A 450,709-nucleotide genomic window follows, 5' to 3' on the forward strand; every position below is an offset into this window, starting at 1 on the left:
GACGCGCTTTTTCGCCGCGTTCGCGGCCAGCCTCTCGACCGCCGTCGGGATCGCCTTCGCCGCGAACCTGGTGACGATCTTCGTCTTCTACGAACTCCTGTCGCTGGTCACCTACCCGCTGGTCGCCCACAACGAGGACGACGAGGCCCGCATCGCCGGCCGGAAGTACCTCACGTACACGTTCTTCGGCGGCGGCGTCTTCCTGCTCGCCGGAACGGTCATGATCTACTGGCTGACCGGGCTGGTCGCCGACGGGCCGACCCTCGCCTTCGAGGCAGGGGGGATGGAGGCGCTGGCGGCGGCCGCACAGGTCGAGCCAGTCTACGCACAGGCCGCCTTCTTCCTGCTGATCGCCGGCTTCGGCGTCAAGGCCGCGCTGATGCCGCTTCACTCCTGGCTCGCCGACGCGATGGTCGCGCCGACCCCCGTCTCCGGGCTGCTCCACGCCGTGGCGGTCGTCAAGTCCGGCGCGTTCGGCATCGCGCGCGTCATCCTCGAGGTCTACGGCCCCGGCCTGATCCACGACCTGCCGCTCGACGTCCCGGGAATCGGCGAGGTCGGACTGAACATCCCCGTCGCGATCGTCGCCGCGTTCACGCTGACCGCGGCGAGCATCATCGCGATGCGGAAAGACCACCTCAAGCGGCGGCTGGCGTACTCGACGACGGCACAGCTGTCCTACATCGTGCTCGGGCTCTCGATGCTGCATCCGTACGCGATGGTCGGGGCGCTGTTCCACATCCCCGCCCACGCGTTCGCGAAACTCACGCTGTTCTTCTGTGCGGGCGCGATCCACGTCGAGACCCACACCGACTACATCAGCGAGATGGCCGGGATCGGCAAGCGGATGCCGCTGACGATGACCGCCTTTACCGTCGGTGCGGCCGGTATGGCCGGTCTCCCGCCGATCGCCGGCTTCGTCAGCAAGTTCTACATGCTCATCGGAGCCGGTTCCATGGGCGGCGAGTACTGGCTGTTCGCCGGCGCACTGCTCCTGTCGGCCGTCCTCAACGTCGCCTACTTCTGGCCGATCGTCTACACCGCCTTCTTCGAGAGCGAGGATCGACACGACGCCAAACCGCTGCTCGAGTTCCCGCGGGGCGGCGTGCTCCAGTCGTACGGGGCCGACGAGGAGTCGGTCGCCGCCGACGGCGGGGAGCCGACCGACGCCGAGGACGCGGGAGCCACAGCTAACGCCGAGACCGCCGAGAACGCGGCGGACGAGGCGGACGAGTTCGAGTACGCCGTCGACCGCAATCCCAGCGATCACACGGCTTCGGACGATGCCGGGAACGAGGGGACGGGGACGACGGTCGACGCCGTCGACCACCACGGCGACCACGACGACCACCTCACCGGTGGGCCGCCGGCCGCCGGCTGGCAGCGCCGCTCGCCGTTGACCGAGAGTACGTGGCTCATGCTCGTGCCGATCGCCGTGATCGCCACCGGTGCGGTCGTCCTCGGCGTTGGCCCCGACTACGCCGTCTTCCTCGAGCTGGCGACCCGGATCGTCGAGGGCGTCTTCGGAGTGCCGTTCGAGGAATTCGGTGAGATTCCGTTCGAGGAACTCGTGACGGAGGTGAACGAATAATGGCAGTCGAATCCCTGTCGCTCGCGTACCCGCCGCTTTTGATCTTCGCGGCGGCGCTGCTCGTGCTCGTGCTCCCGCGGATCGCCGGCTTCACCGTCGGCGCGCTCAGCCTCGCGGCGGTGCTGGCGATCTCGCTCGTCGCACCGGGAGGACAACACCTGGCCGGGACCTTCCTCGGGTTCGAGGTCGTCCCGTTCTACGTCGACGACTTCTCCCGGATGGTCGGCATCGGACTCGGCTTCCTCGGCGTCTGCAGCGTGATCTACGCCTACTCGAGCGAGGCCAGCGAGACGCTGGTCGCGTTCGCGCTGGTGTACGTCGCCTCGTCGGTCGGGGCCGCCTTCGCGGGCGACTGGCTCGTGCTCCTGTTCATGTGGGAGCTGATGGCCGTGACCAGCACGCTGGTGGTCTGGCACTACGGCGGCGAGGCGGTCCGGGCCGGCTTCCGGTACGCGCTCTTCCACGGGACCGGCGGGGTGCTCGTGATGATGGCGGTCGCCGTCCACTACGTCGAGGTCGGGACGTTCGTCTACAGCGATGCGGGGATCGCCAACGGGATCCCGGCGATACTCGCGGTGCTGGGGATGGGCGTCAACGTCGCCTTCGTCGGCTTCCACACGTGGCTGCCCGACACCTACCCGCGACCGCACATCGCAGCCTCGGTGTTCCTCTCGGTGTACACGACGAAGACGAGCGCGTTCGTCCTCTACCGAGCCTTCCCGGTCGACGCCCAGAGCGAGATTGGGATCTACATCGCGTACATGGGCGGTCTGATGGCCGTCTACGGCGCGACCTTCGCCCTGCTGCAACACGACATGCGGGCGCTGCTGTCCTACCACATTCAGGCCCAGCTCGGCTACATCGTCGCCGGGATCGGGATGGGGACGGTGGTCCACTCCGATATCGCCGTCGCCGGCGCCATGAGCCACCTGTTCAACAACATCCTGTTCAAGAGCCTGCTGTTCATGGCCGTCGGCGTCGTCATCTACCGGACCGGCGAGGAGGACCTGTACAAGCTCGGCGGGCTCTGGCGCGAGATGCCCCTGACCGCGATCGGGTTCGGGCTCGGCGCGCTCTCGATCACCGCGATCCCGGGTTTCAACGGGTACGTGAGCAAGGGGATGCTCTTCGATGCAGCTGATCCCCACTACTACGGCGAGCCGGAGTTCCAGGCGCTGTACTGGCTGCTCTACCTCGGGGCCATCGGAACCTTGCTGTCGTTCATCAAGCTCGGTTACTACGTCTTCCTTCACGGCGAGAGCGACATCGAGGTCGCCGACGCTAAGCCCGGCCAGACTGTCGCGATGCTCGGACTGGGCGGTGCCTGTCTCCTCTTCGGCGTCTGGTGGCAGGGGCTGGCCGACCTCGCGCCGACGATTCACGGGGCCGATTTTGCGTTCGAGTATCCCGGCGGCGAGAGCCACCTCCATCCGTACAGTGCGAGCCACCGCCGGACGGCGGGGATACTGACGGCGATCGGTCTCGTCGGGTTCGTCGTCGTCCGCAAGCCGCTCTCGAAGCTCGATCTGGGCGATCCGGCGATGGTCGTCTACCCCGCAACCTACTACGTCAGCCGCTGGACGATGCTGGCCGTCACCGAGACCTACGCCGTCGTCGACGCCGCCGTCGTCGGGCTGGTCAAACGCTGTTACTGGCTCGGAAACAACCCCGTCCTCGCAGTCGACGCGGCCGCGGGTCGGCTTCCAAACTGGCTGGTCGACGTCGAGGAACGTCAGCCGACCGACGGCGGTCGCCCGTCGACGATCCACCTCCGAACGAGTATCGGGACGACCGTCTTGCTGTTGACGATCGCCCTGACGGTGGTCCTGTGGTTCCTCGTCGTCTGAAATAGTCGCTCGAGACTGCCAGCGTCCGCGAAAATTCCACACCCGGTTTCTCGATCCGTTCGCCGGTCGCCAGCGCGCAGTCAATCGGTTTCCGGCGACTCGCTCCGTGACCGGCCGTCGCGATCCGCGGCAGTCGGCTGTTCCTCCGAGACGACGATCGATTGCTCGAGGACCGACGCCCGAAGGGTCGGTTTCGAGGCCGTCGCCTCGCGGCGATACGCGTCGGTGTCGCGCTCGCGGCGAACGCCCCGTGGCGTCAGGTAGTCGCCGTCGATGTCGACGCCGGCCCCCTCACAGAGGCGCTTCAGGACCGACCGCGCACCCTCGGTCGTGATCGCCGGCGGCGCGATCGAGCGCTCGCGTGCGAGTTCGGTCGCCGTCGCGTCGTCGAGCAGGGCCTCGATTTCGGTCTCGTCGTGCCCGCGGTCGCGCAGGACCGATCGCACCCGTGCAGCGATCGACGGCGCGTGCCCCGTCGGAAACAGCGGCCAGTCGTTCGACGGCGGGTCCAGCACGACCCGGTAGCGACGCAGCGGCGTCCGCGCCCGCGCGGGCAGCGGGACGTCCTCGAGCCGCTGCGATTTTCCGAGGACGCGGATCGTTCCGGTATAGAAGTCGACGTCGTCCCAGGTCGCACCTGTGCGCCGGTCGTCTTCGGGCACGCGGAACAGCTCCGAGCCGCGGACGGTCGAGTGGGCCAGGACCGCCACCATCGCGTACTCGCGCAACCGGGTCCGTCGCTCGGCGGTCGACCGAGCGCCCGCCTCGAGCCCCCGGTCGCGGACGTAGCGCTCGAGTTCGCGACGCTGGTCGGCCGTCCAGGAGTCGCTCGTCGGTCGGGCGTCGGCGGTCGGCAGCGCGGTTTCGGCGCGGTCGGTCGCCGCGGGGTTCGTGTCGCGGATGCCGCCGCGGACGCACCACGAGAGGAACGCGCGGACGACCGCGTAGTAGGTGCCGGCGGTCGAGGCGGTGTACTCCCCGCGGTCGGTCCGCCGCTGCAGTTCTATTGCGTACGCGCGCATGTGCTCGACGTCGAGCGCGGCGATCGATCGGACGTCGTGATCGCGCTCGAGCCAGTCGGCCCACCGCCGGAGGATCGATTCGGCGTTGGACGCGTAGGCTCCCGCGCCGGCCCCGTCCGGATCGCCGACGGCCTTTCGCTGCAGGTAGGCGTCGACCGCGTCCGCGATCGCGACGTCGGTCACGCGTCGATCACCCGCTCGATTTCCCCATCGGCGACGGACGGCGGTCGCCGGTCGCTGCTCGGTCGCTCGAGACGGCCGTCACCACAGTCGAACCGGGTCGCGAGGGTGACGCCAGGGATCATCAGTTCGTCTGGTACTGTTTCACGGATCTAAATCCGTGTTTCGGTCTCAGGGGGGCGGAAAAAACGCGAACCGATTGCGGTCCGCGCGGCAACGGCGTCTCAGTCGAACGCGCTGAACCGGCACACGTCCGCGTAATCGCTGATGAGTCCGTCTACGCCGACCGCCGCGAGGCGGGCCGCCTGATACCAGGTTCCGACGGTGAACACGTTCACCTCGCGTCCCGCTTCGTGTGCGACCGCGAGGAGGTCGATGTCCGACCAGCCCGCGCCCGCTTCGTACCGTTGGTCGGCGTAAAACGGCGTTCCCCGGATCATCTGGTAGGGCGGGTGGACCGCCTCGGCGTCGTACCGTCGCGCGATTTCGACGCCGGCCCGCACGTCGTCCCAGAGGAGCGGTGCAACCGCGTAGTCGGACGCGTCACGCGTCGCCGCAAGCGCCGCCTCGTAGAACGACGAGAAGCGGTATTCGTGCTCGAAGTCGTCGACGACGTCGAGCACCCGCGCGACGAACGGCTGCCAGATCTCCGTCTGGGCCGCGCGCTCCTCGCTCGAGAGCGATTCGGCGAACCGCACGTCGAACGAGCCCGGATTCTTCAGTTCGACGTTCACGCCGACGTGTGCCGGAATCACCTCGAGGACGTCTCGGAGCAGCGGCACGGTTTCGCCGCTCTCGAGGACCTCCGCGTCCGTGACGGTGGCAGTGTCCGTCTCCCAGACGACGCCGTCGACGTCGGTGAGCCCGCGCTCGCCGCCGTCGCGTTCCGCGAGCCGATCGTCGTGGAAGACGACGACATCGTTCTCGGCCGTCGGAACGACGTCGATCTCGATCGCGTCGGCACCGCGCGACGGTGCGTACGGAGACTGAATCCCGCGGGCCGATGCTTCGACGGCTCCGACGGTATTTTCGGGATACAGGCCGGCGAATCCGCGGTGGGCGATCAGTTCCGGGCACCCGTCAGAGTCGGGGAAGCGACTTGCGTTCGACTCTCCGGGCCGGTACTCGTCGGATTCGCCGAATCGCTGTTCGCCGGGTCCGGGCTCTCCCTCGTGACCGCGGTTCGCGCCTGCAACCCCCGCGAGTCCGGTCGCCGACGCACCCGCCGCGACGAGAAAGGAACGACGGCGGAGCGCGGCGCTGGACGTGTTCGGGTGGTCGGTTCGTCTTTCGTCGGCGTTCGCCCGTGTCATGGACACGTCGGAGAACCGGACCGTCAGTCATAACCTGTTATAATTGTTGCCGGTAGCGCTACGAGCACTCGGTAGTGGGAACGATTCCCACTGGACGCCTCCAAACGGCTACCAGGACCGCCGCCGAACCGACGGAGGCGGCCCGGGCGAATCTCTGTATCGCAATACGTGGTATACCGTGGTGAAATGACTCCGCCCGCCGATCGGATGCGGGAGTCAGGACGGGTGTTGATGGCGAATCTTCTCGGCAGTCATTCCCGGAACCGGCGTCCCACAGTCCTTGCACTGCCAGTTCGGGGTCACCGTCCCCCGCTCTTTCTCGAGGTCCTGTTTGAACTCGATGTGTGCGCCACACGGACACTGGTAGGTCGTGCGGGTCATAGTTGAGAGGAACCGACGGGAAGCGATAAACGATTCGCCGTCAGCCGCGGCGACCGAGAATCGATCGGTCGAAGACGATTCGACTGACGACCGCCCCGGTATCCCAGTCAGGGCTGGGCGGTCGAGTCGGAGGTCTGCCCCCCGTTCACCGGCTGCGACGGCATCGGTCCGTTCGGATTTCCGGTAGTCGGACTCTCGTTGAAGACGGGGTCGGAGGTCTCGCCCGTGACCAGGAAGTCCGCGAGGTTGCCGACGAGGACGTCGTTGTCGACGCGGTAGGCGTTTTCGGGCTCCAGGAAGCTCGAGTCACCGATCACGGCCATATCGCCGCTGTGTGCGGCGACGGCGTAGGTTCCCGCTTCCCGCGTCGTCGAGAGGGTCGTTCCGTCGATCGTCTCGAGGTCGGTCTCACCGTCGTCGGTTCCGACGGGTGCCGCACCGCGCAACACCACGCGATCGACGCCGTCGGTCAGCGGCGAGTCGCCGGTCGGCTCGGCGTAGACGCCGAGGTGGTTGTTGTCGTTCTCCTCGAGGTTGTAGAGGTAGCCGGTCTCCGTGTACAGTCCGGCCGTCGCGGCGATCTGTGCCGTGTCACTCGTACTCCCCGGGCTGGCGGCGATGACGGTTCGCCCGCCGGCGTCGGCGAACTGTCCGATGGACTCGCGCTCGGTCGGCGTGAACGTGGCGGAGCCGACCGTCACGAAGGCATCGGCGTCGGCCAGCGTCTCGCGAAGCGTCTGTCTCGAGGACGGACCCCCGTCGTAGAAGACGACCTCGTGGCCGTTTTCGACGAGTGTCGAGACGAGTGGACCGACGCCTCTGTTCGTGCCACCGAGCGAACCGACCGATAGCGTGTGGCCGGAGCCGTCGTCACTGATCGGGAGTGGCTGTCCCATACCGGCACCGCCCGCGCTGCTCCCGCCGGTGTGAACGACGACGGTCTTCCCCGTGGTCGTGCTGTTCATCGTGATCTCGCCGCCGTCGGGTGCCTCCTCCGGAATCACCGTGTCCGGATCCCAGTGGTCCGTGTCGACGTCGGACGGTCGGGGCGTGTCGTCGTGGACGACGAGCCCGCCGACGGAGACGGTACCGACGATAACGACGAAGACGACGACGAAGGTCCCGATCACGGCCCGTGCGGAACTCACGTCTGCTCACCTCCGTTGTCGGCGGTCGACGGAGTTGGATCGGCGTTCGTCGCCGTTCGATCGTCCGCAGTCACCGCCCCGTCACGGTCGAACAGCGCGTTCCAGAGTTCGGTCGTGACGAGGAGCGGACGGTTCGGATTGAGCGTGGTGCCCGCCGTTTCGACGGCGTCGCCGTCGCGTGCCGTTCCCTCGAGCCCCAGCGGGAGGCGCTGTGGCTGTTCTGACTCGCGGATATCGACCTCGTACGATCCCATGCCGGCCTCGTCGGCGACGTCGCCGATCGCGTCGTCGACGGTGCCGATCTCGTCGGCGTAGCCGTTTTCGACCGCCTCGACGCCGGGGTACGTCTGCGCGTGCGCCACTTCCTCGCGGCTCAGTTCGAGCTCGTCACCGCGCTGTTCCATGACGCTCTCGAGGAACGCTCGTTTGATCGTCTCGGTCTGTGCCCGGTGGTCGTCGGGGTGGAACGTCCCCTTGTCGGGGGCGCTCGCGCCCTCGTTCGGCCCGGTCGGCTGCGGGGCCGGTCCGATCACGCCGACGCTGCCGACTTCGCCCGTTGGCGTCACGTAGATCTCGTCGGCCGGCAACATCGTGTAGTAGGCGCCGGAGGCACCCACCGTGTCGACGGCCGCGATTACGGGCATTTCCTCGGCGGTCCGCTCGACCGCCATGTACATCCGTTCGCTCGAGCCGGGTGCGCCGCCGCCGCTGTTGACGTCGAGGACGACCGCCTCGACGGATTCGTTGTGGCGTGCGTTCCTGAGCTCGGTCTCGACCTCCTGGGCCGTGTTTGCGTCGATCGTTCCGCTCACTTCGATTACCGCAACGATTCCGTCGTCGTCCGTCGTTTCCCCGTACACCTGTGGGGCGACGAGCGCCCCGGCGGCGACGGCGAACACGGCGGCGAGAGCAATTTGCTGTCGCCTCGAGAGTCGTTCGAGTGGCCAAAACACCATGACAGCGGCGGTTCGTAGCAACTGAACGTAGTTCCGTACGTGCATTTTCTGGGTCAGAAAAAGCGGTGGACAGCCGATCCGTCGCCGGGTAGCGGTCGAGTTTGTCCCGAGGGTGCGCGCTCGAAACCCCGATAGTGTGATAGTCGCCCGAGAGAACAGTGGGCGGAAACGGCGTGCTGAAGGATGGGGCGGTCGTCGGTGGGGACGATGGCGGAACCGCATACGATTCCGATCCGGGACGAAGCCGCGGCCGACGACGCACTCGAGATCGCTGCCGTCCACCACGAGGCCGATTCCGACGACTGGCTCGTTTGCTGTCACGGCCTTCGAAGTGACAAGTCCGGCAGTTACGAACGACGGTGTCGGCGGGCCCGCGAAGAAGGGTACAATGCCGTCCGGTTCGACGCCAGGGGCTGTGGCGAGTCCGACGGCGAGTTCGTCGAGTCGACGCTCGAGGCGCGGCTTGCCGGCCTTCGCCGCGTCGTGGGCTACTTCGAGTCGAGCAGCTACAGCCTGTTCGGCTTGAGTTTCGGTGGGAAAGTCGCGCTTCACGCCGCTGCCGAGGACGACCGGGTCGGTGCGGTCGCCACGCTGGCTCCCGTGACTATCTTCATTTTCAATCACCTTCAGAAGCTCAGTCCTTAGTGGCCTTCATCGCTTTCTACTACTTCATAACTGTAAATATCGATGAAGGTTTTAAATACAGTCCGAAGAATTAAAATGGGGTAGAAGCCGCCTACCGCCCGTCAAGCGTTATCTACGTTAGTAGGGTTTTTCATTCGTATCGATATCACAGAAATCTTTCATATCGGCTAGCCGGTAGCTGTCATCCGGATCGTGGTAGTTCAGAATCTGATGAGAACTACACTTCGTAAAGACCGGCTGCGGTGTCGGATTGAAGTACTGAGTCCAGTCGTCTCCGAAGCAGTCCGTAAAGTCTGGTGGCGAGGCGACTTCGTCAGTGTAGCCGGTAGCCATAACCGTGGGTTCAGCCGCGTCGAAGTAGGCTTCAGGCTTACCCATATAGTGACTACCTTTCATCGTATGAGTCAGTTCATGGATAATAGTATTATATCCATGATCATATCCGGTTGCCCAGTCAGCCGCATGGCCGTCATTAATGTAGCAGATAGCGCCTTCGTAGTCGTAGAGAAGTTCGCCGTAGGTCTGGCCGTCTTCGCCACGGTAGCCGGAGGCATGGCCTAGATGCCAGTTACCGTCGTCGATGAAGACGATATTCGCGGCACCAGCCGTCTGCATGTCGTATGAGATTTCGCCACGCAGCTTCGCCACCCAGTCGTCCCACCCATCGTGATTCTTATCATACGTTCCGTCGTTACCGTCAGCCGCCTGAACGTTCTGGTTATCGCCTTTATCATTAACGTAAACGTCGTCTACGTATGGTGCCCACGATTCCAGCCACGTAGCAAAATCATAAGCACCCTGACGCGCACCGTCGAAAAACGATTCCGACGCGTTTCCTGCACTCTGGTCATAGTGTAGATTAAACCAGAGTGTAGTCTGATTATCAGACGACACATCATTAGTTCCATCGTCAGCTGTAACGGTACCTGCACCGGCTGCACCGGCCGTAATTCCTGCTGCTGTTCCTTTTAGGACGTCCCGGCGTGAAAATACTTCGGACATTACGAATACTCATGTGTGGTGGAAGGTGATAAATCTTTATCAGTATAAAATAAATACTTATATATGGGATGTTGAGAATTTTCCACACACTGTGCGAATTCAGGCGACATAACATTAGTACACGGTACATCCTAAATATAGTCCGACGAATCGATCAGTGCTGTAGGGTAGTCAGCAGGCGCGTTAGTGGTGTGAAATCAATGTAGCACATGAGCGTATGCGACCATGTTCTATCTATATCTTTCTGTCACCCTAAATAATCGCTCGTAGCGTCTGTAATAAGGCACCCGGCTTCATGCACGGCTGAACGATCTAGCGCATAATCGCCCATAGTGAAGGCGTTATGAACTTCGTCGCTATAGATATCTGTGTCTTCAGTCCAGCACCTAGTTTGGTCGGTGAAATCTTTAGCGTAGCCGCCGTAGCCGGCCTTATCGTGGTGTTGCCCGGTGATTAGTACGTTTACGGCAGACTTAGTGTTATAGTTACCCATACGCCCATGTTTTGCTCGGATTTTTCGTTAATCCGGCTATTAATAGACTTATCGAGTGACCTGTCTATATCAATATTGTTTATTAATGGACAATCGGATATTCCGAACACATCAGGTCCGTGTCACTGATCAGATCGATTAGCATGTTATGCTGGTGTGAACTACTCCGCCCTACCGCGCTCGGGCCTACCCGGCCCTCGCTTGTTGAGGACGGAGCTTCCTGTTTCTGTGTCGGAACTTGCAGGAACAAGTCCCACATCGGTTCCAGACTCCGCAGGCGATTTCCCTTTATAGGCGGTTCGGAGTGTCCCACTCCTACCGAATCGACACTCGGCCACAACCGACGATGCACGCTTTTTGTCGCGTTTGAACAACGCCGGAAGCGTGGCGAGCATCTTACTGCCCTCTTCGACTGCCGGGTAGTAAGGATGCCGATTCACACGGAAACAAGACGTGCGGGCGCTGTATCTCCTCCCTGCTCGCTTCGCTCGCTGAGGAAGGGGGCTTAGCGCCCTCAATTACAGCTAAAATCTGTGGGTGGTCGTTAACGCTTCCGCTGTACGGCTGGCGGGTGTTAATGTCGATAAAGACGTTACAGATTCCGCTCGTTCCGTCGTGCGCGTAATAGCCGTTCGTACAGCGGAATAAAATCTTCTAGCGAAGCGTAGCCTTCGTAATAATTCTCGTCGTAGTGAGCCACGAAACGAGACGTTCGGCGAGTATCGGGCTATAGTTGACCACGACGGGGACTGGACCTTCGATACCGGGGAACGAATCGACCAACGGTTTTTCGACGACCTCGAGCAGTACCCGTTCGCGGATGTCGCGGAATCGCTCGAGATCCCGGTCGCGATCTTTCACGGCGGCGACGACGAGGTCGTCGATCCGGCCGATAGCTTCGCCGCCGCCGGGCGACTCGAGACCGACGTCTGCCTCGAGCGGTTCGCCGGGGAAGGTCACCGGTTCTCGCGGGCGGGCGAGGATCGATTGCTCGACCGGCTGTTCGGCTGGCTCGAGTGGGTAGAGCAGCGTCCCTAACGCGGCTCAGCGGGCGTTCCGAACCGGCGTCCGGGAGGCGATCGGGGACCTCACGGTCTCGTACCGCTGCCAGCGCCCCGGTGTCCCTCGAGCGGCGACATCGCGACGTAGAGCGCCAAGAAGATCAGGACGACGTTCACCGTCGCGACGAGCCCGCCCAGTCCGGATCGGGTCAGCCCGAAGACGATCGTCGGAACGGCGGCGAGCAATCCCACCGCGACTGCGGCTCTTGGCGTAAGCGTCTCGAACATCGTGTGGACCGTCCATCGAAGCCGCCTTTAATGGGCCACACTGTTCCAGCCGAGACGCTCACGGTGGGGGCGTCGGAATCGGCGTCTCGACGGGGTTCCCGGTATCGGCTGAACGGGCGCAGGATGTCAATCTGACTCCGAGGGATCGCCACCGAGCGGTCGAATCGCCCAGACGAGGAGCGCGACGATGGCGAGGAAGCCGATCAGCGCCGTCTCGAGCGGTGAAATACCGATCCCGAAGAACGCGAGGACCGTGCGTCCCTCGACGAGGATCACGAGGGTCAGTGCGACGAGGATCAGTAATTTAGCGGGGGAAGTATGCATCAGGTGACTAGCGCTCCGACGTACTCTAGTCCGAACTGGAGGTACATGACGGCTTCGCTGGAGACGGGAAACGCCCTGATGTCCTGGCCGAAGAGTCCACTCTGGCGCACGATGGCGACCAACGGAAGCGCGTAGGCGAGAACGAGCAGCACGAACGCGATCCCGAACCACAGCGCCAGGTTGTCCAGAACGCGGGGCGAGTCCTCCGGCCCGGACAGTGCCGGTGGGATCGTCCCGTCGACGATCGGCTCGCTGTCGTTGTTGAACACCGTCAGGAGCATGAGAGCGAGAAAGAGCATCGCGGAGAGAAACAGCAGGGTGCCGCCGAGCGCGAGCTGGGCGTTGAGTTCGCCCATCGAGCCGACGCCGACGTTGTAGTCGAAGCCCTGGTACTGCGGCTCCGCCGTCCGGCGCGGGACGCCGACGAGCCCCGCTCGATACATCGAGTTCGTCATGAACACGATGCCGACGAACCAGAGTACGACCTGAAAGAGGGCGACCTCCCGGCCGACGAGCCGGTTCCCGGTCAGTTGTGGGACGAGCCAGTACGCTCCGGCCATGAGCGTCAACGCGGTCGCGGTCCCCACCTGTGTGTGAATGTGTCCGGGAATCCACAGCGCGTTGTGGACGAGATAGTTGATGTTCATCCCCGCGTTGACGATGCCAGTAAAGCCGCCGAACGCGAAGACCGCTCCGGCCAGCGCCATCCCGGTAAACGCCGGGTTCCGCCACGGGAGCGCTCGGAGCCAGGCGAACGTCCCTTCGCCCCCGCGCTGGCGGGCCCCGTGTTCCATACTGGCGACGACGGTAAAGGCGGTCAACAGGCTCGGCAACAGCAGGAACATCGTGTTGGTCATCGCGATGAACTTGAACCCTTCTGCGATGCCCGGGTCCATGTACTGGTGGTGGATCCCGACCGGCGTCGAGAGCAACACGAACAGGATGAACACGACCCGCGCGAGCGGATCGCTGAACAGTCGCCCGCCCGAGAGCTTCGGTAACACGTTGTACCACAGCAGGTACGCCGGCAGCAACCAGAAGTACACGACCATGTGGCCGAAAAACCAGAACAGCGTTCGCGTCAACAGGGGATTGACGCTCTCGATCATCTCGAGCGACCACGGCAGGAGAAACACCAGAATGGCGGTCGCGATGCCGATCGTGCCGAGATACCACATGATCATCGTAGTCAACACCATGAACGTCGGGAGCGGGATCCGCTCGTCGGGGTGGTCGTCCTTCCAGGCCCACCACGTGCGGAACCAGTCGAATCCGGCGAGCCACGTCCCGACGACGAACACGGTCAGTCCCGCATAGAAAAGCGGGTGAGCCTGCAGCGGCGCGTAGAACGTAAAGAGCACGTCCGAACTCAGCTCCGAGCCGAGCACCACCGGGGGCTCCTCGAGGAATCCGGCGAGGATCGCGATCCCCGTGACCAGCGATCCGATCGACATCAGGCCGTACCAGAGCCAACTGAATCGTCGGTCGACTGGACCCCGCTCGAGGCTGTCCGTTACCGCCCACTGGTAGAGCCCGACGAGAAAGAAGATGGTGAACGCGATGACGAGGAAGACGCCGTGGCCGGTCAGGACGGTGTAGTACTCCGCCGACTCGAGAAAGCGGAAGATGTCCGTCCGGTGGAATGCCTGAATGAGCCCGAAGAGCGCGCCGATCCCGAACGCGATAAACGAGTTCAGGAAGGCGGCCCGAACGAGACGCGCCTCGGCGGGATACCGATCGACGAACAGGGTGGTCATGTATCCGCCCCTCCGTCCGTCCCGTTGGTCTCGTTGCTCACCACTTCCACCGATCCCGTCTCCTCCTCGTCGTCGACGGAGACCGACCAGTCGTGCTCGCCCTCGCCGAGTTGGGCGCTATCGACGGTGAACGTGACGTTCTGGGTTCCCTCGCCGTCGACTGTGACCTCCCGCTGGAACGTTTCGGTTCCGATCTCGGCGTCGACCGTGGTCTCGAGCGGCTCGAGTTGGCCGTTCTCGACCGTCGCGGTGAGTTCGATCGTGTCGTCCGGCGCGACGGTGTCCTGTGACTCGACGGAGAGGTCTGTCAGGTCGAACTCGTCCTCGGGCTGGACGACGATCAGCCCCTCCATCTCGTGGTGGCTGACGCCGCAGTACTCGTGGCAGATGAGGCCGTACTCGCCGGAATCGTCGAATTCGACGGTCATCTCGGAGATCTGCCCCGGAATGGCCATCGCGTTGAGGTTCGTACCGGGGACGTAGAAGCCGTGAACGACGTCCCGGCTCGTCACGTGGAACGTGATCTCGTTGTTCGCCGGGATTTCGATCGGATCGGGTTGGAAGATGAACGTCTGGGCGACGACGTACACCGCGTACTCGTCTTCACCGATCTGTTCGACTCGTGGCTCGCCGAACTGTTCGTCGTCGTTGAGTTCGTTCGGCGCGATCGTCTCCTCTTCGTTACCGATCATCGTGATCCCGAGCCCGACCGACCCGTACGTGATCGTCACGATGAAGCCGACGATCAGCACCATCGATCCCACGATCCAGAGCTTCTCGTACGTGTGAATCCTCATCCGGCCATCACTGACACAATCGTGCCAAAGACCGTCAGGTCGTTTCCGACGAACTCGACGAAGTACGTAAACAGCCACATGAGAGTGAGAGCCAGGAAGTACAGCGCGACCAGCGCGAGTGTCCCCCAGGGGTCGTACTCGTCGTGACTGATCTCTCGCGAGACCTGAGAATCCATATCGGAGTTGCCACTACAAGCAAAGAAATAATGGCTACAGAGTGTTTGCACGGGAAATACCGACTTGGCCACCGAAAGAATAGATTACCGTCCTGTGAACTCCGCCAGGTGGTCGAGCCCGGCACGCCGTCGTCGGCGCTTCCCTCGGCTGAGCGACGACCGCGTTTTCTCGTTCGGAAAAATCGGACTGCTTTTCATAGTTATACCGGAACGAACTGCTATACCAGTGAGTGAGGATACCGACCTGTCGACACTGCTCGAGGTTCTCGACGACGAGTACGCACGGGATATCCTCACCCACACGAGCGTCGAACCCATGTCTGCCAGTACACTGAGCGAACGGTGTGATGCGTCCCTCCCGACGATCTACCGGCGGCTCGACCGGCTCGAGGAGTGTCGTCTCGTCACCGAAGAGACGGAACTCGCACCGGACGGCAACCACTACAGCGTCTACAGCGCGAACCTCGACCGGCTCGAACTCTCGCTGGAGGACGGCTCGTTCTCGCTCGAGTTATCGTATCGCGAAGAAGACGTCGCCGACAAGTTCACCCGTATGTGGGAGGGACTGCGATGAGCCGAAACGTCGTCCGGATAGACGAGGCGACGTTGTTCGAACTGGTGACAGTCGCGAGCCTCTTTCTCGTCGCGCTCTTCGGGACACTCATCGCCTACCAGGCCTATCGGGGCTACCGTCGCAACGGTGCGACGTCGATGCTCTATCTCGCCATCGGTCTCCTCCTGTTGACGCTGTTTCCGTTCCTGATTAACGTCGTCATGGCGACGCTCGTCAGTTCGGACCGGATCGTCATCGCACTGCTGGAGAACGTGAGCCGACTGCTCGGGCTGGTCGCGATCACGTACTCGTTGTACGGTCGTCATTGATCGAGAATCGGATCTACCGACCGTGTCGGGCCGAAGCGATCCCAGGATCACCGTCGCGCTGGCAACGAGAGGGCCGGTCGACGCGGAACGTCCCCGCGGAGGGGCGGTTCGCGGGAACGCGTGGGGCAGGCGTCGCGACCCTGGGATGATCGGATGCGGGGAAGCACGGGGGATCGCTGAAGGCGGACGGGGATAGCCTCTCGTCCCCCGTTCGATTCGTATCGGTGCTTCGTATTAGTGGTACGAGCGCGTTTTCTGGACCGGAAAATACGGCAATACCTGCGGCTGCCGGCCGTCGGTCCGCAGGGTTCTTCGAACTCGCCGCCGTAGGGCCGCCATGCAGTATCTCGTGGGAACCGACTCCGTCCACACGACGGCGGCGATCTGTGATTATCTGGCCGATCGGGTAACGCCCGACGACACCGTGACCGCGATCGGCGTGTCACCGTCCGACGATCCGACGGCACGTCGCGATCGCGAGGAAGCGCTGAACGTCGCACCGGTCAGGCTCGCGACCGCGGGCGACGTGAAGACGGCGCGTCGATCGGGTGCCCCCGCCGAGACCCTGCTCGAGGCGGCGGACGAGGTCGACGCCGACGAGATCGTCGTCGGAACGCACGGCGGCGATCCCGAGGCGACGCGCGAACTCGGCTCGACAGCGCGACGCCTTCTCGGCGACGCGAGCCGGCCGGTCGTCGTCGTTCCGATCCCCGAACTCTAACGGTTCGAACAGCACGTCCCGGCCGAGCCGGCGGCGTCCCGTGATCGACGTCGGAACGGTGAACGGTTGTACTGACCCGTGCGTCGCCGGGAGCGATCTGCGGTCGGTCGGACGGCGACGGGTGCGGGAGAACAGGAGAGAGAAAGCGGCCGGTTGCCACCCCGCCACTGCGCGGGACGGCCGTTCTAGAACGGGAACAGCGAGTCGGCCTCGAGGTCGCGTTCGATGAGTTCGATCTCGTGACCGTCCTGATCTTTCGTAAAGGCGTACATGTCGTCGCAGCTCTCGGGATCACGATAGTCGGCGGCCTCCCGCTCCATGAGTCGGTCCCAGTCCGCTTCGAGGTCGTCGATACGGACACAGAGGTGCCCCCAGGCGTCGCCTAGCTCGTAGCTCCGGCCGTCGTAGTTGTAGGTGAGTTCGACGGACATCGCTTCGTCGGCGGCGTCCGTGGGTTCGACGAAGTAGTTCGCGAAGGTGTCGGCCTCCCAGCGGCCGACCTCGTCGTACTCGAACTTACGCGTCCAGAAGCCGAGCGCCTCGTCGGCGTCCTCGACGCGGATCATCGTGTGATCGAGCGACCAGCGTGCGCCGGTCTCGCGCTGGACGATCTCGATCTCGTGGCCGTCGGGATCTTTGACGAACGCGTAGCGGCCGCCACAGGATTCGGGGTCGCGGTAGTCGTCGACGCCCTCGTCCATGAGCTGCTGGTAGTAGTCCTCGAGTTCGCCCTCGGGGACGCGGACGGCGATGTGGCCCCAGGCGTCGCCCACGTCGGGCTCCTCGCCCTCGTTGTGGGTGATCTCGAGCATCGCCCCGTCCTCGTGCATCTCCTCGGGCCCGAGATAGACGATGGTGAACCCGTCGCCCTCGTAGCGATCTTTTTCTTCGTACTCGAGGTGGGTCCGATACCAGTCGAGCGATTCCTCGAGGTCGGCGACGCGGATCATCGTGTGGTCGAGCGTTCCGTCCATACGCAATCTCTGTCTTGCGGACGGCAAAAATATGGCGGAGACGGCGGTCTAGTCGAGGTCTTCCGGGGTGGATCCGGGTTCGGCCTCGGGCCCTCGACCGGTGCGGTCGACGTCGGCTGAGGAGGCTCTGGGAGCGATGCCTTTGCGCTGTGCGTCGATCTCCGAGAGCCCGTAGACGAGTCCGACCAGCAGGACGACGCCGAGGGGGAGGAAGACCATCCACGGAACACCGAAGAAACCGTAGAGCGCGTAACAGACGACCACGACGAACAGGACGGTTCCGGCGTAGTAGAGCTGCGTGCGGATGTGATCGATGAGGTCTGCACCGGTGAACGTCGCCGAGAGGACCGAGGTATCGGAGATCGGTGACGAGTGGTCCCCGAAGATCGCGCCCGAGAACACTGCGCCGACCATCACCGGCATGAGTTCGAACGTGCCGGTGAGTTCGTAGGCGACCCGGATCGAGATCGGCGTCACGATACCCATCGTCGCCCACGACGAGCCCATGGTGAACGCGACGAACGCGGACACGAGCAACACGACGATCGGGAGGACGGCCGGCGAGACGACCCCTTCCGCGATGCCGGCGACGTAGTTGCCAGTGCCGAGCTCCTCCGCGACCGCACTGATCGACCAGGCGAGGACCAGGATCGTCACCGCGGTCAGCATCAGGGAGAAGCCATCGAGAATCGTGTCGACACTGTCTCCGAGGTCGAAGAGATCGTAGGCCAGTCCGATGAGGATCAGGGTCGCGACCATCGCGAACGAGCCCCAGACGAGCGCGGCCGCGAAGTCGCCCGCGCCGACGACGTCGACCAGCACCTGGACGACGCCGTCGTTTCCGATGGCGGTCTCGAGCGACGTCGTCGCACCCGCCTCAGCCTGCTGGTCGAGCCACGACTGATAGCCGGTCCAGAACGCCCCGGAGAGCGTGACCGCGATCAGCACGACGATCGGTGCGAAGAACGTCCGGAGCATCGGTCGGTCCTCGATCGGCGCGCCCAGATCCTTCTCGACTTCCTGGAGGGGCTGTGCCTCGTCGCGGTTTACCTTCCCAGTCTGCCACGATCGGTGTTCAGCGTCGAGCATTTCCCCGTAGTCGCGCTGTGAGAGGACGATAACGCCCACCATGACGATCGCGAGTAGGGAGTACGTGTTGAACGGAATCGAACTAACGAACGTCTCGAACACACCCGGCGTGTCAGCCGCGGTGACAGCGTAGTCGTCGCTCTCGACGAGGGCAGTGTATCCGTCGTCGATCATCGAGAGCTGGAACGCGACCCAGCTCGAGAGCCCGATCGTCGCAACGGGCGCGGCCGTTGAGTCGACGATGTAGGACAGCTTTTCGCGAGAGATGTGCAGCTGATCCGAGATCTCGCGCATCGTACTGCCGACGATCGCCGTGTTGGCATAATCGTCGAAAAACAGGAGGATTCCCAGTATCCACGTCGCCGCGCCGGCATTTCGCTGGGTCTCGAGCCTGCTGGTCGCCCAGTTCCGGACGGCGCTCGCACCGCCGAGTCGCCAGATCAGTGCCACACCCGATCCGAGCAGCAGGGTGAAAACCAGGATATTCGCGTGGAACACGTCCGCGATGGCTCCAGTGATCCACTCGAACGTTTGTCCGATGCCGATGCTTCCGGTAGCGATGACTCCGCCCGACCAGATCCCGAGGAACAGCGACAGGATCGGTCGCCGCGTCCAGATCGCGAGGACGATCGCGAGCAGCGGCGGAGCCAGCGAGAGTGCGCCGAATTCAGCCATACCTACCTAGTCTTCGGGCTGTCGTATATTCTTCGCCATTCCGATACGAATACTGTCAAATCAAACATTTTAGACTGAGTGAATGTCGGAGAAAGAGCACCTCGGACGCCATCTACTCTACCATTCGACACAACTATGGGTATTTTATATTATTCATGGCCGAATAATTTCGCAGACCGAGCGCGGTGACGGATACGTGTGGGCAACGGGGCCGAACCGGCTATCGCCGCAGGATCAACTTCAGCACGTCCTCGTCCTCGAGGACGTGATCCTTCCCGACCTGCTGTTGATCGTGGGCCGCACTCGGACCGGTCACCCGGGCGAAGCGGAACCGCTCCTCCATCTCGCCGCCGAGTTTCTCGATCGCCTCGCCGACGGTGGTTCCCCGCTCGATCACGAGCGGTTCCTCCCAGTCGATGCCGCGGCCGGGTTTGTCCATGTAGACGCGGATGAGGCCGAGGTTGTCCCAGATGCGGTCCTTGAGCGCCTCGAGGCCCTTCTCCTCCTCGGCGCTGATGAAAGTGACGTCCGCGGGATCGAGGTCGCGCTGGCGCAACTGCTCGTCGACCGTCTCCTTGTAGTCGGGATCGATTAGGTCGACCTTGTTGACGCAGGTGATCGAGGGAATGTACTCCCGGTTCTCCATCAGCCCGTCGACCAGCCGGTCGATGGTGACGTTCTCCTGCAGGTTGACGACGGCGTTGACGTAGCCGTGCTCGCGGAGAACGTGCTTGATCGTCTCCTCGTCCAGGTCCTGGTCGGTGCTCGAGGTGATCTTGATGCCGTCTTTGATCTTCGGTCGGACCGTGACCCGCGGGGGCTCCTGATCGACGCGGATGTTGATGTCGTACAGCTCCTTCTGGAGGCGGTCGTACTGCTCGATCTCGAACACCGAGAGCATGAAGATGATCAGATCGGCGTTGCGGACGACCGCCAGCACCTGCTGGCCGTCGCCCTTGCCCGTCGCAGCGCCCTCGATCAGCCCGGGGACGTCGAGCAGCTGGATGTTCGCGCCGCGGTGGGTGAGCATGCCCGGGTTGACGTCGAGTGTCGTGAACTCGTAGGAGCCGGTTTCGCTCTCGGCGTTGGTCAGCGAGTTCAGCAGCGACGACTTGCCGACGCTCGGAAATCCGACCAGCGCGACGGTCGCGTCGCCGTGCTTCTCGACGGAGTAGCCGCCGCCACCGCCGGAGCCGGACTGCTGTTTCTCGAGTTTCTCCTTTTTCTCCGCGAGCTTCGACTTCAGCCGGCCGATGTGGGCCTCCGTCGACTTGTTGTAGGGCGTGTTGGCGATTTCATCCTCGATTGCCTCGATTTCATCCTCGAGCCCCATTTGTCCGTATACAACCGGTCGTGCCGAAAAACCCTTTCGAGACACACGTTGCGAATCCCGACCGACGGCCCGGCCCTCGGCCCGATCCCGACGGCGACTGCGACCGAGCGCGGGGCCGATCGAATCGGCTGTAACTGACGCGACGGTCCCGATTTCGACTCCGTCGCGATCCTCCGGCCGAACCGAACACTCGTTTTCTCGGTTGTCTTCGTCTCACCAATGTTGTACTAGCTATACCGGCCCGTACGCCGTACGATACCGTATGCGACGGCGGGAATACGTGGCAGTGGTGGGAAGTAGCGTGGGTGCCCTCGCGACGACGGGCGTCTCCGACGCCCAGTCGCGCTCCCTCGAGCGCGTGTGTCCCACGGAACGCACCACGGCCGTCCGGCCCGGTGACGAGATCGTTTTCGAGGCCGCGGCGACGCCGGCGGTCGAACCGCCGGCAGCGGACTGGCGAGTCGACGGCGCGGACGGGGATGGGGACGAGATCGCACCGGCGGCACCGTTCTACAGCTACACCGATATCACGGGTAACCCGGCCGCTTACGGCCGGTTCGACGAGACCGGGTCGTACGACGTGCGCGTGACCGTCGACGGGACGACGGTCTCGTGGACGGTCGACGTCACCGAGAGCGCGCCGGCGGTACCGAGCGTCGACGTGACGTGCGACCCTGGACCGGACGCCACAGTTACCGTGCGCGACGAGATCCGCGTGACGGCGACGGCCACCGACGAGAGCGGGACGCTCCGGCGACTCTTCTGGCAGGAAGGGCGCAACGCGACGTACGTCGACCGCACCGATCTGTCGGGGTCGACGGCGACGGTCACGTACACGACGGCCGGCGGGAACGCGATCTGGTTCATCGGCGAGTACCCGATGATGGCGTGGGTCGCCTGCCGCGACGGGCGGCTCTCGAGCGGTCGAACCGACGGGCCGTCCGTCGACGCGTTCCACCGTGTCTCGAGTATCGACACGAACGCGCCGGTCCGTGCGGGCGACGAGCTAATCGTCGAGGCCGAAATCGAGCCCGAAGGGAGTTCCACGTATCACGCGTTCGTCGACGTGGAGACCGAGCTGATCGTCGGTCACGATCCCACCCGCGTCGACGGCGAGACGGTCGAGGTGTTCACGGGGCAGACCGAGACCGTGCGACTCGAGTTTACGACGGCCACCGTCCGCAACACGCAGACGTTCCCCGCTCGCGTCGAGACGGCCCACGATGCCTCGGAGACCGATGTCACCGTCGTCGGAACCGAGGACGCCGACGCCCACGGCTCACTCGAAGTGACCACCCTCTCGACGAACGCGCCGGTGACCGGCGGGGAACGGCTCGAGGTAACCGCCGTGCTCTCGAACGCGGGCGACGGCCCGGCCGGTCGCGAGGTCGAACTCGTCGTGGGCCACGATCCGACGACGGTCGACACGCGGGCGGTGACCGTCGGCGCGGGCGAGACGGTGACGGTCTCGCTGGGGTACGAGACCTATCCGGTCGAGAACGACGACGAGTTTCCCGTTCGCGTCCGGACGGGCGACGACGCCGCCGCACAGACGGTACTCGTCCGCGGACGCGACGGGGGCGGCAGCGGAGGCCAGGGTGACGCCGCGTTCGCGGTTTCGATCACCGGGACGAACGCGCCGGTGACCGGCGGCGAGTGGCTCTCGGTGAGTGCCGTCGTCGAAAATACGGGTGACGCCGTGGGGAGCCACGAGATCGATCTCGTCGTCGGTCACACGCCCGAAGTGGTCGACGGGACGAGCGTGCGTCTCGCTCCCGGCGAGACGAGGACGGTGTCGCTCGGCTACGAGACCTATCCCGTGGCCTCCGACGACACGTTTCCGGTGCTGGTTCGGTCGCCGCACGCGAGCGACACGCGGACGGTAACCGTCCACGGGACGGGGTGAGACCGGTTCTCCGCCGCGGGGATACGTTCGGGCCGCGGACTCCCGACGCGCTCGACCGATGCATCTCCGCGGCAGCAACCGGTAGACGAGCGGGCGGCGTGGCTCATGCACCGGTGATCGTGCGATCGAAACGAAGAGCGACCTCGCAGTTGCCCGGCGGTGAACCCGGTCGCGTTCTGGAAGCAGCCGTCGTCGCCCGATGGGCCGCGGTGGAAAAGGTATTGTCGGTCAGCTCTCGCCCCCGCCGGTGTGATACTCACCGAACGAATCGGCCATCGTCGGTGCGCTCACGGGTCCGATTCAGTGGTGGGTCGTGATGACACTGATCCGACGCCGGGTCCGTCCCCGTTGAACTGGAATTTCGTCCGCTACGGGCGCTCCAGTCGCCGGTATCCGGAACGGACCATCTAGATGTATGTTATCCATGTGCATAGTTGGCCTGCATGGTATCGCCAGCGACCATCGGTCGCGATCGTCGCCGCGTTCGCCCCCCGACCACTCTCGACTCGATTACCGAAACCAACGGAAGTTCGACACACATAAACGATTGGCGACGGTTTTACTACGTATGCCAACCGCGTCGCAGCTGCGCGACAGCACCCAGATCGTCCTCCCGCGAGAGACGCTCGAGGGACTCGAATCGCAGCTCGACGACGAGTTCACCGTCACCGTCTTCCCGGCGGGCGAGGACTACTGTCGGATCATCGGTAGCCCCGTCGAGATCAAGGCGGCCAGCGAGTTCCTGGCTCGCCACGGCGTCACTATGCGCTGATCGACGCTTTCTCTTCTCGCCAGCAGCTCGATCGGTTTCCAGTGCGCAGTTTCGATCCGCGTTCGCGACCGATTCCGTCGGTCAGCGGGGAGCCGTAGCCGTCCCTACCGCTCGACGTGCGTCGGCGCGTCGAACCCGCCGCGGACGAGCGGCTTCGCGATGTGACGGCGCGCACACGGCGGCACCTCGTACCAGCCGACTTCGAGGTCGCGCTCGAGCGGTCGTTCCGCCTTCCCCGCCGTCCCGGTCTCGCAGTCCCGGCAGCGGTAGCCCTGCGCTCGACCGGCGCTCTCCATCGTTCGCCCGCAGTCGGGACAGGTCGGCGTCACTCGTTCGGTCCGCACGAGCTCGCGGACGGCGAACTTCTCGAGTTTGAGCGTTCCGTCGGACACCTCGCCGCAGGCGGTGATCCGATCGCCCACGCGAAGCGCTCGCACGCGGTCACGAAACCGCTTCGTCGGCTCGAAGGCCGCACAGGCGAGTCGTTCGGTCGACCGCTCGCCGTCGCCGTTGCCGTTCCCGTCCGCGGCAGTGACCGGCGGCTCGAGATCGACGAAAACGTGTCCGCCGCGTCTCGTTTCGGGCTCGCCGGCGACCCTTCCCTCGAGTCGGTAGGCCCGTCCGTCCTCGACGGCCGCGATCGAGCCGTCCCGGAGGTGGACGTCCGTGCCCTGATTGGTCACGAAGCACTGGCTCGCGGCGACGGGCTCGCTCTCGATTTCCTCGGCGACCGCTCGCACCGCGTCCGGATCGTCGCCGCGGATCCCGTGCAGGATCGGGCCGGGCGCGTGTGGGACGCAGACGGTCTCGCCCTCGCCGCGGTCGACGGTGTCCCACACCGCCGGATACCCCCGCTCCGCTGCGGCGAAGACGCTCTCGTGATCCACGTCGCGGGGCGTCCCCCACCGTTCGGGCGCGCGGTAGGAGATGTACTCGTAGGTCCACTCCTCGAGCGCCGCTCGGGCCCCGACGGCGGCCAGCGCGCCGATCCGGCCGCGGCCGTCGCCGGCGTGCCACGACCGATAGCCGCGGCGCTCGATCAGGGCTGCGGCGTCGGCGGGCTCGAGGTGGTCGCGGATCGCCGCCCGCGCGAACCGGCTCACGTCGTCCGGAATCGCGGCCGCTTCGGGTGCGTGGTCGGCCACGACCAGCCCCGGATTCGTCCGCTCGTCCCCGGTTTCGGCCAGCGACTCGAGTCGGTCGCGGCCGATCTCGACCGCGCGGCCGGGGTCGCAGTCGGTGTGAATCGCCAGCGCGGCGTTCCCTCGCGTCTTGTACTCGACGGCGGGGTTGAGCCGAACGAGCAGCGGCCGGGCGACGGACGCCCCGTCGTGGCGCAGTCGCTCAGCGATCGCCGTGGCGACGTAGGTCGTACACATGCCTCGCTCGCGCGAGTCGGTATCGTCGAGCCCGACGACTGTCATCGGCGGCTCTTGGTCGGGTGTCCGGTAACCGTTTTCGGGATTCCACCGCCGTCGCCGCGCGGAGAAAACCAGTATATAACTATGTTCCCGATACGGGTTCGAATCGCGATACGGCACCCGGACATCCCGGGGAAAATGTCTTATACGAGGAATCGCTTACAACCCCGTATGTCCCGCTCCGCACTGGTCGGCAACGTGACCGCGATGTTAGAGGACGCGGGATTCATGGTGAGCGATCGGTGTGCGATTCGACCGAAGAGCTTCGATATCGCCGCGCGGCGCGGCGAGGACCTCATCCTCGTCAAGATCCTCGCGAACATCGACGCGTTCAACGAGGCGACGGGCCACGAGATGCGCCGCCTGGGTACGTACCTCGGCGCGACGCCGCTCGTCATCGGCCTGCGCAGCCGCGACGAGGACCTCAAACCCGACGTCGTCTACTTCCGACACGGCGTCCCCGTCTTCAGCCCCGATACGGCGTACAACCTGTTCATCGAGAAGGTCCCGCCACTGATCTACGCCGCTCCCGGCGGCCTCTACGTCAACATCGACGGCGACCTGCTGGCCGACGAGCGCGAGGACCGCGACTGGAGTCTCGGGCAACTCGCCAACGAACTCGGCGTCTCGCGTCGGACCGTTTCGAAGTACGAGGACGGGATGAACGCCTCCGTCGAGGTCGCGATGGCGCTCGAGGAACTGTTCGAAGCACCCCTGACCAGCCCCGTCGACGTACTCGAGGGGGCAGACGACGTCCACGAGAGCGAGGCGACGCCGGACGATCCCGAGGCAGACCCGGACGACGAACAGGTCGTCGCCGTCTTCACGCGGGCCGGATACAGCGTTCACCCGACGGCCCGATCGCCGTTTACGGCGATCAGCGAGGACGAAGACGACAGCGACATCGTCCTGACCGGCCACTCGAAGTTCACGAAGGCCGCGGAGAAACGTGCCCGGATCATGAGTTCGATCGGCCAAGTCACGCGCACGCGATCCGTGTACGTCGTCGACCGGGCGAAACAGGAGTCCGTCGACGGCACCGCGCTGGTCGAGCGCGACGAACTCGCGAAACTCCGGAACGCCGACGACCTCCGGGACGTTATCCGGGAGCGCTCCGAGCACGAAGAAGCGGCCTGAGAGTGTCGACGGGTCGCTGACTCCAGCCTGACTGTCGGCCGTCAGTTTCTGGTACCGCTCGACCGCCGCACGAGAAACGCGACCTGTCGCTCACCGAGCGTCCCTACGCCGCACCGCCGCCGTACGTCTCCTCGAGGTACTCGACGATGTCGCCGCTCTCGTTCATTCCGTCGACGCCGTTCGCCTCGTCGACGATGACCGGCACGCCCGTCTGGCCGCTGACGTTCTCGACCTCGGTGCGTTCGCCGTGCGAACGGGGGACCTCGATGGTATCGTACTCGAGCTCGAGTTCGTCGAGCTTCGAGCGGACCTTCGCACAGTACGGACAGCCGGGAAGCTCGTACATGGTGATGTCTGCCATTGTGACGTAACGTAGGGGCCTCGAAGCGTAAGAACACACGGGTTGCGGCGGTCTCCGCGATCAGGAGACGGGATGATGAATCAACGACGATCGGATACGTGACCTGGATTAGCCGATCATGCCGCTCGTGTGGACGTAGAAGTAACCCACGAGGACGGCGGCCATGAGCCACTGTCCGAGGCGAATGTCGTCGAACTCGCCCATCGCAGCCTTGAGGATCGGGAACGCGATGATGCCGGCCGCGAGGCCGTTGGCGATCGAGTAGGTCAGCGGCATGATCGTGATCGTCAGCCCCGCGGAGACGGCCCACGCCGGATCGTCCCAGTCGATGTCGAGGACGCCCTGTAACATGATGATCCCGACGACGACGAGCGCGATGAACGACGCGTACGCGGGAATCATCGCGATCAGCGGAATGAGCACGAGCGTGGCGAGAAACAGGAGTCCGACGACGAGCGCCGTCAGGCCCGTCCGGCCGCCTTCCTCGACGCCGGTCGAGGATTCGACGTACGTCGTCACGGTCGACGTCCCGACCATCGCGCCGACGGTCGTCCCGATCGCGTCGGCCATCAGCGGCTTGTCGATGTCGGGGAGGTTGCCGTCGTCGTCGAGAAAGCCGCCGAACTGCGAGACGCCGATGAGCGTCCCGGCGGTGTCGAAGAAGTCCACGAAGAAGAACGTGAAGACGACCAGCGTGAACGTGAGCGGATCGATGTCCTGGAGCCCGTCGACGAAGGCGAACAGCAGCGGGGAGATGTCGTACTGCGGGGACGTGACGACCGCATACGATAGCTGTCCGTCCTCGCTCAGCAGCGCCGTCGGCAGAACCGACGTCGGGCTGGCCAGTCCCGTGAAGTACGCGAGCCAGCCGGCGACGGACGTCCCGAAGATACCGAGGATGATCGAGCCGGTGACGTCGCGCGCCCAGAGCACGAACGTCAGGAAGAGGCCGAACAGGCCGAGCAGGGCTGCCGGGTTCGTCGCGATGTCACCGAGCGCGACGGCGGTCGCTTCGTCCGGAACCACGACGCCCATCTCTTGCAGTCCGATGAACAGTAGGAAGATCCCGATCCCCGCGCCGACCGAGAACTTCACCGGCTCCGGGAACAGCCTGATGACGTACTCTCGAGCGCCGATCGCCGTGATGACGATGAAAACGATCCCCTCGACGAACACGGCTGCGAGAGCCGTCTCCCACGGGATTCCCATCCCGATGACGACCGTGTACGCGAAGAAGACGTTCAATCCCATACCGGGGGCGAGTCCGAACGGTCTGTTCGCGTAGAACGCCATCACGAAGATGGCGACTGCCGACGCGATGATCGTCCCGATTGCGATCATCTGGACGACCTGTAAGTAGGAGTAGCCGGGAATTTCGATCGCGTCCGCCAGAATGAACGGATTGACCAAGATGATGTACGACATCGCGAGGAACGTCGTCACTCCCGCGATGGTTTCGGTACCGACGTCGGAATCGTGTTCGGCGAGCCCGAAGTAATTCTCGAGTGCCCCCATATTGGATGTCCGAGCATAACCAGAGCGATTAGTTAAACGTTCCTGTCCGGATCTGCGAGCGTAGTATCCACATATGTGCACATTTGCCGCCGAGGCGGAACCCGGGTGAGACGGATCGACTGCTAGTTCGATCGCTCGCGTCGGCCGGGGATCGAACGCGCTCCCGTGGCGAGACGGACTAACGTATTTCACCTCGGAGCGCGTACCACGGTAGCATGAGGTTTGTCATCGTGGGATACGGTCGGGTCGGATCGCGGACCGCGAGGATCCTCGACGAGGAGGGCCACGACGTCGTGATCGTCGACAGCGACGCGGATCGCATCGATCGCGCCAGCAACGACGGACTCGAGACGGTTCGCGGTGACGGGGCCGACGAGGACGTGCTCGTCGACGCGGGCATCGAGAGCGCCGACGCGATCGGCGCGTTCACGCCCGATCTCAACGCCAACTTCGCGGCCTGTATGGTCGGCACGCACCACGGCTGTCGGACCGTTCTGCGAATCGACGAGGACTACCGCGAGGACATCTACGAGAAGTACGCCGCGGAGGTCGACGAGATCGTCTATCCGGAGCGTCTGGGGGCGGCGGGCGCGAAGACAGCCCTGCTCGGCGGCGACTTCAACGTCGTCGCCGACCTCGCCGCGAACCTCCAGTTGACCGTCCTCGAGATCCGGGAGGGGTCGCCGGCAGTCGGCAAGCGAATGAGCGAACTCGAACTCCCGGAATCCGCGCGAATCTACGCCCACGGCCGCGCGCGAGAACCCCTGACCATTCCGCTTCCAGGAACCGAACTCGAGGTCGGCGACGAGGTCGCGGTCATCGCCGAGACCGATCGGACGGAGGAGGTTCGGTCGACGCTGTTGCCCGCCACCGCCTGACCGGCGGTTCGATCGCGTATCGAAAGGGAGAGAAACGGGTACAGGCGCACCGGCGGATGGGGGATTGGGAGGGGTGGGGAGACCGCCGCGCGCCTGTTCGACACGTCACGACGGGGACCAATAAAACTGCGTCAGACGATCGACCGACGGGAGTCAGACGAGCCGTCGTCGGACGTCAGGTATCCGTTTCGTTCCCCTCCTCGAGGCGGAAGACGAGGACGTTCTGGTGGACCATCGAGGGGACGAACGAAAACGGGTAGCCGTAGACGTGGAGGTCTTTCGTGGGGTCGTACCAGATCAGGTTCGCCGCCAGCGTCAGCGGGGCCGTCGATTCGATCGCTCGCGCGAGATCCGCCGAGAGAAACTCGTAGGACTGCTCGCGGTACATGTCGCCGATGAAGACGACGACGTGGCCGTCCGGCGCGACGGCGTCCGCGAATCGGTCGAACTTGTCGGCCATGTCGGCGAGCCAGTCGTCCTTGGAGTCCCACTCCCCGCCGTCGTCGCCGGCCTCGATATCGGCGGCCGCGTCGGTCCCGTCCGGCCCGTCGAACGATCCAAGCTTGCTCTCTCGAGTCCGACGCTCGTTGCGCGTCTGCTCGAGTTCGTCCATGTGCCAGTAGGGAACGTCGGTCAGCAGAAGCTCCACGTCGTCGTCGGGCACGTCGTCGATCAGGTCGGCACAGTCGCCGTGGCGCATGTCCTGGGCGGCGAGCGGCGGGTCGCCGCGAGCCCCGCGCGCTTCGTTTTCCCGCTCGAGGACCGTCCGATAGATCTCGATCCAGCGCTCGGTGCGCTCGAAGCCGATCGCCTCGCGACGCCCGGTACCCTCGTGTTCGCAGAAGCTCGCGCCCAGCAAAGTGCCGCCGACGCCGGCGAACGGGTCGAGGACGGTGTCGCCGGCCTTGCTGAACCGGCCGATCAGCTCCGCGCAGAGCCGCGGCGGTTTCTGGCCGCCGTGATCGCTGCGCAGGTCGTGCTGGACGGCGGGCGGATAGCCCTCGGCGATCACGGACTTCGTGGCGTACTTCCACTCCCTGCCCGTGAGATCGTTCACCCGGTTGCGCTCGTCGTAGATTCCACGGCCCTCCAGGTAGCGCTGATGGTCGGCCAGGTCGTCGGTATCGATCACCTCGCCGTCCTCGACCGGGAGGGACTCCTCCCGCGCGCGGTCGGCGTCGAATCCGCCGTCGTCGTCCGTGAACAGGCGGCTCTGGCGGTGTCGATCCCCGTCGTCTGCCATGTATGGACTCGAGTGCTCACGCGAGGCGCTTAAACGCTTGTACGTCCCCTCGAATACGTTTCCCGAACTGGTGCGTCGACCGCTGACGGCCGTTCCCGGCGCTTTTTACGGCCCCGTCCGAAGAGACGCACGATGATGGTGCCCGTCGGAGACGCCGTCGCGTTTGTCGCCGGCATGTTCGCGCTGTGGATCGGTGCCCGCCTGCTCGTAACCGGTGCCTCGAGACTCGCGAGCGCGGCCGGCGTCTCCGCGCTCGTCGTCGGCCTCACGGTCGTCGCGTTCGGAACCTCCGCGCCGGAACTCGTCGTTTCGACCGGTGCCGCGCTCGAGGGGCAGGGTAACGTCGCGGTCGGGAACGTCGTCGGCTCGAACGTGTTCAATCTCGGCATCATCCTCGGGGCAGTTGCCACGCTCTCGCCGTTTCGAATCACCGGCCAACTGCTCCGTCGTGACGTGCTCACGATGGCGGCATCGACGGTCGTCGCGGCCGCCGTCCTCGCAAACGCCGTCGTCTCGCGGCTCGACGGTGCGATACTCCTCGTGCTCCTGGGCTGCTACCTCGGCGCGCTCGGCCTCGCGATTCGGACGGGCGACGACGCCGCGGCGAACGGGGCGTCCGCGTCGCTCGAGGCCGTGGACCGCTCGTCGTTGCCGGTCGGGTCCACCGCCGTCGGCGGAGCGACGCGCCTCGGCCTGGACATCGTCAGCGTCGTCGCCGGCCTCGCGCTGGTGATCGTCGGCGGCCGGCTGCTGGTCGACGGCGCGGTCGGGGTAGCGCTGACCGCCGGCGTCTCGGAGTGGGTCGTCGGCGCGACGATCGTCGCGGCTGGCACCTCGGTGCCGGAACTCGTGACCTCGGTCGTGGCCGCACGCGGGGAGAACGTCAGCATCGCCGCGGGGAACGTCGTCGGCTCGAGCGTCTTCAACGTCCTCGGCGTGCTGGGGGTCGCAGCGTCGATCCGTCCGCTCACGGTCGCTCCCGCCGTCTTCCCCGCGCTGGCGTGGCTCGCCGTACTGACCGCCTTCACGACCGCGGTACTCGCAACGGGCCGACGGCTCACCCGTCTCGAGGGGGTCGCCCTCATCGCGCTCGGTGCGAGCTACTGGGTCGGTAGCGTGGTCGCCTGATCCGGCGCGAGTCGGCGGCTCGCGGCCCGGTAACGCGAGTGTTAGCGAGGCCATATGAACCCACCGACCGTACGTCGGGGTATGAATATGCTCGTCGACGGGGAGTGGCGGACCGACGCGTACGACACGACCGACGACGACGGCTCGTTCGAACGGCAGTCGACGACGTTTCGAAACGAGATCCGAGACGATCCCGACGCCCGGTTCCAGCCCGAGGCGGGCCGATACCACCTGTACGTCTCCGCCGCCTGTCCGTGGGCCCACCGGGCGCTCGTGACGCGGGCGCTGACGGGACTCGAGGACGCGATCTCCGTCTCGGTGGTCGACCCGTATCGCGACGAAGACGGCTGGCAGTTCACGCCCGACAAGGCGGGTTGTACGCCCGATCACGTCCACGGCGCGGACTATCTCCGAGAGCTGTACGTGCGCGCGGACCCGGACGCGACCTGTCGCGTGACCGTGCCGGTCCTGTGGGACAAACGAGAGGACACCATCGTCAACAACGAGTCCGCAGAGATCATGCGGATGCTCGCCACCGAGTTCGGGAGCCTCGCCTCGCGGAACGTCGATCTCTACCCCGAGGGCTATCGGGCGGCGGTCGATCGAATCGTCGACGAGATCTACGAGCCGATCAACAACGGCGTCTATCGGGCCGGGTTCGCGACGAAGCAAGACCCCTACGACGAGGCGGTCGACGACCTCTTCGCGGCGCTCGATCACTGGGACGAGGTGCTGGCAGAGCAGCGCTACCTCGCCGGCGACCGACTGACCGAGGCCGACATCGCGATGTTCACGACGCTCGTTCGATTCGACAACGTCTATCACACGCACTTCATGTGTAACGTCCAGTACGTCCGGGAGTACGACAACCTCTGGCCGTACCTGCGGGACCTCTACCAGACACCGGGCGTCGCCCGGACGGTGAACATGGACCACATCAAGGAACACTACTACACGACCCACCCGGACGTGAATCCCCACCGGATCGTCGCCCGCGGCCCCGATCCGGAGTTCGACGCCCCCCACGACCGCGACGAGCTGCCGGGCGGACCGCCTTCGGCCCTCCTCGCGGGCGCGAGCGCCGACGAGTAACGGAGCGCGCTCGAGAGAGAAGGAACCGAGCCGGCGGGCTTACGACTCCGCGGCCGTCTGATCGGCCTCGCTTCGGTCGGCGTCCGCGTCTTCGGGTTCGGGATCGGTTTCCGCGGGCTCGGTTTCGTCGGCCGCGCCGGAGGCGGAGTCGGCCCGATCGGACGCGGTCCGACCGGACTCGCGCCGCCAGTTCTCGAAGCTGTGTTCGAACTCCTCCTCGGAGACGAATAGCTTCCAGAGAATCCACGCCGGGACGAGGACGGGGATCAGCGGCAGCAAAACGACGACGAGTACCGCGGCCATGATGTAGCCGAACAGGGACATCTGTGTGTTCGGCCCGTAGCCCGTCGACTCGGACACCTTGACTGACATGTGTGACGGTAGGAACGTGTCGGTATTCCGTCTTTCGATCTCACGGGTCGTCCGACGGGCTCTCGAGGCGACCGACGCTGCGTCGTCCGTGACATCAGGGCGAGTCGAGACCGTCGCGCCCGCTCGAGTCGTCGCTCAGCACCGCTTCGGCGTCGTCCTGCGGTCGATACGCGAGCGACTGCATGGTCTCGGACAGCGAGAGGAATCGCTCGGAGTTGTCGGAGATCCCGTGGGCGATCAGGGGCGAGCCGTCGAGTGCCGTCGTCGCGGCCGCGTTGAGGAGCCGTCGACAGTCGTCGGGGCTGAGCCACATCGCGCGGGCGTAGCGCTCGCCGGAGGCGTCCCGTTCTCGACACTCCTGGCGGAGTTCGTCGCGGGTGAGCAGCCAGCCGATCCGCAGGTTCACGACGTCGAACCCGTGGCGGTTCGCGTAGTACGACCCCATCGCCTCGCCGAAGACCTTCGTGACGCCGTAGTAGGTGTCTGGGTCCGTCGGATCGGCCGGCCGGACGATCTCGGGTGTGCCGACCGTCGACTCCGGTCGGATTCCCGAGACGGTGTTTTTCATGTTGACCGCGTGGTTCGAACTCGCGAAGACGACCCGCTCGAGTCCGTTTTCGGCCGCCGCCTCGAAGGTGTTGTAGACCCCGTCGACGTTCGGCCCGCTCACCTCGTCCCACTCGGCCCGCGGCGACGGGTTGGCCGCGAGGTGGATCAGCACGTCCTGCCCGTCGAGAGCGTCCAGAAACTCCTCGCGGTCGGTGATCTCGAGCGGCGTCGCGTCCAGGTCTTCGGTCTCGCTGTGGGAGAAGAGCGTGAGCTCGTGGTCGTCGTCCGGAAAGGCGTCGACGGCCTCTCTGCCGACGTTCCCTGCCGCGCCGGTGATCGCGATACTCGTCATACCGAACGGTCGATCACCGGACCAAAATAGGTCGGGCCAGCGCCTTCCGGCCGAACCGTCCGCATCGCGGACGGTGGTGTCTCCGGAGACATCGGGACGAGAGCGACCGACAGCGCCCCCAACGCTCCAGGCAGCGCCACTTCCGTTCCCGCCCGTCGCGGAACGCACGGGCGGCCGATACCGAGTCCTCGGTGGAGTCGCCCACCTACGGCTCGACGACGATCTTCCCGACGGTCTCGCGGTCTTGCATCGCCGCGAAGGCCGCGTCGGTGTCCTCGAGCGCGTAGGTCTCGTCGATCTCGGGTGCCAGGTCGCCGTCGGCCGCGAGGTCGACGAGTCGCCGGAGATCGTCCTGGGTGCCCATCGTGGAGCCGATAACGCGCTTGTGTCCGAGAAAGAGGTTCGCCACGCGAATCGTCGACTCGCCGCCGGCCGTGCGGCCGCAGATCGTCATCGTCCCGCCGCGACGCATGACCGACTGTCCCAGCTCGGTGAACTCCCCGCCGAGGTGATTGATCACCGCGTCCGGCGCGCCGATCCCCTCGACGGCCTCGCGAATGTCGTCGACGTCGGCGGATCGAATCCCGTGATCGAGCCCGAGTTCGCGGACCCGCTCGAGTTTCGCTTCCGAGGAGGACGTGCCGATCGTCTCGGCACCGAAGATATCGGCGAGTTGGACGGTCGCGACGCCGACGCCGCCGGTCGCACCGGGGACGAACACCAGATCGCCGGGACCGACCTCGGCCCGCCGGAGCATGTGGAAGGCGGTCATGGACGCCGTCGGAATCGCGGCGGCCGTCGTCGCGTCGACGCCCTCGGGCAGCGGGATGAGGCGATCGGCCTGCACGCGGGCGGTCTCCGCGAGGCCGCCGTGATACAGCGAGAACCGTTCGCACAGGTTCTCCGGCCCCTCGCGGCAGAACCGACAGGAACCGCAGGTCTGGTTCGGGCAGAGGACGACCTCGTCGCCGGGTTCGACGCCGCGGACGTCGTCGCCGACCTCGCTCACGACGCCGGCCACGTCCAGGCCCGTGACGAACGGCAGGTCGGTGGCGTCGACCATCGCCGACTCCCCCTCGAGGATCCAGAGGTCGTGGCGGTTGATCGCGCAGGCCTCGACGTCGACCAGCGCCGCTTCGGGGCCGCAGTCGGGGACCTCGCGCTCGATCGTGCTCACTCCGTCCGGGCCGATCAGATCGGTGAACGCTGCGGCTCGCATCGGTTCTCCGGTCGGTCTCGAGGGTAAAGATCCTATGGAAGGCGGAACGGGTGACGTTCGTACGCCGCGTTCCCAGTCGCGCTGGGCGGTGGCTTGCGACCGTCCGGCCGCAGGCCTTTTCGTCGGCCGACCGAACACGTACCCGTGACAGCCCCCACGACGTGGGAGGTCGAACTACGCGTCCCGGCGGACGCCGAGCTGGACGCCGCCGGGGAATCCCGGACGATCGAGGTCCGCGACGACGAAGCGATTCTCGCGGCGGCCCGATCGGCGGGGCTCTGGCTCTCCGCCGACTGCCAGCAGGGGTGGTGCATCACGTGCGGCGCGAAGCTTCTCGAGGGCGAGGTGGACCACAGCCGGGCCAAGCGCTACTACCCGGAAGACGAGGACGCGGGCTTCGTCCTCACCTGCGTCGCGCGCCCCCGCTCGGACTGCGTCATCGAGGTCGAACGGTACGACGAACTGCTTCGCCACCGCGCGGAACACGACCGGCCGCCGGGGCGATCGAAGTTCGGGTAGGTCGGCGAACGGGACGCGGGACGATACCGGCGACTGCCCCACCGAACGTTTTCCGCGCTCGCGACGTACGGGCGGCTATGACCGAGCCGCAGTTCACCGGCGTCCTGCTCTACGACGGCGACTGCCCCTTCTGCTCGGCGGCCTCGACCGCGATGCGCCGGCTCGAGGCGGTCGGCGTCGTCCCGTGGGACGACCCGGCTGCACAGGCGTTCCTCGAGGCCCAGTTCGGCGAGACGCCGTTCGCGCTGTTTCTCGCCGATATCGAAGCCGAGACGGTCTGGGCGGGCCGAGCCGCGGCGGCGGAGCTGTGCGAGCGGGCCGGAATGCCGGTGCTCGTGCAGGACATCGTCGACGAGCGCTACGAGCGCGTCGCGGACGCGGTGCAGTTCGTCTCCGGGACCGACCGCGACGTCGATCCCTTCCACGACGCGTACCCCCTGGCGGACGACGCCGCGGCGCTGTTCGACGCCCTCGCAGCCAGCGGGAGCCGGACGCACGTTCCGAACGCGTGAATTCGACCCCCGCGTATCGAGCGTCGATACCGGAGTCACGAGGGGGCGAGCGTCCGATTGCGCCGCTCGAGGCCGCCGATCACTGCACGTCGATCGAGCCGCGCATCGACTCGGGGTGGACCTGACAGTAGTACTCGGCCATCTCGGCCGACGCAGTGAACGTAACCGTCTGGGTCGCTCCGTCCTGATTCATGAACTCCGAGGCGAGCAGCTCCTCGCCGGTCTCGTCTTCGATCGCGAAGTTGTGCTGCAGGCCGTCGCCGTTCTCCCAGATGAGGGTGTACTCGGCCCCCTCCTCGAGCGGCAGCGTCGGGTTTTCGGTCCCCGTGATGGCGTCCGGGGCCTCGCCTTGCCAGCCGGGTGCTTCCCCGAGGAGCCGGATATCGGCCTGTGTGTCGGCAGCGTTACCGGTATCGGCCGCTCGTCCGTTCGCTGTGTCGGGATCGTTCCAGTCCGCGAACGGTCCCTCGACGATCTCGTCTTGCTCCCACATGGCGTGAACGAACGGCTGCGTCTCGCCGTTGGGGAGTTCGAAGGCGGTCGGGACCGGCGCGTACACCGGGCCGTCGGGCGTCGGTTTGATCGGCAGGACGACGCCGTGGGTGTGATGGGCCTGCCCCGCGATCGTCGTGTCCGGATCGAGGGGCATCTCCTCGTCGAGCGCCATCCGGTACTGCTCGTCCCGCACCGTCTGGGTCGTCATGAAATGGATAACGCGCATCCCGTCGTCGGTGGCCCGTTCGCCGTTGATGGTGACGTGGCCGACGCCCCAGGACGCGCCGTAGGTGTACACCTGCGGAAACAGCGGTGAGCCAGTTCCCGAAATGCCGTGTAGCTGCCCGCCCGTCAACACGCCGCCGCCGGTCTCGTAGCCCGGAATCGGCGGTTGGATGACGTGATCGTGCTCGAGTTCGTACTCGTTGCCCGCCGGATCGGTGAACTGCGCGTCGAGGTCGACCTGATCGGGCGTATCGCCCGGTTGCCCGGGGAGATCGTATGGCCGGTGATCCCGATAGCTGATCTCGAACGCTCCACTGGTTACTTCGGCATCGTTGCTGTACAGCGTCGGTTCGGCCAGCCGCTGCTGGGCGATCGAGTCCCCGTTCGAGCCGTTCGAGTTGCCGTCCGAATCGTCGATCGGTTCGCGCGCCTCGTCGGGCGCGGCCACGAGGAACGGGAGCTCCTCGAGCAGCTGTGGAACGGCCTCGCCGAGCGGCGACGGCAACCGACTCGCCTGTTCGATCCGCGCCTCGAGGAGATCGGTGCCGGTCCGCGGGTTCGCTTCGGTTCCGAACACCATCGGACTCAACGGCCGGGGACCGGGACGCACCCAGTAGACGGCGTTGCCCGGTTCTTGCCTGGCGGTAACCGTGACTTCAGGATCGCCGCTGGTTCCGCTCTCACTGCCGTTCTCGCCGTCGGACTGGGCTGCGCCGACGCCGGCCGTGCCCGCGATACCGCCGATCGATGCCACCGCCCCCAATTCGAGGAACCGCCGTCGTGATGACGACATACGTGACCGATCACTGAGGATGCGGATAAAGGCCGACCCGGTGGTGTGTACCAGCCGAATGGCCATCGGTCACGAAACAGTCCTCGTGCCGAAAGACAGGGCGAATGAGACGCCCAGTACTGCTACGTCGGGTTCGGCTCGGGCAAGGCGCGACGGCCGCGCGGCGGGACGAGGTAGTTCGCCCGGTTGCGGACGCTGATGTACTGGAGGATGCCGTTGTTCGTCCGCGACCCGACCGAGCCCTCGGTGAGGTCGCGTCCGGTCATCGCCCGCCGCGTTTTCACGAAGTCCGCGATCGACCGCTGCAGGGAGAGGAAGTGGACCGCCGCCCTGCCGTCGTCGGTCGAATCGAAGTCCCGCCGGAGGATGATCGGCTCGCCGTCCTCGCGGGCACGAGCGGCCTTCTGGGCGTGGCCGACGGTCCCGGGGTTTCGGGCGTCTTCGGCCGCGCTCCCCGGGATGTCGGCGATCCCGCTCGAGTCCCCGAGGTTGTGGCCGGCCCCGTCGACGAGCCCCTCCTCGGCGTGGGTCGGGGAGAACATCTTGGCGACGCGCTGGTCGCGACTGTCCTGTTCGTACCACTGGTGGAGGTGAAGCTGGATCTTCGAGAGGTGGATCGTCGTCCCGCCGGCGAACGGGCCGTCCGGAATCGTCACGCGGTCCTCGCTCGCCTGCGTCTTCCTGAACCCCGATTTGAACCCCATGAACAGCGGCGCGTCCTCCGGGACGGGCTCGCTGTCGGGGATGCCCCCGACGCCGGACTGGTTCTTCGCCGGGAGCCCGCGACCGATGAATCCCGTTCGGCGATCCGCGACGTCGAAGATCCCGTCGAACGAGTCCTCGACCGCGATCCCGTTGAGTTCCTCGAGTTCGCCCGTCAGCGCCTCCTCGGCGCTCAGCGTGACGTGGCCGTAGTCGCTGGCCAGGTGGACGAGTGCGTCGTACTCGTCGAGCCGTGGGTCCTCGATCGGCGCGAGCGCTTCCGGGTCGGGCAGGTCGACCGTCTCCGGGAGATCGGTCTCGAATCGGTCGACGTATCGGGGACCGTACCCGAGCGTGAACGCGAGCCCGTCGTTGCCGCGCTCGTAGGCCCGCTCGAGGGTCCGGAGCGCGGCCTCGATTCGCTCTCGCTCGCCCTCGGCGTCGGCCGGGCCGTCGCCGACGTACTCGAGGCCGAGCAGGAGGTGGTGCTCGGGCGGTTCGACGTTTCCGTGGTCGTCCGTCGCGAGGAAGTCGTTCCAGGCGTGCTGGCGCTCGGGGAGCTCGTCGGGGGAGAGACTCGCCTGGGGCACGTCCTCGGTTTCCTCGCGCTGGAGGCAGGCGGCGAGCGCGCTTGCACCGCCGATGGCGACTGCGCTGCGGACGAACGCGCGACGCGAGAGCCCGTGATCCGAACCGTGCATGCACGACCCTCAGGGGTTGGCGACTAAGGATATTGCGGTCGCGCTGGTCGGCCGAGAGCCGAGCAAAACGCTGGGGACCGGAATCGACGGGCCGACGGGACGGGGTCGGCGACTGGCTGCAATTGCAGGCAAAGGTTGATGCCTCGAGTTATGGGAGTGGATCGGTAATGTCCGACGAGAAACCACACGCGGCAGGCAACGTCGGTGCCGGGGATACGAGCGAACGCGTCGGGATGGCGGTGCTTCGCGAGCGCGGACTCGAGCCGGAGGAACTGCGCGAGAAACTGATAGACGCCATCGGGGCGGAGTTCACCACGTACTACTACTACACGAACCTGCGAATGCATCTGGCCGGCCACGAGGACTACAAGGAGATCACCGAGGACGCCCGCCTCGAGGATCGGGCCCACTTCGAACTGGTCGCGCCGCGAGTGTACGAACTCGGCGGCGCGCTGCCCAACGACATTCGGGAGTTTGCGGATCGAGCGTCCTGTCCGGACGCCGAGGTACCGACTCCCATGGACGACGACGGCGGCTTCGACACCCACGGCCTCGACGCCGAGCACATTCTCGAGGTGCTGCTCGAGGCCGAGCGCTGTGCCATTCGGACGTGGTCGGAGATCTGCGACATGACCCACGGCGTCGATCCCCGGACCTACGACATGGCCCAGCGCATCTTGCAGGAAGAGATCGAACACGAGGCGTGGTTCGTCGAACTCCTCTCGATGGAGCGCGACGGCGAGATCAACCCGGCGGGCCACTTCGTCCGGGGCGAACCCGGCGACGCGCCGCTCTCGACGAACCGCCGGTTCAACGACAGTGCGTAGCCGACAGCGGGTGCAGCGACCGGTACAGCCATCCGTTCTGGGGTGGTACCCGTTCGCATGAAGCAGGTCGAGGTGTTCGTCGACATCGACGCGCCGCCGGCGGTCGTCTGGGACGCCCTTCTCGCCTTCGATACCTATCCCGAATGGGATCCGGTCGAGCGGCGGATCGAAGGCGTCGCAGTCGATACGGCGACGGCGCGACGCCGCAGTGATGTGGACTTCCGCCTTCACGACGGCCCGATGGCCGTCGCGATCGACCCCCACAGGCGGCTCGCCTGGCTCGACCGGCTCGTCGTCCCCTTCGCGTTCGACCGCTATCACGAGTTCCACCTCGAGCCGATCGACGATCGTGAGTCGAGTGGACCGAAGCAATCGTCGAACGCACCCTCCGATGACAGTCAGCGGACGCGATTGCTCCAGCGGGAGACCGTTCGAGGCGCGTTTGTCCCGTTCGTGTTCGACGAACTCCGTGTCGAAAGAGCGTTCATCGAGATGAACGAGGCCATCGCGGCTCGGGCGGAACGACGGGCGAGCCCGATTTCCTGACCGGGTCTCGCTTCCGCTCGAGAAGCCTACACCGCGACGTCAGTTATCGAGGACGGAGAGAGCGTACAGCACCAACCGCAGGATGTGGATGAAGACGCCCATCACGGCGATGTAGATACCGATGGCGTTCCGGATCGGACTCGCGTACCTGTTCTCCTTGACGGCCCAGATCTCGTACGTGAGATCCGTGACGAACCCGAGGAAGAACAGGACGGACGCGAAGAGCATGAGCGAGGGATTGGTGAAGAACCCGACAGCACCCGCGGCGAATCCGGCGACGAACAGTCCCTTGGCGTAGGTCTGCCAGCCCGCGAACGATCGGTCGGTGCGGTAGACGACGACCACGATGCCAGCCGTGAGGAGTCCCGTAATGATCGTCGTGATAGCGAGCGCCGGAACTCGAAGCGCGGACGGTGCAATCACGAGGATCGCGGAGCCGAGGAGCGTATACCCGAACTGAATCAGCGTGACGCCCGCGCCCGCGATCGGAATGTTCCCCGTTTCGATCCCCCTGTTCGACACCCAGAAGCCGCCACCGATCGTGACGACGAAGGTACCGATTCCGACAAAGTAGTTCGAGAAGAGGATGAGTCCGAGGTCCGCAAGCGGCGTGTAACTCCCAACCAGCATCAACAGGATGTTTGCCGCGACGAGCGCGGTCGCGATCCCCGCAACTTTTGGGACGTTGACCGTTGACGCGTACTGGTCGGTCCGTGTACTGCTATGGACTGATGACATGTTCGTACGCACAACGATAGAACATGGTGATAAATATTACTGTCCGTACTGCGTAGAACAACGTCGTACGCGGCTGGCACGGGACCACAGCGGTCACGGGTCACGGTCCGTCGCGATCGGTGATCGGTGCCGAGACAGGACGGATGTGGTCGATGATAGTTCACTGAATGACCGCCTCGCCGTAACGGCGAGGGATTCTCTCCCCGACGCACGAGAGTGCGGTCGGCGGGCTTTCGGCGGTGCGTCCGCGCTCGCTCGAGTTCGCCGTCCGGATCGGTGACCGCTCGAGCACGGCACCGGCGTCCCGTCCCGATTTCTACGGCCGGAGTTCGGGAGACGGGTGAAAAGCCGTTGATCGTCGCCTCGATCCGGATCCTGCCGGCGATCGCTCCCGACGGGCGAGCCGTCCGCAGGTTGAAATACGGACGGGTGACCAGAGTCGCCGTGAGCTACGAGCTGATTCCGGAGACGTGTGTGGAGCGCACCGATTCCCGCCGTTTCGATCGGGTGGATCATGGGACATAGGGCGCTGGTCGCCTATCGGCGACCGGATCGGCTCTACGACGTGCGGTACAGTCACTGGGGTGGCGAGGACCTCACGCTCGCGGACGCGATCACGGCCGCGACGCCGCTGGCCAACGGCGCGATCGACGGTTCGCTGCTGGCGGATTCGATCTCCCGGGACCGGATCTTGACGGACTATCTCGATCCCTGCGTTCACGAGGCGCTGTACCTCGTCAGCCCGGCAGCGGGCTACGCGGTCGACCCCTATTTGGTCTGCTGGCTCGAGTGGGGTGACGGCCGGGACGGCGGTCGGGGCGCGATCGTCGCGTCGCAGCCCGGCGACGGCACGACGAGGACCTGGTTTCGCGCCACGAAGACCGTGCTGGCCGATATCGTCGAGATGGGAGTGCTCTCACGACGGGCCGCACAGGCGTATCTCGAGGCCCGCGTCTGCGAGGAGCGTGCGGGAATCCCCTACACGTACACGTCCGGCGATTCGGACGAGACGGCGGCCGACGACGCAACGTACACGCCGACGCCGGATTACTGGCCCGCCGACGAGCGACGGGACGGCGGTGATCGAACGGGATACGGCGACCGAACCGACGAGTGAGAATCGGGTGGCCGAGCGGGCGAGCGAAAGGCGGGTTCTGGCTCACTCGTCACTCGTCGGTCGTCCAGCGCGCGTCGGCGAGCGTCCGCTGGACGACCTCGTTGCCGACGGCTTCCCCCAGCGTCTCGAACCCGGCGCGCTCGCTCCGGTCGCTCGCGTTCGCGACCAGCCGCGAGACGATGAACTCCGGCGTCGACCGACCCACGGTGCCAAAGCGGGGCTGGTAGTCGACCAGCAACTCGAGGTCGGGGTTCAGCCCCTCCGCGAAGATGCCGTCGACCCGCGCCTCGGGCGGCAGCGGCTCGAGGTCGTCCGCGAGGTGGGTGACGAACACGCCGAGCGCTTCGCGGTCGACGGAGAGCGTGACGAGGCCGTGGAGCAGGTCCGCCGCGCTGCCCGGTTCCGTGATCGCCTCGAACTCGTCGACCAGCATCAGCGTGCGCCCGCCCGAGGATAGCGGCGGGACGATCGACCGGAGGGTGGACTCGAGGACGCCGGCGTTGAAACTCGCGTGTCGGCGGTGGAAGACCAGCGAGTCGACGGGGGTCACCTCGGCCCGGTCCGCGGGGACCGGCAGCCCCATCGTCGCCAGCAGGACGACCTGACACAGCGTCTCGAGCAGGGTCGTCTTCCCGCCGCTGTTCGCGCCCGTCAGGACGGCGACGCGTTCCTCGCCGGGGACCGAGTCGACGCCGTCCGGAACGCTCGCGACGCCGTGTTCACCGAGCGCGTACGTGACCGGTTGCACCGACTCGTCGTCGCGCGCGGCGAGCGTGAGGTTGCGCGCGTTGACGACGGAGACGGCGTCGTCGTCGCCCTCGAGGAAGGCCGGTCGCGTGCAGTCGTACTCGAGCGCGAACCGGGCCAGCGAGAGGTGCAAGGCGATGTCGTCGACCGCGTCGACGGCCCGATCGACGGCGTCGCGGTTCTCCGCGAGCGTTCCCTTGAGATCGCTGGCGACCAACACCTCGCGTTCGTCGATCGCGGCGGTGAGATCGCTCCGGAGGGTTCGCAACGTGGTGCCGACGAAGTCCGTCGCGTCGGTCGCGTCGGCCGGCATCGCACCCCGGACCTGATCGATCGTGACCTCGGTCTCGGTCAGCAGGCGGTCCTCGAAGGCGTCGCGGAACTGGTCGACGTCGCGGACGCCGTCCGAGCGCAGGTCCTCGATCAGCTCGAGGGCGTTGGCGTCCATATCCTCGATCGCCCCCAGCGTGTCCCGGAGCCGGTCGAGTTCCTCGTCGGCACCCTCGCGGACGCGGCCGCCGTCCAGCGCCGCCAGCGCCTCGGCGGCCTCCGCGAGTCGGTCGCGCTCGAGGCCGGCGATGGCGGCGAACGGGCCGGAGTCGACGCCGGCTTCGAGTAAGGCGAGCGCAGCCTCGACGGCCGCGTGTTCGCTCTCCTCGCGCTCGTCGTACCGCTCGTAGGCCTCGAGAACGGCCTCCCGATCGGCGTCCTCGAGCGCGGCCCAGGCGTCGCGGGCCGCGAGCACGTCGTCGAGCCGGTCCGTCATGGCCTCGCGGGACGTCAGCGGTGTGAGCACGCGGATCCGGTCGGCCGCACGCTGCGTGACTGCGTGCTCGACCGCCAGGTCGAGCAGGTCCTTGTACGCCGATCGCGCGTCGCCGGTCGCCAGCACGTCGATCCCGTCGCCGCCCGTCGCCCGGCGGAGGATGCGCGTCGCTCGCCCCCGCGCGAGGCCGGCGTCGGCGAGCGCGCGCACGTCACCGCTCTCGATGGCCTCGATCGCGCGCTCCCGCCCCAGCTCGTCGACCAGCGTCGCCCGCGTCTTCGGCCCGACGCCCCAGTACTCCTCGAGTCGCATACTGATCGGATTCGAGTCGACTCTCTTGAACACTGTGCCTCGAGCGCCGGATCGCCGCGCTGGTACCCATTCGTGCGTTCCCCACGATCTACGGCTTGGCCTCGAACACGGGGTTCAGGGGCGTCTCGGTCGCTCGGTAGACCACGTGAGGTTGCCGTCGGCGAGCGCGAGCGGACGTGCGCCGCTGCACCCACTGATCGTCCATGTCGCGGAAGGCGTCGAACGTGGCTACGAAGCCGTACGCAGCGCCGGCGACGCGGGTCGTCGATAGACACGTTCGTGGTTCGCGACCGCCGATCCGCGATTCGAACCGATCGGGATCGAACGCGTGCGCGACGAGCGCTGCCCCATGGATCGCTCGCTCGAGACCGCGGCTCGGCGGCGATCGCACTCCGGCACCGCCACTCCCTCGAGGTATGCACGAACGTGCACGAAATTCGCCGTCGGGGACTGCATTGAAAGCACAAACACGGGGATTTTTATCGGCTGGGTGCCCTACTGACTTCCATGACTGATGGGCGGGGCGAGACTCCCCGGCGAACAGGAATGACCGAGAAGTGCGGCGTCGTCGGCGTCTCACTCGACGGTCGAAACGCGGCGCGACCGTTGTACTACGCGCTCTACGCGCTCCAGCATCGCGGTCAGGAGTCCGCGGGGATCGTCACCCACGACGGGTTTCAACAGCACAGCCACGTCGAGATGGGACTGGTGGGGGACGCCTTCGGTGAAGACGATCTCGACACGCTCAACGGCGCTGCGGGGATTGGCCACGTCCGGTATCCGACGGCCGGTTCGGTCGACTCCTCCTGTGCACAGCCCTTCTCCGTCTCGTTCAAGAGCGGCTCACTCGGCCTGAGCCACAACGGCAACCTCGTCAACGCCGACGAGATCCGCGACGAACTCGCCGCCGCGGGTCACGCCTTCACCAGCGACGGCGACACCGAAGTCATCGCCCACGACCTCGCGCGCAACCTCCTGGAGGAAGACCTCGTTCGCGCCGTCAAACACACGATGGGGCGCATTCACGGCTCCTACTCGCTGACGATCAGCCACGACGACACCATCCTCGGCGTGCGCGATCCGCAGGGGAACCGGCCGCTCTGTATCGGCGAACTCGAGGACGGCTACATCCTCGCCTCGGAATCGGCCGCGATCGACACCCTGGACGGGGAACTCGTCCGCGACGTCCGCCCGGGCGAACTGGTCGTCCTGCAGGACGACGGCGAGGGGTTTGACTCCTACCAGCTCGTCGAGCAGGAGAACACCGCTCACTGCTTTTTCGAACACGTCTACTTCGCGCGACCCGACAGCGTCATCGACGACACGCTCGTCTACGAGGCCCGGCGCTCGCTCGGCCGCAAGCTCTGGGAGGAGAGCGGCGTCGAGACCGACGTCGTGATGCCCGTCCCGGACTCCGGACGCGCGTTCGCCGCCGGCTACGCCGACGCCGCGAGCGAGACGACCGCCGACGGCGAGTCACGGGCCGCCGACGACGACGGCGTCGAGTTCGCCGAGGGGCTGATGAAGAACCGGTACGTCGGCCGGACCTTCATCATGCCGACACAGGACGAGCGCGAACGCGCGGTGCGGCTCAAGCTCAACCCGATCAAGTCGACGATCGAGGGGAAGACCGTCACCGTCATCGACGACTCGATCGTCCGCGGGACGACCTCGACCCAGCTCGTCCAGCTGCTCAAAGACTGCGGGGCCGAGGAGGTCCACGTCCGCATCGGCGCGCCCGCGATCGTCGCCCCCTGTTACATGGGCATCGACATGGCCACCCGCGAGGAGCTGATCGCCGCGGGCAGATCGACCGACGAGATCCGCGACGCGATCGACGCCGACAGCCTCGCCTACCTCTCGACCGACGCCGTCGCCGACGTGCTCGAGGAAGACCGCATCGACCTCTGCCTGGGCTGCGTGACAGGCGAGTACCCGTACGACATCGAGGGCGAGGAGACCGACCGCGACGTGAGCCGGCCTGACGTGGGCGGGACGCGGCTTCCCGCGGACGACTAACTGTTGTTGGGAATACGGCTTCTTTGGTCAGTCTCGAAAGAGAACAGAACTCGGTTGATGGAAGGAGAGAAATATAGGCTTCTTCGACATCGTTGACGGATCGTAACGGATGCGTTCGATAGTAAGTACTTCCATCCGGGAGTGTACAGTCCAAAGATATTACTATCGGAAATGGCCCATGTACAATTGGAATAGGGGTTATTAATAACCATGTATGATAACAATTACTAACACAACGAACACTGAAAATCCGTCTGGGCGCGTCTCTGAGAGCCCACAACCGTAATACTGAGGAAAGAACATGGACTCAGAACGACCGAACGTGAGAGTCAGAGAGGATGAATCGCCAGGAGAAAATTATCTAGTAGAAATAGAATACAGCGACGAGCATGTCGAACAAATCGAAAAAGAAATCGAAAGACAACTAATCGACAGAGGCGTCGATACGAGGGGTGTGGACATCGCGGGAACACTCGGTGTAGGCGACACAGTGGAGTGCCATCACTTCAAAAACTGCCTAGTAGTGTGCACAAAATACTAACCGTCTCATTCAGTAGGTGATTTTTCGTTTTTGTATGGTATCCGGGTCCGCTCGCGGATACAAACGGCGTTCGCTGACCGCACAGGTCACCCGTGGAACGCCTCCGCGAACTCAGCCGGCAGCGTGCCGATGTCGATCCCCCACGCGATCGGCAGCCAGCCGACCGCCACGAGCGTGATCAACACGATGCCAATGACGTTGAGTCCGACGCCGATCTTGGCCATCTGCGGGAGCGTGATGTAACCGCTCCCGAAGACGATCGCGTTCGGCGGGGTTGCGACCGGCAGCATGAACGCGAACGAGGCGGCGGTCGCGCCCGCGATCATCAGCCCGAACGGGTGGACGCCGATCCCCACCGCCACGCCGGCGAGAATGGGCATGAGCATCGCCGTCGTCGCCGTGTTCGACGTGACCTCCGTCAGGAAGATCGTCATCACGACCACCGCGAACAGGATCGCGATCATCGGCACGCCCTCGAGGAGTCCGAGCCCTTCGCCGATCCAGGCCGCGAGGCCGGTGTCGCCGAAGCCGCTGGCGATCGCGAGGCCGCCGCCGAACAGGAGGATGACGCCCCACGGGATGTCGACGGCGTGGGTCCAGTCGAGCAGGAAGGTGCGGTCGCCGTCCGCGGTCGTCGTCGGCAGCGTGAACAGGACCATCGCGCCGCCGATCGCGACGATCGTGTCGGCGTCCTCCGGCGGGGCGACTCCGAGGAGCGGATCGATCAGGCTAGCTCCGATCCAGGCCGCGGCCATCCCGACGAAGACGACGGCGACCCACCGCTCTTGTCTGTTCATCGGCCCGAGTCGCTCGAGTTCGCGGTCGATGGTGTCCGCCCCGGCGGGAAGCTCGTCGAACTGCGGCGACACCGCGCGAGTGACGTACACGTAGACGGCGACGAGGCCGATCGCCGAGATCGGGACGCCGTAGAGCATCCACTCGGCGAACGAGACCGACTGGCCGAAGAGCGCGTCGGCCTGGCCCGCGAAGAGGACGTTCGGCGGCGTGCCGATGAGCGTCGAGACGCCGCCGACGGACGCGCCGTAGGCGATACAGAGCATCAGCGCGATCCCGAAGGAGAAGTTCCCTTCGGTCGTCTCGACCGCGAGGTCGGTCTCGTCGATCAGGTCCGCGGTCTGGTAGATGACCGCCAGCGCGATCGGCACCATCATCATCACGGTCGCGCTGTTGGAGACCCACATCGAGAGGAACGCGGTCGCGAGCATGAACCCGAGAATGAGTCTCGAGGGTTCGGTGCCGACCGCTTTGATCGTCCGGAGGGCGATCCGCCGGTGGAGCCCCCACCGCTGCATCGCCATCGCGAGGAAGAAGCCGCCCATGAACAGGAAGATCAGCGGGTGGCCGTACGACGGCGTCGTGTCCGCGACGGGAAGGGCGCCGGTCAGCGGGAATAGAACGATCGGCAGCAGCGACGTCGCCGGGATCGGGATCGCCTCGGACATCCACCAGACGGCGATCCACGCGGTGACGGCGGCGACCGCTTTCCCCGCGGCCGACAGTCCCTCCGGCGTCGGCGACAGGAAGATGAGCGCGAACAGGAGCGGCCCGAGGACGAAGCCCACCCGCTGTCGGAGGCCGTACGTCCCGCCGACGTCGAACGGGGAGCCGTCGTCGCCGCGACTTCCGTCGCCGCCACCGGCCCCGCCGCCGGGGCCGTCAGCGGTTTCGGTTCCGGACTCGCGTCCGCCGCGTTCGTCGCCGTCGCGTCCGCCGTCGGGAAACGCCCGTCGCGCGAGGCGGCGTTCTTCGGCAGTCAACTCGTCCATATCGGCGATCATGGCCGGCGCATCGAGCGTGAGATACGCCTTCGTCCGGGCGTTGACGATCCACAGGTACCGCCACAGGCGCCGCGAAGCCGCTCGAGCGGCCCGCTCGCGTTCTGCCACCATGCTCACGGTCCCTCCCACGAGCACCCGCATTACTACTGGTCGCTTACACGGACCGGTCGCGTCGGTCGGCGAAACGCCCACGCCGGTGGCCGGACGAGTCGCGGTATGCCGCCGTTGCAGTTCGACACGACGCTGTCGCTATCGGACGCGGAGAAGACGGCGCTCGCCGAGCGGGTAACGGAGCTGTACACGACCGAGATGGCGACGACGGCGGGCCACGTCGCCGTCACGATACGCGACCGCGGGGCGGCAGCCCTCCACTTCGGACGCGCCGTCGATGGGCCGTTGTTCTTTCTCGACGCCGAGATCCGTCGCGGCCGCTCGCTCGAGCGGAACCGAGCGTTCGCGCTCGCTACCGTGGAGTATTCCGGGAATACGTTCGATATTCCGGACGAGCACACGAAGGCCGTCTTCACCGACCATCCCGACGAGGCGATGATGGGCGTCGACCGCGTCGGGGGCGACTGGGACGGCGACCTCGACGAGTCGGCGTGACGCTCGCGGCGGCCGGCACCGACCGTCACCGCGCGACCCCGCCGGAACTGCGCGCGACCGCTGAAACCACTAACCGTCTCGCTCCCGTACGAGGCGTATGTACCGCGTGTTGCTTCCGGTCGACGAGAACGAATCGCGAGCGCGGGCACAAGCGAGCGCCGTCCGCGAACTCCCGAGCGCGGCGACGACCGTCTCGGTCGACGTGCTCCACGTCCGCGACGGCGGGACCGGAGCGGACGCCGAGTGGGCGGCGGGCGGATTCGCCGAGGAGTACGCCGACGAGATGGAGCGAGTAGCCGACGACGAGACCCTCCCCGCCTCGGTCGAAGCGGCGGCCGACGTGCTGGCTGCCGGCGACCTCGAGTGGACGGTCCGCGCCGCGGCGGGCGACCCCGCGGAGACGATCCTCGAGGCGGCCGACGAGGACGACAGCGACCTGATCGTTCTCGGCGTGCGACGCCGGTCTCCGGTCGGAAAAGTACTGTTCGGCAGCGTCGCTCAGGCCGTGATCCTCGGCAGCGACCGGCCGGTGACGGTGGTCAGTGCGGACCGGGACTAGCGACGAAGTCGAATCGGTGGTCCCCGTCCCCTCGAGAGCGGTCCGCGGCTACCGCAGACAGGCCGCGACGACCGCGAGCATCTCCTCCCCCCGGACCTCCTCGGCGAACAGCGGGACGCGCCGCACGTCGGTCCCCCGGAAGAGGTCCTGTGCCTCCGCGAGGGCGGTCTGCTGGACGTCCCAGCGCCGCTGACAGAACTCGCAGTCGTCGAGGTTCGGCTGCAGGAACTCGCCCTCCACGTCGTCGGTGACGTTCGAGAGCGGTTCCATCACGCGGTTGACGACAACGGTGCCGACGGGGATCTCGAACTCGCGGAGCTGCTGGCGCAGCCGCTTCGATTCGAAGACGCTCATCTCTTCGGGGACCATGACGATCCGGAAGTCGGTGCGTGCGGGATCGCGCAGCGCAGCCCGCAGGCGCTCGATGCGCTCGCGCAGCACTTCCAGATCCTCGAGGTCGTCTTCGTCCGCGGACGGCTCCTCCCCTCCGAACATTCCCTTGACCCCGTCGAGCATGCCGCCGATGCGCTGGCGGAATTTGACGAGCCGCCCCATCATCGTGTCCATGATCTCGGGCAGCTGCAGCAGGCGGAGCGTGTGGCCCGTCGGGGCCGTGTCGACGACCACGCGCTCGAACCGCTCGTCGTCCATGTACTCGAGCAGGAGCTGCATCGCGGCGGCCTCGTCGGCCCCGGGCATCGCGCCGCCGAAGAGGGCGTCCATCGGCGAGTCGCCGCTGAGCAGATCGCCGAGACCGCCGAGGGGGCCGCCCTCCGTCCCCTCGCCGCCGGGAAACGGAGAGCCGTCCGCATCGCCGGGGAACGGCGACTCGTCCGCTGCTCCCGCCTCCGTCCCCGCGCCGCCGAAGGGGGTGTCGCCCCGCTCGATCGCCGCCTCGGGGTCGATCTCGGCCGCGTAGAGGGGGATATCGTCGCGGATCCGACCGGGTTCGGACGGGATGTCGGTCTCGAAGGTGTCGGACAGTGAGTGGGCCGGATCGGTCGAGACGATCAGCGTCGGGGTTCCGCCCCGAGCGCTGTCGAGGGCGGTCGCGGCCGCCATCGTCGTCTTTCCGACGCCGCCTTTCCCGCCGTAGAGGACGTAATCGGGGCCGTCGATCGGCTCGTCGGACGGCTCGACGTCGATCGTTTCGCGCTCGTCCGCCGCGCCGTCGACGGACTCGGTCGGCGTCACCTCGATGGAGTGTGCGCCGTCGTCGCTGTCCCTCGTCGCTTCCTCGTCCTCGCCCTCGCTCTCGTCGACCGGTTCGACGTCGATGCCGCTCATACACGCCGTTCCCGGTCCAAACACGAGTATTCGTCGGTCCCTTCTCGGCTATCGCCCGCCGGCTCGGACCGTCAGTCGAAGTAGGTCGCCAGCCGCTCGGCCGCTTCCTCGACGCGCGGCGACACGAGCGCGAACCGGAGCCAGTCGGTCCGCGAGTCGCCGAAGGCCTCGCCGGGCATGCCGGCCACGCCGGCCTCGTCGATCAGTCGCTCGACGGTCTCGAGCGTCCCCGGGTAGCCGTCGAAGCGAGCCATCACGTAGAACGAGCCGCTTGGCGTGGTGTACTCCGCCCCCGCCGCGTCGAGCGCGTCGGTGAACGTGTCGACGCGGTCACGAAGGAGTTCGCGGTTGCGCTCGTAGTACTCCGGCCCCGTCTCGCGCAGCGCCTGCAGGACCGCGTACTGCCCCGGCCGAGTGGTGGCGACGGTGACCAGCATGTGTCGACTCCTGGCGTTCGCGACGAGTTCTGGCGGGAAGATCGCGTAGCCGACGCGCACGCCGGTGATCGCCATCGACTTCGAAAACGCGTTCGTGACGATCCGGTGGGTGGAGTCGGTCTCGAGCGCGCTGGCGAACCGCCCCGAGAGATCGTAGTGGTCGTAGACCTCGTCGCTGATCAGCACGGCGTCGTACTCCTCGGCGACGGCGACGAGTTCCCGCATCGTCTCCGCGGGGTAGACCGCGCCGGTCGGATTGTTGGGCGTCGTCACCACGATCGCAGCCGTCTCCGCGCTCGCGGCCGCGCGGACGTCCTCGGGACGAAGCCGCCCCTCGTCGTCAGTCGCGACGGACGAGTGCGTGCCGCCGAGCATCGTCGCCTTCCCGGGGTAGTAGGGGTAGACGGGATCGGTCAGCAGGAATTCGCGTCCGCGCTCGCGCTCGAGGGCTCGCGCCATCGCGAGGTAGTTCGCCTCGCCAGCGCCGTTCGTCACGACGACCTGATCGGCGTCGACGCCGCGGCGCGCGGCGATCTCCTCCCGTAGTTCGCGGAGCCCGTCGCTGGGCGGGTACTGGAAGCGGTCGGACTCGAGATCGGCGTACTCCCGCAACCCCGATCGGAGTGCCGCAGGTGGCTCCCAGTCGGGGGTTCCGCTGACCATGTCGATGACGTCGCGGTCGGCCGCGTCCGCGTACGCCATCACCTGAAAGAACAGCGGCGTCTCGTAGTTCATGCCGGGCTTTGGGGTTCGCAGTCGGATTGCTGTTCCGCTTCCGAGTCGACCGCGACGGACGGCGGCGTCTCGAGGTCGAGCGGTTCGCTCGAGTCGCGGGCGGGGCCGGGTCGGCAACCATCGCTTTCACAACGGAACCGCCCGTCGGTTCGGGTATGAACGACGACATCGACCGCGAGCGCCCGATGGCGGTCGCGGATGCGCTTCGAGAGACGGAGGCGTCGCTGGCCGTCGCCGAGTCCTGTACCGGCGGCCTGATCGGCGCGGCGATCACCGCCGTGCCGGGCGCGAGCGACTACTTCGATTCGGGGCTGACGACCTACGCCTACGACGCCAAGCGTCGTCACCTCGGGGTCAGTCGCGAAGCGCTCGACGAGCACGGGGCCGTCTCCGAACCCGTGGCCCGCGAGATGGCACAGGGGATCCGAGACGTCACGGACGTGACGTGGGGTATCTCGACGACCGGGATCGCCGGTCCGACCGGCGGGACCGAAGAGAATCCGGTCGGCACGGTCTACATCGGAATCTCGTACGGGGCACCGTGGGGGAGCGAGGAGTCGTACACGACCGTCTCCCGGTACGTCTTCGACGGCGACCGCGCGGACGTCCGCGCGAAGACCGTCGATCGGGCGCTCGCGGACCTGCTCGCCGAACTCGAGGCGCGCTGAAGGCGTCCCGTTCGGACGATGCCTCCCGGGATCGGTACGAACGGGTGACAGTCTCGAGAGAAAACTATTCCCCGCTCGACCCCCCAGACCCGGGTGGATGAACAAGAAGGGGCACGTCCTGAACGCCGTTCTGCTGAGTATCGGACTGGGGTATCTGCTCGAGCCGTCGGGGAGTCTGGAGACGTTCAGAACCATCGTGATGATCGGCGTTCCCGTGACGCTCGGGGCCCTCTTTCCGGACGTCGACACCGCCTTCGGCAAGCACCGGAAGACGCTGCACAACCTGCCGATTCTGGTCGCCTTTCTCGCCTTTCCGTACGTCTTCGGAAACCTCGAGTACGTCTGGATCGGGGTGTTGACCCACTACGTCCTCGACGTCGCGGGGAGCAAGCGGGGGATCGCGCTGTTCTATCCGGTCTGGAAGAAGGAGTTCGGGCTCCCGATCGGCGTCGCGGTCAGCAGCAAACGTGCGGATCTGATGATGCTGGTCGTCACCGTCGGCGAGTTACTCCTCGTCGCCCTGATCGTCTTCGAGGTGCCGCAGTGGGGGTTCGAACTGGGGCGGAAGACGCTCGGCATCTGAGTCTCCGGCCCAGTGCCGACCGCCGTCGCGTATTCGGTGTCGCACCCGGAACCCGAGTAGAAGCCGGCGGCGCTCGTCACCGATTCGGCGTCCACTCCTCGCAGGCGTCCATGTCGTCCATGGCCGTCTCGTGGCGGGCGCAGTAAGGGACCATCCCCTCCGACGACCGGACGTACTCGAAGTGTTTGCAGTTCCCACAGTAGCGATCCGTCGGCTCCGTCGGCGTCTCGGTCGACGACTCGACGATCTCCGCGTCGTGGCCGTCCCCGGTCTCGAGCGGCGACGAGATATCGGAGGCCACGGAGCCGCCGTCGCTGGTCGCAGCGCCGACGGGCCGACCGGACGTGCGCGAGCGCTGGGATCGGCGGCTCCCGGTCGCGCCCTCGTCGTACGAAAGGGGCGTGCTCCCGGAGCCGTTCCCGCCCGCGTCGGCGTCCGCGTTGGTCTGTGTCTCGACTTCCCCGTCCGGCGTGCCGCCGAAGAAGCCGATGCCGCCCAGCCCGTCCGAGTCGGCCGACTCCTCGACCTCGAGGACGGTCTTGTTGTGCCGGGTGACGTTCATCTCGAGGTTTCCGCCGGGATCGTTGCGCCGCTTGAACGTGGCGACGGCGGCGAACAGACACCAGACCGACGGGAGGAGCCCGAGCAGGTAGATCGCGGAGACCTCGAGCGTCAGCTCCTGTCCGTAGCCGCGCCAGTGTTCGGGGTAGGCGTGCCAGAAGAGGACGACCCCGAGCAGACAGAGGCTCGCGCTGATCGCGGCGGCGGCTCGAACTCGACGGCCGGCGGGGAGGACGACGAAGACGCCGACGAGGGCGGTCGGGACGCTAAGACCGGCGAGCACCCCGCCGACGCGGATCGGCGCGAGGTCGTCGGCGACGGCGGGCGCGAGTTCGACGGCGAACCTGCCGAAGAAGTCGGTCGTCGCCACGAGTACGGCCACGACGGCCAGGACCGCGCCGAGTCCCACGAGCGCCGTTCCCGCGACCAGTCGGCGACTCGTCACCCCCGATGCGGTCCCGTCGTAGGCCTCCGTCAGGCTTGTCATACCCGCCTGTTTGGCGTCCCATCACAAAACGATACGTCAGACACATCTCGGTTCGTAGAGGTGTCCAGTCGCGGACGCCCGGCTCGGCGTGACTCGCCGAAGCGAAAGCTTGAATCGCCGCCCTCGCAAACGGCCGTCCATGAGCGACGAGGACGAGGAAGCGGAGCCGGCAGTTTCGCTCGGAGACCACACCCCCGTCGAAGGTGCGCCGCTCGCCCGCGTGAGTTCGCGGCTGACCTGGCCCAAAGAGAAGAGCGAGGTCGACCGACTCGAGGGCGAGAGCGTCATCCGAACGCCCGAGGGTCCCCGGGAGCTGTCGGCCGTGCTCGAGGAAGTCGACGAGACGTACTTCCAGCGACACCAGGAGTTCGAGACCAACGTTCGGGACGTCATCGGAACCGGCCCGATCCCGACCGCGGACGAGTAGCGTGGCGTCCGAGTCGGGTCGAGGCGACGATCACTGGTTCAGCGATCGCATGCGACTCTCCTGGGTCCAGAAGTCGTTGCTGGTCGGCGCCGTGCTGACGGTGCTGTGGATGCGGTTCGTTCCCAGCGACCTGACCCAGCGGGTCCTCGTAGACGGCGTCCTCCTCGTCGCGGGACCGCTCGCCCTCGGGCTCTCACACGGGAACCGTCTCGGCTGGCGCGTCGATCGCATCGCGATTCGGAACACGGTCTTGCTCGCGCTGTTCGTCCTCCCGTTCTACGTCGTCGGGTCGACGCTGCCGTCGATCCGCGCGTTCTACCCGATCTGGGAGACGTCGGCCGCGCCGGGAGCGTTCGTCCCGCACGCGATCAAGCTCTTTGCGCTCGCGCTGGCCGCCGAGACCTACTACCGCGGCTTGCTCTGCGTGGGCGTCAAGGAGATCGGCTTCGGTGCGGTGTTCATCAGCCCCGTGGTCTACATGCTCCACCACACGTCGAAGCCGCCGATCGAGTTCCTGCTGTCGGGTCCGACCGACGTCCTGTTCGGCGCCGTCGATTACCAGTCCAACTCCCTTCTGCCCTCCGTCGTCGCACACGGCGGCGGACTGGTCCTGCTCGACTGGCTCGTCCTGCACGACCCGTTGTTCGATCCGACCCTGATGATACGGCTGCTCGAGTGGCTGCCGATCCCGCTCTAACCGGGTCCGGAACTACCGCGTCGCGCCGTTCGGCCGCGGGATCGGCCGTTCAGCGACCAATTGAGGGCGGGGACGACCAACGGTCGTGCATGTCGCTTCCGATCGACCCGACGGAGATCGACCCGGACGACTACGGCGAGCACCACGCGACCCTCGAGATGGACCACGAGGACGCGATCGAACACGCTCGCGAGGTCTTCACCGACGCGGGCTTCGGCGTGCCAGCCGAGTTCTCGCCGTCGGAACTCCTCAACGAGAAGGTCGACGCGGACCGCGATCCCTACTACGTACTCGGGGCCTGTAATCCCGCGATGGCCGACCGGGTGCTGGACGTGACCGAACAGATGGGGGCGCTGTTCCCGTGTAACGTCGTCGTCTGGGAGGAAGAACCGGGCCGTCAGGTCGTCTACCACGTTTCGATCATGAAGATCGCACGCTTGCTCGGCATCGCACCGGACGACGAGAACTGGCAGGAAATCGTCGACGAGACCAGCGAGATGGTCGACGAGGCGTACGCGAACCTCTGAGACCGTCGACGCGCCCGTCGCGGGATCGGTTTCCGACGCGCGCCCGACTGCGGTGGACGCCGCTCCTTTCGCTGCCGAACACAGTACAGAATACCAACACTTATAGTTTCCATCGGCAAGGGTGAAATATGAACGCCCGAACGGCGTTTCTCGCCCTCCTGGTGAGCGCTCTCTGCGCGCTCGCCGCAATGATGGTGTTGCCGCTCCTGGAGTACGTCCTCGCGGCGTGCCTGCTCGCGGTCGTCCTCCGTCCGGCCTACGAGCGACTCGAGCCCCGCGTCGGCCCGCGGGTCGCCGGGCTCACGTGCACCGGCCTCGCCGTCGTCGGCGGTATCGTTCCGCTACTTCTCATCTCGATCGTCGTGGCTCGCACCGCCGCGTCGGTCCTCGAGTCGTTCGACGCCGATCGGATCGTCGCGACCGGTCGCGACGTGGCGCGGAACGACCTGGGGATGGCCGACGAGACGGTCACGGCGCTCGAGACCGCCGTGCGTTCCGAACTCGTGGGATCGATCCCGGGCGCGGCGGAGTTGACGCTGACCCGTACTGTCGGCGTCGTGGCGACGGGGATGGAGGTGGCCGTCGGCGTGTTCGTCGTCGTCTTTCTGGTGTACTATCTGCTGATCGACGGCCCGGCCGCCCTGGGCTGGATCCGAGAGGTCGCTCCGCTCGACGCGACGGTGCTCGACGAACTGTTCGAGGAAGTCCACGCGGTCACCGTGGCGGTCCTCCGCAGTCACGTGTTCGTCGCGCTCGTTCAGGGTGTCCTCGGCGGACTGGGACTTGCATTGCTCGGCGTGCCGTACGCGACTACGCTGGCCATCGTTCTCGTCTTCGCCTCGTTCCTGCCGACGATCGGCGTCTGGCTCGTCTGGGGGCCGGTGACGATCGCCCACGCGACCTCGAGCAATCCCATACGCGCCGCAATCTTGCTCGGATACGGTATCGCGGTTCTCGCCGTCGCCGACAGCTACCTGCGGGCGATCCTCGTCGACCGGGGGTCCAGTCTCCATCCGGCGACCGCGCTGGTGGGCGTCGTCGGCGGGATCTCCCTGTTCGGAATCGTGGGGCTGTTCGTCGGGCCCGTCGTCATCGCGGCGTTCAAAGCCTGCGTCACGGTCGTCGATCGAATCGATCGGGCCGATCGGGACGAACCCGAACCCGGAATCGAGCGGGAGCGCCCGGTCGTGAAAACGGAGCGGTAGCCGTCGGGTGGTCGGCTCTCGGTTAGTCGGCGGTCTGTACTCGGTCCGTGCGCTCGGTCGTCGGCACGCCGCGCCCGCTCAGCGCCATCGCGAACAGTACGAGCGGCGACAGGAACCCGAACAGGTAGAACGGCGCGTACTCGAGGGTGGGAACGCCGGTCGCCGAGGCCATGAAGACGCCGCCGGCGTGCCACGGAATCAGCGCGCCGGTGGGCGTCCCGGCGGCTTCGACGGCGCGAGAGAGTTCGTCGCTGTCGAGGCCGAACTCCTCGTAGAGGTTTCGCAGCGTCAGTCCCGGCAGGACGATGCTCATGTACTGCTGGGCGGTGAGCGCGTTGATCAGGATCGCGGACGCACCGGTGCCGGCGATCAGGCTGCCCGAACGTCGGACGCCCTGGGAGAGGTGGTGAGCGAGCACCGCCAGCACGCCGGTTCGCTCGAGGAGGCCACCGAGCGAGAGCGCGGCGACGACGACGGTGATCGTCCAGGCGGAGCCCGTGAGCCCGCCGGTCGCGAGGAGTTCGTTCACCAGGTCGGCACCGGTCTCGGGGGCGGTCCCGCCCATAAAGGCCTCCCAGGCGGCGACGAACCCGGTTCCCTGAATCAGGATCGAGGTGAGCACGCCGGCGAAGACGCCGGCCACGAGCGTTGGGAGCGCGGGGTAGCCGTAGAGCGCGAGGCCGAAGGTGACGACCAGCGGCAGGAACACGAGCACGGAGAGATCGTACGTGCCCGCGAGCGCGGTCTGAATCTCGGCGACCCGGCCAACCGGAATCTCGCCGCCTGCGCGGAGCCCGAGGCCGGCGAACCCGGCCACCGCGAGGCCGAACGCGACGGCCGTTCCCGTCCGCATCCGGCGAATGTGATCGTACAGCGACGTGTTCGTGACGCCGGCCGCGAGGTTCGTCGTGTCCGACAGCGGCGACTGCTTGTCCCCCGCGTAGGCGCCCGAGATGACCGCACCGACGGTCATCGGCGCCGAGACGCCGAGCCCCGCACCGATCCCGACGAACGCGACGCCCAGCGTCCCGACCGTCGTCCACGAGGACCCGATCGAGAACGCGACGACGGCGGCCAGAATCGCCGTGATGGGGAGGAACACCGTCGGCGTCAGCAACTCGAGGCCGTAGTACATCATCGCCGGGATCGTGCCGGCGTCGACCCAGGTCGCGATCAGCGCGTAGATAGTAAAGATGATCAACAGCGCCTGCAGCCCCATCAGGAGGCCGTTGGCGATCCCGTCGGAGAGTTCGGGCCAGCCGTAGCCGAGGAAGCGGCCGAACGCGCCGACGAAGACGATACTCCAGAGCAGCGGCACGTGCGGATCGAGCCCGAGGACGGCCGAGCCGATGCCGAGGAACGTAACGACGGCGAGCACGGGAACGAGCGCGAGAGCGAACGACGGTCGCCGCTCGGGCTCGAGATCGTCGATCGTCGTCGGTGTGAAGTCGAACGTCATCACCTGCGTTATTCCTTTGGAGCATAAAAATTGAGCGATTTATTACTTCAGTGTATGTCTCACGGTAGCAGCGCACATATCCGACCTCGATGGACTGGTCGTCTCTCCGTCACTCCGTCGTTCCCGGTCGCCGGGCGAACCCTCGGCAGCCGGTCCCGACCGCCGGCGAACGTACTCGGCGGCCGCACGGCTCGTCACCGGTCACCGTTTCCCGGTCGAGGGCTCGAACGCGTTCGAGACTCAGTCCGAGTTCGAGAAGGCGCTCAGGTTCGACTGCAACCCGGCCGCGAGTTCGGATTTGCGGCGCAATCGCGCGTAGGACACCGGCAACCGGTTCGCGACCGCCGACACCGCGTCGTGGAACGTCTCCGCCTCGCCGTACTCCCCGTCGAAGGCGTTGCGGACGCTCTCGCGGACCTGCCAGACGCCGACCGGTGCCCAGTAGTCGTCCGACACTTCCCGCAGGACGAGACACTTCGCCTGCCGGCCGACCGACTCGAGGTACTCGAGTACGCCGAGCCGAGCGGCGTAGTAGGCGCCCGCGGTCTCCTCGACGTAGCTCGAGCGGCCCTCGTATCCCTCGTTGGCGCTGGCCAGCCAGATATCGTCGTGCGGATCGGGGTTCCAGATGCTGCCGGGCGCTTTCATCTCGACGAGTTCGAACTCCCAGTTGCCGGGCGCGAGCACGATCCAGTACCGGTTTCCGACGTACTCGTTGGCCCAGACCTGCACCTCGTCGATGCTCGGCGCGTTCCGGATGCGCCCGCGCAGGAACTTCCCGACGGTGTCGTCGACGGCCGTGATCGACCACCGCGTCGGGACCAGCCGGCGCTGTTTCGTCTGCCCGAGTGCGCCCGCCGAGAGGATGGAGTTGATCTCGTAGACGTCGAACCCGCGCCGGTAGAGGTACGTCATCGCCCCCTCGGCCTGCCAGTCGTCGTCCTCGAGGGTCTTCTTGACCGGCCGCGGGACGTGTGGATTCTCCCGGAGATCGGCGTTACGGGCGTTGGCGCGGGGACCGCGCGGCGTCGCCACGTCCGTTCCCGCGTCCAGTCCGAGGTCCGGCTTGTCGTCCAACCCGATCTCGAGGTCGACCGGCCGATCGGCGATGGCGACCTCGCGCTGGACGCCGACGAAGCCGTCCCACGTGTCGTGAACGGAGGGGGTCAGGCGGCTCGCGATGCTCGGCGAGTCGACGTTCGCGCGCTTGCTCGAGTTCAGGAGCCCGGTCCGGCGCTGGAGCACGTCGTCGATCGCGTACCCCTGCCGGTACCAGTCGCCGTCGGTGACGTACTCCTCGGCCGCGTTCTCGTCGCCGACCGGCGAGAGCAGCCCGACGGGAATGTCCGGGTAGTTCGACCGGCCGACGAAGATCGACGGGGCGGTCGAGCCGACGAGGGTATCGCCGCTCAGCGCGTCGTCGAACCGCCGTTCGAACTCCTCGAGGTGGTCCGTGATCGCGTAGGACTTCTCCTTGGCGAGTCGGCGGCGCTCGGCCTCCTCGTCGGGCTCTAGATCCTCGATGTAGTCGTCGAGGCGCATTCACCGACGCTACGGACGGGACGGCTTTGAATGTTGAGTTCCGGACGAGCGACTCGCTGTCGGTCCGGAACTCGCGAAGTGTCAGAGGCAGAGGTTCGGGCAGAGTCGGACCACCGAACCTCATCCAGTTATTCGGACGGGGGTGTAAAGTACCCGTCAGTGCGTTTTCAGGGTCGGAAAACGCGGCCCGGCGGGCCCGGCCGCTCGCGGAATTCTGCTATCGAGTAGTTTAAAAACGGCGGGCGGGAAGGAAGGGGTATGAGTACGACCGACGACCGAGAGACGCGCTCCTGCGTCTCCTGCGGGCTCAACATCGCGGGCACGAACGCCGCCGCGTTCAAGTGTCCCGACTGCGGCCAGCAGATCTACCGCTGTGCCAAGTGTCGCAAACAGAGCAACCTCTACGAGTGCCCCGACTGCGGGTTCACTGGACCATAACAATGGGAAAAGTCGCTGCCAAAATCAAGGTCATGCCGGACAGCCCCGATATCGACCTCGACGCGCTCCAGGAGCGCCTCGAGAGTGCCCTCCCCGAGGGCGCGAAGATCAACGGCGTCGAACGTGACGAAGTCGCGTTCGGGCTCGTCGCGCTCTATCCGACCGTGATCGTTCCGGACGGCGCAGGCGGCACGGAGACCGTCGAGGAGAACTTCGCTGCCGTCGAGGGCGTCGAGAGCGTCGGCGTCGAGAACGTCGGTCGTATCTAACGCGGCTTCCGGCGTTCACTTTTCACCCGTTTCGAATCCACACCGATCGTGAGCGGTAGCCGTCTGTCCGGATTCGAACCGTCGATCGTCGAGTCCGTCGCTCGAGTCGATCACCGAGCACTGGGCTCCGGGCCAGTCGCGCGGAGCGGTGGCCTTACTGGTCGCGATTCGCGCCGAGATCGGCCTGCGAGACGATCTTCGCACCGATCTCGGAGAGATCGACGGTCACGTCGTCGGTGACGGCCTTGCTGATCTCGTCGAGGTTCCCCGCGAGGACGGTCAGGACGTCGTCGGGGTTGGTGTAGACCAGCATGTTTCCGTCCTGGCCTTCCGCGACGAGTTGCGTGTCGTTCAGGACGACCTGGTTGTTCTGGATCGTCGCCGAGACGACCGGGAGCGCGGCCGGCTTCCCCGGTTCGTCGTCCTTGACCTTGCGGATGTGGACGGCGTCGAGGTCGATGACCTCCTTGTGCGCTTTGATCTGCTCGGCGCAGTCGACCATGTCGTTGAGGAGTGCCGTCCGACGCTCGTTGCCGTGATCGCCGTCGAGACAGTGCTGACAGACGCGGAGTTCGAGTCGCATTGCGCGTCGATTAGTGACGGACACCGATGAGAATTCCGCTTCGATCGGTTCCGTTCCGCTCGCGCTCGCGCAGCGACCCGTCGGAGCACCGCCCGCCGGAGCGAGCGCTATTCCCGTAGCTGATCGTACCGCTCTCGAATCAGGTCGGGTCCGTGGTTCACGTACCCGCCGTGATAGCAGACCGTGTGGTCGACCGCGAGCGCCGCCAGGGTTCCGACCGACTCGAGCGCGCGATCCATCTCCGGCGTGAACCGCGGTTTCGGGCCGTCGAGCGGGGCGTCACCGTCGGCGACGAGCGCGTCGCCGGCGATGAGCAACTTCCCGTCCGGGAGATACAGCGATACGTGCCCGGGCGCGTGGCCGGGCGTCGCGACGACCGTCATCGGCCCCGCGAGCGTCGGGAACCGGACCCCGTCCGCCAGTTCGATATCTACGTGGACGGGCGGATACCGATCGCCGTCGCCTTTGATCGGCTCGCGCTCACCCGATACGTACGGCGCTTCCTCGCGGTGTGTCGCGACGGCGGCATCGACCCGCTCGAGCAACTCGGCGAGACCGCCCGCGTGATCCCCGTCGTGGTGGGTGAGGATCACGAGCCAGAGGTCGGTGAGTTCGTACCCCAGCGATCGGAGGTGGGTGCGAAGCCCGTCGAGGGACCCTCTCGGACCAGTGTCGATCAGAATCGGGCCGCGATCGGTTTCGACGAGCGTGGGGGTGATCGTGAGCTCTCGTCCGCCGTACTCGACCGTGATCGGGAGCGCGTGGACGCCCGCCTCGCGTTCGTCGTCGTTCGTCGACATACCCGATCGTTCGCACGCATCACGAAAGGAGTATTCGACTGCAGTCGCCGCCCCTCCTGCCGAGCGTTGCCCACCGCACGTTGGAACGGCACAGAATATGTGGCTAACAAAGGACTTTTAGTTTCCAACTCTAATTATGAATAATGAATAGTAATACGAAGTTTCGTTCGCTGGACGCGGGAACGGATCCGTTTTCGGACGCACAGGAACGAACGCTCTCGGAAACCGTTCGGCCGATCGCCGACGCCTACGACGAACTGATCGGGGACAGGGATCGATCGACCTGGCGGTGGTTAGACGCGGTCGAGCCGGAATTCAGACTGTCCTGTGTCGACGACGAGTACGGACGGCGCGTTCGCGACGCGAAGATACTTGCCACGATGTTCATCACCGTCGTCGACGACGTCGCGGAACGACACGGCGACCGGGCGACGCTCGAGGAGTTGCTGTTGGTTCCGTTCGACTCTCAGCCTGCCGACCCGACTCGAGCGGGCGTGGACGCCACGTACGTTCGGTTCCAGCAGGAGCTGTGGGACGCACTGTTGACGTGTTACGCGGCGAGCCCGCGCGCGGACGAGTTCGCGAATCTGTTCCGATTCGACGTCAGGCAGGCGTTGCAGTCGGTCGACTACTCCGCACTGCTGGCCCAGTATCCCGGGCTCGCGAGCGAGCGCGAGCTCCGGACGTACGACGTCTACAACATGATGCTCTTTCCGTTCGCCGACATCGACCTCGCGAACGCTCCCGCGTTCGATCGACGCGCGCTCGCGACGGTTCGAGACGTGGTCGCTCACAGCCAGCGAATGGCACGTATCGGCAACTGGATCGCCACCTGGGAGCGGGAACTCGCCGAGGGCGATTACAGCTCCGGCGTCGTGATTCGTGCCCTCGAGACGGGCGTCGTCTCGCACGACGCGCTTCGGGCGATCCGGTCCGATCCGTCCGACGAGGCCGTCGATCCGGTAGTCGAACGGATCCGCGAGGCCGACATCGAAGCCGAGTTCGTCGACCAGTGGCGACGGGAGTACGACGCGGCGACCGCCTACTGCGACCGGATCGACGCCGTCGACGTTCGCGACTACCTCGAGGGGTTCGAGCCGATCTTCCGCTCGCAACTCGCGCGGCGACCGTCGCGGTAAGCGTTACGTACTGCCGCTCGGCGACGCCAGCGCCGAGTCGATCGCCTCGTCGAGGTCCGCGATCAGATCGTCGACGTGCTCGATGCCGACGCTGACGCGGATCAGACTGTCCGAGAGGCCCGCCTCGAGCCGCTCCTCGCGCGGGATCGCGGCGTGTGTCATCGGCGCGGGCTGTTCGATCAGACTCTCCACGCCCCCGAGGCTCTCCGCGAGGGTGAAGATCTCGGTGTTCGAGACGACGGCGCTGGCCTCCTCGAGACTCGCGTCGAGTTCGAAGCTCAGCATGCCGCCGAAGTCGTCCATCTGTTCGGCAGCGATCTCGTGGCCGGGATGGGACTCGAGGCCGGGGTAGTAGACCCGATCGACGTCGGGGTGATCCGCGAGCCACTCGGCGATGACGCGGGCGTTTTCGCAGTGGCGTTCCATCCGAACGGGCAGGGTCTTGGTGCCCCGAAGGACGAGAAAGGCGTCGAAGGGGCCGGGCGTCGCGCCGACGGCGTTCTGGTAGAAGCCGAGTCGCTCGTCGAGTTCGCCGTCGTTCGTCAGCAGCGCCCCACCGACGACGTCGGAGTGGCCGCCGAGGTACTTCGTCAGCGAGTGCGAGACGATGTCCGCGCCGAGGTCCAGCGGCCGTTGCAGGTACGGCGTCGCGAACGTGTTGTCGATCGCACAGAGCGCGTCGTTCTCGTGAGCGATCGCGGCCGCCCCCTCGACGTCCACGATCGACATGAGCGGGTTCGTCGGTGTCTCGAGCCACAGCAGCGCCGTCTCGTCGCGAAACGCCGCCTCGATCTCGTCGAGGTCGGTCATATCGACGAACGAGAACTCGAGGTCGTAGTCCTCGTACACCTGCGTGAAGATTCGGTGGGTGCCGCCGTAGACGTCGTTGCCGGTGACGACGTGATCGCCAGTCTCGAGCAGGTTCAACACGGTGTTGATCGAGGCCATCCCGCTGGCGAAGGCGCGACCGTAGTCGGCGTTCTCGAGGCTCGCGAGGTTCGCCTCGAGATCGGTTCGGGTCGGATTCCCGGTGCGGGAGTACTCGTAGCCGCGGTGATCGCCGGGAGCGTCCTGCTCGTAGGTGGAGTTGGCGTGGATCGGCGTCATCAGCGCGCCCGTCTCCGGGTTCGGGTCCTGTCCAGCGTGGATCGACCGCGTTTCGATCCGGAACTCGTCGTCGCTGCGGCTGTCGGAGTCGTCGTCCATACCGGCCCAACGGACTCGAGCGGGGTCACTCTTGCTGTCTCCGGGGCCGAACCGAGACCGGAGCCGCCACCCGGTCGGACCCCGGCAGCGGTCGTCTCGCGGTAGGGGCCGATTGTTCGGCCTCTCGGGGTCGCGCTCGACGGGCACGGATGCGATCGGGTCTCAGGCGTTCGTGGCCCGCTGCCGGACCGGCTCAGCACGCGCTCTGCGGCCGGGCCCCTCGAAATGACCACCTAGTCGACAGTCAACGGTGCATAACTTTCCTCCCCCGTCGCACGTCCGTGGGTATGGTTGGCTCGCTATCACAAAACGCACAGACGGAGCTCGCAAGCGCGCAGGACGAGCGGTCGATTCGGTTCACGTACGACACGTACGAGGACCTCCTCGTCCAGCTCCGGTCGCAGGGATACGAGTTCGCGTCGTACGGCGGCGGCGTCGAGGACGGCGACGTCCTGTTACGGCACGACGTGGACTGGTCGCCTCGCAGGGCGGCGCGGATGGCGCAGATCGAGGCCGACAACGACGTCTCCGCGACGTACTTCTTCTTGCTCTCGTCGCCGTTCTACAACGCGCTGTACGGGGAGACGCGCGAGGCCATCGAGCGGATCAGGTCGCTGGGCCACGACGTCGGACTGCACTTCAGTTCCCACCAGTACTGGTCGTCGGAACCCGCAGACGAGGACCTCGTGGCGGAAGTCGCTCGAGAGCGCGAGATACTCGCGTCGGTGGTCGGCGAACCGATCGACACGGTCTCGTTTCACATCCCACCCGACTGGGTGCTCAAACGGAGCTACGACGGGTTCGTGAGCACGTACGAGGAGCGATTCTTCACGTCGATCGCGTACCGTGGGGACTCGAACCAGCGGTGGCGACGGTCGCCGCCGTTCGACGACGGATTCCCCGAGCGACTGCAGATACTCGTCCACCCGGGCCTGTGGGCCGAAACCGATCAGACGTTCGCCGAGCGGTTGTACCGCGAGCGCGACGATCGGTTCGGCGCGATCAGCGAGTTCCTCAACTATCAGTTCATCGACGACAACGTGAGTCGAACGTGAGCCGGCGATCCGCCCGACGACCAATTCGCGATCTAGTCAGGACACCATGACATCGACGCCAATCGAAACCGACGACGAACCGATCCAGAACCCGACGGTGGCGTTCGCGAGCTGTACGGACGCCGGATTCGATCTCTTCCGGTACGTCCACGAGGAACTCGTGCCGATCGACGAACTCGTCTCGCTCACGCCCGCCCAGGGCGAGCGCCACGACGTCTGTAGCTACTACGACCACGCCGAGTACGCCGCCGAACACGACGTTCAGGTCTACTACCCCGAGACGTACGGGATGGACGACGGCGACGTCGACCACTTCGTCGACCTCGACGCCGACCTGTTGCTCGTCCACGGCTGGCAGCGACTCATCCCGGGAGACGTCCTCGAGACGTTCACGCGCGGGGCGCTCGGACTGCACGGCTCGGCGTTCGGACTGCCGAAGGGCAGGGGTCGATCGCCGATGAACTGGTCGCTCATCGAGGGGCTCGACAGGTTCCTCCTGTCGGTGATGCACCTGGACGAGGGTGCGGACTCCGGCGACGTCGTCGCCACGAAGAAGTTCGACATCAACCGCCACGATACCATCCAGTCGCTGTATCACAAGCTCGTGATGACTGGCGAGCAACTGTTCGACGAGATCCTCTTCGACGTGCTGGCCGGCACCGCCGAGTTCGATACCCAGCGGGCCGAACCGACCTACTACCCGAAGCGGAACCCGGAGGACGGCGCGATTCACTGGGACGACCCGACCGAAACCGTCTACAACCTCGTTCGAGCGGTCGCCCGTCCCTATCCCGGCGCGTTCACCGAGCACGACGGAACGCGAGTCACGATCTGGGAGGCCCAGCCGTTCTCGTCGGATCTGCTGCTCGACGAGCGGCCCGGCACGATCGTTCAGGTCTTCCGCGCGAGCGAGCAGTTCGTCGTCAAGACCTGCGACGGCACCCTGCTCGTCACCGACTGGGAGGCCGAGGGCTGGGAGCCCGAGCGGGGACTGGTCCTCGAGTCGCTACCGAACGAGTCCATCGACAGCCCGAACCGCGTCGACAGACCCGACCAGGAGGATTCGCTGACGGGATAAGAACGAGTCGAGGCGTGATAGGTGGTGTGAGAGTGGTCACCGAACCCGTCGCGACCGGTCGGTCCCAGCGCGAGCGCGCCAAGCATCGCCGCCCGAAGCGCCCGCGTACCACGGTGGGCGTAATACGTGTGTTTTATAACCGTCACCGGACAAAGCGGTCGTACGACTATGCCGAAATCTAATGGCCCTCGTCAGGGAACCCGGAAAAAGCTCGCGAACGATCCTCGAGACCGCGGCGCGTCGCCGCCACAGCGTGCGATTCAGGAGTACGACGTCGGTGAGAAAGTCCACCTGAAGATCGACCCGAGCGTCCCGAACGGTCGCTACCACCCGCGGTTCGACGGTCGCACCGGCGAGGTCGTCGGGAAACAGGGCAGCGCTTTCAAGGTCCAGATCAACGACGGCGGCAAGGACAAGACGCTGCTCGTCACCGCGGCTCACCTGCGCGCACAGAACCAGGAAAAGAGCCGGATCTAACCGCAGGATGACGATCTTCAAAGAGATCGTCGACGAGGAGTTCCTGACGGTCTCGGAGACGAAGGAGCTGCTCGCCGACATCGAAGCCGAACGCGCGATGGACGAGGATCGCGAGCTTCGCTACGAGCTCGCGCGAGCGATCGAACACGCGAACCGGTTCGCCGTCTTGGAGCCTCCGGAGGCCCAGTCGCTCGTCGACGACCTGCAGGAGCTCGAGAAAGTCGACGAACCGACGGCCTACAAGATCGCCAATCTTCTCCCGCGGGACCGGGACGAGCTCCGGTCGGTGTACGCACAGCAGCGGTACTCGCTGTCGGGGGACGAGCTCGACGAGATTCTCAACGTCGTCGCACAGTACGCCTGAGACGCCTGGTCGTCCGGAGACCGTGTCGCGACGGAACGGACGCCGCACCTTCGATGACGCCGTCCGGTCGCCTGAAAGTGAGCCGATTCTTTAAGTACGCCGTCGCCGTAGCGTAAACCAATGAGCGAAGCTGATGGCGACGAGACGGACGTTCGGCGCGCGGTCGTGTTGGATTACCTCGCCCACGGGCTGTCGGACGATGGCCGCCCGCAGTACGCGAAGTCACCGGCAGGGTACGCTGTCGGAATCGAGGACTTTCAGCTCTACCAGGTCGCGTTCGACGAGGAGGAGCGACTCACGATCGGGAGCGAGGTCGTCGTCGAGCCGCCGGCCGAGCGGGAGATCGTTACCGAGTGTCACCGCGTCGAGTATCAGGACCTCTCGTCGGGTGCGCAGTCGGAACTCGAGTACGTCGTCCAGGACCTCGTCGAGGAGAACGAAGAGCGGTTCGTCGACTTCTACAACGACGCCCAGCCGATCACGCTGCGGCTCCACCAGTTGAACCTGCTGCCGGGGATCGGGAAGAAACTCCGGAACAGCATCCTCGACGAACGAAAGCGCAAGCCCTTCGAGAGCTTCGAGGAGCTGTCCGAGCGGGTCTCCGGTCTGCACGACCCCGATCAGATCCTCGTCGACCGGATCCTCGAGGAACTGCGCGACGACGACCTCAAATACCAGACGTTCGTGGGTCGGCGCGAGCAGGAACAGAACCAGTAACGAGCGACGATCTCGTTGTCGCGCTGTAGACGTCAGATCGAAACCAGTATCGGTTCCGAATCCGCCGTCTGCCGTCTGGAGATCCGCGAGGTAGTCGAGCGGGACGCGCGACGCGAAGCGGTCCCGATTCTGCGACAGCTGTGGAGTGATGCCGATCCGGACGAGATACTCGCGTGGACCGGCGAGGACGACTACCACCTGTTCGGTGGGTTCGTCGACGGCGACCTCGTGGCCGTCGCGGGCGTGCTCGTTCGACGCGTTCTCCACCACGCCCGCCACGCCTGGCTCTACGATCTCGTCGTCGACGAGTCGCGGCGGAGCGAGGGTTACGGTACCGAACTCGTCGAATTCGTCGAGGCGTGGGCTCGAGAGCGCGACTGCGAATCCGTCGCGCTCGCATCGCCACTGGCGAAGACGGATGTCCACGAGTACTACGAGGGACTGGAGTTCGATCAGTGGGGATACGTCATCGAAAAGGGACTCTAAAGCGCGTTAGCAGCTGTCCCGGCGAACGGGACCGAGACCGCGAGACGGTGCGTTTACACGCACCCCAGCCGAAGCGTCGGCAATGAGAGATCCAGACGGACTGATCGCCCGGGCGGGGGTCCGCGGCGATCCGGACCGCGACCAGCACTTCCTCGTCGACGATCGGGTGCTGGACCGGCTGCCGACCTACCTCGAGGAGATCGACGCCGACACGAGCCACCTGCTCGAGATCGGCGGCGGAACGGGCGCGCTGACGGACCGACTGCTCGCGGTCGGCGACGCGGTCACCGTCGTCGAGCGGGATCGCGAACTCGCTGGCTTCCTTCGCGAGGAGTTCGCCGACGAGATCGACGCCGGCGATCTGACCGTCGTCGAGGGCGACGCCCTGCAGGTCGACCTGCCCGAGTTCACCGCGTCGGTCTCGAACCTTCCCTACGGCGTCTCGAGCGAGATTGCGTTTCGGCTCTTTCCCGAGAAGCGGCCCCTGGTCCTGATGTTCCAGCAGGAGTTCGCCGAGCGGATGGTCGCCGGACCCGGGACGGGCGAGTACAGTCGGCTCTCGGTTTCGAGCCAGCACTACGCGGACGTCGAACTCGTGGAGTCGATCCCGAAGGAGGCGTTTTCGCCGCCGCCCGCGGTCCAGAGTGCGGTGATCCGGGCGGTTCCACGCGATCCGGCGTACGAGGTCGACGACGAGGCGTTCTTCCTGCGATTCGTCAAGGCACTGTTCACCCAGCGGCGAAAGACGATCCGCAACGCGATCCGAAACACGGCGCACATTTCGGGGCTCGAGGAACCGGAAGCGGTCGTCGATGCGGCCGACGAGGACGTGCTCAAGAAGCGAGCCGGCGCGATGGCACCGGCGGAGTTCGCCGCGCTGGCCCAGCTCGCGATGTCGGTCGGCGAGCCCGCCGACTGATCCCGCTCGCGAGCCGGGTCGTTCGGCACGCTTGAGGCACGCGGAACCGGCTTAACCAACGGATACTCAAAGCTGCGCGGACGACAGGTGCTGCATACGAACGTATGTCCGGACTACTGACGGGGTTCGACTGGTTGTCGGAGCTGTTTCCGACGACGACCCTCAAACTCGCGGTGTCGGTCGCGGCGGTCGGACTCGTCGTCGCCGTGTTACTCACCTACCGGCGGCTCCACGCGTGGCTGAGCGATCGGGCGAGACCGCTGTACGCGGATATCGTCTCGATGACGGTGCTCATCGGCGCGTGTGCGGCGAGCGCCGCCATCGTGACGGGCGTCTGGGGGCGGACGGACGAGATCCAGGGGGTCTACGAGAGTCTCGATCCGGGCGGAAACACCGTCCCACAGGCGGTTTTCTCGTTCATTCTGGTCGTACTGACGGTCATCGTCACGCGGTTCGTTCGACGGGTGATCGACGAGGTGCTGGACTCGACGGCGGCCGTCACCGAACACCAGCAGCAGATCACCCACCGACTCTCGCAGGTGATCATCTGGACTGTCTCGCTCGTCGTCGTGCTGGGGATCTGGATCGACGATCTCGGGAGTCTGCTCGTCGGGGCCGGGTTCCTCGGGATCATCGTCGGGATGGCCGCGCGCCAGACGCTGGGGACGATGCTCGCCGGTTTCGTGCTGATGTTCGCCCGCCCCTTCGAGATCGGCGACTGGATCGAAGTCGAGGACGACGAGGGGATCGTCACCGACATCTCGATCGTCAACACCCGCCTTCGGTCGTTCGACGGCGAGTACGTCATGATCCCCAACGACGCCATCGCCTCGAGCACGGTAACGAACCGCTCGAAGCGGGGCCGCCTGCGACTCGAGGTCGAGGTCGGCGTCGATTACGAGACCGACGTCGACCGGGCCGCGGAGCTCGCGGAGAACGCGGTCGAGGAGGTCGACGAGGCGCTGTCCGCGCCGTCACCGCAGGTCGTCGGGAAGTCGTTCGGCGACTCCGCGGTCCTGCTGGGGGTGCGGTTCTGGATCGACAAGCCGAGCGCTAGACGTCACTGGAAGGCACGTACCGCGGCGATCAGCGCCATCAAAGGGGCGTTCGAGGCCGAGGGAATCAAGATCCCGTACCCGCAGCGCGAACTGTCGGGGCGGGCCGAGACCGGCGGCTTTCGAATCGCCGACGAGGGCCAGCGCACGCCGTCGGACGACGGGGACGCGACGGGGACGGAACACCGCATGACCACACCGGAGGATGGATAAATGGGACTCGAGGACCGACGCGACGAGGTACCGGACGTCTACCAACCCGCCGAGGACTCCCGGCTGCTGGCCGACGCGGCGTGCGAGCGGGTCGGGGCCGACGAACTCGTCCTCGAGGTGGGGACCGGCTCGGGCTACGTCGCCGGGCGGATCGCCGACGAGACGGCCGCTCGCGTGGTCGCCTCGGACCTGAACCCGCACGCCGTTCGCCAGGCCCGGACGGCGGGCGTCGAGACGGTGCGAGCGGATCTCGTCTCGCCGTTCCGGGACGGCGCGTTCGACGCGGTCGCGTTCAATCCGCCGTACCTGCCGACCGATCCCGAAAACGAGTGGGACGACTGGATGGAACGTGCGCTGTCGGGTGGCGAGGACGGTCGGGCCGTCATCGATCCCTTCCTCGAGCGCGTCGGCCGCGTGCTTTCCCCCGACGGCGTCGTCTACCTGCTCGTCAGCAGCCTCACCGGCGTCGACGAGGTCGTCGAGCGGGCCGGCGAGGAGGGGTTCAGCGCGGTGGCCGTCGCCGACGAGTCGTTCCCATTCGAGACACTGACGGTGCTCGAGTTACTCCGGTAGCGCCCGAGATGCGGTGATGGGAACGCGTCATCAGAAAAGCCTTTTCGGTCGAGTGAACAGTTCGGATAGTGCCTCCCGCCCGACGATCCCTGCTGACGACCGTCGCTGCGACCGGCTCGAGCGTCGCCCTCGCGGGTTGTTCCGCGCTCTCGAGCTTCAGAGATCCGGACCCGGACGAGCCGCCGCCGGCGGGCGGTGGTACGCTGTCGAATCCCGAGAACAGCGCCACCGGGGCGAACGGCGAGTGGTCGACGTTCGGTTGCAATGCGGCCAACACGCGGGCGGTCGGTGACGCCGCTGCACCGGTCGACGGCCTTTCCGAGCGGTGGCGCGTCGAGATCGCACAGTCCGCCTCTCGGGCACCGGTCGTCGCCAGTGGACGCGTCTACCAGCCCGATGTGGATACCCTTCGGGTCCTCACTGCTGACGACGGCTCGGAACTGTGGACGCTCGAGGACGTCAGAGAGGTGCCGTTGGTCTGGAACGACGTCGCCTACGTCTCGACCGGCGACGCGATTCGCGCGCTCGAGGCCGACACGGGCGACCAACTGTGGGAACGGAAGTTCGAGATGCCCGGCCGGGTGACGACGCCGGCGACTCACGGGGGAGAGCGACTGGTCTGTGGGGCGGGAGAACGCGTCGTCGCCCTCGATACCGACGACGGGACGGTACGGTGGGATCGCGAGGTGTTCGGACAGGTGCTCGATCACCCTGCCGTTTTCATGGGACACTGGTTCGTCGTTACCACTCGAGCTGGGATGGTGTATTTGCTGAACGGGGACGGAATGGGTGGGAAGCGGTGGCAACTACCCGTCAAGCCGACAGCTCCGCCCAGCGCGGATACCAGCTCGGTCTACGTCAACTGCCGAAATGGGACCACGTACGCGCTGATGGACGACGGTATTTCGGACCCGACACGCAACTGGACGGCTGATATCGGCTGGGCAGAACGCGGTATCGCCGTGGCCGACGGACTCGTTCTCGTCGCGAACAATCGGGGACTTCACGCCGTCGGTACCGAATCGGGTGATCACTACTGGGAACACGACGTCGGCGACGGGCGACACACTGCACCTGCGTACGGTCGTGACACTGTCTTCGTCGGCGGCGACCGTCTCCACGCGCTGGACCCGACGCCCGGGGACAGTCCGGAGGGCGGCCCTGCGGTCCGATTCGAGCGCGAGTTCGCGGGCCGGGTGGGACCGGGGCCGGTCCTCGACGACGGGACGATCTACGTCGTCGCACAGGTCGACGACGAGACCGACGCCCTGCTGGCACTGGACTGATTCCGTAGAGCGCTCTCGTCCAGTCTCGAGACGGCTCGAGTCGCTGATCGATAGCGAGTCGTCCCGGGTTCGCGCCGGCGGCTATCCGTCGCGTAGCCGCGCTGTGGGTGGCGTTCGCACGCACATCGGAACCGAATCCCGGAATCGGCGAAAACCCGCAAAAATTACTGTAGTGTATTAACACGGATGGAAAATATTAAGCGTCGGTATAGCCTAGCCGGGGACACGATGACTGAGTACGTTTCGACCACGCCGGGGCTGTATCCGCTCCCGGACTGGGCGAAAGACGACCTCTCGGACCTGAAAGGGCACCAGAAACACGACCTCATCAGCGGCGACGAGAGCGACGAGATCGCCGCGGCCTACGAGGCGGCGCGCGAAGAAGTGGTCGGCGTCCAGCAGGACGCCGGTCTCGACCGCGTCGTCGAGGGCCAGCTGCGCTGGGACGACATGCTCGCCCACCCGCTGGCGGTCGCCGACGCCGTCGAAACGCGCGGTATCGTCCGCTACTACGACAACAACAACTTCTACCGAGAGCCGGTCGTTCAGGACGATCTCGAGCCCTCCGGCGACGTCGCGTCGGAACTCGAGGCGGCCGCCGAACTGGCCGGCGGCGACGATCTGCAGGCCGTCCTCCCCGGTCCGTACTCCCTCGCCGATCTCGCGACCGACGAACACTACGGCGACGACGCCGACTTCCTCGCGGCGATCGCCGACTTCCTCGCGGGCGAGGCGGACGCCTTCCCGGACCACGAGACCCTGTTCCTGCTCGAGCCGTCGCTGGTCGAGAACGCGCCCGAGGACGGCGAGGACGAGCGCGCGAGCGAGGCGATCGATCGGGTCGCGAGCGCGACCGACGCCGACGTCGTCGTCCAGCCCTACTGGGGCGCGCTCGAGGAGAAGGTCTACGCGCACCTGCTCGACGCCGATATCGACGCGGTCGGCTTCGACTTCGTCGCGAATCAGGACGACAACCTCTACAACATTCAGGAGTACGGCGCGACCGACGACGTCGCGCTCGGCCTCGCCGACGGGCAGAACACCCTCGTCGAGGACCCCGAGGCGATTCGCGACCGGACCGAGTGGGTCGAGGGCCAGCTCGGCGTCACCGAGTTCGAGACGGTCTACCTGACGACGAACACCGAGACGTTCTACCTGCCGTACGGCAAGTACGTAGAGAAACTCGAGGTCCTTGCCGAAGCCGCGGACCTCGCGGAGGTGAAAGCAGCATGAGCACGAACACGAACGAGAACAAGGATCAGTTCCGACAGCCCGACCACGAGCACGACCACTTCCTGCTGACGACCGTCGTCGGCTCCTACCCCAAACCCAAGTGGCTCAACCGCGCGAAGGATCTCTACGAGGACGAGGAGAGCGACTTCGACGACGAGAACTGGCGGGAAGCGAAGGACGACGCCGCGCGCGTGATCACCGACGAGCACGAGCGGGCCGGCCTCGACGTCGTCGTCGACGGCGAGATGCGGCGCAACGAGATGGTCGAGTTCTTCGCCCACCGCATCGAGGGCTACGAGTTCAACGGCCCGGTCAAGGTCTGGGGTCACAACTACTTCGACAAGCCCAGCGTCGTCAGCGAGGTCGAGTACGACGACTCCTGGCTGGTCGACGAGTACGAGTTCACCGCGGCCGCCAGCGACCGGCCGGTCAAGGTCCCGATCACGGGCCCCTACACCCTCGCGAACTGGTCGTTCAACGAGGCCTACGAGGACGACGACGAGCTCACCCTGGAGCTCGCCGACCTCGTCAACGAGGAGATCGAGAAGCTCGTCGACGCCGGCGCACGGTACATCCAGATCGACGAGCCCGCGCTCGCGACCACGCCCGACGACCACGCCATCGTCGGCGAGGCGCTCGAGCACATCGTCGCGGACATTCCCGACGACGTCCGCATCGGGCTCCACGTCTGTTACGGCGACTACTCCCGGATCTACCCCGAGATCCTCGAGTTCCCGGTCGACGAGTTCGATCTCGAACTCGCGAACGGCGACTACGAGCAGCTCGACGTCTTCAAGGACCCCGAGTTCACCAAGGACCTCGCGCTCGGCGTCTGCGACGCCCACGTCGCCGACGTCGAGTCCGTCGAGCAGATCGAGGAGAACATCAAGAAGGGCCTGGAGGTCGTCCCGCCGGAACAGCTCGTCGTCTCGCCTGACTGCGGCGTGAAGCTGCTGCCCCGGGAGGTCGCGTACGGGAAGATGGCGAACATGGTACAGGCGGCCCGCAACGTCGAGGCCGACCTCGATGCGGGTGAGATCGATATCGAGCACGGTGCGCCGACGCCGGCCGACGACTGACCGCGGGCCCCGCAGTGGGACGATCGTCGCCGATTCGGCCGTCGCCGGCGATTCTGTCCGCCATTCTCCGCCGCGTTCCGTTTCGACGATCGGGTCCAACGACGATCCATGCGTGACTTTCGCACACAAATTTCGGCTCTCGGAGCGGTTGGATCAAGAGACACGAGTGTTACCTGGTGACCTTCGCGTCCAATAATATATACATAGTATGCACTCGAATAAACGAGCGATGAAAGACGCCCTCGAGACGGAACGCGAACTTCGCGACGACGCCGCCGAGTATCGCGAGCCCGCCTACGACATCGATCCCCTGTTCGTCAACCGCTGGTCGCCCCGCGCGATGACCGGCGAACCGCTCGACGAAGACGAGTACCTCCCGCTGTTCGAGGCCGCCCGCTGGGCGCCCTCGGCGTTCAACAACCAGCACTGGCGGTTCGTGATCGCCGACCGCGAGGACGAGGAGTGGGAGCGCTTCGTCGACTTGCTCGTGGAGACGAATCGGGCCTGGGCGACCGACGCCGCCGTCCTCGCCGTCATCGTCTCGAAGACGACGTTCGATCACAACGGCGAACCGGCGCCGACCCACTCCTTCGATACCGGTGCGGCGTGGCAGAACCTCGCCCTCGAGGGTGCCCGTCGCGAGCTGGTCGTCCACGCGATGGCCGGCTTCGACTACGAGCGCGCGGCTGACGAACTGGACGTTGCTGACGAATTCGACGTCCAGGCGATGGTCGCGATCGGCGAGCGCGCCCCGCCGGAGACGCTCCCCGAGGAGCTGCGAGAGCGCGAACAGCCCAGCGACCGGAAGCCAGTCGACGAAATCGTCCACCGCGGCGGCTTCGAGTAAGCGGTCGTCGCGCGATTTCGCGCAGTCGACGGCCCGCGATCCCGCCCGCCGACCGCGTTCTACTGCGGCTCTGGTGGCGGCTCAACCACGTTTCGTTCGGCACCCGAGTGCAGCGCACGATCGATCCGCTGTCGGGTGAGACGGTAGAAGGCGAACCGGTGAGAGCCGGCTCACACTGGCTCCTGCTCGCTGCAGATGGATGGCTGTTGGCGGGAGTGCCGTCCGCCGTGACCGTCGCGACGCTCGTCGGACTCGGAACCCCTTTCCTTCGCCGCTTTGCGGGCCATGAAACGTGTACTGCGTCCGTCGACACCCTGCTCGTTCTTCGTCGTCACTCGTCATACCGCGTACCGATTCTCATAGGAAATATTTATTTTAATCCGAGTTGTAATGTGTTGTCGCATGTCGAGAAATAACCAATCGGAACACGGATCGGAATCGATCGACGAATCGCGACGGACGTTCATGAAAGCGACCGGTGCGGTGACGGCCGCGTCCGCGGTCGGCGTCGGGACGAACACCGCCGCTGCCGGGGCGAACGAGGACGACATCACCGAGCTGATCGAGGAGCTATCCCTCGAGCAGAAGGTCGGACAGATGACGCAGGTAGCGATCGACGACCTCGGCGAGGGGTTCGGCCCCGAGACTGCGTTCGACGATCACGACGACGTAGACACGCTCGGGCAGCTGCTCGCGGAGCACCACGTCGGATCGGTCCTCAACGGCGGCGCCACGGGGCCGACGTTCGACGGCGAGGAGTTCGTCGCGGGGCTCAACGACCTTCAGCGATACACCGTCGAGAACACCGACCACGGGATCCCGTTTCTCTGGGGTGGCGACGCCCTCCACGGGAACACGCTGCTCGACGGCTGTACGAGCTTTCCCCAGCGGCTGAACATGGGCGCGACCCGCGACGTCGAACTGGTCGAGGCGGCGGCGACCCACACCGGGAACGAAATCGCGGCGATGGGCGGCCACTGGATCTTCGGACCGACGGTGGACGTCCTCCGCGATATGCGCTGGGGGCGGTACTTCGAGGGCCACAGCGAGGATTCGATGCTGCTCGGCGAACTGGGGAGGGCGCGAGCGCGGGGGTTCCAGCGGAACGGTCGCGTCGCCGCGACGGTCAAACACTTCGCCGGCTACGGGACGCCGAACACGGGCAAGGACCGGGCACACGCCCGAACGTCGATGCGCGATCTCCGCACCAGACAGCTGCCGGCCTACAGACGAGCGCTCGAGGAGGCCGAGACGGTGATGGTCAACAGCGGGGCGGTCAACGGCAAACCAGCCCACGTCTCGCAGTGGCTGCTGACGCAGGTGCTGCGGGAGCGATACGGGTTCGACGGCGTCGTCCTCACGGACTGGGACGACTTCGAACGACTGCAGTCCAACCATCAGTACCTGCCCGATACGCCGGACGGGTGGCGACGGGCCGTCAAGCAGGGTCTCGAAGCGGGTATCGACATGCACATGTGCGGCGGCGAGACGCCGCCGACGGCGTTCATCGAGACGACGATCGACCTCGTCGAGAGCGGCGACGTCTCGGAGGAGCGAATCGACGAGTCGGTCCGGCGAATCCTCGAGCTCAAGCGACGCCTCGGTCTGTTCGATCAGCCCTGCGTCGACGAGGACGAGATCGGCGACCTGGTCGGCGGTGCGCGGGACGTCTCCGAGCGACTCGCCAAGGAGTCGCTGGTCCTGCTGGCGAACGAGGACGACGTCCTCCCGCTCGAGGGCACCGAGGACGTGTTGCTGACCGGCCCCGGGATCGAGGGTGAAACGCCGAACCGATTCCTGATGCAACACGGCGGCTGGACGCTCGGTTGGCAGGGGATCGAGGACGGCGACCTGACCGAGGACGGGCCGCGGCCGCGTCAGAACACGATCGCTGGCGAGCTGGCCGACCGGCTCGGCGACCGGCTCACCCACGTTCCGACGGAGTTCGAGGCCGCGCCCTACGGGAGTATCTACGAGAACTTCGACAACGGCTTCTTCGACGTCACCGACGAGCAGGAAGCGGCGGTCGTCGACGCCGCCGAGACGGCCGACACCGTCGTCGTCGTGCTCGGCGAAGGCCCACACAACGAGGGTTTCGGCGACCGCGACAAGATGCGCTTCCCCGAGGCGCAGCGGGACCTCGTGGCGCTGCTCGACGCGGAGACCGACGACGACGTTCCGCTCGTCGGCGTGATCGTCGCTGGCAGCCCGCGCGGGACCGACGAGACGTTCGACCGCCTCGACGCGGTCCTGTTCGCCGGACAGCCCGGCAGCGATACCGGCGTCGCGGTCACCGACGCGCTGTTCGGCGACTACAACCCCTCGGGGCGGCTCCCGTTCACCTGGGAGGCGAACGTCGGCCACGTCCCCCTCTTCTACGACGACTATCCGCCGCGCCAGTCCGTCGGTGCGGCGGACGGGATGGTCCAGTTCGAGTTCGGACACGGACTCTCGTACACCGACTGGGAGTACGCGGGGCTCTCGCTGTCGACGCCCGCGGTCGAGGACCCTGCGTCGACATCGACGGTCACGGCGCGGGTGGGTGTCGAGAACACCGGCGACCGGGCCGGCGAGCACATCGTCGAGGTGTACAACACCGAATTCTACGGATCGGTACTGCAGCCCCAGCGCCGGTTGATGGGATTCGAGCGAGTGGCCCTGCAACCCGGTGAGTCCGCGACCGTCGACGTCGAACTCGACCTCGCGACGCTCGAGGTCGTCCCCGGCGACGTCCCTGGCGACCAGGCGGCGGTGGTCGAGGCCGGCGAGTACGAGCTCTCGGTCGGCGACGAGACGACGACGCTGACCGTCGAAAACGAGGCCTCGATCACGGATCCCGAGCCGGCACCCGGCCGATACGACATCGACGGCGACGGCAGCGAGGACTTCGAGGACGTGATGGCGCTCTACCGCCGACTCAAGCGGCGGAAACGAGGCGAAAGTGGCCGACACGAAAGCGGTCACGGACGTGGGAACGATCGCGGCGGCGAGCGCGGACACGAGTGGGATCGGTAACGGCCACCCCGAGCGGTCGCTGTCGCCCCCGAGAGCCACGACGGATCCGTGTCAGGAATCGATCCCCTCGTCTCGAGGGTCGATTCCGGCCGCCCTGCCGCCGGTACCGATGGTGATCGTCCCATCCCGACGAACGACGATTCCGTAGCCGAACAGCGCCAGTTCGAAGATGACCTCGGTTCCCGGCCCGCCGTCACTCCGAATCGACTCACCGACGGCGAACGTGACCGTCTCGAGCGTCGGTTCGTCGTCCCCGATGGCCGCGAGCGTCTCCGGCGGGACGTCTCGGATCGCGCCGTCGACGGTAAACGCGATCACGCTCGGCGGCGAATCGGTCGAACCGGCATCCTCGTCCGTCGACGGGGGGATCGACCGGAACTCGTCCGCGATATCCGCGCCGTCCGGTGTCGCGACGCCGACGTCGACGTTCTCGAGGCGGAGCGACGCCGGCCCCGTCAGATCGATCGCGACGGGATTCGCGTCCGCAGCGGATATCGTGACGCGAACGGGGTTCAGCGTCGCCCCCTCGAACTCGGCGAGCAGGGCGGAGACCACCGTCAGATTCCCATCGGTCGCGAACTCGAGCCGGTCTGGCGGCCGTTTCCGGACGTCGGTGTCGGTCAGTTCGACGCTCTCGTGTTCGTCGAGATCGATTCGTACTGTCATCGTCCCCCGATACGGCGTAGGATCCCGACGGGTGAAACGCTATCGCACGACACAGCCGGCATCGCTGCCAGCGGTCCGAACCGCGTCGCCGTGAACCGCTTTCGGGCCGATACCGACCCGTACCGCGACGCGAGACCGGTGTTCTCCCGGCGGCCCGATGGACGACCTAGTCGTACGTGAACAGTCGGACGTCGCAGTCGGGACAGCGCAACTTCTCCGCGGGCGTCGATCCGATCGGCGTCACCTCGCCGCAGCAGGTCGACTGCGAGACGGTCAGTTCGCGGTCACAGCGGGGACACCGCTCGAGGAGCGACCGGAGCGGTCGGCCGGCGGCGAGGCGGACGCGCTCGTCGTCGATCCGGGGCTCCAGAGCGCGGGCGGCGGCGAGTTCGGCGACCGCGACGACCGCGTCGAGCGAGACGCCGCGACTGCCGTCCCCGACCAGGCGGACCGTCGACGGCCGGCCGCGCCAGTCCCGGCCGACCCGCGCGTCGATCGACGAGTCGGTCAGCGCGTCCGCCTCGGCGGCGAGCTCCTCGAGCTCACGACCACGGAGGTGGTCCATCTCCCGACGCCACTCGGTCCGAAACGACTCCTCGAGCCGGAGTTCCTCACCCGCCGGAACGACGACGCCAGCCTCGAGCAGCGCGGTGACGACCGTCTCGCCGCTCGGTGGTGCCGCGTCGGCTTCCTCGTCGGCGATGTCGGCGTCGGACAACGATCCGGCGTCGCGCTCGCGAGCGTCGTCGTGAACGCCGACATCGACGGGGAGCGCGGCGACCAGTCGTGGCGCGAACCGTGGCGTGTACGGAACGAGGTAGCCGCGCAGCCAGATCGCGACGGCACCGACGACGGCGACCGCCGCGGCGACGGTCCGGCGTCCGGTAACCGTCAGGATGCCGACCCCGACCGTTAGCAGGATGCCGTTCGCGATCGTACACGGCCAACACCGGTCGTCACCGGTGTACGCCGGCCGCCGGATCAGTTCTTTCGTGTTTCCCATTGACAGTCGGTTTTCGTTCGAACCACCTTGAATATGGCCTCCACAGACACATTTTTTTCCAGCGAGTGTAATAATCAACTGGGATGATTACACGCAGTACAGCGAATCGACCGGGTACGATGCTCGACGATGGACGGTGACGAACTAACCGAGATCCTCGAGGACGCGGGGCTCTCGCCGTATCAGTCGGATGCGTACGTCACGCTGCTCGGTCTCGGGTCCGCGTCGGCGACCGACATCGCACAGGCCAGCGACGTCCCGGATCCGCGAATCTACGACGTGTTGCGCGGCCTCGAGGAGGCGGGATACATCGAGACCTACGAGCAGGACAGTCTCCACGCTCGCGCACACGACCCGGCGAACGTGCTGGCCGACCTCCGCTCGCGGGCGACTCGCTTCGAGACGGCGGCCAACGAGATCGAGGATCGGTGGAGTCGACCGGACCTCGAGGAGCACAAGGTGAGCATCGTCAAGCGCCTCGACACGGTCCTGGCGCGGGCCGACGAGTTGATTCGCTCGGCGACGAATCAGGTCCAGATCGGCCTCACCCCCGCGCAGTTCGACGAGCTGTCGGACGCGCTGACGGCTGCCCACGAATCGGGGGTCGACGTCAAGATCTGTCTGTTTCCGTTGACCACCACGGAGACGGACGTTCCGTCGAGGGAGTCGTTGGCCGATGCCTGTACCGAGGCGCGGTACCGGAACCTCCCCTCGCCGTTCGTGGCGCTCGTCGACCGATCGTGGACCTGTTTCTCCCCGCACGGCCAATCGACCAACGAGTACGGGGTCATCGTCAACGATCGAACGCACACGTACGTCTTCCACTGGTACTTCCTCACCTGTCTCTGGGAGATCCACGACACGATCTACTCGGCGCGAGGCGACGACCCGCCGATCACGTACGTCGACCTCCGGCAGTGTCTCCGCGACGTCGAACCGTTGCTCGAGGACGGGGCCACGATCGAGGCCACCGTCTACGGGTTCGAGACGGACACGGGCCGCGAAGTAACGCGACGGGGAACGATCACCGACCTCACGTACACGGGCCACTCGACGGTGGACGGGCAACAGACGGCGCTGTTCCATCTCGCGGGCAAGGCCTCGCTGACGCTCGCGACCGACGACGGGACGTACACCGTCGGGGGGTGGGGAGCGATGCTCGAGGATTACGAGGCGACGCGGATCACGATCGAGTCGATCGACTGAGGCGGCCGGACCACTCTCCGCCGTTCGTGTTATTTTTCTCCACTTGTAGTCCGATTGGGGTACAGATAGCGACTGAAACGGGAGAACAGTGAACGAATATGTTCCGCTAGCCGGACGATTCCGATGGTGCTGCCAATTAACAACGGCCGTTGTACTCAGTCCATTAACTATATACCGAATGAATATCATAGAGCAGTATATGAGTGATAAACACTCTCACGGAAAGGGGAAGAACGACTCGAGCGTCTCGCGGCGGACGTTCGTCAAAGCGGCGGGTGCGAGCGGGGCGACGGTCAGTCTGGCCGGCTGTATCTACGGCGGCGAGTCGTCGTCGGACGCCGTCACCGTGGGGATGGATCCGAACCTCATCGACGCGGTCGGCGAAGAGGTCGTCCAGCTGCTCGCGGACAGTGGCGCGGACGGGATCGACATCGAGTTGCAAGCCGGGGACGAAGACACGGGCGACCGACGGGACACGTACACGAATCTGCTTCAGGCCGGCGAATCGCAACCGGACCTGCTCCTGATGGACAACGGGTGGGTGAACGTCTTCATCCAGCGCGGTCACATCGCCAACCTCAGCGACGAACTCGACGACGACGACCTCTCTACGGTACAGGACGAGTACTTCGAGTCGTTCACCGCGACGGCTCGCCACCCCGACTCGGACGATCTGTACGGCGTCCCGATATTCCCGGACTACCCGACGATGCAGTACCGAAAGGACTACGCTCGGGAGGCCGGCTACGGCGAGTCCGACTTCGATGAGTGGGCCACGGAGCCGATGACCTGGCAGGAGTGGGCCGAGGTCACCGAGGAGATCGTCGCAGCCTCCGACGCGAGCTACGGGCTCGCAACCCAGTGGGACGCTTACGAGGGAACGTCCTGCTGTACGTGGAACGAGGTCATGTCCTCGTTCGGCGGCGCGTACTTCGGCGGACGCGACAACCTGTTCGGCACGGTCGGGGACCGTCCCGTGACAGTCGACGAACCCGAGTTCATCGAGGGACTCCGCATGATGCGGACGTTCGTCGCAGACGAACACGGCGAGGACACCCTCGACGAGTATCCGACCGGGATCGCCACGCCGGATATCACTTCCTGGCAGGAGGAAGACGCACGCGAAGCCATCCTCGGAGGCGAAGCGGTCATGCAGCGAAACTGGCCGTACGCGATCAATCAGAACACCGAGGTCGCCAAAGACCCGATTCCGGTCGAGGACTACGGCGCGATGCCGATCCCGTACGGCGTGACCAAGGACGAGGCGGCCCAGCCCGGAACCGGCGGCTCCACGGCCGCGCTGGGCGGCTGGCACATGACGCTGAATCCGAACTCGCAGCACACGGAGGACGCGATCGAGGTCATCCGCGCGATGATGACCGACGACTTCAATCTCGGCATGTTCGACCTCTACGGGTGGATCCCGCCGAAGCCGAACCTGTTCGACACCCAGGAGGCCGCGGAGATCGAACCGATGGGGAACTACCTCGATACGCTCCGGGTCGCCGGCGAAAACGCGATGCCCCGTCCCGTGACTCTCGTCTGGCCGAACGAGTCGACCCGCATCGCCGAGGAAGTGAACGCGGCGGTCGCCGGCGACAAGCGTCCCGAAGACGCGGCCGCGGATCTCCAGGGTGGACTCGAAGAGATCGAAGCGGACGGATAAGATGAGCACCGAAGATAGAACGCCCGGCCCCACGCGGCAATCGAACCGGTCGGGTCCGCTCGTCGCGATCACACGCTGGCTGGAGAACCTCGGCGAGACCGGGTTCGCCTACCTGCTGTTGACGCCGGTGTTCCTCCTGCTGGTGTCGATCGCGCTCTACCCGCTGTTGCGGACGTTCGAGCTGTCGATGTACCAGAACGTCCTGTCCGATCCGGAGTTCGTCGGCGTCGAGAACTACGTCGAACTGTTCACCGGGGGGGCAGATCCCAAACTCCCGGGATCGACGACGTTCCTCCCCGACATCAGCGTCGACGGGACCTTCCCGTTCGTCCACGTCGGCGGCGTCCTGCGGAGCGCACTGGCGGTGACGATCATCTTCACCGTCGTGACCGTCTTCTTCGAGACGCTCATCGGGTTCGGACAGGCGCTGGTCCTCGACCAGGATTTCCGCGGTCGCCGGTGGGTTCGCGCAGCCATCATCATCCCGTGGGCCATCCCGATCGTCATCCAGGGGATGATCTTCTACCTGATGTTCCACCCGAGCGCCGGGTTCCTGACGGAACCGCTGTCCAGACTGGGGCTCGTCCAACTGAACAACACGTTCAACGATACGGCAAGCTCGCTGCTGATACTCTCGGTCGCGGACATCTGGAAGACGTCGGCGTTCATGGCGTTGCTCATCCTCGCGGGCCTCCAGAGCATCGATCGGAGTCTCTACGACGTCGCGGAAGTCGCCGGCGCCAACAAGTGGCAGCAGTTCAAGATGATCACGCTCCCGCTCGTGTTACCGTCGCTCGGCATCGCGATCCTGTTCCGGACCATCGCCGCGATGCGGATCTACGGCCTCATCGACTCGGTGTCGGGTTGCTCGACCGTCCCATCGTTATCGTGCATGGTCGTCACGACGTTCGGTACGAACCGCGGTCTCGCGGCCGCGGTCGCGTTCGTCACCGCCGGCATCATCGCCGTCGCGGTGTTGGGCGTGATCTACCAGCAGTACAAGGAGGGGTTCTGAGATGGCAGCGCAAGCTGATACTGCGTCCAAATCGGCCGAGGACGAAAACAAGGGGCCGCTCGAGCGGTGGGCCCACGGCGTCGTCACCGAACCCGACAAACGCAAACGGCACTACAGAGCGTTGTTCTACGTCGTCACCGGGTTCTTCCTCGTGACGACGCTGTTCCCGTTCTACTGGCTTCTCGTGCTCGCACTGACGCCGAGTGGCCAGATCAGGCAAGGCGACTGGAACGTGTCCGTTCCCCTCCTGGGCGACGTGCCGTTCCCGACGCCGCAGGGATTCAACGTCACCGCCTTCGTGGAGGTGTTCCAGCAGGTACCGTTCCACCTCTACATGTTCAACAGCTTCGTGCTCGCGACGGCGACGACGCTCATCGTCATCGTCCTCGCGAGCCTTGCGGGGTACGTTTTCGGCCGCCTCGAGTTCCCCGGACGCAGCGTGATGATGCTCGCCATCCTGGCGGTCTCGTATTTCCCGCCGGCGGCGTTCCTGATCCCGCTGTACGATGCGTTCCTCGGCAATCCGGTGACGGTGCCGTTCCTGAGCATCGAATTGTTCTCGCCGCCGCGGCTCGTCAACACGCCGGGCTCGATGATCATGCCCTTCAGCGCGCTGTTCCTGCCGCTCGCAATCTTCATCCTCACGACGTTTTACGGGCAGATTCCGGACGGGCTCGAGGACGCGGCGCGCGTCGAGGGAACGACCCGGCTGGGCGCGCTGTTTCGCGTGATTATGCCGCTGTCGGCGCCCGGCGTCGTGACGGCGGCCGTGCTGACGTTCATCTCGGTCTACAACGAGTACTTCTTCAGCTCGATCATGGCGATACAGAACGAGCCCAACCAGTGGTCGCCGCTGGTCGGCGGCATCCTCAGCTACCAGACCCAGTACACGACGGACTTCAACCTCATGGCGGCCGCCAGCATCGTCGGCGTGTTGCCCATGCTGATCATCGTCGTCGTCGCACAGGAAAAGATCGTCAGCGGACTGACCGACGGAGCACTCAAAGAATAACAATGGCACGAGTACGACTCGACAACGTTACGAAACGCTACGAAGACATCGTCGCCGTCGACGAGATGGATCTGGAGATCGAGGACGGCGAGTTCGTCTGCCTCGTCGGCCCCTCGGGCTGCGGGAAGTCGACGACCATGGAGACCATCGCCGGCCTCACCAAACCGACCGAGGGGACGATCACGATCGGTGAGACCGACGTCACCAAGCTCCCCCCGAAGGACCGGGGCGTCGCGATGGTCTTCCAGAACATCGCGCTGTTCCCGCACATGGACGTCTACGACAACATCTCGTTCGGACTGCGCCTCCGGAAGTACGACCAGGAGGTGATCGACCGCCGCGTCGAGCGCGCCTCCGACGTCGTCCAGCTCGAGGGGATGCTCGATCGGATGCCCGACGAACTCTCGGGCGGCCAACAACAGCGGGTGGCGATCGCCCGCGCGATCGTCCGCGAGCCGGACGTCTTCCTGATGGACGAGCCGCTGGCAAACCTGGACGCGAAGCTGCGCGTCCACATGCGGACGGAGCTCCAGCGGCTGCACAAGCAACTCGATACGACGATCATCTACGTCACCCACGATCAGGCCGAGGCGATGACCATGTCCGACCGGATCGCGGTCATCAACGCCGGCGAACTCCAGCAGATCGATCCGCCGCTGGTCTGCTACAACGAGCCGGCGAACCGGTTCGTCGCCGGCTTCATCGGCTCACCGTCGATGAACTTCGTCGAGGGTGAACTGACCGAAACCGGCCTCGAGACGGACCACTTCGACGTCGAGTTCGACGTCGACGGCCTCGAGGTCGCCCCCGGCGACGCCGTCACGATGGGCATCCGTCCCGAGGACATCTACCCCGTGGATACCGCCGACTCGCCGGCCAGTTCGTCGGCGGTCATCGACGCGACCACCGACGTTTTGGAGCCGATGGGCGACGAGATCTTCGTCTACCTCACACTCGACGGCTCGGGTGGGGGGATGATGACGAGCGAGGAGGCCTCGAACGCGTCGAACCAGCTGCTGATGAGCGTCGATCCCGACTCGGCGATCACGGAGGACGACGAGGTCCGCGTCGAACTCGATCGGTCGAAGATTCACCTGTTCGAGGCAGCGTCGGGCGACGCGATCGCCCACGGGGTCGCAGCGCTGTCGGACTCGGCCGACTCGGCGGGTCCGGCGACAGAGGGCGCGCGAGCCGAGGCCGACTCGGGAGGAGCCCATGAGTGATCTCGTCCCGGTCGTCTACTACGGCGGCCTGCTCGCGCTCTACTTCTTCTGGATCTACGGGATCGTCTCGTTCGGTCTCGACCTGAAGAACAAGATCGTTCCGGGACTCAAGCAGTATCGCCGCGGCCGAACGCAACGCGACGAACGACGAACGCAAGATGACGAACGTGCTACCAACGAAGAGCAGCTGTACTGATCGCAGACGACTCCCGACCGCCCCGGGTAGCGCCGGACCGGAGGGCGAACGATGACCGGCGAGTACGCGGACGTTCGAACCGGTATCGTCGGTCTCGGGAACATCGGCCACCACCACGCCGACCGGCTCGTCGAGCTCGGCGTGCCGCTGGTCGGCGGGATGGACATCGCCCCCGACGCGCGCTCCCGGTTCGCCGACCGGTACGACGTCCCGGTCTACGACGACTGCCACGACCTCTACGACGAGGTCGACGCCGTCGTCATTACGACGCCGAACAAGTATCACGAGGAGTACACCGTCGCCGCCCTCGAGCGCGGCTGTCACGTGCTCCTCGAGAAGCCGCTGGCGAACACGCTCGAGAGCGCGGAGCGGATCGCCGACGCGGCGGCGACCGCCGAGGGAACGGTCAAGATCGGGTTCAACAACCGGTTCCTGAACGCCGTCCAGCTCGTCCGCAACCGGATCGATCGCGGCAAGTTCGGGGAGGTCACCCACGTCGAGGCCAACTACGTCCGACGGCGCGGTATCCCGGGTCGCGGTTCGTGGTTTACGCGCCGGGAGATCTCCGGCGGCGGCGCGCTCATCGACCTCGGCGTCCACGCGATCGACCTCTCGATGTACCTGCTCGGCTATCCGGCCGTCGAGGAGGTCTCCGGGGTCACCCGGTCCGAGTTCGGCGACCGAGACGACTACGCCTACCTCGAGATGTGGGGCGACGACAGCGGCCCCGAGGCGTTCGACGTCGACGACTCGGCCAGCGCCTTCGTCCGCTGTGCGGGGAACCGAACGGTCTCGCTCGAGGTGGCGTGGGCGACCAACCGGCCGGCGACCCACGAGTTCGTCGTCCGCGGCACCGAAGCCGCCGCTCGGTTCGATCTCCTCGAGGGCGATCTCACCATCCACTCGGCGAGCGCGGACGGTCCCGATCACCTGCTCGATACGACCGTCGAAACGTCGGAGAACGATACCCACGCGGACGAACAGCGGGCGTTTTTCGACGCCGTCACGACCAGTCGCGATATCGGCGGCGACATCGAGGACGCGCTGACCGTCCAGCGGATCATCGACGGCATCTACCGCTCGAGCGAGGGCGGCCACACCGTCGATCCGGCCGACGCGGAGCCCTGACTGCGGCTCCGGCGTGACCCGCCGGAATCGCGCCGTCGGCGTTCCTCGAGAACGCGGCCCGAATCGACCCGATTAGACCACTCTGTGTTTATTTTCTTCATCTAATTCCGTGAAATTTATATCCGCAGAACGGTTCCGACGAACCGTATGGATATCGGTGTACACACGCCACCGCTCGCGGACGAATCGCTCGAGGACGCGCTCGCGTATCTCGCCGATGTCGGCGTCGACGCGATCGAACCCGGCGTCGGCGGCTACCCCGGCGACGACCACCTCGATCGTCGGGCGTCTCTCGACGACGAGGACGCACAGACCGAGTTACGGGGACTGCTCGAGGAGCACGGGATGCGGATCAGCGCGCTCGCGACGCACAACAACCCGCTCCATCCGGACGACGAGCAGGCCGCGGCGGCGGACACCGAACTGCGCGAGGCGATCCGGCTGGCCGCCCAGCTCGAGGTCGGGACCGTCACCTGTTTCTCGGGACTGCCCGCCGGGAGTCCCTCCGACGAGACGCCCAACTGGATCACCGCGCCGTGGCCGTCCGAGCACGCCGAGGCTCACGAGTACCAGTGGGACGTCGCCGTCGACTACTGGGGTGACCTCGCCGCGTACGCGGACGACCACGGGGTCGACCTGGCCATCGAGATGCACCCGAACATGCTGGTGTACGAGCCCCACGGCATGGCGCGCCTGCGCGAGGAGACGAACGATCGCGTGGGAGCGAACTTCGACCCCTCCCACCTCTACTGGCAGGGGATCTCCGTCACCGACGCCGTCCGCTTCCTCGACGACGCGATCCACCACGTCCACGCCAAGGACACCAGGATCTACGAGGAACAGGCCCGCGAGAAGGGCGTCCTCGACACCACGGCCTACGACGAGGCGGCCGACCGGTCGTGGCTCTTCCGCTCCGTCGGCTACGGCCACGACGAGTCCCACTGGAAGGACCTCGTCTCGACGCTCCGGATGGTCGGCTACGACGGCGCGCTGAGCATCGAGCACGAGGACTCGCTGACCAGTTCCCGCGAGGGACTCGAGAAAGCGATCGACCTGCTCGAGCGGGCCGTCTTCCGGGACCAGCCGGGCGAGGCCTACTGGGCGGAGTGATCGCCGCTCGACGGTAATTCGGCGTCGAACCGCCGCGTGTCGGCCGGTGCGAACGCCGTGACGGAAAGTTCTAACAACACCTATTGTGAATGAATAGCCATGACACTGGAAGTCGGCGTTCTCGGCTATCGGTTCATGGGCAAAGCGCACGCGAACGCGATGGCGCGGCTCCCGATGTTCTTCCCGGACGCGCCCGAGATCGAACGCAGCGTGCTCGTCGGTCGCGACGAGGAGGCGCTCGCGGACGCCGCCGATCGACTCGGGTTCGCGTCGGTATCGACGGACTGGGGCGAGGTCGTCGACGACGTCGACGTCTTCTACAACCTCGGTCCGAACCACGTCCACGCCGAGCCGTCGATCGCCGCCCTCGAGGCCGGCACGCCGGTCTTCTGCGAGAAGCCGCTCGCGCCGACGCTCGAAGCGGCCGACGCGATGGCCGAGGCGGCGCGCGACGCCGGCGACGACGTTCCCGCGGGCTGTGCGTTCAACTACCGGTTCGTGCCGGCGATCCGGTACGCGAAGCGACTGCTCGAGGCCGGCGAACTCGGCGAGATCCACCACGTCCGCGGGCGCTACCTGCAGGACTGGCTGGTCGATCCCGACGCACCGTGGTCGTGGCGCAACGACGAAGAGCTGGCGGGGTCGGGCGCGCTGGGCGACCTCGGCGCACACACCGTCGACCTCGTCCGGTTCCTCGTCGGCGACGACGACCTCGCCGGCGAGATGGAACGCGTCAGCGGACATCTGCAGACGTTCGTCGACGAGCGGCCGGTCGACGGCGAGGACGAGACCCGGCCCGTCACCGTCGACGACGCCTACTCCGCACAACTCGCGTTCGAGAACGGCGCGATGGGGACCCTCGAGGCCTCCCGGTTCGCGACGGGCCACAAGAACGACCACACCGTCGAGATCCACGGCTCCGAGGGGAGCCTGCGGTTCTCCCTCGAGCGGCTGAACGAGCTCGAGGTGCTCCGAGCGGACGAGAATCGCGGCTACGAGACGATCCTCGTCACCGACGAGGACGACCCCTACGTCGACCACTGGTGGCCGCCGGGCCACGTGCTGGGCTGGGAGCACACGTTCGTCCACGAGAACTACGAGTTCCTGAGCGCGGTCGAGCGCGGCGGCGAGTTCGCACCGAACTTCGAGGACGGCCTGGCCGCACAGCGAGTGCTCGCCGCGATCGAGGAGAGCGACGACCGCGGCGAGTGGGTATCCATCTCGTAACCGACCGACAACAGACTCGTCGAACCGTCGATCGCCCGGATGCACGAGGTGGATGCCGCATCGACCACTACTCCGATTCGAGTTCGATCGACTCGAGCCCGTACCGGTTCTCCGTCGGGTGGGGCCGATACCCGCCGAGCTCGGATGCCGTCGCGACGACGTTCGTGTAGTTCGTGAGGAAAGCGACCGGGGCCTCCTCGAGAACGATCGACTGAATCTCGTCGTACCGCTCCCGTCGCTCTTCACGGTCGGTACGTTCTCGTGCCTCCTCGAGGAGTGAATCGACCCTCCCGTTCTCGTAGCCGTGATGAAGCGTCGTCTCCCTCGAGTGGACCAACTCGGCGAGCCGGTCGGGATCCGGATACCAGAGCATCCCCCAGGACGTGAGATAGCCGTCGAACGGCTCCTGAGTGACCTCGTCGAGCATCGCGTTGTACTCCATCGTCGTGACGTCGACGTCGAACCCGACCCGACCGAGCTGGGTCTGGACCGCCTCGGCGATCAGTGGCAGACTCCGGGCGTCGAACGTCGTGAACTCGATCGACAGGGACCCTCCGTCACGTGTTCGGACGTCGTCGTTCGACCCGACCGTCCAGCCGGCAGCCGACAGCAGGGAGCGGGCCCGGTCTGGATCGTGGGTGTACCCCTCGAGATCCGGGTTCGCCCACTCCGTGACGGACGCTGGGAAGGGCCCGACCGCGGGTTCGTCGACGCCCTCGAGGAGCGAATCGCAGATCACCGCCCGGTCGATGGCGTAGTTGACAGCCCGACGAACGCGTTCGTCGTCGAACGGTACCGACTTCGTATCGAACGTGAGGAACCTGATCCGGGGGATTTCGGGCGTATACACGTCGATATCGGCCGCCGATTCGAGCGAGCCGACCATCTCCGCCGGGAGGATCCTGGCCATCTCGAGCGCTCCACTCTCGAGTTTCATGCGACGGGTCTGGTCGTCTTCGACGATTTCGTAACGTACCGACTCAATCTCCGGGAGCCGTCCGTAGTACTCGTCGTTTCGGACGGCCCGAAGTTTGGACCCGGTGTGGAACGAATCGAAGACGAACGGACCGGTACTGATCGGCTCCGTGATGGTCCCGTCGCCGTCTGCGACGGCGTCCGGACTCAGGATGACCGCTTCGTTTCGCGAGAGATGTGCCGGGAGCGGCGCGAACGGGATGCCGGTTTCGACGGCGACTGTCATCTCGTCTGTCGCCTCGACGGTTTCGATCGGTACGTCCGCGAACGCCGTCGATTCGATCGTTCGGCGGAGCGACTCGACGACGGCTGCCCCATCGAGCGACGCACCGTCGTGGAACGTCACACCCTCGCGGAGCGAAAACCGCCAGTTGTGGTCGTCCAGGCGCTCCCACCCGGTCGCGAGACCGGGTGCCGGGTTGGCCTCGTAATCGACGCCGACGAGCGCCTCGGTGATACCGAGTCGCCGGAGGGTATGGCCACCGTCGAGGGGGTCCCTGTTCGCGTCCCACGGAGAACCGATGCGAACGTCGGCATCACCGTCGCCGCCCGAGAGACACCCCGCGAGCGCGAGTGTGCTGGCGCCGATCGTTTTGAGTGCGGTACGTCGATTCGTCGCGAGTCGGTCGTCGTCGTTCATAGTACAGTCGTTCGTCAGTCGGTGGTGGTGTTCTCGGACTCCGCCGCTCTCCGGCCGTCGATCCCGTCCTCGCCACCCCACTCGCCGGCGTATAGGCATCGCACTCGAGCCTCGCCGACGGTCTCGACAGTCGGTTCGACACGCGAACAATCCGCCTCGGAGACCGGGCAGCGGGGGTGGAACGAACAGCCCTCAGGCGGTGATGTGGGACTCGGCGGGTCCGCGGCGAGGGTATCGATACCGGTCCGATCGGTCCCGCGGTCACCCGGTATCGCGTCCAGCAACGACTGGGTGTACGGATGCGCCGGTCGCGAGAGCACCTGTCGGGCCGGGCCGATCTCGACGAGCTGACCGAGATACATCACTGCGACGCGATCGGCGACGTGGCGAACGACCTCGAGATCGTGGGAGACGAACAGGGCGGCGAACCCCAAGGCGTCTTGAAGGTCGGCGAGGAGGTTGAGTACCGTCGCCTGGGTCGACACGTCGAGCGCGGCCGTCGGTTCGTCGAGGATCAGTACGGACGGTTCCAGCGCGAGCGCGCGTGCGATCGCGACGCGCTGTTGCTGGCCACCGGACAGCTGGCGGGGGTACCGATCGACGTACTCGGACGGGAGGCCGACGAGCGAGAGCAGTTCGTCGATGCGGTCGCGCCGGCGGGATCGGGTCCAGCCGGCTTCGATCAGCGGTTCGGCGACCGACTGGCCGACCGTCCGCTTCGGATCGAGGCTCCGGCCCGGGTGCTGGAAAACGACGCCGAACTCGGCGAGCTGGACGTCCGTCCGGGTATCGACGCCGCCGACCTGATCCCCGCGGAGTCGGATGGTGCCGTTCGCCGGCTCCTCGAGCCCCGCGACCAACCGTGCGAGCGTCGACTTCCCACAGCCGCTCTCACCGACGAGTCCGACCGTCTCGTCGGCCCACAGTGCCAGGCTGAGGTTCCTGACCGCCGTCTCTCCCTCGTCGTCCCCGCGACCGAGGATTCGATCCAGCAGCGTATCGGTTCCCGCGTAGGATTTCGTGACGCTCTCGAGTTCGACGAGTGGTCGATCGGCCGTCGCCGCCGTCACCGCTTCGGCGTCGTCGCTCGCTCGCTCGTCGAACCGGGACCGAGCGGGCCCCGTGCCGTCCTGCGAGGGAGTCGTGGGTCCGCACTGTCCGTCGGCGGACGTCGCCTGCACCGGTTCCGATCCGGGCCTCGAGTCGACGCCGGTTCCGTGCATCGATTCCGGGGAGGCGTCCCGGGCCGCCCGAACGCCACATCGGGCGGTGTGGCCAGCCGTTACCTGAACGGCCGGTTGCGAGGTGTCGAGACAGTTCTCCGTCGCAAACGGACAGCGGTCGGCGAACCGACAGCCGGTCGAGGGTGGAGCATCGTCCGACGGCGTCCCTGCTACCGTCGGGAGCCGCGACTGGGGGTCGGATCGACGTGGGAGCGATCCGAGCAACGCTTTCGTGTACGGGTGGGCAGGATTCGAGCGAAGTTCGTCGGTCGGCCCTCGTTCGACGACGGCTCCGTCGTACATGACGACGATCCGGTCGCAAAGCGCCGAGACGACCCCGAGATCGTGGCTGATCAGTAGCATTCCCATCCCCGCTTCCGTATTGAGAGTGGCGAGCCGATCGAGAATCGCGGCCTGGGTCGTCGTGTCTAGCGCCGTCGTCGGTTCGTCGGCGATCAGCACCGACGGTCGGCGAGCGAGCGCGAGCGCGAGCGCGAGCATCGCTCGCTGGCGCATGCCGCCGCTGAACTCGTGCGGATAGGCGTCGATTCGCTCTGCTGGCTGGCGAATACCGACCGTCTCCATCAACTCGAGGACCCTCTGTCGCGTCGTTCGCGACCGGAGCCGCGAACTCGAGCCGGCCACAAGCTCCCGGAGAAACGGCTGGCGGTCCGGGTTCCGACGAATCCGTAGCGCCTCGGCGATCTGTTCCCCGACAGGATACGCCGGGTTGAGGGCCGTCGACGGGTCCTGGAAGGCCATCGCGAGCTCCCGACCGCGGAGTCGTCGCAGCGTCCGGTCGTCGGCCGTCGTCAGCTCCCGACCGTCGAACCGAATACTGCCGCCGACGATCTCGCCGGGCGCCTCGAGCCTGACGATCGATCTCGCGGTCACGGACTTTCCGCAGCCACTTTCGCCGACGAGACCGACGATTTCGCCGGGATCGACTTCGAACGACGCGCCGGTGACCGCGTGGACCGTTTCCGATCCGGTCTGGAACCGAACGCGAAGGTCGTCGACGGTGAGGGGTCCGCTCACGATCACGATCGCCTCCGCTGTCGGTCGTCGAGATGATCCGGATCGAGGGCGTCCCGCAGGCCGTCGCCGACGAGGGAGAACCCGAAGACGGTGAGCGCGATGGCGGTACCGGGTGCGGTGACGAGCCACGGTGCCGAGCGGAAGTAGTTCCGTCCGTCGGCGATCATCGTGCCCCACTCGGCCGTCGGCGGCTGTGCGCCGAGTCCGAGAAAGGAGAGGCCAGCCGCCGAGAGGACCACGGTTCCGAGGTCAAGCGTAGCGAGGACGAGCGCCGGGTTCACGACGTTGGGAACCAGGTGGCGTCTCGCGATCCGCCGCCATGGCGTTCCGTAGAGCCTGGCGGACTGGACGAACGGACGATCGTTCACGGCGAGAACGCTCGCGCGAACGACGCGGGCGTACGAGGCCCAGCCCACGATCGAGAGAGCGATGACGACGTTTCGCAGACTCGGGCCGAGGGCCCCGGCGACCACGAGTGCCAGCACGAGCCCGGGGAACGCGAGCTGGATATCGACGAGTCGCATCAGAACGCCGTCGACGAGGGGACCACGAGTGGCAGCGACCAGACCGATCGTCGTCCCGATCGTGAGACGAACGACCGTCGCGAGCACACCCAGCGCGAGCGACACGCGGGCACCGTAAACGAGTCGCGTTGCGACGTCGCGACCGAGCGCGTCCGTTCCGAGCGGATGTGAGAGCGACGGCCGCTGCAGACGCGCCTCGAGCGCTTGCGTCGTCGGATCGGTGGGAACGAGCACCGGTCCGACGACGGCGACGACGGCGAGGAAGCAGACGATCACGCCGCCCACACGGAGTCGATAGTTCGCGTGGAACGCCCGACCGACGCAGGAACGACGGAGTTCGCGCACAGCTTCGTAGATTCCATCGCGGAGGACGCGTGGACGCAATACCGAACGGAGGCGACGGGATCGACCATCACTCACGGGTGGTCACCCCGTCCCTGTCCGACGCGCGGATCGAGCACAACGTAGGCGAGGTCGACGAGCTGGTTCGTCACGACGAAGGCGACCGCGGTCACCAGGACGACCCCCTGAACGATCGGATAGTCGCGAGCGAAGACCGCATCGACGAGCAGCGTTCCGAGACCGGGCCGCTGGAAGACGATCTCGACGACGACCGCGCCGTTGAGGACGAACCCGAACTGCAGGCCGACGACCGTCACGACCGGAACGAGGGCGTTTCGGAGCGCGTGCTTGTACACCACGAGCCGTTCGCGGACGCCTTTCGAGCGTGCCACGTCGACGTACTCCGCGTCGAGGACGTCGAGCAGGGAGGTTCGGACGAGACGGGAGACGATCGCGGCCATGCTGGTTCCGAGCGTGATCGCCGGGAGCACGAGATGGTCGATGGTCCCGGCACCCGAGACGGGCGTTAACCCGAGCCAGAGCGAACTGATCAGGATCAACACGTACCCGAGCCAGAAGTTCGGAATCGAAACGCCGAGCAACGCGACGATCTGGCTCGTACGATCGATCCACGTGTCCCGATGAACGGCGCTGAGAACGCCAGTTGGAACGGCCAAAAGCAGTGAGACGACCATCGCCGCGAGTGCGAGTTCGAGCGTGTTCGGGAGATACTCGAGCAACAACGCCGTGACGGGCTCGGAACGATAGTACGAGGTGCCGAGATCGCCCTGTAGAGCGTCGGTGAGCCAGGAGAGGTACTGTACCACGAACGGTTCGTCCAGGCCGTGTTCGCCGCGAAACGCAGCGACTTGTGCGTCCGACGGCGGACGTCCCTGTTGCTCCCGGAGGATCGTATACGCCGGATCGCCGGGCGTGAGAAAGACGATGCCGTACGTGACGACGGAGACGCCGGCCAGGACGACTCCGAGCGATCCGAGCCGAGCGAGGAACGCGCGGAGCATGACTAGCCACGGGAGCGCCTCGAGTTCGTTCGGGCGCGATACGGCGTCGGTCGGCCGTCACGTTTCACGGTGGTCCACGTGACTGCTGTCGGTACAGCGTGGCTGCTGAGTGGCCATCGAACTCGAATCGGAACTGGCGTCACGATCCAGCGTCTGCGACCGTCGATCGCGTTCTCGGGACGAGCGCTGTCGGCCGCGTTCGGACCACCGTCGAACAGGGCAGTCATCCAAGTCAGGTTTACCTACTGAAAGTGCAGTTGTAAAACTTTGGTTTCCCGATGCTCCGGTCGGGTCGGACACGCGAGTCATCTGAACGCGATGGATTCGGAAATCGAACGTGCTCGCAGAGCTATCAGAGCTGGGAAAAGTCGTCCCAATAGAGGTCCACAAGATGGGTGAGGGCGGTGTTCACGCGCGGGATCGAGCCTGACCCGTGGACTGTCGCTCACCGGCTCTCGTCGCTCCGTCACTCGGACGTGATCCGGGCGATGGTGTGAATCTGGTCGTATCGGACACTTCCCTCCTCGAGCGATTGGCCGTCGATCTCGAGATAGCCCGGTTCGAAGCCCGTCAGCTCGCCGACGACGTCCGTCTGGTGGTCCTCCGTCCGGTCCTCGCTGCGAACTTCGACGGTGTCGCCGATCTCGAGGTGTTCCCGAACGAGCGCTTTGGTCCGATCCACGTCGGCGTCCGGTGGAATCGTCAGGTCGGTCATCGTACGCGAGCCTCCCACGGCCACGCGGGTAGTAGTTCAGCCGGTATTCGCAACTCGAGCTCCGCGGTCGGACCACCGTTTTTGTACGAACGGGCCGAACGACGGCCCAATGAAGGTTATCAAGGACAGCGTTCACGACCACATTCAGGTCGACGGCGTCGCCCGCGATCTGCTGGACACGCCGGCGCTCCAGCGACTCCGGAACATCAGACAACTCGGGACCGTCTCCCTGGTCTACCCGTCGGCCAACCACACCCGATTCGAACACAGCCTCGGGGTCTACCACCTCGCCTGCGAGGGCCTCGAGCATCTCAACGTCGAGGGTCGGCAGGCGGAGCGCGTTCACGCCGCGGCCCTGCTCCACGACGTCGGTCACGGACCGTTCAGCCACAACATCGAGTCGCTGACCCACCGCCGAACGGGGCGCTACCACGACGAGGTCCACGGCCTGCTCGCGGAGGGTTCGGTCGGGGACGTGCTCCGAGATCACGACCTGGAGCCGGCGGCGGTCGCGGATCTGGTCGCCGGCGAGGGCCGGTTCGGCCAGCTGGTCTCGGGCGAACTCGACGTCGACCGGATGGACTACCTCGTTCGCGACGCCCACCACACGGGCGTTCCCTACGGGACGATCGATCACGGCCGGCTCGTCCGGGAGCTGACGTTCGCCGACGGTGAACTCGTCCTCGACGAGGGCAACGTCCAGACCGCCGAGAGCCTGCTGGTCGCCCGGGCGCTGATGAACCCGACCGTCTACAGCCACAGCGTCGCCCGGATCAGCAAGGCGATGCTCCGCCGGGCGGCCGAACGGCTGCTCGAGTCCCCCGACGCCGACGTCGACGCGGAGACCCTCCAGTGGATGGACGACCACGACCTGATCGCGGCGCTGCGGTCGTGTGACGCGACGAGCGACTTCTCCCGTCGACTGGATCACCGGGACCTGTTCAAGCGGGCGGTGTGGGCCGAACTGGACGACGTACCGGGCGGGATCATCGAGGCCGACCACGGGGCGATTCGCGAGTTCGAGCGCGAAATCAGCGCTCGAGCGGATGTCGATCGATCCCGCGTCATTCTCGACGTGCCGAGTCGGCCGTCGATGACGGAGTCGACGACGCGCGTGATGGTCAACGGGGAGATCCGCCCGCTGGGCCAGCAGTCGCCGCTCGTCGAGGCGCTGCGTGCGGCCCAGTACTCGCAGTGGCGACTCGGCGTCTACTCGCCGCCCGACCTGCGCGACCGGGTGGGCAGGGCCGCCGTCGAGGTGCTCGGGCTGGATATCGACGGGGCGCTGGTTAGCGAGGTCCGGGACGGGCTGGACGCGACGCTGGATCAGTTCGTCGAATAGCGCCATCAGGAGTGCTCGCGGCCGATTTAGCCGGAGAGGGTCGCACGAGGTAGCCACTTCAGGCTCGCGCCTTATTCCTGCTGGGTGGGGAGAACTATGCGATGAGTGCATTTGTGAGTCGACTCTCGGTTCTGCTCGTCGCAGCGACTGCAGTCGCCGTGGCGCTGGTCGGCTGGGCGGGCGGATTCCTCACGGTCGAACCGCTCAGCTGGACCAATTCGGCCGTCGTCGCCGGCCTCTCGGTCCTCGTCCTCTCCAGTTTGATCGTCCTCCTGTACGAACCGCTCGAGATCGACGACGATTCGAATTGAACCCACGCCGGCGTCGATCCGGCCCCGAACCGTTGAAGGCACTGACCGCGAACTGCCCCGTATGGAACGAACGGGAACGATCCTCCGCGGCCGCGAGTTCGAACCCGTCGAGGGACGGGTCGTGATCGACGACGACGGTCGCATCGAGGCCATCGAAGAAACGGCGGTCGACGGCGACGACGTCATCCTGCCGGCGTTCGTCAACGCCCACACCCACATCGGCGATTCGATCGCCAAGGAGGCCGGCGGCGGCCTCTCGCTCGAGGAACTGGTCGCGCCGCCGGACGGCCTGAAACACCGACTGCTCCGGGCGGCCTCTCGCGACGAGCTGGTGAGCGGGATGAAACGATCGCTGCAGTACATGCGGGAAGCGGGGACGGCCGCCTGTCTCGACTTCCGCGAGGGCGGCGTCGAGGGCGTTCGGATGCTCGAGGACGCGGCGGACGGGCTCCCGATCGACGCGCTCTCGTTCGCTCGCGGCTCCGTCGACGCGATGCACGCGGGCGACGGGTTCGGCGCGAGCGGGGCGAACGACGCGTCCTTCGACCGGGAACGGCGGGCGACCAGCGAGGCGGACAAACCGTTCGGGATCCACGCGGGTGAGGTCGACGATAGCGACATCAACCCGGCGCTGGACCTCGACCCCGATTTCCTCGTGCACATGGTTCATCCCGAACGGGTTCACCTGGAGCGGATCGCGGACAGCGAGATCCCGATCGTCGTCTGCCCGCGCTCGAACCTCGTCACGGACGTGGGACTGTCGCCGTACGATGAACTCAGCGAACGGACGACGCTCGCGCTCGGGACGGACAACGTGATGCTCAACTCGCCGTCGATGTTCCGCGAGATGGAGTTCCTCGCGAAACTCTCCGACCTGCCGGCCGCCGAGATCCTCCGGATGGCGACGATCAACGGGGCCGAGATCGCCGACCTCGAGTACGGGCTGGTCGAACCCGGACGCGAGGCCCGCCTGCTGGTGCTCGACGGCGACTCGAACAACCTCGTCGGCGCGCGCGACCCGGTTCGGGCCGTGGTTCGACGCGCCGGCGTCGACGATATTCGCGAGGTCGTCACCGGGGCAGACGCCGAGGGCGAGCGAACGGAATAGGCCGGTCAGTCGAGCCGTTCGGACGTTTCCGCGTGCTCTTTGGCGAGTTCGACGTACCGATCGGCCGTCGCCTCGAGCGCCGGATCGTCGATCTCCGTTTTCGGTTCGGCCGGCGTGCCGGCGACGAGCGTCGACGCGGGAATCTCGGTGCCTTCGGTGACGACGCTGCCGGCGGCGACGACCGCACCCTCACCGACGTGTGCCCCGTCGAGGACGACCGCGTTCATCCCGACCAGCGCGCGCTCGGCGACGGTGGCGTTGTGGACGATAGCACTGTGGCCCACGGTCGAGTAGGGCTCGAGTTCCGCGTCCTCGTGGAGGACGGCGTTGTCCTGGACGTTCGCCCCTTCGCCGACGACGATGCGACCGTGATCGCCGCGGAGCGTGGTGTTCGGCCAGACGCTCGCCTCGGCTTCGATGACGACGTCGCCGATGACGACGGCGGCGTCGTCGACGTACGCGGAGTCGGCGACCTGCGGTTCCGTCCCGTCGAACGATCGTAACATGGCCGTTCCTGTCTCGAGAATCGTCTTGAAGCTGACTATCGGCATCGCGGTGATTGGGTCGGGACCGCTCACTCGCTCCCCGATACGTCTATCGACGCGAACGAGATACTGGCGTCCATCTATTTCCAAAACCAATACACTTTGGCACCACGGCTAATGCGCGCTCCGTAAAACACGGTATCGGCGGCACGCTGCAGTCCAGACGGACGGCACCCTGCCGCCGTGTCATCCCCCCCCGACCGAGCCTTCAGCGGTTCGGTCTCCCCCCCCACCCCTTTCGTTCCCACCTTTCGCGTCGTCCCGTTAGTCCTCGTCTCGCTCCTCGCTGGACAGGCGCTCGGAGAGTCGGTCGAACCGTTCCCGCGTCGATTCCCGCCGCTCCTGTTCGGCCGCCTCGCGATAGGTCGCCTCGAGCACCGCCTCCTCGTCGACGGTCAGCTCGAAGACGGCACCCTCGTGGCGGCCGTCCTCGGGCAGCGTCTCGACGTCGACGATCCGTTCGTCGATCACGTCGCCGTCGGCCTCGAGCAGGAGGACCGCCGTCCCGCCGTCGACGATGCGGTCGAGGACCGCAGTATAGGGCTCACTCATCGGTCATCGACTCGAGGTACGGGCGGGAGGGCCATCAATCGGTTGTCGATCGGCGACGGCCGATCGGGCCGGTCCGTCTATCGGGCGTCCCGCGAGCGACGACTGGGCCTCCCCTTTCAGTTCGAGCAGTTCCGTCGGGTCGGTCGTCGCGTCGCGCTCCGTCGTCACCGAGACGTCGGTTCCGTCGGTCTCGAGGACGACGTCGCCGTGGACGCCAGTCCAGTAGGTCTCGATTCCGCGGTCGTCCAGCGCCCGAAGAACCTCGTCGTGCGGGTGGCCGTACTGGGAGTCGCGAGCGCTCGAGACGATTGCAACGTCGGGATCGACCGCGTCGAGGAACGGGTCGCTCGAGGAGGTCGAGGAGCCGTGGTGGCCCGCCTGATAGGCGTCGGCGGTGAGGGAATTGCCGTCCCCGTCGACCAGTCGTCGCTCCGTCTCCGCGTCGATATCGCCGGTCGTCAGGTACGAGAACTCGCCGAACGAGAGCGCGAGCACGACGCCGTTGGCGTCGATATCGTCGCCTCGCTCGCCCTCGGGCGGATTCAGGACGGCGGCCTCCAGATCGTCGTCCTCGAGCGGCAGCCTATCGCCCGCGGCGACTTCGTAGAGCTGGACGTCGTACGCCTCGACCGCGTCGAGATAGTTCTCGTAGGTCGCCGTCGTGTGGGGCACGCCGGGGTCGTAGGCCGCGCCGACGCCGTTGCCCTCCTCCTCGAGGTACTCGATGACGGCGGGGTGACCGCCGATGTGGTCGGCGTGGCCGTGGGTCGTGACGAGGTGGTCGATGCGGTCGATATCGCGGGCCTCGAGGTAGTCGATGACCGCCTGCCCGTCGTCCCGGTAGTCGCCCGTATCGATCAGTATCGTCTCGTCGCTCGGGGTGACGACGAGCGTCGAATCGGCTTGCCCGACGTCGATGTGGTGGACCTCGAGTTCGCCGTCGGTGTCGGGAGTCGCAGCGCCGCCGTCGCCGTAGATATCGCTGAAGCCCCCGCTACAGCCGGCGAGGACGAGCAGCCCTGCAATCGCGACGACGAGAACGCCGCGTCGCATCGTATCCGTTCGACGTGCTCGCCGAATATGGACGTTCGGGTCGGTACGACCACCTGAACGCCTTCACGTATGACGTGTCGGTACTGTGGTCTCTCGGTCGCCGGTGACGAGAATCCGCTGTCCGACTCCGCGACGGAGCGACCCCGTGAAACCGAAGAGAGACGCGGTCGGTCGCCGTCGATCGTCCGGCGCAGCGGTCGCCCTCAGAACGCGCCGCCCTCGAAACTCGCGTCCGCGTGCAGGCTGTCCTTCAGCGCGTCGTGGACCTTGCAGAGTTCGAAGGCACGCTCGAGGATCTCGTCGCCGGTGTCGTCGTCCACGTCGGCCTCGACGCGGATGTCGAACCCGACCGACTCGAGTTTGTCGTCGTCGTTGAGTTCGCCCTCGATGTCGATCTCGATCCGCCCGAGGTCGTCGGCCCCGCGCTGCTGGCCGCCGACGCGCAGCGCCGGGACGTAACAGGAGCCGTAGGCCGCGAGCAGGGCCTCGAGCGTGTCGGGGGCCGCCTCGCCGTTGGCGTCGATCGTCGTCTCGAAGTCGCGAATCTCGTTCGTCGCGCTATACCCCTCGTCGGAGACGGTGGTGACCTGCTTCGCCATAGCAGTCGAGACGACTACGGGCGGTGCTGTAAACGTTTGGTGGCAGCCGCCGTCTGCGGGAGACCACGGGTTTCGGACCCTGCGTTTGCAGCGCGATCCGATTTATCGGTCCCGACGGAACCATCGTGGACGAACCATGGCGACTCTCAACAGACAGTCGGCGAACAAGATCAGCATGCTTTCGACGGTGATAGACAGCGCGATGGAGTTCCGACGCGGCCGCCGGAAGAGCGGGCTCTTGCTCCTCGGCGCGGCCGCGCTCTCGTCCCGAATTCCCGGCATCGGGACCGCCGTGTCGCTACTCCTTCGACTGATTCGGCGACTCCGATAGCGCGAGTGGCCAATGGTCGACGTCACTGGCCACCTCGGGATGGCACTGCTGTTCGCCGCGCCGGCGTGGCTGGTCTGGGGCCGACGCGGTGCGCTCGGGTTCACGGCGTTCGCGATAGCGACGGCGATGCTGCCCGATACTGACCTCGTCCTTCGACACGTACTCCCGGTAACCCATCACGGAATCACTCACACCGTGGTATTCGTCGTCCTGGCGAGCATCCTCGCGGGGACGGTCGCCGCCCGCTATCTCACCGACTGGTTCAACGCCAATCGGCGAATTCGGAGCACCGAAATCGCCAGCGAGACGGTCTTCGTCTTCGCGACGGCCGGCCTGACCGTCGGCGGCGTCAGCCATCTGTTCGCCGACCTCCTCTCCGCGCCCGATATCGCCGCCCCGCTCGCGCCGTTCTGGCCCCTCTATTCCGAACCGGTGATCATCGACGTCATCTACTACGACTCGCCGATCTGGAACTTTGGACTGCTCGTCGTCGCTATCGGACTGCATCTCGTGCTCGCCCGCGACGAGCGCTCCCCGCTCGAGACGCGCTATCGGATCGGAAGCCGCGACGTGAGCGACGATTCGTCTCCCGCGAGCGGTAACGACTGAGTGCTCGCGTCGACGGCAACAGCGAGAAAATCGTCCGACGATCGATGCGCTCGCGCCGTTCGACACGCCGTCCGCTCAGGCGTCGAGTTCGAACGGTTCGTCGGCCTCGAGGACGTGGACCTCGGCGTCGCTGCCGGTGCCGCGCACCTCGCTGGCGAACTCCTCGGGGTCCTGTTCGATCGGCGGGAAGGTGTCGTAGTGCTGCGGGAACGCGTGGTCCACGTCGAGCCAGTCGACGGCGATGGCCGCCTGCTGGGGGCCCATCGTGAAGTGGTCGCCGATGGGGACGATGGCCGCGTCGGGCTCGAGGTACGGGCCGATGACCTCCCGCATTTCGGTCATGAGGCTGGTGTCGCCGGCGTGGTAGACCGTCGTCGACTCCTCGTCGCCGACCTGCGTCGGTTTCGTATCGGAGACGACGAAGCCGGCGGGCATCCCGCCGCTCGCGTCGTTTTCGGTCATGATTCCGTTCGTGTGGTCGGCACGCGTCATGGTGACGTACGCGTCGCCGCACTCGACGGTGCCGCCGAGGTTCATCCCCATGCCACCGACGGCGTCCTCGAAGCCGAACTCGTCCTCGCAGTAGGAGACGATCTCGGGCGTCGCGACCAGCGTCGCGTCCGAAAACTCGCCCGCGTGGGCGATGTGGTCGGCGTGGCCGTGCGTCAGCAACACGTAGTCCGGCGTGTCGACGTCCGCTGGCTCGAGGTCGGTCTTCGGGTTGTCGAAGAACGGATCGATCAGCAGGTCCGTCTCGCCGACGGTGACGTACCACGTCGAGTGGCCGTGCCAGGTGAGTTCCATAGCACCTGATGCGTTCGTGCGAAGTCGACTTAAAACTGGGCGCGCGCCGCGCTGCCGTGTTCCCCCGCTCGCGCCGTCGTCCCGCCGTCAATATCTCCTTGACGCACAACGAACGGTGAATACGATCACCAATATTTATACGTTAGATCCAGAAACGATAGAAAGCCGCAGGCGAACTGACACACCACGCATGCGGTCTGGGATCGCATCACCTCGATCGCCGTTTCGACGCGGTCGGCGGTCCGCTGCGATTTCCAGGGCGACCCGCGACCACCAACTCGGCGACCACCCCGCGGGAACCCACCGCCACTACCGGCCTCACCGAACGGGGCCGCGATGCCGTGTCGTTTTTTACCCGGGACCCGTACGGCGACTATGCTCGCACTCACGCTCGAGGAGTTCATGGTAGAGCTAAACGATGGCGCGATCAAGAACGTCGGTCCGAACAACAAGGCGGCGACGGTCAAGCTATTCGACGTCGACTCCGCCGAGGCGAGGGAGTTCGGCGACAAGCGCATCAAACTCGTCTTCGAGGACGAAGACGACAACGAGATTCAGGTCTCGTTATTCCCGGAGGACGTCCGGACGCTCGTCGACGAAATCGACTCGCTCGAGGACGATTCGCCCGTTTTCGACTGACGGCGGCGCTGTGTCACCGTCATACCGCGCGATCGGTATCACGAACGCATTTCGACAACCGTTTTAGGCCGAAACCGCTTGGTCCGAGTAGATGGGTAACTGTATCATCTGCGGCACACCCGTTGACGGCGAGATCTGTGAGAGTCACGAGGAGGATGCTGTATTCGAATTTCGCGGCACGTCCGCCTCGCAGCTCACACCCGGTCGGTACTACCGGGGGACCGTCGACGGCTACGCCGACTTCGGTGTCTTCGTCGACATCGGAGATCACGTCACTGGCCTGTTGCACAGAAGCGAACTCGACCAACGACTCGAAAGTCTCGACTGGGAGCCGGGGGACGACGTCTTCGTCCAGGTGCTCGACGTTCGAGACAACGGCAACGTCGATCTCGGGTGGTCGATCCGCCAGCGCGAACGCGAGTTCCGCGGCAAGCTGATCGAGACCGCCGACGACGAGTACCGGCCCGAAGAGGGCGGAGACGACGACGCGGCCGACGAGTCGTCGACACGGACGACCGACGACGATGCGGACGACCTCACCGACGACCGCGCGGCGAAAGCCGGCGAACTGCAGGCGTCCGCCGACGAGACCGAACCCGAACCGGAGCCAGAACCGGAGCCGGAGTCCGTCGACGAGGGCCAACCCGCGGCCGCCGAACCGACCAGCGCCGTCGCGAGTAGCGGCTCCGTCGCGACCGAGTCCGCCGCCGCGTCGGCGCCGGCGACCGACGAGGCCGCCGACGCCGACCTGGACGCCGCGCTCAAGCGGACGACCATCGGCGCCATCGAGAACACGGTCGGCAGCGTCGTCCGCCTCGAGGGCGAGATCACCGGCGTTCGCCAGACCAGCGGTCCCACGGTCTTCGAACTGCGCGACGAGACCGGAACCGTCGAGTGTGCGGCGTTCGAGGAAGCCGGCGTTCGCGCCTACCCCGACGTCGAACTCGAGGACGTCGTGGCGCTGGAAGGCGAGGTCGAACACCACCACGGCGACCTGCAGGTCGAGACTGAGTCCCTCGAGATCCTCGACGGCGAGGAGCGCGAGACGGTCGTCGACCGCCTCGAGAGCGCGATCGAACGCGAGGCGCGACCCGCGGATATCGCGCCGCTGGCCGACCACGAGGCAGTGGCGGCCGTCGAAGACGAAATCGCCGACGCGGCGACCGCGATCCGGCGGGCCGTCATGGAGGCGCGCCCGATCGTCGTCCGCCACGGCGCGACCGCCGACGGCTACGTCGCCGGTGCCGCCATCGAGCGCGCCGTCCTCCCGCTGATCCGCGAGAAACACACGCGCGAGGACGCGGAGTACCACTACTTCGAGCGCCGCCCGCTCGACGGCCGCGTCTACGACATGGACGCCGCCACCAGCGACGTCACCTCGATGCTCGAGGCCCGCGACCGCCACGGCGAGCAGTTCCCGCTCGTCGTCCTGGTCGACGCCGGTTCGACCGTCGAATCCGTCGACGGCTACGAACTGCTCTCGCTGTACGACGCCGATTCGCTCGTCATCGACGACAGCCGCGCCGACGAGGCGGTCGCCGACGCCGTCGACGTCGCCGTCGCCCCGTCGATCGCGGGCGTCGACGTCTCCGACGTCACCTCGACCGCGCTGGCGACCAACGTCGCCGCGCACGTCAACGACGACGTGCGAGCGGACCTCGAGCACCTCCCCGCGGTCAGCTACTGGGAGAATACGCCCGAGGCGTACCTCGAACTCGCCACCGAGGCCGGCTACGACGAAACCGACGTCTCCGAGCGTCGCGAAGCCGTCGCGCTCGAGGCCTACTACCAGTCCTACAAGGACAAGCGCGAACTCGTGATCGATCTGCTGTTCGGCGACGGTGACGAGTCCGATCGACCTCGAAACGGCGATCTGGCCGCCCACGTCTCTGAACAGTTCCGTGACAAGCTCGAGACCGAACTCGAGACGGCCCGCGAGAACCTCTCGGTTCGCGACGCCGACGGCGTCACCGTCTCCGTGCTCGACACGGACGCGTTCACGCACCGGTACAATTTCCCGACGACGATCCTGCTGCTGGACGCGCTCCACCGGACCGAACGCGACCGGACGGAGCCGCCAGCCGTCACCCTCGGCGTCGGCGACGACGAACTGCACGTTCGCGCGACCGAACCGGTGAACGTCCGCGACCTCGGCGACGCGATCGCCGAGGCAGTGCCCAACGGCGGCGTCAGCGTCGTCGGCGGCCGCGACGGCCACGTCGAGTTCCTGCCGGGCGAACGCGATGCAGTCCGCGAGGCGGCACTCGAGGCGCTCGCCGAGACGCTCGCGTAAGACTCGTCTTCCTCCGTCGTCCGCATCGATTCCGGCAGCGGCGGCGCTCGCCGAGAGCGTTCGCGAACCGACGAGGGGACCGAAGACGGCGGCGTCACCTCGAGTTTCGAAATTCGCGAACTCATCTGGCGGCCGGGACGCGTGGTCGCGTCACTCCCGCCCGTGGCGGCCAGCCGCGGTGAGTTCCGACGGGCAGCGGCTACTCGTTCGGGACCCGATCGATCACGATCGATCGGCTCGGCCCGTCACACGCCGAACCGGTAACGTATATCTGACACCGTGGTGATGAGTTACGTATGGACGCTATCGAGGGGACCGACCGCAGGGGGGATGCGGACGACCCGTGGAGCCGTGTCCGCGAGAACGCCACCGGAATCGCGTCGCTGCTCGTGACGGCGATCTGGCTCGGGGCGATGTTCACCGGCCAATCGTGGTGGCTCGCCGCGTTGCTCGTCGGCTACATCGCGGTTGTTCCGCTGGTCGCGATCCTGTTCGGCGACGAGGCGGACAGGCGGGAGTGGGCCGACGACTATCTGCCCGCTGCCGAGGCGGAATCGGACGGCGAGACGACGTCCGGCGAACCCGAGGCCGACGCTCGAGACGCGCTCGAAACCCTTCGCGAGCGCTACGCCGCGGGCGAGTTGACCGACGACCAGTTCGAGCGAAAACTCGAGCGACTGCTCGACACGGAGACGCTCGAGGACGCCCAGGCGTGGGCGCGAGACCGAACCCGGAGCGGCGAGCGGAACGGCGATCGGGAGCCCGAGTTCGACCGCTGACTCAGTCGTCGCTCGTCTCGGCCTCGTCGGATCGCTCGGTGCGTGCCGGCCGCTCGACCGCCGACGGGTCGGGCCAGGTGACGCTCCCGAGGAAGGGAATCCCGATTCGTTCGGCTGCTCGAGCGATCATGTGTGCGCCGGTCGGAACGGTCAGGAAGAGGAAGCCGATCCCGATGAGCGCGGTCAACCCCTCCCCGCCCGGGCCGAAGTGGACGAAGCCGGCCAGGAAGATCGCGGCAGTGCCGAGCGTCGTCGGCTTGCTCGTGGCGTGCATCCGGTTGTAGACGTTCGGCAGGCGGAGCAGCCCGATCGTCCCGACGGTCAGGAAGAAGGCCCCGACGACGATCAGCGCAATGACGACGGCGGTGTGGATCATTCGATCACCTCTCCTTCGGTGACGAACTTGGCGCCCGCGACGGTCGCGATGAACCCGATGATCGCGAGCACGAGGCTCACGGTGATAAAGAGGCCGCGGTCGGTCAGGAGCGCGAACAGGACGGCGATCGCGACGACGTTCGTGGCGATGGCGTCCAGCGCGACGACGCGGTCGGGGTTCGTCGGCCCGCGGATCACGCGGTAGCCACACAGGACACAGAGGGCGCTGACGAGGATCAGCGCACCCCGAATCGCCGTCTCGAGGACGGCGGGATCGCTCTCAGTCATCGTCGTCACCTCCGTCTTGGCGGCCCGGTCTCCTGTCTCTTTCCCCGCCGGAGACGACGATCGCCGGTGGCGGATCCGACGGCGACGCCTCCTCGTCGAACAGCTCGAGCGCGTAGTCCTCCCAGGTGCGGATCGGCTCGGCGATCGCCTCCGGGTCGTGGCCGTTGACGCCGTGGACGTACAGCGCGTTGGTTTCGTCGTCGTAATCGAGCGTCACCGTTCCGGGAGTGATCGTGATGCTGTTGGCGATGACGGTGATCGCGACGTCGGATTCGACGCGCAGCGGCACCAGGATCACCTCGGGTTCGATCGGCATTCCGGGCGAGAGCACCCGGTAGGCGACGTCGAGGTTCGCCCGCAGCAGTTCCCAGGTGAACGCGCCCAGATAGAGCCCGGCGTAGGGAAGCGCCCGGACGCCCCGACCGAGATCGAGGTGCTTGCTGTACAGCCGCCGGAAGACGAACGCGACCGGTAATCCGACGATCAGTCCCGCGAGGCTCCCCCGCACGAGCGAGATCGGGGTGAGGGGCAGGCCGCGAACCAGCACCCACAGCACGGCGAAGACGACGCCGACGACCGGCCACGTTCGCACCCGCATCAGTGGTCACCTCCGCTCGAGTCGCCCAGTTCGCTCGCGTCCGTGGGATCGACGGCCTCGACGTACTCCTCGGTGTCGAGCGCGGCCTCGGCGGCCGCGTCCGCGAACTCGTAGACGGGTTCGAAGCCCACGCCGACCGCGATGATCGCCGCCGCGAGTACCACGAGGACGGCCACCTGAACGCCATCGACCGTCGCCGTCTCCACGGGATCGGTCTCCGCTCCCCAGAAGCTCTGGTTCCACATCCGGGTCGCGTAGGCGATCGTCAACAGCGACCCGACGAGCAAGAGCACGAGCACGGGGCCGGCCCGCGCTCGAGCCGCGGCGTCGAAGACGAGGAACTTGCCGAAAAAGCCCGACAGCGGCGGGATTCCGACGAGCGCGAGCGAGCCGACGAAGACGGTGATCGCCAGCGGCGGCGACCGGCGCGCCAGCCCGCCGAGGTCGGCGAAGCGGCTCGTCCCCGTCGCGGACCTGACCGTCCCGACCGCGAGGAAGAGCAGCCCCTTTGCCAGCGTGTGGTTGAGCGCGTAGACCAGCGCAGCGACGATGGCGAACTGGCGGAGCGTCGGATCGGCCGTCGTCGCCGCGATGGCGACCGGGATCGCGATGAACCCGACCTGCCCGATGCTCGAGTAGGCGAAGACCCCCTCCATCGAGTCGCGGCCGACGGCACCGACGCCGCCGAGGAGAATGCTGGCACCGGCCATGACGAACAGCACCGCGCCGACGAACGGGAGCGGCGAGTCGCCGGCGATCGAGACGCCCGGGAGCGACAGGTCGACGGCGACCTCCGCGCCCGCGAAGACCGTAAAGGAGAGGCGGATGATGGCGTAGATTCCCACCTTTTTCGTCGCGCCGGCCAGCAGGGCGGTGATCTGGGGCGGTGCGGCCCGGTAGGCCGTCGGAATCCAGAACTGGAAGGGGACCAGCCCGGCCTTGATCGCGAACACCGACAGGAGGAGGCCGAGGAGGCCGACGACCGGCACGGGCTCGAGCCCGTAGGCCGCCGGGTCGGCCAGCCGCTGGGCGAGGTCGGCCATGTTGAGCGTCCCCGTCGTCGCGTAGATGCCGCCGACGCCCAGCAGGAAGACGGCGCTGGCCAGCAGGTTGAGCGTGACGTACCAGAACGCGGCGCGGGTGTGCTGTGGGCCGCCGCTGTAGGCGACGAAGACGTAGCTCGCCATCAGCATCACCTCGAACCAGACGAAGAGGTTGAACAGGTCGCCGGTGAGGAAGGCGCCGGTGACGCCGAGTGCGAGGAAGTGAAAGAGCGGGAAGTAGTAACTGCGCCCCTCGCCGCCGGGGAGGTGTCTGGTCGAGAAGACCAGCGACGCGACGCCGAGGATCGCGACCATGGTCAGCATGAACGCCGAGAGGCCGTCGGCGACCAACGTGATGCCGAATGGGGCCGGCCAGTCGCCGACCTGGTACGTCGCGATCCCCGGTGCGTCCGGCGCGAGAACGACGTACCAGTCGATGGCCGCCACCGCGACCGCGTACGCCGCGCCGGCGGCGAGACTCACCGCCGCTCGAGCCCGCGGGTGGCTGCCGAGCAGCAGCGAGGCGACGGCCGCGACCAGGACGATCACCATCGGCGCGATCACGAGCTGCGATTCGGTACCGACGGGCATCGCCGTCGTCGTCATCGTCGTCGTCATCATTCGCGATCACCGAGTTCCGCCACGTCCAACGTGTCGTGTTCCTCGTAGACCCGATACGACAGCACGAGCGCGAAGGCGGTCATACCGAAGCCGATCACGATCGCGGTCAGCACGAGCGCCTGCACCAGCGGGTCGGCCGTCTCCGGGACGTGCTCGCCGTGGCCGGCCAGTATCGGGACCGAGTCGGCGGTCGCCGGCGCGATGCCGCCCATCGACAACAGGTAGACGTTCGCGGCCTGGCTGATGATCGCCAGCCCCCAGACGACCCGGATCAGGTCCCGGCGCAGGAGCAGGAAGGTTCCGAGGGCGAACAGCGCGCCGACCGCGGCCGCGAGGACGACCGCCGTCATTCCGCGCCCACCACCGAGAGGATCGTGAGCAGCCCGCCGACGACCACGCAGTAGACGCCGAAGTCGAACGCCAGCGCGCTCGCGACCTCGAGATGATCGTAGATCGGGACTCCCTCGAGCATGACGAACGTCTGCGTGAGGAACGGCCGGCCGAACAGCAGCGGCGCGAGCCCGCTGGCGACCGCGATCGCGAACCCGACCGTGAAGAGCCGGCGGTAGACCGCGACGACGCGGTCCCGCGAGGGTCCCTTGCCGGGATCGACGTCCCGGCCGAGGACGCCCCGCTCGAGGAAGTCCAGCCCGAAGGCCATGTAGACGATCGCGAAGGCCGTCGTCGTGAGCACGCCGCCGATGAACCCGCCGCCGGGGAGGTTGTGTCCCTCGAAGAACAGCGAGATCGAGACGACCAGGATGATCGGCACGATCGCTCGCGCGGTCGTCCGCATGATGACCGTCGTCACTCGTCGTCACCTCCGGGAAGACCGCCGTCGCCGCGGGCCGTGTCGGCGTCGTCGGCCGGTGACTCACCGGCCCCTCGAGCGGCGGGGGAGTCGCCGCGACCCCGCATGACGATCAGCGTCAGAATCGAAATCGCGGCGAGGGCGATGACGGCGAGCTCGCCGAGCGTGTCGAACCCGCGGAAGTCGACGAGCGTCACGTTGACGATGTTGGTCCCGCCGCCTTCCGGAACCGCCTGTTCGGCGTACCCGCGGGCGATGTCGGTCGGGCCGTCGGGGCGAGCGCCGGTCGTGACCAGGACGGTGACGAACGCGGTCGCACCGACCGCGATCGAGAGCACGGCGTCGCGGGCGACCCGTTCGATCTCGACCTCGTAGTACTCGGGGATCTCCTCGATTACGAGCAGGAAGATCACGAGCACGAGCGTCTCGACGACGAGCTGGGTCAACGCGAGGTCCGGCGCGCTCGCGAGGATGTAGAAGATGGCGACCATGAAGCCGAGAATAGAGAGCGTGAGCACGCCCGCGATGTGCGATTCGGACGTGACGACGGCGAGACCGCCGATCACCGCGACGAGCAGGACGAGCGCGATAGCGAGCGAGACGTCGAGACCGAACTCGATCGGCGCGATGGCACCCGCGGCGACGAACCCGGTGAGCGCGAGCGTACAGGTCGCCGCGAGCGTCCACGACGCGTACGTCCGCAGGTGGCCGTTGTGGACAGTCTCGGCGAACCGCCGTCCTTCGTCGGAGAGTCCGTCGACGATCGCGTCGTACCACCAGTTCGCGCCGACCGGCGGGACCGCCCGCGGGATCGCGCGGATCCCCTCGTGCAGCCGACCGTAGGCCGGATACGCGAGCAGGCCGACGCCGATCGTGACGGCGCTCATCCCGACCGCGGGCGAGTACGACGTGGGGATACCGACGTGCATCTCGTGGGGATCGACCGCCGTCGACTCGAGGGCCGACTGGACGATGAGGGTGACGGCTCGCTCGGGAGCGACGCTGACGCCTGCGGCGAGCAGCGCCAGCACGGTCGGCGGGATGAGCAGGGTGACGGGCGGCCGGTGGACGTGCCCGAGCTCGTCGGGTCGCTCGCCGAAGAACAGCGAGAGGAATCGAAGCGAGTAGAGGACGGTGAAGATGCTCCCGAAGACGGCGACGGCAGGGTAGAGCAAGCCCAGCACGCCGATGTCGTGGTGGTGGCTGGCCTCGACGGCGGCCTCGAAGAGCAGTTCCTTGGAGTAGAAGCCGTTGAACGGCGGGATACCGGCCATGCTGAGTGCGACGACCGTGGTGATCGCGGCCGTGACGGGCAGGTCGCGGCGGAGGCCGCCGAGCTTTGCGATCTCTCGCGTCCCGGCTTCGTGGGCGATGATCCCCGCGACGAGGAACAGCGCGGCCTTGAACAGGGCGTGATTGAGCAGGTGGAAGACCCCGGCCTCCGCGCCGTACACGGACGTGAAGCCGAAGCCGGCGACCATCAACCCGAGGTGGCTCGCGGTCGAGTAGGCGAGCAGTTCCTTGATGTCGGTCGCCGCGACGGCCATGATCGCACAGACGGTCATCGTCGTCAGGCCGAGCGTCGCGAACAGGAAGAGCCACTCGGCGCTGACGAGCATCGGCCGGACGCGTCCGATGAAGTACACGCCCACTTTGACCATCGTCGCCGAGTGGAGGAAGGCGGAGACCGGCGTCGGGGCCGCCATCGCGTTGGGAAGCCAGAAGTGCATCGGGACCTGCGCGGACTTGGTCCCTGCGCCGATCGCGAGCAGCCCCAGCACCGGGAGGAATAGCCCTCGGTCCCGGAGGGCCTGTTGCATCCTGTCGGGGTTCTCGAGCATCGCCGCGAGGTCGAACGCGGCCCCTGGGCCGAGGACGTCGCCGGCGACGATCGAGAGAAGCAGGAAGCCGACCAGCAGGAAGAGGCCGCCGCCGACGGTGATGAGCATGGCCATCCTGGCGGCGTACTGTGAGGAGTCGTCGGCGGTGAAGTAGCCGATCAGGACGAACGAACAGAGGCTGGTGAGTTCCCAGAAGAGGAAGATCGAGATCAGGTCCGCGGCCAGAGCGACGCCGACGATCGATCCCATGAAGGCGAGCAGGGCGGCGTAGTACCTGCTGAGTCCTCCCTGCCCGTGCATGTACGCGGGCGAGTAGGTGAAGATGAGCGCGCCGATCCCGCACGCGAGCAGCGCGAACAACAGCGCCCAGCCGTCCACGTAGAACCGAAGCGCGATATTGAGCGAGGGGATCCACTCGAGCTCGACGGCCCCTTCACTTCCGTACTGTGTCGCGAGGAGGCCGAACGACGCGAGCGCGACGACGGTTCCGGCGAATCCGGTTCCCTCGCCGAGGACGCGGAAGAAAAGCGGCGTGAGTGCTGCAGCGACGAACGGCAGTGCGACCGCGGCGACGACTATCGCCAGGTCGGGAGACATTCGGTACGCCGAGGGTAGGGGGACACCGCCCTTAAACGATTACCTTTCGGAAGGCGAACCAGTGGAGGGAATCGATTGCCGGGACGGGGATCGCTGTTCTCGGATCGCCAGACTTACGATCCCGAATCCCGACCTCGATCGGCGAGTCCGACACGCTTATTCGCGAACGGCGACGAATCACGCCTAGTGAGTACCGAGACGCCAGAACCGACCGAAACCGAAGCGTTCGAGCGGGTCTGTGAGACGCTCGTCGAGCGGATCCTCGCCGGCGAGATCGAGCGCGACGAGGTCGAGACGGCCAAACTCGAGGCCTGTTCGGAACACTCGGCCCCGAAGGTGCCGAAGAACTCCGAACTGCTCGATTACGCGCCAGAGGAGCACCGCGAGGATCTCGAGACCGTGCTCCAGCGCAAACCAGTTCGCACGGCCTCCGGCGTCTCGCCGGTCGCGATCATGACCTCGCCCGAGCGGTGTCCGCACGGCAAGTGTCTCTACTGCCCCGGTGGCCCCGACTCCGAGTTCTCGTCGTCCCAGAGCTACACCGGCGAGGAGCCGGCCGCGGCCCGCGGCGTCCAGAACGAGTACGACCCCTACGGGCAGGTGACGCTGCGACTCGAGCAACTGCGACAGATCGGCCACCCCGTCGACAAGGTGGAACTGATCCTGATGGGCGGGACGATGACCGCCCGCAGCCACGACTACCAGGAGTGGTTCGTCAAGCGAGCGCTCGAGGCGATGAACGACTACGACGTCGACAAGGAGCCCGAACCAGCACAGGGCGTCAGCTTCGCCGAGGATCGCGAGGAGTACGAGTGGCGGTATCTCGAGGACGTCATCGCGGAAAACGAGACCGCGGACATCCGCAACATCGGGACGACGTTCGAGACGAAGCCGGACTGGTGTGACCCCGAGCAGATCGATCGGATGCTCGACCTCGGCGGGACGAAAGTCGAGGTCGGCGTCCAGACGACCTACGAGCGCATCAATAGAGAGATGCACCGCGGCCACGGCGTCCAGGAGTCGATCGACGCCAATCAGCGACTGCGGGATTCGGCCTTCAAGGTCGGCTTCCACATGATGCCCGGCCAGCCCGGCATGTCGAAAGAGATGTGTCTCGAGGACTTCCGGCGACTCTTCGAAGCGGAACAGTGGAAGCCGGACTACCTGAAGATCTACCCGACGCTGGTCGTGCGCGGTACCGCGACCTACGACTGGTGGCACAGAGACGAGTACGAGCCGCTGTCGAACGAGGAGGCCGCGGAGCTGATCGCGGAGATCAAGGACATGATCCCCCGGTACACGCGGCTGCAGCGCGTCCAGCGGGACATCCCGGCGGACTTCATCGACGCCGGCGTCTGGAAGTCGAACCTCCGACAGCTCGCCCGCAAGCGGATGGACGAGCACGGGTGGGAGTGCGAGTGCATCCGCTGTCGCGAGGCCGGGATGCACGACGAGGAACCCGAAACCGTCGACCTCGACGTGATGACCTACGAGGCCTGCGGCGGTACCGAGCACTTCATCTCGTTCGAGGACTTCGAGAAGGACCTCCTCGTCGGCTTCTGTCGGCTCCGGTTCCCGAACGATCCCGTTCGACCGGAACTCGAGAACGCGGCGCTGGTCCGGGAGCTACACGTCTACGGTTCGGAGGTGGCGATGGGCGACGAGGGGGCGACCGACCAGCACCAGCACCAGGGCTACGGCCGCCGGCTGATGGAGCGGGCCGAAGCACTCGCCGCCGACGCCGGCTACGACACGGTGAGCGTGATCTCGGGGATCGGCGCTCGAGCGTACTACCGGAACAAACTCGGCTATCATCAGGACGGGCCGTACGTCAGCAAACGTCTGTGACGGATTTAAAAACGAGCGGCGCTGTATCCCCTCCCTGCTCGCGCCTTCGGCGCTCGCTGAGGAAGGGAGCTTAGCGCCTCAATTCAGCTAATCGGGGAGTGAGACGGACTCGTCCTCGACGACGGTCCGGTCATCTCGCCGTATCAACTCGCTGCCGGCAGTATCCGGCCCTATATTATTCACATTCTGTTACACAAAATTTATAGTGGTGTCCGGGATACTACTGTCTGCCGACAGTCGTCGGCACCGTTGTCAACTCCCCCACTCCGACAGCGGCACACCGCATTGCTACCCGTTCGGGCGCGCCGATCCCCACCCGTCGCTCGATCCCCTGTAGCGACTCTCGGCGCGCCCGATACCGGACCCATTCCGACCGTCCGTCGCCCCGTCGCGTTCTCCGATCGCTCGATCTCGAGTACTCACGGCGATCACGACGCGGCGGATACCGTCAGCGGTCGGCCGTTCGGTGCCGGTATCCGGACCGAAATTCGTACGCGAGGAGTCCGAGGAACAGAGCGAGGGCGAACCCCCAGATCATCCGTCGCTCGCCGCCGGTCACGCTCGCCCCCATGGGGCCGAGCAAAAACACGCTGAGCAGCACGCCCGTCCGGACCCGCGTTTCGGGTGGGAGTTCGTCGTCGCCGGTGGCCGCGAGGTAGAGTTGCGGTCCGAGGATCGGAACGCCGACGATGAGGGCGGCCGCGAACGCCGCCCCCTCGAGTCCGAGCGCTGCGCCGGTTCCGAGCGCGAGAAAATAGAGCACGAACGCGACGGCGAGGACGCGGTTCTCTCGAGAGATCATACGAAAATGTAACCGTCACAACACTATAAGTGTGCGGAAAACGGCGGCCGAGACGGCGGCGAAGCGGGACTGTCCGACTCAGACCGCGAGGACGGTGTCGACGACGAGCATGATCGCGAAGCCGCCGACGAACGCCGCGGTCGCCGTGTCGGCGTAGCCGTGGCCGTGACTCGAGGGGATGAGTTCGCGGAAGACGACGGCGATCATCGCGCCGGCGGCGAAGCCGGCGGCGACGGGGAAGAGACCGGAGACGACCGCGACCAGCGAGAAGCCGACGGCCGCGGCGATTGGCTCCGGAACGCCGCCCGAAACCGTCGTGTAGAGGAGCGTCCGGGGTGCGGTGACGCCCGCCCGGACCGCGGGAACCGCCATCGCGAACCCGTCGGGGACGTTCTGGACGGCGATCGCCGTCGCGATGGCGAGCCCGAGTGCGGTTTCACCGCTCGCGAACGCGATGCCGACCGCCAGCCCCTCGGGGACGTTGTGAATGGTGACGGTGCCGCCGACCAGCGCGGCCCGTCGGAGGTCGTCGCCGCCGTCGCCGATCGGTTCGCCCTCGGCCGAGGGCAACTCGCCCGCGGGATCGAACGTCCCCGTCGTGCCTTCGATACGCTCCCCGCGGAACAGGAGATGCAGGTGGGGGAAACCGGCGTTGACCGCGAGGAGGAACCCGCCGCCTGCGAGAATTCCGGCGACGACCTCGAGCGGCGAGCCGAGTTCGAGGCCGGGGAGGACGAGCGCGAACACGGCGGCCCCGACCATGATGCCCGCGGCGAGCCCGAGCGAGCCGTCGTAGACGCGGTGACTGATCCGGTCCGTGAGCAAGAGCGGTAGTGCACCGATCCCGGTCGTACAGCCCGCGATTGCGGCGACGAGGACGACTTCGCCGAGCGGGGACATGTCGGTTCGGTTCGCCGCCGTCTCGAAAACGCTTGCGATCGGTGGATACGCTGCCGGCCGCGTGCTGTCAGTCGATCGTGACTTCGAGCTCGAGCAGGCCGAGGTGGGCGGGTGCGTTCCCGCCGTTCGTGCGGAAGTCCTCGGGCGTGGAGTTGACGACGTTGTAGAAATCGGCCTGATCGGTGGGAACGAGCGTGCTGCCGTCGTCGCGCTGGAGGAACGCCGGCGCGTCCGTCCCCTCGATGAGTTCGCGCTGTTCCTGCCAGTCTTCGCCGGCGTAGATGAAAGTGCCGAAGGAGAACCGACCCGCGGCGAGCGCGTCGTGTTTCGACAGGAACATCCCGGCCTCCTCGGCGTTGTACTCCTCGTCGCTCACCCAAGCGATCGCCGCGATGCCCGCCGACTCGAGGAGGTAGAAGTCCCAGGAGAGCGTCGCGTCGAACACCGCCCAGACGCTGCGGGGGCCGACGGTGTGAAGTTCGACGCTGAACGCGGGACGCAGTCGCGCCCCCTCCTGTTCGGGGACGAACGTGGCGTCGTACCCCGGCGATCGGATGCCGCGATCGTGGTAGACGACACCGTCCATGTCGATGTCGGCCTCGATCCGGTCGATGATCCCGCTGACCGTAGCGCCGCCCTGGCTCTCGAGGTGCTCGAGGAAGTCCGGAAATTTGGAGACGTTCTGCCACGGTCGCTCGTCGTCCGCGCTCATGCGTCCCGCCCTCCGTGAACGGATCCGCCGACAGCGTCGTGCATGTCTCGTGCTGGGTCCCGACACGGATTAGGCCTTCCGACCTCGCGCGGCGGGCTCGAGGACAGGGCCGTTCGCCCGCGGCATCGCGTTTTCGCCGGCGGACGCCGCTCGCGTCGGAGCGACACGTCTTTTTGACCGGACCGGGCAGTGTGAGGTATGGATCCAAAGCGGGAGCTTACAAGTGTCGACCTCGCCGCCCTCGTCGGGGAACTCGGGGCCTACGAGGGAGCGAAGGTCGACAAAGCCTACCTCTACGGTGACGATCTCGTCCGGCTCAAGATGCGGGACTTCGACCGGGGCCGGATGGAACTGATTCTCGAGGTCGGCGAGGTCAAGCGAGCCCACACGGTCGCCCCCGAGCGCGTGCCCGACGCCCCCGGCCGGCCGCCGCAGTTCGCGATGATGCTGCGCAATCGGCTGTCGGGTGCCGACTTCGCCGGCGTCGAGCAGTACGAGTTCGACCGCATCCTCGAGTTCGTCTTCGAGCGCGACGACGGGACGACCCGGATCATCGTCGAACTGTTCGGGCAGGGGAACGTCGCGGTCACCGACGGCGAGTACGAGGTCATCGACTCGCTCGAGACCGTCCGGCTGAAGTCCCGGACCGTCGTCCCGGGCTCGCGCTACGAGTTCCCCGACACCCGGACGAACCCGCTGACGATCTCTCGCGAGGCGTTCGACCACGAGATGGACGACTCCGACACGGACGTCGTCCGAACGCTCGCGACGCAGCTCAACTTCGGGGGCCTCTACGCCGAGGAGCTGTGTACCCGCGCCGGCGTCGAGAAGGGACTGGACATCTCGGACGCCGACGAGACCGTCTACGACCGGCTCTACGAGGCGATCGAACGGCTCGCGATCGATCTCCGAAACGGGAACTTCGATCCGCGGCTCTACCTCGAGCGCGACGCCGAGGCGGACGATGGCGACCCCGACGCGAGCGACGGCCGCGTCGTCGACGTCACGCCGTTCCCGCTCGAGGAACGCGAGGACGAGGGTCTCGACGGGGAATCCTACGAGTCGTTCCTGTCCGCGCTGGACGACTACTTCTTCCGGCTCGAGCTCGCCGAGGAGGCGGAGCCGGACCCGACCGACCAGCGCCCGGACTTCGAGTCCGAGATCGCCAAACACGAGCGGATCATCGAGCAACAGCGGGGTGCGATCGAGGGGTTCGAGCAGGAGGCCGAGTCGCTGCGCGAGCAGGCCGAACTGCTCTACGCGAAGTACGGACTGGTCGACGACATCCTCTCGACGGTACGTGGGGCCCGCGACGAGGATCGCTCCTGGGACGAGATACGGGAGCGGTTCGAGGAGGGTGCCGACCGCGGCATCGACGCCGCCGAGGCGGTCGTCGACGTCGACGGCAGCGAGGGGACGGTCACCGTCGAGATCGACGGCGACCGGATCGACCTCGTCGCCCGGCAGGGCGTCGAACAGAACGCCGACCGGCTCTACACCGAAGCCAAGCGCGTCGAGGAGAAAAAAGAGGGCGCGCTGGCGGCGATCGAGAACACGCGAGCGGACTTAGCGGACGCCAAGCGCCGCCGCGACGAGTGGGAGGCCGACGACAGCGAGACCGCGGACGAAGCCGAGTCGGACGACGGCGAGGAGGCGGATCGCCGCGACTGGCTCTCGGAACCGTCCATCCCGATCCGGGAAAACGAACCCTGGTTCGATCGGTTTCGCTGGTTCCACACCAGCGACGACTTCCTCGTAATCGGCGGCCGCAACGCCGACCAGAACGAGGAACTCGTCAAGAAGTACCTAGAGCCCGGCGACAAAGTCCTCCACACGCAGGCCCACGGCGGCCCCGTCACCGTCCTGAAGGCGACCGATCCGAGCGAGGCCTCCTCGAGCGACATCGAACTACCGGACTCGAGCATCGAAGAGGCCGCCCAGTTCGCCGTCTCCTACTCGTCGGTCTGGAAGGACGGCCGCTACGCGGGCGACGTCTACGCCGTCGACTCGGACCAGGTCTCGAAGACGCCCGAGAGCGGCGAGTACCTCGAGAAGGGCGGGTTCGCGATCCGGGGCGACCGAACGTACTACCGGGATACGGCGGTCGGTGCGGCGGTCGGTATCCAGTGCGAACCGTACACGCGCGTCATCGGCGGCCCGCCGTCGGCCGTCGACGACCGGGCGGTGACCGCGATCGAACTCGAGCCCGGACAGTACGCCCAGGCGGACACGGCCAAGCGGCTCTATCGTCGCTTCCGGGAGCGGTTCGAGGACGAGACGTTCGTCCGCAAGATCGCCAGCCCCGACCGGATCCAGCACTTCATGCCGCCGGGCGGCAGCCGGATCACGGAGAAATAGGTCGCCGACCGGTCGCGGTCGGTCCGAACGAGTCGCGATCACACGCGCTCAGACGGCCCCGCTGACGGCGGCCGGGCTGCGACCCAGCGATGTACGGCTCAACGCTGATCGGGAGCCCCCGGCTAGCACGGCCGATGACATCATCACTCGAGGCGCTGTCGCCCGCCGTACTCGGCGGCGGGATCGACGGACCGACAGTCGTCGCCGCCGTCGTCGTCGTGGCGATGGTCGTCACGGTCGGGTTCTTCGTGTTTCTGGCGCTCGGTCCCGGGACGGAGCCGTACCAGGCGGAGCAGGCCGAACCGACGCCGACGGACGATAGCGGTCTCCGGAACACCGACGCGGACGAGCGATCGGGCCAGTCGACCGAATCCGGGTCCGACTGACGGGATCGCCCGCTCGCCGGGGGCTCTCAGCGAGGAATCCGCGTGTCGCCACGCGAGAGGGGCCGCGTCTGCCGGCAGCTGCCGGCTCCACACTGACACGGCGGATCGTGGACGCGACGACCATGGTGGACATCGACATCGACACCGACACCGAGCCGGAACTGGGCACCGCGACCATCGTCTACGAGACGCCCGGCGAGAACGACGAGCGGGTCACCGTCGACAACGACCGGATCGCCTACTTTCAAGACCACTGGCTGTTCGCGTACGGCACCGACGAGGACGGGAACGACATCGTTCGCCGGGTCCCCAAGGAGCGCGTCCACTACATCGAGCGCTCCGTCGAGGAGATCGAGGAGACGTTCGAATCCGGTCTCGAGAAAGCGAAGGGAAAACTCGAGGAGCTCAGGGACTGAATCGGTCCCGTATCGACTCCCGGACCCTGAGCCCCGTGCCCCGTCGCCGCGCTCGAGTCCGAGCGCCGCGTCCCGTCGAGCCGCTAGTCCTCGTCGCCGATCCGGGTGCGATCTCCGAGGCAGTCGTCGATCCGGTCTCGCACCGGTTCGTCCCGGCCAGCGTCGTCCGGCGTGACGAAGGGGTCCGTCGCCCCGTTCTCGAGCGCGGTGAGACACTCCGCGACGGTGTAGGTGCGGTCACCGTTCGAACAGGGTGCGACGCACTGGAGATCCTCGCCTTCGTACACGGCCACGCACACGGTCGGCACTCGAACCTGGACGGCGGGCCGTTGCCCGACCATCGAGGTGGTTTCGCACCGCTCGAACGAACGTAGCGCGTACCCCTCGCGGTCGGCCCAGCGCTGAAACTCCTCGACAGTGGGCGACACCGACGGTCCGGAATCGTCGAGTTTCTCGAGGACGGGCCGCACCGACGCCCACGTCTCGACGCGGACGGTTGCGTCTCCATCCCCGTCCTCGAGGCGACGCGCTCGCGTGACGGTTTCCCTGAGCGGGTCCACGACGGCCGCGGACGCATCGGCTCGGAGGTAGACGACGATACGGACCGGATCGGTGGAATCTGCGTTCGTGTCTGGCATTTTTGCCGTCCGCTCTCGGGTGCGGCCTCACTCGTCGAGCCACCGTTCACAACCATAAAACTAGCAACGTGTGGTCGGCATCGACTCTCAGTCCGCGGATCAGGTGCGGACGGAACTCGAGGGTACCGGACGCCGAAGTCGAAGGCGGTGACCGCCGCGCGGAACCGCGGTCGTCGTCGTTATCGGCGCTCCGAGGTCGGCTCGTCCATGTGGACCTCGTGAATCGAGATCCGGATGTCGGACTCGTCCTCGAATTCGGCCGTCGGTCGGCCGGCCGCCTCCGCCTCGCGGCGGTCGCGTTCGCGGTCGATGTTGCGGACCGCCCGTCGCTCGGCCGCGTCGAACGACGACCCCATCGCGATCAGGAAGCCGACCATGGCGGTCACGAGCGCGACGACGCCGATCGCGACGGCGCCGATCGAAGCCAGCGTGCCGGAGAGGACTTCTCCGGAGACCAACAGCGAGGCCGCAGTGACACCCGCGATCAACGTGACCAGCCGACCGAGTCGGCCGGTATCGAGCCCGTGGTAGTTCTTTTCGCCGGTGGTGTCGGACAGCACGGACAGGATTCCGTTGTACGAATCGTCGGTCCGTGCGTTCCCGAGCGAGTGAATCGACTGTGCGATCCAGACGCCGGCGGTGAAGTTGAGGAACGCGACGAACGAGACGAGTCCGACCTGCCCGTCGACGAACAGCCCCGCGACGATCGCGCTACCGAACGTCAGCGCCATGATCGCGTGCGTCACGAGCGAACGCGTTCCGAAGTCTTCGAGTCGAGCGGTGTATCCCAGGTTCATACCCTAGCGGAGGGTCGCAACGATCATAGCGTCGCTCCCTAACCACGTCAATCGATAACAATATACACGACTGTCGCTACCTGCGATACGTGTCTCCCGTCGACCCGGGAACCCCGGTTGCGTCGGCGATCGCCGCGTCGACCGAGGGACGTCCCGATCGCAGTCCACTTACCGCGGCCCCGCGAATCCACGCCCATGCAGATCAAAGACCGGGAGCAGGTCGAGGGCGGCCGCGAACGGGTCACCGTCGTCCCCGAGAGCGTCGACGACCTCTGGCACCTGCAGTACGTCCTCGAGCCCGGCGACCGCGTCGCGGGCGATACGACTCGGCGGATCCAGCGCAACGACGACCAGATGCGGGACACGGGCGGCGAGCGCGAACACATGTGGGTCGCCATCGCCGTCGACGACGTCGAGTTTCACAAATTCGCCAACCGGCTCCGGGTCGGCGGCGAGATCGTCGCCTGCTCGCGCGAGGATCAGCTCGGCTTTCACCACACCCTCAACGTCGAGGAACGCGAGGAGCTATCGATCGAGAAGCGGTTCAAGCCCGACCAGCGGGCCCGACTCGAGGAGGCCGAGGAGGCGACCGAAAACCCCGACGTCGCTATCGCGACCGTCGAGGAGGGGCAAGCCCACGTCCACACGGTCGCTCAGTACGGCACCGAAGAGCGAGCGACGATCACCGGGACGACCGGAAAAGGCGAGTACGCGCGGGGGCGTTCTGAGCTGTTCGCCGAACTCGCGACGGTCCTGAAGCGGCTCGAGGTCGACGCGATCATCCTCGCCGGACCCGGCTTCACCAAACAGGACGCGTACAAGTACCTCGAGGAGAACGAGCCGGACGTCGCCGAGATGATCACGATGGTCGACACGGCGGCTGTCGGCGACCGCGGCGTCCACGAGGTGCTCAAGCGCGGTGCCGTCGCGGACGTCCAGGAGGAGACCCGCATCGAGAGCGAGGCCGAGTATATCGACGAACTCACCCGGAGAATGGCCGAGGGTGCCAAGGCGGCCTACGGCCCCGAACAGGTCGCGCAGGCCGCCGAGTTCGGTGCGATCGAGCGTCTGCTCGTGCTCGACGATCGGTTACAGAAGGAACGCGGACCGGACGGCGAGTGGGCGATCAGCGTCGACGAGATCGTGCGGACGGCCGAACAGAAAGGCGGCGACGTGACGGTCTTCTCGAGCGAGTTCCCGCCCGGCCAGCAGCTCTCGAACCTCGGCGGGATCGCGGCGTTGCTGCGATATCGCCTCGAGTGATCGAGCCGACCGCTCTCGTTCGGGGTGCGAGTCGACGATTCTCGTCGTCGAGCGTCGGGGCGCTCGGTTCGTGCTCGAGCGGCGACGCCGAAAATCGACACCGCGCTGTGAGACGGCGGCGGCAGGCGGACCGCGCTTACTCCGGCGGCAACTCTTCGCCCGCTTCGATGAGCTGGATCAGGACGGACGCGAACACCGACCCCGAACTCCAGATCGCGGTCTCGGACCGCTCGCCACCGAGAACGCTCAGCAGGATGCTGTCGTTGTCGGCGACGACGATTCGGCCCGATCGCTGATCGTCGGCCCGGTGGTCCGGTGGGTGGCTGAGGACGATGCCCTCGTGGTCGGCGAACCGGTTTTCGATCGCTTCCGACCTGCTGAGGATGATCACCGTGACGCCGGCCGCGGCGCGCTCGGTGAGGGCCCGTTCGATCGAGTCGGTGACGAGTTCCGGGAGGCGGGCGCCGAAGACGATCCGTTCGTCGGCCTGCGAGATGATGTCGACCGCTCGATCCGCGACGCGATCACGGCCGCGAACCGTCCAGATGTCCTCCTGTGTCTCCTCCCCGACCGGCTCGTTCTTGACCGTTTCGACGTGTTCGAACGCGCGGTCCTGTTCGCGCTCGAACTGCTCCCGAAGGATCTCTCGCGCCTCGTCGACGCTGACCGGCCGGTACCGGATCGGATTCGACTGCTGGACCTCGAGTAGCCCGCGATCCTCGAGGCTCTCGGCGACGCTGTACACCTGCGAGCGCGGGACGTCCGTGACGTTGGCGACGTCTCTGGCCGTCCCGGCACCCAGACGGTGGAGCGCGATGAACACCTTGGCCTCGTAGCTGGTGAGCCCGAGCTGCTCGAAGGCGTCGACGGCCGCGGCCTTGCCGCCGCTCACTCGTCGCCACCTCGATCGAGTTCGGTCCCGCCGTCGCTCGCGGCGGTCGCTGCAAGCCGGTCGTCCGACGCGTCGAACGAGACGTCCGGCCCGAAGTACCGCGTCCACAGGACCAGCAGCGTCGGCAGGACGACGACGCTCGCCAGGAACGCGTACGTGATCGTCAGCCCGGTGATGATCCCGAACTGCCGGAGTGCGGGGAGGATGGCGAAGGCGAGCGTTCCGAACCCGCCGACGGTCGTCGCCGCACTGCCGAGCAGTGCGCCACCGGTGCCGGTGACGGTCGTTCGCAGCGCCGACCAGACGTTACCCTGTCGCTCTAGCTCGAGCGTGTACCGGGCGCTGACGTGGATGCTGTAGGCGACGCCGAGCCCGACGGTGAGGCTCGTGATCATCCCCGTCAACACGTTGAACGGCATGCCGATGAGGTACATCGTCCCCAGAATCCAGCTGACGGAGAACGCGACCGGCAGCAGGGTGACGGCACCCAGCGTCGCGCTGTTCCCCGTCAGCCGGTACGCCGCGGTGAGGAACAGGAACACCGCCACGAGCGTGATCACGAGACTCTCGAGGACGGTGTCCAGCAGGTCCTGTTCGACGATGTGGCTGACGATCGGATCGCCGGTGGCGATCGTGCTCCAGTCACCGTCGCCGTTCGCCTCGAGATCGCTGGCGATCGTCCGCAGCTCGCTGGTCGTCTCGCTGGCGGTCACACCGCCGTCCACGGAGATGACGAGCCGTGCCGACTCGTACTCCCCGCCGTCGGTCCGGTGGAGGACCTGGCTCGCGCTCTCATCGTCGATCTCGAAGAGCTGGTCGTACAGCGCCGAGACGTTCTCGTCGGGGACGCCGTCGCCGTCGGTGTCCGCCGCGGTGAACGACTCGTTGAACGACTCGTTCTGTGCGGCGACCTGTTCCATCGTCGAGAGCGGGTCCTGCACGTCGGTGTCGCCGGTCGCGAGCGTGTGGGCGACGCCGCTGTTCGCGGTATCGTTCCGCGCGGTGTCGACCGCCTCGAGGAACTCGTCGTCGTCGACGTTGCCCTCGGCGAGGATCTGTGCCTGCCGGTCCTGGCGCTGGAAGTTGTCGTTGACGAACTCGAGGTTGTCCTTGGCGTGGTACTCACCGGGTGCCATCCCGCCGGGGAGGCGGTCCGTCCACGCGGGGGGACTCTCCGCGAGGAAGTCCTCCTCCTGGAAGCTGGTGTCGACCTGGGTCGCGCCGTACGCGCCGCCCGCGGTAAGCAACGCGACGAGGAGGATGACGACGATCGGGATCCGGCGAGCGGCGGTCGAGCCGACCGTCAGGACGTCGCTGAAGCGGCCGTCGCCGGTCCCGAACGCGCGTTTGCGCCGATCGATGCCGCGAGACTCGAGGAACTCGTCGATCTCGATCTTGGCGGCCGGGATCAGCGCGCCGAAGACGATCAGCGCGGCGACGATCCCGACGGAACTGACGACGCCGAACTCCCGAATGGGACCGATCGGACTGACGAGATTCGAGAGGAAGCCGATGACGGTCGTGGCCGTCACCCAGACGAGGGCGGCGCCCACGCCCGCCAGCGCGATCGTCATCGAGCCGCGGACGGTGCCGCCGGTGCCGTCGGCTTCCCGCTGCTCGCGGTGACGCATGAAGACGTGAATCGCGTAATCGATCGACAGGCCGATCAGGAGGACGGGCACCGCGACGAACATCTGGTTGAAGGCGATGTCCGCCCACCCCATGAAGCCGAACGTCCAGACGAGGACGGCGATGATCCCGGCGACCCCGAGGACGATATCGAGCAGGTCGCGGTACGCGACCAGGAGCGCGATGACGACGAACAGCAGCGCCAGCGGGCCGACGATGGCGAGGCTGTCGCCCATCGAGCGGTCGATCTCGTCGGTGATGATGCCGGCGCCGAAGGTGACGTAGTCCTGCTCCTGATTCTGTGCCAGGTCGCTGATGTGGAGCTGACTGTCGGTGATTCGCTCGCTGACCGCACTGCCGCCCATCCCGCCGGTCCCGTCGCTGGCCGTCGACTGGACCACCAAGGTCATCCGCGTTTCGGCTTCGGTGCTACCCGGCTCGTAGGACGAGGGCATCAACGCGATCGCGGCGTTGTCGTCCGATCCGTCCGAGGAGAGCGTCTCCTCGAGAATCCGCTCGTACTCCGCGTCGCTCATGTTCTCGAGGGTCGCGAGCTGCTCGTCGAGCGGCGGCTGGGTCTCGCTCTGCAGCGCCGCGTACTCCGCCTCGAGCACGCCGGCCGTTCCGGCCCGATAGACGCCCTCGAGTTGCTCGCCGAGCTGCTGGTACTCGGGGTTTTCCTCCGGGTTCTCGCTTTGTGAGCGGATCGCGTAGCGCTGCGATTCGATCGCTCGGGCCTGCTGAACGGCCGACTCGTACTGCGCCGTCTGGTTCTCGTCGAGTCCCGCCGTCGCGTTCTCGACGGTGGCGTCGAACTGCGCCTCGAGTTCGCTCGAGCGCGCCTGATACTCGGTGTCGTCGATCGCGCCGTTCTCGTAGGACTCGTTCAACTGCTCGTACTGGCGCTGGAGGCCGATCGTCTCGTCGAGTCCGGTTTCGAGTCGTGCGCTCGTCTCGTTCAGTTCGGCGGCCTCCTCGTTTTTGATCGCCGTAATCGCGACGACGTTCTCGACGCCGGTGATCGACCGGTTCTCGACGAGCGTCGAATTGATCGACTCGTTCGCCCGGAGTTCCTGCTGGAACTCGAGCGACGAAACCAGGGAGTCTTTCGTCAGGACGTTATCGCCGCGCGCGATCAGCTGGATGCTGGTCGTGTTCTCCCGTTGCTGACTCGTGAAGTTCTCGTCGATTCGCTCGATCGCTTTCGCCTCGTCGGATTCGCTCTCGAACTGGTCGAGCGAGGAGTCGTCGTCGACCATCGGCATCCCGGCCCCGACGAGCGCCGTCGTGAGCAGGAGGACCACGAGTACGATCCGTGTGTGCGTGGTGACGATGTCCGCGAGCCGATCGGGTACGCTCATTCGTTCACCTCGCTGTCCAGTCGCGAAAGCTCGGGTGGAACCATTCTGTTGTTATGATCCTACAAACTCGGTCATATATACCTGTTCGGGATTCGTGTCAGCAGATCCCGAACCGAGAGACAGCTGCAGGAGCCGCGGAAACCCGCTGTTAGGAGGGGTTATGGTCGAAACCGGATCTCGAACCAGAACTGGAACCGAAACCGAAGTCAGAATCAGCATTGGAATTAGAACCGGACCGGCGGTGCGGTCGGCGGCTGCCCGACTACTCGATCGAAACGGTCTTGAGATCGTCGGCGAACCGGACGTCGCCGTCGTAGTGGGCGGCGATCGACTCGAGCATCTCGTCGTGCCGCCCCTCGGTGTGGGGATAGAGGTGGGTCAGGTAGACGCGACCGATCTCTCGATCGGCCAGCGCCCGGCCGAGGGTATCGGGCGTCGGATGGTTCGAGACATCGACGTCGTCCGGGAACGAGCAGTCGTGAGCGAGGATCGCCGACCCCTCGGCGAAGTTCGCCAGCCCCGCGAAGGCCTCGCTGTCGCCGCTGAAGGTAAAGCGGTCGTCGAACCGATAGGCCAGACACGGCACCGAGTGTCGGGTCTCGTAGGCCGAGACGTCGAACCCCGCGACGGAGAACTCGCCGGCGACCACCTCTCGAACCTGGAGATCGAGTTTTCCCTGCATGTACTCGTAGACGTCGAGGAGGTCGTCGACCAGCCGCTTGGTTCCCTGCGGGCCGACGACCTCGAGGTGGTCCTCGCCGGCGAGCCAGCGGGCCTTCATCAGCGGCAGCAGATCGGTGACGTGATCGAGGTGATGGTGCGTCAGGAGGACGGTCGAGACGGTCTCGTAGCCGACGCCGGACTGCTGGAGCCGCTGGAGCGCGCCGGCACCGCAGTCGAGCAACAGCGTCCGACCGTCGTCCTGAACCAGAATTCCCGCCTGAAAGCGTTCGCCGGTGGGCATTGCGCTGCCCGTGCCGAGAAAGGTGACACGCATACGCGGGTGTGGAACGGCCGTCCCGATAAGGGTACCTCTCGCCGTCGTCGACTCCTGCGGACTGCCGGCGTCGAGGTCGTGGCGGCGTCCCGAGCGCCTCGAGTAGCGCGGGGTCCGGATCGGCACAAAGATTCAAGCGGGTGGATTCTCCAACGTAGCGTATCGTTCCGATGGTGTCGCACGCAATCGACGGCGATCCGGGTCCGCGGGCAGGCCACAGGAGACGTTCGAGTTCGACTGCCGGTCTCGTGGGGCGGGCGGCGTCCGTCGCGGGCCGGGCGGTGAGCGAATGATCGGTCGCCTCGAGGACCCGGTCCCGCCGTCGGTCGCGAAAACGACGCTCTACCGCGTCGCCGGGTGGCTCCTGCGGGCGTACGTCGCCACCCTGCTCGTCGTCGGCGTCTACAGTCTCCTCTGGCTCCTCGAGATCGCGGGGATGCTTCCCGGCCGCTGGCTGTCGACGGTCTGGATCGGGATCGCTGCGATGGGGGCGGTCTTTCTCGTCCTCTCGCTGCCGCTCTATTACGCCGCTCGAACGACCGATCGGTGACGAGGTCAGTCGGTAGCCGTCGTCCCGTCGCCCAGCACTCGGTACGATTCGTTGCCGCAGGCACAGCGTCCGTCGATTCCGATCGGTTGCACCGTTTCGTCTCGGAGTATCCGGACCGCGAGCACGTTCTCACAGTGCGTACAGATCGCGGCCGCTCGGCGTATGTCCGGCGTCATTGATGCGTGTTCCACGGCATCACACTTCAGACTAGCTCAGGTGGGCTGGCCAGTCACTCCCGCTGACGCCCGGGACGAGCAGTTCGAGCGCGGGGTCCGAACGCGGCGAACGCGTCGCCCGAGCGGCGGCGTGTCGATCGGCGGTTTTATCATCGTCTCGAGCGGACCGATACGACGACCGAGCCATGACTGTCGTTCTCGCCGGCGTCGGCGCTGATACCACGAACCTCGGCGCGCTGGCTCCCCTGTACGACGACGGCCGCTTCGAGTACGTTCCGATCCCGGAGAAAACCCGCGAGACGTCCGAGTCCGAGACGCTCGGATCGTGGCAGTTGCGGGCCCGCGACGCGACCGCAGCGGATCTGACGACCCGCATCACGCCCCAACCGATCCACGACGGGGCCGAAACCGTCGCCGGCGACGCCCTCGAGTCGTGGCCGCTCCACCGCGACCCCAACTTCGCGGCGCTCACTTACGGCGAACACCGGACCAGCGGCTACGTCTCGCGGCTGCGCGCGCTCGAGTCGGGCGACGTCGTCGGCTTCTACGCCGGCCTGCGCCGGCCCGGCGGGGACCGCGCCCACCGCTATCTGATCGGCTACTTCACCGTCGACGACGTCGTCGTCGTCGGCCCCGACACGCCGCCCGCCGAGCGCGAGGCGATTCTCGACGCGCATCCGGCGAACGCGCACGCGAAACGCGCCCGCGACGGCGACCTCTACCTCGAGAAACGAGTCGTGATCGTCGACGGCCGCGAGCCCGGTGGTCTCTTCCGGCGAAACCCGATTCGGCTCAGCGACTATTACGTCGCGGCAGGCAACGATCGACCGCAGTACTACCTGCGCGACGAACTCGAATCGGCGTGGAACGTACGCGCCGGCGGCGCGAACATGATGTTCAAGCCGGCCTACCGGTGTGACCTGTCCGGGGCCGCGTTTCGGGAACTCGTCGGGACTCCCGGTTCGCGGTCGGCCGTCAGCGGAAGCGACGCGGACTGACGGAGCCCGTCACTCGGCCGCAGTCCCCTCGGACGGCTCGACGAACGCCTCGACCTCGTCGACGTTCGAGCCCAGCGTCACTTCCTCGGCGGGATCGTCGTACTCGACGATGTCGTGTTCGGCGAGTCGCGGGAGGTGGACGTGGACCAGTTCGACGAGCGCGGTGCGCCGGGAGTCGTGGCCGGCGTCATCGGCTCCGTGACCGTCCGACGATGCGAGCTGCCCCGCAAGTTCGCGTGCGGTCGCCGACTCGACCTCTCGGAGGTAGCACACGATGGATCGTCGCGTCGCGTCCGAGAGAATCGTGCAGACGGCGTCTACCTCGAGGGACTCCAAGCGAGACTGTGTCATAGCGGTCGTTGATCGGCGATCGACACACCAGTGATCCCTAACTAGGGAGGGATGTGGCGGTCGGGTACCGGCTGGACCGGGCGACGTCGCCATCGCGGCGTCTGGAGCGTTCCGAGGGGGCGGCTGCGGGAGCGTCTCGTCACGCGACCGGCCCGAAGCTTGAAACGTTCTGGATTCGATCGTCAGATCGGTGACCGAACGTGATTGAGAGATCGGTGGTCGCTCGATCACCGGCTGCCATCGCCGCGACCTACGCGGTAATCGGCACGCTCTGGATCCTCGGTTCGGATCTCCTCATCTACGCGCTCGTCGAAAACCTGGGGCTGGCGATCTCGGTACAGGTGGTCAAAGGCTGGGTGTTCGTCCTCGGTTCGTCGGTCCTCCTCTACGGACTGGTCTCTTTCAGGCAACGGGATCTCGAGCGAACGAACGAACGGCTCGATCGGGCGCTCCAGCAGACGAGCATCCTCCAGCGGATCATCCGGCACAACCTCCGAAACACCTGCAATATCATCCGGGGAAACGCCGACCTGCTGGCCGACGATCTCCCCGACGACGACGGGACCGCCCATCGCCTCGAGACGATTCGGACCGAGACCGACCGCCTCGTCGAACTGAGCGAGAAGACCCACTTGCTCCGGGACGTCGTCCTCGGCGAGTCGAGCGGGACCCAACGGGTCAACCTCTCGCAGCTTCTCGAGTTGCGGGCCGAGCAGGCTCGGAACCGGTACCCCGACGCGACGATTCGAACCGACGTTCCCGACGGCGTCGTCCGCGAAACCGATCCGCGCCTCGAGACGGCGATCGACGAACTCCTCGAGAACGCGGTGGAGCACAACGACGTCGCCGAACCGGCGGTCGACGTGGCGATGGACGCAGACGGAGCCGACGGCGTCACGATTTGTGTGAGCGACACCGGCCCGGGCCTGCCCGAGATCGAGCGAACCGTCTTTCAGGAGGGGATCGAAACGCCGATGGCGCACTCGGAGGGCGTCGGGCTCTGGGTGACACAGACGATTCTGCTGAAAGCCGGGGGGACGTTCACGATCGAGGACAACGAGCCGCGAGGGACGACGGTCCGGCTCGTGATTCCGTAGCCGGCTCGCCGCGGTGAGCGGCGAGGGCGCCGTTCGACCGGTGCGCGTGCCGCCCGCTTCCGAACCGATCGGTTTCATGTAGCGAGGCGAGAAACGATGCGCTCAGTGACGGGTTCCGACGACACGACGCCGCGACACGACCGCGTCGAGCGCCACCCGACCCCCGGACCGCGAAACTCGCTGGCCCACTGGACCACCGCTCGCCACCCGCTCCGGGTCGCGATCAACTACGTCGTCGTCTGGCTGGTCCGAATCTCGCCCAGCCTCCGACTCAAGCGCTGGCTCCTCCGGCGCATCGGCGTCACGGTCGGCGACGGCGTCTCCTGGGGGCTCGAGGCGACGCCGGACGTCTTCTGGCCCGACCTGATCACGGTGCGAGCGGACGCGATCGTCGGCTACGACGCGACGATTCTCTGTCACGAATTCCTGCAGGACGAGTACCGAACGGGCGAGGTCGTCGTCGGCGAGCGCGCGATGATCGGGGCCGGTGCGATTATTCTCCCCGGCGTCGAGATCGGCGAGGACGCGCGCATCGCGGCGAACTCGCTCGTTACCCGCGACGTCCCGCCGGACACGACCGTTGCGGGCGTGCCGGCGCGATCGATGAGCGACGACAGCGACGGGGACGGGAACGGGAACGAACCCGCCGCCGCGTAGCTTTCGAACGAAGGCGCTTCGACCGAGTCGGGATCAGCAGTGATCGACCACGCTACAGCGACGGCCAGGACTTGCGGGCCTCGTTCCAGGAGGTGATGTCGGCGATCCAGCGGGCGGCGATCATCTTCTTCAGGTTCTGGGCCGGGAAGCCGCCGAAGGTGTCGACCGGGAGCGAGATGCCGAACGCGGGTTTGACGTCGTGGGCGACGGCCTCCTCGCCGACGGAGACGACGGTCCCCTTGTCCTCGTGCTCCCAGGTCTGCAGCGGGCGGTTCTCGATCGCGCGAGCGATGTTCTCGCCGACCACGTCCGCGGCCTGCCAGGCGGCCTGTGCCGTCGGCGGTGCGGGCTGATCCCCCTGGTCGATGATCGCGGAGTCGCCGATCGCGAACACGCGCTCGTCGGAGGTCTGGAAGTTCGCACCCGTGTTGATGCGGTTGTGTTCCTTCTCGAGGTCGGCGTCGTCCATCGCGTCGCGGCCGGTGATCCCGCCGGTCCAGACGAGAACGTCGTGATCGAGGGGCTCGCCCTCGTCGAACTCGATCTGCTCCGCGGTGGCTTCGGTGATCGGGTCGTCCGTGTGGATCTGGACGCCGGCCTCCTCGAGCAGATCGCGCAGCGCCTGCTGAATTTCGGGGTCGTTGCCGGGGAAGATCTCCTCGAGCGCTTCGACGAGGTGGATCTCGATGGGCGCGCGGTGGCTGTCGCGGAACTCCGCGATCTCGCCGGCGGTCTGGATTCCGGAGAGGCCGGCACCGCCGATCACGACCTGTGCGGGGTCCCCGCGGGTCGCCTCCTGGCTGGCCGCGTTGACCGCCTCGTGGATCTCGAGCGCGTCGTCGAGGCTCTTCAGGGTCAGCGAGTGTTCCTCGAGACCGGGGATGCCGTAGTAGGCGGTCTGACTGCCGAGTCCGACGAGGACGTAGTCGTATTCGACGTCGTCCGTGTCGGCGAGTTCGACGACCTGCTCGTCGGTATCGAGGCCGGTGACCTCGCCCTGGATGAATCGGGTCGACGGGTCCGCGATCTGCTCGACCGGGAACGTGATGTCCGATCGAACGTTCGGATCTCGGATCACGCGGTGGGATTCGTGGAGGACGAGGTGATAGTCGACGTCAGCGATCCACGTTAGCCGCGCGTTGCCCCCGAGCTCCGACTGGAGCTTTTTGATCGCACCGGTTCCGGCATACCCGGCACCGAGCACGACGACGTTCTCAGTCATACGCGACACTGCGAAACACTATGATACAAAGGTGTTGAAACGGGAATCAGTGTGCTCACAGTTCGCACACGGTCTTCGTTCGACGCGCGCGGCATTCGCCGGCGACGTTAGAGTATCCGTTTGCCGAACGTGCTCGCGGTCAGTTCGGCCGCCAGCGTCGCCGTCTCGTTGGCCTCGTCCAGGATCGGGTTCACTTCGACGACGTCCATCGATCTGAGAACTCCCTCGTCCTCGTCGTACCGCGAGAGGGCCTCGAGCGCGGCGTGGGCTTCCCGGTAGGTGACGCCGCCGCGGACGGGCGTCCCGACGCCGGGTGCCTCCTTGGGGTCGAGCCAGTCGAGGTCGAGACTGACGTGGACGCCGTCGGTGCCGTCCGTCGCGACCGCGAGGGCGTCCTCGACGACCGCCGAGATGCCGCGCTGGTCGATGTCGGACATCGTGAACGCCGTCATGTCGCTCTCGCGAATCAGTTCGCGCTCGCGGTCGTCGATACTTCGGAGGCCGACGTAGGCGATCGACGACTCGCGCAAGCGGGGCGCGGGTGCCCACTCCGTCTCGCCGAACGCGCCGCGACCGAGGGCCGCGGCGAGGGGCATTCCGTGGACGTTCCCGCTGGGGGTGGTCTCGGGCGTGTTGAGGTCGGCGTGGGCGTCGAACCAGACGGCACCGAGGTCGGCCTCGCGCGCCGAACCGGTCAGCGAGCCGATCGCGACGGAGTGGTCCCCGCCCAGGACGAGCGGGAACTCGCCGTCCGCGAGGGTCGCTGCGACCCGTTCGCTTACCCGCGTACAGACGTCCTCGACCTCTCGGAGGAACTTCGCGTTCCCGCGAGTGGGCTGGTCGGCGTCCGGGTCGCGTTCTTCCGCCCGCGGCATCGTCAGGTCGCCGTCGTCGACCGGCTCGACGCCCGCCCGCTCGAGGCCGTCGGCGAGATCGGCGTATCGGATCGCGGACGGTCCCATGTCGACACCACGTCGGTTCGCCCCGTAGTCCATCGGTGCACCGATGATTCTGACGGTTCGCTCCATACGACCGCTACACGGCGGGCCGGTTTGGTCGTGGCGATCCCATCGCGGTCTCGGTGGCGACAGGTTTAGGGATAGACCCGTCTAAATTCGGCACAGCATGATGCTGAGCGACGTGATGGAAGACTATCTCAAAGCGATCTATCAGCTCCAACGCGAGACCGACGACCGGATCAAGACGTCCGAGATCGCCGAGGAGCTGGACGTCACGTCGCCGACGGTCACCAGCATGCTCGACAAGCTCGAGGAGCGCGAACTGGTCGACCGGGAGAAGTACCGCGGCGTGACCCTCACGGACGAGGGCGAGACCGTCGCCCTCGAGATCGTCCGCCACCACCGGCTGCTCGAGGCCTACCTCACCGAGCACCTCGATTACGACTGGTCGGAGGTCCACGCGGAGGCCGACCGGCTCGAACACCACATCAGCGAGGACTTCGAGGCCCGAGTCGCCGACGCGCTCGGCGAGCCGGAGGTCGATCCGCACGGGTCGCCGATCCCCAGCGCCGACCTCGAACCCCCGACACGACCCGACGGGGAGTCGATCGCCGAGTTCGACGCCGGGGCCGTCGTGACCGTCGCCGAGGTCGCCGACCGCGACCCGGACGTGCTCTCCTATCTCGCGGACCACGGCGTCGAGCCCGGCGTCGAACTCGAGATTCTCGAGGTCGCCCCGTTCGGAATGGTGACCGCTCGCTCGAGCGAGGCCGACGACCCCGTCTCGCTCCCGGAATCCGTCGCGACCCACGTCTGGGTCGCACCGCCCGCGGAACCCGAGCTGTAGTCGGGTTCGGAGCGATCCTCCGCGATCGCCGCAGGCGCTCGCACCCCTCGTCTTGTTCCGAGTTAGCAATATACGAATAAAACAGATGCGGATCTCTTCGCGGAGAACGAAGGAAAACCTCTTCCCCGGTCCGCGTCAAACGTCACAATACTGGCGAAACGAGCCGGCTGACCCGCCGGATTTAAGGAATCCAAATACGAATTAATACCTATGTCATCAATCGAACTCACACCGAGCCAGAAGAAAATCCTCCGGGCACTCACGAACCTCCACAAGGAGACCGAAGACGCCATCAAAGGGGAGGACATCGCCGAGCAGGTCGATCGCAACCCTGGAACGATCCGCAACCAGATGCAGAGTCTCAAAGCACTCCAGCTGGTCGAAGGCGTACCGGGACCGAAAGGCGGCTACAAACCCACGGCGTCGGCCTACGAGGCGCTCGAGATCCAGCAGATGGACGAGCCCGCGGCAGTCCCGATACAGCACGAGGGCGAACCCGTCGACGACACGATCATCGAGGAGATCGATCTCTCGAGCGTCCACCATCCGGAGCTCTGCCGCGCCGAGGTCCACATTCAGGGAACGCTCAGCGACATTCACGAGGACGATTCGGTCACCGTCGGCCCGACGCCGCTCTCGAAGCTCCTGATCGAGGGGACCGTCGACGGCAAAGACGACACGAACAACATCCTCATCTTGCGGATAGATGACATGGTCGCACCGGCCGAAGAACCGGCACACTGACACGGCAGTCTCCCCCGTTCTCCCACCGTTTCCGTCTAGCCTCTGCGCTCTCGCTCCTCGACCACTCTGCGAAAAACGCCCTCGAGCCGGTGCGTTCCGAGCGACGCGTGGTCAGCTCAGTTCGCGCCGTCGTCGTCACCGGTGGCGTCGTCGTCGCCGGCCGCTGCCGCCGGAATGTCGTCGACCGCAGCGACCGCGTCCCCAGCTTCGACGTCCATCACGATCACACCCATCGTATTCCGACCGACGGTCGAGATCTCGTCGACGCGGGTCCGGACGATCTGCCCGCGTTCGCTCATCATCACGAGCTGATCGTCGTCGGCGACCGCCTTGACGGCCGTCACGGGGCCGTTACGATCACCGGTCTTGATGTCGATCAGCCCCTTGCCGTACCGTGACTGGGTGCGATACTCGGAGAGAAGCGTCCGCTTGCCGTACCCGTTCTCCGTGACCGTCAGCAGCGCCTGCTCGTCGCCCTCGTCGGTCGCGACCAGCCCGGCTACGGCGTCGCCCTCCTGCAGTTTGATACCGTTGACCCCACGGGCGTTGCGCCCCATCGCGCGGACTTCGTCCTCGTCGAAACGAATCGTCATGCCGCCCTCGGTCGCGATGACGAGGTCCTGCGAGCCGTCGGTGACCTCGACGTCGACGAGCTCGTCGCCCTCCTCGAGGTCGGCGGCGATGATCCCCGTCGAGAGGATGTTGTCGAACTCCTCGCCGGCGGTGCGCTTGACGTAGCCGTTCCGCGTGGCCATCGTCACGAACTCGTCGTCGCCGAAGGCGTCGGTGTCGACGATGGCGGTGATGTCCTCGCCGGGATCGAGGTCGAGGATGTTCACCGCCGATTTGCCCCGGGCGGTCCGTCCCATCTCGGGGATTTCGTAGGTCTTGAGCCGGTATACCTCCCCCTGATTCGTAAAGCAGAGCAGGTAGTCGTGGGTGTTCGCCCGGAAGACCGTCGAGACGCGGTCGTCCTCCTTGACGTCCGCGCCGATGATCCCTTTGCCGCCGCGACCCTGGGGGTCGAACCCGTCGATCGGCATCCGCTTGACGTAGTCGTCCTCCGTCATGACGACGAACACCTCCTCTTCGGGGATGAGGTCCTCGTGGGTGACGGTCCCCTGATCCTCGACGATCGAGGTCCGGCGGTCGTCGGCGTACTCGTCTCTGATCTCGCGGAGTTCGTCTTTGATGACCGCGAACAGCTCCGACTCGCTCTCGAGGATGGCGGTCAGGCGTTCGATCTCGGCCTGGACGTCCTCGTACTCGTCTTCGATCTCGGCAGCCTCCATCGAGGTCAGGCTCCCGAGTTGCATCCGGACGATGTGGTCGGCCTGATCCTCGGAGAAGTCGTAGGCCTCCCGGAGCGCCGCTTTGGCCGCCGACCGGTCCTCGCTGTTCCGGATCAGATCGACGACGTCCTCGGCGTTCTCGACGGCCGTCAGCCGACCCTCGAGGATGTGGGCGCGGTCCTCGGCCTCGGCCAGGTCGTACTCGCTGCGCCGCCGGACGACCTCGCGGCGGTGGGCGATATACTCCTCGAGCGTCTCCTTGAGCGAGAGCACCCGCGGCTGGCCGTCGACCAGCGCGAGGTTGATGACGCCGAAGGTCCGCTCGAGGTGGTTCTCGAGCAGTTTGTTCTTGACGACGTCGGCGTTCGCGCCGCGTTTGAGTTCGATGACGATGCGGACGCCGTCGCGGTCGGACTCGTCGCGCAGGTCGGAGACACCCTCGATCTCGCCCTCGTTGACGTCCTCGGCGATGCGCTCGACGAGGCGAGCCTTGTTGGCCTGGAAGGGGAGTTCGGTGACGACGATGCGTTCGCGGTTGGACTGCCACTCCTCGAGCTCGAACTCGGCGCGGACGCGGATGCGACCGCGGCCGGTCTTGTACGCCGAGTAGATAGCGTCCCGGCCGACGATGTTCGCGCCCGTCGGGAAGTCCGGCCCCTTGACGTGCTCCATCAGGTCGTCGACGGTCGCGTCGGGGTTGTCGATCAGTTCGATCGTCGCGTCGATGACCTCGCCTAAATTGTGGGGCGGGATGTTCGTCGACATCCCGACCGCGATCCCCGAGGAGCCGTTCACGAGGAGGTTCGGGAACGCCGCCGGCAGCACGTCGGGTTCCTGCAGGCGGTCGTCGTAGTTCGGCGAGAAGTCGACCGTGTCCTTGTCGATGTCCTCGAGGAGTTCCTCGGCGACGGAGGCCATCCGCGCCTCGGTGTAGCGGGGCGCGGCGGCCGGGTCGCCGTCCATCGAGCCGAAGTTCCCCTGGCCGTCGACCAGCGGATAGCGCATCGAGAAGTCCTGGGACATCCGGACCATCGCGTCGTAGATCGGGCTGTCGCCGTGCGGGTGGTAGTCACCCATCGTTTCGCCGACGACCGACGAGGACTTCCGGTGGGAAGAGCCGCTCGTGACGCCCATCTCGTGCATCGCGTACAGGATGCGCCGGTGAACTGGTTTGAGGCCGTCCCGGACGTCGGGGAGGGCTCGTCCCGCGATGACGCTCATCGCGTAGTCGATGTAACTCTGCTCCATCTCGTCTTCGATACGGACGTTTTCGACCACTCTGGCCTCTACGTCCGTCGGATCGGGTACGTCTGAACTCATGTCTTCATTCGGTTTCGTGGTCTCGTTTAGTCGGTTCGTAAGCACTACATCCGTGAGAGCGTCCGCTCTGCGGACGCTCGAGCGGGCCGACGATCGACCCGGAGCGCGGCTTGCCGCGCGGAGGGGAGGGAGGAGTGCTTTTCATCGAAGTTTTGCCGAGGGCGCGCCGGAGGCGTGCCCGGAGCGCAAAAGTTCGTTAGATGTCGATCCACTCGGCCTCGGGGGCATGATCCTTGATGAACTGCTTGCGGGGCTCGACCGCGTCGCCCATCAGGACGGAGAACATCTTGTCCGCCGCGGCCGCGTCCTCGATCGTGATCTGTTTGAGGATGCGGTTGTCGGGGTTCATCGTCGTCTCCCAGAGCTGCTCGGGATTCATCTCGCCCAGCCCCTTGAACCGCTGGACCTGCGAGGGATTGCCGTTGCACTTCTCCTCGACGATCTCGTCGCGCTCGGCGTCGGTCATCGCGTCGTAGGTCTCGCCGCGATACCGGATGCGATACAGCGGCGGCTGGGTCGCGTAGACGTAGCCGCCCTCGAGTAGCGGCCGCATGTGCCGGTAGAAGAACGTGAGCAGCAGCGTCCGGATGTGCGCGCCGTCGACGTCGGCGTCCGTCGCCATGATGATCTTCTTGTAGCGGACGTCGTCGACGTCGAACTCGTCGCCGATCCCCGCGCCGATCGCGGTGATCATGTTTCGGATCTCGTCGTTCTCGAGGACCCGGTCGAGCCGGTGTTTCTCGACGTTGAGGATCTTCCCCTTGATGGGGAGCACGGCCTGGAACTCCGGATTCCGCGCCTGTTTCGCGCTGCCGCCCGCGGAGTCCCCCTCCGCGATGAAGAGTTCGGCCTGATCGGGGTCTTTGGTCTGGCAGTCGGCCAGTTTCCCCGGGAGCGAGGTGGACTCGAGGGCGGACTTCCGCCGGGTCAGCTCCTCGGCCTTCTGGGCGGCCATCCGCGCCTTGGCGGCCTCGACGGCTTTGTTGACGATCGCCTCCGCGGTGTCGGGGTGTTCCTCGAAGTAGGTGCCGAGCCCCTCGTGCATGGCGCTCTCGACGATGCCTCGGACCTCGCTGTTGCCGAGTTTCGTCTTCGTCTGCCCCTCGAACTGGGGATCGGGGTGTTTGATCGAGATGACCGCGGTCAGCCCCTCGCGGATGTCCTCGCCCGTGAGGTTGTTCTCGAGATCGGAGAGGAGGTCGTTCTCGTTGGCGTAGTCGTTGACCGTCCGGGTCAGCGCGGTCTTGAACCCGGTGAGGTGGGTGCCGCCCTCGCGAGTGTTGATGTTGTTCGCGAACGCGTGGATCGACCCCTGCAGCTCCTGGGTGGCCTGCAGCGCCACCTCGACCTGGATGTTCTGTTCCTCGTCCTCGAAGTAGATGACGTCGTCGTGCATCGCCGAGCGCGTCTCGTTGAGGTAGTCGACGAACTCGCGGATGCCGCCGTCGTACTCGTAGGTCTCGGTCACGAGGCCGTCCTCGTCAGCGGCGGACTCGCGCTCGTCGCGGAGCGTGATGCGAACGCCCGAGTTGAGGAACGCCAGTTCGCGGAGCCGGTTCGACAGCGTCGAGAACGAGAACTCGCCCGTCTCGAAGATGCCCGTATCGGGCCAGAACTGGATTCGGGTACCGGTTTCCTCGTCGGGCTCCATATCGCGAACGCGCTCCATGTCGCCGACGGGTTCGCCGCCCTCGAACGCGTGGCGGAAGACCGCACCGTCGCGCCTGACTTCGGCCTCGAGCCGCTCGGAGAGGGCGTTGACGACCGAGACGCCGACGCCGTGGAGGCCGCCGGAGACCTGGTAGGACTTGTTGTCGAACTTGCCCCCGGCGTGGAGGACGGTCAGAATGACCTCGAGTGCAGGGCGGTCGTACTCTTCGTGTGTGTCGACGGGGATCCCCCGGCCGTCGTCCGCGACGCTCACCGAGCCGTCCTCGTTGATGGAGACGGTGATGTCGTCGCAGTGGCCGGCCAGCGCCTCGTCGATCGAGTTGTCCACCACTTCGTAGACCAGATGGTGGAGTCCTCGAGAATCGGTAGAGCCGATGTACATCGCCGGTCGCTTTCGCACGGCCTCCAGGCCCTCGAGGACCTGGATTTGTCCGGCGCCGTACTCGCTTTCCTGGGACATGTAAAACCTGCTTTCGGATAGCGCCCCGGACCTAATAAAAGTCACGTGTACGCGCGCGAGCGCGAGCAGAAGACAACCAGAAATCGGGGGCGAATCGGCGGACCGATCGATGCGCGACCTAGACGACGTCGTCGAAGTCGTTGTGACCCTGGATGTCGACGCCCTCCTCCGTGACCTCGGCGAGGAACACGCCGTTCCCGGAGCCCGTGTCGCGCTCGACGGCGCTCTCGATCGCGCGGGCCGCCACCGATCGCGCGTCCTCGAGCGAGAGACCGTCCTCGTACTCGTTCTCGAGGAGGCCGTAGGCCAGTTGCATCCCGCTGCCGGTGACGGTGTAGTCGTCGGCCATGACGCCGCCGGCGGGATCGATGCTGTAGACGTGACTGCCCTCGGCGTCGACGCCGCCGAGGATGGGGTTGATCGCCCGGAACGGACCGCCGCGGGCGAAGTTTCCGGCGAGCGTCGCCAGCGCCTCGATGGGCATCGGCTCACCGCGCCGGGACTCGTAGAGGTTCACCTCCGCGCGCAGCGTTCGGATGAACGACTGTGCGCCGCCAACCGAGCCGACGAGGGTCAGCGCCCCCGTGGGATGGATCTGCTCGACCTTCTGGACGTTCTTGTTCGAGACGAACCGGCCGCCCAGGCTGGCCCGCATGTCCGTCGCGATAACGACGCCCTCGTCGGTCGTGATACCGATCGTGGTCGTCCCCGTGGAGTTGACGTTCTCCCCGTACTCGTCGCCGCGACTGCCGTCGGGGAGGGAACCCAGTTCGGGCTCGTACGGCGACGGCTCGCCGTCGTCCCCCGGCGTCGACGGTCGGTTCCAGTTACTCATCGGTCTCCTCCACGTCGATCTCCGCGAGGATCGACTCGAGGTGGTCGTCCGAGACGGACGCGAACGACTCGTCGTCGGTCGTGATCGTCGCGACGTCGACTTCCTCGGCCTCGACGACCTCGTCCTGGGGTTCGCTGAGGGCGCTCACGGCGAGTTCGATGCCGCCGTCGACGTCGAGGTCCTCGCGGTAGTGGTCCTCGAGGTAGCCCTGAATGGCGTCGCGGCTCCCGCCGATGGCGGCCGCCTTCCACTCGTAGTCCGTCCCGGACGGATCGGTCTCGAACAGCTTCGGCTCGCCGTCGTCGATCCCGCCGACGAGGAGGGCGACGCCGAACGGGCGCGCGCCGCCGGTCTGGGTGTACTCCTGGATGTGATCGGTGATCGATCGGGTCAGCGTCTCGACGCCGATATCTTGCCCGTACCGGAGCTGTTCGCCCTGCGCGCGGCGACGGGCGAGGTCGACGAGCTGGCGAGCGTCCGCGACGTGGCCGGCGCTCGCGACGCCGACGTGGTCGTCGGCCTTGTGGATCTTTTCGACGCTCGAGCGCTCCATGAGCGGCGAACTGACCTGTCGGTTGGCGGCGAGGACGACGCCGTCGGCCGTGCGGAGCCCGACGCTCGCCGTTCCGCGCTTGACGGCCTCGCGTGCGTACTCGACCTGATAGAGACGTCCGTCCGGGGAGAAAATCGTGATTCCCCGGTCGTAGGCCTGCTGTTGGGATTGTCCTTGCATTGGAATAGGTCTTCACCTCGGGTAAGGGATAGAAATATATAGGCCTTCTTCTGGGGGCAACTTCGTCTGCTCGGACACTCGTTCGTTCCGGACGGGCACAGCGACCGGGAACGTCGCCGACCGCACGCGCTCGAACGGTCGTCGGTGGTCAACCTCGGTATCGCCCCCTCGTCCGGGCGTCACTCCGGCCTCTCACCCGATTGCCGAATCGCAGTCGGGTACTCTCCGATTACTCGAGCCAGTTGTCTGAACTGTTGGCTGCTATCTCAAGCGTTCCACTGAAACAAATGCCGGTCCTTGCTTTGGTACAGAAGTACGTATCAGAGTACACAGGTGACGGCGGACCGGTACGATCACCGCGAAACCCGCAGCCGTCCGCGGGTTCGAACGGACCGGGACACCTGCGTTTTTCGGAACTCCACGACATATGGAAGAACACAGTACTGCGCTGGACGTCCCTGTCGAAAAGACGAAAGAAACGATTCATCAATACGGACTCGGCCTCCTCTTTGCGGCGAATATCTTTGGAGCCGGGTCCGTCTACATTCTGACCGAGGCGGGCGTCGGTTTCGGCTTCGGCCTGCTGTGGGTGTTGCCGCTGGCGCTCGGCGTCGGGCTGACGATGCACGAAATGTCGGCCCGACTGGCGGCGAGGAACGAACCGCTGATGGACTACATCAGGGGCGTGATCGGCCCGACGGCGGCGAAACCGTTCGCGCTCGGCATCGCGTTTATCATGCAGTTCTGGAGCGTCGCTAACTACGCGCTCGCCGGGGCTGCGCTGGTCTTTCTCACCCCGCTCTCGAACCTGTACGTCGGGATTGTCGTCATGGCTGCGCTCGGTATCTCGCTCGTCGAACTGCGGGTCTACAGCCGCATTGAGGGTGTCATCGCGACGCTCGTGCTGGCGATTTTCGCCTCGTATCTGGTCATCGTCGCGAACCTCCAGCCATCGCTCGGCGGGGTCGCCCTCGGGTTCGTCCCGACGATCTCCGCCGACCTCGACTACCTGACGATGATCATCGCTCTGCTGGGGACGACGGTCTACTACCCCAACTTCTTCATTCAGACGAGTATGCAACACGAGAAGGACTGGGACGCCGTCTCCCGGTACCGGAAAGACCACACCGTCGGGCTGGCCGCCGTGGTTGCCCTCAGCGCGACGGTCATCATCGCGGCGGCGATGGCCGTCCCCGACGGGACGCTCACGCTGACCGCACCCGCACAGCCGCTCATCGACATGATCGGCCCGTGGGTGCTCGGCGTGTTCGTCGTCGCCGTCGGCGCCGCGTCCTTCACGAGCGCGACCGGCACGCTGTTCGCGGCCGGCTTCATGGTCCCGCAGTCCTACGAGCTACAAACGCATTTCGGCGACATGCACTTCCGGCGGACCGTCCACTTCCTGATCGGACTATCGGTCCTCCTCGCGATCCCGATCCTCGCCTTCACCGAGTTTACCCCCGTCAGACTGGCGCTGCTGATGCCCGCGGTCAACGGCGTCGTCGGCCTCCCGATCACGGCGCTGGCGCTGTTCGGGGCGATCAAGCGGTACGCTGATCCGACCCGCGGCGAGCAAGCGGTCTTCCTCGCGGCCGTAGTCCTGATGTTCCTCACGTCGCTCGTGACGGCGGAATCGCTCGCTCGTTCCATCGTCGAACTGCTCTAGAACCGAACCGCCCGGGACCAGAAGAGTCAGGCATCTCGGGACGGAGACGTGGATAACGGCAGTCCGCTGGCCCGATGTTCGAACTCCCATTCCACCTCTCGTTGGTCCTGCTGCTCGTCTCGATCGCGTTCTTCTCGGGGATCGGCATCACGACCATCGGCCCCGGCGGGATCTTCGTGACGATCGCGCTCTACTCGCTGACACCGCTGGCCTCGAGTCAGGTCGCCGGCACCGCCCACGCGACGTTCGTGGTCACCGGGCTCGTCGGCAGCGCCGCGTACCTCTACTCCGGCGAGATGAACAGCGGCGAGAGCCGCGCGATCGCGATCGTCCTCAGCGGCGCGAGCGTTCTCGGCGCGCTCGTCGGCGCGTACGTGAACGCCTTCGTTCCGCGCACCGTCTTCGGGGTCCTGCTCGGCGGCGTCGCGATGGCCGTCGGCGGGATCATCCTCTACCGCGAACGCCGCGGGTTCAGCCCGCTCTACGAACTCGAGCCGCTGTCCCGGTCCGGACGACTCGTGTTGGCGGGGCTCGGGTTCGTCCTCGGCGTCTGCAGCGGCCTGCTGGGGATCGGCGGCCCCGTCCTGGCCGTCCCCGCGCTGGTACTCGTCGGCGTCCCCATGCTGCTCGCCGTCGCCGTCGCGCAGGTCCAGTCGATCTTCATCGCGACGTTCGCGGCGTCGGGCTACTTCCTGCAGGGGAACGTCGTGGTTCCGCTCGCGGTCGTCATCGGGACGCCGCTGTTGCTCGGCGTCGTCGTCGGCTGGCGGATCGCCCACGTCATCGATCCCGAGAAGCTGAAAGTCACGCTGGGGGTCGTGCTGCTGGGCGTCGGTCCGTATCTCGCCCTCTGAGAGTCGAGCGGCGACCGACCGGTCGCGGCGCATGGTCCGGCCGCCGGAACCAGACTGAAGGGACCGCGCGATGACGTCACGTGCAATGGCACCGCGGATCCTCGTCCCCTTCGACGACTCCGACCCTGCCGACGACGCCCTCGAGCACGCGTTCGAACTGTTTCCCGACGGCGAGTTCGTCGTCCTGACCGTCGTCGACACCGCCTCGCTGCCGTTCATCCCGAACACCGCGGACGAGGCCGACCGACCGGCGGAAACGGAGGAACTACTCGCCGACGCCGCCGAACGGTTGGGGCGAGCGGAGTCCATCGCCGACGACCGCGGCGTCGCGATCGAGACGCAGGCGAGAATCGGCACGCCGGCCCAGGAGGTCCTCGAGTACGCCGAACGCCGCCCCATCGACCACGTCGTCATCGGCAGTCACGGCCGATCGGGCGTCGCACGGATCCTGCTCGGCAGCGTCGCGGAGGTCGTCGTCAGACACTCGCCGGTGCCGGTCACGGTCGTTCGGTGACGGACCCGGTCGACGAAAACCGGTCTCTGCGCGTCGAGATCCTGCACACACGGGCAGCGGACTCTTCGGGACGTGGGTCGAAGCCCCGAAGGAGAGCGACGATGAGCGACTACGACGGCGCGGAAACGCGGTCGCTTCTCTCGACCGTCGTGAAAGTGGCATACTCCGGCCCAATCCACTTATCCCCCGTTCTGGTAAGGTGATTCGATGCTTCCGCTCGTCGCGATCGTGCTCGCTCTCGTCGTCGGCGTGATCGTTCTCGAGTCGGTATCGTATCGAGCGCTCGACCGGATTCCCTCCGTCGCCACCGAGGAGTTCCCCGAGATCGACCGGGAGCTACTGGGGAAGTTCAGCAGCTTCGATCCCGAACTGGGCTGGTGTCCGCAACCGAACCGCGAGAAACAGAAGGACACCGGCGACCACCTCCCCGGCGAGGAGGTCCGCAGCGTCGTGACGTACTCGACCGACGAGTACGCGAGCCGGGTCTGTCCCGCCAGAGACCGCGACGAGGACGCCGCCCTCACGGTCTCGACCTACGGCGACTCCTACTGCTTCTGCCGGGAGGTCGACAACGACGAGACGTTTCAGCACTACCTCGCGCAGGAACTCGATACCCACGTCGCCAACTACGGCGGCGGCAACTACGGCCTCGACCAGGCGCTCATGCGGCTCGAGCGCCAGTACCCCGACGACCCGACCGACCACGTCTTCATGGTCGTCACCGCCTCTTCGATCGCCCGCATCCTCAGCGTCTGGAAACACTACCAGGAGTTCGGCAACATCCTCGCGGTCAAACCCCGGTACGTCCTCGAGGACGGCGACCTCGAGCGTGTCGACAGTCCCGTCGACGAGAAGGAAGGCCTGCTCGACCTCGAGTCGAAGGCGGACTTCCTCCGGGAGCACGACTTCCACTACGACCACTGGTTCGAGCCGCACTTCGCGTCGCGACCGTACGCGACCGACTTCCTCGAGAAGAACGAACACGTCCGGTACGCGGCGTATACGGCCGGGAAGGAACTCGAACGCCGTCTCGGTCGGTCGGTCCCGGGAATCGACTTCGACCTGGCCCAGACGCAGTCGGCGCTGCGGCTGGAACGGCCCCGCGTGCGCTACCACGAGCGGCTGTTCGACACGCACGAGTTCCTCTTCGACGCGCTCATCGAGGAGTTCGTCGACTACGCGGACGAGCAGGGCTTCGAGCCGACGTTCGTGATGGTCCAGCAGCTCCGGTACGCGACGTACGAGTCCGAACACGGCCCGATCTACGGTGACCTGCTGGATCGGCTCGACGATCGGTACGACGACCTGACGACGATCGACATGGCGACCCACCTCTCGCCCGAGGACGGCGACGTCGAGTCGCTCTACGTCGAACGCGGGGAGGGCGGCCACTACAGCCCCGAGACCAACGCGGAGATCGCGGAGGTGCTGGCCGAGGTCGTCGCGGAGCGGGCAATCGCGGAATGAATCCGCTCTACCTCGCCGTCGGAGTCGTCGTTCTCGTCGCCGCGATCGTGGATATCATCTGGACGACCCTCTGGGTCGACGGTGGGTCCGGTCCCCTCTCGGGCCGCCTCACGACCGCCGTCTGGTGGGGGCTTCGTGCCCTGTCTCGAGATCACAACAGAGCGCTCAGTCTCGCCGGACCGTTCATTCTCTCCCTCACGCTCGCGATGTGGATCAGCCTCATCTGGGTCGGCTGGACGTTCGTCTTCGCCAGCCATCCACACGCCCTCGTCAGTACGCGAACCGGAGCCGTCGCCGACTGGTCGGGCCGATTCTACTACGTCGCGTACACCATGTTCACCGACGGCAACGGTGACTACACGCCGCTCGGCGACGTCTGGGAACTCGCCAGCGCGTTCACGACGGCCACCGGGATGGCCTTCGTCACCCTCGGCGTCTCCTACGTCCTCACCGTTCTCGGGGCCGTCTCCGATAAGCGCTCCTTTGCCAGTTCCGTCACGGGACTGGGCCACCGGAGCGAAGCGCTCGTCCGGACGGCCTGGACGGGAGACGACTTTCAGGGGCTCGAACTGACCCTCGAGACGCTCGCATCGGAGCTGAGTCTGCTGGCCGAACAGCACAAGTCCTACCCGATTCTGCACTACTACCACAGCGAACAGGACGACCGCGCCTCGGCCGTGGCCGTCCCCATCTTCGACGAATCGCTCATGCTCTTTCGACACGCCGTTCCGGACGAGCACAGCCTCGACCCCGCGACCATCGAGAACGGCCGCTCGAGCGCGGCGAGCTACCTCGAGACGCTCGACACGGCGTTCATCGACCCCGCGCCGGCGGTCCCGCGCCCGCCGGATCTCGAACGCCTCCGCGAGGACGACATTCCGACCGTCTCGGACGAGGAGTTCGCGGCCGCCCTCGAAGACCAGACCGAACGCCGGCAGCAACTGCTCGCGATAGTCGAAGCCGACGCGTGGGAGTGGCCGCCCGTCGACGAGTGAGCCGGCCGTTCGCCGCGCCCGGGCAGCTTTCGATCACGTCTCGAGCGTCTGCAGCTCGGTTCCCGAAGAAACGTGGAACGGTATTCATTGCGCTCCGGGCCGTCCACTCCCCATGGAGGAGTACGACGTTCTCGTCATCGGCAGCGGATCGGGCCTCGACGTGGCGAACGCGGCGGCGAATCAGGGATGGTCGGTCGCGGTCGTCGAGAAGGGACGACTCGGCGGCACCTGCCTCAACCGCGGGTGTATCCCCTCGAAGATGCTGCTGTACCACGCGACGGTCATGGAGACGATCGAGCGCGCGGACGAGTTCAAGATCGATGCGACGGTGAACGACGTCGATTTCGCCGATATCGTCCGGGAGGTCACCGAGGAGGTCCACGGCAGTTCGGACTCGATCCGGCGCGGTCTCGGCTCCTCCGACCGCCACGACCTGTACGAGGCGGAGGGCCGGTTCGTCGACGAGCGAACGCTCGAGCTCGCCGGCGGCGACCACGACGGCGAGCGCCTCGCCGCGGAGACCGTGCTGGTCGCGGCGGGCACGCGCCCCGCGATTCCACCGATCGACGGCATCGACACCGTCGACTACCTCACCAGCAGGGAGGCCCTCCAGTTGGAGCGCCCGCCGGACCATCTCGTGATCGTCGGCGGGGGCTACATCGCCGCCGAACTCGGGCAGTTCTTCGGGACGTTCGGCAGCGACGTGTCGATCGTCGGCCGCCGGCCGAACCTGCTCCCCGACGCCGACGAGGAGGCGGCCGCCGAGTTCACCGAGCGCTACGCCGATCGGTTCGACGTGTACACCGGCTACGAGGCCACGGCGGCCATGCAGTCCGCGGGGTCGATCACCGTCGAGGCCCGGCCCTTCCCCGACCCGGAAGGCGACGCGGCGAGCGAGGCCGACCCCGTCTCCGTCACCGGCGACGAACTGCTCGTCGCGGCCGGCCGGGTCCCCAACACCGATACGCTGAACGTCGAGGCAGCCGGCATCGAGACCGACACGGCCGGGTTCGTCGAGACCGACGAGTACCTGCGGACGACCGCCGAGGGCGTCTGGGCGCTCGGCGACATCGTCGGCGAGTACCTGCTGAAACACAACGCGAACCACGAGGCGCGGGCCGTTGTGCGGAACCTGTTCGGCGACGACCTCGAGCCGGTCGACTACTCCGCGATGCCCTTCGCGGTGTTCGCCTCGCCGGAAGTCGCCGGCGTCGGACTGACCGAACAGGAACTGCGCGCGGCCGACCGGGAGTACGCGAAACGCACCTACCGGTACGAGGAGACTGCCCGCGGGAGCGCGATGAAGGCCGAGGGGTTCGTCAAGCCGCTCATCGACCTCGAGGGCGAGATCCTCGGCTGTCACATCGTCGGACCGGAGGCCTCGGACCTGATTCAGGAGGTCGTCGTCGCGATGACCGCCGGCTCCGGGACGGTTCGGGACATTCGAGAGTCGGTTCACATCCACCCCGCGCTCTCCGAGGTCGTTCAGCGCGCGTTCTCCGGACAGTTCACGCGCGGTGGCGGTCACGCGCACGGACATGGCCACGATCACCACGATCACTGAGAGCGGGTCCGGAGGCCGATCCGACCGCAGCCCGTCCGTTCGAACCGTTCGAGTCATCGAAATCCCGTCGCCGGCGACGGGTTCGTGTACGCCGCACACGACCGCACTCCCCTTTTGTGACCCCGTGTCCGAGTTGCGCCCGTAATGACGAACGCAGCGATCATCATTCTGGCAGGGACCGAATCACACAGCGACCTCGGCCGTCTCGTCAACGGTCTCGAGGCAGCCAGGGAGTTCGCGGAGCACCCCGACGACGACCTCGAACTCATCTTCGACGGCGCCGGGACGCAGTGGATTCCCGAACTCGAGGACGAGGACCACGACTACCACGAACTCTATCGGTCCGTCAGCGACGAGGCGGCCGCCTGCGACTACTGCGCGGGCGCGTTCGGGGTCGACGACGCCATCGGCGACACCGACGTCGTCACCGTCGACGACAACGACGGCCACCCGAGCGTCCGCTCGCTGGTCGACGACGGCTACGACGTCATCACGTTCTGAGCCGGTCGTTCCGGCCCGAAATCGGGCCGTCTCGAGCGTCGCACCGGGACGAAACTCGTCGTCGATTCACTTTCACTCCGGTAGCACACACCTTTTAGCCTCCCCGTTAGTAAGGGAAGACGATGACGTCGTTCCAGTCGACACTCGGTGACGAGCCGGGGATCGCCGAGGAGCTGGCAGAGAGCCAGCAGTCGATCTCCATCGCCGAGTTCTTCGAGAAGAACAAGCACATGCTCGGCTTCGACAGCGGCGCTCGAGGCCTCGTCACGGCCGTCAAGGAGGCCGTCGACAACTCCCTCGACGCCGCCGAGGAGTCGGGGATTCTCCCGGATATTTACGTCGAGATTCAGGAAGCCGGCGACTACTACCGCCTGATCGTCGAGGACAACGGCCCGGGACTCACGAAAGAAACGCTCCCGAAGGTTTTCGGGAAACTCCTCTACGGCTCTCGTTTTCACGCACGCGAACAATCCCGCGGCCAGCAGGGGATCGGGATCTCCGCCGCCGTCCTCTACGCCCAGCTGACGAGCGGGAAACCGGCGAAGATCACCAGTCGAACCCAGGGTTCGAGCGAAGCGGAGTACTTCGAGCTGATCGTCGACACCGACGAGAACGAGCCCGAGATCAGCGTCGAGGAGACGACCACCTGGGATCGGCCCCACGGGACGCGCATCGTCCTCGAGATGGAAGCCAACATGCGCGCCCGCCAGCAGCTCCACGACTACATCAAGCACACGGCGGTCGTCAACCCCCACGCCCGCCTCGAGCTGCGCGAGCCACAGGAGCACTTCAAGTTCGAGCGCGCGACCGATCAGCTCCCCGAGGAGACCGAGGAGATCCGACCCCATCCCCACGGCGTCGAACTCGGCACCGTGATGAAGATGCTGACGGCGACGGACTCCCAGACCGTGTCGGGCTTTCTCCAGGAGGAGTTCACCCGCGTCGGGAAGAAGACCGCCGACTCCATCATCGACGCGTTCCGCGACCGCCACTACGGCCGCGAGATGCGCTGGCGGCCGCCGGCGAGCCACGAGGGGATCGACCTCCACGGCGCAGTCGCGGACGCGACGGCGAACAAGGGTGCCGAGGCGACGGCCGCGTTCGCCGAGGCGATCGCCGGGGCGGTCGCGGATGTCGACCGCATCGCCCACTACGAACTGCGCGAGGCGGTCGAATCCGCCGCCGAAGCGGTCGAGGACGACCACGGAACGACGTTCGGCGAGACGGTCCGCGAGAACGCCGTCGAGGCGGTCTGGCTCGAGCTGACCGACGCCGCCCAGCCCGATGCGGACGATGCCGACGCTGCGACGAGCGACGACGAGGCATCCGAGTTCGACGGCGGCTCGCGGCTGGTGGCGGACCTGTACGAGCTCGCGGACGACGCGACGAGCACCCGCAAGGACGACGAGACCATCACCGCGTTCGCGGACCGGCTCGCAGCCAAGTTCGAGGACGAGCGCGACCAGGAGAACCGCCGCCATCGGCTCACCTACAAGCGGCTTCGGGACCACGTCGACCGGGCCGCCGATCTCACCGAGGAGTACGACGACGTCTCCTTCGGTGAGACGGCCCGCGAGAACGTCACCGACGCCATCTGGGACGTGATGGCCACCGTTCCCGACGATCCACCGCTCGTTCGCGAACTGAACGGCGACCGCGACGCCACCAGCAATCTCGTCGACGCGATGCGCGCGACCGACATCATGGCCCCGCCGACGCGGTGTCTCGCGCCGATCTCCGAGGAGCTGATCACCGCCGGCCTCGAGAAGGAGTTCGACGCCGACTTCTTCGCGTCCGCGACGCGCGACGCCGGCGTCTCCGGCGGCGATCCGTTCATCGTCGAGGCCGGGATCGCCTACGGCGGCGAACTGCCGGCCGAGGGCACCGGTGAGGTCATGCGGTTCGCGAACCGCGTTCCGCTGGTCTACCAGCGCGGTGCCTGCGCGACGACCGACGTGGTCAAGTCGATCGGCTGGCGAAACTACGGCCTCGATCAGCCCGGCGGCTCCGGCCTCCCGAACGGGCCGGTCGTGATCATGGTCCACGTCGCCTCGACGAACGTTCCCTTCACCAGCGAGTCGAAAGACGCCATCGCGAACGTCCCCGAGATCGAAGACGAGATCGAACTCGCGATCCGGGAGGCGGCTCGAGAGCTCAAGAGCTACCTCAACAAGCGCCGGTCGATGCAACAACGCCGGAAGAAACAGAACGTCCTCGGGAAGATCCTCCCGGAGATGGCCACGAAGGTCGCCGAAGTGACCGGCCGCGACGAGCCCGACATCGACGACGCGATCGCCCGCATCATGAACAACGTGCTCGTCGAGCGCCGGGTCGAGGAGAACGGCGACGGCAAGGCCGTCTCCGTCGTCGTCGAGAACAACTCGAGTACCGCCGAGTCGCTGGAGGTGACCGACATCGTCTCGGCCGAGCCGACCGCCCTCTCGGACGGCGCGACCGTCGTCGAGATGGACGGCGAGTGGTTCGTCAAGTGGGAACCCGAGATCTCGAGCGACGACGAGGCGGCACTCGAGTACGAGGTACCGGACGACGCGACGTTCGATCTGGACGTCAAGGGCGTCGAGACGGAGAAACTCACGGTGTCATCATGAGCGTGCGACTGATGGCCCGGACCGAACGACGTGAACGCACGGTGAAACAATGAGCACGGACGACACCCAACAGGCACGAGAGCAGTTGATCGATCTCGCGGCGGAGTTCTACGACCAGTTCGAACTGGGCGAGATCCCGCACATGTCCGTGCCGACGCGGACGAAGAACAACATCGAGTACGACGAGGAGAAGGACGTCTGGGTCTACGGCGACCGCGAGTCGACCCGGTCGGCCAACTCCGTCCGCGGCGCGCGGAAGCTCCTGAAGGCGATCTACACGATCGAGTTCCTGTCGGACCAGCTCGAGGAGGACCGCTCCTCGACCCTGCGTGAACTCTACTACCTCTCGGAGAGCTGGGACAACGACGAGGCCCAGTTCAACGATCAGGACGAGTCGAACAGCATGGTCGAGGACCTCGAGATCGTCTCGGGGGTCACCCGCGAGGACTTTCACATGCGCCCGGAGGAATCGGGCGCGACGATCATGGGACCGCTCCACCTCCGCGAGCAGACCCGTCGCGGCGAGCGCGAGATCCACTGTCAGGAGGACGTCGGCGAGGGCGGCTACCAGATTCCGAACAATCCGGACACGATCGACTTCCTCGACTGCGACGCCGACTTCATCCTGGCGGTGGAGACCGGCGGGATGCGCGACCGGCTCGTCGAGAACGGATTCGACGAGGAGTACAACGCCCTGATCGTCCACCTCAAGGGCCAGCCCGCCCGGGCGACCCGCCGGATCACCAAGCGGCTCCACGACGAACTCGACCTGCCGGTCACGGTGTTTACGGACGGTGACCCGTGGTCGTACCGCATCTACGGCTCCGTCGCCTACGGCTCGATCAAGTCCGCACACCTCTCCGAGTACCTCGCGACCCCCGAGGCGGACTTTATCGGCATCCAGCCCGCCGACATCGTCGAGTACGAACTGCCGACCGACCCGCTCTCGGACTCGGACATCAACGCCCTCGAGAGCGAGCTGGACGACCCCCGCTTCCAGACCGACTACTGGGAGGAACAGATCGAGCTCCAGCTGGATCTCGGGAAGAAGTCCGAACAGCAGTCACTGGCGTCTCACGGCCTGGACTTCGTGACGGACACCTATCTGCCGGAGCGGCTCGACGAGATGGGCGTGCTTTGAACGCCCCACTACCGAGGAGGCGATAGCGAACGCGTAGTGAGCGTCATGAGTGCCGACGAATCCCCACTGACGACTTCTATCGTCCGAATCGGTATCACCGGCCGGATCGACGACGGCCCCTGTGACTGCAGGTACAATCGGTTCCCGTCTTCGGGGACTACCGTCGTCCAGACTGGTGATATGGCCGACGAAAACGACAGCGAACGGCCGTTGCACAGCGACCCCGACGAGGGGGCGATCGACGAGCCGACGACCTCGAGCGCCCAGGAGGCGGACGAAACCGCGTGGATGATGAAAGAGGGCATCACGATCGGTCTCATCGCGATCGGTGCCATGGTCCTGCTCGGACTCGGTCTCCTCCAGGGGACGGGTCTCGTCGACGTGTTCGCGCCGATCGCGGACAGCAACGTCGGGCAGTGGGCCGCGTTCGGCGTCCTGGTTCTCGTCGCCCTCGCGGCGTTCGCCTGGTCGCGACGGGGCGTCTGAGTCCGGTTCGTCCCGGTTTCCCGCCGGCCGCTGGCTCCCCGTCGGCTCACGACTCGAGGTCGGCGGTTCCGTCGCGCGGGCCTCGACCTCGAGTCCGAGGTCGTCGCGCGGGCGAGGACGGCTCAGAACGGTTCAGCAATACGGCGATCGGTGCGGTTTACCCGTCGAGGACGACCGGAACCCCGCGTCTCGCAACGTCGACGACGAACGCCGCCTCGTCGGTTTCGATCGCGTCGAACGTATCGTAGTGGACCGGCAACACGAGGTCGGGCCCGATCGCGTCGGCCAGCGACGCGGCCTCGCGGCGATCCATAGTGACCGTCCCGCCGATCGGTGGGAGGAAGAGATCGACGTCCAGCTCCCGGTGAAACGGATGCGCGTCGGTGTCGCCCGGCCAGAACGCCGTGATGCCGTCGATAGTGACGCCGAACCCACAGCCCGCTCCCTCGGGATGGAAGGGCGTTCCGCCCCCGTCCGTGTGGGGGCCGTCGGGGTCGTTGTACGCTGGCGTCGTGAACAGATCGAGCGGGCCGAGGACGAACGATTCGTCCGCGCGGACGCGCTCGACCTCGAACGGCAGGCTCTCCGGTCGCTCGTCGATGCCATCGGTTCCGTCGATCTCGCCCGCGTCGATCGACTCGTGGACGACGACCAGCGCGTCCTCGCGGGCGACCCGTCTGATCGAGTCCGGATCGTAGTGATGGCCGTGACTGACGAGAATCAGATCCCCGTCTCGAGGCTCGTCGCCGTCCAGCACGCCGTACCGCTCCGGGCCGGGGTCCGTGTAGACGACCGCACCGGTCTGCCCCTCGATTCGGACGGTCGCGAGGCCGACCCAGTCGACGGTCACCGCGTCGAATCGGACGGTCATGTCTGTCCCGTTCCACGAGCGGGGGCGAAAAACGTTCGACTCGTCGCGGTTCGAAGCCGCCGGCTCAGGGAATCCGGACCGAGTGTTCGAGCGTGCCGACGCCCTCGACTTCGATCTCGACCTCGTCGCCGTCGGAGAGGGGACCGACGCCCTCGGGCGTCCCGGTCGCGATCACGTCGCCGGGCTCGAGCGTGAGATAGGTGGTGATCTCGGCGATGAGTTCGGGGATCGAGAAGATCAGTTGCTCGCGGGAGCCGTCCTGTTTGCGTTCGCCGTTGACTCGAGATCGAACGGCCGCGTCGGCGGGGAGTTCGTCGGGGGTCGCGAGGACGGGCCCGATGGGAGCGGCCCCGTCGAAGGCTTTCCCGCGTATCCAGTTCTGTTCCTGGCGCTGGTCGTCGCGGTTCGAGATGTCGTTCACGCAGGTGAACCCCTCGACGACGTCCATCGCGTCAGCTTCGGGAACGTGACGGCACTGCTCGCCGATGACGACGCCGAGTTCCGCTTCGTAGTCGATGCGGTCCTTACCCGCGGGCGGGGTAACGGTGTCGCCGTGGCCCGCGACCGCGTTCGGCGGCTTCAGGAAGAGCAACGGGCGGTCGGGGAGATCCGACCCCATCTCGTCGGCGTGATCGGCGTAGTTGCGCCCGATACAGACGACCTTCGAGGGGTCGGACGGCGGCAGCACGTCGATCTCGTCGCTATCGAGCGCGTAGCTTTCGTTCGCGAAGCGAACGGTTCCGTTCTCGTATTCGCCACGGCGGACTGCACCGGCCGGATCGCGGAAGCGGACGTATTTCACGCTCGATGGGACGGTTGCGCGGGATAAAAAGGATTGAGAAGCCGGCCAGCCGCGGGGAGGGGTCCGCGGTCACTGTTACCGTCACTACACCGGGTTACACGGACGCCTCGCCGGGGACTCGGCGGTAGTGTTTCCCGCGGCGGCCGCCGACGATGTCCTCGAGCCGTTCCTCTCCGCGCTCTCCGAGACGTCGGACTCCTCGAGACGGACGCCGACGGCGACGTCGACCACCAGGTCGCACACGTCTACGTCGACGAGGGTTCGCGGTTGCTGTCGGCGCGATAACGGGTCAACGTGCGTGATATCGTGGCACTGTTGGTCCGTAACGGAACGTTTTTCATTAGGCCTCGGCAACAACCAGTTGCGAAGCGCGCCCCGTTGGTTCGCCGAACGCAGTGACGCGGGCCTCGGTGCGAGAACGACGTGATCGCTCCGTTGGTGTAGTCCGGCCAATCATTTCGGCCTTTCGAGCCGATGACCTGGGTTCAAATCCCAGACGGAGCATTTCTGCGTAACAAGTCCGCGAGCTGACCGTGTGTCCCTCGGTATGACGTAGCAGGACCGAGCGACGGCGAGCGTTTCACGTCGTTCGCGTTCCGGATGACGTCTTCTGCTCCCGGAAGTGACCGAAAGCGAACGCGCCTGCACGGGGTTCCGCGGGCGTTGAGACGTCGGAAACCGACCGGTCGGCGGTTCGGGAGCGGGTCCCACGTTTCACGCTAATTCACGCCTCGACAAGACTCGTCCACCCACATCTCCACACCGACTCACTGGAACCGGATAGAATTGTATATTCGTAAACCCCTAGTACGAGGAGTACTTCAGAACGAACAATGACCTACGAACACCTCGACTCGGATCTGGTGAACGAACTGCTCAACGACGGTCGCGCGAGCCTCCGCAGCCTAGCCGAGGAACTCGACGTCTCCGTCACGACCGTCTCCAACCACCTCTCCGACCTCGAGGAGGAGGGCGTGATCGAGGGATACACGCCGAAGATCGACTACGATTCGGTCGGCTACGACGTGACTGCAGTCATGCAGTTCAAAGCCGAGGGGAGCGCCCTGCCCGAGATTACCGAGACGCTGAAGGATCACCACCAGATGATCTCGGTGTACGAGGTAACTGGTGACTACGACGTGATCGCCATCGGGAAGTTCAAAGACACGGACGACATGAACGACCAGATCAAGACGCTGATCACCGATCCCGACATCAATCAGTCGAACACGAGCATCGTTCTCAACGCCGTCAGCGAGAACGAGCAGTTCGAACTCGAGACGGAGTGACTCGGGGTTCGGTCTCCGTCGCGCGCGAGGACGGCCACGCCCGAGACGACGATCCTAGCCGCCCGATTTCGAAGCGTCGACTGATCGCCGGTTCGAAAGAAATATCCGTTGGAAATCGCCGATATTTATTAAGAATTCGAAAATTATTAATGGATCGGTGTGGCGGTAGATGCCAATGGGACAATCCCTCGCGGTCGACACCGACGAGGTGCACGAACGGATCGTTACCGGTGTAGCGGCGCTCGAGGGGGTCGACCCGATGGCGTTACCACCGTTGTTCGACGCGGTCGATCCCGATGCACTCGCAGCGATCTTCGCGACGACGGAGTCGGGCGGACGCCGTGCCGGTCACGTCGGGTTCACCTACGCCGAGCATCAGGTGACCGTCGAGTTCGACGAGTCCGGAGAACCAGTCGTAACGATCGGGTGAGGACCCTCGGGTCTCTCGGAGCGACAGTCGGTAGCGGCGGCGCTCGAGTCGCCGGTGCCGTTGCGATCCGAGTCCGTTCGAACGAAGACTAATGACACGCCGCCTGATACGGAGCGGTAATGGCACGGCTCAACCGGCTCAGAGTGTACCCAGTCAAAGGACTCGACGGCATCGATCTCGAGGCGGCCAAGATACTCCGGGGCGGGACGGTGGCCCACGACAGGGAATTCGCGCTGTTCGACGCTGACGGCGACGTTGTAAACGGCAAACGGACCGACCGGGTCCACGTTCTCGAGACGGATTTCGACCCGGAAACGGGCGTTCTCGAGGTCGAGACGCCCGCCGGGGAGACGAACCGGTTCGACCTCGAGGGCGACCGTGGGGCCGCCGAAACCTGGTTCAGCGACTTCTTCGACGCGGACCTCTCGCTCGAGCGGGATACGTCGCTCGGATTCGTCGATCGACGCGGGATGGGACCGTCGATAGTCAGCACCGCGACGCTTCGAACCGTCGCGTCCTGGTTCGACGGGCTGACCGTCGACGGGGCGCGTCGACGGATCAGGGCGAACGTCGAGGTGGCCGGCGTCGAACCCTTCTGGGAGGACCGGTTCGTCGGGGACGGCGCGCCGGCGTTCGAGATCGGCGGGGTTCGGTTCGCGGGGGTCACGCCGTGCGGGCGCTGTGTCGTCCCACAGCGCGACCCCGATACCGGCGAGCCGATCGACGAGTTTCGGGAGCGGTTCGTACGAAAGCGAGAAGAATTGTTCCCCGACTGGGCCGACGCGGACGCGTTCGATCACTACTACACGCTGATGATCATCACGCGGGTTCTCGAGGCGCACCGCGGCGAAACGCTCCGTGTCGACGATCCGGTCGAAATCGTCGCGGACTGAGTCAGTGGTCGATACCGGGCCGTTGGAACGTCGTCTCGGCCCCCGCTCCGTCGTCCGATTCGCTCAGCGTGCTCTCGAGGTCGAGCGCGGCCACCAGTTCGTTTCGCTCGAGTTCGTTCGGACGCAGGAAGTAGTACGTCTCCGCACAGCCGGCGACCAGTTCCGAGAGCGGTCGGTCTTCGTCGTGGACGACCGAGACGAGATCGCCCGTCACCGCGACGAGCGCCGCGTCGTCGAGTTTGTAGAGCGCGTCTCGAAGCTCACAGACGGTACTGTCGGTCGGTAGTTCGAGGGTGACGCCGTCGACGGTCGCCCAGCGCGTCTCCATATCCGACCGTTCGACGGTAACGGTCTATACGGTTGTGCCCGCAGGCACAGGCCGATCACGACCGTCCGGGCAGGGCGACGGCTCACAGCTATCGTGTGCACTGGCATCACGGGACAGGTCGTGGCCGAGGGGCCAGTGGGGTAAAGTAGCCTCGCTCGGAGGAACTGTGTGATGAGTGATCGGACAGGGGATGCGATCGAGACGCTCGAGTACGTGCTGCGTTCACCGAGCCGAGTACGGGTGCTCGAGACGTTACGAGAGGAGGGGGCCGTCTCGAAGGAGGTGTTAAAGGCAGAGGTGGACGTCGTGCGAACGACGCTGCAACGGACCCTGACGGGACTGGCGGAACGGGGGCTGATCCGCGAGCGCGAGCGGCGATACGAACTCACGTCGGCCGGCACCCTCGCGACGGCGGGCGTCGAAACGGCGCTGGAACGGGTCGGCGCGGCGGTTCGTTTGCGACCGGTGCTCGAGCAACTGCCGGGGGAGGCGCTCGAGTTCGATCTGACGAGGCTGGACGACGCGACGGTCGTCGAGTCGACGACGGTGAACCCGTACGCGCCGGTCGAGCACCACGCGGCGAGCCTCGCCGACGCGGACCGCGCCCGACTGTTGCTCCCGACCATCAGCGCGAAACCGATCGAGACGGCCCGCGATGCCATCGAATCGGGGGCGGTCTTCGAGCTGATCGTCACGGAGTCAGTCGCGGAGACGTTGCGGACTGGGTCGCCGACCGCGGAGGCGTTCGCACCCGTCACGGCCACCGACGCGATCACCGTTTCCGTGACCGACGACGTCGTTCCGTTCTACCTGGGAATCGTCGACGCTGCCGTCCAGATCGGCGTGACCGACGACAGCGGACTGCCGACGGCACTCCTCGAGTCGACGGATGCGGCGCTCAGAACGTGGGCGATCGATCGGTTCGACGCGTTCGACCGGCGATCGACGGCCGTCGAATTCGGTCGGTAGTCCCGTCGGAGCGACGGTCGAACCCGTTCGCATGAGCGGATACGGGGGCGTGTGCGGGCTCTACACGCCGTGCACAGCGTGCACACGCTGTGCGGAATACACTGATACTGCTCCGAAACGGTGCTCTGCATGCGGTAGGTGGTGACCCGCGACTGCGCTGGGGCGTACCGACGACGGCCGGCGGATGGGGTGGGGGACCCAACGACCGACCACTGTCAGGTCGTCGATTCCCGGTTGCGACACGGAACCGGGATTCGTTTTCACCGGTCACGAGGCCGATCCGACTCGAAACGGGAGCTGACCGCTCGAGGGCCGGGCGAGCGGACGAGCGCGTCAGGAAACGCTTAGGGCCTCGCGTCCGGTATCTCGAGTGTGAGCGAGAATCGCGTCGTTCAGGGGCGAATGGTTACGGCCGAAAAACTCGCCGAGCTCGTCGAAGGCGACTCCGTGATGGAAGTCGATTCTATCGAGGAGGCCGACGAGGCGTGTCCGGAGTGTGGTGACAACGTGTTGCAGGTGACGTACATGCCGTCGGTCACCGAACTCGTCACCGGCTGGAAATGTCAGGAATGCGATTGGAGTGATACCGATCGGGACTGATCCGATCGGGTTCGTATCGACGACGAAACGATAGCGGTCGCCGTCCTCGCCGACGCGGTCCTTCGCCGGTGCGGCGTGTGAATAGCCGCAGTTCGGTCCCGTCGCACGCAGGGACAGTGGTCGCGAGGCGAAAACCCACGGCTGTAGTGTGAGAGGATGTCAGCCCACGATCAGCTCGAGTACGACGACGACGGCGGCGAGGAAGACGTGTTCGCCGTCGACGACGAACCCGTAGAACAGCGGGCCGCGATCGGGGGTCGCGAACGGGATGTAAGCGCAGACGTAGGCGTTCATCGCGAGCACGACGAGGTACTCCCGCGGGACGATACCGGCCCCGACGAGGGCGACGACGGTCGCGGCGACGGCGACGGTCGCCAGCAGCGATAGCACGCGGGTCCACCTCGGCCCGAACAGGTTGGGGACCGTCGGGATGCCCGCCGCGCGGTCGCCCTCGATGTCCTTTACGTCGAAGATCACCGCGGCGATGGTGATCATGGTCGTGATATAGGCGAAGAGAAACAGGATTCCCGGCGAGCGCAACTGGCCGTAGTAGTAGCCGACGCCGAGGGGAATCGCGCCCCAGGCGAACCCGACGACGAGGTTCTTCACGAAGAAGAGCTGCTTGACACCGCCGACGGAGTACAGGAGGACGACTACGAGCGGGAGGAGCATGTAAATCGCGCCGGGGAGTCCGAGGGAGACGGCGATCCCGACGGCAGCAAGGTAGAGGCCGATCACCGACACCAGCCAGAGTCTCCCGTACCGCTTCGTAAACGCTGCGCGCTGCGGGACGTTCTGTTCGTCCTCCTCGAGGTCGGTGAACCGGTTGACGGTGTAGACGAACATCGTGGCCGCAAAGAGGATGAAGAGGGGCAGGGGCTCGAGCGGGAGCCCGACGAGGAGAGCTGTCGTGACGGCGACGCTGACCGTGGCCAGCGAGATGAAGAGGTTGCTGTGGACCAGATATCGGAGGACGGTTTTGACGGACGCCGCCCACTTCGGCGTTCGACACGTTGCGGTGGGATTCCTCACGGCGGGTGTGCCTCGTGTGGGTGGTTAGGACAGGCGACGTTTGAATGCTGTGTCGGCTGGTGTCGACCGATCATCGAGCGCGGCAAGCGGTGGCCTCGGCGGCAGGTGGTCGACGACCGATCGATGGAAAAACGACTACTCGTGGCACGGTTTCGGGACAGAGTTCGGACGTGCGGGTACGTCTCACCCACCTTCAGTTGAAAACCCACACAAAGAAGAGAACAAGCAAAACGGTCCGGTAGCGACGAACCCGGTGTAGTCGATACACGTCGATGGATATCCCGTGGCGAGTGGAAACTGGCAGGATTTAAGCAAGGCCGGAACGCCCGTTCGAATGGCATGAAATTACACGAGTATCAGGCGAAGAGCGTCTTCGCCGATGCCGGGATTCCGACGCCGGACTCGCAACTCGCTTCCGATGTCGACGGCGTCGTCGCTGCGGCCGACGAGATCGGGTATCCGGTCGCGGTGAAAGCGCAGGTACAGGTCGGCGGCCGGGGAAAGGCCGGCGGAATCGAACTCGTCGAGGACGAGGACGAGGCCCGAGCGGCGGCCGAGTCGATCCTCGGCATGGATCTGAAGGGGTATCACGTCGATCGCGTCCTCGTCGAGGAAGCGGTCGACTTCACGAACGAGCTCTACGTCGGGATCACGATGGACCGCGGCGAGGGGAAACCCGTCGCGATGGTCTCGACCAGGGGCGGCGTCAACATCGAGGAGGTCGCCGAGGAGGACCCCGATGCGATCGCCCGCGAACACATCGACCCGTCCTTCGGGATGCACCCTTACCAGGCCCGCAAGGCCGTCTACGACGCTGGCGTCGACCAATCGGTCGCGCGCGACGTCTCGAGCGTCCTGACCACGCTCTATCAGCTCTGGGACGACAAGGACGGCGCTGACGCCGAGATCAACCCGCTGATGGTCACGAGCGACGACGAAGTCATCGCGGCCGACGCCGTGATGAACATCGACGAGGACGCGCTGTTCCGACAGCCAGAACTCGCCGAGATGGAAGAAGAAGCGGCCGGCGGCGACGAACTCGAGCAGAAGGCCGACGAGTACGACTTCGACTACGTCCGCCTGGACGGCAACGTCGGCATCATCGGCAACGGTGCGGGGCTCGTGATGACGACGCTGGATCTGGTCGACCACTACGGCGGCCAGCCCGCGAACTTCCTGGACGTCGGCGGCGGTGCGAAAGCCGAACGCATCGCGAACGCGCTCGATATGGTGTTCTCGGACGACAACGTCGATAGCGTCGTCTTCAACATCTTCGGCGGGATCACCCGCGGCGACGAGGTTGCCAAGGGGATCAACGAGGCGCTCGAGCAGTTCGACGAGATCCCCAAGCCGGTCGTCGTCCGACTGGCCGGGACCAACTGGGAGGAGGGTATGGAAATTCTCAACGAGGACCTCGTGACGGTCGAACAGACCCTCGAGGACGCGGTCCAGCGTGCCGTCGAGTACGCTGGGGAGGTGAACGACCAATGAGCGTACTAGTCGACGACGACACGCGCGTCGTGGTACAGGGCATCACCGGCGGGGAAGGGAAGTTCCACGCCGAGCAGATGATGGAGTACGGTACCAACGTCGTGGCCGGCGCGGTCCCCGGCAAGGGCGGACAGGAAGCCGCCGGCGTCCCGGTTTACGACACGGTCCACGAGGCGGTGGACGAGGAGAACGCCGATACGTCCGTGATCTTCGTCCCGCCGGCGTTCGCCGGGGACGCGATTTTCGAATCGCTGGATTCCGGACTCGACCTCGCGGTCGCGATCACGGAGGGCATTCCGACCCAGGACATGGCGCGTGTCAACAAGCGCCTCTCCGAGACCGATACCCGTCTCATCGGCCCGAACTGTCCCGGCCTCATCACCCCTGGCGAGGCCAAACTCGGCATCCTCCCCGGCAACATCTTCGCCGAGGGGAACGTCGGGCTGGTCTCCCGCTCGGGGACCCTGACCTACCAGGTCGTCGACAGCCTGACCAATCGCGGTATCGGCCAGACCACCGCTATCGGTATCGGCGGCGACCCGATCATCGGCACCGACTTCGTCGACGCCCTCGAACTGTTCGAGGACGACCCCGACACCGACGCGATCGTCATGTGCGGTGAGATCGGTGGCGAAGACGAGGAGGAGGCGGCAGCGTTCATCGACGACTACGTCGACACGCCGGTCGCCGGCTTCATCGCCGGCCGTACCGCACCGCCGGGCAAGCGGATGGGCCACGCCGGTGCGATCGTCTCCGGCTCGGGCACCGGGACCGCAGAGAGCAAGATCAGCGCGCTCAACGACGCCGGCGTCCCCGTCGGCGACACGCCCGAGGAAGTCGCCGACCACATCGAAGAATTCCTGGCGTAACCCCCTCGAACGATCCTGCAGGCCGCTCGTACGCGGTCTGTACGCTTTTCTCGGTTCGGACGTCCCCGGCCGTTGCTCGTTCGCACCACGTTCATGACCGTGCGTGTCGTACGTCGGGCCGACCGTGCCGGTCCACCTCGAGTGTGACGTCTGCGGGGACGCGCATACGATCCCGGAGCGACCGGACGATCCGGACGCGGGCGGAACGCACTGTCCGGAGTGCGGGGGGAAACCGTTCACGGTCCATCGGAACGGGCTCACGTGGCATCCGGAGCCGTAATCGCGCTCGAGAGGGGATCACGCGGCCGTCGAGAAAACGAGTACGTATCGGGGGCGGAGCGTGGTGATCGATCGCGCCGGCGCGGCGACACCGGTGATTCGGCGAGCGGAGACGGTGGCTATCGGAACAGCCGGCCGGGGAACGATCGAAGCCGGCCGAAGAGGCCCCGTGATTCGTCGGCGGCCGTGAGGCCGTCATCGCCGTCCGTACTGTCGGTATCGTCGTCGGCGTCTCCGGTCGCAGTGGTGTCGCTCGCCGCGTCAGCAGACTTCGTCTGACTCGCCGAGGCCGCGTCGTCCCCGGTCGTAACGGCGATACTCGAGTTCGACACGACCTCGCGGTCGGACCCGGAGCCGGCGTTGTCCCCGGTCTCACCGTTGGCCGTGGTCTCGGTCTCGGAAGCGATCTCCGCGTCCCCGCCGATCAGTTCGGACGCAGTGACGTCGTTCGTCTCGGTGGGCTCGTCACCGTCGGAGTCCTCGGTCTCCACCCAGAGGAACTCCTCGCCTTTCGTGCGGCCGGTCAACAGGAGGTCCGCGATCTCGTCGTCGTCGGCCAGCAGCTCGTCGGCAATCTCCGGCTCCGGTTCCGGCTCGTCCGCGCTCGCGATGATGTCAGCCGGACTCTCGTCGGCGAGAACGGCGTCGGCACCGCCGTCGTCGACCGCGTCGGCGCGGAGCTGTTCGAAGACGTCGGCGGCCGTCCTGTCCTCGACGCCCTCGGCCGTCTCCCCGTCGGTGGTCTCGTCCTCGTCCGGCGAAGTGGACCGACGTTCGTCCCCCGCGTCGTCGGTCTCGAACTCCCCGAACAGGTCGTCGACGCTCGAGCCGATGTCGAACGCGCCGTCCCCCCGATTGGTGTCTATTGTGCTATCTGTCATGTACTCGCTTCTGTGATACTGGATTATCACACGACTTTAATTTTTGGAATTTTCTCAGTCACGATAGATGAGAAAAGTGACGTATTAGTGTACTGGCCGTCGGCGGTGTTCGACGGTCACAGAATTTGACAACTGGACAGGAACGTAGCGCTTCGCCACACGATTTGGAGACTCAGGGTTCGAGACAGGAAGCGGCGTATTCGATCGGCCAACCCACCCACGAGCGACGGGATGACGGGACCCGCTCGAACGTTCGTGACCGAACGGACTGCGGACGTGTCATCGGCCCGCGTGCCTCGAGAACGACGCCGACGAGTTCGTCGAACCGGGGACGACGCTCGAGAATCAGTGTGGGGCCGCCGCGGGAGCCGTTCGGTCAGCGGGACTCGACTGGGGTCCGATCGACGAAGTCGACGATGCGCTCCGCGATCTCCTCGCCGGCGTCTTCCTGGAGGAAGTGTGCGGCCTCGTCGATCCAGACGTCCGGCTGGTCGCTCGCGGTCGGAACGAGTCCTCGCAACGGATCGCGGTTGTCGGCCGTGATCGGATCGTGCTTTGCGAACAGGACGAACGCCGGCTTCTCCCACTCGGCGAGTCGGTCCCGTGCGTTCGCGAACCGCTCGGCACCGGGGTCGTCGGGCGACTGCGGCACGAGCCCCGGGAAGGTTCGGGCACCCGCCACGTATCGCTCGTCGGGGAACGGCGCGCGGTAGGCATCGACCACCGGCTCGGGGAGGTCGCGGTAACAGCCGTTCGCGACTAGCGTCCCGATATCGAGATCCTCGGCGGTGGCGACCATCTCCGCGAACGCGTGCCAGGTCTCGCTCATCTCCTGGGTTCCGTCGGGCAGTCCGGTATTCATCGGGACGAGCCGATCGAACCGCTCCGGCTGGTCGGCCGCCAGCGAGAGCCCGAGCAGCCCGCCCCAGTCCTGACAGACGAGGGTGATATTCGACAGCTCGAGTTCCGCGACGAACGTCCGGAGGGCGTCGTAGTGCATCTCGACGGTGTACTCGTCTGGATCCTCGTATCTGTCGGAGCGGCCGAAGCCGATCAGGTCGGGGACGACCACGCGGCCCCGCTCGGCGAGGACGGGCATCATCTTCCGGTAGAGGAAGGACCACGTCGGTTCGCCGTGCAGGCAGAGGAACGTCTCCTCGCCGGATTCGGTGGCCGCGTCGCCGCCGGTCTCGACGTACGCCATGCGTAGCTCGCCGACGTCGACGTACTGCGGCTCGTAGTCGAAGTCCGGCACGTCCTCGAACCGCTCCTCGGAGAGACGGATGACCATATGGCATGATACCGCACACCACTATTCAAACGTTGGGAAACCGACGCGAATCGCCCGTTCGTCGAAACCGACGATCACCGACGAGCGCACGCTGCTGGGCTCGAGGGCGGCTTTCAGCAGCCGTCTCCTCGGCGACGGGCCCCGAGCACCGTTCGGACGACGTGACCATCCAAAAACGTTATAAATACGTCAACCGACGCTAGGATTGTGGTTTACGAGACTGGAAACGAGACGGTCGACGACGCACTCGAGCGGGTGCTGGCCGGCGAGCGCCTCGATCGGACGGACGGGCTGGCGCTGATGGCCCAGCCGGTCGAGGCGCTCGCGGAGGCTGGCGCGGCCGTCCGCGATCACTTCGGTGACGGGACGGTCGACGCCTGTTCGATCGTCAACGCGAAGGCGGGCAACTGCGCCGAGGACTGTGGCTTCTGTGCGCAGTCGGTCCACTTCGACACCGGCATCGACACCTACGGCTTCCTCGGGCCCGAGAAGATCCTCGAGGCCGCGAAGCGCGCCGAGCGCGACGGTGCCCAGCGCTTCGGCATCGTCGTCGCCGAGAAGGGCGTCTCGAAGGAACACCGCCCCGACGAGTGGGCGGAGGTCCTCGAGTCCATTCGCCTCGTCCGCGACGAGTGTGATCTCGAGGTCGACGCCTCGCTGGGCATTCTGACCGAGGAGGAGGCCGCGATCCTCGCCGCGGAGGGAATCAATCACTACAATCACAACATCGAGACCTCGCCGCGGTACTTCCCCGAGATCGTGGGCTCACACAGCTTCGAGGACCGGGTGGCGACGCTCGAGGTCGCCAAGGAGGCCGGGATGGACCTGTGTGCGGGCGTCATCCTCGGGATGGGCGAGACGCCGACCGACCGCGTCGAGGCCGCGATCGCCCTGCAGGATATCGGCGTCTCCTCCCTGCCGGTAAACGTCCTCAATCCGGTCGCGGGGACGCCGCTGGCCGACCAGGGCGTCGACATCACGACCGCGGAGATCGTCAAGACGGTCGCGGTGTACAAACTGCTCCATCCCGACGCGCGGGTCCGCCTGACCGGCGGTCGCGAGGTCAACCTGGCACCCGACGAGCAGCACCTGCCGCTCGAGGCCGGTGCGGACGGCATTCTCACCGGCGATTACCTGACGACCGAGGGCCAGTCGCCCGGCGACGACCTCGAGATCATCGAGCGCGCGGGCCTCGAGCCCAACCGAGACACCAACGAGTTCGACCCCGAGGAAGTCAAGGCCAGACACGACAGCGCTGCGGAATCGTCGACCGAGACGGCGAGTACGGGCGCGGAACCGAGCGACGACTGACGAAGACACGATAGCAACACATCGATAAATATGAACGAAATGACGTTTGCGGTACTCGGAACCGGCGGTATCGGCCGACGAGCACTCGAAGTGAGCCAGCACAAGGACGCACTGACACCCGTCGCGGCGTGTGACCGCCACGGCGTCGCCGTCGACTTCGACGGCCTCGACGTGGACGAACTGCTCGCAGCGACGGAGGGCAACATCGACAACGAGGTCGCGACCGATGGAGGGACGGGTGCGACTGCAGCCGAAAGCGGCGTCAAACAACACGGCGAACGGAAGGGCGTCGTCGCCTCGAGTCAGGCACGCCCCAGCGAGGACCCCATTCAGGAGATCATCGACCGCGGTGATGGGATCGACGCGGTCCTGCTCGCCCTGCCGAACTACGAACACGACTTCATTCCCCGGACCGCCGACCGGTTCGCCGAGGGCGGCTACGAAGGGGTCATGATCGACGTACTCAAGCGCTCGCGCGTGATCGACATGCTCGACGACCGCAGCGACCAATTCGAGGAGGCCGGGATCACCTTCATCTGCGGGGCGGGCGCGACGCCCGGACTGTTGACCGGCGCGGCCGCGCTCGCCGCTCAATCGTTCGTCGAGGTCACGGCCGTCGACATCTGGTGGGGCGTCGGCCTCAAATCCGGCTACGAGGACAACCGCGGGACCGTCCGCGAGGACATCGCGCACCTCCCCGAGTACGACATCGAGACCGCGCGCGACCTCTCCGAGGCGGAGATCGAAGCGATACTCGACGACCACGACGGCGTCATCGAGTTCGAGGACATGGAACACGCCGACGACGTCCTGCTCGAGCGCGCCGGCATCTGCGACGCCGAGGACGTCGAGGTCGGCGGGGTCCTCGACGTTCGCAACGACGAGAAGCCGACGACGACCACGGTGCGCGTGACCGGCCGAACCTTCGACGGAGAGACGGCCACGAACACGTTCCAGCTCGGCGACGAGACGAGCATGGAGGCCAACGTCAACGGCCCCGCACTGGGGTACCTGAAAGCCGGCGTGCGACGGAACCGCGCCGGCGAGTACGGCGTCTTCGGCCCCGCCGAACTGATGCCCGGATTCTGAGACGACACCGAGATGGCCGACTTTCGATACCGTATGACCCATAGCATCCACGACCCTCCCGCACATCATCCCGCCAGCGTCGGCGAATCGCGTCGACTCGCTCGAGCGATCCGAACCGTGAGAGTCAAACCGTGGCGTTGAGTTCTGCTAGCCGAATGGCCGACCGCGGGTTCGACCTCGAGGACCGACTCGAGGCTCTCGAAGAGGACGATCTGAAACGCGCGCTATCGCCCGTCGATCGAGTCGCCGAACGCGGCTACTTCGCCGAACCCTCGGGCGGCGAACTACCCGTACTCGACTCGGAAGAGGCGCTGGTCTTCGCCTCGAACAACTATCTCGGGCTGACCGACGACCAGCGGGTCCAGGACGCGGCCCGTCAGACCGCCGCGACCGTCGGCACGGGTGCCGGCGCGAGCCGGCTGGTCACCGGCGACACGATGGTTCACCGGGACCTGGAGCGGCTGCTCGCCGAGGTCAAGGGAACCGATCGCGCGCTGGCCTTTTCGTCCGGATACGCCGCGAACGTCGGGACGATTACGGCGCTCGAGCCGGACGTGGTTTTCTCCGACGAGCTGAATCACGCGAGCATCGTCGACGGCTGCCGACTCGCGGGCACCGAGACCGTCGTCTACGACCACTGTGACGCCGCCAACCTGCGATCGAAGCTCGAGGAGCGCGCGGAACGGGTCCGCGGAGACGACGGCGACCCGGACGCGGAGTCCTGGCTGATCGTCACCGACTCGGTGTTCAGCATGGACGGGACCGTCGCCCCGCTGGCGGAGATCTGCGACGCCGCCGACGCGTTCGGCGCGTGGGTGATGGTCGACGAGGCCCACGCCACGGGGCTGTACGCGAACGGCGGCGGCGTCGTGCAGGCCGAGGGGCTCGAGGACAGGGTCCAGATTCAGCTGGGAACGCTCTCGAAGGCGCTCGCCAGTCAGGGCGGCTACGTCGCCGGGAGCGCGGAGCTGATCGAGTGTCTGTGCAACGACGCGCGATCGTTCGTCTTTTCGACCGGCCTCGCGCCGCCGGCCGCCGCGGCCGCGAGCGAGGCGCTCCACGTCGCCCGTCACGGTGGTGCTCGAGAGCGACTGTGGGAGAACGTCGCCCACCTCCGCGACGGCCTCGAGTCGATGGGGTTCGACGTCTGGGGCGACTCCCAGATCCTCCCCGTGGTCGTCGGCGATCGGACGGACGCGATCGCCCTCGCCGACGGAATCCGCGAGCGCGGCGTCGTGGTGCCGGCGATCCGGCCACCTTCGGTCCCGGCGGGGACCAGTCGACTCCGCGTCGTGCCGATGGCGACGCACGATCGGGACGACATCATCGCCTGTCTCGAGGCGTTTCGCGCGGCGGGCGAGGAGGTCGGACTGCTGTGACCGCGAGCCGACCGATCGCCGTCGTCGGCTCCGGGACGGGCGTCGGGAAGACCGTCGTTACGGCCGGACTCACGCGCCTGCTCCGCGAGGCCGGACACGACGCGCGAGCGATCAAACCGGCCCAGACCGGCCACCCGCCGGACGACGACGCCGCGTTCGTCGCCACGGCGTGTGCGGAACCCGACGCCGCGACCTGTCCGCGATATCTCGAGCCGGCGCTCGCGCCGCGAGTCGCGGCGGCGGTCGCCGACGAGGAACTCGCGTACGAGACGATCCGCGCGGCCTGCGAGCGCGAGATCGAGGCGACCCCGGTCCCGATCGTCGAGGGAATCGGTGGTCTCCGCGTCCCCCTGGCCGGCGACCGCGAGGTGATCGACCTCGTCGCCGACATCGGGGCCGCAGCGGTCGTCGTCACGCGGTCGGGACTGGGCACGCTCAACCACACCGCGCTCTCGATCGACGCGCTCGAGGATCGCGGGATCGAGGTCTGCGCCGTCGTCGTCAACGAGTACGCTGGCGAGACGGTCGCCGAGCGGACCAACCCTGACGAACTCGAGCGGATGACCGGTCACGCGGTCGAGACGGTGCCACCGCTTGGCGACGGTGAGCGCGACGGCGATCCGCGCGAGCTCGCTGCCGGAGTCGGCGACGCGCTCTCCCCGACGTTGCTCGAGCGACTACCGATAGAACGTTCGTGATCGAGCTTCGCGGCCGCTCAGGCCGACGGGGCCTGTGGCCCGTCGTCGACCGTCGGCGGCTCGCGTTCGGACGAAATATCGGTTACCGCCGCGTCGAGTTCGACGAGAAACGAGACCACCTCGGACTTCCGGTGTTCCACCTCGAGGTGGACGCGGAGGTCGGTCCGGTCGTCGTACGTCTCGGTACAGAGCGGGCAGCAGTGGGGGTCTGTCATTCGGCCGGTCACCACGAGAAACTCACACCGTTTAGCGACGTAATAGTGTCGATCAATCTATGTATAGATATATTCGAGATGAATAAAACTCGGTTGTTCGGACGGGTCCAGCGACGGCCCGTTCGACGCGGTCGAAAGCGATCGATCGGCGGGACGGCGTCCGCGATCAGAGGAAATCGTTCAGGCCGGACTGATCGTCGTCCGGTTCCTCGGTCGTCGAGGCCTCGCTCGAGGCCGACTCCGAGCCGCGTTCGCCGTCGCTCGCCGCCGCGAGGGTCTGCTGGTCGTCGGCGTCGGCGTCGGCGTTGTCGTCGCCGTCGTCGCTCGAGCCGTCGGCCTGGAAGAAGGCGTTGCCCGAGTGTTCGACCGCTTGCTCGGCTTTCCGCTCTTCGGCGTCCGTGACGATCGACTGGACCTTGTTGGTGTCTTTTCCGCTGCCGGTGACGAACGAGACCTCGGATTCGTCGAGATCGTAGGCCGCGGCCATGCGGACGGTCAGGTCGCGGTTCTTGCAGTGGTGGGTCATCGCCGAGAGGAACGGAAGGATCTCCCGGCGGGCGGTGGCGACGCTCGATCCCTCGCGTTCGGCGACGCGTTCGGCGATCGAATCGCGGGTGTTCCGCGTTCCCTTGGTCCGCCCGAGTTTCGACCAGTAGCTCGGCGGGCCGTACCGCGTCCAGCCGCCCTTGTCGCCCTGCCGGGAAGCGGCGACGCCGGCGGTCATGTTGTCCGTCGCGTACCGCCAGTAGGAGTAGTCCTGCGTGGCTCGAACCCGCCCCAGCCAGCGGTCGGCGTTCGAGAGAAACTCGTAGGCGTCGGCCAGTTCCGCCCCCTCGTAATCCTTCGGGACGTTGTCCTCGATCCAGTTGAGCAGGTCGTCCGGCGTCTCGTCGACGTCGTAGGACGCTCGCAGCGCGCCCTCGGCGTCTCGCTCCTTGATGAGTTCGTCGAGGAAGTCGAAGATCCCCTCGGTGGTGTCGCGTTCGCTCGTCACCACGTCGTCGACGGTCAACCGCTCGGCTTCCTCGGCGACCGCCTGTAGATCGTTGACCGCCGAGCGCAGGTCGCCGCTCGTCGACTCGGCGATCGCCTCGAGCGCTTCCTCCTCGAACTCGACGTCCTCGCGGCGACAGATGTCCCGCAGCACGGGGACGATCGACCGCTTCGAGACGTCCCGGAACTCGATGGTCTCGCAGGCGTTGCGCAGCGACTGACTCATGTCGTAGAACTCGTTGGCCACGAGCACGATCGGCTGGTTCGCATCCTTGACGACGCGCGTGACCTCCCGCGAGCCGCCGTAGTCGGCGTTGCCGTGGAAGTTATCGGCTTCGTCGAGGATGACGAGCCGACGGCCCGCACCGCCAGCGGTGAGGGTGCCGCTCTTGGCCGCCTCGCCGGCGATCCGTTCGATGACGTCGGCTCCGCGGCTGTCGCTCGCGTTGAGCTCCATCACTGGCCAGCCCATGTCGGCGGCCAGCGCGTGGGCGGCGGAGGTCTTCCCGACGCCGGGGCTGCCGTGGACGATCACCGACTTCCGGTGGTCGTCCCAGGTTTCGGCCCACTCCTCGAGTTTGTCCCGGGCCTTGTTGTTGCCGCGTACCTCCGACAGCGTCGTCGGGCGGTACTTCTCCGTCCAGTCGGTCATTGGAGACAGGTTGGTGCGAGTCGCGTTTAGTGGTTGCGGACGCTACTCTTCGGTGCCCGTCTTCAAGTCGAGACGAGGCGTAACGTCCTCGTATGCATCATCACTCGAGACGATAGTATCCCCGTCCGATTCGACGAAGTGAAGCGCGTCGAACGGTGTGAACCCGTGGTCTTCCACGTACGTTGCCGCCGTAACGACAGTCTCCGCGTCACCGCGTACCTCGACGAGATTGGCGGCGTTCGAAACGACCCGTTCGGTATCGCGGTCCTCGCGGTAGGCAACTAAAAGGAGTTCGATGAGCGTGAATTGCGACGTCCACAACTCGTCCTGTCGGTCTCGGTATACCGGTTCGGCGGCGTCTCCGAGCCAGTCTTCATCCTTGATGAGCGCGAGCAGAAAGTCGGTTTCCGCGTACATTTACTGTCCGGCCTCGTCGAGCGCTGCTTCACGTGCTTCTTCACGAAGTTCGTCGGCCGACTTCTTGACATCCGCAAACTCGTCTCTGAGTGCCTCGAGCGGGTCGTCAGCGACCGGAACCAATTTGACTCCGTCTGGAAGCTGCACAACGTGATATCGGTCCCCGTATCGCTCTCGGACCTCCTTCGGGAGCGTGAGACGCCCGCGGTCGTCCAGCGCTACGTCTGACATATCTTGGCGTATGGTGGGCGAAAGTAAAAATGTTCCCCGATATACAGAGAGACCCATTCTATCTCCACTGGTCGGACTGTATCTCCGCATCGACGAGCGAACGACGAGACATATTCGACGTTCTCAGTACATCGAATCTACATCGTATTTTCCGTACTTCGCTGTCCAATCACTTGTTGGTAACGGGGTGGGCTGAACGGCGTTTAGCTGGAAGTAGGCGCTACGCCCCCTTCCTCAGCGAGCGCCAAAGGCGCGAGCAGGGAGGGGATACAGCGCCGCACAGTTCTCATACAATCTACGGTTGCAGACCTACAGGCCCACGCAGTCGCAACGTTTTTGCAGTAGGATAGTACGGTATTGACCGAACCCAATGGAGTACGATCTCGACTCGGGAGCGCACTCGACGTATTCGCTCCACTACCACCTGATACTCGCCACGAAGTATCGGCGCGGAGTGCTAACCGAGGAGCGAACCCAATTCATTCACGAGGTCATCAGCGGGTTCACGGACAACTACGGTGTCGAACTGACGAACCTCGACGGCAAGGACGACCACGTACACATCCTATTCCGAGCGAAACCAACCACAGACCTCGTGAAGTTCATCAACACGGTCAAGGGCGCGACCGCCCGCCGTATCCGCAACGAGTACGCGGACGAACTGAAGACCGAACTGTGGGGCGACTCGTTCTGGAACGACTCGTACTGCCTCATCTCGACGGGGCAGGTGTCGCTTGATGTGCTGAAACAGTACGTCGAGAACCAACGCGAGTAGAGAGTCATGTACTACGCCTACAAGTACCGTCTCAAGCCGTCCGACGCCCTCCGCGAGGAGTTGGACCGCCACCGAGATATTTGTAGGCAACTTTACAACCACACGCTCTACCGCCTCAACGAGTACCAAGACGAACACGGTGAACTGCCGTCCATGACCACGCTACGGTCGGAACTTCCCGACCTCAAGAAGTGGTGGGACGACCTCTCGGACGTGTACTCAAAAGTGCTCCAAACCGTCGTGGAACGACTGTTTGACACCCTCAAAGGACTCTCCAAACTCAAGAACAAGGGCTACGGCGTCGGTCAACTCGAGTGGAAGCCGCCACGGGAGTTCCGCAGTTTCACGTACAGTCAGTCTGGCTTCAAGCTCGACAAGAAGGGCGGTCAGACTGTGCTGTCACTCTCGAAACTCGCGGACATCCCGATTCGGCTCCACCGCGCTATCCCCGACGACGCGACACTCAAGCAGGTCACACTCAAGAAGGAGCCGACGGGCGAGTGGTTCGCCACGTTCGGTGTCGAACTGGGCCGTGAGCCACCCGAACCACCTGAGAACCCCGAGACGTGCGTTGGCATCGACGTAGGGATTCTCAAGTACGCTCACGACACGGACGGCATAGCGGTCGGGTCGCTTGAGCTCTCCGCCGAACGGGAACGACTGGAACGCGAACAGCGGTCCCTCTCGCGGAAGCAGCACGGGTCGAACAACTACGAGGAGCAACGGCGGCGAGTCGCGGAGTGCCACGCCGACCTCCGACGGAAGCGCCGCGACTTCCTCCACAAGCTCTCGAACTACTACGCTCGGGAGTACGACCTCGTAGCGGTCGAAGACCTGAACGTGAATGGGATGCTCGAATCGCCGTCGAACAGCCGCAACACCGCGTCTGCCGCGTGGCGAACGTTCCTCTCGTTGCTCGAATACAAATGCAAACGCGAGGGGACGCACTTCGTGGCGGTCAACCCGAGGGGGACGACCAAGGAGTGTGCGGCGTGCGGTGTCTCGACGGAGAAGCCGTTGTGGGTCCGTGACCACTCCTGTCCTGCCTGCGGGTTTGAGGCGGACAGGGACGTGAACGCGGCGTGGAATATTCTTTCTCGCGGTCTCGAAGCTGTAGGAGTGGGACACTCCGAACGAACGCCTGTGGAGACTGCGCTCCCTACGGACACCGATTCGGTGTCTGCAAAGCGCGTCGTGGAAGCAGGAAGCCCTACACCCTCAAGGAACGAGCCGCGTCAGCGGCGAGTGAGTAGGGTAGGGTAGTTCACTGGTTCCGGAGCGTCATTTTTCCTATATTCGGACGGATACCCACCACGCTCACTCGTCGGGATTTATCCCTTCATCCGTGATTCTCCCGACGGGAGGTAGTCGAAGTAACGACGGCGAACGATGGCTTCGAAAGCTGGCCCGCAGCGGACCACCGAAACCTCGATCCCACAGCTGTACATCCCCCGCTTCGGTTCGTCGGATGGACAGTCGGTCACCGGACCCGATTTGCGCCTTCCGCCCCGGTGGCCCCGCGCGATGGCTCCGCGTATACACCGGGCATCACGACGAGAACGATAGCGTCGTACCCTACTTCTATGCGACTGGAAGCGCTGTATTTCGGTGATGGCGGAGTTCATCGACCTCGTCACGCGGTCGCTCCGGGACGCGACGCAACGCGAGTTCGACCGTCGCGTCGACGAGCAAGCCGCCCGCCTCACCGACGCCGTTCGGGTGGGGAAACTCGGCAACCCGAGTTTCGGTCTCGGGATCGAAGTCGAGGCCTACGCCGTCGACGAGGAACGGCGACTCGCACGAGTCCCGAAGAGCGTCTTCCGGGGGCCCTGCGACACGGAACTCGGGCTGCAAAACGTCGAATTCAACACCGATCCGAACTCGTTCGATTGCGAAGGAATCGACGCACAGGCGGCGGCGCTCCGTCGCGACTATCGAACCGTCCAACGCATCGCAGCCGAAGAGGGGCTCGAAATCGTTCTGGATGCGATGTGGACGATTCCGCCGCCGGAAGGTAGCGACGAGTACCTCACCGCAGTTCGCGAGAGCGAGGGGACGACGATCGCCGAGAACATGACGCCATCGCCTCGATACTGCGCGATCGACAACCACATCCTGGAGCGAACCGGGGGATCGGTCGCCCTCTCTGTACCGGGTGTCGACCGCCGGTTTCCGACGATCCTGTTCGAATCGCTGGCGAGCTCGATCCAGCCACACCTCCAGGTCCCCGACGCCGCGGCGTTCCCGCGCTATTACAACACCGCCGTGCGGACGCTCGGCCCGGTACTTTCGTTAGCGACGAACTCACCGCTGTTGCCGCCGGATCTGTACGATATCGGCGATCCATACCGGCTGCTCGACGAAACGTATCACGAACTCCGCGTTCCGGTATTCGAGCAGTCTATCAACGACGCGTGGGAGAAGGTTCGCTTCCCGACGGAGTTACGGCGTGCATCCGATGCTATCGACGAACTCGTTGCCGATCCGACGTGTGCCCCGTTTTTGCGCGAATGGCTCGTCGACGGCGACCGCGAGACGTTCGGAGACCGGTTCTGGGAGCTCGACCACAAGCGGGGAACGTACTGGCGGTGGCTCCGCACCGTCGTCGGTGGCCAGCCGGTCGACGACGGCGACCGGTGGTCGATTCGGATCGAATATCGCCCCTTGCCCACACAGCCGACCGTTCTAGAAACCATCGGATTTCAGTGTCTGGTCGCCGGGCTCGTCCACGGGTTGTGTGTGGCCGACCATCCGCTCGAGACCCTCGATCGGGCCGCCGCCAAGCGGAGCTTCTACGACGCCGTCGAAAACGGGATCGACGCCGATCTCGAGTGGGTTTCCGTCGACGGTGACCGAACGACCGACCGAACCGAAATCTACGAGGAGGTCTTCGAATTCGCTCGTCGCGGCCTCCGCGAGCAGGGCGTTCCGTCGGAGACCGTCGAGGAGTATCTGGCTCCGATCGAGGCTCGCTGGAGCGAACGGACGACGCCCAGCCGGTGGAAACTGGAGCGCGTCGCCGATTCCCTCGACGCTGGTCTGCAGTTCGACGACGCCGTCCGCGAGATGCAAACCGAGTACGGTCGTCGATCGAAGGCTGGCACACCGATCGTGGAGTGGACGTAACGTCCGTCCCAACCCAGAAAGGAGACACCGCCGCCCCGAACACGGGCGACGGACACGTCGTAGAGAGCCGATCGAACGCGAGGGGGATCGACGCCAAGCAGTACGTTGTTCGACGCCGATCGGGACGATATGGAGGATCACTCGAGCCACGGCGATCACAGCGACGGGACCGTGGAGCGAACTCAAGGATATGCCCCCGAGGGTCACGCTGCGCGAGGTATCACTCGCCGTGAACGGACTCCGCCTCGAGCCCTCGGCGACGCGATTCGAACCCGGGGCGTCCGTGGACTGGACGACTGTGAACCCGTCCACGGCGCGTCCGCCCCGAAAACCGGCGGACGTGCTGCGAGCCCCCTCAGTCGGTCCCGCGAACGAGAACGGACTCCTCGACCGCGTCGTCGGCCGATTCGAGACGGATCGGGAACTCCTGATCGTTAGCGACCAGTGGTGTCTCGTACCCCGTCGTGAGCGCCGTCCGCTCACCGGCACCGAGTGTCACCGCTCGCCGCTCGACCCGTTCGGCGCTGTGGCCGACGATCAACTCGAGGTCCTGCGTGCCCTCGGTCCCGCCGGTGTTCTCGATCGTCGCGCTCACTTCGAGGGGGGCTCCGGCATCGATCGGCGTGTTCGTCTCGAGACGTACGATTTCGAACGTCGCGTCGCCCTCGCCGTCGGTTGCGCCACCGTCGCCGTCGTCAGGCGCTACGTTCCGCAGGCACGCGCTCGCGTTCGGATTTTCGTGCGTCGTCCCCGCCGTGAGATAGTCCTCCTGCTCGGTCGTCAGCGCCGAAATAACGGTGCCGTCGCTCCCGTACGCCGGAATCTCGACGACGATCTCGTCGGTACCGTCACGAACGGCCGACTCCGAGCCGATCTCGAACGCGACCGTTCCCGAGAACGGCGCGTCGACGTCCTCGCCGAAGACGATTCCGTCCTCGATCATGGTGTTGCCGTACAGGCCGTCGTCGTAGAAGCCCGTGCTCGCGAAGGCGACGTCGTCCGGTTCGAACGTCCCGGTGACCGTCGCCCGGGTACAGGAGTGGAACGTCACGTCCCGTTCGGAACCGTCGCCCCCGTCGCCGGTTTCCTCGCGCTCCTCGGTGTCGGCGTTGCGCTCGCTGTCGGGCCGGTCGTCCGTCCCGGTGGCATTCCCGGTACTCTGGTTCGGGGACGGATCATCGGCATCGGCGAACTGCTCCCCGTCGTCCGTACGATTACCGCCGCTAGCGCCGTCGGTGGTCGCGTCGAGACAGCCCGCGAGTCCCAGTCCAATTCCAGCGCCGACGACGAATTTCCGGCGATCCATATACTGACCGAAGGCCGTCTTGGGGCATAAAGATGTAGCAAATATGTTATATTCGGATACAGTCATCGACTCGAGAGGGACCGTCAGGTCTCCCGGACGGTCACAGCGCTAGGGATTCTCTGACGAACACCGCCCGAACGGCGGCGACGCGTCGGACTCGTTTCGCCCGCCGCTGTGACGGTCAGTCGGTCGATTCCTCGGCCGCCGGCGGATTCTCGCTCACGGTCACCCTCGAGACGCGGGTTCCCTCCACGTCCTCGACGGTCACCTCGTAGCCGTCGACCTCGATCGTGTCGCCGACGTCGGGGGCGCGGCCGAGGCGACTCAACACCAGGCCGCCGACGGTCTCGAACGCGTCGCCCTCGAGCTCCGTTCCCAGGGTCTCGTTTACCTCCGCGAGCGAGACGCCACCGTCCATCGCGTACTGACCGTCCTCGAGCTCTTCGACGGAGGGCTCCATTTCGGCGACGTCGAACTCGTCTCGAATGTCGCCGACGACTTCCTCGATGACGTCTTCGATCGTCAGGATTCCTTCGAAGGCACCCCACTCGTCGATGACGACGGCCAGCTGGACGTTCCGCCGGCGGAACTCCGCGAGTATCTCGTCGATCTGGCGGGTTTCGGGGACGATAATGACCTCTCGAGCGAGGTCGCGTGCGGTCGGTTCGCCGGCCGATTCGTCACCGTCTACCGCCTCGATTGCCTGGAGGACGTCCTTCGCGTGGACGAACCCGACGACGGGGTCGTCGGCGTCCTCGTCGACGATGGGGAGCCGAGTGTAGCTCCCGCTGGCGGCGACACTGCGGAGTTCGGAGAGGGGCATCTCCGCTCGAACGGTGACGACGTCGGGGCGCGGAACCATGACCTCGCGAGCGACCGTCTCGCCGAGGTCGAAGACCGACTCGACCATCTCGACTTCGTCCATCCCGACCGCGCCCTGTTCGCCCGACTGGGCGACGATCCGCAGGATCTCGTCCTCGCTGTGGCTCTCGTCGCGCTCGGATGCCGGTTCGACGCCGATGAGCCGCGTGAAGAAATTCGCCGTGCCGTTGAAGACGATGATGCCGGGAATGAAGATGTAGTAGAAGAACTTCATCGGTGCGGCGACGAGCAGTGCGATCCGCTCGGCATCCGCGATAGCCAGCGTCTTGGGCGCGAGCTCCCCGAAGACGACGTGGAGGAACGTGATGACGCTGAATCCGATCGCGATCGCCACCAGGTGAATCGATCCCGCGGGGAGCACCGATCCCAGCACGGGCTCGAGGAGCGAGGCGATGGCGGGTTCGCCGACCCAGCCCAGCCCCAGCGAGGCGATCGTGATGCCCAGTTGAGTCGTGGCGAGGTAGTCGTCCAGATTCTCTTCGGCCTCCTGGACGAGCTCCGCCGCCGGGCGACCCTCCTCGACGAGGGACTCGATCTGCGTCGAACGGATTCGGACGTACGCGAACTCCGCCGCGACGAAAAAGCCGTTCAGGAAGACCAGAAAGAACGCGAAGAGGAGTCGCCCGAACGAGAAGGCGAGGTCTACCATCGGTTCCACCCCGACGGCCGTGAGCCGCCGGTGCCTCGCGTTGTCCGACTTCCCGTTCGATAGACCCGCGCGTCCCGTTCGAGGCGGCGGACGCCGATCGGCAGCGGGGACCCCACTGCGGTCCCGTCGCCGGTGAATACGACCATACCTCCACTTGGCACACGGGTTACAAAACCGTGACGTTGGCGATCGGCGGGTGGACGCGGTCTACGGCGCGCTCGACGGTCGATTGGTCGAACCCCGGAGCGGATAACTGCACGGAACTCGAAGGCGGTCTATGAACGTCGCGATCGTCACCGTCGGCGACGAAATTCTCGCGGGATCGACGACCAACACCAACGCGTCGTGGCTGGCCGAGCGGATCACCGAGCGTGGCAGCACCGTCCAGCGCATCCTGACGATCCCCGACGACCGCGAACTCATCGCGGCGCACGTCGCCCGCTGGAGCGACGCGTTCGACGCCGTGATCGTCACCGGCGGCATCGGCGGCACGCCGGACGACGTGACCGTCGAAGCCGTCGCCGACGGCCTCGAGCGCGAGTTCGTCGTCCACGGCGAGATCCGGGAGCGGCTGGTCGAGAAGGCAGCCGCGTTCCGCGAGGCGAACCCCGAGATGGTCGCGGAGTACGACCTCCAGCTCGACATCGACGCCGCGGCCTCGATCCCCGAGGGTGCGACGCCGATCGTCGTCGACGAGGGGTGGGCCCCGGGCTGTCTCGTCGAGAACGTCTACGTCTTCGCCGGCATCCCCGACGAGATGAAGGCGATGTTCGAGGCGGTCGCCGACGAGTTCCAAGGGGACTCCACCGCGGAGACGCTGTACACGCCGGCACCGGAGGGATCGCTCCACGAGGCGCTCGAGGGCGTCACCGACCGGTTCGACGTTTCGGTGGGGAGCTATCCGCGGAGCGAGAACCGGCCCGGCCGAATCCGGGTCTCGAGCACCGACCCGGAGACGGTCGATGCGGCCATCGGATGGCTGCGGGAGCACGTCGAGACGACCGACCCGCCGACCGAAACGAACGCGTCCGAGTAACGCGAGTCGGCGGCGTTTCGCAGTTCGGCCGGGACTCGATCCGCGTACCGCTATCTCGAGCGTTCGAACCAAGACTGGCTCGGGAGGGTCGTGGGATATCGATTCGGCAACCCCGATATCGTGGTGGCGACTTCGACGACTGTCACCACGATTGTGTGCTGATCAGCGCCGGAGAGAACTCGAGAGGTTCGTGAAACCGGGTGTATACCAATGGTCGATGCGGGTTCAGTCGGCGCAATTGAGCAAGCAATACACGAGCAAGGAGGTGGTGAAAAGACGCGAATCCCCTTGCGTCAAACGCAGAGCCGGAGAGCAGTGTTACTTGAGCGAGCCGCCGAGACGGGGTATATCCACCGGGATATCGGGTGTCGTTTGACTACCCCACGGGGTATTACCTTCGACAGCACATGCGATCCAGTCGGCACAACCGATCATCGCACCAACGTCACTACAGAACTGATAGACGCAGACGCCACAGAGGACCGCTCCAGCGCCCGTCGCCCCGCTCGTAAAACCGGGCCGCACAGACGGCAATCGAGAGCCGAGGAGGCCGCGCCGACTTCGACCGTTTACCGAACCATCAATTTCAGCTATCGAGAATAAATATAATTGCGACAGATACAGATTTTTGATTTAATTTTAGAGACAGTATTATTACTGTGCAGGCATTATAGATAGTCCGATCGGGTAGAAAATATTTTTCAGACAGGTCGGAAAACGGCTCACTATGCGACTGACAACACCGGCTGGACTTGCAAGCCGTGCGGTCCTCGGGGCAGCTATCAGCGGGATGGTGCTCGCCGGCAGCCTCGCCATCGTGGTGGCGATCGCAACCGCTGGTGGGATGATTCTCTCCGCGTACGGATCTGATCTCCTTGGTTTCGTTCGAATCACTCCTCCTCGATTGTTCTGGCCGATCGTCTGGTCGCTCTGTGCGCTCGGCGCTACAGGATTATTCGTTCGAGCAATCGTGCGCACTGTTCGAACCGAGCGCGCCGCCTTCCTGGAGGGAGCGTCGCCGCTCTCGGAGACCGAGATAGTCGAGACGTCGTCTATCGACTCCGCAGTCGAGCGCCTCGCGAGGCAGGTCGGGATTCCGACGCCGACGGTCAGAATCGACTCGGCGGCCACCCCGCTTGCATATACGACGTATCGGCCGGATGCACCCCTCGTCGGCGCTGGTAGGGACGAGACGCCAGTGATCGTGCTCTCGACGGGGCTCGTCGAGACGCTGTCGCAGTCCGAGTTGTCGGCAGTACTCGCACACGAAATCGCTCATATCGCCAACGACGATCTCCGGCTGATCACCGTCCTACTGGTGCCGCTCGTCGCCGCCGAGACGCTCGCGGAAGACGAGGGGAGCACGTCGAACGTCTTCGAACTCTGTGGGCATCTCCTCTCGTTCGTCGCATCGATCGGTGTCGGCGTCTTCTCGCGGGGTCGAGAGCTGGCCGCCGACCGCGCCGCCGCTGTGATGACTGGAGAGCCCGCTACACTCGCCAGCGCACTCGAGAATCTCGACGAGTCGTCGACTTCGAAGCCGACCACGGATCTCCGAGACCACGCTCGATCGACGAACGCGATCAACGTGCTCCCGACCCTCGGACCTGCGAACAGCGGGACGGGACTCCGGTCGACACATCCGTCCCTCGAGACACGTCTCGACCAGCTTCGCTCGCTCGCACGCGACTGAACCGAGCGAGCACGGGAGCGGGGGGCGTCGCCGGTCACTTCTCGATTTGGCCGGACGATAGCGATGGCCGCGAACGGCATCGATCGCGCCACCGATCGCGCACCCGAGGCTCCGAAATTGTGAAATATCGACGATTCGATGACGGCGTCATCGTGGCGCTCTCTCGGTGGAGATCCGTCTCACGATGACCGTCGGTCCTCGACGATTCGTGCGATAACTGCGGTATATCCGGCGACGGCGAGCACGAACCGCTCGCCGGTCGCCGCGATGGGGAAGATCCGCTCGATCCCCGCCGCCGGTTCGCCGCGAGTCGGATCGAATCCCGTTCTGTAGTGGGTGTTCTCGGTCGTCCCGCGCGCCGTCGACTCGGCGACGCCGCCCGACTCGAGTTCGACGAACGTCTGGACGAGCCCGCGCTGATCCGTCACGAGGAGCGATCCGGACAGGTCGTAAAACCGGTTGTGGAGCGGCCAGAAGAGGTTGACGCCGTTGAAGAACGCGTCGAACAGGATGTGTCCGAAGAACAACCCGGCTGCCGTGACCCACGCGACGCGGTAGCCGTAGGTCCCCCAGCGGGTCCGGACGAACGATTCGTCGCGCAGCGTCCAGTCCCAGTACAGGAGGACCGCGGGGACGAGAACGATCCAGACGTTGTGCAGCGCCGCGCGGTGCGTTCCGGGGACGACGATCCCGATCACCGTGTCGAGATCGAGGAGGGCGGTACACCCCATCACGGTCAGAATCGCACGGGTCTCGAACTCGTCGCCGAGCAACGCAACCCCGAGTAGTCCCGCGAACGCGACGTGGACGATAGTCGACGGCATACGACGCGGACTCGAACCGTGGCGGCTTGAGTATTTGGACTCGAGCGGTCGTCTCGTCTCCGGTAGCTACTTGGATCGACCCAGTAACGGTCCGGTATGAGCGGACGCGGACCGAAACGGGAACTCGCGGAGAAGATCGCCGGAGAAATCACGCTGAGCGACGATCCCGGCGCGACGCTGCGAAAGTGGCGCACCGACTTCGACGTCTCGCAGACCGATCTCGCGGCCGAACTCGACGTCTCGTCGTCGGTCATCTCCGACTACGAGAGTGGTCGCCGGGAGAGTCCCGGCATCGGCGTCGTCGGGCGACTCGTCGACGGCCTGCTCGCGATCGACGAACGCCGCGGCGGGGAGCGCATTCGACAGTACGGCCGCGTCCTCTCGGCAGGTTTCGAAAGCGACGTCGTCTACGACCTCCGGGAGTACGCGACCTCGCTGCCCCTCTCCCGGCTGTACGGCGATCTCGAGGCGACGGAAGTGGCCTCGAGCGGGACCGAGCAGGTCAGCGGCCACACCGTCATCGACAGCATCGAGGCGATCACCCGCCTCTCGAGCGAGGAGTTCTTTCGCCTCTACGGGCAGAGCACGAACCGCGTCCTCGTGTTCACCAACGTGACCCAGGGAGAGGGCGTCGGGATCGCGCTGCGAGTGATCAATCCGACGCCGAACGCCGTGATCCTCCACGGCCTCGAGGAGGAGGACCTCTGGGACCACGCGAAGGAACTCGCACGAATCGACGGCTACTCGCTGGCCGTGACGGCAGCACCGCTCGACGAGATGCTCGAGCATCTCGTGAGCCTCGAGTGAGCCGTCGGCCGGTCCCAGAGCGGTCGCTGACGGCGAGACGACCGCTCGAGAACGGGCGAAACCGTGACTCAGGCGATTTGCTCTTCGTACTCGTCGGCGGTCAGCAACTCCTCGAGTTCGTCGGGATCGTCCGGTTCGATCTCGAGCATCCAGCCGTCGCCGAAGGGGTCCTCGTTGACGAGTTCCGGGGCGTCGAACAGGTCCTCGTTGATCGCGACGACCTCGCCGCCGACCGGCGCGTAGAGGTCGGAGACCGCCTTGATCGATTCGACGACGCCGAACTCGCCCTCGGCTGCGAGGTCGTCGCCCTCGTCGGGGAGTTCCACGAAGACCACGTCGCCGAGTTCGTCCTGCGCGAAGTCGGAGATGCCGACGCGGACGACGCCGTCGGTCTCGAGTGCCCACTCGTGCGATTCCAGATACCGTCTATCGTCGGGAACGTCGAAGCTCATTATACTGTGTCGATGAAGGGTGTGGTTTCGACTCGTGCTTTCTTCGATTGCCCGCGGACGACCACCTGCAGCGTCGTCCCCGGTTCGGCGTACGCGACCGGCACGTAGCCGAGGCCGATCGGCCGCTCGAGGGTCGGGCTCATCGTCCCGCTGGTGACGGTGCCGATGACCCGGCTCTCGGGGTTCGTGATGTCGTAGCCGTGACGGGGGACGCCCCGGTCGATCAACTGGAAGCCGACGAGCTTTTCGTCGACGCCCGCCGCCTCGATCTCCGCGAGCGCGTCCCGACCGACGAACTCGGTCTCGAGGGCCACGGTGAAGCCGATGCCGGCCTCGTAGGGCGTTCGCGGGTCGTCCTCCTGGTCGAAGTCTTGCCCGGCGAGCAGGAGTCCGGCTTCGATGCGGAGCGTGTCCCGTGCGCCGAGGCCGCAGGGCTGGCAGTCGAACGCCGTCCAGAGCTCCTCGGCCGCCGCCCAGGGGACGATCAGCTCGAAGCCGTCCTCGCCGGTGTAGCCGGTCCTGGCGGCCCAGCACTCGACGCCGTCGATCGTCGTATACCGCGCCTGAAACCGGTCGAGGTCGGTGATCGACTCCTCGGTTACGTCCGCGATCAGGTCGGCCGCGTTCGGTCCCTGGACGGCGAACATGGCGTACTCGTCGGTCCGGTTGTCGACGGTCGCCTCGAGGCCCCACTCGTTGCGGTAGTCGATCCACCGCTCGTGGGTCGCCTCGTCGGTGCCGGCGTTGGGGACGAACAGGTACGTCGCGTCGTCCCCCTCGTCCGGCAGCCGGTAGACGACGGTGTCGTCGATGATGATTCCGTCCTCGTCGGTGATCGCGGCGTACTGGGAATCGCCGACCGAGAGCCGGGAGATGTCGTTCGACGTCAGCCGTTGCATCAGTTCGGGCGCGTCGGGGCCGGTGACGTGTATCTGGCCCATGTGCGAGACGTCGAATATCCCGACGTCCTCCCGGACGGCCGCGTGCTCCGTCTGGATCGAATCGAATTCGACCGGCATGTCCCAGCCGCCAAACTCCGTGAACTTCGCCCCACGCTCGTCGTGGATCCCACGTAACGGCGGCGTCTGAAGCGGCATACTCGAGCTATCAGCGGCGGTGTAGTAATGTCTTTTCGTCGGCCAGCGCCCGCTGGCGACCGGACGGGCGTCGACGTTCCGCGGCCGATCCGCTCGCGGCCCCCGAGCATCGCCGTTCGAACGGCAGTGTTCAGTCGGCAAACGGGTTGCACGCCGCGACTGTCCCCACCAGCGAACGAGCCGATCCCTCCGCCCCGTCTCCGACGGCCCACTCGACTGACGTGCGGTGGCGCGCGCTGTCGGTCGGCCGAACGAGAGTGAGGCCGACGGACGGTCCTGCGCGAGGGATGAGCGACCGACCGGAGGGAGAGAGCGAATCAGGTGGGGAGGGCGTGGTGACGCCGTGCCGCCACGATAGTAACGCACTCCCGACGGCCGTTCCGGGTCGAGTCGGTCTCGGCACGGCGATAGCAGCCACACCCGTCGCCATCCACAGACACGGGAGCACACCGACGACCGCCTCGAGCAGTACGTCGACGCCGACGCGGCCGACCGGCGAGTCGAACCGCCGTCGACGCGGAGATGGTGTCCGTCAGTATCGGATGATCGATTCACCGTCCGCGATACTTGCGCCCGTTCAAACGGTTGCACTCCCTCTTAAACGGAAAATAAGATTAAAACCCTCCGTCGATGTCGCTCACGGAGCGACCGCTCGTTGCTCCACGAACCGTATGACAACTGCGACACCCACTACCAACGACGAATGAAACGAACCCGACGCGGAATACTCTATACTGCAGCTGGAGTTACCGGATACGCTGCTACCGCAGCTGTTGCATCGGCCGAAAAACGACCGCTCGACAGTTCGGAACGCTGTCCGCGAACAGGTCGCGACGAACCCACCCCGGTAGAGGGCGGTGAGACGGAACCGCGATCACGGGGTCCGGTCGCGGACGTCGTCGCGAGCGAAACGAACGTCGATGCCGGCACCGAGGTCACGTTCGATGCGAGCGCCACCACGGGCGACATCGAGGTGTATGCGTGGGAGTTCGGCGATGAGTCCGAGCCGAAGGCGACGACGGACGCCGCCATCGCTCACACGTACGAGAAGCCGGGTGAGTACACCGCCGTGCTCGCCGTTCGGGACGCGAACGGTGAGTACGACAAGGATACGATTTCTCTCAGCGTTTCCGACGCCACTCAGACGGACCCGGGCGACTCGAGCGACTCGACGTACAGTGCGCAGGTCGAAGCCGCGATCCACGACGAGGTAAACGCGGTCCGAGCTGACGAAGGTCTGAATCAGCTCGAATTCGACGAACAGGTCGCCAAGGTTGCTCGCGGGCATAGCAGAGATATGGCCGAGAACGACTTCTTCAGCCACGTGACGCCAGACGGCGAAACCGTCCGTGACCGATTCGAAGACGCGGGCCTCGTCTGCAGGTCGATGGCCGAAAACATTCTCTATCAGCCTGCCACCGATGACCCGGCGACCGCGGCGAAAGAGTGCGTCGAGAGCTGGATGGGAAGCAGCGGGCACCGTCGAAACATTCTCAACGAACGGTGGGACAGCGAAGGACTCGGTGTCGTCGTCGACGAGGGCGGTCGACTCTACGCGACGCAGAACTTCGACCTCGGGTGCTAACAGACCGCAGTTGGTGAGGTTGTGGGATGATCCGTCCTACCGGTTGGCAGTACGTGGGGGTTGCAGTCCGATATTTTGGAGTGGACGCCATCGCAGCGCGAGCAGCGTTGATTCGTACGTGTATCGGAAACGTGATGTCTCGTGGGCCCGGCTCGAGAATCGGCTGGGGAGGGCGTGGTGGCGCCGTGCCGCCACGATAGCAACGCGCTCTCCTGGCGGCCGTTCCGGGTCGAGTCGGTCTCGGCACGGCGATAGCGGGCGCACCCCTCGCCGTCCACAGACACGGAGGCACACCGTTCGAGTGCGACCGAACTCAAGGCCCGGTTCCGAGCCGACCGGCCGACCGAGCACGTCGGAAGCGAACGCGGTGCTGTCGACGGTGACAGCGTGGTGGTCGGTGGTGACGTGGTGGTCGGTGGCGCGTTCGATCCGCGACGCCGACCGATCGGCCGCTCGACGGGACTCGAGCGCCGCACCCCGATTACTCGTCTGCCCCGCGACCGGATTCGCCGTCGGCTCCGGCGTCCGGCTCGCGGTCGGGCTCCCGGTGGTGCAGTCCGGGCGCGACCGTACAGCCGCAGGGTCTGACGACGCCGGTGTGTGGACCGGCCGACGTCAGCCCGGAGATGGGTCGACCGCAGGCCGGACAGGAGAGCAGCGCCGACGCGTCCCCGTTTCCCTCTCCCTCTCCCTCTCCGCTTCCCGTCCTGCCGCTACACATCGCGATCACGGCTCGCGATCCGCAGGGGCCTCGAGACTGATCGCGTCGGGCGGTTCTGCCGTCGTGCGGGACGTTTATATCCCGGTAGAATGAACGGAATCATGGCAACCGAATCCCTCCGTGGGTTTGGAAGCCACGTCTCGGGTGCTGCTACCACCCGGGGCATTTCACTACAGCCCCCTGTCGATGGAGACCGGCTTCCGATTTCTCGTTTTATCCATTGAAACTTATATCTACTGCTAATTGTCAGGAATAGAATCGCGTCGGCCGCGCGCTCGGGATGGAACACGATGTCCAGGATGATGTCCGAGCGCGATATTCGAGTCAGCGAGCCGGTACCGGTCGCGCTACTCGAGCCGGGGTGGTGTGCGAGACGGACCGCGATCGGCGCGATTTCCCGCCGCCGAGCGGGTAAGCGATCCCGGTTACAAACTTGTAACCGCACGGTATCCGGTTGACGAAAACATATGGGCGAATCGCCCGTACTCGGCGTGCAGGATGACCGCCTCAGAACTCGAGCCGACGGCCGACTGGAATCGGATGTACATCGACGGCGAGTGGCGCGATGCGGCCGACGACGAGACGATCCCCGTAGAGAATCCCTCGAAACGAGACGCGTTTACGGACGTGCCGGCGGCGACGGTCGACGACGTCGACGCCGCCTACGAAGCGGCCGCGGCGGCCCAGCCCGCGTGGGCCGACACGCCTCGCGAGGAGCGCGACGAGATCCTCGAGGCCCTCCTGGACGAACTCAACGAGAACTTCGAGGCGATCGCGAATCTGCTCGCGACCGAAGCCGGCGCGCCCGGCTACCGCGCGATGGGCGAGTTCGCGACCGCGACCGGCGACGTGGAGATGGCCCTCGAACTCGAGCCGCCCGAGGAGGTGGTCCGACCCTCCCCGTCGATCGAGGGCAAGGACAACCACGTCGTCCACGAACCGGTCGGCGTCGTCGGCGTCATCTCCCCGTGGAACTTTCCGCTGCACCTCTCCCTGCGGGCCGTCGTGCCCGCGATCGCGCTGGGCAACACCGTCGTCCTGAAGCCGGCGACGGACACCCCGATCACCGGCGGGCTGCTCATCGCGAAACTCTGCGAGGCGGCCGGCGTCCCCGACGGCGTCGTCAACGTCGTCACCGGCCGCGGGTCGGACATCGGCGATCGGATGAGCAGCCACCCGATCCCGCGCGTCATTTCGTTTACCGGGTCGACGGCCATCGGCAAGGGCGTCGCCGCGAACGCCGCCGGGAGTCTCGCGCTCCCTGCCCTCGAACTCGGCGGCAACGCGCCCTTCGTCGTCACCGACGAGGCCGACCTCGAGCGGGCGGCCCGCGCCGGCGCGTTCGGTTCGTTCTTCCATCAGGGGCAGGTCTGTATCTCGATCAACCGACACCTCGTCCACGAGGACCTGTACGACGAGTACGTCGACCTGCTGGTCGACCACGCCGAGTCGCTCGTCGTCGGCGATCCCTCCGAGGACGAGGACGTCACCTTCGGGCCGGTCCAGAACGAGACCCAGCGCGACGATCTGATCGAGTTCATCGAAGGCTCGCTCGAGGCCGGCGCGACCCTCGAGACGGGCGGCGAGGCCGACGGCCTGTTCGTCGAGCCGACCGTCCTCTCGGACTGCACCAACGACATGCCGACGGCGTGCAACGAGCACTTCGGCCCGGTCGCACCCGTGATCCCGTTCGCGGACGACGAGGAAGCGATCGAGCTAGCTAACGACACCGAGTACGGCCTCTCGGCGTCGGTCTTCTGCGAGGACGAGGATCGGGCCCGCGCGCTCGCGGACCGGATCGAGGCCGGGATGGTCCACGTCAACGACCAGCCGATCAACGAGGATCACAACGCCCCCTTCGGCGGCGTCAAGGGGTCCGGCCTCGGCCGGTACCACGGCGAGTGGATCGTCCGGGAACTCACCGAACCCAAGTGGATCTCGGTCCAGGACGGGGAGCGGGACTACTTCGTCTTCGAATAGCGACTCGCCGCCCGCGCCCGCGGCGGGAGCGCCATCCGCCACCGCGGCGACGCGGCTCCCGTCGCGTTATCGCCCGCTTTCGTCGACTCGCAGCGTGTACTCGCCGCTCCCGCCGTTCGCGTGCACCTGGAGGCCGAACGTCTCGTCGCCCTCGAGAGTGCGCGAGATCGACGCCGTCGGCCCCGATCCCGCGGCCGACGCGTCGTGGCTCCACCTGGTGGGCTCGCTGCCGTCCGTCGTCACGTAGAGATCGAAGTCGCCGCCGTCGGGGCCCTCGAGCGAGATCGTGATCGAACAGGGGTCGGCGGTGTACAGCGAGTAGCTGTACCGATCGCTCTCACCCCACCAACCGCTCCCGTCGAGCCACCCGCTCGCGCTCGCGGAGACGGTCTCGTCGCCGCACTCGCCGGTCGACTCCTCCTCGTTCACGTCGCCGCCGCCGTCGCCGAACGGATCCGTCGTGACCGCCGCACCCGCGTCGACGCGTCCGTACCCCTGTTCGTCGTCGTCGAGGCCGACGTCGACGGCGGTCGCCCGCAGGTGGTCGCGGAGTTCCTCCCGCGAGAGATCGGGGTACGCCGAGAGCACGAGTCCGGCCACGCCCGAGACCACCGGCGCTGCCATCGAGGTCCCCGACATGCGGCCGTACCCGTCCCCGGTGACGCTCGAGACGAGCCGACTGCCCGGTGCGGCGAGTTCGATCGCCGGTCCGGTGTTCGAAAAGGACGCGAGGTCGTCGTCGGCCTCGAGTGCGGAGACGGCGACGACGGTGTCCTCGGACGCTGGCGAGAAGACGCTCCCGCTCCCGCTGTTGCCGGCCGCGCCGACGAGGAGGACGTCGCGATCCGCCGCGTACTCGCAAGCGGAAGACAGCGTGTCGTAGGAGCCGTCGACGCCCAGCGAGAGGTTGATGACGTCCGCGCCTTCGTCGGCAGACCACTGGATTGCGTCGGCGATGTCCGAGAGCGACCCGACGCCGTCGTCGTCGAGCGCGCGGGCCGACAGGAGCGAACAATCACTGATACCGGCGTGTCCCCGTCCGTCGTCCGTTCCGCTGGCGGCGATGCCACCGACGTGGGTGCCGTGATCCGACCCGCGTAGCGGATACGGGTCGCCGTCGCCGTCGACGAAGTCCCGCCCGATTCGGTCGTCGACGACGCCCTCGAGTGCGGGGTGGTCGTACTGGATCCCCTGGTCGACGACGGAGATGACGACGTCCTCGCTTCCGCGGGTGATCTCCCACGCGGTCTCGCAGTCGATCTGCTGGGGAGCGTGCTGGGAGTCGTAATAGGGATCGTTCGGCTCGAGCAGCGACTGGACGGTCGCGTTCGGTTCCGCGTACTCGACGGCGGACGAGCGCGTGATGGCGTCGATGACGGTTTCGCGAGCGCTATCGGGCGCTTCCGAGGGGAAGGAGACGACCGCGTAGTGGATCGACTCGTTCGCGTGAACGACCTCGGCGTCGCCGGGGACGGCGGCGCGAGCCGCGCCCGCCACGTCCGAAACCGACGGCGAGATGCCGACGATGAGCTCGTCGTCTTTCGGACCCGGATCGCGACCAGGTGTCGCGCTCGCGACGCCGCTCGAACCGATCAACCCGCCGACCGCGATCGCTCCGGCACCGGTCAGGACGGATCGTCGGTTGTACGTGGGATCGGTGTCGTCGGGGGGGCCGTTCTGTGTCATCGGATGACAGTCAGTATTCCCTGAAATTAGTAAACTTTTATCGAACTCAGAATAGTTTATTTGAGAATATATCTGCGAGTACGTGATTGTATAGAACTATGTTCGGAAATAGGGTGTGAATATGTGAAGTCGGTCGGTTATCCCGTCCGACCGGTGCTCGACAAACCTGTTCTCAGTTTCCCAAACGATGGATTCGGGTGCTCCCGCTGTGGAGCGCGAGCGACGGCTCGGTCGCCGGGGCGAGGGGCCGCTTCTATCGGCCGCTCTCCTCGATGGAGACCGTGTAGGAGCCGCTGCCGCTGTACCGCCTGACGAGGATACCGAACTCTTCGTCGCCCGAGAGGTCGACGTCGATCGCTTCGGTCGAACCCGAGTCGATCGATCGTTCGTCGTAGTCACGCGTCGTCGGCGTCCGTCCATCGAGGGTCAGGTAGAGGTCGAAGTCGGCGCTCGACGGGCCCTCGATGGAGACGGTGGCGCTGCAGGGATTCGCCGTCTGAAGCTGGTAGGTGTATATGTCGCTCGGGTTACCCCACCAGCCGCCACTGAGTTGCCCCTCTCCCGTGGCCGTGTTGACTTCGTTACCGCACTCGCCGGGATCCGGGTCCGGGTCCGGGTCCGGGTCCGGGTCTGGGTCCGGATCGGGTGACGTTCCCGGTTCCGTGGTGACGGCGTTCCCGGCGTCGACGCGGCCGTTGCCCTGCTCGGTCTCCGCCAGCCCGACGTCGACCGCCGTCTGGTTGAGATGATCGCGCAGTTCGTCGTTCGAGAGGTCCGGCCACGCCGACAGCGTGAGTCCAGCCACACCGGCGACGACCGGTGACGCCATCGAGGTGCCGCCGAAGGTATCGTAGTCGTCGAACGGGATCGACGAGAGGACGTTGCCGCCGGGTGCGGCCAGTTCGATCTCCGGGCCGACGTTCGAGAAGTCCGACAGCGTCTCGCCCTGATCGAGCGACGAGACGGCCAGGACGGAGTCGTAGGCGGCCGGATACGAGACGGGGCCGCCGTAATCGTTGCCGGCGGCCGCAACGACCAGCGAGCCCTGCGATTGCGCGTACTGGCAGGCCTGTCGCATCAGGTCGGTCGCGCCGCCGCCACCGAGCGACATGTTGATGACGTCGGCACCCTGATCGGCCGCCCACTGGACCGCGTCGGCGATGTCCGAGAGCGACCCGCCGCCGCCGTCTCCGAGCGCGCGGGCGGAGAGCAGCGAACAGTTCGAGATGCCGGCGTGTCCCGTCCCGTTGTCGGTGCCGCCGGCGGCGATGCCGCCGACGTGGGTACCGTGGTTCTCCGACGCGCTCACCGGGTACGGATCCTTGTCGTCATCGACGAAGTCGTAGCCGCCGTTCGAGACGCTGTCGTCCATGTTCTCCGCGAGGTCGGGATGGTCGTACTGAATGCCCTGATCGACGATCGCGATCGTCACGTCCGGATCGCCGAGCGTCGTCTCCCAGGCCTCCTCGCAGTTGACCTGCTGTGGCGCGTACTGGTTCCCGAACTCCGGGTCGTCCGGCGTGTACAGCGGCGCAGCGCCGCCGCTGTCTGCCGTCTCGAGCGGCTCCGCCTCGAGGGCCTGGTAGGTGACGTTGTCTTCCGTGTACTGCACCTCGTCGGCGTCGAGGAGAGTTCGTTCGACGGTCGCCTTGGACTGCGTGGAGGCTTGGTCGGCCATCTCTACCGACGCGTAGCCGAGGGTGTCGTTCGTGTGGACGATCGTCGCGTCGCTCGGGATTTTCCGTTCGACTGCCGCTTCGACGTCCGACACGTTGGAGTCGACGCCGACGATGAGCTCGTCTTTTTTCGCCCCCGGCTCGCGCCCCGGCGTTGCGGACGTGACGCCGCCGAAACCGATCAGCGCACTGACCCCGGCAACTGTTTGCAAAACCGATCTTCGGTCGATGTGTGAATGATTATCGTTCGACATGGCCCGGCAGAAAGAAAGATCCTTCCGTACTAAAATCTTTTTAAATCGAATATTGTTCAATAATATTTGAACGAACGAATAGATCCGATCCGAGGATATTAGTATTGACAACATCTACGGGAAATATCTATTGAATTGTTAACTATATAGTTCTCTAATGAACGCAATTATTGTTTATAGTGGGCCCGATATGTTCGGACGGTACAGGTGGTTTCGGGAGTCGCCGACCGCGGGTCCGCCGGGCGACACGTTCGATTCGAGGGCGTCGACCGGCCGACGCTACGGTTTCGTCACACCTATCTCCGGGCGCGGAAACATTCGGGCAACTGACTATGTTCGACCGCGTTCGCACCCGTCTCGCGCCCGATACCCCGACTCGGCCGACAGTGGGCCTGTTCGTCGACGGGCCGAACGTCTTCCGCGACAAGTTCGACGTCGACCTCGACGACCTCCGCGACGCGGCCCGCGAACTCGGCCGGGTCGGCGTCATCCGACTCTATCTCGACGAACACGCCACACCGGGACTCATCCAGGCCGCCGAAGCGCGGGGCTTCGAAGTGATCGTCACCAGCGGCGACGTCGACGTGAAACTCGCCGTCGACGCGACGGCGCTCGCGGGCGACGGCACCATCGATCGGCTCGCGATCGCCTCTCGTGATACGGATTTCAAGCCCGTCCTCGAGTACGCGGGTACCGTCGGCGTGGAGACGGTCGCGATCGCACCGGGGACCCACGGGCGCTCCGACGCGCTGCGGAACGCGGCCGACGACGCGGTCACGCTCGACGTCTAAACCCGCTCGAGGAGCGATATATCGCCGATCTGGCCGCTTTCACGTCGAAGGGTTCAAGCTGGTACCTCAGGTAAGGGGCTCGTGTGTTCCTTCGGCCACGACGAGCAAACCGCGGCAGGTGTGCAGACCGATGACCAGCGTGGCGTCCTCGGATTGAAGAGCGGACTCGATGCACTGCGCTCGAGTCCGGAGTTCCGCGGCCCCGTCGAGTCGCTGGGAGACCACGACCCCACCGAACACCTCGCGGTAATTCACGAGAGCCAAGCCGAACGGCTCGCGGCCGTCGTCCCGTTCATGCGGCAGGGGATCGAGCGCGGCGAGCGCTGTCTGTACATCGTGAACGACCGCTCCGAGTCGGACCTGATCGAGGCGATGGAACGCGGCGGGATCGACGTCGACGCGGTCCTCGAGTCGGGCGCGCTTACGTTTCGTACGGTCGAGGACACCTATCTCAGAACCGGCACGTTCGATCCGGACGATATGCTCGAGTACTACGCCGACGCTATCGAGGCGGCGACGGCGGAGTACGCGGGCCTCCGCATCAGTGCCGAAACGACGTGGATACTCGATGAGGGAACGAGCCTCGAGAAGTTCATGGAGTACGAGAGCCGGGTGAACGAGCTGTTCGACGGCGAGGACTGCATCGCGCTGTGCCAGTACGATCGCGACGTAATTCCGGCCGAAATCATCTGCGATGTCGTTCGAACCCACCCGCATCTCGTCTACGACGGTGCGGTCTGTCACAACTTCTACTACACTCCGCCGGCGGAGTTCTTCCGCCCCGACAGTCCGGACCGCGAGGTCGACCGAATGCTCGGAACGCTCCACGAGCGAACGACCGCGAAAGTCGAACGCAACGAAACGATCGACGCGCTCGAGGAGTCCAACGATCAGCTACAGCGATTCGCCTATATCGCATCCCACGACCTGCAGGAGCCGTTACGGATGGTCTCGAGCTACCTCCAGCTCCTCGAGCGCAACTATCGGAACGAGCTCGACGCCGACGCGCGAGACTACATCGACTTCGCCGTCGGCGGTGCCGATCGGATGCGAGAGATGATCGACGACCTCCTCGAGTTCTCCCGGATCGACACGGGCGAGACGACGCTCGAGCCGGTCGACTGCGAGGGTGTTATCGACACCGTCCTCACCGACCACCAGGTGCAGATCGAGGAGAGCGGGGCGACGATCGAGACCGGAACGTTACCGACCGTCGAGGGCGACCGGACGCAACTCGAGCAGCTCTTTGCGAATCTCGTCGGCAACGCGATCAAGTATCGGGGGAACGAGCCACCGGAAATCGAGATCGATGCGACCGAGCGGGACGGCTACTGGCAGCTCTCGGTGTCGGACGACGGGATCGGAATCGACCCCGAATTCACCGACCAGATCTTCGACGTGTTCAATCGGCTCCACACGGAAACGGAGTATTCGGGGACGGGTATCGGGCTCGCGCTCTGTCGGAAGATCGCGACGAACCACGGCGGAGAGATCTGGGTCGACACCGAGCCCGGCGAGGGGTCGACGTTCTCGGTGACGCTCCCGAGGGCGCGGCACGCCGACTGACGGCCGCCGAAACGGACTGCGGTTCCGAGTCTGTCCTCCGACGAGCGGCAGGTGAAAAGCGTCCCCGCGGGTTAGCGCGGGGAAGGTATCACGAGGCGATCACTCGGTGTAGGAGCTCTCGCCGATGACTTCGACGAACTCGCCGCGACCGCTCGCGGCCGTCTCGTCGAACTCGGTCACGCGGACCCGCGCTTGCTTTTCGACCACGTCCGGCCCGGCTCCGTCGACGAGCAGCTCCGTATCGCCGATATACGCACGGCCGGTGGTGCCGTTCGACTCGGCGACGAAGACGTCGATCTCGCTTCCGACCTCGAGAGACGGCCTGTCCGCCCGGAACGTCCAGCCTTTCAGGTACTTTCCGAGGAGGCTCATACGCGCGCCACCTCCTCGCTCTCGCGGTCGATAACGTACTCGCGACCGAAGCCGGTCAGCGCCGCGATGACGAACACCGCGACCAGTAGCCACCCCTGGAAGACGAACGGGACGACGTCGATCGGGGTGACGACCATCGACTGTTCGAACCAGTCGTACTCACCGGGCAGGTTCTGCATCGCGCTGTAGCCGGCGAGCACGCCGCCCGACCACGGGAAAATGTAGCCCAGTGCGGCGGTCTGGCCGTCGAGAATGTTGGCGCGTCGGTAGCCGTTCAGATTGAACCGCTCGCCGATCTTCGAGATGTAAGGACCGATCGCGACCTCGGCGGCCGTATTGATCGTGATGATCGCGTTGATCAGCGCCGCCGAGCCGACCATCGTCAACTCGGCGTTGCGGACGTTCGTCGCGAGGTTCTCGATCGACCACTCGAGCAGGACCTCGAACGCGCCCCCGCGGATCATGATCTGGGCCGCACCGATGATCAGCAGGACGAGGATCGAGAGCTCGAGGAAGCCGGCGACGCCGGTCATGAGGCTCCCGGTGACCCCGACCGCGTCAGGGTCGCTGACGACCGTGAGGATCGGAAGCCCCTGGAGCGGTTCGGCCAGCGGCGCGTCGCCGGGCGCGTTGAACATGACGATGTCGCCGAGGGTCGTCAGCCCGAAGACGAGGTTGAAGGCGATCGCGATGACGATCCCCCACGAGATCGCCTCGACGATGTGGCGGCCGGCGACCGCTGCCCCGATGACGGCGGCCATCGAGACGACGTGAACGAGGCCGATCGCCTCGCTCCCCTCGAGGAAGATCGCCTGGGCCTCGGCGGAGATGTCGAGGCCGGTCATCGCCTGGCCGGCGGCGACGTAGCCGAGGAAGGCGACGAGTGCGGCGATGATGACGTACTTGAACCGCGAGGCGACGACCCCGCCGATGTCGGCATCCTGCGTGACGGCGCTGACGATCGTCGTGTCGCTGACGGGCGCGAGGTTGTCGCCGAAGATCGCGCCGGAGAGGATCGCGCCGAACAGCAAGACCGGATTCGCGCCGAGCAACACGCCGGCCGGGAAGAACAGGCCGACGAAGGCCACGGTCGCGCCGTAGCCCGTCCCGATCCCCGTCGTGAAGACGGCGGCGAGGACGAACGTGATCGCGGGGAACAGCGCCGCGCCGACGCCCGCGGTGTCGGCAAGCCAGACGAGGCCGCCGACGAAGCCGCCGTCCTGTAACAACTGGGCGAACATGCCAGCCCAGATCCACGCGACGATCGCCGTCACCGCGACGGGCTGGGTCATCCCCTCGAAGATCGTGTTGGCGTAGGTCTGCCAGTTCCCCCGTACGAAGAACATCCCGAGGATGAGGCCGATCAGGATACCGACGATGAGCCCGCCGGTGTCGCCGATCCGCCAGAGAGCGGTCTGGACGATCGCCCAGACGATGAAGAACGCGATCGGGACCGCGCTCATCCCCCGGCCACCGTAGAACTCGACCGTCGGTCCGTCGCCGTCGGGTTGTTCGAACTGGTCCGTCGGGTCGTCCCCGGTCTCACTCATACTCGATCACTCATGTTGTGACACGAATGTGCTAACTGGATTCGACATAATAACTATTTATGACAGTGTTGGTCGTTTGGATATCGCGTACTGCTATCGATCCGTCGTCCAGTACGGCCGACGCCTCCCATTTACCCGTCGATTCTCCCGGACTGGACGACGGGCCGCGATCGGCCGCCGACGCTCGACCGGCCCCGACGGGCGGCCGAAGCCGGTGACTTTTCGGCCGCGGCTCACCCACTACCGGGTATGATCGACGAGACGCCGGTACTGGACGATCACCTCCACCTCGATCCGGACGCCCACCGCGGCATCGACGCCGTCCGAGACTTCGCCCGCGTCGGCGGGACCCACCTGCTCGTGGTGAACAAACCCTCCTGGCACCTCGGCGTCGAAGCGGAAACCGGCGAGGACTTTCGCGACGTCTTCGAGCGAACGGTCGACATCGTCGCGGACGCCTCGAGCGAACTCGAGGGTCGAGCGTGGCCGGTCCTCGGGGTCCACCCGGGCCTGATCTCGCGGCTGGTCGACGACCGCGGCTTCACGCCCGAGGCGGCTCGCGACCTCATGCGGGCCGGGATCGACGTCGCCGCGGAGTACGTCGAGTCGGGCGACGCGCTGGCGCTGAAGTCCGGCCGGCCGCACTACGAGGTCGGCGACGACGTCTGGGACGCCTCGAACGCGGTTATGCGACGGGCGTTCGAGCACGGCGCGGCCCTCGAGTGTGCCGTCCAACTCCACGCAGAGGCCAGCGAGGACATGACCGAGGTGGCCGACTGGGCGGAAGACGCCGGCATGCCGGCCCACCGCGTCGTCAAACACTACGCGGGCGGCCGCCTGAAGGGCCCGACGCCGAGCGTCATGAGCGAGAAGGATCGCCTCGAGACCGCCGCCGAGCGCGGCGAGCCGTTCCTGATGGAGACCGACTACATCGACGACCCCGACCGGCCGGGCGCGGTGCTCGGTCCCAAGACGGTTCCCCGTCGGGTCCGGTGGCTCCTCGAGAACGGCCGCGAGGAGGCGGTCCGGATCGCCCATATCGAGACGCCGAAGCGAGTCTACGGCATCGATACGGAAGCGACCCTGGCCTCGGCGGAGTAAGAACGGATTACGCTCGGACGAGACCGCGAGCGACGAGCCGCCGAACGTGACCGTGAGCGCGTCTGTGAGGGATTCCGAGGCGCTCACCCAGCCGAGATAAACATTCACTCGCGGTGGCTAGTGTAGAGAAAGGCATTTCAAGCGGCCGGTGTAGGTGTCTGTATGAGCAATCCCCCGACCGAGTTCTACTCGGAGGAACGCTGGCAGAACTGGATCGATCGCATCAAAGACGAAGACATCGATCCGGAGGACGAATCGTCGGCGCGGCTCCTGTTGAACCTGCAGGACGACACGGCGATCGCGATCGCGAAGATCGTCGCCGCCTACGACGACGGGGAGCTCGGCCAGGAGGAGACGCTCGCGGAGATCAACGACGTCCGCGAGATCGTGCTCAGCGAGGTCGACATCGAGGACGAGGAGAAGCTGATTCTGGTCGACGGGGTCCAGACGAGCCTGGTCTGTGTCTTCTTTGCGGCCGAGGAGTACGTCGCGAACGGGCCGGCGGAAGAGGGCACCGTCGGCGACTATCTCAGCGCCGCGGCCGACGCCGAGGCCGAGGAGGACCTCGACACCGCGCTCGGCTACGCGGCCCAGGCGGGGACGCTCATCATCGACGATCAGGAACTCGACATGACCGTCGCCGAAGACCTCGAGTACGGACTCGTGACGGAGTGGATCAACGGCCTCGACAGCCTCCAGAGCGCAATGAGCGATCCGGAAGTCGTCGAGGAAGACGAGTAACGAATACCGTCGCGACGACGTTCGGTTCCGTCGTCGCCGCTCGATAGCCATCAGACGTTTAACCGATGGTGACTATCCTCGCGTATGTTTCGCCGGGAAGACGAGCGCGCAGTGACCGTCCAGATCGGGGCGGTCCTCCTGCTGGCCATCGTCTTCACCGCGCTCGCCCTCTATCAGGTCAACGCCGTCCCCGCGGAGAACGGGGCGGTCGAGAGCGAGCACAACCAGCAGGTCCGCGACGAGATGCAGGACCTGCGGAACGCGATCCGAAACGTCGGGACGAGCGGCGGCACCGAGTCGGTGGCCGTCACCCTCGGCACCCAGTACCCGGCGCGAACGGTCTCGATGAACCCGCCCGATCCGAGGGGAACGCTCGAGACGACCGGTAACGGAACCGTGCGTATCGACAACGCCTCGTACGTCGGCTCCAGCGACGACTACCACGGGGACCCGGCGACGATGATCGAGGGAGACCACGCGACGACGACGCTGGTCTACGAGCCGGACTACAACGAGTATCCGAACGCACCGTCGACCAGAATCGAACACGGGTACGCGTTCAACGATTTCGAGGACGCGACCGTCCCGCTGACCGATCAGGGGCTGCTCAACGACGGGACGATCAGGCTCGTGCTGCTCGAGGGGGCGCTCTCCGAGTCGGGAAGCGGGGCGGTGTCGGTCGATCCGACGGTGCTCAGCGGTCCCAGCGACGCGGTACCGATAACTGCGGCCGAGGGGGCGGGCAACATCACGATCACGATGCCGACCCACTCGCCCGCGCGGTGGAACGAAACGATCGGGACGACGTTCGATGCCGGGGAATCCGACGCTCGAGTCGTCGCGTACGCCGACGGCGAGTTGCGGATCGAACTCGCCGACAGGGCCGAGGAGTACGCGCTCCGGATGGCTCGCGTCGGCATCGGCGACGGCGGCAACCGAAGCGACGACTACGACGTTCGGCGGGCGGACGACGATAGCGGCGATGGCGGCCGGAGCCCGGCGTATCACGTCGACTGGCAGGACCCGTCCGGACAGTCCGGCGTCGACGACGATCGGTGCGATGCGGACTCGTGTACCGTCGTCGGCGATTCGGTCGACCTCTCGATGACGACGGACGAAACCGCCGCCGACGCGTCCGTCGAGTACGCGGTGAACGATACCGCCGTCGGAGCCCTCTCGTCGACCGAGGGACGGACGGACTCCAGCGGGACGCACGGGATTACCTTCGACGTCAGTTCGGACGCGACGGATTCGGATTCCGTGCTCGTCTACACCTCGAGCGGGAGCGACGGCGATCGCATCCGCCTCGATATTTCACGCGAGTCGTCCTTCGACGTCACGATCACCGGAACGAACGAGCCGGTCGGCGAGAACGAGACGCTGTCAGTGACCGCGGAGATCGAAAACGTCGGGGGCGCGGCCGACACGCAAGCAGTGAATCTGACGATCGGTGACGGCGTCGGCGAGGTGGATACCGAACCCGTCGAACTGGCACCCGGCGAGTCCGACACGGTGACGCTTGACTGGGAGACGACGGTCGGCGATGCGGGAACGTACGACGCGACCGTGGCCAGCGAGGACGCCCGCGAAACGAACACGGTCGACGTCGGCGAGCACTCGCCGCCGACTGCATCGATCGACGCCGCGACGTACCGGACGAGCGGCCCGTGGTGGTGGCCGAGTTACGACGTGATAGTCGACTGGTCCGCCAGCGACGACGACGAACTGAGCGGCGGCTCGGTCAACGAAGTACGACTGTACGACTCGAGCGGGACCTACATCGGGAGCCGCGAGATATCGCCGAGCGGGACGACGGACAGCGGTCGCGTACAGGTTAGCGACGTCAGAAGCAACCCCGACGGCTGGACGGCGGAACTCGAGCTCTCGAACACGCACGACATCCAGGACACCGATTCCGAAACGGTTACTGCCAGCTGACGTGCCGCCGATCCGGTCCGATTCGTCGGACCGCTGTCGACCGCTCACGACCGCCAAGTTCGTCCAGGCTGGTCCGTACCGGTCAAAAATACGACGATCGTCGAAATGACGAACGACAATACCTTGTATGGTCACCTGTATTGATAGCGTATGACTGCAGTCGGTATCGACGCCGTCGAAATTTGGACCGGAAATCTCAAACTCGACCTTCCTGGCACGTTCGCCCCGGAGAAGGGCGAAGATCCGGAAAAGTATACGAAAGGACTCGGACTCAACGCCAGTTCGTTCCCCGACAGCTACGAGGACATCGTCACGATGGGGGCGAACGCCGCCCACCGATTGATGGAGCGGAAGGGCCTCGAGCCCGACGATATCGGTCGAATCGACGTCGCGACCGAGAGCGCGTTCGACAACTCGAAGCCGGTTTCGACGTACGTCGCTGGCTGCCTCGAGCAGGTCTACGAGGGTGACTTCCACCACGCGAACAAGGGCGAGCGGAAGTTCGCCTGTATCGCCGGGACGCAGAGTCTGGACGACGCGTACAACTGGATCCGCGCGGGCCGCAATCGCGGTCGCTCGGCACTGGTGATCGCGACCGACACGGCGCTGTACGCCCGCGGTGACGACGGCGAGGCGACCCAGGGTGCCGGTGCCGTCGCGATGCTCATCAGCGAGGATCCGAACCTCGTCGAACTCTCCGCCGAACAAGGGTACGGCTCGGCCGACGAGACCGACTTCCTCAAACCCAACCAGCAGTTCCCCTCGGTCGACGGCAAGCGCTCGGTGCAGGTCTACCTCGCACGGATGCGCGAGGCCCTCGAGGACTTCGAGAGCGTCGCGGGCGAGGTCCACGAGGAGGACTTCACGTACGCGCCCTTCCACACGCCGTTCCCCGGCATGGTCCGGAAGGCCGCGCTGCTCGCGTTCCGCCACATCACGCGGAACACGGACATCGAGGACGAACTGGCCGAAGAGATCGGTCGGCAGCCCCGTCCGGAGGCGTTCGACTCCGACGAGGCGTATCACGACGCCCTCCGGGAGTACATGGACGCCCTCAAGGACACCGACCGCTACGCCGAGTGGTACGACACGACCATCGATCCGACGCTGACGATCGCCCGCGAGGTCGGCAACTGGTACACCGGTTCCGTCCACGTCGCCCGCGCGAGCGCGCTCCAACACGCCCTCGAGAACGGGCGCGAGATGACCGGCGAGAAGTTGCTCGTCGGCTCCTACGGGAGCGGCGCGCAGGCGGAGATCCACGCCGAGACGATCCGGGAGGGATGGGAGGACGAGATCGAGGCCCTGAACGTCGACGAGCAGCTCGCCGAACGTTACGAAATGGACTGGGCGGACTACGAGGAGATCCACGACGCCCACAACCACGAGATGGACGTCGACGTCGAGGAGTTCACGACGCCGAGCGAGGAGTTCGTCTTCGACGGCTGGGGCCGTATGGGCGAGCGCAAGTATCGGTACGTGGAATAGGCGGCATTTTCACTCGCGAGCAAGTTGCGGTGTGTCTTGTCACGTTCGGCCGAGACAGTACCTTCTGAGTCGGAATCGTTAGAACAGATATTCGTGCCTACGAGTTCCGAGACGACAGTGATGCTATAAGTTCCGGATGGCTCTACAGACGGATACGATTTGAGTTCGTCCGTAACTGACCCGAAACACCAGCTGTGAGCTCTATCGCACAGTTGTCGTCGACGAGACGAGGGGCCACCTGATCGACGAGAACGCACGTATCAGTAGAATAATATATGTCGCGGTCACACGTCTGGGTATGCCAGATCGTCCCGAGCCGCCGGCCTGGATCGTCGAGCAGCCCGGGTTGACGGCGGTCGCACTACTGAGTGGGATTCTCGCACTGTTCGTTCTCTTGCCGTATCTCCAGTACGTCCTCTTCGGTATCGTCCTCGCCTACATTATGCTGCCCGTACAGCGACGCCTCGAGCGGTACGTGAGACCCACGTTCGCAGCGATCGCGGTGGTGGTTGCCACGTTAGTCGTCGTTTTGATCCCGCTCGTCTACATCCTCTCGGTCGCCATCGGACAGTCGCTTCGGGTCATCCGTTCCATTCGACGGGGCGAGGTCGACATCGAGACGATCGAGGACGTTCTCGAGACCAACGGCTACGCCGTCGATCTCGTCGATCTCTACGAATCGAATCAAGGCCGGATCGCGACCGCCATCCAGGAGGTCACGTCGGGCGCGATCGATATCCTCGGCAGCCTGCCGAATCTCTTCATCGGGTTGACCGTCACGCTGTTCGTCCTCTTTGCGCTGTTACGGGACGGGGAAGAGCTCGTCGAGTGGTTCCAGTGGGTGTTGCCGATCGACGACGAGGTCCTGATGGAACTGCGCACGGGGCTGGATCGGCTCATGTGGGCATCGGTCGTCGGCAACGTCGCCGTCGCAGGCATTCAGGCGGTACTGCTCGGCGTCGGGTTAGCAATCGCCGGCGTCCCCGCGGTCGTCTTCCTTACCGTCGCGACGTTCGTCCTGACGTTGCTCCCGCTCGTCGGTGCGTTCGGGATCTGGATCCCGGCAGCAGTCTACCTGGTCGCGATCGGACGGCCGACTGCCGGTGGGGCGATGGCCGTCTACGGACTCCTCGTCACGTTCTCGGATTCGTACCTTCGTCCCGCGCTGATCGGCCGGACCAGCGCGTTCAACTCCGCAACCGTCGTCGTCGGCATCTTCGGCGGACTGGTCGTCTTCGGAGCCGTCGGCCTGTTCATCGGTCCCGTCGTCCTCGGCGGCGCGAAACTCACGTTCGATTGCTTCGCTCGGGTACGGACCGGCGATTCCCCGCCCGGAGCCGCTCCCGAGGGCGAGGGGACGGAAGGCGGTACCGCGGACCCGATCGACGAAACCGGGTCGGCAGCCGATGCCGACGGAGACGTCGACACCGACTCGTGACCGCCTGTCGATCCCTCGTGCTGCCGATACGTCGCCCACTGTGACTGTCTCGAAGCGAGTGGAAGAGCCGGGGGACGTGTCGATCAACAATGCAGACGCTCACGGACGCGTGTCCGACAGTGTCAGTCGTTTTTCCACTCCCCCGGTTTCTGGCCGTGGATCTCGCCTTTCGCCTCCCGTTGGCTCGGCCACAGGCCGAGAGCGATCGTGGTCCCGAAGAAGACGGCGAGGAGGCCCGCCACTAACGCGCCGTGAACGCCGGGGAGTTCCGCGGCTTCCGTCCAGCGCTGTTCGGGTGTGAACAGCGTGACCTTGAATACCCAGCCGACCACGGCCACCGAAAACAACAGCCCATAGACTCGTCGTATCCGTCGAGAAAGCGCCTCTCGAGTCGACACCTTGAACGTCGGGTGCCGGAGGTCGTCGCTCAGTTCTTCGCGCCACGCGGGATGTTCGACGCCGACGGGCTCTAACGCGTTCGCGAACACGTTCTCCTGCACGAAGCGGACGCGGGCGCGCCAGTGGTCGTAGAATCGGTACCGACGGACCTCGTAAAACAGGAAGATCGATAGAACGAATATCCCGATCAGGAGCAGGAACGCCGGCATATTGCGGCTCGAGAAGACGAGGGACAACAGCGCAGCGAGCAGCGTGATCGCCCAGTCGGTCGTCCGGTCGATCCGATCCTGCGCGCTGTTGGCCTGGCTGACCTCGCCGCGGTAAAAGTGGGGCAGCACGCCGAGCAGGGCGTCGATATCGCCGGCGGCCGCCGCTCCGACCTCCTGATCGCCGCGGTCGAGCGGCCCATCTCGCTTCGCTCGCTCGTCCCGGTCGTCGCCGGTCGGTGAACCGTCTCGGCCTCCGCGGCCGGTCCGTCCGGCCCTGTCGTTGTCGTCGACCATGGGACTTCGATACCGCCGTCGTGCATAGTGGTCCGTGTAGCGACTGCAGGTCACGTCCCGAGCGATCGGCCGTCGAGAGACACCGCCGACAGACACCGGCCAGTCGCTCCGAAACGAGTGCGTTCATAACCCCTTGTCTGCTAGAGGCCAGTATCGTGTCTCGGATCGAGCGCTGCAATCGTCGCGGGTGGGGATGGAAGGAATCGATCCATCGAGACCACAGCTAGTCATGCACGGATCACACGCCACGGGGAGCCCCTACGCTCCCCACACGGAAGCAGACCGCACCGCCATGCTCGAGGCGATCGGGTCGGAGTCCGTCGAAGCTCTCTTCGACATTCCGGCCGACATCCGGTTCGACGGACGGTTCGACATCGACGCGCGAACGGAGCGGGAGACGCGGCGACTGGTTCGATCGATTCTCGGTCGCAACGACGACCTGACCGAACTACTCGGGCGCGGACACTACGGCTACTACGTGCCGTCGCTGGTCGATCACCTCGCGGATCGCTCGGAGTTTCTCACCTCGTACACGCAGTATCAACCCGAGATCTCCCAGGGGTTCCTGCAGGCCCTGTTCGAGTACCAGTCGCTGCTGGTCGAGCTAACGGGCCTCGAGGTCGCGAACTGTTCGATGTACGACGCCGCGACCGCGCTCGGCGAGGCGGCCACGCTGGCCGACCGCGTCCGCGATACCACGGGTCACCGCGTGCTCGTTCCCGACCTCCTGCGCGAGGAACGACGGAGTACCCTCGAGAACTACGTCGCCGGCACGGATCTCGACGTCGAGGCGTACCCCGTCGACGACGGAAACGTCGATCTCGCGGGACTCGAGGACGCCGTCGACGAGGACGTCGTGCTACTCTACGCGGAGAACCCGACCGTCCGCGGAACGATCGAGGAGCACCTCGACGCGGTCGGCGAGCTCGCCGACGCCAACGACGCGCTGTTCGTGCTCGGCTCCGACCCGATCGCGCTCTCCCTGCTCGAGCGGCCCGCCGACGTCGGCGCCGACGTCGTCGTCGGTGACGCGAGCGTCCTCGGGCTGCCGACGAGCTACGGGATGGGACTGGGCCTGTTCGCGACGCGGGAGGAGTACCTGCGGCAGGTCCCCGGCCGGCTGGTCGGGGTGAGCGAGGACGCGACCGACCGCCGGGCGTACACGCTCACCCTGCAGACCCGCGAACAGCACATCCGTCGGGAACGCGCGACGAGTAACATCTGTACGAATCAGGCGTGGGTCGCCCTCCGGACCGCGATCCACGCCGCCGCCCTCGGTCCGTCCGGGATGGTCGACCTCGCGACGCGCGACGTGACTCGAGCGCGCGAGCTCGCGGCTCGGCTCGACGAGATCGTCGGCGTCAAAGCGCCGGTCCACGACCGACACCACATCCGCGAGTTCGTCGCTCACGTCGACCAGCCCGCGCGGGCCGTCGCCGCGGACCTCGAGCGACTCGGCTTCGCGGTCCACGTCGTCGGCGATCACGAGATTCAGGTCTGCGTCGCCGGCGTCCCCGACGAGCGGCTCGATCGGTTCGTCGAAGCGGTCGCGGAGGTGGCGCGATGAGCGACGACCGACCCGCGGGCGACGCGAGCTCGCGCTACGACCAGGCGAGATACGTCGAGAACGGGGAGTACGAACCCCTCCTCTCGGAGAAGGACCTGACGCGAGTCGAGGTCGGCGGCGACGGAAACGCGAGCGGCGGCGAGGACGGCTCGCCGCTCCCGGACGACCTGACGCGGGACTCGCTCGAGCTCCCGGCGCTCTCCGAACCCGAACTGGCGCGCCACTACACGCGGCTCTCCCAGATGATCTACGGGATCGACAGCGGTCCCTACCCGCTGGGGTCCTGTACCATGAAGTACAACCCAAAGTTCACCGAAGACGTGGCCGCGCTCCCGGCGGCGGCCGTCCATCCCGACCGCTCCGAGGAGTCCGTCCAGGGCACCCTCGAGCTCCTCTATCGGCTGCAGGACTACCTCGGCAGAATCGGCGGTATGGATGCGGTGACGCTCCAGCCGCCGGCCGGCGCGGCCGGCGAGTTCGTCGGTATCCGCGTCGCCGCGGCCTACCACGAACACAACGGCGAGGGCCACCGTGACGAGGTCATCGTCCCCGAGAGCGCCCACGGGACGAACTTCGCCACCGCCGCGCTCGGCGGCTACGACGTCGTTTCCCTGCCCAGCGACGACGAGGGCCGGGTCGATCTGGACGCACTCGAGGCGGCGCTCTCCGAGAACACGGCCGCGCTGATGCTGACGAATCCGAACACGCTCGGGCTGTTCGAGCGCGACATCGCGGAGATCGCCGAGCTGGTCCACGAGGTCGGCGGACTGCTCTACTACGACGGGGCGAACCTGAACGCGCTGCTCGGCCGCGCACGACCCGGGGACATGGGATTCGACGTGATGCACTACAACGTCCACAAGACGTTCGCGACGCCCCACGGCGGCGGCGGGCCGGGTGCGGGGCCGGTCGGCGTCGTCGACGACCTCGCGCCGTTCCTGCCCGCGCCGCGGATCCGGAAGCGCGACGAGCGATCGAAGACGGGTGAGCCGATTTACGAACGCTTCGACCCCGAACGGACCATCGGCAAGGTTCACGGGTTCGAGGGCAACTGGCTGGTGCTCGTCAAGACCTTCGCCTACATCGCCCGCCTCGGCGACGAGGGACTCGCGGACGCGAGCGCATCGGCAGTCCTCAACGCGAACTACCTCGCCGAGCGGATCGACTACGAGGTGCCGTACGGACCGTTCCACCACGAGTTCGTCGCCAGCGCCGGCGAGCAGGACGCGGCCGACGTCGCGAAACGAATGCTCGACTACGGTGTCCACCCGCCGACGACCAAGTGGCCCGAGATCGTCCCCGAGGCCCTGATGACCGAGCCGACCGAGGTCGAGAGCAAGACCACGCTCGATCGGCTCGCCGCCGCGTTCAACGCCGTCGCCGGCGAGGACGACGCGGCGCTCGAGACCGCGCCGGAACGGACCACCGCACGCCGGATCGATCAGACGAGCGCCGCGCGCAATCCGCGGTTGTCGTGGCAGGCGCTCGAGGACGAGTCCTGATCGCCCGGCGCTATTTCTCGCACGCGGCCGCGAGGTCACTTCCCGCCGCCGCGCATCGTCGGTCGACGCGACGGTGCCGAACGCGGAAGCAGGCCCGAATCTCTGCCGGTATTTGGCTGCGAAGACGACCGCGAGTGTAATGCTTCCCGGTTACGAGGAATGACGAACCTGTCGAACGGTACCTTTCAAAACAAGAATGGATAAACCAGAATCGGTTATATTCGTGTTGCCGATTGGCAAACCTTTTCCACGCGACTGGGCATCAGTGGGACCCATGGCCAGTCACTCAGACTCAGCCGAGGATCGCCGAAATGACGTAATGGAACGCCACCGCGAGGCGGCCGACGCAGTCGTCCCGGAACGGACGTCGCTGTATATCGGCGGCGAGTTCACCGAGCCGGCGGGCGGCGAAACGTTCGCAACGATCGATCCGACGACGACCCAGGAACTCGCGTCCGTCGCCCGCGGTCGCGAAGCTGACGTAAATCGTGCGGTCGAGGCCGCGTGGGAAGCGTTCGAGACGGAGTGGTCGGAGCACTCCCCTGGCGATCGTCAGCGGATCCTGACCGAAATCGCCGACGTGATCGAGGCCAACGCCGACGAACTCGCCCGGCTGGAGACGCTCGACAACGGCAAGCCGATCACGGAGGCGAGGATCGACGTCGACTCCGCCGCGGAACAGTTCCGCTACTTCGCCGGGATCGTCCGCGAAAACGGCGGCGAGACGATGACCGAGGGTTCGAGGTACGGACAGGTGATCTCTGAGCCGTACGGCGTCGTCGCACAAGTGATTCCGTGGAACTTCCCCCTGCTGATGGCGTCGTGGAAACTCGCACCCGCGCTTGCCGCCGGCAACTGTACGGTGTTGAAACCCGCCGAACAGACGCCGCTGTCCGCGCTTCGGTTGGCCGGGCTGCTCGACGAGGTCGTCCCGGACGGCGTCGTCAACGTCGTCACCGGCTTCGGCGAGGAGGCTGGCGACCCGCTGACTCGCCATCCCGACGTTCGAAAGGTGGCGTTCACCGGGTCGACCGCCGTCGGAAAGCAAGTCATGACGAACGCGGCCGAGAACGTCACCGACGTGACGCTCGAGCTCGGTGGCAAGAGCCCCGTGGTCGTCTTCTCCGATGTCGACGTCCCGAAAGCGGTCCAGTTGATTACGGCTGCGATCTTCTACAACACCGGCGAGTGCTGCGAGGCCGGCTCGCGGCTGTTCGTCCACGAGGACGTCGCCGACGACGTTCTCGACGGACTCGTCAATGCGATCGATGAGATGGAAATCGGGGACCCGCTCCGCGAGGCGACTGATCTCGGCCCGAAGGTTTCCACGGAGCAGGTCGATCGCACGCTCGAGTATCTCGAGGCGGCACAGGACGCCGGCGGTCGGTTCCTCGCCGGCGGCGACCGTCCCGACGACGAGGTCCTCTCCGAGGGCTGTTACGTCGAACCGACACTCATCGAGGGGCTCGAGCACGACCACGCCGCCGTTCAGGAGGAAATCTTCGGCCCGGTGCTCGAAGTGTTCCGATGGACCGACTACGAGACGATGATGGAACTGGCGAACGACGTCGACTACGGACTCGCCGGCGGCGTCATCACCGACGACGTTACGCAAGCGAACCGGGCCGCGAGGGATATCGAAGCAGGGTACATCTGGATAAACAGCTACCACGACCTCGCACCGGGGCTTCCGTTCGGCGGCTACAAACAGTCCGGGATCGGTCGGGAACTGAGCGCCGACACGCTGGATCACTATCGGCAGACGAAAACGATCAATCTCTCGCTCGGGTGAACCGGTCCCTCGCGAGAGTGCGGTCGGTCACGGTACGCCCAACTCCCCTGCGAGCGAACCGAGCCGGGAACATCCGAGACGCTTACGCGGTACTCGAGTCGACGGCGGTGCCGTTGTCGCCGATGCGGACGAAGCCGTAGTCGCAGTCCGGGCAGTGCCACTTGACTTTCTCGCCGAGGTGGAGCGTCGTGCTCGCGGCGCGGTAGAACGTCTTCTCGCCCCCGCAGACGGGACACTCGTGGTCGAGTTCCAGAGCCATAGGCGGCGATAGCGGGCGAAGCGAGTTTAACGTACTGGTTCCGGCGTCGGCCCCGTCGGCGCGGCTGCCCGACCTCCCGCGGCGGGCGGTGACACGGAAGTTAAGTGCGATCCCGCCGTCGGTCGGCGTATGTCGATCTACACCGGGCGCGGCGACGACGGACAGACGGATCTCCGGGACATGACCCGCGTCTCCAAGTCGAGCGCCCGCATCGAGGCCTACGGGACAGTCGACGAACTCAACGCCCTGATCGGGACGGTTCGCCCGACCGACCACGACGACATCGACGACCGCCTCTCGGCGATCCAGAACCACCTCCACGTCGTGCAGGCCGACTTCGCGAATCCCGACCCCGACGAGGACGATCCCGCGATCCGACCCGACCACGTCGAGACCGTCGAAGACTGGATCGACGACTACGACGAGGAACTCGAGCCGCTGACCTCGTTTATTCTGCCGACCGGCAGCGAGCACGGGGCGGCGCTGCACCACGCCCGCACCGTCTGCCGGCGCGCCGAGCGCCGCGCGGTCGCGCTCGCCTCGGCCGAGCAGATCAACGAAGACGCAGTCCAGTACCTCAATCGGCTCTCGGATGGGCTGTTCACATTCGCCCGCGTCGTCAACGCTCGCGACGGAGAGCCGGAGGAAGCGCCCGAGTACTAGCGGGCTGTACGCAGAATCGGCTCGGCCTCACCGGTCGCTGCGATCGGTGAGACGGCTCCGACTTCGGTACCGAACCGGATCGGTCTCGTCGGTGGTCGGTGATCGGTCGTCGCTCCCTCGAGCACGGGACGCGACCTACGCGGTCTCGGTCGTCGGCGGTAACTCGATGGCGACCAGTTCGTGTCCGGTCTCCCGTCGGTGATCGGTTCCGATCCGGGTCGCTTCGTCGCGGCCGGTCGCCGCTCGCTCGTACGAACAGCCGTTGCAGTCCACGAGGTACCGCTTCCCCTCTCCGCCGCCGGGAGCCGTCTCTTTCGTTGTCATACGCGTCTAGTAGGTGACCACCCGCTTGAACCGTCCTCCAAAAGAAATTGGACGGAAGCGGCGTTCACGTCCGCGTGAACTATCAGTCGATGCGCCCGCGACGGCCGATACAGACCGACGTTCAGCCCGTCGGCCCACGGTTCGCCGGCGAGACCCAGCAGGAGCAGCGAGCGGCCGAGCAACTCGACGTTCGTGAGGGAGTGGCTCGTCTCGGTTTGCCGTTGCTCCACGGGGACCGTCCAGCAGTCGTGCACGAACGGCGCGGCGACGAGGAGTTCCGCACGCGGCCCGCCCAATTCTGTCGTCTGCGAAAGAACTATATCTACATCCGACCTCTCTATGGGGGAGCATCACATGAACAAGCACTTCGACGACAGCCGATACTACCTCGCCCGCGCCGCCGAACACGCCCGCCTCGGCGTGACCGAGTCCCTCGAGGGACCCGCCGCTCGCGTTCGAACGCTCCTCGGACGAGAGCCCGACCCCGAGCCGGATCGCGTCGACGGCGTCCTGGAAGACGTCACAGCCCTCGAGCGACGGCTCGAAACGCGCGCTCGCGGCGCGATGGGGTCGGTTCGCGCACGAGTCGCGACCGGGCGCTCGAGCGAGGGCGATGGCCGTCGGTGAAAGGAAGTCTTAAGTCGAACGCACGGGAATCCCCTCGTGCGGGTTGGTGATCTAGTCCGGTTATGATACCTCCTTCACACGGAGGAAGTCGGCAGTTCAAATCTGCCCCAACCCATCCGCTCGGTTCCCTCGCGTGAAGTAGTAAACCCCCAGAGGGCGGCGTATCCGTCTTGCACCCCTCCAGCAATTCACTGAGTCGCTTCCCAATTCTGTGTGAAATCGCAGTACGGCGTCCCGGTATCCAATAAGTAGTGCTGGGTACGCTAGAAGGCATGTTTATGAGCGAAAATATCCGCCTTCTTCTGGTACTTCTATGAATTAGCGATGTTCCTACGGTTGATGCTGTCTACCTCAAGAGATCAACTCGATATCTACAGCATTGAGGTGGATGAGAAACAGCCCGAACTTCTTGTGAATCCGTTCGTTATTAGAAGAGGGATTGGAGACTACCGATAACTTAGCTCGTCAACAGGCTTCTGAATTATATCAAACACTTCCCTCGCACGGAAGACACGGTTTCTACTCTGACCGGTAATCTCCTCTAAGACTCCATCTTCTTCCAGCTGTTTCACTGCATTATTTGCTGTCCTATATGTCATACCAAGTGCATCTTCTGCTTCGTTAACAGTGAGATATGGTTTTGTGAATATCTCCGTCGAGAGCTGTGAAACAGAATTTGCCCCATCTTGATATCTGTCTCGGTATTCATCTCGTAGGTCAAGCAACTCAGAAGCCCTACTAAATGCCTCTTTCGCCTGTTGAGAGATTCCTTTCAAGAAGAAAATCAACCATTCTTTCCACGCGCTATCTCGACTCACAGCCAGTAATCTGTCTGTGTATTCGTCCCGGTTGCGGTTAAAATAGGAACTTGGGTACAAGTATGGTTCTGGTAAGAGTTCGTCATTACACATCATTAGCATGATGAGAAGTCGCCCCATTCTACCGTTACCGTCTCGGAAAGGATGAATCGTCTCAAACTGATAGTGAACTAATCCAATGTCAATCAGGGGCTGGTAGCTGCCTCCGGTTCGAATATATGTTTCCAAATTTTGCATCGCATAAGGAACTACAGAAGGTGGTGACGGTACGAATCGTGCTTCTCCCCCGCGACCTCCGATATACACCTGCGTATCTCGGAACTCCCCAGGTTTTTTATCTCCGCCGCGGACGCCACTCATCAACGTATTATGCAGGTTTCGAACGAGTTCAAGATCGATACCGTTTTCCAGTTCTTCGATTCCCTGAAAAACGGCTCTGACATAGTTATGAACCTCTCTCAGTTCATTACGGCTAGCTCCAGAGGAACTATTTTCTCGTCCTGCTTCATATTCATACACGTCTGAAAGTGTGACTCGAGTCCCCTCTATTTCAGACGAAACAACCGCCTCTTTGTAGATGAACGGACTGATTAGCATACTTGGATTTTCGACACGCCTTCCAACTCCACTAAGTTGACCTACATTGGTTGCTGCCTCTGTGAAGACATCCAATAATTCGTCCTCCAGACGTATCTCTGGAGGAAGTGGGTCCGGCTTGAATGCGATATCACCTCCAGAATTCACTAATTCTCCGGATATTTCTCCGGATTGAAAACGGTCTACGTTCATGCATTCTATCAAAATGGGGGGCTCATATTAAACTGTTTTGCGTATAGGTACAATATGGCCCCGAATATCTCCGCTATATTGTACCGCTCCTTCGATCAGGTACAATTAGGAAGTGGTGCTGTGTGGTACCTAATAGAGAGAAGATATGTTGAAGCGTATTCCGAGTGAGTACAATAAGCGGTACAATGACGAAGTGTGTTGAAGCGTATTCCGAGTGAGTACAATAAGCGGTACAATGAAGAAGTGTGTTGAAGCGTATTCCAAGTGAGTACAATAAGCGGTATAATGACGAAGTGTGTTGAAGCGTATTCCGAGTGAGTACAATAAGCGGTATAATGACGAAGTGTGTTGAAGCGCATTCCGAGTGAGTGTGAACGTCTGATGGTTAGTCTGAAATCATAGAAAATTCTTCAGAAGGTTTTACTGAAGATCTTTCATTCAGAATCTACGAGGCATCGAACATCCCTTTCTCTCGGCAAACCTCGTAGACGGCCGACGTCGTCAGGGTCCGCTGGCGCTCGTCGTCGAGCCGACGGTACGTCTCGAAAATGATCGCCGGTGTGTCGAGGTCTGCACCGACCTTGTGCTTGAGCATGCGTTCGGTGCCGTCTTCACCAGCCGTCGCTCCCGTGAAATTGTATTCTGGGTTACTGATGAAGGTCTCGTTGAGATACGACTGAAGGTCGCGTCGGTACTGATCGGCCTCGCCTGCGTTCGTCGCGAAGATACCCTGTCCGACTCCGTCCCCCTCATCCCACTTGTACAGACCACTGGAACTGTGGAGGTCCAACAGGAAATCGATGTTCTCCTCGGTCACGACGTTCCAGATCCCTCGTGCGAGCGGTGACCACGGAGCTTGACCAGCGGGGAACTCCCGGTTCAAATCTTGTACGTTGCCTTTCCCGCTGCGGTCGAATCCCCGAGTACCGTTCCTGATAGCGGGTTTGCAGGCCTCCGGAAGCACGACCAGCCTGCCGCTCTCGATGCTCCACTGGGCGATTCTCGCCGCCGAATCGTATCCGGCTGGTTCGTCGCCGTGCATCCCGCCGACGACCATGACCGTCGGTCCGACCGATTGCCCGTCGATGACGTGAACTGTCGTCTCTTCGGGCAAGCCTTCCTGGATCTTGTAACTCCATCGCGAGGGCGAGGCAGCCGCGGCGGAACCACCGGCAGCCGTCAGTGTTCCCAGACCCGTCACCACGGTGGCACCGGCCGTGCCGAGGCCCTTCATGTACGTTCGCCGGTTTAGTTGGTGGTTTCCACGATCCGTATCGTTCGACGCGAATGGTTGCCGCACATCATTCATTCCAGAGGAGAGCATATATAAATCCTATGAACATTCTCTTAATTAAGAATTTACACGATCCGTATCGTTCTGCGCAAATGGTTGCCACACATCATTTATTCTAGAGGGAAGCAAATGTGAATGCGATGAATACTCCTCTAATTTGAGATTATCAAGAAGAGGTTGACGAGTGGAAGCGGAAGGGGCGGTCACTTTTGTCCCAGCTTTGGGACACGAACGGCAGAGACGGAAACGTCCCAGATAATGATAGAAACACCCTCTGAAATCGGTTTCTCCGTGGAATAGTGATTCCCCGGAACGGCCACAACAGCCGGATCATTGACTACATACCAGCAGCGGCCCGGACGATGCACACCGGTTTGCTTGGAAAAATCAACCAGCAGTTCGTCTCTACACGAGGTTTTAAAGCATATAGAATTATCCCCAAAAAGGGAGTGAGTGACTCACGACCAATCGATACACGATGGTAGAACCGAATACGTCACGGCTGACTCGAGGGAGCCCCAGATCGCGCACCACGTTGCTGCTACGATCCTGCCCCCTCTTCGATCGAGTCCTCTCGCCGACGACGTTTAAGCCGATCGGCGTGGTAGAGTGCCGTATGTACCGACTCCAGTGTGACAGCTGCGATCTCGAGCGCGAACGGACGAACTGGGCCGACGCGAACAGGGAGGCCAGCGATCACGAAGCCAAATACGCCGACCACTGGGTGAGCATCGTCGACGTGCGGGAGGTCTGAGCCGTCGGGGTCGACGAGGTCGACGGGACGAAAGTGCGCCTCGCCGAGCCCGTGCCATCGGGCGGTGCGTCTGCCTACTCCTCGAGCGGCCCCGAATCGGCGAGCGCGGCCGACAGGATCGCCGTGTGAACCGTTCGGCTGTCCGTCTCCTGGATCGTGGCGGCCGCCTGGAAGCGTTCGCGGGCGCGGGTTACCGTCTGCGGGTCGGCAGCGAGGTGTGCGAGGACGAACGCGTCGGCGTCGACCCGCCGAGCGGCCTCGAAGTCGGCCTCGTCGTACAGCGTGGCGAACGCGGCGACCACGGCCGAGACGAGCCGATCGGTCGCGTCGGCACCGGGGTCGCCCGCGGGGAGCGTGGATACCGACGGATCGAAATAGTTCCCGTAGTCGACGACGCCGGCCTCCTCGTACAGGAACGTCTCGAGCGCATCGAAGACGGCCTCGGAAACGTAGACGCCGAACAGCTTGTACCGATCGTCTGCGGTCATGATTGGAACTCCGTGCCGCTACGCCTCGACCGTACCGTCTCGAGTACTATAAATCGCGGTCCACTCACGGCCGTGCGTCGGCGGCCGATCCGGCCCCTGACCGGTCGCGCCACACCGCGTAGCCGTACCCGACCGCGACCGCGAGCCCGTAGCTGCCGGCGAGAAACGGGAGCCAGTAGACCCAGAGCTTGTAGGCCGGCGCGATCGCGTTGCCGATCGCGGTCCCGATCACGTAGAGCAGGTAGCCGGGAAGCGCCAGCGGCGTCATGAGCGACGTCTCGAACCAGCCGAGCGCGAACGGAACGACCAGGACACCGTACGCGGCGAGCGTCGCGCAACTCGTGAGCGCGCGCCGAACCGTCGGCATCATGGCGATCCCTCCGCGAGCAGACCGTGCAACGACAGTACCTTCGCCGTCGCCAGTCGCGCGAGTTCGTTTCTCGCCTCCTGGTCGAGCAGGAACTCGGTCGTTTCGAAGAGGTAGCCGGTCGCCTCGAGATCCCGGATCGCTTTCTGGAAGAGTAACGACCCCGACGAGTTGGTCGGTTGTGCCGTCACCCTGTGGAGCGGCATGTACCAGGGGATGGCGACGTCGTTGAGATAGTCCGCGATTTCGTTGCCGTGTGCGTCCGACGAGTGAAAGATCGCTTGACCGACGTACTCCGTGTGGACGCCGTCGATCCCGAGCGATCGGTGGAGATCGAGGACGGTATCGGGCGCGTGGCGCTCGACGGCGTTCCAGATGCCCCGCGCGAGTTCGCTCGTCGGCTCGCTACCGACCGGAAAGTGACGGTTCAGGTCGCCGGCGGGACCCTCGCGCGTGTCGTTCTCGACCGCGATGCGGTTGGTCTCGGGGACCACGACGAGCGTTCCCTGATCGGGAGCCCAGTCGGCGACCTCACGAGCGACCTCGATTCCGCTTCGTTCGTCGCCGTGGACGCCGCCGAAGACCATCGCCGTCGGTCCGTCCCGCGGCGCGTCCCGTTCGTACAGTGTGGTCTCGTGATGGGTGTCGGGGAGGATCGTCTCCGTCGACGTCGTCACCTCGCCGTCACCGTCGAACGTGCGAGCCGTCGATAGCAGTTCGTCGTCGCCTGATGGGCGACTCAGGATGCCAGCGAGGCCCGCTCCGACCGTGGCAGTACCACCGATCAACAGCTGCCGTCGTTTCATCATATCGACTACTGAGTAGCTCTGTAACGCAAGTTCTTATCGGTCCCGTATCGATTGTTGGAACGCCGACTGTTCGAGAATTCGAACGACGTTATGGGATTACAAAACGGTCACAGGTGCCGTCTGGTGGGTATTCGGTGGGACAGTTCTGGTCCATTTCCGATACTGTTCACGATACGCAACTGCCCAAAGTCTACTTAAGTCGTCTGAAGACAGCAAACAAAGGTTGCTGTTTATAGCTCCTGTGTCCGGAGGGGCGGACGAAATGCAGAACGAAATGCGCACACAGCGACGGAACGTCCTTGCAGCGACGGGGACGGTAGCACTGCTTGGCGTGGGTGGGGCTGCGGGGATCACAAGCGGGCAGACATCGTCAAATATCGCGAACGCGCCTGTCCCGGCGTCGCCGAACGACTACGCGTATCCGACGATGGGAGCCGACGATGCACCGACGGCGACGCTCTACGGAAATTTCAAGTGTCCGTACACGAAGGAGTTCGTCGGTCGGAACCTTCACGCAATTATCGACGAGTTCGTCGAGACGGGGCGTCTCAAGATTCAGTTCTACAATCTTGCATACGATCCGGGCAGTACCTCGTCGACGTTCATCTCGAGTAGCGACCCGCGTGCTGCGGCTATGGGAAACGGCGTCTGGGACGCGGACCCGGACAGCTATTGGCAGTTCTTCGCCGAAACGTTCGACGATCCGCTCGAGGGGGACGTCGACGGCGACGAACTCGCGTCACGAGCCCGGGCGGCTGGTGTCTCGAACGCGGACGAAATCGTCGAGCGGGTTCGAGCGGGCGAGTACGATGCCAACGTCGAGGCGATCAGTTCCGAGGCGGCGGCCGACGGCGTCACGTACACGCCCACGCTGGAACTCGCGGGAGAGACCACCTCGCCACGCCACGGAACGCAGGATACTCTCAACTGGATCGAAGCCCGTCTAGACGACGCACCGAACGAGACGGACGCTGCAAACGGTGAGGGATCGAGCGAGCAGTCGGAAGACGAATCCGACGACCAGGACTCGGCGGACGCGACCGAGTCCGACGAGCAGGCCGACGAACCGAACGGCGGACCGTCCGAGAGCGACGCTGGGTCGTCCGAGAGTAACGCGAGATCATCCTCATCCGGGAGCGACACCGGATCGTCCGAGACGGACGCCGACGTCATTCAAACCGAGACGAAGACCGAGGACGGCGGTGGAAACGCGACCTGGAACCAAAACGCGGAGTGCGAGGGTCCCTGGGACACGTCCGACCTCTGGGAACAGAAACAGGAGTGCTAACGTCATTCCCGATCACGTCGTCGACGGACGCGATATGGCTCGAGGACGGCGGACCGTGACCGGCGTCTCGAAGATCGGTGTGTCGGTGTGGATCAGGTGACCCCTCCTCGTCGGAAACGTCAGGGCTTCCCACGGCACCGCACCGCTGGTTTGGGATATTTGCTGGTTTGTAACCCGGTCGCCATGACACGGCTCGTATACGGTCCTACAAATGAGGGGTCGGTGTAGCGTTCGAGCGCCTCGTGAACAATTCGACAGAACTCGTCGGGATGTTGCTCGAGGGTGTTCAGTTCGGTCGCGCCCGCGCCGTGTTCCTGCTCCCGCTCGATGATTCGGCGATTGGACGCAACGCCGCCGGTCTCGGTCGCCGAACTCGTTTCGATCAACTTCCGGGGCGGCTCTAAGGCTTCGATCTGGGCGTTCGTGACCGCAAGCCGTTCGATCAGGACCCGTTGATTCAGGTCGCCGCGCTGATAGAACCACGCGAGTTTGCCCGCCACGTTCGCCGGCACTACCAGTCAGTGAAACGCAAGGAAGATAGCCGTCGGAATAATTCCTACGGGCGTTCTGCGGCCAATCTGCGGTCGCCGCGCACGACCTCAGCGGGGCTGGTCGGGACCGTCACGGTCGTCGATCTCGTCGGACGCGTCGGATTTGGTGCGAGTCATCGCGGTCGCGAGAGAGACGGTCCCGTACGCGACTGCGCGTCCGAGTTGCAGCTGCTGGCGCTGGAGCGCTACCTGTCCGGCGAGAGTGCTCCGAAACAGTTGTTGCTGGACGGCGAACGCCGTCGAAATGGGCGACGCCGTTCGCCGACCACCCTTCCTGCCATCGGTCGGTTCGCCATCCGAATCTCCGCGTCTGTCGCTGTCGACGCCGGGAACTGCCTCGGCGGGACGGCGATCGATACTCGAGTCGTCATCGGTGAGGATACGACGGTCGACGAGTTCGTCATCGTCCCCGGATCTGGGTTCCGCCCCGCCGATGGTCGCGGGATCGATGGCGGCAGCAGGTTCCCGATCGGGGTCGGTGACCGCCTCGAGATCGGTGCCGCGATCCAGTTCGCTGGCGAGATCTCGCTCCGCCGACGGGCTCGTGTCGGCGTTGCCGTCGGGTCCGTCGGAAGGGCCGCTCGCCGCGACCGATTCGATGCCGGTCCCCCGATCGAGTTCGTCGGCGAGGGTCCCCTCGTCGGACGGCGTCTCCGCGGCGTCGGCCGCTCCGTCGGAGTCGTCGGATCGAGCCGCCGACTCGATGTTGCGTCCGATGTCGAGTTCGGCCGTCAGACCCACGTCTTCGGTCGGATTCCGTTCGGCGCGATCGTCCATCCCGTCGCTGACGGCTTCGAGCGACTCGCTATCAGCGCGTCGAACGGATGCGTCGCTGCGGTCAGTCGCGGCCGATGGACTCTCACTGGTCGATTCGCCGTCGTCGCTCACCGGTAACCCGTCAGTGACGCCTCGCTCGTCCGTCAGATCCACGGTCGACGCGGCCTCGTCTGGTATCCCGGACCCGGTGGCCCCGTTCAGAGATTCGGTCTCCGTTTCACCGTCCGCTTCGGTCCGCGAAGGCTCCGTGGACCCGTCCCCGTCGCCGCGGTCGGACGACGCGTCGGTATCCGATCGCTCGTCGATCGAACTCGTCCCCGACTCGTCGTCGGCTCCGGCCGCATTCGACCGGTCGGTCGATTCGGTTTCGTCGGTTCCAGCGGTCCCTTCGACTCCGTCTCGCGCGTCGGTATCGACGACCTCGTCGGCCGTGATCGGATCGCCGAATCCGGATTCGGTGTCGGGTTCGTCGCTATCCGCTGCCGGATGCATCCGTTCCGTCCCATCCACGTCATCGGCGTCCGTCGTCCCCTCGGTCGGACGGGTTTCGTCGGTCGTATCTACCTCTCGGAGCGGATCTGCGGCTGGAGTTCGATCCGATTCGGCCGTCGACGTCGACGATTCGATTCCGCTCGCTTCCCCGGTGCGATCCGGATCTCGATCCACGATCGCGTCCGGTTCGGACGGGCCGGTATCGGACTCGAGCCGCCTCTCACGCGTCGACTCGCTCGAGTCCTCCCGCTCGCCGTCGTCGGTTCCCGCCCCCGCGGTCGGGTCCGCGGACTCCGATTCGAGCCGGATCACGTCGCCCGAGATCGACGCGACCGCGCTCTCGTGAATCCGCACGGTATCCTCGTGGGCTCGTTCCCAGCCGAGGGCCGCCCTGATCGAATCGATCACGCCGGATCGCGGCTCGACGGAGACCGTCTCGCCCTCGATCTCGGTGATGGTGCCGATCACGTCACCGTTCGCGTTCTCGACCGTTTTGTCGACGTCGGCCGGCGAAACCGTTGGACACATATTCGGTGATGGACGTGTTCGAGGCAAGCCAGTACTGCCTGCAACCGCGGGCCTCTCGCGGATCGGCCGCTGCCGGCCGCTGCGACGGGACCGACGCCGACCGGGCGACGCGAGACGCGGCGCTCGATCCGGGAGCGATCCCCCGTTCGGTTCGTGTCGTCCGGAAGCGACCGTCCTCGAGCGATCGTGCCGTGGTCGCCGGACCGCGTCGGTTCCGCCGTTCGATCCAGCCCCGCAGCTGCTCGAAGGCATGTTGAAACGGAAGACTGTGTGAGCGAGACGCTCGCATATCGTCCGTAAGCTGGCTATACCCCGTTATCGATCGTGACGTATCGCTGAGGTATAAAGCGTTTTACCGCTGAGAGTCGAAGCCTTGGCGTGGCTTCTCGAGTGCCGAATCCGCTCCGCTGGCTCCTGCTATCGATCGGGTCCCTGCTCTCGCGGGTCGGGGTCGTCGATCTCCGACGCGTCGAGCGGACCACCGATCTCGCCTGGCCGCGCATCGTCACCGGGCTCGCGCGGATGTCCAAGTCGGCGGCGGACGTGGCCATGGTCGGGGTCGCCCTCGGTCCGGCAGCGATCGCTGGCGTCGGATTCGCGACCCCGTTCTGGGCGATCGCGTTCGCGCTCGGCGGTGGGATCGCCGGCGCGACGATCAGTCTGGTCGCCCAGCGCTACGGTGCGCGGGCGACGGCGGAGCTCTCGCTCGCGGTGACGACGAGCGCGGTCGTCGTCGTCGCGGTCACCGTCCCCCTCGCGATCCTCTACTGGACGGTTCCGTCCCGGTTGATCGGGCTCGTCGCGGACGACGCCGCGTCGCTGGCCTACGGAACGGCGTACCTCCGGGTCGTCGCCGTGGGCGTCCCCTTCGCCGCGCTAAACCTGATCGCCAGCCGTACGCTCGTCGGGGCCGACGACGCGTGGACCCCGATGATCCTCCGAGCGGGCGGCGCGGTCGTCAACGTCGCCGTCAACGCCGTCCTGCTGTTCGTCCTCGAGCTCGGCGTCGTCGGCGCGGCGATCGGGACGGTACTGGCGAACGTCCTCGTGCTAGCGGCGTTCGTCACCGGGTTCACCGTCGGTCGGCTCCCCCTGATCGGCGAGTTCCCCGTGACGATCTCCCTCGGGCGACCGTTCACGACCCTGGAGAACGTTCGGGACGTGATCGACATCGGGACGCCGCTTGTGTTCACGAACGTCGCTCGACGGGCCGCGCAGTTCCCGATGCTCGCGATCGTCGCGCTGTTCGGACCGAACGTGGTGGCCGCGTACGTCGTGGCTCGCCGCGTCCGCGACCTGATGGACACCCCCGGCTGGGGCTTCTCGCTCGCGTCCAGCAGTCTGGTCGGGCAGGAGCTCGGCACCGGCGACGAAGGGGACGCCGACACCTACGGACGCGACGTGCTCTGGTTCGGGACCGCCGTCTATCTCTGTAGCGCGACCGTCGTCCTCGTCTTCGCCGAGCAGGTCGGCCGGCTCTTCGTCACCGACCCGTCGATCCTGCCGCTCGTGACCGCCTTCATCGTCGTCGCCTGCGTGAGCGTCGTGTTCCGCGGCGTCAGCGGCGGCGCGACCGGCCCCCTCCGCGCCAGCGGCGACACCCGCTGGCCGTTCTACGGCCAGGTGCTCGGACTGTACGTGTTCGCGCTCCCCGTCGCCGCCCTCGGTGCCGTCTCTGTTCCGATACCGGCCCTCGAGGCGGTCACGCCGCTGGGGATCGGTGCGCTCTACGCGGCCCTGATCCTCGAGACGCTCGTTCCCGCGGTCGTCACGTACTACCGGTTCGCCGCCGGTCACTGGAAGGTCATCAGTCGCGGCTATCGTCCCGAATCCGCACCGGGCGACTGAGCCGTCTCGGAACGGCGGGTTCGATCAGAGCAGATCGCCGCTGCCGCGCGCGGACGGGTTCCGCTCGATCGACGGAATCTCGCCCGTCTCGACGAGGCTCTTGAACCGCCGGAGCGACTGCTCGGCGGCCGTTTCGGGGAGGGTAGCCAGCCGCTGGAACACGGCGTCACCGAGTTCGCCGCCGGGCGGATCGAAGGCCAACTGAAGGGTCACCATCGTCCCACGGTCGCCCGGTGCCGGTCGGAAGCGCACGTCACCCGCGGCGGAAACCGTCGCCCCCTCGACGGACTCCCAGCGCAGGCGCTCGCCGGGTTCGTCGTCGACGATTTCCGTTTCCCAGGTCGGGTTCGGACCGCGAGGCAACTCGAGCGTCCAGCGGTGACGATCCTCGCCGGCTCCGGTCACCTCGGCGAACGGACCCATAATTCGCGTCAGCAGTTCGGGGTCGCGCCAGTACTGTGCGAGCTCGTCTGCGGGTGCCCCGACCGTGATCGATTGCTCTACCGTCACGGCGTCGGTCGGGACGCCGGCGTCGGCTCCACCGAAGCGTTCCGAGGCCATCGAGGCGAGCGCTCCGGCGGGACGGGAACGCCCGCTGACGCCGCGAGCGACCAGCCAGCCGCCGCCGATCGCCATCGCCGTGCCGACGAGGGAACGTCGCCTGAGACCCACAGTCACGAGGACGCTCCCGGTAACCGTCTCCACCAGCCGTCTCCCTCGACCGCCGGACCGATCCATCGCGGATCGGCTCCCTACGGTCGCTGCGCCGAGCAGTCCGTCGGGTATCGTCGCTGACACGGACTGGATCATGTTCGGTCAGGCCGGAAGAGCCGCTCGAGCGAGCGCACGTCGACGCCCCCCGTTCGTCCCGTTTTCGCGGTCTGTCTCGATCCCATCGTCGTCGATCGTATCGGTGTCATCGAGGAACAATTCACACGACAAGCAGGATGTGGGTGCCATTGTAACTTTCAACTGCAAATGCAACGCCGTTTGCCTGCCAGCCGGCTGAACGGGAGATAGCGCGGTACGAAGCGAGTATCCGCCGGCGGGTATCGGTAATACTCGAGCGGGCCGTTCGTCCTGCTCGCAACCCAACCGACACCCACTGACGACGGATGAGTTATAACTATCAGATACCATATTATGAAATAATTTAGCCATATGCGTCGAAGCCGACGATGTCGATCGCCTCGAGTCGCTAACACAGCTACTTCTCGGAACCGGATCATCACCGGTACAACTGGCCACGATGGCGAGTTTGGTGATTGACCCCCGATTCGATCGAGCGACGTTCCGTTTCCGAATCGAGGATCGATTCGCTCGCTACCGACCGGTTGTGAGCGGCCAATCGACGAAATGCGCCGGTAGAACCGTAAATCACTGCGATCGCCGACCGAGATCGATACGGAAGTCGTTCGTTCCTCTTAAAATGAAAGATAGTAGGTAGAATGGATGTATTATAATATAATGCATGTTTCGCCGAGCGCGTCTCGTCGGTCGTCCCACTGTCTCGATCGAACTCGAATCCCGCGGGCGTTCGCCGAGGCGGAACCCGGTCTCGGTGGACCCCGGGACCTAGATCTCCTGGACGTACGTGTACGACTCCTCGAGCGCTTCCGCGTCCTCCCGGAGCAGGGCGACGACGAGGCAGTCGACGTACTCCTCGAAGTACTCGACGAGGTCCGCGATTCGGTTCGAGTCGATGGCCTCGAGCGAATCCAGCAGCATGAACGGGACGACCTCGTGCACGTCGTGGACCAGATAGCCGGCGAGCGCGAAGACCAGTCCCGTCACTTCGCGTTCGCTCTCCGAGAGGTGATCGACAGTGTCCTCGTAGGTCCGTCCGTCCGCGGTCGTCCGGACGATGTGCAGATCGAACGCCGTTCGAGAGACTTTTCGCCGACCCTCTCGGACCGTCTTCTCGCGCCGTTCGATCCAGATTCGATCGATGTTCCGGTACTCGAGGATCGACAGGATCGAGTCCATGTGCTCGTTGAACGCGTCGACGGCGTTGGCTTCGATCCGATCGACGCGCGTCCTGAGGTCGGTTAGCTCGTCCTCGAGCGTCTCCCGACGGTCCTCGAGGTCGCTCCGTTCGTCGACCGTCGCCTCGATCTCCTCGATTCGGCCCTCGACCTCGTCACGTTCGTCCTCGAGGTCCTCGAGTTCGAGTTCGAGCCGGTTCAGTTCGCGGTGGGTCTCGATGACGTCGCCGTATTCGGCGTTCTCGAACGTCTCGGCGTCCGATTCGAGCTCGTCGACGCGGGCCTGCTGCGCCTCCAGATCGGCCTCGAGCTCCTCGATGCGTCGCGATCGCCGCTCGAGTTCGTCCTCGATCGCCTCGAGTCGCGTTTCGATCTCCCCGCGTTTCTGGCGCCGCTCGCGGAGCTCCTTCCGACGAGCGGAGAGCTCGTCGATCTGATCCTGCAGTTCGCTTCGCTCGTCGAGTTTCGACTGCCGGAGCGATCGCAACCGGTCGAGCGTCGACTCGATCCGGTCGCGGTCGACCTGCGAGCCACACGTCCAGCAGACGACGTCGTTCGAGTCCGCGAGGAGCTGCTCGGTAATGTCGCCGTCGTCTCCGTCCCCATCGCTGGCGTCGGACGTCTCCTCGAGATCGAACTCGAAGCCATCGTCCGCGAGCCGCTCCTCGTTGAACCGGATCACGCTCTGGAGTTCACTGACGGTCGTGTCGAGCGACCGCTTTCGGGCCCGAAGCTCCTGAACGCGCCCCTCGAGTCGGTCCGGGGACTCCTGGGTATCGTCGAACGCCTCGAGTTCGGCCTCGAGTTCGTCGCGTTCCCGCTCGAGTTCGTCGTAGCTCTCCCGCTCGGTCTCGAGGTCGTACTCGATCGACTCGAGGTCCGTCCGGGCCGTCTGGAGATCGGCGAACGCCGACTCGATCTCCGCTTTCCGGGCGCGGCTGGCTTCCACGTCGAGATCGAACGCCTCGAGCTCGGCCTCGAGGGTCTCGATCCGCTCGGTCGTCGCTTCGATCTCGTCTTCGAGCGCGACGCGGTCCGCCTCGAGGTCGGGGAGTTCCGTATCGAGCTGGGCGAGTTCCTCGAGCCGATCGTCGAGTTCGCGCTTTTCGGCCTCGAGCATGCTGATCTCCGCTTCGATCTCGTCCGTATCGATCGGCTGCATGATGAGTTCCCGGAGATCGTCGCCGCGCCTGACGGCCCGCCGGGCCTCGTTGGACTCGAGCAGAAAGGCGAACAGATCGGGGAGTTCCGGATCGTCGAGATACGGGTCGCCGTCGAAGACGACCTCGCCGTTGCGCCGCTCGAGGTATCGCGTGTACTGCTCGTCGTCGAACTCCAGTTCGACGTGACCGGCGTCTGCGTCGCCTTTCAGTGAGGAGCGTCGGCTGCCCAGCGCCGCCATGATCGTCTGCAGGAACGAGGTCCGATTCGTCGCGTTCCGGCCGGTCAACACGTTCACGCCGGGCTGGAGAGTTACCTCAGTACTGTCGATACCGCCGATATTCTCCGCGAGGACGGTTATCGACGATGAAACTGACTCTGGAGATGACATAACAACCTCTTATCGGCGCGGGATATAAATGTTATTTGGTTGTGGCCGCAGCGGACACGCGACCGTCACGCGGCGTCCGCGCCGTCACAATCACAGCCGCCCTGATCGAGCAATTCGGCGATCGGGTAGTCGGCCCCGCAGTTCCCACAGATGGCTCGGACGTCGACGAACACCTCGTACTCCCGGTCGGTAATCTCGTCGGCATTACGCAGCTCGTCGAGCGTGGATTCGGTGATGACCTGCGTTCGGCCGGCGAGTCGCTGGACCGTCTCTTTCTTTCGTTCGACGCGGTCCTCGGCGTCCTCCTCCGGGAGGGAGGCGTCGCGAACGTTCGTGAGGTACGTGTAAATCGTCTGGTGGGTGACGAAGTTCGACCGAACCTCGTCGATGTCGACTCCCGATCGCTCGAGTTCGCGGCGCTTCCGGACCGTGTCGGATCGCGACACGTCGTCGTCCGTCAGGGTTCGATAGAGGGATTCGACGTCGGTATCCAGCACGGTGCCCTCCGCCTCGCGGACGGCGGCCCCGAGCACGGCCTGATTGAACGCGGTCGCGAGGTCCCGGAGACTCGTTCGCTCCGTCCCCTCGCCGGTCCACTCCGCCTCCAGTCGTTCGCCCCACTCCTCGAGGTCGTACTCGTCCATCACGCGCTCGACTTTCGTTCGTCGCCCGCCACTCGAGTCATCTGTCATACCGAATATCTCCGATGCTACCGGTACAAATGTTCCGATTGAAGCCGGTCGAAACCGCTCGTCGACGACGGACCCGTCCACAGACGCATCGCCCCCTCGTAACCGATACGTCGTCACCGGCTGCTATCGGATTCTTGACTGATAATAAAATATGAACGTTCGCAAAGTGGGGGAGAGGGAATAACTGGGACAACGGGCTGTTATCTGATGTATAAGTAATAAAATATTTTCGGCGATATCGGCGATATGTATATTATTTTAGTGAATAAAACAAGAACAAAAATTGGTGATCGAGACGACGGCTTCAGGCTAGGGGAGAGGGTGGCGAGGACGCCGCGCCGTCCGCCGAAAGCGAGCGACCAGTTACAGATATATGACTGTAAACCTTCGTCCGGTCGCTCAGTAGTGCCCGAACCGATCGACCGGTGGCAGGTGACTTCGGTAGGCGGGACCGAGCGGTTCGGCCACGTACGGACCCGTACGTTGACCTGGAGGTCGTGCCCAGTCTGCCTTCCGCCGGGCGACCGCCGTTTCCGATCCCTGAACCGTCCGCCGACCCCGTTCGGGCACAGGGCGATCGATCGGACCGCTCGAGCGACTGATTCCGGGCACACCGCCGGTTCTCGAGCGAACTACTGCACCGGTGAGTAGCGGATGGTCTCCGCCGTTATGCAGTATGGAACGCGTTTCGCACCACACGCCCGCCAAGCGATGTCAGATAGCGTTCGATTCGGTCCCGAAGCGAATACCGACGGCTGAGCCGTCGATCGGCCAGCCGTATTGCCGTCCGAACTGCGAGGGAGCAGTCCGCTCCATGCGGCGGCTGATGGCTCCCGACCCATGACGCATGTTTCCGATTAACGGACTATCGAGGACGCCCGTACACTTTTATCGATCCAGTAAAGACGTACGAACACGACAATGGACGAAGACGCGCTCGAGTATCACAGAACCGCTCCCCCGGGAAAGATCGAGATATCGACGACGAAGCCGACGAACACCCAGCGGGACCTCTCGCTCGCGTACTCGCCCGGGGTCGCCGCGCCGTGTCGGGAGATCGCCGCTGACGCGGGCGACGCCTACCAGTACACGACGAAGGGGAACCTCGTGGGCGTCGTCTCGAACGGCTCGGCCGTGCTCGGACTCGGCGACATCGGCGCGCAGGCCTCCAAACCGGTCATGGAGGGGAAGGGCGTCCTGTTCAAGCGCTTCGCCGACATCGACGTCTTCGACATCGAACTCGATCACGACGAGCCCGACGCGTTCGTCGAGTCGGTCGCCGCGATGGAGCCGACATTCGGCGGGGTCAACCTGGAGGACATCGCGGCACCGGACTGTTTCGCGATCGAGGAACGACTCCGCGAGCGCCTGTCGATCCCGGTGTTCCACGACGACCAGCACGGGACCGCCATCATCAGCGGTGCCGCGCTGCTCAACGCCGTCGACATTTCGGACAAGGACCTCGAGTCGCTCGAAGTGACGTTCGCCGGTGCGGGCGCGGCCGCGGTCGCGACGGCCCGATTCTACGTTTCACTGGGCGTCAGACGGGAGAACATCACGATGTGCGACATCGACGGCATCTTGACGCGGGAGCGGGCCGAATCCGGCGATCTGAACGAGTTCAACCGGGAGTTCGCCCGCGATCTGCCTGCGGGCGGACTCGCGGACGCGATAGCGGGTGCCGACGTGTTCGTCGGTCTCTCGGCCGGCGGCATCGTCAGTCAGGAGATGGTGCGCTCCATGGCCTCGGACCCGATCATCTTCGCGATGGCCAACCCGGAACCGGAGATCGGTTACGAGGCGGCGAAAGCCGCTCGCGACGACACGGTCATCATGGCGACGGGGCGGTCGGACTACCCCAATCAGGTCAACAACGTCCTCGGCTTCCCCTTTATCTTCCGCGGCGCACTCGACGTCCGCGCGACCGAGATCAACGAGGAAATGAAGGTCGCGGCGGCGATGGCTCTCGCCGATCTGGCCAAACAGGACGTCCCCGATTCGGTCGTCAAAGCGTACGGCGATCAGCCGCTCCAGTTCGGGCCCGACTACATCATTCCCAAACCCCTCGACGCCCGCGTCCTCTTCGAGGTCGCCCCAGCGGTCGCGCGGGCGGCGATCGAGTCCGGCGCGGCCCGCCGCGAACTCGACGTCGACGAGTACGTCGAACGCCTCGAGGCGCGGCTGGGCAAATCCCGCGAGATGATGCGGGTCGTGATCAACAAGGCGAAGTCCGATCCGAAGCGGATCGCGCTGGCCGAGGGGACCGACGAGACGATCGTCCGGGCGGCGGCACAGATCGTCGAACGGGGCATCGCGGAGCCGGTCCTGATCGGCGACGAGGACGAGATCCGCACCACGGTCGCCAACCTGGGCCTCGAGTTCGAACCGGAAGTCGTCGACCCCGAGAACGGGGCGTCAGTGGGGTACGCCGACCACCTCTACGAGCGCCGGAACCGCAACGGAATCACCCGCCGGGAAGCCGAATCGATGGTCCGCGACGATACCAACTACTTCGGTAGCGTCATGGTCGACCGCGGCGACGCCGACGCCATGCTCACCGGCCTGACGAACCACTATCCGTCGGCGCTGCGGCCGCCGCTGCAGGTGATCGGCACGGCCGCCGACGCCGACTACGCGGCCGGCGTCTACATGCTCACGTTCAAGAACCGCGTCATCTTCGTCGCCGACGCGACGGTCAATCAGGCCCCCGACGAGGACGTCCTCGAGGAAGTGACTCGCCACACCGCCGAACTCGCGCGCCGGTTCGACGTCGAGCCCCGCGCCGCCTTGCTCTCGTACTCGGACTTCGGCAGCGTCGACAACGAGGGAACGCGCAAGCCACGCGAGGCGGCCCGCCGCCTCCGTGCGGACCCCGATGTCGACTTCCCCGTCGACGGCGAGATGCAGGCCGACACCGCCGTCGTCGAGGAGATGCTGACCGGCACCTACGAGTTCAGCGACCTCGAGAAGCCCGCGAACGTGCTGGTCTTCCCCAATCTCGAAGCCGGCAACATCGGCTACAAGCTGCTCCAGCGGCTCGGCGGAGCCGACGCCATCGGACCGATGCTGGTCGGGATGGACGAGCCGGTCCACGTCCTCCAGCGCGGCGACGAGGTCAAGGACATCGTGAACCTCGCGGCCGTCGCGACCGTCGATGCGCAGGACGGCGGGTCCTGATCGGGAACTCGGCTGCCGTCGACGCACGTCGTTCGTGGCGAGTTCGTCCGATCACAGCAACTCGAAGGACCAGTGCTGGCTCGCGGCACCGTCCGGCGTCGACTGGATGACGTCCGCACCGTCGCCCGGGGATGCGACGTCGAGGACGAGACCACTGTTGACGTTCTCGATCGCGTAGGTTCCGTCGCCGTTGCCGTTCAAGAGCCACTTCTGCATGGGTTCGGCCCACCAGCCCCACTGGTGAACGCTCGTCCCCGGTATGGTCGAGCCGTCGAGAACGTCGGCCGCTCGGTTGCTGTTCTCGTTGACGAGCCGGTACTGGTCGCTGCCGAGGTACTCCACCCACCACCGCTGATTCGGACCGCCGTGCCAGACCACTGGACGACATTCGCGCCGTCGGTCGTCGCGGACTCGTACACCTCGAGGACGTTCCCCGTCGCCGCGTTCTCGATGCGATAGACCCCGTCCGAAACGGGACCCGTATCGCCGCTGTGGGGCATGCGACTCTGGTAACTGGGCGTCCCGTCGCCGGCCACGACCGGCCACCCGTCTTCCCACTCGATGCGGTCGGTCATGAGGATGCGGTTCCACGTGCCGTCGACGAACGCTGGTTCCCGGTCGTCGTAGGCGTGGTAGAACATCCACCAGTCGCCGGCCTCGTCCCGAATCGCGGTGTTATGGCCGGGCGCAGTGAACCGGTCGTTGCCCGAGAGGAGTGCGACGCCACTGTTGTGTTCGTTTCGGTCGCGCAGGTCCGTTCCGTTCTGGTTGACGTACGGGCCAGTGAACGACGTCGATCGACCGACTTCGACCGAATACGTGCTGTCGTACCCCTCACAGCAGTACCCCGTGGAGTAGAACAGGTAGTAGTAGCCGTCGCGCTCGAGAACGGTCCGATTCCAGGGACGACTCGACTCGTGATCTGGCGTCCAATCGCGCGCAATATTTCAAATCAAATAAATGGTACTTATAGATAAGTATCTACTAATAGATATTTAGGTGCTGTGATTTGAATGCCAGTTCTGCCTCGGCTGGGCTCCGATGGATTCATCCGTCTCGATCGAGGTGCGTACTTCTACCGTCTCTGTCCCATATGGCGCTTATCTCTCCTTTTTCACTGCTTCCCGAATGGACGCTACCAATTGAACGGGTGGTCCAACGCCCTATCGAACGTACGCGGCATCATAGCCGTTTTATCCGGCACAGAGGCCGATATTCCGGGCGAGAGTCTCGTTCCGTGCCGAGTCCGAGATCGGGTGCGAAACTGGATCGAATCGCTTCGAAGGCGGCCGCTCGAACCTGCTATATCAAAAATAGAAGTAGTAGTTCAGACAGATGTATCCACATAGTGGTGGCTTCAGATACGGATACCACGACCGTTCGAGCGACGGCACACGAAAATCGGATGTGTCAGCGAGGCACCATTTCGAGCGCGACGGCTCGATCGGTGTCGGCCGGCCGACTCGCCGCGAATTAGAGGACGAACCCGCCGACCATCGCGAGGACGAAGAGGGCCGCGACGATCGCGAGCGCCTCGAATCGGTATCCGAACCGACTCCAGGTCCGGCGTTCCGAAGACGACACCGAGGAGGCCGCCGACGGCCACGACTCGGATCGCGACGGCGTAGAGAACGCGTACAGCGGCTCCGTTATGGGGTTACAGACGTCACGAACGCGCGTAAATCCCGGGCGAAGCGGTCGACGTTCCGACGGGTCGGACGGCTGCGGCTCAAATCGCGAGCGAGGAACCGGGCGGACCGCTATTGGAGGTCGCCTCGAGCAGGGCGCGATCGGAGCGGGGAACCCGTGGCTGCTGTGCGAGGACGGCCTCCCCGCCACGGAGCGGGTGATCGACGAAGCCCGTCGTCGGCGTCGGTCTCGAGGTCGTCCAGATCGATTCTGTCAGTCATCGTCGGTCACCGCCGCAGTACCGTCGGGCCGGTCCGGATCGCGATCGTCGTCGGGCTCGGAGACCGGCGTCGCATCGTCGAGCGCGCTCTCGAGGTCGAGCCGCCGGATCGTCTCCCGCGTCGGCCGGCCCGCCTCGTCCCAGCCTCGATAGCGGTAGTAGCGCTCGAGCAGCGCCCGAAACCGCTCGGGCTCGAGCGCGTTTCCGGGTTCGGCGCTCGGTGCCGCACCGTCCGGAGCCGTCTCGCACGTCCCGTCCTCGGGCGACTCGAGCAACGCGTCCGGCAGCGCGTCGTCGGTGCGATCGAACCCCTCGCGGACGTTGAAGAGGCGGACGAGCGTCCAGATCCGCTCGCCGGCGGTCGCGAGCGCTTCGCGGTCGTACTCGCGGCCCACCGCCGCGAGCCACTCCGCGCCGAGATCCTCGGTCAGCGCCTCCTCGAGGAAGTCGTCGGCGATCAGGCTCCAGAGGACGGCCCGCCGGTTCTGTTCGCCGACGATGGCCGCGACCCTGGCGGCGTCGTCGGGCCACGGCCGACCGATGGCCTCGGACTCGACCGGCCGCGCGCGGCGGTGACAGGCACCCCGATCGCTCGTCGCGTAGGCCAGCGCCATCGTCTCGGCACCGCGCGGGTCGTACGACGAGCAGTCCATCCCCTTGACGGTCGGGATCAGGTTCTCGCCCCCGAACTCGTCGGCGGCCGCCTCGATTCCGTCGGCGAGCGCGTCGCCGAGGGGCGTCGCTCGCGTCGCGATGTCGCGGATCAGCGCTCGGGCCGCGTCCTCGTCGCCGAAGGAGAGGTCCCGCTCGAGCAGGCCCGCCTGGCTCGCTCGAACCGCCCAGGCGACGGCGTTGCCCGCGGTGATGACGTCCATCGCGAGGCGATCGCAGAGCGCGCCGAGCGCGGCCACGGCGTCGAAGTCGTCGATGCCGAGCCCGGCCCCGAGCACGATCGGCGTCGCACCGCGCGGGACGGTGTCGCCCTCGTCGCTCTCGACGCGGAAGCCGCCGGGGACCGCCTCGCCCTCCCGCTCGCGTCCGTGCGAACACTCGCGGGCCGCCTCGATACCGATCTCGCTCGCGCCGTCGAACCGGCTCGCCTGCCACCCCCGCGTCGGTAACGCGCCCACCGCGTTCGCGAAGTCGATCGTCTCGAGGGTGGCGCTCGCGGACTGCCAGCGCCCCGTCTCGCTCTCGGCGAACGCGTCCTCGGTGCGCTCGCGAAGGGCCTCGTGGCCGGTCGGTGGTTCACCGCGGGCGACGACCGCTTTGAGCCCCTTCGACCCCATGACCGTTCCCGCACCGCCCCGACCCGCGTGGTGGTCGCCCCCGTCGGAGGCGATCGTCGCGTACCGCACGCCGCGTTCGCCCGCAGGACCGATGCAGGCGACGGCGGCGTCCGGAAACGCCGCGCAGGTCTCGGCCGCGTCCGCACCCCAGTGATCGCCCGCGGGCTCGAGTCGGGCGCCCCCCTCCGCGACCTCGAGAACGGCGGGTTCGTCCGCGCTGCCGGTCACGAGAATCCCCAGGTGTGTTTTCAGCGACCCGGCGAGTCGACGGGGAAACGAGCCGCCGCCGTAGGAATCGAGAAACGCCCCCGTGAGCGGCGACTTCGTGATCGCCGCGTACCGCGCCTCGCCCGGTATCAGTCCGGACACCGGGCCGAGCGCGAACAGGAGCGCGTTGTCGGCCGAGAGCGGGTCCGTTCCCGGCTCGAGTTCCGCGTACAGGTACCTCGCACCGAGGCCCTTCCCGCCGACGTACCGCTCGAGCCACGCCGCCGGTACCCGTTCGCTGGTCACGGATCGCGCCGTGAGGTCGACCCGGAGGAGGCGTGGCGGATCGTCGGGTGACATCGACCGACACGTACGGGACGTGCGGGCTTTAACCGTTCCCCGAGTCCGTGAACGAGAGTGGAATTTCCGGATCGGAACGAAGCGACGAACTGAATGGGGTCGTGACCGAGGCGACTCGATCGGCGATTCTAGTCCTGTCGCCCGACTATACGATACTCGGACAATACGACGATTTCCTGCAAAAGTTGCGTGCGCATCCGCGTGGGACGGTCGAGTATGCGGATGGAACTCGGGGCCTGTAAACGGGACCAGACGCGCCAGGACGTGACGGTCGAACTCTCCGCCGAAAGCGCGGACGTGCTCACGTAGCTGGCAGCCGGAAAACCGCCGGCAGACGGGCGAAATTTTGGGCGCACCGCACATACTTTTGTACTATCCCTTTGAAACACTGACCAATGCGAGCAGCCGTACTCGAAGAACATGGCGAACCGCTCGCGGTCAGAGACGTCGACTACCCGGACCCGGGTCCGGATCAGGTCGTCGTCGAAACCGAGGCGTGCGGGATCTGTCGCAGCGACTGGCACGCCTGGCAGGGCGACTGGAGCTGGATCGGTGCCGGCGTTCCGGAAGGGCAGATCCTCGGCCACGAACCCGCCGGCGTCGTGTCGGCGGTCGGTGAAGACGTCGAAACCCTCGAGGAGGGCGACCGCGTGGCGGTGCCGTTCCACCTCGGCGACGGGACCTGCACACACTGCCGCGACGGCCGGGCGAACAACTGCGAGACGGTGCTTCCGCTCGGCCTGTCGGAGTACGCCCCCGGCGCGTTCGCCGAGGCGTTCCCCGTTCGGGAAGCGGACTTCAACTGCGTCAAACTCCCCGACGAAGTCGACTTCGCCGAGATGGCCGGACTGGGCTGTCGGTTCATGACGGCCTACCACGCGCTGGCCGACCGCGCCGACCTCCGCCCCGGCGACTGGGTCGCCGTCCACGGCTGTGGCGGCGTCGGCCTCTCGGCGATCCACATCGCGCAGGCGCTCGGCGCACACCCGATCGCGATCGACGTCCTCGACAGCAAACTCGAGCGCGCGACGGAACTCGGTGCGGTCGAGACGATCAACGGCGCCGAGGTCGACAGCGCGCCACAGGCGGTCAAAGCGATCACCGACGGCGGTGCGGACGTCTCGATCGACGCGCTGGGCATCGCGGAGACCTGCCAGAACTCGGTCAACAGCCTCGGAACGCGGGGCAGTCACGTCCAGGTCGGACTGACGACCGGGGAAGAACAGGGCCAGATCGACCTCCCCGTCGACATCATGACGATGCAGGAGATCGACTTCCACGGCTCCTTCGGCATGCCGCTGGTCCGCTACGAGGAACTGTTCCGCCTGATCGCACAGGGTACCCTCGAACCGAGCAAGATCATCGGGCAGACGCTGTCGCTCGAGGAGGCACCCGAGACGCTGGCCTCGATGGACGACTACGAGACGGTCGGCATTCCGGTCATCACGGAGTTCTGAGCGTCGAACCGGGTCGAAAACGACCGAGCCGTTTTCGTCCGAGGCGGGTCGCTGGCCGTCGGCTTCGGACCGTGCGAGAGTCAGCGAGCCGTCGCTAGCGGATCAGGTTCCGTGAAACCCGGGCGGGGCGGGAGCCGCCCTGGGCGTGAGAGACATGAGCGTACTCGAAGCGGGGGCGAGTCCACATCCGAGCGATCCGGGCACGAACGCACGCAATCGGCCGGTTCGCGCGCCGGTACGGCCAAGCGCGTACCCGGCGGGGTGTTCTCCCCGCAGGGCGGTCAATGGCCGACTCGGATATTGTTATGCGGCCGCTTGGCGGCCGGTAGCGACTCCGAACTTCCCGCAGGCAGCGTCTACGCCGCCCGTAGCCCCGTGCTACGGCCCGACGAATCACGCGACTCTCGCTCGATCCCGCTCGTCAGGCGAGCGTCCGGTCGACGTACTCGAGGATGTTTTCCGACTCCGGCATCGTCACGCCACGGTCGTCGTCGACGAGAACGGGAACCGCTCGCTGGCCGGAGACTCGTTTGACGTCGTTCCGACCCGAGTGCAGCGCCGGCACCTCCTCGCGATCGTACTCGATGTCCAGTTCGTCGAGCCGGTCGGTGACGGCCTCGCAGTACGGACACCCCTCGAGGACGTACATCGTGATATCTGTTGCCATACCGTCCGCTTCGGCGCGAGGACGGAAAGGCGTAGCGGCGATTCGAGACGACGGGACGGTGGCGGAACCGAAGCCCGCTGCTTGCCCACGACGACTCTAGAGGGATACCCCTGGAGTCCGTTCCGAACCGTATGAGCGACGGCGCTGTGCCACGCCAGATTCGTCTCGGTATCGTCGGCCTCGGATACATCGGAACCACCGTCGGTGGGCAGTTCCACCGCCACCCCGACGCGACCGTTCGCGCCATCTGCGACCTCGACGCGGATCGCCTCGAGGGGATCGGCCGAGAGTTCGACGTGTCCGGCGACCGTCGGTACACCGAGTACGCGGCCATGCTCGAGGACGCGTCGCTCGACGCGGTCCTCGTCGGGACGCCCCACACCCTCCACTACGACCAGGTCCTCGCTGCCCTCGCACACGGCTGTCACGTCTACTGCGACAAGCCGCTGACGACCGATCTCGAGCGCGGCCGCGACCTCGCGGCGCGAGCCGAGGACAGCGACCGGGTCGTGATGGTCGGCTACCAGCGACACCTGCAGCAGGCGTTCCGAACGGCCCGCGAGCGGTTCGCCGACCGCGAGCCGACGTGGCTGACCGCCTCGATCACGCAGGACTGGATCGACGACTCGTGGGGGACCTGGCGGCTCGACCCGGAGCTATCGGGCGGCGGGTTCCTGTACGATACGGGGAGTCACGTCCTCGACGGCGTCCTCTGGACGACCGGCCTCGAGCCGGTCTCCGTCGCGGCGAGTATGGACTTCCACGACGACGCGGCGCGGGTCGACCGACGCGCACACCTCGACGTGGCGTTCGAAAACGGTGCGACGGGAACGTTCTCCTTTCACGGCGATGCCCCGTCAGTCCGCGAGCACGTCCACCTGTGGGACGACGAGGGAGCGGTCTATCTCGAGGGCACGCAGTGGGGGTCCCGAGAGGTCACCGAGATCGATTCCGACGCCGGGGAGCACGTCCCGTACATCGACCCTCGCGACGAACGGTCCCGCGCCGAGGCATTCGTCGAGAGCGTCCGGGAGGGGATCGAGCCGCCGGCGACGGCTCGAGACGCGCTTCGAGTGACGGCGCTGACGGAAGCGGCGTACGAAGCGGCGAGAACGGGCGACCGCGTCGCCGTCGACCGCTGATACCGATCGGAACTCGACTCTCGACTGTCGCCGAGACTGCGACTCGCGAGACGGCGTTCGCTCCCGGTCGGGACGGGCGAGCGGTGACCCCGGAACCGACCGGAATAAGCGACGGTATAACCCGCTTGTTGCAGCCGGAAAGGTACGTTTTCGGTAGCCGAATCGATCCGCGAGCCGAAACCGCGGGACCCGACTCTTTCGGGCGATTATAGAGTACTTACTCACGTTTCATCCGGTTCGAGGGGGCGCGGGTCCCCGCCGGAACTGCCCAAAATGCGGGCGCCGACGAATAACGGGGTAAGAGCCCGATAGTCGCGTGTGCCTTTCGGTTACAAGCCGGATAACTACATCCGGTGCTGGCTATCGAACGGGTATGATCACCTGCACTAACTGCGAGACCGCCCAGTTCCTGCAGATCACGCAGAGCCGCGTCTACTTCGAGGACGGCGAGATGATCAACGAGATCTCCGAGACGTACGAGTGCACCCTGTGCGGTGCGACCGGTCAGTACGTCTACGACGACGACAGCGACGAGGAAACCGTCACCGGCGACGTCGAGCACACGACCGAACGGCCGAAGTACGCCTGACCGGCAGCCCCCGTTCGGGGGCGATGCCGCGCTCGACCATCGCAGCGACCCGACGATCGCTCGGTCCCCGCTTCGTCCTCCTATCTCGTCGTCTCTCCATCTCGTCTCCTCTCGCCTCGACGTCTCCAGCCGCGCCCTCGGTCTCAGTCCTCCGTTTCGCCTCGCTCACGCCGCTCGTCGTCCGTTTCCTCCCGATCGGATCGCTCGTCGGGCGAACTGCCGACGCCGAGTTCGGTCAGCTCCTCGAGTTCCGGCTCTGACTCCGGGTCGGCCTCGCCGGCTTCGTGGTACCGTCGGCGATCCGCGGCCGCTTTCCGTCGGCTGGCGTCCCACTCCTCGAAGAGGCCGTACTCGGTCATCGTCTCCATGCCCGCGATCGCCGCCGTGAGCTTGATCCCGACCAGCGGAATCTCCGCGACCGAGACGATCACGTCCGCGCGGAGGATCGCGCCGTCTCTGAGCAGGACGTCGAGCACGTCGACGAACGTCTCCTCGTCCTTTCGCGGTCTCATGGGTGCGGGTTCGTCTGATCGCTGGCAGGGGTCGTTCCGTCACCGTCGCCGCCCAGCTCCGGCGCGAACGTGTACGGCGGCCACGGCCCCGTGAACCTGACCTCGAGCCCCTCGTTCGCGGCGACGTCGTCGAGTATCGATCCGATCGCTTCCTCGTCGTCCTCGTGAGCCAGCAGCGTGAGCCGGGAAAGTGTCTCGCCGTCGGACTCGCCGGCCCCCGAACCGCTGCCGGCGACGTCGTCCGAGAGCGCCGCGCTCGGAGAGCGCTCGAGCGCGTGTACTTCCCGCGCCTCGGCGGCCAGTCGTTCTTCGAGGTCGGCGGTCAGCGATTCGCGGCGGGCCGACCGGAGCTCCGTCAGCCGCTGGTCGAACTGCTTCTCGAGCAGGAAGGCCGTTCCCTCCTCGGCGTCGTCGATCTGCTCGTCCAGTTCGCGAAGGCGGTCGTCGTGTTCGATCAGCGCGTCGTCGCCGATCGGGTCGACTTCGACGACCTCGACGCGGTACTCCCAGTGGCCGGCCAGTCCGGACAGGGCGCGCTCGAGGATCGCTTCCTCCTCGCGAAGCCACTGCCGGACGCGGTCGTCGTCCCCGCGGAGGATCGTATCGAACTGGAACGGGATCGGCGTCCCGAAGGCCTGACCCGCCTCGTCGACGACCGTCTGGTGGCGGACGAGCCAGCGTCTGATCTGTGCGAGGTCGCCCGAGTCGTAGATCCCGTCACAGGCGTGGACGACCGCACCGATGCCGTCCTCGACGACGACCGAAACCGGTTCGCCGTCGACGCCGGTCGTCTCGAAGGCGGCGTCCTCGTCGGCCGGAACGATACAGTAGAGGTACCGGCCTTCGTCGATCGCCGGCGCGTCGGCCGGCTCCGCGGTCGCCCGCTCCTCGATCGCCTCGAGGCGTTCGGTAGGGTCGTCGGACTCGCGGTCGCTCACTCGTCTTCACCCCCGAACACGGAGTAGCCGGGTTTCCGGGCGGCCGTCGGCTCGCCGTGAAGCTCCTGAATGGCGTCGTTGACCAGCCCGTCCAGGTCGCCCCGGAGGTCGTCGACGCCGTTTTCGATCCCCTCGTCCGCTTTGAGGCGTTCGATCTCGGCCTCGATCGTGGCGAGCTGGGTGCCGAGCCGTTCGATCTCCTCGTCCGAGAGACTCCCCGACTCCATGCGACGGACCGCCTCCCGCTCGAGCGTTTCGATCAGGATCTCGACGACGGTGACGACCAGCGTCATCAGTCCGTCCCGCGCGTCCTCGCCGTCGCCGACGTCGATCGCCGTCACGACTCGTCACCCTCCGGCTCCGGAGCGGCTCCGTCCGCCTCGGCGTCCGCGTCCTCGTCGGCCGATTCCGTCTCGTCCTCGCTCGCGTCCGACTCCGAGTCGCCGCTGAGCAGATCGAACCCGCCGCTGGTGGGTCGCTCCGGGTTCGGTCTGGAACCGAGGCGGTCGCTCACCTGTTCCCCGTCGCCGACGTCGCGGTCGCTCTCGCTCGATTCGCCGTCGTCGCTCTCGTCGGCGGCGTCCGACTCGTCCGCGGTGACGTTGACGCCGCGAGTGGGATCGATCACCGGGTTCGGACGATCCATCTCCGCTATTTCGGGGTCGCCGGCCGCTTCTGCGACCCGGCGCATGTCCGTCCCCTCGGGGAACTCGAGACCGTACTTCGCCGCGGTCTCGAAGGAGGCGATCGCGGCCCGGACCTGGACGCCGAGCAGTTGCGTGTCGCCGATCGAGACGGCGATGTCGGCGTTGATGACGATCCCCTTGTCCAGCAGCATCTCGACGACCTCGGCGAGGTCGGTCTTCTGTCGACTGGGCTGGAAATCATTGACCATCGGGATCACCTCCGAAGCGGGTCGGCCGCTGGTCGGTCGCGCGTCTCTCACAGCCGTTCGGTCGTGGTAGTAGTTGGTCAGTCATCGGTCTCTCTCCGTTGGTCGCTCTCGCCGTCGTTCCGTCGCCGCCGTCGCTCTCGCTCGAGTTCGAACCGGCGGCCGTAGATCCGCTTCCGGGTGGGTGCCGTCGAGAGTTTGACGTCCTGTGGCACCGTCGAGTAGCGGGCGCCGCCGCCGAGGTCGCGTCTGTCGATCGGCATGGTCGACGACGCCGTCGGGTTCCGCGAGTTCGTGCTTCTGTCCTGTCGGCGCATCTTCTCGCGGTTGAACTCGTAGAGGCGCTCGAACGTTTCGTGGGTCTCGAGCAGCGCCGTCCGGAAGGCGTCGATCCCCCGCATCGCCTGCTGCTGGATGGCGACCTGATAGGCCTCGGGGTCCTTCGCGACGTCGATGTCGCCGAGCGCCTCCTTCGTCGCGGAGCCGGCGTCCATCCCCGTGCCGAGGACGCCGTCCTCGTCGTCCTCGAGCAGCCCGTCGTCGGTGGCGTCCGACACCGCGTCCTCGAGCATCCCGGCGTCGTCGCCGTCCTCGAGTTCGTCGATGGCGTCGTCGAGTTCGCGTTTCTCCTGCCAGATGTCGGTCAGATCCGTGGCATTCCAGGCGTTCAACAGGTCGATCGCGTCGAACAGGTCCGTGAAATCGACCAGCTCGGTCACGCCGGTCTCCTCGTCACCCAGCACGTCGGGAATCTCGCCGAGTTCGATCGCGTCGAGGAGTTCGTCCTCGTCGACCGCGTCCGGCAGATCGCCGATGTCCATGGCCTCGAGCAACTCGCCGACCTCCTCGGCGACACGCAGGAGGGCCTCGAGATCGCCGACGACCGTCTCGACGGTGTCGTCGTCGAGTTCGTCGATCGCCCCGCCGTCGCCGAGGGTCCCCTCGAGCCGATCGAGGCTCTCGGTCGCCTCCTCGAGCAGCGCGTCGACCGTCTCTTCGGACCCGGCGTCGGCGTGGGCATCGCTCATTCGTCGTCACCCGCCGTCTCTTCGGTGGCCTCGTCCGCCGCCGGGTTCGGCCTGATCTGGACGGTGAGCACGCCGTTCCTGATCGTCGCCTGCGAGTCCGTCTCGCGCCAGGGGACCTCGACGCGATCGAGCTCCGTCCCGTCGACGGCGATGACGAGCATCGAATCGTCGAAGCCGACCGTGACGTCGTCCGGGTCGATACCGGCGACGTCCGCGGTGACGACCAGTTCGTCGTCGTACGATCGGGTCGCCACGTTGTGGTCGCTCGAGGGTCCGGAGGAGCGGATGCGGCGTTTGCGCGACCGATCCGTGTCCCGATCCGGATGCCGATCGCGATCGCCGGGGCGGTCGGCGAACGGCGTCCCCTCGGGCGACTCGTCGGCGAGGTCGTCGCCCGAGCGGATCGAGATGTCGTAATCGAAGATCGTTCGATCGCTCCGCCGCCGGCCCGAGGTGGACGTCGAGCCGCTCTCGAGCGATTCCAGCGCGGACAGCAGGCTCGAGAGCCAGTGGTCGTCCTCGTAGCTGCGATCGTCGGCCGATTCGTCGCGGTCGTCGTCGGGAGTGGGTCCGCTCATGCTATCGTTTCACCTCCACGCGGCCGCTCGAGAGCCGCTCGTGAACGTCGCGAGCAGTCTCGAGCTCCGCTTCGAGTTCCTCTTTGCGGCGTCGGTACTCCGCTTCGGGGCGCTCGCCGAGCTCGTACAGCAGTTGGTTCTCCTTGAGCTCGTCCTCGAGGGCCTCCACGTCGTACAGCTCGTCGAGTGCGATCGAGTGGAGCGCGTTGACGATGCCGAGGAACGGCCGGAACAGGAGGTCGTCGAGGACGAACATGGTTATTGCTGGGCTCCGATTTTCACGTCGACGAAGCTGTAGGGCGCGAACGGTCCCGTGTACTGGACCAGCAGGTCGTCGTGCTCGTCCTCGAAGCTGGCGACCGCCTCGTCGAAGGCCTCGCGGTCGTCCTCGTCGACGAGGTACGAGCGGTTGAGCACGAGCCGGTCGCTGAACAGGTCGTTCTCGACGGACTGTGCGGCGATCGGCTCGAACCGATCCGCGACCTCGGCCGCGAGCGCCTCGCGGTCGACGTCGGCGTCTTCCTCGCGGACGAGTTTGAGGCCGAGTTCGATCCGCCCCTCGATGTCCGTCATCGCGCGTCGGAAGGCCGGTCGCGCCCCGCGGAGGACGTTCTTCAACTCGCGATCGCTCTCGAAGGCCATGCCGAACTGCATGGGAACGACGGTCGTGCCGCCGTCGTACGCCATGATCTCCCGGAGGACCTCGTCGTGGATCTGGGCGTCCTCGTCGGTCTCCTCGGGATCGGTCGTGTCGATGTCGGAGACGACGGCGCCGAGTCGCCGGTGGGAGATGGTGTAGACGCGCTCGGCACCGGCGACGGCCTCCGTCTCGAACTCGACCGTATCCGACTCGACGACGCCGTAGACGTATCGGTGACTCATCGATAGATCACTCTCATTCGCTGACTCATCGGCGAATCACTCGCTGACGCTGCATGGTGTTCTCTCGTACCCGAGCCGGACGCAGTAGTCGACGCTCGTTACGACGCCGCCGACAGCCGCGGGTCGATAAACGCGTGCGTAACACCTCGCGGTCGGTGATGGGACAGCTGGATGACATGGGGCTGCGATAGTCGTGCACCTCGCGGCCGACACCGGCCACGGGTGTCGTGACGAGCACTCGAGTACCGTCGCCGACGATACGCCGCCGGCGCGGGTTATCGTGGTGCTTGCAGTCGCAGCCACGTCTCCGTCCGCCGACCGCGTGCGTTCGCGGGGCTGCTATCGGCGGCTATCGACGATCGACGCGCTACCGACGGCGCAGACGCTGGCAGCCCGAGCGGCTTGCAGTCGCAGTCCAAGCCGTGTTACGAGGGGGCAGTCTACCTCGGGTGTATGGCACAACCACAACGAAGACCCGACTCCTCGAGCCTCGCGGAAGTACTGGACCGCGTCCTCGACAAGGGCGTCGTCATCGACGTCTGGGCCCGAATTTCGGTCGTCGGGATCGAGCTGCTGACGATCGAGGCCCGCGTCGTCGTCGCCTCGGTCGACACCTTCCTGCACTACGCGGAGGAGATCGCAAAAATTGAGCAGGCCACGGCGGAGGGCGATCTCGAGGAACTCGAGGAGCTCGAAGTCGAGCCTCGGCCGGAATCGTCGCCGAAATCCGCGGAGTAGCTCCCGATGGCCGACGACACTTCGCGCAAGCGTACGGTCCGCGGTACCAAGATCAGGGCCAGTCGCGAGCAGAAGGAAGGCCGCAGAGCGAAGAAAGAGCTCGCGCGAAAGGCATCGAGCGCCGGCGAACGAAACGGCGACAGTCCCCTCTCCGATCCGGCGGACGTCGTCCCCGAGCCGTTCGTCGAGACCGACGCCGTCAGATCGCTCCGCGATCGGATCAACGGCTGGCTCGAGGCGGACCAGCCGGTCCACCTGATCGGCCCGACGGGCTGTGGCAAGACGGCGCTCGCGCTGTCGGCGGCGGCCGAGCGCGGTCGTCCGGTCGTCTGGCTCAACGGTGACGAGGCGGTCGACACCGCCGCGCTCGTCGGCTCCCACGCCGGCGGCGAACGCTACGAAGAGCACGACCGGTACGTCAGCGGCGTCGACAAGAAGACCCAGATCGTCCGTGAACGCTGGGTGGACAACCCGCTGTCCGTCGCGGTGCAGGAGGGTGCGACGCTCGTCTACAACGAGTTCTCGCGCAGCGACCCCGCCGCTCACAACGTCCTGCTGTCGGTCTTCGAGGAGGGCGTCCTGGAGCGACCGGGCAAGCGCGGCGACGATCGGACGATCGACGTCCACCCCGAGTTCCGGGCGATCTTCACGTCGAACGACGTGGAGTACGCCGGCGTCCACGAACAGCAGGACGCGCTGCTCGACCGGTTCATCGGCGTCCACGTCAACTACTACGACGCGGAGACCGAACGCGAGATCGTCGGTGCGCACGTCGACCTCGCCGCGGACGACATCGCGACCATCGTCGAGAAGACGCGAGCGCTCCGCGACGAACTCGATATCGTCGTCGGCACCCGCGCCGCGATCACGGCCGCGAAGGGACTGACCGTCTTCGACGGGCACGACGAGACCGGCGAGTTCGACGACGAGACGCTGACCCACGTCTTCACGGACGTGCTCGCGCCGAAGATCACTGGCGAAGACGGCGACGACATCGACGGACTGCGATCGCAGATCACCGAGACCATCTGACCGACGCGGAGGCGAACGAACGACACGCGAGCCACACAGCGAACTACAGCAAGACCAATGGCCGAAGCCGACACGCAATCACGAGAGCAGTGCAAGGCACTCACCGAGGACGGCCAGCGCTGCTCGCGGCCGGCCCGAGACGACGGCTTTTGCTACCAACACGACGAGAGTGATCCAACAGTGAGCGACAGTCAGGCGGCCCAAGAGGAGGAACAGACGGACGAACAGGCCGAACACGGCGATGTCGAGGAGTCCCGATCCCGCGGGACGGTCAACATGACCGCCGAGGAGATGACCGATCCCGACGAGGTCGACGCGGACGTCGAGACCGATCGGGAGGAGATCGCGGGGATCCTCGCGGTTCGACAGACCGTCCAGTCGACCGCGGGCGAACTCATCGGTCACGAGTTCGACGGCGTCAGCGAGATCACCCCGACCGACGACGGCTGGCGCGCCGTCGTCGAAGTCGTCGAACGCCGGGCCGTCCCCGACACCCAGGACATCATCGGCCGCTACGAGATCGAACTCGACACCGACGCCACCGTCCACGGCTACCGGCGGGTCGACCGCTATCGGCGCGGCGACACCGCCCAGTTCGAGTGAGCCTCGAGCGGGGATTCGATCGCGGTCCCTCGCCGACTCGAGTGGGAACGCCGTCCGTCGCTCACCGCCGCCGTCTCTTTTCGTCTCGAGGGCGTTCCGTTCGATCGCTCGGCGCGTAATTCGGAGGGTCACCGTCGACGGTGAGTACGGGTCCATCGTCGGAGCGAGGCGAATCGCGAGGCTGGGAGTCACAGCGCCGTCCCGGGTAGTAACGCCGGGCGAGGACCTTCGCGGCGTTGAAATCGGCGGCGACGGTGTCGACGTGGCAGTCCCGATTGCTACACCGGAGGGCCGCGTTCCGTACCCGGTCGCCGAGCGCGCCGCAGGCGTGGCATTCCTGCGAAGAGTATGCGTCGGGCACTGTCGTCACCGGGATACCGTACTCAGCGGCGATAACTCGCAACCGCAGATGGGCCACAGAAAGGAGCCACGACGAGCCGCGGTGGGCGTTGGGCGCTATCAGCCACGTCCATAGGTCCGGCCTGTAGTGGCTGTCTTCGGTGACCAACACTGAATTGTCGTAGGCGCTCGCGTACCCGCAGATCTCGTGGGCTGCGGCGTCGATCTCCGCAACGAGGGCATCGCGGCGCTGCTGGACGTGGGCAGCGATCGTCTCGCGGTCGACGGTACTCGAGAGAGTGCGGCGGTCTCGAGTCGGAAGCCATCGAGTTACTGACAGATATTGTCGCCACAGACCGCGTACGCGCCCCGCCAATCCGGAAGGGAGACCGGGCAGGCTGTATAGAGGTTGTATTCGCCGAGGTCGACGCCGATCGGAGTTTCGTCACGGCCATTCTGATCGGCGTACGTGAATCGTAGCGATGCGTCTCTCGTGTCGGGGCTTAAGGCCCCGTGAATTGTCGTCGGACATGGCTCGTCCCACAGCTACGCGAGCCGCGCGGGCCGGTGCCATCACACCGGTCTGCATGTTCATCCGACTATCTGCCGGTCTGGTTTGCTTGCGACTTGCGCTATCCGAGTAGTCCTCGCTCGACATAACTGTGTTGACGATACCGTAAATTTGAGTAGCCAATATCGACAATACATTACATGCTACCGACAAGTGTAAGGAGAATTCTGACAGTGTGGGGGTAATGAGGAAGCGGGCGGACTGGATGGTCAAAGCCGATGAAGTGATCCTTGAGGTCCTCGAGGGCGGTCTCATGCTCGGCCCTACGGCAATCGCGAAGAACGGCGATCTGTCTCGGCAGCACGTGACAAACAGAGTATCTATTCTGATGGCGTACGGATTCGTAGAGCGAGTCGAAGAGGGTTACTACCAGATCACCGATCGTGGACGGGCGTGGCTCGAGGGTGAGATCGACGCAAGTGAACTCGATCCTACCGGGGATCGATACGAGTAACGAATAGCTGTCGAATGTGATGGGAAAGGCACACCCAACAAAATCACCGAAAAGGGCACCAGTATCCCGATGGTGATCTCGGGGCAGATGACCGTAGAGTACGTGGCAGCTAATTTGATCGTGTTCTTCTGCTTCCTCGGTGACCGACGAGAGGCGGCAGTCGGCGGTGCCCGCGATGCCCCGCGTGCCGAGAGCGGGTGAGCGCCGCAATCCGTCGAGAAGTCGGCGCTCACGACCGGAGAGAATGAGCACGTCACTTCGGGAGAACCCGGTTATTTCGGGCCTTCCACATCCCTTATGTTTCTCGGCCACTGTAACGATGGACGAGGATGACACCTGAAGTCGCGTTCCGGGAGGTCCAACGGTTTCGACAGTGGTGGCTCTGGGCTCTCCTGGGCCTCGTCGGTCTCGTTTCGGTCGTTGCCGGCGGACCTGTCGGGGTCCTCACCATAGCAGCTATCGTGGTATTCTTCTGGTCGCTGCGACTGGTCACGGAGGTCCGAACCGATGGACTCTACGTCCGGTTCGTTCCCCTCCATCGGTCGTTCCGGAGAGTGCCCTGGGACGCTATCGACTCAGTCGAGTCGGTGACGTATCGGCCGCTCCGTGAGTACGGCGGGTGGGGCATCCGCTGGCGACCGTCGACGATCGCGTTCAACGTCAGCGGATCGCGCGGTGTCTACGTGACGAGGCCCGACGACCGCGACCTACTGGTCGGCAGTCACCGTCCGGACGAACTGGCGACAGCGATACGAGACAGGATGTCCGAAGCGGCCGGGTGAGGATCGGTTTCCGGCGAGACTCGAAGCGTCCACAACGACCGCCCTGCTGGGACGGTCCATTCGTCGCGGGACGTACCCCTCAGTGGCGCTGGTCAACTCCTTCGCGGCTGATCGAATGTACCTGCCGGATACGCCGGCCGTTCAGCACGGCGGCATCGTTATTTCACCCGAAACCAACGAATCAGACCTTCTGTAGAGATGTGGATTTCGCGCTGACACATCATCCACTCTAGATACTGGTGGAGTCGTGCTGAATAGGCAGCACGTACCCGCAGATCTCACGGTCTAGTTCTGTATCTCCTCGACTGGCACGTTTCCGTCGAGAGAACTTGCCGCGGTCTCTGGTTGTCGTACTGCACGAACTGTTTGATAGTAATACGCTGGGTGACGTCGAGACCCGTGTCGAGCCAGCGAATCACCGCCCCAACCTAAGTACCGGTCGTGTGCTCTTCGTCGACGAGGACGGCCTGCTCATGAGCGTCCTCCCGGGGAAGCGTGCTGTCAATCCCTCCGAGAACCGCCTTCTTGAGCACGGAGACTGGTTTCGGGACTCTTCTCGTTGGCGTCCTCACCGGGTGGTTCGGGGATATCACAGTTGGGTCGCGAGTTCGGAGTCCGACGAGATCCTCATCCCGCGAATGTGAACTACTCCGCCCTACTCACTCGCCGCTAACGCGACTCGTTCCTTGAGGACGGAGCTTCCTGTTTCTACGACGCGACTTGCAGACACAGAACGAGTGTCCGCAGAGGTAGCAGTCTCCACAGGCGTGCCTTTGGACTAACAATCGTGGACACATTCATATCTATCCTCTGAGTGTCTGCAAGTATGGCATTATCGAACCGAGTGTCGACGCAGGAACTGCTCGGCGCGGTCGTCGTGATCGTCGGAACCATACTGTTGCTCGACACGACCGGGGTCGCTGAAGCGGGATCGCTCCTCAACTACGTGCCATCGCTTTTCGTCCTCCTTGGTCTGTACGCGCTGATCACGAGCGGATTCCGCAACCTGTTCGGCCCGCTCTTGGTGATCGTGCTGGCCGGTGCCTGGCAGATAGCGGCGCTCGACCTCGTTCCGGAGGCCGACCTGGCTTCCTTCTGGCCCGCTCTCATCATTCTCTTTGGCGTCTCACTGCTTCTGGGGCGAATGCGGACGAAAGCGGAAGAGGTCGGCGAGCAGCGCGTGGACGGCATCGCCGTCTTCGGCGGCCGGAACCAGCGCGTGACTTCTTCGCGGTTCACGGGAGCGGATCTGACCGCGCTCTTTGGCGGATACGAACTCGATTTACGCGATGCTGAGGTGGCCGACCGTCCGGCGCGGATCAACGCCGTCGCCATGTTCGGCGGTGTCGATATCATCGTTCCCCGGGACTGGAACGTCCGCCTCGACGTGTTACCGATCTTCGGTGGTGCGGAGGACGAGCGCCCGCGCCGCGAAGCGGAACACGAGGAGGTCGACCTGATCTTGACTGGCTTCGTCGCATTCGGTGGGATCAGCGTGAACGACTGAGGTAGCCCATAAAACGTTATTTCTGTAACCTCTGTCTCAATCGAATCCTGATCCCCTCGTCTATTTCAGCCCACTCGTCACTGTGACATTGCTCGTGCGTTGAACGATCGCGTTCGTAACGATTACCGATAATACAACGCGCGTATGCAGCACGCTTCGGAGTCGATGAGGGAGGGCGGATTATCGGTCAGTACCGCTGAACAAGGGAACACGAGACCTTCCAATAACCCAGCCGTTCAGTAGATATGGGCACTGATCACCTGTCCGACGAACCGGCTGGCTCCGTTCCAAGAACTATAAGACAGAAAGTACTTATGGGGTGTCAGTATCGATGTGGTATGCCCATTTCTCTCTCGTCTCGCTCGTCAGTCGCTGACCTGGACAGGCTGTCGTTTGCGAGCCTGCTTGGGGGCATCGTCGTGCTCGGGCTCGCTTTGCAGGTGTTCTTGCTGATGCAATCGACGACCTGGACGCTCGAGCTGGAACGCGTCATCGCGCTGGTGCCCGTCGTGGTTGCAGCTCTCGTGTACGTCCGCAACCGTCCGACAGCGGCGGCCTGGGAAATCAGCGCCGTCGCAGTTTGGGGGCTCCTCGCCCAGTGGATTGCGGGGATTACCTGGTTCGTCGTCGGGCCTGCGTTGGTGGGGAAACCCTCGGTCTCAGCCGCCCTGCTGTCCGGTGCCGCCGAGCTCCGCCTGGCGGAACTGTTGCGATTTCTCGTAACGGTCGCCGTCTTCGCCGGGTTCTACGCCGCCGCGGCGTCTCGACGCGATCGAACGGTTGTTAGCGCAATCACACTGCTTGCCGTTCCGGTCGTGATGGTCGTCGTCTATGCGATCGTCTAGCACCGCTCGACATCTCGGGACGCAGCACAGCCCACTGCCTTCGTTTCTCGCGATCTCTCCGTCTCGAATCGGCTGTCGACTGAAACCGTGACGAGTCGTCACGACTGTCCCGCGTTCGAACGCGACCCTCGACTCCATCCTTCGAGGAAGCGCTCGGCGCTCCGTTCGCCCCGACGAATGAGGGTATCGATGAACTCCGGATCTCGGTCGAGTTTCGAGGGTGCTGATAGCGATCCACCGAGGTCGATTTTTCTGACCTCGACTTGCTTGTACTCGGCGGGGAGGCTTCCCCGATCGATCAACTTGTTCACCTGTTCGATAAAGTACACCTCCTGATACAGCGAGAGGTTTCCGGCGAGTTCGTTGCGCCGGTCGCTGATATCCTCGACCGACTTCGGGACCGTCTCGCGGCGTTTGGGATTGATTTGGACGATCCAGATCTCGTCCGGTTTTTCTCCCGGGTCGTCAGGAACCGTCAAGAAGTCGCGGATCGGTGGATTTTGCGAGAACAACCCGTCCCAGTACCAGTGGCCGTCGATTTCGACCGCCTCGAACAACGTTGGGATCGCCGCTGAAGCGAGGACCGCCTCGGCCGTCACTGCCTCGTTGCGGAAGGTGTCGAACTTGCCCTCCGACACGTCGGCTGCCCCGACGATCAGCTCAACGTCGGCGGCGGCAGCGAGTTCGGGAACCCGATCGAACTCGATGTGCGCTTCGAGCGTGCTGAGAAATCGGTCGCGCCCGCTCGAGGTGAACGGCAGCTCATACGGGCTGAGCATCATCAGCGGCCCTCCGTGTGCGGCGAACTGCGCAAGTTTGACGGTCCACTCGTTGGCGATCCTGTCGAACGGAGACCGAGCCGAGAAGTCCCGCCAGATTCCCTCGAGCGTTTCGATAGCCCGGTCCGCTCCGCCGTCGAGAAACCCGTACCAGGCGGCGGTCGCGCAGACCGCCCCGCCGGAGGTCCCGCTCAATCCGATGAGTTCGTACGACCGGTCGTCGTGTTCGCCGAGGAGCCGTTTGAGTACCCCTGCGGTGTAAGCGGTGTGGCTGCCACCACCCTGACAGGCGATCGCGACCCGAGTGACGTCGTCGGTGTCGATACCAGCACTCATAGCCATCGATACGGCGCACCACTACGTAGGTTTCGGGGCGGCGAGCGTCCCTGTCTTTACACCGGGTACCGCTCGCGGACCGGTCGCGATTCGGCCGAACTGACCGCGAGGCGGTGGACTCCAATCACGAGCGACGAACCCTCCCTCGAGACGCCCCAGCTTCGAAGACACTCGGTCCGGAGCACGGCCCAGCGGCTGCTCTCCCAGTTGCCGGCCGCCGATCGGCTCGCGGCCGAGCACCGATCCCGTCTCATCGCAACACCGAAGCACCCGCCGGCCGTCGAGCCGATCGTGCAATCGATCGGCGGCCACACCGTCCACGGCGTCGACGTCGGTCCGGAAACCCGGTGTGCCCACTACGACACCGACCGCGACGTCGTCGCGTTCACGTTCGCCTGCTGCGAGCGCTATTACCCCTGCTTTCGCTGCCACGAGGAGTCGACGGATCACGAGGCGGTTCCGTGGCCGCGCGACCGATTCGACGAATCCTCGGTGCTGTGTGGGGTCTGCGGGACCGCACTCACCGCGTCCGCGTATCTCGAGGCCGACTATCGCTGTCCGGCCTGCGACGCCGCGTTCAATCCCGGCTGCGCCGCCCACGCCGACCTGTATTTCGAGCCGGGCGACTGACGCCCGCCGACCGTCGTCCGGGTGTCTGCTCGGCCCGCTGTACACTCGCTTCGTGGATGTCTGGGAGTCCACGGCGACCTCCGGGAGAGTCTCGTCGGCCGCGAGTCCGTGTTCGTCGATACCGAGACGACGGTGCGCTAGTCGCCGTTCGAGTCGCTCTCGCCGGCGCACCGACTCCCGTCAGTCGTCCGCAGACGCTACTGCCGACGACTCCGTCTGCTCGTCCTCGACCTCCTCGATCCCCTCGACGGATTCGTCGTCGCACAGCGCCGCCTCGGCGTCGGGTTCGAGTTCGTTGACGACCGACCGACCGTCCTTCTCGCGGACGACCAGTCCGTCGTCTTCGAGCGCGGCGAGGTGATGCGAGACGGTGCTCGGATCACGCTCGAGTTCGTCCGCGAGCCGGCCGTTGTGCGCCCGGCCCAGGCCGGCGAGCGCCTCCAGCACGTCGCGTTTGGCCGGTTCCGCGAGGGCGGCTCGCAGTTCGGCGTCGGCCGCGTCCCGGAAGTAGCGGCGCTTCCCGTTGAGCTTGGCCGCGGTTATCAGATCCTCCGCTTCGAGGATCCGAACGTGGTACCGGACCGTCGAAAGGGGGATGTCGGTGTCGTCGCTGAGCTGCGAGAGGTACGACCCCGGGTCGTCGCGGATCGCCTCGTAAATCGCCCGGCGGCGATCGTGCTCGAGCGGATCGGAGTCGTCGTACTGACTGTACCGGAACAGCGGCAGCATCTTCCAGAGGTCCCCGGCTCGGCGGAGCGGGCCCGTCCCGCGGAGAGTGTGCAGCCACCCGGCCGTCGCAGTGGTCCCGCTCCCGGCAGCGCCGGTCGCACCGGACGCGCCGGCCCCGCCCGCCGCCCCGGAGGCGGTGATCGCCCCGAGCAGTCCGACCAGTACCGCGTCCGTCGCCGTCTCGGTCGCGCCGGGCGTCCCGGAGCCGTCGGAGTCGCCGCTCCCGTCGGCGCTCGCGTTCTCGGCCGTCGACTCACCGGCGCTCGAGCCGTCGTCGTGGGGACTCGAGGGTCGTCCGTCGGTTTCGACTTCGGCGTCGGCCTCGAGGCCGGTGTCCAGCGGCGTCTCGTTGACGGTCCGGTCGACAGCCCCCTCCGTCCGATCGACCGTCGTCCCGGTGGTGTTCTCGAGTTCGTCGGTCGTCGTCCCGGTGGTGTTCTCGAGTTCGTCGATCGTCGTCTCGGTGGTGTTCTCGAGTTCGTCGATCGTCGTCTCGGTGGTGTTCTCGAGTTCGTCGGTCGTCGTCCCGGTGGTGTTCTCGAGTTCGTCGGTCGTATTTTCGACGGTCTCCGTCGGCTCGTCGATGGAGTCGTCGACCGAATCAGTCGTCGAGAGCGCCGCTCCCGTCAGTGTCGAGCCGGCGCTCGCGGACGCGGCCGCGATCCCCGCGGTCGCACCGCCGAGTACCATCGCGACGGCGACCCACACGAGCACGCGCGTCGCGATCGACGAATCCCGTTTCATACCAGTCGTCCGGTTATGTGCGATCGACGGTAATACGCTTTTTCCGTTCCCTGACAGTCACGAAATCCGACTGGCGGCCGACTCGAGCCGGCCGTGGAGCGGATCCAGCAAGCTATTTCCGCGTCGGGCGGCCGAATTCGGGTATGGATTCGGCGCTTGGTCCGCCCGAGCAGATGGCCGCGAAGCGCGACGAGCTGACGCCCATGATGGCGCAGTACCACGACCTCTGTGCGCGCTACGACGACGCGATCGTCCTCTTTCAGGTGGGCGACTTCTACGAGACGTTCTGCGGCGCGGCCGAACGCACCGCGCGGCTGCTCGAGATCGCGCTGACCAGTCGCGAGGACAGCACCGGCGAGTATCCGATGGCCGGAATTCCGATCGACAACGCCGAATCGTACATCGAGGACCTGCTCGAAGCCGGCTACCGCGTCGCGGTGGCGGATCAGGTCGAAGAACCCGGCGAGACCTCGGGCGTGGTCGAGCGCGCTGTCACGCGCGTGATCACGCCCGGGACGCTCACCGAAGACGAACTCCTGACAGGCGACGACAACAACTTCGTGGCGGCCGTCGCCCGTAACGGCGATCGGCTGGGACTCGCCCTGCTCGACGTCTCGACCGGCGACTTCTACGCGACGAGCGCGACGTCCGACGAGTCGATCGCCGACGAGGTGAGTCGGTTCGACCCCTCGGAAGCGGTCGTCGGCCCCGACGCCGCCGCCGACCCGATCCCCGAGGAGTGCATGGTGACGCCGTTCGACGCGCGCGCGTTCGACCGCGAGCGGGCCACAGAGAAGCTCACGACGTATTTCCGGAACCCCGACGCGCTGCTCGCGGACACCGCGGAGATCCGGGCCTGTGGCGCGCTGCTGGCGTACGCCGAGTACGTCCGCGGCGGCGAACACGAGGGCGAACGCGGCGAGGACGCCGACGAGCGCGTCGCGGCCGTCTTCGAGGGCGACGACGAGCAGCGACTCGAGTACATTACCCAGCTGACCCGGTACGACCCCCGCGAGTACCTGTTGCTCGACGCGGTCGCCCTGCGCAGCCTCGAGCTGTTCGAACCCCGGGCGGTCCACGGCCGGGACGATGCGACGCTCGTCGGCGTCCTCGACGAGACCGCTAGCGCGCTCGGCGGCCGTAAACTCCGGGACTGGATTCGCCGGCCGCTGCTCGAGCCCGCGCGGATCGAGGCCCGCCACGACGCGGTCGCCGAGTTGACGGGAGCCGTCCAGCGCCGGGAACGGCTCCACGATCGCCTGCGAGAGGTCTACGACCTCGAGCGTCTCATCGGCCGAATCTCCCGCGAGCGGGCCAACGCCCGGGATTTGCGCTCGCTGCGAGATACGCTCGCGGTCGTCCCCGACATCCGCGAGCAACTGGCCGACGCCGACTGTGAACGCCTGCGGGACCTTCACGGGAACCTCGACCCGCTGGCGGACGTCCGCGAGTTGATCGAGGACGCCGTCGTCGAGGAGCCCCCGATCGAGATCACCGAGGGCGGGATCATCGCCGAGGGGTACGACGAGGACCTCGACGCCCTCCGGGGGACCGCGCGGGACGGCGAGCAGTGGATCGAGGACTTAGAGGACCGCGAGCGCGAGCGGACGGGTATCGATTCGCTGAAGGTCGGCCACAACTCGGTCCACGGCTACTACATCGAGGTGACGAATCCGAACCTCGAGTCCGTCCCCGACAACTACCAGCGCCGCCAGACGCTGAAGAACTCCGAGCGGTTCGTCACGCCGGCGCTCAAAGAGCGCGAGGACGAGATCGTCGGCGCACGGCAACGCGCCGACGAACGCGAGTACGACCTCTTTTGCGAGGTTCGTCGCGAGATCGCCGCCGAAGTCGAGCGCGTTCAGGCCCTCGCCGACGCGCTGGCGACGCTGGACGCGCTCGTCTCGCTGTCGACCGTCGCCGCCCAGTACGACTACTGCCGGCCCGAGATCCTCGAGCGAGAGGGTCGTGACGGCCTCGAGATCGACGTCGAGGGCGGCAGACACGCGGTCGTCGAGCGCACGCAGGAGTCGTTCGTCCCGAACGACGCGTGCCTGACGACCGACCGGCGGCTGGCGGTGATCACCGGCCCGAACATGTCTGGGAAGTCGACCTACATGCGGCAGGTCGCCCAGATCGTACTGCTCGCGCAGGTCGGCAGTTTCGTCCCCGCTCGCTCGGCGCGGCTGACGCCGGTCGATCGGATCTTCACCCGCGTCGGTGCCAGCGACGACATCGCGGGCGGGCGCTCGACGTTCATGGTCGAGATGGACGAACTCGCGACGATCCTGCGCGAGGCCGACGAGCACTCGCTGGTCCTGCTGGACGAGGTAGGCCGGGGTACCTCGACGGCCGACGGGATGGCGATCGCGCGGGCGATCACCGAACACATCCACGACGAGGTGGGGGCGACTACCCTCTTCGCGACCCACCATCACCCGTTGACCGAACTCGCGGACGACCTCGCGGCCGCGTTCACGCTCCACTTCGAGGTCGACGAGGCGGACGGCGACGTCGTCTTCCACCACGAGATCGCACCCGGCGCGGCCAGCGGATCGTACGGCGTCGAGGTCGCCACGGCGGCGGGCGTTCCCGAACCCGTGGTCGACCGGGCGCGGGAACTGGTTGCCGACGCGACCGAGGACGAACCCGAGGCGGGCGGCGAAGCCGAGACGAGAGTCAGGGCGCGCGGTGAGATGGCCGACGAGACGGATTCGGGGCCGGCGTCGCCGGCGACTGCAGACGGGGGAGACGTTCCGGCCGACGTGGCCGCCGAGCTCCGCGCGCTCGACTTGGCCCACCTCACCCCTGTCGAGGCGCTGACGGAACTCGACCGGCTGAAGCGGTTGCTCGAAGCGTAACCGCTCCGTCGGCCGTCACGCCTCTCCCAGCGATTTTCGGTAGACCAGTAGATCGACCGGATCGCCGAACCCGTCGATTCGTTCGCGGTGCACCTCGCCGAAGCCCTGCGACTCGTACAGGCCACGGGCTGCGGTCTGTCTCGCCATCGTGTCGAGGACGATCTCGTCAGCCTCCTGCGATCGAGCACGGCGCTCGAGTTCCGCGTAGAGCCGGCGACCGTAGCCGCGGCGCTGCTGGTCGGGAGTGACGCGCATTCGGGTCAGTTCGACCGCCGAGTCCGCGAGATCGGGGACGACTGTCGCGATGTGCTCCGAGCCGTCGATCGGTCGGAACGCGCCCATCGCGACGATGGTGCCGTCGCGCTCGCCGACGAGGAACTCCCCGCCGGCATCGACGTAGGTTTCGGTGATCTGCTCGAGGTCGTCGTCGGGAACGTCCTCGAGGTACGCATCGACATCGCGCATGGCCGTTTCGTGGAGGTCACGGACTCGAGTGCCGTCCGTCGGTCGATAGCGGCGGACCGTCAGTTCGGGTCCCATATTCAACCCATGGACGTGTGGGATGAAAGGGAACTACAGTCGAGCGGCGACCCGGATTGCATGGACCGGCACAACACACAACTATCCCGGTAACGATGTAGTTGTATGACATATCGAACGACGATCGGCTGGTCGCTCATCTCCTCGGGCATCGTCACGTTGTTGTTGGCGTATCTGCCGGGGAAGTCGTGGTGGTGGGGAATCGGTCTCCTCGTCCTTGGCGTCGCGATCTTCACTGTTCGTCGGTAGCCGTTCGGGTCCGTTCGCGGAACGGAGGCGACTCGGTCGTGTCAATCCACCAGCGTGGCCGCGGGCCGAACCCGCTCGCACGGGCTGTAAGTTTATTCTATCCGGAGAGCGAACGCTCGACCGACGGCACGACTAGAGGTGACTTCGCCATGGGAGAACTCACGCTCGAGAGCCGAGCCTTCGACGACGGCGAACGGATCCCCGAGGAGTACGGCTACACGGCGCGCAACGTCAACCCGCCGCTCGAGGTCGACGGCGTGCCGGACGACGCGGACTCCCTCGCGCTGATCGTGGACGATCCCGATGCGAAAGACCCCGCCGGGAAGGTCTGGGACCACTGGATCGTCTGGAACATCCCGCCGGAGACGGAGACGATTCCGGAGGCGTGGGAGCCGACGGACGCGACCGAAGGGACGAACGACTACGGCGAGCGCGGCTACGGCGGCCCGAACCCACCGGACAGGGAACACACCTATCGGTTCACGCTGTTCGCCGTAGACACGACGCTCGGTCTCGGACCCGGGACGGACGCGGACGACCTCGAGTCGGCGGTCGAGGGTCACGTCACCGATCGGGCGCGGCTCGAGGGGACGTACCCGGCCTGACGGAGGACGGCGGGGCCGGCGGTCGAAACCGTCACTCGGCCGGCGGCTCTAGCGAGACGAACTCGAGGCCGTGTTCGGTCAGCAGCCGGTTCGCGCGGTCGGTCACCGAGGGCGCGACCAGAATGCCGCGAACGGCGGCGTCGGCGTGGAGGTCGCGCTCGAGGGCGTCGACGTAGCGCCGGAGCTGACTCACCGCGTCGGGGCCGACCCGGCGGCGCTTCAGTTCGACCACGACCGCTCGTCCGGCCGCGTCCTCGCCGTAGATGTCGACCGCGCCCGCGGGCGTGTCGCGTTCGGTCGCCAGCGGCGTGAACTCCGCCTCGAGCAGGGCCGGCTCCTTGAGGATCCGCCGTCGGAGGTCCTCCTCGGTGCCGACCAGGGCGAGTTCGGTCTCGTCGGTCCCCGCGAACGCGGAGACCTGCAGGACCTCCTGGAACCGGACGCACAGCCGTTCCTCCGGCGTCGGCCGTCGGCTCTCGAGGACGAGGGTCCCGTCCTCGCAGAAGACATCGTGATCGCAGCCCGGCGGCTGCCAGTTGACCGGCTGCTGGCCCTCGTCGGTGTGTACCAGCGCCGCGCCGTCGGGCTTGAGCATGACGTGTCGATCGCCCGCCTCGAGGTGACTCGACGCCCGTCCGTCGTAGTCGACGGTACAGCGCCCGTAGACGGTCACGATCGCCTCGCGGTCGAATCCGTCCGCGACCACGTCGCGGGCGGCCGTCGGTGTCGGCCCCTGCAGGGTTTCCGTTCGCTGGCCGGACTCTCGATTCGTCACTGGAACCTGCTAGCGCCGGCGCGAATAAAAGATGCCCGCTGTCGGGCGGATTCCGCGTCGCGGTGCCGACGTTGCCGCCGAGCGTAACGCAGAAGGCATACCTTCGTCCGTCCCTGCCGTTCAGAGACGATGTCGAACCTACCGACCCGCCGCGGGTTTCTCGCGATCACTGGTACCGGTACGGCCGCGTCGCTGGCCGGCTGTTCGCAACTCGAGTCGATCACGCAGGAGGGCTCGGAGAACCCCGACGAGGCGGTCACCGTGACGGTCCAGCCGGAGCGTGAGGAACTGCAGCGTCTCGAGGAAGAGATCCGGGCCGACCTCGACGAGGGCACCCTCAGCCAGCAGGAGGCGGGACGGGTGTTTCGGGAGAGACAGGTCGAGTTGACCGAAGCGGCCGTGGCGTCGTTCGAGGAATCGGTCGCCGGGAGTGAACTCTCGGTCGCGGAGTCGAGGCCGGAGTACGGGCTGCTTCGCGTGACGGGCCCCGACGTGGCGATCATGGAGTCGCTCCGAAACGGCGACGTGAGCGGTATCTATCCCGGTGAGCGGTACGAACTGATCGTCCAGCAGCAGCAACAGCGCGAGCAGCGACAGGAGATGCTCGAGCAACAGCAGGAGGCACAGGAGACGGACGGCGAGACGAACGAGTCCGACGCCGGGAACGAGACCGACGGAACCGACGCCGGGAACGAAACTGACGAGTAGCCGAGCCTGACGGCAGTCGACTGGTTGGTCGCGGACACTTACCGCTCGAGAGCGAACGGGCTCTCCCGCTCGGTCCAGTCCCAGCCGGGGAGGCGCTCCTGAAAGCCGGCGGCGAGGGCCGCCTCGCAGTCGTCGAGGCCGGCGTTTTCGTCTTCCGCCCCGTGGACCTGCAGGTCGGCGTAGTGGAACGTGGCTTCGCCGAGGGTCCGCAGCGGCTGGCTGCCGGCGATGGTCGCGGCCAGCTCTCGGCCGAGAAGTTCGTCGACGACGAATCCCGGATAGTCGCCCTCGACGTCGAGTTCTCTGAGGATCGCGACCATGGCGGCGACGTTGACGGCCAGATCGCCGTCCGCGAAGACGGCGTCGACTTCCCTGCGGTACTGCGCCTCGGTGACCGCGTCGACGTCGGTGTCGAATGCCGCGCCGAGTTCGTCGCGGACGTCGTTGATGAGCGGGACGATCCGTCCGGCCCGATCGACGATCCACGCCCGTTCCTCGCCGACGCGCGCTTGGCTAACGTGCATGCGTACCGACGGCTACTGTCCCCACGGCCCTGGTTTTTGCGAAGGCTTTTATACCACGCAAAGAATAGCGTCGAGTAAGCGGGTTCTCCCTGGAATCTTCCCGCACGGACCAGGATAACCGATCCGGGAGCGTGTTCGTCAGGCACGGAGTAGGATACGATGAATCGGGAGGCGAGACGGAGTGTGAGCTACGTTGTCGAACGAAGACGGCGGCGCTCGCGACCGGTACCGAGACGACGGACGCCCGATGGCGCCCCTCGCAGTACCGAGATCCGGTCTCCCCGCTCGATCCCGTCGGTCCGACCCGGCACCGAACCCGATCTCGGACGGCGAGTTCACGCAAGCCACATTCGGCGATTATGAGCACTGTAGAGCAGCAACTCGACGATCTCAAAGCACAGATCACGAGCGAGTTACCGAGCGATATCTCGGTCTCCTCGGTGAAGTACGAAGGCCCCGAACTGGTGGTCTACACGCGCGACCCGAAGAAGTTCGCCCAGCAGGGCGATCTCATTCGGCAGCTCGCGAGCAAGCTTCGAAAGCGGATCACCGTTCGACCCGACCCAAGCGTCCTCTCGCGGCCCGAGCAGGCCCGCGAGGAGATCATGGAGGTCATCCCCGACGAAGCGGGGGTCACCGACCTCGACTTCCACGCCGACACCGGCGAGGTCGTCATCGAGGCGGAAAAGCCGGGGATGGTGATCGGCCGTCACGGGTCGACGCTCCGCGAAATAACGAAGAACGTCGGCTGGACGCCCGAAGTCGTCCGCACGCCGCCGATCGAATCCTCGACCGTCTCGAACGTTCGCAGCTTCCTCAAGCAGGAGCGCGACGAGCGCCGGGATATCCTCGAGAAGGTCGGCCGACAGATCCACCGCGAGGAGATGTCCGACGACGAGTACGTCCGCATCACCACGCTTGGCTGCTGTCGCGAGGTCGGCCGCGCCTCCTTCATTCTCTCGACGCCCGAGACGCGAATCCTCATCGACTGCGGCGACAAACCCGGCGCGGAGGGCGAAGTGCCCTACCTCCACGCGCCCGAGGCGCTCGGCGCTGGACCACAGACCATCGACGCGGTCGTCCTCACCCACGCCCACCTCGACCACTCCGCGCTGATCCCGCTGCTGTTCAAGTACGGCTACGACGGTCCGATCTACTGCACCGAGCCCACGCGGGACATGATGGGGCTGCTGACGCTCGACTACCTCGACGTCGCCGCCAAGGAGGGCCGGAGCCCGCCCTACGAGAGCGAGCAGGTCCGCGAAGCGATCAAACACTGCATTCCCCTGGAGTACGGCGACGTCACCGACATCGCGCCGGACGTCAAACTCACGTTCCACAACGCCGGTCACATTCTCGGCTCGGCCGTCTCGCACTTCCACATCGGCGATGGCCTCTACAACGTCGCCTTCTCCGGTGACATTCACTACGACGACACCCGCCTGTTCAACGGTGCCGTCAACGACTTCCCGCGAGTCGAGACGCTCGTCCTCGAGTCGACCTACGGCGGCCGCAACGACTACCAGACCGATCAGGAGGACTCCGAACGGAACCTCAAGGAGATCATCAACGACACCTACGACCAGGGCGGCAAGGTCGTCATTCCGGCCTTCGCGGTGGGTCGCTCCCAGGAGATCATGCTCGTCTTGGAGGAGGCGATGCGAAACGGCGATATCCCGTCGATGCCGGTTCACCTGGACGGGATGATCTGGGAAGCGACGGCGATCCACACCACCTACCCCGAGTACCTCCGCGACGATCTGCGCGACCGGATCTTCCACGAGGACGAGAACCCGTTCCTCGCCGAGGAGTTCAACCACATCGACGGCGGCGAGGAGGAGCGACAGGACGTCGCCGACGGCGAGCCCTGTATCATCCTCTCGACCTCCGGGATGGTCACTGGCGGCCCGATCATGTCCTGGCTCTCCCACATCGGCCCCGATCCGGACTCGACGCTCGTCTTCGTCGGCTACCAGGCGCAGGGTACCCTCGGCCGACGCATTCAGAACGGCTGGGACGAGATCCCCACCAGCGAAGTCGGTGCCATGGGCAACGGCGGCGGCCGCGGGACCCTCTCGCTGAACATGGACGTCGAAACCGTCGACGGCTTCTCCGGCCACGCCGACCGCGCCGGCCTCGAGAACTTCGTCAAGACGATGAACCCGCGGCCCGAGAAGGTGCTCTGTGTCCACGGCGACGAGCGCTCCACGCAGGACCTCTCGTCGGCGCTCTACCACGACTTCGACATGCGCACCTTCGCGCCGAAGAACCTCGAGACCTTCCGCTTCCTTTGACGGCCTTCACGGGGTAACGCGCGAGGATTCCGCCGTTGGGGTTCGGCCGTTCGGCTCTGCCGATTCCACGGAGGTACCGTGTGGGGTCGTGCGCACGTCGTCGAGACGTCTACGAGGGTGTGTTCCCCGACCGACCGTGGTCGTCCCACTCGAATCGTGCGGGCCGTGCTATCGACCTGCCGTCCGTCTTCTCTGTCGGGGCCGTCCCCGTCGGCGTCTCAGTTCCGCTGTGGTCGCGGGTCCTCGGCGTCCTCGGTCGACGACGCGTGACGGCTCCGGCCGTCGGTCGCTTTCGGGAGTTCGACTGCGAACGTCGCACCGGCCTCGTCGCTGGATTCGACCCACACGTCGCCGCCGTAGCCGTCGACCAGCGTATCGACCAGATAGAGCCCGATCCCGGTCCCTTCGCTCTCGAGCCCCTTCTGGCCGCGACCGAAGATTTCGTCACGCTGCGCCTCGGGAACGCCGGGACCGTTGTCGGAGACGCGGACGCGAACGACCTCGTCGCCGTCCTCGATCGAGACTCTCACGTGCGGCGAGGCGGCGTCGTTGTGCAGGACGGCGTTGTTGAGGAGGTTCGTGAACACGGAGGACAGCATCTCGTTGCCGAGGACCGTCACGTCCGTCGTCATCCCGTCGATGTCGAACGTCGCGTGGGGGTAACTGGTACGGGCCTTTTCGACCTGGTTCCAGACGACCGGCCCCAGATGAACCGGTTCGAGATCCAGATCGCCGTCGGTGGTCAGCGTTTCCACGAGGTCACCGACGACTCGCGTCAGTTCGACGACGTGATTGCTGCTCTCCCTGATCAGCTCGAGGTGTTCCTCCCCCGCGGGATCGATGTGTTCGTCGAGGAGCTCGCTGCGGCCGGTGATCACGTTCATCTCGTTTCGGATGTCGTGCCGGACGATGCGATTGAGGACGGTCAGCTCCTGTTCGCGGTTTTTCAACTGCGTAACGTCCCGGAGGACGATCAACCGGCCCGTCTGGGTACCGCGCGAGTTCGTCAGCGGCGAAATCTGGAGGGCGAAGTAACGGGTTTCGCCGTCGATCTCGACGGAAATCTCGCTTTGAGCGTCCGAGACGTCGTCGAACTCCGTGATTCGGGACGAGGGGAACGTCTCCGCGAGTGCGTCGCCGACCGCCACGTCGTTGCCGGCGAGGCGTTCGGCCGACGGGTTCACGTCGACGATTCGGTTCGCCGCGTTGACGACGAAGACGGCGTCCTGCATGTTGTCGATCACTTTCGTCCGCGCGACGGGGACGATATCGAGGAGCTGTAACCGGTCGACCGCGAAGTAGAAGCCGACGACTTTCACCATGCTCGTCAGGGCGAGCGTCTCGACGGTGACGAACGTGAACCACCAGAGGACCAGCCCGAGAACGACGAACAGGATCGTCGCGATGAGGATTCCCGCTTGCTTCTCGAAGCCTTGGAGCGAGCGGAACAGTCGGACGAGAAGGTAGACGCCGATCCCGAGATACGCCATCATCGTCGTGGCGTAGACCCAGTAGAGCGGTTCGAACGTGGGGATCAGGAATCCGGTCGTCGGATCGATCGTAGCGGCGTAGAACCAGCCGTGGTGGCCGTTCGTCCACGCTGCGAACTGGGTCAGAATCGGCACGGCGGCGAGTACTGCGCCGGTTCGATACGTGATGTACTCTTCGTTGTTGGTGTATTCGATCGCCATCAGCAGGTAGCCGATCGTCATCAGCGACTCCGCGAGGAACCGCCAGTTCCACCAGAAGAGCTTCGCCGATTCGCCAGTCGACAACAGCTGGAGAACCACCGTAATCGAGAGGAGGATGACTCCGACGACGTCGAGCATGAACCCCTTCGCGCCCCGTCGATCGCGATGCCGCCAGATCGCGCTCAACAACACGATACAGATGATCGTGGCGGCGATGTACGGAAGCGCGACGGGAGTGAATTCGTATGCCATTCCGAGTGGATCACCCGAACCGGTCGGGCGCGTTACCTCGAGCGATCCTCGAGTTCGGTCGCTCTCTGCTGCGCCCCGCTGCCGTCGCGCTCGCGCGCTGGGTGAGCGGCCCCGGTGCCCGTCCGCCTCTCGATGGGGATAACATGCGATCTGTCAGGAATCGGTCTGTCGTCTATCTCGACGGCTGACTCTCATTAACGTTGTGGCAATTCCCTCGCGACCGCAAGCGAGTCGCCGCGGTGCAGACCCGGTTCCGTTCGCCGCGACCGGCGACGGCGAGCGTACACGACGGGGTCGCCGTGACCGCGTCGAACGCGACCGCGGCGGAAACCCGGCCGACGTCGGCAGCCGATCAGGAGAGTTGTTTCGAGAGCCAGTTCAGGTTCGTCGCGATCGCCGCGACGACGATGGCGAGCAGCGAGATCAGGATCAGGAACGTCGAGACGACGCTGACCATCGGATCCAGCGACTGTCGCAGCGTCGTCCACGCGACGACCGGAATGGTCTCGGTGCTGTGACTCGAGAGGAACAGCGCCATCACGAACTCCTGGAGGCTGACGATGAACGCCAGCAGTGCACCGACGAAGATCCCGTGTTTGACGTTCGGAAGGACGGCGTAGACGAACGACTGGATCGGCCCCGCGCCGAGGTCCGTCGCGGCGTCGAGCAGCTGCCAGTCGTACCGGCTGAACACCGACCGCATCACGAAGTAGACGAGCGGCGTCGCCCACAGCGTGTGCGCGAGGATGATGCTCAGGTACGAGGCCTCGAGCCCGGTTCTGACGAAGTAGACGCGCATCGAGATCCCGAGGACGATCGGGGGGATCAGCAGCGGCACGAGGACGAGCGGCGCGAGCACCTGCCCGGTCCGGCCGTCGTCGAGTTCGTGTCCGAAGGCGGCCGTGACGCCGAGCGCCGTCGCGACGACCGTCGTTCCGACGCCGACGAGGAGGCTGTTGTCGAACGCCGATAGCCAGCGCGTCTCTTCGAGGAACGCCCGGTAGTGGACCAGCGAGTAGCGCTCGGGCGGGAAGACGAGATTCCCCGACTCCGCGAAGGAGGTCACGACGACCACCACGAGCGGCAACAGCATGAACGCCATGATCGCCAGATACCCCGCCCGGAACGCGGCGTCTTCGACGGTCTCTCTATGCATACTCGAACTCACCTCCGAAGTGGTTGAGGACGGCGGTGATCGCGGCGACGCTTCCGAACATCAGGAGCAACATGACGACCGCGTACGCGGTCGCGAGCTCCCACTGGAGGTTCGACAGCAGTCGCTGCTCGACCTCGATCGCGAACGTCCGATTCGCGCCGCCGCCGAGGAGCCCCGGCGCGGCGTAAGCGCCCACGCTCCAGGCGAACGAGATCACCGTCGCGACGATGATTCCGGGCATCGCCTGCGGAACGACGACCTCGAGGACGGAGCGCGGACGGCTCGCGCCGAGATCGCGGGCGGCTTCGACGATCCCCCAGTCCATCGTCGACAGGACGCTGTAGATCGCTAACACGGCGTAGGGCAACACGATGTAGACCTGGCCGACGACCACGCCGACCGTCCCCGGGACGAACTGCACCGGCTCCGAGACGAGGTGTAGCGACAGGAGGAGGTCGTTGAGCGTCCCGTTGGGCGAGAGCAGGGGCCAGAACGCGTACGTCTTGATCACGAGCGTCGTCAGCAGCGGCAGGACGACCGAGAACAGCAGCGCCGACTCGACGAATCCCTCGGCGCGCCAGATCGCGTAGGCGTAACACACCGCGATCACGACCGCGGTCGCCGTCGCGGCCAGCCCCATCCCGAACGAGTAGACGACGGGATCGAGCAACACGCCGTTGGTGAACACTTCCGCGTACCCCTCCAGCGACCAGGTCCCCGGCGCGTACCGCAGGTCCGACGAGCCCGACGTGAGGCTGATCCGGACCAGAATCAGGAATGGGGCGACGAAGAGCAACAGCTCGAAGATCAGCAGCGGTGCCATCAACAACAGCGCCCGCCTCGACCGCGAGCGGCCCCGGAGCGGCTCCCAGAGTCGGGCGACCGGTCCCGGCAGCGACGATTGCGTTCCGGACATCGTTACAGGTCGACCCTCGAGCCGTCGTCGCGGAACGCGAGGACGTCCGCGCCGTCCCAGTCGATTCGGATCTCGTCGCCCGCATCGAACGCCCCGGAGTCGGAGACGGTGCGTTCGACGAAGACCGACGTACCGTCGACGGCGACGGAGTAGCGGACCGTCGACCCCCGGTAGAGGACGTTCTCGACCGTCCCGACGACGGCGTTCGTCGTACTGCCGTCGGTGCGAACGGGCTGGCCCCGTTGCTCACTGGACGCATCCGACTCGGCGGATTCGATCGAGAGCACCTCGGGGCGAACGGAGAGCGTCACCGCGTCGCCCGCGGAGAGCGCCTCCGGGCGTCCCGTCGGGAGGACGATCGTCCGACCCAGTTCGGTCTCGACGTGAACCGAGTCGCCCGTCGTCCGCTCGACCTCGCCGTCGACGAAGTTCGTGTCACCGAGGAATCCCTCGATGAACCGGTTCTTCGGGTTCTCGTAGACCTCGTCCGGTTTGCCGACCTGAACCAGGTTCCCGTCGGCCATGATGCCGATCCGATCGGCGAGCGTGAACGCTTCGTCCTGGTCGTGGGTCACGTGGACGAACGTCTCCTCGAGTTCCGCGTGGATCTCGCGGAGTTCGATCTGCATGTCCTCGCTGAGCCGCTTGTCGAGGTTCGACAGCGGCTCGTCGAGCAACAGCACGTCGGGGTTGACCGCGAGGGCCCGCGCGAGCGCAACGCGCTGTTTCTGCCCGCCGCTCAGGTTCATCGGGTCGTCGTCGGCGTGGGCCGTCATTCGAACGCGCTCGAGCATCTCTCGTGCCCGATCGCGGCGCTCGTCCTTCTCGACGCCTTGCATCTTCAGCCCGAAGGCGACGTTCTCGAGGACCGTCTTGTGGGGGAACAGCGCCCAGTCCTGGAACACCGTCGCGGTGGTGCGTTCGTAGGCGGGGCGATCGGTCACGTCCGTCTCGTCGATGTGAATCCGGCCGTCGGTCGGCGTCTCGAGCCCGGCGAGCATCCGCAGCGTCGTGGACTTGCCGCTGCCGCTGGGCCCGAGCAGGCACAGTAGTTCGCCGTCGTCGATCGTCACCGAGACGTCCTCGACGGCGAGCTCGTCTCCGTACCGCTTCTCGAGTCCGTCAAGCGTAATTTCAGACATGAATATCGTGCAGTGACGGCGCTTCAGGAGTTCTGCTGCATCGCGGTGAACTCGTCGGAGAGATCGGCGCTGTGCTCGGCGAGGAACTCCCAGTCCGGGAACGCGATGCTCGCCGCTTCCTCGCTGTTACTCGGCAGGTCGTCGGCGAGGTCGCCGGCGTACTCGGTGTTCTCGTTACAGAACAGGGTGGGCATCTCCTCGGACCACGCCGTCTGTACCGACGCGTCCATGAGGAAGTTGATGAACTCCTCGGCGCGGTCGCGTTTGTCGGTGCCCTTGACGACACACCAGTGGTTCAGGTAGCCGGTCGTCTCCGCCGGCATCGTGTGCGTCAGCCCGTCGTAGTCGTCGATATCGTACGCCGTCTGCTCGTAGTACCACTGGGCGACGTCGATGACGTCGTTTCGGAAGGCCTGCCAGATGTCCTCGCCGGAGCTGGCCCAACTGGTGATCGGCCAGTCGCGGACCGTCTCGAGGACGTCGTCGTGCAGGTCGGCGTCGTGCATCTCCGCACCGAGTTCCCGGTCGTCCATCCCGACGGCGGCGGCGTACATCGGATACCACCAGAAGCCGGTATCGACGCCGATGCCGTTGCTCTCCTCGACCGCCGGCGCGGAGAGATCGCTCCACGACTCGGGTTCGATGTCCAGCTCCTCGCGGTGGACGATGGTACAGGGGGCCCCGTCGACCGGCATTCCGTACTCCGTGCTCCGGAACTCCGCGTAGTGGTCGATGAGCTCGTCGGCGTTGGGGACGTTCTCCGTCCTGATCTCGTGGAAGAGATCGTCCTGCCGGCCGTAGTAGTAGAAGTTCCCCTCGGTGATGGTGACGTCGTACGGCGGATCGCCGTCCGGCGCGGTCTGGATGTCGGTGAGAATGTCGTTCCAGCCGCGCTGGACCTCGAGCTCCGCGTCGAACTCCGCTTCGTATCTCGGAACGACCGATTCTTCGAACCGATCGGCGTAGTTTCCGCTCCAGACGCTGACGCGCAGCGAGTCGCCGCTCCCGCTGGAGAGCAGTTCGGTACAGCCGGCGAGGGCGGTCACCGATCCGGTCGCCGTCGCCGATAACACGCGTCGGCGCGAGACGGAATCCCGCACTCGGTTGGTCGACGGTGCCGACTCCGACTCGCACCCGCTCGTCTCTGCATCCCGGTCTGGGCCTGCAGGCATTGGTACCCCGGGTCTACCCCGATACCGACATTTAACCATTGTGAAGTCGAACAGACGTATCACGAAACGGTTACGTCGAGTCGATCGCCGCGACTCCAGCGAAATTTCCGGCTCAGGGCGATCGGGTCGATTCCGGATCGTGGTACAACAAAACATGGCGCAGGGTCGGTGACGGAGTCGAATACGCCCCCGGACTGATTCCACCCCCTACCCGATCGATCGCGTCTGCGGCCGAGCACGAGCACCGGCGTCGATATCTCACGAATCTGTCTCGTACGGCCGACGGGATCGACGACCGACCGATCGGTCCCCCGCCGGTCCGCCGAAGCCGCTTCGCTCGATACGCACACGGACCGACGACTTCGCGTTCGCCGGATTCAAGAACCATCCTCGCCAGCACTCGACATGGACAAACGCGAGCGACTCGAGGCGTACCTCGAGTCCAACGACCTCGACTCGGTCTGGTTTACCCGACCGAACTCGTTTGCGTGGCTGACCGGCGGACGCAACGTCGTCGATCGGGAAGGTGATACCGGCGTCGCCGCGATCGGCTACGACGGCAGCGACGTGTGGCTCGTGGCGAACAACATCGAGGCCGACCGCATCGAAGCCGAGGAACTGCCCGATCTCGAGGCGAGCGAGGTCTCCGTCGCGACGTTCCCCTGGTACGCCTCGTCGCTGCCCGAGGCGGTTGCCGAACGGGTCGGGAGCGACGAGCGGGCGGCCATCGACGTCGCGAGACCCGGCTTCGAACGCGTCGATCCGACCGCGCTGCGCCAGCCGCTGACCGAGCGCGACCGCGAGCGGTACCGCGAACTCGGCGGGCAGACGGCGTCCGCCGTCGAGGCGGTCTGCCGAGAGATCCGGCGGGAGGACACCGAACACGAGGTGGCATCCGCCCTGCGGGTCGCGCTCTCGGCGCGTGAGATCGAGGCTCCCGTCGTGCTCGTCGGCGGGGCGGAGCGCGCCCAGCAGTACCGCCACTACACGCCGACCGAGGCCGAACTCGGCGACTACGCGCTGGTCTCCGTGACGGCCGAGCGCGCCGGTCTTCACGCGAGCTGTACCCGGACCGTCGCCTTCGACCCGCCGTCGTGGCTCGAGGAGCGACACGACGCGGCCGCACGCGTGGAGGCGACGGCGCTGGCCGCGACGCGGGCGGCCGCGAGCGACACGGGCGACGACCGCGGAACCGCGGGCGACGTCTTCGCCGCCGTTCAGGACGCCTACGACGCGGTCGGCTACGGGGGCGAGTGGACGCACCACCACCAGGGCGGTGCCGCGGGCTTCGCCGGCAGGGAGTGGATCGCCACGCCGGACCACGACGCACCGGTCGAAGCGCCGATGGCCTACGCGTGGAACCCGACGGTACAGGGCGCGAAGAGCGAGGATACCGCGCTGGTCACCGACGACGAGGTCGAGGTTCTGACGTCGACGGACCGGTGGCCGACGACGACCGTCGAAGCGGTCGATCGCGATCTCGCGCTCGAGCGGCCGGCGGTTCTCGAACTCGAGGAGTAACGACCGGCGGAGAAACGACACGTCGATCGCGGGCGCTCACTCGTCGATACCGCGTCCGCCAGCGTCGTCGTCGCTGTTCGCGTCGTCGCTCTCGTCCGACTCCGTCTCGACGGTGTCGATCTGTACGTCGTCGTCGAACTCGATGACGTCGGCGTCGGCGTCGGTGTCGATGTCGGTATCGGTATCCGGGTCCTCGTCCACCTCGCCCGCCGGCTCGGGCTCGTCGTCGGCCGTCGGTGTCGTGTCGTCGACGGTGATCTTCACCGGCTCGACGTCGTCTTCGAGTTCGGTCCCGGACTCGCGGTCGCCCTCGCGGTCGAGGACGCGATCGAGCGTGAAGATGGTGTTCAGCTCCCGCTGGACCTGATCGACGACGCCGCCGACGAGGTCGCTGGGCTGGATCGCCGTGTACTCGTAGGGGTTGTTGCCGGCCCCCTCGTTGGCGCGCTTCTCCCGCGTGACGCGATCGTCCTCGTGGAGCTCCGCGAGCGCTTCGCGGACGGTGCTGGGATAGAGGCCGGTCCCCTTCGCGACCTCCTCGGAGGTGCTCCCGGGATTGGCCAGCAGGAAGACGTAGATCTTCGCGCTGGTCTCCGTATCGAGGATCCACGAGAGCAGGTCCACGATCCGCTGATCGAGCTCCTCGACCGCCGGATTTCGACCGGCTTCGGTCTCGACGACGTCGTCCGGTCGCTCGAGCGATTCGTCTGCCTCGTCCGCGTCGACCGGAGTCTCGTCAGTGTCGTCGGAACTCATGTGTGTTCTCGTACAGGACGAGGCTACGAGCGGAGTTAAACCTTTGCGGGCCCGGTCACTCCGTCTGCAGGAACAGCGACTCGCAGAGCGCGTCGGGACCCTCCTCCTCGAGCAGGCGGCGCTGTCGATCCGCGCCGCTTTCGCGCTCGTAGACCCGCTTGATCCCGTCGATTCCCAGCCGCTCGCACTCGCGGTCGACGAGTTCGCCGAGGTCGACGGTCCCCTCGAGTTCGCGGTCGATGAAGGCGGCGTCCTGGCCGTAGCGGATGGCACGCCACTTGTTCTCGTCGAGCAGTTCCCGGCGGTGGCGGTGCCCGCTCGCCCCGTCCTCGTAGGCCTCGGCCAGCGCCTCGACGAGGGCGTGGGCGTACTCGACGAACGCCAGCACGACCTCCGGATCAGCCTGGCCGTCCGGCGTCCGCAGTTCGACCGTGCCGTGTGCGGTGTGTGGGCGCACGTCGTACCAGAGTTCGCCCCGGTCGTTGATCGACTCGGTCTCGAGCATCCGGCGCTCGAACCGGTCGAACGCCTCGAAGTCCTCGAAGTGGGTCGGCATCCCGGTGTTTGGCAGCGCCTCGAAGATCTTCGCGCGGGCGGACTGGAGCCCGGTGTCGAACCCGTTCCAGTACGGCGAGTTCGCCGACAGCGCGAGCATGATCGGCACGTACCAGCGCAGTTCGTTGGCGATCCAGACCGCCTTGTCGGCGTCGTCGACGCCGACGTGGACGTGAACCCCCGCGGTCGTGTTCCGGTGTTGCGGATACTGAATGCGGTCGAGCTGGGCGCGATAGCGGGGTTTCTCCGCGTGCTCGAGTTCCTGCCACTTCGCGAGCGGGTGGAGGCCGGCGGCCGCGATCCGGTAGCCGTGGGCCTCGGCGTGCTCGACCAGCGCCTCGCGGATCGCGAGGAGGGAGTCGCGAGCGCCCGCGGGCGATTCGATCAGCGGCGTCTGTGTCTCGATGACGAACTTGAACAGCTCGTGGTCCAGCCGGCCCTCGAGGATCGCCGGGGGATCGTGTTCGTAGACGAGTTCGTCGGTCCCGCTGGTTGGGCGGCCGTCATCGTCGACGACGAAACACTCCTCTTCGATCCCCAGCGTACCCATGCGCGTAAACGATTCCCGGGACCCGCGTTCCATTGTGTCGTGCTTTCGTCGCCGATAATAAATACGGTTTGGAGTCGGTGCGTTCGGCCGGAACGTCGACCAGGCGCGGTTCCGTCGGGCGGTCAGGACGCGACGGTTTCGGCCTCGGGCTCGAGGTTCGCCGCCTCCTCGCGGAGCGTGAACTTCTGGATCTTCCCGCTGGGGTTCTTGGGAAGCTCGTCGACGAAGTAGTAGGTCCGCGGTCGCTTGAAGTCGGCGAGCCGGTCACTCTCGAGGAGGAACGAGTCCAGTTCGGTCGCGCCGATGCCGTCGTCGGCGACGACGTACGCGACGACCAGTTCGCCCCACTCTTCGTCGGGTTCGCCGACGACGGCCGCCTCTTCGACGGCGTCGTGTGCGAACAGCACGTCCTCGACCTCGGCCGGATAGATGTTCTCGCCCCCGCTGACGATCATGTCGTCCTTCCGGTCGACGACGGTGAGGTAGCCGTCCTCGTCGCGGTAGCCCAGATCGCCCGTGTAGTACCACGTCGTGCCGTCGGCCTCGCGCAGCGATCGCTCGGTCGCCTCGGGCCGGTTCCAGTACTCCCGCATCGTACACGGGCTGGCGATCAGAATCTCGCCGATCTCGCCCGGCTCGACCTCGCGATCCGGCGGCGCGTCGGGCTCGACGATGCGTAGTTCGTGATTGAGCCCGGGCAGACCGGCCGTTCCCTGTTTCGAGAGCTGATCTTCGGGCGGCTGGAAGACGCCGGCGGGACCGATTTCGGTCATCCCGTAGGCCTGCAGGTAGTCCTCGCAGAGGTGCTCCATGCAGTTCTCGAGGACCTGTTCCGGCATCGGGGCCGCTCCGTACAGCCCGAGGCGGAGCGAGGAGGTGTCGACGTCCGTCTCGGCGGCGGTCATCGACAGCGCGTTCCACGCGGTCGGTGCCGCGAAGAGGAGCGTGACGCCGTGGTTTTCGACCGCCTCGAGTGCGGCCGCGGGGTCGAACTCGTGGTGGATGACGCTGGTCGCACCGCGGTGGATCCGGGGGAAGAGGTTACAGTGGAGTTCGGCGCAGTGATACAGCGGCATCACCGACAGCCCGACGTCGTCCCGCGTCATCTTCCCCTCCGCGATACACAGCAGGTTGTGCTCCACCATGTCCCGGTGTTCGTGGACGACCCCCTTCGGCCGGCCCGTCGTTCCCGACGTGTAGATGAAGGCGTAGACGTCGTCTTCGTCGACGCGGACGTCGGGCCGGTCGGCGGCCCCCGACTCGAGCAGGTCGTAGAACCCGCTCGCGTAGTCCGGGACCGCCTCGCGGTCGTCGTCGATGAACACGTACTCGTCGACCGTCTCGAGGGTGGGGCGGGCCCCCGCGATCGCCTCCGCCGTCGCGGACTCGAAGAGCACCATCTCGGCTTCGGCGTCGGTGACGATGTACTCGATCTCGCCCGCCGGCAATCGGAAGTTGAGCGGGGTGAAGACGGCTCCGATCTTCGCGCACGCGTAGACGGTGAGCGCCATCTCCGACCCGTTGTACAGCACCGTCGCGACGCGATCTCCCTTCTCGATCCCTGCCTCGAGCAGGGCGTTCGCCAGCCGGCTCACTCGCTCGTCGAACTCGGCGTAGGTCCACCGCTGGTCCTTGCGCGGATAGACGATCGCGTCGCGTTCGGGGTGGCGATCGACCGTCTGCTCGAGCGTGTCACCGATCGTGGGATGCTCTGACATGACATTATTCTGTACCACGGTACGCCTTATATTCTTTATCGGCTACAATTGCCGTTCGCAATCGTTATCGGCCAGTAACGCGGGCAGCGCGCCGTCCAAAGTGGTCGGGTTCGGTGTCGACGCCGGTCTCGAGACTTGACGGGGACGGGGCTGTGGGACTCGAGAGACCGGCGGTCTACTCGGACTCGACGGAGACCACGTCTTCGGCGGAGTTGAAGTGGACGCGCCGGTCCGGTCCGACCGTGAGGCTCACGCTGGCGATTTCGAAGTCGTCGGGGCGTTCGACGCGGACGACCGAGTGATGCGAGGTGAAGTCGTCCGTCCGTTCGTACGGTTCCGTATGACACCCGTGGAGGCGGAGGCCGCGGTCGGTCGTCTCGGCGCGCTTCCAGTGGTGGGTGATCGACCCCGAGCCGTACCCGGACTCGACGACGAGCAGCAGGTTCTCCTCGAAGTCGATCGCGTCGATGGGTTCCTCGGGTTCCCCGTCGGTGTCGTCGCCGCCACCGCCGTCGCCGCCGTCGCCGTCGAGTTCGAACACCTCGCGGACCTCCGCCGCGCTCGTCAGGGCACGAACGGCGTACACCTCGTTCCCGCTGTCGGCCGTCGGTAACAGCAGGTCGGCGCGGGGAGCCGACACCTGCTGGAACTCGAGGTCGGAGTCCCCCGACATGTTCTCACAGAGGACGAGCTGGTTCCACTCCTCGGCGTCGGTCGGTTGCTCCGGGATCTCGTACGGCGGTTCGTCGACGCGAGGGGCTTCCGGAACCGCGGTCGTCGGTTCCGTCCCGCCGTTGCCGTTCCCGTTTCCGCTCCCGCTTCCATCGTCGGCCTGTAAGCAGCCGGCCGAGGTAGCCGCCGCGACCGCGGCTCCGGCGAGGAACCGTCGTCGATCGATCGTCATCTACCGCTCCCTACAGTCGGGTTTTGTAAAACTCTTCTAGTGGGTGAAATGCGTACTTGAGCTTTCGCCGGCGACTTCTACTGGTCTACTGCGGCGACCGACGACCGGATCGGCGGCCAGTCGCGGGGTCTCTCGAGCGGATTCCCGATCACCTCGCTCGTCGCGGGCGGGAGTTCGGTCAGTGCGGCGGCGGTCGAACGGGTCGCTCGCCGCCCTGTGGGAGGTGTCGCCGGGGGAAGCGCTACGTCGTCCGAACGGCCCCGGCCGATTCGTCGCCCGCCGCTCTCACGGTCCCGCTTTCTCCGGTCTGAATAGGGCGCAGTTAGGGCACCAGATCGTTCCGTCGGGCCGCGTCTTCTGCTTTCCGTTGCATTCGGAGCAGCGCCGATCCGCGTATCGGTCCATATGGTGTCGGGGTGAGAGCCGTGCCCTTATGTGCCTTCCGGCGATCTCGAACCGTAACACTCGATCGTCACCCGGCGAACGTCCGCGACCGTCGGTGTCCGACTCGAGAACGAGGATCGGGACGCTGCGGTTCGCTTGGACGAACGCTGCCGACCCTTTCCATCGGGGTGGATCACTGGTATTACAGCCACGATTGCGGGACTAACGATCGGAATACACCTATTACCGTTCTCGTCCCGTCTGCCGAATTCGAGTGTTTCTCGCGCGAAACGTTCGAACGAATTGTCCGATTTTTGCAGCCCGACGACGGCACCATCGATGCAATGTCACGCGCAAGACCAGTCGGCGTCGCAGTCGTCGCGATGCTCGTCCTGCTCACGGGGGCGAGCATCGCGTTCGCCGCGGCAGACGCCGGCACGGCGGCCCAAGACAACGAGACGGAGAACGAAACGGCCAACGAGACGGCGAACGAAACGGCCGAGATCACGTTCGAGAACCAGACGTCGAACGGGACCGCAGTCGTGGTCAACAACACGACGCTGCCCGAAGGTGGCTTCGCCGTCATCCACGCAGCCGAGCCCGCCGACGCGGACAACACAACGGAGGGTGCGAACGCCACCGAGAACGAGACGATGGAGGGAGCGAACGAGACCGTGACCGACATGTCCGCGGAGTACGTGCCCGGGGAAGTCCTGGGTAACTCCACCTTCCTGGACGCCGGCGATCACGAGAACGTGTCCGTCGAACTCGACCAGCCCCTCGAGGAGAGCCAGGTGTTGATCGCGATGGCCCACCAGGACACCAACGGCAACGAGACGTACGAGTTCCCCGAGGCCGACGACCCCTACACGACCGACGGCGAGCCGGTGATCGACGACGCACTGGTCACGCTCGAGGAGGGGATGAACGAGACGGCCGATAACGAAACGATGGCCACCGAAACGACCGATAACGAGACGGGGATGTAGCGACCGCCGTCCGTTTTTCGCGCCCGTTCGCCGCGGCTCGAGAGATCGTCTCACGTGATCCGCGTGCCGTCGTCGGTGACCGCGAGCGCGCAGTCGTCACAGAGCCACCAGCCGATCAGCGGATCGCGTTCGGCGATGGCCGCGCCGCAGTCGGGACACCGCTTCGGCTCGCCGTCTCGAGCCCCGGTCATCCGTCACCGTCCCCTCGAGCAGTCGTGTCGTCTGAGCGGTCGAGCGTGACGAGCCCGCAGGTGTCCGCGAGCCGTTCGACCCGCTGTCGCAAGAGCGTCAGTCCCGCGTCGGTCGGGACGTATTCGACCCGGTCATCGTCGGCGGCGCGCTCGCGTCGCTCGAGGAGGCCGTACCCGACGAGCACGGTCAGGGTGGGATAGAGCCGGTTGTGGTTGAGGTCCGGGTACGTGCGATCGAGTTCGCGGGAGATTTCGGCCTCGTGAGAGCGCTCGTCGACTCGCTCGAGACGGACGACGGCCTCGAGACAGTCGCGCTGGACGGCGGTGAGGTCGGTCCAGTCCGTGCCGCCGTCGGGACGGAGTTCCGACGAGGGAGGTCTCGTCGTAGTCGGCTCACCGCTGTCTTCTGTCGGTTGATTTGAGGGTGGTGCGTCTACTCGAGCGGGGTTTTCGAGGTCCCGCAAATTGTCCGCTTGCATGGCTTCCGGAGACTGATAGGGGGTCGCTTGCGGACCCGGTGTCCAAAGCACCGGGCCGCGTTCGTCCACACTTCCACGATCAGCTTCGTGTGTCGCGATCCAAGCAACTATACTTTCTCAAAGTTAGTATAGTTTCCGATAGACTCTAACTAAGCAATCTATGTCTAACAATTGCTTTCCGACGATGGTTTGATGGCGAGAGGGTATTAGAGTAGTATGCGGGTTTCTGCTGACTGGATGGTTTTAGCCGACGACAGAATCCTCGAGTTCTTGGACGAGAATGGCCCCCGATCGCCGACGAAAATCAAAGAAGAAGGGCCGATCCCCTTTTCGCGACAACATATCAACAACCGATGTATGAAACTCGAAGAGTACGGCCTGACCCAGAACATCGGAAACGGTGTTTACACGATCACCGACGATGGCGAACGCTACCTTCAGGGGGAACTCGACGCGAGAACGTTAGCGGGTGAGTGAGTTGTCGTCACGGTGGCTCACCTCCTTTACCGTCGAGCAGAATCGTAGATAGTGTCGAAGCGACTTACTCGAGCGCCAAAGCCGCAGGGAACGCCGACGGTATCCTGCTGGTGGCCGTGATCAGCTAACGTCGAGAATTCTGGTTCGCTGACGGGTCCTCGGCCACTCGACACCATCGAACTCGTTCGCTTCGTTCGACGGGCCGTCGCGATAGTAGAGCGTGTCGTTAAAGATCGCAGTGCTATTGCTCCACCCATACTGCTGGTAGAGGCCGTAGGAATTGCTGCCGGCGTCTGAATTTACCGTGGCCGCCTCGTGCTCGTCTGCCTCCTGTTCCATCACCGTCTGGATCTCTTCGTCGTACTCCGCACCGGTAGCGTCACCTGAACGCTCGTTGTCGAACGGGCCCAAGAAGCCGTTGTCCTCGTCGTCCGCACCGCGCCCGACGAGGTTGTCACTACTGGCAAGGAACAGGTTGTTGCGAGTCGTTGCCCCACCGATGGCGAAGTGGCCGACCCGGAAGTCGGCGATGACGGACTCTTCGAGTGTGGTGTGACTCCACTCGGTCCAGACCGCCGAGTGACCGTTGTTGTAAGCCGTCAGTCCCTCGACGCTGTGTTCGGGTGCCAGCGGGAAATCGGGGAACTGTTCGATACCGTCCGGGAACAACTGGAAGAACACGCCGAATCCGCGGGCGAGGTTCTTGTAGCGGAGTGGCCCATCCGTCGAGTACGTATGGGCTGTATTGTCCTCGAAGGTGATGTCGATAGCATCCTCATCCACCTCGAAGCCACCCCGACCGTCGTAGAAGAACCCGTTGGCGAGGTATCCACCCGCGGCGTGGTTGCCCTCGAGCACGTTATTCGGGTTCGAGATCCAGAAGGCACCCGGTCGGAAGTCGTTTTGTTCGTTCGAATCGCCGTTAGCACTGGCGACGCCACCGAAGGGCCGGTCTCCCCTGCGAACGCGCCGATTGAAAACCACCAAGTTCTCACGGAACACGTTGTTCTGTTCGGCTTCGAGGCCTTCTTCGACGAGGAAACAGTGGCCGTTGATGTCGTACCCGACGTTTCGTTCGTAGGTCACGTTGCCCGTACCGTGGCTATTGTAGCCGCGTTGGTAACTGTCGTGGACGCTGTTGTGCGAGATGTACGAGTTCGGCTGTTCGTGGGCGTGGTGGAAGTGCAGCGGATATCGGGCCTTGTGGCCGGTCTGGCCGGCGTGGTAGACTTCCATCCCTTCGATCTGGATCCGGTTCGGGTCCTTGGCGAAGATGCCGTGTGCACCGAAGCCGGTTTCGTATTCGAGGCTGGTGTCGCCTTTCGTCGGGTTGGTATACGACCCGTCGCCGCCGGGATTCGAAATCTCATTACCACCACGCATGACGACGTTGCGAGTCAACAGCCCGACCTCGGCACGCATATCCACGTCCCGTCCCTCGACCTCCTGCATCTCCCCGAAGTGATCGTGGTTCAGGGCCGACTCGAGTTCGACGGCGTTTCCGTCGACTGAGTCGATCGTCCGCCGCTCGGCTTCTTTGGGATCTGTCCCACTCGGAGCGACGACGATCTCGTCACCTGCTTCCCAGGTAACCGCGTCTTCGAGTTGGATGCGCTGGTCGCCTGCGGTAGCGGTCTCTCCGAGCTGTGTCCAGTCGGTCTTGTCTCGGGATGCACCGTGAATGTCGATACTGCCACCGTCGAAGGTACCGAGAAGCTTCGTGCCGATAGCCATCTCGTCTCGGCCCCTGATACTCTCGTCCGTCTCCGTTCCAGTCAAGGTGATTACTGCCTTGCTTTGGAAGGGATCGTTCTCGGTTCCGATCCGAATCATCCCATCGCCCTCGGCCAGGACGTAGTCACTCGTGAGTTCTCTGTACCCTCCGTCTTTGAACTCCAGAACCCCGTGAACCGTCACGCCCCCCAAATTAGGCGTGTTTTGATCGAGGACTACGTGCTTGCCCGATTCGATTGTCACTTCTTCCCCGGCACTCGGGGTCGACCCGTTCCACGTGTCCGGATCTGACCACATCTCGGGCGTGGCCTCTTCTCTCGGAACCGCCCCACTTTTTCCAACGATCGCACTCGTCGCGACTGCAGCGGTCGTCGCTTGAAGGAACCGACGGCGGTCGAACTGCTTTTTTGCGTTACTCGTTTTCTTCGGCAACGTGTTTTGATGCACGGTTAGTATTCTGCCGCTCAATAAATAAATTAATCGTATATAGATTAAATTAAATACTTCTGGTGAGTTTTCACCAGTCGATGGACATCGTAGTGAGCAAGGATTCGCCCGAATCAATTCCCGCAGCGACTATTCGACGGTGATCGTGAGGAACGGCGGGACGAGCAACGGCCACTCCCACCCAACTCATCACGGCCGCGCGACGATTCCGAGATGATCCGTGTGATAACTCTCGAGCCGCCGCTCCGCCAGAATCTCGTACCCCTCCGCTAACTCCTCCCGAACGTCCTCGAACACGGCATTCGGCTCCCGCGTCACGTCCTCACTACGAGCCTTCACGGCCAGCAAGAGCCGCCCGTCGTCGGCCAGGAACCGCCGGTTCTCGAGCGCCACCCGCGCTTGCCCGCGCGTCGCCACGTCTTGGACGATCGCGTCGACGTCCGACTCGACGACGTGGGCGTAGGTCTCCGGCTTCCGGGCGTCTTTCAGCAGTGGGAACAGCCGCGGGCGGCTCTCGGCCGCGGAGAGCAGGTCCCGCGCCGGCCGCGCGGCGAACTCGATCGCGTAGGTCGGCCCGGCGAAATCGGCGACGTGGCTCACGGTCGTCCCGCTGGCGGCACCCAGATAGAGGATGGTCTCGCCCCCCGAGAGGCCGGTGTCCATGCCGAGCTCGAGCATCGCGCCGAGTTTGGAGCGGTGCGGGTTCCAGGCGCGCCACTCGCCGTCGGTGGGCTCGCCGTAGACCGGCTCGCCCCGCGTCGCGAGCCGCTCGGTCCCGTCGAATTCGCGGCGCTCGACGCCCGCCGGGAGGTCTTCACTCATCGTCGGCACCTCCGTCGGTCGCAGCCTCCTCGTCGGCCGTCCGCGCCTGAATCGTCTCGATCCGCTCGGCCAGTTCCGCCTCGAGTTCGGGCGTCAACTCGCCCGAGTAGTGGTCGACCCGGGCGGCGATGGCGAGCTTCCCGGCGACCGCGCGCGCCGCTGAGCCCCTGTTTTCGGGATGCGTTCCGCGGACCGCGTCGTGCGTGTAGATGATCCCGTGTTTGGGCGACGGCGCGTGCCCCCGCAGGTGGGCGAACAGCGCGTCCTCCGCGCCCAGCACCTGCACCGTGCCGCTGGGTTTCTTCGCGAGTTCCTCGAGGCCACCGGCCAGCGACATCAGCCGGGCCGCGAGGACGGGGTCGGCGAGCGCCGACAGGTTCGGCGCGACGGCGGGCGTCTGTCGCTCGACGAATTCCCGGAGCTCGTCGGCCTCGTCCGCGAGGTCGGCGACTCGCCCTGCGAGCGAGCGGACTGCGGGTTCCTCGAGCCCGGCATCGGTCTCGCCGCGGGCCAGTTCGCGGGCGTACTCGACGCCGGTTCCGGCGTCGGGGTCGACGGTCCCGGCCCACTCCGCCAGTCGCTCGGCGAGCTCGTTCGCCGTCCGATTGCAGTCGTCCATCGCGCGGATCGCGTGGACGAGCTGGCGGTCGTCAGCCCGTTCGCGTTCCCGTACTTCCCGGCGCGTCGCATCGATCGTCGCCTCGTGAAGCCGGTCGTAGTAGTCCGCCTCCGAATCGACGTAGCCGGCGTCGACCGCTCGGCGCGGCCAGTCCCGCGGCTCTCCGGCCGTGCGTTCGTTTATCGCCGCACCGGCCCGGTCGATGTCGCCCGGCTCGCCGTGCGTAAACCACCCCTCGGTCACGTCGGGTCCGTCAGTCATCACCCGGAGCTACTGCTCGTGCTTGTATATGCGTTCCCGAAACGTCGAGTGACGACTCGGTGAACCAGGGATCGGGACGAGACCGTATTTCCGCAGCGGATTCGAGAGGCGATATAGAACGGCGTGTTTCCGGCGGGAGAGCCCGCTACCGCTCGTGGACGACGGCATCCATCGGATCGGCCGGCTGGAGCGTGATCCCCGTCTCGAACGCGAGGTCTGGACCGCCGACCGGATCGACGGTGACGGCCGAGAGGACCGTGGGTAAGACGAGCTCGAGTTCAATCATCGCGAAGCGCATGCCGATGCAGTGGCGCGGCCCGCCGCCGAAGGGGAAGTAGGCGTACTCCGGAAGGGAGTCCTCGAACGCCTCGGTCCAGCGCTCCGGTCGGAACGCCTCGGGATCGGGGTAGAAGCGACGATCCCGATGGACGCGTATCTGCGGGAGGGTGAGCTTGGAGCCGTCGGGTATTCGGTAGCCACCGATCTCGGTCGTCTCGGTCGCCTGTCGGAAGATGGCGTACGCCGGGGGATACAGCCGGAGCGTCTCTTTGACAACTCGTTCGGTGTGGGTCAGATCCCCCAGGTCCGACACCGACGGCGGATCGCCACCCGTGACGGACGCGATTTCCTCGCTGAGCCGCCGCCGCGTGTCAGTGTGATGGCCGAGCGCGTGAAGCGCGTAGGTGAGCGCGAGGGCGGTCGTCTCGTGGCCGGCGAACAGGAAGGTGATCAGCTGATCGCGGACCTCGCGCTCGGAGAGAGTAGACCCGTCGTCGGTTTCGACGGCAAGCAGCAGTGAGAGCAGGTCGTCGCCGTCGGACGCGTCGGCGCGGCGTTCCGCGATCAGCGCCTCGAGGAGGGTTTCCAGGTCGTCCATCGCCCGGTGAAGCCTGCGGTTGGTCGGCGTCGGGACCCAACTGGGAAGGAACGCCGACAGACTCCGAGCGTTCGCCCGCGCGTTGAGCGCGTCGGCGGCCCGACGGACGACCGTTCTCCGCTCCTCGAGGTCGAGATCGAACAGCGCTCGCGTGAGGATGCGAAGGGTCAATTTCGAGGTTTCGTCCGTGAGTTCGATCGTCTCCCCGTCGTCCCACTCCTCGATCGTTCGCTCCGTCTCGGCGACCATCGCGTCCGTGTAGGACTCGATCCGAGCGGGCGTGAACGCGTTCTGGATGAGGAGTCGCTGCCGACGCCACTGCTCGCCCTCCGTGAGGAGGAGGCCCTCGGACCCGTACCCGGCAAACGTGTCTCCCCACTCCTCGCCGGCCCATCGCCGGAATCGATCGCTCTCGCTCACCAGAACCCGTTCGATACGGTCCGGATGAAGGACGGCGGTGAACCGCTGCCCGGCAACTCGATAGGTCACGACGTCGCCGTACTCGGCGACGCGATCGACGAACTCGATCGGTCGCCGCATCAGGTCGAACGTGCTTCCGATAACGGGGAGTTCGTCCGGGCCGGGTGGAAGCGGCAGCGCTTCCGGATCTCGGGTCGGTGTTGTGGACGCGTTTGCCATCACTCGAGGCTACGCGCAGGTCGACGAAGCGGCTTTTGTCGAACCCACTAGCGTTTTTATAAGCCTACGCGTAGCTGAGAGCATGAAATATCTCGACGTGACGATCGAGATGCCGACGTGGGCGCGCCACCCGATGCAGGAATTCTGTCGACAGTCGGACGCGATGGGGCAGGTCGAACTCATCACGTGGAACGTCACGGGCGAGGGAGAGGAGTACGCGTTCTTCCGCATCGCGGGGGACATCGACGCCTATCGAGATCGAATCGAGGCGGTCGAATCGGTCCTCGAGTACAACCTGACGCCCATCGACGACGACTCGTTCTACAGCTACGTCGTCCAGCGACCCCGCGAGGCGGAGCGGCTGTGGCGGCAGGCGTTCACGAGCCGCAACCTCGTAGTCGTTCCGCCGATCCGCTACGATGAGGACGTCCGTATGACTCTCACCGTCGTCGGAGACAAAGACGACCTCCGGGCGCTTCTCGAGGAGTTCCCGGCCGAATTCGAACTGACGGTCGAGGAGGTCGGCGACTACGACCGCCGACACGCGACGATCGCCGCCGGCCTGACGGAGAGACAGTTGGAGGCGATCGAGGCCGCGGTCGAGCTCGGCTACTACGCGGTTCCGCGGGAGGCGAGCCTCGAAGCGGTCGCGGAGGCGCTTGGCTGCGCCGAGAGCACCGCGTCGAACCACCTTCGAGAGGCGGAGTCTCGGGTGATGGAGCGACTGGTTCGTCGAACCGCACCGGCGGTCGGCCGGCTAACGGACTGAACGGTCCGCTCTCCGAGCTCTATCGATAGCCATCTGCCGAAGACGCGGCGTCGAAACGGACCCGAATCAGACGCCGAACGTCGCCCGCAGCATGTCTCGAGTGCCGGGACCGAGACCGACGGCGACGACGGTGATCATGAGCAAAATTGCGTAGCGCGGGCTGTCCTCGAAGACCGTCTCGTCGAAGATCCAGATGACGAAGATGGCGGCGGCGATCTTCACGAGCAGGAACGGCCAGGCCGAACCGGTGGCGGCGACGATATCCGCCGGAAGCACGTCGGCGGTGGTGTTGGCGATCGCCCGGTTGATCGGGTGTTTCGGGACGAGGTTCGCCGGCAGTCCGAGCGAAGTCGCCCAGTCGAGGCCGATTACGTTGGCGACCCCGTCGACCGCGTGGGCCCAGATGACGACGACGCCCATGTATCGAGTTCCGCGGTTCAGTTCGGGCGCGTAGCGTTCGATCGCGACCCAGGTGATCGCCGTCGTCAGCGTCGCGCCGACGAGGATCACGAGCGGGACGAGCGGGTAGAACTCCGAGTACGGCTCGGTCGCCGCGACGTAAGCCAGGTAGGCGATGGTGATCGTCAGCGCGGCCGTTCCGATTCCAGCCAGCGGGTACTCGTAGCCCGAGACGTAGCCGTTGCGGTCGAGCCACACGGCGGTCACCACTGCGAAGAGGGCGATGAAGAAGACGGTGAAGTAGATCAGCGGGCTGATGATGAGGCCGGACCACGGCAGCTGGATGGCCATCTCGCCGGTCGCCTCGAAGGCCGCCGCGTTCGCGTCCTCGACGACCCGCAGCGCGCCGCCGAAGAGCATGAACGGGAACAGCGCGAAGAAGCCCGCGCGGTAGCGTTCGATCTCGAGGCGGCGGATGAGGAAGATGACCCCGACCAGCATCAGGACCAGGGTCGGGATGTAGCCGGCGTAGGAGACGAACGTGTAGCCGGGTTCGGCTGTCGGCCCGGCACCGGTACCGGCCTCGCCGCAGGGCACCTGATCGCCGCCGGCCCAGGCGACGCACGACCAGCTGTGCGCGTCGGCGACGACCGGCCCCCAGAAGTACTGCCAGATGATGTCGACGTACACCCGCTGGGGGAACAGGACCGCGCCGAGTACGATAACGGCGGCGAGACTCGCGACGGTCGCGGCCCAGACGCGCTCGGCCCCGTACCGATCGATGAAGTCGTCCATACCCGAATCCGGTATTGGGTGCCGCTTACCGTTTCCGGTTTCAACGCGTGTGACAATCAGGCCCGTCGTCGTCGAGGCCCGATCGACGCGATCGATTCAGTTTCGGTCCTCGATCTCGCGGGCGGCCGCGAGCAGTTCGTCGTGAATCCCGCCGTTCGACGCCACGAGCCCCGTACTGTCGTGTCGCCAGCGCTCCCCCTCGAGATCGGTGACGACGCCGCCCGCCTCGCGGATCAGCCGGACGCCGGCGACGGTGTCCCAGGGATTGGCCCGCAGGTTGGTCATCGTTCCCTCGAGCGCGCCCGAGGCGACCATCGCGAGCTCGAGCTGGGCGCAGCCGTACCGGCGCATGTCGTCGAACCGCTGGACGACCGCGCGGGTGGCTGCGGCGTACTGGTCGCGCTGGTCGCGGTCCCACCAGAGGGTCGGGCAGACGGTGGCGGTTTCGGGATCGGTACAGTTGCTGACCGACAGCGGCTCGTCGTTGCGATACGCCCCGTCGGGACCGACGCGGTAGACGTCCGAGAGCGCGGGACAGTCGAACGCGGCGGCGACCGGTTCGCCGTCGACGACGGCCGCGACGGCGGTGCCGAACGCGCGGCTCCCGTCGACGTAGTTGTTGGTTCCGTCGATCGGGTCGACGATCCAGGCCGGGCCCGTTTCGGGGACCGCTTTCAGCGCGTCCGCCTCCTCGCCGACGATCGGCTCCGTCGGGAACGCCTCGCGGATCGTCTCGATGACTGTCTCCTGCGCGTCGCGATCGGCCTGGGTCACGAAATCGGTCTTTCCGTCCTTCCGTTCGACCGCCAGTTCGGTCCGAAAGGAGTCGGCCGCGACTGCACCACCGCGGTCCGCCGCGCGAACCGCGACGGCCGCGCGACTGGAATCCGGTTCGACGTCACTCATTGTCCGTCATCGGTGGCCCGTGCTGAAAAGTGGTCGTGATAGTCGAGCCGGGACAGTCGTCCGGTCGGATTCTTCCCGGTCCCAGCGGTACCGTCCCGGAGCTTCTCGGTAGATCTCGTGCCAGCGCAGCGAGCCGATCGCTCGCGAGCGCGGACGAAAGCGGCTCGAAATCGGCGACGCCGTCGCTGTCCGCTCCAGCGTCGTCGGCAGAAGTTTGCGAGGGCAAGACGCTCCGTCTTGCCGCGCACTGTGGTGAGTGCGAGGGGAGGGGATCGAACCCACGAACTCCTACGAGAGCGGATCTTGAGTCCGCCGCCGTTGACCGCTTGGCTACCCTCGCACGCAGTCGCATCTGAGACGCTCATCGCGGTTAAATCGTCCGATTCGAGCCGCGGGTCGTCCACCCCGTTCGGGGGCGACCGCGTCGGAAACGGGCTCGAGACCGCCTACTCGTCGACTCCGGCAGCCGTCTCGGACCGCCGGACCAGTTCGGCGACGAACCAGCGTTTCAGCCCCATCGTCGCCGCCATCGGGTGTAGCCGGCGAAGATCAACAGGGGATAGGCGAGCAGCCGCGTCCACCCGCTTTTCGGTTCGAATGCCGGTCCCAGACCGAATCGGGTAGCATACGTCCGTCTCGGTGGCTATCCGACAAAACGATTCCGCAGGCGGGGCTCGAGGCCAGCGAGGGTCTCGCGATCACCGCTGGGACTCGGCCCGGTCGGACCGCTCGCGCCTCGAGGGCATCGTCCACGTCCCGACGCTCGCAGTTGAGACACTGGTCGCCGCCATCGATGTGTGCGTAGAGGCGCTCCCCGCAGTGCTGACACCGGGCGTCGGGTGTGGTCATCGAGTCGGTGTCGCGAACCGGACCGGAATACGGCCGGCGCTTCCACGTGAGAGGTGCGACAGTGAGCGACGGAATTACCCGCGAGCAGCCCGCTCGTTCGTCTATGGACGACCACACCCGCGACCCCTCCGTCGCACCGCCCGCCGGAAACCCGACGGGATGGGAGCCGTCCGCGGGTCGCTGGGAGCACGCGACGCTGCGTCGGGCGACCGTGCACGGCGTCCGGCTGTTCAACGACGGCGCGTTCCACGAGTCACACGATTGCTTCGAGGACGAGTGGTACAACTACGGGAACGGCTCCACCGAGAGCCGGTTCCTCCACGGAATGGTGCAGGTGGCCGCTGGAGCCTACAAACGCGTCGACTTCGAGAACGACTCCGGAATGCGGAGCCTCTTCGAAACGGCGCTCCAGTACCTCCGGCCCGTTCCGGACGACTACTACGGCGTCGACGTGCCCGTCGTTCGGACCGCGCTCACGAACGCCCTCGCGGAGCCGGACCGAATCGACGGCTGGCGGATTCCACTCGACGGCGAGTGCCCGGTCGCTCGAGCCATCGACGAGGAGTACGCCGCCGCCCTCGAGGACTGAGCGAACCGTCGCGAATCTCACCCGGCGTGACAGATCGGCCGCGGCCGGGCAGTCGAGCCCCGCTCAGCGGGTGGCGTCGGTACGGACGGGGGCGTTCGCTCGCGATCGGTGACCCATTCGCGCTGTGAAAGACCGAATCGCCTTTCCCGACGCAGCCCAACTATCACGTAATGAAAGTCGCACAGCTCGGGTCGGGAACGCCGGAAATCGCAGTCGTCGCGGGCGTTCACGGGGACGAACCCTGTGGCGTCCGGGCCGTCGAGCGGTTGCTCGACGATCGCCCGACCGTCAAACGCCCCGTCAAGCTCATCGTCGCCAACGAGGAGGCGCTCGAGCGGCGGGTGCGGTTCGTCGACGAAGATCTCAACCGCGCGTTCCCCGGCGATCCGGACGCGAAGACGCACGAAGGACAGCTCGCAGACGAACTCGTCTCCGAACTGGCGGGCTGTCTGACCTTCTCGATGCACTCGACGCAGAGCCACGCCGAGCCGTTCGCCATCGTCAACGGCGTCAGCGAGACGGCGAAAGCGCTCGTCCCGCAGCTGCCGGTGGCGGCGATGGTCGAGACGAGCAACTTCGCGGAGGGGCGGCTCTTCTCCGCGATCGATACGATCGAGGTCGAGTGCGGACTGCAGGGCTCGGAGACTGCCGCCGAGAACGCCGATCGCCTGACGCGAGCATTCCTGACCGCGGTCGACGCGCTGCCGGGCGATACGATCCACAGCGACCTCCCGGTCTACCGGCTCACCGACGTCATCAACAAGGGACAGGCCAGCACGTACGAAGTCTTCGTCGACAACTTCACCCAGGTCGAAGCGGGCGCGCCCTTCGCCGCGGCCGACGGCGACAAGCAGGTCGCCGACGAGCCGTTCTATCCGGTCCTCATGTCCTCGAACGGCTACCGGGACGTCTTCGGCTACGCCGCCGAGAAACTCGAGGTCCTCGAGACGCCCCCCGCGGCGGACTGACCGCTCGCGTTCGCGCCGGCCGCCGGCGTCCTCGTGGCTGCCACGTTCGCTGTCGTGCCCCCCCGATTCGACAGTGCCGACGACGCAAGGCATATGCCGCACACGGTCCTATGAGCGTGTATGGAATTCCCACCGAACCAGGGTCTCGATCAGGACGAAGTCGACGAGCAGGTCGCCGACGCCATCGCGGAAAACGAGGTCGTTCTCTTCATGAAGGGGACGGAGCTGATGCCACAGTGTGGCTACTCGCGTAAGGCGCTCGGCCTGATCGACCAGCACCGCGACGAGTACGAGACCGTCGACGTCCTCGAGTCGCTCGACGAGTTCCGCGCGGCGCTCAACGAGGAGAGCGGCTGGGAGACCATCCCGCAGACGTTCGTCGACGGCGAGTTCGTCGGCGGCTCCGACGTGCTCGAGGAACTCGAGGAACGCGGCGAACTCGCGGAGACGCTCGACGCAGCGTGACGGTCGCGCCGTCGTACCGTGGGGCGACAAATTCGTTAATACTGATAAATCATGGATTTAATAGCAGGTCATATAAGTCACCCCCTCGTACTAGAAGACCACGACTATCGCCGTAACCCTTCCCACTATGTCAACAGAGGAATCCAGACACGTTTATCGGCTGCACTCGACACTCGAACTGCCACTCGAAGATCTCCACGATCACATCGACGAGGCGACGTTTCCGGCGGGGGTCGAGGACGTCGAAATCACGAGACGGAACAACACGCTCATACTCAAGGCCGTCGCGGAGGACCAGTCCGTCAGTAAGTACACGCCGACGGCCCAGCTCAAGGCCAGCGTCACGGAGAACCGGGTCTACGAGGAGGACCCGGACGAACGCAGACAGAAATCCTTCAGCTGGGACGAGGAGGAAGAGGAGGAAATCGAGTCGGAACTCGTCGAGTTCGCCGCGTTCAAAGGCGACCGCGAGACCGTCCTGCAGAACTCGCTGCTCCAGTACCAGATGTTCCTCGTCCTCTGTGGAATCGCCGAAGCGGCCGAGAAAGGCACCCTGACGGCGATCTCGGAGTGCGATGGCGACCTCGAGGCGACCCGGATCGTCGACGGCGAGCCGCGGCCGGCCGATATCGAGGTCGTCGAGGGGCCACGCGATCACGGCTCCGGACAGGGCGGCGTCAACTGGCGGGACAACAAGTTCATCACGGACTGAGCGTATCGACCTGTTCTCTCTCCGGAAACGGCAGTGGGGACCCGAGCCACCGTCCGCAACGATCGAATAGCGACGACTCACCCGTCATCGACGATGCGGTCGTACACGTCCGGAGACTCCCGCAGTCTCGCTCGTCCGAGGAGGTCGTTGAGATACGCCTGTACTCGCTCGTTCCACGGCTTCCACGACGATCCCGCCCAGGAATTCCGATCGACGTCCGCGACCCGGATGTTCCCGATCGCCGGCTCCGAGAGGACGGTCGTGAACGGAGCCGGGTCCGGGCCGAGTACCGTCTCGTAGGTGGCTTTCGCCCGCCGTTTTTCGTCGAGAACGTGTCCGGGATCGAACGTCTCGTCGTCGGCGGTCAGTTCGAGTTCCGCGACTGCGTACTCGTGGGCGCGCCAGTCGATCAGGCCTCTCGAGCCCCCGAGGACCCGGAGCACGGGGAAGTCGTCGTCCACCGTCGTCTTCCAGAGGGACGCGAACTCGGCCGGGAAACACCACCGTACGAGCCGACTGTGTGCGAACTCGTACGGTCCGTACGAGTCGACGTCCTCGCCGATGTACGACGATCGGACCTCGTCTCGCGTCGGTATCGGCTCGAGATCGCGTTCGAGGTCGTCGAGGACACCACCGAGGTGGTCGTCGTATCTCTCGTCGGCACCCTCGACGGTCTCCCACAGGCGGTCGCGGTATCGCTCCGCGCTCTCGACCGCGAGCTCCGCACGCAGGAGTTCGGACGTGATCGTCCCGATCTCGCGCGGGTCGGACGCGGATATCTCTGTCTCGGCCCCGTCGCCATCGGCTTTGCGAACGGCGTCGAGACCGTGTCAGTCGGCGAGGGTACGACCGCGCTGGAGCTCGAGTTCGATGTGGCTGTACCACGCCAGGTCGCGCTCCGGCTCGCGGACCGGATACGAACCGATCGCGCCGACGACGGCGTCGATTCGATCGAGCAGCGCGACGGCACGGTCGGCGAGGTCGGCGAGATCCGCCTCGCCGAGTTCCGCCCGAGCGCGTCCCAGGTCCTCACCGGCGAATCGAATCCCGTACGTGGCGTCGAACAGCGCCTCGCGGTAGTCGCCGTCCGCGAGCGACGCGTCGGCGCTCTCGAGCCACCCGCCGGAACCGCGGGGGCGCGATTCGTCCCGATCGATCTCCTCCCAGCGCGCGATCGCCTCGGCCTCGGTCTCGGCGAGTAGCGCGACCGCTTCCCGGGCGTGGTCCGCCGTCACGGTCGGTCGCCAGAGCGAACTCGCCGCGGGCGGCGTCGGATAGTAGTCGTCGCCCAGTCGGCCAGTACGTTCGGGAGCGCCGTCGGTCGCGTCACGCCGACGGCGACGACGGTACTCCCACCGAGTCCGGCACCGCCGGCGAGCCCGCCGAGAAGCTGTCGCCGGCTGAGAGCGGACGGGTCGGGGACCATAGTCTCTGCCCATATTTCATTAATTAAATACTTTCTTCTAGCGATTCGTGACGACGATAGACGTTTGTATTCCCGGTAGCCAACGTCGACTATGGACGATCCGGGACCGTACGCACTTCTCGGCCGCCTCGCCGTGGCGGCCTTCGTGATGATCGCGCCGACGCTTTGTTTTCTGGGGTTAGTCCGGGGGCTCGAGCGACTCCGCGACGACGATCTGATAACCGAGTGGCAGCGGGCTCGCGGGATCGAGCACGACGTCACGGAGTACGACGACGTGCTCGCGGTGCTGGCGAGCGGCGCCGGCGTCGACGCCGACAGTTCGTCGATGGTTCAGTGTTCGGCCTGCGGAGCGGTGAACCGGACCGGCGTGACGTACTGTCGCGACTGTCAGGGGCGGCTGCGCTCGTCCTGACGGGGAGGGATCGGCACACAGTCGCGAACTCGCACCGGAACCGTTACCCGAGCCGTTCTTCCCACTCCTCGGTGGTCATCGACTCGCCGGTCACGCCGTCGGGCCCCTGCGCCGCGAGCAGCGCGGCGGCGTCGTCCATCACGTCCGGCTGCAGGATCTCCTCGCGTTCGTCGTCCGGCAGATGCGCCCAGATCTCCGTGTTGACCCGGCCGCCGGGATCGATCGCGTTGACGTTGATGCCGTCGTCCTCCACCTCGAGGGCGATCGCCCGAGTGAACCCCTCGAGTCCCCACTTCGAGGTGATGTACGGCGCGGCGTTGGGAACCGCGTATCTGCCGAGCCCCGACGAGACGTTCAGGACGTTTCCGGACGGCTGGTCGGCCTCGAGCATCGCCTCGAGGACCCGCTTGGTGAACAGATAGACGCCGTTGACGTTGACGTCCATGACGCGCTTCCACTCGTCTTCGTCCGTGTTGACGAGCGAGCCGCGTTCGTCGCCGAAGTGTCGTCCCGGGACGCCAGCGTTGTTGATCAGCGTGTCGACGCCGCCGAACCGGTCGACGGTCGACTGGACGACCTCGTCGACAGCGTCGGAGTCGCGAACGTCGGCCGGCGCGACCAGCGTCTCGCCGGCAGCCTCGTCGGCGACGGTCTGGAGTTCGTCTTCACTTCGGGCGACGAGGACGACGGCAGCCCCCCGCTCGGAGAGATGGAGCGCCATCGAACGTCCGAGTCCCTTGCTCGCGCCGGTCACGATGATCGTCTCGTCGTCTAGGTCCGTCATGTGGTCGGGGGTTCGAAATCCAGTGAGTAATACGTTCCCACATGTCGATATCCCGGCGGCGAACTCACACCAGTTTTCGCAACAGCCCGTAGACCGCATCGCGGAGCCGATCCGGGAGGTACCGGGCGTACAGTCCGTACTGGGCGAGCGGGCCGACCGGGTACCGCGCCGGCGGATTGGTGCTGGTCGCGGACTCGAGGATCGCGTCGGCGACGTCCGCGGGCTCGGAGGCGAAGGGACCGCCGCTGCCGCCGCCGATCAACTGAGCCTCGTCGTAGAGTTCGTACAGCGACTCGTACGCCGGCGTTCGCTCGTCCTCCGGGAGTTCCTCGTCGACGCGCTCGGTGAACGCCGACTCGACCGGCCCGGGTTCGATCAGCACCACGTCGATGTCGAACTCGTCGACTTCGGCGCGCAACGAGTCGCTCATCGCCTCGAGCGCGTATTTCGAGCCAGAGTACGCGCCCGAGCCGGGAAACGAGATCCGTCCGGCGACGCTCGAGACGTTGATAATTCGGCCCTCGCCCTGCGCGCGCATGTGCGGCAGTGCAGCGCGGGTCAGTCGATGGGGGCCGTAGACGTTGACGTCGAACTGGCGGTGCAGATCGACCGTCGCGACGTCCTCGAGCGGCCCCATCTGGGCGTAGCCGGCGTTGTTGACGACGCAGTCGATCGAGCCGGCGATATCGACGGTCTCCTCGACGGCCGACGCGACCGCTTCGGGGTCGGTCACGTCTAACTCGAGCGTCTCGCAGCCCGCGTCCGCCAGCTCGGCGACGTCGTCGGCGTTCCGGGCCGTCGCGAACACCTGCCAGTCCTCCCCGAGGAAGGCCCGGGCGGTCGCGCGGCCGATTCCCGACGAGCAGCCCGTGATCAGCACCGATTTCTTGCGGGTGTACCGGTCGCTATCGGTCGCCCCGCGCTCGCGTTCGTCCTCTCCGACGGTCCCATCCGGCCCGTCATCGGCTGTCCTGTCGACGTCCTCAGCGGTGGCCATACGTGACCGGTTCGTGAGACGATACCTAAGTATCGACGGTTTGTCGCGCTATTCGTACCGTCCGTAATTGAATGGGGTCGCGGAAGCGAGAACGAGTACGTGACGGCACCGACCGTCGCTCCGAAAGCCCTCAGCCCCTTTCGGTCCCTCCCGCCGCGAGCGATTGCTCGGGCTGCTGCAACCGGTGAACTGGCGGGCTACTCGGTGAGATTCCGTTTCGCCTCGTCGGCGTACTGATCCGCCAGCCGGACCGGCTCGGGGAGCTTGTACGACGAAGCGAGCGCGAGTACGACGTCGGCCGCCGTCTCGGGACCGACGCGGTGGCCGGGGCTGACGTAAAGCGGGTTGATGTACCGGTTCGGCGAGTCGTACTGGCGCGTCTGCACGGCGTAGCCCAGCAGAGTGCCGTCGGGCGCGTCGACCCGCGAGTTCGACTCGATGGCGACCCTGGTCCCCTCGAGGAGGTCGTCGGTGTCCTCCCGCGGCGTCCCACAGAGGAGGCTCTTCGCGACGCCGATGCTCGGCACGTCCCGGACGACACCCATGTGCGTCGCGATGCCGGCCTGCCGGAAGTGGATGCGGCCGCTGCCGTCGAACAGGAGCAGGTCGGGCTCGACCGAGAGTTCGTCGAGCGCCGCCAGAATCGGTGCTCCCTCGCGGAAGGAGAGGAGGCCGGGAACGTAGGGAATCTCGAGGGGCGTCACGGCGTGGACGCGTTCGATCACTTCGCCGCCGCGCGTGGCGACGACGGCGCTCAGCGCGCGATCCTGGTCCCCGTCCTCGTTCGTGAGAAACGACTGGTCGACGCCGACGACGACCGGCGGATCACCCGCGCTCGCGGTCGTCGCGAGCGGGTTCGAAAGCGTTGCGGGATCGAACGCGAAGTCGTCTTCGAAGACGGCCGCATCGGCGATCTCGCGCTGCAGCGCCTCCATCTCCGCGCGCGAGAGGCCGGCGTCGGGTGCGAGGTCGGGACGGGGGTGTCTCATCTGGGTCGGTGGTAGACGCCGCGCGACAATCAGTTGCTGGGGTGTGCGAGCGGCGAACCGTCGGGGCCGTTAGAACCGGCCGCGGCCGGGACCACCAGGGCCGCCGGGACCGCCGGGACCGCCACCGCCGCCGAACTCGAGGCGACTCGGCGCGCTGACGTTTCGGTTCTGCTTGAGGTACTGTCCGTAGGCGAGGCCGATCACGAGACCGACGAGATGGGCCATGTGTGCGATGTTGCCTCCGCCGCCGGTGCTGAGGAAGAAGACGCTAATGAAGGCGTAACCAGCAGTGAGCAGCCAGATCGGGACCGGGAGAATGAAGTAGAGATAGACCTTGAGACCGGGGTTCAGGATCGTCAGAACGCCCATGATCGCGAGCGCTGCACCGCTGGCTCCGAGGACGACGGTCGGGCTTCCCTGGGCGATCGAAATCCCGACCTGACTGAGTCCGGCGAGGACGCCGCTGACGACGAACAGGATCGCGAAGTTCCGCGAGCCGACGTACCGCTCGACGAGCGGCCCGAAGAAGAATATCACGATGCTGTTTCCGACGATGTGCATGAAGTTCGCCGTACTGTGGGCGAAGATGGACGTAACCCATGTCCAGACGTACTCGACGTTCCACGACGTCAGCACGAACAGCGACTGGTAGAGTGAGGCGTTCCCGAACAGCCCGACGATCAACTGAGCGAAGAACGTCATCCACATCAGCGCGAGGAACGTGTACGTCATATTCCCGCGGAAGTACGCCAGCGGCCCGCCCGTGCCGGTATTGACCGGGACTTTGTCGGCCAGACTCGAGGCCCGTGACGTGCTCCCGCCGTTGACGCTGTCGTCGAAACCGCTGTCGAAGACGCCCTGGGGATCGTTCCAGTTCTGGAGCCCCGAGCAGTCGTGGTTCTCGGGGAGCCGATGGTCGGCACAGTAGGTGCCGCCGCAGTGCCGACAGTTGTACGGCATGTTTTCGTCCTTCCCACACACGTCGCACTTGGCCATTGACCGGGGGTATGTGCGGAGTAGCTAAGGGATTTGGGGTTTGGCCGTCACGACGAGACGCCACGTCCCCCGTCCGAACGGGCACACCCCTCGAGTCGGTGCCGCCGGCAGTGCCAGCGCCGCTGTAGACTGTACATTTTTGCCTCCGCACTCCCCATATCGAGGTGTGCAAGAGTACGAGCGCAAGCAACTGCTCGAGCGCGTCGAGCGCGAGGGCGCGACCGTCGGCGCGGACATCCCGGAGACGATCACGGTTCAGGGGGAGGCGATCGACCTCCGGACGTTCGTCTTCGAGATCAAGCGCCGCGAGACGGTGCCCGCCGGCGAACGCGAGCGCGTCGAGCAGGCCAAGAAGAACCTGCGACGCGAGCGACTCGAGCGACTCGAGCGGATCGAGGAGGGGGAGATCAGCCGCGAAACGGGCGAGGAGCTCGTTCAGAGCATCATCGGCATCGATCGGGCGTTGAACGCCCTCGAGAATCTGGGGCCGACGGACTTAGAGCGCGAGCAGAAGGTCCAGCAAGCACAGGACCGCAAGCGCTGGATGTCCTTCCTGAAGAAGGCGCTGGGTCAGGAGGACGACGCCAGTGCGCGGAGGGGTCGCTGATGGCGACCAACGCCGAGATCGCCGCCCGCTTCGAGGAGTTCGCCGACCTGCTCGAGGCCGACGACGTCGAGTACAAGCCCCGCGCGTACCGGCGCGCGGCGGAGAACATCCGCGCGCACCCGTCCCCGATCGCCGACCGGGTCGAGGCCGGCGACCGCGAGGTCGTCGAGAACATCGACGGCGTCGGCGACGCCATCTCGTCGAAGATCGTCGAGTACGTCGAGACCGGAAAAATCGAGGAACTCGAGGAGCTCCGCGCCGAGCTCCCCATCGACATCGCCGACATCACCCGCATCGAGGGGGTCGGTCCCAAGACCGCGGGCACGCTCTACCGCGAACTCGGGGTCCAGACGCTGGACGATCTCGAGGACGCGGCGGAAGCCGGCGAGGTCCGGGACGTGAAGGGGTTCGGGCCGAAAACGGAGGAGAACATCCTCGAGAACCTCGAGTTCGCCCGGACCGTCGGCCAGCGCCAGTTGCTGGGCGAGGCGCGACCGCTGGCGGACGACGTGCTCGCGTTCCTCGAGTCGATCGACGCGGTCGAGCGCTGCGAGGTAGCGGGCTCGATCCGCCGGTGGCGCGAGACGATCGGTGACGTGGACGTCCTCGCGGCGACGGACGCCGGGGAGGCCGTGATCGAGCGGTTCGTCGACTGGGACTCGGTCGACGACGAGATCGAGTCCGGGCCCGAGAAGGCCAGCGTCCGCGTCGGCGAGATCCGCGTCGACCTGCGGGTGGTCGTCCCGGCGGAGTTCGGTGCCGCCCTGCAGTACTTCACCGGGAGCAAGGATCACAACGTCAGCCTGCGCAACTACGCGATCGATCGCGGGATGAAGCTGAACGAGTACGGCGCGTTCGACGTGAGCGACATCGACGACCCCGATTCGGGACAGCGGGTCGGCGAGCGCGTCGCGGGCGAGACGGAAGCGGGAATGTACGAGGCGCTCGGATTGCCCTGGATGCCACCGGAGCTTCGCGAGGATCGCGGCGAGATCGCAGCCGCCGAGAACGGGGAGTTACCGACCCTCGTCACTCGCGACGATATCCGCGGCGACTGCCACACTCACACCGAGTGGTCCGACGGGAACAACACGATCGCGGAGATGGTCGCGGCCGCCGCCGAGCGCGGCTACGACTACTTCGGGATCGCCGACCACGCCGACGGACCCGGCGTCGTCGGCGGGATGGGGCTCTCCGATACCGAAATCCTCGAGCAGGTCGAGGCGATCCGCGAGGTCGGTGCTGCGGCCGAGATAGAGGTCTTTGCGGGGATCGAAGCCAACGTCGACGCCGACGGCGAGATCGGTCTCTCGGACGAGGTGATCGAGGCGCTCGACGTGATCGTCGCCTCGCCGCACAGCGCGCTCGATCAGGACGCCGAAACCGCAACCGAGCGGCTTATCAACGCCGTCGAAAACCCGTCGATCGATGTGTTGGGCCACCCGAGCGGGCGCTTGCTCAACCAGCGCTCCGGGCTCGACTACGATATCTCGGCCGTCGCGAACGCCGCCGCCGAGCACGACACCGCACTCGAGGTCAACAGCGATCCCCGCCGGCTCGACCTGTGGGGAAGCGCCGTGCAGGCTGCGCTCGAGGAGGGTGCACCGATCGCGATCAACACCGACTCCCACCAGCCCTCGACGCTCGAGTACATGCGCTGGGGCGTTCACACCGCCCGGCGCGGATGGACCGAACCGGACGACGTGATCAACGCCTGGGAACTCGAGCGGCTCCGGGAGTTCCTCCACTAGACGATCCGAGTCCGATGCGTCTCCTCCTCGACGTCATGTGCGGCGGGCTCGTCTCCTACCTGCGGATGTGCAATCACGATACGGCGTACGCCGGCGACCGCGGGCTCGAGGCCGACGACGACCTGATCGCCGTCGCTCGAGCGGAAGACCGGACGGTCGTCACTCGAGACGTCCCCCTCGCGGACCGCGTCGAGGAGTCGATCCTGCTCGCGTCCCGCAACGTCGAGAACCAGCTTGCGGCGCTCGACGCGGCGGGTATCGACCTCACGCTGGCGGACGACCCCGGTTTCTGTGGGCGGTGTAACGGGCCGCTCGAGCGTGTCGATCCGACGGCATCGACCCCGGAGTACGCGCCCGATCCGGCACCGATCGAGGTCTGGGTCTGTCGTGACTGCGGCCAACACTTCTGGCGCGGCAGTCACTGGGAACGCGTTGCGGAGACGCTCGCGGCGGTCCGAGAATCGCCCGCAGACGCGACGGAGAATCCGTGACGCGACGCGTTTCGACTCGGCGAAACCGCCGGAATCACCTGCCGCTAATAGACGGCCACGTCGTCGAATCGCCCCTCGTAGGCGATATGCTGGGGATGGGTCGGCTCCGTTCCCGAGAGGAACAGCCGGTCGATCTTCTTCCAGGTGTTCTCGTAGACGAGGTGGCCGAGTTCCGCCGCGGTCGTCGCCCACCCCTCGAGGCCGTCGTCGTAGACGACGCGGCGGGCGATTCGGTCCTCGAGCGCGTTCAAGAGGTCGGCTTCGGTCTCGATGGTCGCGTCGAACGCGGTGTGGGCGACGCCGACCGACCGTGTCAGATGAGCGTACGAAGAGGTAAACGGCGGGAGCGAGCAACGTTCCGCGAGTTCGCGCGCACGTCGATTGTCCCACGGGAAGTGGCGCGGGTTGAAAATCTCGACGGCGTCGATCACGTTCGCGTACGCCCGCAGATCCGCCTCGGTGAGGCTGACGTTCGCGAACTCGGGATGCGGGACGAGCACCGTCGCATCCTGCCGGTCGAACTCGGCCATCGCCACCTCGAACGGGATGAAATCCGGGACGGGGTCCGTGAGTCCGATCGCGAGGATGTGTTTGCGATCCCGCCACGTGCCGGCAAACACCTCGCGACCGGGGACCACCAGCAGCTCCTCGTCGGAGTAGGCCGCTGCTCGCTCGCGAATCTCCGGAAGTCGGGTGAAGTGGGGTGCGTAGACGATCGCGTCGAGCCCGATCCGTTTGGCCCGCTCGACGACGCGGTCGTCCAGCACCTTCACGTGACAGTCGACTCGAAACGTCACTCCGTCGGTCACGACCGTCACTTTCGGGACAGCCGAGTTATGGATTCTGATTTGGCGGCCACTCGAGGGTCGCCTTGATCGCGTCGACGATCGGAACGACCGGCTCGTCCGGATCGATCGCGATGAAGAGGCCGTCGTCGCCGACGTAGACGCGGAGGATCTTCAGGTAGTCCATCGCCATCGTGATGTACTCGACGCGCTCCGCGTCCGGAAACAGCGTGTTCCGAAAGAGCGTGCGCTGCATGAAGTCCATGTGGACGTTCGTGTGGATCCGCTCGAAGTGCTCGAGCATCGCGTCGCGGCTCTCGTACATCGAGACGGTTCGATCGTCGACGTAGAGCGACCGGAACGACTCGGTATCGTACTCGCAGAACGTGTACAGCGGCCCCGATGCCGTCTTCTGGACGACGCGGCGGACGTGATCGGCGTCGAAGGCGGCCAGTTCGGACCTGTTACTCGCCGGCATACCCCGACGGACGAGCCCGACGACCGAAGCGCTATCGGGCACGTGTATTCCGGTCGACGGCCGTCGCTGCGAAAGGATCATTAGGACGGCCGTTCGAGTGCCAGTATCGAATGGCCTGGGAATGCGGAATCGCCGGCTGCGGAACGGTCTTCGAGGACGTCGAGTCGGCCGTAGTCCATCAGGCGACGGAACACCAGCGCCGCGAGTGCGGGGTCTGCGGAACCGTCGTTCCGGACGGCTATCTCGCGATTCGCCACGCGTTTACCGAACACAGCCGCGCGGAGTACGTCCGCGCCTACGGCGCCAGCTCCGAGGACGTCCGCGAACGTGAAGAACTGCTCGAGGAGGTCGAGTCGGAAGCGGACATGCAATCGATCGCCACGGAACTGAAACGGTAGCGACCGCCGCCCGTTCCGTCGTCCGCTCGATCCGTCTCGGCCCCGACCGACTCCCGTCGACGCGTCGGACGGGTATCAGTAGTTGCCGACGATCGCCGAGACACACCCCGGGCTCTCCTTGTACGACGTGTGATCCGAAACCGAGTCGCTCACGTCGACGTCGTCGTAGTTGTTCGGCGTCGTCCCGTCGCAGAACCAGCCGCTGCAGTCGGCCTGCCCATCCCCGAGTCGTGCGATCGAGTCGTTCGTCGAGTAGTAGTTGTGCACCTCGCCGGCCGAGTCCCGAATCGCGTCGCCGAAATCACCGCAGTCGCAGGGGGCGTCCGATACTTCGTAGGAGCCAATACTGTCGGCCGTCTCGACCGTGAACGAACCGCCGATCGCCGCGAGCGTCTCCATCTGGACGATGCCGCCCATCGAGTGACCGAGGAGTCGGATCGTCGTCCCCGGGTTCGCATCCGTGTACGCGCCGAGCCAGCTCGCGAACTGTGCGCCGGTGTCTCTGGCGCTCGCTTCGGCCGACCACGGGAGTCCGCTGTCGTCCCAGGTGACGGCCGTTACGGTTTCGGTGTAGCCGACGTCCCTGGCCGTCTGCTGGAACGTTCTCGCCCCGCTCACGCTGGTCGACGAGCCCGTGTAGCCGTGAACGACGAACGCGACCTCGTCTTCGCCCTGCGGCGCGTCGGCTATCGGCGGCGTTCCGCCCCGGAAGTCGACCTCCATGATTTCGTCCGTGTCGGCCGCTGTCGACCCCGAGGCAGCGCTCAGCCCCGCGCCCGCGGCGATCGCAGTCGCCGTCGTCCGGAGTAGCCGCCGTCTCGAGAGATCGGTCGCCGAATCGCTGTTCTCCGTCGCCGAATCCGCGTGTGCATCCGATGTCATGGGAAGATGTTCGTGTCTTGATAACGAACACCAACCAGTTCTGGACGATCGCCGATAGTGATTTTTCTTGGAAACTGAGCATCTTTATGAACAGACGGATACGGGACGGGTGAACCGATGCGGTATCGCTCGTCGGAATGGGTACGCGGCGGCGCTGTAACGCTCGGTGCGCGCGTTAGCGCTCGTCGCTGTCGAGAACGCGAATCTGATCGCCCCGAACCGTGACCGGAATCGGAACCGTCGCCTCGTACAGTTCGACCGTCACCTGATCTTTGCCCTCGTCGATGCGCTGAACCTGCGCCTTCTCGCCTTTGAACGGACCGGCGATCAGTTCGACGATGTCGCCCTCGGCGATCCCCTCGACGTCCGGTTTCGGCGAGAGGAAGTGCTCGACTTCCGAAATATCTGACTCACCGGGAACGATGCTCCGCGCGTGCGGAATATCCTCGAGAACCCGATTGAGGACCGCGTCGCCGTCGGCCTCGACCATGACGTAGGATGTCAGCGAGTCCGGCGCCAGTGCGGCGTGAATCTCCGGTTCTTCGCGGTTGATGATCATATCGGCGACGGTGCGCTCCTGGCTCGCCGTCGTTTTGACAGCGAAGATACCCACTAGATGCCACCACCGTTCGTCAGGAAGAGCATGATCGCGCCGATGAGGAAGCCAACGAGGCCGACCAGGAAGATTCCTGCACCGGCGATTTTCGATACCTGGAGGAACTCCTCGGTAGTGGGTGTCGTCGCCATCTTCAACACCCGAACGTACGAGGTCAGGTCGTACGGAACGTCCATATCTGTCTATTCACACCGCGGGGTCTTTTATCTGTCTTTCGTGTCTGTCGAACGACCACCGCCGGAAGCGGCCGATCCGCGGCGACGAAGCCCGGTCCGGACCGACGTTGCACTCGACGGCCCCGCGTCCAGACGACTCGACCACGAATCGCCGGACATGGCCGAAGCCGACGCCGACAGAGCGAACGAGTACGAGGCGGAGCGAACGGCGGAGATCGAGGACGAACTCGAGCGCGTCGACCGCGTCCGGATCGCGGTCGACGAGGTCGTTCGGACCGTACTCCTCGCAGATGAGTTTGTGGCCGGGTTCGGTCGTGGCTCGTGGCGGAGTGGATTACGGTTACGGTTCCGTCGACGGCGGTCGCTCGCCCGGACCACCCGGAATCGGAGCCGGCGGCCGTTCCGCGTCCGGCCGCGCCTCGAGCGTCAGTTCGACGGTCTGGGGCTCCCCGTCTCGGACGATCTCGATCTCGATCGTGTCCCCGGGCGACGTCTCGAGCGCGAGGTACGACGAGAGGGCCGGCTGATTCGGAATCGCCTCCCCGTCGATGGCGACGATGACGTCGCCGCCGGTCGGCCGGCCGCGCGTGGACGGCTCGAGGACGCCGTCGGCGGGGCCGTCCGGGACGACCTCCACGACCAGGACGCCGACCGGCTCGTCGAGACCGATTTCGGCGGCGATCTCCGGGCCGACGGGCCGGACGCCGACGCCCATGTAGGCGTGTTCATACGTTCCATCCTCGATGAGCGCGGGGACGACCCGATTCGCGAGGAGTGCGGAGATCGCGAAGCCGATCGTCTGCCCCGCCCCGGCGAAGACGACGCCGAGGACGTCGCCCTCGAGACCGACCAGCGGACCGCCGCTGTTCCCGGGATTGATCGGCGCATCGGTCTGGATCGCGGCCGGGATCGAGAAGCCCGTGGGACTGGGCAGCGATCGGTCGGTCCCGCTGACGATCCCGTGAGAGACAGACGCGTCGAGGCCGAGCGGATTGCCGATCGCGAGCACCGTTTGCCCGATCGCGGGCTCGGATTCCGAGAGCGAGAGGCCGTCGGCGACGTCGGGCATGTCTTCGACGCTCAGGACGGCGAGGTCGCTGTAGACATCGGTGCCGACGATGGACGCGGTTCGCCACTCCTCGTTGCTGAACTGGATCTCGATCCCGCCCTCGCTCGCGCCTTGGACGACGTGGTTGTTGGTCACGATGTGCTGGTCGTCGATCACGAACCCGGAGCCGAGTCCGCCACCGGGGCCGCCGCCCGCCCCGGAAACGCTGACGAGGACGACGGAATCGATGGTATTGCGATAGGTCTCCGTGTACGGGCTCTCGCCGTCGTCGGCTTGCCCGCTCGGGTTCGCGTCGCCCGAGTCGGCGGTTTCGTTCTGTGCAGCGCCGACTCCGGTCCCGGCGACGCCCAGCACTGTGACGGCACCGGTTCGCAGGAGCCGCCTGCGCGTACAGTGGTCTGAATCTGGAGTCACGCTCCATTGTCACCCCGACGAGCGGTATAAAACGATTACCAGCATCGACAACCGATCGTACTGCGGCCGACCGCGGGAGACGGTCGCGCCGAGAGCGCCGCCTCGATTACTCGCTCCGCGCCGCCTCGACGGCCTCGACGAACGACGCGGCGGTCTCTCGAACCCGGTCCATGTCGCCGTCGGCGACGGCCGCGTCGTCCACGATGGCACCGCCGGCACCGACGGCCACCGCGCCCGCGTCGAAGAAGTCGGCGACGTTGTCGCGGGAGACGCCGCCCGTCGGAACGATGTCGACGTCGCCGAGCGGCCCCGCGAGCGCACCGATGTGTCCCGGACCGACCGTCGAGGCGGGGAACATTTTGAGGAGGTCCGCGCCGGCTTCCATCGCCGTCACGGCCTCAGTCGGCGTCATGACGCCGGGCGCGACGAGGACGCCGTGGCGGTTGCAGGTCCGCACTACGTCCGCGTCGGTGTGCGGCGAGACGACGAACGACGCGCCCGCGTCGATCGCGGACTGAGCGGTCGAGGCGTCGAGAACCGTCCCCGCGCCGACGACCGCGTCGGTGTCGGCGAGTTCCCGATCGACGGCCGCGATCTGTTCGGCCGCGCGCGTGCCGTCGGCCGTGATCTCGAGCGCGTCGACGCCGGCGTCGTGCATCGCGCGGGCGACCGGAACGATCCGCTCCTCGTCGATCCCGCGGAGGACCGCGATGACCCCGCTCTCGACGAGTCGCTCTCTGACCTCGCGTTTCCCGGTCATCCGTGGAGCCCTCCTGCGGTGGCCGTCGCTCGATACTGGCGCGCGATCCGTCCGGTTCCGACGAGACGTTTCATCACAGCCTACCGTGTGCGCTACGACTTCAATAAATTTACTCACAGGCGAAAAAGGAATCCGGCACGGCGCAGCGGGGAACTCAGTCCTCGAGCGGGCGAATGGTGACCGACTCCGCCTCGTAGTCCTCGAGGAACGCGCCGGTGCCGCCGATAGTGTACCGGTCACCGTCGACCTCGATCTCGAACGCATTCTCGATCGGGAGCGTCGAAGTGACCGGTCGGACGAGGCTCTGTCGGACGTCGACGACCTCGCCGGTGAGCGACGACGGGAGGTCTCGCTCGCCGACCGGCGAGCCGGTGACCGCCGCCTCGATGCGCGTGTCCGTCGCACGGTGGAGCGCGATCTCGAAGACGGCGCTCCGGAACTGCTCGTAGGTGCGGGGAAGTTCGCTCGGCGTCGTGACGTACCGCTCCTCCGCGGTCGGCCAGTAGTTCGCCAGGAACGAACCGGCCAGGACGGGGGTGAGTTGCTCCTGTGAGATCGCGATCGCCCGGGTGTCGCTCGCGGACGTGGTCAGTATCTGACTCGGTGCGAGTAGCCCGTGACGACCGTCGACCGTCAACATCGTCGGAACGAGCGCGTCCCAGGTGCGGACCGTGCTGGCCGTTCCGGCCAGCGACGCGATGTCCTGATCGCCCTCGGTCGCGCCGAGCAGGAGGAGGACGAGCACGCCCCGATCGACCGTCGCCTCGAGCGTCGATCGGATTCGCGGGAGTATCTCCGCGGGCAGGGAGAGCGTGACTTCCGTCTCTGCGTCGGCCAGCAGGCTTTCGATCCGTTTGAGCACGGTCTGACGGGACTTGATCACCTCGAACTGTTCGCCGGAGCGTTCGCTCGTCGTGTACCGCGATCGCAGCGCCGGTTCGATATCCTCGACGCTCTGCGTGAGACGCTCGATGACCGTCTCGGGATCGACCGGCCGGATCACCGTCGGCACCGCGTAGTCGTCGACCTCGACGAACCCGCGCTCCTCGAGTTCCTCGCTGATGCTGTAGACGTAGCGCTTGGACACGTCGGCGGCGTCGGCGATGGCGCTCGCTTTCGACTCACCGCGTTCCAGAATCGCGAGATACGTGTCAATCTCCTTCTCAGAGAGGCCAAAGCGCTCGAGCAGTTCGGCGAGCTCGTCGTTATCCATGAGTATTCCGTACGTCACAGATCGAGCGGTCGATGTAAAATATGCTCGGTCCGCCGCCCCGAACCGGCGGACGACCGGGATGGCAGACGGCGGCGGGGGGTGTCGTCTCGAAAAGTGGGAATACATATTTCAACAAAGTTTATTGCTCCGGGAGAGAATGCAGAAAACGATGGAACTACACGCTGCCCTCAACGACTTCAAGCGTTCGCAGGGGGACCCGCGGCGGTTTCCCGGCGAACGCAGATCGACGGCGGGACGCTTCTCCGGACTCGACGATCGGCTCGTTCACGTCGCCCCCGACGGCTCGATCGGGGACTATTCCTATCCGCTCTCCGGACTGGACGGCATCGAACGGTCCCGATTCGGGATCGACGTCGACGGCGACGCTCGGTGGTTCGACGACGAGGACGCCGAGCAGCGCTACGTCGGAGACACCGCCGTCGTCGAGACGACGCACACGGTCGGCGAAGCCACGTGCGTGCAGTACGACGTCACGATCGGCCGCCTCCACCTGACTCACGTCGCGTTCGAGGGGGAACCGGCGTTCGCCGACGACGTCTCGCTTCTGGCCTGCGTCGGGTTCGCCCCGGAGGGACGGGCCGGCCGGGTGGGGCAACTCTGGCACGGCGATACCGTCGAAGTACACCACGACGCGGAGCACGATTTCCTCGCGGCCTCGACCGAGATGGCCGTCACCGGACAGGTTCCCGAACGGTTCGCGGAACTGCTCGCGGCGGAGCCGACCGACTTTCCACGATCGCCCACCGACGACCGCTACGAGGAGGCGCGTCTCAGCCCGATCGTGCTGGCCGAAATCGAACTCACCGGATCGTCCCCGAGCGCGACAGTTGCGACGCTGCTTTCGGACGGCGACGACCGAACGGCCGCGCTCGAGCGCGTCCGAGGCGACGTGGCCGCCCACGCCGACCACGAGGCGGTACTCGAAGCGGGTCGCGAACAGGCCCGCGACCGACTCCCCGATACTGAACCCGACGTCCCGGATGGGGTCGCCGACCTCAGGGCGCTCGCGCTGTTGCGCGCGCCGACGGGCGCGCGGATGGCCGGTCCCGAGTTCGACCCGTTCTACCGGTACTCCGGCGGCTACGGCTACACCTGGTTCCGCGACGACGCCGAGATCTCTCGGTTCCTGCTCGAGACGGATCGACGGCTGGGGCTCGGACTCGAGGAGTGGCACGCGAAGAGCACCCGGTTCTACGTCGAGACGCAGCTGGCCGACGGGACCTGGCCGCACCGCGTGTGGCCGCACAACGGTGCGCTCGCCCCGGGCTGGGCACACGGGCGGGTCGAATCCGGCGAGTCCGACGAGTACCAGGCCGACCAGACCGCGAGTGTCGCGGCGTTTCTCGCGACGTATCTCCGCCGCGTCGATCCGGACGACGAGCAGGTACGCGAGGCGCTCGCGGCCGCCCTCGACGGACTCGACGACTCCCTCGCAGCCGACGGGCTTCCCGAACGCGTTCAGAACGCCTGGGAGAACATGACCGGGCGGTTCGCGCACACGGCGGCGACGTTCCTCGAAGCCTACGCGGCGATCGCCCGCGCGCCGGTCGACGACGCGCTCGCGACGCGGGCTCGAGAGGGCGCACGCGCCGTCTACGATGGTCTCGACGGCCTCTGGGTGCCCGAACGCGGGTGCTACGCCATGCGTGTCGACGACGGTGACGTCGACGATCGGCTCGACGGGAGCACGCTCGCGCTGGCCGCGGCCCACCGGGCGTACGACGCGCTCGAGCGCGTCGACGACGCGCGGCTCGACCGACTCACCTCGCACGTCGAGACCACGATCGACGGGCTCTATCGCGATCCGGACGGGCCGGTCGAGGGGCTCGCCCGCTTCGAGGACGACCCCTGGCGCGTCCAGGAGCAGGACGCCGCGAAGATCTGGACGGTGACGACCGCGTGGGGGGCACACGCCGCCATCGCCCTCAGCGACCTCCTGGCCGCGCGAGGGCGCGAGGAGGCCGAGACGTTCGAGGAGCGCGGTCGCACCCTGCTGGCGCTCGTCGGCCCCGGCGGCCCGCTCCGTCGGTCCGGCGGCTACCTCCCCGAGCAGGTGTTCGACGACGGGACGGCCGACAGCGCGACGCCGCTGGGCTGGCCTCACGCCATCCGACTCGCGACGGCGAGCGCTCTCGAGGAACCCGTTTCGTCCGCGCTCGCGGGAGCCGAAGAGAGCGCCGTACCGCGCGACTGAACGCCGAATCCGCGGCGCTTCTCGGCGATCGCGACGCACCGACGAGAGCGATCGAAAAACGAGGAGGGTGGCCGGTGTCCGTGACCGATTCAGGAAGTGACTGTCGGCGCCTCGCGCTCGCGGGTGAGAACGTTACGACCGGTTTCGGAATCGAACAGGTGGACGTCCGACTCGTCGAACGTGAGCGTCACCCGATCGCCCGGCTCGAGGTCGACGTCCGAATCGACGCGCGCGATGAACGCCTCGCTCAGATCGAGGTGAAGGAAGTTGTCGGAGCCGACGGGTTCGACGACGTCGATGGTCGCCGTGATGGAGTTGGCCGCGCCCGCGTCGGCGACGGAGACGTTCTCCGGCCGGACACCGAGCGTGTATCGGCTCGAGTCGAGGGCGTTCTCGTGGCGGCCGGCGTACGCCGCCGAGAGCGTGAACTCGAACCCGCCGTCGGAGCCGGTCAAGTGGAGTCGATCGCCGTCCGGTTCCACGGCGACGTCGACGAAGTTCATCGACGGCGAGCCGACGAAGCCGCCGACGAACTCGTTGACCGGATTCTCGTAGACCTCGGTCGGGGCCCCCTGTTGCTGGAGTTCGCCGCCGTCGAGGATGACGATTCGGTCGCCCATCGTCATGGCTTCGTGCTGGTCGTGCGTGACGTAGACGGCGGTGATTCCGAGCTCGTTTTGCAGCCGCTGGATCTCGGCGCGCATGCTCGTTCGGAGCTTCGCGTCGAGGTTGCTGAGCGGTTCGTCGAACAGGAAGAGGTCGGGCTCCCTGACGATCGCACGCCCGAGGGCGACACGCTGTTTCTGGCCCCCGGAGAGCTCGTCCGGTTTGTCCTCGAGCAGGCCTTCGATGTCCATCATCTCGGCCGTCTCGACGACCCGCTGTTCGCGCTCGTCCTCGCTCATATCGGTGCTCATCCGGAGCCCGAACGCCATGTTCTCGAAGACGGTCTTGTGCGGATACAGCGCGTAGTTCTGGAACACCATCGCGACGTTCCGGTTTTTCGCGTGAACGTCCGTGACGTCCTCGTCGCCGATCCGAATCTGCCCGGAGGTAGGTTGCTCGAGTCCGGATAGCATCCGAAGCGTCGTCGTCTTCCCACAACCCGATGGGCCGACGACGGTCACGAACTCGCCGTCCTCGATCTCGAGAGAGAGATCGTTGACGGCGACGATCGACCCGGCGTCGTATTCTTTCCGCAGTGCGTCGACTGTGACCCGTGCCATGTCACCACAACTATCGGGACACGGTAAAACCCTTTCCAAAATCTACTATCTTTGAAGTAATATCTCACCCAATATTGAAGGAACTGGCCCGGTAGTTCATGATAGATGTTGACAATCATCGTATCTTTCCACCCCACAGCCGGGATTTCGTAGAATGCTCTCGGAGAACTGGCACATAACCGCGTATATCGCCGGCTGAGGCGGCAAAACCATGTTAGACCGAGCTCGAATCGTCATCAACGACGATCCCAAACCATTAAATACGTGAAGACATTATTCATCATCGATTGCAGCATGCCAATGAAACGCAGACCCGTGCTGAAGGGAATCGGTGGGGCACTGGCGATGACATCGCTCGCAGGGTGTATGAGTTATTTCAGTGGTGGGGACAGTTCGCCGCTGTGGCACCAGTTTACCGACTCGGAAGAGGAGACGTTCGAGAGTCACCTCGAGACGTTCAACGACGAGACCGACCACGACATCGATGCGGCCAGCATCTCCAATCTCCAGGATCAGTTAAAGACGACCCTTCCGGCGGGGGACGGACCGATGAGTTTCACCTGGGCACACGACTGGATCGGAACCCAGCACGAGAACGGAAACCTCTACGACGCGTCGGACGAGTTCGATGTCGACCTCGGTGAGACGTATACGGAGGCGGCGGCCCAGGCGGTTCAATGGGACGGCAACGTCTACGGACTCCCCTACGCTGCAGAAACCGTGGGCCTGATGTACAACAAGGAGATGGTCGAGGAGCCGCCGGAGACGGTCTCCGAGATGGTCTCGATAATGGAACAGTACGACGGGGACGGGGAGTACGGCCTCGGATACCAGGGCGACGCCTACCACCTCAGCGCCTACTTACAGGGGTTCGGCGGCATTATCTACGACGAGGACGCCGACGAACTCGGCGTCGACAGCGACGCACTCGTCGAGGGGCTCACGTTCATCCGAGACAACTTATACGAGCACAGCCCGAACGACATCCAGGAAGACGCGAACATCTCGGTGTTCGAGAACGGCAACGCGCCGTTCGTCGTCACCGGTCCGTGGAACCTCGGCGGGTTCCGGGATGCCGGTATCGACGTCGGCGTCGCCCCGCTTCCCACGCCCGAGGGCGGCGAGCCGACGCCGTACACGGGCGTTCAGATGTGGTACCTCACGTCGCGTCTCGAGGACGCGGACGACGACGTCCACGACGCAGTGCTCAACTGGGCCAAGTGGTACACCACGACCGAAGATGTCGTCACGACCAACGCGCAGGATCACGCGATGATTCCCGTCCTCGACTCGGTCGTCGGGAGCGACGAACTCGGCTCGGACGTCGACGCGTTCAGTCAGAACGTTGATATGGGGATGCCGATGCCGGCCAGTAAGAAGATGGACGCCGTCTGGGAACCGCTCGAGTCCGCGATCGACATGGTCCTCAGTTCCGGCGGCGATCCGCAGGAAGAACTGGAGAGCGCCGCGGAGAAGATCCGAGATTCCTGGGAGTAATCCGATTCATTCACTCTTCGCAACATGTCCATAGAAACATCCGACGGCCTAACGGATCGAGTCCGCAACAGCGTCCCGTCCGACGTGAAAGATCTCGGACTGGCGCTGGTCCTCCCGGGACTCGGGCTATTTTTGCTGTTCATGCTGTTCCCGATCCTGTTTCTCGTCTACCTCTCGATAACCGACGTGGGTTCGGCGGGGGACGTGCTCGGCGGCGGCGCATCGATAGTCGGGCTCGAGAACTACGCGCAGCTGCTGACCGATATGGAGTTCTGGAACTCCATCGGGGTCACCTGGCTCTACGTCGGTCTCAGTCTCGCGTTGAAGATCGTGCTCACGCTGTGGATAGCGACTGTGCTCACGCACAAGCGGGTCGCGGGCAAACGATACATGCGAGCGCTCGTCATCGTCCCGATGGGATTCCCGCCGATCTTCACGATTACCATCTGGCGAAACATGTTCAGTCCGGCCAAGTTCGGGCCGTTCAACAGGTTGCTGTCGGTGTACAACGGCCTCGTCACGTCGCTCGTCGAGATCGTCGACACGATCGTGTTCTTCGTTAGTATCAACGCTCCCGAGCTACTGCTCGCCGACGTGCCGGTGAACTGGATGGGCGACCGATGGGCCGCGTTCTCCGCGTACGTCGTCACCGAGGCGTGGCTCGCGTATCCGTTTATGGTGATCATCACTATCAGCGCGCTACAGGACGTTCCGATAGAGCTCCACGACGCGGCGAAAGTCGACGGCGCGGGCTATCTGGCACGGTTCCGTCACGTGACACTTCCCGCGATCAGGGGCCCACTGGTGTTCGCATCCATCCTCACCGCCGCCACGTCGTTCCAGAACTTCCTGATCCCGTGGGTGTTCAACGAAGGCGGTCCGGGCCGAAGCAACGAACTGCTCCTGGTCTACGGCTACCGTGAAGCTCGCGTGTTCAACGATTACGCGATGTCGTCGGCGATCATGGTGATCGCGGTCGGATTCATCGGGCTGTTCATGATACTCGCCGTCAAGAAAACCAGCCTCGCGGACGGGGTGTAACTACATGGGTAAAATATCAAACACGATTGCGGACCTCGAAGCGGGTCGACGAACACCGAAAGACGTCGCCACGTCGGTCCTCACGACCGGCGTCGCCGTCGGGTTCCTCCTCGTCTTGCTGTTCCCGGTCTACTGGATCGTCGCCGCCTCGCTATCCAAAGGGACGACGCTGTCGTCTCCCGGCGGCCTGTTCGGCGATCCGTTCGCGTACACGCTGGACTCGTTCGTCTGGGTCCTCGAAAACGAGGACTTCCGACGGGGTCTCCTGAACAGTCTGATCGTCGTCTCCGTGACGGTCATCGTCACGCTCGCGTTCTCGATTCCCGGTGCCTACGCGCTCTCGCGGCGCGAATTCCTGGGGCGACGGAAAATCCTCTACGGCTACATCCTGTTCACGCAGATGGGTGCGGGCCTCTCGATCGCGGTACTCATCGCACTCTATGCGCTGTTCTCGAACGTCGGACTCGCCAACAACCTCCTCGTTCTCGGCGTCTTCTACGGTGCCGGTGCGATCCCGTTCAACACGTGGTTGTTGAAGACGTTCATGGACAACATCCCGGTTTCGTACGAGGAGGCGGCGCTGATCGACGGTGCCAGCCAGTGGCAGGTCATTCGAGAGGTCATCCTGCCGCTCTCGAAGCCCGGGATCGCCGCCGTGCTGGTGTTCGCGTGGACCGCCGGCTGGAACGAGTTCATCGTGGCGCAGACGCTGATCTACGATCCCGAACTCTACCCGCTGTCGGTGGAGCTGTACGGGCTCGTCGGCGATCGGGACACCAACTGGAGCCAGTTCGCCGCGTTCGCGCTCCTGTTTGCCCTCCCGGTCGCGCTCATCTACTTCCTCGCACAGAAACAGGTCGAGAGCGGCCTCTCCTTCGGCGGTATGGAAGGCTGAACGACGAGCGACCACGCTCCGTTCGACTTTCCGCGGTTCGAGTCCGCTCGAGTCCGTGCGGTTACGATTCGTCTCCCTCGAGGACGACGACCGAATCGACGGCGAACGCACCGTCGGACGCGAGCACGTCGGCGCCGGTCAGGAGATCGGTTCCGTCGACGGACTCGTCCAGGTCGACCATCGCCGTCCCCTCGCCGAAGTGGAGCACCACGACGACGCGGCGGCCGCTCGCCGGGTCCGCGCGAGCGAACGCGACTGCGGCGTCGGTGTCCGCGTCGGACGCGACGCGTTCGAGGTCGGCGTCGGCTCGCAGCGCAGGGTGGGATTTCCGCAGGTCGATCAGCCGTCGGTAGTACTCGAGCAGGTCCTCGTCGAACGCGCCCCAGTTCATCGGGTCGCGCCGTCCGGTCACGCCGGTTTCCTGACCGTAGTAGAGCATCGGCGACCCGGGGAGGGTAAACGTCGCAGCCCCCGCGGCCAGTTGTGCGTCGCGACCGTACTCGGTGAGATAGCGGTCGGTGTCGTGGTTTTCGACGTACAGCAGCCACTCGGAATCCGGATGGGCACCGCGACGCCGCCGGTCGTCGACCGCCGCGAGGATCGCGTCGGCGGTCGACGTGTCCAGCCCGGCCGCGGAGTCGGTGAACTCGTCGGCGACCGCGTCCGCCCCGTCGTCAGCCGCCCCCGCCTCGTCGGCGGACTCGTCCGTCACGCCGCCCGTGACCGATTCGCCCAGGCCCTCGAGTGCGTCGTGGAGGACGTCGTCGTGGTGGGTGTGGAACCGGCCGCCACCCATCTCGACGTCGGAGGGGAGCGTCTCGTCCAGCAGGAAGAACTCGCCGTCCGCGTCGGTCACCCGGTCGGACACTTCCGTCCAGAAGCTCAGCGGGACACCCCACGCGACGTCGGCCCGAAAGCCGTCGACGCGCTCGGCCCAGTAGTCGACGACACCGAGCAGGTACTCCCGCACCGCGGGGTTGCCGAAGTGCAGATTCGGAATGTCCTCCCAGCCAAAGTACGTGTCCGGGTCGCGCGCGTCGACGTCCGCCCAGCGATACCAGTCGCGGTACCGCTCGTGATCGGGGTGGGTCTCGTCGACGGCTGCCTCGTAGAAGGGGTGGGCGTCCGACGTGTGGTTGATCACGAGGTCGAAGACGACCCTGATGTCCCGCTCGTGGCAGGCGTCGACCAGCGCCTCGAGGTCGGCCATCGTCCCGAGATCCGGGTCGACGCTGAAGTAGTCGGTCGTGTTGTAGCCGTGGGGGCCGCCGAACTCCATCGGCGTTCCGAACCCGCTCTCGGCCTCGAGAAACGGCGTCAACCAGAGGACGTCGATCCCGAGGCGCTCGAGGTGATCGAGTCGATCCGCGATCGTCTCGAACGTGGGCTCGTCCTGATCCGGGAACCGGCGCGTGAAAATCTCGTAGACGACCGAGTCGACGGCCCACTCGGGCGGTTCGAACGGATGGGTGACGCAGACAGTCGGGTGGTCCATCTGGTCCGTACCGGGAACCAACTCGACTGCGTCCGGCACGGAATGTCGTTCGTCCACGGCGACCGCGTAAACGCGAGTCGGTTCGTCGATCGCGTCGACCGGAATCGTGCCGTCGGCCTCGAGCAGGTCCTCGTTCCGGTCGTCGACGTAGAGTTCGACGTCGGGGTCGCCGTCGCCGACGACGCTCGCTGTCGTCGAAAGCTGAACCCGGCCCTCGACGACCGTCGCGTCGAGTTCGACCCGCGGTCGCGGCGCGTCCTCGTCCGCCTCGGGGAACGCACGAACCGTCAGTTCGTGCGTTCCGTCGGGAGCGTCGAGCGCGAGCGTGTACTCGCCCGGCACGTCCGGTTCGAACTCGGCGACCGGCCCGTCGGTCGGTTCGGCGGTCGAACCGTCGGGTGACTCGAGAATTCGCCAGGCGTACGCGGCATCGCCGTCCGGGTTCCACGGCGCGAGGTCGTCGCGCGTCTCCATTTCGTTCCCGTTCGGGTCGACGATTCCCTCGCCGACGGTGACGAAGCGCGGGGGGCCGGGATGGTGCGAGCCGTCGCCACTCTCGAACGAAGCCTCGGGTTCGGTTTCACCGCCGTCCATCCGCATTCGTCGCCAGTCCATAGGGTCTCTTCCAGTATCGGACGTAAATTTGTGGTGAAATAGTACATTGCAGTTTCGAGTTCAGTTGGCTTTTCGTGTACTGGCCAGTAACGCCGCCCGAACACACTGGAACCTCCCGCTGCTTCGCCGAAATTAAGCGGAGTAATCGTGATATTGTTTATCGACGAGGGGGTTCCGGTAGATAATGACCACACAATATCTCGACGTGTGCGACGCGCTCCCCGGAGAACACCCTCGCCCCCAGATGTTTCGGGAGATCGAGCAGAACATGGAGGACTGGATAGGCGCAGACTCGTCAGGCCACGACCTCGATCACGCGAGACGCGTATTCAACATCGGCGTTCGGTTGGCCAATCAGAAGAACGCCGATATCGATATCGTCGGGGCTGCGGCTCTCACCCACGATATCCATAGATCCATGGGTGAAGACGGCGAGTACACCCATCCCAGAGAGTCGTTATCAGCGGTTCGATCCGTACTCGAGGCAACTTCGTTCCCGGACGAGAAGCGGTCGTCGGTACTCCACTGCGTCGAGGTTCACGAGGAGTACGAGTTCAACGGAGACGACAATCCGGCAGAAACGATAGAGGCCCGTCTCGTGCAGGACGCGGACAACCTCGATGCCATTGGGGCGGTTGGGATCGCGAGGAACTTCGCGTTCACTGGCGTGATCGGTAACCGGCTTTGGGCTCCGGATACCGAGGAGAACTCTGGACTCGGTCACGTTAGCGAGAAGCTATTTCACCTCAAAGATGAGTTGAACACCGACGAAGCCAGGGAGATCGCTGAGGGACGCCACCAGTTCCTGGTGGAATTCAGCGAACGCCTCAAAAAGGAGTGGATAGGGAAGCTGTGAAAGCGTCGCTCTACGACGTGGTCCAGATCGGACCAATCAACGATCTCGGCGGTGCTGTGGACATATCGGGAGAAGATTCCGACGAAGTCGTCCAGAACGGTTCGTTTCTTTCTGAATCTCGAAGGCCAGCGGCGGTTGTTATGCCTCGTCGAACAGCTCCTCGCCCTCGACCATGTGCTCCTCGACGGCGTCCATGTCGAGGGTCACGCCGAGACCGGGTTCTTCGGGGATCTCGATGTACCCCTCCTCGATGACGTCCTCCTCGACGAGGTCCTCCCACCAGCCGAGCTCGTAGGAGTGGTACTCGACCGCCAGCGAGTTCGAGATCGACGCGCCGACGTGAGCGCTCGCGACCGTCGCCACGGGCGACGCGACGTTGTGCATCGCGACCGGCATGTAGTACATGTCCGCGAGATCGGCGATCTTTCGCGTCTCGCGCATGCCGCCGACCTTGGGCATGTCCGGCGCGATAATGTCGACGGCCTGCTCCTCGATCAGGCGGCGCTGGCCGTGTTTCCGGTAGACGTTCTCACCGACGGTGATCGGCGTCGACGTCGACTGCGTGACCTCCCGCTGGACGTCGTGGTTCTCCGGCGGGACGGGGTCTTCGAGCCACCAGACGTCGTACTCCTCTACGCGCTGCGCGAGGCGCTTCGCGCTGCCGCCGGAGAAGGTCCAGTGACAGTCGAAGGCGACGTCGGCCCGCGAGCCGACCTGCTCGGTGACCGCTTCGACGATCGATGCCTTGTGCTCGATTTCCGGTTTGCGGAGGTGGCGGTTCGCGCGGTCCTTCTCGTGACCGCTGGGCACGTCGAGGTCGAACTTCAGGGCGTCGTACCCGAGTTCCTCGACGACGCGCTCGGCCTCGTCGGCGCAGGCGATCGGGTCGGCCTCCTCCTCGGTGTGACAGTCACAGTAGACGCGGACCTCGTCGCGGTACTTGCCCCCGAGGAGCTGGTAGGCCGGCACCTCGAGGATCTTCCCGGCCAGGTCGTGCAACGCGACCTCGATGCCCGAAATCGCAGTGACCGTGACGCCGCCGATCGAGCCCTCGCCCGACATCTTCTGGACGAGGTGTTCGGTTAGCCGATCGATGTCCAGCGGGTTCTCGCCCTGCAGGAACGGCGTCATCCGCTCGATCAGTTCTGGTGCGCCCGCGCCCCAGTAGGCTTCGCCGGTACCGACGATTCCCGCGTCGGTGTAGATCCTGACCAGCGTCCACGGGAAGTTCCCGTCGACCATCGTGGTCTGAATGTCGGTGATCTCGACGTCCCGGCCGTCGCCGCGGTCGCGGGTGACCTGCATCGTCTCCGCCGAGAGGTCTCGCATCGTGTACTCGGCGTTCGGGTCGTGTAGCTGTGAGTAATCGACTCCCATGGATGTATATTCACTCCGAAGATAGTAATAGTTTCTACCTTCCGTGAACGGGGCGTCGGATCGTCCCCGACCGACGACTCGGAATCCGAATGCATGAACGCAGTGCTTGCGATGGTCGGGAGCGACGTCTCGGCCGACCTCACGCGCGCTCGAGTTCGTCCGTCACGTCCTCGAGATCGACGTCCAGCGCCGACGTCGCGGCGAAGGCGGCCCGCTTCTCGACGGTCCGTCGGTCGATCGCCTGCGGGCCGACGGCGAACTCGATTCGGTGGGTTTCCTCGGCGGGCCTCGAGCGGCCGAGCACCGTGACGGGACCGATCTCGCGGGTGTTCCGGACGTGGGTCCCGCTACAGGCGGTTACGTCCCACGGATTCGCCGCGCCGTTCGTCCCGGCGAGGGCGTTCCCGTTTCGCCTGTCGTTTTCGTCTTCGATCGTGACGACGCGGACGCGGCCCTTTTCGACGGCCGCGTCGTGAACCTCGGCGTCGAAGCTGATCCCGTCGCGATCGCGCGCCTCGGCGACGGGAACGTCGTCCCACGAGACCGGCCGCGACTCCCAGACCACGCGATTGACCAGTTCGTCCAGTTCGATCAGGGTCTCGTCGTCGACGGTCGCGCCGGTCTCGAGATCCACCCTGACCGTCTCCGGTCCGATCTCGAGGCCGCCGTCCGCCGAGTCGTCGAGGAGCCGTCGCGCCGCGCCGACGAGGATGTGGCCGGCGGTGTGGGCCCGCATACAGTACATCCGGAACGACCAGTCGACCGAACAGAGAACGCGGTGACCCGGTCGAAACGACGGCTCCTCGGCCAGCACGTGGACCGGTTCGCCGTCGGCGAACTGCACGTCCGTAACTGCGATATCGCCGATCGTCCCGCGATCGGCCGGCTGTCCGCCGCTCGCACCGTAGAAGTGACTGCGCTCGAGCCAGACCCGTCGGCCGTCGATCGACGTCACTTCGGTCTCGAACCGCGTGGCGTACGGCTCCGCTGCCGCCCGTTGCCCGGTCATCGATTGGACTCTGTCGTCGGCGCTTAAAAGTCTGCCCGCCGAGAGTGTCGGCGACTGTCGCGACTCACTCCGCGAGGGTGACGCCCAGGCGCTCCTCGAGCGCCTCGATCAGGCCGCCGCCGACGCCGGCCTGCGTGGCGCGTCCCTGTTCGACCGCGAGGATGTCCGTCTCCGGTGCGCCGAGCTCGTCGGCGAGTTCCTCGCGTTGGAGCCCGGCGTCTCGCCGGGCCTCGACGAGCACCTCGCCGTAGTCGGAGACGAGGTACGGGAGCGGGTCGTCGTCGTAGTTGGTCCCCTCGCTCTCCCAGTGTTCGGAATCGCCGTCCCAGACCGGGTTCGCTTTCGCGACGTTCTGGGCCGCCTTCTGCTTGCGGCTCGGTCCGTCGTTCGACCCTGCGTCCTGCTCGCTCCGGTTCCGATTCCGGTCGCCGCCGTGCGTCTCGGAATCGTCGTGGGGCGCACAGTCCGGACAGACCTCGAGCTCGGCTCCGGCGACCGATGCGAGCGTGAGCGAGTTGCTCTCGGCACCGCAGAGTTCGCAGTTCGTCCCGCCACCGCCGCCGGACGAACCGGTCGAGTATTTGGCCATGCCAGCGTTTGGCATCTGCTGCATTTCAACTGTTCGGTAGCGTGAGACCGGGCGGCCGTCGACAGTTGCGGGGCGGTCGTCTGGTCCGTTTTCGAGGTGTCGCTCGTCCAGCGCAGCACTATTATCATAGTATGGACTAGTAAGGTTACTAGATACCTTAGTAGTGTCTTTCGGAGCGCACAGTTATATTTCGTCTAGTGTGGGTGGGATATAGGATTTTCAAGGCCGAGCAGCCGGTGTCGTCGTCCGGAGTGTGTTCGAATTCGCCATTTCGATATATTCTCGCCAAAAATAGTGTTTTTCACACATAGGTCGAATATAATTCCACAATATAAAACATATATTGCGTTTTGGTCTTTGGATGAAAACCCTGTAGGCTCTCGGCGGCCCTCGAGAAACGTATTTTGTAGCTGTCTACTATTCCATCCTGATTCATTCTCGTCATTTATTCACGGTCAACTGCCCGTTCACGTCGTGTGGTCTCCAATATCGTCACACACGACAGGATCGAACCGCATCACGCTCGAGTTCCTGCGCCGGGACCCGCTACGGAACCTCACCGCTGTTGAGTGACGTTTCCGGGACCCGTCCGTCGTACGCCGACCGGACGTCGGTGGCCGATTCGACGCTCATCTGTGTGAGCGCGTCGGTCGTCTGGGCCCCGATGTGGGGGGTCAGAACGACGTTCTCGTACTCGAAGAGCGGATGATCCTGCGACGGCGGTCCGTCGGCGAACACGTCGAGACCGACACCGGCGATCGAGCCGGTCTCGAGCGACGAGACGAGCGCGTTTCGGTCGACGATTTCGGCTCTCGCCGTGTTGATGAGTATCCCGGACGGAGACAACAGCTCCAGTTCCCTCCTGGAGATGTCACGTCGGGTTTCGGCTGTCAGGGGCGCGTGGACGGAGACGGCATCGGACCGCTCGAACAGCGTGGCGGTCGTGTCGACGTTCGTGGCGTAATTCGATAGCTCGCTCCCGTCGACGTACGGATCGTAGACGAGACAGTCCATACCGAGGCCGGAACACAGGCTCGCGACCTCGGACCCGATATCGCCGTAGCCGTACAGCCCGACGGTATCGGTCCCGAACTCGTCGGTGACGACCTCGTATCCGTCCCCGCGTCCCGCCCGGACGGCCCGGTCGGCCCGGAGAAGCTCCCGTCTCACCGCCAGCAGGAGCGTGATCGCGTGTTCGGCGACCGCGCACGAATTGACGCCGGGCGTGTTCGAGACGAGGACACCGTTTTCGGTCGCGGCGTCGATGTCGATATTGTCGTAGCCGACGCCGTGTTTGGCGATGATCCGGAGCCGGGACGCCTCGTCGATGAACTCGCGGTCGATCGGTTCGATGCGCGTGATCACTGCATCGAACCGATCCGCGTCGGCCAGTAGCTGTTCGCGAGTCTCGTACTCGTCTCGGCTCACCGTCGTCGCGATATCGGCGATGGATTCCGGCCCTGCCGGATGGATCTCTGCGGGAAGCAACACGGTCCACTCGTTCTCCGCCATACCGTCCGCAAACGGAGCGTGTCACATAATCCCTTTGTCGGACTGGTTACACCTACAGTCGTCGCCCGTCAGAACGGGAGCGCGTCTCGTGTCCGTCACCGAAACGAATCTCTCGAGGCGGCGAGGCCCCGTCGAGCGTCACCCGCCGACGTAGAGGGTGAGCCAGTAGAGGTAGCCGCCGGTGAGCACGATCGCGATGATCGCTTCGATGAACGCGACGTACGTCTCGCCGTGGGTGTCCCGGAAGTCCTGGATCAGCTGCACGCGACTCCACAGCGGCATCATCCACTCGGGAAGGATCTCCTCGAGTCCCCCGACGTTCTCGGTGTCGACCATCTCTTCCGGGGGTTCGTCGGTCGAGCCCGTGCTCATTGCCCGACACCTCGCAAGAACGGGAGTTCCATTCCGCGGACCATCACCTTTTCCGTGATGAAGACGCCGGCGAACAGGACGATACCGGCGAGTTTGAGGTACCGTCCAGGGTAGACCATGACGACCGCGCCGAGGACGGTCAGTCCGACGCGGAGCGCGACGCGACGGCCGACCCGCATTCTGAACGGGTAGTTCAGCCCGTAAATCATCGCGATGGCTCCGAGGAGTACCAGCGAACCGGCGATCACGGTCGTCGATCCGAACGACATGGAGATCATGCCCGGGTTGTAGACGAACGCGACCGGGAGGACGAAAAGCGGTGCGGCGATCTTGATCGCAGCGCCACAGACCCGCCAGAAGTTCGCCTCCGCGATGCCGGCCGTGACGACCGCCGCCGTCGCCACCGGCGGGGTGATACCCGCCAGAATGGCGGCGTAGAACACGGTGTAGTGGGCCGTTATCTCGGGAATGTTGAAATCCGAGATGAGCGTCGGGGCGATGAGGATCGCGACGATGACGTACGCCGCGACCGTCGGCATCCCGACTCCCATCAAGATGCTGACGAGCATCGCGAGGAGGACGGCCAACAGCAGGACGCCGCCCGAGAGATCGATCAACAGCAGGGCGATCTTGTTCGGGACGCCGGTCACGCTGAAGATGTCGACGACGCCGTTGACCGCCGCCAGAATGATCGCGATCGGCGCGAGAATGAGCGCACCGCGCCGGAACCCGTGGACGGTGTTCCAGATCTGCGTGACGAACTCCGACCCCGCCCCGGTGTCCGACTCGTCCACGAAGCGCTGGACCGTCGGGAAGCAGACGCCGGTGACGATCATCGAGACGATCGTCCACAGCGCGGCCGTCATCACCGTGTACTGGGCGATCCCCAGGAGGTAGATCAGGACGAGGAACGGAATGCCGAACCGAATCGCTTCGGAGGTCTTCTGTCTGTTCGTCAGCTCCTCGTCGAAGAACTCGGAGAAGTCCATCTCCTGACTGCTCGAGTCGCTGATCGCGGTGTAGTGGACGGCGATACCGATCGAGGCGACGAGGATTGCCGCCGGAATGATCCCGGCGATGACGATGTTGAGATAGGAGACGCCCAGGTACGACGCCATGACGAACGCCGACGCGCCCATGACGGGCGGCAGGACCTGTCCGGACGTCGACGCGACCGCTTCGATGGCGGCTGCTCGATGGGGTGCCATCCCGCTGTCTTTCATCGTGGGAATCGTAAACGAGCCCGTCATCGCGGCGTTCGCGGTGTAGGACCCGTTGATCGAACCGATGACGGTCGACGAGAGCACCGCCGTTTGGGCCACGCCGGATCTGATGTAGTTCGCCGATTCGATCGCGACGCGCAGGATCAAATCGAACGCCCCGTAGGCGAACAGCAGGCCGGCGTACAGCAGGAACGGTGCGATCCACGCCGCGGTCAGCTGGGTGAGGCTCCCGTAAAACCCGTACAGGTCGGTGACCAGCGACTGCAGGAGCGTGAGCTCGGTCATCCCTCCGTGGTTCAGTATCCCCGGCGCCATGTTGCCGTAGACGCCGTAGAGGATGACGCCGCCGACGAGGCCGAGGAACAGGTTCCCGAACTCCCGCCACGTGAGGTAGAGGATCGAGAGGATGATAAGCCGCGCCAGCATGTACTCGTGTTCGAGCGCGTACCCCTGTTGGCTGACGTAGACGCGGTCGAAGTTCAGGGCGAAATAGACCGACGCCGTGATGAGGACGATCGACGCCGGCAACAGGACGGCCCCGTCGAGACGGTCGCCGTCCTCGAACGCCTGCCGCGTCTGATCGATCGCGTAAACGGTGAGAATCGCACCGATGAAGATCACGCCGTATTTCACCCGGGCCCATCCCTGCGTGCGCGCCCAATAGAGGACGATCGCCCAGAAGAGGAGCGAACTGAGCGTGACGCTGATATCGAGGACGCGGGGGACTCGTGATACGAGTGGACGGTCGGAACGTGGTTCTGAATTCATTGTCTGGTGTAAGTTCGTGTGCTACCTTGGAATGGTCCCCTCTCTTCGGACGGCGGATTATTCGGGCGCGGGAAGACTGTCGTCCCAGACGTCGTTGTCCTGGTAGTAGTCGACCGCACCAGGGTGGAAGGGGAACTCGTCGCCCTCGAGGGCCTGGTTGAGCATATCTTCCGTCGACTCGTAATCGTTGAACTGGTCTTCGGCCTCGTTGACGGCGTCGTTGTGTTCGTCGACGACGCGGCAGAGTTCGTACACCGCATCGTCGGTGGCGTCCTCGTGGAAGACGTAGTTGACTTCCAGGTTCCAGGTGAACACCTCGTCGGTACCGATGTCCTGCTCGAGACTCCAGTCCTCGTAGGGGGTCCGCGAGGTCCCGGCTCCGCCGTAGGACTCGGCGGATTCGATCAGTGCGTCGGTCGGTTCGACGTAGTGGACGTCGACGCGAGCGTCGTACTCGGTCACGAAACCGGTGTAACTGACGCCGGGGGTGCCGTACGCGATCGCTGCGTCGATTCGCCCCTCTTCCATCGCCCCCGGCGCGTCGCTGACGCCCATGTCCATGATGTTCATCTCGTCGTAGACGTCCGCCGTCGGGTCCTGACTCCAGACGTCGAGCGTCGTCGCGCGCGTCGAGTACCCCGGTTCGGCGGGATAGACGTTGGCACCGGCGAGGTCGTCGAACGTTTCGATGTCCGTGTCGTCTCGAGCGACGACGTAGATACTGTACGGGAACGCGGAAAATCCCTGGTACGGAAGCGAATCGACGCCTTTTTCTTCGAAATCGCCCCGGCCGTCCGCGGCCTTCGACATCGAATTGTTGTCGACGATCCCCGCGTTGAACTGGTCCTGATCGAGCCTGTACAGCGTCCCGATGTACCCGGGGCTCTCGACCGTCGAATAGCTGAGTTCGTCGCTGTTCTGACTCGCGGCCCGTTCGACGGCGAGACCGACGTCTTGCGTGCCCCCTGCGGACGTGCCGACGCGCAGTTGCATGCCGTCGTCGCCGCCGCCACCCATACAGCCGGCGAGACCGATCGCGCTCGCAGCCGCTGCCCCTCGAACGAATTGTCGTCTATTCACATCATTTTCTGGCATATACATTTGTGGTATCACATGGCATGTTTAACAATCTATCTCTTGGTTTCTATTATGCTCCATAGAAATAATCTCACAGAGGTAGTATAATGTCTTAATATCTCTCATTTCGACCACTCGTACGAAGGGCGACGCGAGACGCGAGAGTCGAGCATCCCACCGCGAAATCGGTGTCTGGATCGCTCGCTCGACGGAGCACTCGCCGATCGCTGGTTGCGCGGCCTCGCAACTGACTCGAGTCAAACGGCGGGATCGTCGACGAGTCGTGCGGTTTCACCCGGGAGTCGACGCTAGTCTTCGTTCGTCGTCACCGTCGCGAGTCGGTCGGCACCGAGCAGTACCGTCTGTGTACCGCTCCCGAACGGCGCGTTGCCGGTCGGGCTCCGTTCTCCGTCCACTCGTGACGACCGCCTCGGTGTCGATCTCCGTGAAACCGATCGATTCGCTTTCGCCGGAGACGGCGACCCCTTCGACGGCGTTCGGAAGCACGGCTTTCGTTTCGTCGGCTACCCCCGGAAGGTCCGCGGCGCGTCCGCTCGAGACACCGACTATTCGAAGCCGTCGGTTCCGTCGAGTCGGTGTTCCTCGGCGACCGCATCGTCCAGTTCGATCCCGAGACCGGGTGCCTCCGGGACCTCGATGTAGCCGTCCTGAATGAGGGGTTCGTCGCGGGTGTGGAGGTCGTCCCACCAGTCGACCTCGAGCGCGTGATACTCGAGGAGGTCGAAGTTCGGAATCGCCGCACCGAGGTGGACGCAGGCCATCGTCCCGATCGGACTACAGACGTTGTGGGGCGACATCGGCATGTAGTTCTCCTCGGCGCGGTCCGCGATCCGCATGGTCTCGCCGAGTCCGCCGACGGTCGTCGGGTCCGGCGTCACGATATCCACGCCGTGGTCGTAGATCAGATCGGAGAGTTCGTAGACCCGGAACCGGTTCTCACCGGTCGCGACCGGGGTCTTCGTCGCCTTCGTGACCTCGGTCTGTGCGTCCATGTTCTCCGGCGGGATCAGGTCCTCGAGCCACATGAGGTCGTACTCCTCGAGCTTGTGGGCGAGGCGTTTGGCGCTCTCGACGGAGTAATCCCAGTGACAGTCGAACGCCAGATCGACGTCGTAACCGATCCGCTCGCGGACGGCCTCGACGATCTCTCGCTTGTGTTCGATAGCGCCGTTACTGAGCCGACCGTTGAACGGGTCCGGATCGTTGTCCATCTCGAGGTCGAGGTCGAACTTGAGCGCGGTAAACCCCATATCGACGACGCGCTGGGCTTCGTTCGCGTACGCCTCGGGGGAGTACGCGTCGGCGTCGGCGTACTCGGTGTAGCCGTCCTCGACGGCGTAGGCCTCGCCCGCGTGACAGTCGCAGTAGATCCGAACCTCGTCGCGGAACTTGCCGCCGAGCAGCTGGTAGACGGGCACCTCGAGGACTTTCCCCGCGATGTCCCACAGTGCGATCTCGATGCCGGACGCGGCGGTGATTACCTTGCCGGTCGTCCCGCCGTGGCCGGACATCTCCTGGACGATCCGCCTGTACAGTCGCTGGACGTCGAGGGGGTTCTCGCCGATCAGAAACCGCTTCGTGTAGTCGACGAGTTCGGGAACGCCGCCGCCCCGATAGGACTCGCCGATCCCCGTCACGCCGGCATCCGTTTCGATCTTGATCAGGTTCCACTCGAAGTTGCCGTCGACGACGCAGGTCCGGATGTCGGTGATTTCGACGTCGCGATCCGCGTTCCGGTTCGATATCTGGTTCGAGAAGTCTTTCATTGGTGTGTTGGTGGTCGTTCTGTTATTCGCTAGTTCGGCTGCCTGAATCGCTCGAGCGCGTCCGCGTCCAGTCGCACGCCGTGGCCCGGCTCGTCCGGGAGCGAAATCGTTCCGGTATCGTCGGGGCGAAGCGGACGCTCGACGATGTCGTCGAACACTTTCACGTCCATATCGCGGTAGAAGTACTCGGTCCAGCGCCCGTTCTCGATCGCGCCGAGCAACGACGAGTGAAGGTTCCAGTTGTAGTGTGGCGCGATCTGGATGTCGTTGGCCGCCGCGTAGTGGGCGATCTTGAGCCACTCCGTGATCCCGCCGCAGACGGTCGCGTCGGGCTGTAAGATGCCCGCGGCGCCGTCGGCGACGAGTCGCTCGAACGCGTAGCGCGGCCCCTCGAGTTCGCCGGTCGCGACCGGATACGGGATGGCGTCGTTGACCGCCGTCATCGCGCCGACGCTGTCGACCATGACCGGCTCTTCGATGAAGTACGGGTCGAAGGGTTCGAACGCGCGACAGGCGCGGATCGCTTCCGTCGCACCGGACCACGCCCCGTTCGCGTCGAGTAACAACGTCCGATCGGGACCGATCTCGTCGCGAACCGCCTCGACGCGGTCCGCTTCCTCGGAGATCGACCGGCGGCCGACTTTCATTTTGACGACGTCGTGGCCCTCCTCGAGGTAGCGTCGCATCTCGTCACGGAGCCCCTCGTGGCCCTTCTCGTCGCGGTAGTAGCCGCCGCTCGCGTAGGCGGGGACCGAATCGGCGTGGCCGCCGAGGAGTTTGTACAGCGGCTGGTCGGCCGCTTTCGCCTTGACGTCCCAGAGGGCGATGTCGACCGTCGAAATCGCACGGAGGAGGATCCCCGATCGGCCGATCTGGACCGTTCCGTCGAACATCTCGCGCCACAATCGCTCGGTGTCCCGCGGATCCTCGCCGACGACGATCGGCTCGAGCAGCGACTCGACCGCATCGGCGATGAGGTCGGCTCCCTCGTATCCGAGCGAGTATCCGACGCCGTCGTATCCGCTCTCGGTTCGGACGTACGTGATCGCGTGATCCCGATACGTGAGGGTCCTGTTCGAGAAGGATACCGGCTCTTCCAGCGGAATTTCTACTGGAAATGATTCGACGCGGTCGATCTCCATACCGGGAGAACGGTGGATGATAGAGATAGTGTCTCACATATCGGCAATTGTTACGAGGGAGGAACTATAAGCTGGGCGGCTAGAAACCGGGTATGGAGTTTCCCGATCGGGCCGACGTAGCGAAACTCATCGACCCACAACCCGTCCCGTCGTTCGCTCGAGTCAGCTACGAACCGTCCACCCGGACGCTCGCCGCCCCGCTGGAGACCGTCCGATCGGAGCTGGATCGACTCGCGTTCGAGGAACTCGAGCCCGGCTCGACGGTGGCCGTCGGCGTGGGGAGCAGGGGCATTCACCTGATCGCGGATATCGTCGCCGAGACGATCGCGGCCATCGAGGAGCGGGGATTCGAGCCGGTGGTCGTCCCGGCGATGGGGAGCCACGGCGGTGCGACTCCCGAGGGACAGCGGGAGATTCTCGCGGCGCTCGGTATCACCGAGGACCGCATCGGCGCACCGATCGACGCGCGCATGGACGCGACGAGAATCGACGAGGTAGCGGTCGAGGGGAGAGCGACGCCGGTCTATTTCGCCACCGCCGCGCTCGAGGCCGACGCGGTGATGGTGATAAACCGGGTCAAACCGCACACGAACTTCACCGGACGGATCGAGAGCGGCCTCTGTAAGATGCTCACGGTCGGCCTGGGCAAGCAACGTGGCGCGCAAGCGTTTCACTCGACGGCGATCGCGGCGGGCTACGTGCCGACGATCGAGGCGATCACCGCGGCGATCAGGGATTCGGTTCCGCTGCTGGGCGGACTCGCGCTCGTGGAAAACTTCTACGAGGAAACGGGGGTCGTCGAGGCGATTCCGGCACCCTCGCTCGAGCGGCGCGAGCCGGAACTGTTGGAGCGTGCGCGAGCGGAGATGGCGACGCTCCCGGTCGACGAGATCGACCTGCTCGTCGTCGACGAACTCGGCAAGGAGATCTCCGGTGCGGGAATGGATACGAACGTGATCGGGCGGTACCGCGTCCTCAACGCGCCCGATCCGGAGACGCCCGCGATCGACCTCATCTACGCCCGCGGGCTCACGGCGGAGACGAGCGGGAACGGGAACGGAATCGGACTGGCGGACGTAACCCGCCGGGCGGCCGTCGAGCAACTCGACGTGCGGAAGACGTACGCGAACGCGCTGACGAGCGGCTCGCTCGCCAAAGCGAAGCTCCCGCCGGTCGCGCCGACCGACGAACTCGCGCTCAGGGTCGCGCTGAACGCGCTGGGTGGCTACGATCCGGAGACGGTCAGGATCGTCTGGATCGAGAACACGACCGACCTCGACGAGTTTTACGTCTCCGACGCGTTGCTCGAGGAACTGGGTGACGAGATCGTAGTCGAGGACCGGGTGGCGCTGTCGTTCGAGGACGGAACGGCGGCGTTCGAACGAACGTAGCTCACTCGACCATGTGGTCGTTCGAACTGTCGGGCGACGAGTACGTGACGTTCAACTCCAGTTCGTTCGCGGCCGCGAGCAAACGATCCGGGAGTTCGTCCTCGAGTCGCTCGTCGTTCAATCGGTGGGACGGCCCCGCGACGGTCAGCGCCCCGAGGACCGAGCCGTCGCGTTTCACGGGAACCGAAACCCCGTTGATGCCGTCGACGTGTTCTTCCCGGTTGAAGGCGACACCGCGGTCGCGGACGCGCTCGAGTTCCTCGTACACCTGCTGACGATCGGTGATCGTGTTCTCGGTGAGCGCCGGGAGTCCCCATCGGTCGAATATCGCGTCGACGCGGTCGCGCGGATAGTGAGCGAGGATGGATTTGCCGGCCGACGACGAGTGGAGGTGGATCTGTCGACCGACGCCGAACCCCGCCTTGACGGCCTTGGTGCCGTTCTCTACGTGGAGATAGATCCCGATCCCGTGGTCTTCGACGACGAACTGCGACCGCTCTTCCGTCTCCTCGGCGAGCTCGCGGACGTATCGCTTCGCCATTCCGTAGGCGGCGTCCCTCGTTCGCGCGGCACGCCCCAACCGGACGAACCGGAGCCCGATCTGATACAGTTCTCCGTCCCGCGAGACGTACCGGAGGTCACAGAGCGTATTGAGGTGGCGATGCGTGGTGCTCTCGGTGAGCCCGAGTTCGGCGGCGATTTCGGAGAGACGAGAGGGGCCGTTCTCCTGAAGCGCGTGGACGATCTCGAAGGTCGTCTCCGTGCTTCCGATCCGGTTTCCACCGCCGCCGTCTCGTTCTGTCATACGCTGCCATCGTTTTTCGCGGATTAAAAAATTCCGTTATGCGGAACCGGTTCGCTCGTAGTCGGGCCTCGATCGCCGCAGAATCGGCGCGATACCGACTGGTTCGCCTCTCGATGACGCGCGGCGACCGAATAGAGTTCCGCGATGCGGAATACAGTCCCCGCCGCGTCCGCGTCGACCGATGTATATTACATACATATGTGTGTAAGTAGACTCGTTATTTGCAGTATCGGTCGAGTCGTACGCTCGACGAATAGCGAACAGATCCGCGGAATTACGCCGGCTTTCCGGTCCCAATCGGCGGTCCGACCGAGAGAGGGATATCGGTTCCGAATCGCGGAAGACCGTCGCGAGCAACACGAGGGACTGTCGCGAACCGGCGCTGGCGGTCGGACGATTGTCGAGTGGTATCGGTTACCGCAACGCCAACCTTTTTCATCTTCTCGTCGGGGGTTACGGACGAATGGATCTACAGCTCACGGACAACGCAGCGCTCGTAACCGCGTCCTCGAGCGGCCTCGGAAAGGCCTCGGCGACGGCGCTCGCGCGGGAGGGTGCAAACGTCGTCATCAACGGCCGCGACGAGGAGCGACTCGACGCGGCGAAAGCGGAGATCGAAGCGGTCGCGAACGGCCGGGTCGTCGCCCAGCCGGGCGATCTCACGGACGAAGACGACATCGAGACGCTCGTCGAAACGACCGTCGACGAGTTCGGCGGGATCGACCACCTCGTGACGAGTGCGGGCGGTCCCCCATCGGGCCCGTTTCTGGACACGGACGACGAGGATTGGTACCAGGCGTACGACCTGCTCGTGATGAGCGTCGTGCGCCTCGCCCGCGAGGCCGAACCGCACCTCCGCGACGGCGAGGGAACGATCGTGAACATCACGTCCCGGAGCGTCAAGGAGGCCATCGACAGCCTCGTGCTGTCGAACTCGGTTCGGATGAGCGTCATCGGGCTCGAGAAGACGCTCTCCCAGGAACTCGCGCCCGACATCCGGACGAACGCCGTTCTTCCCGGCCCCCACGAGACCGAACGGATCGAGAACCTCGTCGAACAGGCGGTCGAGCGCGGCGACTACGACTCCTACGAGGAGGGTCTCGACGACTGGGCGAGCAACCCGCTCGATCGGATCGGCGATCCGATGGAACTCGGAAACACCGTCGCGTTCCTCTCGTCGCCGCTGTCGGGATACATCAACGGTGAGAGCGTACTGATCGACGGCGGAGCGACGGGGGCGAACCTATGAAGCCAGTCGACTTCGACGACGCGGAGACCTACGAACCGGACGACGGCTGGCGACGCGTCTCGATGGCCGGGAGCGACCAGTTCTCCTTCGAGTGGTTCGAAAAACCGCCGGGACACAGTTCGCCGATGCACGATCACGAGAACGAGCAGGTCTGTCTCTGTCTCGAGGGCGAACTCACGGTCGCGACCGAGGACGACGACGTGACGCTCGAGCGGTTCGACTCCGTCCTGCTCGAGTCCAACGAAGCCCACCGCGTCGAGAACACGGGCGACGAACTGGCGGTCGGGCTGGACGTGTTCGCGCCCGGTCGATCGTTCGACTTCTGGACCGACGGAGACGACTGACGATGAAGTACCTCGCCAGAACGACCGATGGCCGCCCGTTACTCGGTGACGGCGAGGGGTTTGTCCCGCTCGCGGCGGCTGTTCCGGACGCGGCGAGCGTCGGCGACGTCCTCCCGCGGGCTGCCAGCGGGACGCTGCCGGACCTCGACGACGTCCCGGCAGACCGGATCGATCGAGAGCACGTCCGGTTCGGCCCCCCGCTCTCCCGGTTCGGGAAGCTCTGGGGGATCGGACTGAACTACGCCGACCACGCCGGCGATCTGGACGAGCAACGGCCCGACGAACCCGCGAGTTTTCTGAAACCGGCGACCGCCGTCACCGGTCCGGGTGGTCCGATCCGACTGCCGCCGGCCGACCTGAGCGATGGCGTGACGGCGGAGGCCGAACTCGCCGTCCTGATCGGTCGGGAGTGTCGCACCGTCGACGAGGAAGCGGTCGACGACGTGATCGCCGGCTATCTTCCCGTCATCGACATGACCGCCGAGGACGTCCTCCAGCGCAACCCGCGGTTCCTGACGCGGGCCAAGAGTTTCGACTCGTTCCTGGTCGTCGGTCCGACGATCGCCGTGCCCGACGAACCGCCGACCCTCGAGGAGCTGACGGTCCGGACGATCGTCAACGAGACGGTCGCGGCCGAGAACGAGGTCCGGAACATGCTGTTCCCGCCCCGGGAGATCGTCTCGTTCCACTCCGAGGTGATGACGTTGCAGCCGGGAGATCTCTTCAGCACGGGCACGCCCGGGGCGAAGAAGATCGATCCGGGCGATCACGTTCGTGCGAGCGTCGAGACGATCGGCACCGTCGACGCGCCGGTCGTGCGCTGACCGGCGATCCGCGTCGGACCAGCGCTCGCCTCGAGGGGACCGGGGATGCGGACAACGGCGGATCTGCGGCCCGACTGGGGCGACGGAGGGTTTTTATCGTCTCACCGTAACAGACGCCCAAATGGAACGAACGGTCTCGTGTTACGATTGCGGGGAAACGTACGCGTTCGACGCGCGGAAACGGTGCGCGTGCGGCGAACCGCTCTGGTTCGACAGCGATCCGGACGGCTTCGCGTGGCCCGAGACGGGATCGGTCGACGACATGTGGCGGTACGCCGATCTCCTGCCGGTGTCGGACCCGGTCGGCGTCGCGCCCGGCGGCACGCCGCTTTCCCGCGCGGAACGGCTCGACGACTACGCCGGGTGCAACCTGTTCCTGAAACACGAAGGGCAGAATCCGACGGGCAGCTTCAAAGACCGGGGCAGTGCGGTCGGCGTCAGGGACGCAGCCGACGCCGGCTTCGAGTGGGTCGGGACCGTCTCTCACGGAAACATGGCGCTGAGTACGAGCGCGTACGCCGCGAGCGCGGACCTCGAGTGCGCCGTTTTCGTGCCGGCCGAGACGCCCGCGGAGCGCCTCGAGTTGATCGCACGCCACGATCCGCACGTCTTCACAGTCGAGGGCGACTACGGACGACTCTACGCGGACACGCTCTCGCTGCCCGTCGACGTGAACTTCGTCAACTCGGACACGCCGCTTCGGGTCGCCGGACAGAAGACGGTCGCCTACGAGATCCTCGAACAACTGGCTCCGGCCGCGCCCGACGCGATCGCGCTCCCGGTCAGCAGCGGGGGGCAGGCGAGCGCGGTCTGGAAAGCGGTCCGCGAACTCGATCGTGCGGGCCTTCTGGACTCGGTTCCGCGGCTCTATTGCTGTCAGGCGGCCGCGTGTGACCCCATCGCGACCGCGTACCGAAACGGCGACCGGACGGTGACGCCGGTCGCCGCCGACGAGACGATCGCGGTGTCGATCGCGAACAGCGATCCCCCGAGCGGGACGCGTGCGCTCGCGGCCGCTCGCGATACCGGCGGCGCGGTCGTCTCGGTTCCCGACGAGGACGTTCGCGACGCGATGCGCGCGATTTCGACGAGAGCGGGGGTGTCCGTCGAACCCTCCAGCGCCGTCGCGGTCGCCGGCGTCCGGCACCTGTCGCGAACCGGCGCGCTCGAGGCGAACGACGATGTCGTCGCGATTCTCACCGGGTCGGGGTACAAGGAGGACTACGACACCGAGGTACGGACCGACACGATCGCCCTCGACGACGTCGAACGGGAACTCGCGTCGATCGTCGACACCTGATCAGGTCGCCGCCGGCCGTCGTCGTTCCGACGGCCCCGCGACGATCGATTCGGGGGTCCCGTGGGACGTCCGTCCGACGATCGAGTTAGTCGTCACCCGTCTCCGCCGCGGCGCGCCTCACCCCGGTAGCGTCCCTGGCGAGCAACGAATAGCAGAGGAGCGACGCGAGGAGGGCGAACCCGGCGAGTACGAGAAACATCGCGAACTCACCGAAGCCATCGTAGACGACCCCGGTGATCGCCGCTCCGAACGCGCCGATCCCGAACGTGCCCACGTACGTGAACCCGTAGGAGAGGCCGCGAGCGCTCGCCGGAGAGTACCGCGCGATCGTCGCCTGGTAGAGCGGTTGGACCATAAAGAGCAGGAATCCGAGCAGCGCACTGACCAGCGCGAGAGCGCCGATACCGACTCGTGACGCAGGGACGAACACGAGGGCCGTGACGGCGAGCGAGCCGAAGACGACCATCAACGCCCGTTCGGTCGGCACTCGCTCGGTGAGCATCCCGCCGACGTACTGTCCGCCGATGCCGACCATCAGGAGCCCCGTGTAGAAGTATCGGGAGGGTTCGAACTCCGCCGCCATCGCGGAATTCGGGGCGAACAACTGGGCGTTGCCGACGATCGGCTCGAGCATCGTCGTGAGGATCTCGGGGAGCAGCGTCAGGGTGCCGCGGTAAAACAGCCCGTTGAGCATGACGATACCGAAGACGATGGTGAACCCCGCCGTGAACAGCGCCTTCGACCCCACCCACAGTTCCGAGAGGGACGATGGCGAGGGCGCATCGCTCGAACCGGTCTCACCCCGTCGGTCCGTCGTTCCCGCGGTCTCGTCGAACCGGGCCGTCAGCGCGTACAGGGCCACGAACAGGGCGGGAATCGACAGCAGGCCGGTGACGATTCGCCAGTCGACGACGAGCAAGAGCAGTGCGGTCACCAGCGGACCGAGTGCGATTCCGGCGTTCCCCGCCATCCCGTGGTACGCGAACGCAGTGCCGCGATCGACGACGCCCGTGCTGATCAAGGAGAGTCCCGCCGGGTGATAGATACTCGCTGCGACGCCCCAGCAGACCAGCGCGAACACGAGGACGGGGAGACCCGGAGCCACGCTCAGGACGAGAAACGATGCACCCATGCCGACGAGACAGCAGACGATGAGGAGTCGCGATCCGTAGACGTCGGCGAGGATGCCCGATGGAAGCGCCCCGAGTCCGAACATCGCGTAGCCGATCGAAACGACGACGGCGAGAGAGCCGATCGAGATCGAGAACTCGGACACCCACAGTAGCATGAGAATCGGGATCGAGAGCTCGTACGTATGCACCATCGCGTGAGCCAACATGACGAACCGGACGATAGACCGATCGTTCGTCTCCATGGTAGTGACCGGCCGTTCGGTTCCGTACGATAAAAAGTACCCCGTCGGCCAGCGGGCGCCCGACCGCAGTATTGCTCCCGGGATCGGCATCCGTCGGGTTCGATACCCGGGACGTGACTCGAGCGAGACCGTTGTGGGGTCGGTTCCGATTCGTTCGCCTCGACCGTCGGCTGTGGACGCGATGGCAGTGGGGCCGATGTGAACAGGGGGACCCCTCGGTTAGTGAGTGTGTATCCGAAATCAATTGAAATCTGCTATTGATTATTTCTTTATAAGTAGTTGTGCCGCCACGTTCCAGAAATCCTGCTCCGATCAGTATCACCAGATATTGGATGAATACTGTATATTATTTTAGAATGTTCTGCCACTTCTCCTATTGTAGTATCTTCTCATCCGCTTCCAACGCAATTATGTCGGTCGCCACAGCGATGATAGTTACCCATCATGTATGCCTTCTAGTAATATATGGGTAATGTGCGAAAACAGCCATTTCTATACTGCATACTGATATCGCTTCCGACGCTGTTCGCGGAACGCGAGTCGATGCCGCTCCCTCGTCACCGCGACGGGAACGATCGACGTTCGTCGGCGAACAGTTGCGAAGCAGTACGTCCGTCGTCGGCGGTTGCGAGGAGTTGCGCTACCAACCGAACTGCTTCCTGATCGTTGCCCGCAGCGGCAGGCCGAGTCCGCCCACCGTCGGCAGGATCACGAACACGGCGAGGTCGACGGGAAGCGACCCATAGCCGGCCGCCGCGACGGCGAAGCCGGCCAGCGGCGCGAGCACCGGAAGCAAGTAGAGGTACGACGGCTTCCAGCCCGGGCCGCGTCTGGTGTGACGGACGACGACGCCGAACAGCAGCGGCATGAGCACCGCCCCCGCGAGCAGCGGGCCGCCGACCAGCGTCGTGGCGGTCGTCAGCGCGAGCGCGACGACGATCGTCTCGTCGATCGTCACCGGTCCCCACGTGTCCTCCCGGGTAACCGTGCGGACGACGAGCAGTCCGCCGAGCGCGATCGCGACGATGCCCGCCAGGACGCCGTACCACAGCGTCGGCTCGAGCGGCGGTGCGACGAACTCGACACCCCGAACGAACGCGATCGGCGACTCGAGTCCGTGACGGCTCTCCGAGAGCAGGGTCCAGAGTCCGGCCGGCTCCCCGCCGGTCGCGCGCAGGTCGGCCCGGAGCGATCCGAGGGCGGCCGCGTTCTCGAGACCGAAGTGGCCGAGTCCGGCCGCGTAAACGAGCACCGACAGCCAGAGCAGCGGCAGCGAGAAGTTCTGTCGCCGCCACCAGCGGGCGAGCGGGTTGCCGGTGCCGGCGTCGGTCTCGGATCGGGTACTTGTTCCCGAGGCTCGACCGCTTCCGGACCCCGTCGGACCGCTCGCGCCGCCGGTTCCGCCGTTCGTTCCGGAGCCGGTTCGTCCGGCGGTACTCGTTCTCGAGCCGGAGCCGGTCCCGCCCGCACTCGAGGTGCCGGTCGCGGTCCCGGCCGATGCGGACGCCGCGCCGGCCGTCGACGAGGTCCCGGCCGACGATCGGCTCGCGGTCGACGACCCGCTCGTCGCGGAGCCCGCCGCCGAAGACGCGGTCGACGCGGACGCGGACGCGGTCTCAGATTCCGAGTAGCTCAGCTCCGTACCGCTCGAGTCGTCCGCCGCCTCGTCGTCGCTCTGCCAGACGTCGGGCGAGGGGAGTCCGCTGGTCCGCTTTGCGACGTAGTCCTCGTGCCCGAGTCGGTCGTAAGCCTGTCGCTCGACCGGGTCACCGAGGATATCGTACGCCGTCTTCACCGCGGTGAACTGGGCCTGCGCGCGGTCGTCGTCGTTCAGATCGGGATGATAGACGCGGACCTGTTCGCGGTAGGCGTCCTTGATCTCGTCCTGGGAGGCGTCGGGCGGGATCTCCAGTAGATCGTAGAAGTCCTCTGTCATATGAACATGGGGGCGGTGTGGTCTGCTACAGTGATTATCGGGGTGGGGTTATAATTTCAGTGTTCTATTCGGTTCGGTCAGTTGGTCTGTTCGCTCGAGCGTTGTGTGTATTTCGGCCGAGCCCGGGGCGCGGGCGGTCCGGGACCGGTCACGAAAAGTCCGCGAGCGACGACTGGCCCGCCGCTCGGGTGCCGCGTGTGGGATTCGACGCCGGTTCTGACTCCGATTCCGGGCCCGCGTCCGTGTCCTCGGCAGTCGAATCACCGTCCACCTCGGCCTCGGATTCGGAGGCCGCCGCGTCCCGCTCCCAGCTCTCGAGGCTCGCCTGATCCGCGGCCGCGAACTCGAGGTTGGCCACGCGGACGCCGAGCTTGCGGACGGGCTCGACCTCGAACTCGGCGAAGAGATCGCGGGCGATGCGGTCGACGAGTTCGGGATCGTCGATCGGGCCGGGCAGCGAGCGTTCGCGGGTGTTGACGTCGTAGGGTGGCGTGACGGCCTTGACCCCGATGGTCCGATACAGCGCGCCCTCGCGCCGTGCGCGGTCGGCGACGGCCGCTGCGAGCGTCTCGATCAGATCGTACTTGGGGGCCGGCGCTTCGACGGGGTCCGCGAACGCGGACTCCCGAGAGAAGCTCTTCGGATCGCCTTTCGGCTCGACGCGGCGGCCGTCCTCGCCGCGCGCGCGGTCGTACAGTTCCCGACCGCGTTCGCCGAACCGCTCGACCAGCGGCTCCGGATCGGCCGCGGCGACCTCGCCCGCCGTCTCGAGTCCCATCTCCCGCAGTTCGCGGGCGGTCACGGGACCGACGCCGTGGAGGAGATCGACCTCGAGTGGCGCGAGAAAGTCCCGTATATCGCCGGGTTCGACGACCGTAAGCCCATCCGGCTTGTCGAAGTCGCTGGCGATCTTGGCGGTACTCATCGTCGGTGCGACGCCGACGCTGACGGTGACGCCGACGTCCCGCCGAATGCGGTCCCTGATGTGGCGGGCGAAACCATCCGCGACCCCCCAGGCGGTCCGCTCGGTCACGTCGAGGTAGGCCTCGTCGATGCTCACCTCGCGGACGACGTCGGCGCAGTCGTGGAGGATCTCCCGAACGTCGGCCGCGACGGACTCGTAGTAGTCCATGTCCACGGGCCGGTAGTAGCCGGTCTCCTCGCGTTCGAGGTCGTCCTCGAGCGCCCCGCTCTCGAACGCCGCGCGTCTCGGCAGCCGCTCGAGGGCCGTCGAGATGGCCTGTGCGCTCTCGACGCCGAACTCGCGGGCCTCGTAGCTGGCGGTGGCGACGGCACCGATCGTCTCCCCTTCCTCGTACCCCATCCCGACGACGAGGGGTTCGCCGCGGAGGGCGGGCTCGCGCAACCGCTCGCAGGAGGCGTAGAAGCAATCGGCGTCGACGTGGCAGACGATCCTGTCTTCCTCGTCTTCCCCCTCGACGCCCGGTAGCCGCGGCCCGTCAGACATTCGTCTATCGATCGGTTCGTCCGGACGGACGTGAACGTTGCGCCCGCCCGGGTCGTCACCTCGACTCCGGTCGGCCGGGCAGAAGTATCATGTAGCCGTATCGTCGAACCAGCAATATGGCCAGTTTCGGCGGTTCCGCCTCCAAGGAAGTGAAAGACCTCGAAGATTTCGAGCGAAAAACGGCGGCTATCGAAACCGTGTTCACGCTCGCCGTCCTCTACGGCAGCGTTCTACAGATCGTCCCGTTGACCGGCGTCGCTCGCTACATCGCGTTGCTTCCCGTACTCGTTCTCCTCGGAGTCGCGCTCCTGTTGGGCGGTGACAATCTGTTGGACCAACTCCGAACCGAACTGACGGAACGGTGAGTCCCCGCTCGAGAACGTGCTCCGGCGACGGGTTCAGTTGTACTCTCGCCAGCGATAGCCGCAGTCGGTACACTTGAAGAACCGCGTCGGCGGCTCGTCGGCCGACGCGGTCTGCTTGAGGGTGTACCACGCTTCCTCGTTCCCGCACTCGTCGCAGACGACGTCGGTTGCCTTCGGCTTCCCTTCGAAGTTCGCGTTCTCGTCGGACTCGATCACGTCGTCGTCCGTCTGTGACTCCGTCGTGACGAACGCGTCTTCCTGCTCCCGGTCCCGTTCGCTCGAGGCCCCGCAGTCGTCGTTCGTACAGACCATGCGGTCGCCCCGCGCTTTCATCATCGAGCCGCAGTCGTCGCAGAATTGCATATCGACTGGGTACGAACTCGGCGGCCAAAAATACTCCACTCCGTCGGTCGACTCGGATCAATCGACCCTCTCAGTCCCCGTTCTCGAGCGCCTCGTCCTCGAGCACGAACGGACAGTCCGCGACTCGGAACGTCTCCGTCGTCGGGACGGTGAGGATCTCGGCGTCCTCGTGGGTGCACGCGACCTCGGGCGGGGCCGTAAAGTAGTCACAACGCTGGCAGTAGGCCCGCTTCTCGACCTCGCGGATCTCCCGATCGACCGGAACGGGCATCTCGGCGTGGTCGTCGCCCTCGAGTTGGGCCCAGAGACGCTCGCCGTCGATTTCGGCGGTGTCCCGCCGGTCGAACAGGTCGTCGAAGTCGGGTTCGCTCGACCGCGAGCGGTCGTCGGCCGCTCCCTCGACGGACGCGGCGAGGTCGGCGAGCGGGTCGGTTCGATCGCTCGCCTCGCGGTCCGTTTCGGTGCCGGCATCGGTCCCGGAATCCGGCCCCTCGTCGTGCGTGAACTCGGTCCCGTCTCGGTCGTCCGCTGGAGCGCCGTCGGTCATCGGCCGTCCCCGCTCGGCGCATCGTTCGAACCCGAAGGCTCGGTTTCGGGGGCGTCGGCTTCTCCCTCCGATTCGACGGCCGCGAAGACCGCCGGCGTCGACGCGGCCCCGTCCTCGACGCGCCCCTCGAGCGCTGGCGGGTCGCCGGTCACGAGTCGCGGGGAGCCAAAGAGCGACGATTTCTCCGCGACGTCGGCGAACCGGCGTCCGCAGTGGGGACACTCGGGAGCCGTCAGCAGCGCAACGTCGACGCTCGAGCCACAGTCCGTACAGCTCGCCGCGTCGATCCCGAGCCGGTTCGCCGCCAGTTTGAGGTCGTCGACGGCCGCTCGAGTGCGCTGTCGGTCGGCGAGTTCGGTCCGCCGGTCCCGGAGGTCGACCACGGCCTGCGCGACCAGCGTCGACCGCCGTTCGAGGTCGTCGGTCCGGGCGAGGAGGTCGTCGAGGACGGTTTCGAAGTTGTCGAATCCGGCTTCGACGGTCGTTTCGAGCGCATCGAGATCTCCACTGAGCGCCGCGAACTCCGCCTCCGTCGGGAGTTCGTCGTGGTCGTGATCCGCGGGGGCTTTCCCGTCGGTTTCACGTTTGACCTGGATCACCCGATCGCGGACGTCCTCGAGGTGGGCGGCGAACTCCTCGCGCTGGGCCTCGAGCTGCCCCTGCAGCTCGACGACGTCGGCGCGGTCCGCCGGCTCGAGGCCGTCGGCGGTCGCGACGGTGTGCGCGGCCGTCACCAGGCGTCGACAGACGTCGTCCCGGGTCTCGCCGCGCCGCGTCGCTTCCTCGGCTAGCCAGTCGTCGACTGCGGCGGGGAGTGCGAACGCGACGCCGCTCTCGTCGTGGTCCTGGCTCGACATCTATCGGACCTAGGGATGGCGAGCGTATAAGTGTGGGTTCGAACTCAGTCCGTGAGTTCGCCGTCCGGCACCGGACCCGTCCCTCAGCGGATCTTCCGGACGTTACTGATATCGAAGCCGCCGTCGTGAATCTCGGTCTCGAACCGGACGATGTCCTCGTCCTCGAGCCGAGAGAGCACGCCCCGGAACTGCTCGACGACGAGCGTCCGGGCCCGCTCCGAGCCGCCGCTCTCCCACTCGAACAGCAGGGTGCCGTCGGTGGCTTCCTTGAGCTGTCCAAGTTCCGTCGACCCGAGGAGATCGGAGTTGACCAGCAGGAGGATCACGCCGCCCCAGCGGTGTGACGCGCGCTTGAGGCCCTTCAGCAGGACGGTCAGGTCCGACCAGCCGAGCCGGTCGTCGGCCGCCGCGACCAGGTCCGTCACCGAGTCGATCACGACGAGACTGCCCGTCGCGTGTTCGGTCAGATACTCGCCCAGCGCCTCGAGGACGTCGGTCCGGTCGTTGTGCGTGCCGAGTTCGGTGATGTCGGCCATCCCGTCGGCGTACCAGTCGGTCGGGACCGGCGTCAGCTGGAAGTACTCCTCCGCGAACTCGACGAACGTGATGTCGGTCATCCCGGCCCGGACGAGGTCGTCGTCCATGACGAACTCCATCTCGCTGACGACGGCGCTCCGCTCGTCCGTGAACGAGACGTAGTGGACATCCGCTGGGATCGTCGTGTCCGGCTCGAGGTCGCCGTAGTAGAGGTCGAACAGGTCGGGATCGGCGTCGACGAGCCCGTTCATCGCGGTGCTCGTGTAGCAGAACTCCCGTGCACCGGCGCCGGACTCGCCGGCGAGCAGGACGACGCTCCCGGCGGGTGCACCGCCGCCGATCATCCGGTCGAGTCGCGAGATTCCGAGCGGCATCCGCTCCATATGCTTCCGTTCGGACGGACCCGCTTACCTGTTGTGGCAGCCGGGGTTCCGGCCGCAGTCGTCCCTCGGATCGGGGACTAATACGGTGTGGGACGTATCCACCACATGGCCATCATCGCCGAAATATCGATCGAGGCCGACGAGTTCCTCCTCGGACAGATCATCGCCGAGTACCCGGGACTCTCGGTGGAGATCGAACGCGTCGTACCAGCCGCAAAGCGGGTCATGCCGTACATCTGGGGGTACGGAACCGATCTGAAATCGTTCGAAGCTGCCATGGACGAGAGCCCGAACGTCAAATCGATCGCCGTCCTCGACGAGTACGAGGACCGGGCGCTCTACAAGATCGAGTGGGAGGACCCGGCCGAACAGCTGATCACCGGGATCGCTCGGACCGACGCGACGATCCTCGAGGCCCACAGCGACGACGAGTGGCTCTTTCGGATTCGGTTCGAAGAACACGCCGGGCTGGCGCAGTTCAACCAGTACTGTGCCGAGAACGACATCGCGTACCGGCTCAACCGCGTCTCCTCGCTCGCGGATCTCGGGGCGGACGGTGACGATTACGAACTGACCGACGCGCAGTACGAGGCGCTCTCGCTGGCCGTCGAGCGGGGCTATTTCAAGGTCCCCCGCGAGGTGGAGTACGAGGAACTGGCGGACGAACTCGGCGTGTCCGTCCAGGCGTTCTCCGAGCGGGTGCGCCGCGGGGCGGACAAAGTCCTCGAATCCGTTTTCCTCCGGCCCGGATCGCGAAACGCTTAACACCGATATTCAGGGAGAGCATTACTAGTGAGATAAAGACCATGAGTAGCCCGGAGGGGAGGCTTTGCTCGATCCGTTCCACTGGGTGACCATGGTAGAACGACTGCGAATCGACCAGGTTGGCACCTCCGAATTCCTCGACACGATACACGCGTTACTGGCTAACTCGGCCAGGCGGAACGCGCTCCGGTATCTGACGACGCACCGGGAACCGGTGAGCGTCGATCGGCTGGCGATCGAACTCGTAGCGGTCGAAGCGGGGGTGGACGCTGCGGCGGTCCGACCCGAGCAACGGCGAGACGTCGGTCTCCGCTTGCGACACGTCCACCTCCCGATGCTTCACGACGCGGGCGTCGTCGACTGGAACCGAGATTCGGATCTGATCGCGCTAACCCCGCTGCTGGAGCACCTGTCGGTTGCGATCCCGAATCCGGGCGACGTACTCGGTGTGTCGGTCACCGTTCGTCCGGAGCCGAACCACTGACGACTACCCGAATACCGTGTCCGACGATTCCCGAACGAAACCGCCGAGCGAACTCGTCGTCGAAGCGGTCGCGACGGAGCACGGGGTCGACCCGCTCGAACTCGAGTGCGTGCTGGCGGACGCGATCGACCCCACCGCTCTGGACGCGCTGTTCGAATCGACCGCGAGCCGGACGCGGATCTCGGGATTCGTCGAGTTCACCTACTGTAGTCACGAGGTCACGGTCCGCGCAGACGGGAGCGTCGACGTTCGGTAGGTACCGTCGGCGTTCTCCGGACTCGAAGCGGCGTCACCGCTCGTCGACGCGTACTCGAGCCCCGCTCGTCGCCGGCTCCGCGAGAATAACCCGTCCCTCGAGTCCGCGAGCCGCGAGCGCGTCGTCGGCTGCGGCCTCGGCCTCGTCGGCGTGAGCGGTATCGGTCACGCCGTAGACGACCGGCCCCCACGACGACTGGCCGACGCCGGAGAGGACTTGACAGCCCTCGAGGGCCTCGACGAGTTCGCCCGCGGGCGGCCTGAAGACGCCGCCCTGGGCGTCCGCGTACCAGGACCCGTTTTTGCGCCCGATCTCGGCGATGGCCTCGCCGAAGGGGTCGAGTCGGCCCGCGGCGGCGGCCGGAAGCAGTTTTCGGGTGACGACGCCGGCGATCTCGTCGGCGACGGCGGGATCGGCGCGCTCGACGACTGTGCGCATGCTCGCGTCCTCGTCGTCACCGCTGCGGCCGGGGTCGGCGTCGGGGACGACGACGAGGAACCGCCAGTCGGCGGGCAGGTCGTGACGGGAGACTACCGGCGGGACGGTCCAGTCGCCCTCGGCCGGCGGCTCGGTCGTAAACCGGGTCGTCGGATGGCCCGCATCGACGACGAACCCGCCGCCCTCGAACGTCGCGACGCCGACGCCGCTGCGACCTCCTCGTCCCATCGCCGGCGCGGATTCACGAACTCGCGGCTCGAGACCGTGTGCCCGAGCCGTCGCCGTCAACACGGCGAGTGCGAGCTGGGTTCCGCTGCCGAGTCCGACGTGTCGCGGCAAGGACTCTTCGAGTGCGACCGCGATGCCCGAGACGTTCAGGACGTCGACGGCGCGGCTCGCGTACGCTCGGACCAGCGGATCGTCGGACGCGACGCCGGCAGCGGGCTCGGCGGTGACGGTCACCCGCGGTTCCGCGAGCCCGACGCCGATCCCGCCGTAGAGTCGCTCGCGAGCGAGCGAGAGGTTCTGAAAGCCGACGTGGAGCCTCGCACCCGCGCTGACGGTCGCCATGTCGCGGCCTAAGGGCAGCGCCGTCAAGGGGATTTCGACGGTGGCAAAGAGACGCGGCGACGCCGCCGCGCGGCGTCGGTCGCCGGTCGTGCGATCAGTACGGTGCGTAGAACACCCATCCCTCCGGGGGAACCGAGAGCTCGACCCAGCCGTTGCCGTCGACCTGCACGTCGTCAGCGGTGCCGCTGTAATCCTTGAGCGTCTCGTTGCGCCACGTCGTGTACACCCACTTGCTGCGCCACTCGTCGGTGTTGTTATTCAGCCCGACGAGCAGGTTGTTCTTTCGCTCGTAGATCGCGAGGTCGGAATCGGTGTGTCGCCAGTGAGTTGCGCCGCCGGCGAGGTTCGTCTTGACCCACACCATGTTGGTGATCGCATCGTCCTCGAGAATTTCGTCCGGGTAGCGGTTGTACACCATCGGCGTCCCCTCGAGCGTGAGCGCGTGGGCGTGTGCGAGGTGGTACTGCGGCGGCGCGCCCTCGTCGTGGTTCTGGACGAACGGCCAGGCGTGCCACGGGTCCTGGCCCGTCACGCCAGCCCCCTCGAGGTGGCCCATGTCGCCGTAGTCGAAGACGTCGTCCAGCACGAAGTACAGCGGGTAGTCCAAGGCGTTCATGCCGGTATCGACGTAGTTTTGCACGTAGTCGACGTCGCCGTCGAACACCTCGCCGATGCGGTTCATGTCGAGTTCGTCGGCCCAGGGGTTGGCGTACTGGTCCCAGAACTCCGTTTCGACGTGCTTGACGGCGTCGTACCGGTAGCCGTCGGCGCCGACGTTCGCGATTTTCTTCATGTACTCGTACAGCTGTTCGCGGACGTACGGAGCCGTGTCCTGGTGGCCGTGTGACTCGAGTTGCGCGAGGTCTTTCAACCCGAGGAGGTCCCCGTGTTCGACCTGGTGTTCGTCGTCCCAGTCGTCGATCGATCCGACGTGGGTGTGAAAGTGTTTCTCCTCGAACTGCGGGAAGTCGTACCCGCGGTTCGCGGCCATGTGGTTCATCACGCAGTCGACGTACACCTCGAGGTCGTTGTCGTGGGCGGTGTCGACGAGCCGCTGCAGGTCCGCCTCGGTGCCGAACTCGCTGTCGAACGAGCGGAAGTCGACGGGCTGGTAGCCAAGCGGCGGGTCGTTCCGGCCGTCCTGATCGCTCCAGGCGAGTTCGCTCTCCTGCGGCGCCTGGATCCAGACGCCGTCGTAGCCGCGGTCGGCGACCCTCGAGAGGTCGTCCGTGATCGTCGGCCACGTCTCGTGAAAGTACTGGAAAAACACCTGTTCACCCGCGGCCGTCGCCGTCGAAGCGGCCCCCGCACCGGCGAGGGTGAGCCCGGCCATCGCAGCGCCGCGGACGAGTGTGCGTCTGCTGATTGATCCGTCGGTGCTCGTGTCGGACGTGTGGTTGGTATCGTCTTGCATGCAGCCATGATGTATTATTACCTCATACATATACCTATGGATTATATTGGTTGCAAATAGTGATCGGCCGTTCAACCACAAGATCCGCCGAGACGGTCGTACGTTGCCTCGGCCGTCCGGGCGACCGCTATCGGCGATCGCGAACGGTCGCGTCGAACTGAACCGACGAGACGGGGGTCGGGCTCGAGAGAGCGACGGGACACAGCGGTTATACCGCTCCCGCCGCCAGTCTCCGACGATGCCGGCACTCGACGCCTCGGTCGTCGTTCCCGCCCGCGACGAGGAACCCCGACTCGAGCGAACGCTCGATTCGCTCGCCGCGCAGGCGTACGACGGCCGTCTGGAGGTGATCATCGTCGCGACCGGAACGGAGACGGCGCGGGTCGCTCGAGCGCATCCGACCGTCGACCGGGCCCTGATCGACGACCGCGGGGCGGGCCCCGGTCCGGCGAGAAACCGGGGGGCAGCCGCGGCCGGCGGCGACGTCCTTCTCTTCACCGACGCCGACACGGTCGTCCCGCCATCGTGGGTCCGCCGACACTGCCGCCATTACGCGGCCGGCGACGTCGTCGGCGTCGGCGGGCCGCTCCGGCCGCTCGAGGACGGGGTTCGACACCGCGTCCTCTTTCGGCTGCTCTCGGACTGGTGGTATCGCGTCTCCTGGCCGGTCGGTTTCGTCCAGCAACCCGGGTGTAACTGCAGCGTGCGCCGGACGGCGTTCGACGCCGTCGGCGGCTTCGACGACTCGCTGGGGTTCCTCGAGGACACCGACCTCTCCTTACGGCTCCGCCGCGAGGGGGCTGTCGTCTACGACCGCGCCTGCCCCGTCGACACGTCGGCCCGCCGGCAAGAGCGCGTCGGCTACGGCTCGCTCTTCTGGACGTATCTCGTCGGCTACCTCGCGTACGCCGTCCCCGGCCGGTCGCCGTCTCGGGACTACTTTCGGTACTGATCGGACGGCGGCTCGAGCCGGACCGCCGCCGCGCGACCGAACCAGTTCGCCCGTCCGAGTGCCCGCGAACGGGTGACCCGGAAAGGGTAACTTATACGCTTTCGAAGCAATGGCAGAGCATGAGCAGCGACGACGAGTTCGATTACGGGAAAGACGAGCAGTTGCGGAGTCGCGAAGTGACGGCGGGCCCGGACAAGGCCCCCCACCGAGCGATGTTCCGTGCCATGGGGTTCGACGACGAGGACTTCGGGTCGCCGATGATCGGCGTCCCCAATCCGGCGGCCGACATCACGCCATGTAACGTCCACCTCGACGACGTCGCCGAATCGACGCTCGAGGGAGTCGACGAGTCCGGCGGCATGCCGATCGAGTTCGGGACGATCACCATCTCCGACGCGATCTCGATGGGAACCGAGGGGATGAAGGCGTCGCTGATCTCCCGGGAACTCATCGCCGACTCCGTCGAACTGGTCTCCTTCGGCGAGCGCATGGACGGACTGGTCACCATCGGCGGCTGTGACAAGAACATGCCCGGGATGATGATGGCCTCGATCCGGACGGACCTCCCCTCGGTCTTCCTGTACGGCGGTTCGATCATGCCCGGCGAGCACGAGGGGCGGGAGATCACCGTTCAGAACCTCTTCGAGGGCGTCGGTGCGGTCGCCGACGGCGAGATGGAAAGCGAGGAACTCGCCGAGATGGAGCGCCACGCCTGTCCCGGCGCGGGCTCCTGTGGCGGGATGTTCACCGCCAACACGATGGCCTCGATCTCGGAAGCGCTCGGCTTCGCGCCGCTTGGCAGCGCGAGCCCGCCCGCCGAGGCCGAATCGCGCTACGACGTCGCTCGCGAGGCCGGCGAACTCGCCGTCGAAGCCGTCGAGGAACAGCGCAAGCCGTCCGACTTCCTCAGCAAGGAGTCGTTCGAGAACGCCATCGCCCTGCAGGTCGCCATCGGCGGCTCGACCAACGCCGTCCTCCACCTGCTGGCGATGGCCGCCGAGGCCGGCGTCGACCTCTCCATCGAGGAGTTCGACGAGATCAGTCGGCGCACCCCGAAGATCGCCGACCTCCAGCCCGGCGGCACGCGCGTGATGCACGACCTCCACGAGGTCGGCGGCGTCCCGGTCGTTCTCAACGCCCTCTACGAGGCCGGTCTGCTCCACGGCGACGCGCTGACGATCACGGGGAACACGATGGGCGAGGAACTCGAGGCCCTCGATCCGCCGGCGATCGAAGCGCTCGACGTCGACTTCCTCTACACCGTCGACGAGCCGAAGAACGAGCAAGGTGCGATCCGGATTCTGACGGGCAACCTCGCCCCCGGGGGCTCGGTCCTCAAGGTCACCGGCGACGACGACCTCCATCACGAAGGCCCCGTCCGCGTCTTCGAAGCGGAGGAAAACGCCATGGAGTACGTTCAGGAGGGACACGTCGAGAGCGGCGACGTGCTCGTCATCCGCAACGAGGGGCCACAGGGCGGCCCGGGCATGCGCGAGATGCTGGGCGTCACGAGCGCGGTCGCCGGGCAGGGCCACGCCGAAGACGTCGCGCTCATCACCGACGGCCGCTTCTCCGGCGCGACGCGAGGGTTCTCGATCGGCCACGTCGCCCCCGAGGCGTTCGCCGGTGGCCCCATCGGTCTCATCGAGGACGGCGACGTGATCACCATCGACATCGAAGACCGCACCCTCGAGGTCGACGTCGACGAGGCCGAACTCGAGGCTCGACGCGAGGCGTGGGAACAGCCCGAACCTAACTACGAGAACGGCGTCCTGGCGAAGTTCGGTCGCGCCTTCGGCTCGGCGGCGAACGGCGCCGTGACCAACCCCGGCGTCAAAGACGAGTGACGGTCGTCCCGCCCTAAAGGGACGGGGCTTCTCCTTGCCACTCCGGAACCGACCGTCCGCGGACGGCCGACCCGATTTACCCGCTCACGGGTCACAGTTGCGCGATACCGGTCCCTTCGCTTTCCTGCACGAGTCTTTCCCGCCTATGCCACCGACTCACAGTAGACAGACGAATGTGTAAATACTGCCTCGAGTGTGACTGGCAGATCAGTACTGCCGACGGCTACACCGCAAAAGAAGTGTCGGAGAAGGCGATCGAACACTTCGTCGAGACGGGGCACACGGTCGATTCGCTCCGGTTGCCGCCGCCAGTCATCCTCGAAAACTGAGCCGAATCGGACCACCGATCGCGGTTTCTCGACGGGCCCGACGACGGTCCGCGGGCGGTCTTCGAGCCGACGCGATCCGCCCGGTCCTCACCCCCGCCGCTCGAGGATCCGATCGATGATCAGCCGCGTCGAGAGCAGTTGATCGTCGTCGGCCGGTTCTCGGCCACTCGCCCGGCGAACCTCGCAGTCGATCCCGCGAGACGCGAGTTCGGCTGCGATGGCGTCGTCGTCGTGGTGCTGATCGTGGCCGAGCGCGATCACGTCGGGGTCGATCTCCTCGATGGGCACGAAGATGTCGTCCTCGTGGCCGAGAATTGCCTCGTCGACGGCCGCGAGCGCGCCGACCACGTCGCGGCGCTGAGTGCCCGGGCAGATCGGCGCTTTCTTGTGATCGACGTTGCTCTTGCGAGCGACGATCACGTACAGTTCGTCGCCCATCGCGGCGGCCTCCTCGAGGTAGTGGACGTGACCGGGGTGGAGGATGTCGAAGGTCCCCTGTGCGATGACCGTCCGCGTCATGGCTGCCCCGCAGTCGATCCGGTGTGCGGTTTTCGCGGCGATCCAGCCGTCGGTCGTGCGATAGTCACTGGTGGCATCGTCTCGAGCATAGGAGGGCTCATCGGCGCAGTTCCTCGTCGATGTCCGCCTGCGTGAAATCGAAAAAGTCCTCGGTCTCGGGCAGGTCGACGTCGATCACGTTCAACTGGGTCGGCGTTCCCTGTGAATCGAACGCCTTCCAGTCCGTCCGACGGTAGGGCGCGCCGATGATGACGTGGACGCTCCCCCGGCCGAACGTGTCCAGATCCGCGTTGCTCGGCTTGATGACGCCGTTGGGATGGGAGTGGATGCTTCCCAGCGCCTTCACGTCGTTCGGAATCTGGTTCGTCTTGACGGTCGCGCTGACGCTGTTGGACTCGGTGCCGGGTACCACGAGGATATCCGTGATCACCAGCCCGTCCCGGTCCAGACCCAGCCGGTCGGCCTCGGTCCCCCGGAGGAACCCCATGTACTCGTTCGGGTGCGTCTCCTCGGAGGACTCGATGGCGAACTCGAGGGTCTCCTCGGCGATGCCGAGGATCTCGCTCGAGCGAAACAGCGCGTCGAACAGCCCCATATCCCCACCTGCGGCCTTGCGGTTGCTAAACGTTCCGATGCGCGGGTTCCCACGGAACGCCGCCACGCGCCCGGCGTCGACCGGGACCGCATCCGTCGAAACGATCCCGTCGAGCCTGGCTCGCATTACGTCTTCGTCGGCCTCGGTCGTACAGACCGCCGTACTCCGGACGTCATCGAATCGGTTCCAAAATAGCGCCTCGCCCGCCATCGCTTCTTGACAAGGGTTATACGCGACCACCCCAAACAGCGAAGCAAGATGACGCGTGACTCCGCCGGGGAACCCGGCGCAGACGACGGGGATTCCGTCGTTTACGATCTCGCTCCCGACTGTACCGCCGACGACGTCGAGCAGGGCCGCCCCTATCTGGCCGTGATCAACGGCATCGTCGACTACGGCGTCTTCGTCGATCTCTCCGACTCCGTCTCCGGACTCGTCCACGAATCCGTCCTCGAGGGTACCTATGCCGTCGGCGACGAACTCGTCGTCGAACTCGAAAGCGTACGCGAGAACGGCGACCTGGCCTTCGAGCCGGTCGACGTCGACGACTACACGCTCGAGGAGGTCGGCCACGACTACTCGCTGACCGGAACCGGCCGCCTCGAACGTACCATCGGCGAACAGATCCACCTCGAAGGGACGGTCACCCAGGTCAAACAGACCGGCGGCCCGACGATCTTCCACGTCGCCGACGAGCAGGGCGTCGTCCCCTGTGCGGCCTTCGAGGAGGCCGGCGTCCGCGCCTACCCCGCCGTCGAGGTCGGCGACATCGTTCGCGTCACCGGGACGCCGGAACACCGCGAAGGCTCGGTCCAGATCGAGGTCGACGGCCTCACGACGCTCGAGGGCGAGGACGCCGACGAGGCCCGCGAGCGACTCGAAGACGCGCTCGAGGCCCGCGCCGAACCAAACGACGTCGACCCGCTGATCGACTGGCCGGCGTTCGAAAAGCTCCGCCCCGATCTCGAGGAAGTCGCCCGTCTCCTCCGCCGGATGGTGCTCGAGGGGCGTCCGATCCGCGTGCGCCACCACGCCGACGGCGACGGGATGTGTGCCGCGGTCCCCGTCCAGATCGCCCTCCAGCGCTTTATCGCCGACGTCCACGAGGACGAGAACGCGCCGCGTCACCTGATCAAGCGGCTGCCGGCGAAAGCGCCCTTCTACGAGATGGAGGACGCGACTCGCGACTTGAACTTCGCGCTCGAGGACCGCGAGAAACACGGCCAGCAGCTCCCGTTCTTGCTCATGCTCGACAACGGTTCGACGGCCGAGGACGTTCCGGCCTACGAGACGCTGGCCCACTACGACATCCCGATCGCGGTCGTCGACCACCACCATCCCGACCCCGAAGCGGTGGAGGACTTGCTCGACGCCCACGTGAACCCCTACCTTCACGACGAGGACTACCGGATCACGACGGGGATGCTCTGCGTGGAGCTCGCACGGATGATCTACCCCGACATCACCGGCGAACTCCGCCACATTCCCGCGGTCGCCGGCCTCTCGGATCGCTCGAAGGCCGACGCGATGGACGACTATCTCGAGCTCGCCGCCGAGGAAGGGTACGACGAGAATCGCCTGCAGGACGTCAGCGAGGCGCTCGACTACGCCGCCTTCTGGCTGCGCTACAACTCCGGCGACCAGCTCATTCAGGACTTGCTCGAGGTCGATAGCGACGACGAACAGCGCCATCACGAGCTCGTCGAGTTCTTCGCGGAGCGCGGTCGCGAGGAGGTCGACGAGCAACTCGACGCCGCGATGCCCCACCTGGAGCACGAGACGCTCGAGAACGGGGCGCACCTCTACCGGATCGACGTCGAGAACTACGCCCACCGCTTTACCTACCCAGCGCCGGGGAAGACGACCGGCGAGATCCACGACCGCAAGATCGAGGAAACCGGTGATCCGGTCATCACGGTCGGGTACGGCCCGGACTTCGCCGTGCTCCGCAGTGACGGCGTCCGTCTGGACATCCCCAACATGGTCTCGGAACTCGAGGCCGAGATCGCGGGCGGCGGCGTCTCGGGCGGCGGCCACCTCGTCGTCGGCTCGATCAAGTTCGTCACCGGCAAGCGCGAGGAAGTGATCGAGGCCCTGGTCGAGAAGATGGCCGAGGCCGACATCGACGAAGCGCTCTCGAGTGCGGCACCGATCGACGACTGAGACGACGCTCCTGCTTCTCGCCGCGGTCGCGACGATCGCTCCGACTGTAACGGGCGGCCGAGTCGCGCTCGACTCGTGGCACTCGTTCTGAGACCGATTTCCGCCAGGCTCGTCACGGCGTCGGCAGACCGACCCGACTCTCGAGTGTTCGACGGACACGAGTCGAATGTATCAATCTTCCAATTTATATTCACTCACTCCTACCATGATTCGTAGTAAATTTTTAGTGTACGTATCGGGACGTATGGATGTAATGGTTGATGAAAGATCACACCACACATTCGAATCGTACGGGAGACGGGGAGTACTCGGCGGTATGGCGTCACTGCTCGCGGCGTCGGCTTACTCGCTGAACGTTTCGGCGCACGCGGCCTCGCCGGTCTGTGGGGGCGACGATTCGGCGACGCAGACGGTGTCCTCGCCCGACGGCAGCGTCGCCGTAACCGTCGACGTCGGCGACGGGACGCCGTCCTACAGCGTCTCGTTCGAGGGGACGACCGTCATCGAGCCCTCCTGTCTCGGGTTCGAGTTCCAGCGCCAGTCGCCGTTCGGCGTCGGCGGCGACGCGACCGATATCGCCGTCACTGGAAGCGAACGGACGACGGTCGACACGTGCTGGGAACCGGTCTGGGATCGGTACGACGAGATCCGCGAACACTACACCGAACTCCGACTCGGTCTCGAGGAGACCGCGGGACCGGGTCGGGCCGGCACCCTCGAGCTGCGGGTGTTCGACGACGGCCTCGGATTCCGGTTCCTCTTCGACGAGAGCTTCGGCGACCAGTTCGTCATCACGTCCGAGCGGACCCAGTACGCCTTCGCCGAGGATTACGAGTCGTGGTGGATTCCCAACGACTACAACAACTTCGAAGTGGAGTACGAGGAGACATCGCTGAGCGAGATCGGCTCGACGCTCGAAGACGAGCTGGGCGGCGAGTTCGACGGCGTCCACACGCCGATGACGATGCGGACGGCCGACGATCGCTACCTCAGCGTCCACGAGGCGAACCTCGACGACTACGCGTCGCTGGCGATCGCGCCGCAGGAGAGCGGCGACACCGAGTTCGAGTCGACCCTCGCGCCGCTTCCCGACGGAACGAAAGTGTCCGCGTCCGCCCCTCACGTGACGCCGTGGCGGACGATCCAGCTCGGCGACCGGCCGGGCGACCTCGTCGAATCGAACCTCATCGTCAACCTCAACGACGACTACAGCGACGACGTGTTCACGCAGGGGACCGACTGGATCGAACCCCAGAAGTTCATCGGCGTCTGGTGGCTGATGATCACCGGCCGAGCCGACTGGGAGTACCAGGGCCCGCAGACCGGCAACCACGGCGCACAGACCGGCCGGGCGAAGCAGTACATGGACTTCGCGAGCGAGCACGACATCCCGGGCGTGCTCGTCGAGGGCTGGAACCAGGGCTGGTCGAGCTACCCGGGTGACGGGAGCGAGCTCGATTTCACCGAACCGTATCCCGACTTCGACCTCGAGGGAGTGACCGACTACGGCGCGAGCCTCGAGCCGCCGACGCAGATGACGATGCACAACGAGACGGCGGGGGACTTTCGCAACTACGAGTCCCAGCTCGAGGCGGCGTTCGGGCTGTACGACGACCTCGGGATCCGAACGATCAAGAACGGCTACGTCGCCGACAGCGGCAATCTGGCCGGAGAGGGGTTCAACCACCACAATCAGGTGCTGGTCAACCACCACACGCTGGTCGCGGAGACCGCGGCGGCAAACCGGCAGCTGCTCGACATCCACGAGCCGATCCACCCGACCGGCCGCCGCCGGACCTACCCCAACCTGATGACGCGTGAGGGCGTGAAAGGCCAGGAGTACGACGCGTTCGGCAACGTCAGCCCCGCCCACCACGTCACCTTCCCGTTCACGCGGATGCTCGGCGGTCCCGTCGAGTACACGCCGGGGATCTTCGACATGGACTCCGGCTCCGGCGGCATCGAGACGACGCGGGCCAAACAGCTCGCGATGTACCCGACGTACTTCAGCGGCCTCCAGATGGTCGCGGACCTGCCGAGTTCCTATCTGGCCGATCAGCCCGCGACGCTCCGCGTCGGGGAGGTCGCGCAGGCCCAACACGCCGAGCTGGACGGGTTCGTCACGCAGTCCGAGTGGGCCCACGCGCAGGGCGAAGCGTACGTCCCCGTCGACGCCAACAGCGTCGACAACGGGTCGACGGCCACCTGGACGCTCGAGGACGTCGACGCCGGCGAGTACGACGTCCACCTCCGAGTGGCGAACTACGAGGCCGACAACGGCCTTGGGGACGGCGTCGACGCGACGGCTACCCTCCGAATCGACGGCGAGCCGGTCGAGCAGCTGTCGATCCCGGGAACCGACTACTGGGACGTCTGGACGGCGACGGCGACGACCGTCTCGCTCGAGGCCGGAGACACCGACCTCTCCATCGCGCTGACCGACGCGGACACCGGCGGCTTCAACCTCGATGCGATCGCCGTCACGGCGCCCGGCGAGTCGATGCCGGAACCCGAGGAGCCGCCGATCACCGGCCCGACGGTTCCCGCGTTCCAGTTCATCGAGGACGTCCCGGCTGCGGGCTGGGACGACACGCGCGTCCTGGACGCATCGATCGGTGAGTACATGATCACCGCCCGGCAGAAAGACGAGGAGTGGTACGTCGGCGCGATGACCGACGAGAACGGCCGTGCGCTCGAGATCCCGCTCGACTTCCTCGAGTCCGGTCACGGCTGGTGGGACGACGACTGCGGTTGGTGGGATGACGGAGACCACGACTGGGGAGACGATGACGACGACCACGGCTGGGGCCGAGGTCAGCGAGAAGGAAACGGCGACGGTCACCGGAAGGGACGCGGTCGCGGCCACGAAAAGGGGCGCGGCAAAGGCCACGCCAAAGGAAACGGCCGAGGCCACGAGAAAAAACGCGGACAGGGGCGAGACCGTGGACCGAGCCACACGGACGACAAGTACGTCGCGGAGATCTACTCCGACGGTATCGACGCCGACTACGACGAGAACCTCGAGGACGTCCGCATCGACGAGGCCATCGTCGACGCCGACACGACCCTGCTGGCGTCGACGGTCGGTTCCGGCGGCACCGCCGTTCGGCTCCGTCCGGCGACGCGGGAGGACAGAGCGGAGCTCCCCCGGTACGAGCGACCCGACCAGGAGATCGACGTGTCGATCGACGCGGAGACGTTCGTCCGAGAGCCGTTCATCGCGGCGACCGGGTCGAACGACGGCGACTACATCGGCGGGACGAACGTGGAACTCGTGGTCGACGGCGAGGTCACCGCCGTCGAAAACGTCCGGTTCGCGCCGGGGGCGACCGACGAGTCGTTCGCGTTCGGATCGACGATCGACGCCGCGGGCACCTACGACGTGACCGTCCGGACGCCCGAGGGGGAGTCCCTGGCCAGCCGGACGGTGCGGGTCACGCCGCCGAAGACCGTCGCGTCGTTCGACGACCCGAGCGGCGACGACGATGGCCCCGGCGAGTACACGTATCCGACCGCCGACGCGTTCGCGGACGGCGTCTTCGACCTCCACTCCTTCGAGGTGACGCGGACCTCGAGCACCGTCCGGTTCTCGTTCGACGTCGAAACCCTGAACAACCCGTGGGGAAGCGACCGCGGCTTCTCGCCGCAGATGTTCGTGCTGTGGCTCCGCGATCCGAACGCGGACGGCGGCACGACGTCCGAAGTCGGCGATATCGGCCTGGCCGCCGACTTCGGGTCGGCGTGGCACTACCGCCTCGAGGTGAGCGGGTTCACGAAGAGCGCGGTCGACGCGAGCGGGAACCCGCTGACCGACGACGACGGATCCGAGATTGCCGTTCGGGACGACGTGGACCACGACGCGAACGCCGTATCACTCTCGGTCGATCGGGCGGCGTTCGGCGAGACGCCGCTCTCGGACCTGGAAGTCGTCGCGATGGTCCAGTCCGAGGATCGGGGCACGCTCCGTCCCGTCGCCGAGGACGCGGCCGACTACGTGTTCGGCGGTGCCACCCCCGGTGCGGCCGAGAACGCGCCGCGCGTGATGGACCTGGTGACGCCCGCGGGCGTCAGCCGGACGGAGGCGCTGACCTACTCGGCCGACGAACGAGCGACGCTGCCGTTCGTCCCGCTGAGCGACGGCTGAGTGGAACGCAATCGCGCGAACGAAGCGGGGAACCGGGAAACCGAACGAACACGAACTGAGGGCGGCCGTCGACCTGCGGCGGGTGACGGCCACCGCTGTTCGATGCCGGCGGCGACGCCGGTATCACGACGACCGCGCGTCGAGAATCGGTCGGACTCGAGGAGTCGGAGCCGCCGGACTAATCGGCACCGTGACGCGGCGTGTAGCCGCAGTCGTCGCAGGCGAACGACTCGTGGCGGGCGGACAGCGGGCCCGCACATTTGGGACACAGGTATTCGGACTCGAGTGAATTTTGACTGAGTGTCATGTGTGATACGAGGGGCTGAGAGCGAATAAGATCACGTATTACGCGAGTAGAAGTACGGATTCTGGCTACAATCAGTTCGGCTGTCACGACCGGAGCGACGGCCGAGTACGGCGTTCGGATCGACACCCGACCCGTGAGCGGTCCGTCAGAACTGGTAGCGCCGCTCGTCGTCCATCGTCGGGTACTGGTCCGCGCCGGTCATCTCCTCGAAGGTCATGCCGGAGAGGTACTCGTCGTACGTGACGTCGTAGGCCGTTCGGAGCTGGAAGTCGAGTTTGCCGGTGTCGACGGTGGACTGGAAGAGCATGTGAATCGCCCGCCGGACGAGTTCGTCCGTCTCCTCGGGCTCGAGGGCGGTCTCGAGCAGGGCGAGCTCGTTTCTGGTCTCGCGGTCGAGCGAGAGCGCAAGCTCGTCACCGAAGTCGGCGTACGATTCCGTCACGTCCTCGTTGAGATCGTCGAGGCTCATACGAGAGGGGACTCGAGGGGATCGGATAGACCTTTCGTGGTGGTCTCGTCGGTGTCGACCGACCCGGACTCGGTCGTCGGTCGGGACCGCCACCAGTAAGGGGTCGTAGCCGCTACCGGGACCGATGAGTGATGCAGCGGAACCGGCCGACGAGTGGACCCCGCCGGACGATCGAGCGGCCGTTCGCGAGGCGCTGATCGCGTGGTACGAGGACGACCACCGCGAGTTCCCGTGGCGACGGACCGACGACCCCTACGCGATCCTCGTCAGCGAAGTGATGAGCCAACAGACCCAGCTCGACCGGGTCGTCGAGGCCTGGGAGGCGTTCCTCGAGCGGTGGCCGACGACCGCCGCGCTAGCCGACGCCGACCGCGCCGACGTCGTGGGGTTCTGGACGGACCACAGCCTGGGATACAACAACCGGGCAAAGTACCTCCACGAGGCTGCCGGTCAGATCGAAGACGACTACGACGGGGAGTTCCCCCACACTCCCGACGAACTGCAGGAACTCATGGGCGTCGGCCCGTACACGGCCAACGCGGTCGCCAGTTTCGCGTTCAACAACGGCGACGCAGTCGTCGACACGAACGTCAAGCGTGTGCTCTACCGCGCCTTCGACGTGCCGGACGACGACGCGGCCTTCGAAGCGGCCGCGCGCAAGCTCATGCCCGATGGTCGCTCTCGAGTCTGGAACAACGCGATCATGGAACTGGGCGGCGTCGCCTGCGAGCAGACCCCGAGTTGCGACGAGGCGGGCTGTCCGTGGCGCGAGTGGTGCGGCGCGTACGCCAGCGGCGACTTCACCGCACCCGACGTGCCGACCCAACCGAGCTTCGAGGGGAGCCGCCGGCAGTTCCGCGGTCGCGTGATCGGCACGCTCCGCGAGTACGACGAACTCGACCTCGACGCGCTCGGCCACCGCATCCGCGTCGACTACGCGCCCGACGGCGAGTACGGTCGCGAGTGGCTCGAGGGACTGCTGACCGACCTCGAGTCGGACGGGCTGGTCGAACTCGAACGCGGCGACGGCGACGAACCCGTTGCACGGCTCCAGCGGTGAACCGCCGTCCACGACTCACTCGCTTGCGTTCGCTCGTGGAGGGAGCGACGTTCTGCGTCCACGACGCGCGGTACGAATACGATCGCGGGCTCCGTAGGCAGCGCAGTCTCCACGGGCATGTCGTCGGAGGGAACCACGCCGAGTTCGGACGGGCCGCGAGAAAGAACGTTCCACGTCGCGTTCGCGTTTCTGCCGCTTCGAGTCCACAGGACGGCCACGCGCGTTCGCCTACAGTGGCGTGTCCGTTTCGACGCGACACGTGGCACGCGGTTCGGTCATCCCCCCGCGTTCCCTGTCACCGACGACTGCGAATCGATCGAACCGTCGACGACCACATCGACGAAAACGACGCGCGGTGACGAACACCGTACATTCCCTGTCGGCCAATTTTCAATTCGTGGCCTATCGAAACGGCGACGCGACCGCACTTGTACCTGCCCGGGAGTTGCACAGTTTGAGAACGGTCAGGTCGAGGTAGTTCCGTCGTCTCTCGGCCGAGACACAAACTACAACACACTGATAATTGTGGGTAAAGAAAGGTGGGGCGTAAAATGGAAGTGGCTAGAACGGCCGTGGAGAGCCCCTCACGAGGCGACACGTTAGCAGTACCGACCCTCTGGCAGAAGTGACAGTCATCGGAATTGGGTGGCGGGAAAGGCTACCGGAAACCAAACCCGTCTATACGTCTCTGTGGTGGGCTTCGATGATGACCACAGTCGTCGAACTCGCGATCCCGGCTGATCGACTCGGATTCGCTCGCACGTTCGATCGAGAGTCGACGTTCGAGTTTCAGGTCGGCGGAATGATCGGCGGATCGCCACCGCTCGTCTGGACGAGCGGTCCGGACCGCGACGGCGTCCGGCGAGCGCTCGAGTCGGATCCGTCGGTCGAAGTGCTCGCGAGCGTGGCCGACGACGGAGAGCGATCCTCGGCGGACGACGGGCCGAACCCTGGCCAACACGACCGCTGGCTGTTTCGACTCGAGTTCGGAGACGGCGTGAAGTTGTTCGAGGAGATCGTGACGGAGAACGACGGTGCGATCCTGACGGCGCGGGGCCGAGAGGGGCGCTGGATGCTGAAACTGCTCTTTCACGATCGGGCGTCCGTCTCGGCGTGTCACGAGTTGCTCGAGCAGTACGAGTTCGGAGCCGACGTCACCAGAATCAGCGGTGTAAACGACCTCGCGAGCGCGCAAACGCCGTTGACGGAGACGCAGTACGAGACGATCTGTAAGGCACACGAACTCGGCTATTTCGACGTTCCGAGAGGGGTGACGCTCAAGGAGCTGGCGGCGGAGTTAGATATCTCACACCAGGCGCTCTCGGAGCGACTCCGTCGGAGTCACGCGGCGCTCGTCAGCGCGGAGTTGACGGATCGAACCGCGCCGATGGCGATCGACCCCTGAGAAGCGAGCGGTCACGCTCGAATCGACCCGCGGACTCGATCCCGCCGGCTCTCAGTTCGTCACTATCGAGATCACAGAGTACGACAACGTTCACACAAAACCTCGTTACAGAGCCCACATATGACCCGTTCCCTCGAAAAAGCCATATTTGGTCCAAGGAATGGTTTTATTACTGAACAGGGAGACAATACAGTGTCGGTATCGCTCCGACTGGTTCACGCCTTCGACGTCGCTGTGAACGCCGGTGGATCATCCGTACTCGAGACCGGTCCGCGGTCTTTCGTGGCTGTGAGACCGTGGCACCGCTGATGGGGCCGTTCGCGGCCCTACTACCCGTTCTCTTCGCGCATATATCCGGAAAACACGACAGGTCCGTAGTTTTATCTATCGGACGAATATACTCTCTGGCGAGAGTGACGTGATCGGACGCAGTTGGACGGACACCGCGGACGAGTCGGCTGGAGCGTCCGATACGGACACGCCGCCGGACCTCTCGCTGGACGATATCTACCATCTCCTCCAGACGAAACGTCGCCGAGACGTGCTTCGGTACCTTCGCGACGCCGAGGGTCCGGTCCGCTTGCGCGAACTCGCCGAACAGATCGCTGCCTGGGAGCAAGGGACGACCGTCGAGCACCTGCGCTCGAGCGACCGCCAGCGCGTGTACATCTCCCTGTACCAGTCGCACCTTCCGAAGCTCGACAACCACGGAATCGTCGACTACGACAAGGATCGAGGCCGAGTCGAGCCGACGCCGCTGACGTCACAGCTCGACTCGTATCTCGGCCGACCGACCGAAACTCCTTCGCCCGGACGGTGGCCACGACGATACGCCGTGGCGACTGCGCTCTGGGCGATCGGTCTCGTCGCGATCGCGACCGGGGGCGCTTCGATTCCTGGACTCGCCGCTGCGGGAGGGATTCTCCTTACGTTCGCGATCCTCACGGGCGTCCACGCGTGGTCCACCGGTTCGTTCCGTCGATAGTGCTCGGCGGATTTTCGAACCGTGACGCGACAGCCGAACGACGACCGTCAGTCGGCGCGGGAGACGACTGCCGCGTCCGTCTCGACCGACCGCTCGAGGAGTCGGTGTGCGTGAAAGGCGACCGAAAAGTCCTGCGGACTGGGCAGTGCACAGGCGAGCCAGCCGATGGCCGCAGCGGCGACGACCGGCGTCTCGGTCGTCACGTAGCCGGCGGCGGCCAGTCCGAAGACGGGAAGCGCGAGGAGGGCGGGTGCGAGCGCCGCGACTCGGAGCGTCCAGGGCGGCTCCCGACCGGTCGGCCGGGGATAGACGGCAGCCCAGGGGCGCGTCGTGAGCAGCGCAACGAGTCCGTCGGACCGACCGGGGAAATAGGAGACCGAGTACTCGACACGCGCCAGTCGAAGGACCGCCGCGTGGGTCCACTCGTGGGCCACCAATCCGATCGCTACCGCGAGGGCGAGCGCACAGCCAGCAACCACCACGTTCGCTCCGATCATAGGGACGCGAGATGGACACCTGTCGAGTGTCCCGCCGTCTCCGACGGGTCATCTCACGCACGCTGACGGACGAACTACCGATAGAAGGCCCTCCGGCTGTACCAGTTGGCATCTTAAGTTACCGTGCCGGTTCGGGCCCGCCCCGCCGAGCCGTCGGTCGCACGGCTGCCGCGAACGGCCGACTGCACCCCCTCCTGGAACGGACCCGGACGCGGCGTCGCTACCGCCGTTCGAATCGACGTCGCTCGACAAGGATTAAGTATTGTTGGGTGGTATCATGTATCATGGAATCGACTGATGCGCTCGAGTTCGGTCACGCGGATCGCAAAGACATATACGAGTACGTCGAGCGACACGGCGCGGTCGACCCCGAAGAGACGCAGGAACGGCTCGACATCGATCCCGGCGGGTTCCGTCACCACGTCGCGATCCTCAAACGGGACGGTCGACTCGAGGAAGCGGACGGAAAACTCCGGGTAACCATCGATGCGGGTGCCGAAGAGGAGTACGTCTCCGACGCGCTCGAGTTCCACATTCGGCCGGCGAGACAGGAGGATCTGACGGGGATCGTCGGCGCGATCCGACAGGTCGCGGAAGAGAAAACGTACATCGAAGCCGAGAGCGTCGCCGACGAGATCGATCACGAGGACGCGCTACTCCGGCACAACGAACTCCAGTCGCGGATGTTCTTCGTCGCCACGGTCGAGAGCGACGTCGTCGGCTGGGTCCACCTCCACGCGCCGGAGTTGGAGAAGTTGAGCCACACCGCGGAGCTCACGGTCGGCGTTCTCGACGAGTACCGCGGGCACGGCGTCGGCTCCCACCTCCTCGCGCGCGGCCTCGAGTGGGCCGCGTCCAACGGTTACGAGAAGGTCTACCAGAGCGTCCCCTCGACCAACGAAGACGCGATCTCGTTCCTCGAGGAACACGACTGGGAGACGGAGGCGATCCGGGAAGATCACTACAAACTCAACGGCCACTACGTCGACGAGGTGATGATGGCCGTCGAGTTGTGACCGCGTCGACGAGAGTCGTCGAGTCGGAGCCGCGGTCGACGAACGTGTCGACTCGCGAGCAGTCCATTTTATACGACAGTCCCTGAAACGTGGAGGTATGCGTTTCGCTACCCCCGGACGATACGACTGGGAGGGGTGGGGGGAGTCGACCGCCGCGATCGTCGCGATGGGCCTCGCGCTCGCGGTCGCGGGGACCGTCCGAACGCTCGAGACGCCGGACCCGCAACCGGTCGTCGCGTTCGAACTGTTCGTCTCGTTGTTCGTCCCGACCGGACTGGCCACCGGCGGCGTCTGGCTGGCTCGCCACGACGTCTCGGCCGACGTCCGCCAGCGCGTCGCGACGCGGGTCTCGATCGGAGTCGTGGTCGCCTGCGCGCTCGGCGGCTGGCTGGTCGGCTACGTGGCCCTCGAGGGAGGGACGATCAGCGATCCGCTCTCGCTGGTGACGATCCTCGCGGCGGTCGGCGGTGCGACCGGCTTCGCGACCGGCGTTCGGAAGCCGCGACCGGTTCCGTCGGCACCGTCCGCCGCCCCGTCCGGTGTTCGCGAGAGCGACTGTGACTCGAGCGCCGATCCGTCGCGGGCGACCGCCGACGATTCGGAGTCGACCGCTGACCGGTCGACGGAGACCGCCGAAACGAAGGCCGCGACCGACGAGACGGCCGCCGGGACGGCGATCGGTGACGACGCAACGCCGGACGCGTCGGTGACCGCGGAGCCGGCCTCGCGGGCCGCCACGTCGGTGGACGCCGACACCGCGATCCGACCCGCGGAGCCAGTCCGCCCGACGGGGCCGGCCGAGCGCGACGACTCGGATACCGCCGTCGAGATGGATCCGACGTCGGCGACGGATCCCGGCGTCGACGCCGTCGTCTCCGTCCCGTCGACGGCGGAGACGGTCCTCGAGGTGCTCCGGAAGGAACGCGCTCGACTCGCGCTCGCCGTGCTCTACCACGAGTGGAACGGCGAGACGCGGTCCGTCGACGCGCTCGCCCGCGCCGTCTCGTATCACACGGACGACTCCGTCGACGCCGTCGCGGTCGGTCTTCGACACGCGACGCTGCCCGAACTGCGCGCGATCCGAGCCGTCGACTGGAACCCACACGCGGACCGCGTCTCGGCGTCGGATCACGCCGTCTTCGAAGAGGGGGTCCGCGAGGCGTCGGTCGTCCTCGAGTCGTTCGAACCGGGTACCAGATAACGGTCGTCGAAATTCCGATCCGGGAGTCGACTCCCCGTCGGAACCCGGGGTGCGGAATCGAAAGGTAGTTTTCCCGGACCCTGCTACCCTGAGCCATGCTTTCGATCGCGCTTGCCGGGAAACCCAACGCCGGCAAGTCCACGTTCTACACGGCGGCGACGATGGCGGAGGTAGACGTCGCCAACTATCCCTTCACGACGATCGATGCCAACCGCGGGGTGAGCTACGTCCGGACGGCGTGTCCCTGCCTCGAGCGCGACGAGCGCTGTAACGCCGACAACTGCGAGGACGGCAAGCGCTACGTCCCGATCGAACTGCTGGACGTGGCGGGACTCGTCCCGGGGGCCCACGAGGGGAAGGGACTGGGCAATCAGTTCCTCGACGAGCTCACGAACGCGGACGTGATCGTCAACGTGGTCGACGCCTCCGGCGGGACCAACGAGAAGGGCGAACCCGTCGATATCGGCGATCACGACCCGCTCGAGGACATCGACTTTATCGAGGAGGAGATGGACCTCTGGCTGGCGGGCATCGTCGAACGCAACTGGGAGTCGGTCGAACGCAAGTCCCGCTCGCCCGACTTCGACATCGACGACGCGCTGGCGGACATGCTCTCGGGCTTCGGCGCGTCGCCGAAACAGATCGCGATCGTCCTCCGCAATCTCGACTATCCGGACGACCCGATCCAGTGGGAGGACGACCACCGGGAAGCCCTCGCTCGGGACGTTCGCCAGCGAACCAAGCCGATCGTCGTCGCGGCGAACAAGATCGACGTCGCCCCCACGGAGAACGTCGATCGCCTGCTCGAGCTGGACAAACCGGTGATTCCCACGACGGCGGAGGGCGAACTCGCCCTCCGGCGGGCCGCCGACAACGGCCTGATCGAGTACGACCCCGGCGACGAGACGATCGAGATCGGCGACGGCGTCACCGACGCCCAGCGCGAGGCCCTCGAGGGGCTCGCGAACACCATGGCCGAGTGGGACGGCACCGGCGTGCAGGCGGCGCTCGACCACGCGGTCTACGACCTGCTCGACCACCTCACCGCCTACCCGGTCGAGGACGCCTCGAAGTGGTCCGACGGGAGCGGCAACGTCTTGCCCGACGCCTTCCTGCTGCCCGACGGATCGACCCCGGTCGATCTCGCCTACGCCGTGCACTCGGACATCGGCGACGGCTATCTGCACGCGGTCGACGCCAGATCGAAGCGCGAAGTCGGCGAGGACTACGAACTCGAGGAGGGCGACGTGATCAAGATCGTGAGTACGAATTGAGAGCGTTCGCACGAACCGCGACGTCTCTCTGCGTCGTGGAAGGCGCGCGTTGACTCGCTTGTTTCGGTAGTACTGGTAGTACTATTCGGTGCCCAACAATTACGCAGGGCGGATCTATCGGGTGACCAAGACGACCCCAATAACTGCGAACGCTATCCCGGCAAGCCTCGTTATCGTAACGTCGTCTCCGAGGACGACCATACCGATGACGGCCGCGATGACGAAGTACATCGCACCGAGCGTGGAGACGATCGTCGTTGACCCTCCGGAGAGGCCGACGTACATCGAAATGAGGCCGATTCCGGTGAACAATCCGGCCGTACCAGCGAGCAGTCCTCCTCTCGCAGTAATGGCGAGCGATGCGTCTGACACGAGGATGAATCCGAGTGCAAGGGGTCCCGCAACAAGATAGGAGATCGCGGCGGCCGTCCTCGGATCGATGGACTCCGACGCAGCGTTGCCCAGGACTACCCAGATTCCCCACGTTACCATCGTAATCAACCCAAAGAAAACAGCCGAATCTATGTCGGGAAGCCCCATCAGTGTACGATTTGTGTCACCACTGGAAAATCCCTCCCCCTTCATCAGATGCGGTTCTTAAATGGCCGCTATTCGAGAATCGAGCGAACTGGTGTGCTGTGTATGCAGCACGTCTCAATAATTAACGGCCATCTGTCATAATTTCTCCCTCGAGTTTTCGCCAGTGTTTCGAGCGGGCAGAGAGACCGACTCACGTCGACTTACTCCAGGGGCTGTGCGTAGTCGACTTGCTTCGGCTGGAACTCCGCGTTGCGATAGAACCGGCGTGCGTCCTCGTTCTGCCACTCGCAGGAAACTTTGAGGTGATCACAGCCTCGCTCGCGAGCGACTTCTTTTACGCGCTCGACGACCGCCGTACCGTGACCGTGACTCCGGTCGTCTTCGTCGATAGCGATGTTTACGATGCGGAGATATTTCGAGTACCGCCGGGAGGGGTGACGGCCCTCGCGGAGCGTGACGAAGCCGATCGTCTCGCCTTCGTGAACGATGAGGTGGTCCGTGATGTCTTCGTCGTCGAGGTGAGCGCGGAAGCCGTCGTCGGGGACCTCGTGAACGTCCGCGTAGGCGAGTTCGTTCAATTCGGCGTACTCCTCCATCTCAGTCGCGAGGTCGTACCAGCGGTCGACGAGCGTATCGAGGTCGTCCGCGGTGGCTTCGACGAGTTCCATACGGGGGGTCCTCAACGCTCGCTCTTCAGGCTTCGCCCGGTGTGGTGGGCACTGACGCGCCATGCAGCTGCGCTACGAGAGATTCCGAGACGCCATCGGACAGAAATCCGAAACTAAAGTCGTGGGCGTTCTCCTCGAATCTCTGTAATAGGGCTGTTCGGCTACTCCCGCTCGAACGGCAGCGCACGGTCGGCCGGCGCACTCTCAGTGAGCTCGAGACGCCGCCCCGTCGCGGTCACTGGTCGCCGACGGTGATCACGAGCCGGCCATCGCTCGCGATCGTGATGTGATGGTGATCGATATCGAACGCGACCTCGACGACGCCGGTCCGATCGGACCCGACGAGCGAATCGAGCGCGTCCGGATCGATGTGCTCGTATACCGTCGTTCCGGCCTCTCGTGCGAGCGCTACCGGCGTCGTTTCTTCGACGGTCGCGACCGCCTCGACGATGGCCTGACTCGGTGTCGTCGCCTCCCAATCGTAGTGTGCTCGGACCGTCTCTCTCCCGGGGTGTGTGTTATCGCGTCTGGATGTCCCCATACACCCGGTTCGACGAACGGGACGAAAAGTCTGTTGTAGAATTTCATCACCAATAATCACTCATTCTGGACGGAACTGACCCGAATCGTACCGACTCCTCCGCAGGACGTCGAAATCCCGCGTCGTCGACCGATCGTCGTCCGCTCGACCGCGCGGTCCGCGATCCACTCGTGTACAGTATCGCGGCACGCTGCTGTCGATAGTACTGAGACGAACGATACGGACGGAAGCCGCGTATTCGGACGGATTTGTGGATTCTCACGGGAACCGTCGAATGGAGATGCGTTTTTGCTCACCGGCGACGTACACGGTTCATGACTCCCCGCCCCGCGCGCATCCCAAACCCCCGGCACGACCGAACGCTGTCCGCGGAGTTAGCTTCCTTCAGAAGCCGTCTCGAGGCCGCGGAGCGTCGCCAGACCCAGCTGCGTAACACGGTCGCCGCGATCGGTCGAGAGGCCGGCGTCTCGGTCGGCTGCCCGTGTGGCCACTGTGACGAGAGCTACACGCTCATCAAGGACGGGACCATGTACTGCCCCCGATGCGGACACCGGCAATCGCTCTGAGACCCCGAGGTCGCGTGATCGCCCGTCACTCGGGACGCGTCGTCGCCGCCACGGTTCGCTCACACCAGTCGGCCGATCGGATCGAACCGGACGGCGGCCACGAGCACCGCGAGGAAGACGTACGACCCGCGGATGAGCAGCATGGTCGCGAGTTCGGGGTCGGCTCGCCGCGCGACGCCGGCGACCGCGGCGAACGCGAGTGCTGCGAGGAGCGCCGTGAGGGGAAAGACCCGAGCGACGGCGAAGGCAACGACGGCCGTTAGTGCAACGGTCATCAGCCCGTAGGCGACGTCGTACGCGCGGTCGGGGCCGAGAACGACCGCGACGGTGCGCTTCTCGATCGAGCGGTCGTAGGCGTAGTCCTGTGCATCGTCGATCACCTTGATCCCCGAGAGGAGCGTGAGGAAGACGACGGCGAAGCCGAGGGGAACGGCGGTGATCGTCGCGGCCTGGACGTAGAAGCCACCGAGCACCGACAGGGCGATACCGAGCGGGTACCCGGTCGTCGCCGTCACCGGGTTCGTGTCGAGCTGTGGCGCGTGGTGATAGGCGATTAGCCACGCGGGGACGGTCAGTGCGACCGCGACCGGGCCGACGAGAACGCCGAGCACGAGACAACACAGCGCGAACGCCGTCGACGACAGCGCGAGCGCGAGTCGACACCCCCGTTCGGTCAGCGGATGGTCGTCGTCCTCGCCGCGAACGTGGAAGTCGACGTACCCGTCCTTGACGTGGGCGGTGTAGACAGCCGCGAACATCGCGGCGACGTGGACCGCCGCGAGCAGCGGGTCGACGCCCCCGGCGAGAATCGCGCCGAACAGCGACGCGGCCAGCGGCGGCGTCATGAAGACGGGATGGACCTGCGACCAGAGGGCTCGAGCCGTCGGACCGACGCCGGTCTCGTCTCTCGCGAGGGCCATATCCCGAGGGACAACGAACTGACGTATAATACCCCGGTCGAGGCCACACACGCTGGAATCGGCTTCCGAAACACACAATTTGATGTGGTGTGCCGTATCACGAAAGAGCATGACAGATGGCTATACTGGTGCGGATCTCTTCACTGACGCTCTCGAGTCCTACGGGGTCGACTACGTCTTCGGTAATCCGGGAACGACCGAACTGCCGATCATGGACGCGATCGGTGAGAGCGACCTCGAGTACAGGCTCGGGCTCCACGAGGATATCGCGGTCGGGATGGCCGGCGGCTACGCCCAGCGGCGGCGATACCACGCCCACCACGACGACTCGATCACCCCGGTCGGCGTGGCGAATCTCCACATCGCTCCCGGGCTGGCCCACGGGCTGGGGAACCTCTACGCGGCCAAGATCGTCGGCGCGCCGCTGGTCGTGACGGCGGGCAACCACAGCACGGACTTCCGTCACGAGGAACCGATCCTCTCGGGCGATCTGGTCGACATGGCCGACCAGTTCTGCAAGTGGTCCGACGAGGTTCTCGACGTCTCGGCCCTGCCGACGATGCTCCGTCGGGCGTTCCGGGTCGCGATGACGCCGCCTACGGGACCCGTCTTCCTCGGGCTCCCGCTGGACGTGATGCTGGCCGAAACCGACGCCGAACCCGAGCGGCTGGGTCCGATTCCCAACGCGGGCAGCGGTGATCCCGCACAACTCGATCGCGCCGCCGACCTGCTGGCCGAGGCCGACGATCCGGTGATGGTCGTCGGCGATCACATCGCCCGCTCGGGCGCGGACGCCGTCGCTGCGGCGGTCGAACTCGCGGAGGCGACGGGGGCCCGCGTCCACGGCGAGATCCTCTCCTGCGAGGTCGACTTCCCGACCGATCACGACCAGTGGGTTTCCTATCTGCCGACCAGCGAGGAGCTCGCCGCGATGCTGATGGACACGGACACGATCCTCTTCGCCGGCGTCTCGACGAATACGACCCTTACCCGCCACGAGGAGGTGCTGGTCGACGACGACACCACCTGCATCCACGTCGGCGACGACGCCTGGCAGGTCGGCAAGAACCAGCCCGCCGACGCGGCCGTGATCGGCGATCCGGGGCTCGTCCTGCAGGGGATCACCGAGCGCGTTCGGGGAGGCCTCTCGGACGACGTCGTCGCCGACCGACTCGAGGACGTCGCGGGGGTCAAAGAGATGGTCGAGGCCAAGATGAGCGGCTACGGTGAAGGCGACGCGGCGGACGATCCGCGGTCGTCGAAGGCCGAACTGGTCGACGCCATGGAGCGGGTCGCGGGCGACGCCGCGATCGTCGACGAGGGCGTTACCTCGAAGTACGCCATGCTGACCCGCTGGGACCTCGCACCCGAGCAGTACATCTCGAACAAAGGCGGCGGGCTCGGCTACGGACTTCCGGCCGCGGTCGGTGCTGCGGTCGCCGAAGGCCAGCGGGACGACCCCCGCGACGTCGTCGGCTTCATCGGCGACGGCTCCTACCAGTACTACCCCCACTCGATCTACAGCGCCGCCCGCTACGATCTCGATCTGACGGTCGTCATCTCGGACAACCGCAACTACCGCATCCTGAAGGACAACACGCTCAACATCATGGGCGGCGAGGAAGCGGACTACGAGTTCGTCGGCATGGACTTCGAGCCGGCGGTCGACCTCGTGCAAAACGCCGAGAGCCACGGGGCACGCGCCGAGCGCGTCGAAACGCCCGACGGGATCGAGGGTGCACTCGAGGAGGCGCTCGGTCGCGACGGGCCCGACGTGCTCGACGTGCTGGTCCACGACTGAGTGTCGCACGGGGGCCGTTCCCATCGCGTCCCGCCACACCCGAACCGGCCGGTAGACACTTGGGCGTCGTCGATGCACAGGTAGCTATCAGGGATGGGCTTGCCGATCGATCCGTACAGCGTCGTCCTGTTGCTCTCGTTCGTCGTCGCCGTCGGCACCGTCGCGGCCGCGTGGCGGACGCGCCCAGCCCCCGGTTCGGCTTCCCTCTCCGCGCTCATGGCGACGGTCGCCGTCTGGCTGGGCGCACACGTCCTCGAGATCGAATCGACGGCGCTGGCCTGGAAGCTACACTGGGCGAACCTCCAGTGGCTGTGCGCCGCCGCGATCCCGACGCTGTTTCTCGTGTTCGCGCTGCAGTACACGGGCAAGGATCGGTGGCTCACCCGCCGCAAACAGGGGCTGCTGGCGATCGAGCCGCTGGTCATGGCCGGGCTGTTGGCGATCAACGACTGGACCCACGTGCTCTGGGGGCCGGCAGGCACGGAGACCGTCGCACTCGCCGGCTGGTGGGAATCGACCGCGACGGTCGCGACCTCGGAGCCGAACGTCGGACTGTTCGTTCACCTCGGATACGCGACGCTCTGTCTCGCGGCCACGTCCGTGCTCGTTCTCGACCTGATCGTGCGAAGCGAACGGCTCTACCGCTGGCAGGGGGTCGTCGTCTTCGTCGCCATCACGGTCCCCTGGGCGACGGCCGTGGTCTCGACCTCGTCGCTCGAGACGATCGGGGTGACACCGATCGGGTTCACCGTCACCGGGCTCGCGATCACCTTCGGCCTCTACCGGTATCGCCTCCTCGAGATCGCACCGATCGCGCGCAGCGAAGTGGTCACGAACCTCGAGAGCGGCGTGCTCGTCGTCGACGCCGACCGCCGGATCGTCGACAGCAATCCGGTCGCACAGGAGATTTTCGGACGCTCCCGCGACGATCTCGTCGGCGAGCCGATCGCGGACGTTGTTCCGGCCGTCGATATCGACCCGTCGATCGACGGGACGCTCGAGACGGACGGCAGTGACAGCGCGACGGGACGCGGGAACGACGATCGGACCGCCGAGGGCGCGACGACCGGCGCGGACGCGGCCAACGACGCCGAGAACCGGCCCGTTCAGTTCTCGCTCGGGGACGAGAGCGATCGCCGCTACTACACCCACTCGACGTCGCCGATCGACGACGGCCGCGGCCGGCCGATCGGCTGGACCATCGTCGTCCACGACGTGACGGAGCGCGTCCGCCGGGAGCGCGAACTCGAGCGAACTAACCGGAAACTCGACGAGTTCGCGGCCGTCGTCAGTCACGACCTGCGGAACCCGCTGACGGTCTCGAAGGGGTATCTCGACCTGCTCGAGGAGGAGTACGATCCGGAGTACGTCCGAACCGTCGCCGAGTCCCACGACCGAATGGAGGCGCTGATCGACGACGTCCTGGCGCTGGCACGACAGGGACAGGCCGCGGTCGAACACGAGCCGATCGCGCTCGAGGCCGTCGCTCGCGCCGCCTGGTCGACGGTCGACACGGACGGCGCGACGCTGTCGATCGTCGACGGGGGGACGGTCGAGGCCGATCGAACGCGGCTCCGGCAGTTACTCGAGAACCTGTTTCGAAACGCCGTGGAGCACGGCTCCGCAGGCGGTCAGGACGGGTACCGTCCTGACGACGTCCTCGAACACGGCCCCGCAAAATCCCGCTTGGGGCGCGAGACGGCGACCGAGCGCGACGAGGCGGCGCTCACCGTCACCGTCGGCACGCTCGAGAACGGGTTCTTCGTCGCCGACTCGGGGTCGGGGTTCGAGGACGGTCCGGCGGCGGTCTTCGAGTCGGGCTATACGACGAGCGAGAACGGGACGGGACTGGGGCTCTCGATCGTCGCGGACGTCTGCGACGAACACGGCTGGGAGGTGACCGCGACCGAGAGCACGGACGGCGGTGCGCGGTTCGAGATCGTCGGCGTCGACGTTCGCGACCCGGCAGCGGACGGCGGGTCGGCGGGGTCGCCTTCGGCAGTCGGTGAGATCGGGTAGCCGTTCCCTCGGCGCCGACCTACGACCGCCAGTACGCCGGCGTCAGGATGACCAGCACGGACAGGATCTCCAGCCGACCGATCCACATGAGAAAGACCATGTACAGCTTCGCAGCCCGGGAGAAGGGCTCGTAGCTGTTCATCGGGCCGACGACGCCGACGCCCGGCCCGACGTTCCCGAGGGTCGCGATCGTGGCACTGGTCGCCTCGAGCGCCGAGAGCTCGAGGCCGGCCGTTCGATGCGCGTCGAGGAACAGCAGGACGGTGGAGACGACGAACAGCGTCAGGAAGAGCGCGATGAAGACGAAGATGCTGTGGATCGCCTGCTCGTCGATGACGTCGCCGGTTCCGCCCATTCGAACCGGTCGTACCGCGTTCGGGTGGACGACCGTGAAGAGTTCGCGACGGATGGACTGCTGGACGACGTACCAGCGGATGATCTTGATCGAACCGGCCGCGGAGCCGGCCGAGCCGCCGAGGAACATCGCGAACAGCAGGATCGCCTGCGTCGACTCGCTCCACGTGTTGAAGTCCATGCTCGCGTAGCCGGTCGTCGTGACGATCGCGATCGCCTGGAAGAGCCCGTGACGCAGCGAGCGCTCGAGGCTGCCCGGAACCGCGGCGACGTATTCGGGGGTGATCGCGAGGCCGACGCCGAGGAACAGCAGCACGGAGAGGAGGCCGCCGACGACGCCCATCGACAGGAGGTACGATCGGAACTCGGTGTTGCTCGTCAACCGTTCGGGGTGGCCGCGCCAGGCGTACCAGTAAAGCGCGAAGTTCGTTCCGGCGATGATCATGAAGAGCATGACCGCCCACTGGACGATCGGTTCGAAGGCCTCGACGCTGCGCCCTTCCGGCGAGAAGCCGCCGGTCGGGAGGGTCGTGAGGGCGTGGGCGACGGCGTTGTAGAACGTCATATTCTCGGCGAGTCCGACGAGCTGGAGTCCGTAGTAGACGACCACGGCGGCGAGCGTAAAGCAGGCGTAGATCAGCCAGAGCGCTCGCGCGGTCTGTCTGATCCGTGGCGTCAGTTTCTCGACCTGAATGCCCGGTGCTTCCTCCCGGATGAGCTGCGTGCCACCGACGGAGAGCTCCGAGAGGATCGCGACCATGAGGACGAGAATCCCCATACCGCCGAGCCACTGGGTGAGCTGTCGCCACATCATGATCGACCGCGAGTGGGTTTCGACGGAGATATCACCCATGACCGTCGCGCCGGTCGTCGTGAACCCGCTCATGCTCTCGAACAGCGCGTTGACGGGGTGTGCGATCGTTCCCGTTCCGGCGACGAGGTACGGAACCGTCCCGACCATCGGAACGACGAGCCACGTCAACGCGACCAGCAGGAACGCTTCGCGGTGCTCGAGCGAGGGATCGGGCTCGAGCCGCTCGAGTCCCGTGCCGACGGCGACGGTGACGACGAGCGCGACGAGAAACGGCAGCGGGTTCTCCCGATAGAACAGCGCGACTACTGTCGGAAACAGCAGCGTCAGCGAGAGATACTTGAGAACGGTGCCGAGGAGACGACAACTTGACCGGACATCAACGTGAATCCTGCGTATCATGTGTATCGAGCCGCACCTGAACCGTGACCTCGTCGGTTCCCCGACCGAACGCGAGTGATCGATCGAACCCGTGGCAGATCAATAAAAACTACGTTAGCATCGCCTCGGGGGCCGCTGTGACGAGCGCCCCGTCGCCTCAGCGGTCCGCGTCGCGGACGCGCTCGCCGTCGGCCGTCTCGGGGAAGATCTTCCCCGGGTTGAGGGTGTCGGTCGGATCGAGCGCCCGCTTGATCGTTCGCATGGTCTCGACCGCGCCCGCACCGTGTTCCGGCTCGAGGAACGTCCGTTTGCCCTGGCCGATGCCGTGCTCCCCCGTCACGGTACCGCCCAGCTCGAGCGCGAGTTCGACGATCTCCCGGTAGAGGCCCTCGGCGCGCTCGAGCTGGTCGGGGTCGTCGGGATCGGCGAGCACGCTGTAGTGGAGGTTGCCGTCGCCCGCGTGCCCGAAGCAGGGAACGAGGAGATCGTGCTCGTCGCCGAGGCGTTTCGCCTCGCGGACGACCTCGGGATAGGCGCTGATCGGCACCGTCACGTCACCCGGGTGGAGCGGCTCGAGGTCCGGATCGTACGCCGAGACGGCGTAGGCCAGTTCCCGGCGGGCCCGCCAGAGCGACGCCATCTCCGCGTCGTCGTCGCTCATCTCGAAGCGGGCGACGCCGTGGTCCTCGAAGATCGTCCGACAGAGGTCGATCTCCGCCTCGACGCCGTGGTTGGCGTGGAACTCGAGGAAGACCATCGGCGCGTCGGGCAGGTCGCTGCCGAGGTAGTCGTTGGCCATCGTCGCGCTCAGTCCGTCGACGAGTTCGATCCGGGCGACGCCGACGTCCGTCCGGACCGCGTCGAAGACGGCTTCGGTCGCGTCCGCGAGCGTCTCGAAGATCGCCCGCCCCCCGCGGATCTGTTCCGGACGGCCGGCGAGTTCGAGCGTGGCCTCGGTGACGACGGCGAGCGTTCCCTCGCTACCGACGATGAGATCGGTCAGGTTGTAGCCGCTCGAAGTCTTGATCGCCCGCGAGCCGGTTCGGACGACGGTGCCGTCGGCGAGCACCGCCTCGAGGGCGAGCACCCAGTCGGCGATCTCGCCGTACCGGACCGTCTGCATCCCGCTGGCGTCGGTCGCGATCATGCCGCCGATCGTCGAAATGTCGCCCGAGGAGGGCAGCGGCGGGAAGAACAGGCCGTCGCCGGCGACGTGATCGTCGACGTCCGAGCCGATGATCCCCGGCCCGACGTCGATCTGGAAGTCGTCCGGTCGGTAGTCGACGACGTCGTCCATCCGCGTGAGATCGAGGCTGATCCCGCCGTGGGCCGGGACGGCGTTGCCCTCGAGGCCCGTCCCCGCGGCGTAGGGCGTCACGGGGACGCCGCGGTCGGTCGCGGCGGCGAGTACCGCCGAAACGTCGGCCGTTCGCTCGGGCCAGACGACGGCGTCCGGGAGCACGCCGTCGTCGTCGAGCCGCTCGGTCCCGTAATCCGTTGCGTGCGATTCCCGTCGCCCGTCCGCGACGGAAACCTGATCGTCCGCGAGGTCGAGGTCCTCGAGGAACGAACAATCGTGTGTCATACGGTCACGTTAGTTACAACCGGTATCAACGTTTCCCACCGGCTCGCTCCTCGAGACAGTTTCGAGCGGGCCACGGGCCGACCGGCGAAACGCGGTTCCCGGCAGCAGTTCGGTAACCCGCTTTCCGTTCCCTCTCCATATGTACTCAGTAATATTCAAAAATATACGAATTATAATGATTCATTAGTCTCTGTTGAGACGGTCATTGTATGTCCGATCGTAACAGCGGACGGCAACGGGCGAACCGACGTGATTTCATCGGGAGCATTGGCACGGCTTCGATTGCTGGCGGACTGGCGGCGCTTCTCGCGGAGCGGAACGTCGCCCGACCGGTGGCGGCGACGGCGACGACCGATCGAGACATCTTCGCGACCGACGAGACGGCCGATCCGGACGCGACCTTCCCGCAGTCGGTCGCCAGCGGTGGCCCGACCGAGAGCGGCGTCATCCTCTGGACGCGACTCGCCCCGGACGCGGTTATCGACAGCGAACCGCTCGGCGTACAGGTCGCGACCGACGACGGCTTCGAGACCGTCGTCTACGAGGGGACGGTTCCTGCCGACCGACTCTCGAGCGCGCACGACTACACCGTGAAAATCGATCTCGATGGACAACTCGAGGCGGACCGGTTCTACCACTACCGGTTCGTCTACGACGGCGTCGCGACCCGGACCGGCCGCTGCCGAACGCTCCCGGCTGCCGACGCCAGTCCCGACTCGCTGTCGTTCGCAGTGCTGACCTGTCAGGACTATCAGAACGGCTACTACGGGGCGTACCGTCACCTCGCGACCGAAGCCGTCGACTTCCTGGTTCACCTCGGGGACTTCATCTACGAGTCTGCCGACGGGTCCTACACCTCGCCGACGACGGACATCAAGGACGGCCGGGACTTCGACCTCCCCAGCGGTGCCGACCTGGCCGAATCGCTGGCCGACTTCCGGACGCTCTACCGGATCTACAGGGGCAACGAGCACCTCCAGCGGGCCCTCGAACGGCACACGGTGATCCACGGCTGGGACGACCACGAGATCGGCAACAACCGTTACTGGGACGACGATGCCGGTGCGCCGGTGCTCCCCGATAAGGACGGCGGTGAGCAACCGGAGACGGCGATGGAGATCACCGCCGACGGGATTCAGGCGTGGATCGAGTACGTGCCGGCCCGCGTCGAGTTCGATCCGACGGAACCGGCGCTACAGGACCAGCTCCGCCTGTGGCGGGACCTCCAGTTCGGCGACCTCGTGGACATGACCGTCACCGACGAGCGTCTCTTCCGCGACGGCCCGCCCTGTGAGGACGGCCGCCGACTCACTTGCACGAGCGAGGAGGCGGCGGACCGGACGATGCTCGGGGGCGAGCAGAAGCAGTACTTCAAAGACTGGGTCGCCGACTCCGACGCCGTCTGGACGGTCTGGGCCAACGAGGTGCTGACGATGCCCCTGACCGTCGGCGACGGCTGGAATCAGGTCGAACTGTTCCACGACTCGTGGGACGGCTTCCAGCACGAGCGCTGGGAACTCATGCAACACATCGCGGACGTCGACCCGCGGAACGTCGTCGTGCTGACGGGGGACCTCCACGCGGCGCTGGCGGGGTACGTCAAGGGCGGCTACGGCGAGATCGAGCCGTTCGAGACGTACGATCGGATCGGCGTCGAACTGATGACGCCCGCCATCTCGAGCGTCAACGCGGCCGACGTCGTCGACTTCCCCGGAGACTGGGACGACGACGCGCTCGCCGCGCTCGCCACGGCGGCGAACGACCACCTCGAGTACGTCGACTGGCATCACCACGGTTACGCCGTCGTCGAGTTCACGCGCGATCACTGCACGTACACCGTCTACGGCGTCGACAAAGACGCAGACCCGCGGGACGCCGACCGGACGACGCTCGCGCGGTATCGCACGCCCGACGGCGAGCCCGAACTCGAGGAACTGTAACTGGCGCTAGAACCGCGTTCGACCGCCCGCTCGAGCGTCGCGTCGGCGTCTCGGCGATGCTGTGAACGACTCGCGACAGCCCCGACCGGTCGCGCGCGTGACTGGACGAAAACGCTACAATTTTATGTGAACGGGTGACGCGGTACGTGGTGATGGCACCACGACGAGCGATCCGACGCCAGACGCGGAGGGGAGCACTGTGAACGCCGAGCTAGACCTGCTGGTTCGTCTCGGCGACTACGATCGGCCGCAGGGGGTCGCCGAGCGCGCTGTGCAGGCGGAGGAGCTGGGCTTCGATCGGATTACGGTCGGCGAGACGACCGGTTGGAACATCGTCCCGCCGCTGACGCTGGCGGCCGATCGCACCGAGGAACTGGGCATCTCGAACGACGTCATCTCGCCGTACGGCCGGACGCCGTCGATGCTGGCGCAAACCGCACTCACGATGCAGGCCGCCGCAGACGGTCGGTTCCGGTTCGGGATCGGTCCGAGTTCGCCCGCGATCACCGAGCGCTGGCACGGCCAGGAGTTCGACCGGCCGCTCCGGCGTACCCGCGAGGTGATCGAGATCATGCGGGCGGTCTACGAGGAGGGCAACCCCGCCTACGACGGCGAAATATTCGACATCCCCGGCCTGGGATACGAGCGCGGACCCAGCGAGAACCCGCCGCCGATCGACGTCGGCACCCTCGGTCCCAAAGCGACCGAGATGGCCGGCCGCTTCGGCGACGGCTGGGCACCCCAGTTGTTCACGAAAGACGGGCTGCGGGATCGGCTCGAGGACCTGGAACGCGGTGCCGAACTCGGCGGGAAGGAGCTTTCGGACCTTCGAGTCGCCCCGATCGTGCGGGGAATCGCCTCGCCGGACCGCGAGGCGGCGCGCGAGAAGGCGCGCGGGACGGTCGCGTTCCTGCTCGGGGCGTACGGTCCGTACTACGGGAATTCGGTCGCCGAGCAGGGGTATCCCGACGTGGTCGAGGAGATCCGAGCCGCGTGGGAAGAGCGGGACACCGACGCGATGGCCGCCGCCCTTCCCGAGGACGTGCTGGACGAACTGGCCCCCGCGGGCACGCCCGACGAGGTCCGCGAGTGGGTCACTGAGTACAGCGAGATCGAGGGCGTCGACGCCGTTCGCCTGGGCTTCGTCAACGGAATGACCGAGGACGACAAGCGAACGACGATGGAAGCGGTCGTCGACGCGACGTAGCTGCCGCCGCCGCCCTCGGTGCCGACTGCGAGCGCCAACGGTGGACTCGCATCGACACAACAGGGGACGTGTTTCGATCGGACTCACACGTGGCATATATACGGTCCGGGCCCTACCGGGAGTATGATTCCACTCCTGAGTTCACCCGAGAGTCTCACCGCATTCGGCGAGACGCGTGCCGACGCCGTGGATACCGCGATGGATCTGCTTGCGGATCGGCGACGGCGCGCGGTGCTGGACTATCTCGAGGAGACCGACGGCACCGCCACCCTCACGGAGCTCGCAGTGGAGATCGCGGCCCGGGAGGCGCGCGTGGAGCCGAACGCGATTTCGGATCACGGCGACGTCTCCGCACGGGATCGCCGGGCCGTCCGCATCTCGTTGCACCACTCCCACGTCCCGAAGTTGGCGAACGCGGACGTGATCGACTACGAAACCGAAACGGAGACGGTGACCCTTACCGATCGCGGACGGTCGCTGCTCTCCCGGCGAGACGCCGTGCAGGGACCCCCGCGGTAGCTCGAGCCGAACCCGGCATGGAAAGGCCGCCAGCGTCCCCGTCGCTACGTTCTCGGACCGATATCGTATGCCGATCGAAGACCAGGCGGTGCGGCTCCTCGAGGAACGGTCTCGTTCTCGAGGGCGCGACCGACGAAGTCTACTTCCTCATCACGGACGACGGCTCGCTCGACGCGAAACTCTGCGAGCGGCTCACTGCGGTCGCCGAATCCATCGTCTCCGTCCTGATCGAGGCCCCGTCCGACGTTACGGCTCGACGACGAGTTTGCCGAGGAAGCTATCGGTCATGACGGCGCGCTGTGCATCGGCCGCCTCCTCGAGGTCGTAGCTCCGCGCCACGTCGATCGAGAGCGCACCGACATCCATGAGGTGGGCGACGCCCCGCAGCGGGACGCGGAGATCCGGCGTGTTGAACATGCTCATGAACTGGTAGGAGACGTCCTTCGACCGGGCCGCGCCGTCGTTCGTGAAGGCCGGGTCCGGGCTGTTCTCGCCGATGCCGACGACGCGGGCACCCGTCGCGGCGACGTCCGCGTCGAACTGCAGGTAGTCGTCGAGCCGGTGGTCGAGGACGGCGTCGACGCCGCCGTCGGAGGCCTCGAGGACGGCATCGGCCAGGTCGTCCCGGCCGTAGGAAAGCACCGTTTCTGCCCCGTAATCGCCGAGCGCGTCGTGGTACTCCTCGGATGCGGTCGTAATCACCCGGGCGCTCACGGCGGCCGCGATCTGGACGGCCGCGTGGCCGACGCCGCCCGAGCCGCCGTGGACCAGGCAGTACTCGGCCGGCTCGAGGTCGGCGTGGTCGATCAGCGCGCGCCAGGCGGTGACGGCGGCGACGCCCGCTGCGCCGGCCTCGGTCAGGTCCGCACCGTCGGGGAGGTGGACGACGCGATCAGTCGGTACCGTCGCGTACTCGGCGTAGGACCCCTGGAACCCACCGTTTCCGATACCGGTTCCGTAGACGCGGTCGCCCGCCTCGACGTCCTCGACCGCCGACCCCGTCTCCGCGACGACGCCCGCAACGTCGACGCCAGGGGTGAACGGCACGTCGACCGGCGCGTACGAGCCGTCCCGAAAGTAGGTGTCGACGGGGTTGACGCCCGCGGCGGCAACCTCGACCAGCACCTCGTCGTCGGCGGGTTCGGGTCGGTCGATCTCGTCGACCTGCAGTACGTCCGCATCGCCGTGCTCGTGAAGGCGTACAGCTCGCATATCGTTCGGGACCACGTGACGGGACGGTAAAACGGTACACGTGACGGCAGGGGAGACGCCGTCTCGAGCGGCCCACAGCGGTCACGGCCGGTCGGCCAGTTTTGCACCAGCAAGTGCGACCCTTGTCCGCGCGACCGCCCTCGCCTTCCGTATGAGCGAATCCGACGGGCGGCGACTCGCGGACACGACGGTCGGCGTCTTCCTCGCGTCGGCGGGCACCGAAGCGATCGAGTTCACCGAACCGAAAGCGGCCGTCGCCGAGGCCGGCGCGACCGTCGACGTGCTCGGTAGCGAGACGGGCGAGGCCCGGACGGTGAACGACGACCTCGAGGAGAGCGCCGCCTACGAGGTCGAGAAACGGTTCGACGAGGTCTCCGCGGACGACTACGACGCGCTGATCGTCCCGGGGGAACCGCGGGCGCGGACACGCTCCGGACGGACGAGGACGGCGTGGAACTGCTGCGCCAACACGTCGCGGACGGGAACCCGGCGGGCGTGATCTGTCACGGTCCGTGGACGTTGATCGAGGCCGACGTCGACGACAGGACGCTGACCGCCTACCACAGCCTCCGGACGGACGTCCGCAACGCCGGCGGCGAGTGGGTCGACGAGGCGGTCGTCGTCGACGATGGGCTGGTGACCAGTCGGCATCCGGGGGATCTCGAGGCCTTTTGCGAGACGATCGTCGACGAGTTCTCGGCCCGAAACGGGTAAGTCGACTCGAACGGACCGGCCGGGTTTCCCAGGTCGTCGCTAGCGGTGACCGATTCCGTCCGCTGCAAGAGACCGCTCCGAACACGGCGTTCGCGTAGCATCTAGTCCGCCGGTTCCTCGATCAATCGAGCGACGGTGACGAACGTATCGAACGCCGGTGGCGAACCCTGGACCTGAACGACCCCCTGTTCCGAATCGTACTGGACGAACTCGACTTCGGCGGATTTCGGGAGGTGCGTGTGTTTCAAATCGATCGCGATCCGTTCGGATCGGGGACGCGAATCGTCCGTCGGCGGGTCGTCCTCCCACTCGTCGACCGTTTCGACCAGTTCGTCGACCGCGACCGGCCCGTCCCGTTCGTAGAGATAGTATAACGCGTACCGTCGACGTTCCTCCTCGAGGAGTTCGAATACTTTGTCTAAGGGTACCATGGGTGCCGTTCACCTACCGAGGACTTATCGCTTTGGACCCCCTCGCCCGCAATCACCGAAATCACCCAGTAAGGCGTCCGCTCGGCAATTTACTGGCCTACGGAGCGACCGCCACGGGGAGTGCTTTGGCGACGATTCACCGCAGCCGCGACGCCAATCCCGACCCAGGGAGCGTCGATCGAACGCTACCGAACGGCTCGAGTCGCCTCGGCCATGATCTCGAGAGCCTCCTTCAACTCCTCAGTTCCGGTCGCGTACGAGAGTCTCGCGTATCCCGCGCCGTTCGCGCCGAAGGCGTCGCCGGGGACGACGACGACGCCGCGCTCGAGTACCTCCTCGCACCAGCCGTCGGGGACCTTCGGCATCGCGTAGAAGGCCCCTTCGGGGGTCGGAACCTCGAGACCGGCGTCGGTGAGGCCGTCCAGCACGAGGTCGCGGCGCTCCTCGAAGGTGTCGACCATCTCCCGAACGGGCTCCTGGGGTCCCGTCAGCGCGGCCTCGGCGGCGAACTGCGCGGGCGCGGAGGCACAGGCCTGGCCGTACTGGTGGACGCGCAGCATGCGTTCGATGCGGCGGTTCGAGCCGACGACCCAGCCGAGTCGCCAGCCGGTCATCGAGTAGGTCTTCGAGCAGGCGCTGACGACGATTACGTTGTCCGTCTCCGCGAATTTCAGCGGCGAGTGGTGTTCGCCCTCGAAGACGATGTGTTCGTAGACCTCGTCGGAGATACAGAGCACGTCGTGCTCGTCGGCGATGCGGGCGAACTCGCGCATGTCGGCCTCGCTCTGGACGGCCCCGGTCGGGTTCGCCGGGCTGTTGACGATGAACGCCGCCGTCTCGTCGGTGATCGCGTCCTCGACCGTCGCGGGATCGAGCGTCAGATCGTCCCGTAACCCGACGGGCTTGGGCGTCCCGTCGGCGATGTGGGTCAGGGCGTCGTAGGAGACGAAGCCGGGATCGGGGAAGATGACCTCCTCGCCGGGATTCACGTGAGCCTCGAGCGCGAGGTGCAGCGCCTCGCTGCCGCCCGAGGTCGCGATCACGTCCGCAGGATCGATCTCGAGGCCGTAGTCGCGGTCGTACTTCGCCGAGATGGCCTCCCGGAGTTGCGGCGTCCCCTTGTTCGACGTGTAGGCGTCGGCACGCCCGGATTCGATCGCTTCGATCGCCCCGCGGCGAGCGTGGGCGGGCGTCGGGAAGTCCGGCTGTCCGAGGCCGAGGTTGATCGCGTCCTCGCCGGCCGCCTCGAAGACTTTGCGGATGCCGCTGATCGACACGTGCTCGACCCGATCTGCGAATGCTGTCATGGCTAAACGGGGTATGCCGACCCCGATAACTCTTGATGTGTGCGAGCCGAACGAACTCATTCGTCGACCGCTGAAACTCTTGTCTGCGAGACTGAAGGAGCCACAAGTAATATAGCGCTCGTACCGAATCCTCGCACAATGACTTCCACTCGACGATCGCTGCTCGCCGCGGGCGCGACCGGCACGATCGCACTGACCGCTGGCTGTCTCGACTTCGTCCTCGGTAACGGGCCGCTCGAGTTCACCGCCGAACGCGTCGCACCGACCGACCAGGCCCTCGCAGACACCGAGTACGCCGAGCAAACGGTCGAGGAGAAGGCGATGAAGCGATCCGAGGAGGTCGCCGGTATCGAACGCGACTTCAAGGCCTCGATCTGGACCTCGGTCTACACCAAGGAAGTCGAGTACCACGGACAGAAACTCGAGGGAAGCGCCTTCGCCGCCGTCTCGGTTCCGGGAATGGAGGTCGCGGGCCAGTCGGTCAACCCGCTCGACGACATGTCCAACGAACAGCTCCTCGAGGAGTTCCTGGGCCGGGTCGACACCGAGCACGGGCAGATCAGGGACATCCGACACGAGGAGTCGTTCTCCCTCGATATCCTCGGCGACGGCCGCGACGTCGACACGTTCGTCGGCAAGACCGAGCTCGAGGGCGAGACGGTCGATATCGAGATCACGGTCGCGTCGTTCGATCACGAGGACGATCTGCTCGTCCTGCTCGGCGTCCTCCCGAAGATGCTCACGGAGGAATCGGCGAACGTCGAGGTCCTGATGGAGTCCGTCGAACATCCCGTCGAGAACTGACCGCCGCCGTCGGTTTCGGCGAGTGCAGCGCTGTTTGCGCTTTCGAACGGTGTGAACGGATTCGCAGACTCGCGGACTCGCGCACTCGAGAGTAGCGCTTCTTCGGTCGCATCAAAAGACGGAACGGCGACGGCCGGTCGGCGGCGTCAGTAGAACTCGCGAACGAGGTCCATCGCGTCCTCGGGCGCTCCGTCCGGAATCTCGGACATGTCCTCGGTGACGCCGTGCTGTTCGTGGTACGGCACGGAGTTCTCGTCCTGATACAGGACGCCCTGGTACTCCTTGTCGCTGTCGAGGATGACTTCCTTGGCGGCCTCGTAGTCGTTCGGATCGTGATCCTCTTCCGCGAGATCGACGAGACTGTCGCGGAAGTAGTCGTAGGTGTCGACATCGTTGAACGTGACACAGGGGCTGAAGACGTTGACGAAGCCGAAGCCGTCGTGCTCGATGGCTTCCTGGACGATCTCGGCGTGGCGCATCGCGTCCGAACTGAACGACTGGGCGATGAAGCTCGCGCCGGAGGCCAGCGCGAGGGCCAGCGGGTTGACCGGCGGCTGCTTGGGCCCTTCGGGGGTCGTCGAGGTCTCGAAGTCCGACCGCGAGGTCGGCGAGGCCTGACCCTTGGTCAGGCCGTAGATGCGGTTGTCCATGACGACGTAGGACATGTCGACGTTCCGGCGGACGGCGTGGACGAAGTGACCGGCACCGATCGAGTAGCCGTCACCGTCGCCGCCGGCGACCATGACCTCGATGTCGGGGCGGGCCATCTTGACGCCGGTCCCGACCGGGAGCGCACGGCCGTGGACGCCGTGCAGGGCGTAGCTGTGCATGTAGGTCCCGATCTTGCCGGAACAGCCGATTCCGGCCACGACGAACGTGTTGTCGGGGTCGTTGCCGGTGTTCGCGAGCGCTTTCATCATGCCGTTCATCGTCCCGAAGTCGCCGCATCCGGGACACCACGTCGGCTGCTTGTCGGATTTGAAGTCGGTGAATCGTACGTCGGAGCTCATTATGCTGGTACCTCCTCGGAGAGTTTGTCGGTGATTTCGTCTGCGAGTTCGTCCGCCTTGAAGCGAACGCCTGTATACTTGTTGATGCGTTTCACACGGGTAAGCACGTCGTGTTCGATCAGGTCGGCGAACTGCCCGGTCGCGTTACACTCGACGACGATCGCCTCGTCGGCGGCCTCGATCTCCTCGGTCAGGTCCGGGCGCGGGTAGATGTAGGGGACCGAGATGACGTGTACGTCGATGCCGTCCTCCTCGAGGTAATCGAGCGCTTCGGCGAGTGCGCCCTCGTTCGAGCCCCACGAGATGATGAGGTTGTCGGCGTCCGGGTCGCCGAACTCCCGGTAATCCCAGTCTTCTTGCTCCCGGGCGGTCTCGACCTTGCGATATCGCTTGTCGACCTGATGGACGCGCTCGTCTTCCTCCTCCGTCCGGCGGCCGAGTTCGTCGTGCTCGAGGCCGGTGGACATGTGGGCGGCGTCGGTCGTGCCGGGGATGGCTCGCGGGCTGACACCGTCCTCGGTGACGGCGTGGGCCCGGAAGTGGCCCTGCGCATCGAGCCACTCGTCGACCTCGTCCTCGTCGACGAGCTTGCCGCGGTCGATCTCGACCGCGTCCATGTCGAAGGCCTCCGGTGGGAACGTCTGTTCGGTGACCGACATCGCCAGGTCGGAGACCAGGAAGACCGGCGTCTGGTACTTCTCCGCGAGGTTGAACGCCTCGATGGTCTTCCAGAAACACTCGGTAATCGAGGTGGGAGCGACGACGAACCGCGGGACCTCGCCGTGGCCGCCGTACACCGCCATGTTGAGGTCGCCCTGTTCCTGTTTCGTCGGCATCCCGGTCGAGGGGCCGGAGCGCTGGACGTCGGTGATGACCAGCGGCGTCTCGCTGGTCGCGACCAGCCCGAACGTCTCGGTCATGAGGTCGATCCCCGCACCCGACGTCGCGGTCATCGCTCGAGCACCGGCGCGCGCGGCACCGAGTGACATGTTGATCGCCGAGAGTTCGTCTTCGGCCTGAACGACGTGACCGCCGTAGTCTTCGATACGTCCCGTCAGATACTCCATAATCGACGTCGCGGGGGTGATCGGATACCCCGCGTAGAAGCGACAGCCGGCCGCGAGTGCGCCCATCCCGATCGCCTCGTTGCCGTTGAGCAACACGTAGTCGTTGTCCGTCGTGTCGATGTTGTAGCCGAGGTGGTCCAGATCGTAGTTCTCCTGGACGTACTCCTGTCCGGCTCGGGCGGCAGCCTTGTTGTTGTCGACGATCTTCGAACCCTTGCCGCCGAAGCGCTTCTCGAGGGCTTCGTCGAGGTACTCGACGTCGAAGCCGGTGATCTCACACGCGGCACCGAGCGCGACGATATTGCGCATGATCGCCCCGCCGGCCTCCTCGGCCAGCGACTTCAGGGGCACGTCGACCGCCGTCATCTCGTCGGGAATCTCGGCCTCCCAGGAGCGCTCGCCGTCGTAGATGATGGCACTTCCCTCGTGAAGCTCGTCGAGGTTCTCGTCGATCGTCCGCTGCGTAAGCGCGACCAGAATATCGAGTCGATCGACGACGCTCTGGACCTGCTCGACCGACGTACGGATCTTGTAAGACGTGTAGCCGCCCCGGATCCGTGACGCGAAGTCTTTGGAGGTGAATACGTGCCGTCCGGCTCGGGAAAGTGCCTGAGCGAAGATTTTACCCGTGGAGTCGATACCGTCCCCGGCTTCGCCTCCGACCGCCCAGTTGAGATCCTCAGCCATGTTGTCCTGAGCCTTGCCCCCCATAAATGAAAAGGCTTCTGAAACCCCAACCGGACCACCGCAACAGTCGCTGATATGTTCGATAGGCGAGGTCAGTTTCCGGTAATCGTGCTGCGATTCTCACGGAATATTTACGCCGCGAAAGACCGTCTCGGTTACGTTCACGTAATTTGCAATTGGTCGTTCGCGCACGCTCGCGGCCGCCCGCGAATGTCCGATCGCTGATCTTCTATCAACGATGATCGTCGTGTCCGTCACGAGACGCGCTCGTGACTGCCGTCGCGGACGGAACGGAACTCCTTTTCAACCCGCCGGCGAACGGGTTCGACATGGAAGGGACGCCAGTCACCGTCGAATCGGTCCGCGAAGTCGGCCCCGACACCGTGGCGCTCGATCTCGAGACGCCCGAGGGGTTCGACGCCCTGCCGGGACAGTTCGTCTTGCTCCGAGCGAAGCCAGCTGACGACGTGATTTCGCGCCACTACACGCTCTCGTCGCCGTCGGTCGGGGAGACGTTCGAGCTCACCGTCGGCGTCGATCCCGACGGCGACCTCTCGCCGTGGCTCGCCGACCTCGAGGGCGGCGAGACCGTCCACGTCGAGGGTCCGTTCGGCCGGGTCACCTACGAAGGGGAGACGGACGTCGTCGCGGTGGCCGGCGGCCCGGGAATCGGGCCCTCGGTCGCCATCGCCGAAGCGGCCCACGAGGCGGGTCACGACGCCGTCGTGATCTATCGGGCCGACGAGCCGGCCCACACCGACCGCCTCGAGGCACTCGAGGACGCGGGTGCGACCGTCCGCTTCGTCGACGGGGACGCGGACGCCGAGCTGGCGGACGCCATCGCGACCCACCGCGGGGCCGGCCAGCTGTACGCGTTCGGCTTCGACGGGTTCGTCACGTTCGTCGCCGAGACGATCGAGAACACCGGCGGCGACCCGGACGAGGCGCTGATCGAAAACTTCGGCTGAGCGGCACTTCGGCTACGAGACGGCCCGAACGACGACCGAGCCGAGGCGGAGCGGACTCGAGTTGCCAATTTAGCGCACTCTCTCGGGAGCCCTGCGACGGGTATCAGCCCGCCCGTGACAGTTACTTACTCGTCTCCGGATCACCGATAGTCTCCGAAGAAGACAGGTTAGAACGCCTGATAAAGGCGTTTATTACGTACCGTGGTTGGACCACGTATGCGACGACGCCAACTCCTCGCCGTCACGACCGGCGCGGTCTGTGGACTTGCCGGCTGTACGGGGTCGCCGGTCGAACGGCTCCAAACCGACCGGTCCGGTTCCGACGGCGACGGGGCCGATCGAGACGGCAGCGAATCCGCGTCCGACGAGATTACCGTCGGAAATCCCGACGAGGTCCCGTTCCCAGACGCCCACCCGCCACACGAACTCGAACTTCGCAACGACGGGGAGACGGATCGAACGGTCTCCGTTGCGATCACGATCAGCGGGACGGACGGCGACGGAGCCGACGGAAGCGGTGACGACACGACCGGCGACGACGGCACGGTGCTCGAGCGCGAGTTCGACCTCTCGGCGGACGAGACGCTCACGTTCGTCCTCGTCGAGCCCCGGTCGTACGCGGTCGCCGTCACGACGAGCGGCGACGGCGGCGAGTCGACCGTCACTGACGCCATCGACCGTCACCCGTTCGACTGCACGCGCTCTCGAACGAGGGTCACGTTCCGCGAGTCCGGCGTCGGAACGGAGTCGACGTCCACCGCGATCTCCTGTCCGGTGCCGGAGATCGCGGATGCCACGCTCGAGATCGGCGAGCAGGGGTGTGCCGACCGGACGGACGGCGACGACGCGACCGTCGAGTTCGCGGACGAAACCGTCGTCGTCGACGGCGACATCACGACGCCGACGCCCTGTCACGTCCCGTCCATCGCCGGGACCGACTACGACGAGCGTCGCGACCTCCTCACGGTCACCGTCGGCGTCGGTGAAGGGACCGACGAGAGCTGTATCGACTGTCTCGGAACCGCCGCATACGAGGCACGGATCGATCTCGAGGGACGGTATCCCGGCCGCGTCGAGGTCCGCCACGAGAGTCGGGGCGACGACCGGCGGATCACGACGACCGAGTGTTCGGCCGACTGGTAGCGGACGCCGCCGTCAGTGTTCGACCAGTTCGACCAGGATCCCGCCGGTGTCCTTCGGATGGAGGAACGCCACCGAGTGGCCCCACGCGCCCGGTCGCGGCTCCTCGTCGATCAACGTCACTTCGTGGTCGCGGACCGTCTCCAGCGCCGCCTCGATGTCGTCGGTCGCGAGCGCGAGGTGATGGATTCCCGGGCCGTTGTCCGCGAGGTACCGCGCAATCGTCCCCTCGTCGATTGGCTCGAGCAGTTCGAAGTAGCCGTCACCACACTCGACGAAAGTGACGCGCATCCCGTCGAACACCTCCTCGTGGGCGACCTCGAGGCCGAAAAGGTCCCCGTACAGTTCCGCCAGCGCCTGTGCATCGTCGGTCGCGATTCCGGCGTGATCGAAGTGCATCGAGTCGTACTCCATCGAGCGGCGGCGTTATTGTTGTGATTTTTCGTGGAGTTCGTGCGAGGCGGCCGTCAGTGCTGTCACGGGGTCTCCGTCGCGAGTTGGTCCAGCCCTGCACGAGTCGGTCTCGACACGCGACGAGTGCGCTGATAGGATCGTGGTCGTCGGGTCCGAAACACGTCGTCGATCGCGTGCGCCTCGTCGCTCGAGGTTACCCGTCGGCCGCCGCGTTCGACGCGTTTCCGGACTCGTTTTCGGACTCGTTTCCGAATCCTTCGTCTTCGATTTCGGTCTGGTTCGCCGTCTCGTTCGCGCCGCCGTCGGTCTCGTTGCCCTCACCGTCGCCCCCGCCGACGTCGCCCTCCTCGGGCGGTGAGAGGGAATCGCCCTCGCCCGGCGGGACGATCTGCATGACTGCGCCCGTGTCGCCCTCGGGAACGCCCACCTGGTTCGCGAGGACGTAGACGTTGCCGTCGGCGTCCTGCCCGAACTGGCGGACGAAGTAGGGGAAGGAGCCGTCCTCGGTTCCCGCCACCTGGAGCTCCTCCATGTCCCAGAGTTCGTCTCGCGGGACGACCTCCCCGTCCGCCTGGCCGCCGGAACCGGCGTCGGCCGCGGTCGCGTTCCCGTCGGTTGCGTTCCCGTCGGTCGCGTTCATTTCGTCGGTTGCGTTCCCGTCGGTCGCGTTCTCGTCGGTTGCGTTCCCGTCGGTCGCGTTCATCGCGTCGGTTACGTTCCCGTCGGCGTCACCGGCCACCCTGTCGCCGCCGTCGTCGGGCTCCGACGCGGCGATAAGCGTTCCGTCGGGACTCTGGCGAGCGGGATCGGCCGTCCAGTCGCCGAATACGTATTTGCCCTCGAGGTCCCCGACGTCGCCGGCTTCGTACACGTGACCGCCGATGACGGTGATCCCGACCGTCTGTTCCCCGTAGACGTGGGGATACTCGACGATCGGATCCTGCAGCTCCTGCCCGTCGTACGGCGGTTCGTCGGGAGCCGCGTCGGGGCAGTCCTCCGGGGGCTCGCTCGGGCTGTCCGTGCTGAAGCAGTGCGTTCCCTCCTTGACGTTCCAGCCGTAGTTGCCGCCGGCCTCCACGAGGTTCACCTCCTCGAAGAGATTCTGTCCGGCGTCGGAACTGAACAGTCGCCCGTCGCTGTCGAACGTGATGCCGAACGGATTGCGCATCCCCCACGCGTAGTACTCGTCGAGGCCGTCCTCCTCGCCGACCAGCGGGTTGTCGTCGGGGATTCCGTACGGCCGGTCCTCGCCCTCCGAATCGACGTCGATCCGGTGGATCCCGCCGAGCAGGTTCTCGCTGACGTCCTGGCCGTTGCCACCCGCGTTGCCGTCGTACCAGTCGTCGACGTGACCGAGCATATCGTCGTTGGCACCGCCGCCGTCGCCCATCGGGACGTAGAGGTAGCCGTCCGGTCCGAACGCCATCGGACCGGCGTCGTGGTTGTACTGCGGTTTCTGGAACTCCATGAGGACCCGCTCCGACTCGGGATCGGCCCGGCTCGTGTCTTCAGCCTGGAACTCCGAGACGACCTCGACGTGACTCCAGCCGTTCGGCGTCTCGCCGTTCGGCGGCGCGCTGTAGTGGACGAAAAAGCGCCCGTTCTCCGCGAACTCGGGGTGGAACTCGACGCCGAGCAGCCCCCGTTCGTCGTACTCCGATTCCGGGTCGGCGTATTCGCCCTGGAACGTCCCGAGTTCGACCATTCGATCGCTGACGTCCAGGAACGGCTCGTCCTGGAGCCCCTCGTCGGTGACGACCCAGAGTTCACCCGTCTGGTCCGCGACGTAGTACCGGTCCTGCTCCTCGCCGGCGACCGCCATGTCCGTCGGGGCGGTCATCCCCTCCGCGACCGTCTGTAAGCCGATCTCCGGACCCTCGTCGAAGAAGGACTGTCGCTCGCCGTCCGACCCCGCCTGGGTCGCACCGCCACCGCCGCCGACCGAGATGTCCCCGCGCATCGTCGCGGAGTGGGGCACGCAGTAGTACGTCGCCATCTCGCTCGTCGCCTCGAACTCGAGGGTCTGCGTCTCCCCCTCCACGCTCAGGAGCTCGGTCCGTTCCAGCTCCTCGCCGTCCTCGCTCTCGATGACGAAGTTGTGCGGGAGCCCGTCGAGGTTCTCCCACGTGACCTCGTAGGTGGTCCCCTCCTCGAGCTCCAGCGTCGGGTTCGTTTCCCCCTCGATATCGTCGGGGGCGACGCCTTGCCAGCCGCTCGTCTCGCCCCCAAGTTCGATCGTCTCCGTCTCCTGAGCGAGGCCGACGCCGCCGAGCGCGGCGACGCCGCCCGCGGCCGCGGCCGCCTGTAGCACGCGGCGGCGGGACGGATAGCTGTCGGACGACGGTGGTACCGGGATCGATCGCTCGTCGGGTTGCTCGCTCATCGTGCGCTCACGACAGTGTCGTCACCCGATATGAGAATAAACAGACCCGACCGTTCCCCCCTCAATTAAGGATTATCTCCGAACCGCCGGGCGAGAGTGGGTGTAAAACGGTGTTACCCGAGACCCATCGACGGTATTACTCGACCCCGTTCGCCGTTCGAGCGGTCACATCGCGCCGCCGGGCTGGTATTCGCCGAACTCGTCGCGCATGACGTTACAGATCTCGCCGACCGTCGCGTAGGTCTTGACCGCGTCGATGATATACGGCATCAGGTTCCGGTCGCCCCGCGCCGCGTCCCGAAGCGCCTCGAGGGCCGCGTCGACCGCTTCCTCGTCGCGCTCCTCGCGGGTGTTCTCGAGGCTGTCGATCTGGCGCTGCTGGTCTTCCTCGGTGATCTCTTCGACGTCCATCTGGGGATCTTCGTCGACTTCGAACTCGTTGACGCCGACGATGATCCGCTCTTTCTCCTCGATCTCCTTCTGGCGGTCGAAGGCGGTGTCCTGGATCTGTCGCTGGACCCACTGCTGCTCGACGGCCTCGAGCATGCCGCCGCGGTCTTCGACTTCGTCCAGGATCTCGTAGGCCTCGTCCTCGACCTCGTCGGTCAGTGACTCGACGTAGTAGCTGCCCGCAAGCGGGTCGATGGTGTCGGCCGCGCCGGACTCGTGAGCGAGGATCTGCTGGGTGCGAAGGGCCGTGCGGACGGACTCCTCGGTCGGCAGAGCGAGCGCCTCGTCCTTGCCGTTGGTGTGCAGGCTCTGGGTGCCGCCGAGGACGGCCGCGAGCGCCTGGTAGGCGACGCGGACGACGTTGTTCTCGATCTGCTGGGCGGTCAGCATCGACCCCGCGGTCTGGGTGTGGAACTTGAGCTGTTTGGACTTGGGATCGTCCGGATCGAAGCGTTCCTCGATGATGTCGTGCCACATCCGGCGGGCGGCGCGGAACTTGGCGACTTCCTCGAAGATGTTGTTGTGGCCGTTGAAGAAAAACGACAGCTGCGGCGCGAACTCGTCGACGTCGAGGCCGGCTTCGATCGCCGTCTCGACGTACTCGATCCCGTTGCCCAGCGTGAAGGCGAGCTCCTGAGCGGCCGTCGAGCCGGCCTCGCGGATGTGATACCCCGAGATCGAGATCGTGTTGAACTTCGGCGTCTCCGCGGCGCAGAACTCGAAGATGTCCGTGATGATCCGCATCGACGGCTCGGGCGGGTAGATGTACGTGTTTCGCGCGATGTACTCCTTGAGGAGGTCGTTCTGAATCGTCCCCCGCAGCTCCTCGCGGTCGACGCCCTGCTGGTCGCCGACGGCGATGTACATCGCGAGCAGCACCGACGCTGGCGCGTTGATCGTCATCGACGTCGAGACCTCGTCGAGCGGAATCCCGTCGAAGACGGTCTCCATGTCGTCTAACGAGTCGATGGCGACGCCGGCCTTCCCCACCTCGCCCGCGGCCATATCGGCGTCCGAGTCGTACCCCATCTGCGTCGGCAGGTCGAACGCCATCGAGAGCCCTGTCTGGCCCTGGTCGAGCAGGTAGTGGTAGCGCTCGTTGGTGTCCGCCGGCGTCGAGAACCCGGCGTACTGGCGCATCGTCCACAGCCGACCGCGGTAGCCGGTCGAATACACCCCGCGCGTGTACGGCGGCTCGCCCGGATTCCCAAGATCGTCCTCGTAGTCGAGGTCGCCGATGTCGCCGGGCGTGTAGAGTCGATCGACCTCCTGCCCCCCCGTATCGGTCGTGAACGTTTCCTCGCGCTCACCGAAGCGCTCTAGGACCGGTTGGACTTCCTCGTCGTGCCACTCCTCCTTGCTGGCACGGATCTCCTCGAGTTCATCGGGATCGAACATTATGATTATCGTGGGCGGGGCGGGGCTTGAACTTTGATGTACGCGTCAACCTTTCGTGGCCGCGCCGTCCGCGGCGTTTCGATCCGTCTCACACGCTGTCGTCCAAGTCGTGCCGACGAGCCATCCGTGCGGCCTCGTCGGCGTAGCGCTCCCGCGTCGCGGCGTCGTCGACGGTCCCGAGCGCGTCGGGCGGGACGAGCAATCCGGCTTTCGTCTCCCGCGCGGGGCCGGTAAAGCTCGTCAGCGCCCGTTCGCGGCGGTGGTAGCGACGCCCGTCTTCGGTCGCGTAGACGAGGATGATCAGGTTGAGTTCGTCGTCCCCGTACGTCCGCTCGACGAGCCAGACGGGTACGTCGTCGCGGTCGCTCTCGTCGGAGGCAGTACGCTCGGTCTCGGCCGTCGGCTCGGATCGGTCGGTGGTCATGATTGTCGGTCGGATCGGCACAACCGCTTATGTCTCGAGGCGTCGACGCTCCGCTCATGGCAGGGGAGCCGACGGCGTCGACGGACGAAGCGGGGAGTCGTCGTCGGGCCGCCCGCTACGTCGCGCCGTTTCTCGCGCTCGGATTGTTCAACCTCGGGCTCTTGCTCCGGTGGGGACTGGACCCGCTGTGGGCGTTCGCCATCCTCCCGCCGATACTGTTTCTCTCCGGTATCGGCTGGGTCGCGTTCCGGTACGGCTTCCACGAGCGGCCCACCGGCCCGGGCCCGAACCGGTGAGACGCGACGACGGCCCGCTATCGGTGGCATCGTCTATCGACCCGTATCGTACTTGTACGTGGCCGTTTCGGGATCGATACCGAAGTCCTCCGGCGACTCGTCGTCGTCCGCCTCGTCGCGCCCCTCGGGGGCTCGCTTGAACGCCTCCCGGAGCCGCTCCGGCATTCGGAACGCCGTGACGTCGATCGCCATCGGGACCGCGTCCGGATCGACGCCGTCGCGTTTGCCCGCGAGTCGCTCCCGGAGGTCGGCCGGCAGTTCGGACTCCTCGATCCGCTGGAAGCCGAACTGGGCCAGATAGGCCCCCTCTCCGGTCAGGACGTAGACGGTTTCGAACCCCTCGTCTCCGGCGTACTCCACGAGCCGTTCGACGATGTGTGCTCCGACGCCCTGCCCGCGCCAGCCCTCGAGGACGCCGATGCTGGTCAACTCGCAGACGTCGTCACCGTCGTCGTTCCTGTGGACGCGGATGCGGCCGAAGCCGGCTTTCTCGCCGGACTGCTCGTCGATCGCGACGACGTAGTCGCGCGAGCGGAACGCCGTCTCGTCGAGTTCCATCGACTCGAGGTGATCCAGCAGCCAGACCTCTTCCCTGTTTTTCGCGTCCCGAACGTACATGCGGTGACATAGGCGACGTGCGGGCAAAAGCGTTTGCCGGTTGCCAGTATCGCGGTTCGCCGACGCGGCCGCCGCTTTGTGGCCGCCTTCGTGCCGATAGTCGATTCCCGACGGAGGGGGCGACGGGACCGCGTCTACCGCCGGCACTCCCCGACCAGCGTAGCCTCGAACCCTAATTGGCCTTTCAACGCCGTCTGTTCGGGGTTCGCGCCCGCTCGAGCAACCGTTCGATCCGGTCATCCGTCGACGGGTGCGTCGAGAGGAGTCGCGTCCACTTGTCCTCCTCGGTGTGGACGTACAGCGTCGAGAGGAGCCCGCTCGAGGGGGCGGCGGCGCGCTGGATCGTCAGGAGCGCGCGGGCGAGCGCCGCGGGTCGCCCGGTGACCGCCGCGGCCCGGTCGTCGGCGGCGTACTCCCGTCGCCGCGAGTGAGCGCGGACGGCGAGCGTCACGAGGAGAAAGCAGATCACCACGGTGCCCTCGACGAGCCCCAGCAGGCGACCGAACGCCGTCCGCGACCACGAGGCTGGGTCCCCGCGGGCCCACGCGACCGCTCGGGCGATCCCCCCGATCGGTAACAGGAGCGGTGCCAGCAGCAGGAAGACGAGTCCGGCGACGGTCCGGAAGACGCTGTACGCCAGCGTCTGGACGAACGCGTCGTAGCCCTCGAGGTGGGCGAGTTCGTGGGCTACCAGCGCCTCGAGTTCGTCGACCGAGAGCAGGCGAAACAGCGATCGGTCGAGGACGACGACGCCGTTGCGCTTGCTGCCCAGCGCGAAGGCGTTCGGCGTCGGCAGCCGTGCGATCAGCACGGTCGGGGACTCGACACCCATCCGGGACTCGAGTCCGTCGAGTCGGCGATAGAATCCGGGCGCGTGCGACCGCGGGAGTTCGACGGCCTCGAGGCTCGAGAGGAGCTGTCTCGTTCCGAGCCGATAGCTCAGGTAGCCGCCGAAGAGGGCGACGGTGAGGATCAGGAACGCGGTTTCCGCGGGGCCGGGCGCGGAGAGCCAGAGCACCGACAGCGCCCAGTAGCTGACCGCCCCCAGGCCGAGGTACCAGAGCAGCAGTAGTAGCCCGACCGTTGTCATCAGGAGCCGGGTTCCGGTGCGACGGGCACACATCGTTGGACGACCCTACGGGTGACCGGTTGAAACGAATATCGAACGAGCGACTCGGGGATGCCGCCGGCTTCGAGTTACGTGTCCCCGTCAGCGGCCGGTAGCTGGGCGACGGACAGCCAGAACTCCTCGAACGCGCGAATGGTCTCGTTGTACGCGTCCGGATCGCCCGATTTCGTGATGCACGCGTTCGCGTGATTCGAATACGCCGCGACGACGTCGGTCTCGGCCTGGGACCCGGTCAGCACGACCACCGGGATGTGGTTGACCGCCGGATCGTCGCCCAGTTCCTCGAGAACCTTCTCGCCGCTCGTTCCCGGGAGGTTCCAGTCGAGGAGAATCAGATCGGGCCGCGGCGCGTCCGCGTACTCCCCGCGCCGGGCGACGAACGCGAGCGCCTCGTCGCCGGTGGAGACGACGTGGAGCGAGTCGGCGATTCGACCGTCGCTCAACGCCTCCTCCACGAGTCGAGCATCCCCTGGGTTGTCCTCGACTAACAGGAGGGTGAGGGTCTCCCCCGAATCAGGGGGTGCGTCGTTCATGACAATCGTATCGAGTCGCAGTCACATAAAAGCGAGATTTGCTCGCACGTGCAGCGGACCGATACCGTCGATCGGCGAGCGACCCCAGCGAGTCCGGGACCGTGAACGAGACGGTCGTTCCCTCGCCCGGGGTGAGTCGACTCGGCGTACCCCGTCGTGCCGTTCGACGGTCAAATCGACAGTCCGCTGACCGACGGCGTTATATCCGTCCCTCGCCCCTGTGACGTGAGGAGTCCGCGGCGATACGCGTGACCGTGACCATGACCGTGACTCCGCCCGCAACCATGGTAATGCCCCCATCAGATCCCATCCCGGAACCAAACCAGCCGTCCTCCTTCGAAGAGGCCCTTACGGAAGTCATCGTGAGTTGGTACGCCAACAGCGAACCAGTCGAAGGCAGATGGGAGATCGCGACACCGTTGGCGGACGCTCCCAACTGGGTCGTCGACGTCGAAAAAACGTACTCCGACGACGAACCGGAGTACGACCCCGAACTCATCGACTGAGAGCGCGACGACGGTTCGTCGCCACGCAGTCGTCGCGGCGGAGACTCCGGTTCTCCGGACAGTCAGAATGTAAATAGGTTGAAAGAATAGGCATCTATATATTCCCGGTCGACCGTGCTTCCCTTACTACTCCGCTGAAGCCGCCAGACGACGAGTTGCCTGTGAGAGTGCTGGATTAGCTGAGTACCGGAGTGATCATGAAATCTGATGCATTCGACTCCGACGGTGCGAGTACAACCAACGGTGAAATCGAGTCGACGACGATGTTCGCCGCGCTCGCACACGAGCGGAGACAGTACGCGCTTCACTATCTCGCTCAAAAGCCGGGGGCGGTCCCCCTCGGTGACATCGCGGAATACATCGCCGTTCGCGAGGGGGATCCGTCACGCGATCGGTACGAACGCGTGCTCACGGGACTGTATCACCTCCACCTCCCGCACCTTCTCGACGCGAACCTCGTCGCGTACGATACCGAGCAGAAGACGGTGACGCTCCTCGCCGGACGAGAGTTCTTGAGCCCCTATCTCGAACTCATCGCAGCGGATGCTTGACCGGTCCGGATCGTCCGCGACGGCTCACGTGCCCCACATCCCGCCGTATTTCTACCGATAACCACCGACCGGGTCCGGCGGACGGCACGCACCTCGTGTCCGGCAGTGTCCCACCTCGAGTGTCGCGGCGGCGCACCTCGCGGTCGGCGGCAGCGACTGTCGGGTCACGTTCGGACGCGAACTCCCGGTCGCCCGGTCGCCGGCCCGGTTGGAGCGACCCGGGTACCTCAACCCTTTTATTACCGCTGTTCGTTGACTGGCACATGAGCGAAGACGAGGGCACGAACGCGTCCGCCCAGGGTGTCCCGTCCGAGGAGGAATCCGACGACGGCGAACCGGTCGACGCGGATCCCGAGGCGTCGATCGACGGGGAATCGAGACCCGTTTCCGACTCGGACGACGCCGACTCGGAATCCGCGAGCGCAGCGGATTCGAGCGCGGACGAGATCCACGAGGGGGACGAGGAACCGACGGCGACCGAAGCGGCCGCGGACGACGCGGCCGACGGACCCGAAACGAGCGAGGACGTCCAGCGGGTCCTCGACCGGGTGACGGAGTACGACGACCAACTCGCGCGCAAGGTCAACGCGATCGTCGAGGAGGCCCGTGACCTCAACGGGACCGTCAAACACCAGCGCGAGGAACTCGGCGATCTCGAGGAGCGCATCGAGTCCCAGGCGGACACTATCGGCGAGCTCCAGGACGAACTCGAGGAGTACGAACAGGCGCTGAGCGACCGCGACGAGCGACTCGAGGAGTACGAGGCGGAAGTCGAGGACCTCAAAAGCCGACTCAAGCGCAAGCAGGCCGACTTCCAGAACTACAAGAAACGCGCCAAGAAGCGCCAACGGCAGATCAAAGACCGCGCGACCGAGGATCTCGTCGAGCGGCTCATCGGCGTCCGCGACAACCTCAAGCGCGCGCTCGAGGAGGACAGCGACGACGCCGACAGCCTGCGAGAGGGCGTCGAGATGACGCTCCGCGAGTTCGATCGCATTCTCGAGGACGAGAACGTCTCCGAGATCGATCCCGAACCCGGTACCGAGACCGATCCACAGCGCCACGAGGTCATGATGCAGGTCGACAGCACCCAGCCCGAGGGGACCATCGCCGACGTCTACACGCCCGGCTACGAGATGGGCGAGAAAGTCATCCAGAACGCACAGGTGACCGTCTCGAACGGCGACCTCGAGTCGGACGACGCAGACGCGGACGAGAGCGACGAACCCGCCGAAACCGAAGCCGGCGACGATGACGCCGGGACCGTCGCCGACGAGCCCGGGGCCGCAGACGGCGACCAGTCGTCGGAGGCCGACGCGGAGACAGCCGAAGACGGCGAGGGTAGGGATGATAGCGAGGGCGGTGAGGCGATCGAACTCGGCGGCGAAGTCGCCGGCGACGACCTCGAGGGCGACGTGGCAGACGAGACGGACGGCGAGTCGTAGCACCGACGACGGCCATCGCGGTGACCACCCGACGCCGGTCGGTCACGGGCGCTCACCCGCCCGCGAATTCTCCCGCCGATTTTACTGCGCCCAAACTGCTGGAATAGCGGGTCTCAACGCCCGTAGACGCGTTTTATTCGGATCGGAATCGTTCCTAGTAACCTTTAAAACAAAGTGCGCACAATACCCCTCCACGATGGCGAGCAACAAGATTCTCGGAATCGACCTCGGAACGACGAACAGCGCGTTCGCGGTGATGGAAGGTGGCGATCCGGAGATCATCGTCAACGCCGAAGGCGAACGGACGACACCCTCCGTCGTCGCATTCACCGACGACGACGAGCGACTCGTCGGGAAACCAGCGAAGAACCAGGCGATCCAGAACCCCGAAAAGACGATCTCCTCGATCAAGCGACACATCGGCGAGGACGACTACACCGTCGAGATCGAAGGCGAGGAGTATACGCCCGAGGAGATCTCGGCGATGATCCTCCAGAAGATCAAACGCGACGCCGAGGACTACCTCGGCGACGAGGTCGAGAAGGCCGTCATCACGGTCCCGGCGTACTTCTCCGACCGACAGCGTCAGGCGACTAAAGACGCCGGCGAGATCGCCGGCTTCGAGGTCGAGCGCATCATCAACGAGCCGACCGCCGCGTCGATGGCCTACGGCCTCGACGACGATTCCGACCAGACCGTGCTCGTCTACGACCTCGGCGGTGGCACTTTCGACGTCTCTATTCTCGATCTCGGCGGCGGCGTCTACGAGGTCGTCGCCACCAACGGCGACAACGACCTCGGTGGCGACGACTGGGACGAGGCGATCATCGACTGGCTCGCCGACGAGTTCGAGAATGAACACGGGATCGACCTGCGCGAGGACCGACAGGCGCTCCAGCGACTCAAGGACGCCGCCGAGGAGGCCAAGATCGAACTCTCCTCGCGCAAGGAGACCGAGATCAACCTGCCGTTCATCACGGCGACCGACGACGGTCCCATCCACCTCGAGGAGTCGATGACTCGCGCGAAGTTCGAGTCGCTGACGCAGGACCTCATCGATCGGACCGTCGAGCCGACCGAGCAGGCCCTCGAGGACGCGGGCTACGACGAGGGCGACATCGACGAGGTGCTGCTCGTCGGCGGCTCGACCCGGATGCCGCAGGTCGCGGAGAAGGTCGAGGAGCTGACCGGCAAGGAACCCCAGAAGAACGTCAACCCCGACGAGGCCGTCGCGCTGGGCGCGGCGATTCAGGGCGGCGTCCTCGGCGGCGAGGTCGACGACATCGTGCTGCTCGACGTCACGCCGCTCTCGCTCGGGATCGAGGTCAAGGGCGGCCTCTTCGAGCGGCTCATCGAGAAGAACACGACGATTCCCACCGAGGAGTCGAAGATCTTCACCACCGCGGCGGACAACCAGACGACCGTGCAGGTCCGGGTCTTCCAGGGTGAGCGCGAACTGGCCGAGGAGAACGAACTGCTCGGCGAGTTCCACCTGACCGGCATCCCGCCGGCCCCCGCGGGGACGCCGCAGATCGAGGTCACCTTCTCCATCGACGAGAACGGTATCGTCAACGTGAGCGCGGAGGACAAGGGCAGCGGGACCACCGAGGAGATCACCATCGAGGGCGGTGCCGGCCTCTCGGACTCCGAGATCGAGAAGATGCAGCGCGAGGCCGAGAAACACGCCGAGGAGGACCAGCAGAAGCGCCAGCGCATCGAGGCCCGGAACACCGCCGAGGCCACGATCCAGCGCGCCGAGACGCTGCTCGAGGAGAACGACGAGCAGGTCGACGACGACCTCCGCGCCGACATCGAGGGCGCGATCGAGGACCTGGAGGCGACGATCGACGACGGCGATGCCGACGCGGACGACATCGAGAGCGCGACCGAGGCCCTGAGCGAGGAGCTACAGGAGATCGGCAAACAGGTCTACCAGCAGGAGGCCGGTGCCGCGGGCGCTGGCGCTGCCGGCGGTGCGGCGGGCGCAGGCCCAGGCGGTGCGGCCGGTGCGGGGCCCGGCGGCATGGGTGGCGGTCCGAACCCCGGTCCCGATGCCGGTGCGGGCGCTGCCGGCGGCGAGGACGAGGAGTTCGTCGACGCCGACTTCGAGGACGTCGACTTCGACGAGGACGAAGACGACGAGTAACGAGTCTTCGGCAGCCACCCGGACGTTGCGGAAACAGTGACGACGGAGACGGTGCGGCTGCGGGTGGAGTGGAAGCACAGCACCCGCGAGCGAACGACGTGAGCGAGCGACCTTTTTCATCGAAGTTTTTGCGCCGAGCGAACCCGAGGCGGAAAAAGTTCGGAACGTTCGTTTCAAGTGGCTCAACCGAGTATCGGTGGAACAACGAATGAGCGAGGACTTCTACGACGTTCTCGGCGTGAGCCCCGACGCGTCCCCCGAGGAGATCAAACAGGCGTATCGGAAGAAGGCCACCGAGTACCATCCGGACGTCAGCGACGACCCCGACGCGGAGGAGAAGTTCAAGAAAATTCAGAAGGCGAAACAGGTTCTGACCGACGAGGAGAAGCGCGAGGCCTACGACCGGATGGGCCACGACCGCTACGAGCAGGCCGAAAAACACGGCTTCGACGCCGGCGACGCGGGCGGTGCCGGCGGCATGGGCGGCGGCCCGTTCGGCGGCATGGGTGGCGGTGGCATGGGTGGCGGCGGTCTCGGCGACCTCTTCGAGCAGGTCTTCGGCGGCGGCGGTGGCGGCGGTCGCGGCCGCCGTCGTCCACGGAAGGGACGGGATCTGCGGACCGAACTCGAGATCGATCTCACGGAGGCCTACGAGGGCGCGGAAAAGCAGTTCACGGTGGAGCGGCCCGAGGAGTGCGACGTCTGTGCGGGCGAGGGCCATCCGCCGGAGGCCGACGCCGAAACCTGTCCGCAGTGTCAGGGTCGCGGACAGGTGACGCAGGTCCAGCAGACGCCGCTGGGCCGGGTCCAGCAGACGACGGCCTGTCCCCGCTGTGAGGGCGAGGGGACGCTGTACTCCGAAACCTGCGGCGAGTGTCGCGGCGAGGGCTACGTCCGCAACGAGGCGACGCTGACGGTCGAAGTCCCGGCGGGCATTCAGGAGGGACAGACCCTCCGCATGGAAGGCGAGGGCGCACCCAGCCCGGAGGGCGGTCCCCACGGCGACCTGCTGATCGACGTCTCGATCCGCGAGCACGAATCGTTCGAACGCGACGGCGACGACCTCCAGTACCGCCTGCCGATCTCGTTCCCGCAGGCGACCTTCGGCGACACCGTCGAGGTCCCCACGCTCGAGGGTGCCGTCGAGTTCGAGATTCCGGACGGAACGCAAAGCGGCGAGACCTTCCGTCTGGAGGGGAAGGGGATGCCGCGGCTGCGCGGTCGCGGACAGGGCGACCTCTACGTGCAGGTGCAGGTCGTCACCCCCGAGAGTCTGAACGAGGACCAGCGCGAGGCGCTCGAGGCCTTCGCGGAGGCCGGCGGCGACGAAATCGACGTGAAGGAAGGCTTTTTCGAGAAGATCAAACGTGCATTTTAGCGGGCGGGAGGGTTTGACACACCGGGCACGACCGTTACCTCGCCGATAAATATAGCGGCCCTCGCCCTCGTTGTCGGCGATGGACCTCGCTCGAGCCTCCCAGTCTGTGAACCAGGTGCGCAAGTTACTCCGGGCCGAACGGCAGAGCGGATTCGCGTTCGACATTCCGCCCCGTCGCCGACTCGAACTCTATCGGCGCGGATTCTTGAGCGCGTCCGGCGTGCTCTACGATTTCGAGTCGAACGATCCCGCCGACTATCTCACCGACTACCAGCGGTTCGTCGCGACCAAGCGGATCAACGGCCACTGGAACGCGTCGATCGATAATAAACTCGCCTTCCACTGGATGCTCGGGGAGTTTCCCGCACACCGGCCGGTCGTGTACGGGCTGCTCACGAACGGCCGGTTTCACGCGTTCGATCCGGCCGCTGGGCGGGCGGCGCTGACTGACGGCGGTCTCGGACTCGAGCGACCCTCCGAGGCGGCGACCGGGAAGCCGACCGAGCGACCGATCGACTGGGTCGACGACACCCTCTCGGAGGGTGACCGGCTCGTGTTGAAGTGGTTCAGGGGCGGCGGCGGCAACACCGTTCACTTCCTCGAGCGGGCCGACGGCGAGTACCTGTTCGACGGCGTGCCGACGGTCGAGTCGGTTCTCGGCGAGATGCTCGCGGACCTCGAGGACTACCTCGTCTGTAAGTTCGTCGAACAGGCCGACTACGCGGACGAGCTGTTAGCCGACACGGCGAACACGATTCGGGTGCTGACGATGTACGACCACCTGGCGGGCGAGGCGTTCATTCCCATGGCGATCCACCGGATCGGGACGCGGGACTCCGCGCCCGTGGACAATTTCTCGAGCGGCGGGTTGAGCGCCCCGATCGACCGCGAAACGGGCCGTCTCGGGACGGCCGCCGAGTACCCTCGCCACGGTACCGTCGGCTGGCACGAAACCCATCCCGAAACCGGCGCTCGCATCGAGGGGACGTCGATACCGGGCTGGGAGGAGATTCGCGATCGACTGCTCGAGATCGCGGAGACGTTCTCGTTTGCCCCGTACATCGGTTGGGACCTGGTAGTCACCGGCGAGGGCGAGTTTCGGATCATCGGGGCCAACAGCTACCCGGACGTCGCCTCGCTACAGGTCCACCGACCGCTCCTGACCGACGCCCGGACGCGGCGATTCTACCGGGATCACGGCGTCGTGTGAGCGGACGGCGAGGACCGAACTCGTCCCCGACCACGAGTGTCACGGTATCGTACAACATAGATTATGCTCGGCGGGACCGTACAGTCACGTGGGAATACCCATGTCAGCACACAAGATCCTGCTCCTCGCCGGAGATTTCGTCGAGGACTACGAGGTAATGGTCCCGTTTCAGGCGCTCCAGATGGTCGGCCACGAGGTCCACGCCGTCTGTCCGGAGAAGGAGAGCGGCGACACCTGTCCGACGGCCGTTCACGACTTCGAGGGCGACCAGACTTACACCGAAAAGCCGGGACACCGGTTCGAACTGAATCACGACTTCGACGCGGTCGATCCCGCCGACTACGACGCGCTGGTCGTCCCGGGCGGTCGCGCGCCCGAGTACCTCCGGACGTACGACGAGGTTCTCGAGATAACGCGACACTTCTTCGAGGCGGACAAGCCGGTCGCCGCGCTGTGTCACGGCGTCCAGATCCTCGCGGCCGCGGACGTGCTCGAGGGTCGCACCTGTACCGGCTATCCGGCGCTCGAGGCGGACGTTCGCATCTCCGGCGGCGAGTGGGAAGACGGCGTGACCCGCGACGGCAACCTCGTGACGGGACAGGCGTGGCCGGACCACCCCGAGTGGCTCGCCGAGTTCCTCGAGTGTCTGGGGACCGACGTCGACCACGCCGAACCGGCCGCCGCGGACGATTGACGGCGGGCCTCGAGCCGCCGGAAGCTGCGGTGCGCTCGGCTCACTCGAGAGATGTCGTCGCTTCGCACGCGGGACAGACGAAGTCGGCGTCGGCGGCCTGAGCGATGCGCATGTGATCGGTATCGCACTCTGGACAGGAGATGTCCCTGTCCAGCGTCTCGATCCGCGAAATACGAACGTCGTCGCTCTCTCGAGGCGCACCGATCGCGAGGGCGACGACCGGTTCTTCGCCGTCGTTTTTCCCTGATTGGAACTCCCCGGGTCCGAACCGGACCGCTTCGTTCTCCTGGACGGTTATCCGATCCTCCGGTCGCTCGAAGGTCGCTTCGCCCGCGAGGACGACGAACACCGCCTCTTGATCCATGTGGGTGTGGACGGAACCGCTGAATCGTTCCCCGGGTTCCAGAACGTAGCGTGTGACCGCCACGTCGTCGGTGGCCAGCGGATCCGTGAGCGCGCGCACATCTGCGTGATAGTCGTCGACCGGCGTCGGTTCGACGTCGTCGATCGCGACGTGTTCCATACTAACCGACTCGACTGGCCCCTTCGAAAACGTTCCGTCGAGCAACGATTCCCGTCGTATGGCGGCTTACGAAAGCGACGCCGTCGACGGGAGTCGGCGCGCTTTTTCCGCCTCGCCGCCCACACTCACGTATGAACGCTGCCACGGTCGACGACCTGCTCACCCGAGAGCTTCGCGACGATCGGATCGGTCTCGTCGACGCGACGGGGCGGGAGTACGACTACCACTGGCTCTGTACGACCTCGTGGAAGGCAGGGAACTTCCTGCGTCACGCGGGCGTTCGCGAGGGCGTCACCGTCGGCGTCGTCGGCGACGGTCCCCTCGCCCTGCTCGCCTGGTTCGGCACGGCGCTGCTCGAGGGGACCACCCGCTTCGAGCCGCCGACCGACCTCGCGAACGAGGAGGACTTCCGGGCGCTCGTCGCACCCGTCGCGGCCCTCGCGGAGTACGACGTCCCGCGCGGCGCGCAGCGAGTCGGCTACGGCGGCGCGCCGGACGCGCCGGACGTGCACCACTTCGACGCGGGGCTCTGGAGCGAGAACCCGTCGTTCCCGCCGCTCTCGATCGATCCGGAGACCGCGATCCTGACCGACGGCGAGCGGACCGTCACGCACGCACAGGTGCTCGAGGCTGCACGCGGGGTTCTCGAGGACACCGGTCTCGAGGCGGACGATCGAGTGGTCGTTCGCGCTCCGCTGTCGGACCCTCGGACGACAGCGGCGGGTGTGATCGCACCGCTGCTGTCCAGGGGGACGATCGTCCTTCCCGGAGACGACGAGGCATCGGTCGAGCGAGGGTCGTACGCCGTCTCGAGCGGGGCCGCCGACTCGGTTCCCGAGCCGAACCGCATTGATCTCGACGCGGTGGCGCTCTCGTGACGCCGTCCGATTCCCTCGCGGTCGGTCACAGTTCCCGATACAGCAGCCCCTCGACGGCGGGCCCCGAGAGCACGTCGCCGTCGTAGGTGAACCGCGAGCCGTGGCAGGGACAGTCCCAGGTCCGCTCGGCGTCGTTCCACCGGACGAGACAGCCCATGTGCGGACAGGTCGCGGACACGGCGTGGGTCGTCCCGGAGTCGTCGCGGTAGAGTCCAACCGGCTGGCTCGCGCGCCGAACGACCCGGGCGTCGCCGGGCGGCAGCCCGTCCGCGCCATCGGCTCCGATCGATGCCAGCAGCGACTTGATCCGGTCGCCGACGAAGCTGCCGCCGACTGTGGCGTTCTCCTCGAGAAACCGCTTTGCGGACGCGCCGGGCGTGAACCGCTGGGGATCGAAGACGTCGGCCCAGGGGTTCGATCCCTCGGTGATCAGATCGGCGAGGATCATCCCCGCGGCGGTGCCGTTCGTCATTCCCCACCCTTCGAACCCGGTGCCGACGTAGACGTGGTCCGTTAGCGGATCGATCGGGCCAACGAAGGGAACCCCGTCGACCGGCGAGTAGTCCATCGTCGACCAGCGGTACTCGATCGATCGAACGTCGAAGTGTTCGCGGGCGAACGCCTCGCAGCGCCGGTACCGTTCGGAGGTCGGCACCCCGTCGACGCTCGGCTTGTGGCTCTGGCCGCCGACGATCAGTAGCTCGCCGTCCCCGCCGTCCGCGTGTTCCCCGTCGGTTACCGGATACCGCCGCATCGTCGCCGACGGCGAGGCCGTGTTGTAGTACATTCCCTCGGGCGACGTCCCGTCGATGCGGACGGCGAGCAGGTAGGCGCGGTGGGGGTGCATCCGCGCGAAGTAGCCGGCGCGGTCGAAGAACGGGAACTGCGTCGCGACGACCACGTCGTCGGCGACGACGCCACCGCGCTCCGTTTCGACCCGGCAGGGCGATCCGGGATCGACGTCGAGCGCTTTCGTCTCCTCGAAGACCCGACTCCCGTCGCCGTGAACCCGTTCCGCGATGGCGAGCAGGTACTCCCGCGGGTGAAACGCCGCCTGCTCGTCGAAGCGGACCGCTCCGTCGACGTCGAACGGAAGCGGCGTCTCCTCGACGTACGACGCGGGGAGCCCCAGCCGCCGGGCCGCGTCGACCTCGTCGCGAACCTGCTCGACGTCCTCGGGCGAGGCGGCGTAGGTGTAGGCGTCCGTGCGGCGGAAATCGCAGTCGATACCCTCGTCCGCGACTCGGCGTTCGACCGCCTCGATCGCCGCCTCGTTGGCGTTCGCGTACTGTCTCGCCTTCTTCTCGCCGAACTGGGAGACGAGCGTGTCGTAGCGCAGCCCGTGCTGCGAGGTGAGTTTGGCCGTCGTGTGACCGGTGGTGCTCTCGACGATCCGGCCCGACTCGAGGACCGCGACGGTCCGACCGGCCTCCTTCAGGTTGATCGCGGCGGTGAGCCCGGTGATACCGCCGCCGACGACTGCGACGTCGACGCCGAGTCCGTCCTCGACGGGCTCGTAATCGGTCGTCGGCGTCGTGGCCAGCCAGAGCGAGTCCTCGCGCGGGGACTCCGGTGGGGTTGCGTCCGACATCGGAATCAGTGGGGTTGGCTGACCACCCCCGGACAAAAGGTACCGGGGGCTGGCTTGCGCAGGGCTCCGTCTCCGTTCGGGAGACGACCCTCACCCGAACTCGAGCGCGCGCCGAATGCCGTCCGCGATCCGGTCCGCGTCGGGCAGGTAGTCGTCCTCGCGGGCGAACATCGGAACGGGCACGTCGTAGCCGGTCACTCGCTCGACCGGGGCCTCGAGGTAGAGGAACGCCTCCTCGTTGATGCGGGCGGTGATCTCGCCGGCCATTCCGGCGGTCCGTGGCGCTTCGTGGACGACGACGCAGCGGCCCGTCCCCTTCACGGAATCGGCGATCGTCGCCGTGTCCAGCGGGTAGAGCGTTCGGGGGTCGATCACCTCGACGCTCGCGTCCACCGCCTCGACGGCGTCGAGCGTCTCGCGGAGCATCGACCCCCACGCGACGACCGTGACGTCGTCGCCGGGCCGGACCACGCGTGCCTCGCCGAGCGGGATCTCGTGCTCGTCGGGGACCTCCTCGCGGAACGAGCGGTAGAGCCGCGTCGGTTCCATGAAGACGACCGGATCGGGGTCGCGGATGGCGGCCGTGAGCAGCCCCTTCGTCTCCGCCGGCGAGGCGGGAAAGACGACCTGGAGCCCGGGGACGTGGGCGAACCCGGCCTCGAAGCTCTCCGAGTGGAGCTCCAGGGCGTGGATGCCGCCGCCGTACGGCGTCCGGACCGTCATGGGACAGGTGATCGTCCCCCGGGTCCGGCTCCGGATGCGGGCGGCGTGTTGGGCCAGCTGATGGAACCCCTGGTAGAGAAAGCTCTGGAACTGGATTTCCGGGACGGGAGTCATCCCGGTGGCCGCGAGCCCGACGCCCGTGCCGACGATGCCCGCTTCCGCGACCGGCGAATCGAACACCCGGTCCGGGTAGTCGTCCATCAGCCCTTCGGTCGCCCGGAACACCCCGCCGGCCCGCCCGACGTCTTCGCCGTAGACCACGACGCTGTCGTCGCGTTCCAGCTCCGCGCGCAGCGTCTCGCGGACGGCCTCGATCATCCGAAGCCGTTCAGCCATCCACACCACCCCCGAACTCCGCGAGCTGTCGTTCGATTTCGGGCGGCGCGTCGGCGTACACGTGCCGAAACATGTCCGCCGGATCGAGTGCCTCGCGCGCCGCTCTCGCCCGGTCGATCGCCTCGGCGAGTTCGGACTCGATCCGATCGTCGATCTCCGCCTCCGTTTCCGCGTCGAGAATCCCCCGCTTCTCGAGGTACACCTGAACCCGAAGGATGGGGTCGCGGGCCTGCCACTCCGTTTCCTCCTCGGTCTCGCGGTAGACGGTGGGATCGTCGGAGGTCGTGTGCATCGACCGCCGATAGGTGAGCGCCTCGACGAGGACCGGGGTCCCGTTCCGGGCCTTCTCGATGGCATCCGTCGCGACGCGGTAGACGCCCAGAACGTCGTTGCCGTCGACCCGGATCCCCTCGATACCCGCCGCGATGGCTTTCTGGGCGAGGGTCTCGGCTCGAGTCTGGTTTTCTATCCCCGTCGAGATGGCGTACCGATTGTTCTGACAGACGAAGACGGTCTGGGCGTCGTAGACGCCGGCGAGGTTGAACGCCTCGTAGACGTCCCCCTCGCTGGTCGCGCCGTCGCCGAAGTAGGTGACCGCGACGGTGTCCCGGTCCTGCAGCGCCTCACCCCACCCGACGCCGACGGCGTGCAGCGGCTGGGTGCCGACGGGGATGGCCGGCGGGAGCGCGCCCTCGCCGCCCGGAATCTCGGCCCCTTCCTCCATCCCCAGCGCGTACTGGAGAATCCTGTCGGGTTCGACGTCGCGAGCCAGGAGCGCGGCCTGCTCGCGGAACGACGGGACGATCCAGTCGTCCTCGGCCATGGCGAACGCGCTCCCGACCTGTGCCGCCTCCTGGCCGATCGCGGGCGCGTACGTCCCGAGTTCGCCGCGGCGCTGCAGCGCGATGGCGCGTTCGTCGAGCCGCCGCGATCGCTTCATCGCCTCGTACAACTCGAGCAACTCCTCGTCGCTCAGTTCGGGGAGCAACCCCTCGTCGACGGTCTCCTCCTCGGAGAGCACCTGAACGGTCTCGATGGTGAACTCGGCGGTGTCCTCTCGGGGCATGGTACCGTACTAGTCGCTCGAGGCAGTTAGCACACGGCCCGGCATATGGCTCGAGTGGCTCCGCTGTCGGCACCTGTTGTCCGTCCGTCGCCGATTCACAGTCAGCTTCGAGACGGGGCTGCGAGTCCGGCTGCCCGCCGAACGAGATCCCTCGAGTCTGTGAGGGGCCGGTGTAGCCGGCAGGAGTCCGTGACGGTCACGTGAACTGGAAAAATGCTTTATTCGGGCGTCCATCGTCGGTTCGGCCATGCCAGACGTCGCAATCGTCGGCGGCGGTGCCGCCGGTCTGAGCGCAGCGCTCTTCACCGCGAAGAACGGCCTCGAGACCGTCGTCTTCGACACCGACGAGACGTGGATGCACAGGGCCCACCTGTTCAACTACCCCGGCATTCGGAGCATCAGCGGCAGCGAGTTCGTGGCGCTCACGCGCGGCCAGGTCCGCGACCGCGGGGCGGACGTGCGCGTCGGCGAGGAAGTCACCGACGTCGAGCCCGGCGACGACGGCTTCCGGGTCGAAACCGAAGACGGCGAGTACGACGCGGACTACGTCGTGCTCGCGACCGGGGCGGATCGCTCGATGGCCGAGGATCTCGCGGTCGAGTTCGCCGACGACGGCACCGTCGACGTCGACCTCGATACGGAGACGAGCATCGACGATCTGTACGCGACGGGCGCGATGGTCCGGGACGAGGAGTGGCAGGCCGTCATCGCCGCGGGTGACGGTGCGTCGGCGGCGCTGGACATCCTCAGCAAAGAGAAGGGCGAGCACTTCCACGATTTCGACGTCCCGGACGACGTGCCGTAGTCGTCCGACGCGGGCACAGAATCGATCCGGAGTTGACGACGATCGGCGTAAAACCGCCTGACGGCGCTGCGCCTGCGTGTTCGTGGTTTACGACTAAGCGACTGGTCAGTGGACGTGTATCCGTATGGCACTGACCGATCTCCACGAGCTGTTCGTCCACAAGCTCGCCCAACAGTACTACGTCGAACAGGAGCTCGTCGAGACGCTCGACGAGATGGCGCGCAACACCACCAACGACCGAATGAGCCAGGGGTTCGCGGACCACCGCGACGAAACTCGGACGCAGGTACAGCGACTCGAGGACGTCTTCGCCGCGCTCGACCGACCCGCGGAAGCGCGAGACTGCGCCATCCTCGACGGCCTCGAGGAGGATCGGCGCGAACTCGAGGCCGAGATCGAGGACGACGAGATGTTGAACATGGTCTACCTGAACGCAGGGATGATGACCGAGCGCGTCGAGATGACGGCCTACGAGGGGCTGACGACGATCGCCGAAACGCTCGAGCTCGGAAACGACGTGCAGCGACCGCTCGAGTCGAACTACGACGAGGAGAAATCCGCCTTCCGCGAACTCGAGACGCTGGCGACGGCGAAGGACATGAAGTCGCTGTGGGACCGCTTGACGCCGTCGTGATCGCGTCCGTTTCGCGCCCTCTCGACGAGCCGATCAGCGGTCGCCGGGCGTCCCGCCCGCGAATCCCGGTCGGCCCTCGGCTACAAGGGTGATCGCATCGAACGCCTCGGCATGCAACTCGAGTGCGTCTTCTTCGGTCCCTTCCGCGACGCCGTCGGCGAGACGACCGTGTTCTACGACACGGACGCCGGAACCGTCGGCGAACTGCTGGTCGAACTCGAGGCGGCGTACCCGGATCTCGAGGGTGAACTCGTGGCCGACGATGGGGACGGGCTGGCGGGGGAGACGGTCGTTACCAGAGACAAGAAGAACGTCGTCCACATCGACGGGCTCGAAACGTCGCTGGACGAGGAGGCAGTAATTCGGCTGGTTCCGTCCGTATACGGCGGATAAACGGGAGCGCCGAGCAGAGAGTGCGTTCGCTCAGTCCGCCGACGGGGCGATCGACTCGAGCGCCGCGTCCGGAACGATCCCGTCGTCCGTCAGGCCGCGTGCCGCGTAGTACTCCGCGATCGCGGCCTCGAGGTCGGGGATCTCGTACGGGAGTCCGTCGTCGCCCCGGTCGAACCCGCGCTGGTTGTTGAAGTGGCGCTCGCGGCGGACGGTTCGGGCCCCGATTTCCATGAGTTCGTCGTGGTCGGCGTCGAACAGGGTCTCCAGCCTGTCCGGGGTGACGTAATCGCTACCGAACGCACAGACGATTCCCGTGTCGCGAAACGCCGCCGCGTTCTCCTCGTGGACCAGCCGTTCGGCCTTGCCGAGCGTACCCTCCGGATCGAGTTCGCCGCTGTACTCGAGGGTCAACATTCCGGCGTACATGTGGTCCGCGCCCCGATTCGCGAGAGCGTAGGAGAGCCCCTGCCCGTGGAGAACGCGTCCGTCGTGGGCGGCGAACTCCATTCCCTTGACGGTGTAGTCGTCGACGCCGAGCTCGTCGTGACAGCGGTGGACGCCTTCGGCCAGCAGGTCGCCGATTCCTTCGCGGGTGGCGATCTTCTCGGTGACTTCCCGTGCGAGCGCCGCGTTCCCGAACTCGCCCTCGCTCGCAAGGTAGGCCGCGACGGTGACGCCGGCCGAGATCGTGTCCATCCCGAGGGAGTCACACAGCTCGTTCGCTCGCATCACGTCGACGATGTCGCTCACGCCCTGGCTCGAGCCGAACGCGTAGACGGTCTCGAACTCCGGTCCTTCGGTTTCGACGCCCGCGTCCTCGTCCCGGGTCGGGAGTTTGCACGCGTAGGCGCAGGCCGAACAGGCGCCTTTCTTGTACTTCTTCTCCTCGACGGCGTTGCCGCCGATGCGATCGGCGTGCTCGAACTCGTACTCGCTGAAGTACCGGGTCGGAAGCGCGAAGTTGTCGTTGATGAACTCGGTGCCGCCCGTCGTCCCCTGCCGTCGCATCCGGTCGTCGGACTGCGCCGCTTCCCGGTGGACGTCCGCTTCCGGCGGGTTGGGGATCTCGACGGCCGGTGCGCTGTCCCCGTCGAACGTGACGCACTTGACGTTCTTCGATCCCAGGACGGCACCCAGTCCGCCGCGACCGAACGCCCGCGAGTCGAAGGTCATCACCGAGGCGAACCGGACGCGGTTCTCGCCGGCCGGGCCGATCGCGATGCAGTTGTCCGCGCCGAGATCGTGACGGGCAGCCACGTACTCGGACGTCTCCGGAACCGTCGCGCCCTCGAGTTCCGGGACGTCCTCGAACTCGACGCCCCGATCCGTGACGTGGACGGCCAGGAGCTCGTCGCTCCGGCCGGCGAGCTCGAGGACGCTGATTCCCGTCCCGACGAAGTGACGCGAGAGGTAGCCGCCCGCGTTGGTCGAGACCAGCCCGTCGGTCAGCGGCGAGAGGCCTGTCATGTTCATTCGGCCCGTAAAGGACATGCGGGACTGCTGGAGCGGTCCCGTGGCGAGATACGCGCGGTTCTCGGGGCCGAACGGATCCGCGTCGAACGGGATCCGCTCGTGAGCGAGCGCCGTCGCGACGGCCCGCCCCCCGACGGCCGTCTCGAGCGTTTCGTCGATGGTCGTCTCGGTCGCAGTCCGCTCACCGACGTCGACGGTGAGCAGTGGGCCTTCCGCGTGGAGCATGGGACGCGATACCAGGCGGAGACCCTTAGCTGATTCGAGGGCGCTACGCCACCGTCTTCGAGGAACGAGCGCAAGTGAGTGGGCGGGGATAGAGCGCCCGCACGAGTGGGTACTCGCGGATGTACTGTGTCAACTCGACTCATACATATCAGATAAGACTATAATTCCGGGGGAAATACGCCTCCCCAACGATGTATTACGACGCGGTCCTGTTCGACTTCGACGGGGTCGTGGTCGAGACCCCCTCGTCCCAGCGGTTGTACGACGCTCTCGGCCGGACCTACGAGAAGCTCGGCCGATCGGGACCGGCCGCCGAGACGTTTCAGGAACTCATGCGCGGCGATTTCGAATCGATCGCCGACCGCTGTCACAGCCTCGGCATCGACGCGGACGCGTTCTGTGCCCAGGCCGCCCGCGAGATGGTCCGCACCCAGTGCGAGGAGGTCGAACGTGGACTGCGCTCGATCTACGACGACGTCGCCGTCGTCCGGTCGCTCGAGGCACCGCTCGGGATCGTCAGCGACAACCACCCGACCGTCGTCTCGACGCTGCTCGACCGGTTCGGCCTCCGGCCGCTGTTCGAGACGGTCTACGGCTGCCCGCTGACGCCCGGCGGACTGGCCCGCCGCAAACCCGATCCGACGAACATCGAGGCCGCCATGGACGCCCTCGGGGCCGACGCCGCGCTGTACGTCGGCGACCGCGCCGTCGACGTGCGTGCGGCCGACAACGCGGGCATCGACTCGGTGTTGCTCTCGCGGGACGGCGACCGCGACCGGTCCGAGACGGCCGTGGAGGCGACCTATCACCTCCCGTCGCTCTCGCGGCTGCCGTCGGTTCTCGCGTAGTCGTCGCGGACGGTCCGGCGGGGTGTGCGGGAGGCCGGTGGCAGATTCGTGGCCGCGCTTTTTCCGCGCGCTCGTCGTCGGTTCAGTATGGAACCCGACGACACCTGGGCGAGTCTCCGGACGCAGTGCGAGGATCTCGAGCCGGGTGCGGAGCTGACGACACCGGTCTCCGAGCGGCCGTTCGAGGTCGTGCGGACCGACGACGACCGGATCGTCGTTCGGTTCGGCGACAGCGGCGAGACGCGGCCGCTCTGGCGCGAGCAGTTCGTCGTCTTCCTCGAGGAACTCGACGACGGGGCGGTTTCCATCGAGCAACTTCAGCCGGGCGTCGAGCCGTACGCCAGCGTCGTGACCCTGGCCGACGAGTACACCGCGGACGAGCGGACGGTCACGTACGATACCGGTGCCGCCGGCGGGGAGAGTCCGTTTCTCGTTCCGGCGGCGGACGCGCGGAACCCGCCCGAACGCGTTCACGACGATGCTCTCCTGCTCGCAGCACTGCTCGAGGGACTCGACGCCGACGATCCCGCGGCGCTCGATACCGACGCGCTGACCGATCTCTACGTGCTCGCGTCGGACGTGCAACACGGTGCCGATCGAGTGCGTCGCTCGGCGAGGGAGCCGCTCCTCGAGCGACTCGGGCCGGAGCAACAGCTCCACGGCCGATACGGGACCGTCCGGCGGACGACCCGGGAACGGCGACAGCCGAAGGACGTCGAAACGATCTTCACCGCCCTCGACGACCGCGGCATTCCCCGCGAGTGGGTCACCGGCGTCGACCGGGACAAACTGGACGTCGTGCTCGCCGTCACCGACCTCGAGGAAGACGAGGTCTACGACGTCGACGAAGACGTCTACGTCCAGAAGACCGGCGTCGACGAGGACGAGAAGTACTCGCGGCTACAGGGGATCGCCGACCGGATCGAGGAGCTCGAGGGCGCGGAGGGCGAGGAGCTCCGGGACGAACTGGACGCTATCGAGGACCGACTCGAGGAGGCGCTGTCCGCGGGGTGACTGCTCGGCTGGGGGTGCCCTCGTGGGCCACTTGGACCGTTCTCACTCTCGATCGGCGGCGTCGTACTGCGCTTTCGTCACGGTGTAGCGATGGAGGTCGGCGACCGCGTCATCCATCGGCACCCAGTTTCGCAGGACCCCGTCGTACTGCCCGCCGTTGGCCTCGATGTACGTCTCGATCGCTCGCTTCGACTTCTCGTTGCCCTCGTTGTGGCCGGCGGTGACGAGTTCGAGGTCGAGGCGATCGAAGGCGAGTTCCAGCAGCGCCGCCGCCCGTTCGCCCGAGTACTCGCGGCCCCAGAACGGTTTCCGCAGGATGAGTCCGAGCTGCCCGGTTCGACGCTCCCACTGACAGGTGAGCCCCGTGAATCCGGCCAGTTCTCCCGCTCGGTCCTCGCCGTCCCTGGGACGGATCACGTACTCGGCACCGTCGCGGTCGGCCCAGCGCGTTTCCGCGTCCTCGATCTGCTCGTGTGCGTCCATCACCGTCCGGTACGGCGTCTGCGGGACGTGTTCGAAGACCTCGTCGAGGTCCTCACCGTACCCCCGAGCAAAGCACTCGTACAGCTCTCGAGCGTCGACGGTCTCGTGACAGAGCCGCTCGAGCCGCAATCGGTCCGTTTCGAGTTCGTCCGGGAACATGCCCCGGAGTTGTTGGACGGTTCGCATATAGTTGCCCCCGGTTTGTGAAAGAGTGTCGGGCCCGCGGTGGGCGTGCCCTTCGTTTCGACGAGAGGACCCGCCGGACGGCGGCACGCGAATCGGACCCGACCGTATATGTGCGTCCTCCCCTGAATGTGTCCCGTGACGCGGTCCCCAGCCGACGAGCCGGACGCGGTCGAACTCCGGTACGAGGACGGAACGATCCGGATCGACGGGCTCGAGGAGGCGTCGATCTCGCCGTCGTCGATTCGAACGGCGGTACCCGATCTGGCGGCCGATTCGAGAACGGACGGGTGGCGGATTCCCGCCGGTAGATACGCGGAGCTTCGGGCGGCTCTGGCGGAGACGACCGCCGCGGTCGACGACCGGGTTCTCCATCTCGCCCCCCTCCCGGATCTCCGTTCGGCGTACGAACTCCGCGAGTATCAGGACACGGCGCTCGAGGCCTGGCTCGCGACCGACCGCTGGGCCGACGCGCCCCTCGAGACGGTCCCGCGAGCGCCGGCGGGGGTCCTCGAACTCCCGACCGGCAGCGGCAAGACCGTCATCGCGCTGAAAGCGATCGAACGCCTCGCCGTCCCGACGCTCGTCGTCGTCCCGACCATCGACCTGCTCGAGCAGTGGGAGCGGGAACTCGAGCGCGAGTTCGACGCGCCGATCGGCCGCTTCGGCGGCGGCGAGCAGCGACTCGAGCCGATCACGGTCTCGACGTACGACTCGGCGTACCTGAAGGCCGACTCGGTGGGTGACCGGTTCGGTCTCGTCGTCTTCGACGAGGCCCACCACCTCGGCGGCGAGGGGTATCGCGAGATCGCACGGTTGCTCGCCGCTCCCGCGCGACTGGGACTGACCGCCACCTTCGAGCGACCCGACGGCGCACACGAGGTCATCGCGGACGTCGTCGGGCCGCTGGTCCACCGGCTCGACGTGGACGACCTCGCCGGCGACCACCTCGCCGACTACGATCTCAAGCGACTCGAGGTCTCGCTCACCCCCGCGGAACGCGAGGAGTACGAGCGGGTACAGGGGATCTTCACGGACTACCTCGCGACATCGAACATCGACATGCGCAGCGGTTCGGACTATCAGCAACTCGTCAAGCGATCCGGCAACGACCCCGAGGCCCGCGAAGCGCTGCTCGCACGCCAGCGCGCACGGGAACTCATGCTCGGCAGCGAGAACAAGATCGAAGCGCTGGCGGACGTTCTCGACGATCACCGCGGCGATCGGATCATCGTCTTCACGGCCCACAACGACCTCGCGTACGACGTCAGCGAACGGTTTCTGATCCCGACGATCACGCACCAGACCGGAACCCCAGAGCGACGGGAGATCCTGGAGCGGTTCCGTGAGGGGACCTACACCCGGATCGCGACCTCCAACGTGCTCGACGAGGGGGTCGACGTTCCCGATGCGAACGTCGCGGTCGTGCTCTCCGGCAGCGGCAGCGAACGGGAGTTCACGCAGCGCCTCGGGCGGATTCTCCGCCCGAAAGCGGACGGCACTCGAGCGGTTCTCTACGAGGTCGTCGCCGGAGATACCGGCGAGCGACGCATCGCGAACCGCCGTCGCGAGTGACGCTCGCTTCGAGCCGCCGTCCGAGCGACTTTTGGCGATTCCACACCGACACGACGTAGATGCTGACGAAGGACCTGCTTCGCGTGTCGCGCGCCGGGGGCGGCTACCGCCCCCGGTTCGCCGGCCGCGAACACCGCCCGCTCGCGGCCCGCGTCATCGGGACGTATCAGGGCCACGTCGGCGAACCGCAGAGCGCGCTCGAGACGGCGCTCACGGACCTCGAGCGCGACGCGGACGATTTCAAACTCGTCCGCGGGCTCTCGGCGCTGCTCGAGCGCGAGGCGACCATGGAGACGGACGCGGCGATCGACCCCGAGCGGGCCCGCCGAGCCGCGTTCGAGGCCGCCGAAGCGGTCGGCGTCGTCACCGACGACGAGCGCGTCACGGCACTCGTCCGCGCGGGCGACTCGCTCGGGCTGTCGGCGGACGACCTCGAGACCGCGCTCTATGCCGATCTCGAGGAGCGGCAGGTCCTGACCGCGGTCGAGCCGCGGTGGGATCCGGACGGGCTGGTCGCCCAGTACAACCTGTCGCTGGCGCAGACGGCGCTGTTCGACGCGATCGAGGTACGCGTTCGTTCGAGCGACCCGAAAGCGCTGATCTCGGCGATCAAGCGACTGCGGCTGATGTACGAGATCAGGCGGCTCGAGGACGATTCGGCGGACGGTGTGGCGGGCGTCTCGGAGCGCGAGGTCGTCGTGACGGGGCCGACGCATCTCTTTCGTGCGACTCGACGGTACGGCACGCGCTTCGCGCGGCTCCTGCGGACGGTGGCGGCGGCCGACCGGTGGCACCTCGAGGCGACGATCGACGACCGCGGCACCGAGCGTACGCTCGAACTCTCCCACGACGATCCGGTTCGGGTGCCGGACGCCGAGCCGGTCGCGACGGTCTCGTTCGACAGCGGCGTCGAGGCCGACTTCGCCGGGCGGTTCTCGGCTCTCGGCCTCGAGTGGGAGCTCGTCCGCGAACCCGAACCGCTCGCGACGGGGACGCGCGTGATGATTCCCGATTTCGCCTTCGAGTACGAGCACGGCGACTTCCGCGTCTTCTTCGAGATCATGGGGTTCTGGACGCCGGAGTACGTCGACAAGAAGCTCTCCCAGCTCGCGGCGCTCGAGGACGTGGACATGCTGGTCGCGGTCGACGAATCGCTGGGCGTCGGCGAGGAGATCGCGACCCGCGACCACCGGGCGATACCCTACTCGGGCACGGTCCGGGTGAAAGACGTCGCCGACGTCCTCAGGGAGTACGAACGGCAACTGGTGGCCGAGAGCGCGGCCCGGCTGCCCGACGAGCTCCGGCCGGACGAGGACGCGATCGAACTGGCGGCAGTGGCCGAGCGCCACGGCGTCAGTGCCGACGCGCTCGACGACGCGTCGTTCCCCGAGCACGAACGGGTCGGCCGGACGCTGATCCGGCCCGCCGTCCTCGACGCACTCGGCGAGGAGATCGACGCCGGAATAGCCCTGTCGGACGCCGAAGCGGCGTTCGAGGAGTACGGCATCGCCGACTCGAGTGCGATCCTCTCGCGGCTGGGCTATCGCGTCGAGTGGGAGGGGCTGGCGGGCGGGACGGTCGTGGACCGAACGTGATAGATAATCGGATCGGCGAACCGAGCGTCGGCGATTCGTCCGGCGGCGGGTCCGATCCAACGTGCTTCGTGACTAGCCTTAACCGTCTGACGCACCTGATACAGTACAGTGTCCCCTTCAGCATCTAGCGATCCCGTCTCTCTCTTGCTCGTCGAGGACAATCCCGGCGACGTTCGGCTCATCGAGGAAGCCTTCAAATCGGCGGGCTTTGCCACGACGTTTCACACGGTCGCCGACGGTGATGCCGCGCTCGAGTTCCTGCAGACCGAAGCGACGGCCGACTCCGGCCCCGATCTGGACCTCATGCTGCTCGACCTGAACCTGCCCAGAACGGGCGGCTTCGAAGTTCTCGAGACGATCAAGAACGATCCGGAACTGGCGTCGCTGCCGGTGCTCGTCCTGACGAGTTCGGAGGCGACGGAAGATGTCGTCAAGAGTTACGAACTGTGTGCGAACGCGTATCTCACCAAGCCGACCGATCCCGACGCGTTCGCCGACATCGGCCGCGCGGTGGAAGCGTTCTGGATCGACGAGGCGACGCTCCCGTCCGTCCCGTCGTGACGCGTTCGCCGGCGTCCGCGAGGAGGTCGTCGAGACGCGCCGCAAGGTGGTGCGGGCCGCCCGACGCCCGCTCTTTTCGTTCGGATCCGTCCCGCTACGCCTCGAGGTCCCGCTGTCGCCCCTTCGGGACCATCGAGCGCAGTTCGCCGTGGACGTAGAGACCGACGCCGATGGGTTCGCGCTCGCCGGCGATCTCGTGGGCGGCGACGAGATACCCCCAGTCGCCGTCCCACTCGAGTTCCTGGTCCTCGCCGGCCGCGAACCGCCGGGCGGCCTCGCGATCGAGTTCGATGACGCACTCGGTCGCCGCCCGTCCGAAGCGCTGGACGAAGTCCGTCGTGGGCTTCCAGTGTTCCTGGCGGGTGCGGAGGCAGGTCATGCCGATCGCCTCGATCTCGATCGGCGTCGGCGCGTCGCCGCCGTAGATCCAGATCTTGCCCGCCCCCTTCTCCCAGAACGTGTAGCCGTCGAACGTCGCCGGCGGGACGCCGAACCGGTCCGCGAAGTAGTCGACGACTTCCGCGCGCGTGGCTCGCCCATCGACGGTGCGCTCCGCCGCGGTGGCGGGCAGCCGGTCGAACCGCTGGCCGTCGTTCGTCGGCGCTGCGTCGGCGTTGCGTCCGTCGCCCATTACGCGGTCACCTCCAGTTTCGCGACGAAGAAGCCGCCGGTGTCGTTCTGGTGGGGGTAGATCCGAGCCGCGTTCTCGAGGCTCGAGTCGAAGGTCGCGCCGTCCCACTCGGTCACACCCGTGGCGTGCTCGAGGTCGAGATCGAAGTCGACGACGCGACAGGATTCGGTCTCGAGCGCGTGCTGTACGACGGCCTCGTTCTCCTCGGGGGCGAAGGTACAGGTCGAGTAGACGACCGTCCCGCCCTCGCGGGTGGCCTGGATCGCGCGGCGGAGGATTCCCTTCTGGATGCCCGCGACGGAGGAGATGTGCCCCTCGGACCAGTTGTCCAGGGCGTCGGGGTTCTTCCGGATCGTCCCCTCGCAGGAACAGGGGGCGTCGACGAGAGTCCGATCGAACGCGTCGAAGTCGAACCGCTCGAGGGAGTAGTTCCGCGCGTCGTCGTTCGTCACCGCGAGGCTGGTCGCGCCGAGTCGCTCGGCGTTGAACCGGAGCGCCGAGATGCGCCCGAGGTTGTTGTCGTTCGCGACGACCGTCCCGCGATCGTCCATCAGCGCCGCGAGCTGCGTCGCCTTCCCGCCGGGCGCGGCACAGCAGTCCCAGACCCGCTCGCCGGGCTCGGGCTCGAGGACGACCGGCGGCACCGCCGACACCTCCTCCTGGCCGTGCGTGAACCCGTGAAACGACGTCCACGTGGACCCCGGGGAATCGGTCTCGAGGTCCAGGACGCGTGGGTTCCAGTCGGCCTGCTCGTAGCCGACACCCTCCCGCTCTAGGGCCTCGAGCGTGCGCGCCACCGAGGCCTTGATCGTGTTCACGCGGACGGCGTTGCCGAGCGGCCGCTCGCAGGCGGCGAGAAAGGCGTCGAAATCGTCGATAATCGATCGGTACCGCTCGAGTGGCTCCATCGGCTGCGGGTTCGAGCGCCCGTCGCTTGTGGGTTTCGAAGCGGACGGAATCGCCGCACCGGCGGCTGCGATCGAATCGAACCGATCGCAATGGTGGTGGACAGAACTATACAATATCGTTTCTAATTGTTCGCTAATGGGTGTACTTGGTCATGGATGAGCCGACGTTCGAGGTCACCGACTGCGCCGTTATCGGACGCACGTTCGAGGAGTACGCGGCCATGTTCGACCTCGAGCCGGCCGAACTGGCTGCCGGTCGGGTACTCGACTGTCCGTCCGGCGTGGCGTCGTTCGTCGCGACCGCGTCCGAACGGGGTATCGACGCGGTCGGGGCCGACGTCGTCTACGACCGGCCGCTCGAGGAACTCGCCCGGCGGTGTCGCGACGATCGGGAGTCGGTCGGCGAACAGCTTCCCGAGAAGCGGACGCTGTTCGAGTGGTCGTTCTACGGCTCGCCGGCCGAGCGACGCCGGTATCTCAGGCGCGCGTCCGAACGGTTCCTCGCGGACTACGCGACCGGCGGGGCGGGGAATCGGTACGTCCCCGCGGCGCTCCCGTCCCTGCCCTTTCGCAGCGATTCGTTTTCGCTCGTCCTCTCGTCGCACTTCCTGTTTCTGTACGGGGATCGGTTCGACGCCGAGTTCCACCGCGAGTCGCTGCGGGAACTCGCCCGCGTCGCGACCGACGAGGTGCGGGTCTATCCGCTCCAGGGACTCGACGCGGAGCCGTCCGCACACCTCGAGCCCGTTCGCTCGACGCTCGAGGACGAAGGGTACGAGCCGCGGCTCGAGCGGGTTCCCTTCGAGTTCCAGTCGGGATCGACGGAGATGCTCGTCCTCTCGCCGTGACCCGAGCGCAGCCCGAGTTCGGGTCCCGTCCCGGAACCACCCGCCCTCGATTTTATGCCGCCGACGGTCGATGTCGAACTATGGCAGGCATTCGTGTACAGGGCTCGGACGCCGAACTCGAGGAGCCGACGCTCGTCGAGGGGTTTCCGGGCGTCGGCCTCGTCGGAAAGATCGCGACCGACCACCTCGTCGAGCAACTCGACATGCGCTACTACGCGAGCGTTCATTGCGAAGGGCTCCCCCGGATCGGCGTCTACCGGGGCGGTGATCGGACCGCGCAACCGCCGGTGCGGCTCTACGTCAGCGAGGAGCACGATCTGATCGCCCTCCAGAGCGACGCACCGATCTCCTCGCAGGCCGTCGCGAACGTCGCCGATTGCCTGACCGGGTGGATCGTCGATCGGGGTGCCACGCCACTCTACCTCAGCGGCCTCCCCGCCGAGCGCGACGACGAGGATCGACCCGACATCTACGGGATCGCCACCGGCGACGGTGCCGAACGGCTTGAGGCGACCGACATCGCGGTCCCGCCGGAGGACGGCGTCATCACCGGGCCGACGGGGGCGCTGATCAACCGGGCTGCACAGGAGGACTACGGGAGCCTCGGCCTCGTCGTCCAGTGCAACCCGCGGTTTCCGGACCCCGAGGCCGCGAGCGTCCTGCTCGAGGACGGCATCGGCCCGCTCGCCGACCTCGAGGTCGACGTGCAGGACCTCGTCGACCGCGCCGAGGAGATCCGGGCGAAACGGGAGCAACTGGCCCAGCAGATGCAGGCGATCGGCCAGGACGAGAGTTCGCAGGCGCAGCCGCTGCGGATGTACCAGTAGCCCGTTCGGCCGGTCGGGAGCTTCCGTAGCCGTCGAGCCTCGAGCCCTCGGCTCTCGGCTCTCTGGACGCCACGACCGATGACGGCGGCCGGATTCACGCCCGAACCCGTCGAACCGCGAGGTAACATATATCACGGCTCGTGTGGGTGTTGTGGTATGTCACGCGAACACGACCTCACTCGCCTCTCCGCGACGACTCTCGCGTCCCGAATCCGGGACGGCGACGTCACGGCGACCGAGGCCGTCGAGGCCCACCTCGAGCGAATCGACGACCGCGACGACGAGATCAACGCCTTCGTCACGGTCTGCGACGACGAGGCGCTCGCGGCCGCCGCCGAAGCCGACCGCGTGCTCGAGGGGAGCGAGGTGCAACGCGCCACGGATAGTCGCGCGGGGAGCGAAGCGACCCGCGAGACGGGCGAGTCCGTGGGTCCGCTCCACGGCGTCCCGCTCGCGCTGAAGGATCTCGGGTCGGAGAAGGCGGGGGTTCGACACACCTACGGGTCGGCGCTCTTCGCGGACCACGTCTCGGAGCGGACCTCGGCGATCGTCGAGCGCCTCGAGGCGGCCGGCGCGATCGTGATCGGGAAGACGAACACGCCGGAACTGGGTCACAAGGGGACGACCGACAACGAACTCGTCGGCGCGACGGCGTCGCCGATCGACACCGACCTGAACGCGGGCGGCTCCTCCGGCGGGTCGGCCGCGGCGCTCGCGGCGGGACTGACGCCGATCGCGACGGGCAGCGACGCGGGCGGCTCGCTGCGGATTCCGGCCGCAGCCTGCGGCGTCTACGGGTTCAAGCCGACCTTCGGACTGGTACCGGACGACGGTCGTCCGAGCGCCTTCGGCCGGGAGCTCCAGCACACGACGAAGGGACCGATGACCCGCACCGTCGAGGACGCCGCACTGTTGCTCTCGCTGCTGGACGGCCCGCACCCCGACGATCCGAACAGCGTCCCCGTCGACGTCGACTACCGCGGCGCCCTCGAGCGGCCAATCGACGACTACCGGATCGGGTACAGTCCCGACCTCGACGTCTTCCCGGTCGCGGACGACGTCGGTGCGGTCGTCGACGACGCAGTCGCCGCGCTCGCGGACGCGGGTGCGACGGTCGACGAGATCACCGTCGACCACGGCTACTCGATGGCCGAGCTGAGCGAGGCCGCGATGCCGACGTATACGACCTCCGTCCTCGAGAGCGCGACCGTTATCGAGGAGGCCCACGGCGTCGACTTCCAGGAGCGGGCCGACGAGGTCTCCGACAGCCTGCTCGCGATGCTCCACGTCGGCGAGGAGCACGGTGCCGACGACGTCGCCCGATCCGGGATCGTTCGGACGGGTGTGTACGACGCCGTGCAGGACGTGCTCGCGGACTACGACCTGCTCGTGACGCCGACGCTCTCGCGGGCGGATCTCGGCCTGCACGCCGATCTCGGTGCCGAGGCCTGGGAGTGGCCGCTGACCTGGCCGTTCAACTGGACCGGCCACCCCGTCGCGTCCGCTCCTGCCGGGCTGACCGAACGCGGCCACCCCGTCGGTCTCCAGCTCGTCGGTCGGCGGTTCGCGGACGACGACGTGCTCGCCGCAAGCGCCGCGCTCGAGCGGGAACGGCCCTGGGAGCACCTGTACGAGTGACCGGCGTCCCGTTCTCGCGGCCCGTCGGTCCCGGGCGCTCGGAATCCCTTGTCGCAACGCGAACCGCTGACCGCTACCCAAACCCCTTTTCGCGCGCTAGCCCTTCGTCCGGGCATGGGAACTGACGACGCCGAAACGATCGCACCAGAGATGTGTCCGTCCGCCAACGGCATGCCGATGCTCGGCCTCGGCACCTGGCAGAACGACGACGCCGAGCAGTGCGCCGAGAGCGTCCGGACGGCGCTCGAGACGGGCTACCGACACATCGACACCGCCCAGGCCTACGAGAACGAGGCGGCCGTCGGCGAGGGCATCGCGCGGGCCGACGTCGACCGCGAGGAGGTCTTCCTCGCGACCAAGGTCTGGATCTCGAACCTCGCACACGACGACGTCCTCGAGACGGCACGCGAGAGCCTCGATCGGCTCGGCGTCGAGTACGTCGACCTGCTGTACGTCCACTGGCCGTCACGGACCTACGACCCGGCGGAGACCCTGGCCGCGTTTTCCGAACTGTACGACGAGGGGCTGGTCGAGAACGTCGGCGTGAGCAACTTCCAGCCGGAACAGCTCGAGGAGGCCGTCGACGTCTGCGACGCGCCGATCTTCGCGAATCAGGTCGAACTGCATCCGCTGCTCCCTCAGGAGGAGATCCGAGAAGCCTGCGACGACGACGACGTCGAGGTCGTCGGCTACTCGCCGCTGGCGCGCGGGCAGGTCTTCGACCAGCCCGAGATCCAGGCGGTCGCCGAGAAACACGACGCCAGCGAGGCGCAGATCAGTCTCGCCTGGGCGCGCGAGAAGGGCGTGACGGCAATTCCGAAGGCGACCGGTGCGGACCACATCGGCGACAACTGGGAGTCGCTGACGGTCGAGCTGGATCGGGAGGACGTCGACCGGATCGATGCGATCGACGAGACGAGCCGCGAAGTCGATCCCGGCTTCGCGCCCTGGAACTGATCGCGCAGCCGATCGCCGGAACGCGGGCCAGTGTCGGTCCCTGAAACCGGCCGAGAACCGTTCTCGGCCCGGGTGAGCGGATCGTCGGGAACGTGTTATCGGGGCAGAAAAAGCAGGAAAGTTTACGGTACACCGGCTTTTTGGCTCGCGTATGTCTACCCGCTCGCGAAGCGGTGGCGGTGGTGGGTTCGTCGGCGCGATCAGGGCCGACGTTCAGCGGTTACACGGTGCCTGGATGGAGATCGTCTTCCCCCGGCAACGTGGCCGCGGCCACTCCGTTATGGGCAAGTGGAAACCCGAGAGCGTCCCGCAGAAGGTCGGCTATCACGGCTGGAGCGTCCTCGGAATCATCGGCTTGCTCGTTCTCTATCCGCTTACCGTCCTCGGTCTCGCAACCCGCTACTACGCGGCGAAACTCGACTCGACCCGAACTCGCCTCGGCATCGTCGGCGTCACGGGCATCGCACTGCTCGGCTGGGGACTATTGACGATCGCCTGGGGTGCGATGTCGTACATGGACCAGGTCGACATCCCCCTGGACGCGGTCCTCGCAGTCGCCGCAGCGAGCGGCGTTGCGACCGTCGCAACCGCACTCGCCGCGACGTCCGCGAAGGTCGGCGGCCGGGGCCTGACGGTCGTGCTCGCCTATCCGTTCGCGATGACGGCGCTGTTTCTCCCGCCGGTCGTCGCCGCGCTCGTCACGCCGTCGCTGCATCCGTACGTCCTCGACCCCAGCTACGACTTCGCCGTCTGGGTCCTGGACAACGTGCTGTTCGTCGGCGGAATCAGCGAGTACCTGCGGGGCAACTACACGCTCGAGGGTGCGGCCTACGCGGGGATGTGGTTCGGGCTCTCGTTCCCGCTCGGCTGGTTCTTCGGGATCGTCGTCGCGCTGGCGAATCTCGTTCGTCCGTCGCAGTAGGCCGATACACCGGTTCCGGTTTTGCGCAACCGTCGTGAACGGACTGCCGATTTCCGATACCATTAGGTGGCCGGTTCCTAACGCCCGCACATGGAGTTCGACCTTCCCAAGACGGCAGCCGTGTTCGTCGTCGTGATCGCAATCGGTCTCGGCGGCATGATCGGTATGGACATGATGCCGACGGATACGATTATGATGATGGTCGCACCGTCGATGATCGTCTTCGGCCTGCTCATGCTCGCACTCGGCGTCAAACACGGCGAGTACCGGTCGACGCGCTGATCGATTCGGTCGGTCGCGACCCGAACCGCCGACTCGGACCGGAGACGATTTCTCTCAGCCGGCGTCCGCTCGAGTCCCGAGCGCGTCCACCCCGTCGGCCGCGAGCGCCCGCGTGACGAGCCAGCAGTTCGTGAGCGGGTGGTAACCGGGCTCGACCGCCGGGCCGTGGTTCGGGCCGTCGCGGTCGTGCTCGCGCGTGACCCGTTCGTACCAGTTGCCGTAGCGCGGATTGATCAGGTGCGTCCCCGCGTACTCCCAGAGTCGGTCGTACCACTCGAGGACGTCCGCCGACCGTCCGTCGGCGTCGCGGTCGACCCGGCTCAACAGCGCACTCGCACCGATCGCCTCGGCGTGGACCCAGCCGTACTTGTCGGCGACGATCGGCTCCCCGTCGTCCGCGACGGTGTAGTAGAGGCCGCCGTGCTCGTCGTCCCAGCCCAGATCGACGGCGGCGTCGAAGAGCGTTCGAGCACGCTCGAGCAGCCAGTCCTCGGGACGGTGCTCCGCCAACAGCGCCAGCAGTTTGGCCCACTCGGCGTGGTGTCCGGGCTGGTATCCCGGCGGCCGGAACTGGTGGCGGGGACTGTCCTCGTTGTACGAGAGATCCGGCTCCCAGGACTCGGTGTAGTGCTCCCAGAGGAGCCCGTCGGTCGCCGCGGTACCGTCCCGCGTGACCCGATCGGCCACGGTGTACGCCCGCTCGAGGAACCGGTCCGCGCCCGTGGCCTCGTAGGCGGCGAGCAGCGCCTCGCAGGCGTGCATGTTCGCGTTCTGCCCGCGGTACGGCGCGAGTTCCCAGTCCGGCGACGCGCGGGCTGCGTAGCGACCGTGGTCCAGTTCCCAGAACCGCTCCTCGAGGACGCCGAACGCGCGCTCGAGTTCGTCTCGAGCGCCGGCGATCCCCGCCTGTAACGCCCGAGCGGCGGCGAGCAGGACGAACGCGTGGCCGTAGCAGTACCGCGTCCGGTCGGTCGGCGTCCGCCCGTCGAGGTGCCAGTCGTACCCTCGCCGCGCGTCGTCCCAGTGGACCGTCGCGAGGAACTGGAGGCCGTGTTCGGCGGCGTGTTCGCACCAGTGGGGACCGTCGGCGAGGACGCCCAGACTGAAGTTGTGGACGCCGCGGGCCGTCGCGACGAGGTGTTTCGTCCGCGCGTCGTAGACGTGGCCGTCGCGCTCGTCGAGCTGTGCGACGTAGCCGCCGACGGTCGTGTCCAGACAGTCCGGATAGTAGAAGTTCAGCACGTCCCGAAACCGGTGGCGGAGTCCGGCCCGCGTTCGGTAGACGGTCATACCTGCCCGTTCGATCGAGTCGAAAATAAAGCCGTTCGAAAGCGAATCGCCGCGGTTCGACGAGGCTCGAACGGCAGCGCGTCGGAGCGAATCGGTCGAAAACGGGACAGGGACGCCGCTTACATGTAGCCGAGGTCGCGCAGGCGCTCCATCAGGTCCTCCTTGTCCTGGGCGCGGCCCGCGCGCTCGGTGGTCCCTTCGAGGTCCTGGAGCCAGGCGGGTTCCTGGTCGCTCTTTTCCGTGCTGACTTCGCTGCCAAGCGAGCGGAAGCCGGCGAAGTACTTCGGCGAGATCGGCACGTCATCCTGGGAGACGCCCTCGGGGAGGTCGTCGTCGGCCTGCGGGACGTACCCCTCTTCGGGGAAGTTCTCGACCGTGTCCGGCACCACGAAGTTCCAGAACGCGTCCCAGACCGCAGCCTCGTCGAACTGCAGGATGGGCTGGATGCGGTCGTGGGGCGGGTAGATGTCGGGGTCGTGGCGCGGCGAGAAGAACGTCTCGTCGGCGCGGGCCTCCTGTTCGTCCCAGCGGACGCCGGAGATGACGCCGTCGATGTCGTGCTCCTCGAGCGCGTCGTTGAGCGCGACCGTCTTCAGCAGGTGGTTGCCGACGTAGGTGTCCAGCAGGAACGGGAACGTGTCCTCCTCGTACTCGAGGATGTCCTCGACGTGGTGCTGGTTGTGCTCCGAGAGCGCCGAGATGTCGATGTCGTCGCCGGGCTCGAGGCCGTTCTCGTCGACGTACTCGCCGACGTCCTCGTTGCGCGCGTAGATGACCTCGAGATCCCACTCGTCGGCCCAGTGGTCGACGAAGTCGTGGATCTCGTCGAAGTGCTGGTAGTGGTCGATGAAGACCGCCGGGGGCACCTCGAGGTCGAAGCGGTCGGCGACCTCCTTGATGAAGTACAGCGTGAGCGTCGAGTCCTTGCCGCCGGTCCACATGACCGCCGGGTTCTCGTACTCCTCGAGGCCCTCGCGGGTCACTTCGATCGCCTTCTCGATCTTGTCCTGAATGTGGGGATACTCCGCGGGCTCTTCGCCTTCGCCGTCGGAATAGTCGACGGCTACGTAGTCGGGAAAGTTCTCGGCCATCTCGTAATTAGATATAATTAGGAGGTGTAAATCCTTTGTGTCGGCGGAAAGCTCTGTCGGGACTCCGGACCGATCCGCCCCATCCCGTCGAGAGTCGCTCGTCCGCCCGGGGACGGCCGCCTCGAGCGGCTGGCTGGCGAGCCGAGTCGATGCGCAAGCGTCGACGGTCCCGGCAACTATCGCGACAGCCGTTCACCGCTCGTCCTCGTCGTATCGCTCCGCCGCCGACTCGAACCCGAGCTCCGACTGTTCGCGACCGCGGCGCTCCTCGAGGGCTGCGATCGCGTCGGGGTCCGGCGCGGCGTCGTCGGTGATTCGCGCCCACGAGTTGTGGACCTTCGCGTGACACCATCGGCAGAGGTAGATCGTGATCTCGTGGGAGAGCGTCTCCCCGTCGCGAGCGTACGAAAGATGGTGTTCCTCGAGCAGCGGCCGCTCGTCGTCGTGAGCGATCCGTTTCTCCTCGAGGCTGCAGCGGACGCACTCGCGGTCGCGGTTGCGCGAGCGAAAGTGCGGACAGTCGCCCCACGACCAGTCCGATTCCGGGTCGACGACGGGACACTCGTAGTCGTCGTCGGCCCGGTCGCGTGCGAACGCGGGGTCGTGGCCGTAGTGGTCGACGGCGTACCGACACGTCCCCTCGCCGGTGAGATAGTCGCAGACGCCCGCGAACTCGTACGGGTCGTCGACGCCGACGGAGGTTCCCTGTGGCGTTTTCTCCATGCCCGAGTGCCGAGTTCGAGTCGGATCGATTTGAATCCTCCGCGCGCAGCGTCCGTCGCGGTCACCGGCCCGTTGGCGGAATGAATGATGTAATTATTCGTAAGAGATAAGGGATACCATTGCGGGCATCAACTATGGTGGGGACTGTACGACAACTTGTACCATCGATCATTCGACGGAGTTACGCGCTCAAATTTGGGATCGTACTGCTCGTCCTGGGGATCACGGTCGGCTCTCTGGGGCTCGTCGCGACCGCAGCGCTCACCGATAGCGTCGAGGCGACGGTGCTCGAGGACCAGCAGGACGCCGCGGTGCAGGAGGCCCAGGCGATCGATAGCTGGGACCAGCGAAACGCACAACTCGTTGCGTCGGCGGCCAACGCTCCCGTCTTCGGCTCGGGAAACGAATCGGCTATCGAAGCCTACCTGCAGGAGACCTATCAGAGTTTCCCGAACGGGCGGATGAACGCGATCTACGTCAACACCTCGACCGGCGAGATCCAGGGGAGCGTCGATACGAACGCCGCGACCATCGAGGATCTGTCCTTCCCGAACCGTGACGAGCTCGACGAGGACCTCTCGAGCCACAACATCCAGCGAACCGAGCCGTACGCGATGCCCGACGAGTCCGGACTGGCGTTCGACTCTCACGCCGTCGTCTCGTACTACGTCGGCGTCGGCGACGCCGACGACCGAGCGCTCGTGATCACGTTCAACCTCTACGATCGGTCGACGGAGATGCTCTCGAGTACGGATTCGGAGACGGTCGTGACGGTCGTGGACGGCCAGGGCCGAATCGTCGGCGACGACGCGTACCTCGGCTACGAAGACGGCCAGGAAGCGGTGACGTTCTTCGAACCCTACGACGACCGCAACGGGCTCCTCAAGGCCGCGCGGGAGGGACCGGGCGCGACGAAAATCGACGGGGAACCGCCCGGCGTCCTGAACACGGAGCCGTACAACTTCGACCCCGACGGGTACGTCGTCGGCTATCACACGACGGCCGACGGGTGGGTCGTCCTCGTCCACACGACTAACGCGGACGCCCTCGGCTTCGTCAATACGGTCGATCGGTTCGGTACCGCGGTCACCCTCGGCGTCGTGCTCCTGATCGGCCTGTTCGGTGCCGTACTGGGCCGGAACACGGCAATATCGATCGATCGACTGACGCGAGCGGTCGGCGAGATGGAGGACGGAAACCTCGACGTCGAGGTCGAGAGCGAGCGGATCGACAACATCGGCCGGCTCTACGACGGCTTCACCTCGATGCGCGACGAACTGAAGCGGAAGATCACCGAGACCGAGGATGCTCGGGCGACGGCCGAACGCGAACGCGAGCGCGTCGAGCGGATCAACGAGGACCTCCAGCAGGCGGCGGCCTCGTACTGCGACGTGATGGAAGCGGCCGCGGACGGCGACCTCACCGCGCGGATGGATCCGGACGCGTCGGAGAACGAGACCATGCGGGCGATCGCGACCGACTTCAACGAGATGCTCACCGAACTCGAGGGAACCGTCGAGAACATCAGTCGGTTCGCCACCGAGGTCGCGACGGCCAGCGAGCAGGTCACCGCCTCGAGCGAGGAGGTCAGATCCGCGAGCGAGCAGGTCAGCGCGTCGATCCAGGAGATCTCGAACGGTGCGGACGACCAGTACGAGTCGCTCCGGTCGGTCGACGCGGAGATGAACACGCTCTCGACGACGACCGAGGAGATCGCCGCCACGTCGAACGAGGTCGCCGACGTCGCGGAACGGACCGCTCGAACCAGCCGCGAGGGCCACGACGCGGCTCAGGCGGCAATCGACGCCTGCGAGCACCTCGAGACCGAGCGGGACGCGGTCGTCGAGGAGTTCGAGCAGCTTCGCAACGAAGTCGGGCAGATCGACGAGCTAACCGACAGCATCGCCGAGATCGCCGAGCAGACCAACATGCTCGCGCTCAACGCCAACATCGAGGCGTCCAGATCCGCGTCCGCCGAGGACGACGGCGGGTTCGCCGCGGTCGCCGCCGAAGTCAAGGAACTCTCCCAGGACGTCAAAGACGCCACCGACGAGATCGGTGCCCGCCTCGAGCGGATTCAGGACCAGACCGAGCAGTCGGCGGACGAGGTCGACCGGACGAGTCGCGAGATCGAACGCGTCCACGACCTCGTGACGGACACCGTCGCCTCGCTCGAGGAGATCGCGGAGTACGCCCAGGAGACCAACGACGGCGTCCAGGCGATTTCGACCGCGACCGAAGAGCAGGCCGGGTCGACGCAGGAGGTCGTCGCGATGGTCGACGATATCGCGACGATCGCCGAGGAGACGACGGCCGAAGCCGAGACCGTCGCCGCGTCGGCCGAAGAGCAGACGTCCGCCCTGACGGCAGTGTCCAGGTCGGCCGACGACCTGTCCCAGCAGGCGGTGACGCTCTCCGAAGCGCTGGATCGCTTCGAGACCGACGCCGACGGGAGCGCCGGGCCCGTCGATTCGCTCGCGGCGATACCCGATCCCGGAACCGGCAGTGACGGGTCCACACCGGACGACGGCGAGCGGAGCGAACCGGATCACGACGGCGAACGGAGCGAACCGAACCAGGACGGCGAACGGAACGAACCGGACGACGCGGCATTTACGTTCGGCCAGGAACCGGCGACGCCGGACGACACCCCCGACTCGACCGAGGACAGCTGAGAGCGACTCGAGGCCGCGTACTGGCCCGCGAATATCGATTCCGCGGCCGAACGCCGGAGCTCGGCGACGTCCCGACTACCGGTTTCGAACCGTTTTAGTTACAGCACAATATAGTTGAAATACTGATAGCACATGGCTCGGTCGACCCCTACCGAGATCGCTGCAGTCGTCGTCGCCGGCTGGATCGGTCTCGAGTTCGCGCTTCGGCGCGGCCTCGTCGCCGGCGCTGCTGCCGTCGGAATCGATCCGCTGGTGGCGGACTATCTGGTCCTCGCGGTCGGCTTTCCGCTCATCGCGGCGATCCTCTCCAGGTACGCGCTCGAGCGGGGGGACACCCGCGAATCGTGGGGATGGGACTGGGCACCGCGGAACCTCGGTCTTGGCGTCTTCGCTGCGGTCGTCGGGTTCGGCCTGCTCGCCGGTGCCTCGCAGATCGACGCGGCGCTGTTCGGCCTCGACGAGGCGGGCCAAGCGGTTGGCGAGGGACTGGCGGCCGCGTTCGAAGCCAGCCCCGCGCTCGCGGTCCTCTTTCTCGTCGGGAACGGACTCGCCGCCCCGATCGCGGAGGAACAGGTCTGGCGGGGGATCGTCCAGACGACGCTCGTCGACGAACGGGGTGCGGCCGTCGGTATTGCGGTGACGGCGGTCCTGTTCGCGCTCAAGCACGTGATCGTCGACCTGTCGGTGGTTCGTCTCACGACCCTGCTGACGCTCGGACTCCTCTTCGGCGTCGTTCGCCATCGGTGGGGAACCGCGAGCAGCGCGGTTACGCACGTCCTGCTCAACGTCGTCTCGTCGGCGAGCATCGTTGCGATGGCGTTCCTCTGAGCGGACTGAATCGGACGGGGCCGACGTCGACCCGCCCCAAGGACCCGACCCGCCGTCGGCGAGAAGGTTTTTGCCGGTACCGGTTCGACTCGAGGGCGTGCAACTCGTCCACGAATCGGCTGGGGACGCCGCTTCCGGCGAGGGGACCGACCGCGAGACGCTGGCGACGACGGTCGACCTCGCGGACTCGATCCTGAGCCGGACGCGAGGGCTCATGTTTCGGCGATCCGTGCCGGACGACTACGCGTTGGCGTTCCCGTTCGATTCGGCCACGACGCGCGACCTTCACATGCTGTTCGTCTTCATCCCGATCGATGCGGTCTGGGTCGTCGACGACGTCGTCCAGCGCGTCGAGACGCTCCGGCCGTGGCGGAGCCTCGCTCGGGCGGAGGCCGACCTGATCGTCGAACTCCCCGCAGGCACCGCGGTCGACGTCGACCCCGGCGATCGGCTGGTTCTCGAGACCGGCTGACGGCGAGGGCGTCCGTGCGGGGCTGCGATCGCTCGACCACCCATCGGCGTCCAAACGCGATTGCGTTCGACCGCCCACGCCCGAGCTGGGAGCCGAATCGCAGCTATCGGGTCGCGTATCGAACCGGAACGGGAGCGACGCGAGCCGTGACCGGCGGATTTAAGTCAGCATGAGACGATAGCCCACAGTACAATGGCACGAGACTCCATCTCACTGCCGCACGACGAGGATAGAGGAAGTCGGGGCGACCCGGCTGGATGCGAAATTCTCCGACGAACGTAACCGCAGTTCACCACCACTCTTGCCTGTAACTCACTCCGCCGACCAGACGATCGCATCGGACCGTACAGTGCGCCTTCTCGACACGACGCTTCGCGACGGCGAGCAAGCCCCGGGCGTCTCGCTCTCGCCCGACGAGAAAGTCGAGATCGCTCGAGCGCTCGAGCGAGCCGGTGTCGCCGTCATCGAGGCCGGGAGCGCCTGTACCGGCGCGGGTGAGCGACAGGCGATCTCGCGGGTCACGGATCTGGACCTCGACGCGCGCGTCACCAGCTTCTGTCGCGGGATGAAAGGCGACATCGACCTCGCGCTCGAGTGCGACGTCGACGGCGTCCACATCGTCGTCCCCTCTAGCGACCGCCACATCGAGGAGAAAGTCGGCACCTCCCGCGAGGACAACCTCGAGGCGACGGCCGAGCTCGTGTCCTACGCTCGAGACCACGACCTCTGGGTCGAGGTCATCGGCGAGGACGGCTCGCGGGCCGACCTCGACTATCTCGAGGTACTGGCCGAGACGTCCCTCGACGCGGGTGCGGAGCGATTCTGTTTCGCCGACACCGTCGGCCACACCGGACCGGAACACACCCACGAGGCGGTCTCCCGGCTCGCCGAACTCGGGCCGGTCAGCGCTCACACCCACGACGACCTCGGACTCGGCGTGACCAACGCGCTCGCGGCCGTCTCGGCCGGTGCCGATCTCGTTCACTGCACCGTCGACGGGCTCGGCGAACGCGCCGGCAACGTCGCCCTGGAAGAGGTCGCCATCGCCCTCTCGCACGTCTACGACGTCGACACCCTCGAACTCGAGGAGGTGTACGATCTCGCACAGATCGTCTCGCGCGTGACCGGTGTCCAGCTCCCGCCGAACAAGGCCGTCATCGGTGAGAACGCCTTCACGCACGAGAGCGGCATCCACACCGACGGGACGCTCAAGGACGACAAGATGTACGAGCCGTACGCGCCCGAAACCGTCGGCCGCGAGCGCCGGCTCGCGCTGGGGAAACACACCGGCCGCGCGGGCGTCGCGGCGACGCTCGAGGAGCACGGCGTCGAGGCCGACGGCGACGAAATCGCGGAGATCGCGACCCGCGTCACGGAACTCGGGGACCGCGGTCGTCGCGTCACCGACGCCGATCTGCTGGCCATCGCCGAGGACGTCACCGGCGAGGATCGAGACCGCGTCGTCGACCTGCTCGATCTCACCGCCACCAGCGGGGGTGCCGTCCCCACTGCGAGCATCCGACTGACCGTCGACGGCGAGGAACGCGTCGCCAGCGGGACCGGGTCGGGTCCCGTCGACGCCGCCGTCTCGGCCATCCGCGAGGCGCTCGGCTCGATGGCCGACGCCGAACTCGAGTCCTACCACGTGGACGCGGTCACGGGCGGCACCGACGCCGTCGTCACCGTCGAGGTGACCATGGTTCGCAACGATCGCTCGGTGACGGTCGCCCGCAGCGAGGCCGACATCACCCGTGCGAGCGTGACGGCGATGGTCGACGCGCTCGATCGATTGCTCGCGGCCGACCAGCGGCCGCTCGCACCGGCCGACGACTGACCGGGAGCGAGTCGACCGGCGGTTGCGCGGCTCGTTTTTCACGATTCTCGTGATCCAGACTGGCAGTCGGAGCGGTGCCGCCTGGCCGATCGTGGTCAGCCCTGCCGGAAGGGATCGCTGACGACGTTCCACGGATCGAACAGGTAGACGCCCGCGAGAAACAGGGCGAGGGCGACGACGAACAGGCGAGCGAAATCGATCGCCGAGGACGGCACACCGAGGTCGAGCGTTGTCGCCATTATGGCTGCGACCCCGATCCAGAGGCTTCCGACGATCAGTCGCTTTCGAGGGTCCATAGTCGATAGTTCGGCTCGCATCGCTTGAAAGACGTTTGGTTTCGGATACGTTCGAACGAGAACGTGCGTCGTACGCTCGGGCTATCGGAATCGTGACCGGCTATAGTCGTCGGTTTCTCGCCGACGGCGACGGGGTGGATCACGTCTCGGATGGGACTACCTACCGACCGCCTCGGCGACCGTTGCAGGGAGGAAACGGACCGACCGACGTTCGCTGACGCACAATTATCAGTAGAATGGGTATAACAAATCCGGGAATTCGTGACGGTATGCTCGTGATGGACGAAGACAATCAGGAAGATCGATCGGGAAGCGCTCGCGGTGAGACGTCGCGTCGTTCGTACGTACGAATGCTCGGTGCCCTGGGGATCGGTGGCGCTCTCAGCGGTGTCGCCGCGACGAGTTCGCGGAACGCCGGTATCGCCGCGGCGCAGAGTCAGGAGGCCGCGTCGATAGCTGTGAGCGACTCGGGAACGACGGTCGACGACGACGTGTCGCACCTCGATTTCGGGGAGTCGATCTCGGTGACCGACACCGATGCGGACACCGTTACCGTTCGCGGCGAGACGAACCCGAACGTCGTCGACGTCCGCGACGATCTCGGCGTCGAACCCGAGGCGGACGACCTGTGGGGCGCGATCGAAGATCACTACTACTCGTTCGAACCGACGGAACGAAACCACTGTTACAAGATTCCCGCGGGGACGTGGTACGTCGACACCGACAACGTCCACTTCGGGGCCCACGAGTTTCTGGGGATCGTGGGCGAACCGTTCGCCGTCCTCGAAGTGACCGATCAGGACGTCGACCGTCTGATGACCGTCGGAACCATCGACACGTCGCTTCCGAACGCCCAGCGAACGGTCCTTCGGAACGTTCAGGTCGACATCAGCGGCGAGTACGACGCCGGCATCTGTCGCTGGTACACCTACAGGTACGGCCTCATCGAGAACGTCTCCATGCGCGGGCAGCGCAACAAGCGGGAGCCGACCTACGGTGGCGACCTCCACACGATCATGGTCGACGGGAGACTACCGACCACGACGAACGTCATCAGGAACTGTCACCTCGTCAACGGTGACACGTACTACGATCGGGACTCCCACTTCGGGTTCGCGATCCCCTTCGCCTCGGAGATCTACAACAGGGGGACGAATCACTGGGAGAGTTGCAAGGCGGCGGGGTACATCTCTCACGGATTCTACGTCTCGCACGATTCCGGTCGAAACGTTCTCTCCGATTGCCACACGCACAATTGTGGTGCCGCACACATCCGGCTCGGAACGAACGATTCGGCACAGAACTGCCGGATCTCGATGACCGAACACCCCGGGGTTCCGTGGACGGGACTCTGGCTCGAGGACGACGGGAACCAACGAATCGACGGACTGAACGTGACGAACGAGGTCAGGAAGAATACCGAATTAGTTCGGTTGACGCAGGACGGTCCGGCCCGCTTGACGAACGTGTCCCTCACCGACACGGGAACCGACGGCCGCGCCATTCGTATCGACGACAGCGGCGATGCACAGGCGGTCTTCGACCGCTGTTCGCTGACGGATCGGACGAGCCCGTCAGTTTCCGATTACGCGGTCTCCGTCCGATCGTCGCGGGTGACGTTCACCGACTGCGAGTTCGACGTTTCGTCGCAGTCGTCTACCGATCGCCACGGTCTCTTCGTCACCGACGGTGACGGCAGCATCGATCGGATCAGAATCGACGGCTGTTCGATCGATTCCGACGACGCGAGCCTCCGGTTCGCCGAGAGCGGGGCCGATCACTCGGTCGAGAGCTCGTTCTTCGACGGGCTCGTCATGAGCGATCCCGATACGGAACTCTCGAACGTGCTGTGGACGGGCAACCGCCACTACGGCGAAACCGACTTCCGCGGTGAACGGGTGCAGTGGCAGGGCGACTTCAATTTCGGGTACGAGCTCTAGTCCCGCGCTCGCCGACCGTCGGGCATCGCCGCCAACGCACCACCCGCATCCGATCGGGCCGTCGATCGGGAGGCCACTGCGAGGGAGTCGGCCCGCTTTTAGGACGCCCCGTCGCACCGACCACTGCGGTCGAATCACCGTGAGAGATCCGTTCGACTGATTTAACTGCTGAATAATAATCCCCTTCGAGTGGTTCCCCTCCAGTATGCCTGGAATTACGGTTCTCGGAGAGCCGACTGCCGACGATGTCGTCGACGACGTTCTCGACTCCGTTCGGTTTACCGACGCCTATCAGCGCCACAACGTCCGGACCGATGACCCCATCGTCGCGTACACGAAGTACGACGAGTATCCGGTATCCGTGTTCGAAACGGAGGCGTCGACAGTCGTGCTGGAAGGGTATCTCTACGGTACCGCGGACGTCGACGCGGCGGTCTCGGAAGCCGCGACGCTGGTACGCGAGGGCGACACCGAGGCGCTCTCGGAGTGGGTGGCCGCCAGAGACGGCGACTTCCTGCTCCTCGTTATCGACGACGCGGACGGAACGATGTGGGCCGTCAACGACGCGTTCGGGCGACTGCCGACCTATCGCGCGACGATCGATGGGACGACGGTCGTCACGCGCGAGCTCAAGGTCGTTCGAGAACTGGGTCGGGCACTCGGCGACGAACTCGAGCCCGATCCGATCGCCCTCGGGCAGTTGCTGCTCCTCGGCTACCCGCTCGGGACGCGAACGCTGTACGCGGGGGTCGAACGGCTTCCGCCGGGATCGCTGCTCGAGGTCGGCGCGGAGTCGGTGACGTCGACACACGAGTTCGAGTTCGACGTCCACGCGAACGGGAATCGACGCGTCGAGGCGAACGCCCGACGGCTCCGGGATCAATTCGTCGAGGCGTGCGAAAACCGCGCCAGCGTCTCCGAGGAAACGCTCATCTCGCTCAGCGGTGGCCTCGACTCGCGGGCGGCGATCGCCGGGTACACTCGCGTCGATGGGACACTGACGGCCGCGACATCGATGCGAGCGGACGGCGCGAACACCGCCGAAGTCAACGTCGCACGACAGGTAGCGAACGCGCTCGACGTTCCCTGGGAGTCGTACGTCGTCGACAGGACCGATCGCCACCGCGAAGCGCTGCTCGACATGACGCAGGGAATGAACAACTTGAGCATGTCCCTGGGTCTCAACTTCGCCGAACAGGTGTCGGCGGACCATCCCCGCGCCACGTTCATCACTGGTGACGGCGGCGACAAGGCGTTCCCCGACCTGACACCGTCGAAAGACGTCGATTCGATCGACGAACTCGTGGACGCGATTCTCGACGATCAGCAGGTGTACTCGCTCGAGGACGTGGCTTCCCTCATCGACGCCGACCCGGACACGCTCCGCGCGTCGATCCGGGACAGACTCATCTCGTATCCCGAGTCCGACCACGACGGGAAGTTCGTTCACTTCCTCGTTCGCGAGCGCGGATTCAACTACCTCAACACCGGCGAGGACCGGACGCGATACTACCTGTGGTCGACGACGCCGTTTTACTCCCTGCCGTTTTTCACCGAGGCGATGGCGTGTCCGCCCGAACAGAAGCGGCGGACGAACCTCTACCGTGAGTTCCTCGCCGCGCTCGATCCGAACACCCTCGACGTCGAGTACGTCGATTACGGCGCGCCCATCGATTCCCTCGAGTACCGCGTCAAGCACGCCGGCTACGAGTGGCTGTCCGAGCACCCCGCACTCAAAAAACGGGTCCTCCAAATGCTGGGTCGAGGCGGCGGCTCGTCCGGACAACCACCGACCGCCCTCGTCGACGCGACGAGCAAACCCGACGAGCTGGCCAGCCCGTTCTCGAGCGAGACGGTCCGTCGAATCACCTGGTCGCAGGGCGGCTACAACACTCACCAGCAGTACCTACTGCTGACGCTCGTCGCGGCCCTCTCCCGGGACGCTGCCGAGCCCGAGTCAGCGGTCGCCGACCGCGATCAGTCCCGTCCGCCGACGATCAACCAGTCGTAACGCCTCCTGCCACCTGTCTACCGACGGGGCTCGACGCTGTCGATTCGTCGCCGAGGCCCCGTGCTCCGGGCGTTCGTCGTCGAGGGCCCCAGCGACGTGCCGACCGTTGGGACGGCGACGTCGATCACGGAGCCGTCAGCGCGCCGGCTACGTGGAGAAATCGGGGCCGACGGTCCGATCCTCGAGAACCTCCTGGCGCGTATCGACCATATCGACGTCCGCGTACGAGGTCGGTCCGGGCACCTGTTCGGCGTTCGCCCCGGGTTGGTTGCCGAGATACGTGACGTTCGGATTCGTCCCGATATCCTCGAGGAGCTTGAACTCCGAGTCGGGAGCGTCGATCAAGTCCTCGAACCGCTCCTGTGCGAGCGCCTCGCTCGGTCCCTGGAACTCCTCGCCCTCGCCGGGTTCCTCCGCGAGCCCGAGCCGGACGAGATTCTCCTGACTCTCGAGGTTGACGCCGCTGTCCTCGATGGCGCTGACGACGCTCAGCACGGTCTCCTCCTTGTCCGGGAGGGAGTCGCCCGGCGGCGGCTCCTCCTCGTACTCTTCGGTCGTGAGGTCGACCGCTTTCGCGAGGGCGACCAACTCCTCGGTCAGGTCGTCGACGTTTTCGATGACGGCGTCCAGGTTCCCGTCAGTGCCCTGAAGCGACGACGAGAGCGTATCCTGCGACGGCAGTTCCGCGTCCAACTGGATGATCGTTCGCGCCCGGGCCGGGTTCTCCTCGTACCGCTGCGGGTCGCTCGCCGGATTGTTCTTGTCGCCGAACTGAATCACGTTCGGCGGACAGGCCTGTTCGCAGGCGCTCGTGCCGACGAGTTGCTCGCCCTTTTCCCCGTCCTGGCGGACCGGGTCGAAGACGCACTTCGACATGACGCCCCGCGGCGCGCGTCGACTGACCCGCCGGCCGCGCGCGTCCGTGATGTCGTCCTCCTCGAGTTCGCTGCGATCGACGTCCGGTTCGTCCCACTGGAAGTAGTTGACGCCGTACGGACAGGCGACCTGACAGTACCGGCAGCCGATACAGACCTCGTAGTCGGTCAGGACGAGCCCGTCGTAATCTCGCGTGTGACGTGCCGTCGTCGGACAGACTTTCTCGCAGGGTGCGTCGGTACAGTGCTGGCACGGCCGCACGAGGTAGTTGAAATCGCGGACGCTCTCGTACTCGTCGGGTTCGGGCGACTCGACGGTGCTGTCCTCGTAGGCGAGGACGTACATCCAGTTTGCCCCCTCGTCCCAGTTGTGCTCCTGATTGCAGGCGGTCACGCAGGAGAGGCAGCCGTCGCAGTGCTCGAGGTCGATCGTCATCCCCCACTGCGTGTCCGGGGTCTCCGTGGTCTCGGTCGTCTCCTCGACGGCCAGCTCCGGCTGATCCTCACCCTGCGTTTCCGCCGTTCCCCAGGCGCTGAGCCCGACGAACCCGGCCCCCGCGCTCATCTTCTTGAGCATCTCCCGACGGGACTCCTCGTCGGCACCGAGTCGGGAGAGCATCGACTCCATCCGTCCATCGCCGTCGTCCGGACTCGCGATCGGTCGCTGGTCCTCGCCGAACTCGTCCATCACGTCGTCGTGATACCGCTCGTGGAACGCTTCTTCCGAGAGCTCCCCCTTCGTCACTCGCATGGCGTCTCTCGCCATCTCCATCCCGAGCTCCGTGTCGTACTCGGTATCGTCGAGGACGTCCTCGAGATCGTCTTGCCAGGACTCGCCGAGCGGATGAAACACCTCCTCGTCGTCCGCCGGTTCGTCGTCAGAACTCATCGTCCCCACCGTGTCGGAACCGTTGTCTCTCGAGTGGCGATCATTGTGATCGTGTCGATAAACATATCACATGTCTTTGCATAGAGACCCTGCTTGCGAGTGATGGGGGCCTGGACGCGCCGCCGTTCGCAGTCGTGTCCGCGGTTCGATCCGCGGCGAACGGCCGCCGCTCGAGGCGCGAGCGGAGAGCGGAATCGAACACGTTCGACGCAAACGGGCCGGTCGAGAGTCGGCTCCGGCGAGCGGACGCTCCGCTCGGCGGATTGGCGTCGGAAAAGCGCCGAGAGGGAGATTTGAACTCCCGAGTCCGTGAGGACAGTAGATTTCGAATCTACCGCCTTGGCCGGGCTAGGCTATCTCGGCTCACTCCTACCTACCCGAGTGACCTTTTTACCCGTTTCGATTTCCCGTCCGGCCTGTGACTACTTCTCGAAGCTACAGCGGGTCGGGACTTCTCGAGCACGTCGAGAGTCGCTGCAGTGTCTCGTCTCCGGTGGTCCGTCGAGGAGCGACGGGACGGCGGGATACTCGAGGAGGGGCCTACTCGACGGACAATTCCGGAAGCCACCAGCGTCGTACACGGGTGAGTGCCCGATCGTGGAGAGGGCTCGAGCCGTGTCCCGTCACTAATCGAAACCCTCTTGACTGCCACAATTTACGGACGTAATCTTATATGGCCGTCTTTCGAATGGCAGATTCGAACGACCCGACCATGGCTACGATACGTTCTCAGCGCATCCTCGAGTTCGTCTTCTTCCCAGGCGTGGTCCTCCACGAACTTTCTCACGCAGTAATCTACTGGATTTACGACATCGACTACCGCATCCGATGGTCGTTCTGGGACCCCGGAGTGGGGCACTCGCACGTCGTTCCTCACCGCCTCCCGCCAGCCCAGGCAGCGATCCTCACGAGCCTCGCCCCGTTTGTACTGTTGGTTCCGGCCGTCCTGATCACGGTCGCGCTGGAAACCGTTGGTGGGCTGGGGTTCCCCTTTGGTCGACTGCTCTTCCTGGTACTGTTCGTTCAGGGAATCGGCTGTATCCAGCTGGCGACGCCATCGAAATCGGACGTTACGAGTACCCTGGTCGCGCTAGGTCGCTTCGAGGGGCGACAGGCGTGGCTCGCGACGACAGCAGTCACTGCGCTTCGATTCACGCTTCTCGTTTTGTGGATCGGGGTCACGATATCCTACGTCTCCGGCGGCGGATTGAGACTCCCGTCCATCGAATGGGCGTGGCTCGCCGGCGTCGTCTTCCTGTTCGCCGTCTTCGGCTCCGTAACCGATCGTGAGGAGGGATCGTTCGTCCGCTCGCGAGTGGACCTCCGCAGTCGGTATGCCACTTCCCTCTGGAGGAAAGACGACGACGAAGCCGCGGAACGGCACATTCTGCGCGCGATCGACACCGTGCAGGACTACGAGCTCGACGAGCCCGACCCCTTCGCCATCTACGCCGGCTTTCTCCTCGAGAGCTGGGAAACCGATGCAGCGGAGTGGTTCTGCCGTCTCGCCCTCGAGATCGATCCGGACTGTGCGCTCGCACACGTCAACTACACGGCCGTGCTCGCCCGTCGAGAGGAGTTCGGTGCCGCCGAAGCGCACTGTGAGCGCGCGCTCGAGTTGGCCGTCGACGAGGAGATAAACGGCGCCAACTACGCGGCGGTCGCTCACGTCAACTACGCGGAAATACTTCGCGAGCGGGGCCGATACGACGAGGCCGAACGCCACTGCCAACGTGCCCTCGAGTTCGATCCGGAGCATCCAGTCGCCCACGCCAACTACGCCGACGTCCTCGTCGAACGGGGGGACCTCGCCAATGCCGAAAGTCGTATCGAACGGGCGATGACCCTCGGACCGGAGCTGCCGGCAGTTCGAATCGCTTACGCCGGGTTTTTCGCGGAACGCGGCGACGATGCGGCGGCGGACCGACAGTTCCGACGGGCGATCGATCTCGAGCCTGACTGCGTTCCAGCCCGAGAGGAGTACGCGGCCTTCCTCGAAGAACGCGGGCGAGTCGAAGCGGCGACCCGCTATGCGCCGTCGACCGAACGCGACGGGACTGCCCCGGAGAACCCGTACGAAGGGTCGGGGACCGAGTAACGAACGTACTTACCCTGTGTTCTTCATGCCGGCCGCGATTCCCTTGACGGTCAGTCGGAGGGTCCGCTCCTCGATGTCCGTTCGGTGGGTTCGGTTGAGCAGGTAGACCTGCAGCATGTTCAGCGGGTCGACGTAGGGGTTCCGCCGCTCGAGGTTCTCGCCGAGCCAGTCGCGGGTGTGCAGGCGGTCTCGCTGGCCGATCTCGGTGATCAGGTCGGCCGTTCGCTCGTACTCGTCGGAGACGCGGGGGAAGAACCGATCCCGCAGGTCTTCGTCGGCCATGTCCGCGTAGCGCTCGGCGATCTCGAGTTCGGTTCGCGACAGCGAGAGGGCGGCGTTGTCCAGCGTCGTCCGGAAGAACGGCCACTCGTCGTACATCTCCTGGAGCGTCTCCACCGAGCCGCCGTCGTCGAGGTAGGCCTCGACGCCGGTCGCGATCGCGTACCAGCCGGGGAGGATACACCGCGACTGGGTCCACGAGAACACCCACGGGATCGCTCGCAGGTCCTCGACGGTGCGCTCGCCCGATCGGGAGGCCGGACGCGATCCGAGGTCGAGGTCCTCGATGACCGTGATCGGGGTCGCCTGCTCGAAGTACTGGACGAAGCCGTCGCTCTCGAGGAGGTCGCGGTACTCGCGGCGGGCGGCGTCGGCCATGGTCTCCATCGCCTCGACCCACTCGTCGCTGACTTCCTCCTCGGGCTGGTCCATCGACTGCTTGCGCGCCCGCAACTGGGCGTTGAGCATCTGTTCGATGTTGCGCTCGGCGATCCGCGGGTTGGCGTACTTCTCGGCGATCGCCTCGCCCTGCTCCGTGAACTTGACCTGCCCCGTCACCGTCGAGTTCGGCAGCGCGAGCAGCGCCTCGTTCATCGGACCGCCGCCACGCGAAATCGAGCCGCCGCGGCCGTGAAACAGCCGCATGGTCACGTCGTGGTCGTCACAGATCTCGCCGAGCCGGCGCTGATTCTTGTACAGCGACCAGTTCGCGGCGAGGAACCCGTTCTCCTTGTTCGAGTCCGAGTAGCCGAGCATGATCTCCTGGGTCTGGTTGCGCGCCTCGAGCGCCTGTGCGTAGGCCTCGTTCTCGAACAGCGTGCCCATGATCCGGCGCGCACCCGAGAGGGCGTACTCCGTCTCGAGCAGCGGAACGATGTCGATCCCGGAGTGCTCGGGCAGGGAGACGACGCCCGCCTGATCGGCCAGGAACAGCACCTCGAGGACGTGGCTGGGCTCCTCGGTCATCGAGATGGCGTAGGTGTCGATGGCGTGGCTACCGTACTCGGTCTGCCAGTCGGCGAGACTGTCGAACAGCCGGAGGACCCGCGCCGAGTCGTCGGAGAGCGCCTCGGTGTCGCCGAGGTCGATCACCGGTTCGTCCTGCAACACGGCGTCGGTCAGGAACTCGACGCGTTCGTCCTCGGAGAGGCCATGGTAATCGATCCCCTCGGCCTCGAGGGCTTCCGCGATGGCGTCGGTGTGTTTCGCCTGGTGCTCCCGGAGGTCGAGACTGGCGAGCGAGAAGCCAAACGTGGCGACCTGCCGACGGATGGGATCGACGTGCGCGTCGACGACGCTCTCGGCCCCGTTGTTGCGCAGGCTCTGTGCGATGATCTCGAGGTCGTCGAGGAGCGCGTCGACGTCGTCGTACCCGCCCGGCCGGACGTCGCCGACGCGGCGGAGCCGCTCGCGCATGAGCTTGAGCTTCTGCCGGTAGGGCTCGCCGGGGTAGCGCTCCTCGGCGGTGCGCGCGCTGCCGGGCAGGCGTTCGCGGTCCCGCTCGAGCGAGGCCTGAAACGCGGAGCCGGCGTCGATCCGGCTGCCGTCCTGACTCAGCACGCCCGAGAGGCGCTTGAGCTGTTCGCGGTACCGCTCGAGGACGACCGACCGCTGGCGCTCGAGGGTGTTCGCGGTGACGTCGGGGGTCACGTACGGGTTGCCGTCGCGGTCGCTGCCCGCCCACGAGCGGAACTCGAAGAGCTTCGGAATCTCGAGGTCGCCCGGGACCTCCTCGTCGATGGCGTCGTCGAGTTCGTCGTAGACCTCGCCGACGACGTCGAACAGCGTGTTCTCGAGGTACCACTGCACGTTGCGCGCCTCGTCCTCGGGTTCGGGCTGGCGATTGCGCACCTGCGGGGTCTGCCAGAGGCTGGTGATCTCCGCGTCGATGTCCCGCCAGACCTGGCTCTCCTCCTTGTCGGTCAGCAGCCGCTCGTCCAGCGTCTCGAGGTACGTCGAGATCTCCCGGAGCTTTGACTTGACCGTCTTACGCCGGGCTTCGGTCGGATGCGCGGTGAACGTCGGCTCGATCAAGACGTCGTCCAGGACCTGCCGAACGGTCTCGACGTCGGCCTCGCCAAGCTCCTGGGCCGCGGTCTCGAGGCTGTCGTCGAGAGTTCCCTCGTGGGAGTCCGTCCGGATGGTCCGAACGCGCTCGCGCTCCTCCGCGAGGTTGATCAGTTCGAAGTAGGTCGTGAACCCGCGGGCGACGATCCGCTGTTGATACGGCGAGAGGTTCCGGAGTTCCGTGACGAGCGGTTCGCGCGACTCGAGTTCCCCTGATCGGTAGTCGATCGCGGCCCGTCGACACGACTCGACGGTCTCGAACGCCTTGCGAGACGTCTGTTCCTCGAGGACGTCCCCGAGTAATGCACCGAGTTCGCGGACGTCCTGGCGGACCTCCCTGTTGTGGAGTCGCATATCGTGGGGATGTGGGTGCCACGGTAAAAACCCCTAGCAGAAGCACTGAGCGGCTCATACATCGTTTTCCGTGATAGTTACTGACGGTGGAATCAAGCTATCGAGCAGGTCCTGTCGACTCGTTCACTGACCGGAACGTTCGCTGTCGATACCCTCACCACAATCAACATATTTACTACAAATGTAAATCACATATATATTCGCCGAGAATGTCTGGGGAACATATTCGCGACAGCGGCGTTCAATTCGGAGCGGCGAACGGGTGAGGAGCAGGGTTATTTTTACCGCCTGTGTCCTCGCACGTAACTCGCGCGCGGCTGGCGGTCGACGGCAGTGATCGCTCGATCCGGTGCCACGGGGTTCGGCGGCTCGCACCGCGGGAGCCGGTACCGAGGTCGGTGAGGTGAAACCGCCGCCGGGTTCGTAGCCGCGTCGTCCTCGCCTGTTTCACGCGAAATGACGGATGGGCTGCTCGGACGCGGTCGGGAGCCCGCGCTGGGTATTCGTCGTCAAGCGCCGAGTTCGTCGACGCGGGCGTACCGCGCCGCTCGCCAGCCGGCGACGACCGCGCCGAGGGTCCCGATTCCGACGGCGATCAGGAGCCCCGCCGCGTACACCGTCGGCGGCGTTCGCAACAGGTTCTCGAAGCCGACGGCCGAGGCGGCCAGCCGATCGAGTGCCACAGCTGCGAGCGGAGTCGCGAGGAGCCCGAGCGCGCCGCCGAGCGCACCGAGGGCGAATCCCTGGCCACCGACGACGCCGGCGATCAGTCCGCGAGAGAGACCGAGCGCCCGCAGCGCTGCGAGTTCCTCGCGCTGCTGGACGGCCACGAGAACGAGCGTGTTCGTCGTCAGCGCGACTCCCGCCAGCAGCGCCAACGCAACGAGCGTCGCCCCGCTGGCGAGCACCAGCAGGTACTCGCCCAGCATCGACTCGAACTGATCCTCGCTCGTCCGCACGTGGTACTCCGGGTGAGACCGCTGGATGTCCTCGCTAACGGCGTCCCGGTCTGCCCCGTCCGCGGTAGTGACCGTCACGAACGTCGCGCGATCCGTCCCGGTGGTCCCGGCGAGCTCCTGTAACTCGCTGATCGGCATCGTCACCGTCGACGTTCCGAGGAACTGCGAGTACTCGCCAGAGAGACCGACGATCTCGAACTCGCGTTCCGGGGCGTCCGCTCGGCTCGTCCCGACGTAGAGCGTGTCGCCGACGCCCACGTCGAAAAGGTCGGCCGTCTGCGGGTCGATGACGATTTCCTGACTCATCGGGCCGTCGTAGCTGCCGTTGGCGTAGTGACTGTTCCCCTCCGAGAAGCCGTCGCCCGTTGCGGTATTTCCCGTCCCGGGGACGCCGACACCAGTCACGAGCTCGAGGTCGTCCGGTTCGGTCCCGACGTAGACCGCGTGGAACGCCAGCGGCGAGGCGGATTCGACGTCGTCGCGCTCCTCGACCTCGCGGGCGAGCCCGTGGGCGTCCGTGATCGGGTTCTCGATACCGCCGGTCGCCGTCAACTCGACCGACTCCCCGGAGATCCAAACGTCCTGTCCGGCCCGATCGAACTGCTCCTCGCCGGTCTGCATGACGCCGAATCCGAGGCTGGCCAAGAGGGTGACGGCAAGGACGGCCAATGCGATCGCGAGGACCACGAGTACGGTCCGCCCGCGCTCGTGGCGGGCCTGACTGGCCGCGAGGCGGGCGACCGCGTGTCCTTTGACGAGTAGCCGGCGCATGGTCATCGACCCAGTTCGGCGACGACGTTCGTTCGTGCGACGAGGGAGAGCGGATACGGTAGCGCGAGGATGCCAGCGACCAGTGCGACCCCGACGGCGTAGGGAACCATCACCGGACGGAGCGTCGCGATCGGCCCCGGTGCGACGGTCGCCGTCGCCGCGTAATTCGTGATCGACACGCCGACGACGCCCAGGGCGACGCCGGCCACCGCACCGGCGAGCGTCAGGCTGAGCGTCGTGATCGCGACGATGGCCAATCGCGACCGAACCGAGAAGCCGATCGCTGCGAGCACGGCGATCGCTTGCCGGTCCCGGTCGACCGTCAGCGCCGACGAGGTCGCAACGAACAGCGAACAGATCGCGGTTGCGACGACCATCGCGACGAGGCTCGTCGCGAGCGCGAGCTCGTCGCTCCGAATCGACGCGAACCCACTCTCGCTGCCGGATTGGATCGTCGCGTTCGGGTACGCCTCCGCGGCTGCCGACTCGGCACCCGCGGTCGACGCGTCGGACTCGGTTTCGACGAGTATCTGGTCGGCGAGATCGCCGTCATCGGCCCCCGTCAGCGACTGGAGTTCGCTCAGGTGGAGAACGACGAGCGGGAGTTCACCGGACAGATCGTTGTTCTCGGTGTCGTCGACGGAAGTCACCGTATAGTCGGAGGGACGACCGTCACTCCCAACCTGGAATGCCCCTCCGGAAGTCGGACTCGTAACCGCGAGTTCGTCGCCCGCCGACGCGTTGATCTCCTCGGCTACAGTGTCTGTCAGGACCACCTCACCCGTCCGGGGGCCGTCGTACGACCCGTTCGCGAACTGTGGATCGCCCGGCTCGAGCGAGGCGGTCGAAACGCCTTCCACCGCCGTCGGTTCATCCGGTGGGACGACGCCCATCGCGAGCACGGTTTCGGGCTCGTCGTCATCTCCGGTCCGGATCCGGACGACGTCCGTGAGAACGGGCGTCGCGTACGCCACGCCGTCGCGGCGCTCGATCGTCGCGATCCCCTCGTGAACGTCTCCGAGTCGCACGGTCTCGACGTCGACGATCGGCGAGAGCGTCCCACCGCCCTCGGGCATCACGCGGACGTCGACCTCGTCGGTGCCCGTCGAGTCGGCCGCGAGACCGGCCGAGATCCCGGTAACGACGACGAGGAGTGCGATCGTGAGCGCGACGAGGGAGACCGTCACCGCGGTCTGTCGCGGCAGCCGGCGCAGTTGCGAGACCTGCCGCCCGACGGACACGCGGAACAGTCCGAGCCAGCGCCGCCGACGGCGGCCTCGAGGCCGGTCCGGCAGCTCGTCAGCCATCGTTCGCACCCGAACGATCATCGTGCATCGGTCGTCACCTCTCCGTCGAGGAGTCGGAGAACGCGGTCCGTCACCGCGACCGCGCGCTCGTCGTGGGTCGCGATCAGCACCGTCCGATCGTCGGCGACGTCGACGAGGAGATCGAGTACTCGCCTGCCGGTCTCCGTGTCGAGCTCGCCCGTCGGCTCGTCGGCGAGGACGATTTCGGGATCGGTCACCAGCGCCCGTGCGATCGCGACGCGCTGTTGCTCGCCCCCGCTCAATTCGCCCGGCCGGTGGGTCAGCCGATCGCCGAGCCCCACCCGCTCGAGGGACTCGGCGGCCCGCCGCCGCCGCTCGCGTCGGGAGACGCCGCGTTCGACCAGCGGCAGGGCGACGTTGTCCCGGGCCGACAGCGACGGTAGCAGGTGGAACTGCTGAAAGACGAACCCGACGTGATCGCGGCGTAGCTTCGTTCGCTGGGCGGCAGAGATGCCGGTGAGATCCGTCCCGAGCACCTCGACGGTGCCCGCGCTCGGCTCGAGGAGTCCGCCGACCACGTGGAGCGCCGTCGATTTGCCGCTGCCGCTCGGCCCCACGAGGCCGACCACCTCGCCGGCGCGAACCGCGAACGAAACGTCGCGAAGCGCGGTCACCGTTCGGGACGACGCGGATCGAAAGCCGGACGAGTCGTCGCCGTACTCGTGGGTGACGCCCTTGCAGCGGACGGTGACCGGCGACGCGGCGGTCGCTGAAGTGAGATCATCGCCCGTCGTCCGCGCTCGAGCAGTGTCGTCCGCGCTCGGTTGTGAATCGCGAACCATGGAACTGCCTCCTCCGAGGGCCTCTCGGCAGCGAGTATTGTTTGGAGCCACTTACCGCAGTTCATACGGTATTACCTTGCTCGGCCACGGGCCCGCGAAACCGTTGCTCTGGTATCAGTAGTAGCGAGTAGATCCGTTGTCGGGCACCGAAATGACGAATTACCGTTGGGTAGGGGCGTGGCTGTGCAGAAGGCGGACGTGCAATTCGGACCGTCGCTGTACTGTACCGATCCGTACGGAGATTAGCGTCTCCCAGAGACGGAGTGCCGATAGCTTCATCAGCGCGTTGACCGACCGAATCTCGTCCCCGTATCGGCTGTGATGAGGAAGGGGAATACCGTTTTCTCGCCGGTTTCCATTCCCGACCCCTGCTCGAGGGGACCACGATCCTATCGAGATAACTGGATGCCAGTCACCTCGCTCTGCCACTACTGGAAGATGCAGAAACAGGTCACTCGTCACGCGTAATACGGGCTGTCTTCCTTCCGACGGGAGGCTTTGGAGAACTGCCGAGACGGACCGGCTCGAAGCGGTGAACTACAACCTGTCCTCGTACACGGCTGCTGGTCACTGGTCTTCTCTGGCTACGCCGACCTGCTGACGGAACTCCCGAGGGCACGTCGAACGGCACCGAGGCCCGGTGTTCCGTCGCGGTACCAGAGGACGAGCGCGACACAGACGAGACCGAGCTGGGCCCACTCGTACCACCCCATCGAGTACCGCAGGAAGGCGGCGAGGATCCCGTCGACCGATTCGTACGCAGGTGGCTCGAGGACGGGCCAGAACAGGAACGTCGTCGCGGAGAGGTCGCCACCGAAGACCGCGGCCGGCGGAACGTCTGCGAGCAGGTGCGAGACGTGTCCGACGGCGAACGCCGTTCCGACGTCGGGATGGCCGACGCGACGGGCGATCCCGTAGACGACCGGGAGGAGGAGCGCGGCGGCGAACACCGAGTGGGTGAGCGTCCGTCCGCCGGGCAAGACGCCGAACGTCCACGCGAACGGTTTGTCGATCAGGTCGGGAAACTGCGAGCCGATCGCCAGAACGGTCACCGGCAGCGCTCGCGGCGGGCTACCACCGCGTCGATGGTGATAGACCGAGTATAGCAGATACGCGACGGCGAGGTGTCCCCAGGGCCACATCGCGTCGGACTTTTCGTGGTATCCGGAAAGGCGTATCGTTCCCACCGAGGTCGTTCGACCAGCGGGGATCGCGATTGTCGCCGCAGCGACTCTCGAGTCGTATCGCGGCGGGCGCTACGTTTAGGTGGCACGACATTGCGCCTTGGAGTACATGCCGACCCAGCGCCGAATGCGGTTCGTCCGAGGGCACGTCGCGTGGATGGTCGCGACGGTCCTCGTCCTCGTGCTGTTGAACGCGCTCTCTTACGAGCTAGTCTTCGTCTGCTCGTTGATCGGCTTTCTCGTCGTCACCGAGCTGACCGCGCCGACCAACGTCACGCCGACGTGGCGGCGGCGGCTCCGATGGCTCATCGCACTCGGCCTCGTCGGCTTCGCCGTCGTCGTCGTCCGTCGGATCCTCGAGATTCTCCCGCCGGAGGTGATCCCCGTATGAGCTGGCACCGTGGCCTGCTGGGCGAGGGCGGCCGGACCGACTGGCCGCGGGTCCTGTTGCTCGCACTCGCCGTCACCGTCCTCGTCGCACTGGGAACCGTCGCGGCGACGTCGTCGACCGCGTTCGGCCCCTACAACCCGTCGTGGGACGGATCGTCGACGTTCCGGGCGGACGTCGCTGACGATCCCGGCGTCGAGCGCCACCTCGTCCGCGATACGACCCGGTACGACGAACTGCCGGCCAACGAGACGGTCGCGATCGTCGTGTCGCCGACGGACTCCTACGACGGGGCCGACGCCGAGCGCCTCGAGGCGTTCGTCGCCGAGGGCGGGACGCTCGTCGTCCTCGAGAACTTCGGCGAGCCGGGGAACGCGCTGCTGGCTGCGGTCGGTGCCGACGCGCGGGCCGACGGGCAGCTCCTCCGGGACGAGCGCCATCATTTCCGCGGGCCGACGATGCCGGTCGCGACGAGCGTCGAGAACCACACGCTCACGACCGGCGTCGATCAGTTGACCCTCAACTACGCCACCGCGGTCGAGCCCGGAAACGCGACGGTGCTGGCCTCGACCAGCGATTTCGCCTATCTCGGCCCCGAAGAAGACGACCTGGACGAGGAAGATAACCTCCGGTCGTATCCGGTCGCGACGGTCGAAAACGTCAGCGAGGGTCGCGTGGTCGTCGTGGGCGATCCCAGCATCACGATCAACGCGATGTACGACGAGCCGGACAACGCCGCGTTCGTCCGCGGGCTGTACGCCGACGCCGATCACGTGATCGTCGACCGCTCGCACGGGGCCGAATTACCCCCGCTGTCCGCTGCGGTGCTGACGATCCGCGGATCGCCGCTGTTACAGCTCGTCGTCGGCACCGCCGGCATCGGCCTCGTCGCGGTGGCCTCGCGAGTTCGGACTCGAACCGCACTCGAGGCCGCGCAGTCACGGCTGCCGGCGCGGTTCCGTCCGGCGGGGAGTCACGACGCTCGGCCGAGCGGCCCGGGCCTCTCCGACGCCGAACGCGCCGAGTACCTCCGCAGACGCCATCCCGACTGGGACGAGGATCAGATACAGCGAGTGATGGGAGCGCTTAACCATCACCGTTCAGAATGTAGGGACGACGAATGAGCGGTCCTACCGATCCGGCCGACGGCACGACCGGCGATCCGAAGGTCGTCTACGACACACTTCGCGGAGAGGTCGACCGCGTTCTCATCGGCAACGAGACGGCGGTCGAGTACTTGACGATCGCGTTGCTGACTCGCGGCCACCTCCTGCTCGAGGGGGTACCGGGCATCGCCAAGACGACGCTCGCGAACCTCTTCGCGCGGACGACCGGGCTCGAGTACAACCGCATCCAGATGACGCCCGACACGCTCCCAGCCGATATCACGGGAACGCACATCTACCGGCAGGGTGCGGGGACGTTCGAACTCCAGCGGGGACCCGTCTTCGCGAACCTCGTGGTCGCCGACGAGATCAATCGTGCGACGCCGAAGACTCAGAGCGCGCTGCTCGAGGCGATGGAGGAGCAGCGGGTGACCATCGAGGGAGAGACGCTCTCGCTGCCGGACCCGTTCATGATCGTCGCGACCCAGAACCCAATCGAGTCCGAGGGCGTGTTCCAGCTCCCCGAAGCGCAGCGCGACCGCTTCCAGTTCAAGCTGACGCTGGACCTCCCGGAGCGGACGGACGAGCGAGAGCTGCTCGACCGGTTCGACGACGATCCCGAACTCGGCCCCGACGACGTCGAACAGGTCCTCGAGCCGCGGGCGCTGATCAATGCGCGCCAGAGCGTTCGATCGGTCCACGTCGCACCGCCGGTCAAGGAGTACGTGCTCGACCTCGTCGCCGCGACGCGATCGCACGCGGACGTCGCCCACGGTGCCTCGCCGCGTGCAACGCTGTCGTTTCTCGACGGTGCCAAGGCGCGCGCCGCGATCCGCGGTCGCGACTACGCGATTCCCGACGACGTGAAGTCGATGGCCGAACCGGTGTTGCGCCACCGGCTCGTGTTGAGCACCGACGCGGACCTGAGCGACGTCGATCCCGACGCCGTCGTCGCAGAACTCGTCGACGCGATTGAACCGCCGGGTGCCGAGACGGGTGACGCCTTCGAGTCGCCTGCGGCGAGCGACGGGGGCGACGGCACGCTCGAGTGAGCGCGGACGTCGTCGGCACGCTTGATCGAATCGGTACAGACACTCGCGTTCTCAGTTCGCCCGGGTCTCGCCGGAATCCGTCTTTTCGCTCGTCTCGTCGTCCGCCTCCCAGCGGCAGGTAACCAGCCAGTCAGACCGCTCGTCGCCCGACTCGATCTCGAGTCGGATCGGCCGTTCGAGACCGGTCGCGAACCCGACTGCGAGAAACGAGGCGATCGGATGGTCGAAGCGGTCGACGTCGCCGAACGCGCTCCCGTCGATTGCGACGGTGACGCGACCCGTGTCGACGTCGACGTCCGCGTCGGCACCGTCCGCGAGTTCGAACTGTTCGACGAGCCCGTCCACGAGCTGGGTCGCGAGCGGTGCCGGTGCGGTCGCGATCGCGTCGGGTAGCGCGCGCTCGAACGCGTCGAACAGCGTCGCTCCGGTGGGCTCGAGGGCGAGTCCGCGGTGAGCGGCATCGGTCAGGACCGGTCCCTCGAGTTCGTCGGGCGAGGGCGGTTCGTCGGACGACCGCTGGGGGACGTACAGGCGCACGTCGGCGTCGTCGGGAATATAAACTCGATCGTCGCTCAGGCCGAGTTCACTCGCGAGCGCGGCTTCGTTGGCCGCCATCGGGGCGTAGACCCGTTCGCCGACGGTCGCGGCGACGAACGACTCGGGGGTCACGTAGTACGTGAGCACCCCGCCGAAGAGTCCCACCGCGGCGAGCGCGAAGAGCACCTCGCGGCCGTCGGGGAAGACGACAGTGGCGAGTGCCGCGATTGCACCGACGAGTGCCAGTCCCGCCGCAGTGCGACGGTACTGCGATCGGCGGGCGCGGGCGTACTCGGCTCGCAACCGTCGGTTCTCTTCTTCCAGCAGCTCCGCCCGTGCGGCGAGCTCGAGCTGATCCGCTTCCGTCTCGGTTTCGCGATCGGTCGGCGGGTCAGTCGTCGCCTCGTCCAGATCGGCATCGCTCGGACTCATGCGGTATCGATGGGCTCCGTCTGCGACTCGGGGGTCGGTTCTGCGTGCGATTCGGCGGTCGTCTCCGCGGGCGATCGCGGGCCAACTCCGTCGTCCGTCGAGACGAGGCCGAGTCGAACGAGTTCGAGCCGGTGGAGGCCGTACGCGGCCGTTGCGAGCAGACAGAGTACCGCAGCGGCGGCCACAGGGATCGACTGCGAGCCGCCGACGAGCCACGCGGTGCCGGCCAGCGCGAGCGCGCTCGCGATCGCGACGAGCGAGATGCGAACGGGGCTCGCGGTCCGGCCGAGCGGCGCGACCAGGAGGGTCGCGAACGCGACTTCGACGACGACGAACGAGTCGAGACCGATGGCGCCCGGGAAGACCCCGACGAGCGCGACGTGGCCGGCCGCGAGCGCGTACGGCGCTCCGAGCAGGACGCCGACGAGCGCCGTCGCGAGCCCGGCGAACGCCCCGAGGGGGCCGGCAGCGACACCGAACGCGACGACGACGGCGACGAGGGCGACGACGGTCGGCCAGTCGCGGCCGTTCGCGGCCGGGACCCCGTCGATCCGGCCCCTCACGCGCGATCACCCCTCGATCGGCCCGCCTCGAGGATCGCCGACAGCCGGTCGGCCGGGCCGACCTCGAGGGCCGTCACGTCGTCCATGCGAGCAAGCTCTCGACGGAACTCCTCGAACGCCACGTATCCGTCGTAAGCCCGCTCGACGTCGGCGAGCCCGCCCGGCTCGTAGAGCACCGAGGGAGCGAGCAGGACCGTGACCTCGTTGCCACCCCGTCGCGCGAGCGAGACCGTCTCGCGGAGCTCTCCTCGCCGCGAATCGTCGGTGCAGATGACCGTCCACAGCGAGCCGTGTGCGTTCGTGACGCCCCTGTGAACCGCGCCGTACAGCGGATCTTCGGCGATCCGT

At 66.0% G+C, this 450,709-nt stretch carries 428 protein-coding genes, 4 tRNA genes and 7 pseudogenes (2 of these 439 running past the window's edge); 216 read left to right on the plus strand and 223 right to left on the minus strand.

Translation table 11 applies throughout. The annotated features are described in order from the left end of the window. Both BMX07_RS01655 and BMX07_RS01660 read left to right on the plus strand, forming a co-directional pair. A protein-coding gene (locus tag BMX07_RS01655; protein ID WP_090612631.1) for a proton-conducting transporter transmembrane domain-containing protein crosses the window boundary here: on the plus strand, positions 1-1,591 show its 3' portion. 344 nt of this gene lie to the left of the window's left edge; the window shows 1,591 of its 1,935 coding nt (coding positions 345-1,935); its start codon lies off the left edge, out of view; its stop codon occupies positions 1,589-1,591. Continuing rightward, a complete protein-coding gene (locus tag BMX07_RS01660) occupies positions 1,591-3,438 on the plus strand; it encodes a Na(+)/H(+) antiporter subunit D (RefSeq protein WP_090612635.1) in 1,848 nt (615 codons plus the stop codon). Before BMX07_RS01655 ends, BMX07_RS01660 begins: the two co-directional genes overlap by 1 nt. 80 nt (positions 3,439-3,518) lie before the next feature. Here the strand turns inward: BMX07_RS01660 and BMX07_RS01665 are convergent, their stop codons facing one another. The 6 genes from BMX07_RS01665 to BMX07_RS01680 all read right to left on the minus strand — a co-directional run bounded on the left by BMX07_RS01665 (position 3,519) and on the right by BMX07_RS01680 (position 8,438). Then, on the minus strand, positions 3,519-4,643 hold the full coding sequence (locus BMX07_RS01665; RefSeq protein ID WP_090612640.1) for a tyrosine-type recombinase/integrase: 1,125 nt from the start codon (positions 4,641-4,643) through the stop codon (positions 3,519-3,521). Continuing rightward, entirely contained in the window at positions 4,640-4,765 is a 126-nt protein-coding gene (locus BMX07_RS25380) for a hypothetical protein (RefSeq protein ID WP_281246916.1), read from the minus strand. Before BMX07_RS25380 ends, BMX07_RS01665 begins: the two co-directional genes overlap by 4 nt. Positions 4,766-4,864: 99 nt before the next feature. Continuing rightward, a complete protein-coding gene (locus tag BMX07_RS01670; protein WP_090612644.1) occupies positions 4,865-5,953 on the minus strand; it encodes a glycerophosphodiester phosphodiesterase in 1,089 nt (362 codons plus the stop codon). A gap of 216 nt (positions 5,954-6,169) precedes the next feature. Next, entirely contained in the window at positions 6,170-6,334 is a 165-nt protein-coding gene (locus tag BMX07_RS24120) for a hypothetical protein (RefSeq protein ID WP_175480013.1), read from the minus strand. 107 nt (positions 6,335-6,441) lie between these two features. Further along, a complete protein-coding gene (locus tag BMX07_RS01675) occupies positions 6,442-7,482 on the minus strand; it encodes a hypothetical protein (RefSeq protein WP_090612649.1) in 1,041 nt (346 codons plus the stop codon). Beyond that, complete coding sequence (locus BMX07_RS01680) at positions 7,479-8,438, minus strand: S49 family peptidase (protein WP_090612653.1); 960 nt, start codon at positions 8,436-8,438, stop codon at positions 7,479-7,481. The genes BMX07_RS01675 and BMX07_RS01680 overlap by 4 nt, the downstream gene beginning before the upstream one ends. A 207-nt stretch (positions 8,439-8,645) precedes the next feature. Here BMX07_RS01680 and BMX07_RS01685 point away from each other — a divergent pair. Next, positions 8,646-9,044: pseudogene (locus BMX07_RS01685) on the plus strand (alpha/beta fold hydrolase); the annotation flags it as partial. A 156-nt stretch (positions 9,045-9,200) separates the two neighbouring features. On the opposite strand, the gene BMX07_RS01690 reads toward BMX07_RS01685, so the two are convergent. The 7 genes from BMX07_RS01690 to BMX07_RS01720 form a co-directional block, all read right to left on the minus strand. Beyond that, on the minus strand, positions 9,201-10,085 hold the full coding sequence (locus BMX07_RS01690; RefSeq protein WP_139210780.1) for a hypothetical protein: 885 nt from the start codon (positions 10,083-10,085) through the stop codon (positions 9,201-9,203). A 1,147-nt stretch (positions 10,086-11,232) separates the two neighbouring features. Continuing rightward, positions 11,233-11,538, minus strand: a complete 306-nt coding sequence (locus BMX07_RS25550; protein ID WP_175480014.1) for a hypothetical protein — start codon at positions 11,536-11,538, stop codon at positions 11,233-11,235. Positions 11,539-11,666: 128 nt separating this feature from the next. Then, positions 11,667-11,867: a DUF8131 family protein gene (locus BMX07_RS01700; protein WP_090612661.1), complete on the minus strand. Its 201-nt coding sequence runs from the start codon at positions 11,865-11,867 to the stop codon at positions 11,667-11,669. A gap of 126 nt (positions 11,868-11,993) precedes the next feature. Then, a complete protein-coding gene (locus BMX07_RS01705) occupies positions 11,994-12,191 on the minus strand; it encodes a CbaC protein (protein WP_090612665.1) in 198 nt (65 codons plus the stop codon). Further along, positions 12,191-13,948, minus strand: coding sequence for a b(o/a)3-type cytochrome-c oxidase subunit 1 (locus BMX07_RS01710; protein ID WP_090612668.1), 1,758 nt, complete (start codon positions 13,946-13,948; stop codon positions 12,191-12,193). Before BMX07_RS01710 ends, BMX07_RS01705 begins: the two co-directional genes overlap by 1 nt. Beyond that, entirely contained in the window at positions 13,945-14,745 is an 801-nt protein-coding gene (locus BMX07_RS01715; protein WP_090612672.1) for a cytochrome c oxidase subunit II, read from the minus strand. The genes BMX07_RS01710 and BMX07_RS01715 overlap by 4 nt, the downstream gene beginning before the upstream one ends. Further along, the gene (locus tag BMX07_RS01720; RefSeq protein ID WP_090612675.1) at positions 14,742-14,921 is read right to left on the minus strand and encodes a cytochrome oxidase; all 180 of its coding nucleotides are present in this window, start codon (positions 14,919-14,921) and stop codon (positions 14,742-14,744) included. Before BMX07_RS01720 ends, BMX07_RS01715 begins: the two co-directional genes overlap by 4 nt. Before the next feature lie 226 nt (positions 14,922-15,147). Here BMX07_RS01720 and BMX07_RS01725 point away from each other — a divergent pair, with 226 nt between their 5' ends. The 3 genes from BMX07_RS01725 (at position 15,148) to BMX07_RS01735 (ending at position 16,524) form a co-directional block, all read left to right on the plus strand. After that, on the plus strand, positions 15,148-15,495 hold the full coding sequence (locus tag BMX07_RS01725) for an ArsR/SmtB family transcription factor (protein WP_090612679.1): 348 nt from the start codon (positions 15,148-15,150) through the stop codon (positions 15,493-15,495). Beyond that, a complete protein-coding gene (locus tag BMX07_RS01730) occupies positions 15,492-15,803 on the plus strand; it encodes a DUF7521 family protein (RefSeq protein ID WP_090612682.1) in 312 nt (103 codons plus the stop codon). Before BMX07_RS01725 ends, BMX07_RS01730 begins: the two co-directional genes overlap by 4 nt. A gap of 337 nt (positions 15,804-16,140) precedes the next feature. Then, on the plus strand, positions 16,141-16,524 hold the full coding sequence (locus BMX07_RS01735) for a universal stress protein (protein ID WP_090612686.1): 384 nt from the start codon (positions 16,141-16,143) through the stop codon (positions 16,522-16,524). Positions 16,525-16,709: 185 nt separating this feature from the next. Here the strand turns inward: BMX07_RS01735 and BMX07_RS01740 are convergent, their stop codons facing one another. From BMX07_RS01740 to BMX07_RS01750, 3 genes are all read right to left on the minus strand, one after another. Then, positions 16,710-17,498: a VOC family protein gene (locus BMX07_RS01740; protein WP_090612689.1), complete on the minus strand. Its 789-nt coding sequence runs from the start codon at positions 17,496-17,498 to the stop codon at positions 16,710-16,712. Positions 17,499-17,546: 48 nt separating this feature from the next. Next, complete coding sequence (locus BMX07_RS01745; RefSeq protein ID WP_090612693.1) at positions 17,547-19,262, minus strand: Na+/H+ antiporter NhaC family protein; 1,716 nt, start codon at positions 19,260-19,262, stop codon at positions 17,547-17,549. Between the two features lie 220 nt (positions 19,263-19,482). Then, entirely contained in the window at positions 19,483-20,595 is a 1,113-nt protein-coding gene (locus tag BMX07_RS01750) for an OBG GTPase family GTP-binding protein (RefSeq protein ID WP_090612697.1), read from the minus strand. A 262-nt stretch (positions 20,596-20,857) separates the two neighbouring features. On the opposite strand from BMX07_RS01750, the gene BMX07_RS01755 reads away from it, so the two are divergent. Both BMX07_RS01755 and BMX07_RS01760 read left to right on the plus strand, forming a co-directional pair. Beyond that, positions 20,858-22,501 carry a hypothetical protein gene (locus BMX07_RS01755; RefSeq protein WP_090612702.1) on the plus strand — a complete coding sequence of 548 codons (1,644 nt, stop codon included), beginning with the start codon at positions 20,858-20,860 and terminating at the stop codon, positions 22,499-22,501. Positions 22,502-23,069: 568 nt separating this feature from the next. Then, positions 23,070-23,273, plus strand: a complete 204-nt coding sequence (locus BMX07_RS01760) for a VNG_1110C family protein (RefSeq protein WP_090612707.1) — start codon at positions 23,070-23,072, stop codon at positions 23,271-23,273. Positions 23,274-23,377: 104 nt separating this feature from the next. On the opposite strand, the gene BMX07_RS01765 is transcribed toward BMX07_RS01760, so the two are convergent. Next, positions 23,378-24,697 (minus strand): tRNA(Ile)(2)-agmatinylcytidine synthase, encoded by a 1,320-nt coding sequence (locus tag BMX07_RS01765; RefSeq protein WP_090612711.1) that lies wholly within the window; start codon positions 24,695-24,697, stop codon positions 23,378-23,380. A gap of 168 nt (positions 24,698-24,865) precedes the next feature. On the opposite strand from BMX07_RS01765, the gene BMX07_RS01770 reads away from it, so the two are divergent. Continuing rightward, entirely contained in the window at positions 24,866-25,831 is a 966-nt protein-coding gene (locus BMX07_RS01770) for a transcriptional regulator (protein WP_090612714.1), read from the plus strand. A gap of 103 nt (positions 25,832-25,934) precedes the next feature. Here the strand turns inward: BMX07_RS01770 and BMX07_RS01775 are convergent, their stop codons facing one another. After that, complete coding sequence (locus BMX07_RS01775; protein WP_090612716.1) at positions 25,935-26,192, minus strand: glutathione S-transferase N-terminal domain-containing protein; 258 nt, start codon at positions 26,190-26,192, stop codon at positions 25,935-25,937. A 108-nt stretch (positions 26,193-26,300) separates the two neighbouring features. After that, positions 26,301-27,707 carry an NCS2 family permease gene (locus tag BMX07_RS01780; RefSeq protein WP_090612719.1) on the minus strand — a complete coding sequence of 469 codons (1,407 nt, stop codon included), beginning with the start codon at positions 27,705-27,707 and terminating at the stop codon, positions 26,301-26,303. A 215-nt stretch (positions 27,708-27,922) separates the two neighbouring features. Here BMX07_RS01780 and BMX07_RS01785 point away from each other — a divergent pair, with 215 nt between their 5' ends. Then, complete coding sequence (locus BMX07_RS01785; RefSeq protein ID WP_090612723.1) at positions 27,923-28,585, plus strand: potassium channel family protein; 663 nt, start codon at positions 27,923-27,925, stop codon at positions 28,583-28,585. Between the two features lie 175 nt (positions 28,586-28,760). Here the strand turns inward: BMX07_RS01785 and BMX07_RS01790 are convergent, their stop codons facing one another. Further along, positions 28,761-29,828, minus strand: coding sequence for a DNA methyltransferase (locus tag BMX07_RS01790; RefSeq protein ID WP_090612726.1), 1,068 nt, complete (start codon positions 29,826-29,828; stop codon positions 28,761-28,763). A gap of 135 nt (positions 29,829-29,963) precedes the next feature. On the opposite strand from BMX07_RS01790, the gene BMX07_RS01795 reads away from it, so the two are divergent. Both BMX07_RS01795 and BMX07_RS01800 read left to right on the plus strand, forming a co-directional pair. After that, entirely contained in the window at positions 29,964-30,956 is a 993-nt protein-coding gene (locus BMX07_RS01795) for a calcium/sodium antiporter (RefSeq protein WP_090614761.1), read from the plus strand. 81 nt (positions 30,957-31,037) lie between these two features. Continuing rightward, on the plus strand, positions 31,038-32,048 hold the full coding sequence (locus BMX07_RS01800; protein WP_090612729.1) for a glutathione S-transferase family protein: 1,011 nt from the start codon (positions 31,038-31,040) through the stop codon (positions 32,046-32,048). A 39-nt stretch (positions 32,049-32,087) separates the two neighbouring features. Here the strand turns inward: BMX07_RS01800 and BMX07_RS01805 are convergent, their stop codons facing one another. The 3 genes from BMX07_RS01805 to BMX07_RS01815 all read right to left on the minus strand — a co-directional run bounded on the left by BMX07_RS01805 (position 32,088) and on the right by BMX07_RS01815 (position 34,540). Then, entirely contained in the window at positions 32,088-32,420 is a 333-nt protein-coding gene (locus tag BMX07_RS01805) for a DUF7535 family protein (protein ID WP_090612733.1), read from the minus strand. Between the two features lie 94 nt (positions 32,421-32,514). Beyond that, positions 32,515-33,321 carry an NAD-dependent epimerase/dehydratase family protein gene (locus BMX07_RS01810; RefSeq protein WP_090612736.1) on the minus strand — a complete coding sequence of 269 codons (807 nt, stop codon included), beginning with the start codon at positions 33,319-33,321 and terminating at the stop codon, positions 32,515-32,517. Positions 33,322-33,526: 205 nt separating this feature from the next. Further along, complete coding sequence (locus BMX07_RS01815; protein ID WP_090612739.1) at positions 33,527-34,540, minus strand: alcohol dehydrogenase catalytic domain-containing protein; 1,014 nt, start codon at positions 34,538-34,540, stop codon at positions 33,527-33,529. A gap of 144 nt (positions 34,541-34,684) precedes the next feature. Between BMX07_RS01815 and BMX07_RS01820 the strand changes: the two genes are divergently transcribed. After that, positions 34,685-35,059, plus strand: coding sequence for a 2Fe-2S iron-sulfur cluster-binding protein (locus BMX07_RS01820; RefSeq protein ID WP_090612743.1), 375 nt, complete (start codon positions 34,685-34,687; stop codon positions 35,057-35,059). A gap of 77 nt (positions 35,060-35,136) precedes the next feature. After that, complete coding sequence (locus tag BMX07_RS01825; protein ID WP_090612747.1) at positions 35,137-35,571, plus strand: thiol-disulfide oxidoreductase DCC family protein; 435 nt, start codon at positions 35,137-35,139, stop codon at positions 35,569-35,571. A 79-nt stretch (positions 35,572-35,650) separates the two neighbouring features. Here the strand turns inward: BMX07_RS01825 and BMX07_RS01830 are convergent, their stop codons facing one another. After that, positions 35,651-37,084: a cupredoxin domain-containing protein gene (locus BMX07_RS01830; protein WP_090612752.1), complete on the minus strand. Its 1,434-nt coding sequence runs from the start codon at positions 37,082-37,084 to the stop codon at positions 35,651-35,653. A 122-nt stretch (positions 37,085-37,206) separates the two neighbouring features. Then, complete coding sequence (locus BMX07_RS01835; RefSeq protein ID WP_090612755.1) at positions 37,207-38,487, minus strand: DUF7405 family protein; 1,281 nt, start codon at positions 38,485-38,487, stop codon at positions 37,207-37,209. A 167-nt stretch (positions 38,488-38,654) separates the two neighbouring features. On the opposite strand from BMX07_RS01835, the gene dps reads away from it, so the two are divergent. Further along, entirely contained in the window at positions 38,655-39,314 is a 660-nt protein-coding gene (gene dps / locus BMX07_RS01840) for a DNA protection during starvation protein (RefSeq protein ID WP_090612760.1), read from the plus strand. 57 nt (positions 39,315-39,371) lie between these two features. Continuing rightward, positions 39,372-39,860, plus strand: a complete 489-nt coding sequence (locus BMX07_RS01845; RefSeq protein WP_090612763.1) for an SRPBCC family protein — start codon at positions 39,372-39,374, stop codon at positions 39,858-39,860. 39 nt (positions 39,861-39,899) lie between these two features. On the opposite strand, the gene BMX07_RS01850 is transcribed toward BMX07_RS01845, so the two are convergent. Further along, on the minus strand, positions 39,900-40,598 hold the full coding sequence (locus BMX07_RS01850; protein ID WP_090612767.1) for a hypothetical protein: 699 nt from the start codon (positions 40,596-40,598) through the stop codon (positions 39,900-39,902). Between the two features lie 514 nt (positions 40,599-41,112). On the opposite strand from BMX07_RS01850, the gene BMX07_RS01855 reads away from it, so the two are divergent. Continuing rightward, positions 41,113-41,715, plus strand: coding sequence for a DUF6735 family protein (locus BMX07_RS01855; RefSeq protein WP_090614764.1), 603 nt, complete (start codon positions 41,113-41,115; stop codon positions 41,713-41,715). Between the two features lie 49 nt (positions 41,716-41,764). Here BMX07_RS01855 and BMX07_RS01860 read toward each other — a convergent pair whose 3' ends face one another. Both BMX07_RS01860 and BMX07_RS01865 read right to left on the minus strand, forming a co-directional pair. Further along, positions 41,765-43,540 carry a MutS-related protein gene (locus tag BMX07_RS01860; RefSeq protein WP_090612773.1) on the minus strand — a complete coding sequence of 592 codons (1,776 nt, stop codon included), beginning with the start codon at positions 43,538-43,540 and terminating at the stop codon, positions 41,765-41,767. A gap of 88 nt (positions 43,541-43,628) precedes the next feature. Continuing rightward, positions 43,629-43,931: a hypothetical protein gene (locus tag BMX07_RS01865; protein ID WP_090612777.1), complete on the minus strand. Its 303-nt coding sequence runs from the start codon at positions 43,929-43,931 to the stop codon at positions 43,629-43,631. A 155-nt stretch (positions 43,932-44,086) separates the two neighbouring features. On the opposite strand from BMX07_RS01865, the gene purF reads away from it, so the two are divergent. Further along, complete coding sequence (gene purF, locus BMX07_RS01870) at positions 44,087-45,559, plus strand: amidophosphoribosyltransferase (protein ID WP_090612781.1); 1,473 nt, start codon at positions 44,087-44,089, stop codon at positions 45,557-45,559. A 301-nt stretch (positions 45,560-45,860) separates the two neighbouring features. Further along, complete coding sequence (locus BMX07_RS23490; RefSeq protein WP_139210781.1) at positions 45,861-46,100, plus strand: hypothetical protein; 240 nt, start codon at positions 45,861-45,863, stop codon at positions 46,098-46,100. An 86-nt stretch (positions 46,101-46,186) separates the two neighbouring features. On the opposite strand, the gene BMX07_RS01875 is transcribed toward BMX07_RS23490, so the two are convergent. Continuing rightward, complete coding sequence (locus tag BMX07_RS01875; RefSeq protein WP_090614767.1) at positions 46,187-48,010, minus strand: SLC13 family permease; 1,824 nt, start codon at positions 48,008-48,010, stop codon at positions 46,187-46,189. Positions 48,011-48,115: 105 nt separating this feature from the next. Here BMX07_RS01875 and BMX07_RS01880 point away from each other — a divergent pair, with 105 nt between their 5' ends. Continuing rightward, positions 48,116-48,505 carry a tautomerase gene (locus tag BMX07_RS01880; RefSeq protein ID WP_090612788.1) on the plus strand — a complete coding sequence of 130 codons (390 nt, stop codon included), beginning with the start codon at positions 48,116-48,118 and terminating at the stop codon, positions 48,503-48,505. Positions 48,506-48,602: 97 nt separating this feature from the next. Next, a complete protein-coding gene (locus tag BMX07_RS01885; protein WP_090612791.1) occupies positions 48,603-49,064 on the plus strand; it encodes a universal stress protein in 462 nt (153 codons plus the stop codon). A 48-nt stretch (positions 49,065-49,112) separates the two neighbouring features. Here the strand turns inward: BMX07_RS01885 and BMX07_RS01890 are convergent, their stop codons facing one another. Beyond that, positions 49,113-50,351, minus strand: coding sequence for an ArsA family ATPase (locus BMX07_RS01890; protein WP_090612796.1), 1,239 nt, complete (start codon positions 50,349-50,351; stop codon positions 49,113-49,115). Positions 50,352-50,422: 71 nt separating this feature from the next. Beyond that, positions 50,423-51,523, minus strand: a complete 1,101-nt coding sequence (locus BMX07_RS01895; RefSeq protein ID WP_090612799.1) for a pyridoxal phosphate-dependent aminotransferase — start codon at positions 51,521-51,523, stop codon at positions 50,423-50,425. A gap of 155 nt (positions 51,524-51,678) precedes the next feature. Here BMX07_RS01895 and BMX07_RS01900 point away from each other — a divergent pair, with 155 nt between their 5' ends. Both BMX07_RS01900 and BMX07_RS01905 read left to right on the plus strand, forming a co-directional pair. Further along, the gene (locus tag BMX07_RS01900) at positions 51,679-52,191 is read left to right on the plus strand and encodes a CinA family protein (protein WP_090614770.1); all 513 of its coding nucleotides are present in this window, start codon (positions 51,679-51,681) and stop codon (positions 52,189-52,191) included. A gap of 97 nt (positions 52,192-52,288) precedes the next feature. Beyond that, positions 52,289-52,774, plus strand: coding sequence for a metal-dependent hydrolase (locus BMX07_RS01905; RefSeq protein WP_090612802.1), 486 nt, complete (start codon positions 52,289-52,291; stop codon positions 52,772-52,774). 76 nt (positions 52,775-52,850) lie between these two features. Here the strand turns inward: BMX07_RS01905 and BMX07_RS01910 are convergent, their stop codons facing one another. Continuing rightward, a complete protein-coding gene (locus BMX07_RS01910) occupies positions 52,851-53,822 on the minus strand; it encodes a cell division protein CdpA domain-containing protein (protein WP_090612805.1) in 972 nt (323 codons plus the stop codon). A gap of 139 nt (positions 53,823-53,961) precedes the next feature. Between BMX07_RS01910 and BMX07_RS01915 the strand changes: the two genes are divergently transcribed. The 4 genes from BMX07_RS01915 to BMX07_RS01930 all read left to right on the plus strand — a co-directional run bounded on the left by BMX07_RS01915 (position 53,962) and on the right by BMX07_RS01930 (position 56,678). Beyond that, positions 53,962-54,249 (plus strand): DUF5789 family protein, encoded by a 288-nt coding sequence (locus BMX07_RS01915; protein WP_090612809.1) that lies wholly within the window; start codon positions 53,962-53,964, stop codon positions 54,247-54,249. Between the two features lie 49 nt (positions 54,250-54,298). Continuing rightward, positions 54,299-54,946: a CPBP family glutamic-type intramembrane protease gene (locus tag BMX07_RS01920; protein ID WP_090614772.1), complete on the plus strand. Its 648-nt coding sequence runs from the start codon at positions 54,299-54,301 to the stop codon at positions 54,944-54,946. A gap of 89 nt (positions 54,947-55,035) precedes the next feature. Beyond that, positions 55,036-55,473, plus strand: a complete 438-nt coding sequence (locus BMX07_RS01925; RefSeq protein WP_090612813.1) for a DUF302 domain-containing protein — start codon at positions 55,036-55,038, stop codon at positions 55,471-55,473. Between the two features lie 128 nt (positions 55,474-55,601). Continuing rightward, on the plus strand, positions 55,602-56,678 hold the full coding sequence (locus BMX07_RS01930) for an AI-2E family transporter (protein WP_090612818.1): 1,077 nt from the start codon (positions 55,602-55,604) through the stop codon (positions 56,676-56,678). A 22-nt stretch (positions 56,679-56,700) separates the two neighbouring features. Here the strand turns inward: BMX07_RS01930 and arcD are convergent, their stop codons facing one another. Together arcD and nreA are read right to left on the minus strand one after the other, a co-directional pair. Beyond that, complete coding sequence (arcD, locus tag BMX07_RS01935; RefSeq protein ID WP_090612821.1) at positions 56,701-58,137, minus strand: arginine/ornithine antiporter ArcD; 1,437 nt, start codon at positions 58,135-58,137, stop codon at positions 56,701-56,703. A 240-nt stretch (positions 58,138-58,377) separates the two neighbouring features. Continuing rightward, positions 58,378-59,679 (minus strand): DNA repair protein NreA, encoded by a 1,302-nt coding sequence (gene nreA, locus BMX07_RS01940; RefSeq protein WP_090612825.1) that lies wholly within the window; start codon positions 59,677-59,679, stop codon positions 58,378-58,380. A gap of 258 nt (positions 59,680-59,937) precedes the next feature. Between nreA and BMX07_RS01945 the strand changes: the two genes are divergently transcribed. Continuing rightward, positions 59,938-60,117: an HVO_2753 family zinc finger protein gene (locus BMX07_RS01945; RefSeq protein WP_006184530.1), complete on the plus strand. Its 180-nt coding sequence runs from the start codon at positions 59,938-59,940 to the stop codon at positions 60,115-60,117. Positions 60,118-60,119: 2 nt separating this feature from the next. Next, entirely contained in the window at positions 60,120-60,386 is a 267-nt protein-coding gene (locus BMX07_RS01950; RefSeq protein ID WP_090612828.1) for an elongation factor 1-beta, read from the plus strand. 154 nt (positions 60,387-60,540) lie between these two features. On the opposite strand, the gene BMX07_RS01955 is transcribed toward BMX07_RS01950, so the two are convergent. Then, positions 60,541-60,969 carry a hypothetical protein gene (locus tag BMX07_RS01955; protein ID WP_090612832.1) on the minus strand — a complete coding sequence of 143 codons (429 nt, stop codon included), beginning with the start codon at positions 60,967-60,969 and terminating at the stop codon, positions 60,541-60,543. 107 nt (positions 60,970-61,076) lie between these two features. Next, on the minus strand, positions 61,077-61,769 hold the full coding sequence (locus tag BMX07_RS01960) for an MBL fold metallo-hydrolase (protein WP_090612837.1): 693 nt from the start codon (positions 61,767-61,769) through the stop codon (positions 61,077-61,079). 143 nt (positions 61,770-61,912) lie between these two features. Between BMX07_RS01960 and BMX07_RS01965 the strand changes: the two genes are divergently transcribed. Continuing rightward, positions 61,913-62,908 (plus strand): terpene synthase family protein, encoded by a 996-nt coding sequence (locus BMX07_RS01965; RefSeq protein WP_090612840.1) that lies wholly within the window; start codon positions 61,913-61,915, stop codon positions 62,906-62,908. Between the two features lie 3 nt (positions 62,909-62,911). Here BMX07_RS01965 and BMX07_RS01970 read toward each other — a convergent pair whose 3' ends face one another. Further along, a complete protein-coding gene (locus tag BMX07_RS01970) occupies positions 62,912-64,114 on the minus strand; it encodes a cystathionine gamma-synthase (protein WP_090612844.1) in 1,203 nt (400 codons plus the stop codon). A gap of 287 nt (positions 64,115-64,401) precedes the next feature. Between BMX07_RS01970 and BMX07_RS01975 the strand changes: the two genes are divergently transcribed. From BMX07_RS01975 to BMX07_RS02040, 14 genes are all read left to right on the plus strand, one after another. Further along, the gene (locus tag BMX07_RS01975; protein WP_090612848.1) at positions 64,402-65,169 is read left to right on the plus strand and encodes a polysaccharide deacetylase family protein; all 768 of its coding nucleotides are present in this window, start codon (positions 64,402-64,404) and stop codon (positions 65,167-65,169) included. A gap of 46 nt (positions 65,170-65,215) precedes the next feature. Then, a complete protein-coding gene (locus BMX07_RS01980; RefSeq protein WP_090612851.1) occupies positions 65,216-66,247 on the plus strand; it encodes a methionyl-tRNA formyltransferase in 1,032 nt (343 codons plus the stop codon). Positions 66,248-66,415: 168 nt separating this feature from the next. After that, positions 66,416-66,724: a 50S ribosomal protein L21e gene (locus BMX07_RS01985; RefSeq protein ID WP_090612855.1), complete on the plus strand. Its 309-nt coding sequence runs from the start codon at positions 66,416-66,418 to the stop codon at positions 66,722-66,724. 7 nt (positions 66,725-66,731) lie between these two features. Next, positions 66,732-67,088, plus strand: a complete 357-nt coding sequence (locus tag BMX07_RS01990) for an RNA polymerase Rpb4 family protein (RefSeq protein ID WP_090612857.1) — start codon at positions 66,732-66,734, stop codon at positions 67,086-67,088. Between the two features lie 120 nt (positions 67,089-67,208). Then, positions 67,209-67,805, plus strand: a complete 597-nt coding sequence (locus BMX07_RS01995; protein ID WP_090612862.1) for a DUF655 domain-containing protein — start codon at positions 67,209-67,211, stop codon at positions 67,803-67,805. Between the two features lie 75 nt (positions 67,806-67,880). After that, a complete protein-coding gene (locus tag BMX07_RS02000) occupies positions 67,881-68,291 on the plus strand; it encodes a GNAT family N-acetyltransferase (protein WP_090614775.1) in 411 nt (136 codons plus the stop codon). 82 nt (positions 68,292-68,373) lie between these two features. Then, positions 68,374-69,210: a 16S ribosomal RNA methyltransferase A gene (locus BMX07_RS02005; RefSeq protein ID WP_090612865.1), complete on the plus strand. Its 837-nt coding sequence runs from the start codon at positions 68,374-68,376 to the stop codon at positions 69,208-69,210. Positions 69,211-69,314: 104 nt separating this feature from the next. Then, positions 69,315-70,478, plus strand: coding sequence for a mechanosensitive ion channel family protein (locus BMX07_RS02010; protein ID WP_090612870.1), 1,164 nt, complete (start codon positions 69,315-69,317; stop codon positions 70,476-70,478). Next, the gene (locus BMX07_RS02015; protein WP_090612876.1) at positions 70,479-71,051 is read left to right on the plus strand and encodes a HemK2/MTQ2 family protein methyltransferase; all 573 of its coding nucleotides are present in this window, start codon (positions 70,479-70,481) and stop codon (positions 71,049-71,051) included. 68 nt (positions 71,052-71,119) lie between these two features. Continuing rightward, a complete protein-coding gene (locus tag BMX07_RS02020; RefSeq protein ID WP_090612881.1) occupies positions 71,120-72,337 on the plus strand; it encodes an outer membrane protein assembly factor BamB family protein in 1,218 nt (405 codons plus the stop codon). 228 nt (positions 72,338-72,565) lie between these two features. Beyond that, on the plus strand, positions 72,566-73,570 hold the full coding sequence (locus BMX07_RS02025) for a 5-methyltetrahydropteroyltriglutamate--homocysteine methyltransferase (RefSeq protein WP_090612889.1): 1,005 nt from the start codon (positions 72,566-72,568) through the stop codon (positions 73,568-73,570). After that, a complete protein-coding gene (locus tag BMX07_RS02030; RefSeq protein WP_090612893.1) occupies positions 73,567-74,649 on the plus strand; it encodes a methionine synthase in 1,083 nt (360 codons plus the stop codon). The genes BMX07_RS02025 and BMX07_RS02030 overlap by 4 nt, the downstream gene beginning before the upstream one ends. A 229-nt stretch (positions 74,650-74,878) precedes the next feature. Continuing rightward, on the plus strand, positions 74,879-75,496 hold the full coding sequence (locus BMX07_RS02035; protein ID WP_090612896.1) for a nitroreductase family protein: 618 nt from the start codon (positions 74,879-74,881) through the stop codon (positions 75,494-75,496). Between the two features lie 465 nt (positions 75,497-75,961). Then, positions 75,962-78,511 (plus strand): beta-glucosidase family protein, encoded by a 2,550-nt coding sequence (locus BMX07_RS02040; protein ID WP_090614778.1) that lies wholly within the window; start codon positions 75,962-75,964, stop codon positions 78,509-78,511. A gap of 51 nt (positions 78,512-78,562) precedes the next feature. Here BMX07_RS02040 and BMX07_RS02045 read toward each other — a convergent pair whose 3' ends face one another. Together BMX07_RS02045 and BMX07_RS02050 are read right to left on the minus strand one after the other, a co-directional pair. Continuing rightward, positions 78,563-79,177, minus strand: coding sequence for a hypothetical protein (locus tag BMX07_RS02045; protein WP_090612900.1), 615 nt, complete (start codon positions 79,175-79,177; stop codon positions 78,563-78,565). 166 nt (positions 79,178-79,343) lie between these two features. Next, the gene (locus BMX07_RS02050; RefSeq protein WP_090612904.1) at positions 79,344-80,180 is read right to left on the minus strand and encodes a DUF8054 domain-containing protein; all 837 of its coding nucleotides are present in this window, start codon (positions 80,178-80,180) and stop codon (positions 79,344-79,346) included. 129 nt (positions 80,181-80,309) lie between these two features. Between BMX07_RS02050 and BMX07_RS02055 the strand changes: the two genes are divergently transcribed. The 9 genes from BMX07_RS02055 (at position 80,310) to BMX07_RS02095 (ending at position 89,963) form a co-directional block, all read left to right on the plus strand. Beyond that, positions 80,310-81,386 carry a TrmB family transcriptional regulator gene (locus BMX07_RS02055; protein ID WP_090612908.1) on the plus strand — a complete coding sequence of 359 codons (1,077 nt, stop codon included), beginning with the start codon at positions 80,310-80,312 and terminating at the stop codon, positions 81,384-81,386. Between the two features lie 199 nt (positions 81,387-81,585). Next, the gene (locus BMX07_RS02060; RefSeq protein ID WP_090612912.1) at positions 81,586-83,052 is read left to right on the plus strand and encodes a substrate-binding domain-containing protein; all 1,467 of its coding nucleotides are present in this window, start codon (positions 81,586-81,588) and stop codon (positions 83,050-83,052) included. Between the two features lies 1 nt (position 83,053). Beyond that, positions 83,054-84,067 (plus strand): carbohydrate ABC transporter permease, encoded by a 1,014-nt coding sequence (locus BMX07_RS02065; RefSeq protein WP_090612915.1) that lies wholly within the window; start codon positions 83,054-83,056, stop codon positions 84,065-84,067. A 1-nt stretch (position 84,068) separates the two neighbouring features. Next, positions 84,069-85,079 carry a carbohydrate ABC transporter permease gene (locus BMX07_RS02070; RefSeq protein ID WP_090612919.1) on the plus strand — a complete coding sequence of 337 codons (1,011 nt, stop codon included), beginning with the start codon at positions 84,069-84,071 and terminating at the stop codon, positions 85,077-85,079. 2 nt (positions 85,080-85,081) lie between these two features. After that, complete coding sequence (locus BMX07_RS02075) at positions 85,082-86,302, plus strand: ABC transporter ATP-binding protein (protein ID WP_090612923.1); 1,221 nt, start codon at positions 85,082-85,084, stop codon at positions 86,300-86,302. Continuing rightward, on the plus strand, positions 86,295-86,498 hold the full coding sequence (locus tag BMX07_RS02080; RefSeq protein WP_090612927.1) for a DUF8005 family protein: 204 nt from the start codon (positions 86,295-86,297) through the stop codon (positions 86,496-86,498). Before BMX07_RS02075 ends, BMX07_RS02080 begins: the two co-directional genes overlap by 8 nt. A 51-nt stretch (positions 86,499-86,549) precedes the next feature. After that, positions 86,550-87,626: a Gfo/Idh/MocA family protein gene (locus tag BMX07_RS02085; RefSeq protein ID WP_090612930.1), complete on the plus strand. Its 1,077-nt coding sequence runs from the start codon at positions 86,550-86,552 to the stop codon at positions 87,624-87,626. 147 nt (positions 87,627-87,773) lie between these two features. Then, positions 87,774-88,736, plus strand: a complete 963-nt coding sequence (locus BMX07_RS02090; RefSeq protein ID WP_090612934.1) for a sugar phosphate isomerase/epimerase family protein — start codon at positions 87,774-87,776, stop codon at positions 88,734-88,736. Between the two features lie 99 nt (positions 88,737-88,835). Next, positions 88,836-89,963 (plus strand): Gfo/Idh/MocA family protein, encoded by a 1,128-nt coding sequence (locus BMX07_RS02095; protein ID WP_090612938.1) that lies wholly within the window; start codon positions 88,836-88,838, stop codon positions 89,961-89,963. A 67-nt stretch (positions 89,964-90,030) separates the two neighbouring features. On the opposite strand, the gene BMX07_RS02100 is transcribed toward BMX07_RS02095, so the two are convergent. The 5 genes from BMX07_RS02100 to BMX07_RS02120 form a co-directional block, all read right to left on the minus strand. Continuing rightward, positions 90,031-91,578, minus strand: a complete 1,548-nt coding sequence (locus tag BMX07_RS02100) for an ABC transporter substrate-binding protein (protein WP_090612941.1) — start codon at positions 91,576-91,578, stop codon at positions 90,031-90,033. A gap of 14 nt (positions 91,579-91,592) precedes the next feature. Then, positions 91,593-93,839, minus strand: coding sequence for a dipeptide ABC transporter ATP-binding protein (locus BMX07_RS02105; RefSeq protein WP_090614781.1), 2,247 nt, complete (start codon positions 93,837-93,839; stop codon positions 91,593-91,595). 2 nt (positions 93,840-93,841) lie between these two features. Continuing rightward, positions 93,842-94,708 carry a nickel transporter permease gene (nikC, locus tag BMX07_RS02110; protein WP_245742024.1) on the minus strand — a complete coding sequence of 289 codons (867 nt, stop codon included), beginning with the start codon at positions 94,706-94,708 and terminating at the stop codon, positions 93,842-93,844. 71 nt (positions 94,709-94,779) lie between these two features. Then, positions 94,780-95,727 carry a nickel ABC transporter permease gene (nikB, locus tag BMX07_RS02115; protein ID WP_090612948.1) on the minus strand — a complete coding sequence of 316 codons (948 nt, stop codon included), beginning with the start codon at positions 95,725-95,727 and terminating at the stop codon, positions 94,780-94,782. Positions 95,728-96,193: 466 nt separating this feature from the next. Next, entirely contained in the window at positions 96,194-96,442 is a 249-nt protein-coding gene (locus BMX07_RS02120; RefSeq protein WP_090612952.1) for a hypothetical protein, read from the minus strand. 109 nt (positions 96,443-96,551) lie between these two features. Here BMX07_RS02120 and BMX07_RS02125 point away from each other — a divergent pair, with 109 nt between their 5' ends. The 3 genes from BMX07_RS02125 to BMX07_RS02135 all read left to right on the plus strand — a co-directional run bounded on the left by BMX07_RS02125 (position 96,552) and on the right by BMX07_RS02135 (position 99,203). Further along, positions 96,552-97,784: an HD domain-containing protein gene (locus tag BMX07_RS02125; RefSeq protein WP_090612955.1), complete on the plus strand. Its 1,233-nt coding sequence runs from the start codon at positions 96,552-96,554 to the stop codon at positions 97,782-97,784. Positions 97,785-97,885: 101 nt separating this feature from the next. Further along, positions 97,886-98,095 carry a hypothetical protein gene (locus tag BMX07_RS02130; RefSeq protein ID WP_139210783.1) on the plus strand — a complete coding sequence of 70 codons (210 nt, stop codon included), beginning with the start codon at positions 97,886-97,888 and terminating at the stop codon, positions 98,093-98,095. Between the two features lie 61 nt (positions 98,096-98,156). Further along, positions 98,157-99,203 (plus strand): amidohydrolase family protein, encoded by a 1,047-nt coding sequence (locus BMX07_RS02135; RefSeq protein ID WP_090612962.1) that lies wholly within the window; start codon positions 98,157-98,159, stop codon positions 99,201-99,203. 5 nt (positions 99,204-99,208) lie between these two features. Here BMX07_RS02135 and BMX07_RS02140 read toward each other — a convergent pair whose 3' ends face one another. The 4 genes from BMX07_RS02140 to BMX07_RS02155 all read right to left on the minus strand — a co-directional run bounded on the left by BMX07_RS02140 (position 99,209) and on the right by BMX07_RS02155 (position 101,952). Next, positions 99,209-99,709, minus strand: coding sequence for a gamma carbonic anhydrase family protein (locus BMX07_RS02140; protein WP_090614784.1), 501 nt, complete (start codon positions 99,707-99,709; stop codon positions 99,209-99,211). 303 nt (positions 99,710-100,012) lie between these two features. Beyond that, the gene (locus BMX07_RS02145) at positions 100,013-100,300 is read right to left on the minus strand and encodes a DUF3006 domain-containing protein (protein ID WP_090612966.1); all 288 of its coding nucleotides are present in this window, start codon (positions 100,298-100,300) and stop codon (positions 100,013-100,015) included. 3 nt (positions 100,301-100,303) lie between these two features. Then, on the minus strand, positions 100,304-101,353 hold the full coding sequence (locus BMX07_RS02150) for a ComEC/Rec2 family competence protein (RefSeq protein WP_090612969.1): 1,050 nt from the start codon (positions 101,351-101,353) through the stop codon (positions 100,304-100,306). A 203-nt stretch (positions 101,354-101,556) separates the two neighbouring features. Further along, positions 101,557-101,952, minus strand: a complete 396-nt coding sequence (locus BMX07_RS02155) for an OsmC family protein (RefSeq protein WP_090612972.1) — start codon at positions 101,950-101,952, stop codon at positions 101,557-101,559. A 136-nt stretch (positions 101,953-102,088) separates the two neighbouring features. On the opposite strand from BMX07_RS02155, the gene BMX07_RS02160 reads away from it, so the two are divergent. Beyond that, positions 102,089-102,283 (plus strand): hypothetical protein, encoded by a 195-nt coding sequence (locus BMX07_RS02160; RefSeq protein WP_090612976.1) that lies wholly within the window; start codon positions 102,089-102,091, stop codon positions 102,281-102,283. A 12-nt stretch (positions 102,284-102,295) separates the two neighbouring features. Next, entirely contained in the window at positions 102,296-102,892 is a 597-nt protein-coding gene (locus BMX07_RS02165; RefSeq protein ID WP_090612980.1) for a metal-dependent hydrolase, read from the plus strand. Between the two features lie 75 nt (positions 102,893-102,967). Here the strand turns inward: BMX07_RS02165 and BMX07_RS02170 are convergent, their stop codons facing one another. Further along, a complete protein-coding gene (locus BMX07_RS02170) occupies positions 102,968-103,696 on the minus strand; it encodes a metal-dependent hydrolase (protein WP_090612983.1) in 729 nt (242 codons plus the stop codon). A gap of 375 nt (positions 103,697-104,071) precedes the next feature. On the opposite strand from BMX07_RS02170, the gene BMX07_RS02175 reads away from it, so the two are divergent. The 3 genes from BMX07_RS02175 (at position 104,072) to BMX07_RS02185 (ending at position 107,407) form a co-directional block, all read left to right on the plus strand. Beyond that, entirely contained in the window at positions 104,072-104,335 is a 264-nt protein-coding gene (locus tag BMX07_RS02175; RefSeq protein ID WP_090612987.1) for a hypothetical protein, read from the plus strand. 91 nt (positions 104,336-104,426) lie between these two features. Next, positions 104,427-106,628, plus strand: coding sequence for a DHH family phosphoesterase (locus BMX07_RS02180; protein WP_090612990.1), 2,202 nt, complete (start codon positions 104,427-104,429; stop codon positions 106,626-106,628). Positions 106,629-106,924: 296 nt separating this feature from the next. Next, a complete protein-coding gene (locus BMX07_RS02185) occupies positions 106,925-107,407 on the plus strand; it encodes an SHOCT domain-containing protein (protein WP_090612993.1) in 483 nt (160 codons plus the stop codon). Position 107,408: 1 nt separating this feature from the next. Here BMX07_RS02185 and mnhG read toward each other — a convergent pair whose 3' ends face one another. From mnhG to mbhE, 7 genes are read right to left on the minus strand one after another with little or no spacing between them, the layout of a single operon-like run. After that, positions 107,409-107,783 (minus strand): monovalent cation/H(+) antiporter subunit G, encoded by a 375-nt coding sequence (mnhG, locus tag BMX07_RS02190; protein ID WP_090612996.1) that lies wholly within the window; start codon positions 107,781-107,783, stop codon positions 107,409-107,411. Continuing rightward, positions 107,780-108,070, minus strand: coding sequence for an MrpF/PhaF family protein (locus BMX07_RS02195; protein ID WP_090612999.1), 291 nt, complete (start codon positions 108,068-108,070; stop codon positions 107,780-107,782). The genes mnhG and BMX07_RS02195 overlap by 4 nt, the downstream gene beginning before the upstream one ends. After that, positions 108,063-108,668: a Na+/H+ antiporter subunit E gene (locus BMX07_RS02200; RefSeq protein WP_090613003.1), complete on the minus strand. Its 606-nt coding sequence runs from the start codon at positions 108,666-108,668 to the stop codon at positions 108,063-108,065. The genes BMX07_RS02195 and BMX07_RS02200 overlap by 8 nt, the downstream gene beginning before the upstream one ends. Then, positions 108,668-110,332, minus strand: a complete 1,665-nt coding sequence (locus tag BMX07_RS02205; protein WP_394328373.1) for a complex I subunit 5 family protein — start codon at positions 110,330-110,332, stop codon at positions 108,668-108,670. Before BMX07_RS02205 ends, BMX07_RS02200 begins: the two co-directional genes overlap by 1 nt. Further along, entirely contained in the window at positions 110,329-110,682 is a 354-nt protein-coding gene (locus BMX07_RS02210; protein WP_090613008.1) for a sodium:proton antiporter, read from the minus strand. Before BMX07_RS02210 ends, BMX07_RS02205 begins: the two co-directional genes overlap by 4 nt. Further along, positions 110,679-111,143, minus strand: a complete 465-nt coding sequence (locus BMX07_RS02215; RefSeq protein WP_090613012.1) for an MnhB domain-containing protein — start codon at positions 111,141-111,143, stop codon at positions 110,679-110,681. Before BMX07_RS02215 ends, BMX07_RS02210 begins: the two co-directional genes overlap by 4 nt. After that, complete coding sequence (gene mbhE, locus BMX07_RS02220; protein ID WP_090613021.1) at positions 111,140-113,581, minus strand: hydrogen gas-evolving membrane-bound hydrogenase subunit E; 2,442 nt, start codon at positions 113,579-113,581, stop codon at positions 111,140-111,142. Before mbhE ends, BMX07_RS02215 begins: the two co-directional genes overlap by 4 nt. Positions 113,582-113,767: 186 nt before the next feature. Between mbhE and BMX07_RS02225 the strand changes: the two genes are divergently transcribed. Continuing rightward, positions 113,768-115,429: a tRNA uridine(34) 5-carboxymethylaminomethyl modification radical SAM/GNAT enzyme Elp3 gene (locus tag BMX07_RS02225; RefSeq protein ID WP_090613024.1), complete on the plus strand. Its 1,662-nt coding sequence runs from the start codon at positions 113,768-113,770 to the stop codon at positions 115,427-115,429. Positions 115,430-115,877: 448 nt separating this feature from the next. On the opposite strand, the gene BMX07_RS02230 is transcribed toward BMX07_RS02225, so the two are convergent. The 3 genes from BMX07_RS02230 to BMX07_RS02240 form a co-directional block, all read right to left on the minus strand. Then, on the minus strand, positions 115,878-116,231 hold the full coding sequence (locus BMX07_RS02230; protein WP_090613028.1) for a hypothetical protein: 354 nt from the start codon (positions 116,229-116,231) through the stop codon (positions 115,878-115,880). Positions 116,232-116,309: 78 nt separating this feature from the next. Then, entirely contained in the window at positions 116,310-117,131 is an 822-nt protein-coding gene (locus BMX07_RS02235; protein WP_090613032.1) for a ZIP family metal transporter, read from the minus strand. A gap of 67 nt (positions 117,132-117,198) precedes the next feature. Then, positions 117,199-117,843: a hypothetical protein gene (locus BMX07_RS02240; protein WP_090613035.1), complete on the minus strand. Its 645-nt coding sequence runs from the start codon at positions 117,841-117,843 to the stop codon at positions 117,199-117,201. Positions 117,844-118,041: 198 nt separating this feature from the next. Here BMX07_RS02240 and rqcH point away from each other — a divergent pair, with 198 nt between their 5' ends. The 3 genes from rqcH (at position 118,042) to BMX07_RS02255 (ending at position 121,003) form a co-directional block, all read left to right on the plus strand. Further along, positions 118,042-120,201: a ribosome rescue protein RqcH gene (rqcH, locus tag BMX07_RS02245; RefSeq protein ID WP_090613039.1), complete on the plus strand. Its 2,160-nt coding sequence runs from the start codon at positions 118,042-118,044 to the stop codon at positions 120,199-120,201. Between the two features lie 134 nt (positions 120,202-120,335). After that, positions 120,336-120,587: a hypothetical protein gene (locus BMX07_RS02250; RefSeq protein WP_090613043.1), complete on the plus strand. Its 252-nt coding sequence runs from the start codon at positions 120,336-120,338 to the stop codon at positions 120,585-120,587. 122 nt (positions 120,588-120,709) lie between these two features. Then, a complete protein-coding gene (locus BMX07_RS02255; RefSeq protein WP_090613047.1) occupies positions 120,710-121,003 on the plus strand; it encodes a hypothetical protein in 294 nt (97 codons plus the stop codon). Between the two features lie 83 nt (positions 121,004-121,086). On the opposite strand, the gene BMX07_RS02260 is transcribed toward BMX07_RS02255, so the two are convergent. Beyond that, positions 121,087-121,641, minus strand: coding sequence for an HTH domain-containing protein (locus BMX07_RS02260; protein ID WP_090613051.1), 555 nt, complete (start codon positions 121,639-121,641; stop codon positions 121,087-121,089). Between the two features lie 179 nt (positions 121,642-121,820). Beyond that, entirely contained in the window at positions 121,821-122,438 is a 618-nt protein-coding gene (locus BMX07_RS02265) for a hypothetical protein (RefSeq protein ID WP_175480015.1), read from the minus strand. A 195-nt stretch (positions 122,439-122,633) separates the two neighbouring features. Here BMX07_RS02265 and BMX07_RS02270 point away from each other — a divergent pair, with 195 nt between their 5' ends. Then, positions 122,634-123,701 (plus strand): mRNA surveillance protein pelota, encoded by a 1,068-nt coding sequence (locus BMX07_RS02270; protein ID WP_090613055.1) that lies wholly within the window; start codon positions 122,634-122,636, stop codon positions 123,699-123,701. A gap of 136 nt (positions 123,702-123,837) precedes the next feature. Here BMX07_RS02270 and BMX07_RS02275 read toward each other — a convergent pair whose 3' ends face one another. From BMX07_RS02275 to BMX07_RS02285, 3 genes are all read right to left on the minus strand, one after another. Next, on the minus strand, positions 123,838-124,593 hold the full coding sequence (locus tag BMX07_RS02275; protein ID WP_090613059.1) for a TrmB family transcriptional regulator: 756 nt from the start codon (positions 124,591-124,593) through the stop codon (positions 123,838-123,840). Then, positions 124,590-127,583 carry an efflux RND transporter permease subunit gene (locus BMX07_RS02280; protein WP_090613064.1) on the minus strand — a complete coding sequence of 998 codons (2,994 nt, stop codon included), beginning with the start codon at positions 127,581-127,583 and terminating at the stop codon, positions 124,590-124,592. Before BMX07_RS02280 ends, BMX07_RS02275 begins: the two co-directional genes overlap by 4 nt. 262 nt (positions 127,584-127,845) lie before the next feature. Next, the gene (locus BMX07_RS02285) at positions 127,846-128,580 is read right to left on the minus strand and encodes an MBL fold metallo-hydrolase (protein ID WP_090613068.1); all 735 of its coding nucleotides are present in this window, start codon (positions 128,578-128,580) and stop codon (positions 127,846-127,848) included. Between the two features lie 289 nt (positions 128,581-128,869). Here BMX07_RS02285 and BMX07_RS02290 point away from each other — a divergent pair, with 289 nt between their 5' ends. Next, positions 128,870-129,130 carry a hypothetical protein gene (locus BMX07_RS02290; RefSeq protein WP_090613072.1) on the plus strand — a complete coding sequence of 87 codons (261 nt, stop codon included), beginning with the start codon at positions 128,870-128,872 and terminating at the stop codon, positions 129,128-129,130. Between the two features lie 5 nt (positions 129,131-129,135). Here the strand turns inward: BMX07_RS02290 and BMX07_RS24130 are convergent, their stop codons facing one another. After that, complete coding sequence (locus BMX07_RS24130) at positions 129,136-129,306, minus strand: hypothetical protein (RefSeq protein ID WP_175480016.1); 171 nt, start codon at positions 129,304-129,306, stop codon at positions 129,136-129,138. Positions 129,307-129,491: 185 nt separating this feature from the next. Here BMX07_RS24130 and BMX07_RS02295 point away from each other — a divergent pair, with 185 nt between their 5' ends. Continuing rightward, positions 129,492-130,304, plus strand: coding sequence for an Nmad3 family putative nucleotide modification protein (locus BMX07_RS02295; protein WP_090613076.1), 813 nt, complete (start codon positions 129,492-129,494; stop codon positions 130,302-130,304). A 9-nt stretch (positions 130,305-130,313) separates the two neighbouring features. Here the strand turns inward: BMX07_RS02295 and BMX07_RS02300 are convergent, their stop codons facing one another. Continuing rightward, entirely contained in the window at positions 130,314-130,655 is a 342-nt protein-coding gene (locus BMX07_RS02300) for a DUF7344 domain-containing protein (protein ID WP_139210784.1), read from the minus strand. Positions 130,656-130,855: 200 nt separating this feature from the next. Between BMX07_RS02300 and BMX07_RS02305 the strand changes: the two genes are divergently transcribed. Together BMX07_RS02305 and BMX07_RS02310 are read left to right on the plus strand one after the other, a co-directional pair. Continuing rightward, positions 130,856-131,752 (plus strand): sensor histidine kinase, encoded by an 897-nt coding sequence (locus tag BMX07_RS02305; protein WP_245742025.1) that lies wholly within the window; start codon positions 130,856-130,858, stop codon positions 131,750-131,752. Between the two features lie 105 nt (positions 131,753-131,857). After that, on the plus strand, positions 131,858-132,409 hold the full coding sequence (locus tag BMX07_RS02310; RefSeq protein ID WP_175480052.1) for an acyltransferase: 552 nt from the start codon (positions 131,858-131,860) through the stop codon (positions 132,407-132,409). Between the two features lie 52 nt (positions 132,410-132,461). On the opposite strand, the gene BMX07_RS02315 is transcribed toward BMX07_RS02310, so the two are convergent. Both BMX07_RS02315 and rocF read right to left on the minus strand, forming a co-directional pair. Then, complete coding sequence (locus tag BMX07_RS02315) at positions 132,462-133,631, minus strand: NAD(P)/FAD-dependent oxidoreductase (protein ID WP_090613086.1); 1,170 nt, start codon at positions 133,629-133,631, stop codon at positions 132,462-132,464. A gap of 107 nt (positions 133,632-133,738) precedes the next feature. Beyond that, positions 133,739-134,659: an arginase gene (gene rocF, locus BMX07_RS02320; RefSeq protein ID WP_090613089.1), complete on the minus strand. Its 921-nt coding sequence runs from the start codon at positions 134,657-134,659 to the stop codon at positions 133,739-133,741. A gap of 97 nt (positions 134,660-134,756) precedes the next feature. Here rocF and BMX07_RS02325 point away from each other — a divergent pair, with 97 nt between their 5' ends. Further along, positions 134,757-135,437, plus strand: a complete 681-nt coding sequence (locus BMX07_RS02325; RefSeq protein ID WP_090613094.1) for a metal-dependent transcriptional regulator — start codon at positions 134,757-134,759, stop codon at positions 135,435-135,437. Between the two features lie 210 nt (positions 135,438-135,647). Further along, a complete protein-coding gene (locus BMX07_RS02330; protein ID WP_090613098.1) occupies positions 135,648-136,181 on the plus strand; it encodes an Rrf2 family transcriptional regulator in 534 nt (177 codons plus the stop codon). A gap of 116 nt (positions 136,182-136,297) precedes the next feature. Here BMX07_RS02330 and gyrA read toward each other — a convergent pair whose 3' ends face one another. The 4 genes from gyrA to psmA form a co-directional block, all read right to left on the minus strand. Further along, positions 136,298-138,793, minus strand: coding sequence for a DNA gyrase subunit A (gene gyrA / locus BMX07_RS02335; protein WP_090613103.1), 2,496 nt, complete (start codon positions 138,791-138,793; stop codon positions 136,298-136,300). Between the two features lie 196 nt (positions 138,794-138,989). After that, positions 138,990-140,924 carry a DNA topoisomerase (ATP-hydrolyzing) subunit B gene (gene gyrB / locus BMX07_RS02340; protein ID WP_090613107.1) on the minus strand — a complete coding sequence of 645 codons (1,935 nt, stop codon included), beginning with the start codon at positions 140,922-140,924 and terminating at the stop codon, positions 138,990-138,992. Between the two features lie 118 nt (positions 140,925-141,042). Further along, the gene (psmB, locus tag BMX07_RS02345; RefSeq protein WP_090613111.1) at positions 141,043-141,759 is read right to left on the minus strand and encodes an archaeal proteasome endopeptidase complex subunit beta; all 717 of its coding nucleotides are present in this window, start codon (positions 141,757-141,759) and stop codon (positions 141,043-141,045) included. Continuing rightward, positions 141,752-142,492 (minus strand): archaeal proteasome endopeptidase complex subunit alpha, encoded by a 741-nt coding sequence (gene psmA / locus BMX07_RS02350; RefSeq protein WP_090613114.1) that lies wholly within the window; start codon positions 142,490-142,492, stop codon positions 141,752-141,754. The genes psmB and psmA overlap by 8 nt, the downstream gene beginning before the upstream one ends. A gap of 427 nt (positions 142,493-142,919) precedes the next feature. Here psmA and BMX07_RS02355 point away from each other — a divergent pair, with 427 nt between their 5' ends. The 10 genes from BMX07_RS02355 to BMX07_RS02400 all read left to right on the plus strand — a co-directional run bounded on the left by BMX07_RS02355 (position 142,920) and on the right by BMX07_RS02400 (position 154,289). After that, entirely contained in the window at positions 142,920-144,158 is a 1,239-nt protein-coding gene (locus tag BMX07_RS02355) for an NRAMP family divalent metal transporter (RefSeq protein ID WP_090613118.1), read from the plus strand. A gap of 74 nt (positions 144,159-144,232) precedes the next feature. Next, on the plus strand, positions 144,233-145,012 hold the full coding sequence (locus tag BMX07_RS02360) for a sulfite exporter TauE/SafE family protein (protein ID WP_090613122.1): 780 nt from the start codon (positions 144,233-144,235) through the stop codon (positions 145,010-145,012). An 85-nt stretch (positions 145,013-145,097) separates the two neighbouring features. After that, complete coding sequence (locus BMX07_RS02365; RefSeq protein WP_090613125.1) at positions 145,098-145,526, plus strand: universal stress protein; 429 nt, start codon at positions 145,098-145,100, stop codon at positions 145,524-145,526. Positions 145,527-145,733: 207 nt separating this feature from the next. After that, positions 145,734-146,993 carry a hypothetical protein gene (locus BMX07_RS02370; protein ID WP_090613128.1) on the plus strand — a complete coding sequence of 420 codons (1,260 nt, stop codon included), beginning with the start codon at positions 145,734-145,736 and terminating at the stop codon, positions 146,991-146,993. Next, the gene (locus BMX07_RS02375; RefSeq protein ID WP_090613132.1) at positions 146,990-147,988 is read left to right on the plus strand and encodes a potassium channel family protein; all 999 of its coding nucleotides are present in this window, start codon (positions 146,990-146,992) and stop codon (positions 147,986-147,988) included. Before BMX07_RS02370 ends, BMX07_RS02375 begins: the two co-directional genes overlap by 4 nt. Positions 147,989-148,100: 112 nt before the next feature. Continuing rightward, positions 148,101-149,552, plus strand: coding sequence for a dihydrolipoyl dehydrogenase (locus tag BMX07_RS02380; protein ID WP_090613135.1), 1,452 nt, complete (start codon positions 148,101-148,103; stop codon positions 149,550-149,552). A gap of 144 nt (positions 149,553-149,696) precedes the next feature. Beyond that, positions 149,697-150,053: a DsrE family protein gene (locus BMX07_RS02385; protein WP_090613138.1), complete on the plus strand. Its 357-nt coding sequence runs from the start codon at positions 149,697-149,699 to the stop codon at positions 150,051-150,053. A 122-nt stretch (positions 150,054-150,175) separates the two neighbouring features. After that, complete coding sequence (locus BMX07_RS02390; protein WP_090613142.1) at positions 150,176-152,662, plus strand: DNA topoisomerase VI subunit B; 2,487 nt, start codon at positions 150,176-150,178, stop codon at positions 152,660-152,662. Positions 152,663-152,711: 49 nt separating this feature from the next. Beyond that, complete coding sequence (locus BMX07_RS02395) at positions 152,712-153,803, plus strand: DNA topoisomerase IV subunit A (RefSeq protein WP_090613149.1); 1,092 nt, start codon at positions 152,712-152,714, stop codon at positions 153,801-153,803. Positions 153,804-153,983: 180 nt separating this feature from the next. Then, complete coding sequence (locus BMX07_RS02400) at positions 153,984-154,289, plus strand: hypothetical protein (RefSeq protein WP_090614797.1); 306 nt, start codon at positions 153,984-153,986, stop codon at positions 154,287-154,289. Between the two features lie 157 nt (positions 154,290-154,446). Here the strand turns inward: BMX07_RS02400 and BMX07_RS02405 are convergent, their stop codons facing one another. Both BMX07_RS02405 and BMX07_RS02410 read right to left on the minus strand, forming a co-directional pair. Beyond that, positions 154,447-155,160 carry an MBL fold metallo-hydrolase gene (locus tag BMX07_RS02405; protein WP_090613153.1) on the minus strand — a complete coding sequence of 238 codons (714 nt, stop codon included), beginning with the start codon at positions 155,158-155,160 and terminating at the stop codon, positions 154,447-154,449. A 64-nt stretch (positions 155,161-155,224) separates the two neighbouring features. Beyond that, complete coding sequence (locus BMX07_RS02410) at positions 155,225-155,962, minus strand: fumarylacetoacetate hydrolase family protein (RefSeq protein WP_090613157.1); 738 nt, start codon at positions 155,960-155,962, stop codon at positions 155,225-155,227. Positions 155,963-156,391: 429 nt separating this feature from the next. On the opposite strand from BMX07_RS02410, the gene BMX07_RS02415 reads away from it, so the two are divergent. The 4 genes from BMX07_RS02415 (at position 156,392) to BMX07_RS02430 (ending at position 158,574) form a co-directional block, all read left to right on the plus strand. Further along, positions 156,392-156,466 (plus strand) — tRNA-Glu (locus BMX07_RS02415). Positions 156,467-156,795: 329 nt separating this feature from the next. Then, positions 156,796-157,251 (plus strand): HTH-type transcriptional regulator Lrp, encoded by a 456-nt coding sequence (gene lrp / locus BMX07_RS02420; protein WP_090613161.1) that lies wholly within the window; start codon positions 156,796-156,798, stop codon positions 157,249-157,251. A 175-nt stretch (positions 157,252-157,426) separates the two neighbouring features. Further along, the gene (locus BMX07_RS02425; RefSeq protein WP_090613165.1) at positions 157,427-157,681 is read left to right on the plus strand and encodes a HalOD1 output domain-containing protein; all 255 of its coding nucleotides are present in this window, start codon (positions 157,427-157,429) and stop codon (positions 157,679-157,681) included. A gap of 119 nt (positions 157,682-157,800) precedes the next feature. Further along, on the plus strand, positions 157,801-158,574 hold the full coding sequence (locus tag BMX07_RS02430) for an MOSC domain-containing protein (protein ID WP_090613168.1): 774 nt from the start codon (positions 157,801-157,803) through the stop codon (positions 158,572-158,574). 1 nt (position 158,575) lies between these two features. Here BMX07_RS02430 and BMX07_RS02435 read toward each other — a convergent pair whose 3' ends face one another. Further along, positions 158,576-158,902, minus strand: a complete 327-nt coding sequence (locus BMX07_RS02435; protein WP_090613174.1) for a hypothetical protein — start codon at positions 158,900-158,902, stop codon at positions 158,576-158,578. Positions 158,903-159,073: 171 nt separating this feature from the next. On the opposite strand from BMX07_RS02435, the gene BMX07_RS02440 reads away from it, so the two are divergent. Then, positions 159,074-159,871 (plus strand): helix-turn-helix transcriptional regulator, encoded by a 798-nt coding sequence (locus tag BMX07_RS02440; RefSeq protein ID WP_090613178.1) that lies wholly within the window; start codon positions 159,074-159,076, stop codon positions 159,869-159,871. A 372-nt stretch (positions 159,872-160,243) separates the two neighbouring features. Next, entirely contained in the window at positions 160,244-160,471 is a 228-nt protein-coding gene (locus BMX07_RS02445; RefSeq protein WP_090613184.1) for a DUF5795 family protein, read from the plus strand. A gap of 159 nt (positions 160,472-160,630) precedes the next feature. On the opposite strand, the gene BMX07_RS02450 is transcribed toward BMX07_RS02445, so the two are convergent. Next, positions 160,631-161,503, minus strand: a complete 873-nt coding sequence (locus BMX07_RS02450) for a UbiA family prenyltransferase (protein ID WP_090613187.1) — start codon at positions 161,501-161,503, stop codon at positions 160,631-160,633. A gap of 339 nt (positions 161,504-161,842) precedes the next feature. Between BMX07_RS02450 and sucC the strand changes: the two genes are divergently transcribed. The 3 genes from sucC to BMX07_RS24815 all read left to right on the plus strand — a co-directional run bounded on the left by sucC (position 161,843) and on the right by BMX07_RS24815 (position 164,143). Next, on the plus strand, positions 161,843-162,994 hold the full coding sequence (sucC, locus tag BMX07_RS02455) for an ADP-forming succinate--CoA ligase subunit beta (RefSeq protein ID WP_090613190.1): 1,152 nt from the start codon (positions 161,843-161,845) through the stop codon (positions 162,992-162,994). After that, on the plus strand, positions 162,991-163,863 hold the full coding sequence (gene sucD, locus BMX07_RS02460; protein ID WP_090613194.1) for a succinate--CoA ligase subunit alpha: 873 nt from the start codon (positions 162,991-162,993) through the stop codon (positions 163,861-163,863). Before sucC ends, sucD begins: the two co-directional genes overlap by 4 nt. A 103-nt stretch (positions 163,864-163,966) precedes the next feature. Beyond that, the gene (locus BMX07_RS24815; protein WP_217643676.1) at positions 163,967-164,143 is read left to right on the plus strand and encodes a hypothetical protein; all 177 of its coding nucleotides are present in this window, start codon (positions 163,967-163,969) and stop codon (positions 164,141-164,143) included. Positions 164,144-164,261: 118 nt separating this feature from the next. On the opposite strand, the gene BMX07_RS02465 is transcribed toward BMX07_RS24815, so the two are convergent. Both BMX07_RS02465 and BMX07_RS02470 read right to left on the minus strand, forming a co-directional pair. Beyond that, a complete protein-coding gene (locus tag BMX07_RS02465) occupies positions 164,262-165,023 on the minus strand; it encodes a hypothetical protein (protein ID WP_090613197.1) in 762 nt (253 codons plus the stop codon). A 376-nt stretch (positions 165,024-165,399) separates the two neighbouring features. Further along, on the minus strand, positions 165,400-166,314 hold the full coding sequence (locus BMX07_RS02470; RefSeq protein WP_090613202.1) for a haloalkane dehalogenase: 915 nt from the start codon (positions 166,312-166,314) through the stop codon (positions 165,400-165,402). A gap of 207 nt (positions 166,315-166,521) precedes the next feature. Between BMX07_RS02470 and bioB the strand changes: the two genes are divergently transcribed. From bioB to bioD, 4 genes are all read left to right on the plus strand, one after another. After that, a complete protein-coding gene (bioB, locus tag BMX07_RS02475; RefSeq protein WP_090613206.1) occupies positions 166,522-167,625 on the plus strand; it encodes a biotin synthase BioB in 1,104 nt (367 codons plus the stop codon). A 30-nt stretch (positions 167,626-167,655) separates the two neighbouring features. Continuing rightward, entirely contained in the window at positions 167,656-168,714 is a 1,059-nt protein-coding gene (locus tag BMX07_RS02480; protein WP_090613209.1) for a (S)-8-amino-7-oxononanoate synthase BioU, read from the plus strand. Between the two features lie 155 nt (positions 168,715-168,869). Then, complete coding sequence (locus tag BMX07_RS02485) at positions 168,870-170,093, plus strand: aminotransferase class I/II-fold pyridoxal phosphate-dependent enzyme (RefSeq protein ID WP_090613212.1); 1,224 nt, start codon at positions 168,870-168,872, stop codon at positions 170,091-170,093. Next, positions 170,090-170,791, plus strand: a complete 702-nt coding sequence (gene bioD / locus BMX07_RS02490; RefSeq protein WP_090613217.1) for a dethiobiotin synthase — start codon at positions 170,090-170,092, stop codon at positions 170,789-170,791. Before BMX07_RS02485 ends, bioD begins: the two co-directional genes overlap by 4 nt. Positions 170,792-170,808: 17 nt before the next feature. Here the strand turns inward: bioD and BMX07_RS02495 are convergent, their stop codons facing one another. The 4 genes from BMX07_RS02495 to BMX07_RS02510 form a co-directional block, all read right to left on the minus strand. After that, positions 170,809-171,006: a hypothetical protein gene (locus BMX07_RS02495; protein ID WP_090614800.1), complete on the minus strand. Its 198-nt coding sequence runs from the start codon at positions 171,004-171,006 to the stop codon at positions 170,809-170,811. A gap of 166 nt (positions 171,007-171,172) precedes the next feature. Further along, a complete protein-coding gene (locus tag BMX07_RS02500) occupies positions 171,173-172,651 on the minus strand; it encodes a replication factor C large subunit (protein ID WP_090613220.1) in 1,479 nt (492 codons plus the stop codon). Between the two features lie 42 nt (positions 172,652-172,693). Then, positions 172,694-173,068, minus strand: coding sequence for a PIN domain-containing protein (locus BMX07_RS02505; RefSeq protein ID WP_090613224.1), 375 nt, complete (start codon positions 173,066-173,068; stop codon positions 172,694-172,696). Continuing rightward, positions 173,069-173,299 (minus strand): AbrB/MazE/SpoVT family DNA-binding domain-containing protein, encoded by a 231-nt coding sequence (locus BMX07_RS02510; protein ID WP_090613227.1) that lies wholly within the window; start codon positions 173,297-173,299, stop codon positions 173,069-173,071. Positions 173,300-173,669: 370 nt separating this feature from the next. On the opposite strand from BMX07_RS02510, the gene tnpA reads away from it, so the two are divergent. From tnpA to BMX07_RS02525, 3 genes and pseudogenes are all read left to right on the plus strand, one after another. Further along, positions 173,670-174,074, plus strand: a complete 405-nt coding sequence (gene tnpA / locus BMX07_RS02515) for an IS200/IS605 family transposase (RefSeq protein ID WP_090613230.1) — start codon at positions 173,670-173,672, stop codon at positions 174,072-174,074. Between the two features lie 6 nt (positions 174,075-174,080). After that, positions 174,081-175,327 (plus strand): annotated as a pseudogene (locus tag BMX07_RS02520) (RNA-guided endonuclease InsQ/TnpB family protein). Between the two features lie 358 nt (positions 175,328-175,685). Continuing rightward, positions 175,686-177,200, plus strand: a complete 1,515-nt coding sequence (locus BMX07_RS02525) for a glutamate-cysteine ligase family protein (RefSeq protein WP_090613233.1) — start codon at positions 175,686-175,688, stop codon at positions 177,198-177,200. Between the two features lie 355 nt (positions 177,201-177,555). On the opposite strand, the gene BMX07_RS02530 is transcribed toward BMX07_RS02525, so the two are convergent. Next, positions 177,556-178,506 (minus strand): hypothetical protein, encoded by a 951-nt coding sequence (locus tag BMX07_RS02530; RefSeq protein ID WP_090613237.1) that lies wholly within the window; start codon positions 178,504-178,506, stop codon positions 177,556-177,558. A 181-nt stretch (positions 178,507-178,687) separates the two neighbouring features. Beyond that, positions 178,688-180,037 (minus strand): hemolysin family protein, encoded by a 1,350-nt coding sequence (locus BMX07_RS02535; protein WP_090614802.1) that lies wholly within the window; start codon positions 180,035-180,037, stop codon positions 178,688-178,690. Positions 180,038-180,314: 277 nt separating this feature from the next. Between BMX07_RS02535 and BMX07_RS02540 the strand changes: the two genes are divergently transcribed. Both BMX07_RS02540 and BMX07_RS02545 read left to right on the plus strand, forming a co-directional pair. After that, on the plus strand, positions 180,315-181,073 hold the full coding sequence (locus BMX07_RS02540) for a competence/damage-inducible protein A (RefSeq protein ID WP_090613241.1): 759 nt from the start codon (positions 180,315-180,317) through the stop codon (positions 181,071-181,073). 727 nt (positions 181,074-181,800) lie between these two features. Beyond that, the gene (locus BMX07_RS02545; RefSeq protein ID WP_090613244.1) at positions 181,801-182,766 is read left to right on the plus strand and encodes a M48 family metallopeptidase; all 966 of its coding nucleotides are present in this window, start codon (positions 181,801-181,803) and stop codon (positions 182,764-182,766) included. A 179-nt stretch (positions 182,767-182,945) separates the two neighbouring features. On the opposite strand, the gene BMX07_RS02550 is transcribed toward BMX07_RS02545, so the two are convergent. Continuing rightward, the gene (locus BMX07_RS02550; RefSeq protein ID WP_090613247.1) at positions 182,946-183,590 is read right to left on the minus strand and encodes a metal-dependent hydrolase; all 645 of its coding nucleotides are present in this window, start codon (positions 183,588-183,590) and stop codon (positions 182,946-182,948) included. Between the two features lie 96 nt (positions 183,591-183,686). Between BMX07_RS02550 and BMX07_RS02555 the strand changes: the two genes are divergently transcribed. Next, positions 183,687-184,397, plus strand: coding sequence for a helix-turn-helix domain-containing protein (locus BMX07_RS02555; RefSeq protein ID WP_090613250.1), 711 nt, complete (start codon positions 183,687-183,689; stop codon positions 184,395-184,397). Between the two features lie 68 nt (positions 184,398-184,465). On the opposite strand, the gene gcvH is transcribed toward BMX07_RS02555, so the two are convergent. Next, positions 184,466-184,849: a glycine cleavage system protein GcvH gene (gene gcvH / locus BMX07_RS02560; protein ID WP_090613254.1), complete on the minus strand. Its 384-nt coding sequence runs from the start codon at positions 184,847-184,849 to the stop codon at positions 184,466-184,468. Further along, positions 184,849-185,946, minus strand: coding sequence for a glycine cleavage system aminomethyltransferase GcvT (gene gcvT, locus BMX07_RS02565; protein ID WP_090613257.1), 1,098 nt, complete (start codon positions 185,944-185,946; stop codon positions 184,849-184,851). Before gcvT ends, gcvH begins: the two co-directional genes overlap by 1 nt. A 703-nt stretch (positions 185,947-186,649) precedes the next feature. Here gcvT and BMX07_RS02570 point away from each other — a divergent pair. Further along, positions 186,650-187,531, plus strand: a complete 882-nt coding sequence (locus BMX07_RS02570) for a CAP domain-containing protein (protein WP_090613260.1) — start codon at positions 186,650-186,652, stop codon at positions 187,529-187,531. Between the two features lie 481 nt (positions 187,532-188,012). On the opposite strand, the gene BMX07_RS02575 is transcribed toward BMX07_RS02570, so the two are convergent. Beyond that, on the minus strand, positions 188,013-188,252 hold the full coding sequence (locus BMX07_RS02575; RefSeq protein WP_090614804.1) for a hypothetical protein: 240 nt from the start codon (positions 188,250-188,252) through the stop codon (positions 188,013-188,015). A gap of 498 nt (positions 188,253-188,750) precedes the next feature. Between BMX07_RS02575 and BMX07_RS02580 the strand changes: the two genes are divergently transcribed. Then, a complete protein-coding gene (locus BMX07_RS02580; protein WP_090613264.1) occupies positions 188,751-190,232 on the plus strand; it encodes an aldehyde dehydrogenase family protein in 1,482 nt (493 codons plus the stop codon). Positions 190,233-190,298: 66 nt separating this feature from the next. On the opposite strand, the gene BMX07_RS02585 is transcribed toward BMX07_RS02580, so the two are convergent. Continuing rightward, positions 190,299-191,918 carry a S8 family serine peptidase gene (locus BMX07_RS02585; protein ID WP_090613267.1) on the minus strand — a complete coding sequence of 540 codons (1,620 nt, stop codon included), beginning with the start codon at positions 191,916-191,918 and terminating at the stop codon, positions 190,299-190,301. Between the two features lie 253 nt (positions 191,919-192,171). Next, complete coding sequence (locus BMX07_RS02590; protein ID WP_090613271.1) at positions 192,172-193,848, minus strand: S8 family serine peptidase; 1,677 nt, start codon at positions 193,846-193,848, stop codon at positions 192,172-192,174. A 332-nt stretch (positions 193,849-194,180) separates the two neighbouring features. Here BMX07_RS02590 and BMX07_RS02595 point away from each other — a divergent pair, with 332 nt between their 5' ends. Further along, a complete protein-coding gene (locus tag BMX07_RS02595) occupies positions 194,181-194,639 on the plus strand; it encodes an NYN domain-containing protein (RefSeq protein ID WP_090613275.1) in 459 nt (152 codons plus the stop codon). Between the two features lie 120 nt (positions 194,640-194,759). After that, the gene (locus BMX07_RS02600) at positions 194,760-196,205 is read left to right on the plus strand and encodes a sensor histidine kinase (protein ID WP_245742027.1); all 1,446 of its coding nucleotides are present in this window, start codon (positions 194,760-194,762) and stop codon (positions 196,203-196,205) included. Positions 196,206-196,304: 99 nt separating this feature from the next. Here BMX07_RS02600 and BMX07_RS02605 read toward each other — a convergent pair whose 3' ends face one another. After that, a complete protein-coding gene (locus BMX07_RS02605; RefSeq protein WP_090613281.1) occupies positions 196,305-196,577 on the minus strand; it encodes a DUF7513 family protein in 273 nt (90 codons plus the stop codon). Beyond that, positions 196,574-198,127: a Na+/H+ antiporter NhaC family protein gene (locus BMX07_RS02610; RefSeq protein WP_090613286.1), complete on the minus strand. Its 1,554-nt coding sequence runs from the start codon at positions 198,125-198,127 to the stop codon at positions 196,574-196,576. The genes BMX07_RS02605 and BMX07_RS02610 overlap by 4 nt, the downstream gene beginning before the upstream one ends. A gap of 249 nt (positions 198,128-198,376) precedes the next feature. Here BMX07_RS02610 and BMX07_RS02615 point away from each other — a divergent pair, with 249 nt between their 5' ends. The 5 genes from BMX07_RS02615 (at position 198,377) to BMX07_RS02635 (ending at position 204,833) form a co-directional block, all read left to right on the plus strand. Beyond that, positions 198,377-199,228 (plus strand): TatD family hydrolase, encoded by an 852-nt coding sequence (locus BMX07_RS02615; RefSeq protein WP_090613289.1) that lies wholly within the window; start codon positions 198,377-198,379, stop codon positions 199,226-199,228. A gap of 162 nt (positions 199,229-199,390) precedes the next feature. Beyond that, entirely contained in the window at positions 199,391-199,969 is a 579-nt protein-coding gene (locus tag BMX07_RS02620) for a DUF2150 family protein (protein ID WP_090613293.1), read from the plus strand. A gap of 84 nt (positions 199,970-200,053) precedes the next feature. Then, positions 200,054-201,907, plus strand: a complete 1,854-nt coding sequence (locus tag BMX07_RS02625; protein WP_090613297.1) for a CARDB domain-containing protein — start codon at positions 200,054-200,056, stop codon at positions 201,905-201,907. Between the two features lie 150 nt (positions 201,908-202,057). Beyond that, on the plus strand, positions 202,058-203,395 hold the full coding sequence (hmgB, locus tag BMX07_RS02630; RefSeq protein ID WP_090613300.1) for a hydroxymethylglutaryl-CoA synthase: 1,338 nt from the start codon (positions 202,058-202,060) through the stop codon (positions 203,393-203,395). Between the two features lie 298 nt (positions 203,396-203,693). After that, the gene (locus BMX07_RS02635; protein ID WP_090613305.1) at positions 203,694-204,833 is read left to right on the plus strand and encodes an AI-2E family transporter; all 1,140 of its coding nucleotides are present in this window, start codon (positions 203,694-203,696) and stop codon (positions 204,831-204,833) included. Positions 204,834-204,955: 122 nt separating this feature from the next. On the opposite strand, the gene BMX07_RS02640 is transcribed toward BMX07_RS02635, so the two are convergent. Continuing rightward, a complete protein-coding gene (locus BMX07_RS02640; protein ID WP_090613309.1) occupies positions 204,956-205,735 on the minus strand; it encodes a DUF2270 domain-containing protein in 780 nt (259 codons plus the stop codon). A 229-nt stretch (positions 205,736-205,964) separates the two neighbouring features. On the opposite strand from BMX07_RS02640, the gene gcvPA reads away from it, so the two are divergent. The 3 genes from gcvPA to BMX07_RS02655 all read left to right on the plus strand — a co-directional run bounded on the left by gcvPA (position 205,965) and on the right by BMX07_RS02655 (position 210,596). Further along, positions 205,965-207,302, plus strand: coding sequence for an aminomethyl-transferring glycine dehydrogenase subunit GcvPA (gcvPA, locus tag BMX07_RS02645; protein ID WP_090613313.1), 1,338 nt, complete (start codon positions 205,965-205,967; stop codon positions 207,300-207,302). Further along, positions 207,299-208,804 (plus strand): aminomethyl-transferring glycine dehydrogenase subunit GcvPB, encoded by a 1,506-nt coding sequence (gene gcvPB / locus BMX07_RS02650; protein ID WP_090613316.1) that lies wholly within the window; start codon positions 207,299-207,301, stop codon positions 208,802-208,804. Before gcvPA ends, gcvPB begins: the two co-directional genes overlap by 4 nt. 274 nt (positions 208,805-209,078) lie before the next feature. Beyond that, positions 209,079-210,596, plus strand: a complete 1,518-nt coding sequence (locus BMX07_RS02655; RefSeq protein ID WP_090613320.1) for an aldehyde dehydrogenase family protein — start codon at positions 209,079-209,081, stop codon at positions 210,594-210,596. Between the two features lie 82 nt (positions 210,597-210,678). Here the strand turns inward: BMX07_RS02655 and BMX07_RS24135 are convergent, their stop codons facing one another. After that, complete coding sequence (locus tag BMX07_RS24135) at positions 210,679-210,855, minus strand: DUF7838 family putative zinc beta-ribbon protein (RefSeq protein ID WP_175480017.1); 177 nt, start codon at positions 210,853-210,855, stop codon at positions 210,679-210,681. 129 nt (positions 210,856-210,984) lie between these two features. Between BMX07_RS24135 and BMX07_RS02660 the strand changes: the two genes are divergently transcribed. Further along, on the plus strand, positions 210,985-211,518 hold the full coding sequence (locus BMX07_RS02660; protein ID WP_090613323.1) for a cob(I)yrinic acid a,c-diamide adenosyltransferase: 534 nt from the start codon (positions 210,985-210,987) through the stop codon (positions 211,516-211,518). 135 nt (positions 211,519-211,653) lie between these two features. Here BMX07_RS02660 and BMX07_RS02665 read toward each other — a convergent pair whose 3' ends face one another. After that, positions 211,654-211,842 carry a hypothetical protein gene (locus tag BMX07_RS02665; protein ID WP_090613327.1) on the minus strand — a complete coding sequence of 63 codons (189 nt, stop codon included), beginning with the start codon at positions 211,840-211,842 and terminating at the stop codon, positions 211,654-211,656. A gap of 354 nt (positions 211,843-212,196) precedes the next feature. On the opposite strand from BMX07_RS02665, the gene BMX07_RS02675 reads away from it, so the two are divergent. Together BMX07_RS02675 and BMX07_RS02680 are read left to right on the plus strand one after the other, a co-directional pair. After that, entirely contained in the window at positions 212,197-212,469 is a 273-nt protein-coding gene (locus BMX07_RS02675) for a DUF7553 family protein (RefSeq protein ID WP_090613334.1), read from the plus strand. A gap of 40 nt (positions 212,470-212,509) precedes the next feature. After that, positions 212,510-212,584: transfer RNA gene (locus tag BMX07_RS02680), tRNA-Val, on the plus strand. 331 nt (positions 212,585-212,915) lie between these two features. Here BMX07_RS02680 and BMX07_RS02685 read toward each other — a convergent pair. After that, on the minus strand, positions 212,916-214,076 hold the full coding sequence (locus BMX07_RS02685) for a Fic family protein (RefSeq protein ID WP_090613339.1): 1,161 nt from the start codon (positions 214,074-214,076) through the stop codon (positions 212,916-212,918). Positions 214,077-214,521: 445 nt separating this feature from the next. Next, positions 214,522-215,310: a succinylglutamate desuccinylase/aspartoacylase family protein gene (locus BMX07_RS02690; protein ID WP_175480018.1), complete on the minus strand. Its 789-nt coding sequence runs from the start codon at positions 215,308-215,310 to the stop codon at positions 214,522-214,524. Positions 215,311-215,986: 676 nt separating this feature from the next. On the opposite strand from BMX07_RS02690, the gene BMX07_RS24140 reads away from it, so the two are divergent. After that, positions 215,987-216,124: a hypothetical protein gene (locus tag BMX07_RS24140; RefSeq protein WP_175480019.1), complete on the plus strand. Its 138-nt coding sequence runs from the start codon at positions 215,987-215,989 to the stop codon at positions 216,122-216,124. Between the two features lie 74 nt (positions 216,125-216,198). Here BMX07_RS24140 and BMX07_RS02695 read toward each other — a convergent pair whose 3' ends face one another. From BMX07_RS02695 to BMX07_RS02705, 3 genes are all read right to left on the minus strand, one after another. Then, entirely contained in the window at positions 216,199-216,612 is a 414-nt protein-coding gene (locus BMX07_RS02695; protein ID WP_090613347.1) for a hypothetical protein, read from the minus strand. Positions 216,613-216,676: 64 nt separating this feature from the next. Then, entirely contained in the window at positions 216,677-216,982 is a 306-nt protein-coding gene (locus BMX07_RS02700) for a hypothetical protein (RefSeq protein WP_090613351.1), read from the minus strand. Beyond that, positions 216,979-217,785, minus strand: a complete 807-nt coding sequence (locus BMX07_RS02705; protein WP_090614806.1) for a succinylglutamate desuccinylase/aspartoacylase family protein — start codon at positions 217,783-217,785, stop codon at positions 216,979-216,981. Before BMX07_RS02705 ends, BMX07_RS02700 begins: the two co-directional genes overlap by 4 nt. Before the next feature lie 265 nt (positions 217,786-218,050). Here BMX07_RS02705 and BMX07_RS02710 point away from each other — a divergent pair, with 265 nt between their 5' ends. Beyond that, positions 218,051-219,076, plus strand: a complete 1,026-nt coding sequence (locus BMX07_RS02710) for a DsbA family protein (RefSeq protein WP_090613355.1) — start codon at positions 218,051-218,053, stop codon at positions 219,074-219,076. Positions 219,077-219,195: 119 nt separating this feature from the next. Here the strand turns inward: BMX07_RS02710 and BMX07_RS02715 are convergent, their stop codons facing one another. Further along, positions 219,196-219,588: a hypothetical protein gene (locus BMX07_RS02715; RefSeq protein WP_245742028.1), complete on the minus strand. Its 393-nt coding sequence runs from the start codon at positions 219,586-219,588 to the stop codon at positions 219,196-219,198. 87 nt (positions 219,589-219,675) lie between these two features. Beyond that, a complete protein-coding gene (locus BMX07_RS02720) occupies positions 219,676-221,424 on the minus strand; it encodes a hypothetical protein (protein WP_090613358.1) in 1,749 nt (582 codons plus the stop codon). 390 nt (positions 221,425-221,814) lie between these two features. Between BMX07_RS02720 and BMX07_RS02730 the strand changes: the two genes are divergently transcribed. After that, a complete protein-coding gene (locus BMX07_RS02730; protein ID WP_090613366.1) occupies positions 221,815-223,272 on the plus strand; it encodes an MATE family efflux transporter in 1,458 nt (485 codons plus the stop codon). A gap of 24 nt (positions 223,273-223,296) precedes the next feature. On the opposite strand, the gene BMX07_RS02735 is transcribed toward BMX07_RS02730, so the two are convergent. From BMX07_RS02735 to rdfA, 3 genes are all read right to left on the minus strand, one after another. Beyond that, positions 223,297-223,977 carry an SRPBCC family protein gene (locus BMX07_RS02735; RefSeq protein ID WP_245742029.1) on the minus strand — a complete coding sequence of 227 codons (681 nt, stop codon included), beginning with the start codon at positions 223,975-223,977 and terminating at the stop codon, positions 223,297-223,299. 870 nt (positions 223,978-224,847) lie between these two features. Next, entirely contained in the window at positions 224,848-226,809 is a 1,962-nt protein-coding gene (locus tag BMX07_RS02740) for an archaea-specific SMC-related protein (RefSeq protein WP_090613375.1), read from the minus strand. Positions 226,810-226,874: 65 nt separating this feature from the next. Beyond that, on the minus strand, positions 226,875-227,501 hold the full coding sequence (gene rdfA / locus BMX07_RS02745; RefSeq protein ID WP_175480020.1) for a rod-determining factor RdfA: 627 nt from the start codon (positions 227,499-227,501) through the stop codon (positions 226,875-226,877). A gap of 921 nt (positions 227,502-228,422) precedes the next feature. On the opposite strand from rdfA, the gene BMX07_RS02750 reads away from it, so the two are divergent. After that, positions 228,423-230,678: an NADP-dependent malic enzyme gene (locus tag BMX07_RS02750; protein WP_090613378.1), complete on the plus strand. Its 2,256-nt coding sequence runs from the start codon at positions 228,423-228,425 to the stop codon at positions 230,676-230,678. 51 nt (positions 230,679-230,729) lie between these two features. On the opposite strand, the pseudogene BMX07_RS25585 reads toward BMX07_RS02750, so the two are convergent. The 3 genes and pseudogenes from BMX07_RS25585 to BMX07_RS02765 all read right to left on the minus strand — a co-directional run bounded on the left by BMX07_RS25585 (position 230,730) and on the right by BMX07_RS02765 (position 234,443). Continuing rightward, a pseudogene (locus BMX07_RS25585) lies at positions 230,730-231,253 on the minus strand (RICIN domain-containing protein). Positions 231,254-231,277: 24 nt separating this feature from the next. Continuing rightward, positions 231,278-231,622: pseudogene (locus BMX07_RS25590) on the minus strand (family 43 glycosylhydrolase); the annotation flags it as partial. A 958-nt stretch (positions 231,623-232,580) separates the two neighbouring features. After that, positions 232,581-234,443 (minus strand): aldehyde ferredoxin oxidoreductase family protein, encoded by a 1,863-nt coding sequence (locus BMX07_RS02765; protein ID WP_090613390.1) that lies wholly within the window; start codon positions 234,441-234,443, stop codon positions 232,581-232,583. Positions 234,444-234,838: 395 nt separating this feature from the next. Here BMX07_RS02765 and BMX07_RS02770 point away from each other — a divergent pair, with 395 nt between their 5' ends. Further along, positions 234,839-235,900, plus strand: a complete 1,062-nt coding sequence (locus BMX07_RS02770; RefSeq protein WP_090613395.1) for a zinc-dependent alcohol dehydrogenase family protein — start codon at positions 234,839-234,841, stop codon at positions 235,898-235,900. Between the two features lie 421 nt (positions 235,901-236,321). Here the strand turns inward: BMX07_RS02770 and BMX07_RS02775 are convergent, their stop codons facing one another. Next, positions 236,322-236,567 (minus strand): glutaredoxin family protein, encoded by a 246-nt coding sequence (locus tag BMX07_RS02775; RefSeq protein WP_090613399.1) that lies wholly within the window; start codon positions 236,565-236,567, stop codon positions 236,322-236,324. Positions 236,568-236,698: 131 nt separating this feature from the next. Here BMX07_RS02775 and BMX07_RS02780 point away from each other — a divergent pair, with 131 nt between their 5' ends. Further along, on the plus strand, positions 236,699-237,709 hold the full coding sequence (locus tag BMX07_RS02780; RefSeq protein ID WP_090613403.1) for a Gfo/Idh/MocA family protein: 1,011 nt from the start codon (positions 236,699-236,701) through the stop codon (positions 237,707-237,709). Between the two features lie 373 nt (positions 237,710-238,082). Next, the gene (locus BMX07_RS02785; protein ID WP_007109520.1) at positions 238,083-238,298 is read left to right on the plus strand and encodes a hypothetical protein; all 216 of its coding nucleotides are present in this window, start codon (positions 238,083-238,085) and stop codon (positions 238,296-238,298) included. Positions 238,299-238,441: 143 nt separating this feature from the next. On the opposite strand, the gene gvpM is transcribed toward BMX07_RS02785, so the two are convergent. The 8 genes from gvpM to BMX07_RS02825 all read right to left on the minus strand — a co-directional run bounded on the left by gvpM (position 238,442) and on the right by BMX07_RS02825 (position 243,128). Next, positions 238,442-238,810, minus strand: a complete 369-nt coding sequence (gvpM, locus tag BMX07_RS02790) for a gas vesicle protein GvpM (protein WP_090613406.1) — start codon at positions 238,808-238,810, stop codon at positions 238,442-238,444. Further along, positions 238,807-239,748, minus strand: coding sequence for a gas vesicle protein GvpL (gvpL, locus tag BMX07_RS02795; RefSeq protein ID WP_090613409.1), 942 nt, complete (start codon positions 239,746-239,748; stop codon positions 238,807-238,809). The genes gvpM and gvpL overlap by 4 nt, the downstream gene beginning before the upstream one ends. Then, positions 239,745-240,089, minus strand: a complete 345-nt coding sequence (locus BMX07_RS02800; RefSeq protein ID WP_090613413.1) for a gas vesicle protein K — start codon at positions 240,087-240,089, stop codon at positions 239,745-239,747. The genes gvpL and BMX07_RS02800 overlap by 4 nt, the downstream gene beginning before the upstream one ends. Further along, positions 240,086-240,643, minus strand: a complete 558-nt coding sequence (gvpJ, locus tag BMX07_RS02805) for a gas vesicle protein GvpJ (RefSeq protein WP_090613417.1) — start codon at positions 240,641-240,643, stop codon at positions 240,086-240,088. The genes BMX07_RS02800 and gvpJ overlap by 4 nt, the downstream gene beginning before the upstream one ends. Before the next feature lie 77 nt (positions 240,644-240,720). Further along, positions 240,721-241,668 (minus strand): hypothetical protein, encoded by a 948-nt coding sequence (locus BMX07_RS02810; RefSeq protein WP_090613421.1) that lies wholly within the window; start codon positions 241,666-241,668, stop codon positions 240,721-240,723. Further along, positions 241,665-242,246, minus strand: coding sequence for an Hsp20/alpha crystallin family protein (locus tag BMX07_RS02815; RefSeq protein ID WP_090613425.1), 582 nt, complete (start codon positions 242,244-242,246; stop codon positions 241,665-241,667). The genes BMX07_RS02810 and BMX07_RS02815 overlap by 4 nt, the downstream gene beginning before the upstream one ends. 1 nt (position 242,247) lies before the next feature. After that, positions 242,248-242,502 carry a gas vesicle protein GvpF gene (gene gvpF, locus BMX07_RS02820; protein ID WP_090613428.1) on the minus strand — a complete coding sequence of 85 codons (255 nt, stop codon included), beginning with the start codon at positions 242,500-242,502 and terminating at the stop codon, positions 242,248-242,250. A gap of 2 nt (positions 242,503-242,504) precedes the next feature. Further along, positions 242,505-243,128: a GvpL/GvpF family gas vesicle protein gene (locus BMX07_RS02825; protein WP_090613431.1), complete on the minus strand. Its 624-nt coding sequence runs from the start codon at positions 243,126-243,128 to the stop codon at positions 242,505-242,507. A gap of 453 nt (positions 243,129-243,581) precedes the next feature. Here BMX07_RS02825 and gvpA point away from each other — a divergent pair, with 453 nt between their 5' ends. Genes gvpA through gvpO form a run of 3 tightly spaced genes read left to right on the plus strand, consistent with a single transcriptional unit; the run spans position 243,582 to position 245,501 of the window. Next, complete coding sequence (gene gvpA, locus BMX07_RS02830) at positions 243,582-243,866, plus strand: gas vesicle protein GvpA (RefSeq protein WP_090613434.1); 285 nt, start codon at positions 243,582-243,584, stop codon at positions 243,864-243,866. Between the two features lie 6 nt (positions 243,867-243,872). Next, positions 243,873-244,898 (plus strand): gas vesicle protein GvpN, encoded by a 1,026-nt coding sequence (gene gvpN, locus BMX07_RS02835; protein ID WP_090613438.1) that lies wholly within the window; start codon positions 243,873-243,875, stop codon positions 244,896-244,898. Between the two features lie 57 nt (positions 244,899-244,955). Continuing rightward, positions 244,956-245,501 (plus strand): gas vesicle protein GvpO, halophile-type, encoded by a 546-nt coding sequence (gene gvpO, locus BMX07_RS02840; RefSeq protein WP_090613441.1) that lies wholly within the window; start codon positions 244,956-244,958, stop codon positions 245,499-245,501. 61 nt (positions 245,502-245,562) lie between these two features. Here the strand turns inward: gvpO and BMX07_RS02845 are convergent. Beyond that, positions 245,563-246,275, minus strand: a pseudogene (locus tag BMX07_RS02845) (zinc ribbon domain-containing protein). Positions 246,276-246,595: 320 nt separating this feature from the next. On the opposite strand from BMX07_RS02845, the gene BMX07_RS02850 reads away from it, so the two are divergent. Both BMX07_RS02850 and BMX07_RS02855 read left to right on the plus strand, forming a co-directional pair. Further along, positions 246,596-246,865: a helix-turn-helix domain-containing protein gene (locus BMX07_RS02850; RefSeq protein ID WP_090613443.1), complete on the plus strand. Its 270-nt coding sequence runs from the start codon at positions 246,596-246,598 to the stop codon at positions 246,863-246,865. Between the two features lie 329 nt (positions 246,866-247,194). Then, entirely contained in the window at positions 247,195-247,647 is a 453-nt protein-coding gene (locus tag BMX07_RS02855) for a DUF6141 family protein (RefSeq protein WP_090613445.1), read from the plus strand. Positions 247,648-248,302: 655 nt separating this feature from the next. On the opposite strand, the pseudogene BMX07_RS25595 reads toward BMX07_RS02855, so the two are convergent. Next, positions 248,303-248,425: pseudogene (locus BMX07_RS25595) on the minus strand (RNA-guided endonuclease TnpB family protein); the annotation flags it as partial. A 48-nt stretch (positions 248,426-248,473) separates the two neighbouring features. Between BMX07_RS25595 and BMX07_RS02860 the strand changes: the two are divergent. Both BMX07_RS02860 and BMX07_RS02865 read left to right on the plus strand, forming a co-directional pair. Beyond that, positions 248,474-249,154, plus strand: a complete 681-nt coding sequence (locus BMX07_RS02860) for a LiaF transmembrane domain-containing protein (RefSeq protein ID WP_090613446.1) — start codon at positions 248,474-248,476, stop codon at positions 249,152-249,154. 338 nt (positions 249,155-249,492) lie between these two features. Then, entirely contained in the window at positions 249,493-249,999 is a 507-nt protein-coding gene (locus BMX07_RS02865) for a hypothetical protein (protein ID WP_090613447.1), read from the plus strand. A gap of 98 nt (positions 250,000-250,097) precedes the next feature. Here the strand turns inward: BMX07_RS02865 and BMX07_RS02870 are convergent, their stop codons facing one another. Continuing rightward, positions 250,098-251,114 carry a patatin-like phospholipase family protein gene (locus BMX07_RS02870; RefSeq protein WP_090613451.1) on the minus strand — a complete coding sequence of 339 codons (1,017 nt, stop codon included), beginning with the start codon at positions 251,112-251,114 and terminating at the stop codon, positions 250,098-250,100. A 291-nt stretch (positions 251,115-251,405) separates the two neighbouring features. Between BMX07_RS02870 and BMX07_RS02875 the strand changes: the two genes are divergently transcribed. Next, on the plus strand, positions 251,406-251,744 hold the full coding sequence (locus BMX07_RS02875) for a CHY zinc finger protein (RefSeq protein ID WP_090614813.1): 339 nt from the start codon (positions 251,406-251,408) through the stop codon (positions 251,742-251,744). Between the two features lie 180 nt (positions 251,745-251,924). Here BMX07_RS02875 and BMX07_RS02880 read toward each other — a convergent pair whose 3' ends face one another. Then, positions 251,925-253,217 carry a winged helix-turn-helix transcriptional regulator gene (locus BMX07_RS02880; RefSeq protein ID WP_090613453.1) on the minus strand — a complete coding sequence of 431 codons (1,293 nt, stop codon included), beginning with the start codon at positions 253,215-253,217 and terminating at the stop codon, positions 251,925-251,927. A gap of 143 nt (positions 253,218-253,360) precedes the next feature. Between BMX07_RS02880 and mutS the strand changes: the two genes are divergently transcribed. Further along, positions 253,361-256,078, plus strand: a complete 2,718-nt coding sequence (gene mutS / locus BMX07_RS02885; protein ID WP_090613454.1) for a DNA mismatch repair protein MutS — start codon at positions 253,361-253,363, stop codon at positions 256,076-256,078. A gap of 15 nt (positions 256,079-256,093) precedes the next feature. Here the strand turns inward: mutS and BMX07_RS02890 are convergent, their stop codons facing one another. Then, complete coding sequence (locus tag BMX07_RS02890) at positions 256,094-256,618, minus strand: GNAT family N-acetyltransferase (protein ID WP_090613455.1); 525 nt, start codon at positions 256,616-256,618, stop codon at positions 256,094-256,096. Positions 256,619-256,723: 105 nt separating this feature from the next. Between BMX07_RS02890 and BMX07_RS24150 the strand changes: the two genes are divergently transcribed. Then, complete coding sequence (locus BMX07_RS24150; RefSeq protein WP_175480022.1) at positions 256,724-256,867, plus strand: hypothetical protein; 144 nt, start codon at positions 256,724-256,726, stop codon at positions 256,865-256,867. Positions 256,868-257,016: 149 nt separating this feature from the next. Beyond that, positions 257,017-257,472 carry a YbhB/YbcL family Raf kinase inhibitor-like protein gene (locus BMX07_RS02895; RefSeq protein WP_090613457.1) on the plus strand — a complete coding sequence of 152 codons (456 nt, stop codon included), beginning with the start codon at positions 257,017-257,019 and terminating at the stop codon, positions 257,470-257,472. 31 nt (positions 257,473-257,503) lie between these two features. Here the strand turns inward: BMX07_RS02895 and nucS are convergent, their stop codons facing one another. After that, positions 257,504-258,247: an endonuclease NucS gene (gene nucS, locus BMX07_RS02900; protein WP_090613459.1), complete on the minus strand. Its 744-nt coding sequence runs from the start codon at positions 258,245-258,247 to the stop codon at positions 257,504-257,506. Positions 258,248-258,376: 129 nt separating this feature from the next. Here nucS and BMX07_RS02905 point away from each other — a divergent pair, with 129 nt between their 5' ends. Further along, on the plus strand, positions 258,377-258,955 hold the full coding sequence (locus BMX07_RS02905; RefSeq protein ID WP_090613461.1) for a hypothetical protein: 579 nt from the start codon (positions 258,377-258,379) through the stop codon (positions 258,953-258,955). Between the two features lie 38 nt (positions 258,956-258,993). On the opposite strand, the gene BMX07_RS02910 is transcribed toward BMX07_RS02905, so the two are convergent. Next, positions 258,994-259,479, minus strand: a complete 486-nt coding sequence (locus BMX07_RS02910) for a DUF7984 family protein (RefSeq protein ID WP_090613462.1) — start codon at positions 259,477-259,479, stop codon at positions 258,994-258,996. Between the two features lie 359 nt (positions 259,480-259,838). On the opposite strand from BMX07_RS02910, the gene BMX07_RS02915 reads away from it, so the two are divergent. Further along, complete coding sequence (locus BMX07_RS02915; protein ID WP_090614816.1) at positions 259,839-261,773, plus strand: beta-CASP ribonuclease aCPSF1; 1,935 nt, start codon at positions 259,839-259,841, stop codon at positions 261,771-261,773. Between the two features lie 218 nt (positions 261,774-261,991). On the opposite strand, the gene BMX07_RS02920 is transcribed toward BMX07_RS02915, so the two are convergent. The 5 genes from BMX07_RS02920 to BMX07_RS02940 form a co-directional block, all read right to left on the minus strand. After that, on the minus strand, positions 261,992-263,716 hold the full coding sequence (locus tag BMX07_RS02920) for a histidine kinase N-terminal 7TM domain-containing protein (RefSeq protein ID WP_090613463.1): 1,725 nt from the start codon (positions 263,714-263,716) through the stop codon (positions 261,992-261,994). A 352-nt stretch (positions 263,717-264,068) separates the two neighbouring features. After that, positions 264,069-264,872, minus strand: coding sequence for an ABC transporter permease (locus BMX07_RS02925; RefSeq protein ID WP_090613466.1), 804 nt, complete (start codon positions 264,870-264,872; stop codon positions 264,069-264,071). Continuing rightward, entirely contained in the window at positions 264,865-265,788 is a 924-nt protein-coding gene (locus BMX07_RS02930) for an ABC transporter permease (protein ID WP_090613469.1), read from the minus strand. The genes BMX07_RS02925 and BMX07_RS02930 overlap by 8 nt, the downstream gene beginning before the upstream one ends. Before the next feature lie 2 nt (positions 265,789-265,790). Next, complete coding sequence (locus BMX07_RS02935) at positions 265,791-266,930, minus strand: ABC transporter ATP-binding protein (protein WP_090613472.1); 1,140 nt, start codon at positions 266,928-266,930, stop codon at positions 265,791-265,793. Positions 266,931-266,953: 23 nt separating this feature from the next. Further along, complete coding sequence (locus BMX07_RS02940; protein ID WP_090613475.1) at positions 266,954-268,102, minus strand: ABC transporter substrate-binding protein; 1,149 nt, start codon at positions 268,100-268,102, stop codon at positions 266,954-266,956. 405 nt (positions 268,103-268,507) lie between these two features. Between BMX07_RS02940 and BMX07_RS02945 the strand changes: the two genes are divergently transcribed. Beyond that, positions 268,508-269,623, plus strand: a complete 1,116-nt coding sequence (locus tag BMX07_RS02945; protein ID WP_090613479.1) for a M24 family metallopeptidase — start codon at positions 268,508-268,510, stop codon at positions 269,621-269,623. Between the two features lie 36 nt (positions 269,624-269,659). Here BMX07_RS02945 and BMX07_RS02950 read toward each other — a convergent pair whose 3' ends face one another. From BMX07_RS02950 to BMX07_RS02965, 4 genes are all read right to left on the minus strand, one after another. Continuing rightward, positions 269,660-270,379, minus strand: a complete 720-nt coding sequence (locus BMX07_RS02950; protein WP_090613482.1) for a helix-turn-helix domain-containing protein — start codon at positions 270,377-270,379, stop codon at positions 269,660-269,662. A 55-nt stretch (positions 270,380-270,434) separates the two neighbouring features. Next, positions 270,435-271,517 (minus strand): glutamate--cysteine ligase, encoded by a 1,083-nt coding sequence (locus tag BMX07_RS02955; protein WP_090613485.1) that lies wholly within the window; start codon positions 271,515-271,517, stop codon positions 270,435-270,437. A gap of 89 nt (positions 271,518-271,606) precedes the next feature. Then, positions 271,607-273,202: a fatty acid--CoA ligase gene (locus BMX07_RS02960; RefSeq protein WP_090613488.1), complete on the minus strand. Its 1,596-nt coding sequence runs from the start codon at positions 273,200-273,202 to the stop codon at positions 271,607-271,609. 175 nt (positions 273,203-273,377) lie between these two features. Then, a complete protein-coding gene (locus tag BMX07_RS02965) occupies positions 273,378-274,106 on the minus strand; it encodes a hypothetical protein (protein WP_090613492.1) in 729 nt (242 codons plus the stop codon). 728 nt (positions 274,107-274,834) lie between these two features. Here BMX07_RS02965 and BMX07_RS02970 point away from each other — a divergent pair. Beyond that, positions 274,835-275,479 carry a DUF7282 domain-containing protein gene (locus BMX07_RS02970; protein WP_394328374.1) on the plus strand — a complete coding sequence of 215 codons (645 nt, stop codon included), beginning with the start codon at positions 274,835-274,837 and terminating at the stop codon, positions 275,477-275,479. A gap of 50 nt (positions 275,480-275,529) precedes the next feature. Here BMX07_RS02970 and BMX07_RS24155 read toward each other — a convergent pair whose 3' ends face one another. The 6 genes from BMX07_RS24155 to BMX07_RS03000 form a co-directional block, all read right to left on the minus strand. Continuing rightward, positions 275,530-275,670 carry a hypothetical protein gene (locus tag BMX07_RS24155; RefSeq protein ID WP_175480023.1) on the minus strand — a complete coding sequence of 47 codons (141 nt, stop codon included), beginning with the start codon at positions 275,668-275,670 and terminating at the stop codon, positions 275,530-275,532. Beyond that, positions 275,667-276,149: a PadR family transcriptional regulator gene (locus BMX07_RS02975; protein WP_139210788.1), complete on the minus strand. Its 483-nt coding sequence runs from the start codon at positions 276,147-276,149 to the stop codon at positions 275,667-275,669. The genes BMX07_RS24155 and BMX07_RS02975 overlap by 4 nt, the downstream gene beginning before the upstream one ends. A gap of 597 nt (positions 276,150-276,746) precedes the next feature. Further along, positions 276,747-278,657, minus strand: coding sequence for a G8 domain-containing protein (locus BMX07_RS02985; RefSeq protein WP_090613495.1), 1,911 nt, complete (start codon positions 278,655-278,657; stop codon positions 276,747-276,749). Positions 278,658-278,996: 339 nt separating this feature from the next. Next, positions 278,997-279,629, minus strand: a complete 633-nt coding sequence (locus BMX07_RS02990) for a fibrillarin-like rRNA/tRNA 2'-O-methyltransferase (RefSeq protein WP_090614820.1) — start codon at positions 279,627-279,629, stop codon at positions 278,997-278,999. Then, the gene (locus BMX07_RS02995; protein ID WP_090613497.1) at positions 279,622-280,509 is read right to left on the minus strand and encodes an NOP5/NOP56 family protein; all 888 of its coding nucleotides are present in this window, start codon (positions 280,507-280,509) and stop codon (positions 279,622-279,624) included. The genes BMX07_RS02990 and BMX07_RS02995 overlap by 8 nt, the downstream gene beginning before the upstream one ends. A gap of 145 nt (positions 280,510-280,654) precedes the next feature. Beyond that, positions 280,655-282,025 carry a cytochrome P450 gene (locus BMX07_RS03000; RefSeq protein ID WP_090613500.1) on the minus strand — a complete coding sequence of 457 codons (1,371 nt, stop codon included), beginning with the start codon at positions 282,023-282,025 and terminating at the stop codon, positions 280,655-280,657. Between the two features lie 82 nt (positions 282,026-282,107). Between BMX07_RS03000 and BMX07_RS03005 the strand changes: the two genes are divergently transcribed. After that, positions 282,108-282,794, plus strand: a complete 687-nt coding sequence (locus tag BMX07_RS03005) for a helix-turn-helix domain-containing protein (protein WP_090613504.1) — start codon at positions 282,108-282,110, stop codon at positions 282,792-282,794. 66 nt (positions 282,795-282,860) lie between these two features. Here BMX07_RS03005 and BMX07_RS03010 read toward each other — a convergent pair whose 3' ends face one another. The 3 genes from BMX07_RS03010 to BMX07_RS03020 form a co-directional block, all read right to left on the minus strand. Continuing rightward, positions 282,861-283,988, minus strand: a complete 1,128-nt coding sequence (locus BMX07_RS03010) for a DUF63 family protein (protein WP_090613507.1) — start codon at positions 283,986-283,988, stop codon at positions 282,861-282,863. Positions 283,989-284,084: 96 nt separating this feature from the next. Next, entirely contained in the window at positions 284,085-284,894 is an 810-nt protein-coding gene (locus tag BMX07_RS03015; RefSeq protein WP_090613509.1) for an inositol monophosphatase family protein, read from the minus strand. A gap of 257 nt (positions 284,895-285,151) precedes the next feature. Continuing rightward, a tRNA-Leu gene (locus tag BMX07_RS03020) sits at positions 285,152-285,234 on the minus strand. A gap of 612 nt (positions 285,235-285,846) precedes the next feature. On the opposite strand from BMX07_RS03020, the gene BMX07_RS03030 reads away from it, so the two are divergent. The 4 genes from BMX07_RS03030 (at position 285,847) to BMX07_RS03045 (ending at position 288,477) form a co-directional block, all read left to right on the plus strand. Further along, entirely contained in the window at positions 285,847-286,332 is a 486-nt protein-coding gene (locus BMX07_RS03030) for a DUF309 domain-containing protein (RefSeq protein WP_090613515.1), read from the plus strand. A 170-nt stretch (positions 286,333-286,502) separates the two neighbouring features. Beyond that, positions 286,503-287,300, plus strand: a complete 798-nt coding sequence (locus BMX07_RS03035; protein ID WP_090613518.1) for a M14 family metallopeptidase — start codon at positions 286,503-286,505, stop codon at positions 287,298-287,300. Between the two features lie 120 nt (positions 287,301-287,420). Then, entirely contained in the window at positions 287,421-287,765 is a 345-nt protein-coding gene (locus BMX07_RS03040) for a glutaredoxin family protein (RefSeq protein ID WP_090613521.1), read from the plus strand. A 127-nt stretch (positions 287,766-287,892) separates the two neighbouring features. Next, positions 287,893-288,477, plus strand: a complete 585-nt coding sequence (locus BMX07_RS03045) for a DUF7110 family protein (RefSeq protein ID WP_090613525.1) — start codon at positions 287,893-287,895, stop codon at positions 288,475-288,477. Between the two features lie 77 nt (positions 288,478-288,554). Here the strand turns inward: BMX07_RS03045 and BMX07_RS24955 are convergent, their stop codons facing one another. The 3 genes from BMX07_RS24955 to BMX07_RS24965 form a co-directional block, all read right to left on the minus strand. Further along, the gene (locus tag BMX07_RS24955; RefSeq protein WP_245742030.1) at positions 288,555-288,938 is read right to left on the minus strand and encodes a hypothetical protein; all 384 of its coding nucleotides are present in this window, start codon (positions 288,936-288,938) and stop codon (positions 288,555-288,557) included. Positions 288,939-289,307: 369 nt separating this feature from the next. Continuing rightward, positions 289,308-289,712: a hypothetical protein gene (locus BMX07_RS24960; RefSeq protein ID WP_245742031.1), complete on the minus strand. Its 405-nt coding sequence runs from the start codon at positions 289,710-289,712 to the stop codon at positions 289,308-289,310. Beyond that, positions 289,709-289,903 carry a hypothetical protein gene (locus BMX07_RS24965; protein ID WP_245742032.1) on the minus strand — a complete coding sequence of 65 codons (195 nt, stop codon included), beginning with the start codon at positions 289,901-289,903 and terminating at the stop codon, positions 289,709-289,711. Before BMX07_RS24965 ends, BMX07_RS24960 begins: the two co-directional genes overlap by 4 nt. 91 nt (positions 289,904-289,994) lie before the next feature. On the opposite strand from BMX07_RS24965, the gene BMX07_RS03055 reads away from it, so the two are divergent. After that, positions 289,995-290,315 (plus strand): DUF7577 domain-containing protein, encoded by a 321-nt coding sequence (locus tag BMX07_RS03055; RefSeq protein ID WP_090613528.1) that lies wholly within the window; start codon positions 289,995-289,997, stop codon positions 290,313-290,315. Positions 290,316-290,358: 43 nt separating this feature from the next. On the opposite strand, the gene BMX07_RS03060 is transcribed toward BMX07_RS03055, so the two are convergent. The 4 genes from BMX07_RS03060 to BMX07_RS03075 all read right to left on the minus strand — a co-directional run bounded on the left by BMX07_RS03060 (position 290,359) and on the right by BMX07_RS03075 (position 294,081). After that, positions 290,359-291,099 (minus strand): SDR family NAD(P)-dependent oxidoreductase, encoded by a 741-nt coding sequence (locus BMX07_RS03060; RefSeq protein WP_090613530.1) that lies wholly within the window; start codon positions 291,097-291,099, stop codon positions 290,359-290,361. 64 nt (positions 291,100-291,163) lie between these two features. Beyond that, positions 291,164-292,096 carry an SDR family oxidoreductase gene (locus tag BMX07_RS03065; RefSeq protein ID WP_090613533.1) on the minus strand — a complete coding sequence of 311 codons (933 nt, stop codon included), beginning with the start codon at positions 292,094-292,096 and terminating at the stop codon, positions 291,164-291,166. Positions 292,097-292,293: 197 nt separating this feature from the next. Continuing rightward, positions 292,294-293,085, minus strand: coding sequence for an endonuclease V (locus tag BMX07_RS03070; protein ID WP_090613536.1), 792 nt, complete (start codon positions 293,083-293,085; stop codon positions 292,294-292,296). Positions 293,086-293,154: 69 nt separating this feature from the next. Next, on the minus strand, positions 293,155-294,081 hold the full coding sequence (locus tag BMX07_RS03075) for a rhomboid family intramembrane serine protease (protein WP_090613539.1): 927 nt from the start codon (positions 294,079-294,081) through the stop codon (positions 293,155-293,157). A 166-nt stretch (positions 294,082-294,247) separates the two neighbouring features. Here BMX07_RS03075 and BMX07_RS03080 point away from each other — a divergent pair, with 166 nt between their 5' ends. The 3 genes from BMX07_RS03080 to BMX07_RS03090 are packed head-to-tail and all read left to right on the plus strand — an operon-like array spanning position 294,248 to position 296,930. Then, positions 294,248-294,688: a DUF5788 family protein gene (locus BMX07_RS03080; RefSeq protein WP_090613541.1), complete on the plus strand. Its 441-nt coding sequence runs from the start codon at positions 294,248-294,250 to the stop codon at positions 294,686-294,688. Then, positions 294,688-296,439 (plus strand): DNA polymerase/3'-5' exonuclease PolX, encoded by a 1,752-nt coding sequence (gene polX / locus BMX07_RS03085; protein WP_090613544.1) that lies wholly within the window; start codon positions 294,688-294,690, stop codon positions 296,437-296,439. Before BMX07_RS03080 ends, polX begins: the two co-directional genes overlap by 1 nt. Before the next feature lie 14 nt (positions 296,440-296,453). Then, complete coding sequence (locus BMX07_RS03090; RefSeq protein ID WP_090613547.1) at positions 296,454-296,930, plus strand: Mut7-C RNAse domain-containing protein; 477 nt, start codon at positions 296,454-296,456, stop codon at positions 296,928-296,930. Between the two features lie 44 nt (positions 296,931-296,974). Here BMX07_RS03090 and BMX07_RS03095 read toward each other — a convergent pair whose 3' ends face one another. Both BMX07_RS03095 and BMX07_RS03100 read right to left on the minus strand, forming a co-directional pair. Continuing rightward, a complete protein-coding gene (locus tag BMX07_RS03095) occupies positions 296,975-297,727 on the minus strand; it encodes a PHP-associated domain-containing protein (protein ID WP_090614824.1) in 753 nt (250 codons plus the stop codon). Between the two features lie 37 nt (positions 297,728-297,764). Further along, positions 297,765-298,193: a hypothetical protein gene (locus tag BMX07_RS03100; protein ID WP_090614826.1), complete on the minus strand. Its 429-nt coding sequence runs from the start codon at positions 298,191-298,193 to the stop codon at positions 297,765-297,767. Positions 298,194-298,303: 110 nt separating this feature from the next. Between BMX07_RS03100 and BMX07_RS03105 the strand changes: the two genes are divergently transcribed. Continuing rightward, entirely contained in the window at positions 298,304-298,591 is a 288-nt protein-coding gene (locus BMX07_RS03105; protein ID WP_090613550.1) for a DUF7565 family protein, read from the plus strand. A gap of 75 nt (positions 298,592-298,666) precedes the next feature. On the opposite strand, the gene BMX07_RS03110 is transcribed toward BMX07_RS03105, so the two are convergent. The 6 genes from BMX07_RS03110 to BMX07_RS03135 all read right to left on the minus strand — a co-directional run bounded on the left by BMX07_RS03110 (position 298,667) and on the right by BMX07_RS03135 (position 303,721). Then, positions 298,667-299,473, minus strand: a complete 807-nt coding sequence (locus tag BMX07_RS03110) for an alpha/beta hydrolase (protein ID WP_090613552.1) — start codon at positions 299,471-299,473, stop codon at positions 298,667-298,669. Between the two features lie 175 nt (positions 299,474-299,648). Beyond that, positions 299,649-300,086, minus strand: a complete 438-nt coding sequence (locus tag BMX07_RS03115) for a transcription elongation factor Spt5 (RefSeq protein WP_008012489.1) — start codon at positions 300,084-300,086, stop codon at positions 299,649-299,651. Further along, positions 300,086-300,265, minus strand: a complete 180-nt coding sequence (locus tag BMX07_RS03120) for a protein translocase SEC61 complex subunit gamma (RefSeq protein ID WP_090613555.1) — start codon at positions 300,263-300,265, stop codon at positions 300,086-300,088. The genes BMX07_RS03115 and BMX07_RS03120 overlap by 1 nt, the downstream gene beginning before the upstream one ends. A gap of 340 nt (positions 300,266-300,605) precedes the next feature. Continuing rightward, positions 300,606-301,709, minus strand: coding sequence for a S1C family serine protease (locus BMX07_RS03125; protein ID WP_394328377.1), 1,104 nt, complete (start codon positions 301,707-301,709; stop codon positions 300,606-300,608). A gap of 145 nt (positions 301,710-301,854) precedes the next feature. Beyond that, a complete protein-coding gene (locus BMX07_RS03130; RefSeq protein WP_090613560.1) occupies positions 301,855-302,508 on the minus strand; it encodes a bifunctional 4-hydroxy-2-oxoglutarate aldolase/2-dehydro-3-deoxy-phosphogluconate aldolase in 654 nt (217 codons plus the stop codon). A 154-nt stretch (positions 302,509-302,662) separates the two neighbouring features. Beyond that, positions 302,663-303,721, minus strand: coding sequence for a TrmB family transcriptional regulator (locus BMX07_RS03135; RefSeq protein WP_090613563.1), 1,059 nt, complete (start codon positions 303,719-303,721; stop codon positions 302,663-302,665). Positions 303,722-303,890: 169 nt separating this feature from the next. On the opposite strand from BMX07_RS03135, the gene BMX07_RS03140 reads away from it, so the two are divergent. Next, complete coding sequence (locus BMX07_RS03140) at positions 303,891-305,936, plus strand: DUF7997 domain-containing protein (RefSeq protein WP_090614829.1); 2,046 nt, start codon at positions 303,891-303,893, stop codon at positions 305,934-305,936. 89 nt (positions 305,937-306,025) lie between these two features. On the opposite strand, the gene BMX07_RS03145 is transcribed toward BMX07_RS03140, so the two are convergent. Further along, positions 306,026-307,162: an ABC transporter ATP-binding protein gene (locus tag BMX07_RS03145; RefSeq protein ID WP_090613565.1), complete on the minus strand. Its 1,137-nt coding sequence runs from the start codon at positions 307,160-307,162 to the stop codon at positions 306,026-306,028. Between the two features lie 300 nt (positions 307,163-307,462). Between BMX07_RS03145 and BMX07_RS03150 the strand changes: the two genes are divergently transcribed. The 3 genes from BMX07_RS03150 to BMX07_RS03160 are packed head-to-tail and all read left to right on the plus strand — an operon-like array spanning position 307,463 to position 310,595. Next, on the plus strand, positions 307,463-308,659 hold the full coding sequence (locus BMX07_RS03150; RefSeq protein WP_090613568.1) for an extracellular solute-binding protein: 1,197 nt from the start codon (positions 307,463-307,465) through the stop codon (positions 308,657-308,659). A gap of 24 nt (positions 308,660-308,683) precedes the next feature. After that, positions 308,684-309,700, plus strand: a complete 1,017-nt coding sequence (locus BMX07_RS03155) for a carbohydrate ABC transporter permease (RefSeq protein ID WP_090613571.1) — start codon at positions 308,684-308,686, stop codon at positions 309,698-309,700. Positions 309,701-309,704: 4 nt separating this feature from the next. Next, positions 309,705-310,595: a sugar ABC transporter permease gene (locus BMX07_RS03160; RefSeq protein ID WP_090613572.1), complete on the plus strand. Its 891-nt coding sequence runs from the start codon at positions 309,705-309,707 to the stop codon at positions 310,593-310,595. A gap of 61 nt (positions 310,596-310,656) precedes the next feature. On the opposite strand, the gene BMX07_RS03165 is transcribed toward BMX07_RS03160, so the two are convergent. Next, entirely contained in the window at positions 310,657-312,705 is a 2,049-nt protein-coding gene (locus BMX07_RS03165; protein WP_090613575.1) for an alpha-amylase family glycosyl hydrolase, read from the minus strand. Positions 312,706-312,889: 184 nt separating this feature from the next. Between BMX07_RS03165 and BMX07_RS03170 the strand changes: the two genes are divergently transcribed. Continuing rightward, positions 312,890-313,561: an HD domain-containing protein gene (locus tag BMX07_RS03170; protein ID WP_090613578.1), complete on the plus strand. Its 672-nt coding sequence runs from the start codon at positions 312,890-312,892 to the stop codon at positions 313,559-313,561. 138 nt (positions 313,562-313,699) lie between these two features. On the opposite strand, the gene BMX07_RS03175 is transcribed toward BMX07_RS03170, so the two are convergent. The 9 genes from BMX07_RS03175 to BMX07_RS03220 all read right to left on the minus strand — a co-directional run bounded on the left by BMX07_RS03175 (position 313,700) and on the right by BMX07_RS03220 (position 324,417). Then, positions 313,700-314,938, minus strand: a complete 1,239-nt coding sequence (locus BMX07_RS03175; RefSeq protein WP_090613581.1) for a mandelate racemase/muconate lactonizing enzyme family protein — start codon at positions 314,936-314,938, stop codon at positions 313,700-313,702. Positions 314,939-315,077: 139 nt separating this feature from the next. Next, the gene (locus tag BMX07_RS03180) at positions 315,078-315,947 is read right to left on the minus strand and encodes an alanyl-tRNA editing protein (RefSeq protein ID WP_090613584.1); all 870 of its coding nucleotides are present in this window, start codon (positions 315,945-315,947) and stop codon (positions 315,078-315,080) included. Between the two features lie 64 nt (positions 315,948-316,011). Then, positions 316,012-316,536 carry a helix-turn-helix domain-containing protein gene (locus BMX07_RS03185; protein WP_090613587.1) on the minus strand — a complete coding sequence of 175 codons (525 nt, stop codon included), beginning with the start codon at positions 316,534-316,536 and terminating at the stop codon, positions 316,012-316,014. A gap of 546 nt (positions 316,537-317,082) precedes the next feature. After that, positions 317,083-318,048, minus strand: coding sequence for a hydroxyacid dehydrogenase (locus tag BMX07_RS03190; protein WP_090613590.1), 966 nt, complete (start codon positions 318,046-318,048; stop codon positions 317,083-317,085). Between the two features lie 138 nt (positions 318,049-318,186). Next, positions 318,187-318,420 (minus strand): hypothetical protein, encoded by a 234-nt coding sequence (locus BMX07_RS03195; RefSeq protein ID WP_175480025.1) that lies wholly within the window; start codon positions 318,418-318,420, stop codon positions 318,187-318,189. Continuing rightward, positions 318,417-320,411: a TRAP transporter permease gene (locus tag BMX07_RS03200; protein WP_090613594.1), complete on the minus strand. Its 1,995-nt coding sequence runs from the start codon at positions 320,409-320,411 to the stop codon at positions 318,417-318,419. The genes BMX07_RS03195 and BMX07_RS03200 overlap by 4 nt, the downstream gene beginning before the upstream one ends. A gap of 57 nt (positions 320,412-320,468) precedes the next feature. Beyond that, positions 320,469-321,506: a TAXI family TRAP transporter solute-binding subunit gene (locus tag BMX07_RS03205; protein ID WP_090613597.1), complete on the minus strand. Its 1,038-nt coding sequence runs from the start codon at positions 321,504-321,506 to the stop codon at positions 320,469-320,471. Positions 321,507-322,054: 548 nt separating this feature from the next. After that, positions 322,055-323,275, minus strand: a complete 1,221-nt coding sequence (locus BMX07_RS03215; protein WP_090613603.1) for a mandelate racemase/muconate lactonizing enzyme family protein — start codon at positions 323,273-323,275, stop codon at positions 322,055-322,057. 29 nt (positions 323,276-323,304) lie between these two features. Further along, the gene (locus BMX07_RS03220; RefSeq protein WP_090613606.1) at positions 323,305-324,417 is read right to left on the minus strand and encodes a mandelate racemase/muconate lactonizing enzyme family protein; all 1,113 of its coding nucleotides are present in this window, start codon (positions 324,415-324,417) and stop codon (positions 323,305-323,307) included. A gap of 92 nt (positions 324,418-324,509) precedes the next feature. On the opposite strand from BMX07_RS03220, the gene BMX07_RS03225 reads away from it, so the two are divergent. Next, positions 324,510-325,808, plus strand: coding sequence for a nickel pincer cofactor-dependent isomerase, group 22 (locus BMX07_RS03225; RefSeq protein ID WP_090613609.1), 1,299 nt, complete (start codon positions 324,510-324,512; stop codon positions 325,806-325,808). 1 nt (position 325,809) lies between these two features. Here BMX07_RS03225 and BMX07_RS03230 read toward each other — a convergent pair whose 3' ends face one another. Beyond that, positions 325,810-326,613, minus strand: a complete 804-nt coding sequence (locus BMX07_RS03230; protein ID WP_090613611.1) for an IclR family transcriptional regulator — start codon at positions 326,611-326,613, stop codon at positions 325,810-325,812. A gap of 463 nt (positions 326,614-327,076) precedes the next feature. On the opposite strand from BMX07_RS03230, the gene BMX07_RS03235 reads away from it, so the two are divergent. The 4 genes from BMX07_RS03235 (at position 327,077) to thrC (ending at position 330,330) form a co-directional block, all read left to right on the plus strand. Then, entirely contained in the window at positions 327,077-327,862 is a 786-nt protein-coding gene (locus BMX07_RS03235; protein ID WP_090613614.1) for an SDR family oxidoreductase, read from the plus strand. After that, entirely contained in the window at positions 327,859-328,206 is a 348-nt protein-coding gene (locus tag BMX07_RS03240; protein ID WP_090613618.1) for a cupin domain-containing protein, read from the plus strand. The genes BMX07_RS03235 and BMX07_RS03240 overlap by 4 nt, the downstream gene beginning before the upstream one ends. Positions 328,207-328,208: 2 nt before the next feature. Then, positions 328,209-329,030 carry a fumarylacetoacetate hydrolase family protein gene (locus BMX07_RS03245; RefSeq protein WP_090613622.1) on the plus strand — a complete coding sequence of 274 codons (822 nt, stop codon included), beginning with the start codon at positions 328,209-328,211 and terminating at the stop codon, positions 329,028-329,030. A 121-nt stretch (positions 329,031-329,151) separates the two neighbouring features. Then, entirely contained in the window at positions 329,152-330,330 is a 1,179-nt protein-coding gene (gene thrC / locus BMX07_RS03250) for a threonine synthase (protein ID WP_090613625.1), read from the plus strand. A gap of 85 nt (positions 330,331-330,415) precedes the next feature. On the opposite strand, the gene BMX07_RS03255 is transcribed toward thrC, so the two are convergent. From BMX07_RS03255 to dinB, 3 genes are all read right to left on the minus strand, one after another. After that, complete coding sequence (locus tag BMX07_RS03255; RefSeq protein WP_090613627.1) at positions 330,416-331,705, minus strand: MFS transporter; 1,290 nt, start codon at positions 331,703-331,705, stop codon at positions 330,416-330,418. 640 nt (positions 331,706-332,345) lie between these two features. Then, positions 332,346-333,641: a J domain-containing protein gene (locus BMX07_RS03260; protein WP_090613630.1), complete on the minus strand. Its 1,296-nt coding sequence runs from the start codon at positions 333,639-333,641 to the stop codon at positions 332,346-332,348. Between the two features lie 148 nt (positions 333,642-333,789). Continuing rightward, positions 333,790-335,109 (minus strand): DNA polymerase IV, encoded by a 1,320-nt coding sequence (gene dinB / locus BMX07_RS03265; protein ID WP_090613633.1) that lies wholly within the window; start codon positions 335,107-335,109, stop codon positions 333,790-333,792. 116 nt (positions 335,110-335,225) lie between these two features. Between dinB and BMX07_RS03270 the strand changes: the two genes are divergently transcribed. Next, the gene (locus BMX07_RS03270) at positions 335,226-335,474 is read left to right on the plus strand and encodes a hypothetical protein (protein ID WP_090613636.1); all 249 of its coding nucleotides are present in this window, start codon (positions 335,226-335,228) and stop codon (positions 335,472-335,474) included. Between the two features lie 33 nt (positions 335,475-335,507). Here BMX07_RS03270 and BMX07_RS03275 read toward each other — a convergent pair whose 3' ends face one another. From BMX07_RS03275 to BMX07_RS03290, 4 genes are all read right to left on the minus strand, one after another. Next, positions 335,508-335,837, minus strand: a complete 330-nt coding sequence (locus BMX07_RS03275) for a transcription factor S (RefSeq protein ID WP_090613639.1) — start codon at positions 335,835-335,837, stop codon at positions 335,508-335,510. Positions 335,838-335,907: 70 nt separating this feature from the next. Continuing rightward, complete coding sequence (locus tag BMX07_RS03280) at positions 335,908-336,384, minus strand: DUF8135 domain-containing protein (protein WP_090613642.1); 477 nt, start codon at positions 336,382-336,384, stop codon at positions 335,908-335,910. Next, complete coding sequence (locus BMX07_RS03285) at positions 336,381-337,241, minus strand: hypothetical protein (protein WP_090613644.1); 861 nt, start codon at positions 337,239-337,241, stop codon at positions 336,381-336,383. The genes BMX07_RS03280 and BMX07_RS03285 overlap by 4 nt, the downstream gene beginning before the upstream one ends. 83 nt (positions 337,242-337,324) lie before the next feature. Further along, on the minus strand, positions 337,325-338,161 hold the full coding sequence (locus tag BMX07_RS03290) for an RAD55 family ATPase (protein WP_090613648.1): 837 nt from the start codon (positions 338,159-338,161) through the stop codon (positions 337,325-337,327). Positions 338,162-338,266: 105 nt separating this feature from the next. Between BMX07_RS03290 and BMX07_RS03295 the strand changes: the two genes are divergently transcribed. The 3 genes from BMX07_RS03295 (at position 338,267) to BMX07_RS03305 (ending at position 339,666) form a co-directional block, all read left to right on the plus strand. Further along, positions 338,267-338,926, plus strand: coding sequence for a helix-turn-helix domain-containing protein (locus BMX07_RS03295; protein ID WP_090613652.1), 660 nt, complete (start codon positions 338,267-338,269; stop codon positions 338,924-338,926). Between the two features lie 91 nt (positions 338,927-339,017). Continuing rightward, the gene (locus BMX07_RS03300; RefSeq protein WP_090613655.1) at positions 339,018-339,410 is read left to right on the plus strand and encodes a DUF7344 domain-containing protein; all 393 of its coding nucleotides are present in this window, start codon (positions 339,018-339,020) and stop codon (positions 339,408-339,410) included. 16 nt (positions 339,411-339,426) lie between these two features. Further along, positions 339,427-339,666 carry a HalOD1 output domain-containing protein gene (locus tag BMX07_RS03305; protein WP_090613657.1) on the plus strand — a complete coding sequence of 80 codons (240 nt, stop codon included), beginning with the start codon at positions 339,427-339,429 and terminating at the stop codon, positions 339,664-339,666. Between the two features lie 33 nt (positions 339,667-339,699). On the opposite strand, the gene BMX07_RS03310 is transcribed toward BMX07_RS03305, so the two are convergent. Together BMX07_RS03310 and BMX07_RS03315 are read right to left on the minus strand one after the other, a co-directional pair. Then, entirely contained in the window at positions 339,700-340,674 is a 975-nt protein-coding gene (locus BMX07_RS03310) for a beta-ribofuranosylaminobenzene 5'-phosphate synthase family protein (protein WP_090613659.1), read from the minus strand. A gap of 94 nt (positions 340,675-340,768) precedes the next feature. Further along, positions 340,769-342,088 carry an alpha-amylase domain-containing protein gene (locus BMX07_RS03315; protein WP_090613662.1) on the minus strand — a complete coding sequence of 440 codons (1,320 nt, stop codon included), beginning with the start codon at positions 342,086-342,088 and terminating at the stop codon, positions 340,769-340,771. 238 nt (positions 342,089-342,326) lie between these two features. Here BMX07_RS03315 and BMX07_RS03320 point away from each other — a divergent pair, with 238 nt between their 5' ends. The 3 genes from BMX07_RS03320 to BMX07_RS24160 all read left to right on the plus strand — a co-directional run bounded on the left by BMX07_RS03320 (position 342,327) and on the right by BMX07_RS24160 (position 345,216). Next, positions 342,327-343,040, plus strand: a complete 714-nt coding sequence (locus BMX07_RS03320) for a glycosyltransferase family 2 protein (protein WP_090613665.1) — start codon at positions 342,327-342,329, stop codon at positions 343,038-343,040. 119 nt (positions 343,041-343,159) lie between these two features. Beyond that, positions 343,160-344,887, plus strand: a complete 1,728-nt coding sequence (gene ilvD, locus BMX07_RS03325) for a dihydroxy-acid dehydratase (protein ID WP_090613668.1) — start codon at positions 343,160-343,162, stop codon at positions 344,885-344,887. A gap of 173 nt (positions 344,888-345,060) precedes the next feature. Next, complete coding sequence (locus BMX07_RS24160; protein WP_175480026.1) at positions 345,061-345,216, plus strand: hypothetical protein; 156 nt, start codon at positions 345,061-345,063, stop codon at positions 345,214-345,216. Positions 345,217-345,303: 87 nt separating this feature from the next. Here BMX07_RS24160 and BMX07_RS03330 read toward each other — a convergent pair whose 3' ends face one another. Then, positions 345,304-345,735, minus strand: a complete 432-nt coding sequence (locus BMX07_RS03330) for an FAD synthase family protein (RefSeq protein WP_090613671.1) — start codon at positions 345,733-345,735, stop codon at positions 345,304-345,306. Positions 345,736-345,832: 97 nt separating this feature from the next. Beyond that, on the minus strand, positions 345,833-346,330 hold the full coding sequence (locus tag BMX07_RS03335) for a Mov34/MPN/PAD-1 family protein (RefSeq protein WP_090614834.1): 498 nt from the start codon (positions 346,328-346,330) through the stop codon (positions 345,833-345,835). Between the two features lie 258 nt (positions 346,331-346,588). Between BMX07_RS03335 and BMX07_RS03340 the strand changes: the two genes are divergently transcribed. Together BMX07_RS03340 and BMX07_RS03345 are read left to right on the plus strand one after the other, a co-directional pair. Then, positions 346,589-348,493, plus strand: coding sequence for a Hef-associated nuclease (locus BMX07_RS03340; RefSeq protein WP_090613675.1), 1,905 nt, complete (start codon positions 346,589-346,591; stop codon positions 348,491-348,493). A 253-nt stretch (positions 348,494-348,746) separates the two neighbouring features. Continuing rightward, positions 348,747-352,637: a glycoside hydrolase family 97 N-terminal domain-containing protein gene (locus tag BMX07_RS03345; protein WP_090613678.1), complete on the plus strand. Its 3,891-nt coding sequence runs from the start codon at positions 348,747-348,749 to the stop codon at positions 352,635-352,637. Positions 352,638-352,815: 178 nt separating this feature from the next. Here the strand turns inward: BMX07_RS03345 and BMX07_RS25385 are convergent, their stop codons facing one another. Further along, entirely contained in the window at positions 352,816-352,944 is a 129-nt protein-coding gene (locus BMX07_RS25385) for a hypothetical protein (protein WP_281246919.1), read from the minus strand. A 145-nt stretch (positions 352,945-353,089) separates the two neighbouring features. Next, on the minus strand, positions 353,090-353,413 hold the full coding sequence (locus BMX07_RS03350) for a ribbon-helix-helix protein (protein ID WP_090613681.1): 324 nt from the start codon (positions 353,411-353,413) through the stop codon (positions 353,090-353,092). 124 nt (positions 353,414-353,537) lie between these two features. On the opposite strand from BMX07_RS03350, the gene BMX07_RS03355 reads away from it, so the two are divergent. From BMX07_RS03355 to BMX07_RS03365, 3 genes are all read left to right on the plus strand, one after another. After that, the gene (locus BMX07_RS03355; protein ID WP_090613684.1) at positions 353,538-354,473 is read left to right on the plus strand and encodes an HhH-GPD family protein; all 936 of its coding nucleotides are present in this window, start codon (positions 353,538-353,540) and stop codon (positions 354,471-354,473) included. A gap of 706 nt (positions 354,474-355,179) precedes the next feature. Beyond that, a complete protein-coding gene (locus tag BMX07_RS03360) occupies positions 355,180-355,878 on the plus strand; it encodes a helix-turn-helix domain-containing protein (protein ID WP_090613686.1) in 699 nt (232 codons plus the stop codon). A gap of 418 nt (positions 355,879-356,296) precedes the next feature. Further along, positions 356,297-356,863: a DUF7344 domain-containing protein gene (locus tag BMX07_RS03365; protein WP_090613689.1), complete on the plus strand. Its 567-nt coding sequence runs from the start codon at positions 356,297-356,299 to the stop codon at positions 356,861-356,863. 47 nt (positions 356,864-356,910) lie between these two features. On the opposite strand, the gene BMX07_RS03370 is transcribed toward BMX07_RS03365, so the two are convergent. Beyond that, positions 356,911-357,360: a hypothetical protein gene (locus BMX07_RS03370; protein WP_090613692.1), complete on the minus strand. Its 450-nt coding sequence runs from the start codon at positions 357,358-357,360 to the stop codon at positions 356,911-356,913. Positions 357,361-357,644: 284 nt separating this feature from the next. On the opposite strand from BMX07_RS03370, the gene BMX07_RS03375 reads away from it, so the two are divergent. The 3 genes from BMX07_RS03375 to BMX07_RS03385 all read left to right on the plus strand — a co-directional run bounded on the left by BMX07_RS03375 (position 357,645) and on the right by BMX07_RS03385 (position 360,851). Then, positions 357,645-358,376 (plus strand): GNAT family N-acetyltransferase, encoded by a 732-nt coding sequence (locus tag BMX07_RS03375; RefSeq protein WP_090613695.1) that lies wholly within the window; start codon positions 357,645-357,647, stop codon positions 358,374-358,376. Between the two features lie 97 nt (positions 358,377-358,473). Further along, positions 358,474-359,577: a hypothetical protein gene (locus BMX07_RS03380; RefSeq protein ID WP_090613697.1), complete on the plus strand. Its 1,104-nt coding sequence runs from the start codon at positions 358,474-358,476 to the stop codon at positions 359,575-359,577. 95 nt (positions 359,578-359,672) lie between these two features. After that, a complete protein-coding gene (locus tag BMX07_RS03385) occupies positions 359,673-360,851 on the plus strand; it encodes a redox-regulated ATPase YchF (RefSeq protein ID WP_090613700.1) in 1,179 nt (392 codons plus the stop codon). Positions 360,852-360,965: 114 nt separating this feature from the next. Here the strand turns inward: BMX07_RS03385 and BMX07_RS03390 are convergent, their stop codons facing one another. The 3 genes from BMX07_RS03390 to BMX07_RS03400 all read right to left on the minus strand — a co-directional run bounded on the left by BMX07_RS03390 (position 360,966) and on the right by BMX07_RS03400 (position 362,600). Next, positions 360,966-361,391: an EamA family transporter gene (locus BMX07_RS03390; RefSeq protein WP_090613704.1), complete on the minus strand. Its 426-nt coding sequence runs from the start codon at positions 361,389-361,391 to the stop codon at positions 360,966-360,968. A 200-nt stretch (positions 361,392-361,591) separates the two neighbouring features. After that, entirely contained in the window at positions 361,592-362,059 is a 468-nt protein-coding gene (locus BMX07_RS03395) for a GNAT family N-acetyltransferase (protein ID WP_090613707.1), read from the minus strand. A 235-nt stretch (positions 362,060-362,294) separates the two neighbouring features. Further along, positions 362,295-362,600: a HalOD1 output domain-containing protein gene (locus BMX07_RS03400; RefSeq protein ID WP_090613711.1), complete on the minus strand. Its 306-nt coding sequence runs from the start codon at positions 362,598-362,600 to the stop codon at positions 362,295-362,297. 314 nt (positions 362,601-362,914) lie between these two features. Here BMX07_RS03400 and BMX07_RS03405 point away from each other — a divergent pair, with 314 nt between their 5' ends. After that, entirely contained in the window at positions 362,915-363,166 is a 252-nt protein-coding gene (locus tag BMX07_RS03405) for a hypothetical protein (protein WP_175480027.1), read from the plus strand. A gap of 59 nt (positions 363,167-363,225) precedes the next feature. Here the strand turns inward: BMX07_RS03405 and BMX07_RS03410 are convergent, their stop codons facing one another. Then, the gene (locus tag BMX07_RS03410) at positions 363,226-364,086 is read right to left on the minus strand and encodes a UbiA family prenyltransferase (RefSeq protein ID WP_090613714.1); all 861 of its coding nucleotides are present in this window, start codon (positions 364,084-364,086) and stop codon (positions 363,226-363,228) included. Between the two features lie 109 nt (positions 364,087-364,195). Between BMX07_RS03410 and BMX07_RS03415 the strand changes: the two genes are divergently transcribed. Together BMX07_RS03415 and BMX07_RS03420 are read left to right on the plus strand one after the other, a co-directional pair. Beyond that, positions 364,196-365,887: a thiamine pyrophosphate-binding protein gene (locus BMX07_RS03415; RefSeq protein ID WP_090613717.1), complete on the plus strand. Its 1,692-nt coding sequence runs from the start codon at positions 364,196-364,198 to the stop codon at positions 365,885-365,887. Positions 365,888-365,980: 93 nt separating this feature from the next. Then, positions 365,981-367,906, plus strand: coding sequence for a sensor histidine kinase (locus tag BMX07_RS03420; protein ID WP_090613719.1), 1,926 nt, complete (start codon positions 365,981-365,983; stop codon positions 367,904-367,906). A gap of 19 nt (positions 367,907-367,925) precedes the next feature. On the opposite strand, the gene BMX07_RS03425 is transcribed toward BMX07_RS03420, so the two are convergent. Together BMX07_RS03425 and BMX07_RS03430 are read right to left on the minus strand one after the other, a co-directional pair. Next, positions 367,926-369,473: a TrkH family potassium uptake protein gene (locus BMX07_RS03425; protein WP_090613722.1), complete on the minus strand. Its 1,548-nt coding sequence runs from the start codon at positions 369,471-369,473 to the stop codon at positions 367,926-367,928. Positions 369,474-369,609: 136 nt separating this feature from the next. Then, the gene (locus BMX07_RS03430) at positions 369,610-371,037 is read right to left on the minus strand and encodes an FAD-binding oxidoreductase (protein ID WP_090613725.1); all 1,428 of its coding nucleotides are present in this window, start codon (positions 371,035-371,037) and stop codon (positions 369,610-369,612) included. Positions 371,038-371,246: 209 nt separating this feature from the next. Between BMX07_RS03430 and BMX07_RS03435 the strand changes: the two genes are divergently transcribed. The 3 genes from BMX07_RS03435 to BMX07_RS03445 all read left to right on the plus strand — a co-directional run bounded on the left by BMX07_RS03435 (position 371,247) and on the right by BMX07_RS03445 (position 374,703). Continuing rightward, complete coding sequence (locus BMX07_RS03435) at positions 371,247-372,977, plus strand: alkaline phosphatase D family protein (RefSeq protein WP_090613729.1); 1,731 nt, start codon at positions 371,247-371,249, stop codon at positions 372,975-372,977. Between the two features lie 199 nt (positions 372,978-373,176). Next, positions 373,177-374,184, plus strand: a complete 1,008-nt coding sequence (locus BMX07_RS03440; protein WP_090613733.1) for a TIGR04024 family LLM class F420-dependent oxidoreductase — start codon at positions 373,177-373,179, stop codon at positions 374,182-374,184. A 123-nt stretch (positions 374,185-374,307) separates the two neighbouring features. Beyond that, positions 374,308-374,703 carry a DUF7344 domain-containing protein gene (locus tag BMX07_RS03445; RefSeq protein ID WP_090613736.1) on the plus strand — a complete coding sequence of 132 codons (396 nt, stop codon included), beginning with the start codon at positions 374,308-374,310 and terminating at the stop codon, positions 374,701-374,703. Between the two features lie 246 nt (positions 374,704-374,949). On the opposite strand, the gene BMX07_RS03450 is transcribed toward BMX07_RS03445, so the two are convergent. Beyond that, positions 374,950-375,915 (minus strand): NADPH:quinone reductase, encoded by a 966-nt coding sequence (locus tag BMX07_RS03450; protein ID WP_090613739.1) that lies wholly within the window; start codon positions 375,913-375,915, stop codon positions 374,950-374,952. Between the two features lie 151 nt (positions 375,916-376,066). On the opposite strand from BMX07_RS03450, the pseudogene BMX07_RS03455 reads away from it, so the two are divergent. Next, positions 376,067-376,629: pseudogene (locus BMX07_RS03455) on the plus strand (type 1 glutamine amidotransferase domain-containing protein). A gap of 101 nt (positions 376,630-376,730) precedes the next feature. On the opposite strand, the gene BMX07_RS03460 reads toward BMX07_RS03455, so the two are convergent. After that, positions 376,731-377,060: a DUF7344 domain-containing protein gene (locus tag BMX07_RS03460; RefSeq protein WP_090613742.1), complete on the minus strand. Its 330-nt coding sequence runs from the start codon at positions 377,058-377,060 to the stop codon at positions 376,731-376,733. Positions 377,061-377,245: 185 nt separating this feature from the next. Then, positions 377,246-378,367 carry a pyridoxal phosphate-dependent aminotransferase gene (locus BMX07_RS03465; protein ID WP_090613745.1) on the minus strand — a complete coding sequence of 374 codons (1,122 nt, stop codon included), beginning with the start codon at positions 378,365-378,367 and terminating at the stop codon, positions 377,246-377,248. 138 nt (positions 378,368-378,505) lie between these two features. Between BMX07_RS03465 and BMX07_RS03470 the strand changes: the two genes are divergently transcribed. Next, entirely contained in the window at positions 378,506-379,171 is a 666-nt protein-coding gene (locus BMX07_RS03470; protein WP_090613748.1) for a DUF6517 family protein, read from the plus strand. Between the two features lie 146 nt (positions 379,172-379,317). On the opposite strand, the gene BMX07_RS03475 is transcribed toward BMX07_RS03470, so the two are convergent. Together BMX07_RS03475 and BMX07_RS03480 are read right to left on the minus strand one after the other, a co-directional pair. Continuing rightward, entirely contained in the window at positions 379,318-380,181 is an 864-nt protein-coding gene (locus BMX07_RS03475; protein ID WP_090613751.1) for a 2-oxoacid:ferredoxin oxidoreductase subunit beta, read from the minus strand. Then, a complete protein-coding gene (locus BMX07_RS03480) occupies positions 380,181-381,935 on the minus strand; it encodes a 2-oxoacid:acceptor oxidoreductase subunit alpha (protein WP_090614841.1) in 1,755 nt (584 codons plus the stop codon). Before BMX07_RS03480 ends, BMX07_RS03475 begins: the two co-directional genes overlap by 1 nt. A gap of 329 nt (positions 381,936-382,264) precedes the next feature. Between BMX07_RS03480 and BMX07_RS03485 the strand changes: the two genes are divergently transcribed. Next, positions 382,265-382,903, plus strand: a complete 639-nt coding sequence (locus BMX07_RS03485) for a ferredoxin--NADP reductase (RefSeq protein ID WP_090614843.1) — start codon at positions 382,265-382,267, stop codon at positions 382,901-382,903. 216 nt (positions 382,904-383,119) lie between these two features. Then, the gene (locus BMX07_RS03490; protein WP_090613754.1) at positions 383,120-384,046 is read left to right on the plus strand and encodes a hypothetical protein; all 927 of its coding nucleotides are present in this window, start codon (positions 383,120-383,122) and stop codon (positions 384,044-384,046) included. A gap of 12 nt (positions 384,047-384,058) precedes the next feature. Here the strand turns inward: BMX07_RS03490 and mce are convergent, their stop codons facing one another. The 4 genes from mce to BMX07_RS03510 form a co-directional block, all read right to left on the minus strand. Continuing rightward, on the minus strand, positions 384,059-384,442 hold the full coding sequence (mce, locus tag BMX07_RS03495) for a methylmalonyl-CoA epimerase (RefSeq protein WP_090614846.1): 384 nt from the start codon (positions 384,440-384,442) through the stop codon (positions 384,059-384,061). Positions 384,443-384,650: 208 nt separating this feature from the next. Continuing rightward, entirely contained in the window at positions 384,651-386,840 is a 2,190-nt protein-coding gene (locus BMX07_RS03500) for a PQQ-dependent sugar dehydrogenase (RefSeq protein WP_090613755.1), read from the minus strand. A 165-nt stretch (positions 386,841-387,005) separates the two neighbouring features. After that, positions 387,006-388,688 (minus strand): acyl-CoA mutase large subunit family protein, encoded by a 1,683-nt coding sequence (locus BMX07_RS03505; RefSeq protein WP_090613758.1) that lies wholly within the window; start codon positions 388,686-388,688, stop codon positions 387,006-387,008. A gap of 88 nt (positions 388,689-388,776) precedes the next feature. Next, positions 388,777-389,112, minus strand: a complete 336-nt coding sequence (locus BMX07_RS03510) for a DUF7967 family protein (RefSeq protein ID WP_090613761.1) — start codon at positions 389,110-389,112, stop codon at positions 388,777-388,779. A 56-nt stretch (positions 389,113-389,168) separates the two neighbouring features. Here BMX07_RS03510 and BMX07_RS03515 point away from each other — a divergent pair, with 56 nt between their 5' ends. Continuing rightward, positions 389,169-389,408 carry a DUF8142 family protein gene (locus BMX07_RS03515; RefSeq protein ID WP_090614849.1) on the plus strand — a complete coding sequence of 80 codons (240 nt, stop codon included), beginning with the start codon at positions 389,169-389,171 and terminating at the stop codon, positions 389,406-389,408. Between the two features lie 33 nt (positions 389,409-389,441). On the opposite strand, the gene BMX07_RS03520 is transcribed toward BMX07_RS03515, so the two are convergent. From BMX07_RS03520 to BMX07_RS03530, 3 genes are all read right to left on the minus strand, one after another. Then, positions 389,442-390,026, minus strand: coding sequence for a GNAT family N-acetyltransferase (locus tag BMX07_RS03520; protein ID WP_090613765.1), 585 nt, complete (start codon positions 390,024-390,026; stop codon positions 389,442-389,444). A gap of 184 nt (positions 390,027-390,210) precedes the next feature. Then, positions 390,211-391,116: a M48 family metallopeptidase gene (locus BMX07_RS03525; protein WP_090613767.1), complete on the minus strand. Its 906-nt coding sequence runs from the start codon at positions 391,114-391,116 to the stop codon at positions 390,211-390,213. Positions 391,117-391,223: 107 nt separating this feature from the next. Continuing rightward, positions 391,224-391,688, minus strand: a complete 465-nt coding sequence (locus BMX07_RS03530) for a response regulator (RefSeq protein ID WP_090613770.1) — start codon at positions 391,686-391,688, stop codon at positions 391,224-391,226. Between the two features lie 290 nt (positions 391,689-391,978). Here BMX07_RS03530 and BMX07_RS23510 point away from each other — a divergent pair, with 290 nt between their 5' ends. From BMX07_RS23510 to BMX07_RS03560, 7 genes are all read left to right on the plus strand, one after another. Next, complete coding sequence (locus BMX07_RS23510) at positions 391,979-392,194, plus strand: hypothetical protein (RefSeq protein ID WP_139210790.1); 216 nt, start codon at positions 391,979-391,981, stop codon at positions 392,192-392,194. A gap of 197 nt (positions 392,195-392,391) precedes the next feature. Next, the gene (locus tag BMX07_RS03535) at positions 392,392-392,745 is read left to right on the plus strand and encodes a DUF7344 domain-containing protein (RefSeq protein ID WP_090613772.1); all 354 of its coding nucleotides are present in this window, start codon (positions 392,392-392,394) and stop codon (positions 392,743-392,745) included. A 263-nt stretch (positions 392,746-393,008) separates the two neighbouring features. Then, positions 393,009-394,190, plus strand: coding sequence for a nucleotide exchange factor GrpE (gene grpE / locus BMX07_RS03540; RefSeq protein WP_090613775.1), 1,182 nt, complete (start codon positions 393,009-393,011; stop codon positions 394,188-394,190). Positions 394,191-394,386: 196 nt separating this feature from the next. Next, positions 394,387-396,336 carry a molecular chaperone DnaK gene (gene dnaK, locus BMX07_RS03545; RefSeq protein WP_090613778.1) on the plus strand — a complete coding sequence of 650 codons (1,950 nt, stop codon included), beginning with the start codon at positions 394,387-394,389 and terminating at the stop codon, positions 396,334-396,336. Between the two features lie 208 nt (positions 396,337-396,544). Beyond that, the gene (gene dnaJ / locus BMX07_RS03550) at positions 396,545-397,714 is read left to right on the plus strand and encodes a molecular chaperone DnaJ (protein ID WP_090613781.1); all 1,170 of its coding nucleotides are present in this window, start codon (positions 396,545-396,547) and stop codon (positions 397,712-397,714) included. Positions 397,715-397,793: 79 nt separating this feature from the next. After that, positions 397,794-398,924 (plus strand): sugar-transfer associated ATP-grasp domain-containing protein, encoded by a 1,131-nt coding sequence (locus BMX07_RS03555; protein WP_090613783.1) that lies wholly within the window; start codon positions 397,794-397,796, stop codon positions 398,922-398,924. Positions 398,925-399,024: 100 nt separating this feature from the next. Continuing rightward, on the plus strand, positions 399,025-399,618 hold the full coding sequence (locus BMX07_RS03560; RefSeq protein ID WP_090613786.1) for a DJ-1/PfpI family protein: 594 nt from the start codon (positions 399,025-399,027) through the stop codon (positions 399,616-399,618). Between the two features lie 40 nt (positions 399,619-399,658). Here BMX07_RS03560 and BMX07_RS03565 read toward each other — a convergent pair whose 3' ends face one another. Further along, a complete protein-coding gene (locus tag BMX07_RS03565; RefSeq protein WP_090613789.1) occupies positions 399,659-400,141 on the minus strand; it encodes a cupin domain-containing protein in 483 nt (160 codons plus the stop codon). 131 nt (positions 400,142-400,272) lie between these two features. Here BMX07_RS03565 and BMX07_RS03570 point away from each other — a divergent pair, with 131 nt between their 5' ends. After that, a complete protein-coding gene (locus BMX07_RS03570) occupies positions 400,273-401,019 on the plus strand; it encodes a hypothetical protein (RefSeq protein WP_090613792.1) in 747 nt (248 codons plus the stop codon). Positions 401,020-401,044: 25 nt separating this feature from the next. On the opposite strand, the gene BMX07_RS03575 is transcribed toward BMX07_RS03570, so the two are convergent. The 3 genes from BMX07_RS03575 to pdhA form a co-directional block, all read right to left on the minus strand. Then, positions 401,045-402,610 (minus strand): FAD-dependent oxidoreductase, encoded by a 1,566-nt coding sequence (locus BMX07_RS03575; protein WP_090613795.1) that lies wholly within the window; start codon positions 402,608-402,610, stop codon positions 401,045-401,047. Between the two features lie 90 nt (positions 402,611-402,700). Next, positions 402,701-403,669 carry an alpha-ketoacid dehydrogenase subunit beta gene (locus BMX07_RS03580; RefSeq protein WP_090613797.1) on the minus strand — a complete coding sequence of 323 codons (969 nt, stop codon included), beginning with the start codon at positions 403,667-403,669 and terminating at the stop codon, positions 402,701-402,703. Further along, the gene (gene pdhA / locus BMX07_RS03585; protein WP_090613800.1) at positions 403,662-404,735 is read right to left on the minus strand and encodes a pyruvate dehydrogenase (acetyl-transferring) E1 component subunit alpha; all 1,074 of its coding nucleotides are present in this window, start codon (positions 404,733-404,735) and stop codon (positions 403,662-403,664) included. The genes BMX07_RS03580 and pdhA overlap by 8 nt, the downstream gene beginning before the upstream one ends. 247 nt (positions 404,736-404,982) lie before the next feature. Between pdhA and BMX07_RS03590 the strand changes: the two genes are divergently transcribed. From BMX07_RS03590 to BMX07_RS03600, 3 genes are all read left to right on the plus strand, one after another. Then, a complete protein-coding gene (locus tag BMX07_RS03590; protein WP_090613803.1) occupies positions 404,983-405,540 on the plus strand; it encodes an FAD-dependent oxidoreductase in 558 nt (185 codons plus the stop codon). A 124-nt stretch (positions 405,541-405,664) separates the two neighbouring features. Continuing rightward, positions 405,665-406,174: a YciE/YciF ferroxidase family protein gene (locus BMX07_RS03595; protein WP_090613808.1), complete on the plus strand. Its 510-nt coding sequence runs from the start codon at positions 405,665-405,667 to the stop codon at positions 406,172-406,174. A 111-nt stretch (positions 406,175-406,285) separates the two neighbouring features. Beyond that, positions 406,286-406,567, plus strand: a complete 282-nt coding sequence (locus BMX07_RS03600) for a MoaD/ThiS family protein (RefSeq protein WP_090613811.1) — start codon at positions 406,286-406,288, stop codon at positions 406,565-406,567. Between the two features lie 30 nt (positions 406,568-406,597). Here the strand turns inward: BMX07_RS03600 and BMX07_RS03605 are convergent, their stop codons facing one another. Next, a complete protein-coding gene (locus BMX07_RS03605) occupies positions 406,598-408,265 on the minus strand; it encodes an aldehyde ferredoxin oxidoreductase C-terminal domain-containing protein (protein ID WP_090613813.1) in 1,668 nt (555 codons plus the stop codon). A gap of 191 nt (positions 408,266-408,456) precedes the next feature. Between BMX07_RS03605 and BMX07_RS03610 the strand changes: the two genes are divergently transcribed. Together BMX07_RS03610 and BMX07_RS03615 are read left to right on the plus strand one after the other, a co-directional pair. Then, the gene (locus tag BMX07_RS03610; RefSeq protein WP_090613816.1) at positions 408,457-409,113 is read left to right on the plus strand and encodes an HAD family hydrolase; all 657 of its coding nucleotides are present in this window, start codon (positions 408,457-408,459) and stop codon (positions 409,111-409,113) included. A gap of 87 nt (positions 409,114-409,200) precedes the next feature. Further along, entirely contained in the window at positions 409,201-410,127 is a 927-nt protein-coding gene (locus tag BMX07_RS03615; protein ID WP_090613820.1) for a DUF7983 family protein, read from the plus strand. A 42-nt stretch (positions 410,128-410,169) separates the two neighbouring features. Here BMX07_RS03615 and BMX07_RS03620 read toward each other — a convergent pair whose 3' ends face one another. Then, on the minus strand, positions 410,170-410,769 hold the full coding sequence (locus tag BMX07_RS03620; protein WP_090614852.1) for a GNAT family N-acetyltransferase: 600 nt from the start codon (positions 410,767-410,769) through the stop codon (positions 410,170-410,172). 153 nt (positions 410,770-410,922) lie between these two features. Between BMX07_RS03620 and BMX07_RS03625 the strand changes: the two genes are divergently transcribed. From BMX07_RS03625 to BMX07_RS03635, 3 genes are all read left to right on the plus strand, one after another. Further along, positions 410,923-412,368: a DEAD/DEAH box helicase family protein gene (locus BMX07_RS03625; protein ID WP_090613823.1), complete on the plus strand. Its 1,446-nt coding sequence runs from the start codon at positions 410,923-410,925 to the stop codon at positions 412,366-412,368. Between the two features lie 59 nt (positions 412,369-412,427). Further along, a complete protein-coding gene (locus BMX07_RS03630) occupies positions 412,428-413,963 on the plus strand; it encodes a DUF790 family protein (protein ID WP_090613825.1) in 1,536 nt (511 codons plus the stop codon). A 108-nt stretch (positions 413,964-414,071) separates the two neighbouring features. Then, a complete protein-coding gene (locus BMX07_RS03635; protein ID WP_090613828.1) occupies positions 414,072-414,524 on the plus strand; it encodes a response regulator in 453 nt (150 codons plus the stop codon). A gap of 94 nt (positions 414,525-414,618) precedes the next feature. On the opposite strand, the gene BMX07_RS03640 is transcribed toward BMX07_RS03635, so the two are convergent. After that, complete coding sequence (locus tag BMX07_RS03640) at positions 414,619-415,155, minus strand: DUF7122 family protein (protein ID WP_090613831.1); 537 nt, start codon at positions 415,153-415,155, stop codon at positions 414,619-414,621. Next, positions 415,155-416,063 carry an RsmB/NOP family class I SAM-dependent RNA methyltransferase gene (locus BMX07_RS03645; protein WP_090613833.1) on the minus strand — a complete coding sequence of 303 codons (909 nt, stop codon included), beginning with the start codon at positions 416,061-416,063 and terminating at the stop codon, positions 415,155-415,157. Before BMX07_RS03645 ends, BMX07_RS03640 begins: the two co-directional genes overlap by 1 nt. Positions 416,064-416,215: 152 nt before the next feature. On the opposite strand from BMX07_RS03645, the gene BMX07_RS03650 reads away from it, so the two are divergent. The 6 genes from BMX07_RS03650 (at position 416,216) to BMX07_RS03675 (ending at position 421,537) form a co-directional block, all read left to right on the plus strand. Next, positions 416,216-416,911, plus strand: a complete 696-nt coding sequence (locus tag BMX07_RS03650) for a class I SAM-dependent methyltransferase (protein ID WP_090613836.1) — start codon at positions 416,216-416,218, stop codon at positions 416,909-416,911. Positions 416,912-416,991: 80 nt separating this feature from the next. Next, positions 416,992-417,738 carry a proteasome assembly chaperone family protein gene (locus BMX07_RS03655; protein ID WP_090613839.1) on the plus strand — a complete coding sequence of 249 codons (747 nt, stop codon included), beginning with the start codon at positions 416,992-416,994 and terminating at the stop codon, positions 417,736-417,738. A gap of 156 nt (positions 417,739-417,894) precedes the next feature. After that, positions 417,895-419,376: an amidase gene (locus BMX07_RS03660; RefSeq protein WP_090613842.1), complete on the plus strand. Its 1,482-nt coding sequence runs from the start codon at positions 417,895-417,897 to the stop codon at positions 419,374-419,376. 114 nt (positions 419,377-419,490) lie between these two features. Next, the gene (locus BMX07_RS03665) at positions 419,491-420,333 is read left to right on the plus strand and encodes an aldo/keto reductase (RefSeq protein ID WP_090613845.1); all 843 of its coding nucleotides are present in this window, start codon (positions 419,491-419,493) and stop codon (positions 420,331-420,333) included. Positions 420,334-420,484: 151 nt separating this feature from the next. Beyond that, positions 420,485-421,255: a hypothetical protein gene (locus BMX07_RS03670; protein WP_090613848.1), complete on the plus strand. Its 771-nt coding sequence runs from the start codon at positions 420,485-420,487 to the stop codon at positions 421,253-421,255. 90 nt (positions 421,256-421,345) lie between these two features. Further along, positions 421,346-421,537 (plus strand): DUF7333 family protein, encoded by a 192-nt coding sequence (locus BMX07_RS03675; protein ID WP_090613851.1) that lies wholly within the window; start codon positions 421,346-421,348, stop codon positions 421,535-421,537. 54 nt (positions 421,538-421,591) lie between these two features. Here BMX07_RS03675 and BMX07_RS03680 read toward each other — a convergent pair whose 3' ends face one another. The 3 genes from BMX07_RS03680 to BMX07_RS03690 form a co-directional block, all read right to left on the minus strand. After that, complete coding sequence (locus tag BMX07_RS03680) at positions 421,592-422,827, minus strand: AGE family epimerase/isomerase (protein WP_090613854.1); 1,236 nt, start codon at positions 422,825-422,827, stop codon at positions 421,592-421,594. Between the two features lie 119 nt (positions 422,828-422,946). After that, a complete protein-coding gene (locus tag BMX07_RS03685) occupies positions 422,947-423,918 on the minus strand; it encodes a phosphoadenosine phosphosulfate reductase family protein (RefSeq protein WP_090613858.1) in 972 nt (323 codons plus the stop codon). Between the two features lie 192 nt (positions 423,919-424,110). Further along, positions 424,111-424,641, minus strand: coding sequence for a DUF7097 family protein (locus tag BMX07_RS03690; protein ID WP_090613861.1), 531 nt, complete (start codon positions 424,639-424,641; stop codon positions 424,111-424,113). Positions 424,642-424,775: 134 nt separating this feature from the next. Here BMX07_RS03690 and BMX07_RS03695 point away from each other — a divergent pair, with 134 nt between their 5' ends. The 4 genes from BMX07_RS03695 to BMX07_RS03710 all read left to right on the plus strand — a co-directional run bounded on the left by BMX07_RS03695 (position 424,776) and on the right by BMX07_RS03710 (position 430,450). Further along, positions 424,776-427,316: a methyl-accepting chemotaxis protein gene (locus tag BMX07_RS03695; protein WP_090613864.1), complete on the plus strand. Its 2,541-nt coding sequence runs from the start codon at positions 424,776-424,778 to the stop codon at positions 427,314-427,316. Between the two features lie 132 nt (positions 427,317-427,448). Next, positions 427,449-428,144, plus strand: coding sequence for a CPBP family intramembrane glutamic endopeptidase (locus BMX07_RS03700; RefSeq protein WP_090613867.1), 696 nt, complete (start codon positions 427,449-427,451; stop codon positions 428,142-428,144). Between the two features lie 97 nt (positions 428,145-428,241). After that, positions 428,242-428,616: a DUF192 domain-containing protein gene (locus tag BMX07_RS03705; protein WP_090613870.1), complete on the plus strand. Its 375-nt coding sequence runs from the start codon at positions 428,242-428,244 to the stop codon at positions 428,614-428,616. A gap of 301 nt (positions 428,617-428,917) precedes the next feature. Continuing rightward, complete coding sequence (locus BMX07_RS03710) at positions 428,918-430,450, plus strand: (R)-citramalate synthase (RefSeq protein ID WP_090613872.1); 1,533 nt, start codon at positions 428,918-428,920, stop codon at positions 430,448-430,450. A 95-nt stretch (positions 430,451-430,545) separates the two neighbouring features. Here the strand turns inward: BMX07_RS03710 and BMX07_RS03715 are convergent, their stop codons facing one another. After that, positions 430,546-430,746 (minus strand): hypothetical protein, encoded by a 201-nt coding sequence (locus tag BMX07_RS03715; RefSeq protein ID WP_090613875.1) that lies wholly within the window; start codon positions 430,744-430,746, stop codon positions 430,546-430,548. Between the two features lie 269 nt (positions 430,747-431,015). On the opposite strand from BMX07_RS03715, the gene BMX07_RS03720 reads away from it, so the two are divergent. Continuing rightward, on the plus strand, positions 431,016-432,686 hold the full coding sequence (locus BMX07_RS03720) for a right-handed parallel beta-helix repeat-containing protein (RefSeq protein ID WP_090613878.1): 1,671 nt from the start codon (positions 431,016-431,018) through the stop codon (positions 432,684-432,686). Positions 432,687-432,891: 205 nt separating this feature from the next. Next, positions 432,892-434,697 carry an asparagine synthase-related protein gene (locus BMX07_RS03725; protein ID WP_090613881.1) on the plus strand — a complete coding sequence of 602 codons (1,806 nt, stop codon included), beginning with the start codon at positions 432,892-432,894 and terminating at the stop codon, positions 434,695-434,697. A gap of 147 nt (positions 434,698-434,844) precedes the next feature. Here BMX07_RS03725 and BMX07_RS03730 read toward each other — a convergent pair whose 3' ends face one another. Next, the gene (locus tag BMX07_RS03730; protein ID WP_090613884.1) at positions 434,845-436,461 is read right to left on the minus strand and encodes a 4Fe-4S ferredoxin N-terminal domain-containing protein; all 1,617 of its coding nucleotides are present in this window, start codon (positions 436,459-436,461) and stop codon (positions 434,845-434,847) included. Between the two features lie 278 nt (positions 436,462-436,739). Then, positions 436,740-436,824, minus strand: a tRNA-Ser gene (locus BMX07_RS03735). Positions 436,825-437,173: 349 nt separating this feature from the next. Between BMX07_RS03735 and BMX07_RS03740 the strand changes: the two genes are divergently transcribed. Continuing rightward, entirely contained in the window at positions 437,174-438,559 is a 1,386-nt protein-coding gene (locus BMX07_RS03740; RefSeq protein ID WP_175480028.1) for a tetratricopeptide repeat protein, read from the plus strand. A gap of 9 nt (positions 438,560-438,568) precedes the next feature. Here the strand turns inward: BMX07_RS03740 and ppc are convergent, their stop codons facing one another. From ppc to BMX07_RS03765, 5 genes are all read right to left on the minus strand, one after another. Further along, positions 438,569-441,259: a phosphoenolpyruvate carboxylase gene (gene ppc, locus BMX07_RS03745; protein WP_090613890.1), complete on the minus strand. Its 2,691-nt coding sequence runs from the start codon at positions 441,257-441,259 to the stop codon at positions 438,569-438,571. A 509-nt stretch (positions 441,260-441,768) separates the two neighbouring features. Further along, positions 441,769-442,989: an ABC transporter permease gene (locus BMX07_RS03750; protein WP_090613892.1), complete on the minus strand. Its 1,221-nt coding sequence runs from the start codon at positions 442,987-442,989 to the stop codon at positions 441,769-441,771. 2 nt (positions 442,990-442,991) lie between these two features. Continuing rightward, positions 442,992-444,296, minus strand: coding sequence for an ABC transporter permease (locus BMX07_RS03755; RefSeq protein ID WP_245742036.1), 1,305 nt, complete (start codon positions 444,294-444,296; stop codon positions 442,992-442,994). Between the two features lie 17 nt (positions 444,297-444,313). Further along, complete coding sequence (locus tag BMX07_RS03760) at positions 444,314-445,099, minus strand: ABC transporter ATP-binding protein (RefSeq protein WP_090613895.1); 786 nt, start codon at positions 445,097-445,099, stop codon at positions 444,314-444,316. A 584-nt stretch (positions 445,100-445,683) separates the two neighbouring features. After that, entirely contained in the window at positions 445,684-446,241 is a 558-nt protein-coding gene (locus BMX07_RS03765) for a metal-dependent hydrolase (protein WP_090613899.1), read from the minus strand. A 151-nt stretch (positions 446,242-446,392) separates the two neighbouring features. Between BMX07_RS03765 and BMX07_RS03770 the strand changes: the two genes are divergently transcribed. Genes BMX07_RS03770 through BMX07_RS03780 form a run of 3 tightly spaced genes read left to right on the plus strand, consistent with a single transcriptional unit; the run spans position 446,393 to position 448,829 of the window. Further along, positions 446,393-446,674 carry a DUF8044 family membrane protein gene (locus tag BMX07_RS03770; RefSeq protein ID WP_090613901.1) on the plus strand — a complete coding sequence of 94 codons (282 nt, stop codon included), beginning with the start codon at positions 446,393-446,395 and terminating at the stop codon, positions 446,672-446,674. Continuing rightward, positions 446,671-447,795 (plus strand): DUF4350 domain-containing protein, encoded by a 1,125-nt coding sequence (locus tag BMX07_RS03775; RefSeq protein ID WP_090613904.1) that lies wholly within the window; start codon positions 446,671-446,673, stop codon positions 447,793-447,795. Before BMX07_RS03770 ends, BMX07_RS03775 begins: the two co-directional genes overlap by 4 nt. After that, positions 447,792-448,829, plus strand: coding sequence for an AAA family ATPase (locus tag BMX07_RS03780; protein ID WP_090613907.1), 1,038 nt, complete (start codon positions 447,792-447,794; stop codon positions 448,827-448,829). The genes BMX07_RS03775 and BMX07_RS03780 overlap by 4 nt, the downstream gene beginning before the upstream one ends. 51 nt (positions 448,830-448,880) lie before the next feature. Here BMX07_RS03780 and BMX07_RS03785 read toward each other — a convergent pair whose 3' ends face one another. The 3 genes in view from BMX07_RS03785 to BMX07_RS03795 are tightly spaced (each overlapping or abutting the next) and all read right to left on the minus strand, a layout consistent with a single transcriptional unit that may run on beyond the window. Further along, a complete protein-coding gene (locus BMX07_RS03785) occupies positions 448,881-449,798 on the minus strand; it encodes a DUF7982 domain-containing protein (RefSeq protein ID WP_090613910.1) in 918 nt (305 codons plus the stop codon). After that, positions 449,795-450,361 (minus strand): DUF8163 family membrane protein, encoded by a 567-nt coding sequence (locus tag BMX07_RS03790; protein ID WP_090613912.1) that lies wholly within the window; start codon positions 450,359-450,361, stop codon positions 449,795-449,797. The genes BMX07_RS03785 and BMX07_RS03790 overlap by 4 nt, the downstream gene beginning before the upstream one ends. Next, positions 450,358-450,709 carry the final stretch of a DUF58 domain-containing protein gene (locus BMX07_RS03795; RefSeq protein WP_090613915.1) on the minus strand. It continues 1,223 nt past the right edge of the window, so the window shows 352 of its 1,575 coding nt (coding positions 1,224-1,575); its start codon lies beyond the right edge, outside the window; its stop codon occupies positions 450,358-450,360. Before BMX07_RS03795 ends, BMX07_RS03790 begins: the two co-directional genes overlap by 4 nt.

It is taken from the genome of Natrinema salaciae, assembly GCF_900110865.1.
Classification (GTDB): domain Archaea; phylum Halobacteriota; class Halobacteria; order Halobacteriales; family Natrialbaceae; genus Natrinema; species Natrinema salaciae.

Excerpts from the sequence above, each read along its gene's own strand:
- BMX07_RS01660 (WP_090612635.1), top strand. The coding sequence starts at position 1,591 with ATGGCAGTCGAATCCCTGTCGCTCGCGTACCCGCCGCTTTTGATCTTC.
- BMX07_RS25380 (WP_281246916.1), bottom strand. The coding sequence starts at position 4,765 with ATGATCCCTGGCGTCACCCTCGCGACCCGGTTCGACTGTGGTGACGGC.
- BMX07_RS01670 (WP_090612644.1), bottom strand. The coding sequence starts at position 5,953 with ATGACACGGGCGAACGCCGACGAAAGACGAACCGACCACCCGAACACG.
- BMX07_RS24120 (WP_175480013.1), bottom strand. The coding sequence starts at position 6,334 with ATGACCCGCACGACCTACCAGTGTCCGTGTGGCGCACACATCGAGTTC.
- BMX07_RS01680 (WP_090612653.1), bottom strand. The coding sequence starts at position 8,438 with ATGGTGTTTTGGCCACTCGAACGACTCTCGAGGCGACAGCAAATTGCT.
- BMX07_RS01690 (WP_139210780.1), bottom strand. The coding sequence starts at position 10,085 with ATGTCCGAAGTATTTTCACGCCGGGACGTCCTAAAAGGAACAGCAGCA.
- BMX07_RS01700 (WP_090612661.1), bottom strand. The coding sequence starts at position 11,867 with ATGTTCGAGACGCTTACGCCAAGAGCCGCAGTCGCGGTGGGATTGCTC.
- BMX07_RS01705 (WP_090612665.1), bottom strand. The coding sequence starts at position 12,191 with ATGCATACTTCCCCCGCTAAATTACTGATCCTCGTCGCACTGACCCTC.
- BMX07_RS01710 (WP_090612668.1), bottom strand. The coding sequence starts at position 13,948 with ATGACCACCCTGTTCGTCGATCGGTATCCCGCCGAGGCGCGTCTCGTT.
- BMX07_RS01715 (WP_090612672.1), bottom strand. The coding sequence starts at position 14,745 with ATGAGGATTCACACGTACGAGAAGCTCTGGATCGTGGGATCGATGGTG.
- BMX07_RS01720 (WP_090612675.1), bottom strand. The coding sequence starts at position 14,921 with ATGGATTCTCAGGTCTCGCGAGAGATCAGTCACGACGAGTACGACCCC.
- BMX07_RS01730 (WP_090612682.1), top strand. The coding sequence starts at position 15,492 with ATGAGCCGAAACGTCGTCCGGATAGACGAGGCGACGTTGTTCGAACTG.
- BMX07_RS01735 (WP_090612686.1), top strand. The coding sequence starts at position 16,141 with ATGCAGTATCTCGTGGGAACCGACTCCGTCCACACGACGGCGGCGATC.
- BMX07_RS01740 (WP_090612689.1), bottom strand. The coding sequence starts at position 17,498 with ATGGACGGAACGCTCGACCACACGATGATCCGCGTCGCCGACCTCGAG.
- BMX07_RS01745 (WP_090612693.1), bottom strand. The coding sequence starts at position 19,262 with ATGGCTGAATTCGGCGCACTCTCGCTGGCTCCGCCGCTGCTCGCGATC.
- BMX07_RS01750 (WP_090612697.1), bottom strand. The coding sequence starts at position 20,595 with ATGGGGCTCGAGGATGAAATCGAGGCAATCGAGGATGAAATCGCCAAC.
- BMX07_RS01755 (WP_090612702.1), top strand. The coding sequence starts at position 20,858 with ATGCGACGGCGGGAATACGTGGCAGTGGTGGGAAGTAGCGTGGGTGCC.
- BMX07_RS01760 (WP_090612707.1), top strand. The coding sequence starts at position 23,070 with ATGCCAACCGCGTCGCAGCTGCGCGACAGCACCCAGATCGTCCTCCCG.
- BMX07_RS01765 (WP_090612711.1), bottom strand. The coding sequence starts at position 24,697 with ATGACAGTCGTCGGGCTCGACGATACCGACTCGCGCGAGCGAGGCATG.
- BMX07_RS01770 (WP_090612714.1), top strand. The coding sequence starts at position 24,866 with ATGTCCCGCTCCGCACTGGTCGGCAACGTGACCGCGATGTTAGAGGAC.
- BMX07_RS01775 (WP_090612716.1), bottom strand. The coding sequence starts at position 26,192 with ATGGCAGACATCACCATGTACGAGCTTCCCGGCTGTCCGTACTGTGCG.
- BMX07_RS01780 (WP_090612719.1), bottom strand. The coding sequence starts at position 27,707 with ATGGGGGCACTCGAGAATTACTTCGGGCTCGCCGAACACGATTCCGAC.
- BMX07_RS01785 (WP_090612723.1), top strand. The coding sequence starts at position 27,923 with ATGAGGTTTGTCATCGTGGGATACGGTCGGGTCGGATCGCGGACCGCG.
- BMX07_RS01790 (WP_090612726.1), bottom strand. The coding sequence starts at position 29,828 with ATGGCAGACGACGGGGATCGACACCGCCAGAGCCGCCTGTTCACGGAC.
- BMX07_RS01795 (WP_090614761.1), top strand. The coding sequence starts at position 29,964 with ATGGTGCCCGTCGGAGACGCCGTCGCGTTTGTCGCCGGCATGTTCGCG.
- BMX07_RS01800 (WP_090612729.1), top strand. The coding sequence starts at position 31,038 with ATGAATATGCTCGTCGACGGGGAGTGGCGGACCGACGCGTACGACACG.
- BMX07_RS01805 (WP_090612733.1), bottom strand. The coding sequence starts at position 32,420 with ATGTCAGTCAAGGTGTCCGAGTCGACGGGCTACGGGCCGAACACACAG.
- BMX07_RS01810 (WP_090612736.1), bottom strand. The coding sequence starts at position 33,321 with ATGACGAGTATCGCGATCACCGGCGCGGCAGGGAACGTCGGCAGAGAG.
- BMX07_RS01815 (WP_090612739.1), bottom strand. The coding sequence starts at position 34,540 with ATGCGAGCCGCAGCGTTCACCGATCTGATCGGCCCGGACGGAGTGAGC.
- BMX07_RS01825 (WP_090612747.1), top strand. The coding sequence starts at position 35,137 with ATGACCGAGCCGCAGTTCACCGGCGTCCTGCTCTACGACGGCGACTGC.
- BMX07_RS01830 (WP_090612752.1), bottom strand. The coding sequence starts at position 37,084 with ATGTCGTCATCACGACGGCGGTTCCTCGAATTGGGGGCGGTGGCATCG.
- BMX07_RS01835 (WP_090612755.1), bottom strand. The coding sequence starts at position 38,487 with ATGCACGGTTCGGATCACGGGCTCTCGCGTCGCGCGTTCGTCCGCAGC.
- dps (WP_090612760.1), top strand. The coding sequence starts at position 38,655 with ATGTCCGACGAGAAACCACACGCGGCAGGCAACGTCGGTGCCGGGGAT.
- BMX07_RS01845 (WP_090612763.1), top strand. The coding sequence starts at position 39,372 with ATGAAGCAGGTCGAGGTGTTCGTCGACATCGACGCGCCGCCGGCGGTC.
- BMX07_RS01850 (WP_090612767.1), bottom strand. The coding sequence starts at position 40,598 with ATGTCATCAGTCCATAGCAGTACACGGACCGACCAGTACGCGTCAACG.
- BMX07_RS01855 (WP_090614764.1), top strand. The coding sequence starts at position 41,113 with ATGGGACATAGGGCGCTGGTCGCCTATCGGCGACCGGATCGGCTCTAC.
- BMX07_RS01860 (WP_090612773.1), bottom strand. The coding sequence starts at position 43,540 with ATGCGACTCGAGGAGTACTGGGGCGTCGGGCCGAAGACGCGGGCGACG.
- purF (WP_090612781.1), top strand. The coding sequence starts at position 44,087 with ATGACCGAGAAGTGCGGCGTCGTCGGCGTCTCACTCGACGGTCGAAAC.
- BMX07_RS23490 (WP_139210781.1), top strand. The coding sequence starts at position 45,861 with ATGGACTCAGAACGACCGAACGTGAGAGTCAGAGAGGATGAATCGCCA.
- BMX07_RS01875 (WP_090614767.1), bottom strand. The coding sequence starts at position 48,010 with ATGGTGGCAGAACGCGAGCGGGCCGCTCGAGCGGCTTCGCGGCGCCTG.
- BMX07_RS01880 (WP_090612788.1), top strand. The coding sequence starts at position 48,116 with ATGCCGCCGTTGCAGTTCGACACGACGCTGTCGCTATCGGACGCGGAG.
- BMX07_RS01885 (WP_090612791.1), top strand. The coding sequence starts at position 48,603 with ATGTACCGCGTGTTGCTTCCGGTCGACGAGAACGAATCGCGAGCGCGG.
- BMX07_RS01890 (WP_090612796.1), bottom strand. The coding sequence starts at position 50,351 with ATGAGCGGCATCGACGTCGAACCGGTCGACGAGAGCGAGGGCGAGGAC.
- BMX07_RS01895 (WP_090612799.1), bottom strand. The coding sequence starts at position 51,523 with ATGAACTACGAGACGCCGCTGTTCTTTCAGGTGATGGCGTACGCGGAC.
- BMX07_RS01900 (WP_090614770.1), top strand. The coding sequence starts at position 51,679 with ATGAACGACGACATCGACCGCGAGCGCCCGATGGCGGTCGCGGATGCG.
- BMX07_RS01905 (WP_090612802.1), top strand. The coding sequence starts at position 52,289 with ATGAACAAGAAGGGGCACGTCCTGAACGCCGTTCTGCTGAGTATCGGA.
- BMX07_RS01910 (WP_090612805.1), bottom strand. The coding sequence starts at position 53,822 with ATGACAAGCCTGACGGAGGCCTACGACGGGACCGCATCGGGGGTGACG.
- BMX07_RS01915 (WP_090612809.1), top strand. The coding sequence starts at position 53,962 with ATGAGCGACGAGGACGAGGAAGCGGAGCCGGCAGTTTCGCTCGGAGAC.
- BMX07_RS01920 (WP_090614772.1), top strand. The coding sequence starts at position 54,299 with ATGCGACTCTCCTGGGTCCAGAAGTCGTTGCTGGTCGGCGCCGTGCTG.
- BMX07_RS01925 (WP_090612813.1), top strand. The coding sequence starts at position 55,036 with ATGTCGCTTCCGATCGACCCGACGGAGATCGACCCGGACGACTACGGC.
- BMX07_RS01930 (WP_090612818.1), top strand. The coding sequence starts at position 55,602 with ATGAACGCCCGAACGGCGTTTCTCGCCCTCCTGGTGAGCGCTCTCTGC.
- arcD (WP_090612821.1), bottom strand. The coding sequence starts at position 58,137 with ATGACGTTCGACTTCACACCGACGACGATCGACGATCTCGAGCCCGAG.
- nreA (WP_090612825.1), bottom strand. The coding sequence starts at position 59,679 with ATGCGCCTCGACGACTACATCGAGGATCTAGAGCCCGACGAGGAGGCC.
- BMX07_RS01945 (WP_006184530.1), top strand. The coding sequence starts at position 59,938 with ATGAGTACGACCGACGACCGAGAGACGCGCTCCTGCGTCTCCTGCGGG.
- BMX07_RS01950 (WP_090612828.1), top strand. The coding sequence starts at position 60,120 with ATGGGAAAAGTCGCTGCCAAAATCAAGGTCATGCCGGACAGCCCCGAT.
- BMX07_RS01955 (WP_090612832.1), bottom strand. The coding sequence starts at position 60,969 with ATGCGACTCGAACTCCGCGTCTGTCAGCACTGTCTCGACGGCGATCAC.
- BMX07_RS01960 (WP_090612837.1), bottom strand. The coding sequence starts at position 61,769 with ATGTCGACGAACGACGACGAACGCGAGGCGGGCGTCCACGCGCTCCCG.
- BMX07_RS01965 (WP_090612840.1), top strand. The coding sequence starts at position 61,913 with ATGAATAGTAATACGAAGTTTCGTTCGCTGGACGCGGGAACGGATCCG.
- BMX07_RS01970 (WP_090612844.1), bottom strand. The coding sequence starts at position 64,114 with ATGGACGACGACTCCGACAGCCGCAGCGACGACGAGTTCCGGATCGAA.
- BMX07_RS01975 (WP_090612848.1), top strand. The coding sequence starts at position 64,402 with ATGGTTGGCTCGCTATCACAAAACGCACAGACGGAGCTCGCAAGCGCG.
- BMX07_RS01980 (WP_090612851.1), top strand. The coding sequence starts at position 65,216 with ATGACATCGACGCCAATCGAAACCGACGACGAACCGATCCAGAACCCG.
- BMX07_RS01985 (WP_090612855.1), top strand. The coding sequence starts at position 66,416 with ATGCCGAAATCTAATGGCCCTCGTCAGGGAACCCGGAAAAAGCTCGCG.
- BMX07_RS01990 (WP_090612857.1), top strand. The coding sequence starts at position 66,732 with ATGACGATCTTCAAAGAGATCGTCGACGAGGAGTTCCTGACGGTCTCG.
- BMX07_RS01995 (WP_090612862.1), top strand. The coding sequence starts at position 67,209 with ATGAGCGAAGCTGATGGCGACGAGACGGACGTTCGGCGCGCGGTCGTG.
- BMX07_RS02005 (WP_090612865.1), top strand. The coding sequence starts at position 68,374 with ATGAGAGATCCAGACGGACTGATCGCCCGGGCGGGGGTCCGCGGCGAT.
- BMX07_RS02010 (WP_090612870.1), top strand. The coding sequence starts at position 69,315 with ATGTCCGGACTACTGACGGGGTTCGACTGGTTGTCGGAGCTGTTTCCG.
- BMX07_RS02015 (WP_090612876.1), top strand. The coding sequence starts at position 70,479 with ATGGGACTCGAGGACCGACGCGACGAGGTACCGGACGTCTACCAACCC.
- BMX07_RS02025 (WP_090612889.1), top strand. The coding sequence starts at position 72,566 with ATGACTGAGTACGTTTCGACCACGCCGGGGCTGTATCCGCTCCCGGAC.
- BMX07_RS02030 (WP_090612893.1), top strand. The coding sequence starts at position 73,567 with ATGAGCACGAACACGAACGAGAACAAGGATCAGTTCCGACAGCCCGAC.
- BMX07_RS02035 (WP_090612896.1), top strand. The coding sequence starts at position 74,879 with ATGAAAGACGCCCTCGAGACGGAACGCGAACTTCGCGACGACGCCGCC.
- BMX07_RS02040 (WP_090614778.1), top strand. The coding sequence starts at position 75,962 with ATGAAAGCGACCGGTGCGGTGACGGCCGCGTCCGCGGTCGGCGTCGGG.
- BMX07_RS02045 (WP_090612900.1), bottom strand. The coding sequence starts at position 79,177 with ATGACAGTACGAATCGATCTCGACGAACACGAGAGCGTCGAACTGACC.
- BMX07_RS02050 (WP_090612904.1), bottom strand. The coding sequence starts at position 80,180 with ATGGGAAACACGAAAGAACTGATCCGGCGGCCGGCGTACACCGGTGAC.
- BMX07_RS02055 (WP_090612908.1), top strand. The coding sequence starts at position 80,310 with ATGGACGGTGACGAACTAACCGAGATCCTCGAGGACGCGGGGCTCTCG.
- BMX07_RS02060 (WP_090612912.1), top strand. The coding sequence starts at position 81,586 with ATGAGTGATAAACACTCTCACGGAAAGGGGAAGAACGACTCGAGCGTC.
- BMX07_RS02065 (WP_090612915.1), top strand. The coding sequence starts at position 83,054 with ATGAGCACCGAAGATAGAACGCCCGGCCCCACGCGGCAATCGAACCGG.
- BMX07_RS02070 (WP_090612919.1), top strand. The coding sequence starts at position 84,069 with ATGGCAGCGCAAGCTGATACTGCGTCCAAATCGGCCGAGGACGAAAAC.
- BMX07_RS02075 (WP_090612923.1), top strand. The coding sequence starts at position 85,082 with ATGGCACGAGTACGACTCGACAACGTTACGAAACGCTACGAAGACATC.
- BMX07_RS02080 (WP_090612927.1), top strand. The coding sequence starts at position 86,295 with ATGAGTGATCTCGTCCCGGTCGTCTACTACGGCGGCCTGCTCGCGCTC.
- BMX07_RS02085 (WP_090612930.1), top strand. The coding sequence starts at position 86,550 with ATGACCGGCGAGTACGCGGACGTTCGAACCGGTATCGTCGGTCTCGGG.
- BMX07_RS02090 (WP_090612934.1), top strand. The coding sequence starts at position 87,774 with ATGGATATCGGTGTACACACGCCACCGCTCGCGGACGAATCGCTCGAG.
- BMX07_RS02095 (WP_090612938.1), top strand. The coding sequence starts at position 88,836 with ATGACACTGGAAGTCGGCGTTCTCGGCTATCGGTTCATGGGCAAAGCG.
- BMX07_RS02100 (WP_090612941.1), bottom strand. The coding sequence starts at position 91,578 with ATGAACGACGACGACCGACTCGCGACGAATCGACGTACCGCACTCAAA.
- nikB (WP_090612948.1), bottom strand. The coding sequence starts at position 95,727 with ATGCTCCGCGCGTTCCTCGCTCGGCTCGGATCGCTCGGAGTCGTCCTG.
- BMX07_RS02120 (WP_090612952.1), bottom strand. The coding sequence starts at position 96,442 with ATGACCGACCTGACGATTCCACCGGACGCCGACGTGGATCGGACCAAA.
- BMX07_RS02125 (WP_090612955.1), top strand. The coding sequence starts at position 96,552 with ATGAAGGTTATCAAGGACAGCGTTCACGACCACATTCAGGTCGACGGC.
- BMX07_RS02130 (WP_139210783.1), top strand. The coding sequence starts at position 97,886 with ATGAGTGCATTTGTGAGTCGACTCTCGGTTCTGCTCGTCGCAGCGACT.
- BMX07_RS02135 (WP_090612962.1), top strand. The coding sequence starts at position 98,157 with ATGGAACGAACGGGAACGATCCTCCGCGGCCGCGAGTTCGAACCCGTC.
- BMX07_RS02140 (WP_090614784.1), bottom strand. The coding sequence starts at position 99,709 with ATGTTACGATCGTTCGACGGGACGGAACCGCAGGTCGCCGACTCCGCG.
- BMX07_RS02145 (WP_090612966.1), bottom strand. The coding sequence starts at position 100,300 with ATGAGTGAGCCCTATACTGCGGTCCTCGACCGCATCGTCGACGGCGGG.
- BMX07_RS02150 (WP_090612969.1), bottom strand. The coding sequence starts at position 101,353 with ATGCGACGCGGCGTTCTCGTCGTCGCGATTGCAGGGCTGCTCGTCCTC.
- BMX07_RS02155 (WP_090612972.1), bottom strand. The coding sequence starts at position 101,952 with ATGGCGAAGCAGGTCACCACCGTCTCCGACGAGGGGTATAGCGCGACG.
- BMX07_RS02160 (WP_090612976.1), top strand. The coding sequence starts at position 102,089 with ATGGCGACTCTCAACAGACAGTCGGCGAACAAGATCAGCATGCTTTCG.
- BMX07_RS02165 (WP_090612980.1), top strand. The coding sequence starts at position 102,296 with ATGGTCGACGTCACTGGCCACCTCGGGATGGCACTGCTGTTCGCCGCG.
- BMX07_RS02170 (WP_090612983.1), bottom strand. The coding sequence starts at position 103,696 with ATGGAACTCACCTGGCACGGCCACTCGACGTGGTACGTCACCGTCGGC.
- BMX07_RS02175 (WP_090612987.1), top strand. The coding sequence starts at position 104,072 with ATGCTCGCACTCACGCTCGAGGAGTTCATGGTAGAGCTAAACGATGGC.
- BMX07_RS02180 (WP_090612990.1), top strand. The coding sequence starts at position 104,427 with ATGGGTAACTGTATCATCTGCGGCACACCCGTTGACGGCGAGATCTGT.
- BMX07_RS02185 (WP_090612993.1), top strand. The coding sequence starts at position 106,925 with ATGGACGCTATCGAGGGGACCGACCGCAGGGGGGATGCGGACGACCCG.
- mnhG (WP_090612996.1), bottom strand. The coding sequence starts at position 107,783 with ATGATCCACACCGCCGTCGTCATTGCGCTGATCGTCGTCGGGGCCTTC.
- BMX07_RS02195 (WP_090612999.1), bottom strand. The coding sequence starts at position 108,070 with ATGACTGAGAGCGATCCCGCCGTCCTCGAGACGGCGATTCGGGGTGCG.
- BMX07_RS02200 (WP_090613003.1), bottom strand. The coding sequence starts at position 108,668 with ATGCGGGTGCGAACGTGGCCGGTCGTCGGCGTCGTCTTCGCCGTGCTG.
- BMX07_RS02205 (WP_394328373.1), bottom strand. The coding sequence starts at position 110,332 with ATGATGACGACGACGATGACGACGACGGCGATGCCCGTCGGTACCGAA.
- BMX07_RS02210 (WP_090613008.1), bottom strand. The coding sequence starts at position 110,682 with ATGACGGCGGTCGTCCTCGCGGCCGCGGTCGGCGCGCTGTTCGCCCTC.
- mbhE (WP_090613021.1), bottom strand. The coding sequence starts at position 113,581 with ATGTCTCCCGACCTGGCGATAGTCGTCGCCGCGGTCGCACTGCCGTTC.
- BMX07_RS02230 (WP_090613028.1), bottom strand. The coding sequence starts at position 116,231 with ATGATCTCTCGAGAGAACCGCGTCCTCGCCGTCGCGTTCGTGCTCTAT.
- BMX07_RS02235 (WP_090613032.1), bottom strand. The coding sequence starts at position 117,131 with ATGTCCCCGCTCGGCGAAGTCGTCCTCGTCGCCGCAATCGCGGGCTGT.
- BMX07_RS02240 (WP_090613035.1), bottom strand. The coding sequence starts at position 117,843 with ATGAGCGCGGACGACGAGCGACCGTGGCAGAACGTCTCCAAATTTCCG.
- rqcH (WP_090613039.1), top strand. The coding sequence starts at position 118,042 with ATGGATCCAAAGCGGGAGCTTACAAGTGTCGACCTCGCCGCCCTCGTC.
- BMX07_RS02250 (WP_090613043.1), top strand. The coding sequence starts at position 120,336 with ATGACATCATCACTCGAGGCGCTGTCGCCCGCCGTACTCGGCGGCGGG.
- BMX07_RS02255 (WP_090613047.1), top strand. The coding sequence starts at position 120,710 with ATGGTGGACATCGACATCGACACCGACACCGAGCCGGAACTGGGCACC.
- BMX07_RS02260 (WP_090613051.1), bottom strand. The coding sequence starts at position 121,641 with ATGCCAGACACGAACGCAGATTCCACCGATCCGGTCCGTATCGTCGTC.
- BMX07_RS02265 (WP_175480015.1), bottom strand. The coding sequence starts at position 122,438 with ATGAACCTGGGATACACCGCTCGACTCGAAGACTTCGGAACGCGTTCG.
- BMX07_RS02270 (WP_090613055.1), top strand. The coding sequence starts at position 122,634 with ATGCAGATCAAAGACCGGGAGCAGGTCGAGGGCGGCCGCGAACGGGTC.
- BMX07_RS02280 (WP_090613064.1), bottom strand. The coding sequence starts at position 127,583 with ATGAGCGTACCCGATCGGCTCGCGGACATCGTCACCACGCACACACGG.
- BMX07_RS02285 (WP_090613068.1), bottom strand. The coding sequence starts at position 128,580 with ATGCGTGTCACCTTTCTCGGCACGGGCAGCGCAATGCCCACCGGCGAA.
- BMX07_RS02290 (WP_090613072.1), top strand. The coding sequence starts at position 128,870 with ATGATCGGTCGCCTCGAGGACCCGGTCCCGCCGTCGGTCGCGAAAACG.
- BMX07_RS24130 (WP_175480016.1), bottom strand. The coding sequence starts at position 129,306 with ATGACGCCGGACATACGCCGAGCGGCCGCGATCTGTACGCACTGTGAG.
- BMX07_RS02295 (WP_090613076.1), top strand. The coding sequence starts at position 129,492 with ATGACTGTCGTTCTCGCCGGCGTCGGCGCTGATACCACGAACCTCGGC.
- BMX07_RS02300 (WP_139210784.1), bottom strand. The coding sequence starts at position 130,655 with ATGACACAGTCTCGCTTGGAGTCCCTCGAGGTAGACGCCGTCTGCACG.
- BMX07_RS02315 (WP_090613086.1), bottom strand. The coding sequence starts at position 133,631 with ATGACTGAGAACGTCGTCGTGCTCGGTGCCGGGTATGCCGGAACCGGT.
- rocF (WP_090613089.1), bottom strand. The coding sequence starts at position 134,659 with ATGGAGCGAACCGTCAGAATCATCGGTGCACCGATGGACTACGGGGCG.
- BMX07_RS02325 (WP_090613094.1), top strand. The coding sequence starts at position 134,757 with ATGATGCTGAGCGACGTGATGGAAGACTATCTCAAAGCGATCTATCAG.
- BMX07_RS02330 (WP_090613098.1), top strand. The coding sequence starts at position 135,648 with ATGTCATCAATCGAACTCACACCGAGCCAGAAGAAAATCCTCCGGGCA.
- gyrA (WP_090613103.1), bottom strand. The coding sequence starts at position 138,793 with ATGAGTTCAGACGTACCCGATCCGACGGACGTAGAGGCCAGAGTGGTC.
- gyrB (WP_090613107.1), bottom strand. The coding sequence starts at position 140,924 with ATGTCCCAGGAAAGCGAGTACGGCGCCGGACAAATCCAGGTCCTCGAG.
- psmB (WP_090613111.1), bottom strand. The coding sequence starts at position 141,759 with ATGAGTAACTGGAACCGACCGTCGACGCCGGGGGACGACGGCGAGCCG.
- psmA (WP_090613114.1), bottom strand. The coding sequence starts at position 142,492 with ATGCAAGGACAATCCCAACAGCAGGCCTACGACCGGGGAATCACGATT.
- BMX07_RS02355 (WP_090613118.1), top strand. The coding sequence starts at position 142,920 with ATGGAAGAACACAGTACTGCGCTGGACGTCCCTGTCGAAAAGACGAAA.
- BMX07_RS02360 (WP_090613122.1), top strand. The coding sequence starts at position 144,233 with ATGTTCGAACTCCCATTCCACCTCTCGTTGGTCCTGCTGCTCGTCTCG.
- BMX07_RS02365 (WP_090613125.1), top strand. The coding sequence starts at position 145,098 with ATGGCACCGCGGATCCTCGTCCCCTTCGACGACTCCGACCCTGCCGAC.
- BMX07_RS02370 (WP_090613128.1), top strand. The coding sequence starts at position 145,734 with ATGCTTCCGCTCGTCGCGATCGTGCTCGCTCTCGTCGTCGGCGTGATC.
- BMX07_RS02375 (WP_090613132.1), top strand. The coding sequence starts at position 146,990 with ATGAATCCGCTCTACCTCGCCGTCGGAGTCGTCGTTCTCGTCGCCGCG.
- BMX07_RS02380 (WP_090613135.1), top strand. The coding sequence starts at position 148,101 with ATGGAGGAGTACGACGTTCTCGTCATCGGCAGCGGATCGGGCCTCGAC.
- BMX07_RS02385 (WP_090613138.1), top strand. The coding sequence starts at position 149,697 with ATGACGAACGCAGCGATCATCATTCTGGCAGGGACCGAATCACACAGC.
- BMX07_RS02390 (WP_090613142.1), top strand. The coding sequence starts at position 150,176 with ATGACGTCGTTCCAGTCGACACTCGGTGACGAGCCGGGGATCGCCGAG.
- BMX07_RS02395 (WP_090613149.1), top strand. The coding sequence starts at position 152,712 with ATGAGCACGGACGACACCCAACAGGCACGAGAGCAGTTGATCGATCTC.
- BMX07_RS02400 (WP_090614797.1), top strand. The coding sequence starts at position 153,984 with ATGGCCGACGAAAACGACAGCGAACGGCCGTTGCACAGCGACCCCGAC.
- BMX07_RS02405 (WP_090613153.1), bottom strand. The coding sequence starts at position 155,160 with ATGACCGTCCGATTCGACGCGGTGACCGTCGACTGGGTCGGCCTCGCG.
- lrp (WP_090613161.1), top strand. The coding sequence starts at position 156,796 with ATGACCTACGAACACCTCGACTCGGATCTGGTGAACGAACTGCTCAAC.
- BMX07_RS02425 (WP_090613165.1), top strand. The coding sequence starts at position 157,427 with ATGGGACAATCCCTCGCGGTCGACACCGACGAGGTGCACGAACGGATC.
- BMX07_RS02430 (WP_090613168.1), top strand. The coding sequence starts at position 157,801 with ATGGCACGGCTCAACCGGCTCAGAGTGTACCCAGTCAAAGGACTCGAC.
- BMX07_RS02435 (WP_090613174.1), bottom strand. The coding sequence starts at position 158,902 with ATGGAGACGCGCTGGGCGACCGTCGACGGCGTCACCCTCGAACTACCG.
- BMX07_RS02440 (WP_090613178.1), top strand. The coding sequence starts at position 159,074 with ATGAGTGATCGGACAGGGGATGCGATCGAGACGCTCGAGTACGTGCTG.
- sucC (WP_090613190.1), top strand. The coding sequence starts at position 161,843 with ATGAAATTACACGAGTATCAGGCGAAGAGCGTCTTCGCCGATGCCGGG.
- sucD (WP_090613194.1), top strand. The coding sequence starts at position 162,991 with ATGAGCGTACTAGTCGACGACGACACGCGCGTCGTGGTACAGGGCATC.
- BMX07_RS02465 (WP_090613197.1), bottom strand. The coding sequence starts at position 165,023 with ATGACAGATAGCACAATAGACACCAATCGGGGGGACGGCGCGTTCGAC.
- BMX07_RS02470 (WP_090613202.1), bottom strand. The coding sequence starts at position 166,314 with ATGGTCATCCGTCTCTCCGAGGAGCGGTTCGAGGACGTGCCGGACTTC.
- BMX07_RS02480 (WP_090613209.1), top strand. The coding sequence starts at position 167,656 with ATGAACGAAATGACGTTTGCGGTACTCGGAACCGGCGGTATCGGCCGA.
- BMX07_RS02485 (WP_090613212.1), top strand. The coding sequence starts at position 168,870 with ATGGCCGACCGCGGGTTCGACCTCGAGGACCGACTCGAGGCTCTCGAA.
- BMX07_RS02495 (WP_090614800.1), bottom strand. The coding sequence starts at position 171,006 with ATGACAGACCCCCACTGCTGCCCGCTCTGTACCGAGACGTACGACGAC.
- BMX07_RS02500 (WP_090613220.1), bottom strand. The coding sequence starts at position 172,651 with ATGACCGACTGGACGGAGAAGTACCGCCCGACGACGCTGTCGGAGGTA.
- BMX07_RS02505 (WP_090613224.1), bottom strand. The coding sequence starts at position 173,068 with ATGTACGCGGAAACCGACTTTCTGCTCGCGCTCATCAAGGATGAAGAC.
- BMX07_RS02510 (WP_090613227.1), bottom strand. The coding sequence starts at position 173,299 with ATGTCAGACGTAGCGCTGGACGACCGCGGGCGTCTCACGCTCCCGAAG.
- tnpA (WP_090613230.1), top strand. The coding sequence starts at position 173,670 with ATGGAGTACGATCTCGACTCGGGAGCGCACTCGACGTATTCGCTCCAC.
- BMX07_RS02525 (WP_090613233.1), top strand. The coding sequence starts at position 175,686 with ATGGCGGAGTTCATCGACCTCGTCACGCGGTCGCTCCGGGACGCGACG.
- BMX07_RS02530 (WP_090613237.1), bottom strand. The coding sequence starts at position 178,506 with ATGGATCGCCGGAAATTCGTCGTCGGCGCTGGAATTGGACTGGGACTC.
- BMX07_RS02535 (WP_090614802.1), bottom strand. The coding sequence starts at position 180,037 with ATGGTAGACCTCGCCTTCTCGTTCGGGCGACTCCTCTTCGCGTTCTTT.
- BMX07_RS02540 (WP_090613241.1), top strand. The coding sequence starts at position 180,315 with ATGAACGTCGCGATCGTCACCGTCGGCGACGAAATTCTCGCGGGATCG.
- BMX07_RS02545 (WP_090613244.1), top strand. The coding sequence starts at position 181,801 with ATGCGACTGACAACACCGGCTGGACTTGCAAGCCGTGCGGTCCTCGGG.
- BMX07_RS02550 (WP_090613247.1), bottom strand. The coding sequence starts at position 183,590 with ATGCCGTCGACTATCGTCCACGTCGCGTTCGCGGGACTACTCGGGGTT.
- BMX07_RS02555 (WP_090613250.1), top strand. The coding sequence starts at position 183,687 with ATGAGCGGACGCGGACCGAAACGGGAACTCGCGGAGAAGATCGCCGGA.
- gcvH (WP_090613254.1), bottom strand. The coding sequence starts at position 184,849 with ATGAGCTTCGACGTTCCCGACGATAGACGGTATCTGGAATCGCACGAG.
- gcvT (WP_090613257.1), bottom strand. The coding sequence starts at position 185,946 with ATGCCGCTTCAGACGCCGCCGTTACGTGGGATCCACGACGAGCGTGGG.
- BMX07_RS02570 (WP_090613260.1), top strand. The coding sequence starts at position 186,650 with ATGAAACGAACCCGACGCGGAATACTCTATACTGCAGCTGGAGTTACC.
- BMX07_RS02575 (WP_090614804.1), bottom strand. The coding sequence starts at position 188,252 with ATGTGTAGCGGCAGGACGGGAAGCGGAGAGGGAGAGGGAGAGGGAAAC.
- BMX07_RS02580 (WP_090613264.1), top strand. The coding sequence starts at position 188,751 with ATGACCGCCTCAGAACTCGAGCCGACGGCCGACTGGAATCGGATGTAC.
- BMX07_RS02585 (WP_090613267.1), bottom strand. The coding sequence starts at position 191,918 with ATGACACAGAACGGCCCCCCCGACGACACCGATCCCACGTACAACCGA.
- BMX07_RS02590 (WP_090613271.1), bottom strand. The coding sequence starts at position 193,848 with ATGTCGAACGATAATCATTCACACATCGACCGAAGATCGGTTTTGCAA.
- BMX07_RS02595 (WP_090613275.1), top strand. The coding sequence starts at position 194,181 with ATGTTCGACCGCGTTCGCACCCGTCTCGCGCCCGATACCCCGACTCGG.
- BMX07_RS02605 (WP_090613281.1), bottom strand. The coding sequence starts at position 196,577 with ATGAGCCTCCTCGGAAAGTACCTGAAAGGCTGGACGTTCCGGGCGGAC.
- BMX07_RS02610 (WP_090613286.1), bottom strand. The coding sequence starts at position 198,127 with ATGAGTGAGACCGGGGACGACCCGACGGACCAGTTCGAACAACCCGAC.
- BMX07_RS02615 (WP_090613289.1), top strand. The coding sequence starts at position 198,377 with ATGATCGACGAGACGCCGGTACTGGACGATCACCTCCACCTCGATCCG.
- BMX07_RS02620 (WP_090613293.1), top strand. The coding sequence starts at position 199,391 with ATGAGCAATCCCCCGACCGAGTTCTACTCGGAGGAACGCTGGCAGAAC.
- BMX07_RS02625 (WP_090613297.1), top strand. The coding sequence starts at position 200,054 with ATGTTTCGCCGGGAAGACGAGCGCGCAGTGACCGTCCAGATCGGGGCG.
- hmgB (WP_090613300.1), top strand. The coding sequence starts at position 202,058 with ATGACTGCAGTCGGTATCGACGCCGTCGAAATTTGGACCGGAAATCTC.
- BMX07_RS02635 (WP_090613305.1), top strand. The coding sequence starts at position 203,694 with ATGCCAGATCGTCCCGAGCCGCCGGCCTGGATCGTCGAGCAGCCCGGG.
- BMX07_RS02640 (WP_090613309.1), bottom strand. The coding sequence starts at position 205,735 with ATGGTCGACGACAACGACAGGGCCGGACGGACCGGCCGCGGAGGCCGA.
- gcvPA (WP_090613313.1), top strand. The coding sequence starts at position 205,965 with ATGCACGGATCACACGCCACGGGGAGCCCCTACGCTCCCCACACGGAA.
- gcvPB (WP_090613316.1), top strand. The coding sequence starts at position 207,299 with ATGAGCGACGACCGACCCGCGGGCGACGCGAGCTCGCGCTACGACCAG.
- BMX07_RS02655 (WP_090613320.1), top strand. The coding sequence starts at position 209,079 with ATGGCCAGTCACTCAGACTCAGCCGAGGATCGCCGAAATGACGTAATG.
- BMX07_RS24135 (WP_175480017.1), bottom strand. The coding sequence starts at position 210,855 with ATGGCTCTGGAACTCGACCACGAGTGTCCCGTCTGCGGGGGCGAGAAG.
- BMX07_RS02660 (WP_090613323.1), top strand. The coding sequence starts at position 210,985 with ATGTCGATCTACACCGGGCGCGGCGACGACGGACAGACGGATCTCCGG.
- BMX07_RS02665 (WP_090613327.1), bottom strand. The coding sequence starts at position 211,842 with ATGACAACGAAAGAGACGGCTCCCGGCGGCGGAGAGGGGAAGCGGTAC.
- BMX07_RS02675 (WP_090613334.1), top strand. The coding sequence starts at position 212,197 with ATGAACAAGCACTTCGACGACAGCCGATACTACCTCGCCCGCGCCGCC.
- BMX07_RS02685 (WP_090613339.1), bottom strand. The coding sequence starts at position 214,076 with ATGAACGTAGACCGTTTTCAATCCGGAGAAATATCCGGAGAATTAGTG.
- BMX07_RS02690 (WP_175480018.1), bottom strand. The coding sequence starts at position 215,310 with ATGAAGGGCCTCGGCACGGCCGGTGCCACCGTGGTGACGGGTCTGGGA.
- BMX07_RS24140 (WP_175480019.1), top strand. The coding sequence starts at position 215,987 with ATGTACCGACTCCAGTGTGACAGCTGCGATCTCGAGCGCGAACGGACG.
- BMX07_RS02695 (WP_090613347.1), bottom strand. The coding sequence starts at position 216,612 with ATGACCGCAGACGATCGGTACAAGCTGTTCGGCGTCTACGTTTCCGAG.
- BMX07_RS02700 (WP_090613351.1), bottom strand. The coding sequence starts at position 216,982 with ATGATGCCGACGGTTCGGCGCGCGCTCACGAGTTGCGCGACGCTCGCC.
- BMX07_RS02705 (WP_090614806.1), bottom strand. The coding sequence starts at position 217,785 with ATGAAACGACGGCAGCTGTTGATCGGTGGTACTGCCACGGTCGGAGCG.
- BMX07_RS02710 (WP_090613355.1), top strand. The coding sequence starts at position 218,051 with ATGCAGAACGAAATGCGCACACAGCGACGGAACGTCCTTGCAGCGACG.
- BMX07_RS02720 (WP_090613358.1), bottom strand. The coding sequence starts at position 221,424 with ATGTGTCCAACGGTTTCGCCGGCCGACGTCGACAAAACGGTCGAGAAC.
- BMX07_RS02740 (WP_090613375.1), bottom strand. The coding sequence starts at position 226,809 with ATGTCATCTCCAGAGTCAGTTTCATCGTCGATAACCGTCCTCGCGGAG.
- rdfA (WP_175480020.1), bottom strand. The coding sequence starts at position 227,501 with ATGACAGATGACTCGAGTGGCGGGCGACGAACGAAAGTCGAGCGCGTG.
- BMX07_RS02750 (WP_090613378.1), top strand. The coding sequence starts at position 228,423 with ATGGACGAAGACGCGCTCGAGTATCACAGAACCGCTCCCCCGGGAAAG.
- BMX07_RS02765 (WP_090613390.1), bottom strand. The coding sequence starts at position 234,443 with ATGTCACCCGACGATCCGCCACGCCTCCTCCGGGTCGACCTCACGGCG.
- BMX07_RS02770 (WP_090613395.1), top strand. The coding sequence starts at position 234,839 with ATGCGAGCAGCCGTACTCGAAGAACATGGCGAACCGCTCGCGGTCAGA.
- BMX07_RS02775 (WP_090613399.1), bottom strand. The coding sequence starts at position 236,567 with ATGGCAACAGATATCACGATGTACGTCCTCGAGGGGTGTCCGTACTGC.
- BMX07_RS02780 (WP_090613403.1), top strand. The coding sequence starts at position 236,699 with ATGAGCGACGGCGCTGTGCCACGCCAGATTCGTCTCGGTATCGTCGGC.
- BMX07_RS02785 (WP_007109520.1), top strand. The coding sequence starts at position 238,083 with ATGATCACCTGCACTAACTGCGAGACCGCCCAGTTCCTGCAGATCACG.
- gvpM (WP_090613406.1), bottom strand. The coding sequence starts at position 238,810 with ATGAGACCGCGAAAGGACGAGGAGACGTTCGTCGACGTGCTCGACGTC.
- gvpJ (WP_090613417.1), bottom strand. The coding sequence starts at position 240,643 with ATGGTCAATGATTTCCAGCCCAGTCGACAGAAGACCGACCTCGCCGAG.
- BMX07_RS02810 (WP_090613421.1), bottom strand. The coding sequence starts at position 241,668 with ATGAGCGATGCCCACGCCGACGCCGGGTCCGAAGAGACGGTCGACGCG.
- BMX07_RS02815 (WP_090613425.1), bottom strand. The coding sequence starts at position 242,246 with ATGAGCGGACCCACTCCCGACGACGACCGCGACGAATCGGCCGACGAT.
- gvpF (WP_090613428.1), bottom strand. The coding sequence starts at position 242,502 with ATGTTCGTCCTCGACGACCTCCTGTTCCGGCCGTTCCTCGGCATCGTC.
- BMX07_RS02825 (WP_090613431.1), bottom strand. The coding sequence starts at position 243,128 with ATGAGTCACCGATACGTCTACGGCGTCGTCGAGTCGGATACGGTCGAG.
- gvpA (WP_090613434.1), top strand. The coding sequence starts at position 243,582 with ATGGCACAACCACAACGAAGACCCGACTCCTCGAGCCTCGCGGAAGTA.
- gvpN (WP_090613438.1), top strand. The coding sequence starts at position 243,873 with ATGGCCGACGACACTTCGCGCAAGCGTACGGTCCGCGGTACCAAGATC.
- gvpO (WP_090613441.1), top strand. The coding sequence starts at position 244,956 with ATGGCCGAAGCCGACACGCAATCACGAGAGCAGTGCAAGGCACTCACC.
- BMX07_RS02850 (WP_090613443.1), top strand. The coding sequence starts at position 246,596 with ATGAGGAAGCGGGCGGACTGGATGGTCAAAGCCGATGAAGTGATCCTT.
- BMX07_RS02855 (WP_090613445.1), top strand. The coding sequence starts at position 247,195 with ATGACACCTGAAGTCGCGTTCCGGGAGGTCCAACGGTTTCGACAGTGG.
- BMX07_RS02860 (WP_090613446.1), top strand. The coding sequence starts at position 248,474 with ATGGCATTATCGAACCGAGTGTCGACGCAGGAACTGCTCGGCGCGGTC.
- BMX07_RS02865 (WP_090613447.1), top strand. The coding sequence starts at position 249,493 with ATGCCCATTTCTCTCTCGTCTCGCTCGTCAGTCGCTGACCTGGACAGG.
- BMX07_RS02870 (WP_090613451.1), bottom strand. The coding sequence starts at position 251,114 with ATGAGTGCTGGTATCGACACCGACGACGTCACTCGGGTCGCGATCGCC.
- BMX07_RS02880 (WP_090613453.1), bottom strand. The coding sequence starts at position 253,217 with ATGAAACGGGATTCGTCGATCGCGACGCGCGTGCTCGTGTGGGTCGCC.
- mutS (WP_090613454.1), top strand. The coding sequence starts at position 253,361 with ATGGATTCGGCGCTTGGTCCGCCCGAGCAGATGGCCGCGAAGCGCGAC.
- BMX07_RS02890 (WP_090613455.1), bottom strand. The coding sequence starts at position 256,618 with ATGGGACCCGAACTGACGGTCCGCCGCTATCGACCGACGGACGGCACT.
- BMX07_RS24150 (WP_175480022.1), top strand. The coding sequence starts at position 256,724 with ATGACATATCGAACGACGATCGGCTGGTCGCTCATCTCCTCGGGCATC.
- BMX07_RS02895 (WP_090613457.1), top strand. The coding sequence starts at position 257,017 with ATGGGAGAACTCACGCTCGAGAGCCGAGCCTTCGACGACGGCGAACGG.
- BMX07_RS02905 (WP_090613461.1), top strand. The coding sequence starts at position 258,377 with ATGTCGAACCTACCGACCCGCCGCGGGTTTCTCGCGATCACTGGTACC.
- BMX07_RS02910 (WP_090613462.1), bottom strand. The coding sequence starts at position 259,479 with ATGCACGTTAGCCAAGCGCGCGTCGGCGAGGAACGGGCGTGGATCGTC.
- BMX07_RS02915 (WP_090614816.1), top strand. The coding sequence starts at position 259,839 with ATGAGCACTGTAGAGCAGCAACTCGACGATCTCAAAGCACAGATCACG.
- BMX07_RS02920 (WP_090613463.1), bottom strand. The coding sequence starts at position 263,716 with ATGGCATACGAATTCACTCCCGTCGCGCTTCCGTACATCGCCGCCACG.
- BMX07_RS02925 (WP_090613466.1), bottom strand. The coding sequence starts at position 264,872 with ATGCATAGAGAGACCGTCGAAGACGCCGCGTTCCGGGCGGGGTATCTG.
- BMX07_RS02930 (WP_090613469.1), bottom strand. The coding sequence starts at position 265,788 with ATGTCCGGAACGCAATCGTCGCTGCCGGGACCGGTCGCCCGACTCTGG.
- BMX07_RS02935 (WP_090613472.1), bottom strand. The coding sequence starts at position 266,930 with ATGTCTGAAATTACGCTTGACGGACTCGAGAAGCGGTACGGAGACGAG.
- BMX07_RS02940 (WP_090613475.1), bottom strand. The coding sequence starts at position 268,102 with ATGCCTGCAGGCCCAGACCGGGATGCAGAGACGAGCGGGTGCGAGTCG.
- BMX07_RS02945 (WP_090613479.1), top strand. The coding sequence starts at position 268,508 with ATGGACAAACGCGAGCGACTCGAGGCGTACCTCGAGTCCAACGACCTC.
- BMX07_RS02950 (WP_090613482.1), bottom strand. The coding sequence starts at position 270,379 with ATGAGTTCCGACGACACTGACGAGACTCCGGTCGACGCGGACGAGGCA.
- BMX07_RS02955 (WP_090613485.1), bottom strand. The coding sequence starts at position 271,517 with ATGGAACGCGGGTCCCGGGAATCGTTTACGCGCATGGGTACGCTGGGG.
- BMX07_RS02960 (WP_090613488.1), bottom strand. The coding sequence starts at position 273,202 with ATGTCAGAGCATCCCACGATCGGTGACACGCTCGAGCAGACGGTCGAT.
- BMX07_RS02965 (WP_090613492.1), bottom strand. The coding sequence starts at position 274,106 with ATGACGATCGATCGACGACGGTTCCTCGCCGGAGCCGCGGTCGCGGCG.
- BMX07_RS02970 (WP_394328374.1), top strand. The coding sequence starts at position 274,835 with ATGTCACGCGCAAGACCAGTCGGCGTCGCAGTCGTCGCGATGCTCGTC.
- BMX07_RS24155 (WP_175480023.1), bottom strand. The coding sequence starts at position 275,670 with ATGACCGGGGCTCGAGACGGCGAGCCGAAGCGGTGTCCCGACTGCGGC.
- BMX07_RS02975 (WP_139210788.1), bottom strand. The coding sequence starts at position 276,149 with ATGCAAGCGGACAATTTGCGGGACCTCGAAAACCCCGCTCGAGTAGAC.
- BMX07_RS02985 (WP_090613495.1), bottom strand. The coding sequence starts at position 278,657 with ATGTGGTCAGATCCGGACACGTGGAACGGGTCGACCCCGAGTGCCGGG.
- BMX07_RS02990 (WP_090614820.1), bottom strand. The coding sequence starts at position 279,629 with ATGAGTGAAGACCTCCCGGCGGGCGTCGAGCGCCGCGAATTCGACGGG.
- BMX07_RS02995 (WP_090613497.1), bottom strand. The coding sequence starts at position 280,509 with ATGACTGACGGACCCGACGTGACCGAGGGGTGGTTTACGCACGGCGAG.
- BMX07_RS03000 (WP_090613500.1), bottom strand. The coding sequence starts at position 282,025 with ATGGCAAACGCGTCCACAACACCGACCCGAGATCCGGAAGCGCTGCCG.
- BMX07_RS03005 (WP_090613504.1), top strand. The coding sequence starts at position 282,108 with ATGAAATATCTCGACGTGACGATCGAGATGCCGACGTGGGCGCGCCAC.
- BMX07_RS03010 (WP_090613507.1), bottom strand. The coding sequence starts at position 283,988 with ATGGACGACTTCATCGATCGGTACGGGGCCGAGCGCGTCTGGGCCGCG.
- BMX07_RS03015 (WP_090613509.1), bottom strand. The coding sequence starts at position 284,894 with ATGAGTGACGTCGAACCGGATTCCAGTCGCGCGGCCGTCGCGGTTCGC.
- BMX07_RS03030 (WP_090613515.1), top strand. The coding sequence starts at position 285,847 with ATGGACGACCACACCCGCGACCCCTCCGTCGCACCGCCCGCCGGAAAC.
- BMX07_RS03035 (WP_090613518.1), top strand. The coding sequence starts at position 286,503 with ATGAAAGTCGCACAGCTCGGGTCGGGAACGCCGGAAATCGCAGTCGTC.
- BMX07_RS03040 (WP_090613521.1), top strand. The coding sequence starts at position 287,421 with ATGGAATTCCCACCGAACCAGGGTCTCGATCAGGACGAAGTCGACGAG.
- BMX07_RS03045 (WP_090613525.1), top strand. The coding sequence starts at position 287,893 with ATGTCAACAGAGGAATCCAGACACGTTTATCGGCTGCACTCGACACTC.
- BMX07_RS24965 (WP_245742032.1), bottom strand. The coding sequence starts at position 289,903 with ATGGTCCCCGACCCGTCCGCTCTCAGCCGGCGACAGCTTCTCGGCGGG.
- BMX07_RS03055 (WP_090613528.1), top strand. The coding sequence starts at position 289,995 with ATGGACGATCCGGGACCGTACGCACTTCTCGGCCGCCTCGCCGTGGCG.
- BMX07_RS03060 (WP_090613530.1), bottom strand. The coding sequence starts at position 291,099 with ATGACGGACCTAGACGACGAGACGATCATCGTGACCGGCGCGAGCAAG.
- BMX07_RS03065 (WP_090613533.1), bottom strand. The coding sequence starts at position 292,096 with ATGGCCACCGCTGAGGACGTCGACAGGACAGCCGATGACGGGCCGGAT.
- BMX07_RS03070 (WP_090613536.1), bottom strand. The coding sequence starts at position 293,085 with ATGAGACACCCCCGTCCCGACCTCGCACCCGACGCCGGCCTCTCGCGC.
- BMX07_RS03075 (WP_090613539.1), bottom strand. The coding sequence starts at position 294,081 with ATGGCCAAGTGCGACGTGTGTGGGAAGGACGAAAACATGCCGTACAAC.
- polX (WP_090613544.1), top strand. The coding sequence starts at position 294,688 with ATGGCGACCAACGCCGAGATCGCCGCCCGCTTCGAGGAGTTCGCCGAC.
- BMX07_RS03090 (WP_090613547.1), top strand. The coding sequence starts at position 296,454 with ATGCGTCTCCTCCTCGACGTCATGTGCGGCGGGCTCGTCTCCTACCTG.
- BMX07_RS03100 (WP_090614826.1), bottom strand. The coding sequence starts at position 298,193 with ATGCCGGCGAGTAACAGGTCCGAACTGGCCGCCTTCGACGCCGATCAC.
- BMX07_RS03105 (WP_090613550.1), top strand. The coding sequence starts at position 298,304 with ATGGCCTGGGAATGCGGAATCGCCGGCTGCGGAACGGTCTTCGAGGAC.
- BMX07_RS03110 (WP_090613552.1), bottom strand. The coding sequence starts at position 299,473 with ATGACATCGGATGCACACGCGGATTCGGCGACGGAGAACAGCGATTCG.
- BMX07_RS03120 (WP_090613555.1), bottom strand. The coding sequence starts at position 300,265 with ATGGACGTTCCGTACGACCTGACCTCGTACGTTCGGGTGTTGAAGATG.
- BMX07_RS03130 (WP_090613560.1), bottom strand. The coding sequence starts at position 302,508 with ATGACCGGGAAACGCGAGGTCAGAGAGCGACTCGTCGAGAGCGGGGTC.
- BMX07_RS03135 (WP_090613563.1), bottom strand. The coding sequence starts at position 303,721 with ATGGATAACGACGAGCTCGCCGAACTGCTCGAGCGCTTTGGCCTCTCT.
- BMX07_RS03140 (WP_090614829.1), top strand. The coding sequence starts at position 303,891 with ATGGAACTACACGCTGCCCTCAACGACTTCAAGCGTTCGCAGGGGGAC.
- BMX07_RS03145 (WP_090613565.1), bottom strand. The coding sequence starts at position 307,162 with ATGGCACGGGTCACAGTCGACGCACTGCGGAAAGAATACGACGCCGGG.
- BMX07_RS03150 (WP_090613568.1), top strand. The coding sequence starts at position 307,463 with ATGAAACGCAGACCCGTGCTGAAGGGAATCGGTGGGGCACTGGCGATG.
- BMX07_RS03155 (WP_090613571.1), top strand. The coding sequence starts at position 308,684 with ATGTCCATAGAAACATCCGACGGCCTAACGGATCGAGTCCGCAACAGC.
- BMX07_RS03160 (WP_090613572.1), top strand. The coding sequence starts at position 309,705 with ATGGGTAAAATATCAAACACGATTGCGGACCTCGAAGCGGGTCGACGA.
- BMX07_RS03165 (WP_090613575.1), bottom strand. The coding sequence starts at position 312,705 with ATGGACTGGCGACGAATGCGGATGGACGGCGGTGAAACCGAACCCGAG.
- BMX07_RS03170 (WP_090613578.1), top strand. The coding sequence starts at position 312,890 with ATGACCACACAATATCTCGACGTGTGCGACGCGCTCCCCGGAGAACAC.
- BMX07_RS03175 (WP_090613581.1), bottom strand. The coding sequence starts at position 314,938 with ATGGGAGTCGATTACTCACAGCTACACGACCCGAACGCCGAGTACACG.
- BMX07_RS03180 (WP_090613584.1), bottom strand. The coding sequence starts at position 315,947 with ATGACCGGGCAACGGGCGGCAGCGGAGCCGTACGCCACGCGGTTCGAG.
- BMX07_RS03185 (WP_090613587.1), bottom strand. The coding sequence starts at position 316,536 with ATGGCCAAATACTCGACCGGTTCGTCCGGCGGCGGTGGCGGGACGAAC.
- BMX07_RS03190 (WP_090613590.1), bottom strand. The coding sequence starts at position 318,048 with ATGGCGGAGAACGAGTGGACCGTGTTGCTTCCCGCAGAGATCCATCCG.
- BMX07_RS03195 (WP_175480025.1), bottom strand. The coding sequence starts at position 318,420 with ATGAGCACGGGCTCGACCGACGAACCCCCGGAAGAGATGGTCGACACC.
- BMX07_RS03200 (WP_090613594.1), bottom strand. The coding sequence starts at position 320,411 with ATGAATTCAGAACCACGTTCCGACCGTCCACTCGTATCACGAGTCCCC.
- BMX07_RS03205 (WP_090613597.1), bottom strand. The coding sequence starts at position 321,506 with ATGCCAGAAAATGATGTGAATAGACGACAATTCGTTCGAGGGGCAGCG.
- BMX07_RS03215 (WP_090613603.1), bottom strand. The coding sequence starts at position 323,275 with ATGAAAGACTTCTCGAACCAGATATCGAACCGGAACGCGGATCGCGAC.
- BMX07_RS03220 (WP_090613606.1), bottom strand. The coding sequence starts at position 324,417 with ATGGAGATCGACCGCGTCGAATCATTTCCAGTAGAAATTCCGCTGGAA.
- BMX07_RS03225 (WP_090613609.1), top strand. The coding sequence starts at position 324,510 with ATGGAGTTTCCCGATCGGGCCGACGTAGCGAAACTCATCGACCCACAA.
- BMX07_RS03230 (WP_090613611.1), bottom strand. The coding sequence starts at position 326,613 with ATGACAGAACGAGACGGCGGCGGTGGAAACCGGATCGGAAGCACGGAG.
- BMX07_RS03235 (WP_090613614.1), top strand. The coding sequence starts at position 327,077 with ATGGATCTACAGCTCACGGACAACGCAGCGCTCGTAACCGCGTCCTCG.
- BMX07_RS03240 (WP_090613618.1), top strand. The coding sequence starts at position 327,859 with ATGAAGCCAGTCGACTTCGACGACGCGGAGACCTACGAACCGGACGAC.
- BMX07_RS03245 (WP_090613622.1), top strand. The coding sequence starts at position 328,209 with ATGAAGTACCTCGCCAGAACGACCGATGGCCGCCCGTTACTCGGTGAC.
- thrC (WP_090613625.1), top strand. The coding sequence starts at position 329,152 with ATGGAACGAACGGTCTCGTGTTACGATTGCGGGGAAACGTACGCGTTC.
- BMX07_RS03255 (WP_090613627.1), bottom strand. The coding sequence starts at position 331,705 with ATGGAGACGAACGATCGGTCTATCGTCCGGTTCGTCATGTTGGCTCAC.
- BMX07_RS03260 (WP_090613630.1), bottom strand. The coding sequence starts at position 333,641 with ATGACAGAGGACTTCTACGATCTACTGGAGATCCCGCCCGACGCCTCC.
- dinB (WP_090613633.1), bottom strand. The coding sequence starts at position 335,109 with ATGTCTGACGGGCCGCGGCTACCGGGCGTCGAGGGGGAAGACGAGGAA.
- BMX07_RS03270 (WP_090613636.1), top strand. The coding sequence starts at position 335,226 with ATGGCCAGTTTCGGCGGTTCCGCCTCCAAGGAAGTGAAAGACCTCGAA.
- BMX07_RS03275 (WP_090613639.1), bottom strand. The coding sequence starts at position 335,837 with ATGCAATTCTGCGACGACTGCGGCTCGATGATGAAAGCGCGGGGCGAC.
- BMX07_RS03280 (WP_090613642.1), bottom strand. The coding sequence starts at position 336,384 with ATGACCGACGGCGCTCCAGCGGACGACCGAGACGGGACCGAGTTCACG.
- BMX07_RS03285 (WP_090613644.1), bottom strand. The coding sequence starts at position 337,241 with ATGTCGAGCCAGGACCACGACGAGAGCGGCGTCGCGTTCGCACTCCCC.
- BMX07_RS03290 (WP_090613648.1), bottom strand. The coding sequence starts at position 338,161 with ATGGAGCGGATGCCGCTCGGAATCTCGCGACTCGACCGGATGATCGGC.
- BMX07_RS03295 (WP_090613652.1), top strand. The coding sequence starts at position 338,267 with ATGGCCATCATCGCCGAAATATCGATCGAGGCCGACGAGTTCCTCCTC.
- BMX07_RS03300 (WP_090613655.1), top strand. The coding sequence starts at position 339,018 with ATGGTAGAACGACTGCGAATCGACCAGGTTGGCACCTCCGAATTCCTC.
- BMX07_RS03310 (WP_090613659.1), bottom strand. The coding sequence starts at position 340,674 with ATGGCGACCGTCAGCGCGGGTGCGAGGCTCCACGTCGGCTTTCAGAAC.
- BMX07_RS03315 (WP_090613662.1), bottom strand. The coding sequence starts at position 342,088 with ATGCAAGACGATACCAACCACACGTCCGACACGAGCACCGACGGATCA.
- BMX07_RS03320 (WP_090613665.1), top strand. The coding sequence starts at position 342,327 with ATGCCGGCACTCGACGCCTCGGTCGTCGTTCCCGCCCGCGACGAGGAA.
- ilvD (WP_090613668.1), top strand. The coding sequence starts at position 343,160 with ATGAGCAGCGACGACGAGTTCGATTACGGGAAAGACGAGCAGTTGCGG.
- BMX07_RS24160 (WP_175480026.1), top strand. The coding sequence starts at position 345,061 with ATGTGTAAATACTGCCTCGAGTGTGACTGGCAGATCAGTACTGCCGAC.
- BMX07_RS03330 (WP_090613671.1), bottom strand. The coding sequence starts at position 345,735 with ATGACGCGGACGGTCATCGCACAGGGGACCTTCGACATCCTCCACCCC.
- BMX07_RS03335 (WP_090614834.1), bottom strand. The coding sequence starts at position 346,330 with ATGGGGCTGTTCGACGCGCTGTTTCGCTCGAGCGAGATCCTCGGCATC.
- BMX07_RS03340 (WP_090613675.1), top strand. The coding sequence starts at position 346,589 with ATGACGCGTGACTCCGCCGGGGAACCCGGCGCAGACGACGGGGATTCC.
- BMX07_RS03345 (WP_090613678.1), top strand. The coding sequence starts at position 348,747 with ATGGTTGATGAAAGATCACACCACACATTCGAATCGTACGGGAGACGG.
- BMX07_RS25385 (WP_281246919.1), bottom strand. The coding sequence starts at position 352,944 with ATGACACTCAGTCAAAATTCACTCGAGTCCGAATACCTGTGTCCCAAA.
- BMX07_RS03350 (WP_090613681.1), bottom strand. The coding sequence starts at position 353,413 with ATGAGCCTCGACGATCTCAACGAGGACGTGACGGAATCGTACGCCGAC.
- BMX07_RS03355 (WP_090613684.1), top strand. The coding sequence starts at position 353,538 with ATGAGTGATGCAGCGGAACCGGCCGACGAGTGGACCCCGCCGGACGAT.
- BMX07_RS03360 (WP_090613686.1), top strand. The coding sequence starts at position 355,180 with ATGACCACAGTCGTCGAACTCGCGATCCCGGCTGATCGACTCGGATTC.
- BMX07_RS03370 (WP_090613692.1), bottom strand. The coding sequence starts at position 357,360 with ATGATCGGAGCGAACGTGGTGGTTGCTGGCTGTGCGCTCGCCCTCGCG.
- BMX07_RS03375 (WP_090613695.1), top strand. The coding sequence starts at position 357,645 with ATGGAATCGACTGATGCGCTCGAGTTCGGTCACGCGGATCGCAAAGAC.
- BMX07_RS03380 (WP_090613697.1), top strand. The coding sequence starts at position 358,474 with ATGCGTTTCGCTACCCCCGGACGATACGACTGGGAGGGGTGGGGGGAG.
- BMX07_RS03385 (WP_090613700.1), top strand. The coding sequence starts at position 359,673 with ATGCTTTCGATCGCGCTTGCCGGGAAACCCAACGCCGGCAAGTCCACG.
- BMX07_RS03390 (WP_090613704.1), bottom strand. The coding sequence starts at position 361,391 with ATGGGGCTTCCCGACATAGATTCGGCTGTTTTCTTTGGGTTGATTACG.
- BMX07_RS03395 (WP_090613707.1), bottom strand. The coding sequence starts at position 362,059 with ATGGAACTCGTCGAAGCCACCGCGGACGACCTCGATACGCTCGTCGAC.
- BMX07_RS03400 (WP_090613711.1), bottom strand. The coding sequence starts at position 362,600 with ATGGGGACATCCAGACGCGATAACACACACCCCGGGAGAGAGACGGTC.
- BMX07_RS03405 (WP_175480027.1), top strand. The coding sequence starts at position 362,915 with ATGACTCCCCGCCCCGCGCGCATCCCAAACCCCCGGCACGACCGAACG.
- BMX07_RS03410 (WP_090613714.1), bottom strand. The coding sequence starts at position 364,086 with ATGGCCCTCGCGAGAGACGAGACCGGCGTCGGTCCGACGGCTCGAGCC.
- BMX07_RS03415 (WP_090613717.1), top strand. The coding sequence starts at position 364,196 with ATGACAGATGGCTATACTGGTGCGGATCTCTTCACTGACGCTCTCGAG.
- BMX07_RS03420 (WP_090613719.1), top strand. The coding sequence starts at position 365,981 with ATGGGCTTGCCGATCGATCCGTACAGCGTCGTCCTGTTGCTCTCGTTC.
- BMX07_RS03425 (WP_090613722.1), bottom strand. The coding sequence starts at position 369,473 with ATGATACGCAGGATTCACGTTGATGTCCGGTCAAGTTGTCGTCTCCTC.
- BMX07_RS03430 (WP_090613725.1), bottom strand. The coding sequence starts at position 371,037 with ATGACACACGATTGTTCGTTCCTCGAGGACCTCGACCTCGCGGACGAT.
- BMX07_RS03435 (WP_090613729.1), top strand. The coding sequence starts at position 371,247 with ATGTCCGATCGTAACAGCGGACGGCAACGGGCGAACCGACGTGATTTC.
- BMX07_RS03445 (WP_090613736.1), top strand. The coding sequence starts at position 374,308 with ATGATTCCACTCCTGAGTTCACCCGAGAGTCTCACCGCATTCGGCGAG.
- BMX07_RS03450 (WP_090613739.1), bottom strand. The coding sequence starts at position 375,915 with ATGCGAGCTGTACGCCTTCACGAGCACGGCGATGCGGACGTACTGCAG.
- BMX07_RS03460 (WP_090613742.1), bottom strand. The coding sequence starts at position 377,060 with ATGGTACCCTTAGACAAAGTATTCGAACTCCTCGAGGAGGAACGTCGA.
- BMX07_RS03465 (WP_090613745.1), bottom strand. The coding sequence starts at position 378,367 with ATGACAGCATTCGCAGATCGGGTCGAGCACGTGTCGATCAGCGGCATC.
- BMX07_RS03470 (WP_090613748.1), top strand. The coding sequence starts at position 378,506 with ATGACTTCCACTCGACGATCGCTGCTCGCCGCGGGCGCGACCGGCACG.
- BMX07_RS03475 (WP_090613751.1), bottom strand. The coding sequence starts at position 380,181 with ATGAGCTCCGACGTACGATTCACCGACTTCAAATCCGACAAGCAGCCG.
- BMX07_RS03480 (WP_090614841.1), bottom strand. The coding sequence starts at position 381,935 with ATGGCTGAGGATCTCAACTGGGCGGTCGGAGGCGAAGCCGGGGACGGT.
- BMX07_RS03485 (WP_090614843.1), top strand. The coding sequence starts at position 382,265 with ATGGAAGGGACGCCAGTCACCGTCGAATCGGTCCGCGAAGTCGGCCCC.
- BMX07_RS03490 (WP_090613754.1), top strand. The coding sequence starts at position 383,120 with ATGCGACGACGCCAACTCCTCGCCGTCACGACCGGCGCGGTCTGTGGA.
- mce (WP_090614846.1), bottom strand. The coding sequence starts at position 384,442 with ATGCACTTCGATCACGCCGGAATCGCGACCGACGATGCACAGGCGCTG.
- BMX07_RS03500 (WP_090613755.1), bottom strand. The coding sequence starts at position 386,840 with ATGAGCGAGCAACCCGACGAGCGATCGATCCCGGTACCACCGTCGTCC.
- BMX07_RS03505 (WP_090613758.1), bottom strand. The coding sequence starts at position 388,688 with ATGTTCGATCCCGATGAACTCGAGGAGATCCGTGCCAGCAAGGAGGAG.
- BMX07_RS03510 (WP_090613761.1), bottom strand. The coding sequence starts at position 389,112 with ATGACCACCGACCGATCCGAGCCGACGGCCGAGACCGAGCGTACTGCC.
- BMX07_RS03515 (WP_090614849.1), top strand. The coding sequence starts at position 389,169 with ATGGCAGGGGAGCCGACGGCGTCGACGGACGAAGCGGGGAGTCGTCGT.
- BMX07_RS03520 (WP_090613765.1), bottom strand. The coding sequence starts at position 390,026 with ATGTACGTTCGGGACGCGAAAAACAGGGAAGAGGTCTGGCTGCTGGAT.
- BMX07_RS03525 (WP_090613767.1), bottom strand. The coding sequence starts at position 391,116 with ATGACAACGGTCGGGCTACTACTGCTGCTCTGGTACCTCGGCCTGGGG.
- BMX07_RS03530 (WP_090613770.1), bottom strand. The coding sequence starts at position 391,688 with ATGAACGACGCACCCCCTGATTCGGGGGAGACCCTCACCCTCCTGTTA.
- BMX07_RS23510 (WP_139210790.1), top strand. The coding sequence starts at position 391,979 with ATGCCCCCATCAGATCCCATCCCGGAACCAAACCAGCCGTCCTCCTTC.
- BMX07_RS03535 (WP_090613772.1), top strand. The coding sequence starts at position 392,392 with ATGAAATCTGATGCATTCGACTCCGACGGTGCGAGTACAACCAACGGT.
- grpE (WP_090613775.1), top strand. The coding sequence starts at position 393,009 with ATGAGCGAAGACGAGGGCACGAACGCGTCCGCCCAGGGTGTCCCGTCC.
- dnaK (WP_090613778.1), top strand. The coding sequence starts at position 394,387 with ATGGCGAGCAACAAGATTCTCGGAATCGACCTCGGAACGACGAACAGC.
- dnaJ (WP_090613781.1), top strand. The coding sequence starts at position 396,545 with ATGAGCGAGGACTTCTACGACGTTCTCGGCGTGAGCCCCGACGCGTCC.
- BMX07_RS03555 (WP_090613783.1), top strand. The coding sequence starts at position 397,794 with ATGGACCTCGCTCGAGCCTCCCAGTCTGTGAACCAGGTGCGCAAGTTA.
- BMX07_RS03560 (WP_090613786.1), top strand. The coding sequence starts at position 399,025 with ATGTCAGCACACAAGATCCTGCTCCTCGCCGGAGATTTCGTCGAGGAC.
- BMX07_RS03565 (WP_090613789.1), bottom strand. The coding sequence starts at position 400,141 with ATGGAACACGTCGCGATCGACGACGTCGAACCGACGCCGGTCGACGAC.
- BMX07_RS03570 (WP_090613792.1), top strand. The coding sequence starts at position 400,273 with ATGAACGCTGCCACGGTCGACGACCTGCTCACCCGAGAGCTTCGCGAC.
- BMX07_RS03575 (WP_090613795.1), bottom strand. The coding sequence starts at position 402,610 with ATGTCGGACGCAACCCCACCGGAGTCCCCGCGCGAGGACTCGCTCTGG.
- BMX07_RS03580 (WP_090613797.1), bottom strand. The coding sequence starts at position 403,669 with ATGGCTGAACGGCTTCGGATGATCGAGGCCGTCCGCGAGACGCTGCGC.
- pdhA (WP_090613800.1), bottom strand. The coding sequence starts at position 404,735 with ATGCCCCGAGAGGACACCGCCGAGTTCACCATCGAGACCGTTCAGGTG.
- BMX07_RS03590 (WP_090613803.1), top strand. The coding sequence starts at position 404,983 with ATGCCAGACGTCGCAATCGTCGGCGGCGGTGCCGCCGGTCTGAGCGCA.
- BMX07_RS03595 (WP_090613808.1), top strand. The coding sequence starts at position 405,665 with ATGGCACTGACCGATCTCCACGAGCTGTTCGTCCACAAGCTCGCCCAA.
- BMX07_RS03600 (WP_090613811.1), top strand. The coding sequence starts at position 406,286 with ATGCAACTCGAGTGCGTCTTCTTCGGTCCCTTCCGCGACGCCGTCGGC.
- BMX07_RS03605 (WP_090613813.1), bottom strand. The coding sequence starts at position 408,265 with ATGCTCCACGCGGAAGGCCCACTGCTCACCGTCGACGTCGGTGAGCGG.
- BMX07_RS03610 (WP_090613816.1), top strand. The coding sequence starts at position 408,457 with ATGTATTACGACGCGGTCCTGTTCGACTTCGACGGGGTCGTGGTCGAG.
- BMX07_RS03615 (WP_090613820.1), top strand. The coding sequence starts at position 409,201 with ATGGAACCCGACGACACCTGGGCGAGTCTCCGGACGCAGTGCGAGGAT.
- BMX07_RS03620 (WP_090614852.1), bottom strand. The coding sequence starts at position 410,769 with ATGTTCCCGGACGAACTCGAAACGGACCGATTGCGGCTCGAGCGGCTC.
- BMX07_RS03625 (WP_090613823.1), top strand. The coding sequence starts at position 410,923 with ATGTGTCCCGTGACGCGGTCCCCAGCCGACGAGCCGGACGCGGTCGAA.
- BMX07_RS03630 (WP_090613825.1), top strand. The coding sequence starts at position 412,428 with ATGCTGACGAAGGACCTGCTTCGCGTGTCGCGCGCCGGGGGCGGCTAC.
- BMX07_RS03640 (WP_090613831.1), bottom strand. The coding sequence starts at position 415,155 with ATGGGCGACGGACGCAACGCCGACGCAGCGCCGACGAACGACGGCCAG.
- BMX07_RS03645 (WP_090613833.1), bottom strand. The coding sequence starts at position 416,063 with ATGGAGCCACTCGAGCGGTACCGATCGATTATCGACGATTTCGACGCC.
- BMX07_RS03650 (WP_090613836.1), top strand. The coding sequence starts at position 416,216 with ATGGATGAGCCGACGTTCGAGGTCACCGACTGCGCCGTTATCGGACGC.
- BMX07_RS03655 (WP_090613839.1), top strand. The coding sequence starts at position 416,992 with ATGGCAGGCATTCGTGTACAGGGCTCGGACGCCGAACTCGAGGAGCCG.
- BMX07_RS03660 (WP_090613842.1), top strand. The coding sequence starts at position 417,895 with ATGTCACGCGAACACGACCTCACTCGCCTCTCCGCGACGACTCTCGCG.
- BMX07_RS03665 (WP_090613845.1), top strand. The coding sequence starts at position 419,491 with ATGGGAACTGACGACGCCGAAACGATCGCACCAGAGATGTGTCCGTCC.
- BMX07_RS03670 (WP_090613848.1), top strand. The coding sequence starts at position 420,485 with ATGTCTACCCGCTCGCGAAGCGGTGGCGGTGGTGGGTTCGTCGGCGCG.
- BMX07_RS03675 (WP_090613851.1), top strand. The coding sequence starts at position 421,346 with ATGGAGTTCGACCTTCCCAAGACGGCAGCCGTGTTCGTCGTCGTGATC.
- BMX07_RS03680 (WP_090613854.1), bottom strand. The coding sequence starts at position 422,827 with ATGACCGTCTACCGAACGCGGGCCGGACTCCGCCACCGGTTTCGGGAC.
- BMX07_RS03685 (WP_090613858.1), bottom strand. The coding sequence starts at position 423,918 with ATGGCCGAGAACTTTCCCGACTACGTAGCCGTCGACTATTCCGACGGC.
- BMX07_RS03690 (WP_090613861.1), bottom strand. The coding sequence starts at position 424,641 with ATGGAGAAAACGCCACAGGGAACCTCCGTCGGCGTCGACGACCCGTAC.
- BMX07_RS03695 (WP_090613864.1), top strand. The coding sequence starts at position 424,776 with ATGGTGGGGACTGTACGACAACTTGTACCATCGATCATTCGACGGAGT.
- BMX07_RS03700 (WP_090613867.1), top strand. The coding sequence starts at position 427,449 with ATGGCTCGGTCGACCCCTACCGAGATCGCTGCAGTCGTCGTCGCCGGC.
- BMX07_RS03715 (WP_090613875.1), bottom strand. The coding sequence starts at position 430,746 with ATGGACCCTCGAAAGCGACTGATCGTCGGAAGCCTCTGGATCGGGGTC.
- BMX07_RS03720 (WP_090613878.1), top strand. The coding sequence starts at position 431,016 with ATGCTCGTGATGGACGAAGACAATCAGGAAGATCGATCGGGAAGCGCT.
- BMX07_RS03725 (WP_090613881.1), top strand. The coding sequence starts at position 432,892 with ATGCCTGGAATTACGGTTCTCGGAGAGCCGACTGCCGACGATGTCGTC.
- BMX07_RS03730 (WP_090613884.1), bottom strand. The coding sequence starts at position 436,461 with ATGAGTTCTGACGACGAACCGGCGGACGACGAGGAGGTGTTTCATCCG.
- BMX07_RS03740 (WP_175480028.1), top strand. The coding sequence starts at position 437,174 with ATGGCTACGATACGTTCTCAGCGCATCCTCGAGTTCGTCTTCTTCCCA.
- ppc (WP_090613890.1), bottom strand. The coding sequence starts at position 441,259 with ATGCGACTCCACAACAGGGAGGTCCGCCAGGACGTCCGCGAACTCGGT.
- BMX07_RS03750 (WP_090613892.1), bottom strand. The coding sequence starts at position 442,989 with ATGCGCCGGCTACTCGTCAAAGGACACGCGGTCGCCCGCCTCGCGGCC.
- BMX07_RS03755 (WP_245742036.1), bottom strand. The coding sequence starts at position 444,296 with ATGGCTGACGAGCTGCCGGACCGGCCTCGAGGCCGCCGTCGGCGGCGC.
- BMX07_RS03760 (WP_090613895.1), bottom strand. The coding sequence starts at position 445,099 with ATGGTTCGCGATTCACAACCGAGCGCGGACGACACTGCTCGAGCGCGG.
- BMX07_RS03765 (WP_090613899.1), bottom strand. The coding sequence starts at position 446,241 with ATGTGGCCCTGGGGACACCTCGCCGTCGCGTATCTGCTATACTCGGTC.
- BMX07_RS03770 (WP_090613901.1), top strand. The coding sequence starts at position 446,393 with ATGCCGACCCAGCGCCGAATGCGGTTCGTCCGAGGGCACGTCGCGTGG.
- BMX07_RS03775 (WP_090613904.1), top strand. The coding sequence starts at position 446,671 with ATGAGCTGGCACCGTGGCCTGCTGGGCGAGGGCGGCCGGACCGACTGG.
- BMX07_RS03780 (WP_090613907.1), top strand. The coding sequence starts at position 447,792 with ATGAGCGGTCCTACCGATCCGGCCGACGGCACGACCGGCGATCCGAAG.
- BMX07_RS03785 (WP_090613910.1), bottom strand. The coding sequence starts at position 449,798 with ATGAGTCCGAGCGATGCCGATCTGGACGAGGCGACGACTGACCCGCCG.